This window comes from Niallia sp. WK069_GA_01 (assembly GCF_983173855.1).
On the sequence record NZ_OZ470138.1, the window covers coordinates 2,998,913 to 3,460,285 of the forward strand.

399 protein-coding genes, 6 pseudogenes, 5 riboswitches and 1 other annotated feature (2 of these 411 only partly in view) are annotated in these 461,373 nt (G+C 35.4%); of the genes and pseudogenes, 63 read left to right on the top strand and 342 right to left on the bottom strand.

All coding sequences use genetic code 11. From position 1 onward, the window contains the following. The 3 genes from miaB to spoVS form a co-directional block, all read right to left on the bottom strand. Window positions 1–411 carry the beginning of a tRNA (N6-isopentenyl adenosine(37)-C2)-methylthiotransferase MiaB gene (gene miaB / locus AC5LWL_RS14330; protein ID WP_493436616.1) on the bottom strand. The gene continues 1,134 nt to the left of window position 1, outside the view, so 411 of the gene's 1,545 nt are visible here — the first part of the coding sequence; its start codon is at window positions 409–411; its stop codon lies off the left edge, out of view. A 180-nt stretch (window positions 412–591) separates the two neighbouring features. After that, complete coding sequence (locus AC5LWL_RS14335; RefSeq protein WP_493434934.1) at window positions 592–1,527, bottom strand: dipeptidase; 936 nt, start codon at window positions 1,525–1,527, stop codon at window positions 592–594. Window positions 1,528–1,745: 218 nt separating this feature from the next. Next, on the bottom strand, window positions 1,746–2,006 hold the full coding sequence (gene spoVS, locus AC5LWL_RS14340; protein ID WP_493434935.1) for a stage V sporulation protein SpoVS: 261 nt from the start codon (window positions 2,004–2,006) through the stop codon (window positions 1,746–1,748). A gap of 431 nt (window positions 2,007–2,437) precedes the next feature. Here spoVS and AC5LWL_RS14345 point away from each other — a divergent pair, with 431 nt between their 5' ends. Beyond that, the gene (locus AC5LWL_RS14345; protein ID WP_493434936.1) at window positions 2,438–2,653 is read left to right on the top strand and encodes a helix-turn-helix transcriptional regulator; all 216 of its coding nucleotides are present in this window, start codon (window positions 2,438–2,440) and stop codon (window positions 2,651–2,653) included. Next, complete coding sequence (locus AC5LWL_RS14350) at window positions 2,650–3,057, top strand: hypothetical protein (protein WP_493434937.1); 408 nt, start codon at window positions 2,650–2,652, stop codon at window positions 3,055–3,057. Before AC5LWL_RS14345 ends, AC5LWL_RS14350 begins: the two co-directional genes overlap by 4 nt. A gap of 144 nt (window positions 3,058–3,201) precedes the next feature. Here the strand turns inward: AC5LWL_RS14350 and AC5LWL_RS14355 are convergent, their stop codons facing one another. The 29 genes from AC5LWL_RS14355 to AC5LWL_RS14495 all read right to left on the bottom strand — a co-directional run bounded on the left by AC5LWL_RS14355 (window position 3,202) and on the right by AC5LWL_RS14495 (window position 40,403). Beyond that, a complete protein-coding gene (locus AC5LWL_RS14355) occupies window positions 3,202–3,999 on the bottom strand; it encodes a TIGR00282 family metallophosphoesterase (RefSeq protein ID WP_493434938.1) in 798 nt (265 codons plus the stop codon). Between the two features lie 232 nt (window positions 4,000–4,231). Then, a complete protein-coding gene (rny, locus tag AC5LWL_RS14360) occupies window positions 4,232–5,803 on the bottom strand; it encodes a ribonuclease Y (RefSeq protein ID WP_493436617.1) in 1,572 nt (523 codons plus the stop codon). Between the two features lie 383 nt (window positions 5,804–6,186). After that, the gene (gene recA, locus AC5LWL_RS14365; protein WP_493434939.1) at window positions 6,187–7,233 is read right to left on the bottom strand and encodes a recombinase RecA; all 1,047 of its coding nucleotides are present in this window, start codon (window positions 7,231–7,233) and stop codon (window positions 6,187–6,189) included. 228 nt (window positions 7,234–7,461) lie between these two features. Further along, entirely contained in the window at window positions 7,462–8,697 is a 1,236-nt protein-coding gene (locus AC5LWL_RS14370) for a competence/damage-inducible protein A (protein ID WP_493434940.1), read from the bottom strand. Between the two features lie 183 nt (window positions 8,698–8,880). Further along, on the bottom strand, window positions 8,881–9,459 hold the full coding sequence (pgsA, locus tag AC5LWL_RS14375) for a CDP-diacylglycerol--glycerol-3-phosphate 3-phosphatidyltransferase (protein ID WP_493434941.1): 579 nt from the start codon (window positions 9,457–9,459) through the stop codon (window positions 8,881–8,883). 220 nt (window positions 9,460–9,679) lie between these two features. Beyond that, on the bottom strand, window positions 9,680–10,582 hold the full coding sequence (locus tag AC5LWL_RS14380) for a helix-turn-helix domain-containing protein (protein WP_493434942.1): 903 nt from the start codon (window positions 10,580–10,582) through the stop codon (window positions 9,680–9,682). 11 nt (window positions 10,583–10,593) lie between these two features. Further along, window positions 10,594–11,385: a DUF3388 domain-containing protein gene (locus AC5LWL_RS14385; RefSeq protein ID WP_493434943.1), complete on the bottom strand. Its 792-nt coding sequence runs from the start codon at window positions 11,383–11,385 to the stop codon at window positions 10,594–10,596. 527 nt (window positions 11,386–11,912) lie between these two features. After that, window positions 11,913–12,170: a DUF3243 domain-containing protein gene (locus tag AC5LWL_RS14390; RefSeq protein WP_493434944.1), complete on the bottom strand. Its 258-nt coding sequence runs from the start codon at window positions 12,168–12,170 to the stop codon at window positions 11,913–11,915. Window positions 12,171–12,469: 299 nt separating this feature from the next. Then, the gene (ymfI, locus tag AC5LWL_RS14395) at window positions 12,470–13,192 is read right to left on the bottom strand and encodes an elongation factor P 5-aminopentanone reductase (RefSeq protein WP_493434945.1); all 723 of its coding nucleotides are present in this window, start codon (window positions 13,190–13,192) and stop codon (window positions 12,470–12,472) included. 81 nt (window positions 13,193–13,273) lie between these two features. Continuing rightward, a complete protein-coding gene (yfmH, locus tag AC5LWL_RS14400) occupies window positions 13,274–14,557 on the bottom strand; it encodes an EF-P 5-aminopentanol modification-associated protein YfmH (protein ID WP_493434946.1) in 1,284 nt (427 codons plus the stop codon). Then, window positions 14,557–15,837, bottom strand: a complete 1,281-nt coding sequence (yfmF, locus tag AC5LWL_RS14405; protein ID WP_493434947.1) for an EF-P 5-aminopentanol modification-associated protein YfmF — start codon at window positions 15,835–15,837, stop codon at window positions 14,557–14,559. Before yfmF ends, yfmH begins: the two co-directional genes overlap by 1 nt. A 1,295-nt stretch (window positions 15,838–17,132) precedes the next feature. Next, window positions 17,133–18,092, bottom strand: a complete 960-nt coding sequence (locus tag AC5LWL_RS14410; RefSeq protein WP_493434948.1) for an ABC transporter permease — start codon at window positions 18,090–18,092, stop codon at window positions 17,133–17,135. Then, window positions 18,093–19,151, bottom strand: a complete 1,059-nt coding sequence (locus AC5LWL_RS14415; protein ID WP_493434949.1) for an ABC transporter permease — start codon at window positions 19,149–19,151, stop codon at window positions 18,093–18,095. It abuts the gene before it with no gap. Beyond that, on the bottom strand, window positions 19,144–20,679 hold the full coding sequence (locus AC5LWL_RS14420) for an ABC transporter ATP-binding protein (protein ID WP_493434950.1): 1,536 nt from the start codon (window positions 20,677–20,679) through the stop codon (window positions 19,144–19,146). The genes AC5LWL_RS14415 and AC5LWL_RS14420 overlap by 8 nt, the downstream gene beginning before the upstream one ends. Window positions 20,680–20,995: 316 nt before the next feature. Next, window positions 20,996–22,054 (bottom strand): BMP family lipoprotein, encoded by a 1,059-nt coding sequence (locus tag AC5LWL_RS14425; protein ID WP_493434951.1) that lies wholly within the window; start codon window positions 22,052–22,054, stop codon window positions 20,996–20,998. A 74-nt stretch (window positions 22,055–22,128) separates the two neighbouring features. After that, complete coding sequence (locus AC5LWL_RS14430; protein WP_493434952.1) at window positions 22,129–22,860, bottom strand: GntR family transcriptional regulator; 732 nt, start codon at window positions 22,858–22,860, stop codon at window positions 22,129–22,131. Between the two features lie 297 nt (window positions 22,861–23,157). Continuing rightward, entirely contained in the window at window positions 23,158–25,491 is a 2,334-nt protein-coding gene (locus AC5LWL_RS14435; RefSeq protein ID WP_493434953.1) for a DNA translocase FtsK, read from the bottom strand. Between the two features lie 164 nt (window positions 25,492–25,655). Further along, a complete protein-coding gene (locus AC5LWL_RS14440) occupies window positions 25,656–25,868 on the bottom strand; it encodes a YlzJ-like family protein (RefSeq protein ID WP_493434954.1) in 213 nt (70 codons plus the stop codon). Continuing rightward, entirely contained in the window at window positions 25,865–26,605 is a 741-nt protein-coding gene (locus tag AC5LWL_RS14445) for a ClpP family protease (RefSeq protein WP_493434955.1), read from the bottom strand. Before AC5LWL_RS14445 ends, AC5LWL_RS14440 begins: the two co-directional genes overlap by 4 nt. A gap of 148 nt (window positions 26,606–26,753) precedes the next feature. After that, window positions 26,754–28,466, bottom strand: a complete 1,713-nt coding sequence (locus tag AC5LWL_RS14450; RefSeq protein WP_493434956.1) for a ribonuclease J — start codon at window positions 28,464–28,466, stop codon at window positions 26,754–26,756. 1,173 nt (window positions 28,467–29,639) lie between these two features. After that, a complete protein-coding gene (locus tag AC5LWL_RS14455) occupies window positions 29,640–30,977 on the bottom strand; it encodes an amino acid permease (RefSeq protein ID WP_493434957.1) in 1,338 nt (445 codons plus the stop codon). A 373-nt stretch (window positions 30,978–31,350) separates the two neighbouring features. Then, on the bottom strand, window positions 31,351–32,667 hold the full coding sequence (locus AC5LWL_RS14460; protein WP_493434958.1) for a cation:dicarboxylate symporter family transporter: 1,317 nt from the start codon (window positions 32,665–32,667) through the stop codon (window positions 31,351–31,353). Window positions 32,668–33,093: 426 nt separating this feature from the next. Next, window positions 33,094–33,957 (bottom strand): 4-hydroxy-tetrahydrodipicolinate synthase, encoded by an 864-nt coding sequence (gene dapA / locus AC5LWL_RS14465; protein WP_493434959.1) that lies wholly within the window; start codon window positions 33,955–33,957, stop codon window positions 33,094–33,096. 37 nt (window positions 33,958–33,994) lie between these two features. Continuing rightward, window positions 33,995–35,221 carry an aspartate kinase gene (gene dapG, locus AC5LWL_RS14470; protein ID WP_493434960.1) on the bottom strand — a complete coding sequence of 409 codons (1,227 nt, stop codon included), beginning with the start codon at window positions 35,219–35,221 and terminating at the stop codon, window positions 33,995–33,997. A gap of 509 nt (window positions 35,222–35,730) precedes the next feature. Then, window positions 35,731–36,780: an aspartate-semialdehyde dehydrogenase gene (gene asd / locus AC5LWL_RS14475; protein WP_493434961.1), complete on the bottom strand. Its 1,050-nt coding sequence runs from the start codon at window positions 36,778–36,780 to the stop codon at window positions 35,731–35,733. A 174-nt stretch (window positions 36,781–36,954) separates the two neighbouring features. Next, window positions 36,955–37,548: a dipicolinate synthase subunit B gene (dpaB, locus tag AC5LWL_RS14480; protein ID WP_493434962.1), complete on the bottom strand. Its 594-nt coding sequence runs from the start codon at window positions 37,546–37,548 to the stop codon at window positions 36,955–36,957. Then, complete coding sequence (gene dpaA / locus AC5LWL_RS14485; RefSeq protein ID WP_493434963.1) at window positions 37,545–38,447, bottom strand: dipicolinic acid synthetase subunit A; 903 nt, start codon at window positions 38,445–38,447, stop codon at window positions 37,545–37,547. Before dpaA ends, dpaB begins: the two co-directional genes overlap by 4 nt. A gap of 383 nt (window positions 38,448–38,830) precedes the next feature. Further along, window positions 38,831–39,076, bottom strand: a complete 246-nt coding sequence (locus tag AC5LWL_RS14490) for a YlmC/YmxH family sporulation protein (protein WP_493434964.1) — start codon at window positions 39,074–39,076, stop codon at window positions 38,831–38,833. Between the two features lie 88 nt (window positions 39,077–39,164). After that, window positions 39,165–40,403, bottom strand: coding sequence for a M16 family metallopeptidase (locus tag AC5LWL_RS14495; protein ID WP_493434965.1), 1,239 nt, complete (start codon window positions 40,401–40,403; stop codon window positions 39,165–39,167). Window positions 40,404–41,032: 629 nt separating this feature from the next. Here AC5LWL_RS14495 and AC5LWL_RS14500 point away from each other — a divergent pair. Continuing rightward, on the top strand, window positions 41,033–42,175 hold the full coding sequence (locus AC5LWL_RS14500; RefSeq protein WP_493432573.1) for an IS110 family RNA-guided transposase: 1,143 nt from the start codon (window positions 41,033–41,035) through the stop codon (window positions 42,173–42,175). A gap of 249 nt (window positions 42,176–42,424) precedes the next feature. On the opposite strand, the gene AC5LWL_RS14505 is transcribed toward AC5LWL_RS14500, so the two are convergent. The 105 genes and pseudogenes from AC5LWL_RS14505 to AC5LWL_RS15025 form a co-directional block, all read right to left on the bottom strand. After that, complete coding sequence (locus AC5LWL_RS14505) at window positions 42,425–43,381, bottom strand: polysaccharide deacetylase family protein (RefSeq protein ID WP_493434966.1); 957 nt, start codon at window positions 43,379–43,381, stop codon at window positions 42,425–42,427. Between the two features lie 460 nt (window positions 43,382–43,841). Next, complete coding sequence (pnp, locus tag AC5LWL_RS14510; protein ID WP_493434967.1) at window positions 43,842–45,962, bottom strand: polyribonucleotide nucleotidyltransferase; 2,121 nt, start codon at window positions 45,960–45,962, stop codon at window positions 43,842–43,844. Window positions 45,963–46,306: 344 nt separating this feature from the next. Then, on the bottom strand, window positions 46,307–46,576 hold the full coding sequence (gene rpsO / locus AC5LWL_RS14515) for a 30S ribosomal protein S15 (RefSeq protein WP_493434968.1): 270 nt from the start codon (window positions 46,574–46,576) through the stop codon (window positions 46,307–46,309). A 431-nt stretch (window positions 46,577–47,007) separates the two neighbouring features. Continuing rightward, complete coding sequence (gene ribF / locus AC5LWL_RS14520; RefSeq protein WP_493434969.1) at window positions 47,008–47,973, bottom strand: bifunctional riboflavin kinase/FAD synthetase; 966 nt, start codon at window positions 47,971–47,973, stop codon at window positions 47,008–47,010. A gap of 152 nt (window positions 47,974–48,125) precedes the next feature. Then, entirely contained in the window at window positions 48,126–49,043 is a 918-nt protein-coding gene (truB, locus tag AC5LWL_RS14525; protein ID WP_493434970.1) for a tRNA pseudouridine(55) synthase TruB, read from the bottom strand. Between the two features lie 163 nt (window positions 49,044–49,206). Then, complete coding sequence (gene rbfA / locus AC5LWL_RS14530; protein WP_493434971.1) at window positions 49,207–49,569, bottom strand: 30S ribosome-binding factor RbfA; 363 nt, start codon at window positions 49,567–49,569, stop codon at window positions 49,207–49,209. A 19-nt stretch (window positions 49,570–49,588) separates the two neighbouring features. Next, entirely contained in the window at window positions 49,589–49,870 is a 282-nt protein-coding gene (locus AC5LWL_RS14535) for a DUF503 domain-containing protein (protein WP_493434972.1), read from the bottom strand. Further along, window positions 49,867–52,032 (bottom strand): translation initiation factor IF-2, encoded by a 2,166-nt coding sequence (gene infB / locus AC5LWL_RS14540; RefSeq protein ID WP_493434973.1) that lies wholly within the window; start codon window positions 52,030–52,032, stop codon window positions 49,867–49,869. Before infB ends, AC5LWL_RS14535 begins: the two co-directional genes overlap by 4 nt. A gap of 19 nt (window positions 52,033–52,051) precedes the next feature. Beyond that, window positions 52,052–52,354, bottom strand: coding sequence for a YlxQ family RNA-binding protein (locus AC5LWL_RS14545; RefSeq protein ID WP_493434974.1), 303 nt, complete (start codon window positions 52,352–52,354; stop codon window positions 52,052–52,054). Next, complete coding sequence (gene rnpM / locus AC5LWL_RS14550) at window positions 52,351–52,635, bottom strand: RNase P modulator RnpM (RefSeq protein WP_493434975.1); 285 nt, start codon at window positions 52,633–52,635, stop codon at window positions 52,351–52,353. Before rnpM ends, AC5LWL_RS14545 begins: the two co-directional genes overlap by 4 nt. 15 nt (window positions 52,636–52,650) lie before the next feature. Continuing rightward, entirely contained in the window at window positions 52,651–53,778 is a 1,128-nt protein-coding gene (nusA, locus tag AC5LWL_RS14555) for a transcription termination factor NusA (protein WP_493434976.1), read from the bottom strand. A gap of 138 nt (window positions 53,779–53,916) precedes the next feature. Further along, entirely contained in the window at window positions 53,917–54,387 is a 471-nt protein-coding gene (rimP, locus tag AC5LWL_RS14560; RefSeq protein ID WP_493434977.1) for a ribosome maturation factor RimP, read from the bottom strand. Between the two features lie 540 nt (window positions 54,388–54,927). After that, window positions 54,928–56,331: pseudogene (locus tag AC5LWL_RS14565) on the bottom strand (PolC-type DNA polymerase III); the annotation flags it as partial. Window positions 56,332–56,443: 112 nt separating this feature from the next. After that, the gene (locus AC5LWL_RS14570) at window positions 56,444–57,121 is read right to left on the bottom strand and encodes an HNH endonuclease signature motif containing protein (RefSeq protein ID WP_493434978.1); all 678 of its coding nucleotides are present in this window, start codon (window positions 57,119–57,121) and stop codon (window positions 56,444–56,446) included. Then, a complete protein-coding gene (ltrA, locus tag AC5LWL_RS14575) occupies window positions 57,118–58,266 on the bottom strand; it encodes a group II intron reverse transcriptase/maturase (protein WP_493434979.1) in 1,149 nt (382 codons plus the stop codon). Before ltrA ends, AC5LWL_RS14570 begins: the two co-directional genes overlap by 4 nt. 724 nt (window positions 58,267–58,990) lie before the next feature. Beyond that, window positions 58,991–61,915: pseudogene (locus AC5LWL_RS14580) on the bottom strand (PolC-type DNA polymerase III); the annotation flags it as partial. Between the two features lie 821 nt (window positions 61,916–62,736). Next, window positions 62,737–63,219: an IS200/IS605 family transposase gene (gene tnpA / locus AC5LWL_RS14585; protein ID WP_493434490.1), complete on the bottom strand. Its 483-nt coding sequence runs from the start codon at window positions 63,217–63,219 to the stop codon at window positions 62,737–62,739. Between the two features lie 243 nt (window positions 63,220–63,462). Then, complete coding sequence (locus AC5LWL_RS14590; RefSeq protein WP_493434980.1) at window positions 63,463–65,163, bottom strand: proline--tRNA ligase; 1,701 nt, start codon at window positions 65,161–65,163, stop codon at window positions 63,463–63,465. Window positions 65,164–65,258: 95 nt separating this feature from the next. Further along, window positions 65,259–66,527, bottom strand: coding sequence for an RIP metalloprotease RseP (gene rseP, locus AC5LWL_RS14595; RefSeq protein ID WP_493434981.1), 1,269 nt, complete (start codon window positions 66,525–66,527; stop codon window positions 65,259–65,261). Window positions 66,528–66,542: 15 nt separating this feature from the next. Further along, the gene (locus AC5LWL_RS14600; RefSeq protein WP_493434982.1) at window positions 66,543–67,685 is read right to left on the bottom strand and encodes a 1-deoxy-D-xylulose-5-phosphate reductoisomerase; all 1,143 of its coding nucleotides are present in this window, start codon (window positions 67,683–67,685) and stop codon (window positions 66,543–66,545) included. 93 nt (window positions 67,686–67,778) lie between these two features. Then, a complete protein-coding gene (locus AC5LWL_RS14605) occupies window positions 67,779–68,573 on the bottom strand; it encodes a phosphatidate cytidylyltransferase (RefSeq protein WP_493434983.1) in 795 nt (264 codons plus the stop codon). A 19-nt stretch (window positions 68,574–68,592) separates the two neighbouring features. Continuing rightward, on the bottom strand, window positions 68,593–69,369 hold the full coding sequence (gene uppS, locus AC5LWL_RS14610) for an undecaprenyl pyrophosphate synthase (RefSeq protein ID WP_493434984.1): 777 nt from the start codon (window positions 69,367–69,369) through the stop codon (window positions 68,593–68,595). Between the two features lie 479 nt (window positions 69,370–69,848). Continuing rightward, a complete protein-coding gene (frr, locus tag AC5LWL_RS14615; RefSeq protein WP_493434985.1) occupies window positions 69,849–70,406 on the bottom strand; it encodes a ribosome recycling factor in 558 nt (185 codons plus the stop codon). Continuing rightward, window positions 70,406–71,131 (bottom strand): UMP kinase, encoded by a 726-nt coding sequence (gene pyrH / locus AC5LWL_RS14620; RefSeq protein ID WP_493434986.1) that lies wholly within the window; start codon window positions 71,129–71,131, stop codon window positions 70,406–70,408. Before pyrH ends, frr begins: the two co-directional genes overlap by 1 nt. An 86-nt stretch (window positions 71,132–71,217) precedes the next feature. Then, the gene (gene tsf / locus AC5LWL_RS14625; RefSeq protein WP_493434987.1) at window positions 71,218–72,102 is read right to left on the bottom strand and encodes a translation elongation factor Ts; all 885 of its coding nucleotides are present in this window, start codon (window positions 72,100–72,102) and stop codon (window positions 71,218–71,220) included. Between the two features lie 193 nt (window positions 72,103–72,295). After that, window positions 72,296–72,997: a 30S ribosomal protein S2 gene (gene rpsB, locus AC5LWL_RS14630; RefSeq protein ID WP_493434988.1), complete on the bottom strand. Its 702-nt coding sequence runs from the start codon at window positions 72,995–72,997 to the stop codon at window positions 72,296–72,298. A 144-nt stretch (window positions 72,998–73,141) separates the two neighbouring features. Continuing rightward, window positions 73,142–73,570 (bottom strand): hypothetical protein, encoded by a 429-nt coding sequence (locus AC5LWL_RS14635; protein WP_493434989.1) that lies wholly within the window; start codon window positions 73,568–73,570, stop codon window positions 73,142–73,144. Window positions 73,571–73,700: 130 nt separating this feature from the next. Continuing rightward, on the bottom strand, window positions 73,701–74,012 hold the full coding sequence (locus AC5LWL_RS14640; protein WP_493434990.1) for a hypothetical protein: 312 nt from the start codon (window positions 74,010–74,012) through the stop codon (window positions 73,701–73,703). A gap of 21 nt (window positions 74,013–74,033) precedes the next feature. Beyond that, window positions 74,034–74,798, bottom strand: a complete 765-nt coding sequence (locus AC5LWL_RS14645) for a FliA/WhiG family RNA polymerase sigma factor (protein WP_493434991.1) — start codon at window positions 74,796–74,798, stop codon at window positions 74,034–74,036. Between the two features lie 427 nt (window positions 74,799–75,225). Next, window positions 75,226–75,723, bottom strand: coding sequence for a chemotaxis protein CheD (locus tag AC5LWL_RS14650; protein WP_493434992.1), 498 nt, complete (start codon window positions 75,721–75,723; stop codon window positions 75,226–75,228). Then, on the bottom strand, window positions 75,716–76,357 hold the full coding sequence (locus AC5LWL_RS14655; RefSeq protein WP_493436618.1) for a chemotaxis protein CheC: 642 nt from the start codon (window positions 76,355–76,357) through the stop codon (window positions 75,716–75,718). The genes AC5LWL_RS14650 and AC5LWL_RS14655 overlap by 8 nt, the downstream gene beginning before the upstream one ends. Before the next feature lie 2 nt (window positions 76,358–76,359). Beyond that, the gene (locus AC5LWL_RS14660; RefSeq protein ID WP_493434993.1) at window positions 76,360–76,830 is read right to left on the bottom strand and encodes a chemotaxis protein CheW; all 471 of its coding nucleotides are present in this window, start codon (window positions 76,828–76,830) and stop codon (window positions 76,360–76,362) included. Window positions 76,831–76,879: 49 nt separating this feature from the next. Next, entirely contained in the window at window positions 76,880–78,925 is a 2,046-nt protein-coding gene (locus tag AC5LWL_RS14665) for a chemotaxis protein CheA (protein WP_493434994.1), read from the bottom strand. A gap of 20 nt (window positions 78,926–78,945) precedes the next feature. Then, a complete protein-coding gene (locus tag AC5LWL_RS14670; protein ID WP_493434995.1) occupies window positions 78,946–80,052 on the bottom strand; it encodes a protein-glutamate methylesterase/protein-glutamine glutaminase in 1,107 nt (368 codons plus the stop codon). A gap of 9 nt (window positions 80,053–80,061) precedes the next feature. Continuing rightward, a complete protein-coding gene (locus AC5LWL_RS14675) occupies window positions 80,062–80,928 on the bottom strand; it encodes a MinD/ParA family protein (RefSeq protein WP_493434996.1) in 867 nt (288 codons plus the stop codon). Further along, the gene (gene flhF, locus AC5LWL_RS14680) at window positions 80,925–82,082 is read right to left on the bottom strand and encodes a flagellar biosynthesis GTPase FlhF (RefSeq protein ID WP_493434997.1); all 1,158 of its coding nucleotides are present in this window, start codon (window positions 82,080–82,082) and stop codon (window positions 80,925–80,927) included. Before flhF ends, AC5LWL_RS14675 begins: the two co-directional genes overlap by 4 nt. Next, window positions 82,079–84,115: a flagellar biosynthesis protein FlhA gene (flhA, locus tag AC5LWL_RS14685; protein ID WP_493434998.1), complete on the bottom strand. Its 2,037-nt coding sequence runs from the start codon at window positions 84,113–84,115 to the stop codon at window positions 82,079–82,081. The genes flhF and flhA overlap by 4 nt, the downstream gene beginning before the upstream one ends. Window positions 84,116–84,212: 97 nt before the next feature. Next, the gene (gene flhB, locus AC5LWL_RS14690) at window positions 84,213–85,301 is read right to left on the bottom strand and encodes a flagellar biosynthesis protein FlhB (RefSeq protein ID WP_493434999.1); all 1,089 of its coding nucleotides are present in this window, start codon (window positions 85,299–85,301) and stop codon (window positions 84,213–84,215) included. 1 nt (window position 85,302) lies between these two features. After that, window positions 85,303–86,079 carry a flagellar biosynthetic protein FliR gene (fliR, locus tag AC5LWL_RS14695; RefSeq protein WP_493435000.1) on the bottom strand — a complete coding sequence of 259 codons (777 nt, stop codon included), beginning with the start codon at window positions 86,077–86,079 and terminating at the stop codon, window positions 85,303–85,305. A 3-nt stretch (window positions 86,080–86,082) separates the two neighbouring features. Next, window positions 86,083–86,352: a flagellar biosynthesis protein FliQ gene (fliQ, locus tag AC5LWL_RS14700; protein ID WP_493435001.1), complete on the bottom strand. Its 270-nt coding sequence runs from the start codon at window positions 86,350–86,352 to the stop codon at window positions 86,083–86,085. Between the two features lie 14 nt (window positions 86,353–86,366). Further along, a complete protein-coding gene (gene fliP / locus AC5LWL_RS14705) occupies window positions 86,367–87,032 on the bottom strand; it encodes a flagellar type III secretion system pore protein FliP (protein ID WP_493435002.1) in 666 nt (221 codons plus the stop codon). Then, window positions 87,025–87,690, bottom strand: a complete 666-nt coding sequence (locus AC5LWL_RS14710; protein WP_493435003.1) for a flagellar biosynthetic protein FliO — start codon at window positions 87,688–87,690, stop codon at window positions 87,025–87,027. The genes fliP and AC5LWL_RS14710 overlap by 8 nt, the downstream gene beginning before the upstream one ends. A 23-nt stretch (window positions 87,691–87,713) precedes the next feature. Beyond that, window positions 87,714–88,076, bottom strand: coding sequence for a response regulator (locus AC5LWL_RS14715; RefSeq protein WP_493435004.1), 363 nt, complete (start codon window positions 88,074–88,076; stop codon window positions 87,714–87,716). Window positions 88,077–88,098: 22 nt separating this feature from the next. Further along, window positions 88,099–89,304 carry a flagellar motor switch phosphatase FliY gene (gene fliY / locus AC5LWL_RS14720; protein ID WP_493435005.1) on the bottom strand — a complete coding sequence of 402 codons (1,206 nt, stop codon included), beginning with the start codon at window positions 89,302–89,304 and terminating at the stop codon, window positions 88,099–88,101. Beyond that, the gene (gene fliM, locus AC5LWL_RS14725) at window positions 89,298–90,293 is read right to left on the bottom strand and encodes a flagellar motor switch protein FliM (RefSeq protein ID WP_493435006.1); all 996 of its coding nucleotides are present in this window, start codon (window positions 90,291–90,293) and stop codon (window positions 89,298–89,300) included. Before fliM ends, fliY begins: the two co-directional genes overlap by 7 nt. Window positions 90,294–90,488: 195 nt before the next feature. Then, window positions 90,489–90,917, bottom strand: a complete 429-nt coding sequence (gene fliL, locus AC5LWL_RS14730) for a flagellar basal body-associated protein FliL (protein WP_493435007.1) — start codon at window positions 90,915–90,917, stop codon at window positions 90,489–90,491. Continuing rightward, a complete protein-coding gene (locus AC5LWL_RS14735) occupies window positions 90,907–91,128 on the bottom strand; it encodes a flagellar FlbD family protein (protein WP_493435008.1) in 222 nt (73 codons plus the stop codon). The genes fliL and AC5LWL_RS14735 overlap by 11 nt, the downstream gene beginning before the upstream one ends. Before the next feature lie 57 nt (window positions 91,129–91,185). Next, window positions 91,186–92,058 (bottom strand): flagellar basal body rod protein FlgG, encoded by an 873-nt coding sequence (gene flgG / locus AC5LWL_RS14740; protein WP_493435009.1) that lies wholly within the window; start codon window positions 92,056–92,058, stop codon window positions 91,186–91,188. Between the two features lie 78 nt (window positions 92,059–92,136). Continuing rightward, the gene (locus AC5LWL_RS14745) at window positions 92,137–92,523 is read right to left on the bottom strand and encodes a TIGR02530 family flagellar biosynthesis protein (protein ID WP_493435010.1); all 387 of its coding nucleotides are present in this window, start codon (window positions 92,521–92,523) and stop codon (window positions 92,137–92,139) included. Between the two features lie 11 nt (window positions 92,524–92,534). Beyond that, a complete protein-coding gene (gene flgD / locus AC5LWL_RS14750; protein WP_493435011.1) occupies window positions 92,535–93,164 on the bottom strand; it encodes a flagellar hook assembly protein FlgD in 630 nt (209 codons plus the stop codon). Window positions 93,165–93,179: 15 nt separating this feature from the next. Further along, the gene (locus tag AC5LWL_RS14755) at window positions 93,180–95,684 is read right to left on the bottom strand and encodes a flagellar hook-length control protein FliK (RefSeq protein ID WP_493435012.1); all 2,505 of its coding nucleotides are present in this window, start codon (window positions 95,682–95,684) and stop codon (window positions 93,180–93,182) included. Window positions 95,685–95,728: 44 nt separating this feature from the next. Then, window positions 95,729–96,367: a MotE family protein gene (locus tag AC5LWL_RS14760; protein WP_493435013.1), complete on the bottom strand. Its 639-nt coding sequence runs from the start codon at window positions 96,365–96,367 to the stop codon at window positions 95,729–95,731. Between the two features lies 1 nt (window position 96,368). Next, window positions 96,369–96,821: a flagellar export protein FliJ gene (gene fliJ / locus AC5LWL_RS14765; protein ID WP_493435014.1), complete on the bottom strand. Its 453-nt coding sequence runs from the start codon at window positions 96,819–96,821 to the stop codon at window positions 96,369–96,371. Window positions 96,822–96,825: 4 nt separating this feature from the next. Further along, window positions 96,826–98,142 (bottom strand): flagellar protein export ATPase FliI, encoded by a 1,317-nt coding sequence (fliI, locus tag AC5LWL_RS14770; RefSeq protein WP_493435015.1) that lies wholly within the window; start codon window positions 98,140–98,142, stop codon window positions 96,826–96,828. Window positions 98,143–98,145: 3 nt separating this feature from the next. Beyond that, on the bottom strand, window positions 98,146–98,892 hold the full coding sequence (fliH, locus tag AC5LWL_RS14775) for a flagellar assembly protein FliH (protein WP_493435016.1): 747 nt from the start codon (window positions 98,890–98,892) through the stop codon (window positions 98,146–98,148). Continuing rightward, complete coding sequence (gene fliG, locus AC5LWL_RS14780; RefSeq protein WP_493435017.1) at window positions 98,885–99,901, bottom strand: flagellar motor switch protein FliG; 1,017 nt, start codon at window positions 99,899–99,901, stop codon at window positions 98,885–98,887. The genes fliH and fliG overlap by 8 nt, the downstream gene beginning before the upstream one ends. A 13-nt stretch (window positions 99,902–99,914) precedes the next feature. Then, on the bottom strand, window positions 99,915–101,498 hold the full coding sequence (fliF, locus tag AC5LWL_RS14785; protein WP_493435018.1) for a flagellar basal-body MS-ring/collar protein FliF: 1,584 nt from the start codon (window positions 101,496–101,498) through the stop codon (window positions 99,915–99,917). A 50-nt stretch (window positions 101,499–101,548) separates the two neighbouring features. Then, complete coding sequence (fliE, locus tag AC5LWL_RS14790; RefSeq protein WP_493435019.1) at window positions 101,549–101,851, bottom strand: flagellar hook-basal body complex protein FliE; 303 nt, start codon at window positions 101,849–101,851, stop codon at window positions 101,549–101,551. A gap of 14 nt (window positions 101,852–101,865) precedes the next feature. Further along, on the bottom strand, window positions 101,866–102,315 hold the full coding sequence (gene flgC / locus AC5LWL_RS14795; protein WP_493435020.1) for a flagellar basal body rod protein FlgC: 450 nt from the start codon (window positions 102,313–102,315) through the stop codon (window positions 101,866–101,868). A 1-nt stretch (window position 102,316) separates the two neighbouring features. Beyond that, the gene (gene flgB, locus AC5LWL_RS14800) at window positions 102,317–102,697 is read right to left on the bottom strand and encodes a flagellar basal body rod protein FlgB (protein ID WP_493435021.1); all 381 of its coding nucleotides are present in this window, start codon (window positions 102,695–102,697) and stop codon (window positions 102,317–102,319) included. Between the two features lie 436 nt (window positions 102,698–103,133). After that, window positions 103,134–103,913, bottom strand: a complete 780-nt coding sequence (gene codY, locus AC5LWL_RS14805; RefSeq protein ID WP_493435022.1) for a GTP-sensing pleiotropic transcriptional regulator CodY — start codon at window positions 103,911–103,913, stop codon at window positions 103,134–103,136. A 113-nt stretch (window positions 103,914–104,026) separates the two neighbouring features. After that, window positions 104,027–105,436 (bottom strand): ATP-dependent protease ATPase subunit HslU, encoded by a 1,410-nt coding sequence (gene hslU, locus AC5LWL_RS14810; protein ID WP_493436619.1) that lies wholly within the window; start codon window positions 105,434–105,436, stop codon window positions 104,027–104,029. 18 nt (window positions 105,437–105,454) lie between these two features. After that, window positions 105,455–106,006 carry an ATP-dependent protease subunit HslV gene (gene hslV, locus AC5LWL_RS14815; protein WP_493435023.1) on the bottom strand — a complete coding sequence of 184 codons (552 nt, stop codon included), beginning with the start codon at window positions 106,004–106,006 and terminating at the stop codon, window positions 105,455–105,457. Between the two features lie 27 nt (window positions 106,007–106,033). Then, window positions 106,034–106,939 (bottom strand): tyrosine recombinase XerC, encoded by a 906-nt coding sequence (gene xerC / locus AC5LWL_RS14820; protein WP_493435024.1) that lies wholly within the window; start codon window positions 106,937–106,939, stop codon window positions 106,034–106,036. Window positions 106,940–106,999: 60 nt separating this feature from the next. After that, complete coding sequence (trmFO, locus tag AC5LWL_RS14825) at window positions 107,000–108,313, bottom strand: FADH(2)-oxidizing methylenetetrahydrofolate--tRNA-(uracil(54)-C(5))-methyltransferase TrmFO (RefSeq protein WP_493435025.1); 1,314 nt, start codon at window positions 108,311–108,313, stop codon at window positions 107,000–107,002. Window positions 108,314–108,631: 318 nt separating this feature from the next. Next, on the bottom strand, window positions 108,632–110,707 hold the full coding sequence (gene topA, locus AC5LWL_RS14830; RefSeq protein WP_493435026.1) for a type I DNA topoisomerase: 2,076 nt from the start codon (window positions 110,705–110,707) through the stop codon (window positions 108,632–108,634). 354 nt (window positions 110,708–111,061) lie between these two features. Beyond that, entirely contained in the window at window positions 111,062–111,928 is an 867-nt protein-coding gene (gene dprA, locus AC5LWL_RS14835) for a DNA-processing protein DprA (RefSeq protein WP_493435027.1), read from the bottom strand. A gap of 265 nt (window positions 111,929–112,193) precedes the next feature. Further along, on the bottom strand, window positions 112,194–113,105 hold the full coding sequence (gene sucD / locus AC5LWL_RS14840; protein WP_493435028.1) for a succinate--CoA ligase subunit alpha: 912 nt from the start codon (window positions 113,103–113,105) through the stop codon (window positions 112,194–112,196). Next, on the bottom strand, window positions 113,102–114,280 hold the full coding sequence (sucC, locus tag AC5LWL_RS14845; protein ID WP_493435029.1) for an ADP-forming succinate--CoA ligase subunit beta: 1,179 nt from the start codon (window positions 114,278–114,280) through the stop codon (window positions 113,102–113,104). The genes sucD and sucC overlap by 4 nt, the downstream gene beginning before the upstream one ends. Before the next feature lie 307 nt (window positions 114,281–114,587). Then, on the bottom strand, window positions 114,588–114,881 hold the full coding sequence (locus tag AC5LWL_RS14850; protein ID WP_493435030.1) for an EscU/YscU/HrcU family type III secretion system export apparatus switch protein: 294 nt from the start codon (window positions 114,879–114,881) through the stop codon (window positions 114,588–114,590). Next, window positions 114,878–116,164 (bottom strand): TP0910 N-terminal domain-containing protein, encoded by a 1,287-nt coding sequence (locus AC5LWL_RS14855; RefSeq protein ID WP_493435031.1) that lies wholly within the window; start codon window positions 116,162–116,164, stop codon window positions 114,878–114,880. The genes AC5LWL_RS14850 and AC5LWL_RS14855 overlap by 4 nt, the downstream gene beginning before the upstream one ends. Window positions 116,165–116,177: 13 nt before the next feature. Further along, complete coding sequence (rnhB, locus tag AC5LWL_RS14860; RefSeq protein WP_493435032.1) at window positions 116,178–116,960, bottom strand: ribonuclease HII; 783 nt, start codon at window positions 116,958–116,960, stop codon at window positions 116,178–116,180. A gap of 209 nt (window positions 116,961–117,169) precedes the next feature. Next, window positions 117,170–118,045 (bottom strand): ribosome biogenesis GTPase YlqF, encoded by an 876-nt coding sequence (gene ylqF, locus AC5LWL_RS14865; RefSeq protein WP_493435033.1) that lies wholly within the window; start codon window positions 118,043–118,045, stop codon window positions 117,170–117,172. Window positions 118,046–118,091: 46 nt separating this feature from the next. Beyond that, window positions 118,092–118,646 (bottom strand): signal peptidase I, encoded by a 555-nt coding sequence (gene lepB, locus AC5LWL_RS14870; RefSeq protein ID WP_493435034.1) that lies wholly within the window; start codon window positions 118,644–118,646, stop codon window positions 118,092–118,094. Between the two features lie 953 nt (window positions 118,647–119,599). Next, on the bottom strand, window positions 119,600–119,944 hold the full coding sequence (gene rplS, locus AC5LWL_RS14875; protein ID WP_493435035.1) for a 50S ribosomal protein L19: 345 nt from the start codon (window positions 119,942–119,944) through the stop codon (window positions 119,600–119,602). 142 nt (window positions 119,945–120,086) lie between these two features. Then, the gene (gene trmD, locus AC5LWL_RS14880; RefSeq protein WP_493435036.1) at window positions 120,087–120,824 is read right to left on the bottom strand and encodes a tRNA (guanosine(37)-N1)-methyltransferase TrmD; all 738 of its coding nucleotides are present in this window, start codon (window positions 120,822–120,824) and stop codon (window positions 120,087–120,089) included. Then, window positions 120,824–121,342, bottom strand: a complete 519-nt coding sequence (gene rimM / locus AC5LWL_RS14885; protein WP_493435037.1) for a ribosome maturation factor RimM — start codon at window positions 121,340–121,342, stop codon at window positions 120,824–120,826. Before rimM ends, trmD begins: the two co-directional genes overlap by 1 nt. 10 nt (window positions 121,343–121,352) lie before the next feature. After that, entirely contained in the window at window positions 121,353–121,739 is a 387-nt protein-coding gene (locus AC5LWL_RS14890; protein ID WP_493435038.1) for a YlqD family protein, read from the bottom strand. A gap of 65 nt (window positions 121,740–121,804) precedes the next feature. Then, window positions 121,805–122,035, bottom strand: a complete 231-nt coding sequence (locus AC5LWL_RS14895; RefSeq protein WP_493435039.1) for a KH domain-containing protein — start codon at window positions 122,033–122,035, stop codon at window positions 121,805–121,807. Window positions 122,036–122,049: 14 nt separating this feature from the next. Beyond that, a complete protein-coding gene (rpsP, locus tag AC5LWL_RS14900) occupies window positions 122,050–122,322 on the bottom strand; it encodes a 30S ribosomal protein S16 (protein ID WP_493435040.1) in 273 nt (90 codons plus the stop codon). A 130-nt stretch (window positions 122,323–122,452) separates the two neighbouring features. Further along, window positions 122,453–123,805 carry a signal recognition particle protein gene (gene ffh, locus AC5LWL_RS14905; RefSeq protein ID WP_493435041.1) on the bottom strand — a complete coding sequence of 451 codons (1,353 nt, stop codon included), beginning with the start codon at window positions 123,803–123,805 and terminating at the stop codon, window positions 122,453–122,455. A 12-nt stretch (window positions 123,806–123,817) separates the two neighbouring features. Then, entirely contained in the window at window positions 123,818–124,150 is a 333-nt protein-coding gene (locus tag AC5LWL_RS14910) for a putative DNA-binding protein (protein WP_493435042.1), read from the bottom strand. Window positions 124,151–124,262: 112 nt separating this feature from the next. Beyond that, window positions 124,263–127,016, bottom strand: a complete 2,754-nt coding sequence (locus AC5LWL_RS14915) for a VWA domain-containing protein (RefSeq protein ID WP_493435043.1) — start codon at window positions 127,014–127,016, stop codon at window positions 124,263–124,265. Further along, window positions 127,000–128,781, bottom strand: a complete 1,782-nt coding sequence (locus AC5LWL_RS14920) for a vWA domain-containing protein (RefSeq protein WP_493435044.1) — start codon at window positions 128,779–128,781, stop codon at window positions 127,000–127,002. The genes AC5LWL_RS14915 and AC5LWL_RS14920 overlap by 17 nt, the downstream gene beginning before the upstream one ends. 13 nt (window positions 128,782–128,794) lie before the next feature. Beyond that, window positions 128,795–129,658: a DUF58 domain-containing protein gene (locus AC5LWL_RS14925; protein WP_493435045.1), complete on the bottom strand. Its 864-nt coding sequence runs from the start codon at window positions 129,656–129,658 to the stop codon at window positions 128,795–128,797. After that, window positions 129,655–130,485: pseudogene (locus AC5LWL_RS14930) on the bottom strand (AAA family ATPase); the annotation flags it as partial. The gene AC5LWL_RS14925 and the pseudogene AC5LWL_RS14930, both read right to left, overlap by 4 nt. A gap of 309 nt (window positions 130,486–130,794) precedes the next feature. After that, window positions 130,795–131,535, bottom strand: coding sequence for a hypothetical protein (locus tag AC5LWL_RS14935; RefSeq protein WP_493435046.1), 741 nt, complete (start codon window positions 131,533–131,535; stop codon window positions 130,795–130,797). A 15-nt stretch (window positions 131,536–131,550) separates the two neighbouring features. Then, a complete protein-coding gene (locus tag AC5LWL_RS14940; RefSeq protein WP_493435047.1) occupies window positions 131,551–132,396 on the bottom strand; it encodes an ABC transporter permease in 846 nt (281 codons plus the stop codon). Next, window positions 132,393–133,325 carry an ABC transporter ATP-binding protein gene (locus AC5LWL_RS14945; RefSeq protein ID WP_493435048.1) on the bottom strand — a complete coding sequence of 311 codons (933 nt, stop codon included), beginning with the start codon at window positions 133,323–133,325 and terminating at the stop codon, window positions 132,393–132,395. The genes AC5LWL_RS14940 and AC5LWL_RS14945 overlap by 4 nt, the downstream gene beginning before the upstream one ends. Then, window positions 133,322–135,676, bottom strand: a complete 2,355-nt coding sequence (locus tag AC5LWL_RS14950) for a DUF8725 domain-containing protein (RefSeq protein ID WP_493435049.1) — start codon at window positions 135,674–135,676, stop codon at window positions 133,322–133,324. The genes AC5LWL_RS14945 and AC5LWL_RS14950 overlap by 4 nt, the downstream gene beginning before the upstream one ends. 288 nt (window positions 135,677–135,964) lie before the next feature. Continuing rightward, complete coding sequence (locus AC5LWL_RS14955; protein WP_493435050.1) at window positions 135,965–136,228, bottom strand: hypothetical protein; 264 nt, start codon at window positions 136,226–136,228, stop codon at window positions 135,965–135,967. A gap of 321 nt (window positions 136,229–136,549) precedes the next feature. Continuing rightward, complete coding sequence (gene ftsY / locus AC5LWL_RS14960) at window positions 136,550–137,539, bottom strand: signal recognition particle-docking protein FtsY (protein ID WP_493435051.1); 990 nt, start codon at window positions 137,537–137,539, stop codon at window positions 136,550–136,552. 517 nt (window positions 137,540–138,056) lie between these two features. Then, window positions 138,057–141,623 carry a chromosome segregation protein SMC gene (gene smc, locus AC5LWL_RS14965; RefSeq protein ID WP_493435052.1) on the bottom strand — a complete coding sequence of 1,189 codons (3,567 nt, stop codon included), beginning with the start codon at window positions 141,621–141,623 and terminating at the stop codon, window positions 138,057–138,059. A 70-nt stretch (window positions 141,624–141,693) separates the two neighbouring features. Beyond that, window positions 141,694–142,485, bottom strand: a complete 792-nt coding sequence (gene rnc / locus AC5LWL_RS14970; RefSeq protein WP_493435053.1) for a ribonuclease III — start codon at window positions 142,483–142,485, stop codon at window positions 141,694–141,696. 221 nt (window positions 142,486–142,706) lie between these two features. Then, window positions 142,707–142,937, bottom strand: a complete 231-nt coding sequence (locus tag AC5LWL_RS14975; protein ID WP_445488310.1) for an acyl carrier protein — start codon at window positions 142,935–142,937, stop codon at window positions 142,707–142,709. Window positions 142,938–143,069: 132 nt separating this feature from the next. Next, the gene (gene fabG, locus AC5LWL_RS14980) at window positions 143,070–143,813 is read right to left on the bottom strand and encodes a 3-oxoacyl-[acyl-carrier-protein] reductase (RefSeq protein WP_493435054.1); all 744 of its coding nucleotides are present in this window, start codon (window positions 143,811–143,813) and stop codon (window positions 143,070–143,072) included. Between the two features lies 1 nt (window position 143,814). After that, on the bottom strand, window positions 143,815–144,759 hold the full coding sequence (gene fabD, locus AC5LWL_RS14985; protein ID WP_493435055.1) for an ACP S-malonyltransferase: 945 nt from the start codon (window positions 144,757–144,759) through the stop codon (window positions 143,815–143,817). Between the two features lie 70 nt (window positions 144,760–144,829). Beyond that, a complete protein-coding gene (gene plsX, locus AC5LWL_RS14990) occupies window positions 144,830–145,822 on the bottom strand; it encodes a phosphate acyltransferase PlsX (protein WP_493435056.1) in 993 nt (330 codons plus the stop codon). Between the two features lie 21 nt (window positions 145,823–145,843). After that, entirely contained in the window at window positions 145,844–146,407 is a 564-nt protein-coding gene (gene fapR, locus AC5LWL_RS14995; RefSeq protein WP_493435057.1) for a transcription factor FapR, read from the bottom strand. 368 nt (window positions 146,408–146,775) lie between these two features. Continuing rightward, window positions 146,776–148,824, bottom strand: coding sequence for an ATP-dependent DNA helicase RecG (gene recG, locus AC5LWL_RS15000; RefSeq protein ID WP_493436620.1), 2,049 nt, complete (start codon window positions 148,822–148,824; stop codon window positions 146,776–146,778). 1 nt (window position 148,825) lies between these two features. Continuing rightward, window positions 148,826–149,704 (bottom strand): L-serine ammonia-lyase, iron-sulfur-dependent, subunit alpha, encoded by an 879-nt coding sequence (gene sdaAA, locus AC5LWL_RS15005; protein WP_493435058.1) that lies wholly within the window; start codon window positions 149,702–149,704, stop codon window positions 148,826–148,828. Window positions 149,705–149,864: 160 nt separating this feature from the next. Then, window positions 149,865–150,527 (bottom strand): L-serine ammonia-lyase, iron-sulfur-dependent subunit beta, encoded by a 663-nt coding sequence (gene sdaAB, locus AC5LWL_RS15010; RefSeq protein ID WP_493435059.1) that lies wholly within the window; start codon window positions 150,525–150,527, stop codon window positions 149,865–149,867. 527 nt (window positions 150,528–151,054) lie between these two features. Continuing rightward, window positions 151,055–152,740 (bottom strand): DAK2 domain-containing protein, encoded by a 1,686-nt coding sequence (locus AC5LWL_RS15015; protein WP_493435060.1) that lies wholly within the window; start codon window positions 152,738–152,740, stop codon window positions 151,055–151,057. Between the two features lie 17 nt (window positions 152,741–152,757). Continuing rightward, window positions 152,758–153,120, bottom strand: coding sequence for an Asp23/Gls24 family envelope stress response protein (locus tag AC5LWL_RS15020; RefSeq protein ID WP_493435061.1), 363 nt, complete (start codon window positions 153,118–153,120; stop codon window positions 152,758–152,760). An 855-nt stretch (window positions 153,121–153,975) separates the two neighbouring features. Then, entirely contained in the window at window positions 153,976–155,088 is a 1,113-nt protein-coding gene (locus AC5LWL_RS15025) for an IS110 family RNA-guided transposase (RefSeq protein ID WP_493432749.1), read from the bottom strand. A gap of 500 nt (window positions 155,089–155,588) precedes the next feature. On the opposite strand from AC5LWL_RS15025, the gene rpmB reads away from it, so the two are divergent. Further along, window positions 155,589–155,777 carry a 50S ribosomal protein L28 gene (gene rpmB, locus AC5LWL_RS15030; protein WP_066393509.1) on the top strand — a complete coding sequence of 63 codons (189 nt, stop codon included), beginning with the start codon at window positions 155,589–155,591 and terminating at the stop codon, window positions 155,775–155,777. 480 nt (window positions 155,778–156,257) lie between these two features. Here the strand turns inward: rpmB and spoVM are convergent, their stop codons facing one another. From spoVM to AC5LWL_RS15110, 16 genes are all read right to left on the bottom strand, one after another. Continuing rightward, the gene (gene spoVM, locus AC5LWL_RS15035; RefSeq protein WP_032088878.1) at window positions 156,258–156,338 is read right to left on the bottom strand and encodes a stage V sporulation protein SpoVM; all 81 of its coding nucleotides are present in this window, start codon (window positions 156,336–156,338) and stop codon (window positions 156,258–156,260) included. Between the two features lie 93 nt (window positions 156,339–156,431). After that, a complete protein-coding gene (locus AC5LWL_RS15040) occupies window positions 156,432–157,079 on the bottom strand; it encodes a thiamine diphosphokinase (protein ID WP_493435062.1) in 648 nt (215 codons plus the stop codon). Window positions 157,080–157,235: 156 nt separating this feature from the next. Next, a complete protein-coding gene (rsgA, locus tag AC5LWL_RS15045) occupies window positions 157,236–158,117 on the bottom strand; it encodes a ribosome small subunit-dependent GTPase A (protein WP_493435063.1) in 882 nt (293 codons plus the stop codon). 14 nt (window positions 158,118–158,131) lie between these two features. Then, the gene (pknB, locus tag AC5LWL_RS15050) at window positions 158,132–160,111 is read right to left on the bottom strand and encodes a Stk1 family PASTA domain-containing Ser/Thr kinase (RefSeq protein ID WP_493435064.1); all 1,980 of its coding nucleotides are present in this window, start codon (window positions 160,109–160,111) and stop codon (window positions 158,132–158,134) included. Continuing rightward, a complete protein-coding gene (locus AC5LWL_RS15055; RefSeq protein WP_493435065.1) occupies window positions 160,108–160,866 on the bottom strand; it encodes a Stp1/IreP family PP2C-type Ser/Thr phosphatase in 759 nt (252 codons plus the stop codon). Before AC5LWL_RS15055 ends, pknB begins: the two co-directional genes overlap by 4 nt. Before the next feature lie 6 nt (window positions 160,867–160,872). After that, window positions 160,873–161,961, bottom strand: coding sequence for a dual-specificity RNA methyltransferase RlmN (gene rlmN, locus AC5LWL_RS15060; RefSeq protein WP_493435066.1), 1,089 nt, complete (start codon window positions 161,959–161,961; stop codon window positions 160,873–160,875). 2 nt (window positions 161,962–161,963) lie between these two features. Next, a complete protein-coding gene (gene rsmB, locus AC5LWL_RS15065) occupies window positions 161,964–163,310 on the bottom strand; it encodes a 16S rRNA (cytosine(967)-C(5))-methyltransferase RsmB (RefSeq protein WP_493435067.1) in 1,347 nt (448 codons plus the stop codon). Then, complete coding sequence (fmt, locus tag AC5LWL_RS15070; protein WP_493435068.1) at window positions 163,303–164,256, bottom strand: methionyl-tRNA formyltransferase; 954 nt, start codon at window positions 164,254–164,256, stop codon at window positions 163,303–163,305. Before fmt ends, rsmB begins: the two co-directional genes overlap by 8 nt. Continuing rightward, on the bottom strand, window positions 164,253–164,738 hold the full coding sequence (gene def / locus AC5LWL_RS15075; RefSeq protein ID WP_493435069.1) for a peptide deformylase: 486 nt from the start codon (window positions 164,736–164,738) through the stop codon (window positions 164,253–164,255). The genes fmt and def (AC5LWL_RS15075) overlap by 4 nt, the downstream gene beginning before the upstream one ends. A gap of 155 nt (window positions 164,739–164,893) precedes the next feature. Further along, window positions 164,894–167,308, bottom strand: coding sequence for a primosomal protein N' (priA, locus tag AC5LWL_RS15080; protein ID WP_493435070.1), 2,415 nt, complete (start codon window positions 167,306–167,308; stop codon window positions 164,894–164,896). Then, window positions 167,305–168,513 (bottom strand): bifunctional phosphopantothenoylcysteine decarboxylase/phosphopantothenate--cysteine ligase CoaBC, encoded by a 1,209-nt coding sequence (gene coaBC, locus AC5LWL_RS15085; RefSeq protein WP_493435071.1) that lies wholly within the window; start codon window positions 168,511–168,513, stop codon window positions 167,305–167,307. The genes priA and coaBC overlap by 4 nt, the downstream gene beginning before the upstream one ends. A gap of 584 nt (window positions 168,514–169,097) precedes the next feature. Then, window positions 169,098–169,316 (bottom strand): DNA-directed RNA polymerase subunit omega, encoded by a 219-nt coding sequence (gene rpoZ, locus AC5LWL_RS15090; RefSeq protein ID WP_493435072.1) that lies wholly within the window; start codon window positions 169,314–169,316, stop codon window positions 169,098–169,100. A 2-nt stretch (window positions 169,317–169,318) separates the two neighbouring features. Further along, entirely contained in the window at window positions 169,319–169,933 is a 615-nt protein-coding gene (gmk, locus tag AC5LWL_RS15095) for a guanylate kinase (protein ID WP_493435073.1), read from the bottom strand. Window positions 169,934–169,942: 9 nt separating this feature from the next. Then, window positions 169,943–170,206: an extracellular matrix/biofilm regulator RemA gene (gene remA, locus AC5LWL_RS15100; protein WP_101576563.1), complete on the bottom strand. Its 264-nt coding sequence runs from the start codon at window positions 170,204–170,206 to the stop codon at window positions 169,943–169,945. Window positions 170,207–170,264: 58 nt separating this feature from the next. Next, window positions 170,265–171,140 (bottom strand): YicC/YloC family endoribonuclease, encoded by an 876-nt coding sequence (locus AC5LWL_RS15105; protein ID WP_493435074.1) that lies wholly within the window; start codon window positions 171,138–171,140, stop codon window positions 170,265–170,267. A gap of 309 nt (window positions 171,141–171,449) precedes the next feature. Beyond that, entirely contained in the window at window positions 171,450–174,128 is a 2,679-nt protein-coding gene (locus AC5LWL_RS15110) for a calcium-translocating P-type ATPase, SERCA-type (protein ID WP_493435075.1), read from the bottom strand. A 588-nt stretch (window positions 174,129–174,716) separates the two neighbouring features. Between AC5LWL_RS15110 and AC5LWL_RS15115 the strand changes: the two genes are divergently transcribed. After that, window positions 174,717–176,435 carry an Rqc2 family fibronectin-binding protein gene (locus AC5LWL_RS15115; RefSeq protein WP_493435076.1) on the top strand — a complete coding sequence of 573 codons (1,719 nt, stop codon included), beginning with the start codon at window positions 174,717–174,719 and terminating at the stop codon, window positions 176,433–176,435. A gap of 90 nt (window positions 176,436–176,525) precedes the next feature. Then, window positions 176,526–177,425 carry a DMT family transporter gene (locus AC5LWL_RS15120; protein ID WP_493435077.1) on the top strand — a complete coding sequence of 300 codons (900 nt, stop codon included), beginning with the start codon at window positions 176,526–176,528 and terminating at the stop codon, window positions 177,423–177,425. Between the two features lie 414 nt (window positions 177,426–177,839). Here the strand turns inward: AC5LWL_RS15120 and AC5LWL_RS15125 are convergent, their stop codons facing one another. From AC5LWL_RS15125 to AC5LWL_RS15305, 37 genes are all read right to left on the bottom strand, one after another. Beyond that, window positions 177,840–178,745 (bottom strand): nuclease-related domain-containing protein, encoded by a 906-nt coding sequence (locus tag AC5LWL_RS15125; RefSeq protein WP_493435078.1) that lies wholly within the window; start codon window positions 178,743–178,745, stop codon window positions 177,840–177,842. 118 nt (window positions 178,746–178,863) lie between these two features. Continuing rightward, entirely contained in the window at window positions 178,864–178,989 is a 126-nt protein-coding gene (locus AC5LWL_RS15130; RefSeq protein ID WP_493435079.1) for a hypothetical protein, read from the bottom strand. Window positions 178,990–179,535: 546 nt separating this feature from the next. Then, the gene (pyrE, locus tag AC5LWL_RS15135) at window positions 179,536–180,162 is read right to left on the bottom strand and encodes an orotate phosphoribosyltransferase (protein WP_493435080.1); all 627 of its coding nucleotides are present in this window, start codon (window positions 180,160–180,162) and stop codon (window positions 179,536–179,538) included. Continuing rightward, window positions 180,159–180,875 carry an orotidine-5'-phosphate decarboxylase gene (gene pyrF / locus AC5LWL_RS15140; protein ID WP_493435081.1) on the bottom strand — a complete coding sequence of 239 codons (717 nt, stop codon included), beginning with the start codon at window positions 180,873–180,875 and terminating at the stop codon, window positions 180,159–180,161. The genes pyrE and pyrF overlap by 4 nt, the downstream gene beginning before the upstream one ends. Next, entirely contained in the window at window positions 180,847–181,788 is a 942-nt protein-coding gene (locus AC5LWL_RS15145) for a dihydroorotate dehydrogenase (protein WP_493435082.1), read from the bottom strand. Before AC5LWL_RS15145 ends, pyrF begins: the two co-directional genes overlap by 29 nt. Further along, window positions 181,785–182,561 (bottom strand): dihydroorotate dehydrogenase electron transfer subunit, encoded by a 777-nt coding sequence (locus AC5LWL_RS15150; protein WP_493436621.1) that lies wholly within the window; start codon window positions 182,559–182,561, stop codon window positions 181,785–181,787. Before AC5LWL_RS15150 ends, AC5LWL_RS15145 begins: the two co-directional genes overlap by 4 nt. Continuing rightward, window positions 182,561–185,773 (bottom strand): carbamoyl-phosphate synthase large subunit, encoded by a 3,213-nt coding sequence (carB, locus tag AC5LWL_RS15155; RefSeq protein ID WP_493435083.1) that lies wholly within the window; start codon window positions 185,771–185,773, stop codon window positions 182,561–182,563. The genes AC5LWL_RS15150 and carB overlap by 1 nt, the downstream gene beginning before the upstream one ends. Beyond that, a complete protein-coding gene (locus tag AC5LWL_RS15160) occupies window positions 185,760–186,857 on the bottom strand; it encodes a carbamoyl phosphate synthase small subunit (protein ID WP_493435084.1) in 1,098 nt (365 codons plus the stop codon). The genes carB and AC5LWL_RS15160 overlap by 14 nt, the downstream gene beginning before the upstream one ends. Then, window positions 186,854–188,140, bottom strand: coding sequence for a dihydroorotase (pyrC, locus tag AC5LWL_RS15165; RefSeq protein ID WP_493435085.1), 1,287 nt, complete (start codon window positions 188,138–188,140; stop codon window positions 186,854–186,856). Before pyrC ends, AC5LWL_RS15160 begins: the two co-directional genes overlap by 4 nt. Next, window positions 188,103–189,044, bottom strand: coding sequence for an aspartate carbamoyltransferase catalytic subunit (locus AC5LWL_RS15170; RefSeq protein ID WP_493435086.1), 942 nt, complete (start codon window positions 189,042–189,044; stop codon window positions 188,103–188,105). The genes pyrC and AC5LWL_RS15170 overlap by 38 nt, the downstream gene beginning before the upstream one ends. A gap of 211 nt (window positions 189,045–189,255) precedes the next feature. After that, window positions 189,256–190,563 carry a uracil-xanthine permease family protein gene (locus tag AC5LWL_RS15175; protein WP_493435087.1) on the bottom strand — a complete coding sequence of 436 codons (1,308 nt, stop codon included), beginning with the start codon at window positions 190,561–190,563 and terminating at the stop codon, window positions 189,256–189,258. Between the two features lie 175 nt (window positions 190,564–190,738). Beyond that, the gene (pyrR, locus tag AC5LWL_RS15180) at window positions 190,739–191,281 is read right to left on the bottom strand and encodes a bifunctional pyr operon transcriptional regulator/uracil phosphoribosyltransferase PyrR (RefSeq protein ID WP_493435088.1); all 543 of its coding nucleotides are present in this window, start codon (window positions 191,279–191,281) and stop codon (window positions 190,739–190,741) included. A 169-nt stretch (window positions 191,282–191,450) separates the two neighbouring features. After that, window positions 191,451–192,362: an RluA family pseudouridine synthase gene (locus tag AC5LWL_RS15185; protein ID WP_493435089.1), complete on the bottom strand. Its 912-nt coding sequence runs from the start codon at window positions 192,360–192,362 to the stop codon at window positions 191,451–191,453. Beyond that, a complete protein-coding gene (lspA, locus tag AC5LWL_RS15190) occupies window positions 192,331–192,843 on the bottom strand; it encodes a signal peptidase II (RefSeq protein WP_493435090.1) in 513 nt (170 codons plus the stop codon). The genes AC5LWL_RS15185 and lspA overlap by 32 nt, the downstream gene beginning before the upstream one ends. 133 nt (window positions 192,844–192,976) lie before the next feature. Further along, complete coding sequence (locus tag AC5LWL_RS15195) at window positions 192,977–193,258, bottom strand: hypothetical protein (RefSeq protein ID WP_493435091.1); 282 nt, start codon at window positions 193,256–193,258, stop codon at window positions 192,977–192,979. A gap of 328 nt (window positions 193,259–193,586) precedes the next feature. Beyond that, complete coding sequence (gene ileS / locus AC5LWL_RS15200; protein WP_493435092.1) at window positions 193,587–196,358, bottom strand: isoleucine--tRNA ligase; 2,772 nt, start codon at window positions 196,356–196,358, stop codon at window positions 193,587–193,589. Between the two features lie 149 nt (window positions 196,359–196,507). Further along, window positions 196,508–196,741: a binding site (T-box leader), on the bottom strand. 60 nt (window positions 196,742–196,801) lie between these two features. Continuing rightward, entirely contained in the window at window positions 196,802–197,299 is a 498-nt protein-coding gene (locus AC5LWL_RS15205) for a DivIVA domain-containing protein (RefSeq protein ID WP_493435093.1), read from the bottom strand. A gap of 703 nt (window positions 197,300–198,002) precedes the next feature. Continuing rightward, window positions 198,003–198,776: a YlmH family RNA-binding protein gene (locus AC5LWL_RS15210; RefSeq protein WP_493435094.1), complete on the bottom strand. Its 774-nt coding sequence runs from the start codon at window positions 198,774–198,776 to the stop codon at window positions 198,003–198,005. Window positions 198,777–198,958: 182 nt separating this feature from the next. Then, window positions 198,959–199,222: a YggT family protein gene (locus tag AC5LWL_RS15215; RefSeq protein ID WP_493435095.1), complete on the bottom strand. Its 264-nt coding sequence runs from the start codon at window positions 199,220–199,222 to the stop codon at window positions 198,959–198,961. A 6-nt stretch (window positions 199,223–199,228) separates the two neighbouring features. Next, window positions 199,229–199,708, bottom strand: a complete 480-nt coding sequence (locus AC5LWL_RS15220; RefSeq protein WP_493435096.1) for a cell division protein SepF — start codon at window positions 199,706–199,708, stop codon at window positions 199,229–199,231. A 12-nt stretch (window positions 199,709–199,720) separates the two neighbouring features. Next, on the bottom strand, window positions 199,721–200,398 hold the full coding sequence (locus tag AC5LWL_RS15225) for a YggS family pyridoxal phosphate-dependent enzyme (protein ID WP_493435097.1): 678 nt from the start codon (window positions 200,396–200,398) through the stop codon (window positions 199,721–199,723). After that, entirely contained in the window at window positions 200,399–201,226 is an 828-nt protein-coding gene (gene pgeF, locus AC5LWL_RS15230) for a peptidoglycan editing factor PgeF (RefSeq protein ID WP_493435098.1), read from the bottom strand. Between the two features lie 68 nt (window positions 201,227–201,294). Then, complete coding sequence (locus AC5LWL_RS15235) at window positions 201,295–201,564, bottom strand: YlmC/YmxH family sporulation protein (RefSeq protein ID WP_493435099.1); 270 nt, start codon at window positions 201,562–201,564, stop codon at window positions 201,295–201,297. A gap of 201 nt (window positions 201,565–201,765) precedes the next feature. Then, window positions 201,766–202,545: an RNA polymerase sporulation sigma factor SigG gene (gene sigG / locus AC5LWL_RS15240; protein WP_493435100.1), complete on the bottom strand. Its 780-nt coding sequence runs from the start codon at window positions 202,543–202,545 to the stop codon at window positions 201,766–201,768. 189 nt (window positions 202,546–202,734) lie between these two features. Then, window positions 202,735–203,454, bottom strand: a complete 720-nt coding sequence (sigE, locus tag AC5LWL_RS15245) for an RNA polymerase sporulation sigma factor SigE (protein WP_493435101.1) — start codon at window positions 203,452–203,454, stop codon at window positions 202,735–202,737. Window positions 203,455–203,497: 43 nt separating this feature from the next. Further along, window positions 203,498–204,433 (bottom strand): sigma-E processing peptidase SpoIIGA, encoded by a 936-nt coding sequence (gene spoIIGA / locus AC5LWL_RS15250; protein WP_493435102.1) that lies wholly within the window; start codon window positions 204,431–204,433, stop codon window positions 203,498–203,500. Between the two features lie 520 nt (window positions 204,434–204,953). Further along, complete coding sequence (ftsZ, locus tag AC5LWL_RS15255) at window positions 204,954–206,114, bottom strand: cell division protein FtsZ (protein WP_493435103.1); 1,161 nt, start codon at window positions 206,112–206,114, stop codon at window positions 204,954–204,956. A 115-nt stretch (window positions 206,115–206,229) separates the two neighbouring features. Then, entirely contained in the window at window positions 206,230–207,519 is a 1,290-nt protein-coding gene (gene ftsA, locus AC5LWL_RS15260; RefSeq protein ID WP_493435104.1) for a cell division protein FtsA, read from the bottom strand. A gap of 182 nt (window positions 207,520–207,701) precedes the next feature. Beyond that, on the bottom strand, window positions 207,702–208,070 hold the full coding sequence (locus AC5LWL_RS15265; protein ID WP_493435105.1) for a small basic family protein: 369 nt from the start codon (window positions 208,068–208,070) through the stop codon (window positions 207,702–207,704). After that, complete coding sequence (locus tag AC5LWL_RS15270) at window positions 208,070–208,801, bottom strand: DUF881 domain-containing protein (protein WP_493435106.1); 732 nt, start codon at window positions 208,799–208,801, stop codon at window positions 208,070–208,072. Before AC5LWL_RS15270 ends, AC5LWL_RS15265 begins: the two co-directional genes overlap by 1 nt. 120 nt (window positions 208,802–208,921) lie before the next feature. Further along, the gene (locus AC5LWL_RS15275) at window positions 208,922–209,623 is read right to left on the bottom strand and encodes a DUF881 domain-containing protein (protein WP_493435107.1); all 702 of its coding nucleotides are present in this window, start codon (window positions 209,621–209,623) and stop codon (window positions 208,922–208,924) included. Then, window positions 209,620–210,387 (bottom strand): cell division protein FtsQ/DivIB, encoded by a 768-nt coding sequence (locus AC5LWL_RS15280; protein ID WP_493435108.1) that lies wholly within the window; start codon window positions 210,385–210,387, stop codon window positions 209,620–209,622. The genes AC5LWL_RS15275 and AC5LWL_RS15280 overlap by 4 nt, the downstream gene beginning before the upstream one ends. Before the next feature lie 988 nt (window positions 210,388–211,375). Next, window positions 211,376–212,476 carry a stage V sporulation protein E gene (gene spoVE / locus AC5LWL_RS15285; RefSeq protein ID WP_493435109.1) on the bottom strand — a complete coding sequence of 367 codons (1,101 nt, stop codon included), beginning with the start codon at window positions 212,474–212,476 and terminating at the stop codon, window positions 211,376–211,378. A gap of 153 nt (window positions 212,477–212,629) precedes the next feature. Beyond that, window positions 212,630–213,982 (bottom strand): UDP-N-acetylmuramoyl-L-alanine--D-glutamate ligase, encoded by a 1,353-nt coding sequence (murD, locus tag AC5LWL_RS15290; RefSeq protein WP_493435110.1) that lies wholly within the window; start codon window positions 213,980–213,982, stop codon window positions 212,630–212,632. After that, complete coding sequence (gene mraY, locus AC5LWL_RS15295; RefSeq protein WP_493435111.1) at window positions 213,983–214,957, bottom strand: phospho-N-acetylmuramoyl-pentapeptide-transferase; 975 nt, start codon at window positions 214,955–214,957, stop codon at window positions 213,983–213,985. It abuts the gene before it with no gap. 1 nt (window position 214,958) lies between these two features. Further along, complete coding sequence (locus tag AC5LWL_RS15300) at window positions 214,959–215,399, bottom strand: hypothetical protein (RefSeq protein ID WP_493435112.1); 441 nt, start codon at window positions 215,397–215,399, stop codon at window positions 214,959–214,961. Beyond that, window positions 215,383–216,861, bottom strand: coding sequence for a UDP-N-acetylmuramoyl-L-alanyl-D-glutamate--2,6-diaminopimelate ligase (locus AC5LWL_RS15305; protein ID WP_493435113.1), 1,479 nt, complete (start codon window positions 216,859–216,861; stop codon window positions 215,383–215,385). The genes AC5LWL_RS15300 and AC5LWL_RS15305 overlap by 17 nt, the downstream gene beginning before the upstream one ends. 706 nt (window positions 216,862–217,567) lie before the next feature. Here AC5LWL_RS15305 and AC5LWL_RS15310 point away from each other — a divergent pair. Beyond that, the gene (locus AC5LWL_RS15310) at window positions 217,568–218,680 is read left to right on the top strand and encodes an IS110 family RNA-guided transposase (RefSeq protein ID WP_493432749.1); all 1,113 of its coding nucleotides are present in this window, start codon (window positions 217,568–217,570) and stop codon (window positions 218,678–218,680) included. 640 nt (window positions 218,681–219,320) lie between these two features. Here AC5LWL_RS15310 and AC5LWL_RS15315 read toward each other — a convergent pair. The 12 genes from AC5LWL_RS15315 to AC5LWL_RS15370 form a co-directional block, all read right to left on the bottom strand. Then, entirely contained in the window at window positions 219,321–221,234 is a 1,914-nt protein-coding gene (locus AC5LWL_RS15315) for a stage V sporulation protein D (RefSeq protein WP_493435114.1), read from the bottom strand. 1,395 nt (window positions 221,235–222,629) lie between these two features. Beyond that, the gene (locus tag AC5LWL_RS15320) at window positions 222,630–224,786 is read right to left on the bottom strand and encodes a penicillin-binding protein (RefSeq protein ID WP_493435115.1); all 2,157 of its coding nucleotides are present in this window, start codon (window positions 224,784–224,786) and stop codon (window positions 222,630–222,632) included. Continuing rightward, window positions 224,786–225,145: a cell division protein FtsL gene (ftsL, locus tag AC5LWL_RS15325; protein WP_493435116.1), complete on the bottom strand. Its 360-nt coding sequence runs from the start codon at window positions 225,143–225,145 to the stop codon at window positions 224,786–224,788. The genes AC5LWL_RS15320 and ftsL overlap by 1 nt, the downstream gene beginning before the upstream one ends. A 25-nt stretch (window positions 225,146–225,170) precedes the next feature. Continuing rightward, window positions 225,171–226,103, bottom strand: a complete 933-nt coding sequence (gene rsmH, locus AC5LWL_RS15330; RefSeq protein ID WP_493435117.1) for a 16S rRNA (cytosine(1402)-N(4))-methyltransferase RsmH — start codon at window positions 226,101–226,103, stop codon at window positions 225,171–225,173. A gap of 413 nt (window positions 226,104–226,516) precedes the next feature. Continuing rightward, complete coding sequence (gene mraZ / locus AC5LWL_RS15335) at window positions 226,517–226,948, bottom strand: division/cell wall cluster transcriptional repressor MraZ (RefSeq protein WP_445488428.1); 432 nt, start codon at window positions 226,946–226,948, stop codon at window positions 226,517–226,519. 472 nt (window positions 226,949–227,420) lie between these two features. After that, a complete protein-coding gene (bshC, locus tag AC5LWL_RS15340) occupies window positions 227,421–229,055 on the bottom strand; it encodes a bacillithiol biosynthesis cysteine-adding enzyme BshC (RefSeq protein WP_493435118.1) in 1,635 nt (544 codons plus the stop codon). Window positions 229,056–229,246: 191 nt separating this feature from the next. After that, window positions 229,247–229,645, bottom strand: coding sequence for a DUF3397 domain-containing protein (locus AC5LWL_RS15345; protein ID WP_493435119.1), 399 nt, complete (start codon window positions 229,643–229,645; stop codon window positions 229,247–229,249). Window positions 229,646–229,664: 19 nt separating this feature from the next. Beyond that, window positions 229,665–230,561, bottom strand: coding sequence for a 2-dehydropantoate 2-reductase (locus AC5LWL_RS15350; protein WP_493435120.1), 897 nt, complete (start codon window positions 230,559–230,561; stop codon window positions 229,665–229,667). 617 nt (window positions 230,562–231,178) lie between these two features. Beyond that, on the bottom strand, window positions 231,179–231,727 hold the full coding sequence (locus AC5LWL_RS15355) for an RsfA family transcriptional regulator (protein ID WP_493435121.1): 549 nt from the start codon (window positions 231,725–231,727) through the stop codon (window positions 231,179–231,181). Window positions 231,728–231,851: 124 nt separating this feature from the next. Continuing rightward, a complete protein-coding gene (locus AC5LWL_RS15360; protein WP_493435122.1) occupies window positions 231,852–232,310 on the bottom strand; it encodes a 2-thiouracil desulfurase family protein in 459 nt (152 codons plus the stop codon). A 142-nt stretch (window positions 232,311–232,452) separates the two neighbouring features. Further along, a complete protein-coding gene (rpmF, locus tag AC5LWL_RS15365; RefSeq protein WP_493435123.1) occupies window positions 232,453–232,626 on the bottom strand; it encodes a 50S ribosomal protein L32 in 174 nt (57 codons plus the stop codon). Between the two features lie 104 nt (window positions 232,627–232,730). Next, window positions 232,731–233,240, bottom strand: coding sequence for a YceD family protein (locus AC5LWL_RS15370; protein WP_493435124.1), 510 nt, complete (start codon window positions 233,238–233,240; stop codon window positions 232,731–232,733). A gap of 1,091 nt (window positions 233,241–234,331) precedes the next feature. Between AC5LWL_RS15370 and AC5LWL_RS15375 the strand changes: the two genes are divergently transcribed. Beyond that, a complete protein-coding gene (locus AC5LWL_RS15375) occupies window positions 234,332–235,537 on the top strand; it encodes a nucleotidyltransferase (protein WP_493435125.1) in 1,206 nt (401 codons plus the stop codon). Window positions 235,538–235,625: 88 nt separating this feature from the next. On the opposite strand, the gene AC5LWL_RS15380 is transcribed toward AC5LWL_RS15375, so the two are convergent. Then, entirely contained in the window at window positions 235,626–236,423 is a 798-nt protein-coding gene (locus AC5LWL_RS15380; protein WP_493435126.1) for a patatin-like phospholipase family protein, read from the bottom strand. A gap of 309 nt (window positions 236,424–236,732) precedes the next feature. Between AC5LWL_RS15380 and ylbJ the strand changes: the two genes are divergently transcribed. Next, window positions 236,733–237,965, top strand: coding sequence for a sporulation integral membrane protein YlbJ (ylbJ, locus tag AC5LWL_RS15385; protein ID WP_493435127.1), 1,233 nt, complete (start codon window positions 236,733–236,735; stop codon window positions 237,963–237,965). 57 nt (window positions 237,966–238,022) lie between these two features. On the opposite strand, the gene coaD is transcribed toward ylbJ, so the two are convergent. The 12 genes from coaD to AC5LWL_RS15445 all read right to left on the bottom strand — a co-directional run bounded on the left by coaD (window position 238,023) and on the right by AC5LWL_RS15445 (window position 247,531). Further along, complete coding sequence (gene coaD / locus AC5LWL_RS15390) at window positions 238,023–238,520, bottom strand: pantetheine-phosphate adenylyltransferase (protein ID WP_493435128.1); 498 nt, start codon at window positions 238,518–238,520, stop codon at window positions 238,023–238,025. Between the two features lie 4 nt (window positions 238,521–238,524). Next, on the bottom strand, window positions 238,525–239,091 hold the full coding sequence (gene rsmD, locus AC5LWL_RS15395) for a 16S rRNA (guanine(966)-N(2))-methyltransferase RsmD (protein WP_493435129.1): 567 nt from the start codon (window positions 239,089–239,091) through the stop codon (window positions 238,525–238,527). Between the two features lie 551 nt (window positions 239,092–239,642). Beyond that, complete coding sequence (locus AC5LWL_RS15400; RefSeq protein WP_493435130.1) at window positions 239,643–239,918, bottom strand: YlbG family protein; 276 nt, start codon at window positions 239,916–239,918, stop codon at window positions 239,643–239,645. Between the two features lie 367 nt (window positions 239,919–240,285). Then, window positions 240,286–240,735, bottom strand: coding sequence for a YlbF/YmcA family competence regulator (locus tag AC5LWL_RS15405; RefSeq protein ID WP_493435131.1), 450 nt, complete (start codon window positions 240,733–240,735; stop codon window positions 240,286–240,288). A 119-nt stretch (window positions 240,736–240,854) separates the two neighbouring features. Next, window positions 240,855–241,265 carry a hypothetical protein gene (locus AC5LWL_RS15410; protein WP_493435132.1) on the bottom strand — a complete coding sequence of 137 codons (411 nt, stop codon included), beginning with the start codon at window positions 241,263–241,265 and terminating at the stop codon, window positions 240,855–240,857. Window positions 241,266–241,627: 362 nt separating this feature from the next. Beyond that, window positions 241,628–241,870, bottom strand: coding sequence for a YlbE-like family protein (locus tag AC5LWL_RS15415; protein ID WP_493435133.1), 243 nt, complete (start codon window positions 241,868–241,870; stop codon window positions 241,628–241,630). A gap of 15 nt (window positions 241,871–241,885) precedes the next feature. Then, window positions 241,886–242,305: a YlbD family protein gene (locus AC5LWL_RS15420; protein ID WP_493435134.1), complete on the bottom strand. Its 420-nt coding sequence runs from the start codon at window positions 242,303–242,305 to the stop codon at window positions 241,886–241,888. A gap of 221 nt (window positions 242,306–242,526) precedes the next feature. Beyond that, window positions 242,527–243,486, bottom strand: coding sequence for a CAP domain-containing protein (locus tag AC5LWL_RS15425; protein WP_493435135.1), 960 nt, complete (start codon window positions 243,484–243,486; stop codon window positions 242,527–242,529). A gap of 206 nt (window positions 243,487–243,692) precedes the next feature. Then, the gene (locus AC5LWL_RS15430) at window positions 243,693–244,160 is read right to left on the bottom strand and encodes a DUF420 domain-containing protein (RefSeq protein WP_493435136.1); all 468 of its coding nucleotides are present in this window, start codon (window positions 244,158–244,160) and stop codon (window positions 243,693–243,695) included. Window positions 244,161–244,265: 105 nt separating this feature from the next. Continuing rightward, window positions 244,266–245,186, bottom strand: coding sequence for a heme o synthase (gene cyoE / locus AC5LWL_RS15435; RefSeq protein ID WP_493435137.1), 921 nt, complete (start codon window positions 245,184–245,186; stop codon window positions 244,266–244,268). Window positions 245,187–245,796: 610 nt separating this feature from the next. Then, entirely contained in the window at window positions 245,797–247,017 is a 1,221-nt protein-coding gene (locus AC5LWL_RS15440) for an FtsW/RodA/SpoVE family cell cycle protein (protein WP_493435138.1), read from the bottom strand. A gap of 232 nt (window positions 247,018–247,249) precedes the next feature. Beyond that, window positions 247,250–247,531, bottom strand: coding sequence for an Fpa/YlaN family protein (locus tag AC5LWL_RS15445; RefSeq protein WP_493435139.1), 282 nt, complete (start codon window positions 247,529–247,531; stop codon window positions 247,250–247,252). Between the two features lie 605 nt (window positions 247,532–248,136). Between AC5LWL_RS15445 and AC5LWL_RS15450 the strand changes: the two genes are divergently transcribed. After that, entirely contained in the window at window positions 248,137–248,631 is a 495-nt protein-coding gene (locus AC5LWL_RS15450; protein ID WP_493435140.1) for a peptidyl-prolyl cis-trans isomerase, read from the top strand. A 63-nt stretch (window positions 248,632–248,694) separates the two neighbouring features. Here the strand turns inward: AC5LWL_RS15450 and AC5LWL_RS15455 are convergent, their stop codons facing one another. Beyond that, window positions 248,695–250,023, bottom strand: a complete 1,329-nt coding sequence (locus AC5LWL_RS15455; RefSeq protein ID WP_493435141.1) for a PhoH family protein — start codon at window positions 250,021–250,023, stop codon at window positions 248,695–248,697. A 167-nt stretch (window positions 250,024–250,190) separates the two neighbouring features. Between AC5LWL_RS15455 and AC5LWL_RS15460 the strand changes: the two genes are divergently transcribed. Beyond that, complete coding sequence (locus tag AC5LWL_RS15460; RefSeq protein WP_493435142.1) at window positions 250,191–250,802, top strand: YhcN/YlaJ family sporulation lipoprotein; 612 nt, start codon at window positions 250,191–250,193, stop codon at window positions 250,800–250,802. 77 nt (window positions 250,803–250,879) lie between these two features. After that, on the top strand, window positions 250,880–251,080 hold the full coding sequence (locus AC5LWL_RS15465) for a YlaI family protein (protein ID WP_493435143.1): 201 nt from the start codon (window positions 250,880–250,882) through the stop codon (window positions 251,078–251,080). Window positions 251,081–251,463: 383 nt separating this feature from the next. On the opposite strand, the gene typA is transcribed toward AC5LWL_RS15465, so the two are convergent. Continuing rightward, window positions 251,464–253,296 carry a translational GTPase TypA gene (gene typA, locus AC5LWL_RS15470; RefSeq protein ID WP_493435144.1) on the bottom strand — a complete coding sequence of 611 codons (1,833 nt, stop codon included), beginning with the start codon at window positions 253,294–253,296 and terminating at the stop codon, window positions 251,464–251,466. A 195-nt stretch (window positions 253,297–253,491) separates the two neighbouring features. Here typA and AC5LWL_RS15475 point away from each other — a divergent pair, with 195 nt between their 5' ends. Continuing rightward, the gene (locus AC5LWL_RS15475) at window positions 253,492–253,689 is read left to right on the top strand and encodes a DUF5325 family protein (RefSeq protein WP_493435145.1); all 198 of its coding nucleotides are present in this window, start codon (window positions 253,492–253,494) and stop codon (window positions 253,687–253,689) included. A gap of 104 nt (window positions 253,690–253,793) precedes the next feature. On the opposite strand, the gene AC5LWL_RS15480 is transcribed toward AC5LWL_RS15475, so the two are convergent. Then, the gene (locus AC5LWL_RS15480; protein ID WP_493435146.1) at window positions 253,794–254,594 is read right to left on the bottom strand and encodes an inositol monophosphatase family protein; all 801 of its coding nucleotides are present in this window, start codon (window positions 254,592–254,594) and stop codon (window positions 253,794–253,796) included. 432 nt (window positions 254,595–255,026) lie between these two features. Beyond that, window positions 255,027–255,221 carry a YkzI domain-containing protein gene (locus AC5LWL_RS15485; protein ID WP_493435147.1) on the bottom strand — a complete coding sequence of 65 codons (195 nt, stop codon included), beginning with the start codon at window positions 255,219–255,221 and terminating at the stop codon, window positions 255,027–255,029. 371 nt (window positions 255,222–255,592) lie between these two features. Here AC5LWL_RS15485 and AC5LWL_RS15490 point away from each other — a divergent pair, with 371 nt between their 5' ends. Further along, window positions 255,593–256,210: a YktB family protein gene (locus tag AC5LWL_RS15490; protein ID WP_493435148.1), complete on the top strand. Its 618-nt coding sequence runs from the start codon at window positions 255,593–255,595 to the stop codon at window positions 256,208–256,210. Between the two features lie 814 nt (window positions 256,211–257,024). Here the strand turns inward: AC5LWL_RS15490 and AC5LWL_RS15495 are convergent. Then, the gene (locus AC5LWL_RS15495) at window positions 257,025–257,297 is read right to left on the bottom strand and encodes a UPF0223 family protein (RefSeq protein ID WP_493435149.1); all 273 of its coding nucleotides are present in this window, start codon (window positions 257,295–257,297) and stop codon (window positions 257,025–257,027) included. Between the two features lie 320 nt (window positions 257,298–257,617). Between AC5LWL_RS15495 and AC5LWL_RS15500 the strand changes: the two genes are divergently transcribed. Together AC5LWL_RS15500 and AC5LWL_RS15505 are read left to right on the top strand one after the other, a co-directional pair. Beyond that, window positions 257,618–259,087, top strand: a complete 1,470-nt coding sequence (locus AC5LWL_RS15500; RefSeq protein ID WP_493435150.1) for an aminotransferase class I/II-fold pyridoxal phosphate-dependent enzyme — start codon at window positions 257,618–257,620, stop codon at window positions 259,085–259,087. Between the two features lie 114 nt (window positions 259,088–259,201). After that, on the top strand, window positions 259,202–259,543 hold the full coding sequence (locus AC5LWL_RS15505; protein WP_493435151.1) for a hypothetical protein: 342 nt from the start codon (window positions 259,202–259,204) through the stop codon (window positions 259,541–259,543). 685 nt (window positions 259,544–260,228) lie between these two features. Here the strand turns inward: AC5LWL_RS15505 and AC5LWL_RS15510 are convergent. The 6 genes from AC5LWL_RS15510 to AC5LWL_RS15535 form a co-directional block, all read right to left on the bottom strand. Next, the gene (locus AC5LWL_RS15510; RefSeq protein WP_493435152.1) at window positions 260,229–260,474 is read right to left on the bottom strand and encodes a hypothetical protein; all 246 of its coding nucleotides are present in this window, start codon (window positions 260,472–260,474) and stop codon (window positions 260,229–260,231) included. Between the two features lie 712 nt (window positions 260,475–261,186). Then, on the bottom strand, window positions 261,187–262,596 hold the full coding sequence (lpdA, locus tag AC5LWL_RS15515) for a dihydrolipoyl dehydrogenase (protein ID WP_493435153.1): 1,410 nt from the start codon (window positions 262,594–262,596) through the stop codon (window positions 261,187–261,189). Between the two features lie 4 nt (window positions 262,597–262,600). Then, the gene (locus AC5LWL_RS15520) at window positions 262,601–263,932 is read right to left on the bottom strand and encodes a dihydrolipoamide acetyltransferase family protein (protein WP_493435154.1); all 1,332 of its coding nucleotides are present in this window, start codon (window positions 263,930–263,932) and stop codon (window positions 262,601–262,603) included. Window positions 263,933–264,004: 72 nt separating this feature from the next. Then, the gene (locus AC5LWL_RS15525) at window positions 264,005–264,982 is read right to left on the bottom strand and encodes an alpha-ketoacid dehydrogenase subunit beta (RefSeq protein ID WP_493435155.1); all 978 of its coding nucleotides are present in this window, start codon (window positions 264,980–264,982) and stop codon (window positions 264,005–264,007) included. A gap of 3 nt (window positions 264,983–264,985) precedes the next feature. Then, window positions 264,986–266,101 (bottom strand): pyruvate dehydrogenase (acetyl-transferring) E1 component subunit alpha, encoded by a 1,116-nt coding sequence (gene pdhA, locus AC5LWL_RS15530; RefSeq protein ID WP_493435156.1) that lies wholly within the window; start codon window positions 266,099–266,101, stop codon window positions 264,986–264,988. Between the two features lie 591 nt (window positions 266,102–266,692). Then, the gene (locus tag AC5LWL_RS15535; protein ID WP_493435157.1) at window positions 266,693–267,367 is read right to left on the bottom strand and encodes a YkyA family protein; all 675 of its coding nucleotides are present in this window, start codon (window positions 267,365–267,367) and stop codon (window positions 266,693–266,695) included. Between the two features lie 318 nt (window positions 267,368–267,685). On the opposite strand from AC5LWL_RS15535, the gene def (AC5LWL_RS15540) reads away from it, so the two are divergent. The 3 genes from def (AC5LWL_RS15540) to rnjA all read left to right on the top strand — a co-directional run bounded on the left by def (AC5LWL_RS15540) (window position 267,686) and on the right by rnjA (window position 271,249). Next, on the top strand, window positions 267,686–268,240 hold the full coding sequence (gene def, locus AC5LWL_RS15540; protein ID WP_493435158.1) for a peptide deformylase: 555 nt from the start codon (window positions 267,686–267,688) through the stop codon (window positions 268,238–268,240). 1,129 nt (window positions 268,241–269,369) lie between these two features. Beyond that, window positions 269,370–269,582, top strand: a complete 213-nt coding sequence (locus AC5LWL_RS15545) for a DNA-dependent RNA polymerase subunit epsilon (RefSeq protein WP_493435159.1) — start codon at window positions 269,370–269,372, stop codon at window positions 269,580–269,582. Next, window positions 269,582–271,249, top strand: coding sequence for a ribonuclease J1 (gene rnjA, locus AC5LWL_RS15550; RefSeq protein WP_493435160.1), 1,668 nt, complete (start codon window positions 269,582–269,584; stop codon window positions 271,247–271,249). Before AC5LWL_RS15545 ends, rnjA begins: the two co-directional genes overlap by 1 nt. Window positions 271,250–271,320: 71 nt before the next feature. Here the strand turns inward: rnjA and AC5LWL_RS15555 are convergent, their stop codons facing one another. The 5 genes from AC5LWL_RS15555 to AC5LWL_RS15575 all read right to left on the bottom strand — a co-directional run bounded on the left by AC5LWL_RS15555 (window position 271,321) and on the right by AC5LWL_RS15575 (window position 279,134). Further along, window positions 271,321–271,980 carry a potassium channel family protein gene (locus tag AC5LWL_RS15555; RefSeq protein ID WP_493435161.1) on the bottom strand — a complete coding sequence of 220 codons (660 nt, stop codon included), beginning with the start codon at window positions 271,978–271,980 and terminating at the stop codon, window positions 271,321–271,323. 188 nt (window positions 271,981–272,168) lie between these two features. Beyond that, complete coding sequence (locus AC5LWL_RS15560) at window positions 272,169–272,570, bottom strand: hypothetical protein (RefSeq protein ID WP_493435162.1); 402 nt, start codon at window positions 272,568–272,570, stop codon at window positions 272,169–272,171. Window positions 272,571–272,934: 364 nt separating this feature from the next. After that, window positions 272,935–274,722 carry an ABC transporter ATP-binding protein gene (locus AC5LWL_RS15565; protein ID WP_493436622.1) on the bottom strand — a complete coding sequence of 596 codons (1,788 nt, stop codon included), beginning with the start codon at window positions 274,720–274,722 and terminating at the stop codon, window positions 272,935–272,937. A gap of 50 nt (window positions 274,723–274,772) precedes the next feature. Beyond that, the gene (locus AC5LWL_RS15570; RefSeq protein ID WP_493435163.1) at window positions 274,773–276,527 is read right to left on the bottom strand and encodes an ABC transporter ATP-binding protein; all 1,755 of its coding nucleotides are present in this window, start codon (window positions 276,525–276,527) and stop codon (window positions 274,773–274,775) included. Between the two features lie 1,140 nt (window positions 276,528–277,667). Beyond that, the gene (locus tag AC5LWL_RS15575; RefSeq protein ID WP_493434008.1) at window positions 277,668–279,134 is read right to left on the bottom strand and encodes an IS1182 family transposase; all 1,467 of its coding nucleotides are present in this window, start codon (window positions 279,132–279,134) and stop codon (window positions 277,668–277,670) included. Window positions 279,135–279,549: 415 nt separating this feature from the next. On the opposite strand from AC5LWL_RS15575, the gene AC5LWL_RS15580 reads away from it, so the two are divergent. Beyond that, on the top strand, window positions 279,550–280,401 hold the full coding sequence (locus AC5LWL_RS15580; protein WP_493435164.1) for a mechanosensitive ion channel family protein: 852 nt from the start codon (window positions 279,550–279,552) through the stop codon (window positions 280,399–280,401). Between the two features lie 241 nt (window positions 280,402–280,642). On the opposite strand, the gene AC5LWL_RS15585 is transcribed toward AC5LWL_RS15580, so the two are convergent. The 6 genes from AC5LWL_RS15585 to AC5LWL_RS15610 form a co-directional block, all read right to left on the bottom strand. Beyond that, window positions 280,643–281,770: an N-acetyldiaminopimelate deacetylase gene (locus AC5LWL_RS15585; RefSeq protein ID WP_493435165.1), complete on the bottom strand. Its 1,128-nt coding sequence runs from the start codon at window positions 281,768–281,770 to the stop codon at window positions 280,643–280,645. A 54-nt stretch (window positions 281,771–281,824) separates the two neighbouring features. Then, a complete protein-coding gene (gene dapD / locus AC5LWL_RS15590) occupies window positions 281,825–282,535 on the bottom strand; it encodes a 2,3,4,5-tetrahydropyridine-2,6-dicarboxylate N-acetyltransferase (protein WP_493435166.1) in 711 nt (236 codons plus the stop codon). Between the two features lie 102 nt (window positions 282,536–282,637). Further along, a complete protein-coding gene (gene ccpC, locus AC5LWL_RS15595) occupies window positions 282,638–283,531 on the bottom strand; it encodes a transcriptional regulator CcpC (protein ID WP_493435167.1) in 894 nt (297 codons plus the stop codon). Window positions 283,532–283,811: 280 nt separating this feature from the next. Next, a complete protein-coding gene (cbpB, locus tag AC5LWL_RS15600; protein WP_493435168.1) occupies window positions 283,812–284,261 on the bottom strand; it encodes a cyclic-di-AMP-binding protein CbpB in 450 nt (149 codons plus the stop codon). A gap of 69 nt (window positions 284,262–284,330) precedes the next feature. After that, window positions 284,331–284,474 carry a hypothetical protein gene (locus AC5LWL_RS15605; protein ID WP_493436700.1) on the bottom strand — a complete coding sequence of 48 codons (144 nt, stop codon included), beginning with the start codon at window positions 284,472–284,474 and terminating at the stop codon, window positions 284,331–284,333. Between the two features lie 250 nt (window positions 284,475–284,724). Then, complete coding sequence (locus AC5LWL_RS15610; RefSeq protein WP_016200943.1) at window positions 284,725–284,961, bottom strand: YkuJ family protein; 237 nt, start codon at window positions 284,959–284,961, stop codon at window positions 284,725–284,727. A 351-nt stretch (window positions 284,962–285,312) separates the two neighbouring features. Here AC5LWL_RS15610 and AC5LWL_RS15615 point away from each other — a divergent pair, with 351 nt between their 5' ends. Next, on the top strand, window positions 285,313–285,552 hold the full coding sequence (locus AC5LWL_RS15615; protein ID WP_493435169.1) for a glutaredoxin family protein: 240 nt from the start codon (window positions 285,313–285,315) through the stop codon (window positions 285,550–285,552). A 35-nt stretch (window positions 285,553–285,587) separates the two neighbouring features. Here AC5LWL_RS15615 and AC5LWL_RS15620 read toward each other — a convergent pair whose 3' ends face one another. Both AC5LWL_RS15620 and AC5LWL_RS15625 read right to left on the bottom strand, forming a co-directional pair. Continuing rightward, window positions 285,588–286,280 (bottom strand): DUF3993 domain-containing protein, encoded by a 693-nt coding sequence (locus AC5LWL_RS15620; RefSeq protein WP_493435170.1) that lies wholly within the window; start codon window positions 286,278–286,280, stop codon window positions 285,588–285,590. 352 nt (window positions 286,281–286,632) lie between these two features. Beyond that, window positions 286,633–287,850 (bottom strand): EAL domain-containing protein, encoded by a 1,218-nt coding sequence (locus AC5LWL_RS15625; protein WP_493435171.1) that lies wholly within the window; start codon window positions 287,848–287,850, stop codon window positions 286,633–286,635. Window positions 287,851–288,096: 246 nt separating this feature from the next. Here AC5LWL_RS15625 and AC5LWL_RS15630 point away from each other — a divergent pair, with 246 nt between their 5' ends. Together AC5LWL_RS15630 and AC5LWL_RS15635 are read left to right on the top strand one after the other, a co-directional pair. Beyond that, a complete protein-coding gene (locus AC5LWL_RS15630; protein WP_493435172.1) occupies window positions 288,097–288,846 on the top strand; it encodes a C39 family peptidase in 750 nt (249 codons plus the stop codon). Between the two features lie 500 nt (window positions 288,847–289,346). Continuing rightward, a complete protein-coding gene (locus tag AC5LWL_RS15635; protein ID WP_493435173.1) occupies window positions 289,347–289,811 on the top strand; it encodes a YkyB family protein in 465 nt (154 codons plus the stop codon). Between the two features lie 436 nt (window positions 289,812–290,247). Here the strand turns inward: AC5LWL_RS15635 and AC5LWL_RS15640 are convergent, their stop codons facing one another. From AC5LWL_RS15640 to AC5LWL_RS15650, 3 genes are all read right to left on the bottom strand, one after another. Further along, window positions 290,248–291,153, bottom strand: coding sequence for a chemotaxis protein (locus AC5LWL_RS15640; protein WP_493435174.1), 906 nt, complete (start codon window positions 291,151–291,153; stop codon window positions 290,248–290,250). 512 nt (window positions 291,154–291,665) lie between these two features. Continuing rightward, window positions 291,666–292,979 carry an MFS transporter gene (locus AC5LWL_RS15645; RefSeq protein WP_493435175.1) on the bottom strand — a complete coding sequence of 438 codons (1,314 nt, stop codon included), beginning with the start codon at window positions 292,977–292,979 and terminating at the stop codon, window positions 291,666–291,668. Between the two features lie 30 nt (window positions 292,980–293,009). After that, a complete protein-coding gene (locus AC5LWL_RS15650) occupies window positions 293,010–293,543 on the bottom strand; it encodes an RDD family protein (RefSeq protein ID WP_493435176.1) in 534 nt (177 codons plus the stop codon). Between the two features lie 278 nt (window positions 293,544–293,821). On the opposite strand from AC5LWL_RS15650, the gene AC5LWL_RS15655 reads away from it, so the two are divergent. Then, the gene (locus tag AC5LWL_RS15655) at window positions 293,822–294,016 is read left to right on the top strand and encodes a hypothetical protein (RefSeq protein WP_493435177.1); all 195 of its coding nucleotides are present in this window, start codon (window positions 293,822–293,824) and stop codon (window positions 294,014–294,016) included. 279 nt (window positions 294,017–294,295) lie between these two features. Here the strand turns inward: AC5LWL_RS15655 and AC5LWL_RS15660 are convergent, their stop codons facing one another. Beyond that, complete coding sequence (locus tag AC5LWL_RS15660) at window positions 294,296–294,856, bottom strand: isochorismatase family protein (RefSeq protein WP_493435178.1); 561 nt, start codon at window positions 294,854–294,856, stop codon at window positions 294,296–294,298. Between the two features lie 311 nt (window positions 294,857–295,167). On the opposite strand from AC5LWL_RS15660, the gene AC5LWL_RS15665 reads away from it, so the two are divergent. Then, window positions 295,168–296,319, top strand: coding sequence for an aminotransferase A (locus AC5LWL_RS15665; protein ID WP_493435179.1), 1,152 nt, complete (start codon window positions 295,168–295,170; stop codon window positions 296,317–296,319). 468 nt (window positions 296,320–296,787) lie between these two features. Here the strand turns inward: AC5LWL_RS15665 and AC5LWL_RS15670 are convergent, their stop codons facing one another. The 3 genes from AC5LWL_RS15670 to AC5LWL_RS15680 form a co-directional block, all read right to left on the bottom strand. Beyond that, window positions 296,788–297,681: an NAD(P)-dependent oxidoreductase gene (locus AC5LWL_RS15670; RefSeq protein ID WP_493435180.1), complete on the bottom strand. Its 894-nt coding sequence runs from the start codon at window positions 297,679–297,681 to the stop codon at window positions 296,788–296,790. A 605-nt stretch (window positions 297,682–298,286) separates the two neighbouring features. Further along, a complete protein-coding gene (ptsP, locus tag AC5LWL_RS15675) occupies window positions 298,287–300,005 on the bottom strand; it encodes a phosphoenolpyruvate--protein phosphotransferase (RefSeq protein ID WP_493435181.1) in 1,719 nt (572 codons plus the stop codon). Then, window positions 300,005–300,271 (bottom strand): phosphocarrier protein HPr, encoded by a 267-nt coding sequence (locus AC5LWL_RS15680; protein ID WP_493435182.1) that lies wholly within the window; start codon window positions 300,269–300,271, stop codon window positions 300,005–300,007. Before AC5LWL_RS15680 ends, ptsP begins: the two co-directional genes overlap by 1 nt. 554 nt (window positions 300,272–300,825) lie before the next feature. Between AC5LWL_RS15680 and AC5LWL_RS15685 the strand changes: the two genes are divergently transcribed. After that, window positions 300,826–301,179, top strand: a complete 354-nt coding sequence (locus tag AC5LWL_RS15685; RefSeq protein ID WP_493435183.1) for a PilZ domain-containing protein — start codon at window positions 300,826–300,828, stop codon at window positions 301,177–301,179. Between the two features lie 211 nt (window positions 301,180–301,390). Here the strand turns inward: AC5LWL_RS15685 and ykzS are convergent, their stop codons facing one another. After that, window positions 301,391–301,585 carry a protein YkzS gene (gene ykzS, locus AC5LWL_RS15690; protein ID WP_493435184.1) on the bottom strand — a complete coding sequence of 65 codons (195 nt, stop codon included), beginning with the start codon at window positions 301,583–301,585 and terminating at the stop codon, window positions 301,391–301,393. 398 nt (window positions 301,586–301,983) lie between these two features. Between ykzS and AC5LWL_RS15695 the strand changes: the two genes are divergently transcribed. After that, a complete protein-coding gene (locus AC5LWL_RS15695) occupies window positions 301,984–302,157 on the top strand; it encodes a YkvS family protein (RefSeq protein WP_493435185.1) in 174 nt (57 codons plus the stop codon). A gap of 109 nt (window positions 302,158–302,266) precedes the next feature. On the opposite strand, the gene AC5LWL_RS15700 is transcribed toward AC5LWL_RS15695, so the two are convergent. Continuing rightward, window positions 302,267–302,368: a DUF6254 family protein gene (locus AC5LWL_RS15700; RefSeq protein WP_493435186.1), complete on the bottom strand. Its 102-nt coding sequence runs from the start codon at window positions 302,366–302,368 to the stop codon at window positions 302,267–302,269. 240 nt (window positions 302,369–302,608) lie between these two features. Further along, a riboswitch (glycine riboswitch) is annotated at window positions 302,609–302,685 on the top strand. Between the two features lie 253 nt (window positions 302,686–302,938). Here AC5LWL_RS15700 and AC5LWL_RS15705 point away from each other — a divergent pair. Both AC5LWL_RS15705 and AC5LWL_RS15710 read left to right on the top strand, forming a co-directional pair. After that, on the top strand, window positions 302,939–303,214 hold the full coding sequence (locus AC5LWL_RS15705) for an ACT domain-containing protein (protein WP_493435187.1): 276 nt from the start codon (window positions 302,939–302,941) through the stop codon (window positions 303,212–303,214). Window positions 303,215–303,230: 16 nt separating this feature from the next. After that, window positions 303,231–304,592: a PFL family protein gene (locus AC5LWL_RS15710; RefSeq protein ID WP_493435188.1), complete on the top strand. Its 1,362-nt coding sequence runs from the start codon at window positions 303,231–303,233 to the stop codon at window positions 304,590–304,592. 70 nt (window positions 304,593–304,662) lie between these two features. On the opposite strand, the gene AC5LWL_RS15715 is transcribed toward AC5LWL_RS15710, so the two are convergent. Beyond that, the gene (locus AC5LWL_RS15715; RefSeq protein ID WP_493435189.1) at window positions 304,663–305,703 is read right to left on the bottom strand and encodes a YkvI family membrane protein; all 1,041 of its coding nucleotides are present in this window, start codon (window positions 305,701–305,703) and stop codon (window positions 304,663–304,665) included. 287 nt (window positions 305,704–305,990) lie between these two features. Here AC5LWL_RS15715 and AC5LWL_RS15720 point away from each other — a divergent pair, with 287 nt between their 5' ends. Then, window positions 305,991–308,156, top strand: a complete 2,166-nt coding sequence (locus tag AC5LWL_RS15720) for an ATP-dependent Clp protease ATP-binding subunit (RefSeq protein ID WP_493435190.1) — start codon at window positions 305,991–305,993, stop codon at window positions 308,154–308,156. Between the two features lie 275 nt (window positions 308,157–308,431). On the opposite strand, the gene AC5LWL_RS15725 is transcribed toward AC5LWL_RS15720, so the two are convergent. The 9 genes from AC5LWL_RS15725 to nirB (AC5LWL_RS15765) all read right to left on the bottom strand — a co-directional run bounded on the left by AC5LWL_RS15725 (window position 308,432) and on the right by nirB (AC5LWL_RS15765) (window position 321,760). Continuing rightward, window positions 308,432–308,803, bottom strand: coding sequence for a hypothetical protein (locus AC5LWL_RS15725; protein ID WP_493435191.1), 372 nt, complete (start codon window positions 308,801–308,803; stop codon window positions 308,432–308,434). A 91-nt stretch (window positions 308,804–308,894) separates the two neighbouring features. Beyond that, window positions 308,895–310,832, bottom strand: coding sequence for a transposase (locus AC5LWL_RS15730; RefSeq protein ID WP_493435192.1), 1,938 nt, complete (start codon window positions 310,830–310,832; stop codon window positions 308,895–308,897). Next, on the bottom strand, window positions 310,825–311,076 hold the full coding sequence (locus AC5LWL_RS15735) for a hypothetical protein (RefSeq protein ID WP_493435193.1): 252 nt from the start codon (window positions 311,074–311,076) through the stop codon (window positions 310,825–310,827). Before AC5LWL_RS15735 ends, AC5LWL_RS15730 begins: the two co-directional genes overlap by 8 nt. Window positions 311,077–311,347: 271 nt before the next feature. After that, window positions 311,348–312,829, bottom strand: coding sequence for a uroporphyrinogen-III C-methyltransferase (gene cobA / locus AC5LWL_RS15740; RefSeq protein ID WP_493435194.1), 1,482 nt, complete (start codon window positions 312,827–312,829; stop codon window positions 311,348–311,350). 113 nt (window positions 312,830–312,942) lie between these two features. Then, the gene (locus AC5LWL_RS15745; RefSeq protein WP_493435195.1) at window positions 312,943–313,761 is read right to left on the bottom strand and encodes a uroporphyrinogen-III synthase; all 819 of its coding nucleotides are present in this window, start codon (window positions 313,759–313,761) and stop codon (window positions 312,943–312,945) included. Between the two features lie 125 nt (window positions 313,762–313,886). Then, on the bottom strand, window positions 313,887–314,213 hold the full coding sequence (gene nirD, locus AC5LWL_RS15750; protein ID WP_493435196.1) for a nitrite reductase small subunit NirD: 327 nt from the start codon (window positions 314,211–314,213) through the stop codon (window positions 313,887–313,889). 33 nt (window positions 314,214–314,246) lie between these two features. After that, window positions 314,247–316,661, bottom strand: coding sequence for a nitrite reductase large subunit NirB (gene nirB / locus AC5LWL_RS15755; protein WP_493435197.1), 2,415 nt, complete (start codon window positions 316,659–316,661; stop codon window positions 314,247–314,249). A 390-nt stretch (window positions 316,662–317,051) separates the two neighbouring features. Further along, a complete protein-coding gene (gene nasC, locus AC5LWL_RS15760) occupies window positions 317,052–319,184 on the bottom strand; it encodes an assimilatory nitrate reductase catalytic subunit NasC (RefSeq protein WP_493435198.1) in 2,133 nt (710 codons plus the stop codon). A 212-nt stretch (window positions 319,185–319,396) separates the two neighbouring features. Then, window positions 319,397–321,760: a nitrite reductase large subunit NirB gene (gene nirB / locus AC5LWL_RS15765; RefSeq protein WP_493435199.1), complete on the bottom strand. Its 2,364-nt coding sequence runs from the start codon at window positions 321,758–321,760 to the stop codon at window positions 319,397–319,399. 358 nt (window positions 321,761–322,118) lie between these two features. Here nirB (AC5LWL_RS15765) and AC5LWL_RS15770 point away from each other — a divergent pair, with 358 nt between their 5' ends. Beyond that, window positions 322,119–323,324, top strand: a complete 1,206-nt coding sequence (locus AC5LWL_RS15770) for a nitrate/nitrite transporter (RefSeq protein ID WP_493435200.1) — start codon at window positions 322,119–322,121, stop codon at window positions 323,322–323,324. A gap of 366 nt (window positions 323,325–323,690) precedes the next feature. Here AC5LWL_RS15770 and AC5LWL_RS15775 read toward each other — a convergent pair whose 3' ends face one another. Both AC5LWL_RS15775 and AC5LWL_RS15780 read right to left on the bottom strand, forming a co-directional pair. Beyond that, window positions 323,691–325,385, bottom strand: a complete 1,695-nt coding sequence (locus tag AC5LWL_RS15775) for a M3 family oligoendopeptidase (protein WP_493435201.1) — start codon at window positions 325,383–325,385, stop codon at window positions 323,691–323,693. Window positions 325,386–325,836: 451 nt separating this feature from the next. Next, on the bottom strand, window positions 325,837–326,277 hold the full coding sequence (locus tag AC5LWL_RS15780) for a MarR family winged helix-turn-helix transcriptional regulator (protein WP_493436623.1): 441 nt from the start codon (window positions 326,275–326,277) through the stop codon (window positions 325,837–325,839). A gap of 168 nt (window positions 326,278–326,445) precedes the next feature. On the opposite strand from AC5LWL_RS15780, the gene AC5LWL_RS15785 reads away from it, so the two are divergent. Beyond that, window positions 326,446–327,927 (top strand): ATP-binding protein, encoded by a 1,482-nt coding sequence (locus AC5LWL_RS15785; protein ID WP_493435202.1) that lies wholly within the window; start codon window positions 326,446–326,448, stop codon window positions 327,925–327,927. 350 nt (window positions 327,928–328,277) lie between these two features. Here AC5LWL_RS15785 and AC5LWL_RS15790 read toward each other — a convergent pair whose 3' ends face one another. Further along, a complete protein-coding gene (locus AC5LWL_RS15790) occupies window positions 328,278–328,520 on the bottom strand; it encodes an aspartyl-phosphate phosphatase Spo0E family protein (protein WP_493435203.1) in 243 nt (80 codons plus the stop codon). 401 nt (window positions 328,521–328,921) lie between these two features. Continuing rightward, on the bottom strand, window positions 328,922–330,115 hold the full coding sequence (locus AC5LWL_RS15795) for a pyridoxal phosphate-dependent aminotransferase (RefSeq protein WP_493435204.1): 1,194 nt from the start codon (window positions 330,113–330,115) through the stop codon (window positions 328,922–328,924). A gap of 739 nt (window positions 330,116–330,854) precedes the next feature. Between AC5LWL_RS15795 and AC5LWL_RS15800 the strand changes: the two genes are divergently transcribed. After that, the gene (locus AC5LWL_RS15800; RefSeq protein WP_493435205.1) at window positions 330,855–331,640 is read left to right on the top strand and encodes a carbon-nitrogen family hydrolase; all 786 of its coding nucleotides are present in this window, start codon (window positions 330,855–330,857) and stop codon (window positions 331,638–331,640) included. A 254-nt stretch (window positions 331,641–331,894) separates the two neighbouring features. Here the strand turns inward: AC5LWL_RS15800 and AC5LWL_RS15805 are convergent, their stop codons facing one another. Then, a complete protein-coding gene (locus AC5LWL_RS15805) occupies window positions 331,895–332,470 on the bottom strand; it encodes a DUF2087 domain-containing protein (RefSeq protein ID WP_493435206.1) in 576 nt (191 codons plus the stop codon). A 248-nt stretch (window positions 332,471–332,718) separates the two neighbouring features. Continuing rightward, complete coding sequence (locus tag AC5LWL_RS15810; protein WP_493435207.1) at window positions 332,719–334,605, bottom strand: PAS domain S-box protein; 1,887 nt, start codon at window positions 334,603–334,605, stop codon at window positions 332,719–332,721. Between the two features lie 372 nt (window positions 334,606–334,977). Between AC5LWL_RS15810 and AC5LWL_RS15815 the strand changes: the two genes are divergently transcribed. Then, window positions 334,978–336,021 (top strand): acyltransferase family protein, encoded by a 1,044-nt coding sequence (locus AC5LWL_RS15815; protein WP_493435208.1) that lies wholly within the window; start codon window positions 334,978–334,980, stop codon window positions 336,019–336,021. A 194-nt stretch (window positions 336,022–336,215) separates the two neighbouring features. Here the strand turns inward: AC5LWL_RS15815 and AC5LWL_RS15820 are convergent, their stop codons facing one another. The 3 genes from AC5LWL_RS15820 to AC5LWL_RS15830 all read right to left on the bottom strand — a co-directional run bounded on the left by AC5LWL_RS15820 (window position 336,216) and on the right by AC5LWL_RS15830 (window position 338,007). Continuing rightward, window positions 336,216–336,362 carry a hypothetical protein gene (locus tag AC5LWL_RS15820; protein ID WP_493435209.1) on the bottom strand — a complete coding sequence of 49 codons (147 nt, stop codon included), beginning with the start codon at window positions 336,360–336,362 and terminating at the stop codon, window positions 336,216–336,218. A 1-nt stretch (window position 336,363) separates the two neighbouring features. After that, a complete protein-coding gene (gene ykzP, locus AC5LWL_RS15825) occupies window positions 336,364–336,522 on the bottom strand; it encodes a protein YkzP (RefSeq protein ID WP_493435210.1) in 159 nt (52 codons plus the stop codon). 126 nt (window positions 336,523–336,648) lie between these two features. Continuing rightward, entirely contained in the window at window positions 336,649–338,007 is a 1,359-nt protein-coding gene (locus AC5LWL_RS15830) for a TrkH family potassium uptake protein (RefSeq protein WP_493435211.1), read from the bottom strand. Between the two features lie 672 nt (window positions 338,008–338,679). On the opposite strand from AC5LWL_RS15830, the gene AC5LWL_RS15835 reads away from it, so the two are divergent. Then, window positions 338,680–338,874, top strand: coding sequence for an alpha/beta-type small acid-soluble spore protein (locus AC5LWL_RS15835; protein WP_493435212.1), 195 nt, complete (start codon window positions 338,680–338,682; stop codon window positions 338,872–338,874). 212 nt (window positions 338,875–339,086) lie between these two features. Here AC5LWL_RS15835 and AC5LWL_RS15840 read toward each other — a convergent pair whose 3' ends face one another. The 8 genes from AC5LWL_RS15840 to AC5LWL_RS15875 all read right to left on the bottom strand — a co-directional run bounded on the left by AC5LWL_RS15840 (window position 339,087) and on the right by AC5LWL_RS15875 (window position 348,512). Beyond that, window positions 339,087–339,854 carry a TerC family protein gene (locus AC5LWL_RS15840; protein ID WP_493435213.1) on the bottom strand — a complete coding sequence of 256 codons (768 nt, stop codon included), beginning with the start codon at window positions 339,852–339,854 and terminating at the stop codon, window positions 339,087–339,089. A gap of 123 nt (window positions 339,855–339,977) precedes the next feature. Beyond that, window positions 339,978–340,076: riboswitch (yybP-ykoY riboswitch) on the bottom strand. A gap of 106 nt (window positions 340,077–340,182) precedes the next feature. Beyond that, a complete protein-coding gene (locus AC5LWL_RS15845) occupies window positions 340,183–340,659 on the bottom strand; it encodes a hypothetical protein (RefSeq protein WP_493435214.1) in 477 nt (158 codons plus the stop codon). A 101-nt stretch (window positions 340,660–340,760) separates the two neighbouring features. Beyond that, window positions 340,761–341,540: an amino acid ABC transporter ATP-binding protein gene (locus AC5LWL_RS15850; protein ID WP_493435215.1), complete on the bottom strand. Its 780-nt coding sequence runs from the start codon at window positions 341,538–341,540 to the stop codon at window positions 340,761–340,763. Window positions 341,541–341,556: 16 nt separating this feature from the next. After that, window positions 341,557–342,753, bottom strand: a complete 1,197-nt coding sequence (locus tag AC5LWL_RS15855) for an amino acid ABC transporter permease (protein ID WP_493435216.1) — start codon at window positions 342,751–342,753, stop codon at window positions 341,557–341,559. A gap of 9 nt (window positions 342,754–342,762) precedes the next feature. Continuing rightward, complete coding sequence (locus AC5LWL_RS15860) at window positions 342,763–343,932, bottom strand: amino acid ABC transporter permease (protein WP_493435217.1); 1,170 nt, start codon at window positions 343,930–343,932, stop codon at window positions 342,763–342,765. A 203-nt stretch (window positions 343,933–344,135) separates the two neighbouring features. After that, window positions 344,136–345,209 carry an amino acid ABC transporter substrate-binding protein gene (locus tag AC5LWL_RS15865; protein WP_493435218.1) on the bottom strand — a complete coding sequence of 358 codons (1,074 nt, stop codon included), beginning with the start codon at window positions 345,207–345,209 and terminating at the stop codon, window positions 344,136–344,138. An 839-nt stretch (window positions 345,210–346,048) separates the two neighbouring features. Further along, window positions 346,049–347,632, bottom strand: coding sequence for a peptide chain release factor 3 (locus AC5LWL_RS15870; RefSeq protein WP_493435219.1), 1,584 nt, complete (start codon window positions 347,630–347,632; stop codon window positions 346,049–346,051). Between the two features lie 169 nt (window positions 347,633–347,801). Beyond that, complete coding sequence (locus tag AC5LWL_RS15875) at window positions 347,802–348,512, bottom strand: NAD-dependent protein deacylase (protein ID WP_493435220.1); 711 nt, start codon at window positions 348,510–348,512, stop codon at window positions 347,802–347,804. A gap of 363 nt (window positions 348,513–348,875) precedes the next feature. Then, window positions 348,876–348,986, top strand: a riboswitch (TPP riboswitch). A 278-nt stretch (window positions 348,987–349,264) separates the two neighbouring features. Here AC5LWL_RS15875 and AC5LWL_RS15880 point away from each other — a divergent pair. The 5 genes from AC5LWL_RS15880 to AC5LWL_RS15900 are packed head-to-tail and all read left to right on the top strand — an operon-like array spanning window position 349,265 to window position 352,870. Then, window positions 349,265–350,257: an ABC transporter substrate-binding protein gene (locus tag AC5LWL_RS15880; RefSeq protein ID WP_493435221.1), complete on the top strand. Its 993-nt coding sequence runs from the start codon at window positions 349,265–349,267 to the stop codon at window positions 350,255–350,257. A 12-nt stretch (window positions 350,258–350,269) separates the two neighbouring features. Then, window positions 350,270–350,560 (top strand): MTH1187 family thiamine-binding protein, encoded by a 291-nt coding sequence (locus AC5LWL_RS15885; RefSeq protein WP_493435222.1) that lies wholly within the window; start codon window positions 350,270–350,272, stop codon window positions 350,558–350,560. Then, a complete protein-coding gene (locus AC5LWL_RS15890; RefSeq protein ID WP_493435223.1) occupies window positions 350,560–351,324 on the top strand; it encodes an ABC transporter permease in 765 nt (254 codons plus the stop codon). Before AC5LWL_RS15885 ends, AC5LWL_RS15890 begins: the two co-directional genes overlap by 1 nt. Next, a complete protein-coding gene (locus AC5LWL_RS15895; RefSeq protein ID WP_493435224.1) occupies window positions 351,321–352,106 on the top strand; it encodes an ABC transporter ATP-binding protein in 786 nt (261 codons plus the stop codon). The genes AC5LWL_RS15890 and AC5LWL_RS15895 overlap by 4 nt, the downstream gene beginning before the upstream one ends. Next, on the top strand, window positions 352,103–352,870 hold the full coding sequence (locus tag AC5LWL_RS15900; RefSeq protein ID WP_493435225.1) for a TatD family hydrolase: 768 nt from the start codon (window positions 352,103–352,105) through the stop codon (window positions 352,868–352,870). Before AC5LWL_RS15895 ends, AC5LWL_RS15900 begins: the two co-directional genes overlap by 4 nt. A gap of 321 nt (window positions 352,871–353,191) precedes the next feature. Here the strand turns inward: AC5LWL_RS15900 and AC5LWL_RS15905 are convergent. The 3 genes and pseudogenes from AC5LWL_RS15905 to AC5LWL_RS15915 all read right to left on the bottom strand — a co-directional run. Beyond that, window positions 353,192–353,275, bottom strand: a pseudogene (locus AC5LWL_RS15905) (YjcZ family sporulation protein); the annotation flags it as partial. Window positions 353,276–353,378: 103 nt separating this feature from the next. Beyond that, window positions 353,379–353,477, bottom strand: a complete 99-nt coding sequence (locus AC5LWL_RS15910) for a YjcZ family sporulation protein (protein WP_493435226.1) — start codon at window positions 353,475–353,477, stop codon at window positions 353,379–353,381. Window positions 353,478–353,727: 250 nt separating this feature from the next. Beyond that, window positions 353,728–354,267: a GbsR/MarR family transcriptional regulator gene (locus tag AC5LWL_RS15915; RefSeq protein ID WP_493436624.1), complete on the bottom strand. Its 540-nt coding sequence runs from the start codon at window positions 354,265–354,267 to the stop codon at window positions 353,728–353,730. Window positions 354,268–354,713: 446 nt separating this feature from the next. On the opposite strand from AC5LWL_RS15915, the gene proV reads away from it, so the two are divergent. Genes proV through AC5LWL_RS15930 form a run of 3 tightly spaced genes read left to right on the top strand, consistent with a single transcriptional unit; the run spans window position 354,714 to window position 357,683 of the window. Beyond that, window positions 354,714–355,955: a glycine betaine/L-proline ABC transporter ATP-binding protein ProV gene (proV, locus tag AC5LWL_RS15920; RefSeq protein WP_493435227.1), complete on the top strand. Its 1,242-nt coding sequence runs from the start codon at window positions 354,714–354,716 to the stop codon at window positions 355,953–355,955. After that, window positions 355,955–356,803, top strand: a complete 849-nt coding sequence (locus AC5LWL_RS15925) for an ABC transporter permease (protein WP_493435228.1) — start codon at window positions 355,955–355,957, stop codon at window positions 356,801–356,803. The genes proV and AC5LWL_RS15925 overlap by 1 nt, the downstream gene beginning before the upstream one ends. Before the next feature lies 1 nt (window position 356,804). After that, a complete protein-coding gene (locus tag AC5LWL_RS15930; RefSeq protein ID WP_493435229.1) occupies window positions 356,805–357,683 on the top strand; it encodes a glycine betaine ABC transporter substrate-binding protein in 879 nt (292 codons plus the stop codon). Between the two features lie 140 nt (window positions 357,684–357,823). On the opposite strand, the gene floT is transcribed toward AC5LWL_RS15930, so the two are convergent. Together floT and AC5LWL_RS15940 are read right to left on the bottom strand one after the other, a co-directional pair. Continuing rightward, window positions 357,824–359,332 (bottom strand): flotillin lipid rafts scaffold protein FloT, encoded by a 1,509-nt coding sequence (floT, locus tag AC5LWL_RS15935; protein WP_493435230.1) that lies wholly within the window; start codon window positions 359,330–359,332, stop codon window positions 357,824–357,826. Between the two features lie 85 nt (window positions 359,333–359,417). Further along, entirely contained in the window at window positions 359,418–359,939 is a 522-nt protein-coding gene (locus tag AC5LWL_RS15940) for an NfeD family membrane protein (protein WP_493435231.1), read from the bottom strand. A gap of 371 nt (window positions 359,940–360,310) precedes the next feature. On the opposite strand from AC5LWL_RS15940, the gene AC5LWL_RS15945 reads away from it, so the two are divergent. Beyond that, window positions 360,311–360,625: a hypothetical protein gene (locus AC5LWL_RS15945; RefSeq protein WP_493435232.1), complete on the top strand. Its 315-nt coding sequence runs from the start codon at window positions 360,311–360,313 to the stop codon at window positions 360,623–360,625. Window positions 360,626–361,129: 504 nt separating this feature from the next. Here the strand turns inward: AC5LWL_RS15945 and AC5LWL_RS15950 are convergent. The 4 genes from AC5LWL_RS15950 to AC5LWL_RS15965 all read right to left on the bottom strand — a co-directional run bounded on the left by AC5LWL_RS15950 (window position 361,130) and on the right by AC5LWL_RS15965 (window position 365,237). Further along, complete coding sequence (locus AC5LWL_RS15950) at window positions 361,130–361,906, bottom strand: ABC transporter ATP-binding protein (RefSeq protein ID WP_493435233.1); 777 nt, start codon at window positions 361,904–361,906, stop codon at window positions 361,130–361,132. A 397-nt stretch (window positions 361,907–362,303) separates the two neighbouring features. Then, on the bottom strand, window positions 362,304–362,570 hold the full coding sequence (locus AC5LWL_RS15955; protein WP_493435234.1) for a phosphocarrier protein HPr: 267 nt from the start codon (window positions 362,568–362,570) through the stop codon (window positions 362,304–362,306). A 157-nt stretch (window positions 362,571–362,727) separates the two neighbouring features. Beyond that, complete coding sequence (locus AC5LWL_RS15960; protein WP_493435235.1) at window positions 362,728–363,456, bottom strand: gamma-glutamyl-gamma-aminobutyrate hydrolase family protein; 729 nt, start codon at window positions 363,454–363,456, stop codon at window positions 362,728–362,730. A gap of 221 nt (window positions 363,457–363,677) precedes the next feature. Further along, window positions 363,678–365,237 (bottom strand): bifunctional metallophosphatase/5'-nucleotidase, encoded by a 1,560-nt coding sequence (locus AC5LWL_RS15965; protein WP_493435236.1) that lies wholly within the window; start codon window positions 365,235–365,237, stop codon window positions 363,678–363,680. A gap of 333 nt (window positions 365,238–365,570) precedes the next feature. On the opposite strand from AC5LWL_RS15965, the gene AC5LWL_RS15970 reads away from it, so the two are divergent. The 5 genes from AC5LWL_RS15970 (at window position 365,571) to AC5LWL_RS15990 (ending at window position 370,506) form a co-directional block, all read left to right on the top strand. Next, on the top strand, window positions 365,571–366,497 hold the full coding sequence (locus AC5LWL_RS15970) for a phosphate/phosphite/phosphonate ABC transporter substrate-binding protein (protein ID WP_493435237.1): 927 nt from the start codon (window positions 365,571–365,573) through the stop codon (window positions 366,495–366,497). A gap of 282 nt (window positions 366,498–366,779) precedes the next feature. Continuing rightward, window positions 366,780–367,550: a phosphonate ABC transporter ATP-binding protein gene (gene phnC / locus AC5LWL_RS15975; RefSeq protein ID WP_493435238.1), complete on the top strand. Its 771-nt coding sequence runs from the start codon at window positions 366,780–366,782 to the stop codon at window positions 367,548–367,550. Continuing rightward, window positions 367,547–368,350 carry a phosphonate ABC transporter, permease protein PhnE gene (phnE, locus tag AC5LWL_RS15980; RefSeq protein WP_493435239.1) on the top strand — a complete coding sequence of 268 codons (804 nt, stop codon included), beginning with the start codon at window positions 367,547–367,549 and terminating at the stop codon, window positions 368,348–368,350. Before phnC ends, phnE (AC5LWL_RS15980) begins: the two co-directional genes overlap by 4 nt. Beyond that, complete coding sequence (gene phnE, locus AC5LWL_RS15985; RefSeq protein WP_493435240.1) at window positions 368,347–369,150, top strand: phosphonate ABC transporter, permease protein PhnE; 804 nt, start codon at window positions 368,347–368,349, stop codon at window positions 369,148–369,150. The genes phnE (AC5LWL_RS15980) and phnE (AC5LWL_RS15985) overlap by 4 nt, the downstream gene beginning before the upstream one ends. Window positions 369,151–369,543: 393 nt before the next feature. Further along, window positions 369,544–370,506 (top strand): D-2-hydroxyacid dehydrogenase, encoded by a 963-nt coding sequence (locus tag AC5LWL_RS15990; RefSeq protein ID WP_493435241.1) that lies wholly within the window; start codon window positions 369,544–369,546, stop codon window positions 370,504–370,506. A gap of 361 nt (window positions 370,507–370,867) precedes the next feature. On the opposite strand, the gene AC5LWL_RS15995 is transcribed toward AC5LWL_RS15990, so the two are convergent. The 3 genes from AC5LWL_RS15995 to AC5LWL_RS16005 all read right to left on the bottom strand — a co-directional run bounded on the left by AC5LWL_RS15995 (window position 370,868) and on the right by AC5LWL_RS16005 (window position 374,288). After that, window positions 370,868–371,719 carry a metal ABC transporter permease gene (locus AC5LWL_RS15995; RefSeq protein WP_493435242.1) on the bottom strand — a complete coding sequence of 284 codons (852 nt, stop codon included), beginning with the start codon at window positions 371,717–371,719 and terminating at the stop codon, window positions 370,868–370,870. After that, the gene (locus AC5LWL_RS16000; protein WP_493435243.1) at window positions 371,665–372,372 is read right to left on the bottom strand and encodes a metal ABC transporter ATP-binding protein; all 708 of its coding nucleotides are present in this window, start codon (window positions 372,370–372,372) and stop codon (window positions 371,665–371,667) included. The genes AC5LWL_RS15995 and AC5LWL_RS16000 overlap by 55 nt, the downstream gene beginning before the upstream one ends. A gap of 614 nt (window positions 372,373–372,986) precedes the next feature. Beyond that, window positions 372,987–374,288, bottom strand: coding sequence for a C40 family peptidase (locus AC5LWL_RS16005; protein ID WP_493435244.1), 1,302 nt, complete (start codon window positions 374,286–374,288; stop codon window positions 372,987–372,989). Window positions 374,289–374,855: 567 nt separating this feature from the next. Here AC5LWL_RS16005 and AC5LWL_RS16010 point away from each other — a divergent pair. Beyond that, entirely contained in the window at window positions 374,856–375,980 is a 1,125-nt protein-coding gene (locus AC5LWL_RS16010) for an NAD(P)/FAD-dependent oxidoreductase (RefSeq protein WP_493435245.1), read from the top strand. A gap of 351 nt (window positions 375,981–376,331) precedes the next feature. Here the strand turns inward: AC5LWL_RS16010 and AC5LWL_RS16015 are convergent, their stop codons facing one another. Together AC5LWL_RS16015 and AC5LWL_RS16020 are read right to left on the bottom strand one after the other, a co-directional pair. After that, complete coding sequence (locus AC5LWL_RS16015; protein WP_493435246.1) at window positions 376,332–378,842, bottom strand: SH3 domain-containing protein; 2,511 nt, start codon at window positions 378,840–378,842, stop codon at window positions 376,332–376,334. Window positions 378,843–379,237: 395 nt separating this feature from the next. Continuing rightward, window positions 379,238–379,873: an FMN-dependent NADH-azoreductase gene (locus AC5LWL_RS16020; RefSeq protein WP_493435247.1), complete on the bottom strand. Its 636-nt coding sequence runs from the start codon at window positions 379,871–379,873 to the stop codon at window positions 379,238–379,240. A 632-nt stretch (window positions 379,874–380,505) separates the two neighbouring features. On the opposite strand from AC5LWL_RS16020, the gene AC5LWL_RS16025 reads away from it, so the two are divergent. Genes AC5LWL_RS16025 through AC5LWL_RS16040 form a run of 4 tightly spaced genes read left to right on the top strand, consistent with a single transcriptional unit; the run spans window position 380,506 to window position 383,946 of the window. Beyond that, window positions 380,506–381,651 (top strand): betaine/proline/choline family ABC transporter ATP-binding protein, encoded by a 1,146-nt coding sequence (locus AC5LWL_RS16025; RefSeq protein ID WP_493435248.1) that lies wholly within the window; start codon window positions 380,506–380,508, stop codon window positions 381,649–381,651. Between the two features lie 14 nt (window positions 381,652–381,665). Then, the gene (locus AC5LWL_RS16030; RefSeq protein ID WP_493436625.1) at window positions 381,666–382,319 is read left to right on the top strand and encodes an ABC transporter permease; all 654 of its coding nucleotides are present in this window, start codon (window positions 381,666–381,668) and stop codon (window positions 382,317–382,319) included. Between the two features lie 26 nt (window positions 382,320–382,345). Further along, window positions 382,346–383,260: an osmoprotectant ABC transporter substrate-binding protein gene (locus tag AC5LWL_RS16035; protein WP_493435249.1), complete on the top strand. Its 915-nt coding sequence runs from the start codon at window positions 382,346–382,348 to the stop codon at window positions 383,258–383,260. A gap of 20 nt (window positions 383,261–383,280) precedes the next feature. After that, window positions 383,281–383,946, top strand: coding sequence for an ABC transporter permease (locus AC5LWL_RS16040; RefSeq protein ID WP_493435250.1), 666 nt, complete (start codon window positions 383,281–383,283; stop codon window positions 383,944–383,946). 1,059 nt (window positions 383,947–385,005) lie between these two features. Here AC5LWL_RS16040 and AC5LWL_RS16045 read toward each other — a convergent pair. Together AC5LWL_RS16045 and AC5LWL_RS16050 are read right to left on the bottom strand one after the other, a co-directional pair. Then, window positions 385,006–385,869 carry a YitT family protein gene (locus AC5LWL_RS16045; protein WP_493435251.1) on the bottom strand — a complete coding sequence of 288 codons (864 nt, stop codon included), beginning with the start codon at window positions 385,867–385,869 and terminating at the stop codon, window positions 385,006–385,008. Window positions 385,870–385,871: 2 nt separating this feature from the next. After that, complete coding sequence (locus AC5LWL_RS16050) at window positions 385,872–386,876, bottom strand: asparaginase (RefSeq protein ID WP_493435252.1); 1,005 nt, start codon at window positions 386,874–386,876, stop codon at window positions 385,872–385,874. Between the two features lie 162 nt (window positions 386,877–387,038). Between AC5LWL_RS16050 and AC5LWL_RS16055 the strand changes: the two genes are divergently transcribed. Continuing rightward, entirely contained in the window at window positions 387,039–387,389 is a 351-nt protein-coding gene (locus AC5LWL_RS16055) for a helix-turn-helix domain-containing protein (protein ID WP_493435253.1), read from the top strand. Here the strand turns inward: AC5LWL_RS16055 and AC5LWL_RS16060 are convergent. From AC5LWL_RS16060 to AC5LWL_RS16070, 3 genes are all read right to left on the bottom strand, one after another. Beyond that, on the bottom strand, window positions 387,386–388,042 hold the full coding sequence (locus tag AC5LWL_RS16060; protein ID WP_493435254.1) for a M50 family metallopeptidase: 657 nt from the start codon (window positions 388,040–388,042) through the stop codon (window positions 387,386–387,388). The two genes, AC5LWL_RS16055 and AC5LWL_RS16060, sit on opposite strands and share 4 nt — an antisense overlap. Before the next feature lie 352 nt (window positions 388,043–388,394). Beyond that, window positions 388,395–388,880 (bottom strand): nitroreductase family protein, encoded by a 486-nt coding sequence (locus AC5LWL_RS16065; RefSeq protein WP_493435255.1) that lies wholly within the window; start codon window positions 388,878–388,880, stop codon window positions 388,395–388,397. 100 nt (window positions 388,881–388,980) lie between these two features. Then, window positions 388,981–390,189: a multidrug effflux MFS transporter gene (locus AC5LWL_RS16070; RefSeq protein WP_493435256.1), complete on the bottom strand. Its 1,209-nt coding sequence runs from the start codon at window positions 390,187–390,189 to the stop codon at window positions 388,981–388,983. Window positions 390,190–390,448: 259 nt separating this feature from the next. On the opposite strand from AC5LWL_RS16070, the gene AC5LWL_RS16075 reads away from it, so the two are divergent. Beyond that, window positions 390,449–391,225, top strand: coding sequence for an acetoin reductase (locus AC5LWL_RS16075; RefSeq protein ID WP_493435257.1), 777 nt, complete (start codon window positions 390,449–390,451; stop codon window positions 391,223–391,225). A gap of 156 nt (window positions 391,226–391,381) precedes the next feature. Here the strand turns inward: AC5LWL_RS16075 and AC5LWL_RS16080 are convergent, their stop codons facing one another. The 13 genes from AC5LWL_RS16080 to AC5LWL_RS16140 all read right to left on the bottom strand — a co-directional run bounded on the left by AC5LWL_RS16080 (window position 391,382) and on the right by AC5LWL_RS16140 (window position 409,094). Continuing rightward, a complete protein-coding gene (locus AC5LWL_RS16080) occupies window positions 391,382–392,569 on the bottom strand; it encodes a Ger(x)C family spore germination protein (RefSeq protein ID WP_493435258.1) in 1,188 nt (395 codons plus the stop codon). A gap of 239 nt (window positions 392,570–392,808) precedes the next feature. Then, complete coding sequence (locus AC5LWL_RS16085) at window positions 392,809–394,635, bottom strand: APC family permease (RefSeq protein ID WP_493435259.1); 1,827 nt, start codon at window positions 394,633–394,635, stop codon at window positions 392,809–392,811. Window positions 394,636–394,831: 196 nt separating this feature from the next. Then, window positions 394,832–394,979, bottom strand: a riboswitch (cyclic di-AMP (ydaO/yuaA leader). A 340-nt stretch (window positions 394,980–395,319) separates the two neighbouring features. After that, on the bottom strand, window positions 395,320–396,507 hold the full coding sequence (locus AC5LWL_RS16090; protein WP_493435260.1) for an NAD(P)/FAD-dependent oxidoreductase: 1,188 nt from the start codon (window positions 396,505–396,507) through the stop codon (window positions 395,320–395,322). A gap of 174 nt (window positions 396,508–396,681) precedes the next feature. After that, window positions 396,682–397,107 carry a helical membrane plugin domain-containing protein gene (locus tag AC5LWL_RS16095; protein WP_493435261.1) on the bottom strand — a complete coding sequence of 142 codons (426 nt, stop codon included), beginning with the start codon at window positions 397,105–397,107 and terminating at the stop codon, window positions 396,682–396,684. Between the two features lie 483 nt (window positions 397,108–397,590). Beyond that, window positions 397,591–397,884, bottom strand: a complete 294-nt coding sequence (locus AC5LWL_RS16100) for a Dabb family protein (protein WP_493435262.1) — start codon at window positions 397,882–397,884, stop codon at window positions 397,591–397,593. A gap of 495 nt (window positions 397,885–398,379) precedes the next feature. Next, the gene (locus AC5LWL_RS16105; RefSeq protein WP_493435263.1) at window positions 398,380–399,357 is read right to left on the bottom strand and encodes a ring-cleaving dioxygenase; all 978 of its coding nucleotides are present in this window, start codon (window positions 399,355–399,357) and stop codon (window positions 398,380–398,382) included. Between the two features lie 386 nt (window positions 399,358–399,743). Then, window positions 399,744–400,994, bottom strand: a complete 1,251-nt coding sequence (locus AC5LWL_RS16110; protein WP_493435264.1) for an ATP-binding protein — start codon at window positions 400,992–400,994, stop codon at window positions 399,744–399,746. Between the two features lie 242 nt (window positions 400,995–401,236). Continuing rightward, window positions 401,237–403,924 carry a YhgE/Pip family protein gene (locus tag AC5LWL_RS16115; protein ID WP_493435265.1) on the bottom strand — a complete coding sequence of 896 codons (2,688 nt, stop codon included), beginning with the start codon at window positions 403,922–403,924 and terminating at the stop codon, window positions 401,237–401,239. Window positions 403,925–404,367: 443 nt separating this feature from the next. Next, window positions 404,368–404,619 carry a hypothetical protein gene (locus tag AC5LWL_RS16120; RefSeq protein WP_493435266.1) on the bottom strand — a complete coding sequence of 84 codons (252 nt, stop codon included), beginning with the start codon at window positions 404,617–404,619 and terminating at the stop codon, window positions 404,368–404,370. A 302-nt stretch (window positions 404,620–404,921) separates the two neighbouring features. Beyond that, window positions 404,922–405,806: an NAD-dependent epimerase/dehydratase family protein gene (locus tag AC5LWL_RS16125; protein WP_493435267.1), complete on the bottom strand. Its 885-nt coding sequence runs from the start codon at window positions 405,804–405,806 to the stop codon at window positions 404,922–404,924. Between the two features lie 190 nt (window positions 405,807–405,996). After that, complete coding sequence (locus AC5LWL_RS16130; protein ID WP_493435268.1) at window positions 405,997–406,782, bottom strand: glucose 1-dehydrogenase; 786 nt, start codon at window positions 406,780–406,782, stop codon at window positions 405,997–405,999. Between the two features lie 267 nt (window positions 406,783–407,049). After that, window positions 407,050–407,901: a GRP family sugar transporter gene (locus AC5LWL_RS16135; RefSeq protein ID WP_493436626.1), complete on the bottom strand. Its 852-nt coding sequence runs from the start codon at window positions 407,899–407,901 to the stop codon at window positions 407,050–407,052. A gap of 296 nt (window positions 407,902–408,197) precedes the next feature. Further along, entirely contained in the window at window positions 408,198–409,094 is an 897-nt protein-coding gene (locus AC5LWL_RS16140; protein ID WP_493435269.1) for a TetR/AcrR family transcriptional regulator, read from the bottom strand. Window positions 409,095–409,337: 243 nt separating this feature from the next. On the opposite strand from AC5LWL_RS16140, the gene AC5LWL_RS16145 reads away from it, so the two are divergent. Next, window positions 409,338–410,882 (top strand): DHA2 family efflux MFS transporter permease subunit, encoded by a 1,545-nt coding sequence (locus AC5LWL_RS16145; RefSeq protein WP_493435270.1) that lies wholly within the window; start codon window positions 409,338–409,340, stop codon window positions 410,880–410,882. A 180-nt stretch (window positions 410,883–411,062) separates the two neighbouring features. On the opposite strand, the gene AC5LWL_RS16150 is transcribed toward AC5LWL_RS16145, so the two are convergent. The 5 genes from AC5LWL_RS16150 to tnpA (AC5LWL_RS16170) all read right to left on the bottom strand — a co-directional run bounded on the left by AC5LWL_RS16150 (window position 411,063) and on the right by tnpA (AC5LWL_RS16170) (window position 416,862). Then, on the bottom strand, window positions 411,063–411,758 hold the full coding sequence (locus AC5LWL_RS16150) for a LytR/AlgR family response regulator transcription factor (protein ID WP_493436627.1): 696 nt from the start codon (window positions 411,756–411,758) through the stop codon (window positions 411,063–411,065). 61 nt (window positions 411,759–411,819) lie between these two features. Then, window positions 411,820–413,853 (bottom strand): flagellar assembly protein A, encoded by a 2,034-nt coding sequence (locus AC5LWL_RS16155; RefSeq protein ID WP_493435271.1) that lies wholly within the window; start codon window positions 413,851–413,853, stop codon window positions 411,820–411,822. A 64-nt stretch (window positions 413,854–413,917) separates the two neighbouring features. Then, window positions 413,918–414,433, bottom strand: a complete 516-nt coding sequence (locus tag AC5LWL_RS16160; protein WP_493435272.1) for a GTP cyclohydrolase I — start codon at window positions 414,431–414,433, stop codon at window positions 413,918–413,920. Window positions 414,434–414,589: 156 nt separating this feature from the next. Next, a riboswitch (cyclic di-GMP riboswitch) is annotated at window positions 414,590–414,677 on the bottom strand. A 324-nt stretch (window positions 414,678–415,001) separates the two neighbouring features. Beyond that, window positions 415,002–416,054 carry a 2,3-butanediol dehydrogenase gene (locus AC5LWL_RS16165; RefSeq protein ID WP_493435273.1) on the bottom strand — a complete coding sequence of 351 codons (1,053 nt, stop codon included), beginning with the start codon at window positions 416,052–416,054 and terminating at the stop codon, window positions 415,002–415,004. A 376-nt stretch (window positions 416,055–416,430) separates the two neighbouring features. Beyond that, complete coding sequence (tnpA, locus tag AC5LWL_RS16170; RefSeq protein WP_493435274.1) at window positions 416,431–416,862, bottom strand: IS200/IS605 family transposase; 432 nt, start codon at window positions 416,860–416,862, stop codon at window positions 416,431–416,433. An 85-nt stretch (window positions 416,863–416,947) separates the two neighbouring features. Here tnpA (AC5LWL_RS16170) and AC5LWL_RS16175 point away from each other — a divergent pair, with 85 nt between their 5' ends. Further along, window positions 416,948–417,808: a LysR family transcriptional regulator gene (locus tag AC5LWL_RS16175; RefSeq protein WP_493436628.1), complete on the top strand. Its 861-nt coding sequence runs from the start codon at window positions 416,948–416,950 to the stop codon at window positions 417,806–417,808. 923 nt (window positions 417,809–418,731) lie between these two features. Here AC5LWL_RS16175 and AC5LWL_RS16180 read toward each other — a convergent pair. The 4 genes and pseudogenes from AC5LWL_RS16180 to AC5LWL_RS16195 form a co-directional block, all read right to left on the bottom strand. Next, window positions 418,732–418,989 (bottom strand): annotated as a pseudogene (locus AC5LWL_RS16180) (sigma factor); the annotation flags it as partial. Between the two features lie 107 nt (window positions 418,990–419,096). Beyond that, complete coding sequence (psiE, locus tag AC5LWL_RS16185; RefSeq protein ID WP_493435275.1) at window positions 419,097–419,534, bottom strand: phosphate-starvation-inducible protein PsiE; 438 nt, start codon at window positions 419,532–419,534, stop codon at window positions 419,097–419,099. Between the two features lie 412 nt (window positions 419,535–419,946). Continuing rightward, on the bottom strand, window positions 419,947–420,519 hold the full coding sequence (locus tag AC5LWL_RS16190; RefSeq protein WP_493435276.1) for a TetR/AcrR family transcriptional regulator: 573 nt from the start codon (window positions 420,517–420,519) through the stop codon (window positions 419,947–419,949). Window positions 420,520–420,559: 40 nt separating this feature from the next. Next, a complete protein-coding gene (locus tag AC5LWL_RS16195) occupies window positions 420,560–421,075 on the bottom strand; it encodes a TetR/AcrR family transcriptional regulator (RefSeq protein WP_493435277.1) in 516 nt (171 codons plus the stop codon). A gap of 383 nt (window positions 421,076–421,458) precedes the next feature. Here AC5LWL_RS16195 and dpsA point away from each other — a divergent pair, with 383 nt between their 5' ends. After that, window positions 421,459–422,337, top strand: a complete 879-nt coding sequence (gene dpsA, locus AC5LWL_RS16200; RefSeq protein ID WP_493435278.1) for a dipicolinate synthase subunit DpsA — start codon at window positions 421,459–421,461, stop codon at window positions 422,335–422,337. A gap of 283 nt (window positions 422,338–422,620) precedes the next feature. Here the strand turns inward: dpsA and AC5LWL_RS16205 are convergent, their stop codons facing one another. From AC5LWL_RS16205 to AC5LWL_RS16230, 6 genes are all read right to left on the bottom strand, one after another. Further along, window positions 422,621–423,823, bottom strand: a complete 1,203-nt coding sequence (locus AC5LWL_RS16205; RefSeq protein ID WP_493435279.1) for a GTP-binding protein — start codon at window positions 423,821–423,823, stop codon at window positions 422,621–422,623. Window positions 423,824–424,877: 1,054 nt separating this feature from the next. After that, window positions 424,878–425,600, bottom strand: a complete 723-nt coding sequence (locus tag AC5LWL_RS16210) for a ThuA domain-containing protein (RefSeq protein ID WP_493435280.1) — start codon at window positions 425,598–425,600, stop codon at window positions 424,878–424,880. Window positions 425,601–425,683: 83 nt separating this feature from the next. Then, window positions 425,684–426,760 (bottom strand): Gfo/Idh/MocA family protein, encoded by a 1,077-nt coding sequence (locus AC5LWL_RS16215; RefSeq protein WP_493435281.1) that lies wholly within the window; start codon window positions 426,758–426,760, stop codon window positions 425,684–425,686. A 30-nt stretch (window positions 426,761–426,790) separates the two neighbouring features. Then, entirely contained in the window at window positions 426,791–427,759 is a 969-nt protein-coding gene (locus AC5LWL_RS16220) for a sugar phosphate isomerase/epimerase family protein (protein ID WP_493435282.1), read from the bottom strand. Then, the gene (locus AC5LWL_RS16225) at window positions 427,756–428,802 is read right to left on the bottom strand and encodes a Gfo/Idh/MocA family protein (protein ID WP_493435283.1); all 1,047 of its coding nucleotides are present in this window, start codon (window positions 428,800–428,802) and stop codon (window positions 427,756–427,758) included. Before AC5LWL_RS16225 ends, AC5LWL_RS16220 begins: the two co-directional genes overlap by 4 nt. Window positions 428,803–428,902: 100 nt before the next feature. After that, entirely contained in the window at window positions 428,903–429,661 is a 759-nt protein-coding gene (locus AC5LWL_RS16230) for a sugar phosphate isomerase/epimerase family protein (RefSeq protein ID WP_493435284.1), read from the bottom strand. A gap of 244 nt (window positions 429,662–429,905) precedes the next feature. Between AC5LWL_RS16230 and AC5LWL_RS16235 the strand changes: the two genes are divergently transcribed. Continuing rightward, window positions 429,906–430,670 carry an AraC family transcriptional regulator gene (locus AC5LWL_RS16235; protein WP_493436629.1) on the top strand — a complete coding sequence of 255 codons (765 nt, stop codon included), beginning with the start codon at window positions 429,906–429,908 and terminating at the stop codon, window positions 430,668–430,670. A 152-nt stretch (window positions 430,671–430,822) separates the two neighbouring features. Here the strand turns inward: AC5LWL_RS16235 and AC5LWL_RS16240 are convergent, their stop codons facing one another. From AC5LWL_RS16240 to AC5LWL_RS16275, 8 genes and pseudogenes are all read right to left on the bottom strand, one after another. Continuing rightward, on the bottom strand, window positions 430,823–433,132 hold the full coding sequence (locus AC5LWL_RS16240; protein WP_493435285.1) for a beta-glucosidase: 2,310 nt from the start codon (window positions 433,130–433,132) through the stop codon (window positions 430,823–430,825). A 157-nt stretch (window positions 433,133–433,289) separates the two neighbouring features. Next, the gene (locus tag AC5LWL_RS16245; protein ID WP_493435286.1) at window positions 433,290–434,120 is read right to left on the bottom strand and encodes a phosphorylase family protein; all 831 of its coding nucleotides are present in this window, start codon (window positions 434,118–434,120) and stop codon (window positions 433,290–433,292) included. Between the two features lie 73 nt (window positions 434,121–434,193). Then, window positions 434,194–435,030, bottom strand: a complete 837-nt coding sequence (locus tag AC5LWL_RS16250) for a sugar ABC transporter permease (protein WP_493435287.1) — start codon at window positions 435,028–435,030, stop codon at window positions 434,194–434,196. After that, on the bottom strand, window positions 435,030–436,373 hold the full coding sequence (locus AC5LWL_RS16255) for a carbohydrate ABC transporter permease (RefSeq protein WP_493435288.1): 1,344 nt from the start codon (window positions 436,371–436,373) through the stop codon (window positions 435,030–435,032). The genes AC5LWL_RS16250 and AC5LWL_RS16255 overlap by 1 nt, the downstream gene beginning before the upstream one ends. A 110-nt stretch (window positions 436,374–436,483) precedes the next feature. Beyond that, window positions 436,484–437,587, bottom strand: a complete 1,104-nt coding sequence (locus AC5LWL_RS16260; protein WP_493435289.1) for an ABC transporter ATP-binding protein — start codon at window positions 437,585–437,587, stop codon at window positions 436,484–436,486. Window positions 437,588–437,752: 165 nt separating this feature from the next. After that, a complete protein-coding gene (locus AC5LWL_RS16265) occupies window positions 437,753–439,021 on the bottom strand; it encodes a sugar ABC transporter substrate-binding protein (protein ID WP_493435290.1) in 1,269 nt (422 codons plus the stop codon). A gap of 210 nt (window positions 439,022–439,231) precedes the next feature. Next, a complete protein-coding gene (locus AC5LWL_RS16270; RefSeq protein WP_493435291.1) occupies window positions 439,232–440,248 on the bottom strand; it encodes a LacI family DNA-binding transcriptional regulator in 1,017 nt (338 codons plus the stop codon). A 533-nt stretch (window positions 440,249–440,781) separates the two neighbouring features. After that, a pseudogene (locus AC5LWL_RS16275) lies at window positions 440,782–441,599 on the bottom strand (histidinol-phosphatase). A 1,029-nt stretch (window positions 441,600–442,628) separates the two neighbouring features. Here AC5LWL_RS16275 and AC5LWL_RS16280 point away from each other — a divergent pair. Next, window positions 442,629–443,771, top strand: a complete 1,143-nt coding sequence (locus AC5LWL_RS16280) for an IS110 family RNA-guided transposase (RefSeq protein WP_493432573.1) — start codon at window positions 442,629–442,631, stop codon at window positions 443,769–443,771. Window positions 443,772–444,533: 762 nt separating this feature from the next. On the opposite strand, the gene AC5LWL_RS16285 is transcribed toward AC5LWL_RS16280, so the two are convergent. From AC5LWL_RS16285 to AC5LWL_RS16330, 10 genes are all read right to left on the bottom strand, one after another. Beyond that, a complete protein-coding gene (locus tag AC5LWL_RS16285; protein ID WP_493435292.1) occupies window positions 444,534–445,493 on the bottom strand; it encodes an ABC transporter permease in 960 nt (319 codons plus the stop codon). Continuing rightward, window positions 445,494–446,552, bottom strand: coding sequence for an ABC transporter permease (locus AC5LWL_RS16290; protein WP_493435293.1), 1,059 nt, complete (start codon window positions 446,550–446,552; stop codon window positions 445,494–445,496). Continuing rightward, complete coding sequence (locus tag AC5LWL_RS16295) at window positions 446,545–448,080, bottom strand: ABC transporter ATP-binding protein (RefSeq protein WP_493435294.1); 1,536 nt, start codon at window positions 448,078–448,080, stop codon at window positions 446,545–446,547. The genes AC5LWL_RS16290 and AC5LWL_RS16295 overlap by 8 nt, the downstream gene beginning before the upstream one ends. Window positions 448,081–448,528: 448 nt before the next feature. Then, entirely contained in the window at window positions 448,529–449,584 is a 1,056-nt protein-coding gene (locus tag AC5LWL_RS16300; RefSeq protein ID WP_493435295.1) for a BMP family lipoprotein, read from the bottom strand. Between the two features lie 313 nt (window positions 449,585–449,897). After that, window positions 449,898–451,262: an NCS2 family permease gene (locus AC5LWL_RS16305; protein WP_493435296.1), complete on the bottom strand. Its 1,365-nt coding sequence runs from the start codon at window positions 451,260–451,262 to the stop codon at window positions 449,898–449,900. 172 nt (window positions 451,263–451,434) lie between these two features. After that, window positions 451,435–452,445 carry an aromatic ring-hydroxylating dioxygenase subunit alpha gene (locus tag AC5LWL_RS16310; RefSeq protein WP_493435297.1) on the bottom strand — a complete coding sequence of 337 codons (1,011 nt, stop codon included), beginning with the start codon at window positions 452,443–452,445 and terminating at the stop codon, window positions 451,435–451,437. A gap of 74 nt (window positions 452,446–452,519) precedes the next feature. After that, complete coding sequence (locus AC5LWL_RS16315; protein ID WP_493435298.1) at window positions 452,520–452,768, bottom strand: ferredoxin; 249 nt, start codon at window positions 452,766–452,768, stop codon at window positions 452,520–452,522. A 22-nt stretch (window positions 452,769–452,790) separates the two neighbouring features. Beyond that, entirely contained in the window at window positions 452,791–453,786 is a 996-nt protein-coding gene (locus AC5LWL_RS16320) for an NAD(P)/FAD-dependent oxidoreductase (RefSeq protein ID WP_493435299.1), read from the bottom strand. A 239-nt stretch (window positions 453,787–454,025) separates the two neighbouring features. Further along, window positions 454,026–455,078, bottom strand: a complete 1,053-nt coding sequence (locus AC5LWL_RS16325; protein ID WP_493435300.1) for a Rieske 2Fe-2S domain-containing protein — start codon at window positions 455,076–455,078, stop codon at window positions 454,026–454,028. Window positions 455,079–455,274: 196 nt separating this feature from the next. Next, complete coding sequence (locus tag AC5LWL_RS16330) at window positions 455,275–455,616, bottom strand: Na-translocating system protein MpsC family protein (protein WP_493435301.1); 342 nt, start codon at window positions 455,614–455,616, stop codon at window positions 455,275–455,277. 274 nt (window positions 455,617–455,890) lie between these two features. Here AC5LWL_RS16330 and AC5LWL_RS16335 point away from each other — a divergent pair, with 274 nt between their 5' ends. Beyond that, on the top strand, window positions 455,891–456,364 hold the full coding sequence (locus AC5LWL_RS16335; RefSeq protein ID WP_493435302.1) for a hypothetical protein: 474 nt from the start codon (window positions 455,891–455,893) through the stop codon (window positions 456,362–456,364). Continuing rightward, on the top strand, window positions 456,361–456,882 hold the full coding sequence (locus AC5LWL_RS16340) for a hypothetical protein (protein ID WP_493435303.1): 522 nt from the start codon (window positions 456,361–456,363) through the stop codon (window positions 456,880–456,882). The genes AC5LWL_RS16335 and AC5LWL_RS16340 overlap by 4 nt, the downstream gene beginning before the upstream one ends. A 1,023-nt stretch (window positions 456,883–457,905) precedes the next feature. On the opposite strand, the gene AC5LWL_RS16345 is transcribed toward AC5LWL_RS16340, so the two are convergent. Continuing rightward, window positions 457,906–459,270, bottom strand: a complete 1,365-nt coding sequence (locus tag AC5LWL_RS16345) for an MFS transporter (protein ID WP_493435304.1) — start codon at window positions 459,268–459,270, stop codon at window positions 457,906–457,908. Window positions 459,271–460,059: 789 nt separating this feature from the next. Beyond that, on the bottom strand, window positions 460,060–461,373 hold the 3' portion of the coding sequence (locus AC5LWL_RS16350) for an ATP-binding protein (protein WP_493435305.1). 297 nt of this gene lie beyond the right edge of the window; 1,314 of the gene's 1,611 nt are visible here — the last part of the coding sequence; the start codon falls outside the window, past its right edge; the stop codon is at window positions 460,060–460,062.

The window sequence follows — 461,373 nt, forward strand, 5'->3', positions numbered from 1 at the left end:
TTCTGTTTTCAAGTGCTTCAGGTGACCTAATTCTCCAAATACTTTGTTTTCCGCGTTCTCACGGATTGCACATGTATTTAGTAAAATAACATTAGCATCGTTTACACTGTCTGTTGGTTCATAACCAAGCGCCAGAAAAATTCCAGCCATTACTTCTGTATCATGTTCATTCATTTGACAGCCATATGTGCGAATATAAAATTTACGTCCTTCGCCCATTCCGCGGAACTGTTCCGAAATAGAGAAATCTTTATCATAACGAATTTCTTCTTTTCCTCTTTTTTTCGCTTCTTTTAAAGAAGGAGCGGTGTATACTGTTTCAAAATACTTACTGTAATCCTTGACGGATTTTTTGTCCGAAGAATTAGCTGTATCTACTTGTTTACTTTCTAATCGTTGCTTTTCATTCATGTTTATTACTCCTCTCTTATCGATGATTTCCTTGTCATCCATAAGCATTCTTTTCAAAATATCCTCTTGTCTACCTACTTATATGCGTTGATAGACAGTTTTACATTATATTAGTATAAGCGTTTGTGCAATTGAAAACAATAGCTACCTTTAGAAGGATTATTTCTATATATGTAATCGTTATCTATTATTATATCTTTTTATCATATTTTTATATAAAAACTTCTCTACTTGACTGGAACTATAATATTTTGTTAACTCTTCTATAAGACGAGGGTAAGCGAAGATAGACTCTAATCCATGTACAGAATGGGTGGTTCCGTCAAAATCAGAGCCAAAGCCAACATGGTTTTCTCCACCTAATGAACAAATATAGTCTAAATGTCTAAGTATATCCGTGATACTTGCAGAAGTAGTGCCATTTAAAAATTCCGGCACAAATGTAATCCCGATTACACGATCAAACTCTATTAACGCCTTGATCTGATCATCTCGTAAGTTCCGTGGATGCGGACAAAGGGTATACGTATTTGAATGAGAAGCATAGGGAAAATTCGCAAGTTCCATTACGTCCCAAAATCCTTGCTCTGATAAATGGGAAACATCACACCAACAATGATAATCATTTAATTGCTTCACCACTTCTTTGCCGAATAGGGATAAACCGGCACCTCGAGGCTCTAATGCACCATCTGCTACCGCATTGGCATAATTCCAAGTGAGCCCTACTGCGGTCACTCCAAATCGCAATAATGTTTTTAACTTAATGATGTCACTTCCGATTGCTTCACTTCCTTCTAATGTCAGTATCGCTCCTATTTCATTTGCACCTAATAAATCCACATCCTTTTGGGATTGTATAAGTTTCAATTGTGGATATGGCTTTAAAATTTTTTCATAAAATATATCAACCATTTTTAAGGCTGCTTGAAATCGCATATCTGGATGTACCGATTCTGGAATGTAAATGGCAAAGGATTGAATTTTTGCACCACTTTTTTCTAGACCTTTTATGTTTACTTGCAATTTTTCACTATCGTAAAAATTAATCCGATGATCGATAAACATTTTATATAACACATCACAGTGTCCATCAAAAAAATCCAGAATAATCATCCCCTATTTTAAACTATCTTTTTCATTATATAGCGTTTATTTCAAAAAAAGAACCTGACAGCAGATGCTTTCAGGTTCGCCTCCTTTATTTTTCACATGGTTAACATTTATTCTTTTTATCGCGATACTATAAAAAGAATAAATCATTCATGAAAAGGAATATAGGTTACTAGTAAAATAGTAAAATGATTCATACAGCATTTTTATTTTTCCCCTTCTTATCTAGGCTCTACAATGAGCTTAATGGCCGTTCGTTCTTCCCCGTCAATAATAATATCGGTGAAGGCCGGGATACAAATTAAATCCACGCCGCTAGGTGCTACAAATCCTCTTGCAATAGCTACTGCTTTAACCGCTTGATTTAATGCACCTGCACCAATTGCTTGGATTTCTGCTCCTCCTCTTTCTCGTAGAACACCAGCAAGCGCACCAGCTACTGAATTGGGACTAGACTTTGCTGAAACCTTTAATATCTCCATTTCTAGCTCCTCCTTGTTTAACCCCCCCGCATGACTCACAAAGCGTGAGAACATATCAGGAATATATATCATTCCATTGTTACTATATTCCGCTTTTAAATCACATATTCCAGCTTGGACATAAAAAATTTGAAAAAGATGTGTTTAGGATGTTATTTACTGATTGGCTATCCTGAAATGAGGCGCTCTTGATTAGCCCGCAGTCAGAATGACACTTCGCTTTCCTGCGGGAGTCTTCGTGTATTCTAACTTCTCCCTGCTTCAAACTTAGAACATAAAAAATGGGAAGCTGTTTCTTTTCATGGGCCATGGTGCAAATTTTGTTTGTATGAGTGTCTCCTCTGAAAAAGTAAAGATATCTTTACTTTTTCACTTCGTCTCTCTATACTATATGTAAAGATATCTTTACATATAAAATAGGAGGCAACTTAATGGGTGTAATCAATCACATTAAAGAAATCCGTAAGAAAAAAGGCATTACGCAGGTACAGATGGCAGAAGATTTGCAAATCACTAGACAAACTATTAATGCGATTGAAAAAAATAAGTATAATCCTAGTTTAGAATTAGCTTTAAAGATAGTAGAATACTTTCAAATCCCAATGGAAGAAATGTTTTATTTAGAAAAAAAGGAGGAAAAGAAATGAAGAAAACCTACCAGGTGCTCATTTTTGTGTTTCTATTATTATGTATTTTTTTAGGAGGATTATTAGGAATCTGGTTAATCGGTAAAAACACTGGTGATTATGATTGGAGTTTAGTGTATCCCATTATTGGAGGCATTTTTTTAGGGGCCATTTTCACCTTTTTATTTTCACATTGGAAAAAAAAGAAAAAAGGGAACATTCCTGCAATCGATGAAAGAAGTTTAGTGTTGCTAAAAAGATACTTCATAGGAGCCTTCTATATTATCATGATTGGAACATCTGCCGTTTTGTTAATTTTATTTGGAATAGGGATTAAAAGCATTGAAACTGGAATCATTATTATTTATCTATGTGCTCTATATTTATTACTAGCACTCGGGACGATGATTACTAAGCGACTATAAAAGAAGCGACTAACTACGCTCTCTTACTAAGCCCGTAGGAGTCTACATCTGTTGAATACCCAACATTCTCCAACAGGAAAGGGACCATCCAAAAAGTCGGAGAATCGACTTGTTGGATGGTCCCTTCAGGTTAAAGGAAACTGTTTATGAATAAAATGGATGATCGTCATTAATGAGGATACGATCGATTTTTTTTGCTTTTCCTGTTTTTTTATCTACTTCAATTAAGCATGCACTTAATTGGGCTCTTCCTGATTTTGGGGGTTCAAATCTTGTTGGAAGATTTGTTAAGAAACGATGCAATACTGCTTCGCGTTCCATCCCTAATATGCCGTCATATGGCCCTGTCATACCCACATCTGCCATAAATGCCGTTCCTTGTGGCAGAATACGGTTATCTGCAGTTTGGACATGTGTATGGGTGCCAATTACTGCTGTTACTCTTCCGTCTAAATACCAACCCATTGCCTGTTTTTCACTTGTTGCTTCACCGTGAAAATCAACGAATATTATATCCGTTCTCTTTTTCGCCTCTTCCAGCAAATAATCCACGATTAAAAATGGATCATCACTAGGATTCATAAATGTTCTTCCTTGCAAATTAATGACAGCCACTTCTATGTCATTAATCTTTACAAAAACCATGCCCTTCCCTGGATTGTTTTCCGTAAAGTTAGCAGGTCTTACTAAGTATTTAGCAGCGTCAATAAATTCAAAAATTTCTCGATTATCCCATGTGTGATTGCCTAATGTTACAGCTTGAGCTCCCACTTCTAAAAATCCACGATAAATTTTCTCTGTAATGCCCTTTCCTCCAGCGGCATTCTCTCCATTAATAATCGTAACTTGCGGGCGGTATTTATCTTTTAACTTCGGAACATATTCCTTAATCATATCCCTGCCCATTGAACCTACTACATCACCTATAAATAAAATATGCATAACTTTATCCTTTCTTTTCCTAACATGAATAACTATTAGTTTAACATATGGGTAAACTAATAATGGCAACCCGATTACTTTTTTATCCGCTAGCCTTTCTAGCTGAAAATTCTTATCAAGTTATTGCTTGCTATTTTTAGAAACACGTCTTACTAAACGTTATTTTATTCTTATTGCAACGATTTCATCTATTCTTTCCTTTGCAAAATAAAAACGGTGCAAATGCACCGTTTTATTTTGCGTATTCAACAGCTCTTGTTTCTCGGATAACCGTCACTTTAATATGACCTGGATAATCCAGCTCTTCTTCGATTTTTTTGCGAATATCTCTTGCTAATCGATGGGACTCTAAATCATCCACTAAATCTGGTTTTACCATTATGCGAATCTCACGACCTGCTTGGATGGCAAACGATTTTTCTACACCATCATAAGATTCGGAAATTTCCTCTAACTTCTCTAGACGACGAATATAGTTTTCCAATGTTTCTCTTCGTGCGCCAGGTCTTGCAGCGGATAATGCATCTGCTGCAGCCACTAGAACAGCAATGATAGAGGTTGGTTCCGTATCACCATGATGGGAAGCAATACTATTAATAACTACAGGATGTTCCTTGTATTTAGTAGCAAGCTCTACACCAATTTCCACATGGCTTCCTTCTACTTCATGATCAATGGCTTTTCCAATATCATGAAGCAAACCAGCTCTGCGTGCAAGTGTTTCATCTTCTCCCAACTCTGCAGCTAGGATACCGGACAATTGAGCAACTTCTATACTATGCTTTAGAACATTCTGTCCATAACTAGTTCTGAATTTCAAACGTCCAAGAATTTTAATTAAATCCGGATGAAGTGCATGCACCCCTACTTCGAAAGTAGTTTGTTCTCCGATTTCTCGAATATGTTCATCTACTTCTCGACGGGCTTTATCCACCATTTCCTCAATTCTAGCAGGATGAATTCTTCCATCTTGAACAAGTTTATCTAATGCAAGTCTTGCTGTTTCTCTTCTTATTGGATCAAATCCAGATAAAATAACCGCCTCTGGTGTATCATCAATAATCAAGTCAATTCCTGTTAATGTTTCAAGGGTACGAATATTACGGCCTTCTCTACCAATGATTCGACCTTTCATCTCATCATTTGGCAGGTTTACAACAGAAACAGTCGTTTCTGCTACATGATCTGCCGCACATCGTTGGATAGCAAGTGACAAAATATCTTTTGCCTTTTTGTCTGCTTCTTCTTTTGCTCTAGTGTCACTTTCCTTAATCATTACTGCAATATCATGAGCAACTTCTTGCTCTGTACGCTCTAAAATGATGGATTTTGCCTCTTCTCTTGTTAGGCCGGAAATGCGCTCTAGTTCAGTTTGCTGTTTACGAACCATCTCGTCCACTTTGCTTTCCATCTCTTCCATATGCTGTTGTCTTTTATTAAGAGAATCGTCCCTCTTTTCTAAAATTGTTTCACGTTTATCTAACGCTTCTCCTTTACGATCAAGGTTCTCTTCTTTTTGCAATAAACGATTTTCTTGTTTTTGTAGTTCATTTCTTCGATCACGAACTTCTAGTTCTGCTTCACTTCGAAGCTTGTGAATCTCATCCTTTGCTTCCAACAAAGCTTCTTTTTTCAATGCTTCTGCTTCACGTTTTGCACTTTCAACCAGTTGTTCAGCAGTAATAGTCGCACTATCAATTTTGGCATTTGCATTGGATTTACGAATAAAATATACAACAAAGCCAACAACGGCAATTACGATTAGGCCAAGCAAAATGGAGATGAGGATTATTATTGGATCCATCATTTTCACCTCCTCTTGCTATAAACTTGTGTTTGTTACGATTTTAAAAGTATTGGCTTACGAATTCTTTAAAAATTTCTACATAGCCGCAAATAGTTTCCAGGGTTTTCATACTCATAAAAATGTAAAATATACATTATAATTGTATAGTTGTGCCATTTCATTGTCAAGAGCTTGAATTAGGTCATTTGCCTCTATTTTCCTGTATGTGAAACAGTAAACATTTTTTGTTTATGTACAAATCTTTTAGATTAGCGTTTCCAACATATTAAATGGCCTATTATAGTATACTCTCAACTGATAAATTCCAACCATTTTTTCGTTATTAGAAAATAATCCCCAAACAAAAAGAGAGGATATTCTCCTCTCTTTCAGCTAGCAATTTACTCAATCAGCTCTAGTGAGTCCTGCTCGTCATTTTCAGCTTTTTTATAAGTTACTTCTGTATCTAATCCATAGTGATCACGGATTTTTCGTGAAATCTCGTTGCGCACTTCAGGATTTTCTTTTAAATATTGTTTTGCATTTTCACGGCCCTGTCCTAATCTTTCATCATTATAAGAGTACCATGATCCACTTTTTTGCACGATATCTAATTCAGAACCAAGGTCGATAGTTTCGCCTTCTTTAGAGATGCCTTCTCCGTACATAATATCTACTTCTGCTACTTTAAATGGCGGAGCAACTTTATTTTTTACAACTTTGATTTTTGTTTTATTCCCTACCATATCTGTTCCTTGTTTTAACGTTTCAGCACGACGAACTTCTAAACGAACAGTAGAATAGAATTTTAACGCGCGGCCACCTGGTGTAGTTTCAGGATTACCAAACATAACACCAACTTTTTCACGGATTTGGTTAATAAATACAGCAATCGTTTTGGATTTATTAATAGAACCAGAAAGTTTACGAAGGGCTTGGGACATTAAACGGGCTTGTAGACCCACATGAGAATCTCCCATTTCTCCTTCGATTTCCGCTTTTGGTACAAGTGCAGCAACCGAGTCAATTACAAGAATATCGACTGCACCACTTCTTACTAATGCTTCAGCAATTTCAAGTGCCTGTTCCCCTGTATCTGGTTGGGAAAGCAATAATTCATCTATATTAACACCTAATTTTTGTGCATATACTGGGTCTAATGCGTGCTCAGCATCAATAAAAGCCGCCTGTCCTCCAGCTGCTTGAACTTCCGCAATAGCATGAAGAGCAACAGTTGTTTTACCAGAGCTTTCTGGACCATATATTTCGATAATACGGCCTCTAGGATATCCACCTACCCCGAGTGCTGCGTCCAAAGCTAATGAACCACTAGGAACAGTAGATACTATCCGGTCTGTTTGTTCTCCTAGCTTCATAATACTACCTTTACCAAATTGTTTTTCTATTTGTTTTAAAGCCATTTCTAACGCAGCTTGACGATCGCTCAAAAACTTCTCCTCCTTTTATCTATAAAAATGAACCGTTTTATTAAAAATGAAATAGATTCATTTGTTGTTCTAGAATATATATTAATAGTACTCTTTTTCCTTCTGTTTGTCGAGTAAAAAGTAGAACATTCATTCGTTTTTTTATTTTTGTTGTTTTCTCTCTTGTAATTAGAAAAAATACCGATTAACTATTCGATAGATAGAAAGCTTTGACAATGCTATCCTTTACTATTCTAAAGCTTTTAACAGCAAATAGTGGCCATAATTCACCGTTCGTTTCCTATTTCCTTCTCTAGTGCCAGCAAGCAGCAGTGTTTCTACTTCTGTTGGTTTTCCTTTGATTGCAATACCGATATGAACGGTTCCAACTGGCTGACCTTCTAATTCCTGGGGTCCGGCAACACCTGTAAAACTAATGCCAATATCAGAGTTTAATAGTTTTGATACATTTTCAGCAAGCTCTTTAGCACATTTTTCACTTACCACGCCATCTTGTTTGATTGTACTTTCTTTTACATGGAGAAGATGTTGTTTCACTTCATTTGTATAACAGACAATGCCACCTTGAAAAATATTCCCTGCTCCTGTGATAGAGGTAATATCTTGCTGAAACATACCACCTGTTAAACTTTCTGCTGCAGCGATTGTCAACTTTTTTTCTTGAAGCTTTTTTGTAAGCTCCTTAACAAGTGTTGTATCATCATACCCATAAAAGTAGGAACCGACTCGATCGAATATTTTATTTTCTGTTTCTTTAATTAGATTCTCTGCTGTTTCCAACGAATGATGTTTGCACGTAATTCGAAGGGTCACTTCTCCATCTCCAGCTAGAGGAGCGATGGTTGGATTTGTCTGCTCATCGATTAAATCTTCTATCTTTGTTTCCAATAAAGATTCTCCAATTCCAAAAAAGCGTAGTACACGGGAAAGAATTAATTCTTTATTTGTTAGTTTTGCTTGCAATGCAGTATATCCATCATTCAAAAACATCGGCTGCATTTCTTTCGGTGGACCAGGAAGAAGCATATAATGCAGTCCATTTTGTGTTAAAAACATGCCGGGAGCCATGCCATGATCATTGGATAAAACATTGCATCCATCTAATACAAGGGCTTGTTTTTTATTATTTTCTGTCATTTGTCGATTTGTACGGTCAAAATATTGCTGAATTGACAAAAGTGCTTTTTGATCAAAGACTAAATCTTTCCCTAAATGTTTCGCGATCGTTTCTTTTGTTAAGTCATCTTTTGTTGGACCAAGTCCGCCTGTAAAAATAAGCAGGTCGGATCGTCCTTCTGCTATTCGTATTACTTCTTCTAAACGGTGGGTGTTATCCCCAACTGCAGTATGATAAAAAACATTTACTCCTAATTCCGCTAAATGTTTTGATATAAATTGAGCGTTTGTATTGGCTATTTGCCCTAATAATAGTTCAGAACCCACGGCAATAATTTCAGCATTCATGTTGTTTCCCCTTCCTTTTTCCCAAACATTCGAGCATCCTTCTAGTAGAAAGAAGCCTACTTCTTTTTACCCCCTAATTTATGTAAGTACACATATAATAAGAAGAACGGTACCTTTCAACACCGTTCTCCCATGCGTATATTTTATAACTATCAAAAAGATTTTTTTCCAACACTAGCAAAACTATTTAGAGGTGATAAAAACTTGCTTATTTTTTGCGAAATAATCCCAACCAGACCAAATAGTAAATAGTAGTGCAATCCATAAAGCAATATCTGCAAATGGAATAGAAGCTAATTCAAAAATCATATTATGTAATAATAATGCCGATATGGCGACAATTTGCGCCCATGTTTTTATTTTCCCAAGCATATTTGCGGCAACTACTTCTCCGCCTCCTGCTAATACAAGGCGCAAACCAGTGACTGCAAATTCTCTGCTGATAATGACAATCGTAATCCAAGCTGGAGTTAATTGAAAGTTCACGAGTACAATTAATGCGGCAGAGACTAATAATTTATCAGCAAGAGGGTCTAAAAACTTCCCTAAATTAGTGACTAAATTATATTTCCTCGCATAATAGCCGTCAATCCAGTCTGTTGTGGAAGCAATAATAAATATAATCCCTCCAATAAAGTGGGCAACAGGCAGGGTTACCCCTAAAAGCGTCATATTCCCCCATGAAAAGTCAACAAGCATAATAACTAAAAAAACAGGAATCAAAAAAATGCGTGAAATGGTTATTTTATTTGGTAAATTCATCTATCTTTCCTCCGATTTAATGAACGCATAGCCGGTCATCACTAAATATATTTTAAAACATTAGTATTATACCCTAAAGCAAAAAGAAAAAGCGAAAAATAGTCATTGAAACGACCCACAGTTGCTGGATAAACGCATCGTTCTCCGCTGTTTAAGTAACTGCGAGAAATAGCAACGATTATAACACGCTTATCCACACACTGAACAATCGAAATAATGACTACTCATTCTCCTTATTATAACGAATGGTAATATCCTGGCGTACAGTTGTTGAAGGAGACACAGCAAACTCCACTTTTTCATCATTTATATATATTTCCGTTTCACCTGAATTTCCAATCGTAATAACTGCTTCTGTTTCTTTTGAAAAGTCAACCATTTTGGAATCCGTTTCACCTTTTTTCAAAATCCCTTGAAAGAAGGAATAGCCTTTTCCATTTTGAATATTAACCCATGTTGCTCCTGTGGATACTATTTTCAAATCGAATTTTTCAGCATTTTTTAATTCATACTCTGTGTTGCGCCCTTGTGTTTGAACAACAGACACCTCTTGTTTAGGCGTTTGTTCTTCTTCAGAAGCTTTCTCTTCTTCCCCGTCATTTGTTTGCTCTTTATTCGTGCCTGCCGTATCTTTCTTGTCCTCATTTTCTTTTAATTTATCCGACTCTTGATAAATTGCCTCATTATTTTTTTTATTATTTGGAGCCGTATCTGGGTTGTCTCCTTTTGTGAAAAAATACCACACTAAAAAACACACACCAATAACTAAGAGAATGATTAATACTGTAGGGAGAATATCAAATACTTTGGAACTTCCTGCTGAAACTGTTTTTCTGGACGTTACTCTTGAAAGCTTTTCTGGTATTTCATCATTTATAGTCGCAGGAACTTCTTCTTTAAATTCTTCAAACAGCTCTTCTGGAGACAAATCAACTGCTTCAGCATACTGCTTTATAAAGGCACGTGCATAAAACTGCCCAGGCATCATGCTATAATTCCCTTCTTCTATACCGACTAAATACCGGGTTTGAATCTTTGTTACCTCTTGTAATTCTTCAATACTCCATCCTTTTGCAACTCTTGCTTCTTTTAAACGATTGCCTAATTCACTCAAAAATAACACCTTCCAACTAACTAAAAATCAAAACCATCAAATTCATTTCCTATAAGGAGCGCATTTCTTTTTCTTACGTCATATTCAATCACTTCACCCGGTTCATGCCTTAGCTCAATAATATAATCAAAATCTTCCAGTGAATAATCCGTACTTTGAATAAATACATCCGGGTGCTCTACAACTTTAACTGCTGGAACCTGCATAATTTCACGCACCAACTGCCAATGCTTTTCATTCATTTGTTTGGATGAAACAATTCCATCTATAATAAAAAGATTGTTATCACTATACTCCCCTTGGATTAGCGAATTTCTAATTGTTTGCTTTAGCAAGGTCGAACTGACTAACAGCCACCTTTTATTGGCACAAACACTTGCAGCAACAATGGATTCTGTTTTGCCAACCCTTGGCATCCCTCGAATACCAATTAATTTATGACCGTCTAGCTTAAATAATTCAGCCATAAAATCGACTAATAGTCCTAATTCATCTCTTACAAACCGAAATGTTTTTTTGTCATCCGCATCTCTTTGTATATACCTTCCATGTCGTACCGCTAAACGATCTCTTAATTTCGGAACACGAAGTTTGATTATTTTTATTGTGTCCATTGTATAAAGAATAGATTCTAAACGTTTAATTTGTTCATCTGAATTAGCAAGCATTAATAACCCTCGCCTGCCGTCATCAACCCCATTTATCGTTATTATATTAATGGATAACATTCCTAATAGAGAAGAAATATCGCCTAATAAACCAGGACGATTTTTTTGAATTTCATATTCTAAGTACCACTCTTTCTTTTCCAAAAGATCCTCCTGCAAAAAATATCATATTCTGCTTTTATTCTTATTTATCTATAATAAAGGAAAGTAGCAAAAGATGAAAGAGAAAACCAATGGATAAGCAGAAATAATACGTTTTTATTATGTTGTAGGCTGCGCTAAAAAAAGGATTTGGCTCTCTCGATAGGGGTCCGCAGTTCAGCATACACTTCGCTTTCCTGCGGGCGAGCGCCGAGCCTCCTCGCTGCGCTGCGGGGTCCCGTCTTTCCCGCAATTCCCATAGGAGTCTTCGTGTATGCTGACTTCTCCCTGCTTATAAGTTAAGAAACTTGCTTCTTTTCAGCGCCATGATGCAAATTTGGTTGCATGGGTGTCTTCTTTTTGCACACTTTCCTTTTACGTGAAATAGATCAAATTTCTATTTTTTAGACATGAAAAAAGGTGACACAATAATAAAGTGGTGTTTACAAACATATTTGAATAGGGATTATCCCTGAATTGTTTGTAAGCTACTTTATTTGCGTCACCTCTTTTTATCCATAATCCACTACTTAGTTTGTACCGTTATTTTGTACAAGCTTTAGCATCATATTAGCAATTGCATGTTGTTCTTCTTTTGATGCAACAGACCAAAGATCGGAAAGCATTCTTTCCTGCTCATTTTTTGGCTCTACTTGATTGGATAAATAATCGCCAATTTGAAAAGCCAAATCGCCAATTACTTGATCGTTCATGCCTTCATTTTGTGCATGATGCAAACGATCTGCTAAAAAGTCTTTCCATTGATCCCAAGATTCTAAAATAGACATACAAATTACTCCTTTCCATCTCCTAAAGTGTATTAGAGCTGTTCAAAGTTCGGAAACCATAAGGCTAGCAAACCTTCCTTACATCGTCATTCAAGGACTTTCATTAAGCAGTTATTTCTTTTAGTCCTCGATTAAGACTGACTTCTGTAACAAAACTTTTTCGCTTTAATTATCCACTTTTTGAACACAATGCTATTACATTGTTATTTTGCATGTGTGGACAGAAAAATATGCATGCACTTACTAAAAATAGAGATATTGTTACAAATAATCGTCATTTATCTTGTGTAAATTTGCCCTTATACGGACCAGCCGCCGTTAACAGCTAAAACTTGTCCCGTTATATAAGAAGAATGATCAGATAATAAAAATTGTACGCTTTCAGCAATTTCAGATGGGCTGCCAAGCCTTCCCATTGGAATCTCTTCAATCATTCCAGCTTTTTCTTCTACATCAAAACGCTCGAGCATGCCGATATCCACGGCTCCAGGAGCAATAGCATTTACACGTATTCCATTTAACGCCACTTCTTTACTTAATGCTTTCACAAACGAAATTTGTGCACCCTTTACAGTTGAATAAGCAACCTCCATACTCGCACCAATTTGCCCCCATATGGATGAAACAACGACAATATTTCCTGATTGTTTTTTGAGCATTTTTGGTAGTAGCTCTCTCGTTACACGCATCACAGACGAAACATGAATATTCCATAAATCATCTAACTCATGATCAGGAAGATCCGTAAAAAGTCCGTATGATTCGACTCCACTTGTATGTATAATACCGTCAATAGAAAAAACGGACTCTGTAATTTTTTTATATGCGTCTTTTTTTCGTAAATCTGCTTTTATTGGCATATATTCTTGTCCAAACGGTTCCAGATCTTTTTGCAACCTTTCCATTGCTTGTTCATTTTGATGGTAGTGTAAATACAAGGAGTAGCCCTTTTCTGCTAACAGCCGAGCAATTGCCTGCCCAATGCCTCCCGTTGCACCTGTTATTAATATACTTTTCCCCAAAAGAAGTCCTCCATTTGCATACTATTATGTATAAATAAACAGACACAACAAGAAGTATCTTATTGTGTCTGTTTCGATCAATCATTTAGGCACTACTTGACAAACAGTTAAACGATCTTCTTCTATAAGTCGTTTTGCAGCAGCACTGATATCTTCTATGCTGATTTTTTCAATAGTCGGTACGACATCGAATAGGTTCATTCCATTAAAAGAATATCTAGTGAATTGATTAGCAATATACTCTGGTGAATTAACCGCTCGCAAAAAGGCGCCGATTTTTTTCTTTTTTGTTCGCTCTAAGCTCTCTTTTTTAAAGTCAGCCGATAAAGCAGTTGTCAGCATTTCTTTAATGGTATCAGCTAATTTATCTGGCTCACTTGTATCGCCGCCAATCATGGCGAAACCAAAACCATTTTCCTGTGTATAATCATATGAGAATGTATCATCAATCAAACCAGACGAGAATAGTGTTTGATAATTTTCGGAACTATTACTGAATAAAAGATCCAACAATACATTTATGCATAATTCATTTTTTAGCATTTCTGTTCCAGTTTGATGAACATCAATCGCTTTTATTCCGACTAAACATTTGGAACCATGAACATTCATTTTCAGTACTTGCTTTTTCTCATGTACTTCTTTTGGCTCTTCGGCAAATTTACGTTTAATGTCACTATGCTTTGTATAATCTTTTTTCTGCTGGTTGGCTTTTATTTTTTCCATATATTCTTTTGCATCAACCGGCCCAACAATAAACAGCAGCATATTACTTGGATGATAAAAAGTATGATAGCATTCATACAGCATATCCTTCGTAATAGGTGTAATCGATTCAATCGTACCTGCAATATCAATTTTCACTGGATGATGAACATACATGTTTTGAATAAGACCAAAATATAGACGCCAATCTGGATTATCGTCATACATCGTTATTTCTTGGCCAATAATGCCCTTTTCTTTTTCCACCGTTTTTTCAGTAAAATAAGGATCCTGCACGAAATCTATTAATGTTTCTAAATTATTTTCCACATTGGATGTACTGGAAAATAAATATGCCGTCCTTGTAAAAGAAGTAAATGCATTTGCTGAAGCACCTTGTTTGCTGAAATCCTGGAACACATCGCCATCTTCTTTTTCAAATAATTTATGCTCTAAAAAATGGGCAATTCCATCCGGCACCTTCGTAAAATCAGAACCATCTAATGGAATAAAGGTATTATCAACCGAACCATAATTGGTAGTAAATGTACAAAAGGTTTTATTAAACCCTTTTTTCGGCAATATATATACCTTTAAACCATTATCCAGCTGCTCATAATAAAGGTCTTCTTGCAACTGTTCAAAAGAAATTTTCTCCATTATGCATTCCCCTCCGATCCTGTTAAAAAGTAGACGGTGTCTAATACAATTTTATTAGAAACATTTTGTATTTCCTCTTTTGATACTTTGCTGATACTTTGCAGCCAATCTGACATTTCCACATTTAATTGGCTTACGGCATTATGATAAAATACTTCTATCATGCCTCTAGCAGTATCCAATGTTTCTAACATCTGATTATGAATAACCGCCTTTGTCTGCATGATTTCTTCTTCTGTAAATTCGCCTTTTTTCATTAAATCTAATTGCTCATTAATAATTTTTACAGCTTTTTGATAATTTTGCTGATCAATACCGGACATAACGAGCAATAATCCTTTATGACTCTCTAAGCGGCTCGCTGCATAATACGCTAAACTTTCTTTTTCTCTTACATTAATAAACAATTTAGAATGGGAAAACCCTCCAAATATTCCATTGAATACTTGCAATGCAAAGTAATCGTCATCTCCATATAACACATTTGTACGATACCCTATATTTAATTTTCCTTGTTTTATATCTTGTTCTTCCCGAATTTCTTTTTCTTTCTCTACTTGATGCTCATTTGAATGCTCAACCGTTTTAATGGTTCGTTCTTGAAAAGGGAAAAGAGAGTCTACATAGGAACCAACCTCTGCTTCATCTATATCACCAACAATATAGACATCCATTTGATCCTCATTTAACGCTTTTTCATAATAAGCGTACAAATCAGTAGCTGTTATGGAATCAACCGCTTCTTTTTCACCATTTACCCCAATGGAATACGCTTCTCCTTTACACATTTCTTGAATAAGTCGAAAATTAGAATAACGCATTTTATCATCAAAAACGGACTGAATTCGTTGTTTTAATGCTCTTTTCTCATTATCAACAGTAGAAGCATCAAAGGCATTTTCCGATGCTTTTGGATGAAAAATAATTTCCGCTAAAAATTCAATGCCTTTTTTTAATAAAGGAGTCGGATCGGAAAGAAACTTTTCATTGGCAATTTCTAAATTAAAAGAAATAATATGATATTCTCCTTTTTTAGATAAATCCACATAAAATGTTGCACCATACAGCTCCTCTAAATAAGAACGCAAAGTAGTGGTTGAAGGATATTTTTTCGAACTATTTTGCAACACATATGGCAAAAGGGCTCGTTTTGTAACTTCTTCTTTTAAAATAGGGGATTTCCATTTTATTGTAATGCTATTTGTTTTGAATTTTTCGGTTTTAACAGTATGTAAATTAAAACCTTGATATTTTTTGACTTGTTCTGAAGCAACACTCATGACATTCCTCCTAAATACTTCATTTCAAACTTATTTCGGGCATATATAGATGAAAACCTACTAGATAGTATTCTCTCTTATTCTCATGATATTCTAACTATAACGGTCTTACTCTTCCTTTTTCAAGTTATAGACAAGAGACAGATAAAAATTTTATCTTGCAAGGATGAAAGTCTTTCTCTTTTTCCCGCAAGAGTCTGCGTATCTTTATATTGTCAAAAACCGTAACCTTTGAAAAAACAGCCTAACAAAAAGAGGCTGAGACATAACGAAATAGATAATAGATAAAGACGAACATTCTCTAATTTAGTACTTAAATGACTTCCCTATACTGGTTATTATGTTTTTTCATCTAGTTTACTCAAACTTTGCAGTTATAAATTCTTCTTCATGTATTGCCATAACATGGTTTAGAGCAATGAGAAAAGGGGGATTGATTAATCCTGCAACCATTATTCCTTATAAATTGGGGCAAGATTCTCGTTTCAGGATGCTCGCTTTCCGTGGGGCGTGCGATGAGCCTCCTCGGCGCAAGCGCCTGCGGGGTCTCATCTAACCCGCAAATCCCACAGGAGTCTCGCACCTTACACTCCAATCAAGCCGTTTTGATTCATTAGTTGCTGTCGTTGAACTGATAAAAACACCCACCTTATAGAATAGACTAAAATTGGCACATTTTGGTAGTGCAGCGTCGAATAAGAAAAGCGCAAGTACCTTGCTAAGCCCCGAAGAAGATGTTCACATGACTCAGGAAAGTGCTTTTTACTTTTAGAGGAATGAGGAAATACTCACAAGGTCTTGCTGCTTTCTAGACACTCATCTAAGTTCAAAAATTTTATCCTTTCTTATCTTCTAAAAAAAATCATCGCTCCATTATTTAGCAATAATATCTTGTAATGAAATTCGAAAACAAGAACTTATTCTAAAAACAGGTCGCTTATAACGGAGGGTGCGAAGACTCCTGCGGGAAATGCGGGAAGGCTCAAGCGTAGCCCCGCGGAAAATAATCTAAAACCTAATTCTTTTACCAAGAAAAAATGAAATAGATTGGAAAATGGAGCAGCTTGAATACACGTAGACTCCTGTGGGATTAGCGAGACAGCTGAGTCCCTGCAGGCCAAGGACCGAAGTGGCTAAAGCCGAGCCTCACGGTAAGCGAAGTGTATGCAGGCTGCGGGTGATTACTACAAACCTTCTTTTTTACATGAATAAAAAACCCAAACCATGATACACATCTCGTATCATGGTTTGGGCTTATCTTCGGCTGGAATACTTATATCCCAGCTTCCTTTATATTATCTATTGCCTTTAATATAAGGTACACCAGAAGCTTTTGGAGCGTCAGCACGTCCAATAAAGCCGGTTAACGCAATAATCGTTAATACATATGGTGCAATTAATAAATACACGTTTGGTACATTTTCTAACAATGGGAAACTTCCGCCGACAATACTTAAGCTTTGGGCGAATCCAAAGAAAAGAGCCGCTCCCATTGCACCTAATGGATTCCATTTTCCAAAAATCAATGCTGCAAGCGCCATAAACCCTTGTCCGCTGATTGTTGCATGGGTAAAATCATTTGTTATCGATTGGGCAAATACTCCCCCGCCAATTCCGCCAAGGGCGCCGGAAAGAATGACCCCAATATACCGCATTTTTGTTACATTGATGCCCATTGTATCTGCTGCCATCGGATGCTCTCCCACAGAACGCAAACGTAGTCCAAATGGGGTTTTATACATTACAAACCACGCGATAATTGCGACAAGAATAGCCAAATAGGATGTCCAATACGTATTTGTAAAAAACAACTCGCCGATAACGGGGATATCCTTTAACACGGGAATATCCACTTTTTTAAAGCTGTACTGAATCGTACCTGTCTGTCCTTTTCCATAAATCAATTTCACTAAAAACATCGCAAGTCCTGCTGCCAACAAGTTGATGGCTACACCAGAAACCGTTTGGTCGGCACGAAATGTAATCGAAGCGACCGCATGTAAAACAGAAAACAGCGCGCCAGCTGCCATGGCGACAAGCAAGGCAATCCAAGGCGTCCATGCTCCTAGGCTATCGGCAAACGTTAAATTAAACACAATCGAGGAAAAAGCCCCGATTATCATTAATCCTTCTAATCCAATATTCACCACGCCAGCCCGTTCTGAAAAATTCCCGCCTAACGCCGTGAAAATCAGTGGTGCAGCCCATAATAGCGAAGAAGGAATGACAATCAACAAAACATCCATTAATCCCATTTACTTCTCCCCCTTTTTGCTTTTATTTTTACTTATTTTCTCTAAAAATAAGCGGATCATATAACTAGAAGCAACAAAAAATACAATCAGGGCAATGATGATATCGACCATCTCATTTGGCACCCCTGCTTCAAGAGGCATATTTAATGCTCCTACTTTTAGAAACCCAAATAATACAGCGGATAAAACAATGCCGATTGGCGCGTTTGCACCAAGAAGAGCGACCGCAATTCCATCAAAACCGACGCCAGTAAATCCACCCTTTGTACTGACATATCCAAATGTCCCCAATCCTTCCATTGCTCCCGCAAGACCGGCGAAGGCACCGGAAATAACCATGGATAGAATAATATTGCGATTAACATTCATGCCAGCATACTGAGAGGCATGCTGATTAAAGCCAACTGCTTTTAATTCGTATCCTTTGGTTGTTTTCTCCAAAATCAACCACATAATAAACACGCAGATTAACGCAATTAAGATGCCCCAATGCAGGCGGGAATGATCCGTAATCGAGCTTAAGAAATCAGACCGCAGACTCGCCGATGCCGGTACATTTTCTGTACGATCTGCTTTTTCCGTAATAACATACCGAATCAAATAATTGGTGACATACAACGCGATGTAGTTCATCATAATGCTGACAATTACTTCATGCACTCGAAAACGGGCTTTTAAGAATCCAGGAATAAATGCCCATAATGCACCTGCCGCAACAGCGGCTAAAATAGCAAGGGGCAAATGAATGACCTTCGGTAAATCAAAAGCGACCCCCACCCAAACAGCTGCAAGCCAGCCTACAATTAATTGACCTTCCACCCCAATATTAAACAGCCCTGTTCGAAAGGCAAAGGCTACTGCTAACCCGGCAAGAATTAGAGGGGTAATTTGGCGAACCACTTCTCCTGTAAAGTACACTTCTCCGAATGCACCGTTCCATAAAGCGGTGTATGCATCAACTGGGCTATAGCCCGTCAGCAGCATAATAATGGTTCCTACTAAAATTCCGAGTAAAACAGAGATTACCGGAATGCTCATTTTCTTTATTGTATTAGACATTCTTCTCCACACCTACTTTAGTTTCATTCGATCCTGCCATCAACAATCCTAATTCTTGTTCCGTTGTTTCTTTTGGATGGACGATCGCAATAATTTCCCCTTCAAATAGAACGGCAATTCTGTCACTTACATTTAATATTTCTTCCAGCTCAAAGGAGAGAAGCAACACGGCTTTTCCTTTATCGCGCTGTTCGATTAAACGTTTATGAATAAATTCAATAGCTCCTACATCCAAACCACGAGTAGGCTGTGCAGCAATCAACAAATCAGGGTTCCGGTCTACCTCCCTGCCAATAATGGCTTTCTGCTGATTTCCACCAGAAAGAGCTCGGGCAAGCGTATGTATGCCAGGTGTTCGAACATCAAATTCCTCTATTAATGTTTTCGCCTGTTTATCAATTTCTTTCTGATTTAAGAGACCCTTTTGTGAGAACGGTTTTTGGTAATAGGTTTGCAAGACCATATTTTGACCAATGGGAAAATCCAAAACCAGTCCATGCTTATGGCGGTCCTGTGGAATATGCCCTACACCGCTTTCCGTGATTTTACGAGGGGTTAAGACACTTAACTCTTTTCCATTTAACGTAATGCTTCCCCCGTCTTTTTTCATTAAGCCAGTGATAGCCTCGATTAACTCCGATTGGCCATTGCCGTCTACACCAGCGATTCCGACAATTTCTCCCGCTCTCACCTCAAGATTCAGCCCGTTTACCACCTTTACTCCTCGTCCATCTTTTACCGTTAACTCGTTAATAGCCAAAACCGTTTCCTTTGGCTCGGCTTCTTTTTTCATCGTTTTAAAGGTCACTTCTCTTCCGACCATTAAATTAGCCAATTCATTTGGATTTGTTTCCGCTACATTATATGTACCAATTCCTACCCCTTTGCGAATCACAGTCACCCGGTCGCACACTTCCATAATCTCTTTTAGTTTATGGGTAATCAAAATAATCGATTTCCCCTCTTTTATTAAGGTTCTGAAAATAGCGATTAATTCGGTTATCTCTTGTGGAGTTAAGACAGCAGATGGCTCATCAAAGATTAAAATCTCTGCACCACGATAAAGTGTTTTTAGTATTTCCACCCTTTGCTGCATCCCTACAGAGATATCGGCTATTTTTGCTTTGGGATCCACTGCCAATCCGTATTTTTCCGAAATGGCTTTCACTTCTTTTTCCGCTTTTTTCAGATCAATTTTCCCTCTATGAACCGTCTCTTTTCCCAGGATAATATTTTCTGTGACAGAAAATGTATCAATCAGCATAAAATGCTGATGCACCATGCCAATCCCTAAATCATTGGCTATATTCGGATTCGAGATATTGACTTTTTGTCCTCGAGCACGAATTTCCCCTTTTTCCGGCTGGTATAAGCCAAAAAGCACATTCATTAGCGTCGATTTTCCTGCGCCATTTTCCCCAAGCAACGCATGGATTTCGCCTTTTTTCACTTGAAGCGTTATATTGTCATTCGCAACAATCCCTGGAAATTCCTTGCGAATGTTTAACATCTCAATTACATACTCCATTCGTTTCACTCCTTTCTTATACGGAAAGCACTCTGTTATTCTATAAAAATAACAGAATAGCGTTTATTCATGACAGAGAAGGTTATTTTTCCTTCCACCCCTTATGTATCATTAATATAATTTAACCCAAATAGAATTTTTTATAAAAAATAGAATAATTCTTCTATTTTTTAATGAAAAGCTCTATATTTAATCGTAAAAAAGGAATAAGTGTTTGCAAACCAAATCACTTATTCCTTTCAAAGTCATTATGCTTAAAGAGCTTGTTCGAAAATCTGCCGTTTAATGATAGACTTTCGAACATCTATAATAATCCTTATTTAGCAGGTTTATCAGGAACAGTGTATCCACCGTTTTTAATTTTGTCTGTCCACTCTTTAACAGCAGCATCAATATCTGCTTTATTTTCTACCTCAGCATTAATTGCAGCAAGTCCTACTCCATCTTCCTTCAATCCATAAACAAGGGATTGTCCGCCAGGAAAATTGCCATCTTTCGCTTTTTCAGAAATATCTTGTACTGCTGTAGCTACACCTTTTAATGCAGATGTTAATACAACATTATGCTCTCCAACGACACCTTCAGAAGCTTGATCAGAGTCAACTCCAATTGCCCAGATATATTTAGAAGCATCTTTTTCTTTTAATTCGCGAGCTTCTGTAAATAATCCAGCACCAGTACCGCCTGAAGCGTGGAATACTACATCAGCACCTGAAGAGTACATTTTACTTGCAATCGTTTTTCCAACTTCTGGTTTATCAAACGCACCAGCATATTGAACTTCTACTTTTGCAGCTGGGTTAGCAGCTTTTACACCATCAACAAAGCCAGCTTCAAAATGGCCAATAATATCGCCTTCCATACCGCCAATAAAACCAATTTTATTTGATTTTGTTGTTAGGCCAGCCGCAATACCAGCTAGGAAAGATGCTTCTTGTTCTTTAAAAGTGATGCTTGCAACATTCGGCTGATTGATTACAGAATCAACAATAGCAAAATGAGCATCTGATTGTTGTTTTGCGATTTCTTCCACCGCACCAGACATCATAAATCCAATTCCAAATACTAAATCATTTTTTTGACGAACTAAGCTGTTTAAGTTTGTAGCATAATCAGCATCAGATTGTGATTGTAAATAGTCGATACCATTCCCTTTTTCTAGACCGTTTGCTTTACCGAATGCTTGTAAGCCTTCCCATGCCGATTGGTTAAATGATTTATCATCCACACCACCAACATCTGTAACCATGGCTACTTTGAATGCATCTTTCTTGTCTGATGCTCCTTCATTATCGTCTTTTTTACCACAAGCCCCGAGGACAGTCCCAGCAGCAAGTACTAGTGACAGCGCTAAACCTAATTTACGCTTTTTCAAGGTTTGTACCCCCTAATAATATAGTTGTTTTATTTGTCAAAGCAAGAATGCATTTACGATAGATTTCTAGAAGGCTACGAATAAATTCGTTTTCTTAATACCTGAAAACTAAACTTATCCGCTCTAAAGTAATTTACCGAATAAAGAATTGGTTCATCGTTTTCATTAAAATGCATTTGCTTTAAAACAAGCAATGCAGTTTCTGGTTCGCATTGTAAGATGGGAGAAATCTTCTCATGGTATCCAATCGGTTCAATTTCAGCAACAGCGTATGTAATATTTATTTCTGTATCAGATTCTAATAGCTGAAAAATCGATTCTTTATCATAGCTCATGCCTTCTGGTAAAATCTTTTTTGGCAGCTTGTCCATACAATAAACTACTGGTTCGCTATTTGCTGTTCGAACTCTTTCTATAATTAAAAACTCTTCCCCATCGGAACAAGAAAAACGACGAATGTCTTCTTCGGTAGAACATTGAGTATTTGAGCTTAAAAAAATGGTGCCTGGATTCATGCCAGCATGACGTATCATGTTCGTTACACTGTTTAGCTGTTCAATGCCTGATTTAAACATAGGCTTACTAGTAACAAATGTACCAACTCCATGTCTTCGAATGATGACATTTTCGTCTTCCAATGTCCGCAGCGCCTCCCGTAAAGTGGCTCTGCTTACCCCTAGTGTTTTTGCAAGTTGAAACTCAGAAGGCAATTTTTGTTTCTCTTTATAAATTCCCTTCTCCATATCACATTTTAGTCGATCGACTACTTGCAAGTATAAATGTCTTGTATCAGGCTTAATTAGCATACGAGCATCCTCCAAACAATTTCTAAGACATCAGACCTCTGATGTTCAATCATTCCTACTAATCGAAAATACTATAACACTTTTTCTAGAATAAATAAATAGAATTTGCAGAATTCAGTCGAAAAAAAACAGAAACAAACAGTTATCTAGAATTCTCTACATAAAAAACCTGTTTATTTCTGTCAAAAATTACTGTTTATCCCATTTCATAACTATTAAATATTATAGATGAATAATTTTTTCATTATTTCTAACTACCATTAGTATAACTTATTTCGAAAATCGTACTATATATTTTTATAGATTTATTTCTTCTGAAGATTTTTGCACCAATACCGTTCTTGGTTTACTTCCTTCATACGGACCGACAACGCCTCTTGCTTCCATTTCATCAATCAATCTTGCAGCCCTTGTATAGCCAATCCGAAATCTTCTTTGCAGCATGCTGACAGACGCCGTTTGCATTTCTGTAATTAATTCTACTGCTTCATGATACAACTCATCTTCAACTGCACCAGTTTTTTCCGTAATTTCATCAGGAATCATCTCTTCCTGGTATTGCGCCTTCTGTTGTGCGATGACAAAATCAACTACTTCTTCAACCTCTTCATCTGATAGAAAAGCCCCCTGTACCCTGACTGGTTTGCTTGCGCCGTAAGGGAAAAACAGCATATCCCCTCTTCCTAGCAATTTCTCCGCTCCGCCCATATCTAAAATCGTTCTTGAATCGGTTTGAGATGAAACAGCGAATGCAATACGAGAAGGAATATTCGCTTTAATAACCCCTGTAATAACGTCAACAGACGGTCTTTGTGTAGCAATAATCAAATGAATGCCGGCAGCTCGTGCCATCTGTGCAAGCCTAGTAATGGCGTCTTCCACATCTGAAGAAGCAACCATCATTAAGTCAGCAAGCTCGTCTACAATTACTACAATATAGGGAAGCAGCGGCTGTTTTTCATTTTCTTCTGCATTATATCTTTTAGTATATTCATTGTACCCTTCAATATTTCTTGTTCCTGTATGGGAGAACAGATCATATCTTCTTTCCATTTCACTGACCACTTTCTGCAATGCTTGCGACGCCTTCTTCGGATTTGTCACAACAGGAGCCAGTAAATGAGGAATTCCATTATACACATTCAGTTCAACCATTTTTGGATCAATCATCATCATTTTCACTTCATGGGGTTTCGCACGCAATAGTATACTAGTAATAATCCCATTTATACATACACTCTTTCCGCTTCCAGTAGCACCCGCTACTAATAAATGGGGCATTTTATTTAATTCAGCTGATATAGCATCTCCCGTAATATCTCTGCCAAAGGCAATCATCAGTTTAGCATCAGGTTTTTCATTTTTGTTTGATTCTAGTACTTCTCTTAAAGAAACCATCGCTACTTCTGAATTAGGAACTTCTATTCCAATTGCTGACTTACCAGGGATTGGTGCTTCTATCCGAATATCTTTAGCAGCCAATGCTAATGCTAAATCATCACTTAAATTAACAATTTTACTTACTTTCACGCCTACATCCGGATGGACTTCGTATTTTGTCACCGCAGGTCCGAGATGAACTTCTGTTACTCTTGCTTTTACACCAAAACTATGAAACGTGCGTTCTAGCTTCGCTGCATTTGCATGTATTTGTTCATATTCCCCACTTTGATCCGTTTTGCGCGGGAGTTTTAATAATTTCAATGGAGGCAATTGATAATCCACATTTTCTACTTCTGTAAAAGTAATTGGTACAACAGGCTCTTCCTCATCTTCCACTTTTTCCCGAGAATCCTTTTCTTCTGGTCCCTCTTGTTGATTTTCATATGCCTTTTCTGTAAATGTTGAAATAATTGGTTCTGGTATGTACGATTCTTCTTGCTGTTCTTTAGGTGGATTAACAATAAGAGAGGCTTCCTGTTGTTCTTCTTTTTGCTGCTCCTTTTTCACCTGTTTTTCTTGTTTTTTTGCTTGTTTTTTCTCTTTGCGTTCGTCTTTCCAATCTTTTATATCTTCTAAAAATGCATTCCACTGCTGTGTCGTGAAATTCCAAATGGCAAGCATCAGTTTTCTGAATGCTCCACTCATTGTTTTTCCAGTTAACAACATCACTCCGATGATGATGATAATAAAGCTGATTATTTTTGTACCAGCAGTATCAAATAAATAATGAAACAATGCAAAAAGCACTGCTCCTATCATTCCGCCACCTAAATCTGTTGTACTTGTCCCTCCATTGACCTCAAGCCAAAAAAGCTGCCATGTATTGTAGATTACACTTGGATTTTCAAACCTTCCTTGACTTGATAATAAATGAAAAAGAGTAACATGGCTTAATAATAAAATGGAACTTACGATTAAATAAATACCATTCAGTTTTGTGTGGAAGAGGAATGGTTTTTCTCTTTTCCACATTAAGTAACCACCATAAACAATTAATCCGAGTAAACTCAGCATATACCATTCTCCAGTAAAGAAGCGGAAAAATAAAACCATCGTATTGCCAACAGCACCAAGCTGGAGAATGGAGATAAAGGCAAGCGTTATAATAATTAATGCCCCCAACTCATATTGAAGGGTTTTTTTTATTTGTTTTTTTTGTCTTGTTTTTCTTCTTTTCTGTTTAGCCATTTTATCACCTGACGCTTTTTAGTTTAAACTTCAACTTACATTACCAATTTATTTTATAGTTCTACTTGCCTAAAAAAGATTTTTTAAAACAAGGAGAGCAGCCTATTGGTTTGGCTGCTCTTTTTGACGTTACTATATTATATCATAGAATGGAAAAATACAGATTATATAAATGTAATTTTTGAGCCAGGCTGAACGGGTTCATGTAAGTAATGGTTTGGGTCTGTACTTAAAACCCGCAGCACTTCATATTCATGCGACTCATTCTCTGACACTAATAAAGGAATTCCATTATAATCAATAACATGTTGTTTTTCATATAGATCTTGACTGATTGGAAACATCAACTCTTGCGGCATCATTGTATACATAATCATTGTACCATTCCTTCATTCTCTTCTTTATTCAAATCAATGAGGCTGTTTAATTTCGTCATTGCTTCTCCAACCCCGCCTACACTGTCAATTAATCCGGAAGTAACTGCCTCCATGCCAATTACATTCGTACCAATATCTCTTGTTAGATTGCCTTTTGCAAACATTAAATCTTTAAATTCTTCCTCTTCAATTTTACTATGCTTTGTGACGAATTTAACTACTCTTTCCTGCATCTTATCTAAGTATTCAAATGTTTGTGGTACTCCAATAACTAAGCCTGTTAAACGGATAGGATGAATCGTCATCGTTGCTGTCTCTGCAATAAAGGAATGATCACAAGAAACAGCAATTGGGACACCAATAGAATGTCCGCCGCCCAACACTAATGAAACGGTTGGTTTTGACAGTGATGCCAGCATTTCAGAAATAGCCAGTCCTGCCTCCACATCACCGCCTACTGTATTAAGGATAACAAGCACTCCTTCAATTTTAGGATTTTGCTCAATCGCCACTATTTGTGGAATAAGATGCTCATATTTTGTCGTTTTATTTTGAGGAGGCAATTGAAGATGCCCTTCAATTTGACCAACAATTGTTAAACAATGAATTTTTGAGTCTTGAGATAACTGTGGAACATTCGTTTGACCTAACGCTTGTATTTTCTCCATCAACCCTGATGGTTTATCTTCTTTCGGCTGTTGCTCTTCTGTATTCGTATGATTATTATCTTCTGTCATATTGTATTCCCCCTTCAAAAGCATCCTATAGTTGTAGTATGAAGCTAGAAAAGGAATTTCATGCAACAAAAAAACAACCGATTCTACATACAAATCGGCTGTTTCTCATTATCATATACTTTTCTTGTTCACAACGCAAAATGTCTTACTATTTTCTGACCGGCTTAACTTCCATAATAATTGGAAGTATCATTGGTCGACGTTTTGTTTTTTCGTATAAAAATTGATTTAGCGTATCACGAATATCCTGTTTAATGCCAGTCCAATCAAAGCTATCTTTGCTAATGCTTTTTTCGACAATATCTTTTACACGATCTGCTGCCTCTTCTAACAATTTCTCGGACTCTCTTACATAAACGAAACCTCTCGTAATAATTTCTGGGCCTGCTGATATTTTTCTTTCTGCTTTATTTAGCGTAACAACTACTGTTAAGATGCCATCTTGGGAGAGTAACTTACGATCCCTTAATACAATATTCCCGACATCGCCTATTCCGCTTCCATCAATCAACACATTGCCAGCAGGAATTTTGCCGCCAACTCGCAGTCTTTCATCTTTTATTTCAATAATTTCTCCATGTTCCGGTATATGGATATTACCAACAGGAATACCACATTCTTTTGCAAGGTTTGTATGAGCTTTTAAAACACGATATTCGCCATGAATAGGCAAAAAGAATTTTGGTTTCATCATATTAATCATAAATTTCAATTCTTCTTGACTGCCATGATTGGAGCTATTGAAGATTTTATTACCGGATAAAACAGTTGCTCCAGCACGGTATAACATATCAATTGTTTTATAAACAAATACTTCGCTTCCAAGCAAGGTACTAGTAGAAAATAATACTGTATCTCCTTCGCCAATCAATACTTGTTTATGATTTTTCTTTGCCATTTTTTGAAGTGCTTCTACTGGCTCCCCTTTTGTTCCTGTAGTTAAAATAACAATTTGTCTTGCATCGTATTGCTTCATTTCATTAACGGAAATAATGCTATCTTCTTCCACTAATAAATAATTATATTTTAAGGCAATCGTTAAAACGCGCTGTAAGTTTTTACCCATGATAGCAACTTTGCGATTTGATTTTGCTGCTGCATCAAAAATATGTTGAATTCTATTTAAATCAGTTGCAAAACATGCGGCAATAATTCTTCCTTTTGTACGTAAAAAGGCATGAATTAGCTCTTGCGTTACTACTGCATCTGAAGTAGAATATCCTGGCTTATCCGCATCCGTACTATCAGATAATAAACATAAAACTCCTTTGTCACCAATTTTCGCCATTTCTCCATATTCCGCTTTATATAACAGTCCAGCAGTCTGATCAAATTTAAAATCTCCTGTATGAACAATTGCTCCTTCTGAAGTATGAATCGCAATAGCAATACTATCAGGAATACTGTGGTTTGTTTTAAAGAAAGTTACTGTTGTACTAGAAAAATCAAGAACGGACTCTGAGGTGATGATCTCAAAACGTGCTTGTCCTTTAAAATCTTGTTCCTTCATTTTTTCTTTCGTCAGCTCAGCCGTTAAACGAGTTGTATAAACAGGTACATCAAGTTCTCTTAAACAATAGGATAAACCGCCAATATGGTCTTCATGTCCATGTGTTAAGAAAATCCCTTTTACCCTTTCCACATTTTGTTTTAAATACGTAATATCCGGAACAACGATGTCGATTCCAAGCATTTCATTTTGTGGGTACATTAAGCCAGCGTCAATAACAAATATGTCTTCGTCCACTTCGACTACAAACATATTTTTCCCGTTCTCCCCTACTCCTCCGAGGGCGACCAGCTTTATCTTTTCATTTTTCTTCAATTTTTGTTTCCTCCTATGTTGAGTTAGTCCGACCATTGATCAGTTATGCTTATTATACTTTAAGTTAGAAAAAGTTTACAACCATTTATCATAAACATCTATTTTCAAACTAGAAAATGACAGTATTTTATGTAATTAAGTCTTCTATTTGTATCCCAAACGCGTCTTTAACAACCTGTTGAGAGAATGAAAAGCATAAACCGCCTTAGCCTTCTTTAAATAAAAAGAGGCTGAGACATAACGAAATAGATAATAAATAAAGACGAACGTTCTCTAATTTAGCACGTAAATGGTTACTTCCCTATACTGGTTATTTATGTTTTTAATAGAGTTAACTCAAACTTCTCACCATCAAATTCGTTTGCAAGTCTTGATATTACTCGGTTTAAGAACAATAAAATGGGAGGCTTGTTTTTTAAAAGGTGAAAAAGTATATACTTTTTGAAATGTGAAGGCTGTCTAGCTTCGCCGTACAGGATGTACAAGTGCCGGCCAAGACATAAGGACGTGGCGTATTTAGCCAGTCAGTGCCTAGCCCCAGTGAGTATTGCCTCCAGCCTCTAAAAGTAAAAAACACTTTTTGAGGCTGGAGAACATTTTTCTTTGGGGCTAAACAAGGCGCTTGCGCTTTTCTTAGGGGGTTGCTTTCCACTACGGGTTGCTTCGCTTTCCGCGGGGTGGGAGCTCTGAGCCTCCTCGGCGTTGCCTTGCGGGGTCTTTAGCCTTCCCACATTTCCCGCAGGAGTCTTCGCACCCTCCGTTACAAGCAACCTGTTCTAGAATAAGTTCTTGTCTTCGAATTTCATTACAGGGTATGATGACTAAACACTAGTAACGTTGATTTTTTATGTTATTATCCAACGTTGTTTTACTGAAATATTCCACTTTCAGTCTATTTCTATAATGTAGATGTTTTCACCAGTTCAACGACAACAACTAATGAATCAAAACGGCTTGATTGGAGCGGATATGCGAGACTCCTGTGGGATTAGCGAGACAGCTGAGACCCTGCAGGCCAAGGGCCGAAGCGGCTAAGCTGATCCCCACGGAAAGCGAAGTGTATACAGGCTGCGGGTGATTACTACCAACCTTCTTTTTTCACATAAATAAAAAAAACCAAACCATGATACGAAATATTTTTCACATCTTCGTATCATAAGTTCGGGTTTATCTTCGGCTGGAATACTTATGTCCCAGCTTCTTCTGTTATTAGTTATTCTTATTAAATTTAAAAATGGAAACAACGGATAATACAGCTATAATAATCAAACAAGCTATAATACTTATTCGATTTTCATCATTTATAACAAATGTAAAACAGATTAAGGTTAGTATAACAGCAGTTGCTGCCGTTATATAAGGAAATCCCCATACTTTAAAGCTTGGCGTTGTCGGATAAGACTTTCGTAATTTTATCTGTGCCAAACAGATAGTAACCCAAACAATGGACACAATAAATCCAGGGAATGCCATTAATAACGTAAATACTTCATTTTGCGCAACTAAAGCAATCATCGAACCTAACAATAAAAAAATAGACATAACAATTAAGCTGTTGATAGGAACTCCATTTTTCGTTACTTTTGCTAGAGCTTTCGGCCCTTCTCCCTCAGAAGCTAAGGAATACATCATTCTAGTACATCCATATATACCAGAGTTAGCTGCTGAAAGAACCGCAATAATCAAAATAAAATTCATTAAATGACCTGCGCCTTGAAGCCCTGTCATCGATAAAACTTGGACAAAAGGACTAGATTGATCAGTCAGTTCATTCCAAGGAATAAGACCGCAAATGATTAAAATTGGCAACGTATAAAATAAAATAATTCGAAAAATAAAACTCTTAATCACTTTTGGCAATATCTGTTCTACACCTTTTGCTTCCGTTATGGTAACACCGATAAGTTCGGAACCACCATATGAAAACATAACAATTAACAATGCCGCAAAAATGGAAGTCCAACCGTTTGGAAAGAAACCACCATGATTTGTATAATTTTCAAAATAATTTGTTTGCCCACTTGGAATGATGCCAAATAATATGCATGCACCTAAAATAATAAAAACAATAATCATGGCAATTTTTATACCGGCAAACCAAAATTCAAATTCTCCATAGTTTTTAACATTCATCATATTTATAACAATAAGCAATACGGTACAACATAAACTTAATACCCATAAAGGAACAGACGGCAGCCAATACTGCAAAAAGCTTCCTGCTACAACCACTTCAATGATACAGACAGCTAGCCATAAAATACAATATAACCATCCCGTAATAAAAGACATTCTATTGCCAAACGCTTTTTGAATAAATCCTTTCATATTTGTATTTGGATAAACAATAGCCATTTCAGCGATTGCCGCCATTACAACAAGCAATAACAATCCAGCAAATACATAAGCAAGCACGACTCCTGGCCCTGCAAGGGAAACTGTCTCAGCACTTCCCTTGAATATTCCGGTTCCAATTGCTCCCCCCATTGCCATCAAGCTTATATGTCTTGGCAATAATTTTTTTTGCAACTTGTTACTTGTGTCCATCTTGCCTTCCTCCGTACGATAAATTCTGTATATATACATACTTTTCGTTTATTTACACAATTAAGAAATAAAGAAAATTTAGTTTTTTTGATTCAAGAAATCCATTAGAATTCAAAAATTATATACTTTTTTATAATAAAGGAAGATAACTAGATAAACAAGATTTATTCGTTAGAAAACCTGACAAATCGTATATATTACTACTCCAAAATAAAGAGTGAAATAATGGTATTTTTACAATCAAAAAACGTGGATGTATTGCAAGTCCCTTCTTGCCTAAAATAGTAAATTATCTTAATTGGCATTTTTAATAACCTTTTAAGGTAGCTAAATTCCTTGTAATCCAGATTATTCAGAAATCAATCAGCTTGCTTTATGACACTTTCTCGTTTTCAATATCTATGTTTATTTTTCCATCTAAAACATCTTTGGCACGTGTTTTATCGAGTAATTGTTCCCAATTGGCTATAATAAATGTAGCAACTGCATATCCAATAATATTAACGGTTGTACGATAATTACCCATAAAGCGATCTGGAGCCAGCATTAATGCTACTGCTGCGACAGAGATAGAACCAGTTGCAGCAGCTGTGGCTGAAAGTGCGACAAAAGCAGAACCTGGAACGCCAGCCATTCCTTTTGATGTAAGCAGCAAGACGCCTAAAATAAATAGTTGATCTCCCAAACTCAAATCCACACCAGTTGCTTGTGCTAAAAACACTAGCGCAATAGATAAGTAAATGGATGCCCCATCTAAGTTAAAAGAGTATCCAGTTGGTACAACTAATCCCACTACAGCCTTATCACAGCCAGCTTTTTCAAATTTTTTCATCAACTGTGGCATAACCGCTTCAGTCGATCCTGTAGCAAATGAAAGCATAATTTCTTCACCGATATATTTAATTAATTTCCATAAACTTAGTTTTAAAAATACTTTAAAGATAATTGCTAATACAATAACAAAACCAACACATGCAACAGTCATTGCAACAAACAACTTACCAAACGAAGCCAATGTTGTTAATCCATATTGACTGACTGCAAATGCCATGGCACTAAATGTTGCAATGACTGTTAAATGCATAATGTAACCCATAATTTTAAAGAGAACACTATTCACATTTTCTAATACATCAATCAATAAGTCCGACGTTCGTCCTCCAATATGAACTAATGCAACTCCAAATAAACAAGATATTAAAAGTACTTGGAGAACCGAATTATTAGCAAAAGCACCAACAGCACTGTCAGGAATCATATTCAGGAAAAAATCACCTTCACTAGGAAGCTGCGAACCTCCAGTTTTTTCATCTACTGCATTTGTACTTAAAGTGGATGGATTAATATTTAATCCATCACCTGGATTCATTATATTAGCAACAACCATTCCGATAATTAAAGCAAATGTTGTTACAATTTCAAAGTATAGCAGCGTTTTGCCACCGATCTTCCCGACTGTTTTGATATCACCTACTTTTGCAATTCCAACTACCACCACCCCAAAGATTAGAGGAGCGATAATCATTTTAATTAATTTGATAAATCCATCACCAATCGGCTTTACAGTTGTGCCGATATTTGGCCATAAATAACCAACCAAAACCCCTAATACAATCGCTGCTATAATTTGAAAGAGCATCCCCTTATAAAACGGCTTCTTCCTCAATTTTACTTCCATGCTATTTCCCATTCTCATATCTCCTTTTTCACATAAAATTCAGAATTTTTCAATCATCTAAAATTCTATTGTGTTATATTTTCTAACATCATAACGTGAATTTTCATGCGTGTCATTGTATCTTTTTACTAAAGAATATGAGAATTTATATACAAAATGACCAAAGAAAAGAGAAGGTCTTGCTTTTCTATCTTTTATAATTTGGAATTAAAAAGTATGTGTCCTTGCACATCGCACAAAATCTAAAGATATTAGAAGGCTGTACATTATAGGAATAAAGGCAACACAATGAGCAATAGCAAAGCCTATTCCTTCTTGTAGACTTAAGTGAAGATCGCTTTGATCTCGAAACGAGAAATAATCAAACGATAGTAGAATAAAATAGAACGTTAAAAAACCAACCATTTTTTCAATAGTTGGTTTCTTTTCAGCTTATCATTAAAAAAACGATGCTAATTTTGTACGCTCTTCTTTTGTTAATGGCACTAAAGGCAGCCTAACAGAACCTACATCAAATCCTTTGAATTGAAGAGCTGTTTTCACTGGCACAGGGTTCGGCGCCATAAACAATGCTGACATAAGCGGAAGTAATTGTTTATGAAGTTTTGCTGCTTCTTCTATATTTCCTTCTAGATAAGAAGCTACCATTTTTTGCATTTCATTTCCAATTACATGAGAAGCAACAGAAATAACTCCATTACCTCCTATTGAAAGTACTGGCAACGTTAAACTGTCATCACCGCTATATAAGCAGAAATCATCAGAAGTTCCTGCAATAATTTTTGTCATTGCATTTAAATTTCCGCTAGCCTCTTTCACCGCCACAATATTGTCGATAGCAGATAAACGTATAATAGTTTCTGGTTCTATATTTATGACAGAACGGCCTGGAATATTGTAAATCATCACAGGAAGGGTCGTATTTTCTGCAATTGTTTTAATATGCTGGTATATTCCTTCTTGATTTGGCTTGTTATAGTATGGCCCTACTACCATAACAGCGTCTACTCCAATTTGTTCTGCTTGTTTTGTTAATTCAATGGAATCATATGTGTTATTACTACCTGTTCCTGCAATTACCGGAACTCTCTTCTCCACCACTGCTACCACATGTTTAAATAACGCTACTTTCTCTTGTTTCGATAACGTTGGGGATTCACCAGTCGTACCTGCTACCACAAGTGAATCTGTTCCATTTTCTAACAAACGATTAATTAACTGTGTTGTTTTTGGAAAATCAATATGTCCCTTTGCATCAAAAGGTGTGATCATGGCCGTTGAAACCCTACCAAATAAACCCATTGTTCCACTCCTATTCTCATTTTCAATCTAGTTGTGTTTATTGTACTGTTTCTTTCTCTAATTCAAATGCAGCATGTAAAACATTTACTGCTTTTTTTAAATCTTCCTGCTTCACAAGTACCCAAATGGTCGTATGACTATCAGCAGATTGTAAGATGCGAATTCCCTGTTTGGATAATGCGGTCACTATTTTAAAAGTAACCCCTGGAACACCAGCCATTCCTGCTCCAACGACAGAAACCTTTGCACATTCTTTTTCTACAACTGGTTCATATCCCATTTGCTCCAATATGTGAATAGCTTTTGAAGTCATTTCGTCTGTTACCGTATACACAACACTATTTGGAGATATATTGATGAAATCAACGCTTATTTCTTCATTAGCCATCGCCTTAAATACTTGTGCCTGCAAATCATATTGATCCTTTTTTGCAAAAACTTTTAATTGAGTTACTGGTGCCACATGGGCTATCCCAGTTACAGGTCTCTCCTTAATATCGCTTCCCATTTTATCTGGGCTTATAGACGTAACAAGGGTACCCAATCCTTTTGAATAGGTTGAACGTATCCGGATTGGCACTTTAGCCTGCATCGCAATTTCAACCGCTCTTGGATGAATTACTTTTGCTCCTTGATAAGCCATATTGCATACTTCCGTATAGGTTACAACAGGTAAAGGCCTGGCATTCTCAGCAATGCGTGGATCTGCAGTCATAATACCTTCTACATCTGTAAAAATATCAATTACTTCTGCATGTAATGCTGCTCCTAATGCTGCTGCAGAAGTGTCGCTTCCGCCTCTGCCTAATGTTGTTGTATCTCCATTTGGGGCAGATCCTTGAAACCCAGCTACTACAACTACATCATTCGTTTCCAGCTCTTTTTGTACACGTACACAATCCATTTCAATAATTCTCGCTTGATTAAAATCATTATTTGTTAAAAAGCCGGCTTGAGCACCTGTTAACGCTGTAGCCTTTATATTATTTTCCATTAATAATTGCGTAAAGACCACACTAGAAATAACTTCTCCACAAGATAAAAGCAAATCATTTTCCCGTTTGCCTAACTTATTGTTGGAACCTCCAATGAGGGATAACAACGTATCTGTTGCATATGGTTCACCTTTACGCCCCATTGCTGAAACGACCACTACCACTTTAAAACCTTGTGATAATGCATCTTGAATATGTTCTTTTGCTTGTTCACGGGATGCTTCATCTCTTACCGATGTTCCGCCGAACTTTTGTACAATTATTTTCATTATAAACACCTCTACACACTTAAAAAAAGTGCTTTCTATGAGGGTTGTTCTAATCTAGAACAGATCCTAGTCCTACCTTTAAGCTATAAATCATCACTAATATTGGATTAGGATTCTGTCCTTTGCTGTATAGACCCTCTTTTTCTTTACATATAAATAGAATAGACTCAAGCTATCGAAAAACGCAATTTTTTCGTTATTTCCCTTGTTCAGGTGTTCGGTTTTCCTTGCTAAATAAAAAAGGATAAACGACTAACTTCGCCATTTTCCTATGTATTTGTCCAATAACCCGCATTTTGTCGATCCTGTGACAACGACCATTCCGCAGCCCTGTCACCAGACGCCAACCTCAAAATTTAAAAAGGTTCTCGATTAGTCTGAGTTTTTCTCCATTCACTTTTCCTATAACCTGATTATAGACGAAAAGTTCCTTTTGAAAAAAACATTCTATTTATTTATATAGTAAGCAAAGAGTACCACTTTGTTGCTACTGTCCATGATACTTTATTTTATTTAACGAGTCCTAATTTCACTAGACTCTCAGCGATTTGAACAGAGTTCCACGCAGCACCCTTCAATAAGTTATCAGAAACAACCCACATATGGAAACCATTTTCTGTATCTAAATCTTTGCGGATGCGCCCTACAAAGACATCATTTAATCCCACGCAATCAGCAGGCATTGGATAAACTTGATTTTCTGGTTCATCTTGCAACACAATTCCTGATGCATTTTTTAGTAATTCTTTTATTTCTGTTACGGTAACATTTGGATCGTTTATCTCAAAGTAAACTGATTCTGAATGTCCTGTTGCTACAGGAATACGCACACATGTTGCTGCTACTTTCAAATCTGCGTCATGCATAATTTTTTTTGTTTCATTAATCATTTTCATTTCTTCATACGTAAAGCCATTGTCTGTAAAAACATCAATTTGCGGAACAGCATTAAAAGCGATTTGATAATGCTTTTTATCACTTTTTACTGGTAGAATTTTTGGTTCAAAACTTTCATTATGAATGATTGCTTTCGTTTGACTATTTAGTTCTTCCACTGCAGCAGCACCCGAACCGGACACTGCTTGGTAGGTAGAAACTAGTACTTTTGAAAGGCCAAATTTTTCTTTAAGCGGCTGTAAAGCAACAACCATTTGAATAGTAGAACAGTTTGGGTTCGCAATAATTCCATTATGCTGATGAAGATCCTCTTCGTTTACTTCTGGAACTACTAAAGGTACATTTTCATCCATACGAAATGCACTTGTATTATCCACTACAATTGCTCCATGCTCCACAGCATGCGGTGCTAACTCCTTCGAAACGCCTCCACCTGCACTAAATAATGCTATATCAACACCTTTAAAGCTTTCCGGCTTTGCTTCTTCTACTGTTACTTCCTTGCCTTTATAAGTAACCTTTGTCCCAGCTGAACGCTTAGAAGACAAAAGAGTTAATGTTGAAATCGGGAAATCTCTGCTTGCTAATGTTTTAATCATTTGTTGCCCTACTGCTCCAGTTGCTCCAACTACTGCTACGTTAAATCCTTTTTTTTGCTCCATTTAAGGCTCCCCTTCCAAGGTGAAAATTCTCTATAATATTAGTAATGACGGCGACAATTTTGCCGCCATCAATGAATATTCTTTATTTTAACATATTCAAGCCATATGAACAGAACCTTTTTGTCTGATTCTTTCAAAAAAAATGGAATCAGCAAAACCAAACGTCACGTTTGTTTAATCCAGAAACTTTTCAATAATTACTGGTTGAATTTGCTGGTTTTTAATAGCAGATTCAATTGTTTCTGGAAGCATAGTCATTCGCGCCACCATAGAATTCGGTTTTTTAATGGGGTCATCTTGGCCAAATGGAATAAAATAAATATGTTTTGTCGCCATTAAACGCATCAAATTTACACCATTTAATCCAAGTGCATCATTTGTTGATATACCTAAAACAACTGGTTTTTGATTTCGTAATGTTGCTTTTGCAGCCATTAGTACAGCGTTATCTGTCATTGCATTCGCAAATTTACTCATGCTATTCCCTGTTAAAGGTGCAATTACCATACAATCTAAAGGGATTTTTGGTCCGAGCGGCTCTGCTTTTACGATGCTGTCAATTGCCTCATTTCCAGTTAATTCTTCAATTTTGCTAATCCATTCCATTCCTTTTCCAAAACGAGTGTCTGTATGTTGCACATTTCCTGTTACTACGGGAACAACCTCTGCCCCTAAGCTTACCAACTTTTCTATTTGTGGAAAAACTTCTGCATACGTACAATGAGATGCAGAAATACCAAATCCAATTCTTTTTTCTTTTAAGCTCATTCTGCTTGCTCCTTTCCCTTTTGTAACTGCTCTTGTAGTAATTGGGACAAAACATCTGCAAGGATATTTCCAGCAGTTTTAGGAGCAACAATACCAGGCAGACTAGGTGCTAAAAGTGCCTTTACTCCTCTTTTCTCTGCATACTGAAAATCAGTTCCTCCAGGCTTTGAGGCAAGGTCAATAATTAATGTATGCAATGGCATGTTCTCAATTATAGAGGAGGTGACAACGAGATGTGGAATGGTGTTAATGCAAATATCGATATCCCCAACAGATTCCTTTAAGTCTTCTAATTGCACTGGTGTTAAACCCATTTCAATTATTCGGGCAATATGATCACTCTGTTTCGCTGCTACTTTCACTTTTGCACCCAATGCTTGAAATGTTCTTGCAACACTCATGCCTACACGCCCTAAGCCCAAAACGATAATATTAGAGCTATGAATAGTTGTATCTGTATGCTGTATTGCCATCATAATCGTTCCTTCTACCGTTGGAATCGAATTAAGAATCGCAACATCATCCCTGTTAAATAACTGTACTAAGGATCGGTTTGCATTTTGTGTAATACTATTTAAATAACTATTAGTAATGCCTGAGTAGACGATGCAGTGCGCTGGTGTTTTTCTTAATAATTCCTCTGTTAAAAAAACTTCCTCATTTGAGAAAATAGTATCTACCTGTCCGTCAAGATTTGTTCCTTTTACAGGCAGAATAATTGCATCCATTTTTGCGAAATCTACGCCTTCGATTTTTTCCTTCGTAGTACCGGTAAAGGCGTGATCAAGTTGTTCAAATCCAATTAAAGAAAGTAATGCATGTTGCTCTGTTAACTTTCTTACAATCTCGAGCTGTCTCGCATCACCGCCGATAACAGCGATCTTCACCCCTGTCAGCATGAATCATTTCACCTTCTTTTTAAAAATCCACTAATTAAATAAGTAATTCCTCCACTACTTCAACATCTTATGTCATCACAAGCTTTTCGGTGAGTTTCATTCTAGAATTTGCCGAAAAAACATATTAAAATAGTTAGAAGCGCTTATATTAGGATAAAAAAGGTGACTGTAACGATGGCTGTTTTTTTCGATCTTTATTTTGTGAGATCCATTCGAGGGACTCTTTCATTTTAAAATTCATTCAGAAGAAACGACTGCCGGAGGGGAAATAATGGAGGGGAAGCAAACAAAAGAGAGGTACATAAGAAAATAAGAAGCAATGCGTTTTTCCATTCAACTATTACTAGCCAAACATCACTGCTTATTTATCTTATGTATCTCTCTCATTCATCCTTTTCTGGTATATCGATAATGATCATGTCACTGCCTATTTTTTTTATATGTGACCAGGGAACCTTTAATTCTCCACCACTTCTTTTAAGTCCAAACCATTTTAATGACGGAATCAATAATGTTTTTATGTGCCCATCTTGTTCATTAATTTCTAAGTCTGTTTGTCCAAGAACACCTAGTCTTGCAGCATTTTTTACATCTACAATTTCTTTTCCACTCAGTTCACTTAATCTCATGTTTTTGTCTCCTTCTATATCACTCTTCTATCATCATATTTTCGGGAGTCATTATTTAGACTAGTTAGTAGTAGATTATTTCTTGCTATTATATTAAAGACTTAGGTAGAATACCGTCTGGACTTATTAGGGAAACAGAGTACTCATCTTTAAAAATTTGATGTGTCATTTTATTTACTGCTTCTACCGTAACTTGATCAATTTGATGGATGATTTCATCTAATGAACGGTGTTTACCCAATATCAGCTCATTTTTTCCGTTGCGGCTCATTCGGCTATTGGTACTTTCAAGGCTTAACATTAAACTTCCTTTTAACTGTTCTTTACTATTCATCAATTCTTTTTCTGTAATTCCATCGCCTTTTAAAGTAGACAATGTCGTTTGAATGGTTTCATAAAGATCATCTAATTGTTTTGCGCCAGTACCGCCATAAATAGTAACTATTCCACTATCTTGAAAAGCAGAATGATAAGAGAAAATAGAATAGGCAAGCCCTTTTTGCTCCCTCACATCTTGAAACAGTCTGCTGCTCATGCTGCCGCCTAAAATATTATTTAATGTGATAAGATTGTACATATCTTCATGCCCAACCTTTAGTCCTTCATACCCGAGGCATAAATGTGCTTGTTCTGTCTCTTTTTTCCGTGACATTTTGCTTGCATGAAATGTAGGTTTATCTATTTCTAGGTCACTGCTTCCTGCTTCAAAATGGCCAAAATACTTCTCTACTTCTGTTATAAATGATTCAGATATATTGCCGGCAATAGAAATAACAACATTTTCAGGTGTATAATGTTCGTGCATATACTGGCGTAAAGTATCTCCATTAAAGGTCGCTAATGTTTCTTCTGTTCCAAGAATTGGGTAACCTAATGGATGCTTTTCAAATACTGCTTGACTTAACAAATCATGAACAATATCATCCGGAGTATCATCATACATTTTTATTTCTTCATACACTACATTTTTTTCTTTATTTAACTCTCCTTCTTCAAAAGTGGAGTTAAAAAACATGTCTGCAAGCACTTCAAGTGCAATATTCGAATGTGTATCTAACACTTTTGCATAATAGCAAGTGTATTCTTTCGAAGTAAATGCATTTACTTGACCGCCAATACTATCAAATGACTCCGCAATTTCTCTAGCATTTCTAGTTTTTGTTCCTTTAAAAAACATATGCTCTAAAAAATGGGAAACACCATTATTTTTTTCATCCTCATTGCGAGAACCTGTTCCAATCCAAACACCAATTGCTACAGAGCGAACCGTCGGTATATTTTCTAATACAATTCGTACCCCATTTTGGCAAGTATATCTCTTTATCATGTATGTTCCTCCTGTTCTAATTGCCAATTATATAAACGTATGCGATTGCTAGTATATCTCATTCCTATTATTTTTACCAAAAAATTGTTTTTAAACAAGAAAAGTGCAAGCGCCTTGAACAGCCCCGAAGAAAAATGTTCTCCAGACTCAAAAAGTGTTTTTTTACTTTTAGAGGCTGGAGGTTATCTTTCACAGGGGCTAGGCACCGGAACTAGACAACAAGAAAGGCGCAGGGGCCTTGCTCAGCCCCGAAGAAAAATGTTCTCTTGACTCAAAAAGTGTTTTTTTTACTTTTAGAGGCAAGAGGTTATCTTTCACAGGGGCTTGGCACCGGAGCCAGACAAATAAGAAACACACATGATTTCACACTCACACCCCGGCATGAAAATTTTTTCTAAGCCGGGGTTTTACTTTTTTGTCCATTTTTCCATACTGATTAATGCTATGGGAAGTAATCTTTACGTGCGCTTTTGTGGTGGTTCGACCCTGTATAAGAAACTGTTTGGAATTTGCCTTGTGTACACCCCTTTGTTGACTCTTCAATTTTTGAGGATGATCACGTACAGAAAAATGCTGTTTGACCAAGCTTATTCCACTTTCCATAGACACTACTTTGGAGGTTGTTTTATTTGGACATTTTATTAACCCATTGTGCCGGAATGGATGTTCATCAAAAAGAGATTGTAGTTTGTGCCCTAACTGGCACTAATAATGAATCCATTCAAAAAGAAACCAAGACTTTTTCCACTTTAACCAAAAGTTTATTTGATTTATTAAAGTGGTTAGAAGAAAAACAAATTACACACATTGCTCTGGAAAGTACCGGAATCTATTGGAAGCCGGTATACAACATCCTTGAAGGATATTTCGATATTACTGTGGCCAATGCCCAACGTATTAAAAACGTTCCTGGTCGTAAGACCGATGTTTCAGATGCAGAATGGATTGCCAAGCTTCTTCGTCATGGATTGATTGAAAAAAGCTTTGTCCCTTCCCAAGATCTTCGGGAATTAAGAGATTTGAACCGTTTACGCAAGAAATGGGTTGGTAACTTAACAGCTGAAAAAAATAGAATTTCAAAGGTCCTCGAATGTTCAAACATAAAGCTTGGTTCAGTTATTTCTGATATCTTTGGGGTTTCTGGACGTAAACTTTTGAAACAGTTAGTCGATAATGGATACCTTGATAAGGCTGATGTTGATGCCAATATCCATCATTCTCTCCGCAAGAAGGCTGATACCATTTCCGATTCTCTTTTCGGAACATTAAATGAACATCAAATGTTTATGATTAAAAGCTCTTGGAATCATATCATGTATTTGGAAACTTCCATTCAAGAACTTGAAAATAGGATAGATACCCTGCTTCATTCCTATCAAGAAGAAAAAGAAATACTTTTATCTATCCCAGGTATAAAGGAACACACAGCTGCTGTTATTATTGCGGAAATCGGAACAGATATGAGCCAATTCCCTTCATCAAGACATTTAGCTTCTTGGGCTGGTGTATCACCTGGCAATAATGAAAGTGCTGGTAAAAAGAAAAGTTCCAAAAGCGTTCAAGGAAACCCACATATAAAAGCTGCTCTTTGTGAGGTTGCTTGGGCTATATCAAGGTCGAAAAATACCTCAATGTCAAATGTTTTTTGGTCTCTATCTGCAAGAAGAGGAAAGAAAAAAGCTTTACAGGCTATTGCACATAAAGTTTTAAGAATTATATATACCCTATTTATTAATAAGCAACACTTCTCTGAACCACGTCTAGCTGGTTAGACGACCTTCCATTACAATACTCTATTAAGGTTGTGATTTTTTTAAAAAATTGAGGTCACACCCTTTCTTTACTATTGTCTTTTTTCTAGAAGTCCACGCTTCAAGATTTTCTTTACACCAAAATCCTGTACCCGCCCTATCAAATAGAACACGTTACTGTATTATACAGATACCCAGAATAGCCACTCGCCCGTTTTATTTTCACAGAAAAAGTGCGGGAATCCTTGAACAGCTCGGAAGAAAAATGCTTTACTTTTTATTTACCACATTTCGTTCTTCACTTAACATCTCTGTTACTGTATTTATTTCTAATCCTTTTTTTTGAATTTGTATAATTAATTCTTCTAAAGCATTAGTCGTTGATGCTGTTGGATGCATTAAAATGATCGCTCCATTATGCACTTTTCCAGTTACTCGTTCAATCAGCTCATCTGGTGTTGGCTTTCTCCAATCAATTGTATCAATTGACCACATCACTGTACCTAATTTATACTCATTTGCCACCTTTACAGTTTCCATATTATAGCTACCGCTTGGAGGAGCAAACCAGGTTACCCCTTTTCCAGTTGTTGCTTTAATGACATCATTTGTTTTCGTTATTTCCTCTTCTGTTTGTGCAGAACTGATTTTGCTCATATCTGGATGGGTATAAGAGTGATTTCCTAGTTCATTTCCTGTTTCTACAATCATTTTTGCTAGATCAGGATTTTTCTGTGTCCATCTTCCCTCTAAAAAAAAACTTGCTTTTATATGGTATTTTTTTAAAATTGCCAAAATATCTGGCAAATACTCATTTCCCCATGCTACATTTATAACAAAGCTTACCATTTGCTTGTTAGGATTTCCTTTATAAATAGGAGTGGGAGGCAAATCTGTTAAATGAACAGAAGGCTTAACTTGTTTAAACACAAGTTTTTTTTCATTGAACTTGCCAGAAGATTTCATGTTTTTATAAGAAGCATCAACATCCACCTCTAAACCATTAATTCCTGGTATTGCCTTCCAAACAGGATCCAGCTTTGCGTTTTCAGGCTCTACTCGATAATGATTAGCCTGTTGATTTATTTCATCATATAAAGCATTTTTATTTACTCCAACTGCCACACCATTGCTTTTTAAACTATCTACATATGTATTTGACAAAGGATTGTTAACAATCACCCAAGATATCAATAATATACCTATCAAAGGAATCACTTTTTTCATTCTATTCTCCCCTCCTCTATACATTTTATGTGTAAAAGGACAAGGTAGAACGAAAGCTTTCAAATATCGTGCCTCTAGTTCATTTTTTGGTAGACGCTCATGCAACCAAATTTGCACCCTGAACAATGAAATAGACAAATTTGATTAAGTTCATTGATATGTTAAAGCGGGGACAGTCAAAATACGCGAAGACTCCTGCAGGAACTGCGAGACAGGCAAGACCCCGCAGCTAGCTCCGAGGAGACTCACCGCTCGCCCCATGGAAAGCGAAGTGTATTCCGGCTGCGGACTCATTAAAAGAGCAAAAGCCAATTTTCAGGATAGCCTACCATAATAAACAAAAAAGGTTGACTCTGTATAAAGAATTTATCCTGCAGCAATTTGCTGCAGTCATTCAGTCTTTTTAGAGTCAGCCCTTTATATTTGTTGAAATGCAGCTACGCTATATTTCACTTGTGACTTATTTTTTTGCATCTTCAGCTTGTTCTCTTTGCTCACGTAAAACCGCTTTACGAGAAAGATTCACTCTGCCTTGTTTATCTACTTCAGTTACTTTTACAAGTATTTCATCACCAAGCGCAAGAACATCCTCTACTTTTCCAATTCGCTCTTCTGCTAACTCAGAAATGTGTACAAGTCCGTCTTTGCCATTAAAGATTTCTACAAATGCACCGAATTTTTCAATTCGTTTTACTTTTCCAAGATACATTTGCCCTATAACAACTTCACGAACAATATCTTCAATGATTTGTTTCGCTTTTTTGTTCATTTCATCATTCACAGAAGATATAAATACCGTTCCATCTTGTTCAATGTCAATTTTTACGCCAGTTTCTTCAATAATTTTATTGATTTGTTTACCGCTCGGTCCAATAACATCACGAATTTTATCTGGGTTAATCGCCATCATTAATATTTTCGGTGCATAAGAAGACAATTCTTCTCTTGGTGTATTAATTGTTTCTAACATAGAATTCAATATTTGCATACGACCAATTTTAGCTTGTTGTAAAGCTTCTTCAAGAATTTGTCTTGATAACCCATCAATTTTAATATCCATTTGAAGTGCTGTTACACCTTTTTCCGTTCCAGCTACTTTAAAATCCATGTCTCCAAGATGGTCTTCCATCCCTTGGATATCTGTTAAAATACTATAATATTCCCCAGATTTAATTAATCCCATCGCAATGCCGGCAACAGGCGCTTTAATTGGAACTCCAGCATCCATCATTGCAAGTGTACTTGCACAAATACTTGCTTGTGAAGTAGATCCGTTAGATTCCAATACTTCTGATACAAGACGAATCGTATACGGAAAATCTTTTTCAGAAGGAATTACAGGTTCCATCGCTCTTTCACCTAAAGCTCCATGTCCGATTTCACGACGACCTGGTCCGCGCATTGGTCCAGTTTCTCCAACACTAAAGTTTGGAAAATTATAATGATGCATAAAACGTTTTTCTTCTTCTACGCCAAGTCCATCTAATATTTGAACATCTCCTAAAGCTCCTAATGTACAAATACTTAACGCTTGTGTTTGTCCACGAGTAAAGAGTCCTGATCCATGTGTTCGAGGTAGAATATCTACTTCAGATGAAAGTGGACGAATTTCTTCTAAACCACGTCCGTCTGGTCTTACTTTATCTTCCGTGATTAAACGGCGCACTTCATTTTTCACTAATTTATCAAGTATTTGTTTTACTTGTTTTAGTTCTTCATCACTAGCTTCTTTTTCTTCATACTTTTCAACAACAGCAGTTTTCACGACTTTAATCGCTGCTTCTCTTGCATGTTTTTCGTGTACTCTGATTGCTTCTAACATATCTTTTTCACAAATCGCACGCACATCTGCTTCAATTTCAGCATTAAGTTCATATAGTTGAACTTCTGTTTTTTCTTTGCCGATTTCTTCAACAATCTTTTCTTGGAATTCAATTAATCGTTTAATCTCATCATGACCAAACATAATAGCTTGAAGCATTACTTCTTCTGGAACTTCATCTGCTCCAGCTTCAACCATGTTAATAGCATCTTTTGTTCCAGCTACTGCTAAGTTGATATCGCTTTTTTCCGCTTGATCTACAGTCGGATTTATGACAAATTCGCCATCAATTCGGCCAACATATACACCAGCGATTGGTCCGCCAAAAGGAATATCGGATACAGATAGAGCTAAAGAAGAACCAAACATTGCTGCCATCTCAGTTGTGCAGTCTTGATCAACACTCATAACTAAACTTACTACTTGCACTTCATTACGGAAGCCATCTGCAAATAATGGTCTAATTGGTCTGTCAATTAGTCGGCTTGCAAGAATTGCTCTCTCGCTTGGTCGTCCTTCCCTTTTAATAAAACCACCAGGAATTTTACCAACTGCATACAAACGTTCCTCGTAATTAACTGTTAACGGGAAAAAATCTAAATTTTTTGGTTCTTTTGATGCGGTTGCTGTACTTAAAACAGCAGTATCTCCGTATCTTACTAAAACAGCACCATTTGCTTGTTTTGCTAATTGTCCTATTTCGACTGTGAGCTTTCTTCCAGCCCAGTCAATGGAATAAACATGTTTCTCTTGTCCCATTTATAAACCCCTCTCTACTCATTCACTTGTTAGAGGTTTTGGTCTTAAAAAGTACTACCTAAACCTACTGAATTTAATTAGTAATAATGACATTCTTTTTTGTCCAGTTCCAATGCACTGGCACTTTGGATCGGTCAGAACATTTGTATTTCAGCGATGAGCAAGAGCGCTTACGCTTTTCTTATAGTATACACATTTTGTGTTACTTAAAAACTAAATAGTTATGTAATCTTTAAGTTCATTATAATCTCTATAAGTACGAGGTCTATTTAAGTTAATTTTCCTCGATTTCCCATTTTTCCTACACAATAAAAAAGCGGGAAAAAGTATCCCGCTTTTTTAAACTATCTACGTAAACCAAGTTTGTTAATTAAAACACGGTAACGTTGAACGTCTTTATTACGTAGGTAAGTTAGTAGATTACGACGTCTACCTACCATTTTCAAAAGACCACGACGTGAGTGATGATCTTTTTTATGTGTACGTAAATGATCATTCAAAGTGTTAATTGATTCCGTAAGGACAGCGATTTGAACTTCTGGAGATCCAGTATCGTTCTCATGCGTTTTGTACTCATTGATAAGTTCGTTTTTACGTTCTTGAGTGATTGCCATCCTGTTTCACCTCCTATATCCTATTACACTAATCCCCGATTACTGAGCAAAACGTTGGTGATTCGATTTGCCAAGCAATGGTTGTTTTTAGTACGTTTATAAGGATAACCTTTTTTTAAATAAAAAGCAAGAATTTCAATTAACTTTTCTTTATAAAATAGTGAATTTGTTACCTGCTTTTCCCATTCAAAAGTCATTGAAGGGTTGTGATTTTAATTGAATATGCTGCTCTGAATAGTTGTGCTCTCAAAATGGTCCGCAGCATGCATACACTTCGCTTTCCTGCGGGCGAGCGTCGAGCCGCTTCGTCGCTACGCTCCTGCTATCTTCTCGTCTTTTTCGCTTTCCTGTGGGAGTCTTCGTGTATTCCGACAGCTCGCTGCTTCAAGCTACTACGCACTTAATCAAACGGTCTATTTTCATCGTATTGATTATTGGTTGTTCTTAATCACTGTTGTTATTTTTTCAAAATAGTCTATTGCAGTTTGTTTGTCTTTTTCAATTTGTGCTACCAGCTCGTTAATTCCATTGAACTTTTTTTCGCTTCTGATCCGAAGATGCCATTCTAGTTCTATTTTTTTTTCATATATTTCCTGATTAAATTGAAAGATATGTGTTTCAATGGATTGTGTCGTTTTGTCTGGATGAAAGGTTGGTTTCGTTCCGACATTGCATACTCCATTAAACCAAACATCATCTACCTTTATTCGTACCGCATATACTCCTTGTGGAGGAAGTAATAACGCATTGTCACTTTCTATATTAGCAGTGGGAAATCCAATGGTTCTCCCTCTCTTATCACCATGAATAACGGTACCGTTGATGCTGTAATACCTCCCAAGCAAAGAAGGAATATATTCCATATCACCCTTTAGAATATAAGAACGGATTAAAGTGGAGCTTACTTTTTCTCCATGATATGATTCTTTGCTTATAATTGTTGTTTGGAAGCGTCCTCTTCCATGCTTTCTTAACGTTTCAGCTGTTCCTTTTGCTAATTGTCCATATGTGTAATCAAATCCTGCTACCACATGACGGACATTTAAGTCAATTAAAAACTGGTCGACAAAATCTTGAGGCAGAAGATCGGCAAAGTCTTTTGTAAAATGAATAATAAATAAATAATCTATTCCAAGCTTTTCAATTTCTGCTACTTTTGATTCATAAGATGTAATAAGATCCACACGCCGTGAATCATTCCCCAATACGATAGATGGATGAGGATCAAACGTCAATACGCCACTCTTCCATCCTTTTTTGTCTGCAATTGCTTTTGCTTCCCCAATTACTTTTTGATGTCCTAGATGCACTCCATCAAAATAACCCAACGCCATAACTAATGGAGGAAAATCTTTACCATCTATATTTTTAGGATAATTAACTCTCACAACTTCCATTATACGACTCACCTTTTCTAGCTTATATATGATTTAAAACTCTTTTAAAAAAATTATTATTCACACCTCTAAGCAAAACGCAGTAGGAATTTTCTAATCCGAAGACTATAAAATCTCCAATCAAATTGCCTTTTTTCGATTAGTGAAACAAGTCAATCTACTATTTTTAAAATTTTACTTGGTTTTATTTTTCCTGGTTTTGTAGGATGATGTACATAAATGGCCAGTGCTTCGCCTTGCTCTGATTCCATTACAATTGGTCCTTTAATGGATGTTAATGAAGATGGCGTATCCAATACACTCCCGTTGCGAACTTTTATTGCTACTGTATCATTTATTTGATATTTCGGCAAATAAGATATTGCGTCTTCTATTGGTCGCAAAATATCTGGAATTAAACCATTTTCCATTTTTTCTTCAATCTCAGCAAATGTTAAACAATCTGTTTTCGTCATCGTTGCTGAACGTGTTCTTGTTAAATCTGACATATGTGCCGGAAACCCAAGTTTTTCTCCAATCATAACAGCAAGTGTTCGAATATACGTTCCTTTGCTGCAGTCAACTGTAAAACGAAAAGAGATTTGTTCCCCTGACAATGTGTCCCACTCTTCCGTCAAGAACAGGGAATAGATGGTTACTTCTCTTGTTGGTCTTTCTACTTCTATTCCTTGTCTTGCATACTCATACAACCTTTTACCATTTACTTTTACAGCAGAATACATGGGAGGTGTTTGTTTAATAACTCCTGTTAACGATTGAAAAACTTCTTCCACCATTTCTCTAGTAATAGATTCTGTCACCTTTTTTTTCTGAACGATTTCACCTGAACTGTCTTCAGTCGTGGTAGAGTAGCCGATCGTTACCTCCCCTTCATACATTTTTCCAGCATCGGTAATATATTCTGCTACTTTTGTGGCTCTGCCTAAACAGATAGGCAACACTCCAGTTACATCTGGATCAAGTGTGCCTGTATGCCCAATTCTCTTCATATGGAGAATTTTCCGCAGCTTAAAAACACAATCATGTGATGTCATTCCTTTTGGTTTCCATAATGGTAAAATTCCTTCCATTTTTAAAACTCCTTTTCTTATGTATCTTTTTTATGTAAATAAAAAAGGGTGGTCCTCTTTATCCCATTCCCCCTATTAGTAGCAATAAAGAAAATAATACTTCTTTATTCGCATCTTTGGGAGTTTGACATAAACAGAGCCACCCTCATCGTTTATTTACACCTTAGTTTTCTTCTTCTGAATGATCATCTTTTGCAATTTGATGAAGCAATGTATCAATTCGATTACCATAATCAATGGATTCATCAAACTCAAAAGAAATTTCAGGAGTTTTACGCAAACGAATTCTCTGCCCAATTTCAGAACGGATAAATCCTTTTGCTTTTGCTAGGCCTTTTAACGTATTTTCACGCTGTTCTTTATCTCCTAAAACAGAAATATAAACAGTTGCTTGCTGAAGATCTCCTGTAACATTTACATCTGTTACAGTAACGAACCCAATACGAGGATCTTTAATCTTTCGACTAATAATCTCACCAAGTTCTTTTTTCATTTGTTCTCCAACACGGTTTGGTCTAAGGCTCATCTTATTTCACCTCGTTTTATTAAAGCCATTCTGTATCAGTGATGGTTCTTTCCATTTCCGGAAACGAGTCCAAAAATTTTAATGCATGCTGTAATTCTACTTCTACAGATAATCGTGCAGAAGCAACTACGGCAATCGCTATTTTTGTTCGCTGCCATGTATTCTGAAAGTCAACTTCTGATACAGAAACATTATATTTTTGTTTTAAGCGGGTTGTCACTCTTTGGAGGACAGCCCGCTTTTCTTTTAATGAATGTGCGTCATAAATGATACATTCAACGGTCATTAGACCAACAATCATTTACGCTCAATCTCTTCCATAATATATGCTTCAATTATGTCGCCTTCTTTAACATCGTTGAAGTTCTTTATGGTTACTCCGCATTCGTATCCTTGACTCACTTCTTTAGCATCGTCTTTGAAACGTTTTAATGCGTCAATCTCGCCTTCAAAAATAACAACTCCGTCACGGATTAAACGAATTCCAGAGTCTCTTGTTATTTTTCCATCTGTTACGTATGAACCAGCAATCGTACCAATTTTTGATACTTTAAATGTTTGACGAATTTCCGCTTGACCAATAATTTTTTCTTGGAATTCTGGATCAAGCATCCCTTTCATCGCTGCTTCAATTTCTTCGATTACTTTATAAATAATGCGATGTAGACGTACATCTACTTCTTCTGCGTCAGCAGCTCTTTTTGCATTAACATCAGGGCGGACATTAAAGCCGATAACGATAGCATTAGATGCAGCTGCAAGGGTAATATCTGATTCATTAATAGCACCAACGGCTGTATGAATAATTTTAACATTTACCCCTTCTACTTCGATTTTATAAAGTGCTGCTGCAAGAGCTTCTGCCGAACCTTGAACATCTGCTTTCAATACGATATTAAGGTCTTTCATTTCCCCTTGTTTCATGTGCTCAAATAAATTATCTAAGCTTATTCTAGTTTTTTCTGATCTTTGTGCTTGAATTGCCTGAGTAGAACGAGCTTCCCCGATTTGTCTTGCTGTTTTTTCATCTTTAAAAACAACAAATCGATCTCCTGCTTGTGGAACTTCATTTAAACCGGTAATTTCAACAGGTGTTGATGGTCCAACACTTTTTACTCGACGACCTAAATCATTCACCATTGCACGTACACGTCCAAATGTGTTTCCAACAACAATTGGATCCCCAATTGTCAATGTTCCGTTTTGGACAAGCAATGTAGCAACAGAACCTTTTCCTTTATCAAGCTGTGCTTCAATAACAGTACCCACAGCATTGCGTTTCGGATTTGCTTTATATTCTTCTACTTCACCAACAAGTAAAATCATTTCAAGCAATGTGTCAATTCCTTCACCTGAAAGTGCTGAAAGAGGAACAAATATGGTTTCGCCGCCCCATGCTTCAGGTACTAATCCATGCTCCGTTAATTCTTGCATAACTCGATCAGGATTAGCAGTTGGTTTATCCATTTTATTCACTGCAACAATAATTGGTACCTCAGCAGCTTTAGCATGGTTAATTGCTTCAACTGTTTGCGGCATTACCCCGTCATCTGCTGCAACAACTAAGATTGTAATATCCGTGATTTTTGCACCACGTGCACGCATTGTTGTAAACGCGGCATGTCCTGGTGTATCCAAGAATGTAATCTTCTTGCCGTTGTCTTCGATTTGATATGCACCGATATGCTGCGTAATACCACCTGCTTCGCCAGCAGTTACTTTTGTATTACGAATGCTGTCAAGCAATGTTGTTTTCCCATGGTCAACGTGCCCCATAATAGTCACAACAGATGGACGCTCCACTAACGCTGCATCTTCTTCATCTTCGAAATAAACTTCTAAATCTGTTGTATCGATTTTAATTTCTTCCTCTACCTCTACTCCGTAGTCAGTAGCAATTAATTCAATAGAATCTTTATCTAAATCCTGATTAATTGTTGCCATTACACCAAGCATAAATAATTTTTTTATAATTTCAGATGGTTCACGGTGCAATTTTTTCGCTAATTCTCCAACCGTTAATGAATCACTAAAAGTAATTTTTTCCGGAAGTTCCTTTTCCTTTTTAGGAGCAGGTGGTGCTACTGGGGCTTGATTTTGTTTCCCCTTACGATTGTTGTTGTTTTTGTTATTGCGGTTATTTGTTTTTGGTTTATTATTATTAAATGGTTTATTATCTTTAGTATTTTTCACAGGGTTATTTACTTTCCCCTTTTCTACCATTACATTACTTTCTTCTTCATATTTATCTGCAATATTTTTTGAAGGATTGTTCTGCTCTGGTTTATTTTGTGTATTTTTTGTTTCTTTATTATATATTTTATCCAACTTTTTTACTGAATCCTCTTCCAATGTGGTCATATGATTAGAAACTTCCACGTTCATATCTTTTAATTTAGTAATAACATCCTTGCTTGAAATGTTAAACTTTTTTGCGTATTCATAAACTCGCATTTTACTCATCATTTCACCCCCGCTAGAATTAATCGAGCAGCGTTAAAAGTTTTTTTGCAAATCCATTATCTAAAACAGCGACAACTACTCTTGCCTCTTTCCCGATTGATTGACCTAACAGCTCTCTATTTGGAACCACTTTGACCGGGACTGCATACGAATTACATTTATCAGTAATTTTTTTTGTCGTGTTTTCTGACGCATCTTCTGACAAAATAATAAGTTTTGCATTTCCTCTTCTAATTTCCTTAACGGCGAGTTCCTCACCTGAGGTAATTTTCCGTGCTCGATTTGCTAAGCCAAGCAATGACATCCATTGATTCTGTTTCATTTGGATTGTCTATTCTCCTTATCTATTATATCCAGCAGCTCCTCGTAAACTACATCATCAATTGATATTCCAAGCTGGCTGGAAAGAATATTTTTTTTCTTGGCTAATAGTACTGCGTCTTTATCCATTGAAAGATATGCTCCGCGACCGGATTTCTTTCCTGTTAAATCCACAGAAACCTGTCCTTCCTTCGAGCGAACGATGCGAACTAGTTCTTTTTTCGGCCTCATCTCACCGGTAGCAACACATTTACGCATTGGAACTTTTTTCGGTTTGTTCACACACATTCACCTCAATCAATCTAGATCTTCATTGTTTAAATGGAAATCTTCTTCTTCTATTTCTTCATCAAAAGTCAAAAGAGATGGTTCTACTGGATAAATTCCTGCTTCTCTAGCTTCTGATTCTGATTTAATATCAATCTTCCAACCAGTTAGTTTAGCTGCAAGGCGTGCATTTTGCCCTCTTTTACCGATGGCTAATGATAATTGATAATCTGGCACAATAACAGTAGTTGCTTTGTCTTCTTCGTTAACCATTACTTCTAATACTTTAGAAGGGCTAAGAGCGTTTGCAACAAAGATAGTTGGGTCTGGGGACCATTTTACAATATCAATTTTTTCCCCTTTTAATTCATTTACAATTGTTTGCACCCGCGTACCCTTTGGTCCAACACATGAACCTACTGGATCTACCTCTTCATTTTCTGAATGAACGGAGATTTTTGATCTGTCGCCTGCTTCACGGGCAACTGATTTAATGTCGACCGTTCCATCAAATATTTCAGGAACTTCCATTTCAAACAGTCGTTTTAAAAGACCAGGATGTGTTCTAGAAACAAAAATTTGTGGACCTTTTGTTGTTTTTTCCACTTTAGTAAGAAAAACTTTAATGCGATCATGTGGTTTATAGTGTTCATTCGGCATTTGTTCATTAGCCGGCAAAATAGCCTCAATTTTACCTAAACTTACATAGATAAATTTGCTGTCTTGACGTTGAACAATACCAGTCATGATATCTTCTTCTCGGTCAATAAACTCCGAATAAATAATTCCTCTTTCCGCTTCACGGACACGTTGAGTAACTACTTGTTTCGCAGTTTGTGCAGCAATGCGACCAAAATCTTTTGGTGTAACTTCTAATTCTACTACATCTTCCACTTCATAATTCGGATTGATTTTTTGTGCATCTTCAATGGAAATTTCAAGACGTGGATCGAAAACTTCGTCTACCACTTCTTTACGAGCATATACTCTCATTGTTCCAGCACCTAGATTTAAATCAATTCGAACGTTTTGCGCTTGATTAAAGTTACGGCGATATGCCGATACAAGGGCTGCTTCAATCGCATCGATGATAACATCACGAGAAATCCCTTTTTCCTTTTCAAGCAATACAAGAGCATCTACTAATTCACTGCTCATGAGATTGTTTCCCCCTTTAATCTCTTAAAAATATAGAGCAAGGTGCCATCATTATTCTTGATATTCCATATACAAGTTGATAGATATGTGTATTTTCCTTCTTATCAACCTGATTTTCCTCAAGATCGGCACTGCAATTTAAGAAAAAGTCACTGCAAGACGAGCTTTTGCAACTTTATCATACGGAATTTGAACAGTTTTTTTCCTTGTTTTCACTTTGACTTCGATTGATACACTTGTTCCATCAAAGCTTGTTAGAGTACCTTCAAATGTTTTTTCATTGTCAATTGGTTCGTATGTTTTGATAAATACATTCTTTCCAATTGCTTTTTCAAAATCTTTGTCTTTTTTCAACGGTCTTTCCGCTCCTGGTGATGATACTTCAAGAAAATAGTTTTCTGTAATTGGATCTACTTCATCTAGTTTCTCACTCAGCTTTTCGCTGACTGCAGCACATTCATCTATATCAACACCAGCATCTTTATCAATATACACGCGCAAAAACCAATTTGGACCTTCTTTTACATACTCAATATCCACTAATTCTAGATGTAAATCTTCTAGGATTGGCTGGACCATTTCTTCTACTAATTCTGTTACTTTGCTCAACTTTTTCCCTCCTTAAGCAAGGAACAAATAATCTTTCGTAAGTTAGCAACCTAGACGAATAGGAAGCCGAATTAAACATATTATCAAACAATACGCCTTCATCAATCGTTAGCAGGACAAGTCTTCATGTTTTTGGTTAATTCCTTAAAGAAAAGTGAATTTAAACATATAATGGCTTTTAATCCAACAAATTATTAATGTAATTCCTATTCATTCATCGTGCTGCCTCGTTTAAAAAAGGCATACACAACACGAAAGAGTGGGTTGCCCCACTCTCTTTTCGCGAAAGTTATCCTTAGTATTTCCAAATAAACTATACCATAACCAAATATTTTATGCAAATGAAAGTGCGGTATTACAAGGTTCTTTGCCTATTCCCATAGGAAAGGCACAAGCGCCTTAATAAAAAACAAAAAGAAAGGTTCATTTGATTTACTGATGTGCTTTTTTCTTTCAAAGGCAAAGGGCATACTCACAAGGACTAAGCGCTGTAGCTAAACACACTATACTCTCTCGCTTTTAAGAAAAACAGTGCCATTTCTAAAACAATGACAATTGGTTTTGATCTGGCATTCCATTTAGACAGCCATGATTATCAAGATATTCCAGTATCGTTTTGGAAACTTTTCCTCGTTGCTGTAGATCTTCTTTGGATAAAAATTCGCCGTCTTTTCTGGAACGGACAATATTTAACGCGGCATTTGTACCTAAACCAGGAATGCTATTAAACGGTGGAATTAACGAATTGCCATCAATAAGAAATTCGGATGCACTTGATTTGTATAAATCAACTTTTTTAAACGAAAATCCTCGTTCTACCATTTCATATGCAAGTTCCATTACAGTTAATAAGTTTTTCTCTTTTGTTGATGCATCCAGCCCTTTTCCGCTGATTTCATCTATTACTGATCGGATACTTTGTGATCCTTTCACCATTGCATCTACATCAAAATCATCTGCACGCACAGTAAAATATGCTGCATAGTATAATAATGGATGATGTACTTTAAAATAAGCAATACGAACAGCCATCAATACATATGCTGCCGCATGCGCCTTTGGGAACATATATTTTATCTTTTTACAAGAATCAATATACCATTCTGGCACTTCATTCTTTCTCATTTCTTCTTCCATTTCATCTGAAAGACCTTTTCCTTTACGCACACTTTCCATAATTTTAAAGGCAAATGCAGGATCGAGCCCTTGATAGATTAAATAAACCATAATGTCATCACGACATCCGATTACTTCACTTAAATTACAAATACTATTATGAATAAGTTCTTGTGCATTTCCCAACCATACATCGGTACCGTGAGAAAGACCGGATATTTGGACTAATTCAGAGAAGGTGGTAGGTTTTGTATCCTCTAACATTTGGCGCACAAATTTTGTCCCGAATTCAGGAATACCAAATGTACCTGTTTTACAGTTTATTTGCTCAGCTGTTACGCCTAATGATTCCGTGCCACTAAATATCTTCATTACTTCTGGATCATCGGTTGGAATTGTTTTTGGATCAACCCCGCTAAGATCCTGCAGCATTCTAATTACAGTTGGATCATCATGTCCGAGTATATCTAATTTTAAAACATTATCATGAATAGAATGAAAATCAAAATGAGTCGTCTTCCATTCGGAATTGCGATCATCCGCTGGGAACTGAATAGGAGAAAAATCGTAAATATCCATATAATCCGGAATAACGATAATACCGCCGGGATGCTGTCCTGTTGTTCTTTTTACCCCCGTACAGCCAGATGCTAATCGATCAATTTCAGCGCCTCTCATTTGCAGATTATTATCTTGTTGATATCCTTTTACATAGCCATAAGCTGTTTTATCCGCAACAGTACCAATCGTACCAGCACGGTAAACATATTCTTCACCGAATAATACCTTTGTATAATTATGAGCTTTCGGTTGATATTCACCGGAAAAATATGACAATAGGTAAACCTTTGAAGTTATCTCTAGTTTTTCCCCTGTCCCACACCGTACGTGACCCTTTCGGCGTCATACGGCGCTCCATCGTTAACTTTGTCGAAGTTATTCAGTTAAGTTTTGGATTTCCTACTTCCATTCTTAACTGATTAAGCTTTTTAACTGCTTTTAAATCAAAGGTCTCAATTATTGCTTTATACTTTGGATTTTTTGTTGGGTTATTATTGTGGATTAACATATGATAATCCTCTTTTATAATGATTAGATTTTCGTAATCATCCGTTCCACCTTGAGCAGTTGGTTTTTTGTGGTGACATATTGCGTTGAAAGGAGTTAACCTTTCTCCTGTTATCCCACAACAGCCTTTCCGGGCTACGTATTTACTTAGACGGTTGTCTTCGTATTTAACGCTTTTGGATTTATATATACCTTTTCTAAACAAATTTATTTCAGTAACAGATACGTTTTTGATTTCTTTGTGTATGGCTTTACGGTCATTTGCTTTATATATTGTGAAATTGGGATTGCGTTGACCTCGTATATCGTGTTTAATTGCTTCCATTGGATATACTAATATGCCATTACTTTTGAATCTTGGACAATTGTAACCAGTATAGAATTTTTCAATCACATTGTTTTTATCGAATGTCGGGTTGAAGATGTTTCTATACAATAGTGATTTAATATTCTTGTGTACATTATGCCTAATATCGTTAAAGTCTTGGGAGACTCTTGTGGCTATTTTGTAATAGTTCTGCATCCCAAGAATGTTGGCGTTGTACATCATAATCTTCTCTGGTGTTGGACTTTTCTTATCTTTATTAGTTTATGCCGAATAACTTCTTGTACCTTACTTTTGGATTTAGGACTCATTTTTGAGTTTACTATATATCCTGTTTTTCCAGTTCCCTTCTTAACAGCTCTGAACCTGACTCCAAGGAAATCTGCACCATTTTTGCGGAGATTTGTGATTTTGCTTTTTTCTTTACTGATTTCTAAGCCAAGTCTTTCTTCCAACCATTTTTCAACGGCTATTTTGATTTTCTTGGCATTGTTATAAGAATTTGTAAAGATTTTAAAATCATCCGCGTATCGTACTAGATACATTGGTTTAAGTTTAGTCTTTTTAAGGGCATCTGTTTTGTTTCTTTTTAATTTGTAAGGTATCCTCGTAGGTTTTGTTTCCCATTGATTTGATATCCACCAGTCTAACTCGTTTAAAACTATATTTGCGAGTAGAGGTGATAATATTCCACCTTGTGGCGTACCTTTCTCTGGTATTCCAATCCCTTTTATTTCCGCTTTCAGCATTTTCTTAATAATAGATACTACTTTTTTGTCCCTAATTCCAATTGTCCAAAGTTGTTTGATAAGTTTGTTATGATTAACGTTATCGAAAAATCCTTTGATATCAACATCTACCACATAATGATTAAAACTATGATTTACTAGATGATAGCATCTTGCAAGAGCGTCGTGGGTACTTCTTTTCGGTCTAAAGCCAAAGCTGTTTGAGTTGAATTTTCCTTCCATAATAGGTTCAAGAATCTGCAAAAACATTTGCTGTATTAGCCTGTCCTCTATTGTTGGAATTCCAAGTGGTCTCATATCACCATTTGGTTTTGGAATTAGTACCCTTTTTACTGAATGTGGTTTGTAGTTTTCTAGTCTTTTTCGTGTTAATGCAACAAGCTTATTTGTATCCATTCTTTGTATATGTTTAATGGTATGTCCATTAGTACCTTTAGTTTTGCTTCCGGTATTGCTTTTAATATTACGGTAGGCTAATCTAATGTTCTCTTCTGAACTAATCAAGTCATAAAGGTTGTTAAAATACCTACCTTTTACACTTTCTTCAAAAAGAGTATCCAACTGGTCTTGCATTCCAAAGTATTCATTGTTTCTTAGTTTTTGAATCATTAAGTCAGTCAACTAATCACTCCCTTACGAGAATTTTCGTTTCTTTTTGTCTTACAAGAATCTGACTTGTGTAGGTTTATTTCAACGTTAACGACTAATGCTCTTCCCTCAGAAATGTTTTGTCCTAAACTTATTGATTATTTAGTCATCATCGGCATTTCTTCAACGGTACTACAGCATCACTGCCACTTCCATTAATCTATGTTATAGCGAATGCTTTTCCATAGAACCACCTTTAGCAAAGTGCAATCTTCTGATGTGTTGGAAGCTTCTCACGTTCCGCTATTCCTATCTGTTCATCATCTACTTAGGTTCCCCCTAAATCCCGCTAGGCTTGAATATGCCTATAACACATTATGGATTTTCATAACCAAACGTTTACTCATCCACACCTAGAAGTCAACATTGACCCCATACCATTTCTGGTATGTGACATTCACGAGAAGTCAGTCGAGGGTTCGTCCCAGTTATTCTACTGATTCTAACCATATAGATTTTATAGACACCAGACCTATCATCCACAGAAGCTTTATAGCTCCCTTTCCTCAGCCGTACTGTTAGGGTAAACTTCAGCCTACTTTAGCGGGCTTCAGACAAAATTTGTTTTTGCATTACTCCTTTTGCCTGCCGCAGCTTCAGTGAGTGTGTTTCAGGGCGTTACTCCATCATTCCACACTTCGAAATAGCAGTTCTCCTAGGTATAAACCCTAGTGGCTAATCTTTTCAATTAGCAACGTGACGCACTCAAATCAATATCCGGGACCTTATCCCCTTTAAATCCGAGGAATGTTTCGAATGGGATGTCGTGTCCATCTTTTTTATAGTGACTTCCACAATTTGGACAATCTTTGTCAGGCAAATCAAATCCAGAACCAACAGATCCGTCATTAAAAAACTCAGAGTGTTTGCATTCTGTGCAAATATAATGAGGAGGAAGTGGATTTACCTCTGTTATTTCTGTCATCGTCGCAACAAAAGAAGATCCGACAGAACCCCGTGAACCAACTAGGTAACCGTCATCAAGTGACTTTTTCACGAGTTTATGAGAAATGAGATAAATAACAGCAAATCCATGTCCAATTATACTTTTTAATTCTTTTTCCAATCTTGCCTCTACTATTTCCGGCAGTTCGTCACCATATATTTTGCGAGCCATCCCATAACTCATCTCTCGCATCTCTTCGTCTGCACCTTCTATTTTCGGTGTATAAAGATCATCTTTAATCGGCTTAATAACATCAATCATATCTGCGACTTTGTTCGTATTTGTTACAACAATTTCTTTTGCTTTTTCTTCCCCTAGAAACCGGAAGCAGTCTAGCATTTCATTTGTTGTACGGAAATGAACATCCGGCAGTTTATGTCTATTTAACGGATTGGCGCCACCTTGAGAACCAACTAATATTTCTCGATAGACTTTATCATTCGGATTTAAATAATGAACATTGCCTGTCGCTGCAACAGGTATATCTAATTTTTCACCCAATTTAACAATATTTGTAATAATCTCTTCTAATGCCTTTTCATCGTTTACAAGTTCCATTTCTATTAAATGGGCATATACTTCTTTCGGCATTACTTCAATATAGTCATAAAATGGTGCAATATCTTCCACTTCTTCAGGAGCCTTCTGCATCATTGCTTCAAATACTTCTCCTTTATCACATCCAGATCCAATTAAAAGCCCTTCCCGATATTTCTGTAAAACAGATCGAGGTAGACGGGGGACACGATAAAAGTAGTTAATATGTGCTATTGATACTAATTTAAACAGATTTTTCAGCCCAATTTCATTTTGAGCAAGCACGGTACAATGGTGAGGACGAGCACGCTGATAAGCGTTTCCTTGTCCCATATTATCGTTTAACTGATTATGATTTGTAATTCCTTTTTCCGCAGCGTCTTTTAACATTTTTAATGCTAAATACCCCGTTGCTTCTGCATCATAAATCGCGCGGTGATGCTGTGTCAGATCGATATCAAATTTTTTCGCCAATGTATTCAAACGGTGATTTTTTAACTCAGGATATAAAAACCTTCCAAGTTCTAATGTGTCAATAACCGGATTGGTCGATTTCGGCATTCCTGCTTTTTGATATCCTACATTGATAAAACCAACATCAAAGGAAGCATTATGTGCAACAAGAATACTGTCACCAGCCCATTCTGCGAACTTGCGGAGCACTATATCTATTTCCGGAGCATCCTGAACCATATCATCGGTAATACCTGTTAAATTGATGGTTGTTGCAGACAGACGATGATGTGGGTTGGCGAAGTTTTCAAATCGGTCAATTATTTCTCCCTTATGAATTTTGACACCAGCAAGTTCAATAATCGTGTTATAGACTGCTGAAAGACCTGTTGTTTCAACGTCAAAAACAACATATGTTGCATCTTCTAGCGATAGATCCCTTGGATTGTAAGCAATTGGAACCCCGTCATCTACTAAATTAACTTCCACACCATATAGAATTTTTATATCATTTTTTTTGCCTGCTCCATATGCTTCTGGAAAACTTTGGGCAACAGCATGATCTGTAATTGCAACTGCCTTATGCCCCCATTTCTTGGCTTGGGCAACTAAATTGCTGACAGATGATACTGCGTCCATTTGGCTCATCGGTGTATGAAGATGAAGTTCTGCTCTTTTTTCGTCCTCTTTTGCTGTGTCTTTTCTCTCTATCGGTCTGATTTCATTTAAATCATTACCAATCATTACTAGATCACGTACAAATGTATCATTTTGAATGCTTCCCCGTGCTCTTAACCACATTCCCTTTTTAACCAACTGGAAAAGGGCGGCATCCTCTTTGTCCCTAGAAAACATTTTCACTAAAATAGAGCTAGTATAATCTGTTATTTTAAAGGTTAATAAGGTTCTTCCACTTCGAAGTTCCTTCGTTTCAGCATGGAATACATATCCTTCGACAGTAACACGTCTTTCCTCATCCACAATTTCTTCGAGTCTGCGATAATCGCTGTCGTCTTTAATAGTCAATCCGATTGTCACTGGACCTGTCGGAATATTTCCTTCATTCGCCTCTTTATCTGCTTCCATTTTTTGAATATCTAAAAGGGCTTGTTTTCCTCTTTCTTCGTCTTCTCGTTGTTTTGCTTGTAAAAACTGCTCATATTCTGTGTTTGATGCTTCTTGTTGAATTTCCGTTTCTAAAACAAAAGGAGGAAAACCAAAATACTGATAAGAATCTGTAATTAATTGTGCATATTTTCTTTTTATCGCAAGTCCTTCCATGTCATTTCTAACATGAATGGTTAATTTATTTCCTTGTATTTTAGGAATTTGTTCATTTAACAATTTAATTAACGGAGGAGATATGCCTTGCATTTGTTCAATACAAGCAGACCAATAATCCTTAATCAGCAAATCTGTTGCTATTGGGTTTTCAACATTTATGGAATAAGTGACTGTGGCAATATGTGAAAAACTGCTGATCAGTTTTTTTGTAAATAATTGATACACTTGATATGGAAGAATGTTGTCAAATTGAAAATGAAAATGCCATTTTCTTGCTCGTTTTTCTATTACAATTTTATCAATCTTCGCATGTTGAAAATGGGAAACAGTTTGGTCATCAGTCAATTGCAGTTGTTGTAGCAGCAATTGAAATCTTTCTACTTTCCCTTGTATATCGCTCATTTTCCCTCTCCTTTCTTTAGGTTTTTCTCTTCTTTTACTACTAAAAATAAAAAGCAGCATCCTCATAATTATAGCACATTATTTATTATAAACTGCTTCCATCCTTTAATAGAAAGGTAGTATAATTTCAAAACATAACACTCTACTTTACCATACTTTTTATTGCTTAAGCTACCCTGAAAAGAGGATTTAGATTTCTCGAATAGTCCGCAATCAGAATACACTTCGCTTTCCATGGGGCGGGCGCCGAGCCTCCTCGGAGTAAACTCCTGCGGGTTCTCGCCTGTCCCGCTAATCCCATAGGAGTCTTCGTGTATTCTGACTGCTCCTTGCTTCAACATAACGACAAACTTAATGAAATTGCCTATTTTCATCCTTTATGGCGCAAATTTTTATTTGCATGGTTGTCTTCCCTGGAAATGGTGTCTCAAATGGGCTTGCACTCTGAATATGCTTCGCTTTCCGCTGGGGGTTGGGGCCGATTCTCACTAGTTCTCTCTTTTTGTTTGTAAAGCTCTGTTATAGCATAATGTTGATATTTAACAAAAAAATAAGGAACTCTTGATGTCTTTGAGTTCCCTGTCTTAGGCTTGATTAGTCAAAAATAATTTTATTTTCGTATGTTTTACAGACTCTTCAAATATTTGTAACAATTACACAAACAATATTTTTTTGAGAAAACATTCTAATCAAAACCACCCGTGATAACGGGTGGTTTGCTCTACGGCTGAAAGCCTTTGTTACTGACCAAACCCTAAAGGGCTACTGAATGGTTCGCCAAGTGTACTACTTCTACTGGCCAGACCTCAAAGGCCTTCTGCTTACTTTCGTCTCTTTTTCTTTACCTCTTCGCCTGTGAATGGATCCATGTATTCCATCATCGTTAATTGTTCTGCGACTATATCATCTTGAATTTGATTTCGTATATATTCTTCTATTACCTTTTTGTTTCTTCCAACTGTATCCACATAATATCCCGTACACCAAAATTTTCGGTTTCCATATTTGTATTTCAAATTTGCGTGACGATCGAATATCATCAAACTACTTTTTCCTTTTAAATATCCTACAAATGCTGACACACTTAACTTCGGTGGAATACTTACTAACATATGCACATGATCTTTACATGCTGTTGCTTCGATAATCTCTACACCTTTTCTTTCACATAACCTACGCAATATTTCCCCGATATCCTTTTTGATTTTCCCATAAATTACTTGTCTTCTATATTTCGGGGCAAACACTATGTGGTACTTACAATTCCATGTTGTGTGTGCTAAACTATTATTGTCTTTTGACATAAAAACTCCTCCGTATGCTGATATTTTGGTTGGCGAACCAAAAATATTTTAGCATCTCGGAAGAGTTTTTTTAATACCACGCTATAAGCTTTTTAGAACCCTAGGCCTAGCCTAGGGTTTTCTTTTCCATAAAAAAGGGTCATTCCATTGATTCAACGCTTTTTCAACAACCTATTTTTATAGATAGCCCATTAACTAGTCTATATATAGGTTTTGCACGTATCCATTTGGAATAACCCTTATTTATTTATTTAATACATTGGTGATTGTTTCAAGCAATTCACTTTCATGTACTTCTGTTACTTCACCAGTGCTTCTTACTTTAACTTCCACGATGCCTTCTGACGCTTTTTTCCCTACTGTTATTCTAACAGGCAATCCAATTAAATCAGAATCAGCGAATTTAACACCTGGACGTTCTGCTCGGTCATCTATTAGCACATCCAAACGGTTTGCTTTAAGCAGCTGATATAGTTTGTCCGCTAACTTGTTTTGCGCTTCGTCCTTGGTATTAACAGGTATTACATGTACATCAAATGGAGCCATATGACTTGGCCATACAATACCTTTTTCATCATGGAACTGTTCTACGATTGATGCCATCGTTCTAGAGACACCAATTCCATAGCAGCCCATAATGATTGGTTGTGTACGTCCATTCTCATCTAAATACGTAGCACCCATTGCTTCACTGTAACGTGTTCCTAATTTGAACACATGGCCAACTTCAATTCCTTTTGCAAAAGAAATTGTTCCTTTTCCGTCTGGTGATATATCTCCTTCTTGAATAAAACGAAGATCTGCATAATGACTGGCAGTAAAATCACGCTCAGGATTAACGTTCGTATAATGGAAATCTTCCTCGTTTGCACCACATACACCATTTACAATAGATTTCACTGCATTATCTGCAATAATTTCTACGTCTTTCACGCCAATCGGTCCTAGTGATCCAACAGTGCAGCCTAATACATTTACCGTTTCCGATGCATCCGCTAATTCTACAACATCTGCTTCTAATAGGTTTTTCACTTTAATGTCGTTTACTTCATGATCTCCTCGTACTAATACTAATACATATTTTTCATCTACTTTAAACAATAAAGACTTAATGCATTGATCAGCAGTAGTATTTAAAAAGGAAGAAACTTGATCGATTGTCTTTTGATTTTCCGTTTTCACTTTTTCTAAATCATTAAGTGGCTTGTCCGCTTTTTCATAAGTTGTAACAACCGAAGCCATTTCAATATTTGCTGCATAAGTAGATTCTGTAGAATATGCAATCGTGTCTTCACCAATATCTGATAATACCATAAATTCATGTGTATCTTTTCCGCCTATTGCCCCGCTGTCGGCAATAACTGCACGATAGTTTAAACCACAGCGTGCAAACACATTACAATACGCTTGGAATATTGCATCATACGCTTCTCCTAAGCTTTCATGTGAGGAATGGAATGAATAAGCATCCTTCATAATAAATTCACGACCCCGCAATATTCCAAATCTCGGTCTTTTTTCATCCCTGAATTTTGTTTGGATTTGGTAAAGGGTTAATGGCAATCGTTTATAAGACTTTACTTCATCACGCACCATACTTGTAATTACTTCCTCATGTGTTGAACCTAATGCAAACTGGCGACCATGTCGGTCGTTGAGACGCATTAATTCTGGTCCGTATGTATACCATCTTCCAGATTCTTGCCATAGTTCTGCTTGCTGCATAGCAGGCATTAATAGTTCAACTCCACCGGCTGCATCCATTTCTTCTCTAATAATTTGTTCGATTTTTTTTAGCACTTTATTGGCTAATGGTAAATAAGAATAAATACCACTTGCATTTTGTCTAATATAGCCAGCTCTTAACAACAATTGATGACTTTTAATTTCTGCATCAGCTGGTAGCTCCCTTAATGTTGGGATTAACATTTTACTTTGTTTCATTTACTCACACCTCTAATTAGTTAAATTCCTTTTATATATAATAACGAAAGGAAGAGAGGTTGGTAATCCCCTGCTCCTTTTCTTATTCGTTTTTTCTATTTTAGAAAAAAGCGTTGAATATCATTCCAAGTTACGACAATCATAAGAAGCATAAGAAGAGCAAATCCAATAAAATGGACGATTCCCTCTTTATGACGGTCAATTGGTTTTCCTCGCACTACTTCAATTGCAAAAAACATCAATCTTCCTCCATCGAGTGCTGGCAACGGTAGGAGATTCATAATACCAAGATTTATACTTAAAAGAGCAGCCCATCTCATTAACGAGAAAATACCAGATTGTGCAACAGTATCTGTTGTTTTGTAAATACCCACTGGTCCACTTAATACATCAATTGAAAAATGTCCAGTCACTAATTTTCCAACAGTATTAATAATAATTTTTGTCCCGGAATATGTTTCAGTAATACCATATTGAAGTGCTTTAAGCGGATCTTTTTCCATCGCACTAAAAACGCCAACTAAACCGATTTTTTGTCCATCTTCTAATTCTCTTTCTTTTGGCGTTACATTAATTGTTACTTCTTTTCCGTCCCGATTTAATAAAAATTCTAGTTGCTCACCAGGACTTTTTTGGATGATCGAAACAACTTCTTCCCAGTTTGATACTATTTTGCCATCGATACTAAGCACCGTATCTCCCTCTTTTAAACCTGCATTAACAGCAACACCATCATCGATTAATTTTCCAAGAACTGGTTCATTTGAAGGAATCCCTTGAATCAAAGCGATTAATACAAAGATAACAAATGCTAAAACGAAGTTCATTAACGGGCCAGCAACAATTGCCAATGTTCTTTGTCCTAGTGTTTTACTTGCAAACTGACGATCTATTGGAGCTATTTGTGATTCAATGCCGTTTTCTACGATAACAGCATTTCTTTTAATAGGAAAAACAACCAGATTTTCATTTATATCGTCTTCAGCATATCCTTTTATAAATAGCTCCTGTTCTAAATCAGCTTCTTCTACATTAACAACACGGGCATTCGGATATTTTTCTTTCTGATTAATAATAATTTTGGAAACTCTCTCTTCCTTGTCGAATAACAAAGCAATTCGATGTCCCGCTTTTATATCAACCATTTCTGGATCTTCACCAGCCATTCGTACAAAACCTCCAAGAGGCAAAAGGCGAATGGTATACGTGGTTTCTCCTTTTTTTTGTGAAAAAATTTTCGGGCCAAACCCTATGGCAAACTCACGGCAAAGAATGCCTGCTCTTTTTGCAAAGACAAAGTGTCCTAATTCATGAAAAAATACTAACGCACCAAAAATAATAATAAACGCAACTACTGTATTCAAAATATAACCACCTTTTTATGGAAGTGTGCTTACTCGTTTTCTTGTTTCTGAATCAATCTCTTGTATAACAGCAAGACTCGGGTTTGCTATATTTTGATGATTGCTTATTGCCTGTTCTATTAGTTCTTCAATTTGCAAGAAGCTAATTTCACCTTTTAAAAACTTTGCAACAGCTATTTCGTTTGCTGCATTTAAAACGGTTGGCAATGTTCCGCCCTGCCTTCCCGCTTCATAAGCAAACGCGAGACAACGGAAACGCTCCAGATCCATGTTTTGAAAATGAAGTTTTCCTATACTCGCCAAATCCAAACGTTGTGCTCCATGTAATGGCAAACGATCTGGAAAGGTAAGCGCATATTGAATTGGCACTCGCATGTCTGGAGAACCCAGCTGTGCCATTACACTACTATCATGAAATTCTACCATTGAATGAATAATACTTTCTTTATGCAGCAATACATCAATTTTATCGTAAGGAAGCGAAAATAACCAATGCGCTTCTATTACTTCCAACCCTTTATTCATCATCGTAGCAGAATCAATCGTTATTTTTGCCCCCATTGACCAATTAGGATGATTTAGTGCATCTTTTAATGTAACATGTTCTAACTCTTTTCTCGTTAAATCACGGAAACTGCCACCTGAAGCCGTAATAAGGAGACGCTCGATGTTTTTTTCCTGTTCTCCCTGCAAACATTGATAGATGGCAGAATGTTCACTGTCTACAGGTAATATTGCCACATTATTTCTTTTTGCTGCATCCATTACTAAATGCCCTGCCATTACTAATGTTTCTTTATTGGCAATTGCAATCGTTTTTTTCGCTTCAATCGCCTGCATAGTTGGCTGTAAACCTACGCTGCCTAAAACGGCATTTACCAGTATATCCGCTTTATGATAAACAGAAACCTCCACTAACCCTTCTTTTCCAAAAGAAAAAGCAGTATTTGGAAATTCTTGTTTCAAGCTTTCATAATCTTTTTTGTCTGCAACAGAAACTAGAGAAGGTTGAAATTCCGTAATAATTTTTTTTGTTAATTCTATGTTTTTACCAGCGGAAAATGCAACCAGTTGAAAAGTATCTGGATTATGTCTAATCACATCCAAAGTTTGCGTCCCAACTGATCCTGTTGCTCCCAATAAACTAATATACTTCACTATACTATCTCACTCCTACTACCAATACTTCCATATTTGTTTAGTCAGCCTCTGCAAAAGGTTAAACACCCACCACAATATAAGCTAACTGTTTTATAATAATGAGAAAGCATCAAAGATAAAATAAAGCAATGGCCATACAAATAATAAACTATCAAAACGATCTAATATTCCACCATGTCCTGGCAACAGCTTTCCAGAATCTTTTACCTCATAATGTCTTTTTAAGGCCGATTCAACTAAATCCCCAATTTGTCCAAATGCGGATAATATGATTGTTACTAATCCTATTATATACCATTCTATGTAACCAAAAGCACTAAATAGAACAGAAACTATTACGGCACAAACGATTCCGCCTATTGCCCCTTCAACCGTTTTGTTAGGGCTGATTTCCGGCCATAGTTTCCTCTTGCCAAGCGCTCGTCCAATAAAATAAGCTCCAGAATCTGTTGCCCATATCATAAATAGCGAATAGAAAAGAATCCAAACGCTAGCCTCTCTCACTTCCACAAAAAAATGAAAGCCTACTCCCATGTAAAGAACAGATAAAATAGAGTATGCAGCATCGTCTATTGAAAAGTGATTTTTTGAAGCAACCATATATGTCAAATAAAAAAGCACTGCAAATAATCCAATCTCTATTTTCGATAAATGCATAACGTCTAAAAAACCATCATAATCTGCTGGTAAAATAAAGATCCACACAACTAGTAAAGAAAGCAATCCTGGAATGGAGAAAAGACGGATTTTCCGCATTCTTAATAATTCAAATAATCCAACGCCAGCCATTAAGAATGTAAATAACACGAGCGGAAATCCTCCAATAAAAACAAAAGGGAGGAATAAGCCTGCCGCAATTATCGCCGTTATTATTCTCTGTTTCATAGTAAATTCACAACCCTCATTAGACTCCTCCAAAACGTCTTTGCCTGTTTTGGAATACTTCAATAGCTTCAACTAAATGTACTTCACTAAAATCTGGCCATAATACATCTGTAAACCATAATTCTGTATAGGCTAGCTGCCACAACATAAAGTTGCTAATCCTAATCTCTCCACTCGTCCGAATAAGCAAGTCAGGATCAGATAAATTTGATGTCATTAAATAAGTTGACAATACATCAGCAGTTATATCATCGACATTCATCTTCTTTTCTTGACAATCGTTCACCATATTTTTCACAGCATGAACAATTTCCGATCTGCTGCCATAATTTAAGGCAAAATTTAAAATAAGGCCCGTATTATTTTTTGTCTTCTCCATAGCATCTTCTAAAGCTTTTAATGTATGCTTCGGTAATTGATCCGTATATCCTATAGAAGTTACACGAACATTCTTTTCTATTAACTCAGGCAAAAACGTACCGAGAAATTGTTCAGGCAATGACATAATATATTCTACTTCTTTTTTTGGTCTTTTCCAATTTTCCGTTGAAAAGGCATAAAGAGTTAATACCTTTATTCCTAATTCATCTGCCAATTTTGTGATTCTTTTTACACACTTCATTCCTTCATGATGACCAGCAATTCTTGGCAGTTTTCTTTTTTTCGCCCAACGGCCATTTCCATCCATTATGATCGCAACATGTTCAGGAATTGTCTGTTGCTTCAGAAAAGAAATCCGTTCTTGGAGATTAGAAGACAAAGCTCTCTTCTTCCAAAATGTTAGCTTGTTAAACATACAAATAGCTCCTCCGAAATAAATCCTCGTCTTTCCTTCTATAACTTTCGAGTCTTAAAGCGTATTTCTATCTAAAATAGCTTAATAGAAGTTTCCCTTTCTATCTTAAAGGAAACTGGACGATTTAAGCAACTATCAGTTTATTATCATGTGATAATAGCTAAAAAACCCCCTAAAAATTAGAGGGTCCAGACTGTTGACAAACGCTCATTTTCTTTGGGTGTTTCCTTCTTAAATGCTTCCATCACAATGCAGCTCCAGCACTCCAGATGAATTTGCTCCTCAAAAAATCAGCGTTTCCCGTCAGTCTAAGAAATCAACATTTATCTCATGAAAAAATTTCAGACTGTCGATAAATACTGGCATTTTAGTTTAAGAAGTTAAAAGGCTATCTTTTGACTCTCTTTCCCCAACGACAGATGCCAAAACGAGAAATGATTTATCTTCTTTTCGTTAAATTAGTTTAAAATCTTGTTAACTTAAACTTCTAGTATTTCTTTTTCTTTCTCTTTTGTAAGAGTATCGACTTTGCTGATGAATTCATCTGTTAATTTTTGGATATCATCATTGTAGCCACGAAGATCATCTTCCGTAATTTCGCCGCTTTTTTCTAACTTTTTCAAATCATCATTTCCATCACGACGAATATTACGAATCGCAACTTTTGCCTCTTCTGATTCTTTTTTTACATTTTTCACTAATTCTTTACGACGTTCCTCTGTTAACATCGGAATAGATAAACGGATTACACTTCCATCATTAGAAGGATTCAAGCCAATATCAGATTTTAATATCGCCTTTTCAATGTCTCCAAGAGCTGTTTTATCATAAGGTTGAATAACAAGCAGTCTAGCCTCTGGAACACTAATACCAGCTAATTGGTTTACTGGTGTTGGTGCACCATAATAGTCAACTGTTATTCTGTCTAAAAGCGAAGCACTCGCACGTCCTGCACGGATGCTTGCTAATTCGCGAGAATAGCTTTGAATTGCTTTATTCATTTTTTCTTTTGTTTGAGAAATAACTTGTTTCGGCATTATTTTTTCCCCCTTACTAAAGTACCAATTGTTTCACCCATAACCGCTTTTTTAATATTGCCATTATCCATGATGGAAAATACAATTAACGGAATATCGTTATCCATACATAGTGATGAAGCAGTTGAATCCATTACAGCAAGTCCATCTTTAATTACATCAAAATAAGTTAACTGATCAAATTTTGTTGCTGTTTTATCTATTCTCGGATCTGCTGAGTACACTCCATCTACATTGTTTTTCGCCATTAAGATAACCTCTGCTTCAATTTCCGCAGCTCGAAGTGCAGCAGTAGTATCAGTTGAAAAATAAGGATTTCCTGTTCCAGCAGCAAAAATCACAACACGTTTTTTCTCTAGATGACGAATCGCACGTCTTCTTATATACGGTTCTGCAACTTGTCTCATCTCAATAGAGGTTTGTACACGTGTTTCAATCCCTATTTGTTCTAAACTATCTTGAAGTGCTAAAGAGTTCATTACAGTTGCAAGCATTCCCATGTAATCGGCATTGGCACGGTCCATTCCCATTTCTTCTCCGATTTTACCTCGCCAGATATTTCCGCCGCCTACAACAACTGCCGCTTCTACACCTAGCTCAGCAACTTCTTTCACTTGTTCGGCTACATTTTTTATTACTGCTGGATTAATCCCAAATCCAGCCTCTCCTGCTAATGCTTCACCGCTTAATTTAAGAACAACACGTTTATATTTTGGATTACTCATGGAAACCTCCGCTTAATTAAAATATCTTGAAAAATAGGGAACACCATGGTGTTCCCTATAGAAAGCTTTTTAAATTCAATTACTTATTATTTTTTGTTTACTTGGTTCATAACTTCTTCAGCGAAGTTATCTTCACGTTTTTCAATTCCTTCTCCTACTTCATAACGAACAAACTCGCGTAAAGTAGCGCCTTTTGATTCCACAAATTGACGAACTTTTTGATCAGGATTTTTAACGAAAGATTGATCAAGTACACAAACATCTTCAAAATATTTACTTAAACGGCCTTCTACCATTTTAGCAACAATTTTCTCTGGTTTGCCTTCATTTAATGCTTGTTGTGTTAAAACTTCTTTCTCATGTGCAACTTCTTCTGCAGAAACTTGATCACGAGAAACATATTTTGGGTTTAATGCAGCAATATGCATTGCAACGTCTTTTGCAGGCGCTTCATCTGTAGTGCCTTCAAGAACAGTTAACACACCAATGCGTCCACCCATATGTAGGTAAGCACCGAATGTATCGTTGTCTGTTTTTGTTTTGATTTCAAAGCGGCGAAGGGATAATTTTTCACCAATTTTAGCAATTGCAGCATTGATGTGGGATTCAATTGTTGTTCCTTCTTTAATATGTTGTGCATGTGCTTCTTCAACAGATGCTGGTTTATTTGCTAATAAATGATCAGCTAATTCTTTAACCAAAACTTGGAAACCTTCGTTTTTCGCAACAAAGTCCGTTTCAGAGTTTACTTCCAAGATAATTGCTTCGTTTCCATTAACAGAAATGAAAGTAGAACCTTCTGCAGCAACACGATCTGCTTTTTTCGCTGCACTTGCAATACCTTTTTCACGTAAGAAATCGATTGCTTTTTCGATATCCCCATTTGTTTCTGTTAGTGCCTTTTTGCAGTCCATCATTCCAGCACCAGTTTTTTCACGTAGTTCTTTAACCATTTGAGCTGTTACAGCCATAGTAGTTAGCCTCCTTGAGATTTATTTATGTACTATTTTTTTAACCAATTATTCTCCAGTTTAAGCAATATTCTTTAAAAAAAGGTGATAAGAGGGATGCCCTTTATCACCTTTTTTACAAGTCCCTAAACTTGGTGCCTAGCTAATGCTAGGTTGTAAGAATTTTTCTTTCTGCAAATAGCTGTATTGTCTATTAAGCAGTTGTTACTTCTTCACCTTGTTTAGCTTCTAAAATAGCATCTGCCATTTTTGCAGTTAATAATTTAACAGCACGGATTGCATCATCATTCGCAGGAATAACAACATCAATTTCGTCTGGATCACAGTTTGTATCAACAATACCTACAATCGGAATGTTTAATTTATGAGCTTCAGCAACAGCAATACGCTCTTTGCGTGGATCAACAATAAACAGGCAATCCGGAATTTTTTTCATATCTTTAATTCCGCCTAAGAATTTTTCTAAACGATCAAGCTCTTTATTTAATTGAACTACTTCTTTTTTCGGAAGTACTTCAAAAGTGCCATCTTCAGACATTCTTTCAATTTCTTTTAAACGTGTAATACGTTTTTGAATTGTTTCAAAGTTTGTTAAAGTTCCACCTAACCAACGTTGGTTTACAAAGTATTGACCAGAACGGATTGCTTCTTCTTTAACAGAATCTTGAGCTTGTTTTTTTGTTCCTACAAAAAGAATCGTTCCGCCGTTACCAGCAAGTTCTTTTACATAGTTATAAGCTTCATCAACCTTTTTAACTGTTTTTTGAAGATCGATGATGTAAATGCCGTTACGCTCTGTAAAAATGAATTTTTTCATTTTTGGGTTCCAACGGCGAGTTTGGTGACCGAAATGTACACCAGCCTCAAGTAATTGTTTCATTGAAATAACTGACATGTTTGTTCCTCCTAATGGTTTTGATTTCCTCCGCTTTTTTCATTTCTAATCAAAACTGTAATAAAACAGCACCATTGATTAAATCCAAAAGCGTGTGTATTAACACCATTTGTTAATATAGCATATGTATTGAGGACAATCAAGTTATTCGTGACTTTTTTGTCTAAATTTCAGGAATAATTCTATTTCTGTTTTTCCTTTGTTTAAAATTTTTGCAATTTCTTCGGTTTTTTTACCTTGTTCACTTAAATCAACTACCTGTTCTAACAATGTTTTTTCTTTTTCTGTAGATGAGATTAAATGCAATAATTCATTAACATCCTCTTTTTCCCTAGATTCCTTCCCTGCTGTTTTTTGATACGCATTTACTGCTTGCTTTTTAGTGTGCAGTGACTTATTGACAGTTAATTCTTTGTCAAAAGAAGCTGCTGGTATTGGGGAGTCCTTATTTTCTTTGGACATCGTTTTACCTTTTTTTTCTTTTTCTACTTCATTTAACTTTTGGATAAACAGCTCATTCTCTTCCTTCATTTCTGCGATAAAAACTGCCATAACATTTTCTATTTCTTTCATTGACTGTTCCTGTTTTTTTTCCATCATATTAAACCGATTCTGACGTACAAATAACAGAGCAATAAATAAAAAAGCTAAAATATTTAAAGTGATACTTATTATTAGCAAAAAAGCATTCAATTCTATCCCTCTATCCACTGTAATCGATGGTAATTCCCTTATAAGGATGATAAGTTGGTTTTTCCTCGTGGTCATCGTCCTTATTTTCAGATGACCGCTTCTCCCATTTCTTATCTTCTTTCTTTTTTTCTTTGTCAGCTATCGTTGCTGCAGACTGTTCCCCTTTCATAATGGTCGTCCTTTTTCTTTCCTCTTCGTGCGAAAGAACTTGGCTAGATTGCTGATAAAAATTTTGGGCTTTTTGACCTTGCTGTTCTTGTGCTTTTCCAGCATCATATGTCCTTGGAATTGCGATCTGCAATTCAATAGCTTTTAAACTCACATCAAGCCACTTCCATTCGTTTTACATTACTTTTTCTAATGACTGTCTTAATTTAAAAATTGCTTTAGAATGAATTTGTGAAATTCTTGATGTCGATAAGTTCATTACTTGACCTATTTCTGTTAATGTCAGTTCTTCTTTATAAAATAAACTAATAACAAGCTGCTCTTTATCATTTAAAAAAGAAATCATATCAGCCATTTCTCGAATTAGTTCATCCTTTACCAATTTTTCTTCCGGTATTTCGGTTTTATTGTCCCTGATTACAAAGGTTGGCCCTTCCTTTTCCTCATGATCATTTAATTGCTCATCAATCGAAAGCACATTAGCAAAAAAATGTTCGTTCATGGTGGAATACACTTCTTCTGGACTGAGTTCCAATTCCTGAGCAATTTCCTGTACGGATACATTTCTCATTTTTTCTTGTTCAAGCCGTTCGATTGCAGCATCGATTTTTTTTGACTTCTCTCTAGTTCCTCTCGACAGCCAATCTTCTTTTCTCAATCCATCAATTATGCTTCCTCTTATTCGAAAGGACGCATATGTATCAAACTTCAAATCTCTTTTCGGATCAAATCTGACTAAAGCATCATATAAACCCATCATGCCTAAACTATTTAATTCCTCTCTCGAAACACTTTTTGGGAGTCCAACAGATATTCTTTGTACATGAAAGCTGACTAATGGCAAATATTTTTTGATTAGTAGATTGCCTGCATCTTTATCACGTGAATCAATCCACATATCCCATGCATATTTATCCTCTGTTGTTGAATCATTTCCCATGAAATTTCCTCCTAAAAACAACATATCCACTTAAATATTCCTACGGTTTAATCTGTTTATCCTAAAAACTTTCACTTCTTGTCACATTATATCTAATTCAGCTAAATACTTAAACAAACTATTTAGAAAAAGCAGGAGATTCTATCGCTTTATTTAAATCTTATAATAGAATTAGTCTTTCTAAAATTTTATCAAAAAAAATAGATAAGAGACTTTGTTCACCTTATTTTCTTAAAAAATAGGAAAATAAACCTATAACAACAGAATAAGAAAAAAGGATGTTCCTCTTGCTTTGGAACATCCTTTTTATTTACCATTCTAATTAACAACTAAGCCACCCTGAAAAAAGCTTTTTTCCTCTCAATTAGTCCGCAGCTGGAATACACTTCGCTTTCCATGGGGCGAATTGATTGCTTGGGGGTTGGCTTTAAATAACTTGTGTTCCTTTATTTACTGTCCGAATGGTTAATTCCGTCGTTTTTGGATTAAATTCAATCGTTCTTCCACTATTTCCACCGACATCTTCGCCACAAATTTGTATATTCAGGTGCTGTAATTCTTTTTTTACAGCTTCCACATTTCTTGGACCAATTCTCATAATATCACTTGTCCCTGAGAACTGAAACATTTGAGCACCACCAGCGATTTTTGCTTTTAATAACGCTTTTTTTGCTCCCAACAATTCTAAATGTTTAACTAAAGCTACAATGGCGGTATCAGCGAATTTTGCTATATTTAGCGTTCCAGACTTGGCCAAAGATGAATCAGGCAGCATAATATGGGCTAGTCCTGCAATACCTGTTAATTGATCATATAAAACAACACCAACACAAGACCCTAATCCAGATGTTCGTATCAAATGAGGAATTTGAACTGTATTCATGTCAGCAATGCCAACTTTAACAACAGTTTCTTGTTCAATCATCACTTGTCACTCCCAATGCCCCAAACAAAATATCAAATGATTCCGGATCTGGCAGTAAGAAAAAGTGACCATTGACACTTTCAGGTAATGAATCTTCTTCTTCATTTAATGCTGTGTTAATGACGATAGCATAGTCACTGACTTGTGATAACTCAATCAGCCCATAACTTATAATTGCACCTACCATATCAATAGCAAGAGCTGGAACAGAAGGATATAAAGATAGATTTGTAAAATCAGATAAAGAAGATAGATAGGAGCCTGATAAAATATTGCCTAATTCCTGAAGTGCAGAAATAGCTAACTCATCAAAAGGAGGCGTCTGTAATTGGATAGAAGCATCCCCAATCATATCTTTAATGAAATTAGTCGCTTGTTCAATTGGAAGCATAAAAAACATGCTTCCAGGAACATCTCCTTCAATTCTTAAAAAAACTCCTGCGACAATATTTTCCGCTCCGCCTGCCATCTCCATCATCTCATCAAAGGAAACAATTCGAACATTTGGCACCTTCATATCAATCTTTTTATTTAATAATTTTGAAAGAGAAGTTGCAGCATTCCCTGCACCAATATTTCCAATTTCTCTTAGTACATCCAAATGTATTGAATTTATTTTATCTGTAAATGCCATCATTATCCTTCACTTTTTGTATAGTTTTTTAATTCTTCTCGATCAAAAACTTTTTCAACATTCACAAGAATTAAAAGTCTTTTTTCCAACTTTACTACACCGCTTATATAATCCACTTCTACTCCACCAACCACTTCTGGAGCAGGCTCAAATTCAGATGTATTCACATCTACTACATCATTTGCAGCATCAACAATAACTCCTACTTCAATATCAGCTAACGCAATGATAATAATACGTGTACGTTCTGTATATTTTATTTCTTCTAAACCAAACCGTTTCCTTAAATCAATCAGCGGAGTTACAACACCTCGTAGATTGATCACACCTTTAACAAATGGTGTAATATTAGGTATTCGAGTAATATGCATCATTTTTTCAATCGACCGTACTTGATTGACAGGGATTGCATATTCTTTTCCCTTTAGCTCAAATATAATTAGTTTTATATCAGTTGAAACAGATTCTCCCATTCTCACACATTCCTCTCTATTAAGCACACCATAATCATTCTATTTTCCATTACTTAATCAGAGCATTACAATCAACAATTAACGCAACTTGACCATCACCCAAAATGGTAGCACCTGAAATGGCAAAAGCATTAGCAAGATAACTGCCAAGTGACTTTAACACAACTTCCTGCTGGCCAATAAAGGAATCTACTACAAACCCCGCAAGTTTTTCCCCTTTTCTAGCAATTACAACAGAATAAAAGTCATCTTCGTCTTTTGTTATTGGAACTTCAAATGTATCTTTTAAGAAAAGCAACGGAACTACTTTTCCTCGAAAATCAATAACTGTCTGATTATGCGCCTGTAAAACATCTTCTTTATGAACAATAGCTGTCTCAATAATAGAAGATAGTGGAATAGCATACTTTTCTTCTTGTATTTCTACTAGCATTACCGAAATAATAGAAAGAGTAAGGGGCAATTGTATAGAAAACAATGAACCATTTCCTTCTTGTGATTCGATTGTTATATTTCCGCCAAGAGACTCAATTGTACTTTTTACAACATCTAGCCCAACTCCTCTGCCAGAAATATCTGATATCGTTTCTGCAGTAGAAAAGCCTGATGCAAGAATTAATTCAGCTATTTGTGAATCGGTTAAACTATTCGCCGTTTCTTGTGTAATTAATCCTTTATTTAGTGCTCTTTCTAACACTCTCTTTTTATTAATGCCTGCCCCATCATCTTCCAGTTCAATAAAGACATGATTCCCACTGTGGTAGGCTCTTAAAACAACCGTTCCTTCTTCGCTTTTGTTATTTGCTCTTCTTACTTCTGGTGTTTCAATCCCGTGATCCATTGCATTTCTAATCAGATGAACAAGAGGATCGCCAATCTCATCAATAACCGTACGATCGAGTTCTGTATCTGCTCCAATTATTTCTAAGTTGATTTTTTTATTTAAATCTCTTGCTAATTGACGAACCATGCGAGGGAAGCGGTTAAAAACCGTTTCTACTGGAACCATTCTCATGTTTAAAATAATGTTTTGTAAATCTCCTGTTATTCTGGACATTCTTTCCACTGTTTCATGAAGTTCTTGGTCTTTTAAATCTTGAGAAATTTGTTCCAATCTCCCTCGATCAATTACCAATTCTTCAAAAAGATTCATTAGTATGTCTAAACGTTCAATATTTACTCGGATCGTTTTACTGGTTTGTTTTGCAGCCGTTCCTTGTTTTACTTCTTCCTCTTTTACTGATGCAATTTTATTTGCAACAGGGGAAGGACTTTCTATCACGTCTTTGTCTTCTTGCTCGACCTTTGTTTCAGCTGTAGAAAGACTGTAGGCAGAAAAAGGTATTACTTCAACATCTTCCACTTCCGATACATTCATAATTTTTGCTTTTATTACATGCTCATTTTCTTTCGTAATATGCGTTACCATAAATTGAAAATCAAATTTTTCCTCTTCTAATTCTTCTACTGGAGGATTAGACTTGATAACTTCTCCTAAAGACTCAAGTGCTTCAAATACCATAAACACTCTGGCAGCCTTCAGTAAACAGTCTTGTTTTAAACGAATATTAATTTCATATGTATAAAACCCTTGTTCCGAAGATTGCTGCAAAATAGTTGTTTCGAATTCGTCATAATTGGCTGTTGATTGTGGTTTTTCTGTAGTAGTTGCTGCGGCAATCTCTTCTTTTGCAGGAGATTCAGCAACTGTGTTATCGTTCTTTTCAATTGCAATTAATTTCTTTACAACTGCTTCTACATTCTTCTTCCCGTCCCCGCCACTTGCGATGGATTCTACCATTGCCTCTAAATCATCCACTGCTAAAAAGATAACATCTAATATTTCCGGTGAAAATGCAAGTTTCTGATTTCTTATTGCATCCAGCACATTTTCCATTTGATGGGTTAAACTTGCTAAATCTTCATACCCCATCGTCGCAGACATACCTTTTAATGTATGGGCGGAACGAAATATTTCATTTACTATTTGAATATTATCAGGATTTTTTTCTAATTCTAATAAATGTTCATTGCATGCCTGTAAATGTTCTTTGCTTTCTTCTATAAAAACCTCTAAGTATTGATTCATTTCCAATTGCTTCACACCCCTTGGCGTTATACATATTTCATTATTGTTTCTGCAATATTTTCTACATTTTGTATTTCATCAATACATTTTGTTGCGATGGCCGCTTTCGGCATTCCAAAAACAATCGATGTTTCTTTTGATTCAGCAATTGCTTTAATCTTATCCGAATTAGCTAATTCAAGCAGGCCATTTGTACCATCAGAGCCCATACCTGTCATAATGACAGCAATTTTGGCGTAGTGATGTAATAAGCTTACAGAATGAAACATCACATCAACAGATGGTCTATGCCCATTAACCGGTTTAGATTGCTCTAATTGTACAGCAATTTTCTTTCCAATAGGTTTTACCTTTAAATGAAAACCACCTGGAGCAATATAAGCAACACCCTTTTGGATAAGTTCTCCATCGGCCGCTTCTTTCACTATTATGCTAGAAAGTGTATTCAATCGATTTGCTAGCGATTTTGTAAAGTTCGGCGGCATATGCTGTACGATTAATATCGCTGCATTAATCTCTTTTGGCAGCTTTGTTAAAACATGCTGCAAAGCTCTTGGTCCACCAGTAGAAGTTCCTATCACGATAAGTTTTTCTTTCTTTTCATGCCAATTTTTTTCTAAAAACAACTTTTTCCCTAATTCTTTTCGATTGTTTAGTTCTATATTACTATAAGAAGTTCGTGGAATAACAGTATTAATTCCTTTTTTCGTTATATTTAATATCGTTTTAAGTTTTACTTTATTTGCTGAAATTACTTTTTCTATTAATTCTTGTTTTACTTTATGTAAATCTAATGAAATAGGGCCAGATGGTTTACCGACAAAATCAATTGCCCCCATTTGAATAGCTTGAATGGTGTTATCTGCTCCTTCCTTTGTTGTACTGGATAGCATAATAACAGGAACCGGATTTTCTACCATAATGCGTTTTAACGCACGTAATCCATCAAGCACTGGCATTTCAACATCTAATGTAACAACATCAGGCTGTAATTCTTTAATTTTCCGAATACCATCTTCGCCATTTCTAGCAGTGCCAACTACTGTAATGCGAGAATCCTCAGAGAGAAAATCGGCAATAAGTTTACGCATAAAAGCCGAATCATCCACTATTAGAACTTTTATTTTCTCCATGTATACGCACTACCTTTCAAACAGAAACCTTTTTAATTTTGTAACAAAATGTGTTTTGCTTTTTTGTGCAGAGTCTGAAAACAGTTGTTTACAATATCTATCGGTTAATTCGAATAAAGCTTTAGCAGCTATTGATTTTTCATTAAAAATAATAAAGGGAACTTGTTTTCGAACGGCCTGTAAAACCTGTTGATCATCTGGTATCATCCCTAAACTAATCGCATCTTTTTCTAAAAATCGGGCCAAAACATATTTTAACTTTTGAAATGTGTCCCTACCCTCTTTAGCAGAAATTATACGGTTCACTACTATATAAAAAGGAATGTCCTTTTTATGCAGATAAATAAACTTCATGGCGGCATACGCATCTGTAATAGATGTAGGCTCTGGAGTAGTTAAAATAATGACTTCATCCACAGATAAAATAAAATGCAATGAATCGTTGCTGATCCCAGCCCCCATATCAAATAGGACATAGTCATATTGATTAAGAAATAAGGTGAATTCATGAAAAAACCTATCCATTGTTTCCTGCCCCATATGGACAAAATCAGATAAGCCAGATCCTCCTGCTATATAGTGAATACCTTGTGGACCTTCATTGATAATGTCTGAGAACGATGCTTTATTTTCAAAATAATCTACAATTGTAAATTTTGAGTGGATCCCCATTAAAATATCAATGTTTCCCATTCCAATATCCATATCCATTAATAAAACAGAATGCCCTTTTTTTAGTAAGGAAAGCGAAAAGTTGAGAGAAAAATTTGATTTCCCAACTCCTCCCTTTCCACTAATAACAGCAAGGGTTTTTTGATGATTCTGCTGATAAATTTCTTGAAATCTTTTTCGTAAAATGTCCGCTTGATCTGTCATTTTTCATCGACCCCAATTATCCTATTTACAATTTCTAAAGAAGTTGCTGCAAGCATATCATCCGGAACATTTTGACCTGTCGTTAAATAAGCAACACCTTTTTGATATTTAACAATCAAATTGACCATACTACCATATGTAGATGTTTCATCCATTTTCGTAAAAACAAACCGATCAATATCAATAGTAGAAAACTGACGATAAATTTCCTCCATATCCTCTTGTTTTGCTGTTAAAGATAATACTAATAATGTTTCCATCTCTCTTTTATAATCGACCACTTTTTTTAAATCTTCAACATATTGTTTATTTCGGAAATTTCTTCCCGCCGTATCAATTAAAATAACATCACAAGTTTCTAGTTTTTTTGCTGCCAACTCAAAATCTTTTAAGTTATAACATACTTCTAAAGGAACATTTAAAATATTGGCATATGTTTTTAATTGTTCGATTGCAGCAATGCGATAAGTATCTGTCGTAATAAACCCAATTTTTTTATGATGTTTTAACATAAAATCTGCAGCCATTTTAGCCAATGTAGTTGTTTTCCCAACACCTGTTGGTCCAATCACGTTAACAAATTTTTTGGATAATGATAATTCTCCAAATGTATTGGACGCAATTTCTTGATGTAAATACTTTTGTGCCCATTCTTTTACCTCATTAACTGATTTGTCTTCCCCTTCTCGATACCATTTCTCTATTAGTTTTTTTACTACTTTTGTTTGAAGTTGTTCATCTAAATGTTGTTTTTCTAAACAACCCATTACTTGTTGGATTGGTCCAGGCAGTGTCATTTGATTCTTTTTTTCTTGTTGAGCTATTTCCTGCACCCGATCGTTTAATTGATTCAACTGTTCCATTAGTTGATTTGTTGATAGATTAGCAGACGAAGACATCTCCTCTGCTTCTTCCAGCTTTTCATCTAAAAGCTTTGGAAACGGAGGTATTACTTTCTTTTTAACAGATGTTTCACTATTTATTGCAGGATCAATCGCCGCAAGCACTTCAATATTTCTTTTTTTAAAAAAACCTAAAAAACCACCTGTGTGAATTACTTTTGAATGTAAAATTACTGCTTCATTTCCTAATTCAGAACGAACCTTTTTCATTGCTTCCGGCATGCTTTCTGCGATAAATTTCTTTATTTTCAATCTATATTCACCACCCCGACACTCTGTACTTCAACATTTGCTTCTAATTCGTTATACGATAATATAGGTATTTGCGGGAAGTACCGCTCTGTTAATTGTCTAATATACATTCTTACAGCAGGCGAGCATAATACAATTGGTATTTGTTCCATTACAGATAATTGCTCCACTTGAGAAGCTAAATTTTCTAATACTGATTGCGACATTGCTGGATCAATTGCTAAATAATTACCATGCTCCGTTTGTTGAATATTATCTGCAATTAATTTTTCTACTTTTCCTGACAAAGTAACCACTTTTAAAGAATCTCCATTTGACGAATATTGATTGGTAATTTGTCGGGCTAATGCTTGTCTTACATACTCTGCCAGCAGGTCTGTATCACTTGATATTTTTCCAAAATCCGCTAATGTTTCAAAAATAATTGGCAAATTTCGAATCGATACATTTTCTTTTAATAATTTTGACAATACTTTTTGGATATCTCCAATAGATAAAGGGTTTGGTGTTACTTCTTCTACTAAAATAGAATACGTTTCTTTTAAATGATCAACCAGTTGTTTTGTTTCTTGTCTCCCTAACAGTTCATATGCATTTGCTTTTATGACTTCTGTTATATGCGTCGAAACAACAGAGGGAGGATCTACCACGGTGTAACCAAATATCTCTGCTTGTTCTTTTGTTTTCTCTGTAATCCATTTAGCCGGCAAACCAAAAGAAGGTTCCATTGTATCTATTCCTTCAATAGAATCATCTTCTATTCCAGGACTCATTGCCAAGTAATGATCTAATAACAACTCGCCCCTTGCTATTTCATTGCCCTTGATTTTCAAACGATATTCGTTCGGCTGCAGTTGAATATTATCTCTTATTCTAACAACAGGAATCACCAGTCCTAATTCAATAGCCAATTGACGTCTGATCATAACCACACGATCTAATAAATCTCCCCCTTGATTTGCATCAGCAAGTGGTATTAACCCGTAGCCAAATTCAAACTCAATTGGGTCGATGCTTAATAAAGTGACAACACTTTCTGGACTTTTCAACTCATCTGTTTGCAGTTCTTCTTCCATTTCCTGTATTTGTTCAACATCCTGTTTTGGAGATTTAGATAACGAATAACCACCAAATGCTAGCAAAGCAGCAATCGGAATTGTTAACACATCATCAATTGGCGTAAATAAACCTAATAGTAAGATCGTTCCTCCAGCAATGTATAGCATTTTGGGATAGGCTAAAAGCTGTGTGGAAATATCTGATCCTAAATTGCCATTAGATGCCGCTCTTGTTACAATAATACCCGTTGCAGTTGAGATAAGAAGAGCTGGGACCTGACTGACAATCCCATCACCGACAGACATTAAAGAAAAATTATGTGCAGCATCTCCAATCGACATCCCTAACTGAGTCATGCCAATTATTATCCCAAAAATTAAGTTGATCAACACAATAATGATTCCAGCTATTGCATCACCTTTTACAAATTTACTTGCTCCATCCATTGATCCATAAAAGTCTGCTTCTCTGCTTACCTTCTCGCGACGTGCTTTAGCATCCTGTTCGGAAATAATACCAGCGTTTAAATCTGCATCAATACTCATTTGTTTTCCGGGCATAGCGTCTAATGTAAATCTTGCCGCGACTTCTGATACACGCTCCGATCCCTTTGTAATAACAATAAACTGTATAATAACTAAAATAAAAAAGACTACTAAACCAACTACAATATTCCCACCTACGACAAATGTTCCAAATGTATGGACAACTCCACCAGCATCACCAGTAGATAATATCGATCTTGTGGTAGACACATTTAATCCTAACCGAAATAATGTCATCAATAATAATATAGACGGAAATATAGAAAATTCTAAAGGCTCATTCATACTCATCGTTAATAATAATATTAATAATGCCAACGTAATATTTATTAATATGAAAAAGCTTAATATCCATGTTGGAAATGGAATAATCAGCATGGCAACAATTAAAATTACACTAAATAATACAGTAAGATCTCTACCAGACATATGTTTCGCTCCTAACTAAATCACAACATCTAAATCAAAATTTCCCCTATCAAAACTTCTTAAACTTTATACAGTCGCTACCAAAAAAGGCAATAGCTTATACATTTTTTTCATTTCTTGTTCGATACACAAAGGCAAGAATTTCTGCTACTGTTTTAAAAAATTCTTCTGGAACTACATCGCCAACTTCTATTTGACTGTATAAAGCTCTCGCAAGCGGCCTGTTCTCCACCATTACTACATCATTTTCTTTTGCAATTAATTTAATCTTCTGAGCAACAAAATCTATTCCTTTTCCAACTACATAGGGAGCATCATATTTATCTTCTTCATATTTTAGTGCAATGGCATAATGCGTTGGATTTGTTATGACTACATCTGCTTTTGGAATGTCCTGCATCATCCTCCGCATAGCCATCTCCCTTTGCCTCTGTTTGATTTTGGATTTTATTAGAGGATCTCCCTCCATATTTTTGTACTCATCTTTAATATCTTGCTTGGACATTTTTATATTTTTTTCATAATCAAATCGCTGATACAAATAATCAAGCAGTGATAAAAATAACAAAACACCAGACGCATATAATCCCATTTGAACGGTTAATTTTGCTAATGTTAGTAACGAAGCATACACAGGTTTTTGGGACAATACTAATAGCTCGTTAAACTGAGACCATAAAATAGAAAAGACAACAATTCCAATGAAGCTTATTTTTAAAATGGATTTTAAAAGTTCTATAATGGAACGCAAAGAAAAAATACGTTTAAACCCTGATATAGGGTTTATTTTTTCTAACTTAAATTGTATCGGTTCTGTTGTAAATAAAAAGCCTACTTGCATATAATTTGCAATAAGGGCCGCAATTACTGCCGTTATAAGAATAGGACTTAATAATAAAGCCATCTCTTTTAGAATCTGCAAAAAAATATTCTTAACCGTTTGCTCACTTAAGTCTGTTAACATAAAGTCTTGGAAAGAATGATTCATTAACGCAATAAAACCTTCTAGCATGTAGCCTCCTGTAAAATGGAGAACAGCAAAAACTGCAAGAAGCACAATAGCGGTGTTTACATCCTGACTTTTAGCAACCTGCCCTTTTTTTCGTGTATCTTGTCTTTTTTTCGGAGTTGCTTTTTCTGTTTTTTCTCCTGCGAAATATTGTAAATCTAAAGCCAAATAGTTCATTTTATGATCCACCTATAATATTCATCATTTCTCTCATCGCTTTAAGTGTTGTTGAAAATAAATGAGAAACGGATGCCATTAATACCCCCATTACAATCATTAAAATAATTAATCCAGCCATTATTTTAATTGGTACGCCCACAACAAATATATTTAATTGCGGAACCGTTCTTGCAACGATTCCTAAGCCAATGTCTACTAAAAAAATGCTTGCCACAACTGGTATAGACATCTGAAAAGCAATTGCAAACATAAGTACAAATGATTTTGTAACAAACAGAATTAGATTTTCATCCCCTAAGGCTATCCATGCTTCATTAAGCGGAATATAATGATAGCTGTAAAATACTCCATCTAATAATAGATGATGCCCATCAATCGTTAATAAAAAAAACAACGCAACGGTATATAAATATTGACCAGTAAGAGGACTTTGGGCACCTGTTTGTGGATCCAAGACATTTGCAATGGCAAAACCCATTTGAAAGTCAATTAAGCCTCCAGCAATCTGGACGGCAGAAAATATCATATAGGCTAAAAATCCGATTAATAATCCGATTAGCGCTTCTTTTAGAATAAGCAAATAATAAGTCCCATCAATGGTAAACGTTGGCGGATTCATATTAATAAACATAATGACAGAAAGAAAAAAACCTAATCCTACTTTATGAGTCGAAGGAATAGTCCGATAAGAAAACAAAGGAAGCATAAGAAAAAACGCCGTTACGCGCACAAAAATAAGTAAAAATGCCGGGAATTTCGGTAAGAAATCAATCATTGTTTAACCTATAAACCTAGTTAAATTAGAGAATATATCAGCAGTATAAGATAGCATATGGCTAAGCATCCAAGAACCAAAAAAGATAACACCTAAAAGTACGGCAACTATTTTAGGTACAAAAGCCAATGTTTGTTCTTGGATTTGAGTTGTCGCCTGAAAAATACTAACTGCTAACCCAACTACTAAAGCAATAATCAGTAATGGACCACTAACAACAAGAACTGTCAGTATACCGGTTTTAGCTATTGATATGACCATTTCGGAAGACATGTTTTTTCACCTTCTTAAAAACTTTCTAATAAAGATTTAACAACTAAATACCAACCATCTACTAACACAAACAGCAATATTTTAAACGGGAGAGAAATCATAACGGGAGGAAGCATCATCATTCCCATCGACATTAAGATGCTTGCCACAACCATGTCAATTACTAAAAAAGGTATAAAAATCATAAACCCAATTTGAAATGCTGTTTTTAATTCACTAATAGCAAACGCAGGAATCATTGTTGTTAAAGGTATATCTTGAATAGACTTTGGTGTTTCAGCATTAGAATATTGCAAAAATAGTGCCAAATCCTTTTGCCTTGTATGTTTACTCATAAATTCCTTAAAAGGAATGGCGGCATTATCATATGCCTGCTCTAAATTTATTTCTTCCTTAAACAATGGCGTCAATGCCTTATCATTCACTTCCTGAAAGGTTGGTGCCATAATAAAAAAGGTTAAAAATAATGATAAGCCGATAATTACTTGGTTTGGTGGCATTTGTTGGGTGGCAAGCGCCGTTCTGACAAAGGAAAGAACAATAACAATTCTAGTAAAACAAGTCATTAATATTAATATACTTGGTGCTAAAGAAAGGACGGTCAACAATAATAACAGCTGTACCGAAGTAGAAACATTTTCAGGAGCACTGTTATTAAAAAACTGTAAAAAATCATTCATTTTTTTCTTGCCCTTTCTTTTCCATTTCTTTTAACATCTCTTTTCGTCCTTTTGATATTTCATGTAGTTGCTTTTTTAACTGCACGGCAAATGACTCCTGTTTATTTACTTTTACAGGCTGTTTTTTTACAGCACGCATTACCTTTGTCACAATATCGCTTGGCTGCACAAGTTGATCCATTTTACGATTATACGATTCTACTATTTCCGTATATTCCGCTTCATTATCAATTTCTTTGATTAATTGAATACTTTCTCCCACCCCAACGATTAATAATCTTTTTCCGATTTTAACTAGTTGGATAGACCTGTTTGCTCCTAATGTTGTGCCGCCTAGATTCTCCATTAATTGAGAGCTTTTATACACATGATTTCGTTTATTAATAGTTTTAAGAACAATATATAAAAGAGCAATAACAAAAATAGTAGCAAAAATCATTTTGATGAAATCAAAAAATGTGACACCAACACTTGGTGCAGCTGTATTTGTCTCCGTTTTTTTATTATTTTGCACGGAGTTATTGTCTGTATTATTGTTTGAATCCTCAAACATGTCATGAACACTATTATCAAGCTGTTCTGCATAGACTTGATTCCCCAAGCCCAGCAGAACAATGATGAGTAGTGAACTTGTAAATAAAACCTTTAATTTATCCACTAATGGCACCCTCTATTTTTAAGTTAACCTAATGTTTTACTAATTGCCTCTAATACTCTGTCTGCTTGAAATGGTTTTACGATAAAGTCTTTTGCGCCAGCTTGAATAGCATCAATAACCATCGCTTGCTGTCCCATCGCAGAACACATAATAACTTTAGCATTTGGATTAATCTTTTTAATTTCTTTTAATGCCGTTATGCCGTCCATTTCAGGCATGGTAATATCCATTGTCACTAAATCTGGTTGGCTTTCCTTATATTTTTCGATTGCCTGTGCACCATCTGCAGCTTCTCCAACTATTTCATAGCCATTTTTTGATAGTATATCTTTTATCATCATTCTCATAAATGCTGCATCATCTACTATTAAAATCTTTTGTCCCATAAATCTCTACCCCCAGTAAATATTATCTTAATTTATTTAAACGATCGCCTTGACTAACAATATCGGTTACTCTCACACCAAAATTTTCATCAATAACGACTACTTCCCCTTGAGCAATAAGTCGATTATTAACCAAAATATCGACCGGCTCACCTGCTAGTTTATCAAGTTCAATGATTGACCCTGATGAGAGCTCTAAAATTTCTTTTACGGAGCGTTTTGTTCGTCCAAGCTCCACTGTTACTTGCAGTGGAATATCCATCAGCATATCTAAATTTTTCGTTTCTGGTTCTTTTGGAGTGAATTGCTCAAAGCTAGAAAATACAGCTGGTTGCACATCAGGTTGACTGCTAGAAGAGGAACCTGCTCCAAAATGCTGCGTTTGATGGTTGTTTTGTTGTGCCGCCTGTTGATTCTTTTTCTCGTTGTTATCATAATACTTTCTTTCTACATTATGAGAATCCATTATTGGATCTTGTTTTGGTTCTTTTGTCTCATAATCAGAATTATAATCTACTTTTGGAGTATTGGAAATGTCTTCTGTACTATTATTGTTATTCATTAAACCATCTACTAAACTTTTTGCAAAAGGCAATTGCAGTAGTTGCATAATTTCAGAATCAATTAATGTTCCAATCTTTAATTGAAATGCTACTTTAACAAAAATATCATCTTGTGGTATTTTGTCTGTTCCTTCTCCTTGTGTCAAATCAAGCAAATCAATAGACGGTGGTGAAATATCTACTCTTTTGCTAAATATAGTTGACATGGAAGTAGCAGCAGAACCCATCATTTGATTCATCGCTTCCTGCACAGCACTAAGTTGAATTTCATCCATCGTTTCTGACGGATTTTCCCCATCTCCACCTAGCATCAAATCTGCAATAATACACGCATCTGACTGTTTAATAACTAATAAATTCATTCCAGAAAAACCTTCTGTATAATTCACACGTATCGCTACATATGGATGCGGAAATTCTTCAAGAAGCCTATTTCGTAAAACGACGCCAACATTGGGAGTTGTAATATCCACTTTCTGATTTAACAGCGTAGAAAGGGCTGTTGCAGAACTTCCAAATGAAATATTGCCAATTTCACCTAACGCGTCTTGTTCTATAGAAGATAAATAATCTTCAACTGCTAAATTTTCCGGTGGCTCTGGCTGATCATCGCCTCTTAACAATGCATCAATCTCATCTTGTGAAAGCATATCTTTACTTACCATTCTTCATTCCCCCTCTCTAAAGTCCCTAATATTTGAACAGCAACTTTTTTGTTTATTTTCCCAGGCTGACCGACAAATTTAGGGATATCACCAACTTTTATTAGCAAGGGCTGATCAATTGATTGATTCATTTCAATAACATCACCAATATCAAGCATTAAAAAATCTTGAATAGAAATATCTGATGTACCTAGTTCTGCAACTAATGGTACGACAGATTGTTTTATATTTTTTTCTAATCTTTGTGTTATTTTTGGCTCTGCTTCCTTTTTTTCTGTCTGCATCCAATAATGGCCAGACAGCTTTGGAATAATTGGCTCTAATACGATATGTGGAATACAGATATTAATCATGCCGCTTGTATCGCCAATCGTAGTATTTAATGAAATAACCACAACCGTTTCGTTTGGTGACACCATTTGTAGAAATTGTGGATTCACTTCAAACTCTGATAATACAGGTTCAATTTCCACTATTTCTTCCAACGCTTCACGCAAGTAGTCGAAAGCATTTTCAAAGGTATTTGACATAATTTTCGATTCTATCTCTGTCAAATTTTCGACTTTATTGATACTTGTTCCCCTGCCTCCCATCATGCGATCCATCATTGCGTATGCAATAACCGGATTGACTTCCATTAATACCCTTCCTTCTAATGGAGATACTTCAAAAACATTTAATATCGTCATTTTCGGGATAGAGCGTATAAATTCTTCATACGGTATTTGATCAGCAGATGTCACTTCTATTTGCACATAGGTTCTTAATTGTGCTGAAAAAAAAGTAGTCAACAATCGAGCAAAATTATCATGAATACGAGTTAAACTTCGTATTTGATCTTTTGAAAAACGCAGGGCTCGTTTAAAATCATAAACCTTGACCTTTTTTTCTGTTTGTTCTTTCTTTAACTCATCTGCATCCATTTCTCCAGAAGATAATGCAGATAACAGAGCATCTATTTCATTTTGGGACAAAACATCTCCTGACAAAACAACTCACCTCCGTCACATCGTTATCCCATTCTTTACGGACAGCAAGTCTCTACAACCCTTGCCACTAACGCTATTTTTTTGATAACAGGAAAACAACCCTATAAATCATTTAAAACAATAACATAAACAATATCCGCGACATGCGGTAGTGTTTATATTATTCACGTTCTATGAAACTCCATTTCTATTCTTTTATTGGAGTAGAGAATTGGTAATATATACTTGAACGATCTCTCCGTTTTGCATCAATTCATTTATTTTATCTTTTAAATCATTCTCAAGATCTAGTTGACCTTTTTTCCCCTTCAAGTCTTGCTCCGTTTTTTCAGAAAGTTCTTGAATGATAATATTTTGCACCTGAAAATCCCTTTTTTCTAATTCCTCTTTTGCTTTTTTACTATCTGTTTGGATTTTAAAGGATATTCTAATAAAACTATCGCTTGCTAAATTGGTTGTGATTTCAGGAATATCCACAGATGACTCAATCACCTCATCGATGCTTGGTTCCTTCTCCTTTTGATCTCCAGCAAATTTTGATAAATAAATAAACCCACCTGTACCAATGATTGCTATTGCAAGAATCAAAATGAGCATAATCATCACGACTTTATTATTCTTCATTACAGTTCTCTCCTATGTTCGGTAATCCGAAAAGGCTAACAGATTGATAATAATTTTTTACTGAATCTAGTATTTGTTGTTCACTTTCCTTAACAACATATTTTTTTCCATTTGTTAACGTAATAGTTGTATCAGGAAACGATTCAATTGTTTCAATAAACAGGGCATTAAGTTTGAAACTTTTCCCATTTAATCGGGTTACATTTATCACTGTTATGTTTTCAGAGACTAAGGACTTCCAATTCCTTAATCTCTGATCCTCCTTTTACTATCGTTTCAAGTTCACTAGTTCTTGCAAAATTTCATCTGATGTTGTAATAATTTTTGTATTAGACTGGAACCCTCTTTGGGCAACAATCATATCGGTAAATTCTTCTGATAATTCTACATTTGACATTTCTAAGAAACCGCTGTTGATGGAGCCAGTTCCATCTTGGCCTGAAGTTACCAGACCTCCATTTACAGCAGGGTTTCCAGAAAGTGCTCCAGAGTTATTAGAGGCTTGGAACATATTCGATCCAACTTTTGTTAGACCTTCTGGATTCGCCATTTTAGCAAGAAGAATTTGACCAGCTCCTTGTGTTTGACCATCAGCATCTATATAAGTAATACTTCCATCTGCAGAAATACTAAAGCTTTGGGCTGTGCTTGGAATTTCAGTTCCACCAACTACATTTGGACCAGCTTGGGTCACAGAGCCATCAGCATTTTCGCTAATACCATTTTGAACTTGCAATAGCATTCCATTGGTGCTAACAATATTTCTATCTGCATCTAAATAGAAATTCCCAGCTCTTGTATAATTTTGAGTGGTATCTCCAGGTGCTTGCAACACAAAATAACCATCACCGGACACCGCTAAATCGAGTGTTCTGCCCGTTGTCTGCATGCTTCCTTGTGTATGCAATGTGTCAATAGATGCCATTTGTGCACCCAAACCAATTTGCTTGGCATTGATACCGCCTGTTGTTGCACCTGGCGCTGTTGCACCTGCTGATGTTTGACTGATTAAATCGCTGAATGTTGTTCTGCCCTTTTTAAAACCGTAAGTATTGACATTAGAAATATTATTTCCAATCACATCAAGTTTTGTTTGAAAATTTTTCATACCACTTATTCCAGAATATAATGAACGTAACATTTTTTTATCTCCTCTCAAATTGGCTGCTTCTATCATTCCGCAGCATTGGCCTCCATTTAGGTCCAGCCAGGGGGTATTTTAATTCATAACAATTGTACCATTGATATTAGTGAATATTTGCTGTGATGCTTCCTCACGATCCATTGCCGTTATGACTGTATTGTTTTTGGCACTTACAATTAGTGCAGCATTATTTAACAAGACAAGCGATTCTTTTACACCCATTTGTTTTGCCTGCTCTACTTTCACTTCTATCTGCTTCCATTTCGTTTCATCGATAACAATCCCTCTTTGCTGTAAACGTTGATTCGCATGTTTACTGATGTTGAGGGTATCAGTCGAGTTGATCGATTGCTGTAAATGGGTTGAGAAGGAAGTTGCATTATTGCTTTTTGTTTTAATTGCATTTATCCCTTTGCGAATTACAGCTTGTGATTTTAATGAAGGATAAATTGTTTTATCCATTCAATCACTTCCTATTCAATTTTAATAATTTGTTTAGAAGTAATTTGGCTATTAGAATCATCCTTTAAAGTAAAATGAATGACACCATCTTTTATGGAAACAGACTTTACTTCTGTGTTTTGTTCCTCTTTATTACCATCTAAATAAGTAATGAGTTTTCCAATCATTTGACTAGCTTCCACCAGGCTATTATCACTTTGATTCATGCTAGAAATATTTGCAGGTGAAAGTGTTGATCCATCTTCTAATGTGAATTCAGCTGAATTGTCTTTATATGCTACTGATACAACCTTTCCTGTTCCGGATGTAGTTGTTTCATTGCCTGATTCATCTGTTTCTGTTTTATGCCAATTCACTTCTTTTCCGACAAATTGACTATACGAGATAAGATTGGACTGTGTTTGCAAGGAAGTAAAATTATTCATCGTCGTATTCATATTTGTCATTTGCTCTAAAGATGAGAATGTTGCCATCTGTGCAATGAAATCCTTATCTTCCATTGGATTTGATGGGTCTTGATGTTGTAATTGCGTAATTAATATTTTCAAAAAATCGTCTTTTCCTAAAGCTGAGCTACCAGTTGTTTTCGTGTTTCCCTGATAATTCGATAAATATAAGGATGAATCAATCGTATTAGCCACTTCTTCACTTCCTCCTTATAATTCCATGTTCAGAAGTTCTTCTAGAAAAGATTTCTTCTGTTTGTTTTGTTCTTGGTTTGCTGATTGTTCTTGTCTTTGTTGTTGCTGTTGCTGCTGGTGTGATTGTTGGTCTTTATTCGCTTTCTCCTGTTGCCCAGGTGGTGAAAAAGCTATTTCCATTTTATCGACAACCATATTCTGCGAACTTAAGCCATGCTTAAGACTAGAAAGATGAGAGTCTAACATTTCTTTTGCCTCAGCTGTGGCTGTCAAGATTTTCGCTGTTACTATACCTTCATTTTGGTACACTTCAATTCTGATTGATCCTAAATGTTCAGGTGCTAATCTTAAGGTAAACTTTTGACTATCCCCATTCGTTATATAAGAAGCATTGGATAAAATCTTGTTTAACTGTGCTTCCAGCTGATTAGAAGAAATAGGACTTCCATTAGTGCTTAGCACAAGTAAGGGTTGTTGTTTTATTGGAAAAGGTGTTTGTAATTGCCCAACAGATATTAATGGTTTCTTTTCTGATTCACTTTTTTCCACAACAAAATCCTGTTGAAGTACAGGGGAATCCGTAGTTACTTCTTTTTTCTTTAACGACTCTACCAATAATGGATTTAACAGCTTTTGATACATAACAGTAGGTTTTTCTGTTGTTTTATTTGTTGTTTCTAGGTTCTCAACAATTCTAGAAACTAATGATTTTAAACTCAATGAAGAATCAGAAGCATCTTTTTCATTTTTAAAAGCTGCATTATTTTTTCTATTTTGATTAGCTCCATTGTTTATTTGGTCATCAGCAGAAAATGGAGTCGACGGAAAATAATTTGTAAACACTGCTTTACTAGAGTCTACATTCCTTGTTTGTTGTGCAATCGTTTCATTAACAACAGTGGGTGGAATTTGTTGATGCTCTACCTCATTTATTGTTGGACTTTCCCATGCATTTTCTCCCATTTTAGGAACCAAAATTTCTTCTGCAGCAAATCCTTCTATATAGTCCATTAACTTGCTTACTGTTACTGAGTCTAAACTTTTTCTAGGTTGATACTCTGGATGTTCTGTTTGCTTTTTGTTAGCTTCTGGATTATTAGAAGGTTGTTTAGAATTTTGAACAATCCAATCGACTAATTCATTAACTGTTGCTACCTTTAGTGAATTTTTTAGCGAATCGTCTAGTTTTTCTATCTTTTTATTGCTTCTTTCTGTTTCTATTTCTGTTAATTGCTGTTTTGAATTTTTATCTATACCATTTTGGATAATCCAATCCATTAGCTCCATTACTGTTACAGAGTCTAATGAAATTTCCAACTCTTTTCCCTGGTCTTTTTTATGTAGGCTATTAAACTCAGCATTTTCTGGTTTATCTTTCTGTACTTCATTCGTTTCTGTAGAGCCTAACTCTTCTTTCACTATCATTATAATAGAAGAAAGTACATCTTGAATGTCCTTTTGAACAGTAACCTTCTCGCTTTTGTTTATTTTTACGTCTACTTCATCACTTTTCTTATTAAACCACGCCAAATTTTGTTCATTTTGGTCATTAACTAGTTTATTGTCCTTCTGCACAATTAACGTAGAAGTAGTTATTTCATTTTTCTTCTCACTAGCAGCGCCAAGTTCTTTCACAAGTTGAACATTTTCCAATAGTTCAGATATGTTGCTTTGCTTTCGTAATACATCAGCATTTCCCTGTAATGCTTTAGGTGTTTCAATAAATGGTTGTTGTTCCTCACCATTCAGTTTATTTTCTTCCAGTATGTTCACCTTTTCATCATCCAATGTTGAAGAATAATTATCTGGAATAGCTACATGTTTTTCTTTTATAACAGCTGCATTTATCTTTTTATTTACAAACTGTGAAATATCGCTAGTAAACATCCCTTTTTTCTTTTCATTGCTGCTCGTATTGGACACTTTTTCTTGTTCTGCCATACTAGTAAGATTAATTAAACTTACAACTAAATCTGTTAATGCTTTCACTGCATCTGTAATTTCTTCTGCCTTGCTTGAGTCCATGGTTTCTTTTCCAGCTATTTGCAATACTTTAACTGTGTTCACCAAATCAGGGAAGTCTGTATCAGCAAACATATTCTCATTTATTTGTTCAAAATTAAATGTGCTTAAAAATTGATATAGCCTTTGCTCTACGTTTGTATAAACCTTCTCTGAAATCTGATCTGAAGTCATAGCCTCTGGCTCGCCATCTAGTTTCGTTAACAAATAATTGACTATATCCTCTTCCTCTGGAACAGTCTTATCTTCCATTTGATCCGAAGACAAACTAGCTAGCGCGTTCTCCTCACTTGTCAAAGCATGCAACAATGATTGTAAACTTGCCTGCTGGTTTTCATCTACCCCTAAACCATCGTTATTTTCTAATTGCTCTGGACCTTTTACAGTTGCTAATGCATCAAAAAACAGATGAAACTTTTTCGATTGAACAGCAGTTTGTGCTGAAACCATTGGAGAACTATTTTGTAAGATCGGCTTACTGTTAACACTTATCTGCATTCTATCTTCACCTCCTTCCAATTAAACGAAGTGGTATACATCAATTAGTTGGAAGCACCACTATTTGATGAATCACTATTTGCTTCTAAATCACTAGAAGTGCTTGTTTTTGATAGTTGTTCTGTATATTTAGAAGCAATTTCAGGTTCCATTTTCTCTAATATTGGCGCAAGTGTTGCCGGTTTTAGAGCCGCTAATATTTTTAACCCTTCTTGATCATTCATTTTTTCAATAATGGCTGCTGAACTTTTTGCCGACATTGTTTCATACGTTTTGACTATATCATTAAATTTCTTTTCTGTTTCTTCTTGCTCTTTTTGCAATGTCTCAAGCTCTTTTTGTAATTTTTCTTTTTCTACTTGAACAGTTTTAGATTCCTTTTCGCTCGTTTCTAATTCTGATTGAAGCTTGGAGATTTCTTCTTTTTGTTCAGATAGCTTGGTTTCCAAGTCAAGAATTGTTTGAGTGCTATCTTGCTGTTTTTCTCTATCAGTAGTTTCCTCTGTACGTAAGAAAGGAATATGATTTGCTAATTCTTTTCCTTTTTCCATCACATCTGTACCTGAATATATCATCAATAACACTAAAACAACCATCGCAAATACTGTTGGGATGACAAATACTAATACTATACGCTGAAAAAAATTAAAAGGTTTCTTTTTTTCTTCTACTAAATTCTCCACTTTAGCCACCTAGCTTTCCTGGCTGCATATACTGTTGAAGGGAAATATCGTCCATTTGTTTCGCTTCTAACATTTTTTCAGATTGAATAAATTTTACAATGTCCTTCTCTTTTATTTTAGTAAACTTCTTAACTTCTATATTTTTCTCTACTAGCTTTTCTTGATAGAAATTCATAGAGTTTCTAGCATTCATCACCATTTTTTGACTATGTTCAATCATTTTAACTAAATTAATAACAAACTGCTGATGATGCCTTATTTCCTGAACAGATAGCCCGTTTTTAAGTTTTTTTGCTTGGTATTCTTCTAGGTCTTCTTTTTTCTTTAATAGCTCGTAAAGCTTTTCTGCTGCATCTTCAAATCTTTTAACTGCTTGATTATAAGTAGTGCCAGCCTCGTCTTTTTCTCTTTCTTTAATGGTTAAAATTTTTTCAAATTTAAACGTATAACTCATAACATTAATCCCCTGCTCCTACTAATGATATTAACGCATGAAAACTTTGCTCCATCGAAACTTTTTCATCTGTAGCTTGCTTAATATAAGCTAAAATATTGGGATATAGTTTAATGGCTGTGTCAATTTCTTTAGAAGATCCCTTTTTGTATGCCCCTATATTGATTAAGTCTTCCGAGTTTATGTATGTACTTAATAAATCTCGTAATCTTTCACTGGATTTAATATGTTCTTTTGGAACAATATGATTCATTACTCTGCTTATACTTTTCAGCACGTTAACAGCAGGATACTGGCCCTTGTTGGCTAATTCTCTATCCATAACAAAATGTCCATCTAAAATCCCTCGAACTGCATCTGCAATCGGTTCATTCATGTCATCTCCATCAACTAGAACTGTGTAAAATGCCGTGATACTGCCATGTTCATTTGTACCAGTTCGTTCCAGCAGCTTAGGAAGTATCGCAAATACTGAAGGTGTATACCCTTTTGTTGTTGGTGGTTCCCCAACGGCTAGCCCTACCTCCCGCTGTGCCATTGCAACACGTGTAACTGAATCCATCATCAACATGACATTTAAACCCTTATCGCGAAAATATTCTGCTATGGCGGTAGCTGTGTAAGCACCTTTTATTCTCATTAAAGCAGGTTGATCAGATGTAGCTACAACCACTATCGATCTTCTCAATCCCTCTGGTCCAAGATCCCGTTCAATAAACTCTCTAACTTCTCTTCCTCGTTCTCCTATTAAAGCAATAACATTGAGATCAGCCTTTGTGTTTCTAGCAATCATGCCGAGCAATGTACTTTTCCCCACACCGCTTCCTGCAAAAATACCTAGACGCTGTCCTGTACCTACTGTCAGTAAACCATCAATTAAGCGCACACCGACTTCCATTTTATCAACAATCGGTGGCCTTTTTAACGGGTTCGGAGGTTCTTGCTCAATTGAAACTTGTTTTAATCCATTGGGAAGGGAGGAACCATCTAATGGATTTCCTAAAGAATCTACTACCTTGCCAATTAGTCCTGCACCAACCTTTATTTCTAATGGCTCAGACGTTCCTTCAACTAAACATCCTGGTGATATGTCATGAACCGTTGTATAAGGCATTAACATAATATTCTCTTCTTTAAATCCAACAACTTCAGCCTTAATGATTCGTTTTTTTTTTGTTCCAATGTGAATATTACACACATCGCCTATTGAGCTTTCAGGACCTTGTGATTCAATCATTAAACCAATCACTTTTTTGACTCTGCCATATCTTATAAAAGAATCCATTGCATCAATTTCCGAAAGAAGTTCTGCTGCCTTCATTTCTTATTCACTCTCCAATAAATCAAGCAGTTTTTGTTTTATTAGCATTAACTGTGTATCAATATTGGCATCAATTCTCCCATTTGCTGTCTCTATAACACAGCCATTTTCAGAAATAGTTTCATTTGGGAAAATAAATAACTTTGGTTGAATTGGAAATAGACTGAGCAGTTCTTCTTTTTCAGACATAACATATTCAAACTGATTCGGGTGCACATGCAATTGAATTTCTTTTTGTTCCAGTGCCTCATTGAGCACTTTTTTTACTACAGTTAAAAAGTAACGATTATCAGCGGAAATACTGCTGTTTATAATTTTTTCAGCTATTTTTATACTAAGCTGCAAAATTGTATTCTCTGCGGACTGCATATAAGATTGATAATCATTTTTTGAACATTCTATTACTTCTTGTGCTAATTGAATATGTTTTTTAAACTCCTCATATCCTGTATTTCTTCCCTCATGTACTCCATCGTTATACCCTACTGCTTTTGCTTCTTCTCTTAACTGTTCTTTTTCTGCTTCCCAGCCTTTTTTCTCCATAAGAAGCTCTGCTTTTTCTTTTTCTATTTGTTCATAGGTCTGTTGGCGAATCAGTGCTGCTTCTTCATTCGCCTTTTCGATTGTTTTTTGGTATTCAGGCTGTGATGCATAATCATTATTATCAAATGATTCAAGATTTTTTATTGAAATAACCTTCTCGTTGGATTGACGTTCATTTGCCCATGTTGATTTGATTAATCTAGACAATAATATCATCTCCTCCGCCGCGTGCTACGACTATTTCACCAGCATCCTCTAGTCGACGGATGATTGCTACAATTCTTGATTGTGCTTCTTCTACATCTTTTAGTCTAACTGGACCCATAAACTCCATTTCTTCTTTAAAGGATTCAACCATTCTTGTTGACATATTGCTATAAACAATTTCTTTGACCTCTTCACCAGAAACCTTTAATGAAAGCATAAGATCTTCGTTTTCACAATCTCGAATAATTCGTTGTATCGCCCTGTTGTCTAATGTAACAATATCTTCAAACACAAACATTCGCTTCTTGATTTCTTCTGCTAATTCTGGATCTTGTATCTCTAAACTATCTAATATCGTTCGTTCTGTTGCCCTGTCTACGCCATTTAATACCTCTACAACTGCTTCTATCCCACCAGTTTGTGTATGATCTTGTGTGACAGTACTGGATAATTTTCTTTCTAATACTTGTTCTACTTCATTGATAATTTCTGGTGATGTACTCTCCATAACAGCTATTCTCTTCGCAATATCTGCCTGCATCTCCTGTGGAAGATCTGACAATATTTGTCCTGCTTGTGTAGGATCTAAATAGGACAATATCAATGAAATTGTTTGTGGGTGCTCATTTTGTATAAAATTTAAAATTTGACTAGGATCAGCTTTTCTTGCAAAATCAAAAGGTCTAACTTGTAAAGAAGAAGTCAATCGATTTAATATTATCGAAGCTTGTTCTATACCAAGAGCTTTTTCCAACACTGTTTTTGCATAGCCGATTCCACCTTGCGAGATATAATCCTGTGCAAGGGCTATGTTGTGAAATTCTTCCAGCACTTCATCTTTCGAAGTAGTTTCCACCTTTTTCACTCCGGAGATTTCTAGTGATAGTTTTTCAATTTCTTCTTCACTTAAATGTTTATATACAGAAGCAGCTACATCTGGACCTAACGATATAAGAAGAATCGCTGCTTTTTGTTTTCCGGTTAATTCATTTGCATCTCTTCTAGCCATTTCTTGACTCTCCTTAATCTTCTGTTATCCATGTTCGAAGAAGTTTGGCAAAGTCTTCAGGTTTTTCTTTTGCCATTTTTTCCAGTTGCTTTCTTCTAACTGTTCCCTCTGAGTCTTTCTCTTCGTTTACATCAGGAACAGAAACTGGCTGAATAATCTCCTTTATTTCTTCGGATACTACCTTCTTTTTACGTGTTCTAATCATAAAGAAGATTAACAGGGCAATTATCGCTAATAATACGCCTCCTACCACATAAATCCACCAAGGAATCGTCGTTGGTGATGTTTTGCTGGCAACTGCTTTTCCGTTGAACTGCTGTACAGAAACAGCAATTTTATTTTTAAGATCATCGTCTGTTAATTGCCCGTTCGTAGAAGATTTATCAACAGTAGTTCGAACGATCGTTCCTAATAGATTGGATATATCGTCCATTCTTTCTTGCGGAAGCGATTGAGCATCATTTGCTACTGGCGGTTCTACCATTACTTGAATGCCAACATCTCTGATTTTATATGGGCTTTCTACGATTTGTTTTTTTATACGGTTCACTTCATTGTTTACCGTCTCTTCCACCTTTTCGTAATCACCATTTCCTGACCCATTTTCCGAGTTATATGTAGTTGTATCTGTATTTTCTTCCGCTTGTGCTACACCTTCAGCAGCATTTTCACCTGAATATGTTTCAGTGATTTTCTGAGCACTGACTTTGATGCCTTCCATATTTTCTTCATCTACAGGAGTTACTAAATTTTCTTCTCTATTTTCCTGTGTAAAATCAATATCTGCAGTAACGGAAACCATTACTTTATCTTGACCCATTAGTGTCCCTAACATATTCTGAACTTGCCTTTGAATATCTCTTTCCACTTGTTTTTTCACATTATTTTGTGCAGTAAAAGTATCCGTAGCAGAATTTATTGAAGAATTTAAATCAAAATACTCAAAGTTTTGGTTCGTAATGACGATATTATCTGTAGGAAGGTTAGGAACACTTTTGGAGATGAGTGTATATAACCCTTTTATTTGATTTTCAGAGAAGTCGTATCCTGATTTTGTATTTAATACAATCGAGGCAGATGCTTCTCCTTTGTTATCAGAAACAAAAACACCTTCCTTTGGCAAAGTAATAACAACATTTGCATCGTTAATACCGTCAACCCCCTTTATAAGGTTGGCTATCTCTGTCTGCATGGCATCCAATTTTAAAACATTAAATTCATTATCTGTCATACCAAAGCTTGCATTTTGACTGAAAAAGGAATAATCTATACTGCCAGATTTCGGTATACCTTCTGCAGCAAGTTCTACTTTTAATGTATCAACTGTTTCTTCTGGGACGCTGATTGTTGTTCCGCCTTCAGAAATTTTTGAAGTAATTCCCTTGCTATCTAAATTTTCTTTAATAGACCCAGTTTCAGAAGGTGATAGATTACTATATAACGGAACTAAATTTTCCTTTGAAAAGAAATAAGCGGATACCGATACAATTATCACAAGCAAAAAGATGCTACCAATTAGCATCGTCTTTTGCTTTTTAGAGCGATTTGCCCAATACTCCTTAAAAGGTCTTAAAAATTTTTGCATATTCTCTTTCATTTTTTTCCCCCGGTTACCGTTAATGAATGAAGCAATTGCCACTCCATTTATTAAACCGTCATTCTCATCATCTCTTGATATGCTTCTACTGCTTTATTTCTAATTTCTAATGTTGCTTGCATCGTAATATTTGCTTTTTGAGATGTAATCATTACTTGTGATAAGTCAACATTTTCACCATTAGCGAGTTTATTCGTTAAAACATCCGATTCATTTTGTGCGTTGTTGACCGAATTAAGGGAGTCCTTTAAAAAAGAAGCAAAACTTTTTTGTGCTTCTGACGTGCTTGTTTTAGCAGTATTTGTACTTGTCAACGGTAAAGCAGTAGATACCGCTGGAAAATTAATAGCCATTTAAGTTAACTCCTTTATTTACCAATTTCTAACGTTTTCATCATCATGCTTTTAGAAGAATTAAGAACTGTAACATTTGCTTCATAAGATCTTGAAGTACTCATTAAATCAACCATCTCTCGTAGTGGGTCAACGTTTGGCATTTCCACATAGCCATCTTCATTTGCATCTGCATTTTCAGGATCATATACCAACTCAAATGGTGTCTCATCTTCTATGATTTGTGAAACTTTCACACCATCTCCTGCGCTTTTATTTGCTGCCTGCAAATGTGATGCAAAGGATCCGTTCCCTTCTTGTGCTTGTAATACAACTGACTTTCTTCTATACGGCTGCCACTCACCGTTAACTAATTTTCCTCTTGTCGTTTCAGCATTTGCCATATTAGAGGATATAATATCCATCCTTAACCTTTGTGCTGTTAATGCTGAAGCGGTTGTGTTCATGCTATGAAACATTGACAACTTACTTACCTCCTCTTATTACATTCTCCAGCGAGTTAAATTTCCCGTTTATTCTTTCAATTAAAGCATTATAATAAATTTGATTAGTAGCTAAATCGGTCATTTCTTTATCCATATCCACGCTATTACCACTGTTATTATATGTAGCTCCCTTTTTAGCTGTAATCTTTGACTCTACATTTGATTGAGAAAAATCCATATGCTTTGGATTTGTTTTATGTACTTCTAATGCATTAGTTAAGGACTGTTTAAAAGTTACTTCCTTTGCTTTGTAATTCGGTGTATCCACGTTTGCGATATTTTGAGCAATCACCTTTTGTTTTGTATTGGAATAATTGATAGCATTTTCCAAGTTTGATATTGTATTTGAAAAAAGTTTCATGAGACAGCACCTCAAAAAAAGTATTTATCCATTGAATGTTTTTGTAGAATAATGCAATTAAATGACGAATATAGAACACGATGTCTTTAATTGTAATGAATTTGAAATAATATGTCTATGGATAGAAGGAGAATTTTAATAATTCAATAGTCCTATTTTAACTTCTAAATCTAAATATTATGGAAAAAAGCTGATTTTTTTCTCTTATTGAATAAAAAAAGAATATACTATCATCATAGTATGTTAGAACTATTTAAATAAAACGTCTTTATAAAAATATATGATATTTATTTTGTAATGTAAATGAAAAGAAATGGCAAAATGTCGAAATTTGCTGAAAAAAGCAATATTGTAGAAGGTTATAAAAAAAGAAAAAAACAGAGGAAAATGTTTATTTTCCTCTGTTTTTTTCTGAGCTATTGTTTTTGTTATCTTTTTAATTAGATTTAAGTTTCTCTAATTCTAAAAGGAATTTGCCATTTAACACTTTTATATACGTACCTTTCATGCCAAGTGAACGTGATTCGATAACACCAGCACTTTCTAATTTACGTAACGCATTTACAATAACTGATCTTGTAATGCCGACTCGATCAGCAATTTTAGAAGCAACTAATAAGCCTTCACTTCCGTTCAGTTCTTCAAAAATATGCTCAATCGCTTCTAATTCACTGTAAGACAATGAACTAATCGCCATTTGTACTACCGCTTTGCTTCGAGCTTCTACTTCAATTTCTTCCGCTCTTTCACGCAGAATCTCCATGCCTACAACAGTTGCACCGTATTCAGCCATGATTAAATCATCATCTTGAAATTGATCTTTAAGACGAGCTAAGATTAGTGTACCTAATCTTTCTCCTCCACCAATAATAGGCACAATAGTAGTTAGGCCTCTTTGGAATAAATCTTTATTTTCTACTGGAAAAGCTGTATATTCACTCTCAACATCTAAATTACTGGATGTTGCTTGAATATTGAATAAGCTATTTGTGTATTCTTCTGGAAATTGACGATCTTCCAGCATTTTTTTCATACGATCATTTTCAATTTGTTGATTTACAGCAAAGCCTAAAAGTTTTCCTCTTCTGCTGACAACAAATATATTTGCTTCAATTACTTCGCTTAATGTCTCGGCCATTTCTTTAAAGTTTACAGGCTTCCCAGCTGCTCTTTGTAGCATCGCATTAATTTTTCTTGTTTTTGACAATAAATCCATTCTTTTTTCCTCCTATTAACTCAAACCAAAACTATGAACTTTGTTTCTTTCATTAAGATACCGTGCAGATCTATTGCTAAATGAAGGATTCCTTATTACTTTCTACCTAATCATTATAGTATAAACTGACTTAAATCTTTATTTCTCGAAATAACTCCAAGTTTTTCTTCCACATACTGTGGAGTAATTGTAATTTTATCCATCGTTATTTCCGGTGCTTCAAATGATAAATCTTCCAGTAGTTTTTCTAAAATAGTATGCAATCTTCTTGCACCAATATTATCCGTATTTTGATTGACTTCATATGCCACTTCTGCAATCTTACGAATAGCATCGTCAGAAAATTCTATTTCTATACCTTCTGTTAATAAAAGAGCTTGATACTGCTTAATAAGTGCGTTATCTGGCTCCACTAAGATACGATAAAAATCATCTACCGTTAATTTAGTAAGTTCAACACGAATTGGAAAACGCCCTTGAAGCTCTGGTATTAAATCAGATGGCTTAGAAATATGAAAAGCTCCCGCTGCAATAAACAAAACATGGTCCGTTTTAACCGATCCATATTTAGTAACAACCGTTGACCCTTCTACAACAGGCAGGATATCTCTTTGTACGCCTTCTCTTGAGACATCTGCTGAAGAGCTTCCGTTGCTTTTACTAGCGATTTTATCAATTTCATCGATAAAAATTATCCCCATCTGCTCCGCTCGCTGCACGCTTTCTTGGGCAACTTCGTCCATATCAATCAGCTTTTGTGCTTCTTCATTTGTTAACACTGTACGTGCTTCACGAACGGTCAGCTTTCTTTTTTTCTTTTTCTTAGGCATAAAACTGCTTAGTGCATCTTGCATATTCATCCCCATTTGTTCCATTCCAGAACCTTGGAGCATATCAAACATAGACGGCTGCTGTTCTTCCATTTCAACCGTTATTTGTTCGTTTTCTAATTCGCCTAAAGCTAGCTTCTCTTTAATAATTTTTCTTTTTTCATACTTATTTGTTTCTTCTACTGAAGGCTCTTCTGTCTCTGCCTCTGAGTTTCCACCGCCAAAAAGCATTTCAAGCGGATTTTTGTAGTTAGATTGTTTTTTCGTAGAGGACGGAACTAATAAATCAACAATTCGATTATTCGCTGCAACTTCCGCTCTTTCTTTCACTTGAAGCATTTTCTCTTCTTTTATTAAGCGAACCGAAGTTTCAACAAGGTCTCTAACCATTGATTCAACGTCTCTTCCTACATACCCTACTTCTGTGAACTTAGTCGCTTCTACTTTAACAAAAGGGGCACTGACAATTTTGGCAATACGTCTAGCAATTTCGGTTTTACCAACACCTGTCGGACCCATCATCAGAATATTTTTTGGACTAATTTCATCTCTCAGCTTTTCGTCTAATAAACTGCGGCGAAAACGATTTCTTAATGCTACTGCCACTGCTTTTTTTGCATCTTTTTGTCCAACAATATATTGATCGAGACTTTCCACGATTTGACGAGGTGTTAAGCTTGCTTTATTTTGCATCAAGGTAAATCCTCCTCCTTACAATTCTTCCACAATAATATTATTGTTTGTATATACGCATATATCTCCAGCAATTTCTAATGCAGCTTTTGCTATTTCATATGCAGAAAGTTGGTCGCCTGAGTATTTTTTTAATGCCCTTCCAGCAGATAAAGCATAGTTCCCACCTGAACCTATTGCAAGAATACCGTCATCCGGTTCAATTACTTCACCAGTCCCTGATACTAATAATAAATCTGATTCGTTCATTACAATTAGCATCGCTTCCAGTTTGCGTAAGAATTTATCATTTCGCCAAAGTTTTGCTAATTCGACGGAGGCTCTCTGTAAATTTCCATTGTACTCTTCCAGTTTTCCCTCAAAAAGTTCAAATAGTGTAAAGGCATCAGCAACTGATCCAGCAAACCCGGCAATGACCTTTCCGTTAAAAAGTTTTCGAACTTTTTTCGCAGTATGTTTCATTACAACTGCATTTCCAAAAGTTACTTGACCATCACCTGACATGGCACATTTCCCTTTATGCTGCACAGCAAATATTGTTGTTGCATGAAATTGTGGTAATTCAGCCATATATACTTCCTCCTTTAACAATCTGGACTATGCCCTTGGATGAAAAGACATGTATGTTTTCTTTAAATACTCATTTGTTACATGTGTATATGTTTGCGTTGACGATAAAAATGCATGACCTAATAGTTCTTGAACAGTCCTCATATCAGCTCCATTTGCTAATAAATGTGTGGCAAATGAATGTCTAAGTTTGTGGGGATGAATTTTCCCTTGTAAAGAAGAAGCATTCATCATCTTGTTTAATATATCCCGAATACCTCTATCTGTTAAAGGTTCTCCTCTATAATTTACAAATAGAAAGGAGTGTTGTGTACGATTTTTCCCCATCAACTTTGTTCTTCCATCTTTTATGTAAGATTGCAAAGCGGCATGCGCAAAGCTGCCAAATGGAACATACCGCTCTTTTTTCCCTTTTCCTTTAACTAAAACGGTAGAAATACTAAAATCAAGATCCTTTAATTCTATTTTAGTACATTCACCAACTCGAATTCCAGTTGCGTATAACAATTCAAGAAGTGCCTTATTTCTATTCCCTAACGGAGTAGAAGAATCACAGGACAAAAAAAGCTGCTGCAATTCTTCTTCATAAAAAAAGTCGGGTAATCTTTTTTCTAATTTCGGGATAGAAACTGCTGAAAAAGGATTTGTTTCAACTATTTTTTCTCTTGCTAAAAACTTGTAAAAACTGCGCAGACTGGATATTTTCCGGGCAATAGATTTTCTAGCAAGCTTTCCATTAAATAAGTCGGTTAAAAATATTCTTACATCAGAAGAAGTAACTTCATCTAATTCGTTTATTAGTTGATTTGACATAAAAAGAAAGAACTGTTTAATATCTTGCTGATAATACTCAATAGTATAAGGTGAGCAGTTTTTTTCAATTTGTAGATATTCAATAAATAGCTGTAATGAAGTGTACTCTTTCGATTCCATCGTTTCACCTCACAGACGGCTTCATTATAGTAACATACTTTGTATACACAAGCAATTAATTTACGTATTTTTCACAAAGTTCTGAATTGTTTCTAATGCTCTGTTAGCATGTTGTTCATATCTTTCTTTTTTTCCTTTAATTCTAATAGGAAGATCAGGAAAAAGTCCAAAGTTAGCATTCATTGGCTGAAAGTTCTTTGCATTTGTAGTCGTAATATACTTCGCCATGCTTCCAATTGCTGTTTCGTTTGGAAAAACCAATGGTTCTTGTCCATTTACAACTCTCGCCGCATTTATTCCAGCAACAAGTCCGCTGGCTGCTGATTCTACGTAGCCTTCTACCCCAGTCATTTGACCTGCAAAAAACAAATCTTTACGATTTTTAAACTGATAGGTAGCCTCTAATACTTTTGGTGAATTAATAAATGTGTTGCGGTGCATAACTCCATACCTTACAATCTCTGCATTCTCAAGCCCCGGAATTAACTGCAGCACTTCTTTTTGTGCTCCCCATTTTAAATGTGTTTGAAAACCAACAATATTATATAAGGTTCCGGCTGCATCATCCTGACGAAGTTGAACGACAGCAAATGGGCGTTTTCCAGTACGAGGATCTTCAAGACCAACCGGTTTCATTGGACCAAACAGCATTGTCTTCTTACCACGTCCTGCCATTACTTCAATCGGCATACATCCTTCAAAATAGACTTCTTTTTCGAATTCTTTCAAAGGTACGACCTCTGCCGAAATAAGTGCTTCATGAAAACGTTCAAATTCTTCTTCCGTCATTGGACAATTTAAATAAGCTGCTTCTCCTTTGTCATAACGAGATTTCAAATAAACTTTATTTAAGTCTATGCTTTCTTTTTCAATAATAGGAGCAGCAGCGTCATAAAAGTATAAATATTCTTCTCCTGTTAGCGCTTTTAAACTATTGGATAGACCTTCACTTGTTAATGGACCAGTTGCTATAACGGTTGGTCCTTCTGGAATTTCTGTAATTTCTTCGTTAAAAACAGTTACATTCGGATGATTCTTTACTTTTTCTGTTACTCTTCCTGCGAACTCATGTCTATCTACTGCCAATGCTCCCCCTGCAGGCACTGCACATAAATCAGCAGACTCAATAATTATCGAATCTAAATTTCTCATCTCTTCTTTTAATACTCCGACAGCATTTGTTAAAGCATTCCCTCTTAAGGAATTACTACAAACAAGTTCAGCAAATTTATCTGTATGATGAGCAGGGGTTTGTTTAACCGGTCTCATTTCATATAAACGCACGTTAATTCCTCTTTTTGCCAACTGCCACGCAGCCTCACTTCCTGCGAGTCCTGCCCCAATTACATTTACGTATTTTTGTGTCTCTTGCATATTAAATCCTCCAACTAATCTATAATGTCTATTGCATACTTTTCATTTTTTATAACAAAGGCTGATATTTTTAGGATAAGTCATTCAAATTATATATCCTCTAGCATTTTACACTATGTATGACTTTAATTAAAGTTTTTGTATCTTCCAATTAAAGAATGACCAATAAAAATCCATCATTTTACATATTCGTTCTCAATAGAAAAAAGTGAGCTTTGTGTGCTCACCTCTTCCTTTAGCAAAACATTGCCATATTCTTGGTATTTTCACTAGAACAAACAGTATCTACACATTAAAAGAGCAAGCATCTGCTTACTCTTAACTTTGCGGCTCTTCTTTATAATCACAGCTAACACATTGAACTTGAATTCCTTTTTTCAGCTTTTTCTCTACAAGCATTTCTTCACATTTTGGACACGGACGTTGAATTGGTTTATCCCATGAGATAAAATCACATTCAGGAAAACGATCACACCCGTAAAAAATCCGCCGCTTTTTACTTTTTCTTTCAATTATATTTCCTTCATTACATTTCGGGCATTTTACACCAATCGCTTTAACAATTGGTTTAGTGTTTCGACAATCAGGAAAATTGCTGCAAGCCATAAATTTACCATAACGACCCATTTTAAATACCATTGGGCTGCCGCACAGTTCACAATCTTCACCAGCAGGTTCATCTTTAATTTCTACTGATTGCATTTCTTTTTCTGCTTTTTCTAAATTTTGTTCAAAAACCTTATAGAATTCATCAATTATTTTTACCCAATTAACTTTTCCTGTCTCAATATTATCCAAATCATGTTCCATATTGGCAGTAAATTCAACATTTAAAATTTCAGGGAAAAACTCTAAAATCAATTCTAATACTATTTCTCCCAACTCGGTCGGAATAAAACGTTTATTATCTAACGCCACATATCCTCGTTTTTGAATAGTATCCAAAGTTGGAGCAAACGTGGATGGTCGTCCAATTCCCAACTCTTCCAATGTTTTGACAAGTCTTGCCTCTGTGTATCGTGGTGGAGGCTGCGTAAAATGTTGTTTCGAATCAAAGTCTTTCTTGATTACTTCGTCTCCCTCTTTCAAATCAGGAAGAAGGCGATCCTTTTCTTCTACTGCATCATCTGTTCCTTCCACATATACTTTCATAAAACCTGCAAACTTTACTTTTGAACCTGTCGCGCGAAATAAAACATCTCCATTTTGCAAATCAACACTCATTGTATCCATGATGGCTGATGCCATTTGGCTTGCAATAAATCTTTCCCAGATGAGTTTATATAAACGAAGCTGATCTCTTGATAAATGTTCTTTTAACATGCTTGGTTCTCTTGTTGTACTTGTCGGCCGCACGGCTTCATGGGCATCTTGAATATTAGCATTTTTCTTTTCTTTGCTTTTTTCGCCTTTCGTATATTCACTGCCGTAGCTATTTGTAATATACTCAAAAGCTTCTCCTTGCGCCACTTCTGAAATTCTAGTTGAGTCGGTTCTCATATATGTGATTAAACCAACTGTCCCTTCCTTTCCTAAGTCAATTCCTTCATAAAGCTGTTGTGCAAGCATCATTGTTTTCTTTGCTCTGAAATTTAATTTTCGTGCAGCCTCTTGTTGAAGAGAGGAAGTGGTAAACGGAACTGCTGGGTTTCTTTTACGTTCTCGTTTTGTTACTTTGGCAACGGTAAATTTATTCCCTTTGATTAAGCCTGCCACTTCTTTTACTTCTTCTTCTGATTTTAGTTCTACTTTTTTCCCGTTAACTCCATAAAAACCAGCTTCAAAGTTTGATTTTCCTTTTAGAAAGCTGCCTTCAATTGTCCAATATTCTTCAGGAATAAACTGTTTAATTTCATGTTCCCGATCAATTATAAGACGAACTGCTACAGACTGGACTCTTCCAGCACTTAAACCTTTTTTTACTTTTTTCCATAATAAAGGACTTATATTGTAGCCAACTAACCGGTCAAGTATTCTTCTAGCCTGCTGAGAATCTACTAAATCCATATTGATTGGCCGTGGATGTTTAAAAGACTCTTTAATAGCATCCTTAGTAATTTCATTAAATACAACGCGGCAGTCTGAATCGATATCTACGTTCAGGCTTTTTGCCAAATGCCATGCAATTGCTTCCCCTTCTCTGTCGGGGTCAGCTGCAAGATAAATTTTTTTTGCTTTTTTCGCTGCAGTCTTTAATTCTTTTAATATAGGGCCTTTTCCACGAATCGTTATGTATTTCGGTTCGTATTCTTTTTCTATATCAACACCCATTTGACTCCTCGGTAAATCACGTATATGCCCCATAGATGCTTTTACTTTATATTTTTTACCTAAATAACGTTCAATCGTTTTTGCCTTTGCAGGAGACTCCACGATTACAAGAAAATCTGACATTAACTGTCCTCCTTAAGAGGGATTATAAATATTCATTATTATTGTATACTATGTTTCCACTTGTCAAATAATACGCCAAAAGGGAAACGTTTTCAACTAATTTATATCCATTAAATTTTTGATTTCATTTATTTTTTCATCTGTTGCAAAATGTATAACAGATTTCAAAAAATAGCAACCTTTTTTTCTTTTTCCTTTAAAAAAGTAGAAAATTCCACATTTTTGTTTACAAAAAGCTGCACTACTTGTTTAATTATTCTTCTTTTGCAATCTAAAAATAATTCCTTATTTTTTCATTGTTTATATCGTATCATGTACTAAACAAAAAATGTATACCACTCATTCCTATTTCTGTTAAAAATTCCACTCTTCCAAAATATCATTTGCTGTTATCACTGGCTTCGCTCCTGCCTTTATTAATTCATTTGTGCCAGCTGAATAAGGACTAAAAATACTTCCAGGAACGGCAAAAACATCTCTTCCTTCATTAACTGCATAATTCGCTGTTATTAATGATCCACTTTTTCTTTTGGCTTCAACTATTAAAGTTCCGTTGCATAAGCCGCTAATAATACGATTCCGCATTGGAAACTGCCATCTATTTGGCTTACATAATGGAGGATATTCTGATAAAACAAGATGGTGTTTCATCATTATACTTGCCAGTTGAATGTTTTCCTTAGGATAAATATGAAACAATCCACCAGCAATAACACCGATTGTTTTTCCCCCTTTAGCAATCGTGGATTTATGGGCGATTGAATCAACACCAGCTGCTAAGCCACTTACTATTGTAATATTATGTCCAATTAATTCAGGAATTAAATTTTCTATCACTTTCTGACTATAATTTGTAGCAAGTCGCGAGCCTACAATCGCAAGTTTTTTCTCAAAATTCAGCAAAGATAAATCTCCTTTTGCATAAAGAACCCAAGGAGGCTGATAGATTTCTTTCAAAATCGATGGGTAACGGGAATCAAAATAGGTGATAGCTGTTATACCGTTAGGAGCATATTGACTGATTTGTTCTTGTATTAAAGGGGAGTGATAATCTTCTATTGCTTCGCTTTTTAATGGACGAGAAAATGAGGAAATTGCTTGACTAGAAGTTGAAGATAATGTTTGAAGATCCGGGTCCGTTTTTAATAAAAATAAGATGGTTTTCCAGCTAATTCCACGGCAATGATCAAGCAGGATTAATTTCTCGTTTAATTTCTCCAATTTTCGTTCCTTCCTTTCTGATATTCACTTAATAATAGAAGGAATTTGTAAAAGTATACATTAGCATGAATAAAAATAAAAAAGAAAAAATAAGGAATTATCTATTTTATTATATGAGTTTTACATTTATTTTAATAGATTTTATTACGTTTATTTTCCACTCCCCTTCATTTTGTTCCATTTTTAAGCACTTGAATCACATTAATAGATGGAAGTTACGTAGAGAAATACCCAAGAAAATCCACTTGGGTATTTGCTATTAGATTTATTGAATTTCATGGGTTTTACAATGATCGTATAAGGAATGTTCTTTTAATACAGCTATTAAAGCAGCTCCCATTTCGGCAGGAGTTTCAGCCACTTTAATGCCACATTCATTTAAGACAGCTATTTTTTCATCTGCTGTCCCTTTTCCTCCTGAAATAATCGCTCCTGCATGGCCCATTCTTTTGCCAGGGGGTGCCGTTCTTCCGCCAATAAAACCAACAACCGGCTTTTTCATATTTTTTTTAATCCACCTTGCTGCTTCTTCTTCTGCGGTGCCTCCAATTTCGCCAATCATCATGACTGCATAAGTCTCCTCATCTTCATTAAACGCTTTTAATGCTTCAATAAAATCTGTACCGTTCACAGGATCTCCACCAATGCCAACTGCTGTTGATTGGCCAATTCCTGCTTGTGTCAATTGATGCACTGCTTCATATGTTAAAGTTCCAGAACGAGAAATAACCCCTATATGGCCTTTTTTATGGATATATCCTGGCATAATACCAATTTTACATTCTCCTGGTGTAATAACACCTGGACAGTTAGGGCCAATTAATCTAGTTTTTTTCCCTTCCATAAAACGCTTTACTTTTACCATATCTAAAACGGGTATATGCTCTGTTATACAAATTACTAAATCCAACTCCGCATCGACCGCCTCTTCTATTGCATCTGCCGCAAATGGGGCTGGTACATAAATGACGGATACATTTGCATTGGTTGCTTCCACAGCTTCTTTCACCGTATCAAACACTGGAATTCCCTCTACCTCTGTTCCTCCTTTTCCAGGCGTTACACCACCTGCAATTTTAGTTCCATATTCTATCATTTGTTTTGTATGAAAAAGAGCAGTAGACCCCGTTATTCCTTGTACTAATACTTTCGTTTCTTTATTTATAAATACACTCATTTTCCTTCTCCCTTCCCTTGAACAAGCGAAACGATTTTTTCTGCTCCATCAGCCATCGATTCTGCAGTGATAATAGAAATGCTTGAATCAAGCAGGATTTTTTTCCCTAACACCACATTTGTACCTTCTAGACGAACTACTAAAGGTACTTCTAAACGCACTTGCTTTGCAGCCTCTACAATACCTTCGGCTATAATATCGCATTTCATGATTCCACCAAAAATATTAACAAATATTCCTTTTACTTGATGATCAGATAATATAATTTTAAATGCTTCTGTTACTTTTTCTGGAGTAGAGCCGCCTCCTACATCCAAAAAGTTGGCCGGTTCGCCTCCACAATGTTTAATGATATCCATTGTTGCCATTGCTAAGCCTGCGCCATTTACCATGCAGCCAATATTTCCGTTTAATGAAATATAACTTAATTCATATTTTGATGCTTCGATCTCTTTCTTATCTTCCTCCTCCAAATCTCTATATGCCATAATATCCTTCTGTCTATATAATGCATTACTATCAAAATTTAATTTCGCATCTAATGCGACAACTTCTCCTTCGTCTGTTAAAACCAATGGATTAATTTCTGCAATAGAACAATCTTTCTCTACAAAAACTTTATATAAACCAAGCATAAATGAAACCGCTTTATTTATTTGTTTAGAAGGAATTCGTATGGAAAAAGCAAGCCTTCTTGCTTGAAATGCTGTTAAACCAATAACTGGATCAATTACTTCTTTAAAAATCTTCTCAGGCTGATTTTCTGCTATTTCTTCAATTTCCGTTCCGCCTTCCTCTGACCCCATCAATACAATTCGAGAAGTTGCTCGATCAACAACAACCCCTATGTAAAACTCTTTCGTTATACGACATCCTTCCTCAATAAGTAAACGCTTAACTTTTTTGCCTTCTGGACCTGTTTGGTGAGTAATAAGGGTACTTCCTAAAATAGATTCTGCATATTTTTTTACTTCATCCATTGTTTTTGCTACCTTTACTCCTCCCGCTTTCCCTCTTCCTCCAGCATGGATTTGCGCTTTTACTACCCAACTGTCGCCTCCTAAATGTTCAGCAGCTTGGATCGCTTCTTCCACTGTAAATGCCACTTTTCCTTTTGGCACCATTACTCCATTTCGTGCTAAAATTTCTTTCCCTTGATATTCATGAATATTCAAGGTTCCTCACCCCTTTTGCTGTTTTGTTCTCTTTTAAAAGTATCATTTACACTATCATAATATTCATTCTTTTTAACTTTTTTTCATTTTCAAAAAGTTAAATGGAAAATCCACTAAATGTTTACGCTTTCATTTTATAAAAAAGAAGCTCTATTTGTCTACAAAAAGGCTTTAAGATTAAATTATACTGACTTGCCTTTTCATTTTCTATTAGAAAGTGAGAACATAGTTTTTCCGCGAAAAACCTTCCGACTGCTCCACTTATTATACTAGCATTTAAAATATTTTGGATCATCTTGTCATAGTTTCATCCCTTATTCTCGCCATACTCTTTATCCAATTTATAAATAAGGGCAAATACCTCTGCAACTGCCTTATATAAATCTTCTGGTATTTCCTCATGCAAATTCAGCTTTGCTAATAATTCCACTAAGGATGGATCATCTTGAATCGGAATTCCATTTTCTTTTGCTTTTTCAACAATAGATTCCGCAATCATTCCTTTTCCCTTTGCTATTACAGTTGGCGCCTCTTCATATTGTGTATAACGCAAAGCTACAGCTTTTTTACGTTTCCTGTTTTCACTCTCTTTTTCTTTCATATTTTAAAGTCTACTCCTTTATAGGAAAAATTTCCAAACTCCAAGGAAGATAGTCCGTTTTTCAGATTATGTTGATTCTCTGACAGCGGCTTGCTCGCAATACTTAACAAGGTATAATCTGCCTGGTTCATTTTTTCTTTTAGCTGTTTAGAGTACGCAGAAACTAGTGTAGAAATAAGAGGCTGATTATTCCATATAGTGATAGTCATGACTCTGTTTTGGATATGCATATCAATGACTGTTTCTTTTAAATACTCTAAATCTAAATAAAACATAATCCGACAATAATCACTATCAATCTTGCCATCTTTTGTTTTCTTCCCATTATATTGAATCGTTGCATCCATCGTATGTTTACCAAAAGATACTGGCAGCTGCATCATCATTTGAATCATTGGTCCAGCTTCTTGTGATAGCAGTTGCACACCTGTAATTTTTTCAATTAGCTGACTTGTAATATCCTTTGTTGATTGTGGAATATCGTCACTTAATAATTTAAGTAAAAGCGGTTTTAACTGCTCTGATTCCTGCCATGTTTTTTTCGTTTCTTTTAATAAGGTAAATTGCTCTACTTCATATGAAAATCCTAATCGATGAAAAATTTCGGCTAATTTCCCTTTAATTTGATTGCTATCCTCCCAATTAGTAAAATTTTCAGAATGGAATGTACTGATTACTTTTTCTAACAAATTACTTTGGATAGAATGCGTGGTTAGTTCATTGCTTAAAGCATGCAATAAATCGGTAAATGAACTTCCTGAATGCACTTGTACTAAACTCGTAAACACTGCTTTGGTCAATGGAAGCTCTCTTTCTACCATTTGTTTGATAACGGCAATATCTGATGGAAGATTTTCGCTCTTTGTTAACCAAGCACTTGCTTTGAATAGAATTTCTTTCGTTAATGGAAGCTGATCTTTTAAAAAAGAAGCTACCACTGCTCTATTTTCTTTTGTATCTGAAAGAGACAGCTGTTTTAATAATGATGCTGTACTGCTGCCTTTGTCTTCTTTTCCTGGTTGCTTTACGCTAGACAGTACTTTTAATGCTAGTTTTTCTTGTCCAACTTGAACTTGAAACCAATATTTCTCACCTGAAGATAAAGGAGTCGATAAATGGGCATAGAGCTTCTGCTCGCCAACCTGTATTTCCGCCATTTCGTTTGGAAACAACTTTGTCACTTTCCCATAAACAATTTGGCCAGGTCTTAATTGCACAGGCTGATTTGGTAAGCTATATTCTTGTTTAAACAGCTGCTGAATATTATTAGCAGAGTAGCTCATGCATACTTCCCCCTTACTTCTTCCTTGTTAATGACATTTCTTTAACCGGTGAAAAACTTTTACGATGATAGCTGGTTATTCCCTCTATTTGTAATGCTTCTAAATGTTCCTTCGTGCCATATCCCATGTTTTTTTTGAAATGATAGGCAGGGAATTGTTTATCCAACTCTTTCATCATATTGTCTCTTGTTACTTTTGCAATGATACTTGCTGCTGCAATCGTAATGCTTTTACTGTCTCCCTTAATAATTGACTGGCTTGGGTATGGTGTTGTTAATTTCATTGCATCGATTAATAAATAATCTGGATTAATCGTTAAATCATTTATTGCTTGTAACATTGCTTTTTTTGTCGCTTCGTAAATATTAATTTGATCAATTTCTTCAGCATGTATAATTCCAATTCCAATGGCTATGGCTTCTTGTTGAATGCTTTCAAAAAACTCTTCTCTTTTTTTCTCTGATAGTTTTTTTGAATCATCTATGCCTGGTAAATAAAAGTTTTCTGGAAGGATAACTGCAGCTGTTACGACGGGTCCAGCAAGTGGTCCTCTGCCTACCTCATCAATTCCAGCTATAAGTGTATAGCCTTTTGTTCTCAGTTGATTTTCGTATGTATTTAATGCTAAGAACCGCTGATGTAGTTCTTCTTCTTTTTCTTTCTTTTTCTGCCATGTTTTAAAAAGAGTTTGTACTCCTTTTCTTGTATCTTTTTTTATTTCTTCGATAAAAGGATCGTTTATTTCTGTTATATTTTCTAGCTTTGTTTTTAACTCTTTTATTGTAGCTACTTTCATTTTTTTCTCTTTCCTTTCCTTGTGGCTGCCTTGAAAATATGCTTTGATTCTCTCGAATAGTCCGCAGTCGGAATGCACTTCGCTTTCCGTGGGGTTATGCTTGAGCCAACGATGAAATTTGTTATGTTCTTTTTACCGGACTTTTTGAACAACCTTATACAATTAAAAAAGAGGATCATGACCAAAAGATCAAACCCTCTCTTATCTATTTAGTCATTTGTTTCTTGTGACACCGCTAAATCTTTTGCATTTTCAAACGTTAGAGGACCGAATTTTTCTCCTCTTATTTCTCTGATGACTAACTCTGTTACTTTATCGTAGTCAACAACGGCACCACCTGTTAAGCATCCGCGTACTTGTCCAATTTTATCAAAAAACTCAACAATATCTTCTGGGATTTCTTCCAGCTGAAACCTTTCCTTTAAACGATTTGGATATTCTTTTTCTAAAAAGCGCAATCCGTATATGGCAATATCCTGCAAGTTTAAAATAGTATCTTTAATTGCTCCAGTTAATGCAAGCTTTAATCCCACTTCTTGATCTTCAAACTTTGGCCAAAGAATTCCTGGTGTATCTAATAGCTCTAACTCTTTGCCTACTTTAATCCATTGCTGTGCTTTTGTAACTCCTGGAGTATTTCCTGTTCTTGCAATATTCTTTTTTGCTAAACGATTAATCAAGGTTGATTTTCCTGCATTTGGTATCCCAACAATCATTGCTCGAATAGCTCGCGGTCTAATTCCTTTTGCCTTCATCCGGTCAAATTTTTCCGACAATACTTCTTTTGCTAATGCCGTAATTTCTTTCATCCCGACACCAGCTTGTGAATTAATAGCCAAAGCTTTTATTCCTTTGCTTTGGAAATAGTTAATCCATTCTTTTGTTTTGTCTTTATCTGCCATATCTGCCTTATTTAACAACACTAATCGTGGCTTATGTTGGATAATTTCATCTATCATTGGATTTCTTGACGATTGTGGAATTCGTGCATCCACCAATTCGAAAATAATATCAACAAGTTTTAATTTTTCTGTTACTTGCCTTCTTGCTTTTGCCATATGGCCTGGAAACCATTGTATTGTCAAATTAATCACCTCATTACTAACTTGCTTATCATATTATTAGTAGTATTTATTTAATAAATTGAATATCTGTTACCGGCCAGTAAATAACACTAGTATTCCCTAACACTTTTTCAAATGGAATGGTGCCGATATGTCTGCTGTCTTTACTATCTCTTCTATTATCTCCCATAACAAACAGCTCCTCTTTAGGTACTGTTTTTTCGCCAGTTTTTTCTTCCAATGTAAACGATTCTGTTAAGGGACCGTCGATAACTTGTTTTTTATATTCGTCTAAATAGGGTTCTTCGTACGCTTTTCCATTAATATATAAAGTATCATTTTTATATTCAACCGTGTCTCCAGGTAGTCCAATTACTCTTTTAATATAATCTTTTCCTTCTGGGGCATGGAAAACGATAATATCAAAGCGCTCTGGACTACTGATTTTATAATTTAGTTTATTTACAATCATTCTGTCTTGATTATGAAGTGTTGGCATCATCGATTCTCCATCTACCACAATAGGAGCAAATAAGAAATAGCGGATAACAAATGCTAATAATACTGCAATTATTAATGCTTTTCCCCATTCCCAAGCTTCATTTTTCTTTTTCTTTGCCATCTTGTTCACCAATCCTTGTTTGTCGTAATGAAGGAGTTGTTCCTCTTGCGTCTATTCCAACTATTTTAAACATTTTGGTTCATCACAGTTCTGTAACTGGGTGTTGGTTTGTCGGCTTGATTTAGAGTTTCAAACTTCTTTCTAGTATTTATTTTAATCTAAATAGTAGGACGATGTAAAATTTCAATAATGGGTATGTAATTTAATTAGGCTGTCCTGAAAAAATGATGCTCTCTTAATAAGTCCGCAGCCGGAATACACTTCGCTTTCTGCGGGGTCTTGGCTGTCCCGCAATTCCCGCAGGAGTCTTCGTGTATTCCGGCTGCTACCTGCTTTAAACTTAGGTCATAAACAAAATAGAAAGCTGCTTCTTTTCAAGCGCCATGATGCAAATTTTGTTCCATGGGTGTCTCCCCTGAAAAAAACCTTAGCTCTCGAATAGTCTGCAGTCAGAATACACTTCGCTTTCCGTGGGGCGAGCGGTGAGCCTCCTCGGAGCAAGCTCCTGCGGGGTCTCACCTGTCTCGCAATTCCCACAGGAGTCTTCGTGTATTCCGACTGCTCCTTGGTTCAAACTCAGATCATAAAAAACGGAAAGCTGCTTCTTTTCATATGCCATTGTGCAAATTTAATTGTATGGATGTCTATCCTAAAAAAGGCAGGCACGCTCTATTAGCCGCTGTCTTAATATTTTTGATTTTGCTCTGGAGTCGTGTGGGTGACTCTTTATGCTGATAGGATGAGTAGTATATATACAGACATATCTCATTTATTCTCTCTCTATTATTTATCGAATAAAGTGCTTTTTCAATGGCTTCGAGGAATGCACGAGGAGCCTTGGCGGTTGGTTCGTCCGATAAATAGGAGTGGATTTGCATGAATATTTCCATTGTGATTTAACATTTTCTAAATAAAAAAGAGCTTGTTTAGAACAAGCTCTTTTTTGGTAACAATTATCGGATTTCTTTAATACGAGCTTTTTTACCACGTAGGTTACGTAGGTAGTAAAGTTTAGCACGGCGAACTTTACCGCGACGAATAACTTCAAGCTTCGCAATTTTTGGTGTGTTTACAGGGAAAGTACGTTCAACGCCTACTCCGTAAGAAACTTTACGTACTGTAAAAGTTTCGCTGATTCCACCACCACGACGCTTAATCACAACACCTTCGTATACCTGAATACGCTCACGAGTACCCTCAACAACTTTAACGTGTACACGTACAGTGTCACCAGGACGGAACGTAGGAAGATCTGAACGAAGTTGTTCTTTTGTGATATCTTCTATTAATTTTTGCATCGTTTTCAACTCCTTCCAACAGACATTCTTGCACTCTTAAGAGAATTCTTGCAGCGGAACATCGTTTTAAGGCCTTTACGCAGATTGTCTCCGCTTAAGCCACAAGTGATATCTTAACATAAAAAGAAAACAACATCAATATCTATTCATTGCTTTTCTTCATTTCTTCTATTAGTTTTTGTTGTTTTTCCGTTAATGGGTAGTTTTCTAGTAAATCTGGCCGCCTTTGGATTGTTCTTCTAAGAGATTCCGTTTCTCTCCATTCCTCAATATGAGCGTGATTTCCTGATAATAAAGTGGGAGGAACCTTCATTCCTCTAAAGTCTGCTGGACGGGTGTAATGGGGGTGCTCAAGCAAGCCTGTACTAAAAGAATCATTCACATGTGAAGCTTCTTTTCCTAATACACCTGGCAATAAGCGCACAACACTGTCAATCACTACTAAAGCTCCTAATTCTCCGCCTGTCAGAACATAATCGCCAATCGAAATTTCATCTGTTACTAAATGTTCTCTTATTCTTTCATCATAGCCTTCATAATGACCACAAATAAAAATCAAATGATCTTCTCTAGCAAGCTCTTCTGCTTTTTGCTGCGAATATCTTTCCCCTTGAGGGCACATTAAAATAACGCGCGGAGAGGTACCGCTAGCTTCTTTTATCCCTTGTACAGCATCAAAGATAGGCTGTGGCTTTAAAACCATGCCAGCGCCGCCACCGTAAGGATAGTCATCAACAGATTGGTGTTTGTTGTCTGAATAGGAACGGAAATTCACGACATTGTACGTAACTTTTTCAGCTTCCTTCGCTTTTTTTAAGATAGAGCTATTAAATATCCCGTCAAACATCTCTGGGAAAAGTGTCAGTACATCTACTTTCATTAAGACAACAGCCCTTCCATTGGCTCAATAATAACTAGTTTTTCTTTTACATCCACTTTCATCACTACTTCTTCTATATAGGGAATAAGCAGCTCCCTTTTATCTTTCCCTTTTATTACCCATACATCATTTGCTCCCGGAGTCAAAATCTCTGTAATAATACCGAGTTCCTCCCCTTCAATCGTTTTTACAGTGCAATCGATAATTTCATGGAAATAATACTCGTTTTCAGAAAGTTCTCCTAAGAAGCTTTCTGGAACCTTTAATAATCCACCTTTCATGAATTCAATAGAATTAACATTATCATATCCTTCAAATGTTAATAAATTAAAATTCTTATGTACACGATGGCTTTTGATGGTCACTTCCATTGGTTCAGCTTTCTCCGTTTGAAAAAAATATATCGTATTGCCTACTTTATATCGTTCTTCTGGAAAGTCTGTACGTGAAATAACACGAACTTCCCCTTTTATTCCATGTGTATTAACGACCTTTCCTACATTAAACCATTTTTCCATTTTTTCACCTCTATCTTATTTCTTCTACTACTCCGTCTTTTATAATAATTGTTTTAGAGCTTATTGTATCTTGCCAAACATCGCCTTCGTTAATTTCCACTAATGCTGTAACTTCTTGTTCCTTCAGTTCACTACCCAGTGGTAGTATATGTATTTGTTCGATCAGAAACTCTTTCCCTTGCTTTTTTTCCAATCTTTTTTTTATTGTGCTGTTATAATAGCCTTTTATTTTACTAGTAGACAAATGTTGATTCCGCAGCTGTTTTTTTTCCTCAAAGCGCAACTGCTGACATTCTTTCTCCAACTGCATGATCTCTTGTTCATATTTTTGTAAAAGCTGTTCCTTTGTTGTTTCTGTTAAAATCTGCTTTACACTAACGGACTGGAGTATTTTCATACATGCCTCCTGATAAAAAGTAATTAGAAAAAGAGAAGGGTTTCCCCTCCTCCTTTATTTTACTTCTAATCACTAATCTCAACAATTAGTTTCTTCTGTTGTAATGATCCAGCTGCGTAAACAACCGTCCGAATTGCTTTAGCAACCCGCCCTTGCTTTCCAATTACTTTTCCCATGTCGTTCTTGTTGACAGAAAGCAAGTAAATGATTCGATTAACCTCTTCCGTAACCTGTACAGTAACATCATCCGGATAATCAACAAGGGGCTTAACAATCGTTTCTATAAGCTCTTTCATTGTCTCAGAACGAATTACTTGCCGTTTTTAATATTATGGAATTTTTCCATAATACCTTGGTTAGAGAAAAGGTTACGAACTGTATCAGATGGTTTTGCACCAGTTTGTAGCCATTGTAGTACTTTTTCTTCGTTGATATCCACGATAGCAGGCTCTGCTACAGGATTGTAAGTTCCTACTGTTTCAATGAAACGTCCATCACGTGGTGAACGAGAATCTGCTACTACGATACGATAAAAAGGAGATTTTTTTGCTCCCATACGTTTTAAACGAATTTTTACTGCCATTAAAATTGCACCTCCGAATAGTTTCACACAAGATAGTATAATATCAATTGTTTTAGAGTTTGTAAAGTGTTTTTTCTTGTCAGACTTTACTTTCCCATCAAATTCACTAAATCTTGCGGTTTTTCCTTGTTTAAAATGGATTAAAAGGCATTTTAAAGCCGCCTTTTTTCTTTCCTTTTTGACCCATATTGGTCATTTGTTTCATCATTTTTTTCATATCCTCAAATTGCTTTAACAATCTGTTTACTTCCGGTACACTTCTGCCGCTTCCTTTGGCAATACGCTTCCGTCTGTTTGCATTGATAATTTCCGGGTGTTCTTTTTCTTTCATCGTCATGGAACGAATAATTGCTTCTACATGAGCAATTTGTTTTTCATCTACTTGTAGATTATTCAAACCTTTTATCTTATTCGCGCCAGGCATCATTTTTAATAGTTCATCAAGGGGGCCCATGCTTTTTACTTGCCCTAATTGATCAAGAAAATCGTCTAATGTGAAAGAAGCATTTTTCATCTTCTTTTCAAGCTCTTTCGCTTTTTCTTCATCCACATTCAACTGTGCCTTTTCAATTAAGCTTAATACATCGCCCATCCCAAGAATACGGGACGCCATGCGTTCTGGATGAAACGCTTCTAATGCATCCATTTTTTCACCAAGACCAACAAACTTAATCGGCGTTTGTGTAACAGAACGAATGGAAAGTGCTGCACCGCCTCGAGTATCTCCATCCAGTTTTGTCAATACAACACCCGTAAGTCCAAGCTGTTCATTGAAGCTTCCTGCAACATTTACAGCATCTTGTCCTGTCATAGCATCAACGACTAAGAAAATCTCATCAGGCTTTGACAGTTCTTTGATCTGCTTTAATTCATCCATTAAAGATTCGTCCACATGAAGACGACCCGCTGTATCAATTAATACATAATCATGATGCTCTTCTTTTGCTTTTTCAATCGCTTGTTTTGCAATCTCCACAGGACTTACTTGGTCACCTAAAGAAAACACTGGAAAGTCAAGTTGTTTCCCTAAAGTTTCCAATTGCTTAATAGCAGCTGGCCGATAAATATCAGCCGCAACAAGGAGTGGTTTTCGATTATATTTTTTGCGCAGCAAATTAGCGAGTTTTCCAGTAGTAGTGGTTTTCCCGGCACCTTGCAATCCAACCATCATAATAACAGTCGGCGGCCGGTTGGAAACAGCAATTTTACTTTGCTCTCCACCCATTAATTCTGTCAGCTCTTCTTTTACTACTTTAATAACTTGTTGCCCAGGAGTTAAACTTTTCAGCACTTCTTGTCCAACTGCACGTTCACTAACTTTTTTCACAAATTCCTTTACTACTTTAAAGTTAACATCCGCTTCCAATAATGCAAGACGGACTTCACGCATCATTTCTTTAACATCCGCTTCATTTACTTTCCCTTTTCCACGGATTTTTTGAATGGTATTTTGCAGTCGGTCAGCTAAACCTTCAAATGCCATATGTGACCCTCCTTAATCTAATTTCTCCAGCTCGAATATTGCTTTCTGCAACGCTGAAACCGAAGGAGTATCGTTTTTTAGCAACTCTTTCATTTGCGTAAAAAGTACAGTACGCTCTTGAAACTTCTGAAAGAGTAATAATTTATGCTCATATTCCTCAAGCATTGCTTCTGTACGTTTTATATTATCATACACCGCTTGACGACTTACATCATATTCGTCTGCAATTTCACCAAGAGAATAGTCATCCAAATAATAAAGAGACATATAACTTCGTTGCTTCGGTGTCAACAACGACTGATAGAAATCGAAAAGATAATTCATTCGTGTTGTTTTTTCAAGCATCGAAAATACCCCCGTGTTAAGTCAAAAGCCTTTACACAATTATTCTACACAGAATATGATTAGATGTCAAGATTTTATCTTTACATGACTTGTAGTAACAAGCAACTAGTCATTACTTATGTTTTTTTCTTTTCATTTCTAATAATTGCTGTAAATGACTTTCTCGATCCGAGCTAGTTTTTGTGCTTTTTTGTATTTGTTTTTTCTTTTTTGTTTTTCTTTGCTCTTTCTTTTTCTCTACTTCACGTGTCACTCCCCTGTCATTTATTTGCTCTTGATTGCTTGCTGCCTTTTTGTTTATTTTCTGTATGTTTTTCTTTTCTGGTTTATTCTTTTGTTGGAAGGTTATTACTTTTAAGCCAAATCGACGGATTGCTACTTCAATAAATAATAACAAAAATGCCAAAACAATCAACCATAATGTAATTTCTTGTTTTTTGTTGCTTTTTTCTTGAAGTGGACGAAAGGAATCTGCTTCTTTTGTCAGCAATTTTCCATCGGAAATAGAAAGCAGCTCTTCTACTTTCTTTTTATCGCTTCCTTTTAATAAATATTCCTTTGAATAAGGAATAGAAAACCCAGATTGATAAAGAGATGTATTTCCCTGTTCCGTTGTTTGTTTTATATTAATAAAATAGAGCCCAGGATCTTCATCAAGATCGACTTCGTATTTTCCAGGAGCCGTCATTTTTGTATGAATATCAAGCTTTTCTCCTTTTTGTGAAACAATAGAAACCTCTACCGGCAATGTCGACAGCTCATCAGAATTGATTGTCAGTACATTTTGCTCATCCCTTTTTTCTACTGATACGGAATAAGGATCCGAATCATATTGGGGCAGTGTTTCTGTCACCATTTTGTTTACAAAGCTTCCCCATTTTGACCAACGTGACCAATCACCGTTCCATCCGCCATTAATATCCGAAGTAAATGCCACCGTTTTTCCAAGTCCATACTGCCATTCTGCTAATACCGCATCTTTTTTTTCACTTAAAATTGGTACTTGAGCCTGCCCCTTAGGTGTTGTTGCAATATAAGCATTCATTCGTGGAACTCCGTCTTGAAATAAATTTGTCCAGCTATACCCATTTTGAATAATTGGATAAAAAGGGTTATCTTCAATATATGTGCGAGAAGCCATCACTGTTTCTCTCGATAAAATAGATGGAATAACACTTGAATCCTGAACCTCATAATAACGGCCAGATCCTAATTCAGCTAATTCCTCTAAAAGCCCGATATCTGCATCCATGCCTAGCGCAACTGTCGATAAAGTGATACTATTTTTCTTACCTTCTTCCAAAAGGCTATTATAATCATTATTAGTAGCAGATTGTCCATCTGTTAAAAGAATAATATGTTTCCGTTTAACATCCAATCCTTCCATCTCTTCATAAGCAGCTGCTAAGGAAGAATAGATTTCGGTTCCTCCACCTAATGCAATAGACCGGATTTTTTTAATTACTTCCTCCTTATCTTTTAAAGGCTTCGGTTCTACAATTTTCCATGGTTTATCATCAAAGGCAATAAACCCCAATGTATCAGTGTCTTTTAACAGCTCAATCGATCTTGCAGCTGCCTCTTTTGCCAATGCTAATTTATCGCCAGACATGCTGCCAGAACGATCTAATACAATCATTAAACCTAATGATGGCATTTCCTTTTTTCCTTTGATCTCCATATCAACAGGGAGCAGTTTTTCAATCGGTGTTTTAAAATATCCACCTAAACCAAAGCTGTCTTCTCCACCTGCCATTAAAAAGCCTACTCCAAAATCCTTTACACTTTTCTCCATTAAGGACATTTGTTTTTCCGTTATGGACGTAGCCGGGACATTATTAAAGATAATCGATTGATAAGAAAGATAACCGGATAAAGAAGTAGGAAGTTTTGCAGGAGATAAACTGTCCACCTCATACCCTGCAGATTGTAAAATATCTTTTACCTGATCATTTTCTGTATTTTGCACAATTAATATTTTAGGCGTTGTTTTAATCGTTGTTACTGCTTGAAACTTATTGTTTTCTGTATAAGCATCCTTTTCCGTTTCCAGCTCTGCCCGATATGTAACAAGACCAGTTTGGTCTACTTTCATATGAATTGGAAATACATTTTGCCCCTCTTTCACATCCACTTCCTTTGTTTCAATCTGTTTATTATTAGCATATAAATGAAGTGTTCCTTTTTTTGAAACATTACTGTCAACAGAAACATGCAATGAAACTTGCTCTCCTTTATAAAGTGTGGGAGGAAGCTCTATATTGCTTATTGCCATATCTTCGTAGTTTTCTGATTGTAATAAAACCGCATCCAATTCAATCGATTGATTTTTTAGAAGTGGGACAAACTCTTTTGCCTTGCCTATTGTTTCATTTCCATCTGTTAGCAGTACGATTCTTCCACCATGGTTTGGAAGAATACTAGAAGCGAACGATAAAGCAGACTCTATATTGGTGTGATTTTGTCCGATTTCTTCACTTAATTTGGATATTCGCAGCTCTTCTGTTCCCATGATTTGCTCAACAATTGGCTTATCCCCGAATGAAATGATACTATATTCATCTGTCGGTTTTTTTGAATGAATACTTTGTTCTAAAAAACTAAACTCTGCATCAGCTGATCCTTTTACACTTGCAGATCTATCCAATACAAATACAACAGGCACATCTCTATGCGGGATTACCAACTGTGGAACGGTTAAAGCAAAAATCAGTACGCTAAATAGACAAAAACGGAGGGCTGCAATTATATACCCTTCCTTTTTATTATTCCGTTGATTTTGTAGTTGTTTTACATATAAAAACAACAAGATGCTAACAGGCAAAAACAATAAAAATAGGAAAGGGTATTTAAATTCTACTAGCACGTCTATACACCTCCCATTCGATTATAAGTAGTATAAATGCTGACAAAGCAAACCAAAACCACAACGTATTCTGCTGTACTGCCACTTTGTTTGTTGTGTTTTGTAGGGATTGATCATTTATGGAAAAGGATTTTTCTGATTGAATCTTTTTTTCCCGATCATCTAAGCTTACAGAAAAATAAAAAACACTATCTCTAGATGAGAGTTGATAAACTCCTGGAGATTTTGGAGCTTGAAAGCTTTCTTTGGCAGGATGATAGGAAGCAATGGCTTCATCTTTTTCATTAAAAATTTCCCATTCCTTTATAGATGCATTTAAATTCAAAGATTTTGATTCTAATGGCTGAAAATCACCGATGTAGTTAGATTGTGACGATAACCATTGATAACTATTATATAAGAACACAGGAAAGCTTGGATGCAGCGGCCAATCACTATCTTGAATCGAGAAATTAATATAAATTACCGGCTGGCCATTTATCTTTCCTTTCTGTATAAGTGGTATATCCCCACTTTTTAGAATCGTATCCATATCATTTTGTTTATTTATATAAGCTTCTTTTATATATACATCCTTCATATCGACATGGGTAAACAAGGAATCGTCTTCCAGTTCCAATGCTTCTTTTAGCGGAGTCTTGTCCTTCGATTCATAAAAAAAGATTGATGGCTGTGTATTGTTTTTCAGAATGGTAGAGCCATTCAACAAATAGATCCCATCTTTTTTCTTCTTAATTTCGTCTTGATTCTCCATTTGTACCACATGTAAACCGATTGTCGAAAAAGCTTTCAATAGAAATGAATTAGCCGAATCTGGTGCATAGATGGAAGATAATGCACTAGTATAGATGGCCGTTTGCTTATTATCTACCATGTACTGATCTTTTGCATTGATTTTTGCTTCATAATAAGCTTTGGCAGGAAGTGATTCTATCGTGATTATTTTTTGTTCTTGTGGAAAAAGTGTGATTGTTTTCTCCCATAATATTGCCCCTTCACTTACAACTTGAAAAGGAATCTTTTCTGTTTTTTCATTCTGATTTTTCACCATAGCTACTCCAGCAATGCTATCATTTTTCTTCGCAACCCCAAACGATTGAATAGAAATATTAGAATCCGTATCGCTTCCAATATTATGAACTTCTGTATAGTAATCTTTCAAATGTTGCTCCACTGTCTCGTTTGTAACAGCATCCGAAAAAATATGGATAGCAGTTTTGCCAGCAACTGCTATTGATTCTGCCATTTGAGTTGCTTTATCAAAATTGTCGTGGGTATAGCTTAAATGCATATCATTGATTGCTTGAACTATTTTCTTTTTATCCTTTTCCTTATTTAAAAGAATAGTTGGTTGATTATTTACTTCCATTAATGTGATTGTTTGATTATCTTTTAATGCTTGCACCATTTCGATTGCCCTTTTTTTGCTTTCCTCTAGTTTGTTCTGTTGATTAGCAGTACTTGCCATAGAGGCAGAGGTATCCATCAAAAAAATAAATTGTTCTCCTTTTAATCCTTCTTTCCAGTAAACAGGCTGCACTACTGCGAATAAAAGCAATAAAAGACAGAGCAGCTGCAGCCAAAACAGAAGGTTATTCTGCCATTTCTGGAGCCAAGAGGATGCTTTCATTTCATTCATAACCTCTGTCCACAATAAATTAGATGGGATGATTTGCTTTGTATATTGCTTGCGGAAAAAATAAAAGAGGATAAACGCAGCAATAAAAAGAAGAAATAAAAAATACAGTGGGTGAACAAATTGCATAAGCGCTTCCTCCTTATCTTATATAACCTTGATTGGCAAAATCCCGAAGCAAGATTGTTTGAATATCTTTAGCATCTGTAGCCAGCATGTAGTGCACTCCATATTTCGCACAAAGTAAAGCTAGTTCTTTATTATGTTCTATCACTCTTTTTTTGTACATTTCTAAAATATTCTGATTCATACTTACATCGACAGTTGACTGATTTTCACTGTCTAGCAATTCCATATCCCCATGAAAAGCAGGATTTAATTCTTCTTCACTTAACAGCTGAATGAGCCAAATGGAATAATGACCAGTGTGAACCCGTTGAAAAAACTCAACAAAATGATGGATTGGCTCTAATCCGTCAGTAATTAAAATGGTCAGATTTTGCTTCTTTGTAATAGCCTTTCCCAGGGGCTCGATAAAGCTTGTCGATTCACTTTCTTCTTGAAAATCCATTATTTCATAAAAGGTTCTTTTACTATGTACGGCACCTTTTCTATAAAAGGTGCTTTTTGGCGAAGTCATGGCAGAAAAGAATAAACGATCCTCATGTACTAAGGTTAAAAAGCTTAAACTTGCTGCTAGCTGCTTAGCCAATTCCCACTTACCAGCAATCGACTTCATGGAGGAAGTCGCATCTAAATATATACTAGTAAGCACTTCTTTTTCATCCATAAATCGTTTTATGTATGCTTTATTTGTGCGTCCCATGACATTCCAGTCAATTTGCCGTATATCATCGCCTGGCTGGTATTTCTTATAATCAGAAAATTCCGTAGAGGACCCAATTGTAGCGGATTTTCTTTTTCCAATTTGCATTCCTCTTTTTTTATTAGTAAGTTGAAGACTTTTCCTTTGCAGTCGACTTAATAATTGGTGATATTCTCTCATTTTCCTCTTCCTGTTTCGATGCTGATTGTTTTTTGTAAAATATCTTCTATTACTTTATCAACCGTAATTCCGGCAATTTCTCCTTCAAAGTTCAAGCTAACGCGATGTCTTAAAACGGGAAGTGCTGCATGACGGATATCTGCGATTGAAACATGAAGTCTTCCTAAAGACAATGCTCTTGCTTTTGCCATCGCAACCATACTCTGGAGCCCACGGGGTCCACTGCCATATTGAATATATTTTTTTCCTAAATCTGTTGCATCTTCTGAGTCTGGATGGGTAGCAGCTAGAATATTTACAGCTGTATTAAGCATTTCATCTGCAAAAAGAACCTTTTTTGCAAGCTTTTGAAGAGATAACACTTGTTCCACTTTTGCTATCTTTTTGAGACGCACTTGTTCCGCATTAGTTGTTTTCAAAATAATTTCTTTCAGCTCTGCTTTTGATGGATATTTAACGATGAGTTTACATAAAAACCGATCAAGCTGTGCTTCTGGCAAAGGATACGTGCCTTCCATATCAATTGGATTTTGTGTTGCCAGAACAAAAAATGGAGAATCGAGTTCTTTTGTATCCCCCATTATCGTCACGGTTTTTTCAGCCATTGCCTCAAGGAGGGCGCTTTGTGTTTTCGGTGTAGCACGATTAATTTCATCAGCTAACACAATATTTCTAAATAATGGCCCTTCATGAAATTGAAACTGCTGTTTTCCCGTTTCATCTGGTTGCAAAAGCATCGTTCCAGTAATATCTGCCGGCATCAAATCTGGTGTAAATTGAATTCTTGCAAAGCTCAAATCAAGTACTTCCGAAATAGTCCGAATTATCTAACGAACAAAAAAATGCATTAAATCAATTATCAGGATATGATGGAAAACTAACAGATGAACAGCTTAAACAGTTAATGAAGCAGATGGAAGATAATATGAACTCAGAGAGTAAACTGCAAGAATTGGCTACAGCTCAAAAAGAACTTTCTAATGTTCAGAATTATCTGCAAAAAGAAAGCGTAGCAAATGGTATTTCTACGCCAAATTCAAATACGAACACCGCGCAAAATACAAATCAGACGACGAATAATCAAAATGCACAAAATAATCAACAAGCAAATAACGGAAATGCTCAAAAGAATTCTGCTAATTCAAATGGAAATAAAGGCAGTGGAAAAGGCTCTGGAAACGGAAATGGAAATGGCAATGGCACTGTAGTTTTTTCATTTCCTTTTCCATCGACTGAAACGCTTTTTTTACGGTATCTGTTTTTATTAACTCTTTATCCACTTTTTTTAATGTATCGGCTACCTGTTTATTTGTTTCCTTTGTCACTTTTTTATCTAGCTCTTTTTTTGTTTTAGCAATAACGTTTATTTCTTCTTCCTTTTTCTTTCCTAATTGAAAAGTAGAAGACGGAAATTGCAAAAGAACAGTATAAGAAGCAAAACATAAAAAAGATAGCACTATTAATTTAGGATAAAAAAAGTGCTTTTTTCTTTTTAACACATGACGCTGTTTTGTTCTCATTTCTTTTAGTGCCTGTTCCACCACTAATTGTTCCATTGCACCATCATTATTTACATAATGAAACCCTGTAAGGGCATAATCTTCTGCAACATATGTATTAAACAAAGTTACCGTTTCCTTGCTGGTAGGACGCTTGAACCATAAACGAAGAAGAAAGACAACGAACAGGAGGAAGAAACTAATAAGAATGTACCAATTTAGAAAAGGAATAATCACAAAATTTGCCAACAGATAACTGAATAAGAGGACAATCCCTGCTTCTAAAAGCAGGAATTGTATTTCTTTTATCAATAACTCCATAAACAACGATCTTTGAACGGGTTTAAGCAACGAAAAAAACTTCTTTTGATTATTCATTTTGAACCCTCACTTTTATTTTGCCTTTTTCATATTCGGTCTAAGTCTGCGGATGCTCATCAAAAGCGAACCAATAATAATGATTGAATAGGAAATAATATAAGCAATCCATATTGGAAATTCTATCCCGGATTGTCCTTTTATTTCAGCAAGAAGCTCCGGTTCAAACATGCCTGCTAAAATTAAGCCTGGATTTAACATCGCAATAAAATAAAAATAAGGAGAATCAGCAGGCTGGCCTTGGGTATTAATCATCGCAAGCTGATACACTATAAGCGCAATGACAGCTGTTCCACCTGCAATAAACAAAACGGAACTGTAGGTTGTAACCATTGAAACAATTGTTTTTCTAATTAAAGTAGAAAATAATACACCTAAACTTCCAACTGCAATCATTGTAAACAAAAAGAACAAAAAGGTATACAAGAGCTGCGTTGGCGAGATTCCTCCATATAAAAATACCAAACTATATAAAGGCAAACTTGCAAATAACAAAAGTACTAAATAAGAAAGAGAAGACAATAATTTCCCAATAACAATTCCTGTACTGCTCTGTGTGGTTGTAAGCAGCATATTTAATGTCTGTCTTTCCCTCTCACTGCTGATAACTCCACCCGTTAAACCTGGCGTAATAAAAAGAATTAAACCTAATTGGAGAAACGAAAACAGCATAAACATGACACGGCTGTTTTCCGGTTTAAAAAATCCATTTGCATTGGACATAATTTCTATATACATATAACCGCATAAAAGAATGCTTAATGCGAGTAAATAAAAGAGCAGCCCGAGAAAACTCTTTCCAGAACGAAATCGTAATTTAAGCTCTTTACTTAAAACCGGATTCATAAACAATGTCTTCAAGAAAGATCAACCCCCTTTGTAATTTCCATAAAGATATCTTCTAAATTCGTTTCTGCATGTGAAAAGCTAACAATAGGAATATTTGATAGCATCGCATTTTTTAATAAATTCATTTGATCTTCTTCCGTGCCATTATATAAAAATTGAACGGTTTTATTGTCTCCAGTAGTTTCCACCTTTGACACTTGAAAATTTTCTTCTAAAAAACGAATCGTTTTTTCTACATCCAGTGTAATCACTGTAATTAATTTCTCGCTCTGCAGCTTTTTCTGTATGTCAGAAACCGTTCCTTGTGCTACCATTACACCTTGATCTAAAATTCCTATCACATCACACATTTCTGCTAACTCCGGCAAAATATGAGAAGAAATCATAATCGTTTTACCCATTTTCTTTAACTCTTTTAGTACTTCCCTCATTTCTACACGAGCTCTTGGATCTAATCCTGATGCAGGTTCATCCAAAATCAGAACAGCAGGATCATGAATGAGACTTCTTGCTAAACAAAGACGCTGCTTCATTCCTCTTGATAATAAATCAACATATTCTCCCCGTTTATGCGATAGATTTACTAGTTCTAAAAGCTGCGGAATTAAACTTTGACGCTCCTGTGCACTAATTCCATAACTTGCCCCATAAAAATCCAAATACTCCTCTGCTTTTAATTGATCATATACACCAAAAAAATCAGGCATATAGCCAAGTTGTTTTCTTACTTCTTTCGGTTCTTCCATAATATTAAACCCATTTATATATGCAGTGCCGGAAGTGGGTGCCAAAAGAGTCGAAAGCATCGAAAATGTTGTCGATTTTCCTGCCCCATTTTGACCGACAAACCCAAAAACGGTGCCTTTTTCAATTGTTAAATTTAATGGATGCAGTGCAGTAAACTTTCCGTATTTTTTGGAAAGATTATGAATTTCTATCATTCTTTTATCTCTCCTTTTAACTTAATGTTCGGAAGTGATACATATGGATCACCATTCGAATTCTTTTTAATGCCAAGCGTTATTTTACCTTTCACTGATACATATTGATCTACTTCCTTTTTACGTACAGAAAAAGACCCGCTTATATCTTGATATTTTTTCGTTTTATTATTATAGATAGTAAAGTTGGCTCCTCCTGCTCCATTGCCTTGAAGGGTTAATGACTCAAATGAAATTTTATTCAGGTTAAAAGAGTCAGGTATTTGGTAATAATAGTTGTATTCGCCATTTTCAAGCATTAATCCCTTAGACATATAGGAACCATTGTAGACAGCACCATTTAAAATATTAATACTCTTATCGAAATTTTCTTCAGTAAAGGTAATATTGCCTGCAAAATGATTATGTAACGAAATAGGTTCCATAATAATATTCGTATTATTTTTCTGCACTTTTTTATGTGCTAGATTGACAGAAGTAATTTCATCATTCGTTATGCCATAAATAATAGGTTTGCTTTCATTATTTAATCCTGAAAGACTTTTTTGCGAAATAGCAGTTTCTACTACTTTTTCACGGAATACGGTTAAATCTTTCCCTTTATAATCCCCAGGATAAATCCCTTGATAAGTTGAATCAACAGGCGCCGTAAAATAAGCAGTTTGTTTTTTTGCATCAATTGTTTTGGTTTCTCCAGCTTTTAAACTGCCGATTTTGATTTTATCTTTCCCAGACCAAATATAAACAACTGAAAAGTCATAGGGAAAATTATTTTTCACAGTACCAGTAAGTTTTTGAGGAGTACTGTTTAAATGTTGTTCAAACCCGCCTTTTAGTGGTTTCATTGCTTTTCCAATAATGGTTCTATTTGACCAATATTCCACATCAGAGAAATTAATTTCATTCATTTTCCGCTTTTCTTCTATTACGGCTTCTATTTTTTTATTCGTGTATCCTATATATGGAATTGGTTCATATTCTGACTTATTATACGAGATTGTATAATCACCTGCATTATTGCTTAATAGTGTCGTAGCATGATAGCCAGTTAAATAGTTATTTTCATATTGAAATATACCCATTTGATTAAATTTGGATGATTGAATTCGGTCCTTTGCCCCGATGACAAAGAGTGCTATCGAAAGACAAATGGCAATTCCAGGGATAATCCACCAAGCATATTCTCTTTTATCCTTTTTCTTTAATACAAAATACAGCACTGGCACGATAACTAGGAGATAGCTGAGTAAAATGCCAATGATTAGCGGAATAGAAAAATTAGAGCCTTTAAAATACTCGTTGAATTCAAAAAATGATTGATACATATCATTGAAAACAGTGTTTGAATACTGTTGATTATTTAGTGGCTGCATCTTTTCCGACAGAAATAATTGTTCAAACCAATCAGCATAGCTATCGGAAGCTAAAAGACTTGGATCATGAAGAGAAAATGCGGTTTGTACGATCAACCCGTTTCCGACCGTTTTTTTCGCAATAAGCGGATTGTTATTGCTGCCGGTTATCATTTCTGCTCCATTTGCAAGGGTTGTTTCATAAGCCGGCAGTGAAAAATCATTGAACTTTCCATTATGTATACTATTACTTGAAATAGTAATTTCTTTGCCAAGTTGTAATGGCAAAAGGGGTTGAATAGTAGCCAGATTCTGCTCACTGTTCGGTTGACTTCCTGTTATCAATACTCCACCTTTGACAATCCAGTCTTGAATTGCCTTTTGCTTCAGTTCGCTTAATTCAGTGAGGGAAAAATTATCTATTAATAAGTAGTTTACACCTTCTAAACCAATAGAACTGTCTGGTATTCTATCTTTTGTTAATTCCATTGTTTTCATAGAATCGTTTTGCAAATCACGTAAATCTTTATATTGATCATATTGATCGCTTAGTATCGCAAACGTATAGTCTGTTATAAAATTTGTTTTAATATTTTTCGTCCCGGTAAAACTCACTTCTTCGCCGTCCTGCCAATCTCCTTTAAACAAGCGAATCGTATTATTTCCATTAGCAAATCCATCTGAACTTAGACCAGCAAGGGAAATGGAATATGTTTTTTTGCTGTTAGCAGGCAAATCAATCGCTAATACTTTGCTGCCTGCCGTTTCATATGTAGAAGCATATGGCAACAATAGATTCCCTTTAAATGTCTTTCCGGTATTTTCAATGGAAATGGTAATAGGATATCCTTTCCCCTCTACAACTTTCCCATCAAATCCAACTTCTGTTGATATTTTCAAATCACTAGCAAGCTTCTTTGCAAAAGCGCCTTTTTCCGTAATAGCAAATAAAAATAAAATAAACATAAAAATAAGTATTGCCTTTTTTGAGGTCTTCAAAAATTAATCCTCCATTCCAATAATAAAACAGTAATTTTTTTCTTCCACTAAATAAACGATGAAAAGTGTTCTTTCCCCTACACCTTTTTTATTTTTTTGAAATGTTTTTAAAAAACGACATTTCTATTTGTCTTTTTCCACTTTATTGTAAAATCCAACAATTATCAACCTGAAAAATAAGTCATTACAAAATAATCTTGGACGAAAAAAACACAAAATAGCTTATTAAACCTAGCTTTAAACAAAGAAAGGACATAATCCATTAATCAAGCTAACCTTGATAAGCGCTTATATATGTAATAAAATCAAAACGCTGCATGGGATGGCGATAACTAATACGCCAATAATTTTCAATCGAATTCCAGATAAGCTGGTTAAAAATAAATTTTCTTCTTCTATTGTTAACAGATGCTTCGATTCTGTTTGGACTAGTTGACGGTTTGTTAATGTCGATCCTAATTGTGAGAAGGCATGAGTTTGTATTTTATGGCCTTTTCTTGCAAGAAAAATGCCAATAACAATTATTATAATTACAACAGTTTGAATAAACATTGTACTCCTCCTTTTACGCAATCTTTCGTATTATTTAGTATTCTTCTTTTTGTTTTTTTTAGTCTGCCTTGACAAGATAATGCACGCGACACACTCGAATAGAATACACTTCACTTTCCATGGGGCATTTCACTGCGGGTGCTCAGTCTTTCCTCTACTTCCCACAGGAGTCGAGTGTCTTCAGGCTGCGGGTGATTACTACAAACCTTCTTTTTTACATAAATAAAAAACCCAAACCATGATACGAGATATTTTTACATCTTCGTATCATTGTTCGGGTTTATCTTCGGCTGGAATACTTATGTCCCAGCTTCCTTCTTTTTATTCTTCTGTTTCTTCAACTAAATCGGAAAAAAGTCCGTACACGTATTTTTCTGGATCAAATGGTTGTAGATCATCCATCTTTTCTCCAAGTCCGACTAATTTAACTGGGATATTCAATTCATTGCGAATGGCTAAAACGATGCCGCCTTTTGCTGTTCCATCTAATTTGGTAAGAACAATACCATTAACATCTGTTGCCTCTTTAAATGTTTTTGCCTGTATCAATGCATTTTGCCCTGTTGTTGCATCCAATACCAATAGAACTTCGTGTGGCGCCCCTGGAATTTCTCTTTCAATCACTTTTTTTACTTTTGCTAACTCATTCATTAAGTTTACTTTGTTTTGCAAACGGCCGGCAGTATCGCATAAAAGAATATCTGCTTGACGAGATTTCGCTGCATGCACGGCGTCGTACATCACAGCAGCCGGGTCAGAACCTGCCACTTGTTTTATCACTTCAACGCCTACTCGTTCTCCCCAAATTTCTAACTGCTCAATAGCGCCAGCACGGAATGTATCGCCTGCTGCCAAAAGGACTTTTTTGCCTTCTTCTTTGTAAGAATGTGCAAGTTTACCAATCGTTGTTGTTTTCCCAACTCCGTTTACACCAACAAATAAAATAACGGTAAGTCCATCCTTTTGTATATTAATGGTTGGGGAAGTATCGCTGCCATTTTGATAAATGCTGACAAGTTTCTCAGAAATAACAACTTGTACTTCTTTCGGATCTTGAATATTTTTCCGCTGTACTTCCTTTTTTAATTCATCAATTAGTTCCATAACTGTATCAAAGCCAACATCTGCTCCAATTAGGATTTCTTCTAATTCTTCGAAGAAATCTTCGTCCACTTTTCGGTAGCGGGAAACAAGATCATTCACTTTTTCGGAAAAGTTGTTCCTTGTTTTCGATAATCCTTGTTTAAATTTATCTGATACAGTATTTGTTTGCTGCGACATTTTTTCTTTTAATTTTTTAAAAAAACTCATTATTTCCCTTCTTTCGTAAAAAACGTAAGTATGTTGTTCATCTCGGAAAAATAATGTTCTACAGACTCAAAAGTTCCTTTTACTTTTTGAGTCTAGAGATTATCTTTCACAGGTGTAAGGTGCTGAAGCTAGTCAGTAATTTAACGTGAATTAATACATTCTCATGCTTTTTAATCTTTGCTATATAGACTGGTCATTTTTAGAAAAGGCTCCACTGAAAAGAGGGTTTCGCTCTCTCGAATAGTCCGCAGTCAGAATACACTTCGCTCTCCATGGGGCGAGCGGTGAGCCTCCTCGTTTCACTGCGTGGTTTCACCATCCCCATAGGAGTCTTCGTATATTCTGACTGCTCCCTGCATCCACTAACAAAAAACTTAGGGAATTCCGCTTCTTTTCGTGTGCCATATTGCAATTTGGTTGCATGGTTTCTATCCTGCAATGCGGCGGGTTCTTAATTCGTTCGTGCCCAATCTATTAAAAAACAACAGGCTATTATATTAGAGCTGATAAAGTTTGTTTAGTTTGCTACTAGGCTTTCCATTTCGCTTAATCTTACGGATACTAGTTTGGAGACGCCTGATTCTTGCATGGTGATTCCATATAAACAATCTGCTTCTTCCATTGTTCCTTTTCGATGGGTAATCACAATAAATTGTGTTTCGCTGCTATATGATTTTAAGTATGAACTGAAGCGGAATACATTCGCTTCGTCTAACGCAGCTTCTACCTCATCTAATATACAGAATGGTACTGGACGAACTTTAAGAATAGAAAATAATAAGGCGATGGCAGTTAATGCTCTTTCCCCACCTGATAACAGACCTAAGTTTTGTAGTTTTTTCCCAGGAGGCTGTGCAACAATATCTACTCCCGTATTTAAAAGATCTTCAGGGTTAGTTAAGCGTAAATCCGCTCTCCCTCCGCCAAATAAGGCTTGAAAAACAGGCTCAAAATGTGTTTTGATCCCAACAAAGGTTTGCTCGAATCTTTTTTTCATTTCATCATCCATTTCATCAATCACTTGATAAAGGGTATCTTTAGCATGTTCTAAATCTGTTTTCTGCTCTAATAAAAAGTCATAGCGTTCCGATATTCGCTCGTATTCTTCAATTGCCCCAATATTGACCGTACCCATTTCTTCAATGGCCAATTTTATTAATTTTACTTTTTTGCGTGCCTCTTCCACTTCAATGGTCATTGGATAATCAGCTTTAGCACCTTCATATGTCATCATATATTCTTCACGCAGGTTTGAAAGTCTTGTATCCAGCTCCACATCTATACGATTGAGTTTTACTTCTTCCTCATTTAACGCTTGAACCATCCCCCGGTGAATGCGACGATGTTCCTTTATTTCTAGTTCCACATCTTCCATAGCTGCTTGAAGTTGAAGGCGTTCTTCTCTTCTTAAAGAAATTAACGAGATCGTTTCATTTTTTTCTTGCAGCTTTTGTTCAGCTGCACTTTCTAAATATTCTTCACCAGAATGACTTGTTGTCATTTCAGATGAAAGAAGTTCCAAATCTTCTTTTACATTTATCCATTTTTCTTCCTGCTCTTTTAAATCGTTTGTTTGAAGAGAAAGTTTCTCTTCTGCATGAGTTAATTGCTGCTTTTTGGCAGCATACTGCACTCTGAGTTCTCCTATTTCATTTACAACTGTTTCTTTTGATAAACTTTGTTTATTTTTTTTATCTGTTAAAACAGTTATTTCTTGATCGAGTTTGTCAATCTTTTGCTTCATTATTTCCAGTTGTTGTATTAGTTCCTTGTGTCGTGTTTTTAATGTTTGATTTTCTTGAACAAAGTCCGCTTTATTACGGTCATATAAAGATAATTTATCATTCATTGTTCTTTCTTCAAACTCTATTTCCTTTAAGTCATCTTTCCATGACTGCATTTGAAAACGAAGGTCCTCAGTCTGAACCCGGATGCTTTCTAGACTTGCTTCTTCTATTTGCAAAGTGCTCTTCCCTTTTTTCAGCTGATCCTCTAATTTAAGGGATGACTTTTCCATATCAAAAATCTTTGCTTTTAACTCTTCTAGTTCACCTTTACGTGTTAATATCGATGCCGTCTTTTGTTTTAAAGCTCCACCCGTCATGGAACCGCCTGGATTTACTATTTCGCCTTCTAAAGTTACAAATCGGGAGCGATATTGCAATAGCTTAGCCATTTCGTTGGCACCTTTTAAATCTTTTGTAATAATGACATTGCCTAATAAATTGCTCATAATATTATGATACTTAGAATCATAACGTATAAGATTAGCTGCAACGCCAATGAAAGACGGATGGTTTTGAATAAGTCGAAGCTGTGAGTCTGCTAATGATTTACCTTTAATAACATTCATTGGCAAAAAAGTAGCTCGTCCAAATGCATTCTTCTTTAGAAAAGCAATTGCTTGACGCCCATTTTGCTCTGTTTCCACAACAATATGCTGCATGCTTGCTCCAAGGGCAATTTCCATGCTCACGCTATATTGTTTTGGTACATGCATTAATTCAGCAACCGCACCATGTATACCTTCCAATGCTCTTTCTCTTGCTTTTAAAACTTCTTTAACTCCTTGGAAAAACCCAGCATAATCATCTTCTAGTTCTTCTAGCATCTCTTTGCGCGACTTTGCCTGCTGAATAAATTGATACGACTGATACAATGATTTTTCTATTTTCTGCAGCTTGCCTTGAATATCGCCAACGGCTTCTTGTTTTTCTTTCAAGGACAAATCCGCGTGATTAAGCTCTGCACAAAGCTGTTCTTGCTTTTCAATAATTGTTTGTTTTTTTTCTAGTATTTCTTGTCTTTCACTTGTATATTTTGCATTATCTGCTTCCAACTGAGTGGTTCGTCGATCTTGACTTTCCAGCTGTTGATTAATATAGTTTATTTCATTTTTTGCAGCAGCTTGCTCATTTAAAAGTTCGATATAATCACTTTTTAATGTTTCAATCAACTCTTCTAAATTTTCATTAAATAACAGCAAATCTTTTTCATTTTTCTTTAAACGTTCATCAATTTGCTTTGCTTCTGCTTGAAGCATCTGGACAAACTGCTGTTGCTTGCTTTTTTCAGTTGTCAGCTCTTGTACCCTTACTTCCAATTCCTGCTTGTTTTTCTCGAGCTGTTCACGGTTTTGTGTAGCATTCTTTTTTCTTTCCTTTAAAACTTCCTTTTTACCTTCTAATTTCTCTAATTCTTCACTAACTAACAGCAGTACTTGTTGGAGATCATCAATTGATTCATCTAGAGCAGCAATATGATTTTTTGTTTCTTCCATCTTCGCTTCTTTTCCTTGTAAAAGAGAAGAAATCTTTAATTCTTCTGCTTTATAATGAGCGAGCTGATTAGAAATATGCTCGTATTTTTTATGAGCTAACTCGATATCATAAACCATTAATGCAACTTCAGTTTGTTCTAAATTTTCTTTTTGCTCTAAATAGTCTTTTGCTATCGAACTTTGAATTTTTAAAGGCTCTACTTGACCTTCTAGTTCAAACAAAATATCATTTACACGATTTAAGTTTTCTTGCGTTTCTACAAGCTTGCTTTCCGCTTTCTTTTTTCGTGTTTTATATTTTAAGACACCTGCTGCTTCTTCAAATATGGAACGGCGTTCTTCAGCTTTACTGTTTAAGATTTCTTCTACTTTTCCTTGACTGATAATGGAAAACGCTTCTCTTCCTAAACCAGAATCCATAAATAAATCAACAATATCTTTTAAACGACAGTTTTGTTTGTTAATAAGAAATTCACTTTCTCCTGAACGAAATACTCTTCTTGTTACACTCACTTCATGATAATCCAACGGAAGAACATTATCCTCATTTTCTAGCGTTAAGGTTACTTCAGCAAAGTTCACAGCATTTCTTGTATCACTTCCTGCGAAAATAACATCTTCCATTTTACTTCCCCGCAGAGATCTGGCAGATTGTTCTCCCAGTACCCAACGAATGGCATCTGTAATATTGCTCTTACCACTGCCATTTGGACCGACTACTGCTGTCACCCCTGGTACAAAATCAACAGCAATTCGATCTGCAAACGATTTAAAACCAATCACATCCAACCGTTTTAAAAACATCTTCCTCACCCCCGGTTCTTTTCTGTTTGTGTTTACCTGCTGCTGTTTTTGGTGTGATTAAGAATTGTTGTTATTTTTCTTTTTCCGTACTTGTAATTTGTTCTTTTTTTACCAATTTATCGTTGCTCGCACTACTTGTTTTTAACATGGATAAAGCCATTTGAGCAGCATGCTGTTCTGCTTCTTTTTTCGAACGGCCAGTACCACGGCCAAGCTCTTTGTCATTTAAAAAGACTTGGGAAACAAATTCTCGATTATGTGCTGGCCCTTTTTCCATTAAGATTCGATATTCTATCGTACCAAAAACGTCGCGTTGCACATATTCCTGAAGCTGACTTTTAAAATCCATCACATGAGAAAAAGCACCGGCATTTATTTTTGGAAATATCACTTTTTCTAGGAAGTTTACCACTGTGTCAATTCCTTGATCTAAGTAAAGAGAACCAATAAATGCTTCAAAAACATCTGCAAGCAATGCTGGTCTTGCTCTGCCTCCTGTCATTTCTTCTCCTTTTCCTAACAAAACAAAACTGCCGAATGATAGTTCGTTTGCAAAGGTCACAAGAGAAGGTTCGCATACAATTGCAGCTCGAAGTTTCGTCAATTCCCCTTCACTCATCATCGGATATTTTTTAAACAGGAATTGTGAAACAGTCAGTTCCAAAACTGCATCTCCTAGAAATTCAAGTCTTTCATTATCTTCATGCGGTTTTCTACGATGCTCATTCACATATGATGAATGGGTAAAAGCTTGTTTTAATAATTTTTCATTTGTAAATGGGATACCAAGTTTTTGTTGTAATTCTTTTATTTTTTTATCATTTGGTCGATTCATTCTTTTTTCTTTTCCGTTGCCTCGCATTTTGCCTCCACCTTAGCCCTAAGATTACATATCCATTTTAAGTTTAAGTAAAATAGATAAAAAACGCAAAGAAACTTGGAAAGTTTTTTTCTTTCCAAGCGTTTATCATCCATCCAATAAAGCACCTTTTTACTTTGTTAGACAGTCTGAAAAGTGATTCTACATTCACTTTTTCTACACACTGAAAGCTCCGCTGTAAACGGAGCTTTAAAGTTTTCGACTTAACGATTACTTATGTAATTAACAGCATCACCTACTGTAGCAATCTTTTCAGCGTCGTCGTCAGAAATCTCCATATCGAACTCATCTTCTAATTCCATAACAAGTTCTACTACATCTAGAGAGTCTGCACCTAAGTCATCTTTAAAAGAAGCTTCAAGTTTCACTTCAGATTCTTCTACACCAAGACGATCTACAACGATTTTTGTTACACGTTCTAATACATCTGCCATTTCCAATTCACCTCCTCTCAAATGCATTATAGAGTATTTTTGCTAAATAATAAATGCTCTTTTTTTTACAGTTCCATTAAAAATGATAAAAATATCTTTTTTTAACAGATTCAACTCTTTTGAAGAGTCCAATTACATATACATACCGCCGTCAATATGTAATGTTTGGCCTGTTATATAACCACTTTCATCGGATGCTAAGAAAACAACTGCGTTTGCAATATCTTCTGGATTTCCAAAAGCACCTAAAGGTATTTGGCTGAGCATTGCCGTCTTTACATCATCTGTTAGTTTACCCGTCATATCGGTAGTAATAAACCCTGGTGCAATCGCATTTACAGTAATATTTCTTTGTGCAAGCTCTTTTGCAGTTGTTTTCGTAAATCCTATTACACCTGCTTTTGCAGCAACATAGTTTGCCTGCCCAGGATTTCCTGTTACTCCAACGATAGAAGTAATATTAATAATACGACCTTTTCTTTGCTTCATCATCGGACGCGTAACCGCTTTTGTGCAGAGAAAAACACCTTTAAGATTCGTATTAATAACATCATCCCACTCTGATTCTTTCATACGCATTAATAAATTATCTTTTGTAATACCTGCATTATTTATTAAAATATCAATTGTACCAAAAGCTGCAAGCGTTTGTTTCAACATATCAGCTACGGATTCACTATTTGACACATCACATTGAATGGCAATTGCTTCTCTTCCCATATCTTTTATTTCTTGTACCACTTCGTTAGCACGATCAACACTTCCAGCATAATTCACTGCTATATTTGCACCTTGTTTGGCAAGTTCTAATGCAATTGATCTGCCAATTCCTCTTGAAGCTCCTGTTACTAGCGCTGTTTTCCCTACTAATTTCATGTTACATTTCCTCCTTTAATGCAGCAGCAACTGATTTGCTTGTTTCTTCATCATAAACAGAGAAAATGCGTGCTTTTCTGTTAATTTTTTTCACTAAACCAGCCAATACTTTTCCTGGCCCGATTTCAATAAAGGTATCTACACCAAGTTCCATCATTTTGTTCACAGAGTCTTCCCATAATACTGAAGAATACAATTGCTCTATTAAAAGCTGCTGAATTGTTTCCTTTTTTTCAACTGAATCTGCTGTCACATTTGCAATAACAGGAATTTTAGCGTCATTCATTTTGATTGCATCTAAACATGCAGAAAACTTATTTGCAGCTGGCTTCATTAAAGCGGAATGAAATGGACCACTAACTTCTAAAGGAATCGCCCTTTTCGCTCCTGCTTCCTTTGCTTTTTCACATGCAATTTCTATCCCTTTTGCCGTACCAGAAATCACAATTTGTCCTGGACAGTTCAAGTTAGCCAATTGTACAGAATCTCCTGCTTTTGTAACAGTTTCTGTTACTTCTGTTAAAGCATTTCTATCTAATCCTAATATGGCAGCCATAGAGCCTTCACCTGAAGGAACAGCCTCTTGCATATATTCACCACGTTTGCGAACAGCCTGCACAGCATCTTCAAATGCTAGTACCCCACTTGCCACTAATGCCGAATATTCTCCCAAGCTATGTCCTGCAACATAATCTGCTTGAACTCCAAATTGTTTAAAATGCTCTAATAACGCAATGCTTGTTGTTAACAGAGCTGGCTGTGTATTATATGTTAATGTCAATTCTTCTTTTGGTCCTTCAAAAACCAGCTTGCTCAATGGAAAACCCAGCTTTTCATCCGCTGTTTTAAAAAGAGAAGCAGCCGCTTCAAAATGATCTGCCAGCTCTTTACCCATTCCAACCGTCTGAGAGCCTTGACCAGGAAAAATAAAAGCAATCTTACCCATAAATAACATCCTTCCTTTCCTTTTTCTTAAAACAGCAGCAAACAATGAAACCTCTCATTCACGCTTGCAGCTATTCTTTTATTTTTTCTATCGTTGTTTTAATTGTGTGAATTACTTCAGACTGTACTACTTCCCTCGCCTGTCTGACCGCATTATAAATAGCATTGCTGTCAGAAGAGCCATGTGCTTTAATCACAGGTGCATTTAAACCAAATAGAGCAGCACCGCCGTATTCTGAATAATCCAGTTTATTGCGAAGCCCTTTTAAACTCGGCTTTAAAATGCTTGCAGCTAGTTTTGTTTTCAGATTGCTGGTAAGGGCTGTTTTTAACATTTTAAAAATCGATAATGCTGTTCCCTCAATCGTTTTCAATACCATATTCCCAGTAAATCCATCTGTCACCACTACATCACAGACTCCGTCTAATAAATCTCGCGCTTCGACATTTCCGATAAAATGGATATGACTATTCTTCTGTAAAAGTTCAAATGCATTTTTTGTTAATTCATTTCCCTTTTTTTCTTCCGTTCCGATATTTAATAATCCTACTCTTGGCTTTTCTATGCCAAGTACTTTTTCCGTATAGATGCTTCCCATTATAGCGTATTGTTCTAAATGAATCGCTTTTGCATCCACATTCGCTCCAACATCTAATAAAAGAAAGCCATCTCCTGCAATTGTCGGTAGAGTTGGCGAAAGAGCAGGACGCTCAATGCCATCAATTCGGCCGATACAAAATAGTCCAGCTGCCATCAAAGCACCTGTATTTCCAGCAGAAATAAACGCATCTGCTTTCCCTTCTTTTACTTGATTTGCACCAAGCACCATACTTGCATTCTTTTTTTTGCGTACAGCACGAACAGGTTCGTCTGTCCCAAGAATCTTTTCTTCTGTATGGATAATTTCAATTCTTTCATTATTTGTTAAATAGGATTGGATCTGTTTTTCATCCCCGATAAGAAGGATTTCCACATCACTAAATGCTTGTATCGCTTTTTCGGCACCTAAAACGATTTCCTTTGGCGCGTGATCTCCACCCATTGCATCAATAGCAATTTTCATATCCTTATCTCCTGTTAATCATTATTTTTTTACACGATACATTTCAAATTCGCCTTTAAAAACTAATTCTGCATTAACAAAACTATTAACTTCTACAAAAGTCCTGTCTTTATTTGCATCTATATGAACCACTTTTGCTTTTGCGATTATTCTTTCTCCTAATTTAACAGAACGGGTAAAATGAATATTTGCCTTAGCCGTAAGAGCAAAATCAACATTAATTAATGCAACTGCCAATGAATTTGCTTGTGCAAATAAATAATGTCCCCTCGCTATCCCATTACGCTGAAAAACATGCTCTTCATTCACTTCAAATATAGAAATAGCAGAATGATCTAGGTCCATATCAATAATTTCTCCAATTACCTCTTCTAGCGGCAATGATTTTACTTCATCATCAAATGTTTTTTCTGCAACGTTTTTTATCCGTTCTCTTAATTCAGGAATCGATAATTCCAAACGATCAAGGCGAATCGTTTGTACACTAACAGAGAATTTTTCTGCCAATTCTTCATCTGTAATAAAAGGATTTTCCTTAATTGTCTCCACCAACAACTGTTGGCGTTCCTTTTTACTTCTTCTCATTTGCAACACCGTCCGTGATATTAAGACTAGGTACTAATAGTAGTATATAAAAAAAAAAGAAAGATTGCAAGAAGAAAAGCGGAAGCGCCTTGGTAGCCCCGACAAGCAAATGTTCTGGCCGATAAAAAGGGCTTTCTCCTTTTAATCGGACAGGTTATTTGACTCGAGGGGCTAGGCGCTGCAGCTGGACAATGAAAAGCGGAAGCGCCTTGGTAGCCCCGACAAGCAAATGTTCTGGCCGATAAAAAGGGCTTTTTCCTTTTAATCGGACAGGTTATCTGACTCGAGGGGCTACCAAGGCGCTGATAAGATCCAGGCGCAGAATCAGTAGATAATGCTTTATTTATTTTCCGCTTCTCTTATATCATTTAATCTAATTTCTCCCCCTCAAATACACCTGTTTCTTCTAGCAAACGCCGTAAACGCTCATATTCCGGATGATCCCAGAATGCAGCTGATTCAATAAGAATTGCCGCATCATTTCTAGCTGTTTCTAATACTCGGTAATCATGCACCATATCCGCCATCTTAAATTCAGGCATTCCACTTTGCTTTTTACCGAAAAAATCTCCTGGCCCCCTTAGTTCTAAATCTTTTTCACTAAGAACAAACCCATCATTTGTTTCCGTCATTATTTTCATCCGCTCTTTCCCAACATCTGTTTTCGGATCTGCCATTAAAACACAATACGATTGCGCCTCCCCACGGCCTACTCGCCCGCGAAGCTGATGAAGCTGTGATAAACCAAATCTTTCGGCATCATAAATTAACATAAAGGTTGCATTTGGCACATTGACCCCTACCTCTACTACGGTTGTGCTGACAAGTACTTGAATGCTATTGCTGCTGAATTTTTTCATCATTTCATCCTTTTCATCAGGATGAAGTTTTCCATGCATCAAACCAACTTCGTAGCGATTTTGAAAAAAAGTTGAAAGAGCAGCATGTACATCCATTGCATTTTGAACATCCAATTTTTCTGATTCTTCAATCAGCGGACAAATCACATAGCTTTGTCGGCCTTGGGATAACTCCTTTTCCATAAATTGCAGAATTCGAGTCAGCATATCATGTTTGGCCCAGTACGTTTCAATACTTTTTCTGCCAGCAGGCATTTCATCAATAATGCTGACATCCATTTCACCAAATACCGTGATAGCAAGTGTTCTCGGAATTGGTGTTGCTGTCATAAACAGCACGTCAGGACTTTCCCCTTTTTCTCGTAAAACTCTTCTCTGATTTACACCAAAACGATGCTGTTCATCCGTAATGACTAAACCTAAAGATTGAAACTCTACTTCCTCTTGTATAAGTGCATGTGTACCAATTAGTACATGAATATTTCCCTCTTTTAATTCCTGTAATAAGGCTTTTCTTTTTTTGCCTTTTACTGAACTTGTAAGTAGAGCACACGTAATGCCAAACGGGTCAAACATCTTTTGCAAAGATTCCGCATGCTGTTCTGCTAATATTTCTGTAGGAACCATCAATGCCCCTTGATAGCCAGATAGAATAGTAGCATATAAAACAATTGCCGCAACAACCGTTTTTCCAGATCCAACATCTCCTTGTAAAAGACGATTCATTCGATAAGGACTTTTCATATCTTTTAAAATTTCATTCACTACTCTTTTTTGAGCATTTGTTAATGGAAATGGCAAACTATTAATAAAATCTTTTAGTGCATCTATTTTGTATTGCTGCTCCATTCCTTTAGAGTTTTCCCGCTCATATTTTCTCAATGCCTGCATTTTTAATTGAAATAATAAAAATTCTTCGTAAACGAAACGGCGCCTTGCTTGTTTTAAGTCTTCTCTGCTAGCTGGAAAATGAATCGTGCGAAGTGCTTCGCTTCTTGGCAGCAAACGATATTTTAATAACAAGGAATTGGGGAATATTTCTTCCAACTTGTCCTCATATTGAGATAAAGCAATTGAAATAAATTTTCTTAATCCTTTTACGGTAATATTTCCTTTAACCGCATAAACTGGTTCAAAATCCTGGCCTTTTTGATTGCTGCCGACTTGAAGATGATTTGCTGTTATTGTCTGCCTGTGCTGGTCCCATTTTCCAGTTACCGTAACTAGTTGATTAATTGCCAATTTGCTTTTTAAATAATGCTGATTAAAAAACACGACACTTATTAAAAGATTCCCTATTAATACTTTTATCGTTAATCGGGATCTTTTTTTTCCGTAAAAAACAAGGGAAGGTTCACTATGAACTTTCCCTTCTACCGTCACTTTTTCTTCATGTTTTATCTCTTCTAGGTTTCGAAGCCGATAATCTTCATAACGATAAGGAAAATATTCTAGCAAATCATAAATAGTATAAATATTCATTTCTTCTAGTTGCTTTTTTGTTTCAGAGCCAATGCCTTTTATCTGATCTAGTGATTGAAGCAATACGTCGTTCATTTTATAACGCAGCTTTCCCAAATATTTCTGCCTCTAATTTGCGTGCAGTTGGTGTTGCTGCCAATCCTCCTTGCGCTGTTTCTTTTAAAGCAGTCGGCATCGATAATCCAATACGGTACATGCTGTCAATTACTTCATCACAAGGTATACGGCTTGTAACGCCTGCAAGCGCCATATCAGCTGCTATCATAGCGTTGGCTGCCCCCATTGCGTTTCTCTTTACACAAGGCACTTCTACTAGCCCGGCAACTGGATCACAAACTAGCCCTAACATATTTTTTAACGTAATAGCCATCGCATTTGCACTTTGATCCGGAGTGCCGCCAGCCATCTCCACAATGGCTGCAGATGCCATTCCTGCTGCTGATCCCACTTCAGCCTGACATCCTCCTTGTGCTCCAGAAATACTAGCATTATTTGCCACTACGAACCCAAATGCTCCGGATGTAAACAAAAAGGCTAGCATTTGTTCTCTTGTTGGGTTTAATTTATTTTTTACAGCAAATAATGTTCCTGGAACGACACCTGCTGATCCTGCAGTCGGCGTGGCACAAATAGTCCCCATTGCCGCATTTACTTCATTTGTTGCTACAGCTTTACTAACTGCATCTAAGATTATTTCTCCGGATAAAAAGTTTCCTTTTGCTATATATTTTTGAAGAAGGACTGCATCTCCGCCTGTTAAACCTGAATGGGAGACGACGCCAGTTAGCCCTCTCTCTACTGCTTGTTCCATTACTGTTAAATTGATATCCATTTGAGCAATTATCTCTTTTCTTGTTCTTCCTGTTGCTTCTATTTCCTGTTCTATCATTATTTCTGAAATAGGCATTGCTTTTGTATTTGCCATTTCTACCAATTCTGCAACATTACGAAACATTTAGATTCCTCCCGCTTTTTATTTATCTTACTATCATTCTAAAGATTTTATAGATTACCCTGAAAGAAGATTTGTCTCTTGGCTCTCTCAAATTAGTCCGCAGCCGGCATACACTTGTCTAAAGAATAAAAATAGTAATCTTCCATTTTCCACAGCTTTATTACTCGATTATTCTTGTTACTTTTTCAATACAATTTAAAGCTTGTATTTCTTTTAATATAGCTTCATCTATATTTTGATCGACTTCGATTGTCATTAATGCGAGCATGCCTTTTTCTTTTCGACTTACTTCCATATGACCAATATTGACTTCATATTCAGCTAATATATTGCTTACTTTTGCGATTGCACCAAAACGGTCATTATGAACAACTAAAATAGCTGGGTGATGACCGGATAATTTTAGCTGAAAACCATTTAATTCGGTAATTTCTATTTTTCCTCCACCTATTGAAATACCAACAAGCTCCATTTCACCTTGTTCATCACCTATGTGGACCCTTGCTGTATTTGGATGTTCTGGAATGGCGTTTTCTATATGAAAAGAAATATTCATGCCTTTTTCTTGTGCGATTTGCAGCGAGTTTTTAATTCTTTCATCGAATGTATCGTAGTCTAGCAATCCGCCGACTAAGGCAACGTCTGTTCCATGTCCTTTATAGGTTTCAGCAAAGGATCCATATAGATGGATATTTGCCCACTTCGGCTGCCTTTCGAACAGGCTTCTTGCTACTCTGCCAATTCTTGCAGCTCCAGCAGTATGCGAACTGGATGGTCCAATCATAACAGGGCCAATGATATCAAATACACTTTTATATTTCATCTGTATATACGCTCCTTTTTAATTGAGGTATCTATTTCGTTATATGTATAAAGACCCCCCCTAAAAAATGGTTTGGACTTTCTCAAATAGTCCGCAGCCAAAATACACTTCGCTATCCTGTGGGCGAGGGTCAGGCATCTATATACAGTAGATTCCTTCACATGAACGATGCATTAATCCTTTTTCTAATCACTATATTAGTATAAATTAAATGCAGGATATTGTTAAAAACAAAGTCTTTTCTTGCTAAATAAAAAAGATGGTCTACGTTCGCAGAGTAAAACGTTGACAAAAGCGAAGTTGCTGCTCTTTTTACAGATATTTCATTCAAATCATAAGGTTCAAAAAAACAAGCAATTTTCTTCCAACTGGTTCTTCTCTTTATTATTCCTTTTCTTTTCATCATACCATATGCCTTCTTCTTTTTACTCTTTTCTTTTTTAGGGTTTTATTGTTTATTATGCGCCTAAACGATAAAAAACTGTATGCCGTTATTTTAACAGCATACAGTCCTTTTATTGTATTATTTATTCTATTGAAAAAATAAAGGAGTATAATGGTTGTTTTCCATCATGTATTTCAACTTCGACATAATCAAATTCTTCATCAACAAAAGCAGCAAGAGCGTCAACCTCTTCAATAGAAGCATCTTCTCCTTTTATTATTGTCAGAATTTCTGCATCTTCATCAAGCATATTTGTTAATAATTTTTTTGCTGTTTCTAGCTTTTCTTTGCTTTTTACAACAATTTTTCCATCTGCAATACCCATAAAATCACCATTTTCAATTTGAAGGCCATCTATATTTGTATCTCGTACTGCAAAAGTTATTTGTCCTGTCTTCACATGCTCCATTGCTGCAGTCATGTTTTTGGCATTCCCCTCCATCTCACTAGAAGGATTAAAAGCTAAAAGTGCAGCCATGCCTTGTGGAACCGTTTTTGAAGGAATAACTTTAACATCTTCCCCCAGCACGTCAACAGCTTGTTCAGCTGCCATAATAATATTTTTGTTATTCGGCAGAATAAACACTTTTTTTGCATTAACCTTTTGAATCGCATTTACAATATCTTCTGTACTTGGATTCATCGTTTGCCCGCCTTCAATTACACTATGAGCACCAATGCTTCGGAAAAGATCAGCAATGCCACTTCCCATTGAAACGGTAACAATTCCGTATTCTCTTGCCTCTTCTTTTAAGGAAACAGGGGCTGCATCAAAGGATTCTTTTTCTGTACCTTCAACTAAGCTGCTATGCTGTTCCCGCATGTTTTCAATTTTCATCTTTACTAAGCTTCCATAATTCTGACCAAATGTTAATACTTCACCAGGCTGGTTCGAGTGGATATGTATTTTCACAACCTCGTCATCTGCAATTACCAATAACGAATCACCATATTTACTTAAGCTTTGTCTAAAATCCTCTTCAGAAAAAGGTTGATTTCCTAACTTTTCTTTTTCCAAACGAACCATAAACTCCGTACAGTAGCCAAATTCAATATCCTCTGTGTTGATATAGCTATGAACATTTTTATGATGTTCCGCATTGACAAGCTCATTCATTGATACAACTGCTTTTATTGCATCAGGGTGTTCTTCTCCTTTTAGCGTCGCAAGAAAACCTTCATAGACAAAAACAAGCCCTTGACCGCCGCTATCTACTACACCCACTTCTTTTAAAACTGGCAATAAATCTGGTGTTCTGTTTAATGATTCCTTCGCCTCTTTTACAACATCTTCCATAATAACAATAATATCTTCATTTTTTTCTGCTGATTGAACACCTTTTTTAGCAGCATCCTTTGCTACCGTTAAAATCGTTCCCTCTACAGGTTTCATTACTGCTTTATATGCAGTTTCAACTCCAAACTGTAAAGCGTTTGCAAATTCTTTTCCTGTGATGCTCTCTTTTTGCTCCATGAACTTTGAAAATCCACGAAATAATTGAGAAAGAATAACACCGGAATTCCCTCTTGCACCCATTAGTAGACCTCTTGAAAGAGACTGCCCTACTTTACCGATATGTGATTGAATATTATTTTGAACTTCCTTTGCACCTGATGTCATCGACAAATTCATATTTGTACCTGTATCACCATCTGGTACAGGAAAAACGTTCAACGCATCTACATATTTAGCATTAGAGGATAAATGGTTTGCTCCTTGGATAACCATTTCGGCAAAACGTTTTCCTTCTAAAACTGTAATTGACACTTTTCGTTTCCTCCTCACTACAAGTTCGTCACACGAACTCCTTGAACGTAAATATTTACCGAGTCAACAGCAAGTCCAACTGTCTTATTGAGTGTATATTTCACTTTTGATTGAACATTGTGTGCAACCTCGGAGATTTTCGTTCCATAACTAACGATTATATACATATCAATATGCACTTCTTCATTTACACTTCGAACAATTACTCCACGAGTAAAATTTTCTTTTCGTAAAATATCAGTCAAGCCGTCTTTAATTTGATTTTTAGACGCCATTCCAACAATGCCATAGCAGTCTATAGCAGCTCCACCTGCAATTGTTGCTATTACTTCTGTTGAAATATCTATTTGTCCGAAATTTGTTTTCAATTCAATGGACATGAGTTTTCCCCCTTTGGAATTGCTCTTTGACTACTGATATTTTACTATAACATAATATTTTTTGAAAGCGATAGTTAAGACAAGTGGCATAAACCTTATTATTTTTTGTTTTCCTCTATCGAAAAATACCTTTTTCTGCATAAATTTATCCTTTTCCTTTTTTGATTAGTCAAACTTTGCAGTTATAAATTCCTCTTCATGTATTAGCACTTGGTTTAGAGCAAGAAGAAAAGGGTGATTGATTCGTCTTTTTGGATGTTTTTTGCAAACATTATTCCTTATAAATAGGGGCATGCTTTCCGTGGGGGGTGCGATGAGCCTCCTGATATGAACGAAACTGTCAAGTCTCCCACTCTCCACTACTAGATAGGTTATTTTTGGGTAACTTTAAGAAGAGAAGCGATTTTAGGCTTCTTGACTGTTCGTGTATCGATGAGCCTTAGTGGCTACAAGTTTCCTTTTTTAGCTTACCAACCGAACTTCCTATCTTAGAATGGCTGTCAAGTGCTTTCCTTGACTGCCATTCTAAGATAGGAGATACTTTTTTAAGCTAAAGAAGAAATCGTGATATACTTATACTTCCTCCTTTCTGATTGATTAGAATAGATAGTAAGGACACGGCACGAAGGCAAAAATTTCATCCTGCGGTTAGCATTCTGATATTCGTGGGTTTTCACATTTTATCTTTCCGTATAAAGGTCTTTCCACTAACTCGGGACGTGCGTTAATCAACGAATGATATAGCACAGAGGAGGCACGTGGGTTATCCTTTCCGGTATTTCTCTTTGCCTTCGAGCCCTATTCTCATGTATCTATTTTTCTTTCTCTTCCTCTACTTTCTTTCGTTTGGTAACATTAATGTTTTGGAATTTCTTCTACTTCTTGCGTAATAGCCCAGATAAAGCCAGCTAATTCTCTAGCAACGGCAACAATTGCTTTATTACTTTCTTTTCCTCTAGATACTAATCGATAATATTTTTTATGCAGACGATTTTGCGCTTTCCAGGATATTGCTTGAATAGACGGTGATAAAGGTTCTAGTCGTTTTTTTAAATTTCCTTTTACGGCCGGCTGACGAAGATAACTCCAAGCCGACTCGATTAACAATCGGCGAACGTGACGATTTCCTGATTTGGTAATAGCTCCTTGTCGACGTCTTTCTCCACTTGAGAATTCACTTGGAATCAATCCTACATAAGCCATCATTTGCTTAGGATTTGGGAAACGTTTAAACGATCCAATTTCCGCCGCAAGACTTGTCGCTGTAACCAGTGCAACGCCTCTTAGTCCTTGTAAAGTTTGAATAATAGGGGCATGAACTCCTTCCAATGCCTGTATTTGCATTTCCTCTTCGAATCTTTTTACCCGCTGTTCCAACTCCTTTAATTGATGATAATATTCTTGAAAAACTAATTGTAAATTGGAATTGGAAAACTTTAACGTATCTAGCCAATCTCGATATTTTCTTGTCCATTTATTCACTCCAACAGGTGGATAAATATTATTCCGTAATAAAAACTTACTTAAACGATGCTTGGTTCTCAGCTCGTCTTCTTTCGCATCTTCTCGTGCTCGCACTAGATCTCGAAGTGCTTCATCTTCTGGAGTCGGAACATAAACAGAAGTTAATTCTCCTGCACGATATAACTGGGCAAGACGAATAGAGTCTCTACGGTCTGTTTTAATACGTTCTCCCGGTCTTTGTGGTATTAAAGATGGAGCAATCACTTCACAATGAATACCTAAAGCAGTTAGTAATCGATATAATGGATATCCCGTTGGACCCGCTTCATAACAAACTCTTAAAGTACTTGGCTCTCCTAGTTTTTTCATTAACTTTTTAATCGCTTCAGGTGTATGAACAATCATTCCATAATATCTTGGTTCTTCTCTACCTTCTTCTGCAATAGCAACGGCAATTTTTTCTTTTGATACGTCTAAACCTACAAATTTTGTGGTATCCTTCATAATAGAACTAGCTCCTTCCGTAATGTAGCACTGATTTGGTTTTTTTGTTTTTAGTTCATAAACATTATTGCCAAATTAACCTACGAAATTACGAGTATGGGGCTAGTTTCGTTCATTATAACTCGGCGCAAGCGCCTGCTTAGGTCTCATCTAACCCGCTAATCCCACAGGAGTCTCGCACCTTTCACGTCAATCAAGCCGTTTTGATTCATTAGTTGCTGTCGTTGAATTGGTGAAAACATCCATCTTAAAAGTACACATTTTGGGAGAACAACGTTGAATAAACACAAAAAAATCAACTCAAAAAGGCAAAATAAATTTGTATGTCAAGGAAATTTTCTTGAAAGCTTTGATTACACTATTGCAATCAAGATAGTTGTGTGATAAATTATTAAAGTATCTTTAATGAGGACTATTTCACGTATTTCTCAAAGTTAATTGCTAATGATGAATTTTAAAAACTCGTAATAAGGGTTTTGGTTATAAGGAGGGAAATATTCATGCCACGTAAATGTGTTGTAACTGGTAAAAAAACAACTACAGGTAATGCTCGTTCCCATGCGATGAACGCTAACAAGCGTACTTGGGGAGCAAACCTTCAAAAGGTTCGTATTCTAGTAGACGGTAAACCTAAACGTGTTTGGGTTTCTGCAAGAGCTCTTAAATCTGGTAAAGTTGAACGCGTATAATTAATACGTTAACGCCTCGATCAACTTTCATGTTTATGTAGTGTTTATTCTACATAAATTTATAATAACAATAGTAGGCGATTTGCTAATAGTATTAGCATTTAAAAAAAGGACATAATTTATGTCCCTTTTTTTATTTTTGCCTTTTTTCACTCATATTCCTCCAAGAGGTCGAAACAAGATAAGTTTTCTTGCAGCTGTCCTCCCACATTCTTGGACTTGCGATTTATCAGTCCTTAGTTAAAGTGTTATATCATTACCGAGAGATTCCTGTGCGTTTGGGCAGGAATCCTCCGGTAATCGTTCGCTTGCCTCAGAAAATTAACTGATTATCCTTTTTTGTATTTATGTTTAAAGTACGATAATTTCTTATGTTGGCGTTTTTTATAGACAAAAACAAGGGAAAGCCTTAAGTCTTCCCCTCTTGCGAAACAATATAAAAGGTTGTCTTTGTAAAAAAGGCATGTTTATTTCATGCCTTTATTCTTTTTTAAATGTTCCTAACATCGCTCGGACAAGTCCTCCTAAAAATTTCGGCAATTTTATAGTATAAAATCTCATGAATACTGTCCCTCCTTAACGCTCCAATATTAAATCAGTAACACCATTAACATCCTATTCAAAAACAAAAAATTAGTACTTTTATTTAATGACTTAATCATGACTCCTTACTATCATTAATATGCCTTTAGTAAAAGAAAAAGTACCATATTCACTAATAAGTTCATTACTAATACATAGTGTACTGCTAACTGGAATAGTGTAGTCCTTTAAAGGATATTTAAAACCCTCTAATGTTAGACCTACAATATTTGTACTGTACGGAAAGAATGAAACGTACCGATAGTTCTCTTCTCTTTTTAATGTATATTGACCTTCTTTAACTACATATACAATATTTTGATTGTCAATTATTTCAATATGTATTTGCTGTTTCTCCAATATTTTTTTTAATAATAATTGAATATTAGCTATAGTATGATCAAGTCTTCCCCCAGTTGCTCCAAACATACGAATTGTATTTGGCTGCTTTTCAACAGCCCAATTAAGAGCCAACTCCATATCTGTTTCATCTTTTTCTGGGCTGAATTTTTTAATAGTGGATGAATGCTGCAATATTTCCGCCAATTCTTTTTCATTGACTGAATCAAAGTCACCAAATGCTGCATTTACCGGAATATCCCGATTTAATAAGTATAAAACTCCTCTGTCCACCCCAATCCAAATGGAATCGATTCCCATATAATCGGATAAATCCGGAATATAATTTTGTGGTCCTCCTGCCATTATATGAATATCCAATTCTCTTCCCCCTTTATCTATTTTTTCATTCTGTACTATTTTTACAAAAAAAAGAGCATTTTATATGAATGCTCAAAACGTCAATAAATAAGAATGCAAAACCTCATGCTGTTCTAAAATAAGCAACAGCCTCCATTATTTTCTCACATGCCTTATTTAATATCTTGGTTTTCTGTCTCTTATTTCTTGCAAAAAGTCTTTATAATGCTCGTACCGATAGTTCGAAATATTCCCTGCTTCTATCTCTGCTTTTACTGCACATTTTGGTTCTGAAAGATGCAAACAGCCTCTAAATTTGCATTTTTCACTTGCTTTCTCTATTTCAGGGAAGCAATAATTTAAATCTTCCGCTTCTAAGTCCGTAAATTCTAACGAACTAAATCCTGGGGTATCAGCAACTAAACCATCTCCAATCGAGATAAGCTCCACATGACGTGTAGTATGTTTTCCTCTTCCAAGATGGTTTGATATTTCATCTGTTTTTAATTCCAAATCCGGACGTATCGCATTAAGCAAAGAAGATTTCCCAACACCTGATTGACCTGCAAACACAGAAATCTTCCCATTTAAATAGGGAGCAAATAATTGTATACCTTCTTCTGTTTCCGATGAAGTAAGAAGAACAGAATAACCGATTTTTTCATAATTAGCTGCATAATTTTTCATCTCTTCAACCTGTTTTTGTGAGGTTAAATCCATTTTCGTAATACAAATAATTGGTCTAATTCGATTGTATTCTACCAATACAAGAAACCTATCCAATAGTGCTGTACTAAAATCAGGCTCCACACTTGAAAAAACAAGAATCGCTTGATCGACATTGGCAATTGGCGGTCTTACCAATTCATTTTTTCGTTCTTTCACTTCCATTATATAACCATCTGTTTTGTTTTCTGCTTGAAAAACAACTTCATCTCCTACTAACGGAGAAACTTTATTTTTCCGAAACACGCCACGACCTCGGCATTGTGTCACAACTTCATCGCTTAAAACATAATAAAATCCACTTAACGCTTTAATAATCTTGCCTTCAGGCATAAAATATACGCTCCTTAATCAGGATATGGGACGACATGATCAAGAATGACACTTGTGTCTCTAATCACTTTGTACCCTGCCTTATCATCCTTTGAAACTCTTAATGTTATCGTCTTTTTCGTTGTTTCCTTAATCGTAAATGTATCATACGGTTCCGTCATGCTATGATCTAAATCTTGCACGTATACAATCACTTCTTGCGGCTCGCCCTCTTCTGCAGGCTCATAGGGAATTGTAATCTCTTCGGTTACTTCTTTTGTTGGAATTGTTTCTGTACCTTTTGAAAGAGTAACAGAAAGACTAGAGCCTACCCTCACATTTAAACCAGCTTCTGGTGATTGGGCAACAACCTTTCCTTCATCCACTGTATCACTGTATGCTTCTTTAAAATCTACAGAAAGTCCAACAGAATTCACATATTCATTCACGTCTTTTTTACTATAACCAATTAAGTCTTGTAATTTAACAAACTGAGCGCCTTTGCTGATCGTAAACTCAATGTCTGCATCTTCAGGGACCACTTCATCCCCTTCTAAAAAACTTTGTGAAAGAATCGTTCCAGAAGGCTGATTTTCATCAAACTGCTCTATCTTATTAATATTTTTAAAGCCTTCTTTTTCAAGTTTGTTGACAACGTCTTCATACTGCTGTCCTTTATAATCTCCCAGTTCAAATTTCTCTTTGCCGGTACTTTGGTAAATATCGATTTCCGTACCTTTTTTAACCTCTCTACCGGCTTTTGGACTTGTTCGAATAACGGCTCCTTCTTTTACCTCTTCATCCATTAAAGGAATTGTTTCCCCTATTACAAAACCAGATGACTCTAATTCTGATATTGCTTCTTCTATTTCAGTTCCAGTCACATCAGGAATGGTTACATCTTTAGGAATCAGAAAATCCGGCAGTACGAAAACAACAAAAGCAGCAGCTACTAATAGAAATAGAAAAGCAGAAATCAATATAATCGGTAGTTTTTTACTTTTCTTTTTTGGCTTCTTTGTCTCTTCTGTTTTGTTTGGAGCTTCTTGTTTATACTCTTTTTTCTTCTTTTCATCTTTGCCATGAATAATTGTTTCATCAAGATTAGGATAAGACCGCTCATTCGTTATAATGGGAATGGCTTTAGTTGCTTCCTCGTCTACTGGCGCAAAAAATTTCGGTTCATTTCCTCTTTCAGGATTAAGTGCTGTCCGTAAATCATCTTCCATTTCTTCTGCACTTGCATAGCGGTGAAAAGAATCTTTAGCAGTAGCTTTTAACACAATATTTTCTACACTTTGGGGAATTTCTTCATTCCATCTTCTTACGCTTGGAGTCTCTGACTGCAAATGCTTTAATGCAATAGACACCGCTGATTCCCCGGAGAACGGAAGCCTCCCTGTTAATAATTCAAACATCACAATTCCGAGTGAATATATATCTGATTTTTTATTGGCCATGCCGCCACGGGCTTGTTCTGGTGATAGATAATGTACAGAGCCAAGTACAGAATTCGTTTGCGTAATGCTTGTTGCACTTAACGCCATCGCAATGCCAAAATCTGTTATTTTTACATTTCCCTGCTTATCCACTAAAATATTATGTGGTTTAATGTCTCGATGAATAATATTATTTTGATGGGCATGAGAAATAGCAGATGTTAATTGCTTCATTATTTCAATTGCCGTTTCCACAGGAACGGGAGAATGTTTTTGTATGTATTGTTTTAATGTATAACCATCTACATATTCCATTACAATATAATAAATGGAGCCTTCTTCTCCAACATCATAAATACTGACAATATTAGGATGGGTTAAACTGGTAGCCGACTGTGCTTCTCGATGGAATCGTCTAACAAATTCATCATCATTGACATAATCAAGACGAAGCATTTTCACCGCAACATCACGATCAAGAATCATATCATGAGCCAGGTAGACGTTTGCCATTCCACCTCCACCAACCATATCTATTACTTTATATCGACCACTTATCCTTTTGCCGATCATCATTGCTCTTCACCTGCTTGATTTCCCGTGAAATATTCTAAAATAACAACGGTAATATTATCTTCTCCGCCATTTTCATTTGCAGTATGAATTAAAGTAGCCGCCTTTGTTTCAAGAGAATTGTCTTGCTTCAGAACCTCTATTAACTGATCATCTGTCACCTTGTTTGATAAACCATCCGAGCAAATTAACATAACATCGCCTTGTTCAAACATAATGGTAATAATATCAATCACTAAGTTTTCATCTGTCCCTAAAGCTCTTAATACCACGTTTTTTCGAGGATGATGTTCAGCATCCTCCTTGGAAATTTGCCCCATTCTAACCAATTCATTTACTAATGAATGATCTTCTGTCATTTGTTTAAAACCATCTTCATTATATAAATAACAACGACTGTCCCCAACATGTGCAATGGTAGAAAAATTTTCGGTACTAATAACGGCAATAATCGTCGTTCCCATGCCTTCACATTCTGGATGTGTGAGCGCATATTGTAAAACAAATTGATTCACTTGAAGAATATTCGTTTGCAACCAACTTTCCGCTTCATCCGCAGTCATAATGGCTTCATTTTCTATCCAAAGATCAGTCAATTTTTCAACCGTTAACCTGCTTGCCACATCACCTGCACGGTGACCGCCCATGCCATCTGCTACGATGGCAAGGCGTTGACCGCTTTTATTAAAGACTATAGCTCCACTATCCTCATTATGCTGGCGAACTTTTCCTTTATCTGTCATAAAAATTTCTTTCACTGGTTGTCACCTCGTCTCTTCTTGTCGCTCCTTCGCACGCAGCTGTCCACAAGCAGCATCAATATCGGAGCCTTGCTCTCTTCGAATGGTTACATTTACTCCATGTTTTTTTAATGTTTTTTCAAATAAAAAGATTTGATCCTTTGGTGTACGTACATAATCTCTTTCAGGAACATAGTTAACAGGAATTAGATTAATATGACATTTAATCCCTTTTACAAGTTTAGCCAATTCTTCTGCATGTTCTACTTGATCATTTACATTTCCAAATAATCCATACTCAAAACTTACTCTTCGTCCAGTCTTTTCCACATAATAACGAATGGATTCCATTAACTGTGGCAGTTTATACGCTCTGTTGATTGGCATTAATCGACTTCTTAGCTCTGTATTAGGAGCGTGCAGGGAAACTGCAAAATTAATTTGCATATTTTGATCAGCAAATTCATAAATTTTTGGTACAATTCCACTAGTTGAAACAGTGATATGTCTTGCACCAATATTTAAAGCTTGATCATGGTTGATAATTTTTAAGAAGCTCAGCATATTTGCAAAATTATCAAAAGGTTCACCAATCCCCATAATAACTACAGAACTTACACGCTCATCTAATTTATCAAGTGCCTGTTGTACATTTACTACTTGCGCAACAATTTCTCCTGCTTCTAAATTTCTTTTTAATCCTCCAAGGGTAGATGCACAGAATGTACAGCCGATTCTGCAGCCAACTTGTGTCGTTACACATACAGAATTGCCATATTCATGTCTCATTAAAACCGTTTCAATCGAATATCCGTCATGAAGTTCAAATAAAAATTTAATGGTGCCGTCATTGGACGTTTGTTCAATAAGTGTTTTTAGTGTCGTAATCGTAAAATGCTCTGTTAATAATTGACGCAGCCTTTTTGAAAGATTCGACATTTCTTCAAAACTAGTTACCCTTTTTTTATAAAGCCATTCAAAAATTTGATCTGCTCTGAATGCTTGTTCTTTGTTTTCTTTTAACCATTCTTTTACCTCGTGTAATTCTAAAGAGTAAATGGATGGCAACATATCTGGAGTTGTTTGTTTCTTTGTTGTTTTTATCTGTTCCATTTTTACACCTGCTTTCTTAATGCGGCAATATAAAAGCCGTCTGATCCGAAATATTGTGGCAATACTTGCAATTCATGTTCTTTTACGTATGGGCGGACACTCTCTGGCATGCGTTCTACTAACGTCGTATCTTGATAAAAGTCCGAATTCTGTTCTAAAAAACGGACAGCTACCTCTTCGTTTTCGTTTGCATCAACTGTACAAGTACTGTATATTAATAATCCGCCTTTTTTTAGTAATGGACTCATCTTTTCTAGTAACTGAAGTTGAATCGTGTGCAATCGTTCAATGTCTTTTTCCGCTTTTGTATATTTAATATCTGGCTTTCTTCTCATAACTCCAAAACCAGAGCATGGCGCATCAATTAGAATTCGATCAAATGAACCTTCTTCCAGCACTTCATCCAGCTTTCTTGAATCCATTACTTTTGTTTCTATCGTATCAAGCTCTAATCTATCCGCATTTTGACGGATAAGCTTCACTTTATGCTCATGAAGATCTACTGATAGTACTTGTCCTTTATTATTCATTTTCTCAGCAATATGAGTTGATTTCCCACCTGGTGCCGCACAAGCGTCTAGTACCGTTAGTGGTTCTTTCAAATCCAACGCATAAGCTACAAGCATGGAACTTTCATCTTGAATGGTTACTAATCCCTTTTGAAATGAAGATGAATTTGCTAAATTACCTTTTACACAATGGATGCCTTCTGGAACAACATCGCTTGCTACTACTTGGTAGCCTTCTTTCTCTAGCTGAGATAAACACTCTTCTCTAGATATTTTCGTAGTATTTACCCTAGCTGTTTGCGTAGGAGCCACTAAGTTTAGTTCACACATTTTACGTGTTTCTTCTAACCCAAGCTGATCCACCCATCTTTTTACTAACCATTGTGGATGGCTTGTTTCCACTGCTAATTTTTCGATAGGATCCTTTATGGTCTCTAACGATGGTACCCCTTGCCTTTGAATGCTTCTTAAAACGGCATTAACTAAACCAGCAATTCCTTTATGTCCCCGTTTTTTCGCTATTTCAACTGCTTCATGAATAGCAGCATGATCCGGAACACGATCTAAATAAAGAATTTGGTATAACGTTAATTGCAGTAAAGTAACTACCCAGCTTTGCATTTTATGGCTATTTTTTAAAAAAGGCTGCAAATAATACGTTAACGTCATTTTTCGCTGCAATGTGCCATACACCATTTCTGTTAAGAGTCCGATATCTTTTACTGGCACTTGATTTTTTTTGATACTTGTATTTAATAAAAGATTGCTGTAAGCCTGATTATTATTAATTGTTTCTATTATATCCAACGCTGTTTCGCGAACATTTTTTTTACTAGTCATTTTCTGCTCCTAATACTTCACCTATTGCCATTTTTGCACCTGCACCGCGTAAAAATACTTCTGCTAGCATTTTCTTTTTACCTGCTGGCTGAAGCTCTGTTATTTTGATGGATGTTGTACTGCCTGTTGAAACAATCAGGCCGTCTTTTAGAATATCGCTAATCGTCCCAGGAGCTGCTTGTGAAGATGCGTTCACCTTTTGTGCACTCCATATTTTCATTACTTCATTTTGGTATGTGGTAAATGCAACTGGCCATGGGTTCATGCCACGAATTTTATTATAAATCTCTTCGCCTGATAATGCCCAATGGATTTTTTCATCTGAACGTTTAATATTCGAAGCAAAGGTTGCTTCGTTATCATTTTGAGCGATAGGCGTAATCTCCCCAGCCAAAAGCTTCGGCAATGTATTGGAGAGAAGCTCGCTGCCTGCTGCGCTGAGTTTATCATGCAGCGTTCCAACTGTATCTTCTTCTGCTATCGGTACTTCCACTTGTGTTAAAATATCGCCAGCATCCAATTTTTCTGCCATATACATAATCGTAATCCCGGTCTTTTCTTTTCCTTGAATGATACTATAATGAATAGGTGCACCGCCTCTTAATTCTGGAAGCAAGGATGCATGCACATTAATACAACCATACTTTGGTGCGTTCAATAATTCGTTGGGCAAAATTTGTCCAAAAGCTGCTGTTACAATCAAATCCGGTTCTAAAGCAATAATTGCTGCCAACTCTTCTGACTGGCGAATTTTTTCCGGCTGATATACCGGAATATGATGCTTTATCGCTTCTACTTTTACTGGCGGCGGTGTTAATGTTCTTTTTCTCCCGACAGGACGGTCTGGCTGTGTCACAGCAGCAATGACTTGATAGCCATCCTCTAAAAGCTGCTGCAGCACCGGCACAGAAAAATCCGGTGTTCCCATGAATACAATTTTCGTCATTCAGATTCCACTCCTTCTAACTCATCTTCCTCTAAATAGCGCGTAATTTTTGTAGTAAAAAGCACTCCATCTAAATGATCCATTTCATGTAGAATCGCTCTTGCTAAAAAGTCCTCTGCTTCTATATAATAAGCTTTTCCTTTTCTATCCTGAGCCTTTACTTTAATAGAAAATGGACGATTTACTTCTCCATATACTCCTGGAAAACTTAAGCAGCCCTCTGGTCCTACTTGTTCGCCATCTGCTTCCATTAATACTGGGTTAATTAATTCAATTGTTCCCATATCATCATCTATATCAACAATTGCAATTCTTTTTCCTATTCCTATTTGCGGTGCCGCAAGTCCCACACCATCAAACTCAATCATCGTATCATACATATCATTTAATAGTTTTGCTAATTTTTTATCAAATACAGTAACTGTTTCACACGAACGTTCTAATATTTCTGCTGGAAACAGTACAATCTGTTTTACTGCCACTTCTTTTCCTCCAAACATCATTCTGCCTAATATTTAATGCAACGGTATATTCTATACTATTTACTGATATAACACAAGTAAGATTGACGTATAAAAGGTTTTCTTCCTAACCTTTTATCGTACATTCTTTTGTTCTAATGAAAATCGCTGTACCATTACATCAGAATATAAGGGTTAACATCAATCGAAATTTGTAAACCATTTGTGCTTATTTCGCCTTGATAATGATCCAACACTGTTTTAAGCACCTTCTTTAAGTTAGGTTCCTGTTTGTATTTTATCAGACACTGATACCGATATCTATTTTTTATTCTGGAAATAGGGGAAGCAACTGGTCCTAATACGACCGTTTTCGGAGAGAGCTTTTGTCTTACAACTTGTGAAATTTGTTCCGTTACCGAAACGACTTTCATTAATTGTTCATGACTAACTGTTATAAGTGTAATATAGTAATAAGGCGGGTAGGCGTGGTTCTTTCTTATCATCATTTCACTTTGATAAAAGACGTCATAATTTTGATGACTAGCAAGCTCAATGCTGTAATGCTCTGGAGTATACGTTTGAAAAATAACCTCTCCTTCTAACTCATGCCTTCCAGCTCGCCCACTCACTTGCGTTAAAAGCTGAAATGTTTTTTCAGATGAACGAAAATCCGGCAAATGAAGCATTGTATCCGCTGATAATACACCGACAAGCGTAATTCTTGGAAAATCCAGTCCTTTAGCAATCATTTGTGTGCCTAAAAGAATGTCTGCATTGCCTTCTTGAAACTGTTTTAATAATTTTTCATGTGATCCTTTTCGGCTCGTTGTATCCACATCCATACGAATAACACTGGCTTCCGGCATAATCTTTGCCAATTCCTCTTCTACCTTTTGTGTTCCTGTTCCAAAATACCGAATATGTTCACTGCTACATTCCGGGCAATTATTTGGCACCGTTTCTTCATATCCACAATAATGACATTTCATCTGATGATTATATTGATGATAGGTTAAGCTAATATCACAGTGAGGACATTTCACCACATAACCGCAATCACGGCACATAACAAAGGAGGAATGCCCCCGTTTATTTAAAAACAAAACAGTCTGCTCTTTTTTTTCGATTCTATCTTTTAGCTTCTCCAACAAAACTCTCGAAAACATTGATCGATTGCCTTCTCGGAGCTCTTCCCTCATATCAACAATTTCCACTTCCGGTAAAGGATTGTTATTCATTCTCTTTTCCAAAGTTAATAAAGTAAACACCTCTTTTTGCGCACGGGCAAAGCTTTCTAAAGAAGGTGTAGCGCTGCCGAGAATAACTGGACATTGATGGGTTAACCCTCTTTTGATGGCAACATCCTTCGCATGATACTTTGGATTTTCTTCTTGCTTATAGGTCATTTCATGTTCTTCATCAATAATAATAATCCCTAAATTTTCAAATGGTGCAAAAATCGCCGATCTTGCTCCTACTACTACTTTCACTTCTTTTCGCTGTATTTTTCTCCATTCATCATACTTTTCACCAACTGAAAGACCACTATGGAGAACAGCTACTTTATCACCAAATCTTCCTTTGAAGCGATGGACCATCTGTGGTGTCAAGGCAATTTCAGGTACTAATACAATTGCTTCTTGGTCTTTTTTTAATACTTTATCAATGGATTGAAGATATACCTCTGTTTTACCGCTGCCTGTCACTCCATACAATAAAAATACTTCATGTGTATCATTTTCAATGCTTTGATGAATCGGTTCGATTGCCAGCTGTTGTTCTTTTGTTAAAGGCAGAGGAAATGTTCTGGCAAACTCTCTTTCCTTATAAGGATCCCGGTACATTTCTACTGACTTTTCAGCAAGGATTCCTTTATCCACTAATCCTTTTATTACAGCAGTGGATATTTTCAACTGACTTATTAATCGTTTTTGTTCAATAGACTCCTTGTTTTGCATAAAATAATGGATTACTTGCTGTTGCTTCGCTGCCTGCTTGTTTAATGCTTCCGATGCTTCTTTTAGCTGCGCGCAGGTTAATAGCGAATAAATATGTTTTACTTTCTTTTTATTTGCACGCGACTGTACTTCATAAACGACTTCGAGGTTCCCTTTTTTCACTTCTTTTTGTATCGATGTAAGAGAGGTAGTTTTTATTGCTTCTTCCCATAACACCTCTCTCTTTCCAGCAAATAAGGGATGCAGACTTTCTGTTAATTCATTTAGGTCAAGTTCAGCTAGTAATTTTATTTTCCGCTGATACTTTGCTTTTAAAGCAGGAGGCAGCATGGCTTGAAAGGCAGAAATTTTATAACAAAGCGTTTGTTCTGACAACCAATCAGCTAAATGAAGCAATTCATTATTTAATACAGGAACAAGGTCCATCGGTTCGCTGATTTTTTTTAATGAAGGAAAGGAAGACTCTGGATGAATTTCTTCTACAAACCCTTGTACCTTTCTTGGTCCAAACGGCACAATCACTCGCATACCCGGCTGAATGACATTTTCTAAATGGGCAGGTATAAGATAATCAAATGGTCTATCTGTTTGTTTAGCAGGCACATCTACAATAACTTTAGCAACCGTCATTTCCTACCATCTTCTTTCAATATAAAAGCTTGTTCTAATAAATGAATGGCGACATGATCTTTTGTTAATAATGGCCATTCTTTTTGTTCCCCGTTTTTCAAATAAAAAGTAACTCGGTTTGTATCTGTTCCAAAACCTGAGTCTTTACTATTTACATTATTCGCCACAATCATATCAGCATTTTTTCTTTTTAGTTTATCTTTTGCATATTCTTCCATATTTTGCGTTTCCGCTGCAAATCCAATTAATACTTGGCTTGTTTTTCTTTGTCCTAATTCGGCAAGAATATCTTTTGTTCTTGTAAACTCCATTATTTCCGATCCTTGCTGCTTTTTTACTTTATGATCATATGTTTTTACAGGTTTATAGTCACTGACGGCGGCTGTTTTTATTATAATATCAGCTTTCTTACTATTCTCCATTACTGCCTCATACATTTCACCCGCACTTTCGACCGCGATCACCTTTGCTCCTTTTGGCGGCGTTATATTCGTCGGACCTGTTACAAGAACAACATCCGCTCCAAATTTCAACGCCTGCTTGGCAATACTATATCCCATTTTTCCTGTGGAATGATTAGAAATAAACCGAACTGGATCAATCTTCTCTCTGGTTGGACCTGCCGTAACCAATACGGTCGTATTTTGTAAAAATTGTTTCTTTCCAGTAAAGTGCTCTTCCATATGTTCAATGATTATTTCCGGCTCTTCTAATCTACCTTTTCCAATATAACCGCAGGCAAGATACCCTTCACTCGGGTTAATAAAACGGTATCCGTACTCATATAAGGTTTGAATATTTTTTTGTACAGCAGGATGATCATACATATGAACATTCATTGCCGGTGCAATCCATACATCAGCAGTTGCTGCAAGTAGTGTTGTTGTTACCATATTATCTGCAATTCCATTTGCAAGCTTTCCTATCGTATTGGCTGTTGCAGGAGCGACAAGAATCAAATCCGCCCAGTCTGCTAAATCAATATGGGCAATCACTTTTGCATCTTTTTCATCAAATGTATCTGTATATACTTCATTTTTAGAGAGTGCTTTAAACGTCAGTGGTGCGACAAACTCTGTTGCTGCTTCAGACATTATTACTTTAACAATCGCACCCTTCTGCGTTAATTTACTTGTTAATGCACACATTTTATATACAGCAATTCCACCTGTTATACATAACAAGATCTTTTTCCCCTTTAACATCATGTTCCCCCATTTCTACAAAATTCGCTGTCTTTATTATGCAAGAAAAACAAAGAATTTTCACCTATTAAATAAGAAAAAGCTCGGATCTCCCAGCTCATCAACGTCATTCAAATGCTCTATCCGATTAAAAACCCCCCCTCTTACTTTTGTAAAAGCAGATGATTAAAAATTAAGTCAGCCAAAATCCAAGCAACCAAGGAATTTTCATTGGATTTTTTCGGGCTCGACACCCGCACCATGGCACATGAAAAGCACCAGCTTTCCGTTTTTTTGATCTGAGTTTGATTCAAGGAGCAGTCAGAATACACGAAGACTCCTGTAGGAATTGCGAGACAGGTGAGACCCCGCAGAGCTTGCTCCGAGGAGGCTCACCGCTCGCCCCATGGAAAGCGAAGTGTATTCTGACTGCGGACTAAATCGAGAAAGCCAACGCCTTTTTTCAGGAAGCCTTAAAAATAAAAAATTAGACAAAAGACCGTTTACCTTCATAAAAAAAGACTGATCAAGAATGAGAAATTCCCCTTCCGATTCAGCCTTCCATTTGTTATTGCTTTATTTAATCAGACCTTGCACTAATCCAATTAATTTTCTTTTTCCATTTCTTCAACATTAACACGGTATGTCAATTGATCCGCATGAATTTCTTCTAATGCTTTTCCGACATTTTTATGTGACACATACTTGCTTAATTGCGGTTTTGCATGCAACTGCATCTTTCTCGCTCTTTTTGCCGCAACAGATACTAAAGAATATTTAGAATCGATTTTAGTCATTAATGAATCAATAGATGGATATAACATAGTTAATTAGCCTCCAGCATTTTTTTGTATTTTGGTTCTACTCTTTCTCTTCTGCAATGTTCTGCAATAATTATGGCTTTAATTTTATCACATGCATTCTCTACTGTATCATTTTCTACCACATAATCATATAAATGCATCATTTCTATTTCTTCTTTAGCCACATTCATTCTATTGTTGATAATTTCTTCTGTTTCAGTTCCTCTTGTGACGATACGATTTTTTAATTCGGATAAACTTGGAGGGCTTAAGAAAATAAACAATCCATCTGGAAATTTTTCTCTTACTTGCTTAGCACCTTCCACTTCAATTTCTAAAAAAACGTCTTTTCCTTTATCTGTTGTTTCTCTTACATAATCAACAGGTGTTCCATAATAATTGCCGACAAACTCCGCATATTCCAATAGTTTGCCTTTCTCAATTAATAGTTCAAATTCTTCTCTTTTTTTAAAGAAATAATCGACTCCATCGACTTCTCCCGCTCGTGGAAGTCTTGTAGTCATCGAAATCGAATATTCAAATGAATTATTTTTTTGTGAAAAAATTTGTTTGCGCACCGTACCTTTTCCAACACCAGAAGGTCCTGATAACACAATTAACAGCCCTTTATCTACCACTCTTCTCTCCTACCCTTCATCCAATATTTCATCGCGATCATTCAGTCGATGTGCAACCGTTTCTGGCTGGACAGCCGAAAGAATCACATGATCACTGTCCATAACAATAACAGCTCTTGTTCTTCTTCCATATGTTGCATCAATCAGCGATCCTCGATCCCGTGCATCCTGGATAATACGTTTTATTGGAGCTGACTCAGGACTAACAATCGATATAATTCGGTTTGCAGAAACAATATTTCCAAAACCGATATTTATTAACTTGATGGACATGTATATTCTCCAATCCTATTAGTTTATTTTTGACGAGGAAGGATTATTCTAAACTCATCTATTCAATGTTTTGAATTTGTTCTTTTATTTTTTCTAATAAGCTCTTCATTTCTACAACTTCTTTGCTGATGTCTGCTGAATTCCCTTTAGAGCCAATTGTATTTACTTCTCTGTTCATTTCTTGAAGAAGAAAATCCAGCTTTCTGCCGATAGCATCCGATCCCTGTACAAATTGACGAAATTGGTGAAGATGGCTGTTCAAACGTGTTAATTCCTCATTTATATCCACTTTATCAGCAAATATCCCAACTTCTGTCAAAAGCCTAGACTCGTCCATCTTATCTTGTAAAAAATCTTCTATTCTTGCTTTTATTTTTTCCCGATAGCTTGTTATAACTTGTGGAGCTAATTGGGTAAGTCGAATAATAGACTGCTCTGCCAAATCTAAATTGCTTAGAATATCTTGCTGCAAAACAAACCCTTCTGCTGCACGCATCTTATTTAATTCGATAGCAGCTTCTTCTACTGCTGCTAAAATTGTTTCTTCTAGTTCTTTTTCGTCCACTTCTTCTTCTTTAAGCTGAAAACAATCTTCCCTTTTTAATAAGTCATCCAATGAAATTGCCTCTTGAATCGAGTATCTATTTTTTATTTCTGTCAGAAGCTGATGATACCTGTCGAGCAGTAAATAATCTACGACGACTTTTTTATTTTGAAGGCGCTCCCCTTCAAGGCTAATGAATACTTCAGCTCTTCCTCTATGTATATAGTTTGAAATGGTCTTTTTTATTTTTTCTTCTATTATTATGAACTGTTTAGGCATCCGAATTGTTTGTTCACAAAAACGATGATTAACTGTTTTTATTTCTACTACGATGTTTACATCCTCCAATTGTTTGCGCACTCTGCCAAAACCAGTCATGCTTATAGCCATTTTTACACATCCATTTCAAGAAAAGTAAATGCGCTTATTAAATAAATTAGAGTGCTACCTATTTCTCGCTTTTCATTAGAATTATTATTTTATACAGATACACACAGAAACTCATCTCTTCAAAAAAAAGAAAAGAAACAGTCTCAACCTATCGGCGCACGAAAAGTCATTTAATACTTACTATGATAAAAAAGCGCAAACGCCTTGTTCAGCCTCGAAGAAATATAAAAACTGGCGCTTTCTACCCCTTTTCCAAATAAACACAAAAGGTATAGAGTTGTCTCTATACCTTTTGGATTATACCATATTTTATTTTGATTTACTCAACAAAAATGATCCTGCAAGTAAAAAAGTTGGAACAGAGGCTAAACCGATTATCATTGGCCAATCTTTTGTCAGAATTGGCATTGTATGAAAGATGTTTTGTAAAACTGGAACATAAATAACAACTAATACTAGCACCAAAGAAGAAATAACAGCCCAAACTAAATACATATTGCCAAATGGATTCCGAGATAGAATCGATTTTTCACTGCGGCAGTCAAATACATGAATCAATTGAGCCAACACTAATGTAACAAAAGCTACCGTTTGTGCATAGGCAAGATTGTCTGGATTATTATCGTAAGCAAAAATAAATGCTAATATCGTGGATATGCCAATTAAGAAACCACGAGATACTACTTTCCAGCCTAATCCTCTTGCAAATACTCCTTCATTCGGACTTCTTGGATCTCTTTTCATCACATTATCTTCAGGTCTATCAAGTCCCAGTGCCATTGCTGGAAGGCCATCTGTTACTAAATTCACCCATAGAATTTGAATGGGAACTAAAGGAAGCGGCAAAGCCAAAATCATCGCAAATAACATAACTAGTATCTCACCAACATTGGATGCTAATAAATAGCGGATAAATTTACGAATGTTTTCATATATATTTCTACCTTCAATAATAGCTGCTTTTATTGAAGCGAAGTTATCATCCATTAATACTAAGGATGATGCTTCCTTTGCCACATCTGTTCCTGTGACTCCCATTGCGATACCTATATCCGCTGTTTTAATAGCAGGAGCATCATTTACTCCATCGCCTGTCATCGCCACAACATGTCCTTTATTTTGAAATGCCTGTACGATTTTTAATTTATGTTCTGGAGATACTCTCGCAAACACCGTCACCTCGTCTACTACATCTTCTAATTGAGACAAGCTCATATTGGCTAGATCTTTACCTTCTAACACTTTAGAGCGTTTATTTGCAATCCCCAACTGCTTGGCAATTGCTTTGGCTGTAATAACATGATCACCTGTTATCATAACCGTTTTTATACCTGCATCTTTACACTCTTTAACGGCTTGTTTTACTTCCGGTCTCGGCGGATCAATTATTCCTTGTAAACCGATAAATGTTAAATCTTTTTCTGCTTCTTGCTCATGTAAAATTAGTGTATTGGGTGCTATTTCTTTGTATCCAACCGCTATTGTTCGCAGCGCTTGTGAAGCTAATCCATTTATTGCATCCTGGACTAAATTTTTTGTATCCTTTGCAAATGGCTGAATTTTACTTCCCATTAAAATAGAGACACTTTTTCCTGTTAATACATCTGGTGCACCTTTTGTGACAATAAATTGTCTGCCAGTAGAGTCTTTTACAATAACACTCATCATTTTACGGGTAGAATCAAATGGAAACTCATTTACAATGGTAAATTGATTTAATAATTGACTTCTTGAATAACCTGCTTTCATCCCAGCGACTAACAAAGCACCTTCTGTCGGGTCCCCATTTAAAACAAATTCGCCGTCTTTTTGCAGTATTTCTGCATGATTACAAATCATTCCAAATGTTAACAGCTGTTGCAATACTCTATCTTTTCGTGGATCAATCATCGTATTATCATCATAATATTTCCCTTGTGGTTCATAGCCAATCCCATCTACTGTCCATGTTTTTCCACCGCTCCACACCTTTGTAACGGTCATTTTATTTTGTGTCAATGTCCCGGTCTTATCTGAGCAGATAACACTTGCACAGCCTAATGTTTCAACAGCTGGCAATTTGCGTACAACTGCATTTTTTCGAATCATTTTTTGTACACCCAACGATAAAGCAATCGTAACAATGGCCGGCAGCCCTTCTGGAATAGCTGCAACAGCTAGGGACACACCAGCAAGAACCATTTCATACAAATCATTTCCTTGCAATACTCCAATGGCTACAACAAGCAATGTTAAGCATAATGCTGTAACAATCAAAATTTTTCCAAGCTGTTCAAGCCTACGCTGCAATGGCGTCGTTTGGGATTCTGCATTTTGCAAAAGATCTGCTATTTGCCCCATTGCCGTTTTCATTCCTGTTGCAATTACTACCCCTGAGCCACTTCCCCTTGAAATCATCGTCCCCATAAACCCCATATTTTCCATATCGCCAAGTGTTAAATGAGCATTTTTAATAGGAGACACCGTTTTAGGAACAGGAACAGATTCTCCAGTTAATGCAGACTCTTCTACTTCTAAACTCCTAGATTCAATGATTCGAACATCTGCACCAATTCGATCTCCACTTGTAAATCTGATAACATCACCTGGAACCAATTCTTTGGAAAGAATTTTTATCCATTCCCCTCTTCTTAAAACTTGTACTTGCGGCTGGGAAAGTTCTTTTAAAGCAGATAAAGATTTCTCTGCCCTTCTTTCCTGAAAAAAACCAAGAAAGCTATTCAAGATGATGATAGCTATTATAGCAATCGCATCAATGTATTCTCCTAAAAGTCCTGAAATTAACGTTGCCGCTAATAGGACCAGTACCATAAAGTCTTTAAACTGACTAAAAAATAGCAGCAGAGCAGACTGTTTCTCTCCTTCCGCCAGTTCATTTTTCCCAAACTGTTCTCTTCGCTTGTTTACATCTTCATCTGTCAGTCCAGCCGAAAAATCAGTATTTAATGTTCGCTCTACTTCTTTTTCATTCATTTCATGATAGTTCATCCGGCCATCTCACTTCCCCCTTTTTCAATTCAACCCACCTTTTAGAAAAGCAACTAGTACTTCCTAGATTATAGCGGTGCATTTTTCTTTAAGAGATTGTTCAAAAAGTCCGGTAAAAAGGACAAGTCGAATTTCTTCGTTGGTCCATTTTATCCTCCTTTTTGAACACCCACTTTAAAATACATGCTTGCTCTCATAAAGGTGAAGAAAAAACGCAGTTGTTCTGAACAATGTTAAACTTGCAAAGTTGTCCCAACACCACCTTAAAGAAATCATATTCAACCAATCAAAAAAAAATGCTAGCAAAAAACAGAAAAGCAGGAAAAGCTAATTCGTCTCTTGATAAGCATTGTTCCATCCACGATTTCTTTTTACGAACAATATAAATTCCAGCTATTCGATGATATGACTTGGCATGAATGGAAACGAGCAATCTTATCGAATGGTGAGCAATTCTAAAGAATGTACCTTTAAATTGCGGATGACATTTTACCAATGAAAAAACGACTTTTTATGATGAAATTCTTGTATTTCTATTTAATTATCGATAGAGTAAAGAGGAAATCACTATAAAAGAGGATGTTAAACATGTCATTTGATGGTTTATTTACAAAAGCAATGACCACTGAGCTACTGCAACAATTAAAGGGTGGGCGAATCAATAAAGTACAACAGCCGTTTTCAAACGAAGTAGTGCTTGTTGTTCGAGCAAATGGAAAAAATCAAAAGCTGCTTTTATCCGTTCATCCGAGCTATGCACGAATTCAACTTACAGAAGAAACATATGAGAATCCTAAAGAACCTCCAATGTTCTGTATGTTATTACGAAAACATTTGGAAGGTTATTTTATTGAAAATATATATCAAATAGGAAATGACCGAATAATCGTATTAGAAATTAGAGGAAGAAATGAAATTGGCGATACATCTTATAAAAAACTTATGATTGAAATAATGGGACGTCATAGTAATATTATCTTGGTGGATCAAGAGAAAAATACGATATTAGACAGCATCAAGCATGTTTCTTATGCAGTCAACAGTCATCGGGCCATTCTTCCTGGCTATGAATATAAAGCACCGCCTGCCCAAGATAAACTTGACCCTTTATCTGCATCAGAAGAAGATGTCGTAAAAGCAATAGACTTTAACAGCGGCAAGCTAGATAAACAAATTGTTCAACAATTTTCAGGAATTTCTCCACTTCTTGCAAAAGAAATCCTATTTCGAGCAGATATTGCTAATCGGATCACATTGCCTAAAGCCTTTACCACACAAATGGAGAATATAAAACAAGAAGCGTATAATCCTTCCATTATGATTACTTCTGATAAAGAATATTTTTATTATCAACCTGTACTTCATGTAAATGGCGAAATAAAATCATTTGCTACATTAAGTGAAATGCTTGACCGGTTTTATTTCGGAAAAGCGGAACGAGATCGAGTGAAACAACAGAGCAATGATTTAGAACGTTTTATTGTTAATGAACGGGATAAAAATACTAAAAAAATTAAAAAACTGCAAAAATCTTTACTTGAAGCTGAAAATGCGGAGGAATATCAATTATCCGGAGAACTTTTAACTGCCAATCTTTATGCAGCAAAAAAGGGGATGGATAAAATAGAAGTCGTTAACTATTACGATCTAGAAGGCAAAATGCTGACTATTGAGCTTAATCCTAGATTATCACCATCTGAAAATGCCCAAAAGTATTTTAAAAAATATCAAAAAGCAAAAAACTCTATTGCTATTATTAAGGAGCAAATTCGACTTTCAGAAGCAGAACTATTGTATTTTGAAACATTGTTCCAGCAAATTATTTCTGCCTCTCCTAAAGATATTCAGGAAATTCGTGAAGAGCTAGTGGAAGAAGGTTATTTAAGAGAAAGACAAAAGAAACAAACAAAAAAACAACAAAATAGCAAACCTGTTTTGGACCAATATTATTCAGAAGATCACACGGAAATATTAGTTGGAAAAAACAATAAACAAAATGACTATTTAACAAACAAGGTTGCAGCAAGAGACGAAATTTGGCTGCACACAAAAGATATCCCAGGTTCCCATGTTGTTATTCGCAGCAAAGAGCCTTCTGAGCAAACCATTTTGCAAGCAGCAAACTTGGCAGCCTATTTTAGTAAAGCAAAACACTCCAGCTCCGTACCAGTTGATTTTACTTTGGTTCGACATGTAAAAAAACCTAGCGGCGCTAAACCTGGTTTTGTTATTTATGATAATCAGCAAACAGTCTATGTAACACCTGATGAAGAAACCATTATTTCATTGAAAAAGGACAATAAATAAGTAGAAATTTTGCTGTCTTATTTTTCGAGACTCTAGGAATGGTGTTTTCACCATTCCTATTCGTACTTTTTACATAAAAGGAGATTTGTAATGAAAATGAATGGAAGAGTTTTTATTCTCCTGCTCTTGACTACTTTATTTTGGGCAGGTAATTTTGTTTTTGGAAAAATGGTTGGTACTGAATTGACCCCAGTATGGATTACGTTTTCAAGATGGGTATTGGCTTTATTGATCCTCCTTCCCCTGGCATTTTTTCTTGAAAAAATGCCAGATTGGAAGATCGTGCGTAAACATTGCCACCTGCTTGTCATTCATGGAATACTTGGAGTTATTGCTTATAATCTACTTCTCTATCAAGCTTTAAAATATACATCCGCAACTAATGCGGCTCTTGTTAATACGATAAATCCCGGAATCATCGTATTTTTTTCCTTTTTGCTATTAAAGGAAAAAATGACAAAAACACAAATTTCAGGACTTTTAATTTCTTTATTCGGAGCAATCGTGCTATTAACAGAAGGAAAAATCAGCCAAATTTTTCATAGCCAATATAATACTGGAGATTTATTAATGATTGGTGCTGTTGTTGCATGGACATTCTATTCTCTTTTAGGCAGAAGAATCCCACTTCCTCCTATAACGACTACAGCAATTTCAACACTTTTTGCCATGATCATTCTTGCTCCATTTGCGTTTATGCAAGGGATAGATTTTAGCAAAATGACGACAGTGGGAATGGTAGGGATACTCTATATGGTATTATTTCCTTCCGCTTGTTCCTTTGTATTTTGGAATATGGCATTAAAACAAATCAGTCCAAACCAAGCCGGAATTTTTCTTAACTTGATTCCCGTTTTCACTGCAATGATAGGCTTGTTTTTAGGCGAAAGTATATCAAACGAACAAATAGTTGGTGGAATATTTGTATTCCTTGGCGTTATTCTAACATCTGGAATAAAGAAAAAAACAATTGCTACACAATCTGACTGAAAGAGTAAACGAGAGAAACGAACTAATATGAGTACTGAAGGAAAGAAATTTAGTTTTTGTGTTGGAGGTTTGTCCTTCATAAGCTGGATGATGGACAGAATTTCTGTTTTTCCTGCTTTTTTGTCCTTCATAAGCTGGATGATGGACAGAATTTTTGTTTTTTTTGCTTTTTTGTCTTTCATAAGCTGGATGATGGACAGAATTTTTGTTTTTTTCGCTTTTTTGTCCTTCATAAGCCGAATGATGGACAGAATTTTTGTTTTTTTCGCTTTTTTGTCCTTCACAAGCCGAATGATGGACAGAATTTTTGTTTTTTTTGCTTTTTTGTCTTTCATAAGCCGAATGATGGACAGAATTTTTGTTTTTTCTGCTTTTTTGTCTTTCATAAGCGAATAATACCTTCATAAGATTATTCTATTCATAGAATGTCCATTGACGAACCCCTACTCTCTTAAAGTTTTTTTCTAATATTCTTCTTATTTTCCTTTTACAGTTCACTGATTTGCACCATTCATGAATAATATTAGTAGTTATTCTTCGGTCAGGAAAAAGCAGCTTAAACTCATCCACATTTCGCATCACAGCAAGTTCGACTTCTTCTTCCTTCCCACATTTCGTACAGATGCATTTTTTTCCTTCTTCTGAAATGGAAAAGGAGTGGCACGCAACACAAGTAATTCCCTTTCGAAGCCCGTCATAATCATAACTCGGCAATTGCTGAAAAGGAGATTCCTGCAAATGCAGAGAATATAATTTTTCTGCGAGCATTTTATGTTTTCCATTTAACTTTGAATTTGTTGTATGGAGTTTTTGCAAATAGCGGTTAACTTGTGTGGGATAAATATACGGTTTATTAAGAGGTGCTTGATATAAAGTAAATTCGGGGTTAATAAAAACGACGGATGCATCAATAGGGATTTTACATCCTAAATTGTCCAACAACTGGCGCAGCAGCGATTCACTTCGCCCCAATTGATGTAGTGGATTCAGCACTTCCGATTTTGTGAATGTATATAGTTTATTGGATTCATAATAATAATCTCCATTAAAATTTTTCACTTCAAAAAAGAAAATGGTCTCTGACATAATAATCAAGGAATCGATTTGAAAAATAGTATTATTTATTTTTAATAATAAATCATTTAATATCATGCAGTCACACGCAAGTTTTTCTGTTAATAAATCAAACATTACCTCCCCTTCATAGCCCTTTTTAAGATTGTAATAACGCTGCTTGTCTTTCACAGATAAATTCATTCGCTTGTTTAAGCATTTCAATAGCAGTAATTCGGTAGATTCCATACGGGGTTTGAAAAGCATCGTACACTTCCTTTCTTATATTCGAAACTTTACGTCTATTTTATTAAAATATAATGGAACATCTAGCATAAATAAATGAATTTTTTGTAAACATTGTACCACTTAAACTCCCCTATAATTAACAGTAATAAATATCATGAATAAAATCGTTTAATTTTTCCTTATGAAATATAAAACCCATCCCATAAAGCTTGACTAATTGCAGTTTAAATTCGGGTGTAAAGGTTCGACGTTGACGTGTCATATTAGCACGCTCCTTAAGTTAATAGTCTAAGTTTACAACCCCTTATTTTATCTGTCCAACTTAGTGTAGCCTATCCACATTATTTATAAATTTTCATAGAAGCAACAGCAATGAATAAGAACTTTTTTCATTCGATTTCTCAACTATTACCCTTATTATTAATTTTTAATGTCTTGTGAAAACCTAATTAAATAACCATCTGGATCTTGAACAAGAAATTCATTTTTTTAGACACCGTCTCATCATTTTTATATTCTGCTACTACTGGTTGTCTAAATAGTTCTATTTTATACTCAATTAACCTATCAATTATAGGCTGTATAGCATCAATAGAGAAAGACACTATACATTCAAGCAATATTTTACTGAAGTGCTTTCTTTTGAAATAGGAAATATGAATAACCATCATCCACAGGGGAAAAAAGATTGGATTATTAGTTAGATATTCTATTTTTGGTGGGAGGTATTTGTATATTCACTATAAAAATAAGTGCACCCCCACTCAAACAGCTAAAGGATGCACTATCTATATCTATTACTATTATTTTATTTAGCTGCCCACTCTGCAGGATTTTCTTTCCATGCCTGTAAGCTTGCCAAATCGCTTTGTTGAATATATCCGCTTTTTTCAGCTACTTCTAATAAACTTGAATAATCGGTTAGTGAATAGGCTGTAATATCAGCATCTGCCAATAATTCTTTTCCTTTTGTTAACTCGTATGTAAAAATCGATACTACACCTAATACTTCACATCCTGCTTCGCGAAGGCTATTAACTGCTGTAATAACACTTCCACCAGTCGAAATTAAATCTTCCACTACAACTACTTTTTGGCCTTTTTCTATTTTCCCTTCAATCTGATTTCCTTTGCCATGCTCTTTTGCTTTTGAACGAACATAACACATAGGAAGATCAAGCACATCGCTGACCCATGCAGCGTGAGGAATGCCTGCTGTTGCTGTTCCCGCTACGACTTCCGTTTCAGGAAACTTCCCCTTAATTAATTCTGCCAATCCAGCCGCAATCTCTTTACGTACTTTTGGGTAAGACAATGTTAAACGATTGTCACAATAAATTGGCGACTTCAGGCCAGATGACCATGTAAATGGATTGGTTGGCTGTAGAAAAACAGCTTTGATTTCTAATAATTGCTCTGCGATAGTATGCTTCATTTTGTGATACCCTCCCACTCATTTTTAAACTGAACATAACTTTCATATGGATTAACACTTCTAGTAATTGACCGTCCAACCACTATTGCCGAAACACCATTGTCTCTTGCTGTTTTCGGGCTTGCAACACGAACTTGATCTTGCACATTATCAGTTTCTAACCGAATTCCTGGTGTAACGGTTAAAAATTCTGTTCCTAGTTGCTTTCGAATACTTGCTGCTTCCAATGTGGAACATACCACTCCATCAAGACCAGCCTGTTTAGTAATGCTGGCATAATGCAAGACAGAATCCAACAGCGGCACTTTGATTAATTGTTCATTTTGCATTTGTGCTTCCGATGTGCTTGTTAATTGGGTAACAGCAATACAGCGAGGACGGATTTTCCCTGCAGTGGTACCGGCCTCTAATCCTTCTACTGCTGCCTGCATCATCGGTATTCCTCCAGCTGCATGCACATTGACAAGATCTACACCAAGACCTGCCATATTTTTCATTGCGCTTTTTACCGTATTCGGTATATCATGCAATTTTAAATCTAGGAAAATTTGATGGTTTTGCTCTTTTAAATGATGAAGGATGCTTGGCCCTTCTTTGTAAAATAGCTCCATTCCTACTTTTACAAATAAAGATTCTCCATTAAATTTCTTTAAAAAGGAGAAAACCTCTTCCTTATCTGCAAAATCAAGGGCGATGATAAGCGAATTGTTCATGCTTGCCCCAACTCCTTCCCGTACATTCTGCTATATGATTGATGCCATAACGATCTAATAATGCTGGCAATTCTGCAATAATTTTTGGACAGATAAAAGGGTCTACAAAGTTTGCTGTACCTACTGCCACTGCACTTGCACCTGCATAGAAAAATTCCAGTACATCCTCTGCAGAAGTAACGCCGCCCATGCCAATAATCGGCAAATCAACTGCTTGGCTTACTTCATAAACCATACGAATGGCAACTGGTTTGATAGAAGGACCTGATAAACCGCCTGTTTTATTGGCTAGAATCGGTTTCGCTGTTTTTAAATCCAAGCGCATGCCAAGCAATGTATTGATCATCGTAATGCCATCTGCACCGCCTGCTTCTACTGCTTTTGCCATGTCCACAATATTTGTTACATTTGGCGAAAGTTTCACATAAACAGGCTTTTCAGATACCTCTTTTACTTTTCGCGTAAGGTTTTCCGCTACTTCGGGGATGGTTCCAAACATAATTCCACCAGTTTTAACATTCGGACAAGAAATATTTAATTCCAAAGCTTTTACATTTGGAACTTTTGATATTTCTTTTGCTACCTCCATATAGTCCTCTTCTGATGATCCTGCAACGTTTGCGATAATCGGAACGTCATAATTAGCAAGCCATGGCAGCTCTTCTCCTACTACTTTTGCTAAACCAGGATTTTGCAGACCAATGGCATTCAGCATACCAGAAGTTGTTTCAGCCACCCGTGGAGTCGGATTTCCAAATCTTGGTTCAGCTGTTGTTGCTTTAATCATTATAGCGCCTAGTTCACTTAAATCATACAAATTGCTGAACTCTCGCCCGAAACCAAAGCAGCCAGATGCAGGCATGATTGGATTTTTTAAGCTTAAACCAGGCAGCTCTATTTGTAATCGATTCATATTACTACCTCCCCTGCCTTAAATACCGGTCCGTCTGTACAAACTTTTTTATACGTAAATCCTGTTGGATCATCTGCTTTATGGCAAACACATGCAAAGCAGGCACCGATTCCGCAGCCCATTCTTTCTTCTAATGAAATAAATACTCTTTTATCTGGAAACGATTTTTCTAGATTACGAAGCATCGGGGTTGGTCCGCAGGAAAATAGCACATCAAATTGAAGCGCTTGTTGTGCAATAACATCCGTTACAAACCCTTTTGTTCCATGCGTTCCATCCACAGTTGCAACAAAAGTGTCCCCTAAAGCTTGAAATTCCTTTTCATAAAATACAACAGATGATGTTTGAAAACCCAACACAGTAATTACTTTTACACCTTTTGCTGTTAAACGATGTGCGAGTTCATAAAGTGGGGGAACACCGATTCCACCGCCGACTAAAAGGGCTGTTTCACCGACTGCTGCTTCTTCTACTTTAAATCCGTTTCCAAGTGGACCGAGTACATCTACCAATTCTCCAGCTTTTTTCTCCCCTAAAAGCTGTGTTCCACGTCCTTCTTTTCGATAAATCATGGTAAAGGTTCGATTTGTTTGATCGATTTTAGAGATGCTGATTGGTCGTCTTAGTAGTGGTTCAAAGGTATCGCCTACTTTTATATGGACAAATTTTCCTGGTTCATCGATTTCATGAACAAGCTCACCACTAAGGGTGAGCTCCATTATATTTTCAGCAATTTCCGTATGTTTGACAACGTTGCATAATTCGTTTTTTATCATGAAAACACTGCCTCCAAACTTTTGTGATCTCCACACATCGCTTCAGCAGAAAAGGTCATGCTTTCTACTACTCGCAAGATTGCTTCTGCAGTATCTAGTGATGTTAAACAAGGAATTCCATTTTCAACAGATTCTCTTCTTATTCTGAAACCGTCACGTGCTGGCTGGCTTCCTTTTGAGAAAGTATTGATAACAAATTGTGTTTGGCCGTCGCGGATCACATCAATTAATGTTTTACCTTGTCCTCCAATTTTATCTACTACTTTTACCGGGATATTATTTTTTTCTAAAAAGGCTGCCGTACCGCTTGTTGCCATTAGGCTATATCCAATGTTTGTAAATCTCTTCGCTAACTGTAAGGCTTCTTCTTTATCTTTATCACCGATTGTCATTAAGACCGTTCCAAATGTTTTGATTTTCATTCCTGATGCTATTAATCCTTTATATAACGCTTTTTCCAATGTAGTATCTTTTCCCATTACTTCTCCCGTTGACTTCATTTCAGGTCCAAGCGTAATGTCTACTCTTCTCAATTTAGCAAAAGAGAAAACTGGTACTTTTACAAAGACACCATTTTTTTCTGGAACTAATCCAGAAGTATAGCCAAGACTTTCTAATGTTTCTCCTAAAATAACCTTCGTTGCGATTTTTGCCATTGGTACATTGGTTATTTTGCTTAAGAAAGGTACGGTTCTGCTTGAACGAGGATTTACTTCAAGTACAAATACATCCCCTTTTGAAACAACATATTGAATATTGAGCAGCCCGACAATATTTAACCCTTTTGCAAGTCTTGTTGTATAGTCAATTAATGTTTGTTTTATTTCATTTGATAAACTTTGCGGTGGATATACTGCAATCGAATCACCTGAGTGAACGCCTGCTCGTTCAATATGTTCCATAATTCCTGGAATCACTACATCCTTGCCATCACAGATAGCATCTACTTCTATCTCTTTTCCTGTTAAATAACGGTCAATTAAGATTGGCTGCCCTGGGCTTGCTTTAACGGCATTTTCCATATAAGGAATCAATTCTGCTTCTTTGTAAACAATTTGCATTGCTCTTCCGCCAAGTACATAAGAAGGACGTACTAGCACCGGATAGCCAATTCTTTCTGCCACTACTATTGCTTCTTGAACAGATAAAGCCGTTTTTCCTTCTGGCATTGGTATTTCCAAAGCTTGAAGGGACTGTTCGAACTTGTCACGATCTTCCGCTCTATCTAAATCTTCCAAAGTAGTTCCTAATATCTTCACTCCACGCTCCACTAATTGTGCAGCTAGGTTAATCGCTGTTTGCCCCCCAAATTGAACGACAACGCCTTCTGGTTTTTCTAAATCTATGATGTGCATAACATCTTCTATTGTCAATGGTTCAAAATAAAGTTTATCCGATATACTAAAGTCTGTTGAAACTGTTTCTGGATTGTTGTTGATAATAATTGCTTCATACCCAGCTTCTTTAATTGCCCATACGGAATGTACCGTTGCATAATCAAACTCAATTCCTTGGCCAATTCGGATTGGGCCAGAACCAAGCACAACGATACTTTTTCGATCTGTTACAATTGACTCGTTCTCTTCTTCATACGTTCCATAATAATAAGGTGTCTCGGATTCAAATTCTGCAGCACATGTATCGACTGTTTTATAGACCGGTACAAGTTTGTTTTCTGTTCTCCAGTTGTAAACCTTAAGTTCTGTTGTATTCCAAAGTTTAGCTAATTGACTATCTGCAAACCCTTTTTCCTTTGCCTTTTTGGCTAATTCAAAATCAAATGGGTGATCGGCTAATTCCTTTTCCAGCAAAATGATGCCTTCCATTTTCTTTAGGAAAAATAAATCAATTTTGCTCCAATCATGAATTGTTTCAATCGAAATACCTCTTGTTAAGGCTTCTGCTATATAGAATAGACGCTCATCTCCGGCATTGCGAATTCTTTTTTCTAATAAGTCATCATTGATTTCTTCTCCAGAAGTTAAAGCAAAATGATATACTTTTGCTTCTAATGAACGAATTGCCTTTAATAATGACTCCTCAAACGTTCTTCCGATTGCCATTACCTCGCCGGTTGCCTTCATTTGTGTTCCTAAGTTACGTTTTGCAGACTCAAATTTGTCAAAAGGAAAGCGTGGTATTTTACTTACGATATAATCTAATGCCGGTTCAAAGCTTGCATATGTTTTTCCAGTAACTGGGTTCATCATTTCATCTAATGTTAACCCGACGGCTATTTTTGCTGCAAGTTTTGCGATTGGATAACCTGTTGCTTTACTTGCTAGTGCCGATGAACGGCTTACACGCGGATTCACTTCGATTATATAGTATTGATAGCTATCTGGATCTAATGCTAACTGAACATTACATCCTCCTTCAATTTTTAAAGCGCGGATAATTTTTAATGATGTATTGCGCAATAGCTGATATTCACGATCGCTTAATGTTTGGCTCGGAGCAACTACGATGCTGTCCCCCGTATGAATCCCCACTGGATCAATGTTTTCCATATTACATACCACAATAGCACTGTCATTGCTGTCACGCATTACTTCATATTCAATTTCCTTGAATCCAGCGATGCTTTTTTCTAATAAACATTGGGTTACCGGGCTATTTTTTAATCCGCTTGTTACAATCTCTTCTAGTTCTGCCTCGTTATGACAAATTCCTCCACCTGTGCCTCCTAATGTAAAAGCAGGACGGACGATTACTGGAAAGCCTATTTTTTCTACAAATGCTTTCGCCTCTTCTAAATTATGAATGATGTCACTTTCAGGTACTGGCTCATTTAGCTCATTCATTAACCTACGGAAAAGGTCACGGTCTTCTGCTTGCTGAATCGCTGATAGCTTTGTTCCAAGCACCTCTACCTCGCATTCTTCCAATACACCTGCTTCTGAGAGCTCAATTGCCATGTTTAATCCTGTTTGTCCTCCAAGTGTTGGCAGGATTGCATCTGGTCTTTCTTTGCGGATAATTCTGCTGACAAATTCTAATGTCAGTGGTTCAATATATACAGCATCAGCCATCTCTGTGTCTGTCATGATGGTTGCAGGGTTGGAGTTTACAAGAATTACTCGATAGCCTTCTTCTTTTAATGCCATACAAGCCTGTGTTCCTGCATAGTCAAATTCTGCTGCCTGTCCTATGATGATTGGTCCTGATCCAATTACTAAAATACTTTTTATATCATTACGCTTTGACATATGCGGCACCTTCCTGTTTGTGGGATAAAATCATGGAAATAAATCGATCGAATAAGTAGTTTGCATCTTCTGGTCCTGGTGATGCTTCTGGATGATACTGAACAGTAAACGCTGGATATTTTTTATGCTTTAATCCTTCGATTGTTCCATCATTTAAAGCGATATGAGTTACTTCTAGATCTGTATTTTCAACTGTCTTTTCTTCTACTGTATAGCCATGATTTTGAGCCGTTAAGGAAACTTTTCCTGTTAATAGATCTTTGACTGGATGATTGGATCCTCTATGGCCGAATTTCATTTTTTCTGTATTAGCACCACTTGCTAAAGCAAATAGCTGATGTCCTAAACAAATTCCAAACAGTGGTACCTTCCCTACTATTCCTTTTATCATTTCAATGGATTCCGGAACATCTTTTGGATCTCCAGGGCCGTTTGACAGCATAATTCCATCTGGACTAAGACGTAAAATTTCTTCTGCAGAAGTATTGTAAGGAACGACGATTACATCACAATCTCGCTGATTCAGCTCTCTTAGGATGCCATGTTTCATTCCGTAATCGACCAAGACCACTCTAGACCCGCGTCCTGGGCTAGGATAAGCTTTTTTCGTTGACACTTGTTGTACTTGATCGTTTCTTAATTCCGTGCTTTGCAGATGCTCGATCACGCTCTTTATATCTTCTTCCATATTGCATATCGCGCCTTTTAAGGCACCATGCTGACGAATAATTCTTGTTAATTTTCTTGTATCAATTCCAGCTAATCCAGGAATGTTTTTTTGCTTAAAATATTCATCAAGGGAAAGTTCATTTCTCCAATTGGATGGAAAATCGCAAACTTCTTTTACAATAAATCCTTGAATGGCAGGTGTTATCGACTCAAAATCATCGCGATTGATTCCGTAATTTCCTACTAATGGATAGGTTAACGTTACAATCTGTCCACAATAAGACGGGTCGGATAATATTTCTTGATAGCCTGTCATTCCTGTATTAAATACCACTTCTCCAATTGTGTTTGTATCTGCGCCAAAGCCTTCGCCAATAAACACAGTACCATCTTCAAGAATTAATTGTTTTTTCATGCGTTCACACTTTCCTTTCTCCAAGCAATTTGTCCATCTACTAATGTAACTATTGGCCATCCTTGACATTCCCACCCTGTAAACGGTGTGTTTTTTCCTTTTGATAAGAATGTTTCAGGATCAATTTCTTCCGTCTTCTCTAAATCAAGAATCACGATATCAGCGGCTTTTCCTACTTCTAATCTCCCTGCTGCAAGCTGGAAAGTATCTGCCGGTTTTGTTGTTAAAAAGTCGATCAGCTGCGAAATTGTCATTTTCTTTGTCTTCACAAAATGAGTATATAATAATGGGAAAGCCGTTTCTAAACCGACAATTCCAAAGGGAGCCAATTCGATTTTCTGTGCTTTTTCTTCTGCTGTATGCGGTGCATGATCTGTTGCAATAAAATCGATGGTACCATCAAGTAGTCCCTCTATTAATGCATCGCGATCGTCTTTTCCTCTTAAAGGAGGATTCATTTTAAAATTAGTATCTTTTCCTTCAATATCGTTTTCGCATAGCAGCAAGTGATGTGGAGATACCTCAGCAGTAACTCGGATTCCTGCTTTTTTCGCATCCCTGACTACTCGAACAGATTCTTTCGTGCTAATATGGCAAACATGATAATGACAGCCTGCTGCTTCGGCTAAAAGTACATCCCTTGCAATTTGCACCGACTCACAAACAGATGGAATCCCGTTTAATCCATTTGCTTTTGAATATTCCCCTTCATGTACACAGCCTTTGTTAATAAGACTGTTATCTTCACAATGGGCAACAATTGCCATGTTTAAGTTTGCTGCACGCTTCATGGCTTCTAACATTTGTCCGGCTTCTTGAATACCTACACCGTCATCTGTAAATGCAAAGGCTCCTAGCTCTTTTAATGCAGCAAAGTCTGTCAACTCTTCTCCTAATTGTCTAATCGTTATTGACGCATATGGAAGCACATGAACATTAGCCGTTTCCTTTATTCGTTCATTAAGGCTATGTAAATTTTCTACTGTATCTGGAACAGGTCTTGTATTTGGCATATTAGCAATGGTTGTAAATCCACCTTTTGCAGCAGCCATCGTTCCTGTTGCTATCGTCTCTTTCTTTTCACCGCCGGGTTCTCTTAAGTGAACATGCACATCTATAAATCCTGGTGCAACCAATTTTCCATTTGCTTCTATTATTTCTTCTGCTTCCTTTGTAATCGTTGAAGCTATTTCTTTAATTGTCCCATCCTCTATATAGATATCTTTTGTTACCATTTCACCTGTATTAGTAAGCAATTGGCCATTTTTTATTAGTGTTGACATTTAAATTTCCTCCTTCAACCATTTGTAGTGATCTTTTTAATACTGCCATGCGAATAAACACACCATTTTGCATTTGCTTGAAAATTCTTGAACGTTCACATTCCACTAGTTCGTCAGCAATTTCAACATCTCGGTTAACAGGAGCAGGATGCATAATGATGCTTCCCGGCTTCATTCGTTTTTCTCTTTCGATCGTTAATCCGTATTTTTGATGATACGCTTGTTTATCCATTTCTAATGCATTTTCATCATGGCGTTCATATTGAATTCTTAACAGCATAACAACATCTGATGTCTCTATTGCAGTATCGATTTCTTCATAATTAGCATCTTGCAGAACCGTTTCATCAAACCATTCTTTTGGACCGGAGAAAACTACTTTCGCTCCAAGTCTTGTCAAAGCATCTGCATTTGATCGGGCAACACGACTATGTCTTATGTCTCCTATAATGCTGATTTTTAATCCTTCAAAGCTTGTAAACTCTTGTTGTATCGTGAATAAATCCAATAATGATTGAGTAGGATGATTTCCGCATCCGTCCCCTGCATTAATGACGGGAATATTTATTTTTCCTATAAGTTCTTGAAAATAATTATCTTTTTGATGCCTGATAACTACGGCATGAACACCAATTGACTCCAAGGTGCGGACTGTATCATATAATGTTTCCCCTTTAACTACACTGGATGCATTTGTCTCAAATGGAACTACTTCAAGTCCTAGCTTTCTTTCTGCCACTTCAAAACTGCCTTTTGTTCTAGTACTTGGCTCAAAGAAAAGATTTGCTACAAAGCTTTGTTTATCTGGCTTCCACACCGCCCCGTTGGCAAAATCCTGTGCTTCATGAAGGAGTGCCTTAATATCTTCAACAGCTAAATCTGATGTCGTTAATAAGTTTTCCATTATTGTTCCTCCTTTTATCAATAATTGCGTGTAACCAAGCAATAAAACTTTTCAAAAAAAGACACCCTGTTTTCTTTACTCGGGTGTCAAAAGTTGAATGTTCATACACACATACTTACTTAAGCCGGTTTATTAGAAAACAGCTTACGTATGCATGGTGAAACCTTCAACACCCTTAGAAGTCTCTCTGTACTTTTTTAAAAGGTGTTTCTTATTTAGTTTGTCCTGATTTATCTTCTTCAAATAAATCATCTGTTGCTTTTTCTTTACCTGGAAGAACAATATTGAGAATAATCCCAATGATTGCTGCTAGTGCCATTCCCTCTACTTTAAATTGATCCCCTATATGGATGGATGCTCCTCCAATACCTGTTACAAGGATAACCGACGCAATCACTAAGTTGCGGTTGTTGCTAAAATCAGTTTTTGCTTCCACTAATATTCTAAGTCCTGATGAAGCAATAATTCCGAATAGTAGTATAGATACACCGCCCATTACTGGAGCAGGTATAGAATGAATCAGAGCTGTAATCTTACCAATAAAGCCGAAGATAATGGCGAGAACAGCTGCACCTGCTAGTACATATACGCTGTAGACTCTAGTAATTGCCAGTACACCTATATTTTCACCATACGTCGTTTTTGGCGGACCTCCGATTAGGGATGAAATAAGGGTTGCAGTTCCATCTCCTAGTATGCTTCGGTGCAGGCCTGGATCCTTAATATAATCTTTTCCTACTACTTTACTTAAAACAAGCTGATGGCCAATATGCTCTGTTAATGTTACAACAGCCACTGGAACAAACAGTGCTAATATGGCAACATTTATATTTACTTCATAGTCCACAAAAGGGAAGATGAAGTCTGGCATTGCGAATAAGTCTGCATCTATTACTTGTTGAAAATCAACCACACCAACTGCTAATGCGTATAAGTAGCCGACTATAATTCCAGCTAGAATCGGGATAAAGCTGAACACCCCTTTGCCGAATATCGTAAATAGTATTGTCGCAAGCAGTGTTACTAATGCTACAGAGAAGTACAATAGATTGTATTTTTGAGTGGCTGGGTTATTCATTGCCTGATTTACTGCTGTACTAGCCAATGCTAATCCGATTACCATGATAACTGGACCGACAACAATTGGCGGAAGTAAATTCATAATCCAGCGATACCCTACTTTTTTAATGAGTAGTGCGACTATCGCGTACACTATTCCTGCAATAAATGTTCCAATCATAGCTGCCCCTGGTCCACCTAGCTCTTTGGCTGCTATCACCGGTGCGATAAATGCAAAGGATGATCCTAAGTAAGCCGGTACTTGCCATTTAGTAATAATTAAAAATGCCAGTGTCCCTAATCCGCTTGAAATTAAAGCAACTGCAGGGCTTAATCCGATTAAATATGGTACTAATACGGTTGCGCCAAACATGGCGAATAAGTGCTGTAAACTTAATGTCACCCATTGAGAAGTAGATGGTTTATCATGTATGTCTAATAGCGGTTTGTTTTTATTCATGTTCTTTCTCCTCTTTTGCTGCTTCAATAGAATGTTTTTATGTTTAGTATGTGCAAACTGGGATAAAAAAACCCCTTTGTGCAAGGCACACAAGGGGTTTTAAGCAGAGGGAAATAGACCCACTGTTTTCAACACCCCTTGTCAGTTTCACGGAACTGCTATTAAAAGGGTTTATTTACTTTTCATATATATTTACTTCATCATGCTCATCCACTTCTGCTAATTCAACGACAATCTTTTCGGAGCTGGATGTGGGAATATTTTTCCCTACATAATCGGCTCTAATCGGCAGTTCTCTATGTCCTCTGTCTACTAGCACTGCAAGTTGAATGGAAGAAGGTCTTCCTATATCCATCAATGCATCCATTGCTGCACGGACCGTTCTGCCTGTATACAGTACATCATCTACTAAAATAACTGTTAGATCCTGAATCTCTGTTGGAATATCGGATCCTTTTACAAGTGGGTCCTGGTTATTTGTTTTTTTCGATAAATCATCTCGATACAAGGTAATATCAAGCTCACCAACTGCGATTTTTTTTCCTTCAATTTGAGAAATTTTTTCTGCAAGTCGATCGGCAATATAAATTCCCCTTGTTCGAATACCTACTAGGATGCAATTCTCTATTCCTTTATTTTTTTCAATAATTTCATGTGCGATTCTTGTTAAAGCTCGTCTAATTGCTTGACTATCTAATACAAGTGCTTTTTGTGACATATATAATCACCTTTCTACAAAAAAATCCTCTCAACCGATTTGGAAGAGAGGACAGATTTGTGCATAATTAGCCATTATAAATGGCATATCCGTTTCCTTCTCAACCTCACGGGATTGATTTAAAGGACTTATTTAACTAACCTAATGGTAGTATAAACAACGCTTTTTGTCAACGATTATTTCGCAAATTGTCTATAAGTGTCTCAAAGTATTTCGGAAGTGGTGCTTCGAATTCTTTATATTCACCTGTTTTTGGATGATTAAATCCTAAAATTCCTGCATGAAGCGCTTGACCGCCTATATCCAATGTTTTGCGCGGCCCATATTTGGGATCCCCAGCCAATGGGAAACCAATGTATTTCATATGCACACGAATTTGATGTGTTCTGCCTGTTTCCAATTGACATTCAACAAGTGTAAAACCATCAAATCTTTCTAATACATGAAAATGCGTAACAGCATGTTTTCCTTTATCTACAACTGTCATGCTTTGTCTTTCTTTTGGATCTCGTCCTAACGGGGCATCAATGGTGCCGTAGTCATGTGGAATAGACCCATGTACAAGTGCTTTATATTTTCTTGTTACTGTTTTTGCAACTAGCTGATTGACTAGACTTTCATGTGCTCCATCATTTTTAGCTACCATCAACAAGCCAGACGTGTCTTTATCAATGCGGTGGACAATCCCTGGCCGCATTACCCCATTAATACCGGATAAATCTTTACAATGTGCCATTAGACCATTTACTAGTGTACCGGAAACGTGACCAGGAGCTGGATGTACAACCATCCCTTTCGGCTTGTTTACTACAATAACATCGCTATCTTCATAATAAATATCCAGATCCATTTCTTCAGCTACTACATCTAATTCAACAGGATCTGGGATATCAATCATGATAACGTCATTTAATACCCCTTTATACTTTGTTTTTACTGGGTTTCCATTAACCGTAACATGTCCATCTTTGATCCATGCTTGAACTTGTGTGCGTGACCAATCTTTTTCAATCGTAGAGATAATTTTATCGATTCTTTCATTTACTTGCTCAACTTGAATGATGTGTTCCCTTTTTTCCATTTTCTTTCTCCTTTTTTGCTTCTCTTTCCTCCCTCAGCATGACAATTAACAATAATATAACGCCGATTACTAAACTTGAATCTGCAATATTAAATATCGGAAAATCATAACCGAAGATATAAGTATTAATAAAGTCAACTACATACTGATGTCTGACACGGTCGATAAAATTGCCGACTGCACCACCTAAAATCAATCCTAATGAAACGCCAAATAATCGTTTGCCCTTAGTGCTTGTTTGAATAAAATAACAAATCCCTGCTATAACTAATAATGTGATAATATAGAAAAAAACCATTTTCCCTTGCAAAATTCCCCAAGCTGCTCCAGAATTTCGATGGGAAGTAATATAAAATATATTTTTTATTACTTCGATGCTTTCTCCAAGATCCATATTTTTAGCAACTAACCATTTTGTCCATTGATCAATTAATATAACAAAAAGTGCAATTATGTAATAAAACACTAAAGTTTCCTCCATTTCACAAGTCTCCTTTAGCATTTTAGCATAAACTGCATAAAAACGATAGTTATCCTTTTGTGATGTAGTTATACAATATTACTTACGTTTTCGCTCATAAGCTTATGTTATGAAAACCTTTTAAATTAACTATTTAATGCAGTGATTTTCGATAATAGGATTGAATCTCTTTTACATCTCTTTTCGATTTGATGGTAGGTATCATTGCTAATAACTCTTCCGGAATTAGTTCTCCGGAAATTTCACATGTTCCGAAATCACCATTTTCTAATCGTTTCATTGATGCTTCTACATCATAAAGCTCTGCTTCAATATATTGATTTATTTTTGATTCTCTTTTCACTCTTAATGTTGCTTCCAATTCAATTTGTGTCATACGGAGTTCTGTATAAAGCTTTTCTAAATGCTGATTCATCTGCTTTTCCTCCGTTTCCTGTTGTCATAGTAAGAACATCTTCTAAAATTAGTTTTTCCAGATTGCAAATGAAAAACCAGCTTAACTTTTAACAGTCATAACAACTATTAACGGAGGTGGAAGTATTTTTACATAAATTCTTTTTTAGATTTTGGAATAATACATGTTCTACCACCTTTAAAGAAGAGAACAAAAAAAGCCATGACATAAAAATTGTCATGGCTTTAGGATATTAACAAATGTCCATTATCTAATAATCACATTGCACGGATTCTTATTTCCAAGCCTTCACGCTTCGAAATACAAACCGTCTACACAAACTCAACTTTTAAGCTAAATCTTTGTAGTTTTCTTTTACAACAGATGCACATCTTGCACAAAGTGTTGGATGTTCTTCAACCGTGCCAATATCTGTTGTGACAGTCCAGCATCTTTCACAAGTCTCGCCTTCTGCTTTCGAGACAACAATAGCAGCATGCTCCAGTTTCAATGCTTCTTCAGGAGCAACTTCATATTCTCCTGCCACTTCAAATCCTGAGACAATAAACAATTGTTTTAAATTCTCTTGAATAGAGTTTAACAGTTCATTTGTTTCTTCACTTACATAAAGTGTGATTTTAGCTGCAAGTGATTTCCCGATAATTTTTTGATTACGAGCTTCTTCTAATGCTTTTAATACATCATTACGCAATTGCATAAACTGATTCCATTTTTCTTGTAATGCTTCTCTGTTTTGATGCTCTGTGTATTCAGGGAAATCTGTCAACTGCACACTTTCTTCTGTCTCAGAAGAAATATGAGCCCAAACTTCATCCGCAGTATGTGGAAGAATTGGCGCAACTAATTTTGTTAAACTTAGCAAGCTTTCATATAAAACAGTTTGAATCGCTCTTCTTTCAAGATTATCAGCTGCTTCAATATATAAAACATCTTTTGAAAAATCTAAATAGAATGAACTTAAATCAAGGGTACAGAAATTATTAATATTATGATAAATCGTTGAAAATTCGAATTTATCATAGGCTTCCGTTACGTTTTTAACCAGATTGTTCAGTTTAACGAGCATAAATTGATCTACTTCTCGAAGATCCTCATATGCAACACTATTTGTTTTCGGATCAAAATCTGCTAAATTTCCTAATAGGAAGCGGAATGTATTTCTGATCTTACGGTATCCCTCTGTTACTTGTTTCAATATAGCATCAGACACACGAACATCTGCCTGGAAATCAACTGAAGCAACCCATAAACGAAGAATATCAGCTCCCAGTTGGTTCATTACTTTAGATGGCACCATAACATTTCCTAGAGACTTACTCATTTTTCTGCCTTCTCCATCTAAAACGAAGCCATGGCTTAACACCCCTTTATAAGGAGCTTTTCCAGTAACAGCAACTGCTGTTGATAACGAAGAGTTAAACCAGCCGCGATATTGGTCAGATCCTTCTAAATAAAGATCTGCAGGTCTTTGTAATTCTTCTCTCTCTTCCAATACAGATTGATGAGAAGAACCAGAATCAAACCAAACATCCATAATATCTGTTTCTTTTGTAAATATTCCGTTTGGACTTCCAGAATGCGTAAATCCTTCTGGCAATAATTCTTTTGCTGTTTTTTCGAACCAAATATTGGAACCATGTTCTCTAAATAGGCTAGAGATGTGATCAATTGTTTCATCCGTAATAACACTTTCGCCATTTTCCGCATAAAATACCGGAATTGGCACTCCCCATGCACGCTGTCTGGAAATACACCAGTCACCACGGTCGCGAACCATGTTAAAGAGTCTTGTTTCTCCCCATGCTGGAACCCACTTTGTTTCTTTTACTGCATCTAAAAGTTCATTTCGGAAGTCTTTTATAGAAGCAAACCATTGTGCAGTAGCACGGAAAATAACTGGTTTTTTCGTTCTCCAATCATGCGGATAAGAATGTGTAATAAATGCTAATTTTAGCAGAGCACCAACTTCTTCTAACTTTTCAGTAATTGGTTTATTTGCTTTATCATAAAATAACCCTTCAAATCCAGGAGCTTCTGAAGTCATTACTCCTTTATCATCAACTGGACACAGCACTTCTAAGCCATACTTCTGACCTACAAGAAAGTCATCCTCACCATGTCCTGGTGCTGTATGGACACAACCAGTACCAGCATCTGTTGTAACATGTTCTCCAAGCATAACAAGTGATTCACGATCATATAAAGGATGTGCTGCCTTTATGTTCTCAAGCTCAGAACCTTTTACCTCTTGTACGATCTTAGCCTCTTGCCATTCTATTTCTGTTTTTACTGCTTCTAATAAGTCTTTTGCCACTAGATACTTATTTCCTTTTTCCTCCACTACAACATAAGTTAATTCTGGATGAACGGAAATTCCTAAATTCGCTGGAATGGTCCATGGTGTTGTCGTCCAAATAACAATTTGAACATCTTCGCCAATAACCCCATTTCCTTCTTTCACTTTAAAGCCAACATAAATGGATGCAGACTGTTTGTCTTTATATTCAATTTCTGCCTCTGCTAATGCTGATTCACTAGTTGGAGACCAATATACTGGTTTTTTCCCTTTATAGATATATCCTTTTTTCGCCATTTCACCAAATACTTTAATTTGTTGTGCTTCATATGCCGGTTTTAATGTAATATAAGGATTTTCCCAATCAGCGCGAACTCCTAAACGTTTGAATTGTTCTCTTTGGCTATCGATTTGCCCAAGTGCATATTCTTCACAAAGTTTACGGAATTCAGCAACCGTCATTTCTTTACGTTTTACCCCTTTATTTGTAAGAGCCTGTTCAATTGGCAGACCATGTGTATCCCAGCCTGGAACATATGGAGCGTTGAAGCCAGTCATTGATTTATATCGAACAATAAAATCTTTCAAAATTTTATTTAATGCATGTCCAATATGAATATCACCGTTTGCATATGGTGGTCCATCATGCAAAATATATTTTGGACGATCCTTTGTACGTTCTTGCACCTTTTCATAAATACTCATTTCATTCCATTTTGTTTGAATTTCCGGTTCGCGATTAGGAAGATTTCCTCTCATCGGAAAAGCTGTTTTGGGCATAAGCAATGTGTCTTTGTATTCCATTTATACGTTCCTCCATTTTAAATTCTCTTTGTATTCATGTTCGCTGTTCTGCTTTTATTATGTATAAGATGAGTAATCAATCTTACTATTATTATAGGCAACATAAGCTGTTAATTAATCAGTACATAACAAAAAACCCCTCATCCCATAAAAGGGACGAGAAGGTTAGATTTATCCCGCGGTACCACCCTTATAGACAGAAGGCAAGCTTCCATCCACTTTGAGCATTTTGTAACGGTAATGAACCGCCTTTTCCTACTTGCATTTTCAAAAAAGGTACTCAAGGGTGATTTTCCAATTTTCTGCTTATATCAGGCTCCCACCATCCCTGATTCGCTTCTATAAGCTACTGTTAATTGTACTGTCCCTGTCCACGCAAACATGAATATACTTTTGTTAAAAAATTATAGGCTATAATAGCACTGTTCGTCAAGATATGATTATTATTTTGAGGAATTCAGTTCTGTCGCATCTAATTCGTATTCCAATAGATGATCCCAATCATCATTGTTTAACATATCCAATTGAGCTTCAATGAGCATTTTAAATCGAGTTCGGAAAACTTTAGATTGTTTTTTCAATTCTTCAATCTCCAATGCGATTTTTCTTGCCTTTGATAATGATTCATTGATAATGCGATCTGCATTTTTTTCAGCTTCTTTAATGATTAGCTTTGCCTCTTTTTGTGCATTGCGCTTTACTTCTTCTGCTGCCTCTTGTGCTACGACAATTGATTTATTTAATGTTTCTTCTATATTATTATAATGTCCAATTCGATCTGTTAGTTCATTTAATCTTTCTTCCATTGCTTTTTTCTCACGAATTATGTTTTCATAATCTTTTATTACTTGATCTAAAAACTCATTTACTTCGTCTTCATCATATCCACGAAACCCTTTACTGAATTCTTTATTGTGAATGTCTAACGGTGTTAATGGCATGATGCCACCTCCCAAGCTTCAATTTCTTTTCATTATTTGTTTTATTATGTATCATTCTACATCAATTCGACAGTTTTAATGTAATTCCTTCAAATTTTTTAAGAAATACGGCAAAAAAAGAGAAGGAGGGACAAATTAATTACCTTTGAAAATATTGTAACATAGTTAGGTTGGAAAGAAACTATTCTTTTTGGAAAGAAAAGCAAATGTTTTTTCTTGTTTCTAAGCTACCCTGAAAAAAAGGTTCCGCAGCCGGAATACACTTCGCTTTCCTGTGGGCGAGCGCCGAGCCGCTTCGTCGCTACGCTCCTACAGGGTCTCGTCTTTCTCGCTTTCCCACGGGAGTCTTTGTGTATTCCACCTGCTCCCTGCTTTAAACTTAGGACATAAAACAAATAGAAAGCTGCTTCTTTTCATTAGCCATGTTGGATGGGTGTCTACCTGAAAATAGGATTTGGCTCTCTCAATGAGTCCGCATCCTGCATACACTTCGCTTTCCTGCGGGTGAGTGACGAGCCTCCTCGCTGCGCTGCGGGGTCTCGTCTTTCTCACAATCCCGCGGGAGTCTTCGTGTATGCAGGCTGCTCTCTGTTTTAAGAAACAAAAAACTTAGGGAAACTGCTTTTTTTATGGGTCATGGCGTGACTTTTATTCGTAAAAGGTTAGGGTTTCTTTTTGATGTTTCTGCTTGATTTAAATGAATTTACTTTATTTTCCCCACGACGACTCTCCATTTGTCTTTTTTTGTTTTTCCTTCTATTTCTTTCACAATCGATCTTCCTTGTCCTCTTACCGAAAGTACATCTCCTTCTTCGCAGACGAAAGCTACTTGCTCGATTACTGCAAAATTCACTTTTGTTAAGCCTTGTGTAATATAGCTTTGTGCCTTTTGTCTGGAAATATTGTATATTCCGGCAAGGACTGTATCTAGTCTTAAAGAGGATATTGTAGTGCTTGATTCTATCCAGTTTTCTTCTGGATGTAGAACATTTTCCCACTTTTCCTCTAGTAACTGTACTTTCGCTTTTCCTATGGAGTCTAGCTGCAGGCGTATATAATCTTTCATCTCTTCGCATACAATCAATTGAATTCTGTTATCTTTTATGATAATGTCACCGAATTTACCTCTTGCTAGCCCCAATGACATTAAACTTCCAAGTACTTGAGGGTGTTCGATTGTGATAAATTTTTTCGGGTAATCAATTTCCAGTAAAGCTAGCTGAAAATCATTTTCCTGTATCTGATAGTAATCTGGATAAAGCAGTGCTCTTTTACGTTCTGCTTCATCGGTTCCACCTGAAAGGACATATTGAACCGGTTGATTTTGGCCGATGATCATGCTGACTATTTTTTGTTCTCGAGGATCTAAAAAATCTGTCAGCTTTGGTGCATAAGAATTTTCCACCTCATTTCGCCATGCATGCGCTTGATCAATAAAGTCTTTTTCTTCTGGACGAAAATGCTGATAGATTGACATTTTTTTCTCCTTTTCCTGTTTATAAAAACTTTTATAACAAGGCTCCCCTGAAAAGAGGTGCTTTCGCTGTGGGTATTCTAGTACTATTTATATAGGAGTTTCACTGTTTCCGTATTAAAGCAATAGTATCTTTTAACATAAAAAAGAAAAAGGCATGCTCACCGCCTTTTTCTTAAGTTTATTTAGATGAACCAATTAGCTAATTGACTAACGCCTCCGCTTGCTAATTTCAAGACAAAAAAAGCAACAATTGGAGAAATATCGATCATGCCAATTGGCGGAATAAACCTTCTAAATTGTTCTAGATACGGCTCACAAATACGTGCTAAAAAACCGCCGACAGCTGTTTCCCTTGCATTTGGAATCCATGACATTAGAATATAAATAATCAACGCATAAGAATAATATTGTATTAGCTTATGAATAACATAAAATACTATTTCCATTAAACTCTACCACCTCGTATTTTCAAATTCAGTTTCTTGAAGTATCTGTGAGATATTCCCTGAAACTTCTACATTATCCGGGGTACATAAAAAGATATCGGTTCCAATTTTTTGGATATCTCCACCGATGGCATATACGGTGCCACTAAGAAAATCGACAATTCTTTTTCCTTGATCTTTTTCAATACGCTGCAAATTGACGACAACTGCCCGTCTGTTTTTCAGTTGATCAGCAATATCCTGTGCTTCCGCATAAACCCGAGGCTCCACTAAAAACACTTTTGATGCTTTTTGTACACTTTGCAAGCTAACAACATTTTGTTTTTGCTGTGTGGATGGATGCTGATTGGAAACATGCTGCTGATGCTGTGACTGCTGTTGCTTATAATTTTTTGCAGGTTCAGCTTCTTCTTCGTATCTTTCTTGTTCTTCATCATACTCATCTTCTAAAAAAAAGAATGTTTTTATTTTTGATTTTAAACTCATTTTTTTAGCCTCCTATTTCTCGTTTCCTACTAAAGCAGTTCCAATTCTTACCATGGTTGCTCCTTCTTCGATAGCAATCGAGTAATCATTTGACATTCCCATAGAAAGCTCGCTACATGGTGCATAGTTTAACTGTAAATTTTGAATAGCTGTTTGCAGTTGTTTTAATGTTTGAAAGCAATAGCGCAGGCTTACTTCATCGTCAGTAAAAGGGGCCATTGTCATTAAACCAACGATTTCAATATTTGTATATTCCGCTAAATTTTCGATAAAACGAATGGTATCTTTAGGTGCCAATCCATGTTTTGTTTCTTCTTGCGAAACATTTACTTGCACAAAACATTTTATCGTTTTATCGGCGCGTTTATGTATCTCTTTTGCCAAGCTCAAACGATCAAGTGAATGAATATAGTCTACATGGTTAATAATACTTTTTACTTTCCTTGTTTGCAATGAGCCAATGAAATGCCACACAGGCTTGTCCTTTAAAACTTCCTGTTTGGATAAAAGTCCTTCTTCCCGATTTTCTCCTAAATGTACCACTCCAGCTTCTAATGCTTCTTGAGCTCTTTCTATTGTAACATATTTTGTCACAGCAATTACGGTAATATCATCCGTTGAACGATTTGCTTTCATACATGCTTCTTCTATATTTTTATTAATTTCAGCTAAATTACCTTTTACAAACATTTAAACGATAACATCCTCTCTCCAGCCAATAAAACTCATCATTCTTCCAGTCTTTCCATTATCCCGCCGGTGGGAATAAAAATAGTCTTGATGCTTACTGGTGCAATAATTCGTTATTTGAATATGCTTTTCATTCACTCCAGCTTTTTCTACTATTTGCTTATTAAGCTGCTGCAAATTTAATGCATATTGATTTGGCGATACATATTGATACGGTTTAGCGTCATTATGCTCCAATATTTTCTCCACCTCGGTTATAACCCGATAATCAACAACATAGTTTGCTTGAGAAATGGAAGGGCCGATCACAACCAATATTTCGTTTGCTTTTATGTGATGAGCAGAAAAAATGGCAATCATTTCTTTTGCAATACATTGCACCGTCCCTTTCCAGCCAGCATGAGCAATTCCAATCGCACCAGTTGCAGGGTGAAAAAAATATAACGGCACACAATCAGCATAACATAATGTTAATAAAACACCTTTGTCCACCGTGAATAGTCCGTCTGTATCAGAAATGGCAGATTCATAATCAGTCGCACCTGTTCCTGCAAGTTCCTTTGTCACTATTTTAACATTCGTTTTATGTGTTTGCTCTGCACCAACCCATTTTTCTATAGGAAAGTTCAACTTATCTGCTACTATTTTCCGGTTGGCGCAGACCGTTTCTTTTGCATCATTTACATGAAAGGCAAGGTTTAAGCTTGCCAAGTCATTGCTGCTTTTCCCTCCATTTTTAGTAGTGAATCCGGCTTTTAAATGGGGGTATGCATGACACCAATCACTAATTGTGAAGAACTCTTCTTCTTTTAAAATAAATGGCTCCATTTTTATGTCCTCATTGTTTTTTTCTAGTGTACCATAGACCAAGTATTTTGGTCACAAAAAATCATTTTTTAGTTTGTTTCTTCCACCTCTGTTAGTGCCAAATGATTATTATAGCGTACTAATATAACGTCTTCCCCAATTTTCAAAATATTACTCCATGGAATTACTATATCTGCTTCTCTTGCAAAAAAACCAAGTACCTTTCCAGGACCACCAATAATAATTGACTCAATCTTTCCTGTTTGTAAATTAATATCTATATCTCCTATATTACCCAGCTTTTTTCCATTAGCAACATTTACAACATCTTTTATTTGAAAATCAGATATTTTCATCATTGTTCACTCCTACCATCTATTTAACAGATTATTTATCTATTTGGAATCAAATGTACGGCCTTAAATAAATTATATGTTGGCAGGAGGAAAAAATAGTACAAATTCTATTGTTCTGCTTTATTTCCCTAATCCTGTACGCCAGAGCTAGACATACAAAAAGACCGCTCTTTTTAGCGGTCTTTTAAGGATATACAAATAAAATTAGCTTTGTATATTTTTATTCATTTGTTTGATAGCAGCTTTTTCTAATCGTGATACTTGAGCTTGTGATATTCCAATTTCATCTGCAACTTCCATTTGTGTTTTTCCTTGAAAAAACCGTTTTCGCAAGATAAGCTTCTCACGATCATTCAGTCTTCTCATGCCCTCTTTTAATGCAAGCTCTTCTACCCATTGGATATCCTTGTTTTTTTCATCACTTAACTGATCCATTACATAGATTGGATCTCCACCATCATTATAGATTGGTTCAAAAAGGGAAACAGGATCTTGGATAGCATCTAATGCAAAAACTATATCCTCATGGGGGATATCCAACTCCTTCGCTATTTCCTCAGCTGTCGGTTCTTTGGATGTTTTACTCATTAAACGCTCTCTTACCTGCAATGCTTTATAAGCAATATCTCTTAAGGACCTTGATACCCTAATTGGATTATTATCGCGTAAGTAACGACGTATTTCTCCAATGATCATCGGGACAGCATAAGTGGAAAACTTTACGTTTTGACTTAAATCAAAATTATCAATAGATTTCATTAGACCAATACAACCAACTTGAAATAAGTCGTCAACAAATTCGCCTCTATTATTAAATCGTTGTATAACGCTTAAAACAAGGCGCAGATTTCCGTTCACCAGACTTTCTCTTGCGGTTATATCTCCCTGATGCATTTGCTTGAAGAGCTTTCTCATTTCTTCGTTTTTTAAAACTGGAAGCTTTGATGTATCAACACCGCAAATTTCTACTTTATTTCGAGTCAATCTATTTCCCTCCTCATAGGAGCTGCTGTTCAAAAAACAGTATTTCCTTGAGAAGGAAAAATATGCATGAACGAATTTTGCAATATTTTCACATGATAAAAAAAACCTTGTTTATACTTATAAAACAAGGTTTTTTTCACAAAAATATTTTTTTAAAGAATAATAAAGGTAATTATATTTTTTAACTCCTTACACCATTTTGTTAAATTCTTTTTTCAGTCTTTTAATGATTCTTTTTTCTAATCGAGAAATATAGGATTGAGAAATTCCTAACATGTCAGCCACATCTTTTTGTGTTTTCTCTTCACCAGTTCCTAATCCAAACCGCAGTTCCATGATTTGCTTTTCTCTATTGGAAAGCTGATGCAATGCTTTGATTAATAGCTTTTTATCCACATTCGCATCTAAATCTTTTGTAATTATATCATTCTCTGTCCCCATTACATCTGATAATAATAATTCATTTCCATCCCAATCAATATTTAAAGGTTCATCAAACGAAACCTCTGAACGAATCTTATTATTTCTTCTTAAATACATGAGTATTTCATTTTCAATACATCTTGAAGCATATGTAGCAAGCTTAATTTTCTTTTCAGGATTAAATGTATTCACTGCTTTGATCAAACCAATCGTACCAATGCTAATTAAATCTTCAATGTTGATGCCAGTGTTTTCAAATTTTCTAGCTATATAAACGACCAAACGAAGATTTCTTTCAATTAGCATAGAGCGTGCTGCTGGATCTCCTTTTGGAAGCTTTATTAATAAGGCTTCTTCTTCTTCTTTGCTTAATGGAGGCGGCAATGCTTCACTTCCGCCAATATAAAATACTTCATCCGATTTAATTCCTAATTTTATTAATAATTTATACCAATAATAAGTGAGTCGTAGCTTTAATTTTTTCATAATTGTCCTCCTTCTAAATGATGAATTTTATGAGTATAGTATACTAACTAACTTTCTCACTGTTTATGATTTTCCGACCTGTCAGCATTTTTGGATGTACTATGCAATCGAAAGAATCATCGGAAGATAATTTCTGTTTTGTAAACGAAATAAGTCCTTTTTCCACATTGATTATTTCTTGATCTGTTGTAATAAAAAGGTCCTTTGGTTTGACTGCAATAATTAGTTGATGTTCCTTTCCCACTACTTTATAAGGAATAATGCGCATTTTAGCTTCCCACTCTTCCGCAACCTTTTTTTCACCATTTATGATTGACTCTGCATCCTCCGCGAAAGCAAGTAAATCATCTGGAATATTCATATTTAACTGGCTTAAAGATACGAACATAACAGGTATTCTCGTAATTGGATCATATACCTGATTCCCGCTGTCAACTAACCCCCTTACAGAAAACTGTTGGTTTGCAAGTTGAAATGATACTTGAACCATTTGGTCATACTTTATTTTTGTCATTTCAATTCCCTCAACATTTCTTTTGGAGAAATGCCATGCAAGGGGGAATCCAATTAACACAAACAACCAGCTAATAGGATCTCCAAACCCTTTTACACTTGCGAGTAAAACAGAAGAAGATAATTGAAAATCAAATTGGACAAAGTAATGTGTGCCTATTAATGTGCCTCCAATTAAAAAAGTCGCAAAATAAAAGGTCATAAGGCCACTTATAAAATACCGGAATTTTTTATAACCAAAAGCCGTTAAAATCATTACAATCGAAAATAATAATTTAGACAATGGGTGACTTGTGTACACATGAAGGGGAGTAACAGCAAATAAAATAATGAGACTCCCTATAAAACCACCTAACGTGATTCTCCAAATACTTGCATTTCTTTTTAAGACGATTGCAGTTAAGTAGAGTAGCAGACTGTCAAATAAAAAATTTAATAGCCATATTACATCTAAATAAATGGCCAAATCCAAAGCCTCCTCTCTAAAAAGCACAATGCTGTATTATTCATTCAACATTCTAGATGAGATAAACGCTTTAAGAGTGATTTCCTGTTAGAGAATTTTCTAGAGTACTAAAATTGTTCATCCTTTCTTACTCTATTAATCTGTTACGACAAAGTATAACCTACATTGTCTAGGAAAGTGTGTCACTTTCTGTAATCAAAAAAACAGAAATTTCCTCTATTCTGAACAGATTTTGTCATTATTTATCATCTGCCAATAATTTAATATTCTAAAGTTTAATTGTCAGTTTTTTATGAAGAAAAGCGCGGGGCGCCTGGTTTCGCCCAAAAGAAAAATGTTCTCCTGACTCAAAAAGTTTTTTTACTTTTAAAGGCAAAAAGTTAGCTTTCACAAAGACTAGTCGCTAAATGCAGATCAACGCTGCGTTATCCACCAACCTATTCCGTTTATTATTCTTTTAGACGACAAAAAAAGCCTAAGAGTTTAGACTCTCAGACTTTTTATTTACTTTATTATTATGTTATCTTCTACGATTTCTATTACGTAGGAATGTAGGAATATCTAGCGTTTCTTCCCCTTGTGGTACAGAATCTCTTCTAGTATTTTCCTTCGTATTGGAGTGTGGCTGTTGTTCTTCTCTTTTTGGTTCGCGTTGATTACTTGTTGGCGCATTATTTGGTTTCGAACTGCCAAATGAAGGTCTAGCAGAAGGTTGTGTAGGAATAACTTCCGTATTAAAACCAGTTGCAATAACTGTCACAACGATTTCATCCTTTAATTCTTCATTAATAACAGAACCAAATATCATATTTACCTCTTGATCAGATGCAGAAGCAACAATATCTGCAGCTTCCTGCACTTCATAAAGGCTTAAGTTTGTGCCGCCCGTAATATTCATTAATACACCTTGTGCTCCATCAATAGATTTTTCCAACAATGGAGAGGAAATAGCTTTTTTCGCTGCTTCAGATGCACGATTTTCACCAGCTGCAACACCGATTCCCATTAATGCTGATCCCTTATTCGCCATAATCGTTTTCACATCGGCAAAATCCAAATTGATTAATCCTGGTGTAGCGATTAAATCTGAGATACCTTGTACACCTTGTCGCAGTACATTATCCGCTTCTCTAAAAGCTTCAAGCATTGGAGTGCTTTTATCTACAATTTCCAGCAAGCGATCATTTGGAATAACAATTAATGTATCTACCGCTTCCTTCATTGCTGAAATCCCGCCAGCAGCTTGTGTAGAACGTTTTCTGCCTTCAAATGTAAATGGTCTTGTAACTACCCCAACTGTTAATGCACCTAAATCACGTGCTATTTGTGCAATAACTGGCGCGGCACCAGTTCCTGTTCCACCGCCCATTCCAGCAGTAACAAATACCATATCAGAGCCCTTAAGCGCTTCTTCAATTTGTTCTTTGCTTTCTTCCGCGGCTTTTTTTCCAACTTCTGGGTTAGCACCTGCACCTAATCCCCTTGTTAACTTTCCGCCAATTTGCATTCTTATTTCCGCTTTCGATAGATTCAATGCTTGTGCATCTGTATTCACAGCAATGAATTCTACACCTTGAACACCATGTTCAATCATTCTATTAACAGCATTGTTTCCGCCGCCGCCAACACCAATTACTTTTATCGTAGCTAACGAATCTATATTAGTATCAAATTCCAACATGACAAATCCTCCTAATTCGTCGATATTCAGCAGTATCGAACTGTCCGCGTCTCAAATCTTTGGTGATATGGAGTAAATATTCCACTCAATAAATCCCACTAGTAATCTTTTACATTTAATCGAAAAAATAGCCCATAAACTTTTTAAATTTAGATGGTTCTTTTTCAGTTGCCTGTTTTTCATAGACAGGCTTTTGTGCAGATTGTTTATGATTTCTTTTTTCTTTGCTTTCTGCTGCAGCTACTGGAACTGCTTGGTGAATATTTCCACCTTGAAGTTTGTTATTTTTATAGGAGAATTTAATTAAACCAACTGCAGTAGTATATTGTGGCTCTCTTACTCCAATATAATCAGGAATCGCAATTCTCACTCGATTCTGATACATATCTTGTGCTAACTCCAAAATTCCTTTCGTATTAGCGACACCGCCTGTTAACACAAAGCCACCAGGCAGGTCATATACTCTTAATCTTTTTAGTTCATCTACAATTAATTCAAACAATTCTTCTATTCTTGCTTCTATGATATCAGAAATCTCTAATTGATTAAATTGTTGATGTTGATCACTGCCAATTATCGGTACGCTGAATACTTCCTCTTCCGAAGCATGATCATAAAATGCATATCCATATTTTATTTTGATTTTCTCCGCATCTTCCGTAGTTGTACGAAGACCAATGGAAATATCTTTTGTGATATGGTCTCCTCCTATCGGAAGTACACTAGTTGTTTTCAAAAAACCATTCTCAAAAACTGCAATAGTAGTTGAGCCGCCGCCAATATCTATAAGAGCAACACCAAGGTTCTTTTCATCTTTTGATAATGCAAAAGAACCCGCTGCCAGTGGCTGTAAACAGATATCTACAATTTCAAGTCCAGCTTTTTCCACGCATCTTAGTGTGTTATGTAAAATAGTTTTACTGCCTGTTACGATAATTCCTTCCATTTCTAAGCGGACACCAATCATTCCTCTTGGATCAGTAATTTCATCCAAACCGTCCACAATAAACTGTGTTGGAATGATATCAATTATTTCTCTTTCTGGGGGAATAGAAACAACTTGTGCTGCTTCCTTCACTCTGATAACATCCTCAATGGTAATTTCACGATTTTCACTTGACACTGCAACAACCCCATGGGATGGCTGCAGATTTACATGATTTCCCGAAACGCCAACAATCACTTGATTGATTTCTACACCGACCATTCTTTCCGCTTGTTCGATTGCTTTTCGAATGGAATGAACTGTTTCATCTATATCGACAATTGAACCTTTTTTTAAACCTTCAGAAGGAACGATGCCTACTCCAATAATGTTTAAAGATTCGTTCATCATTTCACCGATGATTACCTTTACGCTGGATGTACCGATGTCTAGACTCACATAAAACTCATTGCTGTTCATTCTCGGGCACCTCCTTTTGCATTTTAAATATAAGTGAACAACAAATTATATTATTTAACGAATTCCTTTATTGTTTGGGAGATTTTAATTTGACAATAAATCTTTATGGAAACTTGTCCATTCCTAAACAATTATAATTATTTTTACTGTAACTATTCGCCAAAACTAATGTATTCCCTTTTTTATCGTTTATTTTTTTTTACTTTTTGACGTTTACTTTCCCATTTTGTTAAAACAAGCCTTCTAATAACTGCTATATTTTGGAATAAACGGACACCAAAGGCAAAAATAGCTGCTAAATATAAGTCTACACCAAGATGCACACCGAGAAAAGCTAAACTTGCAGCTAATAAAATATTAAAAAAGAATCCAGTAACAAATACTTTTTGATCATAAATATTTTGCAGATGGGCACGAATTCCTCCAAACAATGTATCTAGTGCTGCAAGAACAGCAATGGATAAATAATTCTCATATTGTTCTGGAATGGTTATATCCGATAACAACCCCAGAACAATTCCTACTATCAACCCAAAAACAGGCAGCCACACTAAGAACCGCCTCCTTCAGTGTCCTCTTTAACTGGCTTAATGAAACGTATTGCAATTGTATTTTGATAAGCTGGCACCTTTATTTTTTTGGCAGGTTTTTTTATTGTTAATAGGAGATTATAAACAAAAAATTCATCAGCAGATTTTGAAACTTTCATCCGATTGTATAATTTTTCTGCATTTTCCATATTTTCAGTGATAATTTTTAGTTTTATCGGATGATTATCCAATGGATATCCATCAATTTTTGTTACATTATTAATATCTCTAATCGATGTGGTATTAATTAAACGCTGCTCATTTATCGCTATTTCTTTCGCACCATACATATTCAGTTCATTTATCAATCTTCTTAATAAATCAGCAGTTATTTTTCCTGGTTCTTCGCCCAATAAAATTTCTTCGTTTACAGGTTCAATCAAAATAACCAATCCTGGACCGCTAGATTCTATTAGACCAATCTCTTCTTTTAATTCTGCAATGGTTCCTTGTAAAACCTGCTCTTTACTGCGTAATTGGTCATTTTTATATTTTTCCAATTTATCATTTGTTGAACGGATTTCTTCTAACAGCTTTAGTTCCATTTCTTTTTCCTTCAACATATCTTCTCTTAATTGCCAGCTATCTCTTGTATCACGTAATTCAGGCTCTTTCACTGTTCGGAATTGAACAGCAATCATGAAACCGATAATTAACGTGATAATCGTCATAGTGAAAAGTTTTTTATCCACAAATCATCATACTTTCTATTTCTGTTTCCTTTAGTATGTATTTTATAATTATTCCATAAGTGATCCATAGCCCAATTAGCACTTACTAGAAAATAAAATCACACTCAACTTCTTTTCACTTCAGTTTCCAATAAGAGGCTCTATTTGAATTGTTTCCTTTTTTTCCAGCGTAAATCGAACATTTTCATTAACTAAAATATCCTTTACTCCGCCAGAAATATTTAGTGCACCTTCTAAAACATCACCATCACCAATTGCTGTGATAACAAAGGGAGCCGGATGCTGATACCCATCGATTTCAATAACAGGTCCATTACAAAGGATATATGACTGATGGGATAATCGCTGACCATTTATGCTAATAGCGGTTGCACCTGAGACATAGAGTTCATTTACCACTTGAAATATATGGTGTTCATGGACAAGATAGTGATTAACATTATTGTCTTTTGGATTGTAATCACCATCTTCAAGTGTAATGACAACTCCCTCTCCTTTTACCGGTACTTTTCCTAAATACATACGATATTTTTCTGCATCTTCTGCTAAGTCCGAAAAGGTTTGAGCTTCTGTTGAAAGTTCTTTTTCAAAATGAAGCAGCTTATATTGTGCATTTTTTAATTCTTTTTGTAATTGATTATTTGTTTCTTCTTGTTTAATCAATTCATTTCGCAAAGCTAAATCTTTTTCAAACTGACTATCTGTAATTTTCGGTTTTTCTTTTTCTTCTTCTGTCAATTGATAAGCAAAGGAGACAATAAAGCCTAAAATAAGAAAAACAAAGGAAAAGATAACATGACTTCCCTTCACTTTCTTTTTCAATTTTCCTTTTCCCCTTCCTTTTTATACTCTTTAAAATAAGAACCTACTTCTAAATCAATAATGCCCTTCTTTTTAGGATTTAATTGGCTAATGATAGATGGATAATGTTCCATTTTATCTGCAAATGTATTTAACGAAGCTACCACTTCAAACCCATCATTCATAAACGCATTTATATGGTACGCATCTGTTTTTTTGGGAGTATATTGAATTTCAGATATGCTATTATACACTTCTTTTGGAAGTTTCCCCAACTCACTTACCATCTTTTCCAATATATGATCTTCCTTAAAGCCAATAATAATAGGTGCATCGGATGGTGTGATTTCCGTCTCTCTATCTGTTAGCATTTTCCCCGACTCAATGATTGGCACATATTTATTCCCTTTTAATAAATAGGCAAGCCTTTTGTATTCCTTCACAGAAATAATCACTTTGTTAGGAAACACTGTTGTTACTTTGGTAGATTTTATATCAGAAAAACCATTGATTTTTTCTGCCACTTTCTTTTTGTTAATTTTCCACATATTCGTATTTTCGGTTATTCCACTTAGCTTTTCTATTTCTTCTTGTTTTGTTAGTCTATTTCCAGTTACTTCAATGTCTTTTACATGACTCAGAGGTGATTGGAAATAAATAATACAACTAATTAGCAGAAAAAAAAGCATAAGTAAAAAAATGAGTCGGCGATTCGCTTTTTTTCGTCGCTGCTGTTTTAACTTTGGAATACGATCTTCTATGGAAACAATCTTTCCTTTTTCCAAAAAATAATCACCTCATCAAATAACAAGCTATATAGTTGATGTCCATAATCCATTGGGACACTGTATGAAGGCATCTTTTATTTCATTCTAAGTGGGATTTTCACTATAAATAATGCAAAATCTCCCTTTGAATTGTTTCTCCAAGTCTTTCGTCTACCATTTGTTTAGTAGAAAGCTTCTGTCACTATAATCTTCTGTTTTTATTTGAAAAATCCTTCACTTTTTTCCATAAACAGGCTTTAATTGTATATACAATATGCTCTTTTCAATTTTTTCATTATATCACAAGAAAAGCGCAAGCGCCTTGTTCAGCCTCGAAGAAAAATGTTCTCTTGAATCAAAAAGTGTTTTTTACTTTTAGAGTCAGGAGGTTATCTTTCACAGGGGCTAGGCGCTGAAGCTAGACAATAGAAAAGCGCAAGCGCCTTGTTCAGCCCCGAAGAAAAATGTTCTCCTGACTCAAAAAGTGCTTTTTACTTCATGTTATAATATGTATTTTGGAAGTCTCGCCTGTCCCGCAATTCCCAACGAAAGATATTATGACTCATTTACAGCTCCAAATATAGAAAAAATATCCAATGCAACCATCATTATACACTATTTTGATTATATGTGGCATACTGCCCCTCTTTGACGTACCTCATTTTACTATATTTTAAACATTATCGTGTAAATCAATCGAAATGATATAAAATTGTAATACAGTATCATCATACTGAAATTGTATTTAAATAAAACAAACTTTTTTTACAATTTATTGTTTTTTTCTGGAAAATCCAATGTCGTTGTCACATTAACATTGGTTGCCAGCAGAATCATACCATTATGCGTTTCCTGGAGCAACACTTTAGATAAAAAAATGGGAAGATAGTTACTCTTTAAAGGAAAAATAGGAACGCGGAAAAATACATAAATATTTCCATAGAAAAAGATGGTCCGATTCGGATCCACCTTTAAATGAATAAAACTATTTTTTTATACAGCTTTTTTAATAACGAGAATATCTGCTTACATTTAATAATACGCCGATTGCCACAAGCATCAATGTTAACGAAGAACCCCCGTAGCTTAAAAAAGGAAGTGTTATTCCCGTAACCGGCATTAATCCGGTAACAACGCCAATATTTATCATTACTTGAATGGCAACCATTGCAATAATGCCAACAGCTAAAAAACTTCCAAATAAATCTTGTGCCCCTAAAGCAATTCTTATCCCTCGCCATAATAACAAAGCAAAAAGCAACAAAATAAGTGATCCGCCAATAAAGCCAAGTTCTTCTGAAAGAATGGCAAAGATAAAGTCAGTTTGCGGTTCTGGCAAATAAAAAAACTTTTGTCTGCTTTCTCCCAATCCTAATCCAAACAATCCTCCTGGACCGATTGCATATAATGATTGAATGATTTGAAACCCACTTCCTAATGGATCTGACCATGGATCAAGAAAGGATGTGATCCTTTTAATACGATATGGAGCAGATGCTACTAAACCGACAAAACCACCTAAACCAATTAAGCCGAGAATAACAAAGTGACGAATTCTTGCTCCTGCAATAAAAATCATCACAACACTTGTCCCCACCATCACCGTACCAGTACCTAAATCCGGCTGAAGCATAATCATGCCAAATGCTAAGAATACAATTCCTAATGCAGGAAGCAGCCCCTTTTTAAAAGACGTGATTTTTTTTTGATTTTCTGATAAAAACTTTGCTAAAAAAGCAATCATCGCCATTTTCATAAACTCTGATGGCTGAATAGAAAACGCGCCTACTCCTATCCAACTTCTTGAACCGTTCCGCACATTCCCTACACCTGGAATTAAAACAAGTACTAATAAAACGAAACAAATAATTACAAGCATCTTTGCCCATGTTCTCCATGTCCAATAATCAATATTCATGATAAAAAACATTGCAACAATTCCTACTCCAGCAAAAAGCATCTGTCTTTTCGCAAAGAAGAAGGAATCATCAAATTTAAATTCTGCCCACACAGCGCTAGCGCTGTAAACCATAATTAACCCGATAGCCAGCAATGTAAAGGTAATAATCATTAATATTATATCTGGAGTCGCTTTTTTTGTCGGCACTTCTACCACACCTCGAGTTGCAAGTATTAGGGCTTGCAAAAGACTCAAGAAAACTTTATTTCCGCTTAAAACGTAAAGATCTGTGAAGTTTCCGTAATGTCTGCCTCTTTACACTTTATTCTAAAACAACGATCTAATCAGTATGACAAGCCCTTATTTAAGCTTATGCACCGCATTGATAAAAATGTCTCCTCTAACTTCAAAAGTTTTATATTGATCCCAGCTTGCGCATGCTGGTGAAAGAAGAACGACATCCCCTTCTTCTGAAAAATCAAAAGCAACAGGTACAGCCTTTTCCACATTATCGACACGTTGAATGTTTTTTATTCCAGCCTGAAGTCCTAAACGTTCCATCTTTTCTGCCGTTTGTCCAAAAGTGATCATTGCTTTTACATTTTTCAGCGCTGGCAGCAGCTCGTCAAATTCATTGCCCCGATCCAAACCACCTGCAAGGAGAATAACGGGTGCTGTAAATGCTGCAAGAGCATTTTTAGTCGCCAGTATATTAGTCGCCTTGCTATCATTGTAAAATCTGCGCCCTTTGACCTCGTCTATAAATTGAAGTCGATGTTTAACACCTTTAAACGTATTTAATACAGCAAAAATGCTTTCGTTAGTGACGCCTGCTAATTTTGCTGCTGCAACAGAAGATAAAATATTTTCCAAATTATGCGCCCCTGGCAAGACGATATCTTTTACATCCATTATTTTTTCATCATGAAAATAAATGCTGCCGTCTTTTACGTAAGCACCGAATGGTAATGGTCTTACAGTAGAAAAAGGAATAATTGTCGCTTTGCTGCTGCGGGCAATTTTCATTACTTCCTCTTGCTCTAAGTTCACAATCAAAAAATCATTTTCATCTTGATTTTTTGTGATATTCCCTTTTGCCTTCGCATACTCTTCCCTTGTACCATGATAATCCAAATGGGCATCATAAATATTTGTTATAATCGCTATTTTAGGTTTAAATTGATCAATCCCCATTAATTGAAAAGATGATAACTCTATCACCATATGATTATTCTGTTCTGCCTTTTGAGCAACACTTGAAGCAACCATTCCAATATTTCCAGCAATCAGCGGTTGTTTATTGTCTTTTTCTAACATATCAAATAAAAGAGTTGTCGTGGTTGTTTTTCCGTTAGAACCAGTTATCGCTAAGAATGGCGCCTCTGAAATACGATAAGCAAGCTCCACTTCTGTTATAACAGGGATTCCTTTTTCCATCGCACCTTTAATCATCGGATTAAAATATGGGATTCCCGGATTTTTAACAATCAACTGAAACCCTTCTTCTAATAGTTCAATTGGATGACTGCCGCAAATAACAGTAACGCCCTGTTCGAGCAGTCCTTGTGCTTCTGGATTTTCGTCTAATGGTTTGCTGTCATTTACTGTTACAAATGCTCCTAATTTATGCAGTAATGCCGCTGCACTTACCCCGCTTTTAGCGAGTCCAAGCACTAAAATCTTTTTATGATGATAATCTTGTATTTGTTTCATTTATAACCACACCTCGATATAGATTCCTAGAACAGCAAATAATAACCCAACACTCCAGAATGTAACAACTACTCTCCACTCTGACCAGCCAACCAGTTCATAGTGATGATGCAATGGACTCATGCGAAAAATTCTTCTGCCTGTTGATTTAAAGGATATCACCTGCAAAATAACAGACAATGTTTCAATAACAAACACCCCGCCAATAAGAATAAGAAGTATTTCTAATTTCGTTAAAATAGCAATCGCGGCAATCGCTCCCCCAAGAGCTAATGATCCAGTATCTCCCATAAACACTTTTGCAGGATGTGCATTAAATACTAAAAATCCTAATACCGCACCAACAATTGCTACTGCAAATATACTAATTTCATATTGAGACTGACTCCAAGCTAAAACGGCAAACGCCCCAAAGCTGACAGCTGCACTTCCCGAAACCAGCCCATCTAAACCATCTGTTAGATTTACTGCATTGGAAAAACCAACTAACCAGAAAACAATAAATAATACATAAAACCATCCTAAGTCAAAGGATTTATCAACAAAAGGAATATGTATAGCTGTTGAAAAATTCGTTTGCTTTAAGACAAAATAGACAATAACGGAAATAATAATTTGCCCTAATAATTTTTGTTTGGATGTTAAGCCTAAATTACGCTTCATTACCACTTTAATAAAGTCATCTAAAAAGCCTAATAATCCAAAACCTAACATAACAAACAGCAATAAATAAGTTTTTGTCGTTGGTTCTGAAAATTTATTTGTCATAACTAATGTTGTAACCACAACTGATAATAAAATCATAACGCCGCCCATTGTTGGCGTTCCTGATTTTTTTTGATGCGATTTTGGTCCTTCTTCTCTTATGCTTTGTCCGAATTTTAATCTTCTCAAGAAAGGAATAACAATTGGAGAGATTAATACGGTAATTAAAAATCCTAATAAAATCGTAAAAAAGATCACTTGCTCCAACATGTTATTCTCCTCCTTTCTGTTCGTTTGCTATATGTGCCTGTAGGAATTCTTTTATTACCGCTATATCATATGTTTCTACTTCTTTATTCAGACTTGTTTCTTTTTTATAAATAAATTTTGTCATTTTCGTTTCTACTTGCTGCTTTTCATAAATTTCTATCATTTTTTTTAAGCCTTTCTTCAGATCTTTTGTATAAAATATTGGAAAGTGATTTGGTGTATAGGTAGGAATTGTTTTTTCATTTTCCCATATTGCACCGATTGCACCATTTGCGATTGCATCTTTCAATTCTCCTGATGCGCTGCCAAATAACGGGACAAAAAGTCCTTTTGGCTGCTTCACATCGGCGAAAAACGAAACCGTTTGAAATAATATTTGGTCATCTCTAAAACCTTTCGAATTAGGAATGGCTTGCACGATCAGCTTATAAGACAGTTCCATTTTTACGCTCCTCAATTGCTGCTTTCGCCACAAGACGATCATCAAAATCAAATACTTGCTTGCCAATCTGCTGATATGTTTCATGTCCTTTACCAGCAATTAGAATAATATCTTTTTCTTTAGCATTGTTCACCGCATAATAAATTGCTTTTTTTCGATTTTCGATTACTTGATAGGTTTCTCCCTGTACGCCTGCTTCCATGTCCGTTAATATTTGCAGAGGATCCTCACTTCTTGGATTATCACTTGTAAAAATCGCATGATTTGCGTTTTCACAAGCAATTTTTGCCATAATAGGACGTTTCGTTTTATCTCGGTCGCCACCACATCCAACGATCACATAAATATCTTTTTCAGCAATTTGCTGCACTGTTTTCAGAGCATTTTCCAAACTGTCTGGCGTGTGAGAATAATCGACAATAACAGAAAAATCCTGCCCAGCATCCACTGTTTCAAACCTTCCAGAAACACCTTCGACCTTTTCAATAGCTTTAATAATTGTGTCTATTGAGATCCCACAAACTATCCCTGTGGAAATACTTGCCAACAAATTATAGACACTGAATTTGCCGACCAATTTCATGTTTATAGGAAAATCTCCAATTGGTGTATGTAATAGAAAACTAGTACCTGAAGCTGTCATTTTGATATTTTTTGCAGAAACATCTGCATCCGTATCAATCCCATATGTCAACACAATGGCGGTCGTTTGTTCACTGTATTCCTTGCTGCACGGGTCATCATTGTTTAGAATAGCATATTTTGGCTTCTCCACCGAAAATGTATTGCCTAATCGAGTAAATAAAAGTCCTTTAGCCCGTTTATATGCGTCCATCGTTCCATGATAGTCTAGATGATCCTGCGTAAGATTAGTAAACACTGCTACATCATAATCACAGCCGAATACTCTTCCTTCCACTAAGGCATGGCTTGACACTTCCATAACAGCCGTATCTACACTTGATTCGACCATTTGATGAAAAATTTTCTGCAGCGTTACCGGCTCTGGTGTTGTATTTTTTGTTTCTTGAATTTCATCATTAATTTTTGTATACATGGTGCCAATAATACCAGTATTTCGCTTAGCCTCTTTTAATATCGCTTCAACTAAATGGCTTGTTGTTGTTTTACCATTCGTACCTGTAATTCCTATTAATTGCAGCTTCTGTGTTGCTTGACCGTAAAAAGCATCCGCCAAAATACTGCTTGCTTTTTTTGTATCTTTTACAACAATAACAGGGATAGGAAGATTTAATGGTTTTTCCGCAACAACAGCCACCGCACCTGCTTCATACGCATTTTTCGCAAAGTTATGACCATCAACAGTAAAACCTTTTATACAAATAAATAAACTGCCTTGTATTACTTTACGATTATCATTTTCAATCGATAAAACGTCGATGTCTTCTCCCGTATAATCAGTGTACGGCTGTAAACTTTTTAGTAGTTGTTTTAATTGCATTTCCTCAATTCCTCTTTTCTATCAGTCCATATGTAATCTTTGTAGAGGTTGTTCAAAAAGCCCGGTAGAAAAAGACACGTCAAATTTCTTCGTGGCTTAATCTTCGCTTCACACGTATTTAACTAAAAACGCTCACGTCCTGTGAGCAACATTGAAGTCACCACATCCTGCGAAAGGCCGATGCTCAGGAGCTTAACCGCCTCGAGCTTCTTGATCCTTTTTATCCTTCTTTTTTGAACTCGCACTTTTAAATATTTATATTATACCAAAACGAATACAAGTACCGAACAAAACAAATTACATAGCGTATTTATTTTACATGATAGCAATAAATTTCGCTATGATGATTCATTATTTTATACTTGTTTTTGAATAGAAAAAGAACCTGGAACCTAATCCTGCAGACGTTAGTACTGAATAAAAATCTTTATTTTAAGAGTAGCACCCATGCAACCAAATTTGCACCATGGCGCATAAAAAGAAGCAATCCCCCTAAGTTTTTTTAGATAAAGCAGGGAGCAGCCTAAATACACGAAGACTCCCGCGGGAATGCGAGAAAAACGAGACCCCGCTCAACGCAGCGAGTTATAATGAACGAAACTAGCCCCATACTCGTAATTTCGTAGGTTAATTTGGCAATAATGTTTATGAACTAAAAACAAAAAAACCAAATCAGTGCTACATTACGGAAGGAGCTAGTTCTATTATGAAGGATACCACAAAATTTGTAGGTTTAGACGTATCAAAAGAAAAAATTGCCGTTGCTATTGCAGAAGAAGGTAGAGAAGAACCAAGATATTATGGAATGATTGTTCATACACCTGAAGCGATTAAAAAGTTAATGAAAAAACTAGGAGAGCCAAGTACTTTAAGAGTTTGTTATGAAGCGGGTCCAACGGGATATCCATTATATCGATTACTAACTGCTTTAGGTATTCATTGTGAAGTGATTGCTCCATCTTTAATACCACAAAGACCGGGAGAACGTATTAAAACAGACCGTAGAGACTCTATTCGTCTTGCCCAGTTATATCGTGCAGGAGAATTAACTTCTGTTTATGTTCCGACTCCAGAAGATGAAGCACTTCGAGATCTAGTGCGAGCACGAGAAGATGCGAAAGAAGACGAGCTGAGAACCAAGCATCGTTTAAGTAAGTTTTTATTACGGAATAATATTTATCCACCTGTTGGAGTGAATAAATGGACAAGAAAATATCGAGATTGGCTAGATACGTTAAAGTTTTCCAATTCCAATTTACAATTAGTTTTTCAAGAATATTATCATCAATTAAAGGAGTTGGAACAGCGGGTAAAAAGATTCGAAGAGGAAATGCAAATACAGGCATTGGAAGGAGTTCATGCCCCTATTATTCAAACTTTACAAGGACTAAGAGGCGTTGCACTGGTTACAGCGACAAGTCTTGCGGCGGAAATTGGATCGTTTAAACGTTTCCCAAATCCTAAGCAAATGATGGCTTATGTAGGATTGATTCCAAGTGAATTCTCAAGTGGAGAAAGACGTCGACAAGGAGCTATTACCAAATCAGGAAATCGTCACGTTCGCCGATTGTTAATCGAGTCGGCTTGGAGTTATCTTCGTCAGCCGGCCGTAAAAGGAAATTTAAAAAAACGACTAGAACCTTTATCACCGTCTATTCAAGCAATATCCTGGAAAGCGCAAAATCGTCTGCATAAAAAATATTATCGATTAGTATCTAGAGGAAAAGAAAGTAATAAAGCAATTGTTGCCGTTGCTAGAGAATTAGCTGGCTTTATCTGGGCTATTACGCAAGAAGTAGAAGAAATTCCAAAACATTAATGTTACCAAACGAAAGAAAGTAGAGGAAGAGAAAGAAAAATAGATACATGAGAATAGGGCTCGAAGGCAAAGAGAAATACCGGAAAGGATAACCCACGTGCCTCCTCTGTGCTATATCATTCGTTGATTAACGCACGTCCCGAGTTAGTGGAAAGACCTTTATACGGAAAGATAAAATGTGAAAACCCACGAATATCAGAATGCTAACCGCAGGATGAAATTTTTGCCTTCGTGCCGTGTCCTTACTATCTATTCTAATCAATCAGAAAGGAGGAAGTATAAGTATATCACGATTTCTTCTTTAGCTTAAAAAAGTATCTCCTATCTTAGAATGGCAGTCAAGGAAAGCACTTGACAGCCATTCTAAGATAGGAAGTTCGGTTGGTAAGCTAAAAAAGGAAACTTGTAGCCACTAAGGCTCATCGATACACGAACAGTCAAGAAGCCTAAAATCGCTTCTCTTCTTAAAGTTACCCAAAAATAACCTATCTAGTAGTGGAGAGTGGGAGACTTGACAGTTTCGTTCATATCAGGAGGCTCGACGCTCGCCCGCAGGAAAGCGAAGTGTATTCCGGCTGCGGACCATTTAAGCGCACCTCTCTCCAGTAAAAAAAAGACGACGCAAACGGCCGCCTTCCTTCTAGTTATTATAATAAAGCCGAATAGTAGACCCTTCTTTCACCTTTGAACCAGGTTTAGGCGATTGTTTAATAACCGTATCTCCACTACCACTTGATTCAACCTTCAAGTTAAGAAAAATTTCGCTGATTTCCTTTTTATCAATTCCAACAAAATCAGGAACTTTTATTAAAGGAGTATCCGGATATTTATATTTCTTTTCCAGCTGACCTTTTTGTTCTTTAACTCCCATTGCACGAAGACTGTCTCCCATAATCTTGCCGACAATCGGCGCAGCAACTACTCCACCAAATTGAACTGTACCTTTTGGGTTATCTACTGCCACATACACAACCAGCTTCGGATCATTTGCTGGGGCAAAACCGATAAATGATACAATAAAGTTATTTTCTAAATATCTCCCGCCAGAAGCTTTTTGCGCTGTACCTGTTTTTCCGCCGACACGATATCCATCTACAAAGGCTTTCCCTCCACTGCCTTGGGCAACAACGCTTTCTAATGCCTCTCTAACTTTTTTCGAGGTTTCTTCAGATATAACTTTTCGTTTAGCAACAGGCTTTTTCTCCATAATGACTTCATTTGTAACTGGATCAACCAGCTGCTTTGCAACATATGGGGTATATAAGGTGCCCCCATTAATGGCAGCTGACAATGCTGTCACTTGCTGAATCGGGGTAACAGCAACCCCTTGTCCAAATGCCGTTGTTGCCTGTTCTACCGGTCCTACTCTATCTAAATTAAAGAGAATTCCTTTCGACTCACCTTGAAGATCAATTCCCGTTTTTTCACCAAAGCCAAAATTGCGGATATATTTAAAAAGATCATCTTTGCCTAAACGCTCTCCTAATTCTACAAAACCTGGGTTACAGGAGTTTTGCACCACTTCTAAAAACGACTGTGAGCCATGCCCACCACGTTTCCAGCATTTCAACTTGGCTCCTCCCACCTCTGCATACCCTGGGTCAAAGAATCGGTCTTTTTGCAAATCAACTTTTCCTTCCTGCAATGCTGCTGCAAGTGTAATGATTTTAAAGGTAGACCCTGGTTCATAGGAACTCCATATAGGTAAATTCCTGTTATAAACATCAGAGGATACATGTTTGAAATCAGCTGGATCAAAGCCCGGTCTACTTGACATCGCAACAATTTCTCCTGTATTTGGATCCATCGCGATAGCCATAATAGCATCTGGGTCATACGTTTGTTCTGCAATATCCAACTCTCTTTCCATAATGGTTTGAACCTTCGTATCAATAGTTAATTTTAAATTATAGCCATTAACAGGGGACTCATAATCATCGGCCATATCGTTCATTCTCTGTCCTTTTGCATCAGAATAATATTGAACAGACCCCTTTTTTCCTTTTAACTCATCATCGTATTCTAATTCTAAACCTACTAATCCTTGATTATCGATGCCAGCAAACCCTAATACATGGGACAAATAATTGCCAAATGGGTAGGATCGTTTAGAATCTTCACCAATATACACGCCATCAATATCCAATGCTCGAACTTTTTTTGCTTTCTCATGACTTATTTTTCTTCCTTCAGGCAGCCTGACGCTCATTTCCTTTTTTATCACTTGCTTATAAATAGACTCTTTGTCCGCTTCTAACACTGCTGCTAATTTTCCAGCTGTTCCTGCCGGGTCTTTGATCTGCCTTGGGACAATATAAACCGTTGGAGCACTAATATTAGTTGCCAGCGCCACATCATTTCTATCCACTATTTCTCCTCTTGCCGGCTCAAATTGAATTTGTCTGCTCCATAAGCTTTTTGCTTTGGCTGTCAATTCATTTCCTAAAAAAAACTGAACATATGCTAATCGTAAATCAATAATAAAAAAGATAATGACCCCTGCTAATAATGCTATTGTTAACCGTTTTCGTACAGTCACGTTCGATACCCGCATATTGAAAGAACCTCCTTTAAAACTAGCTCATTTCAATATATGCTTGTACTATTTTGAATAGAACGCTCTTTTCATGCAGATTCCTTCTTCCGTGATACTAAAATTTTTCGGCATTTCCCTTCTTTTCTGTTAAGCAATCCCACTCTACATAAAAAGAGGCTGAGACATAACCAAATATATAATGGGTAAAGACGAACATGCTCTAATTTAGCACGTAAATGGTTACTTCCCTATACTGGTTAGTTATGTTTTTTCATCTAGTTAACTCAAACTTCTCAGTTATAAATTCCTCTTTATGTATTAGCATAACTTGGTTTAGAGCAATTAGAAAAGGGTGATTGATTAATCTTTTTGAAGTTTTTTTGCAAACATTATGCCTTATAAATAGGGGCAATATTCTCGTTTCAGGATGCTCGCTTTCCGTGGGGCGTGCGATGAGCCTCCTCGTCGCAAGCGCCTGCGGGGTCTCATCTAACCCGCTAATCCCACAGGAGTCTCGCACCTTACACTCCAATCAAGCCGTTTGATTCATTAGTTGCTGTCGTTGAACTGGTAAAAAAACCGATATCATAGAAATAGACTAAAAGTGCACATTTTGGGAGAACAACGTTGAGTAAGAACAGCACAAGCGCCTTGCTCAGACCCGAAGAAAAATGTTCACATGACTCAGGAAAGTGCTTTTTACTTTTAGAGGCATGGGTCAATACTCACCGGGGCTAGGCGCTGACCCGCTAAATACGCCACGTCCTTATGTCTTCGCAGGCACTTGTACATCCTGTATGGCGAAGCTAGACACTCATCTAAGTTCAAAAATTTTATCCTTTCTTATTTTCTAAAAAAAATCAACGCTACCTAGAGTGTTTAGCACTAATACCTTGTAATGAAATTCGAAGACAAGAACTTATTCTAAAACTGGTTGCTTGTAACGAAGGGTGCGAAGACTCCTGCGGGAAATGTGGGAAGGCTGAGACCCCGCAAGGCAACGCCGAGGAGGCTCAGCACCCACCCCGCGGAAAGCGAAGCAACCCGTAGTGGAAAGCAACCCCCACAATAAAAAACAAGCCTTCCATTTTATAGTTCTAAATCGAGTAATATCAAGACTTGCAAACGAATTTGATGGTGTGAAGTTTGAGTAGTTAAGTATAAAAACTATGTTGTTCCATTGCGCTACAAACACTCGCTTTCCGCTGGGAGGAAGCTGAGACCCTCAGCCGAAGCGGCTAAAGCCGAGCCCCACGGAAAGCGAAGTGTATGCAGGCTGCGGGTGATGACCACAAACCTTCTTTTTTACATGAATAAAAAACCCAAACCATGATACGAAATATTTTTTACATCTTCGTATCATGGTTCGGGTTTATTTTCGACTGGAATACTTATGTCCCAGCTTCTTTCCTATTAATCTGCTTTCTTTAATTTAATAGTTAAAGTTTCATTTTCTTTTACGGTGGATCCAGCTTTTATGCTTTGTGAATATACATAGCCGCTGCCGCTTGTTTTAACTTTTACACCAGTCAGTTCTGTTAACTTTAACACATCTCGTAAAGACCAGCCTTTTATATTCGGCACGGTAGCTTTTCCATCCGTTTTCACCAATACCCTGCCACCTTCTAAATACGACTCAGCGGCTTTAGGCAACTGGGAAGTGACAGTATCCTCTTTGCCGATTATTACTGCTTCTAATCCATTATTCTTCAATTCTTTTTCTGCTTGATTGATAGATAATCCTGTTACATCTGGCACCTTAAGCGACTGTTTTACAGATGGCTTTGCAGACGGTTTAATCTCCATATATTGAAGACTGCTTTTCATAACAGAAGTAAATATTTCAGATACTGGGTCTGATCCAACCTTTCCCTGCATTAACTGTGGCTGTTGCACAGCCACATACATAAGCAGCTCAGGATCATCGGCAGGTGCCATTCCCATAAATGAAAACACATAATTATTTTCCCCAGTTAAATAGCCACCGCTCGTTGGAATCGAAGCTGTTCCTGTTTTCCCTGCCACATCATAACCATCAATCTTATATTTTTGTCCTGTCCCATTTTTGCTTGTGATAACCGTTTCTAAATAGCTGCGGACTTGTTTTGCAGTAGCTGCTGAAATCGGTGTTCCTGCTACCTCTGGAACTGTTTTTTTGATCAAGTCCCCCGTAGTGCCATTAAGAATCTTCTCAATGACATATGGCTTCATCATTTTCCCATTATTTGCGACCGCTGTTGCTGCTTGAATTTGCTGAATCGGTGTTAACGCTGTACCTTGCCCGTAAGCCGTTGTCACTTTTTCAACCGGCCATGTAAAAGCAATCGAGCTGTTTGCTTCATGTGGCAAATCAATGCCGGTCGGCTTGTCTAAACCAAACTTTGTTAAATATTCTCTAAAAGTATCAAAGCCTAATTTTTCTTTTGCAATTTTCGCGAAAGCAACATTGGAAGATCGCTGCAACCCTTCTAAGTAGGAAATGGTTCCCCAGCCTACTCGATTATGATCATGAATAGGCATTGAATTTGCTGTTACCTTATAAGAGCCGGATTTATATTCATCTTCTGGATTAAACACCCCTTCTTCCACTGCAGCAGCAAGGGTGAAAATTTTCATCGTAGAACCTGGCTCATAGGATGTTTCAATTGCTTCATTATGCCACGATTGGTTGATTCCTTCTCTTGTAGCAGAATTAAAAGTCGGCCTCTGGCTCATTGCCAGGATTTCCCCTGTTTTAGGGTTCGCGACAATGGCGATCATTTTTGCCGGAGTATATTCCTTATTCACCTTTGTCATGGTATCTTCTAAAAAGGATTGAATTTTTTTGTCTAATGTTAAATAAACGTTATTTCCATTTTTGGCTGCTTTGACATTTTCTTTACTGTTTGGAAGAATATAGCCCCAAATATCCCTTTTATAAGTCATATAACCGTCTGTACCTGTTAATAGTTTATTTAATGTTTGCTCAATCCCTAATTTTCCTGTCTCTGTATACTCCCCAGTTTGTTCATCTTCTTTCTCTTCTACAAAGCCGATTACATGGGAGGCAAATGTTCCATTTGGATAATTGCGTTTTTTCCCTTCCACTATGGCAATGCCGGGAAGTTTTAAGTCTTCAATTTTCTTTTTTGTTTCATAGGATAGATTTTTTCCCGCTGAACCAAACTCGACTTGTTTGGCACCCTCTTTTGTTAAAATTCTATAAATCTCTGATTCTGTTAAATCAATATATTTAGCAAGCTCTTTAGCTGTTTTTTCGGGATTCTTTACATGAACAGGGTGATTAGGATCATGTTCACTTAAGCTGCTGTCTGTTATTCCAACAAGCTTATACGAGAAAGTATCTTCTGCAATCACCTCGCCGTTATGATCAAGGATGCTTCCTCGTGAAGCTTCTAAACGTTTTTCAGATGTATATTTTTTTTCCGCTTTTGCAGCAAGCACTTCACCTGATACTTCTCCTGTTGCTTGGATAGAGATAAACCGAATAATCAATATAAAAAAGAGCAGACAGAAAAATAAAAATAAAATGGCTGCTCCAAGATTAATATTTGGCTGTTTCCGAATCATTATTGCACAACCTTCACATTGTCTTTACTAAAGTCCAAACCTAATTTTTTAGCAACTTCTCTAATTCTTTCATAACTGCTTAAGTCTTTTACTTGAATATCTAACTCTTTATTTGATTTTTCCAGTTTGCTGATGGAGCTTTCTGCCACTTGAATATCTTTATTCACTTGATAAATTTCCGCCTGATTGCCAACTATTTTTACAGCACCGAAACATAACATTGCTGCAAATGCTACACTAAGTATTTTTTCTCCAGGAGATAATAATGTGTTTGTTCGCTTTAATACCTTTTTAAACGTTTGTGTTTGCTGTTCACTTTGATAACTTTCTTCTTGAAGCTTTCTCGCTAAATTGCTCATTCTATTACCTCCTGTAGGTTCCTTATTATAATTTTTCTGCTACACGTAATTTTGCCGATCTTGCACGATTATTTTCCTCTAATTCTTGTTCAGATGGAATAATCGGTTTTCTTGTAATTAGCTTTAATTCAGGCTGGAACTCAGCTGGAATAACAGGAAGCCCTGGCGGTAAATTTGGAAGCTCGCTCTCCTTTTTCAGAGTGGCTTTACAAATTCTATCTTCAAGAGAATGAAAGGTAATAACACTAATGCGCCCACCTTTATTCAATAAAGAGATCGCTTGTGACAACGATGATTCAAATACACCTAACTCATCATTTACAGCAATACGAATCGCTTGAAACACTCTTTTGGCTGGATGACCGCCTTTTCTTCTTGCTGGTGCTGGAATGCCTTCTTTAATTAATTCCACCAGCTGTGCAGTTGTTTCAATTGGACTGATGCTTCTAGCAGCTTCAATTTTTCGAGCGATTTGTTTGGAGAATTTTTCTTCTCCATAGCGGAAAAATATTTTGACCAGTTGCTCATAACTCCAAGAATTAACTACATCATATGCTGTTACGTCTCCATCATTATCCATACGCATATCAAGTGGTGCGTCATGGTGGTAGCTGAAGCCACGTTCTGGTGTATCTAATTGGGGGGAAGAAACTCCTAAGTCATACAGAATGCCATCCACTTTAGAAATGCCTAACGCATTTATTTCTTCTTTCAAATGAATAAAATTACTTTTTACAATCGTCAGCTTTTCTTTATATGGAGCTAATTTTTTTTCTGCATTTGCAAGTGCGATATCATCTTGATCAAATGCAATCAATCTGCCTTTGTCAGATAACTTTGAAAGAATCAATTCGCTATGCCCGGCACCACCAAGCGTACAATCGATATAAATGCCATCTGGTCGAATATTTAAAGCCTCAACCGCTTCATTAAGTAATACTGTCGTATGATTAAACATGTTGTCCACCTGTCTGTAATTTTTTCTGTGATTATGCTGTATGTATTTTTGTGATTTAGTCTTAAAGAGGTTGTTCAAAAAGTCCGGTAAAAATGACACATCAAATTTCTTCGTTGGTTTGCTTCTCCGCTTCTCACGTATAACTTAGAGAATCTTCCACTAAAAACGCTCACGTCCTGTGAGCAACGTGGAAGTCATCACATCCTGTGAAAGGGTGATGCTCGGGAGTAAACCGCCTCGAACTTCTCGGTCCTTTTTATCCTCCTTTTTGAACACGCACTTAAAGCTTTTCTACTCAATGCTTTATTGATCTGCCTGGCAGCAACTACCAGTTCTGTCGCATTTGTCCGATTAAATAACCGTTTTCAATCAGTAGCATCATTTTGTTCAAGAAAGTTTTTTAAAAAAAATCATCAAATATCAAACCCAATCATATTTTCTGCAATTTCAGCAAAAGAATCCTCAGATTCGGAAAAATAATCTTCCCAAAGATTTTTACTCCAAATTTCAATACGATTGGACACACCTAAAATAACACATTCTTTTTCTAATTTTGCATATTGAAATAATGGGGAAGCAATATTGATGCGACCTTGCTTATCTAGTTCGCATTCAGTTGCTCCAGAGAAGAAAAAACGGGTAAAAGCCCGAGCATCTTTTTTGGTAAGAGGAAGTGCCTTTAACTTTTCTTCGATGATATTCCACTCATTTAATGGGTATCCAAATAAACATTGATCAAGTCCGCGGGTTAAAATAAAGGTTTCTCCAAGATCCTCCCTAAATTTTGCAGGCACAATCAAACGGCCTTTTGTATCAACATTATGATGATATTCGCCCATAAACATACCTGCTACCCCCACTTCCTAACCTCAATGTACCACAATCCCCCACTTTCCTCCACTATATTATAGATTCTATCTATTTACACAATATCCTGCAAGAAAAATCATCTATTTTAAAAAAGGAATCTTCTTCCTGCTCATTTCCACAAAGCACTTTTATATTTTCACAACATACGCTTTTCTTGCTAAGCTATTTTCAGTATAGACACCCATACTAATAGAGATTCGCACCATGCTTCATGAAAAGAAGCAGCTCTCTTAAATTTATAAACACAGAGCAGTCAGAATACACGAAGACTCCCGCGGGAATGCGAGAAAGACGAGACCCGCAGCGTAGTGAGGAGGCTCGACGCTTGCCCGCAGGAAAGCGAAGTGTAGGCTGGCTGCGGACTATTCGAGTGAGCCAAAGCTACTTTTCAGAATAGCCCTCCACACAAAAAAAGGCCTCTAAAAAAAGGGCCTTTTCCTGCAAATCTTATAATTTAATCACCTTGTGCGTTCCGTCAAACTCCATTGGAAGCTTCATTATATCCTCTAAAAAATCCATTCCGTATTTATTTAAAAAATACGTAATATTCCAGACACGCTCTTGAGGAGAGCCAGCTGGCTTCATATTTCTTTCGATTCGATTAAATTTATTAACAATCACTTCATGTTTTTGTTTAACCGATTCTTCCACTTTCATCCCCATAAAATTCAACTGTTTCAATAAGAAGCCTTCGTTCTTTTTTAAAAGAGGAAGCAGACCTTTTGAATCTTTTAACAGCTCCTCTTCCAATTGCAGATAATTCTTTTGAACGTCCTCTTTTAATTGGCTTAATATCCCATCAATTTTTTCATTCGCAACTGAATGTAAAAATTGTTCACATTTTTCTGTTGTACCAGAAAGTATGATATCCGGAATCGTTAACTCTAATTCCTTTATATCCGCTTCGACACAACGCTCTAGCAAGGTGATATTTAGACGAGGTACAATAGGAGGCATCTTAATGCCAATACATTCAAACGCCTTTTTTAGCTCCGCCCAATACGCAATTTCTCCTGGTCCACCAATAAAGGCTAGAGTCGGAAATAATAAATCTTGTGTAATTGGCCTTGTCACTACATTATTGCTTAATTTATAAGGAAACTCACTTGCTATCTCCTTTAATTGCTCTTTACTAAATTGCACAGTGCCATCTTTGCCAATAAATAACTGCTGTTCCGCGTCATACTGCAGCAAAACTCTTTCTTGTATTGCTTCATCATAATAAAATAAATTTGCTGCATTTTCGCTCATTTCAATAACAAGCGGGTATCCTGCATTATGAACAAGAGACTGCTGTTCTGCAACAGAATCAGCCAGATTTTCGGCATAATCCAGTTGTTTTAAAAAAATTTCTTTTTCTAATAGACGTAAATCCTTGTCTCCTGAATCAACTAAAAGCAATCCGTACTCACGAAATAACTCCATCGTTATATAGCTGAATAAGTCAACAAATGTTGTAGATTGAGCAATTGCCTCTTTTAAAAATATCAACAATCGTTGAGAGAATTCTGTCTCTCCATAATTCTCGATTATTTCTTCTACCCATTCTAAACAAACTGTTTTATCTAATTGTATATCAGATGCCATTTTCTTTTCGATTACCTTTTGCGGATATACAACTTTCACCATCTTTTCCTTTCCTGGTGCAAAAAGATGGTTAACCTCTAAATAATCATGGTCTTCACCAGCTATCCAAAAAACAGGCACTACGGGTATACCTAATTGCTGTTCCTTTTCCTTTGCTAGTAGAATAATACTGATTACTTTATGGATAGAATAGAGCGGTCCAGTTAAAATTCCTGCCTGCTGCCCGCCAATGACAACAACGCTATCCTCTTTTCTCAACTTAGCTATTGATTCTTGCACTTTTTGAGAAGAAGGAAATTTCTCCATATATTTCTCTATATAATCCGCAACTTCTTGCCTCATAAATTGTCTTGTATTTAATTCTTTTACTCTCTCTTCATAACTAACCTGATCACGGAAAGAATAGTGAAAAAACTCACGAATCCCCTTTGTTTGTTCGATATAATCTAATACGAAACTACTCCCAGTTTTCATTGAGAGATTTATCATCTCCATTTATGTACTCCCCTTTTTTTAACCAAAGTTTTTCATTTATGTCATATAATAAAAGTATATCCATTTATAAAAAGGGAAGATGCGTAATCCCTACTAAAATAGTTAAACAACAAAGCTTATTTTATTATCAAATTTGCATACATAAAGAGTATAGCATTGTCTAAAATAAAAAGAAAAAAACTTTGCTTCGCTCACCCGGCAAATGTAATCGATGTAAAGATAAAATAGATTAATCCGTATGTCATTAAAAAAAGATACATGCAAAAAAACAGTAAAAAATTTATTCTCCAAAAACCTCGAAACACTTTCTTATAATTTATCTCTTCTTTTATTTTCCAATGAAGAATAACAAGTATAATTCCAATAAAAAGTATCGTAATAATTATGTAAGATAAATAAGATTTTCCCCAAATAAATTGCATTAGAAAATGAACCGAAATAATAAAAAAGATCGTGCTACTATCTAATGCCCTATGTACAGAGAGTCGATGCTTTTTTGTCCATTGTTTGCTTACGATAAACACAAGAAAATAACAAACAATCGGGAACATAATAAAAAAACTTATAATGGATGTTGTTATAGAAACCAAATCAAATTCCCCCTCCTTCCTATTCGGTCTCCTTCCCTTTAATCATAAAGTAAAAAGTTTTTGTTAAATTAGCAGCTTTCTTTTTTTGTGATGCCTCATCCAATAAATAGCCTAAAATGCTGTCAATCTCTGTGTGTCTTCTTTCTTCTATATCTTTTAACATCGATGATTTATTGTTTGCCGTTTTTTTTATTACTTCCACTACATAAGAAAAATACAATTCTTTCTCTTCCTTTTTCAATTCCATAATTTCTGCTATTTCTGTCATAAAAGCATCCATTATGTTAAAGAAGAAAGGATTTTCCAAGAGTTCTCCATTTCTAATTTGCAATATACTGGTTAATGTATTCACCAAACTATTAACAACCAGCTTTTTTTTCATCATATGTAAATAACCTTGCTCTTCCTTTATCATAAACGAAGGCTGTGACCCTTGAACAAGTTGTGTTAACAGAGCGTTCTTATGTGGCTGCAAGGCGGACAACTTAATCATGCCAACACCTAAATGGTGAACGGAATACGCATTTGTTTTTACCGCCCCATGCTCGACAATTCCCACCAGAATCTGCTTGACAGGCAGCGTTTTCAATACTTTCAAGTGGCTCATTCCATTTTGGAGGAATAATAAATCATTTATATGATTACTATTTAGGTTAATTTTTGTATATATTGCTTCTAATTGGTATTGTTTAACCGTTATAATGGTTAGATTTTCCTTTCCTGCCCAATTAGAAAACAGCTCTACATTCACTTTTCTATTTTCAGTAAGCTTATCCCTTCTATATATAATTCCATTTTGCTTCAGTAGTTTCAGTTGTTTCTCCGAACGTACATACAAGGTTACATCATAGCTTTTCGTAAAAAAATAAGCGCAAAGTAAACCAATTGCTCCACCGCCAATAATTCCAATCTTCATAATAACCCCTCTATTAATTCGTTTCGCTCTTCTTTATGATAGTTACATATTAACACTAATTTTCAAAATTGTTTATCATTATCATGCAAAATAACTAGTAAAAATTACTTTTTGATTCCAACTACCTGCTTTCCATTCATCTTCTGACACACCAGAACATCAAAAGGGCATAATAGAAGATCTTAACCTTTAATATTTGTAAAATCGTTTACATTATTTTTAAATAGATCAGGAGGATTCTAATTGAATCCTCCTGATTTATAGACAGCTTAAAGGAGGAAATTTGGAAGAAAAAGAGATGGTGATACTCTATACGTAATGGAGAAAAGAAAATTGAAGTTTGTACGGAGACATAAACTGATCGATTAATTGAAATGATAAATCACTTTATTCACAGAAAATGGAGCTGCAAAAGTATCTTATTTAGAGTGCATAGAGTTGGATAGTATCTGGGGATAAATAAATGATAATTTCGTATTGCTGACCGTTATGATAGGTGGGGATCGCGGAATTATCCCGAGGAACACTAAATTCCGAATATAGTTATTACGAAAAGAGAAGGAATCCGAATAGCCAATTAGGAATAATTCGCGATTCCTTTTTTAAAGATTTGCTGCTTACCCTTCCTTTAACACCACCATTTGTCTAGCCTTTTCCATTAATTCCACTAAAGCTTTATACGCTTCCTCTATTACATTCAATTCCTTTTGTAATTTTGTGTTTTCAACTGTTAATTGGGTTACTTTTTCTTCTAACAGGGCTGTTTTTTCTTTTGATGCACTATCATCTTCTTTTTGCAGTTCCCATCTCAGCGCCTTATTATATACTTCTTTGAGATATATAAGAACTTCATCAAACTCTTTGTTTCCTTCTGTCTGTTCTATTGTGATAGGAACAATTACTTCCTTTTCCGCTGTTTCTACTAGCACATTATCTTTTTTCAACTGTTTTCTTTGCCTTTTTGCTAATTCAATTCCAGATTTATATTGTTTTCTGACATAAGAATTCCAACGAAACCCACATGCAGCACTAGTTCTAGATAATAATTTCCCTACTTCTTCAAAAGCTTGGAGCTGTGTTCCACCCTCTCTAATTAAGCGCAATACTACTTCTGCTAGTAGTATATCTTCATCTTTTGACCAGGCATCTTGTCTTGTTGTTGACATCAATAAATCCCTCCTAGTGTTTTTTATTCATACATATGCTTCTACTAGAAAAGATAGACTGATATCATGCCGGAATATAAAAAAACATTTATTGCTATATCCTAAAAAGCTAGTCTTTACTTCATTATTTGAGCATGTAGGTAAGTTCCTCTTCTGAAATAACCTTTATGCCATTGTTTCGCAATAGAGCAGTCGTAACACCCATTCCTTCTTTTTTTACACCTTCAAATGCACCATTATAAATAAAGGAGCTTCCGCAGGATGGGCTATTTTCTTTTAAAACTACTGTGGTAGCACAAATATCTTCTGCTAATTTTAAGGTTTTATACGCGCCTTCTATGTAAAGCGCTGTTACATCTTTTCCTCCAAGTTCAAGCACTTTCGCTTTCCCCTCTAAGACATCCTGCCCATCTCCTCCCACTATTTCGGCAGGTTCTCTTGGTGTCATAAACCCTCCAAGCAGTTCAGGACAAACTGCAACTGCTTTTTTTTCCTGAATTAATTGCTGTACTTTATGATCTAAGCTATGTGTTCCATTATAACGAACCATTAAACCTGCTAAACAAGAACTGACAACGATCATATTTGATCCCCCTTATTTATTAAAAAAATGCTTATGCCAGACAATAATTTAATTTGAATATGTACATGCTACTACTATTATAAAAAACGAAAAAAAGCACAGGAATAAATATCCATGTGCTTTTTAATCCAAAAGAAAATTATTATTTGCTAATAACTTCTTTACCTTTGTAAGTTCCACAAGCGCCACATACGCGGTGAGCAAGTGTCATTTCACCACAGTTAGGGCATTCTACCATACCAGGTACTTGTAATTTGAAATGTGTACGACGTTTTCTTTTTGCAGTTTTAGATGTTCTTCTAAAAGGTACAGCCATTCTTCCCACCTCCTTAAAGAGTATTAAGAAAGTAATGAGAGTAGAAAAATCTATTCTCAAATGTTTCTTTTGTCTGCCAACGATTATTATTAATCGGGCGTTATTTACTTGTTTTCAAAAAATTTAGCAAGCCCAGCAAGACGAGGATCTACTTTGTCCTGTTTATCTTGCTCTTGGATGACCGCCCAATCATTACCAGATTGAGGAGCTCCTTCTTCTTTGCTATCTTCACAGAAAACTTGCATAGGTACTTCAAGTAAAAGAATTTCTTCTATGACTGGCATTAAGTCAATCACATCTCCAATTACTTGATGAACTTCCTCTGTATCCGTTTCGTAATCGGAAAGCTTTAAGAGAAAAGTTTCTGTTGTTTCAACATTAATAGGATAATCCACGTCTACTAAAGTACGAGAGCAAGGCAACACAAGAAACCCTTCTATTTTCAAATGAAAAGTCACTTTTGTTGAATCAATATCTGTTCGACCAGTGATATGCATCGGTGATACACGTCTGATTGTCGGATCAACTTTTTTAATCCCATCCACATTTATTGTTTCATCAATCGGAAAATCCTTACTTCGATATTTTTGTAACTGGCCTAATGTCCATTTCATATATATCACCTCAAGGCAACAAAGGTAATTATAGCTTTCATATAATTATTTGTCAATATTTTTTCTTTACAGTATAGGAAGATAAATTATATGTCGAATTCCTATATTCTTTTCTATTGTACTCTTCTAAAAAAAAAATGCAAATCCCCTGTCTTTGTGTATTTATTTACCTTAATAGCAGCAATCTTTTTTCCTATCTTAAATTATTCCCCCACCATTTTTTTGACTGGATTCTAGCATTTTCTTGTTGTATTCTTTTAAAAGTAGAAGTTCTTTCTTTTATTTACGCCCTGTTAAACTTATACTACTACAATCGACATACTTAACGAACAAAAGCAAAGTGTATGCAAACCGCGGATTATTCGGGCGTATGCATTTCTCTTTTTCTGGGTAACCATTCATGCAACAAAATTTGCATCATGGCACAAGAAGCCGGTTTCTTAACTTAAGCAGGGAGCAGCAGGAATACGCGAAGACTCCTATGGGAATTGCGAGAAAGGTGAGACCCCGCAGTGAAACGAGGAGGCTCACCACTCGCCCCATGGAAAGCGAAGTGTATCCGGCTGCGGACTCATTGAAAGAACCAAAACCACTTTTCAAGGTAGCCACCCATGCAGGATGAAAATAGACAGTTTGATTAGGCTCGTTGATATGCTGAAGCAGGGAGCAGCAGGAATATACGAAGACTCCTATGGGAATTGCGAGAAAGGTGAGACCCCGCAGTGAAACGAGGAGGCTCACCGCTCGCCCCATGGAAAGCGAAGTGTATCCGGCTGCGGACTCATTGAAAGAACCAAAGCCACTTTTCAAGGTAGCCACCCATGCAGGATGAAAATAGACAGTTTGATTAGGCTCGTTGATATGCTGAAGCAGGGAGCAGCAGGAATACACGCAGACTCCTATGGGAATTGCGAGAAAGGTGAGACCCCGCAGTGAAACGAGGAGGCTCACCACTCGCCCCATGGAAAGCGAAGTGTATTCTGACTGCGGACTCATCGAGAGAACCAAAGCCACTTTTCAGAGCAATCATCATATAAAATCCGCTCCTAATTTCTATAAAATTTAAAGACAAAAGAAAAAGGAGAACAGACATGAAAACAGTAGGAGTTATCGTTGAATACAATCCATTTCATAATGGACATTTTTATCATATTCAAAAAGCAAAAGAACAAACACAAGCAGACATTGTAATTGCGATTATGAGCGGTCCATTTTTACAAAGAGGAGAACCTGCCATCGTGTCAAAATGGCATAGAGCCGAAATGGCATTATCAAACGGAGTTGACCTTGTTATAGAACTACCCTACGCCTTCGCTACACAACATGCAGAAACATTTGCCAAAGGGGCAGTTTCTTTATTACACAGTCTACAATGTGATGCTCTATGCTTTGGCAGCGAATCAGGCAATATACAAGCATTTATTGATACATATGAGCTGTTAGAAAACAACAAAACAGCATACAATGATTTCCTAAAATTTTTCCTAGAAGATGGAAACAGTTATCCAAAGGCTGCATCCCTCGCCTTTCAAGCAATAGCAAAGGAAGAATATCTAGATTTAACCAAACCAAACAATATATTAGGATTTCAATATGTCAAAGCAGTGCTCTCCAACTCATTTAATATGCAGCTGCATACTATCGCCCGAAATCAAGCTGATTATCATGATCAGCATTTTCATTCCGACGATATCGCAAGTGCAACAAGTATCCGGAAAGAATTAGTTGGGTCAAACAGCAGCATGGAGACTATTCTATCCTTTGTACCAGCAGCAACCGCCAAGCTGTTATCAGACTATCGGGAGAACTACGGAAGCTATCATCAATGGGAAAACTACTGGAGCTATTTAAAATATCGTTTATTGCAAATTTCAAAAGAAGATTTATCGGAAATATATGAAGTGGAAGAAGGTTTAGAAAATAGACTGTTAGCTTCTGTAAAAAAAGCAACGTCTCTTGATCAATTTTTAACAGAAGTAAAAACAAAACGCTATACATGGACAAGGCTACAACGAGTTTGTTTGCATATTTTAACCAATACCAAAAAAAGCGATATGCTAAAACAACTCGAACCTACCTATCTTCGCTTACTAGGAAGTTCAAAGCCTGGCAGATTATATTTAAAGGAAAAGAAAAAAGAATTTTTGTTGCCGCTAATTAGCAAGTTATCTGCTTTTCATGATGATCAAATTGAATTGGATATTAAAGCCTCTACTATATATTCCCTTGGAGTGCCATTTTCCTATCAACATAAATTAGAGGAACTTGAATACTGTCAGCCTCCAATTATGAAATAAATTACCCAGACTTCCTTAATCATTCTATTATTCTTCACCTAAACAGACTATTTAGGTGGAGAAAGTTAACTATTAAGACACTGAAAAGTTATCCCTTATTATGCCCCCTTTTTTCCCACTCCGCAATTCTCTTTTTTATATCAGGAAGATGCTTTTTTGTTTCTTTCTCCCCTAACTCAATAATTCTTTCTAAATTAGTAAATGCTTTGCTATTATACATTTCCACATGTGGTCGAATCATAAAATCACTGGCAATCTCCCTGTTATTCACTAATTCCATTTGCATAATATCAAGGCTTCTCATAATCACATCAAATATGGATGTAACTTCTGTTGTTATTTTTACATTGGCAACATCAACAGCAATAATGAAATCTGCTCCCATTTCTTTAACAACAGAAACGGGGATTCGATCAATAACACCGCCATCCACCAGTAAACGGCCGTCTATTTTTTCTGGCACAAAAATTCCAGGAATGGAAATACTGGCACGAACAGCTTCTGCTATTGGCCCCTTTGTAAAAACAACTTTTTCTCCTGTTAATAAATCAGCTGCAACAATTGCCACAGGTATATCCAATTCTTCGATATTTTTTCCAAACGTAAATAAACGAATCAATTCCTTTACTTTATTTCCTGCAATAAAACCCATTTTCGGGACCGTAAAATCAAGAAAATATTTGCGTTTAAAAAATTTCGATAGATCATATAATCTTTCAACATCTAATCCTGCTCCATAAAGACTTGCAACAATCGCACCAATACTACTTCCGGCGATAAAATCGATGGGAATATTTTCTTCCCTCAATACTTTTATTACACCAAGATGAGCAAGCCCTCTTGCTCCACCTGAACCTAATGCCAAGCCTATTCTTGGAGGCTGCATTTATTAAACCCTCCATTTCATTTATTCTTTTCCCTCTATCAATCTTATGGTCTATTTTTTCAGGTTATGAGTATATTGAATGATAGGGACATTCCTTTCCATACTGATGGTTAGTAGAGCCAATCAGATTTTTACAGGCGGTTGACTCACCCCCTCCTTATTGAGGGTGTTCAAAATGGTTTTTACTATTCTATTTGACTACCGTTTGTTTATTTATTTTATTCAAACTACTACTGCTGTGTACTATTATTAGCTGCTAACTTAATGGGCAGATTGTATTTTATTTTCTAAAAAAGGAGGGGTCTTTTTTTGAGTAGTTCGAAGGTAAAAACCGTTCTTTTAGCATTGTCTGCATCTCTCCTAGCATTAGCATTAATTTCCTTTCCTGCTGTTGCTGTCGATGCATCCAAAAACGGTTTAAATACTTGGTGGACAATTGTCTTTCCATCATTGCTTCCTTTTTTAATCTTATCGGAAGTATTAATTGGCTTTGGTGTTGTACGATTTATAGGTGTTTTATTAGAACCAATTATGCGCCCGCTTTTTAGAGTGCCAGGTGTAGGCGGTTTTGTATGGGCTATGGGTATGGTATCCGGATTTCCGACTGGGGCAAAACTTACAGCTCGGCTTCGAGAGGAAAAACAGCTGACAAAAATTGAAGCCGAAAGACTCGTTTCCTTTTCTAATGCTTCTAATCCTATGTTCATTATTGGAGCAGTTTCCGCTTCTTTTTTTCATAACCCTAAGCTAGGACTATTATTGGCATTTGCTCATTATTTAGGGAATTTTTCCGTAGGAATATGCATGCGATTTTATGGAAAAAACAAACAAGAAAATAATGACAAGAATAAGATCAAAAGACCTTCTTTGCGAAGAGCATTGCGAGAACTCCATGAAACGAGAATCAAAGATAATCGTCCACTTGGTAAACTACTAGGCGATGCTGTTTCCTCCTCCATTCAATCTTTATTAATGGTAGGTGGATTTATTATCCTTTTTTCTGTAATTAACAGGTTGCTATTTCATTTAAACATCACTTCTTTTTTTGGAAAATTCATTAATATGATTTTGCATATTTTTCATTTTTCAGGAGATTTAAGTATTCCTTTGATTGCCGGTATATTCGAAATCACCCTTGGCAGTAAGTTAACAAGTGATACCGAAACGGCAACCTTTATGCATCAAGCCATCTTGACAAGTTTTATCTTAGGATTTAGCGGTTTAAGTGTACAAGCACAAGTAGCGAGCATTCTGGCACAAACAGACATTCGCTTTAAACCTTTTTTCTTTGCAAGAATATTACAAGCAAGTTTTGCCAGTCTTTATACCTTTTTATGTTGGAATATTTTCACTACTCACTTTATGTCCAATGAAAAACCAGCTATCGTTATTCCAGATTTTATACAAGAAAAAGCAACTTGGGCAGAAGAAATCTTTGTTAAATTTACGGAAGCCGGTCCAATGATTACAATTATCGGCTTAAGCCTTTATACAATCATTCTTTTCAACAGGCTCACTCGAAAAGATAAACCGATTTCATAAACAAAGTCGACAAAGAGGGTGCTGAAACAATTTTGTTCCAGCACCCTCTTTCTGTAGCTAATCGCTCTTCTTTAACGACTCATATTTCTTTTTTAGAGCATTCTCTACCACTTTAGGCACCAATTCTGAAATATCCCCATTATATTTGCCAACTTCTTTGACAATACTGGAGCTTAAAAACGAATATTGATTGTTCGTCATGATAAAAAAAGTTTCAATCTCATCACTTAACACACGATTGACGGATGTTATCTGCATTTCATACTCAAAATCAGAGACAGCTCGCAATCCTCGAATGATTGCATTTGCTTGAATGCTTTTTGCATAATCAATTAACAATCCTTCATAGGATGTAATCTTTATATTTGGTATTTCCCTTGTTACCTCTTTAATTAAAGCTAATCTCTCTTCCACAGAGAAAAATGGTTTTTTGCTTGAATTATTTAGCACACAGATGAAAACTTGATCAAAAACTTTAGCCCCTCTTTTGATAATATCAATGTGACCGTATGTAATCGGATCAAAGCTTCCTGGGCATACTGCAATACTTGCCATATTCTTATTCCTCCAAACCCTTTGACAATGTATAGATTGAAACAGCAATTATTCCATATTTCTCATGTTTTTTTTGACAAAGCCGACCAACTGATTCAGGCAAAACTACTTCTGAACCATGTTCACATACAATAACTCCATCTTTTTTCAAAATATTTTCTTTATCTATTGTCATGAGTATACGCTCTAACTGTTGCTGCTTATAGGGGGGATCTAAAAATATATAATCAAAAGAACGCTCTCTTTTAATCAATGCTTTTAAAGCGCGTTCTGCCTCATTCCGATATACTTCTGTTTTTTCTTCTAATCGGCATGCTGCAATATTGCTTTTTATAGTTGAAATCGCCTTTCCATCTCTATCAACAAATATAACATTTTCCAACCCTCTACTTAACCCTTCAATTCCAAGACCACCACTGCCTGCAAAAAGATCTAAACCGCTTCCACCATCAAAGTAAGGGCCAATCATATTAAAAATGGCTTCCTTTACTTTATCTGTTGTTGGTCTAGTAGAATTTCCAGGCACTGCTTTTAAAGAAATCCCTTTATTTATTCCCGAAACTACTCTCATCCTCTTATCACCACTGAATTCTTAAGAAATTAGAACTTTATCCTTTCCTATCCTACCATAAACAAAATAGAGAGCCAACTTTCTTTCTTATCTGTTAAGAAGCATCTATAAAAACATCCTTTTTTATGTATAAGCAAATGAAAAGTGGGGGATACTTTCTAGTAACAACATCTATTCGAGGATGTTGTTGCCAACCGCGGAGAAGACTTACGTTTCCCCATAAGTTCTTCCTCCGGTTTCTCCTCTCCCTTTACCTTCTTTCCTTTATTAGGATATAGAAGGGCCCTGTAAGCAAATGCTTACAGGTTTTTTTTATTCTGCCAGTTTGCCTGAATCCATAAGAAAAGCGCGGGACGCCTTGTTTAGCCCCGAAGAAAAATGTTCTTCTGACTCAATAAATATTTTTACTTTTAGAAGCAGGAGGCAGGCACTATTCACTTGGGCTAGGCGCTGGACCATAAAAAAAAGCTGGATTAACCAGCTTGAACAATAAACAAAAAATACGCTTGCATCTAACCAGACTATTAACTTTAGCCATACGTGGAAAGTTTTTAAATACCCATCTTATAATCGTATTCCTTCGCTTTATCCGGCTTTGAATTTTCAAATTCCACCTTCAGAAAAGGTTTATATGACGGTTCTACTTTTTTCACGTAAGAATAGGAGCTTAGCTTTTCTATCGTCTGTTCCACTTCATCTAAATTCGTGTATAATACAACATATTTTAATTTTTTCGAAATATAATGAACATTACCAAATCTTCTTAACATTTTTGTTTGTTTTAAGGAATACATCCAAACAATTATACCTTGTCGCTGCCCTAGCATGCTTTAAACCCCTTCACAAATACCATTATTTTTCATTTTAGCACAGAAAAACTTTTTTAATCAATATAGAATATTTTCACTTTTCATTATCTTGTTTATCCAATGTCAAATCTGAACAGCTCTCAAATTTGAAAATGAAAAAAATCCTGAGACTATAAAAAAATGGCGACGACAGCTTTTATAAGTGCGTGTTCAAAAGGAGGATAAAAAGGACCGAGAAGTTCAAGGCGGCTTTACTTTGAGCATCGCAGCGTATGGTATTAATACGTGAGAAGCGGAAAAGTAAAGCCAACAAAGAAATTCGACGTGTTCTTTTTACCGGACTTTTTGAACAACCTCTATAAGCTTTTCGCCACCATATTTTATTTTATGCAGAACAACTACAGCCACCGCCAGTTCCACAGCCTCCAGAACTACAGCCTGAAAGCTCATCAAAAAACGGATTGCCTGTTGGAACTTTGATAAATTCGGAAACAGAGCGGCCAATAATAACACTTACCTCATCCAAAAGCTTTTGCAGATGATTTTCTGCTATTTTAAATGCAGCAACATGTGCATCCAAGTCCATTTCCCGTTTCAGCTGTCTAATCTCAACCATTACTTTTTTATATTCTGGATGATATCTTCCAAAACGCTGAACTTCTTCGTATTGCACTTTCATTTTATTAAAAGCAAGTATTCTTTGCTGTGTTTCTTTGTTTGTATTCAAACTAGACAAACAAATACGATATTGTTCTGCAATTTCTGACTCTAGTATCATGTCAGCAATTGCTTCTGCCTCTTCCTCAATAAGAAGTATTTCAGTTGTAGCAAGCACGTATTCGCTCACCTCCACCTTTATTCTACTCGAAAAGACATGGAAAGAAAAGGCTTGTGTTTGAAAGTATGACACTCTTTGTCCGCTCTTAACAGGAAAGTTCTCCTTAATAAAATATTTTATATGGTTACCGTAAATTCTTTTCCTAAATGATACGATTGATCTATTTCATTGACCACTTCAAGCGATATTTTATGTTTACCTGGTTTTAATCCCCTCACTACAAATGCTGCAGAATGGTATTCCTCAGTAAACAAACCATCTACTGTAAGAATAATTTTCGCCTGTTTTTTACCACTGTTTTCACGAAATGAGACAGAAGCTACTTTACATTCAACATAAACAGCATCGCCTTTAACAAAATGCTGTACAAACAACCCTTCGGAAGGAGACGCCTGTACAGTCTGTGCTGACACCCCCAGCTGTACTCCAGTTTCCTTTTTCGGTTTTACTTTTGGATCGGGAATATCATTATGACAAGCAGTTAAAAGAAACATGGCAGGAATACAAGTAATCAATATTTTTCTCAATAAAAACACTCCTGATTATTTTTCCTTAGTATTCGCTGCTATGTACTTTTTTACTCACTTAATATCCGTTGTACAGTCCTTTCTTAAATTAGGTGCTTTGTTTACAAAATTATGCACCATGGCACATGTAAAGAAGCAGCTTTCTATTTGTTTTATGAACTAAGTTTGAAGCAGGGAGCAGCAGGAATACACGAAGACTCCTATGGGAATTGCGAGAAAGGTGAGACCCCGCAGTGAAACGAGGAGGCTCACCGCTCGCCCCATGGAAAGCGAAGTGTATTCCTGCTGCGGACTCATTGAAAGAGCCAGAACCTCTTTTTATGTTAGCCTAAGTAATCAAATTAACCTTACCACTAATACTATTACGATTCAGATGCATTCATTGCTTGAAACATACTCACCATCATAGACGCCATCTGTACACCATTTGAAAATTTCTCAACATGATGAGGAATTGTTTTTTTATAATAATGCAAAGACGCTACCTCAAATGATTGCAATTCATTTGGATTTCTATTTAATTCCCGATACCACTGAGGTTGTTCCCGAATAAATTGTTGCAGCTCTTGATTTTGAGAAATATATTCCTTTATAATCTGCCTCATTACAAAGCCCCCTCTTTAATCTTTTCGGAAAGAAAAAGGTCCAGACGGCTGTTTCTCCCCACTGCTTTTATTTCCACCTGAACTGCTGGCTCCTGGAGATAATTGCGAAATCACTCCTTGAATCGTTCCTAACGCTTGACTTAAATTAGCAATATATCCTTGCAACTGATTTTGATCCATATTTTTTAACGAGTTCATAACAGATGATATTGACACGGTATTATTCGAGCTGTCTGTGTCCTCATTAGAATTAGTCGTTTGTTTTGAATCACGATAACTATCCCAACGATTATCCTCTTCCCCCAATAAGTACCAGTCTTCATATAATTCCTGCCAAGTCGTTTTTCCACTTCTCACTTCTTGAATAATTTTCGGATTTCCTTTAACAAAGGTTTTGAATTCTTCGACAGAAGGATGAAGTTGTTTCTTTTCCATTTACTATTCACCTCTATATGCAACATTTGCCTATATTACGATATGATACTTCTGTAAAAATGTGTATACGATTTACTCCAACATTCATTTCCATCCAGTATAGTCATTCAATACATTTTCACACAAAAAAAAAAGCCATCTAAAAGATATTAACCGGACATCTGTTTTTAGAGTGTTCATTTCTCCAAAACATCAATCCAGTTAAAAGTTCAGACAGTTTTTCACCATTTTTGTATAAAGTTTTGAGTGTAATATTTTTTATATACACCTACACCAAGATGAGAAAAATCTTTATTCAGCAGACATTCCCGATGTCCCTTGCTGTTTAGCCAGCCCTCGATTACCGCACCCGCATCTGTGTAGCCAGCTGCAATATTTTCACCGGCAACTTGATAAAATACTTGTCCTTTTTCTAATCTCGCTGCTAAATCACCGTATTTATTCGAGGTATGTGAAAAACTTTTTGTATCGTACATATCCACACTATGTCCAAGTGCAACTTTTGCAGTCGGCTCATCCCATTGAACTTTGTTTAATTTAAATTGTTTACGCAGCACATTTGTCATATCAAGAATTTGCTGTTCGCTTCCCTTTTCCACCGCCTCATTATCTTCAACTGCTGAGGCTGTTTCCACTAATTCCCCACGATACACAAGTTCATATGGTCTTTGCTGCAATAATGTTTTAGCATCCATATAACGTACACTTGATAATGTCCCTGTAAACTTATCAAAATAAAACTGTGCAAAAAAATCACCAAAACGAATAAGCGGTCGATTATTTATTTCATCTTCAGAAAGTTCAAAACGGTAAGAAGAATCTTCATAATTTAAGCTTATATTTGTTTCAATCGGAGTTTTTGTATAAATATCTCCTACTTCTTGTCCAATTTTATATGGTGCAATATGAACACCTTCTCCGATTGCAAAGATTGTAACAACTTTATTATCATGGACTCCAACCTGAAAATATTCTGAATCATTCTTATTATAAATCCACCAGTCATAATCATAAGATGATGGATCAATCCTCGATGGTTTTCCATAGTCTTTTTCTACTTTTTGTATATTACTCCCTATTAGGCTTCCTAGCCCCTCTTTTGGTACAGGCAAAGATTCATTTTCATTATCCGCTTTATCTGTAATGTTATCATTAACTTTCGGATTTTTCCCATCTTCCACTAATACATCTGAATTTTTATTTTTATCTGTTATATTCAGATAAAAACCAACCGCAATTAATATAGAAATAATAACGAAGATTCTAATAAAAGTTTTCAGAGGTTGTCCTCCTCTCTAGTATCATTTCTATCATTATATGTTCATCACTTGCTAATTAGTATAGCATTCATAAAATTTATGCTAATAGATGATATTTTTGCAAGTAATTAAAAGCCTAAGATCGCTTTTATAACAGAGGTAGTTTCTCCTCCATGATAGAATACATACAATAATAAGTATACTGCCACACCAGTTATAGCAGTAAAAAACCATATTAAGCTTGTAGTAGGTCCTAATTTACGATGTTTTGCATATTGTTTTTTGTAGCCTGTTATTAACATAATAATTCCTAGCACTGCTCCAACAGTAGCAAGGGTAATATGAAAAATAAGGAAGATTGTGTAATATAATTTTATGTCATCTGGCCCACCAAATGATGTGTTGCCGACAAAGATAGTTCTAGAGGCATAAATGATAAAAAAGATAATAGCAAAAATAGCTGCAAACAACATTACCTTTTGATGTGCTTCTATTTTTCTTTTTAAAATTAAATTCCAACCAATCGCAACAAAAATCGCGCTTAATACAATAAAAAATGTACTAATCGTTGGTAAAATTGGTAATGAAAATCCCATAAACAAAACCCCTCAACCTTTAATAATTTATTCTATAAGCACTTGCGCTTGTTAAAGAATGATAAAACGGAAGGAATGATAGTATCACACCATCATTCCTTATTTTTATATAAGCGTAACAATTACCATTGCTACAAATAAAATCGTCATGTATTGAAGAGAATAAACAAACATGGCTGTTGCCCACTTTATTTCATCCTTTTTCTTGCTAGCAAGAATTCCTGTTATTATCCACCCGATATTTAATAGAGTAGCTAATATTAAAAATGGGACTCCAAGTGAAGTTAATAAAAATGGCAATGGCAATAGCGCAATAATCCATGCATACGTATGTTTTTTTGTAACATTAAATCCCTTTACTACTGGAAGCATCGGAATTCCAGCTGCTCTGTACTCTTCCACTCTTCTAATCGCCAAGGCATAAAAATGCGGCGGCTGCCAAAAAAACATTATTAAAAACAAACTCCATGCCATAACATCCAAGCTCGGATCAACTGCCGCCCATCCGATTAATGGAGGAACAGCACCTGAAAAGCTGCCTATCACCGTATTGGAAACAAGTTTTCTTTTAGACCACATCGTATACACAACAACATAGCTAAAGGCCCCTACTAAGGCAATAACTGCTGCTGTAATTGTAGTTAATAATAATAACACCGTACCTATCGCGATAAAACCAAAACCTAAAAATGCAACTTTTTTTAAATTGACCTTTCCCGTTACAGTAGGTCTCGCTTTTGTTCGCTCCATTAAAGGATCGATATCACGGTCAATATAATTATTTAAAGCGCAAGAACCCCCGATAATTAAAGCAGAACCAAGTAATGTATAGAGAATTGTATCAATATTTGATAAAAATCCGCCTCCAGTAAAATGAAGTGCTAACCACAAACCGGTAAAAACCGTAATTAAATTGGAATTCACAATGCCGATTTTTATCAATGATAGAAAATCCTTCCACGCAGATGTTTCCTGCAGATTTTCTCCATTTACTTGAGCTTCTGTATAAGCCCTAGAATTTGCCATAGGCTTTTTTCCTCCCTTTTCTATAAAAACAAATAGCAACGAATGGTCACTCTTCTTTAATACGAATATTCTTCGTAAAAACTTTCCACTTGTGCCAATTTTCACAATTAACAATGTGGACATGTTAAAAAACAGTCCTTCTGTAATTAAACCATATAATTTATTTTTTTTCCGCATCTTTTTAGAAAAAAGTTATACAAATAAAGCGAAACTTCCATTATTCGGAGTTTCTTACTGTTCTTTAAGAATAGGGTAAATCCAAGCCTATACTTCTAAAGTATTCCCCTGATAGGAAATAGTACAATAATCGACATATTTCTTCTCCTTTTATATTATATAAGTTTTTGACAAAACAGCCAAATATATTTAACTATTTGGGTAATAGTAACAAAAAACCTTCAACATTTACTGCCATATAAGGACACAAGCAAAAAGAAGACATAAAACATACGTAACTGCATGATATGCCTTCTTTTTATTATTTAGATCGTTCTAAGATTTGAAAGCTTTACCGCTTTACGTAAACATATCTTTTATACTTCCTGAAAAACGTACTTGATTCCACTTTCATTGCTTCTGTCATCATTAAATGATCTGCTTAAGTGTTTTTTTACATCCTGTTATGCAAAAACCTATTTCTTGATTCTTTCGGCAATTCTGCACTAACTTGTTCTTCTTTATTTTTATATACTCTTTCATACTTTACAAACATAGACACATTCACCAATATCCCCATACTAAGCGCCAATATTACAAGAGAGGATCCCCCGTAACTGACAAAAGGCAGCGGAACACCCGTTAAAGGAATAACTCCAGAAACTCCTCCGATATTAATAAATGCTTGAATGCCAATCATGCTTGATATCCCGATGGCAAGCAAACTGCCAAATGAATCTTTACAGCGCAACCCTATATATATGCCTCTTAAAACAATATAGCTTAAACATGCTATAACAAAGCAGACACCGTAAATGCCAAGTTCCTCGGCAATTACCGCCATAATAAAATCAGTATGACCATCCGTTAAATAACCTAGTTTCTGCACACCTTGTCCAAGACCTAACCCCTTTAAACCGCCTCCACCGATGGCAATTAATGAGTTGCTCATTTGGTAGCCAGATTTTTGTACACTTTCTTCAGCAAAAGGAGAATTTAAGAACACGAATATTCTATCCATTTTTGTGGTTGAAAATATTTTATCACTGAAAATAAGAAGAAAAGGGATTACTGCAATGGAGCCGATAACCGCCAATCTTACTAAATTGCGAAAATTCATGCCAGAACAAAGAATAACTGTTGCTCCTATAAGAAATATAATTGCTGCCGTACCAAAATCGGGCTGAATGGCAACAAGTAAACATACGAATAATAAATACACAAGAGGAGGTGCTACTCCTTTGTTAAATTCATTAATATAAGATTGTTTTTTTGCATATACTGCTGACAAATAAATTATAACGCCTAGTTTTACAAACTCTGCCGGCTGTAAACTAGAATTCCCCAATTGGTACCAGCTTTGTGCATTTCCAGCAGTATGACCTAAAACAAATAATCCAAATAAACCGATCAATGATACAAAAACCATTGGAACTAAAAGTTTATTACTTAGAAATGCTTTATATGGAAAAAGGGCAGCTATAATAAACACAAATCCTGCCACAATTAAATGCAAGAACTGTTTTTTATAATAAAAATCACTGCTATCTTGTCCGTAATACTGCACCGCACTGACCATACTGGCACTGTAAACCATAATTAATCCAAAGATAGACAACAAGACCATGACAATTATTAAGGAATAATCATATGATTTTATAATTTTTTTAAACATTAAACCGCTTCCCTTACTATTTCTACGATGCATTATATATTCGCTAAAATTGATCTTATTTCCTGCTAAGCATAAGAAGAAAAACAAAGACTGCTTCAGCTGCTTTTTCTAAAAAGAGGATAAACCAAATTGGAAAGTTTCTTTTTTTTATGTGCCATAATGTGAATTTTGTTCACGTGGGTGTCTACTAAAAAAAACTCAAACATTCTTGCATTTGTTTGAGTTTACTTTTTTATTTTCTTATAGATGCCTCGTGTAATGCTGAGAGTTCTTTTTCTAACTCTTCTAATATTTTTTTGCCTACACTTTCTTCTACTAAACCAAGACGAATGGCAAAATCTATTTCTTTGGATAAGCCGAACATTTGCGTATCCAGAACTTCTTCATATAAAGGACATTGTGGCATTGTTAAATTTTCCATCTGTACTTTAATAAGCTTTAATATTTTATCTGCATCTGCTTTTAATAATGCATTTGCTTGTTCTTTATGATTAATAATCATTTCAGAAGTCAACCTTATCCCCCCGTTTCCGAGCGATTATCCTATCTATAAAGTTTAAACTCAAGCTAGAAAAAATGCAAGAACAATAAATAGAATATATTTTTTTACTTTATGCTACTCTGAAAAAAGGAATGCACTTTCAATTAGTCCGCAGCATGCATACACTTCGCTTTCCTGCGGGAGTCTTCGTGTATGCATGCTGCTCCCTGCTTCAAGCTTAGACCTTAAAAAAATGGAATTCTACTTCTTTTCGTACGCCATGATGCAAATTTTTGGTTACATGGGTGTCTACCCTGAAAAAAAGGTTTCGCAGCCGGAATACACTTCGCTTTTCGTGAGGGCTATGTTTGAGTTTCCTTGGAGTCATTAACTTGCTATCTTCTCACCTGTCTTGCAATTTTCATAGTTCTTCGTGTATTTGTTTGGCTGCTCTCGGTTTATAAACTTAGGGAAACTGTTTTTTCATGTGTGATGATAATGTAAATTTTTTTTGGAGGTTTACTTTCCTTCTAAAAAATGACAGATGAAGGGTTTCGGGCTATACTAAATATAGCAATATTTTCTTTTTTTGAAAATGAAAACGTTTTAGAAATAGAATACTCTTTTGGAGGGAGAAAATGGATTCCATTATTCCAATTAAAGGCGCAGTGCAGTATGAAATTACTTTAGATCCAAGTGTTTGGATTTTCGATGATCGAAAACTTACTGGTGAACAGCTTTTTTGTTGCACTTCTAGTAATGCAGATTCAGAAGAGTACAAGAAAAATACTTCTCTCCTTTGGGAAAGAGAACTCATGGAAGGGTCTGTTGTTCCTCCCAAAAAACAAGCGGAAAAACAATATAAAAAAGAAGAATTACTACAAGGAACTTTTTTTATGCCGCTTGCTCCGTTTATTTCCCATGCTGAACCCTTTTGTGATGCAAAGGAAATGGTGTTGAATACTAATCACAAAATAGCTGTCTATCCCCTTTCCTTGTTGGAAGAGATGTTTTTATTATTTTGTGTTCAAGGCAAAGCTCTTCAAGAACATGGACCTGTTCACTTATATATACGAAATATGGGTAATCTGCAAATTCCCGTTAAAGATATACAGTCCATTTTTATACAGTAAAAACCTCGCAGCAAGGTTGAAATTTTCCTCAGCTGCGGGTTTTTGTTTTTTATACAATCAAGGCTAGAGAAGGTCAGCAGCAAGCTGTGCTAGACCAGATCTTTCTCCCTTAACAAGCTTTACATGGCCGGCAATTTGCTGATCCTTAAAACGTTCTACCACATAAGACAAGCCATTATTAAATGCATCTAGATAAGGATGGTCGATTTGTTCAGGATCACCCATTAATACTATTTTACTTCCATCTCCCACTCTTGTTAAAATGGTCTTTACTTCGTGCTTAGTTAAATTTTGCGCTTCATCAATGATAATAAATTGATCTGGTATGCTTCTTCCGCGAATATAGGTTAATGCTTCCACCTCAATGGATCCCATCCCTGCAAGGATTGCTTCAAGCTCTCCTGGCTTTTTTGTATTAAATAAGTATTCAAGATTATCAAATATCGGCTGCATCCACGGTCTTAATTTCTCTTCCTTTTCTCCTGGAAGAAATCCTAAGTCCTTGCCCATCGGTACAATAGGCCTTGCTACTAATAATTTTTTATAATCTCCAAAATCTTCTGTTTGCATTAACCCAGATGCTAATGCTAATAAAGTTTTTCCTGTACCAGCTTTTCCAATTAACGTAACTAATGGTACGTCTTTTTTCAGAAGCAGTTCAATGGCCATCGTTTGTTGAACATTTCGTGGTCTAATCCCCCATATATGCTCATGGTCAAAAACAAGCTTTTTCACATGCTTTCTCGAAGAATCTACCATTGCTAACGCAGAAGAAGAAGAACCTAACACATCTTTTAATATCAGAAATTGATTTGGTAAAAATGCTCTATTTCCTATTTCTGAAACAGGCAGTTTTCCTTGTTCATAAAATTTATTTAATACATCCAAAGTCACTTGTACATCGGTAAAACCGGTATACAGATGTTCATTTTCCACTACCCTATCACTTAAAAAATCTTCTGACTGCAGCCCAATTGCATCAGCTTTCACACGGACTAATGTATCTTTGCTTACTAAAATCACAGTTCGTCCATTTTCTTTTTTCTTTTCTTCCGTTGATAAATTTTTCGCAACGGCCAAGATGCGGTTGTCATTTGTTTTCTCTACAAATATTTCTTGAAGTTCATGAAAAGAACGATGATTTAATTCGATGCGCAATGTTCCACCGTTTTCAAGCGGGATTTTTTCGTGTAATTTTCCTGCTTCTCTTAGTTTATCAATTAATCTGGATATTTGTCTTGCGTTCCTTCCAATTTCATCCATATACCTTTTTTTGCTGTCTACCTCTTCTAAAGCTACTGCCGGGATGACTACATCATTGTCTTCAAAGGAAAAAATGGAATAAGGATCCTGTAACAAGACATTCGTGTCTAAAACGTATATTTTACTCAAACTGATGCCTCCTGTTTAACGTCGTATATTGCTTGCACTATCCGCTTAACGGAAAGAAACCTTGCTTAAATATATGTTTTACCGAATAAAGTTAGAAGATATTTTGCACAATAAACAGAGGAAGTGTTAAAAAACGAGAAAAAGTATGATATTTTGGAGGTTTCCATATGAAAAAAACAGTCTTAAGTTTGATTTTTTTACTTATGCTTCTACTTGTTGGATGTACCAATAATATAAATCATCAGGAGGAATCTAATCCTAATCAAACTGATAAACATGTACTGCATGTAAAAAATACAAACATTCAAGAGGTCGACCGCAAGACAGGTCAGACAATCGCAGAGCGCCTTGTTTCGCTTGCTACAAGTGCTCCTAATGTAAATGATGCTACAGCCGTCGTAATAGGCAAATACGCTCTTGTAGGAATTGATATTGATTCCAACCTTGATCGCTCTGAAGCCGGTTCGATTAAATACTCTGTTGCCGAAAGTTTAAAAAATGATCCAAATGGTGCTTATGCAATGATTATCGCAGATCCCGATGTTACAGCGAGGCTTAAAGAAATTTCAGAAGATATTCAGAACGGAGAACCTGTCCAAGGTATTTTTAATGAATTAGCTGATATAGCAGGCAGAATAATGCCAGAAGTTCCAGCAGATATGGTTAATCCAAATCCAAAGTCAAATTTAAAAAACCCTGATGAAACATTAAATAATAAAGACGAAAAGCAGTTAAAAGATGATCAGGACAAACAATCTAATCATCACTTGCGGGATTAAACTCGTTTTCTGCAAATAGTTGTATTATAATTGCCCTATAATCTATTTTGATATAGAAAAGATTAGAGGTGCATCAATTGAAAGTAAAATGTGTAATATGCGATATTATTGAAGACATAGATGAAAATTCCTTTCAGGCAAAACGGCTTCGTAACCGACCGATTCACACGTATATGTGTAAAATATGCGACGAAAGAATTCGAGATAACACCCAAAAACGAGTCGATACAGGAAATTTCAGCTTATACCGCAGCAAAACAACCGAAGAAGAATGGTAACAAGAAAAGCGGAAGCGCCTTGTTGATCGCAGACTTTTAAATGTTCTGTACGATAAAAAGTGCTCTTTACTTTTAATCGGACAGGTTATTTGACACGAAGCGATAGGCGCTGGAGCTAGACATTTGAAAAGTGTAAGCGCCTTGTTGATCGCAGACTTTTAAATGTTCTGTACGATAAAAAGTGCTCTTTACTTTTAATCGGACAGGTTATTTGACACGAAGCGATAGGCGCTGGAGCTAGACATTCGAAAAAGTGCAAGCGGCCCTGTTCATCCTGTGAGGCGAAGCTAGACAGCCTTGACATTTCAAAAATTTTATCCTTTCTTCCCTTAAAACAAAAAAGCAGCTAAGCTCTATCAAGAGCTTAGCTGCTTTTTTGTTTATTATTCAGCTGTTTTTTTCTTTTTCGTTACGCGTTCGCGTTCTGATTTATTCAGAATTTTTTTACGTAAACGGATTGATTCTGGTGTTACTTCACAATACTCATCATCATTCAAGTATTCTAAAGATTCCTCTAATGTCATGATTCTTGGTTTTTTCATTGTTGCCGTTTGATCTTTATTAGCTGAACGAATATTTGTTGCTTGTTTCACTTTTGTGATATTAACCGTAATATCATTTTCACGTGTATGTTCTCCAACGATCATACCTTCATAAATATCCGTACCAGATTCTACAAAGATAATTCCACGGTCTTCTACTTGCATAATACCGTAAGTAGATGTTTTTCCAGTTTCCATACTTACAAGCACACCTTGACGACGTCCGCCAACTTGACCAGAAGCCATTGGTTGATAGCTGTCAAAAGTATGGTTGATAATACCATATCCACGAGTTAATGTTAAGAATTCTGTTGTATAACCAATAAGTCCACGAGCAGGTACATTAAAAATTAATCGTACTTGTCCATTTCCATTATTGATCATATCCAGCATTTCCCCTTTACGAGCACCAATTGATTCCATTACAGAACCAGTATGTTCTTCAGGTACATCAATCTGCACACGTTCAACTGGTTCACAACGAACGCCATCAACCGTTTTTACGATTACTTCTGGTTTGGATACTTGAAGCTCATATCCTTCACGACGCATGTTTTCAATTAAGATAGATAAATGAAGTTCTCCACGTCCAGATACAGTCCATGCATCAGGGGAATCTGTATTTTCTACACGTAAGCTTACATCTGTCTCTAATTGAGCACGTAATCTTTCTTCAATTTTTCTTGAAGTCAAATATTTTCCTTCTTTACCAGCAAAAGGACTGTTGTTTACTAAAAATGTCATTTGTAATGTTGGTTCATCAATACGAAGGATCGGAAGTGCATCTTGATGATCAAAAGGACAAACTGTCTCTCCAACGTTGATATCTTCCATTCCAGATACGGCAATTAAATCACCAGCATATGCTTCTTCAATTTCTTGTCTTTTTAAACCAAAGAAACCAAAGATTTTTGTTACACGGAATTGTTTTACCGTTCCATCCAGTTTCATTAATGCAACTTGTTGTCCAACTTTCATCGTTCCACGGAAAACACGGCCAACCCCAATTCTTCCTACATAATCATTGTAGTCAAGAAGTGCTACTTGGAACTGAAGAGGCTCTTCACGATTGTCAACAGGAGCAGGAATATGCTCAACAACTGCATCATATAATGATTGCATGTTTTCATCTTGTTTTTCAGGATTAACACTTGCAGTACCATTAATAGCTGACGCATAAATAACAGGGAATTCTAATTGTTCTTCTGTAGCATCTAATTCAATAAATAAATCGATTACTTCATCCACTACTTCTGCAGGGCGCGCAAAGTCACGGTCAATTTTATTTACCACAACAATAGGTGTTAATTTTTGCTCTAATGCTTTTTTCAATACAAAACGAGTCTGTGGCATACAGCCTTCATAAGCATCTACAACCAACAATACTCCATCTACCATCTTCATGATACGTTCTACTTCTCCACCAAAGTCAGCATGTCCAGGTGTATCTAAGATGTTAATGCGTTTATCTTTATATTGAATCGCCGTATTTTTTGCTAAAATTGTAATACCGCGTTCTCTCTCAAGATCATTTGAATCCATTGCACGTTCTTCAACATGCTCATTTGTACGGAAAGTTCCAGACTGTTTTAACAGCTGATCCACTAACGTTGTTTTACCATGGTCAACGTGGGCAATAATTGCAATATTACGAATATCTTCTCTAATTTTCAAAAATTTCACTCCTACCTAATAAATGGTCTATCTATTTTTCATTATTTTACACCTTATAACTGAGTCATTATACCATATAATATACTAGAAACCTAAAGGCTTTTTATTGTAAAATAAAAAAAGATAGATTGGAACCGTTATTTTTACCAACTTTCGCTAATTTTTTTATCAAAAACTGTTAAAAGGACGAGGTTTATGAAAGAAGAGTATGGACCATTTTATTTTTATAAAATATTTGCGACAGCCAGCTTTTTATGCGCAGGAATTTGCATTGTCGAGCGTAGTATAAAAGGAGCTGTCACTTGTTTTCTATTATTTACCATTATTGTATTATTTGCTTCGCGCAAGAAAAAAAAGCTACAGCAAAAAAAAATGCTGCAAAAATCCCCCTGATTTTTCATACAGCACGCAGTCATTTTTCTTTTGCAACACTAAAATAAAAAAGCAATAGTGTAATGAACTTAGTCGCTCACTCCCACTATTGCTAAAAAGGTATCTTACCAATCGCCGTTATTTAAATATTTCTCTAGTATTTCCTGATGCAGACCTGGTTTGCATGCAAAAAAAGAATTTTGATTCAACATATCTAATGGTTCATTTCGCAAAGAAGTCACCATGCCTCCAAGTTCTTCTATCATAATTTTTCCTGCGGCATAATCCCATGGAGAAAGTCTTAACGTAATATAAGCATCCATTCTGCCTGACGCGATATAAGCCAGTTCCAAACACGCAGAACCGAATGATCTCGTTCCCCTTGCATCCTTTGCTAACGGTGCCAAAATGGATGGATCAATCCGCTTGTTCTCCGTTACCCAAGTAGCGTTTAATCCAATAATTCCTTTCTCGACAGTAGTTTCCTCTAATGGAGCCAATGGAATATCGTCCATATATACACCATTTCCTTTTCTTACATGATAAAGTTCATCTGCCACCACATCGTAAATCAACCCTATCTTTCCTATGCCATCTTCATAAATCCCAATCGAAATCGCAAAATCCCGCTGCATATGAACAAAATTCATCGTGCCATCAATTGGGTCTATAATCCAGACGACATCTTTTAAATCTTCTATTTCTTCTGCCAGTCCTTCTTCCCCTAGTATTCGATGATCTGGAAAGTTTTGATTAATTTTTTTTATAAGAAAATCTTCGGTTCCTTTGTCTATCTCTGTTACTAAATCATTTTTATTGGTTTTTGTTTCAATCAATAACTCTTTTGAAAAGGAAGCTTTAATTCTTTCTCCAGCTTCTTTAATCCATTCTTTAGCTAATATATCCACTTCACGCCAATTTGTCATATTCCCCATCCTTATTGTATTTTTTCTATGTAAAATTTACTTCTTTGCTTCTTTTATATTTTAGCTTACTGCATTGATTCTCATGCATCAAGTCATTTCCCCTCCAATATTATCCTTTCAAGACAGGAGAAAATTTTCTTTGAAAAGGTTGTTCAAAAGTCGGGTAAAAAGACACGTCGAATTTCTTCGTTGGCTCATCTTTTGCTTCTCACTTATTTAACTAGAGGATCTTCAACTATAAACGCTCATTTCTTGTAAGCAATTTTGAAGTCACCATATCTTGTGGAAGGCAGATGCTCAAAGTGAAGCCACCTCGAGCTTCTTGGTCCTTTTTATCCTCCTTTTTGAACACGCAGTTAGAATAAAGTAAAAATCATAAATGCTTCCTGCATTACTGCCGGCTACATTTATGATTATCAAACGATAGTTACATTATAAAGCTTTAAGTCTTAGAAGTTCCTGTCTAATTCTCTCAAGCTTTTGCTTACTTTCCTTTTTTTGCATTTCATTCTTTTCGTTCATAGCATCAAATAAAGTAGCCAACTCATAGTCCATTTCTAATCGAAGAACAGCTCTTTTTTCTCTTTCCACTTTTTTGGTCTTCGCTAAATTCATTAATTGTTTCACTTGACAGTACACCCCTTCCATCGACTTATGTTTCTAATGATTTCTTATATCATATGTTGAAATCACTTTCCTTGCAACAAATATGTGCTATAACCTAAAAGTCCTCTTTCCTTCAATAAAAACGCTTTATATGCTAAACTATTGGACAACAAGTTGAGTAGACAAAATAGCTTTTTATTCGCCAAATCGTGCTATTTTTATCGAATTCTTAAATAGCCTAAAGAGAATAAATAATTGATTAAGAAAGAATGATATTTCTATGTAGAACATGCGGTTAAGCTAAAGAGGTTTTCGAGATGTCTATTTAAACTTGCTTGATATTTTTAATACCCATTTATACAAGATATAAACTTAATAAAGGAGTTAGAACTATGCAATTTGAAGGATTTAACAGAAAAGATTTTGATACGTTTTCAATTGAAGGACTTGATGACAGAATGCAAGCTATTCAGGAGCGAATTCAGCCTAAATTCCGTACGATCGGCTCCGTAGCAGCAGATGACCTTTCAGGAAAAATAGGAAACGAGATGTTCTTACATATTGCACGACATGCAAGACGAACAGTTAATCCCCCTAAAGATACTTGGCTTGCATTAGCTGCGAATAAACGTGGATATAAACAACATCCACACTTCCAAATCGGACTGTTTGATGATCACGTATTTATCTGGTTAGCTTATATATATGAACTGCCTAATAAAAAAGAAATTGCACGTACATTTCTAGAAAATATCGAAACGATGCAAGAAGCTATTCCAGACGATTACGTTATTTCACTCGATCATACAAAAAAAGATGCTGTCAACTTTAAAGAAGTGAATCTAACGAAAGCACTAGAACGTTTTCGTGATGTAAAAAAAGCCGAATTTCTAGTTGGCCGCCATATTGCAGCAAATGACCCCATTTTACAAGATGGCAAAGCATTCATGCAGCTTGTTGGAAACACATTAGAAACACTGCTACCTTTCTATAAAATGTCTTTACAATAAAAAAACAAATAAAAAGTTCCATTGATAGGTTGAAGCAGGGAGCGGCGGGAATACACGAAGACTCCTATGGGATTTGCGGGACAGACGAGATCCATAGGAGTTTACTCCGAGGAGGCTCGGCGCCCGCCCCATGAAAAGCGAAGTGTATTCCGGCTGCGGACCCATTGAGAGAGACAAACCCTCTTTTCAGGGAAGCCACTCATGCTAACAAAATTTGCACTATGGTACATGAAATAAGCAGTTTCTCTAAGTTTTTGGTTAGTTGAAGCAGGGAGCAGCCGGAATACACGAAGACTCCTATGGGATTTGCGGGACAGGCGAGACCCCGCAGGAGTTTACGAGGCCACTGAAAAAGTCCGTAAAGAAAGAAAAAGAAGCGACTCACCTACTATATATAGAATTCCAAAGATATTTATCAGCTGTATATAGACAATAATTCGATATTTTTTCAAAAACAATCAGTTTTTCAGTGGCCTCGAGCTTACTCCGAGGAGGCTCGGCGCCCGCCCCATGGAAAGCGAAGTGTATTCCGGCTGCGGACCCCATTGAGAGAGACAAACCCTCTTTTCAGGGAAGCCTGAGCATACATGAAAACCTAAGGGAAAGCTCCTCCGTTAAATATTTTCTCGCAATGAGAAAGTTTTTACTTCATCCAAAGAAAAACTCACTATATACAAAAAAGAGCATTATAACCTTCTAGACAAGGCATAACACTCCTTTTCATACTATGTACAATAAAATATAAACATGCTCAACAACATGCTTCCATGAGCCAAATAAACCATCTCACTGCTATATGTACTGCTTTCTCAGACTAAGGCATCTTGATTACTATATCATCCTTAGCTTCTTTCGCTTTCTTAATCGTTTTATAAGAAGAATAACCACTGATTTCTTCAAATTCACCGCAAACTTTTTTTTCTTGCGATTTCCCAGGAACAATTACTTTAAAAAGACGATATTGATCCATTAATACATTTCTGTTAACACCTTTTTCATAAGCTTGCTCAATACACTCAAAAAATTTAACAGCCGTAATTATCTCATCCGTCGACCAATCTATATCTATTGGATATTGATATTCCATTTAAACACCCTTTTCTACATATTTATAAGTCTTCCCTAATGCATTCTATTGTAGATGATGAATCATTTAATGTAAAACGTAATTTTTTTCTTACTTAATAAGTTGAAAATAACTATTATTTTCCTAAAAAAACCTTATGTTTTCATCTGAAAAAGAAAGGGTAAAATAATTCTTTCACAGATAGTAAAAACTAATTGTATGCAAAGAATTTAAAAAGTGCTATAATTCATTTGTTTTATGGAATCATTGTGCAAATAATACAATGAAAAATGAACAGATTGAAACTAAATATATAGAGAATAAAGAGGTGTGGAAATAAATTGTCACAACACGAAACACCGTTATACCACGGTTTATTGGAGCATGCAAAAAAAGACCCTGTTCAATTTCATATTCCTGGTCATAAAAAAGGAAATGGAATGGATCCTGAATTTCGAAACTTTATTGGGGAAAACGCCCTTTCAATCGATTTAATTAATATTGGACCACTTGATGATCTTCATCAGCCAAAAGGAATAATTAAACAAGCACAAATTTTGGCAGCAGAAGCATTTGGAGCAGATTATACCTTTTTTTCTGTTCAAGGTACTAGTGGTGCAATTATGACGATGATTATGAGTGTTTGTGGACCAGGTGATAAAATTATCGTCCCACGAAATGTGCATAAATCTATTATGTCCGCGATTATTTTCGCAGGTGCTATTCCTGTTTTTATACATCCAGAGATTGATAAAAATTTAGGTATTTCTCATGGAATTACCATTGAATCTGTACAGCACGCTTTAGAACTTCATCCAGATGCAAAAGGGTTATTAGTTATTAATCCAACTTATTTCGGCATATCTGCAGACTTAAAAAAAATAGTAGAGCTAGCACACTCTTATGACATTCCTGTGCTTGTAGACGAAGCTCATGGGGTTCATATTCATTTTCATGATGAACTGCCGCTTTCCGCCATGCAAGCAGGAGCAGACATCGCTGCCACAAGCGTTCATAAACTTGGAGGCTCAATGACACAAAGCTCTATTCTTAATGTTAGAGGTAAGCTTGTTAATCATAAAAGAGTTCAGACCATTTTAAGCATGCTGACAACTACTAGTACTTCGTATTTATTGCTTGCATCCTTAGATGTCGCAAGAAAACGTTTAGCAACAGAGGGTAAACAGCTTCTTGATCAAACAATCGCCCTTGCTCAAAGTATTCGTCAACAAATCAACGATATCGATCATCTATATTGTGTTGGAGCAGAAATAGTAGAATCCAATATCGCCTATGATTATGATCCAACAAAGCTTATTATCTCGGTAAAAGATTTAAGTATATCTGGTCACGATGCAGAAGAATGGCTGCGAAGACATTATAAGATTGAAGTAGAAATGTCTGATTTATACAATGTGCTTTGCATTATCACTCCAGGCGATACAGAAAAAGAAGCGACGATTCTAATCAAAGCATTAAAAGAGCTTTCAGAAAAATATCATTATCAAGCTGGCAGAGTGGAAGCAAAAGTAATGCTTCCTAATATTCCTGTTTTAGCATTAACACCAAGAGATGCCTTTTATTCTGAAACAGAATTGGTTAATTTTGATGATTCTGTTGGAAGAGTAATTGCTGAATTTATTATGGTGTATCCACCAGGCATACCTATTTTTATCCCAGGCGAAATTATTACAGAAGATAATTTAGAATATATAAAAAGAAATATGGAAGCTGGATTACCTGTACAGGGACCAGAAGATTATGACTTTAAAAAACTTCGTGTTATTAAAGAGCATCGAGCGATTCGATAAGTTATAGATTAAATTAGTTAAAAAAGAGCTGTGCCTAACCGTTAATAAAAGTTAATTAAACACAGCTCTTTTGTTTTAATGTCCCATCCCTATTTTTGATTGGAGTTTTCGTTAATGAAAAGAGTCACTATTATTGCTGTAATAAGTCTTATTATAAGTTTCAGTTCTCCATTTATCTTTAAACAATATCTCGAAAAAAAACCATTGGAACCAAAAGATGCCTTAGTGTTTGGCGGTCCTATACCTTTTGCTGAACAAAAAGTCGAATTGCCACAGAATGCTGATCTTTATCCTTTAGAAGTACAGTTTCAATCTCCTTTTGAACAAACAACCAAAATCCATTTTATTCCCTTTGTTTTTACGTTTATTTGCTTTTTTCTATTAATTTTTGCAATCTACACAGTCTTTGCAAGTTATTTTAAAAAGTCGATTAAAAAAAAGAATAGTACTAGATAAGAATTGCTATTGCCTTTCAGAATGTTGCTACTGGAAAAGTGAATCTGATGAAAATATAAACGGTGAATTTTTCAAAAAGCTGCACTAAAAAAAAGCTTTTGCTCTCTCGATAAGTCCACAGCCAGCATACACTTCGCTTTCCTGCGGGCGAGCGCCGAGCCTCCTCGCTGCGCTGCGGGGTCTCGTCTTTCTCGCATTCCCGCGGGAGTCTTCGCGTATGCTGACTGCTCCCTGCTTATAAAATCTAAGAAATCTATTTCTCTTTTTATATGCAGTTGTGCAAATTTAGTTGCATGGGTGTCTACTCTGAAAAATAGGTAATGCACACGCTCGAATAATAATAGTTCTTATTCAAAATACACTTTGCTTTCCTTGGGCTATGCTCGAGCCTTTTCGGTGTGAACTCCTGCGAGTCACACTGTCCAACTAATCTCATAAGGAGCCTTCGTGTATTTCGACTGCTCCCTGGTTTCAAATTAGGCATGCATTGTGGTGGGGATCTTTATTTGTAACGGAGTATTTTTTTATCAAATTTTGTAGGGTATGCAGATATTCCGATTGGTACTTTATTTGTAACGGAGTATTTTTTTATCCCTTTACGCTGGCTTTCTCTGTTTGCAAAAGCACTGTTTTATTTGACTCGTCATGATTCTTGTTAGTTTATGTACAGCTTTTCTGTTTCTAATTATGTTAAAGTAACAATACTCATAATCATCTGAAATGAACCATAGATGGCAAGGCTAATAAAGGTAGCAAACATCGTTTTCCTCGGCGATTTAACAATATAATTCCCAATGGTGATTGCTAAATATAAAAATACGGCAAACATTAAAATTTTATACATAACTAGATCATATTTAGACATCCATTCCACGATTGAATATCCACTCCATAATATCAACTGTAAGAGAATTGCTGTATAAATCTTCAAGGAACTTCACCACCTTTTTCTATAATCATTTCTCTTCGATCGATTATTTATATTAGTAGTAGTATATGATAAACAACCTTTCAATATGAAAAAAGGGTTCCGCAGGTGGAATACACTTCGCTTTCCTGTGGGCTCATCTACGAGCTTCCTCGTTTCACTGCTGGGTCTCGTCTTTCTCGCATTCCCATGGAAGTCTTTCGTGTATTCTGACTGCTCCTTAATTTAAACATGGACATAAAATAAAACTGGTAGCCCTTCTTTCCATGCGCCATGATGTGAATATAATTAGTGTGGAGGTTTTTGGGTTCTACTACAATGTTGGTGTTTGTTCATGGGAATCTGAGCTGCTGTTGCAGCAGTAAACTGTCAAGCGTTTTCAATTAACTTGATTGAGGTTTAAATAATGGGCTAATATATTCTTCGCATTTAAAAAAATATTCCTTTTTACTTTCTTGGTCCATTGTTATTGTTTTTCTTTTAATACCCTTCTCGCTTTCTTATTAAGCCTGTTTTTTAACGAGAATAATTTCCCTTTTATGCTTTTCTAAAGGAAAAGAGAAAGTGCATCAACACCTAAAAACCGCATATTCTTGAATATCCTAGTGTAAAGACCTGCTAATTTGTTTATCTGTGTATTTCGTGCTTTTACTTAAATCCCCTTATTCCCATACAAAAAAACCCACTTATAAAAAGTGGGTTTTTGAAAAAATAATTATTTAATAATATGGATTGGGCTTCCGATTGCAACTTCTGCAGCTTCCATTGTGATCTCTCCAAGTGTTGGATGAGCATGGATAGTCATTGCTAAATCTTCTGCAGTCATTCCAGACTCGATTGCTAAGCCAAGTTCTGCAATCATATCAGATGCGCTAGGGCCAGCAATTTGAGCACCGACAACTAAACCATCTTCTTTACGAGTGATAAGCTTCATAAAGCCTTCCCCTTGATTAAGAGCAAGTGCACGGCCATTTGCAGCAAATGGGAATTTGGATGCATTTATTTCTAGGCCAGCTTCTTTTGCACTTTTTTCTGTATGACCAACTGTTGCTAATTCTGGTTCTGAGAATACAACAGCAGGAATTCCAAGATAATCAATTTCTGCAGGATGTCCAGCAATTGCTTCTGCTGCAATTTTACCTTCATAAGAAGCTTTATGTGCTAGTGGTGGTCCTTCAATTACGTCACCAATAGCAAAAATATTGCTTACAGTTGTTCTGCATTGTTTATCTGTTTTAACTAGTCCGCGGTCAGCTAATTCAATGCCGACTTGTTCAAGACCTAGTTCATCTGTATTTGGTTTTCTTCCAACCATTACAAATACATAATCAGCTTCGACTTTTTTCTCTTCACCTTTTGCTTCATATGTTACAACAACTCCAGTGTCAGATTCTTCCACACCTTTAGCCATTGCTTTTGTAATAATTTCTGCACCTTTTTTCTTTAAGTTACGTTTAACTAATGCAGACATTTGCTTTTCAAATCCACCAAGGATTTCGTCAGCACCCTCTAAGATAGTAACTTGTGTTCCAAAGTTAGCATAGGCACCACCAAGCTCAGTACCTACATACCCTCCGCCGATTACTACAATTTTTTCAGGAATCGACTCAAGAGCAAGAGCTCCAGTAGAATCAAGTACACGTTTTGTATATTTAAATGCTGGAATTTCAATAGGACGAGATCCAGTTGCAATAATAGCATTTTTAAATGTATATGTTTGAGAAGATTTTTCATCCATTACTTTTAAAGTATTGGCATCAACAAAATATGCTTCCCCTTTAACAATATCTACTTTATTTCCTTTTAAAAGCCCTTCTACTCCGCCAGTAAGTTTTTTAACAACTCCGGCTTTCCATTCTTGAACTTTAGTAAAATCAACTTTTACATTTTCAGCTGTAATTCCAATATCATCAGAATGTTTAGCTGTTTCATAACGATGACCTGCAGCAATTAATGCTTTTGAAGGGATACACCCAACATTTAAACAAACTCCGCCAAGCACGTTTTTTTCTACAATTGTTACTTTTTGTCCTAATTGTGCTGCACGAATTGCTGCAACGTATCCACCAGGACCTCCACCAATGACTATAGTATCCGTTTCAATAGGAAAATCTCCAACTACCATACTCTTACGCCTCCATTAACAATAGTTCTGGATCGTTTAATAAACGTTTAATGTGATTCATTGCATTCTGAGCTGTTGCTCCATCAATCATTCTGTGATCAAAGCTTAAAGAAAGTGCTAGTACAGGAGCAGCAACAATTTCTCCATCTTTTACAATTGCTTTTTCAGCAATTCGACCAATACCAAGAATAGCTACTTCAGGGTGATTAATTACTGGAGTAAACCATTGTCCACCAGCTGATCCAATGTTAGAAATCGTACAAGAAGCACCTTTCATTTCAGCAGGAGCTAATTTACCTTCTCTTGCTTTTCCAGCTAGTTCATTAATTTCATTCGAAATATTAAAGATACCTTTGCGATCTGCATTTTTTACAACAGGAACCAATAGACCTTTTTCTGTGTCTGCAGCAATTCCGATATTGTAATAATGTTTATGAACGATTTCACTCGTTGCATCATCCAATGATGTATTTAATGCTGGGAATTCTTTTAAAGCACTAGTTAATGCTTTAACAACATATGGCAAGAACGTTAATTTAATGCCTTTTGCAGCAGCAACATCTTTGAATTTTTTGCGATGAGCCACAAGTTTGGATACTTCAATTTCATCCATTAACGTTACATGTGGTGCAGTATGTTTCGAGTTAACCATCGCTTTTGCAATAGCTTTTCTAATTCCACTCATTTTTTCGCGAGTTTCTGGGAATTCGCCTTCTGGAATAGATACTGTTGCCGGTGCTTCTGGAGCCGGTGCTGCAGTAGTTTCAGCAGGAGCAGCTTCAGGAGTTGCTTCAACTTTTGCTCCACCATTTAAGAAAGCATCAATGTCTTCTTTTGTAACTCTTCCATTTTTACCAGATCCGGAAACCGTACGGATATCCACACCTTTTTCACGGGCATGTTTACGTACAGAAGGCATTGCAATGATTCTTTTGTTCGGATCCACTTCAGCAGCTTCAGGAGCTTTCGCTTCAACAGGCTCTTTGCTTACATCTTGACCAGCTTCAGCACTTGATTGAACTTGTGCTTCTGTTTTTGCATCAGCTTTTGGTGCTTCTTCATCACCATGGTCACCTTTAAATTGAAGGTCTTCGTATCCAGGTGCATCAAATGTAATTAGTACATCGCCAACTACAGCTACAGTACCTTCTTCTACTAACACTTCTTCTACAGTACCTTCAACTGGAGATGGGATTTCTACTACTGCTTTATCATTTTGAACTTCACAAAGCACATCATCTTCTTGAACTTTGTCACCTGGTTTTACAAACCATTTTACAATTTCGCCTTCGTGAATTCCTTCACCGATATCAGGCAATCTAAATTGAAAAGCCAATATAATTCAACCTCCTACAGTTATTACAAATTTGTTATTAAATTTCTTATGTGATGATTAACGAAACCGATATTAGAAAGTTAGAACTTTTTTAGCAGTTTCTACAATATCTTTAAAGTTTGGAAGCCATACTGTTTCTGCTTGAGTAAACGCAAATACCGTGTCAGGTGCTGTCACACGTAGCACTGGTGCTTCTAAGCTAAGAATCGCACGATCGTTGATTTCAGCTACAACATTTGCTGCAATACCAGCTTGTTTTTGCGCCTCTTGTACAACAACTGCTCTTCCTGTTTTTTCAACAGATGAAATAATTGTTTCAATATCAAGCGGGCTGATTGTACGCAAATCAACTACCTCTACTGAAAAGCCTTCTTTTTCTAATTCTTCTGCAGCTTTAATGGATTCTTGAACCATTGCTCCATAAGTAATAATAGAAAGGTCTTTCCCTTCACGTTTTACATCCGCTTTTCCTAATGGAATGGTGTATTCTTCTTCCGGTACATCTTGACGGAATGAACGGTATAATTTCATATGCTCTAAGAAAATAACCGGATCGTTATCACGAATAGCGGAAATTAATAATCCTTTTGCATCATAAGGTGTTGATGGAATAACAACTTTTAGACCAGGTTGTTGTGCCATTAATCCTTCTAAGCTGTCTGCATGCAGTTCTGGTGTATGAACACCGCCGCCAAATGGAGAACGTATTGTTACTGGTGAATGGTAGCGACCGCCTGAACGGTAGCGCATACGTGCCATTTGACCAGAGATACTGTCCATTACTTCATAAACGAATCCAAAGAATTGAATTTCAGGCACTGGACGGAAGCCTTGTAAACCAAGACCAACTGCTAAACCACCAATTCCAGATTCTGCTAGTGGAGTATCAAATACACGATCCTCACCGAATTCTTTTTGAAGACCTTCTGTAGCACGGAATACACCGCCGTTTACACCAACATCTTCCCCAAATACTAATACATTCGAATCGTTGCGTAATTCTGTGCGTAACGCATCAGTGATTGCTTGAATCATAGTCATTTGCGCCATGGCTTACTTCGACTCCTTTGCTGCATAAATTTCATATTGTTCTTTTAAGTTAGCTGGTAGCTCTTCATACATTATATTCATTAAATCTGTAACTTTTTGTTTTGGTGCGCCATCAGCAAGTTTGATTGCTTCTTTAATTTCGTCTTTAGCACGTTCGATTACTGCATTTTCTTTTTCTTCACTCCAGATGCCTTTGTTTTCAAGGAACTTGCGAAAGCGTACTAATGGATCTTTCTTTTCCCATTCGCTGTCTAAATCTGCTGTACGGTAGCGAGTTGGGTCATCTCCAGCCATTGTATGTGGACCATAACGGTACGTTAATGTTTCAATTAAAGTTGGTCCTTCGCCATTAACAGCTCTTTCACGTGCTTCTTTTGTAGCAACATATACTGCTAATGCATCCATACCATCTACTTGAATTCCAGGGATACCTGCAGCAACTGCTTTTTGTGCGATCGTTTTAGCAGCAGATTGTTTTTCAACAGGTGTTGAAATAGCAAAACGGTTGTTTTGAACCACAAAGATTGCAGGAGCTTTAAAAGCACCAGCAAAGTTAATTCCTTCATAGAAATCACCTTGTGAAGCCCCGCCGTCACCTGTATAAGTAATGGCTACTGCTTGTGCCCCGCGTTTTTTCATCCCTAAAGCTACACCAGCAGTTTGAACATACTGTGCACCAATGATAATCTGAGGGGAAATTACGTTTACACCTTCAGGCATTTTATTTCCTAAGAAATGTCCACGAGAGAACAAGAATGCTTGATGTAATGGAAGTCCGTGCCAGATTAACTGAGGAACATCACGATATCCTGGCAGAATAAAATCTTCTTTTTCTAAAGCAAATTGGGAAGCCAATTGAGAGGCTTCTTGACCAGCTGTTGGTGCATAAAACCCTAAGCGTCCTTGTCTGTTTAAAGAGATAGAACGTTGATCAAGAATGCGAGTGTATACCATACGAGTCATAAGCTCTTGTAATTGCTCATCACTTAAATCCGGCATTGCAGATTCATTAACAACTTCGCCCTCTTCATTTAAAATCTGAAGTGTTTGGAATTGATTTTCCACTTGTTCAAGCTGTGATTTCACATCTAACTGTGCCTTCTGTGTTTTAGAAGCCATTTAAGCCACCCTTTCCTTTTAAAAGACTAATTGCATCCTTCATTAAGATTATTTATGTTATACTAACTAAGTAATAGAGAACGCTTTCTCGACTCTCCTCTAAAATACTTTAATCAATATAAAAAACTATACTTTTTAGTTTTCCACAAAAGTTGCAAGAAAAAACGTCTTATCATTAATTCGGTTTTCATAAATTCTGTATCAATAAATTAATATAAATTATTAATACAACTTTTTAATACATTTATAAGTTTAATATACTTAAATATTATCCGTCAATCTTTATGTACTATGTTTTTCCGGTTAAATAACTTTTTTTATTTTCTCTTTTTTTCTATCTGTACTATTATCCTAATCGATTCTGTACTATACAGATAAAACTATTAACAACTGTGCTATAATAATAACCTTTTTTAAATTTTCTCTCAAATTATGTCGAAAGCTGTTGTAAAAGGATTTTCACAGCTAATTTTACTCATTTTCATCTTTTTTTACAAAAAAAAAGCTCACCCATACTAATCAATAAAAACAGGGATGTTTCGGACATGCCCTATTTCTTGTTAGTTAAGTGAATACCTTTTTATTCTTCAATTATTTATTTTGCTCATCTACTTTTATTTCTATTCCCGCTTGTTTATAAAAAGCAAGCTTTAAATCATTGTATTCCTTCGTTAAAGAATTAAATTGTTTGTTCTCTTCAAGGACCTTTGCATATATATCATTAATTTTTTTTATTTGTGATTCTAAATCATCTATACTTAAATCTTTTTCTTTAAACAATTTGTATAATTGTTCATCTTGTTGAAGCCCTTTGGAATAATTCCCATAAAGTTTCTCATGAACATCATAACGATCCATCATCGTTTCATAAAGTTCGTCTGCTTTTGCTTTTAATTTTTTGTCTTCCAAATCTTCTATATCTTTTCTTACTGTTTCAAATGTTTCTTTTGATTTTTTTATGCTTTCTTCCTCTTTATCCATAAAATCTTTTCTTTTAGTTATAGAAGCAAGCGCCTGATCAGAAAGTTTTTTTATTTCGTCCATTTTGTCTAAATCAAGTGCTACAATTTGAGAATATAAGTCTTGTTCCTTTTTTTCTAAAGTTACTAATGGTTCTTGTTGTTCCTCGAATTCTTTTTCTGCTTTAACCACTTTCTCTAACTTAACATATATTTTTTCACTAGGGGTTTGAAAATTAAGACACCCTGACAAGAGTAATGTCAACCCTACTATCATAATAAATGGTATTCCTTTTGCCTTCTTCAAACTTTTTTCCTCCTCACTCTCTATTTCACTATATATATTCTTTGTTTTTTTTACAAATGGATTTTTTCTTTTATAAATGTTTAACCTTTTAAAAGTGCATCTATTTCAATTTACTAGCTTGTCCTCATTTATATTACTAATTTAATTAATTATTGTACATATTCTGTCCCTGTCTTTTCTTAATGAGCAAGACAAACAAATTAATTCACCTTTAAAACTGCCATTTTCTATACGAAATAATACTTTTCCAATTAACTTTTCAGCTTTTGTCTGTTAGACTAAAAATGTATGAATGTATGTGTAAAGGAAGTGATTAGTTTGTTAACGATGAATGATATTATTCGTGACGGACACCCCACATTGCGAAAAGTGGCAGAAGAAGTAAATCTCCCAGCAAGTGAAGAAGATAAAAGCACACTTAGGAGCATGATGGAATTTCTTATTAATAGTCAAGACCCTGAAACCGCTGAAAAATATGGCTTAAGAGGAGGAGTAGGACTAGCTGCTCCACAAATTAATGTTTGCAAAAGAATGATAGCAGTTCATATCAAAGATGAAACAGGAAAACTATATAGCTATGCACTTTTTAATCCGAAGATTGTTAGTCATTCTGTAGAAAAAGCCTTTTTAACATCTGGTGAGGGCTGCTTATCTGTTGATGAGTCTATCCCAGGCTTTGTTCCTCGATATGCAAGAATAGCCATTAAAGGGACTGACCTTGATGATAAAGAAGTAAAGCTGCGTCTTAAGGGATTGCCTGCAATTGTTTTTCAACATGAAATTGACCATTTAAATGGTGTTATGTTTTATGATCATATTAATGAACAATTCCCATTAAATCCAATAGAAGATGCAATTGCTATCGAAAGGTAATTTTTATTTTTTCGGTTTGATTGAAGTGGACATGCGAGACTCCTGTGGGATTGGTTAGATAAAAAGACCTAAGGAGGCTCATCGCACGCCCCACAGAAAACAACCCCTATTTATAAGGAATAATGTTTGCAAACAAACACCCAAAAAGACTTAGCAATCACCTGTAATAAACATCTGAATAAAGTAAAAACTAGAAAAGTATGTGTTTATCGATGGTGTGGCCATATATTTATTCGAGTATATGGCTCATTCTTGATTATTCATTTTTCACTAATAAATCATCTACCTATTTTCCTCTTTCTAAATTTTCCCATGATAATTTTTTCTATTTTTCCATATAATAATATTATAAATTACTATATAGATCTTATTTGAGCATTTATTCATTCATTATTCTCATCATTTTTATCCTTTACTTTAAAGAAAAATTCTCATTTTGTTATTTTGAATAAACTATTTTTGGACAAAATATGCGATTATTTAAGTAGAACACTTTACATTGGACAAGAATGGTTTAAAATATAGGGTAAGGAGATGATCCACTATGTTGAAGAAGCTAAGAAAGAAGCTCTTAAAACAGTGGAAAGACTTATTAAGAAAAAAAACAATTGCCTAAACGTTACGGAAAATTTCTATTAAGGTCAGGCCCCACATGCCACCATGATAATAATAGTGAGTAAATCCATTATTATTACAAATTTTGTGGCTTAGGGGCCGGCCTTTTGTTTTTTATAAAAGACTGTTTTCATTCCAGATAACGTATGGAATCTCAATTTGTTTACTATTGTAATATACATAATATATATTTAATTAATGCATTTGAAGGTTAAAAAACAATATGCATCCTTTTTTACTGACTATAAGATACCTTAGAAACTAGAATTAACACTTCGTCATGTAAACAGGTATTGCTTAACCAACAATCCTGTTAGTTATGAATGGACGACAATTTGTCTATCTTAATACTAACTAACGGTGTAGAAAGATAAAATTATTGTTTTTCCACCCTTCTTACTTCTTATATTCGATATATTTTATACCTGGATTTGCTATTAAAAGAAAAAACATGAAAAACATGTTAACTTTTTATATAATATAATTAGATAATACTATTAAGGAGCGATTTATTATGATTTTTAAAGTATACTACCAAGTTTCCAAAATGGAGGTACCAGTAAGAGAAAAAACAAAAACAATTTATGTTGAAGGTGTTTCAGAAAGAGACGTTAGAACAAAATTGGAAAACAAACCATATAATATTGAGTTTATTACTCGTGTAGACGGTGCATTCTTAGAATATGAACAATTAAATGAAGACTTTACAGTATTGGAGATTGAATAATGAAATTTGTAAAAAATGATCAAACAGCTGTATTTGCTCTAGGCGGACTAGGGGAAATCGGTAAGAACACCTATGGCGTTCAGTTTCAGGATGAGATTATTCTAATTGATGCGGGAATCAAATTCCCAGAGGACGAGCTTTTAGGAATTGACTACGTTATTCCAGACTACAGTTTTCTTGTGAAGAACGTAGATAAAATTAAAGGCTTATTTATCACTCATGGTCACGAAGACCATATTGGTGGTATTCCATATCTTCTAAAACAAGTAAATATTCCGATTTATGGCGGGAAACTTGCTCTTGCATTAATAAGAAATAAATTAGAAGAACATGGTCTATTAAGACAAACAACTCTACATGAAATACAAGAAGAAGATATTATTAAATTCCGCAAAACATCAGTATCTTTTTTCCGTACTACACATAGCATCCCAGATTCTTACGGTGTTGTAGTTAAAACTCCTCCAGGACAAATCGTTCATACTGGCGATTTTAAATTTGATTTTACTCCAGTTGGAGAACCAGCAAATTTAACGAAAATGGCTGAGATTGGAAAAGACGGAGTGCTTTGTCTTCTCTCTGATAGCACCAACAGTGAAGTTCCAAACTTTACAATGTCAGAAAGACTTGTTGGAGACAGCATTCAAGATATTTTTAGAAAAGCAGATGGCAGATTAATCTTTGCAACATTTGCATCTAATATTTATAGGCTTCAACAAGTAACCGATGCAGCAGTCGAATTTGGAAGAAAAGTCGCTGTATTCGGAAGAAGTATGGAAGCTGCTATTAATATAGGGTTAGAGTTAGGATTTATCCAAGCTCCTAAAGAAACTTTTATTGAACCGCAGCAAATTAACCGTTTACCTGCTAATAAAGTAACAATCCTTTGTACAGGAAGCCAAGGAGAACCTATGGCAGCTATGTCTAGGATAGCGAATGGAACACATCGTCAAATTCAGATTATCCCTGGAGATACGGTTATATTCTCTTCTTCCCCTATTCCTGGAAATACAATTAGCGTAAACAGAACAATTAATATGTTATATCGTGCTGGAGCAAACGTAATTCATGGACCATTAAATAATATCCATACGTCAGGACATGGTGGACAGCAGGAACAAAAATTAATGCTTCGATTAATGAAGCCTAAATTTTTCATGCCAATTCACGGTGAGTTTAGAATGCAAAAGATGCACTCTCAGCTTGCAATTGATTGTGGAGTTAAAGAAGAAGACTGCTTTATTATGGATAATGGAGAAGTTCTTGCTCTTTCAAATGATACAGCACAAGTTGCTGGTAAAATCCCATCAGGTTCCGTTTATATAGATGGAAGTGGAATTGGAGATATTGGCAATATCGTTTTAAGAGATCGTCGTATTCTTTCAGAAGAAGGATTGGTTGTTGTTGTTGTAAGCATCAATATGAAAGACTTTAAAATCAGCGCCGGTCCAGACCTTATTTCTAGAGGATTTGTTTATATGCGCGAATCAGGTGATTTAATAAATGATGCGCAAAGTTTAATTAACAAACATTTAAATAAAGTTATGGAACGCAAAACAACACAATGGTCTGAAATAAAAAATGAGATTATCGAAACCCTATCTCCTTTCCTTTATGAAAAAACAAAACGCAGACCTATGATCCTTCCGATTATAATGGAAGTTTAATCTGTTACTGGTATAAAAAAAGCACGCAAATTGCGTGCTTTTTTATTTCACTTTAAGCTAAATTAAATCAATCAAGACATCACTTTTTTCTCAAAACGATTAATATCAGAATCTGCACCGATTACGATTAAAACATCATTTTCTTTTATCGGTTCCGTTGCCATTGGGGACACAATAATCTCTTTATCCCGTTTAATAGCAACAATCGTAATGCCATACCGAGCACGAATATCCAAATCGATCATCGTAAAACCATCTAACCTGCTGCTTGCTTTTATTTCGACAATACTATGTTCATCTGATAACTCTAAATAATCAAGAACATTATTAGATACAATATTGTGCGCTATCCTTTTTCCCATATCTCGCTCTGGATGCACGATGGAATCTGCACCTATTTTTTTTAAAACCTTCTCATGATAATCATTTTGTGCTTTAACCGTAATATTGTTTACACCCAATTCTTTTAAAATAAGAGTAGTAAGAATGCTTGCCTGAATATCATCGCCTATTGCGACGATAACATGCTCAAAATTACGAATACCTAAGCTTTTTAAAACATTCTCATCAACTGAATTCCCAACAACTGCATGAGAAACAATATTTGCAAATTCATTTATTCGCTCTTCATTTCTATCAATTACCATTACTTCCATTCCAAGCTCTACTAATTCTCGACAAATACTGCCGCCAAACCTTCCTAATCCGATTACTGCAAATTCTTTTTTCAATACTTAAATCCTCCATATAACTTCTCATAGTAATTGCTATGATTAAGTAAAATTCACTCATCCTCGCTAATTTATAAAAGGCAGACGTGGATAATAACTTCTTAATCTCTTCTAAGAATACTCATCCTTTTTGTTCAGAATAACAACTTTCTCATCAGAAGTTCTTTCGTATTGTACATAACCAATTTTTATTGTTTTGTAATTTTGACAGTTGCATCTGAAGGCGTAATTCCATTTTCTTTATCACTAGACAAATCACCATATTTACGCTCGATTTCTGCATAATGTATCACTTTATTCTGCTTAAGAAAAACAATTAAATAAATATCATCTCGTGAATCGATGCCACTAGGATCTTTGAATTTCACACCTAACTGTTCATTTATACTTTTTTGTGATGTATATGGATTAAAAATATATGCTTTATCCCAAGAAAAGTCCGTCACATCAGTTAAATCCATTTCTTTTGCATCATTTTTGTCCATAGCAGACATAATTGATTTTCCAAGCTCATTATTATTCTTGCCACTACTTTGCGAACAGCTCGCTAGTATCATGAGCGATATAAACAATATAATCAATTTCTTCAACAAACCACTCCTAAAAAAATCTTGCAAATAACGATAATTCAAGCTTATCATACTTTGAAAATTTGCTCCAACCACTCAAAAAGAGATTGCTTGATTTTTTCCAAAAAATGACCATTCCTCTTGTTCAATGTGTAAAAAGGTCAGTAAGAAAAAATACAAGAAAACCAAATTTATGGTACACGAAAAAAGAAACAGATTCCAATCTTTTTAGCAGACAGCTGCCAGAATACAAGTAGACTCCCGTGGGAATGCGAGAAAGACGAGACCCCGCAGGAAAGCGAAGTGTATTCTGACTGCGGGCTTATCGAGAGCGCATTGTTTCAGGGTAGTCTATTTTAACCAACTGCCTATATTCGACATACTACTATATTGCTTTTAACATTTTATATTGAGCTTCCACTAAATGATAATAAATACCTTTTTTATGCATTAATTCAACATGCGACCCTTCTTCCACCAAATTCCCATGATCCAATACAATGATTTTATCAGCATCTCTAATTGTAGAAAGACGATGAGCGATCATTATTGCTGTTCTGCCATTTAATAATGTTTTCAATGCTTTTTGTATCTTTACTTCTGTTTCTGTATCAATACTCGCTGTCGCTTCATCCAAAATCAGTATCCTTGGATTTGCCAGCAATGCTCTTGAAAAAGACAATAATTGTCGTTGTCCAACTGATAAAATATTCCCTCTTTCTTCTACTTCCGTATCATATTTATTTGGGAGTTTGTCAATAAAACTATGTGCACCGATTGCTTTTGCTGCATCCATCACTTCTTGATCGCTGGCATCAGGGTTTCCAAACCGAATATTCTCCATAATTGTTCCAGAAAAAATAAAGGTATCTTGTAAAACAATACTAATTTGACTGCGTAAAGACCGCAAAGACATAGCTTTCATTTCCACTCCATCCACTGTTATCATTCCACCAATTGGATCATAAAATCTGCTGATCAAATTAGCGATCGTCGTTTTCCCAGAGCCAGTATGTCCAACTAAGGCTACTGTTTGGCCAGCTTTAATATCAAGATTTATTCCATTTAACGCTTTTCGCTTTTCATTATATGCGAACTCAACATGATAAAACTGAATATGGCCAGTGAGATCCTTTACATGAACTGGATTGTTCATTTCCGATACGTTTGGACGTTCATCTAAAAATTCAAAAATACGTTCAGATGATGCCATTCCCATTAACAGTTGATTATATACAGTTCCAAGACGGGAAATTGGTTCCCAGAACATACCTAAATAAAAAGCAAACGATACAAAAACACCGATACTCATATCTGTTTTGAGCAAATAGGAGCCATACCATATCAGTACTGCTGTTCCTACAGCATTTGTTAATTCAACAAGTGGACGAAACATTGCATTCTGTTTTGACGCATTTCTCCAGCTCTCAAAGCTTTCCAAATTGAGTCCGTCAAAAAACATCATATTTTCCTTTTCCTGGGTGGAAGACTGCGTAACCCTAATACCTTGGATACTTTCATTTAAATGGGAATTTAACTTGGATTGTTTTAACCGAACAACTTGCCATGATCTTCTAATCTTTCTTCTGAGAGCAGTGGAAATAAAAAACATAACCGGAATAATAATCAATACTGCTAAAGACAATTCTGGGCTTAATGTCAACAATATACAAAATATCCCGATTAATAATATAACATCCATTAGTATATTAATAACACCGTTCGTAAACAGTTCTTGAAGTGAATTAATATCATTCATAATTCTTACAAGAATAGACCCTGCTGAACGTTCATCAAAAAAACGATGCGATAATTTTTGAACATGTGTAAATAAATGTTTTCGAATATCATATATAACATTTTGCCCTAATGTATTCATCCACTTGATCCGAAAATAATTCGCCACATAAGATGCTAAATATAAAGCTGCAATTATTACCACTAAATGAACTAGCTGAGTGCTATCTTTATTTTTGATTGCTTCATCCAATACATAGACACCTATTAAAATCGGAATAATTAGCCGAACAAACGTTGTAATGAGCACAGCTAAAATAGATAAAGGCAATAACTTTTTTTGATATGGTTTCATATAGCTTAATAAACGCCACATTTGCTGCCAATTAAATGGTTTTTCAATTACATCATCTGTTGTATATTTAAAGCGATTCATTACATTCGCTTGCAGTTTTTTTTTATTTATTGCAGTCAAAATTAGCCCCCCTATTGCGCTTGAATTTCAGCTACTTTCTGTTTATCCTGAAATTGAATATCATAAATTCTTCGATATGGCCCAAAATGTTCAATCAACTGTGTATGAAGTCCTCTTTCTACTATTCTGCCATCTTCTAAAACAAGTATTTCATCTGCATGTTTAATAGAAGAAATACGATGAGCAATGATAAAAGTTGTTTTATTAGCCATTACTTCTTTCAGCTGGTTTTGAATAATAAACTCTGTTTCCATATCGACAGCACTTGTTGCATCGTCAAGTATTAAAATGCTAGGATTTACACAAATTGCTCTTGCAATCGCAATTCTTTGTTTCTGACCACCTGAAAGCCCCATTCCTCTTTCACCTAACATCGTGTCATAACCATCGGGCAATTCCATAATAAAATCATGAGCTTGAGCCCTTTTACTGGCATCTATGATTTCTTCCATCGTAGCATCTGGTTTTCCATAGGATATATTACTTTTTATAGTGGAGGAAAATAGAAAAGATTCTTGAGAAACGATACCTATATTACTTCTTAATGTATGTAGATCATAATTTTCTACATTTATGCCATCCACTCTCACTTCACCTTCTGAGGCTTCATAAAACCTTGTTAATAATTGTGTAATGCTTGTTTTTCCAGAACCTGTACCGCCAATCAATCCAACTATTTTTCCAGAAGCTACTGCAAAATTAATATGAGAAAGTGCCTCTTCCTCTTTCGTTGCATAAGTTAAAGAGACATTACTAAATTCAATTTCTCCCTTTATGCGATTTGTATGCACCACATCTTTTCGATTTTCAATAATATTATCTTCTTCAAGAATTTCAAGCAGTCTCTCCCCAGAAGCTTTTGCCTGCGAAAATTGATTCACAACAAATCCTAAATTCATAATTGGCCATATAATATATCCTAACAGGCTATAAAAAGCGACAAGTTCTCCTAGTTGAAGCTTATTATTTATGACTAGAAATCCTCCGTAAGAAATTAAAAAAACAACACTGCAATTTCCCAAGAACTCCATTAAAGGAAAATACTTCGACCAAATACTAGAAGTGAATAAATATTGCTGTTTATAATCTCCATTAAAATCATTAAATTTCTTTACTTCAAAATCCTCTCTCGAAAGCGATTTCACTGTATTGATTCCACTTATATTTTCTTGTACTTTTGTATTTAATTTACCGAATGATTTCCTAATTCCTCTAAAAGCTGGATGAACTTCCTTGTCAAATTTAAATGTTACAAAAGCTAAAAAAGGAAGCGAAATGAGTGTTGCAAATGTTAAAGAAACAGAATAATAACACATAACAGAAAAACTGACAGTTATTAAAAGAATAAAACGAATGAACTCTGAAAACCCATAAGATAAAAAGAAACGAAAGCCTTCAACATCTGCTGTTAATCTAGACATTAAATCTCCCGTTTTGGCATTATCATAATAGCTAAAAGGTAAATATTGAAGCTTCTCATATAATGAATTCCTTAATTGATAAACCGAACTTATTCCAAATAAATCTCCAGTATATTGTTGTATGTACGTAGCAATTCCTTTAATCGACATTATTAGAACAAAACCAATAGCTAAGTATGGAACCCATTTATACTTTCCTTCTATTACTACTTCATCAATCGTTAATTGCAGAATAATCGGATAACTCACTGTAATAGCTGTCACAATAATTAAAAAAAGAAGTGAGCATATAAAATATTTTTTAAATGGTAAATAATAATATCTTAACTTTTTGAAAGTTCCCAATCATACATTCCCCCTCTTTTATCAGATTTACATAAATCTATTGTTTTGAATCATTTAGTAAAAAAAGATGCAATCTTAATATACCGGTTTTCGAAGTATTTTTCCACTTGTTTTTTCCAATTCACATATTTTTTTAAAAATATTTATTATTTTAATATTTTAATCAACTGCTTTTTATACCAATGGAAGGTTTGTTTTTTATTGAGGGGGTTGCTTTCCACTACGGGTTGCTTCGCTTTCCGCGGGGCTAAGCTTGAGCCTCCTCGGCATGCCTTGCGGGGTCTTTAGCCTTCCCACATTTCCCGCAGGAGTCTTCGCACCCTCCGTTACAAGCAATCTGTTTTAGAATAAGTTCTTGTCTTCGAATTTCATTACAAGGTATGATGACTAAATACTAGTAGGGTTGATTTTTTTTTAGAAAATAAGAAAGGATAAAATTTTTGAACTTAGATGAGTGTCTAGCTTCGCCGTACAGGATGTACAAGTGCCGGCCAAGACATAAGGACGTGGCGTCTTTAGCCGGCCAGCGCCTAGCCCCAGTGAGTATTGCCTCCAGCCTCTAAAAGTAAAAAACACTTTTTGAGTCTGGAGAACATTTTTCTTCGAGGCTAAACAAGGCGCTTGTGCTTTTCTTATGGGGTTGCTTTCCACTACGGGTTGCTTCGCTTTCCGCGGGGCTAAACTTGAGCCTCCTCGGCGTTGCCTTGCGGGGTCTTTAGCCTTCCCACATTTCCCGCAGGAGTCTTCGCACCCTCCGTTACAAGCAATCTGTTTTAGAATAAGTTCTTGTCTTCGAATTTCATTACAAGGTATGATGACTAAATACTAGTAGGGTTGATTTTTTATGTTATTATCCAACGTTGTTTTATCAAAATATTCCACTTTTAGTCTATTCTATAAGGTGGGTGTTTTTCCAGTTCATCGACAGCAACTAATGAATCAAAACTGCTTGATTGGAGTGTAAGGTGCGAGACTCCTGTGGGATTAGCGGGTTAGATGAGACCCCACAGGCGCAAGTGAGGCCACTGAAAAACCTATTGTTTTTCTTTTAGTAATTTACGATAGAAAAAAAAGAAAGCTTTTTGTCAAAAATTTGACAGAAAACTTTCTTTTTTTGCCTATTTTCTTTCGTATTCTTTTCTATTTGTTGTCTTTTTCTTGCATTAATTTGATTATTCGTTTGAGATTGGTAGCGAATATCGCTGTCGCTCCTTGAATTTGCATACCAAATAAACCCGAGGAGGAGGCTGTTTCATACCCGTGTCTGTGTTTTAGTTCACTATTTTTCGCTTCAATCTTATAGCGAGTTTTCGCTAGTTCTTTGAATTTTTCCGTACCTTGAAATTCCTCCTGTTCTTTATGTTCCGTTGATTTGATGGTCACAGAATAGGACTTACTTTTCGCTCCTTCTTTATAACATCCTTCACGAAAAGGACAAACTTTACATTTTTCAATATCAAAAAGGTACTTGATTCGAGGGTTTTTATCTTGATTCTTTCGCTCATCATATTTTTTTTGAATAGCCATATGACCTGCATTGCAGACATACATTCCCGCATCTTTGTTAAAGGAAAATTTTTCTTCTTTTGTCCTTGCTCCATGGGTAATATGAGGATGTAATTTAGAAACAAGTTCCAGCTCATTTTCTTTCGTATAGCGAATATTATCTTTCTCGGAGTAAGCTGCATCCCCGATAACTGTATCTATTTTCATTCCTGTCTCTTTACTTTTCTTTATTAACTCTTGAAGATATTTTCCATCGCTTTTTTCGCCTGTTGTCACTACTGCCGCTGTTATAATTCGCTCATCACTCATCGCGATATGTGTTTTATATCCAAAGAAAGAAGAATCCTCTGATTTATGCCCCACACGTGCATCTGGATCCGTTGAAAAATGTAGTTGTTCTGTATAATCTTCCACCACTTCTTTTAGCACATTCAGTTTCTCTTTAACGGCAGGGATGGAAGCGACTTGTGGTTCGGATTCCACAACAGAAATGATGTCTTTACAGTAATCCAACTCCTCTTTTACTTCATTAGAAGTTGTTTTCTGCGGGAATTTTTCTTTGATGGATTCGTCTATTTGATAGACGGCTTTTCGGACATTTTTGGATTTTTCTTGTAAAAATTCTTTCGGTGACTTTTGATTATAACGCGCTTTTGTATGGGTAGCATCTACAATAATGGTTTTACTTTTCATGATTTCTTTCTCCAATGCAATCTCCACTGTCTTGCCGATTAGCATATCTAATAAACTCACGTCTTGAAGACGGAGTTTACGAAATTTCGTTAACGAGCTTGGATCAATGACGGCATCTTCTGGTGCCATATCGAGAAAGAATTTAAACGACATATCGTACCGAGAACGTTCCACTACATCTACATCTGACAAATCAAAAATTGATTTTAGAAGGAGATACTTGAACATACGGATCGGCGGCTCGGCATGGCGACCATTTACCAGACAATATTTTGTCTTTAATTCTTCGAGAACGAATGAGAAATCCACTAGCTCATTTATTTGGCGAAGCATATTATCCTTTGGAACAACGAAATCATAAATAGATAAAAACGGACTAAGTGTGAAAGATTCTTGATTGGAAATCATTTTATATACCACCTACATACATTTGATCTCTTCATTATAAAACAAAAGGCAGTCAAAAGGTCATTTAGAATGAACTTTCGACTTCCTAAGTAAAAAAAAGGACTTTTTCAGTGGCCTCGCGCAAGTGCCGAGGAGGCTCATCGCACGCCCCACGGAAAGCGAACATCCTGAAACGAGAATCTTGCCCCTATTTGTAAGGAATAATGTTAGAAAAAAAACACCAAAAAGCACGAATCAATCATCCTTCTCTAATTGCTCTAAACCAAGTTATGGCAATACATGAACAGGAATTTATAACTGCGAAGGTTGAGTTATTAACTTAAAAAATATTCACCTACACGTTTATTAAAACGAAGACAGGGAATAAAACAATATGATTTTTTTCAAATTAGTTTTCTAAAAGGGAAGTGAAAAAATGGATGTAATATCGACATTTGGAGATCGTTTACTAGATTATGATTGGGAAGGACTTCTTATAAAAACAGGTGTTATTCTAATAAAGCTGATTGTAATAGTTCTTATTTACATAATTGCAAAAAAAATTGCTGGCACATTTATTACGAAAATATTCCTTTCTTTTCAAGAAAAGAATTCTATTTCAAAAGGAAGGGCATTTACTTTAGAAAGTTTAACCCAAAATCTAATATCTTATCTGCTTATCTTTGTATTAATTGTAACCATTCTTCAAACCTTTGGCATACAAGCAACAGCTATTCTTGCTGGTGCAGGAATCATTGGGTTGGCAGTCGGTTTTGGTGCACAAGGACTTGTTAGTGATATTGTAACAGGTTTTTTCCTTTTGTTAGAAAAACAATTAGATGTAGGTGATTCTGTTGTTGTTGGTGATTTTTCGGGTACAGTAGAACAGGTTGGATTACGCACTACGCAAATTCGTTCTGCTGATGGGACTCTTAATTATATCCCTAATAGAGAAATTACCACTCTCAGCAATCAGTCAAGAGGAGATATGCAAGCACTTGTTGATTTCTTAGTTTCAACGGAAAATGATATACCTAACACGCTTCTTATCTTGCAGAATGTTTGTGATTCTATAAAAAAACACAATCCGCTTGTGACGGATGGCCCCCAAGTTGTCGGTATTCAGGAAATAGGACCATCAACTATTACCATTAGAATTATTGCAAAAACCGCAAATAATGAACAATTTGGTATCGAGAGACTAATCCGCAAAGAAGTAGTAGAAGCACTTGATATAAACGGAATAAATATGCCTTCTTCTTCGCAAGTGCTTTTAGCTAAAAATTAAATTATACTGTTAACACTGAATTTTTATTATTTCCTCAAAGTCCTCAGGTAACATTTACCTTAGGGTATCATTGTTTATTCTGGCTGTGCTGTGCTTCCATGAAAAAAACAACATTATCATTTAATAAAGCTCATTCTAAATAAATGAGGGGACTTTTTTACAGCCTAAAAAGACGAGAAGCAAAAATATTTCTTCTTCTCGTCTTTTTGATAGTATCTTCATTCCACCATAATTTTGCACATCAATTTCCTTTATATTGCAAATATTTCGTGAGCATGGAAATAGCTGCTTTTATTGCATCTTCGTTCGCATTTAATTTATTATGATGCAATCCGTACGGAGAATCCACTCCAAGCCAAAACATAAATCCTGGAATTTCTTTTAACATATAACCAAAGTCTTCACCTGTCATCGCTTCTGTACATTCCACAACATCTATCTCCGTTTGCTTCCCTACAAAGTCCATAAACTCTTCTGTCAAGCTCTCTTCATTATATACTTGATAATAACCACAGCCAAAATCGATCGAACTTTCACAGTTATAACCAACTTCTATCCCCTTTACAAGAGATTGGACACGCTGTTTAACCAATTCCATGGAATCGCTGGAAAGAGTCCTCATCGTTCCTTCAATCCTAGCTGTTTCAGCAATAACATTTTGCACCGTACCGCCAGTGATTTTTCCAACTGTTACAACCGCACTATCAAGTGGATTTATATTTCTTGCAACAATCGTTTGCAGTTGAGTAACAAGACTGCAAGCAGCAATAACCATATCATTTGTATGATGTGGATAAGCTGCATGCCCTCCCTTCCCTTTTAAGTCGATAAACAGCTCTGAGGTGTTTGCAAACAATAAACCTGGTTTTAATGCTATCGTTCCAACCGGATATTCTGGAGCAATATGCAATGCCATCATCATATCCGGCTTCCATTTTCTCATGATATCGCTTTTAAGCATCGGTTCAGCCCCACCAGGCCCTTCCTCTGCAGGCTGAAAGATAAAGAGTACATCATCTTTGATAGGGTTGTGAACAATCTCTGTTAAGACGCCAAGAGCAATACTCATGTGAAAATCATGACCACATGCATGCATAGTATCCGGATGATTGGACTTAAACTCAAACCCAGTTTCTTCTTTCATCGGCAATCCATCCATGTCAGCCCGATATCCAATCAGCTTCGATGAATTCACCCCTAATACTTTTACAAAAATACCTGTTTTCCACGTCTTTACTTCTATTCTGTCAGCCTTTAAAGTACGAATATAGTCAAGCAAGTATGCTTGTGTTTTAAATTCTTGAAAACCCAATTCAGGAATCTGGTGTAAATCTCTACGAATTTTTATAAAACCGGTACTCTCTCCCATAACATACCTCCATTATAAAAAGCGCGGATTTCATCCACGCTTTTTGGTTTAAAATTATAGCTGACGAAGTTCGTGCATAATTTCTGTTTTAGATTTTGTTTTCTCATCAATTTCTTTAATAACGCGAGCTGGTGCTCCCGCAACTAACGTATTAGCTGGAACATCATCCAACACGATAGCTCCTGCTGCTACAACTGAACCTTTTCCAATTGTAACCCCTTCTACAACAACTGCATTCGCTCCAATTAATACATCATCTTCCACGATTACAGGTTTTGCAGAGGGAGGCTCAATAACTCCTGCTAAGACAGCTCCAGCACCAACATGACAGTTTTTACCTACTGTAGCTCGTCCACCAAGAATTGCCCCCATATCAATCATAGAACCTTCTCCAATAACTGCTCCAATATTGATAACAGCGCCCATCATGATAACCGCATTGTCCCCAATTTCTACTTGGTCTCTAATAAATGCTCCTGGTTCAATGCGAGCTTTAATATTTTTCATATCTAAAAGTGGTATAGCTGAATTTCTACGATCATTTTCTACAACAAAATCAGTAAACTTCTCTTTATTTGCTTCGATTATTTCGTTAATTTCAGTCCATTCTCCAAAAACCACTCCAGCATCTCCGCTAATAAATGCTTGTACTTTATCGCCAAAGTTTACATCAGCTAGATCACCTTTAACATAAACTTTTACTGGTGTTGACTTTGTGCTATTTTGAATAAATGAAATAATTTCATTTGCATCCATCATTTTCATCGTTTCTACCTCCATTATGTATAAATCTTACTCAGAAATTACTTTACCAAACAAAAGAAGTGAAAACAAGCAAAAAATATAAAGGCATTATCTCCGTATCTATTATCCCCTATTCCTAGGAGGATCTGTTATATATTCTTTAATGATATCCAAAAATGCCTGTACTTGTTTCAATTGAAAAGATGCCTCATAACCTAAAAGCCATGTTCGCCTTTTAATTGGCTCTTTATTTTCATTATATAAGGGAATCTTAAATAAATTATCACCAGCATCCTTTAATGCAATAGAAGGTAAAATACTATACCCGATTCCGTTAAACGATAATTGTTTACATGTTTCTATCTGATCAACTACAATCGTTTTTTTAGGTGGTGCTTGAAACTGTCGATGCCACCATACTTCTATTTCATCATAATAATTAGAATCACTTTTAAATTGGATAAACGGTCTATTTGTATGTAATAATTCATCTAAACTAGAAATTTCCGTATCAACAAGATACAAAGGGTCATCAAATAAATGCAATTTGGGGCCTTTCCAATCAGAAGATCCTCGAATAATACCAATATGGATATTATCTTCATAAATGGATTTTAATATTTCACTGCTCCATCCTGTTACAAGGGATATTTTTGCTTGAGGATATTTAACGACAAAGCTTTTTAATACAGATGGAAGCCAATTTTGTCCGACAATACTCGCAACGGCAATCTTTAACGTTCCGTGCACTTCCTCTTCTAAAGCAAACAGCGATTCCCGTACTTTTTCTTCTTTAGATATCGTTTCTGCCGCAAATTTTGTAACTATTTCTCCGGCAGAAGTTAAAGAAAGTCCTCTTTGTGATCGAATAAACAGTTTTGTCCCCCACTCCTTTTCAATTGTTTGCAGGCGCTGTGATAAAGCTGGCTGGGTAACAAAAAGTCTTTCAGCTGCTTTTCTCATATTCATTTCTTGTGCTAGAACTGTTAATAACTGAAGTTCAGAAATAGTTGACATTTTTAATCCTCTTTGCTTTTTTCTTAATAGTATAGCGTAAACTGCATCTCATTACCTATCTTTTCATCAATTAGTTTCTGTCGCTGAGCTGGTGAAAACACCAACCTTTATAATAAAGCCTTTGTGAAAAAAGTTAACCCCTTTATTCCTAACAAAAAAAGGCTCCTTGAAAAAGGAATCCTTTTTTGTTAGCTGTTGGCCTCTCCATAAAAGCAATCGTTTTCAAAAAAATAGTGCAATAAAAACTATCTTGAAAAACAAAAGCTTCATCAGCAAGCTATTATACTTGATGATTTACTTTCTTCAGATGGCTATTTAATCTTTGTAAAATGGTGCTTCTAGTTAATATTCCTTCAAAAATACCTTCTTCATCTTCTAAACAGATAAAAGGATGGTCTACTAAAAACTCTATTGTATCCAAAATTGATGTTTTGCTGTTAACTCTTGGGATAACGGTATTCATTACTTCTTGCACTTTAATGGTTTCCAGCTTTTCAAACTCAATCCTTTCTAACCCTAGGATTTTATTTGTAATAATAGATGTACTGATTAATCCATGTAATTTATAGAATGGATCAAGCACCGGTACTGCTGTATACCCGCTTTTTGTAAGCACTAATAATGCGTGTTCTAAATTATTTCCGATTTGCACATGAGCGACACGTTCTGACGGAATCATCAATTCGGTTAATGTGCAGTCTAAAAATTCTCCGCTGCGAATGCTTATCATAGCCGAAAACCTCTCAATCATTTATTTTCACATAAATATCTTAACATAGTTTTCGGGATGATGCCTTTTTTAACCTTTACTCGTTTCTATGTTCCTGATTGTATAGTCACAATTTGGACAATGATAAATGATGTTTTGATTGGATTGTGCTGTTAATACTTGCTCCAATGTTTCTTGTTTTAAGCATTGGGGGCAAATTACGTTTGGAATCATTTTAATCACCTCTGTTAGTAGCATAATCTTTGATTCTCTATTATATGTATTGTTCCATTATGTAATTTTTTCTTAGGATAAATAGGATTCCCTGAAAAAAGGGGTTGCTCTCTCAATTAGCCCGCAGCCGGTACACACTTCGCTTTCCATGGGTCGGGCGTCAGGCTTATCTCAGGAGTCTTTGTGTGTTCTTTGGTTCAATTTATAAAAAAACAACAAAAAAAGGAGCCTGTAACAGCTCCATAACTAGTTATTGAATGAGATCAAAGATTTCAATCGTAATCATATCAACATTGTCAAATTGATATCTTTTTGGTTTTTCTTTATCATTGTATACCTCTAATTCAAATGTTTCTGTTTTTGGGTGAAATGTTACCTGACATTTTCTTTCGCCATTCACCTCAAAAAAACGTTGGGTAGGTTCTCCCCCTGTTGCTTGTTCTTGTAAATTTTTTAAACGTGTCAATATACCTTGAAGTTGTGACATGCTCTCTCTCCTTTCAAACAAACCTATGTATGTCCATTAGGTTTCACTATTAGCATGTTTCTATACACTTTCCTTTTTTAAAATTAAAGTAAATTCTTCTTATGTGTAAATGCCAATAATAACAGAATAAAAGATTGTAGATGGTTTGTCCAAGTAAAAGTGTAAAATAAGCAAATCTTTTTTTATTTATTAAGTACTATGAATATTCCAATTGTTTATTCGTGATTGAAATACAGAAAAAAAATACGTATGATTAAGTTAAAACAAACCATCAGTAGTATGTTTTTCTCCACCAATTTGAGAGAAGAAAATCAGGATAAAACTACTATTATAATTAGGAGGATTATTATTTTGAAAAAAATCATCATATATACTCAACCAGATTGCCCCCCTTGCGAATATGCAAAATTTTTTTTACAAGACAAGGGTTTTCAATTGGAGTTAAAAGATATTCAAAAGAATGCAAAAGCTAAAAATGAATTAATCAAGAAGTATCAATCTTATTCTACTCCTACATTTGTGATTGATGATCAAGTAATTACTGGATTTGATTTAGAAAAACTGCAACAAGTATTAGGTTTTACGGATTAATAAAAAAATACTGTAAAAAAATAGGACATCTTTCATTAAAAAAGGGATGGATTTAGACTTGGCATTTGATGTTGAAATGAATTGCCTGAAAAGTGAATAGAATGATTTATTTTCTCTAAATCTACGTTATTAAAAGCAGTAAAGCGAACTCCATCTTGATACGAGACTAAAGTGGTTAAGTACTGTTGCCAATAAACCATCTGCGAGCTGGTACTCTTTATCGCCTTTTTTTCAGCTAAATAACTTTTGATGTCCTCATCCTGCAGTAGTTTAGATACTTTCCAATCATCATTTATCTTTTCTATTAATAACCCCTCATAATGATCGCTATACGTTACTGGTCCATCATTAGATGCATAAAAAAACTCATATACATAAATTTTATCCTTTTCAATGCTTACTTCCGTTTGATTGGAGAACTGAAAATAAGGGATGGAATATGCGGAAAAATCACTACCATATGTCAAATATTTATTATTTTCTTTTATAAGATTTTCTTTCAAATATAACTTTTGATAATCTTTCGTAAAATATGGAATTAATATCGTTTTTACTTCTTTTAAGTCTCTTTTCTTTTCACTCAAGGATACTTGAGCATAAAAGGCATTTTCTAAAAAGTCCATGACATCATCTCTTGACGATAATCCTTCTGCCGCAAACGAGGGAGTTGGTATAAAGTTTATAACAACTAGTACAAATGCAACTGCTTTTATTATTCTATTTCCCATTTCACTCTCCCTTTCCTAATTTTCCCTTAGTAGCAAGCCTCTACTGATGGAAGTTTCCCTTTATCTTCTTAATAGTAGCAGGATTTATAATCGTTGAACTGCTTATTCGTTCGTAAAATTCCTCTAAAAAATGACAAAATAATTAATTCTGTATTTATCATTTCCCCTATTCTTAAAGGAAAAAACACTAAATCTTAAATCAAGTGTTTTTTTAGATCTATACTAGATAAATGATAGGAATAAAAATGAGGCAGGGAGGGATGGAGGCAATGTCCTTAGAAAGAAACTTTTTATAAAAAAACTCTTTCAAAAAATTCCGATTTCTAGAATTTATACGAAAGAGTTTTTGTAGTTAATTTAATAATACATCCATTTTATCTAGAAAATTATAAGATAAATCGATAAATAAATAATCGTGACTATTTAAAGGAAAAGAATAGGTTCTAACCGTTTCACCAGTTTCAATATCACTGTATAAATCAGAAAGAATCCCCTTTTTCTCATTTCTCATTCGAATTATATTTTCGAGGAAATAAGGACGCCAGCTCCAATTTTTATTTTTGTAGTCTGATTGCAGTATCCAATCAGACGATTCTTTAAATATATTTGCAGATTTTTGGAAGCCATCCTCATCACAAACATACATTCTGAATGCAATATCAGATAAATCATTTTTCAAAAATTTAAGCAATTCTTCATATGAATTGTATTTTCGATATTTACTTAATAATTCTTGTAAATGACCTTGAAATTTTTCCGTTAATTGAAAAATCCCCGTTAATTTCTTTTTTTCATAAGAAATAAACTCATGAAACTCATTTCTTAAGGTTGTTTTCCTAATATGTCGATCAACAAACTGTTCTTCCGGATAATGCAAATAATATCCTTGATAAAACCGTCCACCATTTTTCCAAGCAAACTGCAGTTGATATACCATCTCGATATTTTCAAATAATAAAGTAGCACCGATCTTACGGGCTAGCATAGAAAGAGAATATAAAACATTTTGATATGTATGAGAAGTCGATGTAGAACGCAATGCTAATAAATCGATTTTCAAAATATCTGGAGCTAACTCGCCTATTCGATCCAAATGACTGCTGTCACTTCCCATCTTATCAATAGCCAATTTAATTCCATATGTTCGATAATAAATAAGAAGATGATCTAAATGATCAGACTGGCCTTTATAGTTTCTTTCCGAGATTTCAAGCACAATGCGGTTTAAAGAAATCCCTCTTTCCTCATAAGTTAACAGCATTTGTAAAAAAGCTTCTCCGTCATCTTGCATAAGCAAATCCGCATCCCTATTTATAAATAGCAGCACATCTTCATCAAGTTCTATAGCCTTTTCTAAAGCTTTTGTCAGAACAACATTATCGACTTCTTGTTTGTATTCTTCTGGTATGCCCTCATCCATAAAAAAAGGACCTAAACTTTCTATCGTACCATTTGATTTGTATCGTCCTAATATTTCATATCCAATTACCTTGTGTTCATCTGCACTGAATATTGCCTGAAAAAAAGGGATGACATTATCTAAATCCGTCAAAATATCCAAAGCGTCCATATTTTGAAAGCCTCCCCCTAAATAATGACTTATTATAACATAAAAAAACGCCTAATTTTGATGGTTTCACTGTATTATTTATTCAAACAGCTGAATATTCTTTCGATTTAATGATAGAATGTTCAATTAACCAGATATTTGGACAACCGCCAATTCCTATACAAGGATGGAAATAATGTCTTAACATAAATATTTGCTAACGGACAACCCTAATAACAGGGGTCGGCATATGAAAGAAGGAAACATATGCATCAGTTAAAGATAATCATTTTAACTTTGTCATTTTTTCCATTACAGGTAGTTTCATTACTTACACCGGAAAAGATACCTTATATTGATAACCAGAATATACCTCAATATCTAAATAAAGAGGAAAACCCATTAGACATTACAACTGGAAATCAAACTATTTTATTGGATGTACCTTTAATTAAACAAAATCCAGAATTAAAATATGGGTGTGAGGTAACAAGTTTAGCAATGGTTTTAAACTATGCTGGGATGCATGTAACAAAAATGGATTTATATAAGCAAATCAAAAAAGACACAGATCCCCTTATAAAAAATGGCCGGAATATTTTAAAATGGGGAGACCCAGCGGTTGGATTTGTAGGAGATATGACTGGAAAAAAAGCAGGATATGCTGTTTTCGATAAACCAATGGAGGATTTAGTCAATCATTACCTTCCCAACCAAGCACTTAATTTAACAAATCAACATTTCTCAGTCCTTGAAAATCATGTCGAAAAAGGTATGCCTATCGTTGTTTGGACAACCGGTGACTACCGTCTTCCTGACCGATGGGAATCATGGGAACATAATGGAAAAACCATTAAAACACCTCTAGATTTACATGCGGTAGTATTAGTTGGTTTTTCTAAAGAGTATGTATTTTTAAACGATCCCTTATCAGGAAGAAAAAATGTTAAAGTAAATAAAAAAAGATTTATTCAATCATGGATTGCATTAAAATCCAGAGCAATCAGTTATAAATAATCTTATCCATTAAGTGGAAGACTGCTTCCAATGTCATTAAGCTAATAGTGGAAAAGAATAAAAAGTGAGAGTTTCATTAGGTTTTCCGAGGCTTGCTGCTCGCTTTCCATGTGGGAGCGGTGAGCCTCTCTCATCGCCAGTTACTTTTGTTTGAGGTCATCAATTTCTATAGAGTCGAGCAGGCACCTCTTCAAACCAATTATTTCTAAAATTTATAGAACTTAAATTGATGACATTGGGATTGCTTACCACTTCAAAAAAATACGATTTCCCGATATTTCACTAATAATCCCCTCATTTATCTTTATGTTTTTTTGCAAACAAAAATACGTAATAGTATAAAAAGCAGCATTAAAAAACAGCATATGTTTTATTTTCCTCTTCTTCAAATTCGCTTTCTGCTGCCAAGATAATTTTTTTTTTTCATTTCATTTCATTTTTTTTATAAAAATAGTATAATAGCTTGTATTCTACATCCATTCGAAAGGAGTATAAAGATAATGAATAGGTACCAGCAACACCCATCCCATTTAAATCCAACTGTTGAAAACCTCTCACAAGCTATTTTTGTCGTAAATCGTCATGCTAAAACAGCTACTGATCCAAGACATTTGTATAAATTAAAACATGATAGTCTTAAAAAACTGATGGAAGAAGGAAAAGCAAAAAAAGTTGGACTACATTTTTCCGGTAATCCCAAAAATAGCCAACAGCAATCAGATATTCTAATTGAATGCGGAAAATATTTGTTTCATTTGCCTCCCACAAAAAAAGATTTTCAAGAATTACCCCATTTAGGTTCATTAAGCAATGATTTTCGAAATCCTAAATCAACTATTTCCTTAAATCAAGCAAAAAAACTCCTAATCCAATATACTGGAATAAAAGAACCAGATCAGCATGATCAAATAAGAAAGAAGAAATATGTAAAACCTGTTTTCAAAAAATTAGGAGAAAGCTATTAATTGCTTTCAGAATGTCGAGAAGTTAAAACTGCAAAACTTAAGCCGATTAAGAACCTTTGTCTATTGAGGAATGACACTTTTTGAGGAGCTGGGAGCTACAGAATGATAGCCAGAACGGCATTTGTCACTGGCTCGCTTGATGCAGCGAGTCAATCGCCGTTACAAACAGGCTAGCAGGACGATTGTCAATCGAAGCACAGTTAATTGATACTCCTTTCTACAAACTTAATCGTTCACTCTTTTTGGAGGCAATAAACACTTAAAAAGAAAAGGTCGGACCCTTCTTTTATTCGTATAGCATGTGACGAATAAGTAAGAGAATCTGACCCTCATTATAGCTTTACTTATCCTACTCTTAACTAGAAGGAAAAGATCTGCTGATGTAAATTTCATCTTATAGATATTTTTCAAAAAGTCTATTAAAAAGGACATGAACTTATATGATATGTTCATCAACTAATAAAATTAATTCAGCAATTTCCGGCTTGCTCACTTGTCCATCCGCACCAACTCTTTGTCCTTTATGTCTTAAATCTTCTGTTATTAAAGAAGAAAAAATAATAATTGGCAACTGTGCTAATTGGGGATCGTCCTTCACTCTTTTTGTAAAATGATGACCATCCATTTGTGGCATTTCAATATCCGTAATAATTAATTGCACAACATCTTCAATCCTTTTACCTGTATTTACGATGCCTTGCAGGAAATTAAGAGCCTCTAATCCATTTTCAAAAAATTCTATTTGATCAAAACCCGCCTCTGTTAATGTATCTAGTAAGAGCTTTCTTAATAACGGTGAATCCTCCACCACAATTAATCGCTTATTACTTCGTTCCCTTTTCCCCAACTTTTTCACTTGCTGTATATGTATGCCTGAATTCGGGTTAATATCGACCACAATTTTTTCAAAATCTAATAATAAAATCATTTCCCCATTCAACTTGATAACACCTATAATTTGGCTATCAGAACCTTGATACATATCAGAAGGTTTTTCAATATCCTCCCATGAAATTCGATGGATCTGTGTAACATTATGAACATGAAAAATAATTTTCGTTTTATTAAACTCAGAAACAATAAATTTATCTTTTTCCGGGGTTTCTGATGGAACGAAACGTAGAGCTTTTGCTAAATCAACTACTGGAAGGACTTCCCCCCTTAATTCCATAATCCCTTCAACATTCGGATGGGAATGTGGAATTTGAGTAACAGGTACTGGATTAATAATTTCCTTTACTTTAATCACATTTATACCAAATTTATTATTTCCAATAGAGAATTCAACAATTTCCAATTCATTTGTACCACTTTCTAATAAAATACCTTTTTCATTGTTCATATTTCCCTGATTCTCCTTCATTTATAAGATGCAGGATCATTTATACGGATAAAAGTTTACATTTACTTTGAAAATTCTTTGTTGCTATCTTAATCTCCAAAGACAACTTTTTTACATTATTACACATACGTATAAGCTCACCATTTCCTATAACAATTCTATCCTTTTTATCGGCCAATCTAATGTAAACTAAAGAAATAATATTGATTTAGCAAAAAAAATAAGCAGCTTAAAAGTAAGACTGCAAATTCTCATGCTCCCAATATGCAAGATAACCGACGCTGCCACAGGACGTGGCGCACTTAGTCGATTTTCATTGATTGCGTACTTAGTCGATTTTCATTGATTGCGCACTTAGTCCTACATACTTAGCAGCTTCTCCACGTTATCCGGGAATAAGCACCGCAAGAAACAGGGAGCGATGAAGAAAGTAAGCAAGTATTTTCTTGGAACCTGAGGCAGAAGATCCCCCCTGCCTGCAGAATGTTTACTTCTGAGAACTAAAAAATCATTTAAGAATCTATCTTTTGATCCGATATAGAGGCATGAATAACAAGCCCTATTACAGTCAATATAATTAAAGATCCAAGAGCCATTCTGCTTGCTGTATTTCCTAAATCTGCAAATACTAATGTGATACTCCCATAAAGAAGAGGGCCAATAATAGAGGAAACCTTTCCAGAAAATGCAAACAAACCAAAGAACTGTCCTCTTTTTTCTTCAGGCGTTATCTCCACTATATACGTTCTCGTTGTGACCCACATACTACCTAATGCTACTCCAAACAAACTTCCTGCAATCCAAAATATAGACTCGTTCCAAGCAAATGTTGCAATCAATAGAGCAATTACCAATAATACCCCAACATATCTGATCGCATGGTACGCGCCTCGCGCCTTTGCTATATGACCAAATAAAAAGGAACCTATAATGCTTGAAATCGTTGAGACTAAATAAAGAAAAATAAATTTTCCCGTAGTAAATCCTACTATCGCTTTAGCATAAACAGCCATCATCGCAATCGTTGTTGCTAATGCATCGTTAAGAAAAAAATACGCGAGCATAAAAACAAAAATAGTGCGATGGGTTTTTATTTGTTTAAATGTATCAACTATTTCTTTATAGCCAGAAAAAAATGATTGTTTTTTTATATTCTCTTTTGGTGAGTCTTTCATAAATAGGAATAAAGGCAAAGAGAAGATCAAAAATAAAAGGGCTGTTGGTATAAAAGCCTGATTGAATGCGTTCCCCTCTATAAATAGATAGACCGTTAATCCTATTAGCGTTCCCATATATCCAACCGCAACACCAAATCCTGATATGACTGGCAATTGCTCTTTTGTTCCTAAATCCGAAATCATATTATCATAAAACACTAAACTAGAATGATAAGTAAACTTTGCTAAAACAAATAATATAATTACTACAAATAACGAAACTGGAATAGAAGCGATCGTAGTGGATACTGTCATTTGTGCGAATATCCCCATACCAATAGTACAGAGTACGGTTAATACAGTGAATAGTAAGATATACTTTTTCTTTTGTCCCGTACGATCCATTACTACACCAAACAGCGGGGAAAATATAACTAATAAAAAGCTTGCAATTGCATTTGCATAAGATATAATCGTACTGGCAATTTGACTCTGAACTTCATTTGAACCAACTACTTCTTGTAAATAAAGCGGGAAAAAAATCGTATTAATATTAGACGAGAAGATAGTGTTTGCTGCATCATATATAGCCCAAGATAAAACAGGTAAAGAAAAATATAAGGCTAACCCTTCTTTATTCCATACATGATTTTTTTTTGTACGTTCCATCCAGCAGCTCCCTTCCATCAATGTTACTTATTATTTTGATTTCGCCACAACTGTTCCTGCGATTAAATCATGAAGTGCTTGTTTTTTTTCTGTAAATGCTGCCATTATATATCCTATAAATAATATCCCTGATAAAAAGCACATAATCAAATATCGACCAAGACTTCTCCAAAAGGAAATTCTCTCTCCATTTATTGTCATTACTTTTAATCCTAAAAGTTTCTTTCCAATTGTCGCTTGCCATTTAGATGATTGGAAAATCGTATAGTACAACGCAGTGATCAATATAAAAATACTAGCTGTTCCACAAACAGCAAAGATTATTGGTCCAGCAAGAGCCATTACTTCTTCTTCTGTTAATTCTTGTTCAAAATTTGCTGGATTATTTAAAAAGGATACCGCATCTTCTGAAGAACCTAAAAATAAAGCAAATAAAAAACTTCCTAAAAAGAAGAATGGTATGGCTAAAATAATTGTATCCAGCACATTTGCACCAAATCTAATCCAAAAACCTCCATAGTTTCTTTCTTCCATTTGTATTTCTTTTCTTACATTTATGTCCATGTTATTCCCTCCTGTTGTAAATAATAAATGGAAAATAATAATCAAACAACCTTTTTCATGTAAAATATACAGGAAGAAGAAATGTTATGTCATCGCAACCAAAGAATTTTAATATGTAGAACTATTTTTTTATTATATAGAGAGAGTTGTTACCATTTAGTGAAAAGTGTAACAAACGACTAGACCTTTAAAAAAAGAAAGAATACTATATAAATAGATACTATTCATAATAAAGGGAGCTTTTTATGAAAGCGCTCTAAAAAAAGGTGTGAAAACAGATGACGAAAGGTACAGCTATTCTATTTAAAGATGATTTAACGGTTGCTTTTTTCGAAAATCTTGATGCAGCTACTTTTAAAGAATTACAAAAAGAAAAAAACAAAATCTATCACTGCCAAAAATCAGCTGATTCTCTTCCAACAGTATCTTCCTTTTGGTTAGATGAGGAAATCGATTGGGAGTATGGATATTAAGCAATCATAAATAACCGACGATTTTTCTTTATTTAGGCTACCCTGAAAAAGGGTTCCGCAGGTGGAATAACTTTGCTTTCCTGTAGGCTCATCTACGATCCTCCTCGTTCATCACTGCGGGGTCTCTCTCGTCTTTCTCCCATTCCCACGAGAGTCTTCGTATATTCCACCTGCTCTCTGCTTAAGCCTGAGAATATACTTCACTTTCCACTTTCCACGGGGCGAACGGATTAATTTACACATTATTTTAATTAACTAGTATCAGGTTAGTTACTTGAACTACTCTCTGTATGTGTTATGAATTGGTTTAAACAAATCTTCCTTAGAATTTCTAACCAATGAAAAATTGTCAACATTATAATGACCGTTAAGTGTTGTATTATGATGTTGAATTATCTGTTGGGCAGATAATTTTTTAGAATTGGAAGTAGAATGTCCATCTTCAACTAAGGTTACATCAAAATGATTTACTGTTGCTGTTCTGACTGCTGTATCGATACAATGCTCCGTTTTACATCCCATTATCACCAGATGCTCTATATTATTTTGATGTAAATGTTCAAGTAATGGAGTGCCATAAAACGAATTTGTAGCAGCTTTATCAAATATAATAGCAGCGGATGGTACTTTAATATGTTGGTGTATCTGAAATCCCGGTCCCTGTCCATTTGAAACATCTAAATCTCTAACAAAAACAACAGAAATCGTCTCCTTTATTGCTTTTTCAATCACCGTGTTAATATTAGTAAGAAGCTTTTCCTTCTCAAAAACTCCCTGTTCTTCTTTATTACCTTCTATTAATTCGTGTTGAGCATCTATTATCAATAAAACTTGTTTCAAATAATTCTCTCCCTTATAACAAAATTCTTAAAACTTAACATATCCCTTTTCTTAATATAACAGCTATCCGAACATATTTAAATGACCTTACATTTATTTGAATTCTCGATAAAAAATCTAACGATACTTCTTCCATTTGACTGATAGTTTAAGCAATTTCTATCTGTATCTCTGTTTTTATCTTTATTTTGGTACTCTTTTTTTATTTCTCTTCCTTCCTGCATTTTCATGTAGTAATTCATTTGATATGATAAACTATAGTTCTTAATTACTGACTAGAACCAGTACTACACTACAATCAGGAGGCTAATATGGAACATTTGCTAAATAAACGGGTTCAAAATATTGAAATATCAGGTATTCGAAAATTCTCTAACATGGTAGCTGGAAATAAAGATATCCTTTCCTTGACGATAGGACAACCTGATTTTCCAACACCTGATCATATTAAAGAAGCAGCAAAATCTGCTATAGATGAAAATTTTACTACATACACCCATAATGCTGGAGATCTAACTGTCCGCAAAGCTGCTGCTGACTTTGTCGAAAAAAAATATCAACTTCATTATCTTCCTGAGACGGAAGTAATTGTGACTACAGGTGCAAGTGAAGCAATTGATATTGCCTTTCGCACAATACTTGAAGAAGATGTTGAGGTAATTCTTCCAGGACCAGTGTACCCTGGGTATGAGCCTATAATTAAATTATGTGGCGCAGAACCAGTGTATGTAGATATTCGGGAAAATGCATTTCGTTTTACAGCAGAATTGATAAAAAAACATATAACTGATAAAACTAGATGCATCGTTTTGCCTTATCCATCCAATCCTACTGGAGTAAGTTTAAATGAATCAGAATTGCAGGATATTGCAAACTTAGTAGCTGATAAAGAAATCTTTATTCTAGCTGATGAAATATACAGTGAATTAGTATATGATCAAAAACATCTTTCAATCGCAAGCATGCTTCGAGAACAAACTATTGTAATTAACGGTCTCTCCAAATCCCATAGTATGACTGGCTGGAGAATTGGCCTTCTCTTCGCACCTGAGGTAATATGCAAAGAAATTGTAAAAGTTCATCAATATAATGTAACTTGTGCTTCTTCCATTTCACAGAGAGCGGCATTACAAGCCTTAACAGTTGGTATAAATGACGCAGAACCTATGAATAAAGAATACAATAAAAGAAGAAAATATATATTTACTCGCCTAAAAAATATGGGTTTAGATGTTATTATGCCAGATGGCGCCTTTTATTTTCTTATAAAAATTCCGTTTGCACATATGAATTCATTTGAGTTTTGTTTAGACTTAGTAGAAAAAGGAAAGGTCGCTGCAGTTCCTGGGAGTGCATTCTCTCCTTTAGGTGAAGGCTTCTTTCGTATTTCCTTTGCTTACTCAATGGATACATTAGAAGAAGCTTGCAATCGATTAGAAAGCTATCTACAAATATACAAATAAAAAGCTGCATATACCATTGTAGCTCTTAATAGATTCCTTAAAGCAAAAAGGATGGAAAGCAAACATCAATCGTTTGCCTCCCATCCTTTTTAAATTGATCTATCATAAAATTTTATTTTTAAATAAAAAAACAGAAGTCATATTAACTCAGCGCTTTCCCCACGGAAAGTGTATAATAATCTGACTTCGGACTCATTGAGAGTGCAATTTCTTTTCAGGGTAGACACCCATGCAACCAAACATTCCCACCACGGTACATGAAAAGATACAGGTTTCTATTTTTTTATGAACTAAGTTTGAAGCAGAGAGCAGGTGGAATACACGAAGACTCCCGTGGGAATGCGAGAAAGACGAGACCCTGCAGGAGCGTAGCGACGAAGCGGCTCGACGCTCGCCCACAGGAAAGCGAAGTGTATTCCACCTGCGGAACCCTTTTTATCAGGGTAGCCGTTAGGTTAAAAAATAAAATTATAACTTATTGCTGTATTGCTGATAATATTTGTACAGAGCCTGTGTACCACTTTCATCTTCACCCAATGCAGATAAACGACTATACAAACTTTCTGCCAATTGCAAGCCAGGCACATCCATCTCCATTGCCTTTGCTTCTTCTAAAGCAATTCGCATATCTTTAATAAAATGCTTAATATAAAATCCTGGAGCAAAATCTCCTTTTATCATTCTAGGTGCAAGATTGCTTAACGAAAAACTTCCTGCAGCACCAGATGAGATACTTTGTAAAACAACATCAGGATTTAAACCAGCTTTTTCAGCATATACAACCGCTTCACAAACACCAATCATATTAGAAGCAATCGCAATTTGATTACACATCTTCGTATGTTGTCCCGCGCCAGCAACCCCTTGATAAACGATATTCGTCCCTAAAATTTCAAATATTGGTTGTAGATCTGTAAATGCTTGTTTTTCTCCGCCTACCATGATAGAAAGCTTAGCCTCTTTCGCTCCAATATCTCCACCAGAAACTGGAGCATCCAACACATGTATTTGCTGTTTTTTTCCTTCTTCATATATTTTTTTCGCTAAACTTGGAGTAGATGTAGTCATATCAATGGTATAACTATGTTCTTTTGCATTTGCAATTATCCCATTTTCTCCTAGATATACTTCTTCAACATCTTTTGGATACCCAACAATTGTAATGATTATATTTGCTTTTTGTGCTACTTCTTTTGGCGTGTTTGCCCATTCTGCTCCTATTGCAAGCAGTTCATCTGCTTTTTGTTTTGTTCTGTTATAAACAATGACTGCATAACCGCTATTTAATAGATTTTTAGCCATACTTTTCCCCATGACGCCTGTTCCAATAAAACCAATTGTACTATTCTTTTGTGATAACACTCTTTTTCACACTCCAAACTAGTAATTTATATGTCATTTTATGTAGATATATTTAATCATAGCATGAATTAGTGCTAATTACGCAAACAATTAGGACAATCTTTATTAATCATTTAAAAAAATATGAGTCCGCCTTTTTCAAATCACCTTTAAGTACGTGTCCAAAAAGGAGAATGAAGAGGACCAAGAAGTTCGAGGCGACTTAACTTTGAACATCAGCCTTCCACAGGATGTGGTGACTTCAACGTTGCTCACATCATAGGAAAACGTGAGCGTTTTAGTTGAAGATCCTCTAGTTAATTACGTGAGAAACGAAAGATTAGTCAACGAAGAAATTCGACGCGTCATTTTTACCGGACTTTTTAAACACCCTCTTTAAACAGTATCACCCAATTTAATCTATCAACAAAAAAAGGACCATCCCCAAAGGTATGATTTCGCTAATTTTCGTCTATTAACAGAACGAACAATGCGAAAATCGAACCTATCTAGGGACAGTCACTTAAAATAAGGGGAAAATGAGAATAGCTTGAGCCACTTAAACAACTTAAGCGCCTGTGCTTACTTTATTTTTACCCATACTTTCAATTGTTAAACATTTTTATTTAAGATAGTTTCGCAGCAGCTTTTACTGCTTCCATTACTTCATCAGTAGTAGACATTTGCAATGCTTTTGCTGCTAACTCTTCCATTTCAGCTTTAGAAAGACTTAAGATTTGAGATCTAGCTTTTAGGATAGAAGTTGCACTCATTGAGAACTCATCTAAACCTAAACCTAATAATAATGGAATAGCTGTTTCGTCACCAGCCATTTCTCCACACATACCAGCCCATTTTCCTTCTTTGTGCGCTGCATCAATAACCATTTTAACTAAACGCAGGATAGAAGGGTTGTACGGTTGGTATAAGTAAGAAACTCGTTCATTCATTCTGTCTGCAGCCATTGTGTATTGAATTAAATCATTTGTTCCAATACTGAAGAAATCTACTTCTTTAGCAAATTGGTCTGCAAGAACAGCAGTAGATGGAATTTCAACCATAATTCCAAGTTCGATTTTCTCAGCTACTTTTGTGCCGTTTGCAATTAAATTCGCTTTTTCTTCTTCTAAAAGAGCTTTAGCAGCACGGAACTCGTTTAATGTCGCAATCATCGGGAACATAATTTTTAAGTTTCCGTAAGAACTTGCACGAAGCAATGCTCTTAATTGTGTACGGAAGATATCTTGCTCCTCTAAGCATAAACGAATTGCACGGAAACCAAGGAATGGATTCATTTCTTTTGGTAGATCAAGGTATGGTAATTCTTTATCTCCACCAATATCCAATGTACGAACAACAACTGGTTTGCCTTCCATTCCTTCGAGAACAGCTTTATATGATTCAAACTGCTCATCTTCTGTTGGAAGTTGATCTCTACCCATATATAAGAACTCTGTACGGTATAAACCTACAGCTTCTCCACCATTGTTTACAACACCTTCTAAATCATTAGGTGTACCAATATTTGCTGCTAATTCAACATGAACACCATCAGCGCTCACTGTTTTTTCATTTGCAAGCTTAGCCCATTCAGCTTTTTGTTTTTCATAATCAGCAGCTATTTTTTCATAGCTTGCTACTACTTCTGGTGTTGGATTAATATGAATTTCTCCTTTTAATCCATCAACAATAACAAGGTCGCCATTTTGAATATCTTCTGTAGATTTTTTTGTTCCAACAACAGCTGGAATTTCTAAAGAACGAGCCATAATTGCAGAATGGGAAGTTCTTCCTCCAATATCTGTTGTAAACCCTTTAACAAACTGACGATTTAATTGTGCTGTATCAGAAGGTGTTAAATCTTCTGCAACAACTACTACTTCTTCAGCAATCATGCTAGGGTTTGATAAATGTACGCCTAATAAATGAGAAAGTACACGCTTCGTTACATCACGAATATCAGCTGCACGTTCTTGCATATATTCATTTTCCATTGATTCAAACATGTTAATAAACATATCTGTTGTTTCTTTTAATGCAAATTCAGCATTAACTGCTTCCGTATTAATTTTGTCTTCGATAGGTGCGATTAATTCAGGATCACTTAAAACTAATAGATGCGCTTCAAAAATAGCTGCTTTATCAGCACCAAGCTCTGTATTTGCTTTAGTACGAATAGCTTCTAATTCTTCTTTTGATTTTGTTAACGCAGATTGAAAACGATTAATTTCATTTTCAGCATTATCAATTGAAGATTTTTCAAAAGAAAGATCAGGTTCAACTAAACGATAAGCTTTAGCAATGGCAATCCCGCTAGATGCTGCAATTCCATTTAAAAAACTCATTATTCTGCCAAACCTTCTTTGTTTAAAGTTTCTGCTAATCCATTAATAGCATCCTGTTCGTCGTTACCTTCCGCACTGATCTTAATATCCGCACCTTGACCAATACCTAAAGACATTACACCCATAATTGATTTAAGATTAACTTTTTTCTCTTTGTATTCTAAATGAATTTCAGAATCAAACTTGCTAGCCGCTTGTACTAAAAGTGTAGCAGGACGAGCATGAATCCCTGTATCAGCTATTACTTTAAATTGTTTTACTACCATTAAAAATCAAACTCCTTTATAAAAAATTAAATAAGATGTATTACTTTATACTAACTTTTTAAAACTTAAACAACCTTATATAATAGTCAAGAATTGTTTAACCCATAACTAATATATAATTTAATAGTTACAATTGTAAACCTTAAGCTAAAAAGATGTTAATAATATGTGTTATTCGCCTTGTCACATCTTTCGTTTGACTATTATATATTCTTCAAATTAAGCAAAAAAATGTAAGGAAATCTAAATAAGTATGTAGGCATTTAAGTTTATACAAAATGACATCTCACCAAAAAGAATAGCATTTCTTCCGTACGGAGACAATGATAAATTCTTGTTAAACAGAAATAATTCCATTAAAATTTAACGAAGTTGTCATATATTCTAATAATTTTAATGAATCCAGCCTCTTTTTAATGGAGAAAGAAATGTTTTAACTTACAATGAATGTGGAAAAGAAAACAATTGAATATTCTCCTTGCCAACTAATTAGTTAATCTCGACAACCTGGCTTAAATATCCTATTATTAGATAAAAAGCAGTGGTGAAAAAACATGAAATATAAACGTGATGAAGCATTTCGCTATCAGTTTAAAGAACCAATTGAAGCAACCTTTACTTTCCAAACTGGGAATACGAATAGAATGTCTAAGATGGGAAAAGCAACTATTATTGATCTTAGTCCAAATGGTTTAAAGTTCACTTCAGAACTAGATTTACCAGTCGATAATAAAGAGCTTTTATTTTTCTTTCGATTTATTTTGAACAAAAAAGAGTTTTCTATTCCTGGAAATATAATATGGAAAAAACAAAGGCACAATTATTTTCAATATGGTTACGAAGGAAAAAATGATGAAGAAACAAAAAAAAGAATTATAGAAGTTTTAAAAGAGTATTCAAAATCCTAACCCAGTATCTTCAAACTGTAAGATGCTTAGTGCTTAAAACCCTTGCAGATTCAGCCATAACGAAGAGCTTGTCTATACTAATTACTAACTTTTCAGACCGCCTGATAACGCTTGTTTTAATAATGAATGTGGCTTTTACAAAAATTGCATATAAAAGCAAACACACACTACCAAAGAGCAAAACTAGTGTTATCCGCAGTCTGAGTTTAGTTTAACTTCTTGGCTCTTTTAAATAATGAAATGTAACATCTCCACCTCGTTCAGCTATTCCACGAAAATGTTTGAAATCGTCTCTTTTCACAAGATGTTCACGAAAGAATAAAAATTCTTCTTTTTTTATCCTTGCTTCTTCTAATTCTCCATTAGCTAATTGCTGAAGCATCTCTTTTATATTCTCTTCTGTCATCTATAACCCTCCCTTTTTAAAACATGATAAACTTTTGAATTAAAAATTATATTATAATATTTTATTCTTTTCTAAAAGATAGTCATCTATAAAAACCTTGTGCAGATACTTCATTGTCAAAAGTGACTTGTTAGGATGCAAGGCAAAACAATTAGTAGATTATTATTGTATAGTATAATATTATTTAAAATAATTTCCAAACCATTTTATTCTGCTTTTAATATCCAGATAATTCACATTAATACGTTAAGAACATTTTATCTTTTCCTAGCATATTATATATTCATTCATGCATAAAACAGATGGATCTACCATATTTCTTTACGAATAAATTCTTTTAGTGCAAAATATAACTACAGAATTTATATAAAATTTGGAAACATAAGGAGTGGATGCAAGTGAAAAGAGCCGAGGTTGGGAGTATAATTGAGTTTAGAGGGTTACAAGGTGTTGTTGAAAAGGTAAATGAGAACTCTGTAATTGTCGATTTAACCTATATGAACAATTATCGTGATCTTGAATTAGAACGAAGAACAGTCGTAAACCATAAAAACTATAAAGTAATTAAATAAAATATATTTCAAATTAACCTGTGTTTTCTTCCTATTACAGACAGACATATTTCAAAACTTTCAGGCTGTTCGAAAGTGTGTTTGCCGACAGCCTGAAGATTCTCTCCCTTTATTCAGCAAGTTCTTTTTTTGTTTTTACTTTACCATGAGGCTTTTGGTTTTGTTTTCGCTCCGTCCATTCTCTTTCCTGCTCTTTTTGTGATTTAGACATATATACCCTCCTTTCGCTATTCTTTACATAGCTTAAACTATTTCTATTTTTTTATCCTCTCTGCTTTCTGTTTTCTTCAGCTTGTTTCTTGCTGTATTCTTTTTATCGGCTGCCGTAAATTCCCTCTTTTTCAAAATGTTCTTTTTTTTGTTATTGACCATAAGAAAAAAAACTGTTACCATCACAATATATTTTATATATGAATAGCATGCTATGAATGTTGTGGATAACACTATAACAGGAGCAGCTTCTGGAGAGACCGCTCCATGCGGCACCGAAGGATTCACAATCTCAGGTAAAAGGACAGGAGAGTAACTAATACATACTTTACGTAATGATTTGTTATTCTGACTGATAACTACCCGAAAGATTGGAGAAATCCAGTCTTTTTTTCATATTGTTACACTGAAAAATTGGCTGTCTATTCTAGATATGACTTCAAAACGAAATAAATGAACAGAATCTTCTTATTAAAGCAACCTATTTTGTTAAAGATAATGTTGTATGAAACGCTGAAGATTACTACGCATTTTCTTCTAACAAAGCAATAATGAAAACGAGGTGAAAAACATGCAACAGCGACGTGCAGTTGTAAGTGTAATTGGTAAAGATCAAGTTGGCATCATTAGTAAAGTAACAACATTAATTTCAAATAATGACATTAATATTTTGGATATTAGTCAAACAATATTACAAGATTTTTTCACTATGATGATGTTAGTTGATGTTACAAAAAATGAAAATTTAGATGAATTGCGTAATCAATTTGAAGAACTAGGCAATCAGCTTCATGTAAAAATCAATATTCAATTAGAAGAAATATTCCATTCTATGCATCGTGTTTAAGAAAGAAGGGTAAAAAATGAAAATTGCATTAAACGAAATGATGGAAACCATAAATATGGTTCAAATGGAAAATCTGGATATCCGTACAGTTACAATGGGAATTAGTCTATATGATTGTGCAAATTCAGATTTTGATAAACTAAATGATGCTGTTTACAACAAAATCACTTCCTATGCAAGCAAGCTTACAGAAGTTGCGATAGCAGTGGAAAAAGAATATGGCATTCCTATTATCAATAAACGCATCTCCATTACTCCAATAGCAGAAATTCTTGGAAATGCAACAGTAGAACAAGCGGTTACTTTAGCAAAAACTTTAGATAAAGCAGCGAAAAAACTGAATGTTGATTTTATCGGCGGCTATTCTGCCCTTGTTCATAAAGGGATTACAAAAGGCGATCAGACATTATTAGATGCATTACCAGAAGCTTTAACCGTTACGGATCGTGTATGTTCCTCTGTTTCTGTTGCTACTACTAGAACAGGAATTAATATGGATGCTGTTAAAAAGATGGGTATGATCATTAAAGAAGCAGCAGAAAAAACAAAGGATACAAATGGACTTGCCTGTGCTAAACTTGTTGTTTTCTGTAATCCAGTAGAAGATAACCCATTCATGGCTGGGGCTTTTCATGGTGCTGGTGAAGGAGAAGTTGTAATTAATGTAGGTGTCAGTGGTCCAGGAGTTGTCTTAAATGCCCTAAAAAAATATCCTGAGGCAGACCTTGGAGAAGTGTCAGACATCATTAAAAAAACAACATTTAAGATTACTCGCGCTGGTGAGTTGATCGGTCGTGTTGTAGCCGAACGTCTTAACGTACCATTTGGCATTATGGATCTTTCCCTTGCACCAACAAATGCAATTAATGATAGTGTTGCCGAAATATTAGAAGAAATAGGACTAGAACGCGTTGGTACACATGGTACAATTGCTGCTCTTGCACTAATGAATGATGCTGTAAAAAAAGGCGGAGCAATGGCTAGTTCTTATGTTGGTGGTTTAAGTGGCGCGTTTATTCCTGTAAGTGAAGACAATGGAATGATTCGTGGAATTTTAGATAACAGCTTAAGCTTATCTAAACTTGAAGCAATGACTTGTGTATGTTCTGTCGGCCTTGATATGATTGCATTAACCGGTGAAGTTTCAGCTGCAACTTTATCTGCAATTATTGCCGATGAAGCAGCAATAGGCATGATCAATAAAAAAACAACTGCTGTCCGTGTTATCCCTGTACCGGGTAAACAAGAAGGAGAAATTGTCGAGTTTGGCGGTTTATTAGGAAGAGCTCCTGTTATGGGTGTGAATCCATTCAGTTCGGCAAAATTAATTGATCGCGGCGGACGGATTCCTTCTCCACTACAAGCACTAATTAACTAAACAGTACGTTCTATCTGCGTCATAAAGAGAGAGATTATTTATCCCCTCTTTATGGCGCATTTATTATTGTTTACCATTCATCTTTTGGAATAGGCTTTATCCATAATTGCAACAAAAACACCAAACTGATATAACCAAATAAAGGGTATAACCATGATAATAATGTCCCGTAATGGATAAAGCTGATTATATAGGAGATTAAAAAAATCAAGGCAATAATCAAGATACTAGGAAGCTTTATATAACTGCTTAATTGTCTTTCCAGTCCATAGACATTGCCAATCACCGATGTAAATATCTCTCCATAAATAACCAAAATATAAATCCAAGAAAGCTCTGGCGCTAAGCTTTTCATGATCGTTGCCATTGGTATTGCATAACTACCGACATCTTGCAGCATAACTAATGTAAAGTGGCTGGATATTAATATTAACATTAAAGCGGTTCCCCCAATTATTCCTCCCCATTTAACCGTTTCATCATCCCCAATTTCTGAAGCCGCAGGAACAAGAACTGCAATAGCCAACGATAGATTAAGAGCAGTGTAAGAAAACGGTGCAGCTAGAGATCTCCATCCACTTTCAGAGAAAGCAAATACGTGAGAGAAAAAATCAGGAAGCTGTATAGATAAGAAAAATAAAATAAAACTAAAACTAATCATAATAGGGACTACAAATGTATTAACAGCAAATAACCCCTTCATGCCCACCATCATAACAAGCAAAGATAATCCGATTGTAAAAATTACGCCAATCCCTTTACTAATGCCCAATTGCTCTTCGAAAACCGCACCAGCACCTGAGAGCATTACTGCACACACACCAATTAGCATAATTAACATAATGCTATTTATAAATGTTCCTATCACATTACCAAATAAAAAAATCGTAAACTCTTGATAAGATTTCGCTTTTATTTTTACAGAAATTCTCATAAGTTTAGAACCTAAATAGGCAAATATAGTGCCGCTGATTAAGATGCCAATTAAACCAATCACGCCAAATTGTGAAAAAAATTCGACAATCTCTCTCCCTGTTGCAAACCCAGCACCTACAACCGTTCCAACATAAACAGCAGCCAATTGAAAAGCTGCGCTCCATTTGTTTTTCACATATTCTCCCCCTTACTTTACACTATATGTAAAAGCATACAAACTAGACGAGCTTTTTTATTGATTTATTGTCTTTATTTCTACATAATAAAGCAAATGAATTGTGGAAAGCTGTCATTCATTGTTGAACTGTAATAGCATTTATTTTCTTACTTAAGAGAATAATTTTGCTGTCTTTCTATTTTTCCACTATTTTCTATAAGCAAAAATATTGAAGATCAAAAAAGGTCAAAGTATAATAATCTTACAAGGTCAAAATTGATCAAACTCAAAAGGAGGAAATTTAAATGAAATGTCAAATCTGTCAAGAAAATAATGCAAGTGTAAGTGTACGGTTTGTTTTAAATAATGCAGAGCATCATCTAAACATCTGTCATAACTGCTATCAAAAAGAAAAACAAAAAATGACATCTAATCCGAATTCATTTTTTTCCCAGTCCTCCCCTTTTGATGATTTATTTAAGTCGTTAAACCAAGAAGGAGCAACGAAGTCAGCAGACCAAGCTCATTCAGGAAAGTCCAATAATAGCATACTTGAAAAATACGGGAAAAATTTAAACCATCTTGCAAATGCCGGTTTAATAGATCCGGTAATTGGAAGAGAAAACGAAATAGAACGTGTTATTGAAATACTAAATAGAAGAAATAAAAATAACCCTGTCTTAATTGGAGAACCTGGGGTTGGGAAAACAGCTATTGCAGAAGGCTTAGCATTAAAAATAGTGGAGAGTTCAGTTCCGAAAAAATTAAAAAATAAAGAAATTTATTTATTAGATGTAGCTTCCCTTGTCACAAATACCGGTATCCGAGGACAATTTGAAGAACGCATGAAACAGATTATTCATGAAATTCAAGAAAGAAAAAATGTTATTGTCTTTATTGATGAAATCCATCAGCTTGTTGGTGCTGGTTCGGCAGAAGGTTCAATGGATGCTGGAAATATTCTAAAGCCTGCATTAGCACGTGGAGAACTTCATATAATTGGTGCTACGACATTGAAAGAATACCGTCAAATTGAAAAAGATGCAGCATTAGAAAGAAGATTCCAGCCTATTCAAGTATTAGAACCTTCTGTTGATGCGGCAATTGCCATCTTAGAAGGAATTAAAGATAAATATGAACAATTCCATGAAGTTGCTTATACAGAGGAAGCAATAAGAGCTTGTGTTGAATTATCGCATCGTTATATTCAGGATCGTTATTTACCTGATAAAGCGATTGACTTATTGGATGAAGCAGGTTCAAAATTGAATCTCACATCTAATTACACTAATATGGAAGAAATTGAAAGTAGATTAGCAAGTATCGCAAAAGAAAAAGAGCTTGCATTAAAAGAAGAAAATTACGAACAAGCAGCAGTTATACGTAAGGAAGAACAACAATTAGAAAAAGCGTTAAGTCAACCAAATTCAGAAGAACATCCGATTGTTGATATAACATTAATTCAACAATTAATTGAGAAAAAAACAGGAATTCCTGTTGGTAAGCTGCAACAAGATGAACAACAAAAAATGAAATATTTAGCCGATCATTTGGCTGCAAAAGTAATCGGCCAAGAAGAAGCTATTACGAAAGTCTCCAAAGCAATTAAAAGAAGCAGAGCAGGTTTAAAAGCCAAAAACAGACCAATTGGCAGCTTTCTATTTGTTGGACCTACAGGAGTAGGAAAAACAGAACTGACAAAAACATTGGCAGAATCCTTATTTGGCACGAAGGAAAGCATGATTCGCTTAGATATGAGTGAATATATGGAAAAACATAGTATTAGTAAAATTATCGGTTCCCCTCCTGGCTATGTGGGACACGATGAAGCTGGACAGTTAACGGAACAAGTTAGAAGAAACCCGTACAGCATTATCTTATTAGATGAAATTGAAAAAGCGCACCCTGATATTCAATCAATCTTTCTGCAAATATTAGAAGATGGACGTTTAACAGACAGCCAAGGACGTACTGTCAGCTTTAAAGATTCTGTTATTATCATGACAAGCAATGCAAGTGTTGGTACAAAAAGAATCGTTGTAGGTTTTGAGAATAATGCTGCAATGGAAGAAAGTAACTTATTACAGTCTTTAGGCAGTTTCTTTAAACCGGAGTTTCTTAACCGCTTTGATGGTATCATAGAATTTAAGTCATTAGAAAAACAACATCTTCTTCGCATTGCTGATCTATTATTAGAAGAATTAGCCATAACACTGAAAGAACAAAATATTACACTTACCGTTACAGATGAAACAAAAGAAAAATTAGTAGAATTAGGAACACATCCTAGTTTTGGCGCTCGCCCATTAAGAAGAGTTATTCAAGAACATTTAGAAGATAATTTAGTAGATTTTATTTTAGACGAACCAGAAACAACAAGATTAACAGCTGTATTAAAAGAAGAAACGATTATGATTGAAGCAGAAAAAAATGCAGTAGTCACTGTTAACCAAAATAAAGAAGAGGGTTAAAACACTAAGTAGTTCAGATAATGTGGAGAAAAATTCAAATAACACTCGAAATATCGAATGAAACAGCATACTAATTAGCAATATATTAACAACTATATTATCACAAAAAAAAGCTAAGCATAAGTTGCTTAGCTTTTTTTCATTGATTTGTTATCAAGATGATAAAAATTAACTTTGTTATCGGCTAACCAAAATTCTATGGATATGTTTCTTTTCTTATCTACATAACCTATAATATCTAAACCTTGTTCTATACGAAAATAGTAGTTATCTCCTTATGCTTGTATAACATCCTTTTTTGTATCACCAATTTTTATGCCTTTTGCAGTTTCTAAACTACTATCGGTTATGATAAATCTTGTAATTTTACCCTTTTTATTTACTGCTACCTCAATTCCATTACTTAATTGAAAGTAATCATAGTTTTCAACATCTCGACTTTGTTCTGTTTTCTTCCCATATTTTTCTGATATTTTTTTGCTGTAATAATCATCATTTAAAGACAATCCATCAACACTCTCATTGCCTAAATTTGTGGTACTTGTAATCAGATAATGATATGAGCGAGGGAAGTTTTGGTCTAATGTAAAGGCAGATAGCAAAAAAACAATCCCTATCGAAGCTACAAAAATAATAATTTGTTTCATATAAAACTCCTTTATAAAATGTATGTCATAAGATAATTTTACCACAATTTTCAAAATACCTACTATAATACTCACTCTATTTCAGTCGCACTTATCTAAGATAAATAATATCTTTCAAATCAAATACTTTATCGGTTAAACCTAATCTTTGTGCAGGAGTAAGTTTTTTACCATCCGCAGAATTATAGGGCTTACAAAAGTTGTAGTAAGTTCTCAATATAGTTAAAGCATATTGTGCATATTTCGGATTGAAATTGGCGTAGATATAACTTTTGCCATCACCTCTGGCTGTCATCAATGGTCTTTCAAGGATTGATAAACTCCTACGAATTTGTTGAATAAAACTATTCGTAGCGTTATCATTCACATTCATTACCATCTTCGCTATATCCTTCGGTTCAAAAGAAGATAAATCGGTTGTGCAATTCACTTTATGAAACCCTTTATCTCTTGATGCTAATGGGTGTGTAATCGGATTTTTAGCCCATACATTATAGGATTGTTTTGGAGTTTTTATTTCACTATGAAACTTATGGGTTTCAAACAATTCCTTTAATGAAAAGTAAGCCAATTTCCGCAAGTTCTTTGTTTCATATCCACTATGAAAACCCCAATCCAATAAATCTGCTTTTGCATCGTCAAATTCTTCTAAACATTGTTTTCTGCTCTTGTTCTTATCAATCAAACAAAGAAAGTGGTGAGCATCATATGTGCTTACTTCCTTTGAGAATACCCTAAAAAATGCTGTTATTACAGAAGAATCATTATCGCTTATCATTCTCCATTCATTTGCCTTTACCATTTGTTTTATTAACCAATAATGAGCGATTGTTGTATAAGTGGGATTAACGTGAAGACCATCGACATACTGCATTCTTTTGTTAAAATCATTCAGTTCCGCTCGATATTCGTGTGGCTCTTGGGTATCTTTCGGTGAAGGTTCTTGTGGGTAATGGGAAAAATCCAAACGATTATTCTTCTTGCTAAAATCATTCAAATGGTCTTCTTTATAAATCACTGTATCAAGTTTTAAATCTTCTACCGTCATTTCCCAATCATAAGCGACATCAGACCGAAATACATATCGTGAGAGTACATCTGCTGATACAACTACATATGTCTGTACTTGACTGTCCTCTAAGCCAAAATACTTTTGACCACCTTGCCCCTTCTTACGAACATTATTAAGGTTATAGTGCATCTTATCGGTATTTAGCCACATTTCTTTAAATGACATATTAGCGAAGGGAGTTGTTTCATATTTCTCCAAAAACTCTAAACAACAACGGTATAACCATTCTAATTTTTGATAGTAAGTGCCAATTCCAATTTCTAAAATATCGCAAGTGCGACTGATAGGCATTTTGTTTAAAAGTAGTTTTGCGAACATTGGAAGAATATCATTTCTCTTTTGGCGATAGGTTGTGGATTGTCGCTTGTTTGGTAAAATGCTTGTTTTTTTCTTACATACTTTGCATTGCCATCTTTGAGAATTGTTCAAGGTTTTACCTTGTTTATAAAAATCTTCAGGCGTTTCAAACGGTGTTAAATGTCTTGCAGTACAACTTTCCTTATGGAAATTGTAATCAGGTTCAACTTCTTGGGTTTTATTGATACGAATTAACCTTGAAATTTCTTCGGCAACTGACCAATTTGAAACAGTAATAGAATTACAATTTAGCGTCATACCTCTATCTGGATGGATAGCATCTGGTTTACATACAAGCGATTTCTTGTTCATTGTTCCACTAAGTTTATATCGCTTACTTTTCCCCTTTAATGTAGCCTGTTCTTGACCACACCATTTACAAAAAGGGTTCGTGCAGAAATTATATTGGATTTTGTGTGCTTGTCCATTCCAAGTAAATTCAATGGGGCGGAACAACATATGGTTATAACGAAACGCAAATTGTTTATCAGACAGGACTTGATATTGTTCCTTTCTGTCTTTCAATTCTTCTTCACTCACAGGATTATGAATAACAACGATGCTGTCTTCCTTTGTCGCCAATCGTTGCAATTTAGCCAAGTTTTTTCCCCTCCATAACTTCTTCTAAACCCATTTTCTTTAGCATTCTCTTATTGTTTCGTATGCCATCAATCCATTTAAGAAAATCTTCGTCTTTTAGAAGGTTTTTTAGGAACATATCTACAACTTCGCTCTCGCTGTATTCACAGTATTCTGCATAGTTCTTCACTATCTCTCGGACTTGTTCAGAGACTAACCGATCAACTTTGTCAGCGTTATTGTTTTTAGGTTTTATAAACTGCATCCTAACCTCTCTCCTTTAAATGAAAATAGATTTAGCATAGTAATTAGCATCATATTTAACAACCAAATTTTTACCTTGACAATAGCTATTGCCACTCTGTTATTTAGTATGCGATTTCAACTGCTATTATATACATATTTTAACATAAAACATTGATATATCAACAAAAATAAAAGACCAAATCACTATGCGATTTGGTCTTAAAATTGATATGTTATTTCTACTGTTTCTCCACAATAACTGAACTATTTATTAAAACACCCTCTTCTTTTTATATATTAACTAACTGGTAGTCTTCTTTTAAGCACTCAAGAAAAGACTCGATTGTCGGTTTAGCTGGAATTTTATTTGAAAAAATTCCGCATGCCTCCGCTGTTTCTTTCGTTTTTGTTCCCATGCATACAACTTGTGCTGTTTCCGATAGATTTTCCATACCATAACGGCTCGATTGCTTCTTAAAAACATGAACAGATTTACTATTAGGAAACACCAATGTGTCAATCTCCGCTTCCTCTAACTGACGCTGAATAATCGGCGTAAACTTCGGATCAATCGATTTAATGCTTGTGATAAACAAATCAACTTCTCCACAATTATCCTTATAGTTTTCTGCCTCTTCAATTACCTGTTGATCACCAACTATTAAGCACTTTCCAGCTGCTTCTCTCTCTGAAATGTAAAATCCTGTCAGACCTTTTGTTTCTAATGCTTTTATCGTCTTTACAGATGTACCATATAACGCTGCTGTTATAAGTCGGAAATCTTTTTTATTTTCAGATAAAATATCAAAAAAGTCGTTCACTGCTTCTGATGAAGCAAATAATATTTGATCATAAGTTTGGAGATTATCTAATTGTGTTGGGTCAACATTAGCCTTTTCTTTTCGCCATTTTGGGAATTCAATTACATCTGCTCCATTTTCTTTTAACTCAAGAGCTAATTTGCTTTCTTCTGTCCCTGTTCGAATCAGTACCATTTGTCGACCAAACAAAGCTTTTTTTTCAAACCAGCTTATTTTTTCCCTAGCGGCAACAACCTCGCCTACAAGAGTAATTGCCGGATTTGTTATATTCCCTTTTTGGGCAAGATCAACTATTGTGGCTAATGTTCCTTCTACACTTTTTTGTCTGCCATATGTTCCCCATTGAATAATGATGGCAGGAGTATTTGGTGATTTTCCATGCTTAATAAGGTTATCACAAATATATTGTAAATTTTTCACTCCCATATAAAAGGCGATTGTTTTTATACTGCTGCTAAGTCCTGCCCAATCAATGTCTGGTTTTCCATTTGGTGTCTTATCATGGGCAGTCACAATGGCAAAAGAACCTGCGCAGTCTCTATGTGTTACCGGAATGCCAGCATAAAGAGGAGCTGCAATGCCCGAGGTAATCCCTGGAACGATTTCAAACTCAATATTGTATTCCGCTACAGCTAAGGCTTCTTCTCCTACTCTACCAAAAACACTAGGATCTCCACCTTTTAAACGGACAACGGTCTTTCCTGCTAATGCTTTTTCAACTAAAAGACTATTGATTACATCTTGTCTTAGGAAATGCCTATTTGGAAGTTTTCCACAATAGATGAATTCACAATCCGTTTGTGCATGGTTCAATAGATTTGGATTAATCAGCCGGTCATAAAGAATGACATCTGCCCTCTTAATCGCTTCTAAACCTTTAACCGTAATTAATTCAGCATCTCCTGGACCTGCACCTACTAAATAAACTTTTCCTTTCTGCATAGCAGTCATCCTCTCTACACCTTAACTTTTATTTGTATTAAGTAAGGATTGGCATTCACTTTTCCACCTATATCTTACGTCATCATCATTGTCAAACTGCTTTCTTCTTTAATGAAATGCAATCAACTTTTTTGGTATTCCTCTTTATAGAAATGTTCTAATGCAATAATGGCACTTCCCATTCTTTCTTCTTTCGGAATAACCATCCTTTCCACTCCTTCTTCTCGGAGTGCAGCAGCAGTAACTTTTCCGACAGCTACAGCTATTACATGATTAGAAAAAGCTTGTAGCATTTCGTCATAAACCCCTTTTTCCTTCGCATAAGAAAATAAAAACCGTGCTTGAGGGGTGCTGGTAAAATTAACTGCATCTACTTCTCCATGAAGAATTTCTGCCGTAAGCTTTTCTAACACCTCTTCATTTGGCGGAATATGCTTATATGGAAGAATTTCTTTAAATTCTGCTTGTTGTTCCTGCAGAAACTCTATTAATTTAGGAGCCGGATCACCATGCAGCTGAAGCGCTACTTTGCACCCTTTCAAATCATGAGAGGCTAGTGATCTTACTAATCCAACAGTGCTTCCGTCATCATCTCGAACAAGAGGAGCAATATTTAAACGCTTCAGCATATTAACGGTTTTATATCCTCTTGCTCCCACTTTTGCTGCTTGTATCGTGGTAATAAATGCTTCTCCAAGCTCTATTCTTTCAGCAGTTTTATATAGTGTTTCTGTTCCAACTCCTGTAGTAAAAATAAACCAATCATAATTTCCTGCTACTAAGTGTTTTATATCTTCTTCTAGATTGGAATCGTCTAAATAAATCGTTCCTTGTGCAGGCCGCTGAAGCGGAATCCCCCCTAAATTAATGATTAATTTGCTAAGTTCTTCCGCTTTGCGCTGCCCTGCTAATGCTATTCGCTTTCCTTCTAATCGTTTCATGCAGTACCTCCATATCAATAAGTTTTGAAACTACTATACCATTTTATTGATATAAAGAGAAAAAGAATTTTTTACTTCTAAATCCTATCATGCCTTACATATGCTGATATTGTTAGATCAATAATCTATTCTTCTATTAAAAGGTAGACATTATTTTCTTCTACAGCTGTTTTGTATGTTTTCACACATCCTGAATCCGGTTCTTGTACCTTTCCATCTTCTAAACATATTTTCCAATCATGCATTGGACAAAATACAAACTCACCACTGACAATGCCTTCTGTCAACACTCCGCCTTTATGTGGACAACGGTTTTCTACTGCTCGTACGGATTCTCCCGACAATCTAAAAACAGCAATTTCTTTATCTTTAAATTGAACAGTCTTCCCTAAACTTTTTGGAAGCTCGTCTAGCCCGCAAACTAGAACCTTCGTTATTTCTTTATTCACCATCTGTACTAGTCCCCCTTTTATTCACCATCATCATTAAGACATTACTACATTTTCAAATAATTCTTTTTTTGTTTTTTTGCTTTCTACAATTTCTTTCCAAGGATCTTTATAAACAGACAATGTATCTTCCATACGTGCATTTAACTCTTTTCGTTTTTCTTTATCATCTAGAATGGATTGAACATGCGCCAAGCCAACACGATCAATCCATGCAGAAGTTCTTTCTAAATAGTTAGCCGTTTCCCGGTAATATTGTAAATAAGCTCCGGTCACTTCCATTACTTCTTCATCTGTTTTTACTTTATACAATAAGTCTCCGCCGCGAACATGGGTACCGCCGTTTCCTCCAACGTATATTTCCCAGCCGCCGTCAATTCCAATAAAGCCAATATCTTTAAATCCTGATTCGGCACAACTTCTTGGACACGCAGAAACCGCCATTTTTACTTTATGAGGTGTTTGCAGCCCTTCGAATTTTTTCTCTAATCTAATGCCAAGGCCCATGGAATCTTGTGTACCAAAACGACAGAACTGTTCACCAACACATGTTTTAACCGTACGTAAAGATTTTCCGTATGCAAATCCTGAAGGCATATCTAAATCTTCCCATACATTTGGCAAATCTTCTTTTTTCACTCCAATTAAATCTATGCGCTGTCCACCAGTCACTTTAACTAATGGAATTTCATATTTATCTGCAACGTCTGCAATTCTTCTTAAATCATTTGCATTTGTAACTCCGCCATACATTCTTGGTACAACAGAGTATGTACCGTCTTTTTGTATATTTGCATGCATCCGTTCATTTACAAAGCGGGAATCTCTTTCATCCTTGTATTCTATTGGATTTACCATAGCTAAATAGTAGTTAAGTGCAGGACGACATTTTGAACATCCTTCTAAATTAGTCCATCCAAGAACACTCATTACTTCTCTTGTATGTGTTAAGCCTTTCTCACGGATTTCTTCTACAACTTCATCTCTAGATAAAGTCGTACATCCACAGATTGCTTCTTTTTGAGCCGCCGCATCAAATTCTGATCCTAGTGTATGCTGCAATAATTCTGCAACTAATGGTTTACAGCCTCCGCAAGAACGAGATGCACTCGTGCACGCTTTTATTTCATCAACAGAGGAACAACCTTGCTTTTGAATTGCTTCTACAATCGTTCCTTTTGAGACACCATTACAGCCGCAAATAATTTCATCAGCAGTCATGCTTTCAACTAAGCTTGTTCCAGACTCTTGGCCAATTGGCTGCAAAATCGAAATTTTTTCCGTATCGGAAATATCCGCTTCTTTTTGAAGCATAGAAAATAAACGATTTCCTTCACTGCTGTCACCAAAAAGCACAGCTCCAACAATTTGATTCCCTCTTAGCACAATTTTTTTGTAGACTCCATCTTGTTCATCAAATACTTTAATGGCTTTTTTCTCCGAATCTTCTGTAAAGTCTCCTGCTGAGAATACTTCTACACCTGATACTTTTAACTGCGTTGACAATACCGATCCTTCATAAGGTTTAGCAATTTGTCCGGATATATGATTTGCTAATACTTTCGCTTGTTCATAAAGAGGTGCAACTAGTCCATACGGTATCCCTCGATGTTCAGCACATTCTCCAACGGAATAAATATGTGGTAAATCCGTTTGCAAGTAGTCATTTACTACAATTCCACGATTAACTGTGAGACCACTGTTGACTGCTAATTCAATATTTGGCTTAATTCCTACTGCCATTACAACCAAATCTGCATCTAATATTGACCCATCTTTAAACTTTAATCCTTCTACTCTCTCATTCCCTAAAAACTGTTCTGTTTGTGTTTCTAATAAGAACTTCATCCCTTGTTTTTCCAACTCTTTTTGCAGAAGGCTTCCAGCAGTCGGATCAAGCTGGCGCTCCATTAAAAAGGGACCAAGATGAATGACGGTTACATCCATTCCTAAATTTAACAATCCCCTTGCTGCTTCTAATCCGAGCAATCCCCCGCCAATAACAGCTGCTTTTTTGTACTTTTTTGAAGCTTCCAGCATAATATCCGTATCTTTTATATCACGGAAAGCTGTAACGCCTTCCTTGTCAGCACCAGGAATCGGAAGCATAAATGGCACTGATCCAGTTGCCAAGATAAGTTCATCATAAGCTTCTACTCTGCCAGAATCGGTGATGACTACTTTCTTATCAGCATCTACTTTGGTTACTGTTTCACCAGTATGTAGCGTAATATTATTTTCTTTATACCAATCCCAATCATTTAATGTGATATCTTTTACTTCTGTATCCCCTTGTAATACCTTTGATAATAAAATTCTATTATAATTCGGATGCGGTTCACTTCCAAAAATAGTAATATCGAATTGTTCCTTTGATATTTTTAATATTTCCTCTACCGCTCTTACCCCGGCCATCCCATTTCCTACAAGAACTAATTTCTTTGCGCTCATCAAAATGCCTCCCCATTTAAAACTCCCTTAACTTATTATCATTAAAAGATATTTTTCAAATACTTGTTTAATTCACTTTATCATAATTAAAAGATGTTTTTAATATACTTGTTATATTTTCTGACACACTTTTTTGAATTTTTTTTTCTTTCTGAAAAATATAAATTTAAAAAAACATTGAAACATTCACATTGTATCCCCTTTCAATATTCTCAGTTTTTTTTAAAAAAAATTACATCATTTTTTTCTGGAATATATGAAAAAAATGAAATTCAAAAAAAAACACACTATGTCTTTATATACGACATAAGTGTGCAATTATTTTTTTGGACTTTTCATTTTATCCCACATTTAACGGGCAGTAAAATCCCCACTGATGGAAGGCTCACTTTATAAAGAGCTTACTTTTACAGCACTTACTTTGAATCCAGGCATCTTACAAGTAGGATCCAAATCTCCAGCGATTAATATATTTACATTTTGAGACCCTGCCCAATGAATAGGTACAAATACTGTATCTTGTCTAATTTTATCTGACCATTTGCTTCTTACTACGATACTACCCCGTTTTGACTCCACTTTCACTAATACATTATTTGAAATATTATATTTCTCAGCTGTAGCCGGATGAATCTCCATATATGATTCAAAGTTTCTTGCAGATAAAGAAGCGCTTTTTCGAGTTTGTACACCTGTTAAATATTGCGCCATGACTCTTCCTGTCGTCATATACAGCGGAAATTCCATGCTTATGCTTTCTTTAGGAACAACTGGTATATTTTTCACTGCCACCATCTTCGCTTTCCCATCTTCATGTGCAAATCCATTTTCAAACAACCTTGCAGTTCCACTATGATTTGTATCAGAACATGGCCATAATATTCCTTTTTCTTTTTTTATTCGCTCATAAGTTATCCCTGAATAATCTGCAATTCCTCCTTTGCTAGCTTTTCTCAACTCATTGAATATGTCCTCTGCTTTTGTATAAGAAAAGTACTCTCCTTTTCCAAGTACGTTTGCTATTTCGCAAATAATCTGCCAGTCATGCTTTACCTCTCCTGGACATGGACGACTGGCTTCCCGCAGCATGACTCTGCCTTCTAAATTTGTCATCGTCCCTTCATCCTCGAGATAGGAGGATGTAGGCAATATTAAATCTGCTAGTTTTGCCGTTTCCGAAACAAACATATCCACTGCAACGAAAAACTTTAACTTCTTTAATGCTCTTTTGACAAGATTAGCATTTGGATTAGAAACAATTGGGTTCGAGCACATAAGAAACATTCCCGTTATTTCACCTTGATCTGCTTTTTCAAACATTTCATATGCGGATACACCTTTTCTCGGAATATCTACTTTCTTTATCCCCCATACATCTGCAATATAAGCTCGATGTTCTTCATTTTCGATACTGCGATATCCAGGCAATTGGTCCGCTTTTTGGCCGTGCTCTCTTGCTCCCTGTCCGTTTCCTTGTCCTGTAATGGCACCATATCCAGAATACATCTTTCCAATTTTGCCAGTGGCAATCACAATATTTAAAAAGTTCCGAACTGCTGCTACTCCATCCGTCTGCTGTTCTATTCCTCTAGCTGTAAAAATCATTCCTGATTCTTCTTTGGCAAATTTCGTTGCAGCTTTATAGATTGCTTGAACAGGTACACCAGTCCATTCGGCAATTTCATTTATATCCAAAGTAGAAATATATTGTTTCACTTCTTCAAATCCAGTTGCTTTTTCTTTAATAAACGTTTCATCTACTAAGTTTTCGTCCAAGATTACTTTTAAAAGTCCATTTGCTAATGCAGCATCTGCTCCTGGTTTTACCTTTAAATGTAAATCAGCCAATTTTGTCGTTGCTGTTTCGCGAGGATCAATTGCAATAATAAAACAGCCGTTTTCCTTTGCCTTTTCAAAATATGGAATAATCGTTGGCTGGCATTCTGCAATATTTGTTCCGGCTAAAATAATGACCCGTGTAAAAGGAATTTCTGCCAATGTATTCGTTAATCCTCTATCCATCCCAAAGCTTTGAGCTGCCGCCGTTGCAGCTGCTGACATGCATAAACGTCCATTATAATCAATATACTTTGTTTGCAATGCAACACGTGCAAACTTTCCTAATAAATATGCTTCTTCATTGGTAATAGAGGCGCTCCCATATACCGCCAGCGCATCTTTCCCATCCTCTTTTTGAATTTGCGTGAAATTTTGCTTGATAGTATTTAACGCTTCCCTCCATGTGATGCGTACAAACTCACCATTCACTTTTAATAAAGGGTATTTAATTCGGTCATGCTGAAAAACATGCTGATGTGCATTCAAACCTTTTACGCATAAACGACCCTCAGATGTTGGGTTGTCTATCCCCGTCACTGTATATTTTTTTCGAGAAACGATGGATTCTTCCAATAATTGCATTTTACATTGCATACTGCAAAACGGACATTGAGTATTGAATCTTTTTTCAGATTGAGCTTCCTTTTGTTGTGTTCGAAAATACTTTAATAACATTTCCGTCATTATCATACTTCCTCTCTTTCGTTTTAAGATTTTATTACGAAACTAGCATGTTACTTGTTGAATGATTATTCACCTTCGGACTTCCCTATCCTTGACCCTTGCTATCTTCCGCTTGTATAAGCAATTGCTGCTAATGCTGCATATTAAAAATACGGATCACTTTTATCCCACTCTTAACGGGCAGTAAAACCCCCACTGATGGAAGGTTTACTTTAAAGTAAGGTCTTTTCGACATAGCTTTTTCTTACCTGCATTTCTTTCTCTAATCGATTTATTAAAAGTCTTCTAATATCTTGATCGAATAAAACCTCTCTAATATGAACTATGTTCACTCTTTCTATCCACCGCCAAGTTCTCTCTAAATAATTCGCTGTTTCTCGATAGTACTGAATAAATCCAGCAATAATTTCTATAGTCTCCTCTTCCGTCTGTACAACACACAATAACTCTCCTGTACGTGCATCCCTTCCACTGCTGCCGCCGACATAGATTTCCCATCCTCTCGTAATGCCAATTATGCCGATATCCTTTGTTGTAGAACCTGCTCCATTATGCATGCAGGACGAAACTCCTATTTTCACACGGTAAGGAGTAGGGAGAGATGCAGTTTGTTTTTCCAGTTGAACAGCTAACTGCAGCGATTTTTGTTTCTCACATGTACAAACATTCTCTCCAATACATGTTTTAATCGGATGAACAGTGTTTCCAAATGTAGAGGTTAATGGCATATCCAATTGAAGGCATATATCCAGCAGCTGTTCTTTTGCAATGCCCATTAGGTGGATTCTTTGTTCACTTGTGACAGCTACTTGATCAATTTTATATTTTTTAATACAATCGCTTATTTTTTGTAGTTGTTCTCCATTCGTCATTCCCCCATGCATTTGAGGAATGATTGTGTATGTGCCATCATTTTGCATAATGGCATTTATATTTTCATTTTCATAGAATATGCCTTGAACATTTTCATATTCAGGATAAATCATTCCTAAATAATACTGAAGTGCTGGTGCACATTTTGAACAGCCGCCAGCATTTTTCCAATGAAGCTTCGTCATTACCTCTTGTACCGACATTATTTTTTGAACTTGCATTTCATGCACTACTTCCTCTTCTGTTAAAGACGTACAGTCACACATGGATTTTTTTTCAATCTTCTCATGAAAATTATCACTGTGAATATAGTGCAATAAATCTCCAACAAGGGATTTGCAGCCGCCGCATGAGGCGGAAGCTTTTGTACATTGCTTTACTTCCTCCACTGTTGTTAACTCTTTTTCTTGTACTGCTTCTATAATGTTTCCTTTTGTCACACCGTTGCAATTGCAAATCATTTCGCTTTGGAGCATTGCAGCAAATGAATTCACTCCATTCCCTTTCATTTGGTACAATTCCTGTCTATCTAATTGATGTATATCTTTTTTCTTCAGCACCATGTCCAGTAATTTTGCACTTAATCTTGTATCTCCAAATAAAATAGCTCCAACGACTTGATCATCTTCTAATAAAACTTTTTTATAAACGCCATCCACTTCATCAAAAACTTTGATGGATTTTGTATTGTCCCCTTCGTATACGTTTCCGACAGAAAAGACATCGATGCCGGATATTTTTAATTTAGTAGAGAGAATGGAGCTTCTGTAAGGTTCTCCATCGAGTCCGCAGATTCTTTTCGCTAAAACTTGCCCTTGCTCGTAAAGGGGCTTCACAAGACCATATACCATTCCTCTATGTTCTACGCATTCCCCAACAGCATAAATATTAGGGATGCTTGTTTCCATATAATCATTTACAATAATTGCTCTATTTGTTTCCAGTCCACTTTCTTTTGCTAATTGGACATTCGGAATAACTCCAACCGCAAACACAATTAAATCCGCTTCCATTTCTGTTCCATCACTAAAGCGAATTCCCTCCACACGAGTGCTTCCTAGGATTTCTTCTGATTGCTTTCCTAATAAAAAATTCATACCTTGTAATTCAAGCTCTTTTTGCAAAAGCTTGGATGCGGTTTGGTCTAATTGCCTTTGCATTAAATATTCTGCATTATGAACGACGTCAACCTTCATTCCAAGATTAAGGAGCCCTCTTGCTGCTTCCAGTCCTAACAAGCCACCACCGATGACCATTGCCTTTTTATATTTTTTCGAAGAATCGATTATTTTTTCACAATCCTCAATCGTTCGAAATGCAATGACTCCTTCTTTTGTACTTCCTGGAAGGGGAAGCACAAATGGCAAAGATCCTGTAGCAAAAATAAGCTTATCGTAAAATAGTTTGTTTTGTTTATCTGTTAAGACATATTGTTCAGTTGAATTAACTTTGATGACACTTTCCCCTTTGCAAAGAGTAATAAAGTGTTCTTTATACCAAATATCGTCATTCAATATAATATCTTGGATGGAAATATCCCCCTGTAAAACAGAAGATAATAAAATCCGATTATAATTTGCATGAGGCTCGCTTCCAATAATAGTGATTTGAAATGTGTTTTCAGGGTCATTTTTTATGATTTCCTCCACACATCTTACTCCTGCCATCCCATTCCCTATTACTACAAGTTTCTGTTTCACCATTACTTATAACCCCCAGCTTTTTTCAATAATTAAATGTAATAAATAGAATACATGATTTCTATTATTTCATAATTTAAATTTTCGGAAAATAAACATGTCATATAATCTGACAATATACTTTCCTTGAAACCGCTTAACATGTTATTGCAACAGCATTTATTTTTTTAATATTTTTTTCACTATGCAAATGCAAAAAAAATACTACGTCAGATATTCTTACACAAGCCTTTTCCTATAATCATCCCTCTACTATAATCAAAACATGTAAATTATTTATTAGTTTACCACTGTAAAGTAATATCGAATGACATAACTGTCCATATTGCTTGCATTATTAACTACCAAGGAGGAATTGAAAATGAAATTAGCTGAATTAAGAAAAACTGGACATCCGAAAACGCTGCTCTCGTCATTTTTGTATTTTGACATTAGTTTTATGATTTGGGTTATGCTTGGTGCATTGGGTGTATTTATTTCTCAAGATTTTGGTTTAACACCAACACAAAAAGGATTTATTGTTGCTATTCCTACATTAGCAGGCTCTTTTTTCCGAATCGTTTTAGGTATTTTAACGGATAGAATTGGACCAAAAAAGACTGCGACTATTGGCATGTTAGTTACGATGATCCCGTTGACGTGGGGGTTTTTAGCAGGTAATTCTCTTCCTGAACTATATGCAATCGGCATTTTATTAGGAGTAGCTGGAGCTAGCTTCTCTGTTGCTTTGCCAATGACGAGCCGTTGGTACCCGCCTCATTTACAAGGGTTGGCAATGGGAATTGCTGGTGCCGGTAATAGTGGAACGTTAATCGCAACATTATTTGGACCTCGTTTAGCAGTGCATTTTGGCTGGCATAGTGTAATGGGATTTGCTCTTATACCTTTAGTCCTTGTTTTTATATTGTTTACTTTATTAGCGAAAAACGCACCTTCTCAGCCAAAGTCTCAGCCTATCGCTAATTATTTCAATGTGTTTAAATTTAAAGACACATGGTTCTTTTGTCTTCTGTATGGGGTAACATTTGGCGGCTTTGTTGGATTAGCAAGCTTTTTAAGTATTTTCTTTGTTGATGAATATCAGTTGACTTCCGTACAAGCTGGTGATTTTGTTACATTATGTGTTGCAGCTGGAAGCTTTTTCCGACCAGTTGGAGGCTTTATTGCCGACCGAATTGGAGGAGTCAAATTACTTTCCACTTTGTTTATTATTGCAGCAATATGCATGATTGGCGTTAGCCTTCTTCCTGCTCTTGGGCTTGTTATTGCTTTACTTTTTGTTGGTATGATGTGTTTAGGAATGGGAAATGGTGCAGTATTCCAATTAGTTCCTCAGCGCTTTCAAAAGGAAATTGGAATGGTAACTGGAATTGTTGGTGCAGCTGGTGGAATCGGAGGCTTCTTCCTTCCAAATATTTTAGGTACATTAAAACAGCTTACAGGTACATATTCCACAGGATTCCTTACTTTTTCCTTCATTGGTTTAGCAGCTTTCGGTATTTTAATGATTGCAAATTTATCGTGGAAGAAACATTGGGATACGAAAGGTGATGCAGTAAAAATATAATGTAAACTACAACATTCCTTAATCCATAAGAAAAGCACAAGAGCCCTTGCTCATCCGACAGAATAAGGTGAGTTCCACAGGATGTAGATCACACAAATGAAGACATAAGGACGTGGCATTATTAATTTGTGTACCTTAAGTGAGATAAAGGAAACACGAAGAACGTAGTGATTCGATGTTGACTACGCAAGCGAGGTGAAGGAAGCGTTGAAGTCGATAGGGCGCTTGCGCTAGACACTTCTCTGACTTCAGAAAACTTATGCTTTCTTTCTTATCTTTTAAATAAAGAACTGACTCAACACGTCAGTTCTTTATTTTTTCTATTTTTTAGTTAAAGCAGACAGCGTTATAAGGATGGCATTATTATCACAGTTTCGTATCGTCTATAGAACTCAGCCACTTATCTATTTCCGCAATAACAGATTCAATGGATCCTTCTTCAAACGGAGATAATAAATTCGCTTCTTTAACAAGCTCTGTAAATGGCAGGCTGCCTCCTAATTCACAAAGTTTTACATAATCATTCCATGCATCTTTTTTATTTTCTCTTGATCGTTTCCAAAATTGGAAGGCACAAATTTGAGCAAGTGTATAATCAATATAATAGAATGGGGAAGTATAAATATGAAGCTGTCTTTGCCAAAATCCTCCATTTTCTAAAAATTCATTATCATCATAGTCTTTATGAGGCATATATTTTTTTTCAATCTTTTTCCAAGCTTGTTTTCTTTCTACTGGTGATGCAGTTGGATTCTCATATACCCAATGCTGGAATTCATCTACTGACACACCATACGGTAAAAATAACAGGGCAGAACTTAAATGAGCAAATTTATATTTATCTGTCTCTTCTTTAAAGAATAATTCCATCCAAGGCCATGTAAAAAATTCCATGCTCATGGAATGAATTTCTGCTGCTTCATAAGTTGGCCAATAATATTCTGGAATATCAAATGTTCCACTGCTGTATACTTGAAATGCATGGCCTGCTTCATGCGTCAAAACATCAATATCGCCAGATGTTCCATTAAAGTTGGAAAAGATAAATGGTGCTTTATAGTTTTCAATAAATGTACAATAGCCACCACCGGCTTTTCCTTTTTTAGCAACTAAATCCATCAATTCATTTTCCTTTAAATAAGAAAAGAAAGTACCGGTTTCCTTCGATAATTCGTTATACATTTTTTGTCCATTGTCAATAATCCATTCAGGATCACCTTTTGGTACGGCATTTCCTGATAAAAAGTTTAAAGACTCATCATAATACTTTAATTCTTTTACGCCAATTCTTTTTTGTTGTCTCTCTTTTAATGATGAAGCAAGCGGTACAATAAATTGATGAACTTGCCCTCTGAATTTTGCCACCATCTCTGCATTATAATCTGTACGGTACATACGATAATAAGCTAATTCGACAAAGTTTTTGTACCCTAATTTCGTTGCAATTTGCGTACGTATTTTTACCATATCATCATAGATTCGATCTAACGTTTCTTCATTTTCTGCAAAAAAGGCAAATCTAGCAGTATTTGCTTCTTTTCTCATATGACGATCTTTTGATTGCGTATATGGTTCCATTTGAGCTAATGTTCTTTCCTCACCATCAAATAAAATTTTTGCGGAAGCCAGAAGTTTTGTATATTCTGTTGATAATTTATTCTCTTGCTGAAGAAGCGGTACAACATCTTCCGAAAAGACCTTCAGTTGTGCTTCTGCTAACGCAAATAACTGCTTCCCCCACTTTTGTTCTAACATCGGTCTATAAGACGACTGAACAAGCGCTTTATAATACTTTGTAATTAGACCTTCTATTTGCGGAGAAAATTCATCTAAATAATCCTGTTCCTGCTGATAAAACTCATCATTAGTATCGACCGAATGTCGAATATAACAAATGTTACACATCGTTGATACATCGTTGCGGATACTATTAATTTGTTCTATCACCTCAATTTGTTCCTCTGCATGTGAAGCTTGCTGAAACAAGACGAGTAATTTCTCAAATTTTGTTGTAATTTCATCTATATTTGGCCTTTTATAATCAAATTCTGAAAATTTCATTTTTTTCCTCCATCTATCCTGTTTTAAATAAAAAAATTAACTCCTCATCAAATTAACGTCAATAGCACAAAATTCTAACAAGAGAATTTTAGACGTATTTCAGCATTAAAAACTTCTAATATTTGTCCTTTCTATAACTATTAATGCTTTCCATATATACTAATTACACATTCCAACCACTATTTCCTGCTTAGTTATTATTTTACAACAATAACTTTTGCAGGACAGACAAGCCCCCCGCAGGAGTTTACTCCGAGAAAGATCGGCGCCCGCCCCATGGAAAGCAAAGTGTATTCCGGCTGCGGACTATTTGAGAGAGCAAGCCTTTTTCAGGATAGCCCAAAACAAAAAAACTGGTTATTCACCAGTTCCTTTTTTTAAAAAATATAGCAAAATAATTCATGCAAAAAATGAAATTTATCCAGCGATGCCCCTGCCGTTTCTAGCTTTTTTATTTATTTGCAATAGAAAGTCCTAACTTCTTCACAAGCTCAATTACAGTTGCTTTTTCTTCATTTGACAACTCAGACATCAGTTCATGTATTTTTTCCTCATGACTTGGAAAAATAGATTCAATCATTTCTTTTCCAGCATCTGTTATTTGCGCAAATGTCACCCTTCTATCATTTGGACACGCAACTCTTTTCAAGAACCCTTTTTCTTCCAATTTGTCTACAACATACGTAATACTTCCACTTGCCAATAATATCTTTCCACCAATTTGCTGTAATGGTTGATCGCCTTTATGATATAGCAATTCCATTACTGCAAATTCTGTTGGATTTAACCCATATGTTTGAATTAATCTATTCACATTTTCATTCATTGCACGATAAGCTCTTGATAAAACAATAAATAGTTTTAATGATTGATTTATATCTTCTTTGCCCATCTTATTCATTCCTTTTATGTAATAAAATATATCTCGAATTCGAATCAATTATACATTTCTCTTCCTTTATTGTCAATAAAGCACTAGTCCAGCCCTAATTGTGATTTCCTTTATACATGCTATAATAAAAAATATTAAGCGAAAGATTTTTATGGAGAAAATATACCTATGAAAATAAAGAAACAAAAAATATTACAGTATTTTCTAATAGCAATAATCCCTGCTTTAATTGCAACTTTTTTTTATATCGAAAAAATGACGAAAGAAGAAATCAACGAGCAAAAAAATAATGCAAAGTGGATTGGAACGATTCATCAAAAGCAATGGGATAATTTTATAAATAAAACTGTTACATCACTAAATATATTAAGTATATCGATAGAAACAAATAAAAATTCCGTGAAAACAATAAAGACTTTGCTTCAAAATATTTGTAAGCAAGAACAAACATATGGAGGCTTATATTTATTAGATTCATCTGGCAATCAAATTGCTGGTTCGGAAGAGGATGTTATTTCTATCGCTGAAACAGAATATATAAAAGAAGTTATCGAAACAAAAGATACTGTAATCTCAAACGAACAACAACTTTTAAGCAACGGACAGAAAGTCATTGGGTTGGCAAAACCAATTATAAAAAAAAATAACGAGTTGGATGCTATATTAGTAATCTATATTCGTATAGACTACTTATTGAATATAATGAACATTTTAACACCAAATGAAAATATCGCTATTTTAAATGCAAACAATGACAGTATTATTAATATAAATTCCTATATTGCTACAAACAAAAACACCATTTCCATGCCAATCGATCATCTTCCTTGGAGAATACAAGTTGAAATCAAAGATATTAATAAAGCAGCCATCATAAAAAAAAGTGCTCCTATTATTCTATTTTTTCTAATTTGCAGCCATTTAGTCTATTTATTGCTTCAATTTTATATGCTTCGCAAAAAAACAAAATTAGAGAAAAAACAAAATGAACAACAAAAACTTGAACTAGTAGGAGACTTAGCTGCAAGCTCAGCACACGAAATAAGAAATCCTTTAACAGGAATTAAGGGATTAATTCAATTATTAAATGAAAAATATGCATCGGAAGAAGACCAGTATTATTTTTCTATCATTCAAATGGAAATTACTAGGATTAATGAAATTGTCAGTCAATTCCTTATTCTAGGAAAACCGACAGCCTTAAAAAAACAAAGATTAGATATCCAAACAATTATCTCAGAATTACAGCCTTTAATTGTTTCGGAAGGTAATTTTCATAATATAAATTGTAGTTTTTCTATTCCTGATCAAAATCTCCCTGTTTTATGTATGGCCGATCAGATGAAACAAGTTATATTAAACATTACAAAAAATGCTTTTGAAGCAATGGAAGTTGGCGGAAACTTGCATTTGCAAATTTTTATTTTTGAGAAAACCATAAACATAACAATCCAAGATAATGGTGTTGGCATTACTAAAGCTCAATTAAAAAAAGTGTTTCAGCCATTTTATACATCAAAGGCATCTGGAACCGGACTTGGTCTAATCGTATGTAAAAGGATTATTGAATCATTTAATGGAAATATACTTATTACAAGTAAAAAAAATCAAGGCACAAAAGTCGATATTATCTTGCCCTTAGCTGAATAAATATCTTTAACGAACACTTTATTCTTTTTTAAGCTAAATCGTCATTTTGGTATTAGTCAAATGTTGAAAAAAGAGGAATTTATCTTGAAGTATATGTAAAAGGAAAATCTATTACTTCTTTTATAATCACTTAACGAAATTATGTAAAAGGGCATAAATTTGGAATACATGGTTAGTAGCTTGCCCTTCCTCTTCATATAATATTATGAAGTTATTTATACGTTCTCTCCTTATAGATTTTAAAGAGCCATCATTTGTACTGAAAAAATATAAAGGATTTAAACAAAACGTCTCTCATTATATGATTACACTGGTTAAATCCTATCTTCGATTAATAAACTGTATATCACTTATAATATTTCAGAATATCTATCATGTTTATAAACAAGATACCTTGTCCAAATGATTATTGGCTTTTTATGATGCTTTTTTACAACCATTCTTTTTCGTTTGCTTTGCCGATACGCTAACTGATATTGAAATATCAACTCATCAAGCTCTTGACTATGTTTAATGGTTTCGATACTTGTATAACCTGTTTCTTTTGCAGAATTTATCATTACCTCCCTTTTCTTTTGAATTGCTTTCATCATTTGCTTCTCCTTACCTCGCACCACTTTTCCTCCTAATCAATTTAAAAATACTAATTAGTTTACCTAAAATTAGTTTACTTGATGAATTATCACAAGAAATTATCTAAAAGTAAATAGAATCGCAATATTAGACATATTTTTTCTAAAGATAGGTATATAGACCTATAAATTCCATCAAAATTCTACTTTTTCGACAAGTTTCTTTATAAAACAAATCAAAAACAGCTTTTTTTGAAAAGGTTTACATTCCCCCTCGCAAACTATCTACTTTTCTATACTAGATGTCTCCGTCCTTTTACTCCCATTTTATCTCGACAAAAAGAAGCCATCCCTAAATGTAATGGCTTCTTTTAACTAAGAGTGTAAACCATCTTAATAGAATTCTTTAAACAAATGCTTTATTATCCTTTTGTATAAACATTACTAAAAATTGGAAGACTTTTTAAACGATTAACAGCTTCTAATAATCTCTCTTCAGAAGTTAATAATCCTGCTCTGACATAGCCTTCTCCAAATTCGCCAAATCCAACTCCTGGTGCCACAGCAATATGAGCTTTATCCAATAAATAATCAGTAAATTGCTCAGAATTAAATCCTGCTGGAACTTTTAACCAAGCAAAAAAAGAACCTGCAGGTGCATTCACATCCCAACCAATTTCTTTTAATCCCTTTACAAAAACATCCCTTCTGCTTTCATAACGATTATTTAGCTGTTCTACACATTCCAGTGAGCTTGTTAAGGCAGTTACAGCTGCATCTTGAATAGCACCAAATAAACTCACATAAAGATGATCCTGATATAAATTAATCGCTGAGATAACACTTCTATTTCCCACAGCAAAACCAACACGCCATCCAGCCATATTAAAGGTTTTTGATAAGGTATATATTTCAATCCCAATGTCTTTAGCTCCTTCAGCCTGTAAAAAACTGATTGGTTTTTTCCCATCAAATCCAATTGCTCCATATGCAAAATCATGAACGATGCAAATATCATGCTCCTTGCTTAATTGAACCGTTTCATCAAAAAATTCTTGTGTAGCAACCGCTCCAGTTGGGTTATTAGGATAATTTAAAAACATTAATTTTGCTTTATTTAATACATCATTATGTATTTCTTGATAATTCGGTAAAAAGGAATTTTCCTCTTTTAATGGCATCATTTCCATTTTGGCATTTGCAAGTGCTACACCTGAAATATAGTCTGGGTATCCTGGGTCTGGCACTAACACTGTATCACCGGGATTCAACAGGCACTGCGGAATTTCTACCAATCCAGCTTTTCCACCAAAAAGAATGGCAACTTCTGAATTTGGGTCTAATTCTACCCCATATTCTCTTTTATAAAAGTCTGAAACTGCTATCTTTAATTTTGTATATCCTCGAAAAGGTGAATATTTATGATTCACTGGGTTGACTGCTGCTTGCTGAAGACTCTCTACAATGTGATTAGGTGTAGGCTGATCAGGATTTCCTTGTCCTAAATTTATGACATCAAAGCCTTGCTCTACATATTTAGAAACCTTCGACACTAGGGAAGCAAAAAATTGTTCAGGTAAATTTTTTAATAGATTTGATTGAGTATATTCTTTCATCGTTCCACCTTCTTTTTTTCATTAAGTTCGTTTTGTCTAATTTCTTGGTAGTTAAATATTTCACTTGTAGTCATGGAGCGCTATGCTGAGAGTCTACTTTTATTTAAGCTACCAGAAAAGTGGCGTTCTCAAAATGGTTCGCAGTCCGTATACACTTCTCTTTCCATGGGGATACGCTTCTTTTCATGTGCCCTTGTACGAATTTTTATTAGCATGGATGGCTAACCCATACTTATAAAAGAAGTTTATTATTTATTTTCAAAAACAATAAGCTTTTTCATAAAGAGTGTCTTTCGTTTCTCAGCTTTTTTTCTTAATAAAGTTGTTTTTTTCAAAAAATATTTAATTATCTTGCATTTTATGATATAACGAATGCATGAACATGTAAATACTCTCAGCGTGTCGAAAAAAGTTAAATGTAAAATTATAGCCTGTTTGAGACTCGAAGGACGTGAGTCAATCGACGTTGCCACAGGACGTGGCGAATTTAGTCGATTTTCCTTCATCGTGAATTTAGTCGATTTTCCTTCATCGCGAACTTAGTCATTTCTTTTCTACTCGTTTTTAGGTAATAAGCACCGCAACAACGGGGTATAACACAAAAAAAACAACGTTTTTTAAGCAACCCTGAGAGAGAATAAATAAATTAATTAATTCTCTCTATTATTTTATCCTTCACTTACAAGTGAATTGACTATTATTTTTTATTTAATTACATAATGAATAGAGGGTGGATGTATTGACTTTAGCAATCAGCATTATTCAAATGGACATCTCGTTTGGTGATCCACAAACAAATTTCGAGATAGCAGAACAAAAAATCAAAGAAGCCTGTCAGCAGAAAACGGATATTATCGTTCTTCCAGAATTGTGGACAACAGGCTATGATTTAACACGTCTTAATGAAATTTCAGATAAAAGCGCCCAAAAAACAATTTCCTTTTTACAGAAAATGGCGATGGATTATCATGTCCATCTAGTCGGTGGATCTATAGCCAACCAAAAAGAGAATGGAATTTATAATACCCTAATAATTATAAATAAACATGGGGAATTAGTTCATACATATGACAAATTACATTTATTTCAATTGATGGATGAACATAAGTATTTACAAAGTGGCACAGAAGATGGATTGTTTAAATTAGACCATCAAACATTTGCTGGACTCATCTGTTATGATATCCGTTTTCCTGAATGGATTCGTACACATACAACCAAAGGTGCCGAAGCACTATTTGTTGTTGCCGAATGGCCTTTGCCTCGGTTAGCACATTGGCGATCCTTATTAATTGCAAGAGCAATTGAAAATCAATGCTATGTTATTGCGTGTAATAGAAGTGGAACTGACCCGAATAATGTATTTGCTGGCCACAGTATGATTATAGATCCATGGGGAGAAGTATTGGCAGAAGCAAGTGAAAAAAGTGAAATTGTTCATGGAACTATTGATATGGAAAAAGTTAAAGAAGTGCGTAAAATGATTCCTATATTTGCAGATCGAAAACCGTCTTTTTACAGCTGATTTTTTTAGAATGAGATAATCATGCTTTTAAAAAAATGAACAGACTGTAAATAAGTATCATTTACTTGTTTTTTATCAGCCTGAAACCACACTTTTGAAAAAGAGGCTTCAGGCTGTCGACAAACATAACCGTTGGATTTCTAATCGGCCTCCTTGGCAGATGCTCCATCCAAAGAAAAAACACCCTAAAATTTTATACTATATCTCGACCGTCTTGAAATTTTCGCAAAACATAATTTGTTTGCACCGTCAAATTATGTTGCCCACATTTCTTCTGGATTCAACTCGTAAATGTTATTTTCCCGGTACATAAAGTGATTAATAATAAACTCTCTTCTAATTGTCGCGTAATCATCAAAAAATTGTTTAATGTACTCATTTATTTCTTTTTCTTCGTATTTTTTCCCAGTAGATAAACCACTGATTATATGCCTGAATACCATCAATTTCTTTTTCCTCTGCGCTGGAATGTTTTTAAGCTTCCCATCTGCAGTAAAAAAGTTTTGAATGACTTTTGCTCTTTCTTCGTTTGAAATTTCCATTGGTTCATCTCTCCTTTCATTTTGAAATAATTTAGTCATAGCCTCTGCCTGTTGCTTAATAACTGATTTATTTAAATAAAAATAAATCGTGTTCTTATCTCTTCTTTCATAAACAACATTAATTTCTCTAAGTTTTTTTAAATGATGAGTAATGGTTGGTGCTGTTAAACCTAGTTTTCCAGCAAGTGCCTGTCCATTCCATGGTTTAGAAGCCAATAAGGTAATAATTTTTATTCTTGTTGGATCTCCTATCGTTTTATGAAAAGCAACTAATCGATCAAGCTGCATAATTCCCTCCTTCAATTAGACATATATCTAATTAGATGATAATAAAATAAGTGATTCGCTGTCAAGTTTCATTGACTGTATTTATTGGTCTTTTTCATAAAAATAGACCTTTTGCCAATACAATAAGGTCTATCTAGTAAATATAGTTTTGTACGTATAAAAAACATCCATAACTTCTAATGAAAAGCTTCTTACTATCCCAATTAGGCTGTTTAAATAATGCATGCCATTTATTCAAACCTTTTTTCTTAATTAGTATTCCCTTCTTCCTTATTTATCGGGATATAAAGATGAAAGGCAGTCCCAACACCTTCTTCGGATTCTATTTCCATTTTCCCTTTATGTTCTTCAATAATTTGATAAGAAACCATAAGACCTAAACCAGTTCCTGTTTCCTTTGTCGTATAAAAAGGTTCTCCTAGCCTTGTCAGCTTTTCCTTACTCATTCCCTTCCCATTATCCTGTATCATAATATGGAAATAGAGCGCTGTTTGCTCGATCTTCACTTGAATTTCTCCACCATTATCCAATACTTCAATTCCATTTTTTATAATATTAATAAATACCTTTTTCATTTGATTCGGTTCACAATAAACTGCTGGTAAAGACTCATCATATAATTTCTTAAATTGAACATTGTATAGTACGGCTTGGGCATGTAATAAATCTAGTGTCTCATTCATAATTTTCGTTAAATCACTTTTGACAAACCGAACTGCTTGAGGTTTTGCTAAAAGCAGAAATTCATTGATAATCATTTCGATTCTACTTAATTCTGACTTTATTACCGAAAAGTACATGTTGCTGTTATTTTCCGTTTGCAAATTACTTTCTAATAATTGAATAAATCCCTTCAAAGCAGTCATTGGATTTCTTATTTCATGTGCAATACCAGCGGCAAGCTCCCCTATGACATTTAATGTTGATGATTTTCTTAATTGTTCTTCCATTACGACATTTTCAGTAATATCTCTTAATGTTGTAATGCTTAACCCTGAATAGATATTATGTTTATTTCGAAATTCAAATTGACTCCATTCATTATCTCTTAAAGACGCTGTATAAATCCCTCTATTTTGTTCCATATTTTTCAAATTCAAAGCTAACAGCATGGGCTTTATATCTTCATTGATTGTCTTCCCATTTGGTAAAACCTCTAATAAATTGGAACCAACCAACTCCTCTTTTGTTCGATATAGCAACCTTTCAGCCGCTCGGTTCATATCAATAATTTCAAATTGTTCATTCCATATAATAATGCCATCAAATGCTTCCTCAAATATATTTTCAAACATACTCTTGCTTTCTCTTAACGCCATTTCCATTTTATATCTTTCAGAAACATTTCGGATAATACTCATATGCAGCCCTTCAACTGAATGCAGCTTCGTCGTAAATTCCAATAATTTTTTTTGGCCATTTGGCATTAAAAACATAAGCTCTTCACGATTAGACTTGTTTCTATATAATTTCTTAATCATCGAAACGTATTTTTCATCTTTTTTGTAAACAAAATCACTGAATTTTTTTTGAATTAATTCTTCATAAGTACTCTCAAATATGCGGAGAGCCGACTCATTTGCTGAAACTATTTCACCTGTTTCTTTCCATAAAATAATTCCATCAAGAGCCTCAGTAAAAAAGTCATTATAGAGTACTTCTTTTTTCTGCTGCCTCCTATCTTCTATCCAGTTCTTCGTTATATTTCGTATTACTGTTAAAAAACCATCACAATCGGTTAATCTAGAAATAATAATTTCCAAACAAATTTCACCATCTATTTTTTTAATAGGAAATAAATAATTTGTATAGGTTTTCATTTGTTTAAATTTGCTAATTTGCTGTCTTATTGCATCCCGATGCTCATGTGGTATGAAATGTGTGATATTTCTGCCAATCATTTTTTTTCTATCTGTTCTTACCATTTCACTAACAGATTGATTTGCCTCCAATATTACCCCATTACTATCAAGTATTAGCAATCCATTTACAGTTGATTGAAAAGCAGAATTAATATTTTTTCCAATTTTCTCTTGCTCTTGCAAGGCATTTCTTAAATACAAATTTTCTTGTTCAAGATCACTTAGTTTCTTTTGCAACTGTTGTAGTTCTTTCATATAAGATACACCTGTCACTTCTAAGCCTCCTTGAGTACGTAGTGATTACATAATTCTACAAAATTCTAAAAATACCTTTAGCTTTTCATATAAAAATAAAGATATTTTTTATGTACTCTTTTTATCCATAAAAACAAAGAAATTGTTTTAAGAAAAATTTATGTTTCATCAGATAAAATAAAACGTACATCAGTAGAGTGTTTGTTGCATTAACAGCGAGATAAAAATATAACAAATGCTCCATTTTCCTTACATTTATATGTCAGTTATGAAGAAATAACAAAAAATTATTAACAGATAAGTGAATCAAGCTTAACTTTATTATTTCTGTGCTATAAATATAATTATAAGCAAGATTATTCTTGTTCTGAGCGAAGGAAGGAGTCTTTTATGAAACAACATCGAGACTATTACTTTGATAATGCAAAGTTTTTGTTGATTTTTTTCGTTGTATTTGGACATTTCGTTCAGTCTTATAATGAAGAAAGCAACGGTATATATGCGTTATATAAAGTTATTTATACTTTTCATATGCCTGCCTTTATCTTAATTTCCGGATTTTTTGCTAAGGGAATTTACAAACAAGGTTATATCCAAAAATATACAAAAAAACTGATCGTGCCTTATATTATCTTTCAGTTAATTTACAGCATATTTTATTATTATCTTTATGGTAAATCTACATTTACATTAGATCCATTAAATCCTCATTGGTCCTTATGGTTCTTAATTAGTTTATTTTTTTGGAATATGCTATTACTCCTATTTGCAAAAATAAAACCTTTTTATGGATTATCTTTATCCCTCGTATTAGGGCTTGCTATTGGATTCCTTGACTGGACTACAAGCTATTTAAGTTTGACACGTACATTTGTCTTTTTTCCATTGTTTTTAATTGGATTTTATATAAAGAAGGAACATTTTGAGTGGACTAGAGGAAAAGGCGCGAAACTTTTTGCTATTGCTACATTTATTATTGTTTTTATTGGATTTTATTATTTACCATCGATTAACTACCAATGGCTCTTTGGTTCAAAATCTTATTCCACATTAGGAGAAGATCCGCTTCAAGCTATATTTATTCGACTTTTCTTTTACTTGTTAAGCTGTTTGATGATTTATTGCTTTTTTGCTTGTGTGCCAAAAAAACAATATTTTTTCACAAAATTAGGAAACAACACTTTGTATGTTTATTTATTGCATGGTTTTGTTGTTCGCATTTTTAGAATAAGTGATATTACCGATGTAGTAAATCCGCATAAATCCTTTATGCTAATTATCTTTATTTCCTTGGTATTAACTTTACTGTTATCAAGCAAGATAATTACTTCTCTTACACAACCAATTATTGAATTAAAGTTAACGGGATTAAAACAAGTAAAACAAAAATTGTTTAATTATTTTCAAGTTTACAAAGAAAAATTATTTAACTAGCTTTCATTAAAACTAAATTAAGAAAAGCGCAGGCGCCTTACATAGCCCCGAAGAAAAAAGTTCTCTTGACTCATACTTATAGAGACAAGAGGCACTACTCACTGGGGCTAGACGCCAGAGTTAGACAGACTTCAGAAAACTTATACCTTCTTACCTTACAAAGAACTGAAGAGCTTTTGTTTTCTCTTCCGTTTTTATTTTTGATTTTCCTGTTGATTTTTTACTGCTTGTTTATTTGCAGCCGCTGTTTCATAAAATTTACTTGCATTCATATCACCAAACTCCATTCCAAATTCAACAGTAGCCGCTTCTTCTTTTTGTTTTTTCTTTTTTTCTTCCATTTTATTTCTCCTCACTTCCATGTTTAGAATTTCTGTTAGCACCTTTTATTGGATTTTCTCCTTGGCTAAATTCTGCTGAAAATTCACTTTCTTGACTATTTTTTTTAGGTGTTTTACTGTATTTTTCTACAGAATCAAATTTTGCTTTTCTTTTTACCATTTTTTTGCTCACTCCCTCTCTTTTGTTTCACGTTGTATTTTTCCACTTGTCCTTTAAAGCTATCCATCTTTTTTTTCAAAAATAAAAAGCACAAAACAATGGTTGAATTGTTCTGTACTTTTTATTTTATCCAATAATTATTCTTTCTTTTGGGTAATGATAATTGTCTTTTTTCTCTTTGCCTCCAATAATGTATATAAAGGAGGTTAAACCGATTCTACCGATAAACATTAAAACAATAATAACGCATTTGCCTACTACAGATAACTCTGGTGTAAGGCCTAAAGATAAACCAGTTGTACCAAATGCTGAACACACTTCGAATATAATATTTAGTAATGGAGCATTTTCTGTAATGGCAAGGATAACAATTGCCATTATGCACAAACCACTAGCAAGGATTGTAACAACCAGAGATTTTATAATATCTTCTTCATGAATTTCTCTTTTAAAGATCTTAATATGCTTATTTCCTTTAGCAAAATGGTAAATAAACATGATATTTAAGGCTAAGGTTGTTGTTCGAATTCCTCCACCTACAGAACTTGGAGAAGCTCCTACAAACATTAAAAAACAAAAAATTAATAAAGTTGGCAAAGAATAATCATTCAAATCCATTGTTGATAAACCACCACTTCTTGTCGAAGCAGAATGAAAAAAAGCATTAAAAAACACTTGGTGCCAATTCATTCCTATATAATAGTGATTCCATTCTAATAAAATTACAGCAATGGTACCAAAAAGCAGCAATAGTCCAAAAGTTAAAGAAGTCAACTTCGTAAATAACGAAAAACGAAATACTTGAACACTATTGTATTTAGGAAAAAGGTATTTTTTCACTTCTATTAAAACAGGGAATCCTATCGCACCTAATGTGATGAGCATAATATGAACCACTTGAATGAAATAATCCTTTTCATAAGGCATTAAGGACGCACCTGTTAAGTCTAATCCACCATTCGTTGTAGCACTAACAGAAGCAAACAATCCATGTAAAAAGGCTTCCTTCCATGATGGAAAATAATGCAGAAATTGCAATCCTAAAATAAGTGCACCAATTATCTCAATAAGGAGTATTAATTTAATAATTTCCCTTATTAAATTCACTAAGCCGGATAAATTAGATTGATTATGATCCAGCATAATTAATTGTCTTTCCTTTAAGCCGATTTTTTTTCGAAGAACCATCCAAAAAAATGTTCCTAGTGTCATAACTCCAATGCCACCAAATTGTAAAACAAACATTAAAATAAAAATACCTAATGTACTATATGTTTCAGAGATATTAATGACTGTTAAACCTGTTACACTAACCGCGCTCACTGCAGTAAAAACAGTATCCATAAATGATACAGATACTCCTTCTTTATGAACTCCTGGTAAACATAATAATAAAACTGAAACGCTGACTGCCAATAAATAATACCCGGTTATGATTTGTGCAGGAGTAAATTTATTTAGCAATTCTTTAAGCGTTTTCCACATTTAAACAAATCCTTTCCGTTTTTACTATTCTATCATATAGGCTATACTAATTTTTTTAAAGTACTTCTTTATAATAAGCTACCCTGAAAAGGATTTGGCTCTTTTAATAAGTCCGCAGCCAGAATACACTTCGCTTTCCTGCGGGCGAGCGTCGAGCCTCCTCGCTGCGCTGCGGGGTCTCGTCTTTCTCGCATTCCCGCGGGAGTCTTCGTGTATTCTGGCTGCTTCCTGCTTCAACATATCAATACTTAATCAAATTTTCATCGTTCAATGGTGCAAATTTGTTGCATAAGTGTCTTCTCTGAAAAGAGGCGCTCTCAATAAGTCCGCAGCCTGAATATACTTCGCTTTCCTGCGGGCGAGCGTCAAGCCTCCTCGCTTCGCTGCGGGGTCTCGTCTTTCTCGCATTCCCGCGGGAGTCTTCGTGTATGCTGGCTGCTCCCTGTTTCAAACTTAGTTCATAAAACAAAATTGTATGTGCTTGGTTCTCTTTCATCTCTTTACTTTAAATGTAGTGTGTCAGGCTTGTCTATTGTTTATTTTATGTTTTGTAAAGAGGCTTTTCTGTTTCCATAGTACGAAAACTTTACCACTTATGAACAAATGAAAAAGCTGCATACTATAAATACAGATTATTCATTCTGTAATTTTAATTTTAAAGGAGATTATAAAATGGCTACAACAAACAAACTTCTTGTTCCAGGAATAGAACAATATTTAGATAGTGTTAAATATGAAATTGCTCAAGAATTTGGTGTGCAGTTAGGTTCAGATACTGTATCAAGATCAAATGGTTCCGTTGGTGGAGAGATAACCAAAAGATTAGTACAACAAGCACAGGCAGAGTTATCTGGAAAACAAAAATAAATAGAGACATACCGCGATCAGAAATCATTATGATCAACGGATAGACTAAAAAATATTGCTTTATACTCTCTAAAGTCTTTAATTATGTATCTTGTCAGAAGAGGAAATCCACCAAAATTATGCTTTTGGTGGATTTCCCTTTTTTTATATTTTACTGTTAAATGGATTGTTTTATCCTCACTATCATTCAACATGCTTAACAGCTGAAAAAATTACGCTTCTTCTTTAACTTTCCCCACTGATTTATTGGAAATTAAGTAGCCTCCTACAGCAATCCCTATTAAGACCACCCAAAAGATAAGCTTCCATACTTTTGATTCTGGAAAATGTTCATTTAGTACCGCAACCTCTGGATGTGCCAATGTAAATACAGCCAGCTTTACTCCTACCCATCCTACAATCATAAAAGCAGCCGTCTCTAAGCTCGGTCTTGTATGAAGTAGCTTTACAAACCAATTCGCTGCAAATCGCATGATAATCAACCCAATAATTCCCCCTAATAACATAACAGTAAATTGCCCACCATCAATACCTCCAACAGTAAACCAACCCGTTGGTGTTAATGTGATAGCTAATGCAACAGCAGCCAACATGGAATCAATCGCGAAGGCGATATCAGCTAATTCAACTTTTAAAACAGTCATCCAAAAAGAAGATTGTTTTCTTTTCTTCTCTTTTCCTTCTTTTTCTTTATTTCTAAATTTGCCATATAAGTTATGAATCGCAATAAAAAGTAAATATGCTGCGCCAAGCGCTTGTACTTGCCAAACATCTGCTAATATAGAGATCATAAATAATGTCGCAAATCGAAATATAAATGCTCCAAACAACCCATAAAATAATGCCTTTTTTTGCTGATCAGGTGGTAAATGCTTAACCATTACTGCCATTACGACTGCATTGTCAGCTGCTAAAATCCCTTCTAATCCAACTAATACCAATAAAACCCATCCATACTCCAAAATCATACTTACATCCATTTTTCACTATCCCCTCCTATTGTTATAACTTGTATACCCTGTTAGCAATGGTTTATGTCCGCCTCAGTTATTATGTACAAAAAAGCGCAAAAAAGACCTTTGCCAACAGGCAAAGGTCTTGCTAAGCATTTTTCATGCCAACAAAGCCGATGGTTAATAATAACCATGTAATGACGACTTTGTTTTAGGTTTCCCTAACAGCTACTCCCCTTTGAGAAAGTATACAAATAATATATTTTAATTATATACAATATTTAATAAAATGACAATATTTTTTCTTATTGTTTCTATTACTCATTTAAAAATTCGACTCAGATAAAATTAATTATTATTTCGGATTGTTACTTTTTTTCATATACAGTAAACAACACTTAACTAATTTGCCACTTACTATGCCTGGAACTAAAAATAACATTGGCAAAAATATTGGCCCTAATAGAATATGAAATATTTTTAGTTGAGTTGAATACATAACACCGATTGTAACAAAATAAGCAGAAAAGACAAAGGGTAAAAATGCATATTCATCCTTTTCTTTCATTACTGCTTTATAAGCATCCCACATGGCAAACATATATAAACATGGATAGAACATGATCCATTGAAAATCCAACGTCTTTATTGATTCATCAATATCCCATAAAAAGCTATACATAATCGCTTCATTAAAATTGCTTTGCACATTAATAATAAATTCTAATGCTATAAATAAGGTTCCTTTCCAATATTTTTTCATCAAAAGTTGACTGAATCCTGGAAGTGCGATACTCCACATAATTGCTTCTAACTTACTCTGGTCCCTCATTGCATCACCATCTATTTTTCTATACCATTATATTGTTCCCATTTCGAATAAATTATTTACTCTTTTTGTAAAAAATAAAAAAGAGCCCCTTCGGCTCTTTTTTAAATGATCTGAGATAAAAATGCTTTTGTGCGGTCATGCTGAGGGTTGTCAAAGATATCTTCCGGTTTTCCCATCTCTACAATCTCACCTTTATCAAATAAAACAATACGATCTGCAACTTGACGGGCAAATCCCATTTCATGTGTTACAACGAGCATTGTCATCCCTGAATCAGCAAGTGTTTTCATAACATCTAATACTTCTTTTACCATCTCTGGATCTAGTGCAGAGGTAGGTTCATCAAAAAGCATAATTTTCGGCTGCATGGCCAATGCTCTCGCTATTGCCACACGCTGCTGTTGACCACCAGATAATTGACCTGGAAATTTATTCGCCTGTTCGGGAATCCCGACTCTTTCCAATAATTCTTTTGCTATTTGTTCTGCTTTTGACTTTTTCCATTTTCTTACCCATATTGGTGCTAAAGAAATATTTTTCAATATAGTCATATGTGGAAATAAATTAAACGATTGAAAAACCATACCAGTTTCTTTTCGAATCTCTTCAATATTTTTCAAATCATCTGTTAACGCAATATTATCTACAACAATTTCTCCTTTTTGAAACTCTTCCAAAGCGTTTATTGTTCGGATAAAAGTGGATTTACCTGAGCCAGAAGGACCTAAAATAACAATTACTTCCCCCTGTTTCACGGTTAAATCGACATCTTTTAGAACGTGGTGATCACCATACCACTTATTTAATTTGGTTACTTCAATGATATCTTCTCTATCCTCGAGAGGTTTTGTCAACTTTTCAACTGAAAATACACTATCCATTCTTCCATTCCTCCCTTTATCGTTTTCCTACACCTAATGATTTCTCTAAGTGTTTACTTACATGGGACATTAAAAAACAGAAAATAAAAAAGAACAATGCTACAAATAAATATAGTTCTAAATATTTCCCTAAATAGGCTGGATTTGCAGCTATTTTCTTCGCAATTCCTAAGAAATCTGTTAATCCTATTACTGCAACAAGGGAAGTATCCTTAAATATGGAGATAAATTGTCCCACCATCGCCGGAATAACGGCTTTTAATGCTTGGGGTAAAATAACAAATACCATTAATTTAAAGTTATTAAGTCCAAGTGCCTGTGCCGCTTCAAACTGACCTCTTGGAATGGATTGAAGTCCTCCACGAATGTTCTCTGCTAAGTATGCGGCACTAAATAAAGTAAAAGCAATCATTGCTCTCAGTACATTATCTAACTGAATCCCGCCAAGAAACATCGGCAGTAATAACTGGCCAATAAATAACACCATAATTAGCGGCATCCCGCGGATCAATTCAATATAAACAATACAAGTATACTTTATAATCGGAAGTTTGCTTCTTCTTCCGACAGCAAGCAATAAACCGATAGGAAAAGAACAAACAATTGATACAGAAGCCAATAGTAAGGTTAATAAAAATCCGCCCCAAACATTTGTTTTTACTGGCTCAACAATTCCGAACCCATTCAGTATCCCTATCGATATCGGAATGTATAAAATCCATAAAACCAATGCAGGGATTTTTAATGCAGATACTTTTCTTCCAATGAAATAAAATACAAGAATTGCAGCTACACTTGAAAACAAATATAATTTAGAACCGCTTTCTGTATACGGCAAGATCCCGAAAATGAGTAATAAAGATCCAATTGTCATGGCAACATGACCGATGATACCTCTCCATAATCCCCATGAAACACCTAAAAGAACAGAAGCAATTACTAACGCTACCCATATACGCCATACTTCTTCTACTGGAAATTGCCCGACCATTAACAGACGAAAGTTATTTACTACAACAGCCCAATCGCTAGTAAAAACATAATTTACTACCCTTGCAATGATATACACAGATAAAACAGCGGCAATGATAGTAAATATAGTATTTTTCCAATCTTTAAAAAGATTATTTTTGAGCCAATAGGAAATATTACTTCCTTTGTCTGATGTTGCTCCTACCACATTTTCACTGTTATTAATTTGAATATTATCCAATTTGCCTCACTACCTTTCAACCAACTGGAATTTTTTATTAAAGAAATTCATAAACAGTGATGTCGCTAAACTTAGGATTAAGTACACTGCAATAATTATTAAGATAGTCTCAATGGTATGTCCTGTCTGATTAATCACTGTATTTCCAATACCAACGATATCTTGGTAAGCGACCGCCATCGCAAGACTTGAGTTCTTAATAACATTTAAATACTGACTTGTTAAAGGTGGAATAATTATCCGAATTGCTTGTGGAAAAATAATTAAGCGCAAAGAAGTGGATCCTTTAAATCCTAATGCACTTGCTGCTTCTGTCTGTCCTTTTGGAACTCCCATAATACCAGCACGTACAATTTCCGCAATATAAGTTGATGTATAAACAGACAATGCAATCAGTACGGATAAGAATCCTATTGATAAAGATGTTCCTCCTACAAAGGCCCCGTTTTCCAATTTAGGAATAGTTAAATGAAGCGGTCCATTTCCAATAATAAAGTAAACAGCTAAACAGCCTATAATAAATGCACCAATACTATATAAAAAAGGATGCATATTTTTTCCGGTATTCAGTTCCAAATACATTAGTTTTTTATACATTACAATGGCAGCAATGATAAAAACAATAAGAATAATAAACCATACTAATGTATTGGAATATGTAGTAAACCAAGGGATAGCTGCCCCTCTGTTTGAGAAGTAAAAAGGCCCTATTGCAAGCGCTTCTTGAATTTTTGGCATTGGTAAAAATACAGCAAAATTCCAAATGAAAATTTGTACTAATAATGGGGTATTTCTGAAAACTTCCACATATACTGTTGCCAATTTACTAACCAGCCAGTTGCTGGAAAGACGGGCAATTCCAATAAAAACTCCTAATATGGAAGCGATAATAATCCCAAAAATAGATACTTTAAATGTATTTAATAATCCAACTAATAATGCCCGTATGTATGGATCATCTGGAGTATAACTTATTAAAGATTCAGAAATCGGGAAAGATGCTTTTAAATTCAAATAATCCAATCCTAATGTTAAACCAATTTGCTGTAAGCCAAATAAAACATTGTTTATCATAAAAAATAGTACATATCCAACGATTACAACAAAGATTAATTGTAAAATAATCGGTACTGCTTTTTTATTCCTCCATAATGGAGTGGATGTAGTTTGTTTATTCACTTTATCATCACCTTTCTTCATTAGAAAAGCATACGTTTATTTAGTATTCGTTTTTTCGCATCTAGAGCAATGGTTTAAGCTCAAGACATTAGTCTAATTCTGTCGTTTTTATCTACGAATCAAAATCTTACTTATCTAAAAAAGTAGACCTGCTAAAAAGCAATGTTAGCAGGTCTTACATGCTTATCATATAAACTTAAGCTTTAACGGAATGGAATAGAGTATAATAATCCGCCATCTTTATACAGTGCATTTTGTCCACGTTGTAATTTAAATACAGTATTTGGACCAAGGTTGCGATCATAAATTTCTCCATAGTTACCAACTTGTTTAATTACTTGGTATGCGAAATCTTTTGGCAATCCAAGCTGCTCTCCAAGATTTGTATCGCCTTCACCTAATAATCGTTGAATTTCTGGGTTATCCGTTGTTTTAAAATCATCGATATTTTTTGAATTGATGCCGAACTCTTCTGCTTGAATTGTTGCATATACAATCCAGCTTACTGCATCTTTCCATTTTTCATCATTATCTAATACTGCTGGTGCTAATGGTTCTTTAGATAATGTAGCTTCTAAAACCACATGAGCATCAGGATCTTTTAACATTGATTGACGGGATACTAAACCAGATTTATCTGTTGTCCAAGCATCAATGCTTCCAGATTCATATGCAGCAATAACTGCATCTGCATTATCAAATGTTTGTGCTTTGTACGTAACACCTGCTGCTTTCATTTGGTCAGCAAGGTTTAATTCTGTTGTTGTTCCTGTTTCTACACCAATTGTTTTTCCTTCTAAATCTTTTAATGTTTTAATTCCGCTGTCTTTCGGAACCATAATACCTTGTCCATCATAAAATGTTACCGGTGCAAAGCTTAGACCAACTTCTGCATCACGGTTTGTAGTCCAAGTTGTATTGCGAATTAGTACATCTACTTCTTTTGATTGAACAGCTGTAAAACGTTCTGTTGCTGATAATGGACGAAATTCAACAGCGTTGGCGTCACCTAGAACACCTGCAGCAATTGCTCTTGCAAAGTCCACATCAAAACCTGTGTTTTTTCCATCTGATCCTATGTATCCAAATCCAGGAAGTGCATCATTTACTCCTGCTTTTAATGTTTTTCTTTCTTTAACCGTATCTAAAATACTTTTTGCTGATGATTTAGAAGCGTTATTTTTACCATCACTTGAAGTGGTTTTACTTGAGCACCCAGTCAGTGCAAGTACTAGTACAAGCATTATACTGAATAATAACGATAAACTTTTTTTCATTTACTAATTCCCCCTAAATCTTTTTTGAAATATCGATTTCCAATTTGAATCACGTAATCTATTAATCTCTATAATTTGGAAATGATATTCATTTTGACCCTTTGTTACAAAACCTAACATTTCTAGTCACTTTTTGTAACTTGATTTTTATTATACCGATTTTTCTGATAAATACAAATGCTTTTTTTGAATATTTTTAATCTTTTTTTAAGAAAAACGGCAAAACTTGTTCCTTTTATTATTTAAAAAGAATTTTCGACTCCCTAAACCTTTATAAACCAACATAAAACATACAAAATACTATAAAAAACTACAAAACTACCACCTTCACCGCCTTTTATTTTGTATATTTAAAAGACGAATTTGTTAAAACAAAAATATCACTGTATTATTTTTGTTATTTTAATATAATAAATGAATTTCATTTATATTGAATTTTTATTTTCAAAATCTAACATTAAAAAAATAAAATTAGCCCTCACTTGTCGAAATATAAGTGAATTTTCTTTCAGCTGGTCTCCTTTTATCATAGTACCTTTGTAAAAATCTTTTATCTGCATACAAAACTCCCATGGAGACTCGTCCCTCGTCTCCACCATCTAACATGGAAAATGCAGAACCAAACCTAATAAAGGCGGTGTGAGTGGAGAAACTCCTCTATTCATTCGTATAAAAAACAAAGTATTGCGTACGGAACCGTGTTTATTTCTATTTAAATCACGTAGCTCCGCCCCTTTTCCATACAAAAAAGAGCCTTCCTATCAGCCGTTTCTACAAGCCTTCAGGAAAACTCTCTATTTAGCTTTTATGAAATAAAGCTTTTTATAAAATCGTACAAATTATTCATTCTCTGCATCCATTGGATTATACAACTTTACCTCTGGGTTCTTATCTTGGAACCATCTCAGCGCAAAGTCATTTTCAAATAAAAATGCTTTTTTCCCGTAGCGATCCACCACTAACAAACTTCTGCCGCTCGACAAGTTTTCATTTACTTCTTCATCCACAGCCCAACGAGCTATTTTTGAACCAACATTCTCCATAATAACATCTACATTGTATTCATTCTTCATTCGATGCTCAAATACTTCAAACTGCAATTGACCAACAGCACCCAAAAGATAATCTTCTGTTTTTACTGTTTTATAAAACTGAATTGCTCCTTCTTGTACAAGCTGCTGAATACCTTTATGAAAATGCTTTTGTTTCAATACATTTTTCGCTGTTACTCTGACAAATAGTTCAGGAGTAAACTGCGGCAGCTTATCGTACTGATACGGTGTTTTGCTCGAAGTCAGCGTATCGCCGATTTGATACAAGCCTGAATCATAAAGTCCAATAATATCGCCACTCACTGCTTCATTTACCGTACTACGGTCATCCGCCATAAATTGTGTGGATTGGGCTAATTTTATTTGCTTTCCTGTCCTAGATAATTGAACAGACATTCCTCTTTCAAATTTACCTGAGCAAATTCGTAAAAAGGCAATTCTATCTCGGTGTGCAGGATTCATGTTTGCTTGAATTTTAAAGATAAAACCCGAAAATTCTTCCGAAAGCGGATCAATTTTCCCGGCAGTAGAATTTCTAGGTTGTGGTGTCGGAGCAAAATCTAAATAGGTTTCTAAAAATGTTTGCACACCAAAATTACCTAAAGCACTTCCAAAAAATACTGGCGTTAAATCACCATTGTTAATTCTTTCCGCAGAAAATTCATTGCCAGCCTCATTTAATAGCATAATTTCTTCTAATGTTTGATCATATAAGGAATCATTTTTTATTGGATGTTCCCCAATAATTTCCCCGTCTTCATTTAAAGAAATATATTTATCGCCGTCTTCTACACGAAATTGTTCAATTCGATTATAGTAGCGATCATAAATACCTAAAAATTCTTTTCCCATTCCTATTGGCCAATTCATTGGATAGGACTCAATTCCCATCACTTCTTCCAATTCTGCCAATAATTCTAATGGTGCTTTCCCTTGACGGTCCAACTTGTTAATAAAAGTAAAAATCGGGATGCCTCTCATGCGGCAAACTTTAAATAATTTTAAAGTTTGTGCTTCAATCCCTTTAGCAGAATCAATAATCATAACAGCACTATCTACTGCTGTTAACGTACGATACGTATCTTCACTAAAATCTTGATGCCCAGGTGTATCTAATATATTTACTCTTGCATTTTTATAATCAAATTGCATGACACTGGAAGTAACGGAAATTCCTCTTTGCTTTTCTATTTCCATCCAATCACTTGTTGCATATTTACCTGTTTTTTTTCCTTTTACTGTTCCTGCATCACGAATGGCACCGCCAAATAATAATAATTTTTCTGTTAACGTAGTTTTACCTGCATCCGGATGGGAAATAATTGCAAATGTGCGTCGAGATAACACACTTTCATTTAAATTGTTAGCCATGCTACTTTCCTTTCTTTTGCACTTTCATTTTAAGTCCATTCCCTTATATTAGCTTGATACGAAAAAGTTTGCAATGCTTTAAATAAAACCGTTTACGTAAAACTCCTATTTCTTTCATTCAATATTCCTAGTTTCTTCTATAATATGATATCACTTTTTGTTTTGCACCTTATCCAATAACTTCATTCACTTTCTCTAAAACTTCTCCGATTTGTTGATGGATAACTACATCTGCCAAATAATCAAAATCTGTTTTTTCTCCATTAATAATAATTAACTTGGCACCATTTTGTTTAGCAATCAAAGGAAATTGGTTGGCAGGTGACACCGTTAAAGAAGAACCTAACACAACAAATACATCTGATTGAATTGCTGCCTCTTCCGCTAATTGAAATGGCCTTTCTGGCAGCATCTCGCCGAATAATACAATGGATGGCCGTAATATTCCGCCGCATTGACATTTATATTCTTGATCTGAGTATTTTTCGCTTGAATAACTTTCCCCACATGTTTCACAATGAAGTTTTTGCAATGTTCCGTGCAATTCTTCTACCCTTTTATTGCCCGCTTCCTGATGAAAGCCATCTACATTTTGAGTGATGATCCGCTTTAATAATCCTCTTCTCTCCCATTCCGCTAAAATATAATGTCCTTTATGCGGCTTATACTGTTGAATCCCCAAAACCCTTTCTTTATAAAAAGCAATGAATTCTTGTAAATGTGTGTTTAATGCATCTGTACTGGACAAATATGCTTTTCGTTCTTTTGTCCATAAACCACTTTTTGTGGATCGGAAATCTGGTAGCCCACTTTCCGTTGACATCCCTGCCCCTGTAAATACCACTAAATGATTCGCCTCTTTTATTAACTCGTTAATCACGGAAAATCACTCACCCTTTCATTTGCTTTTTTCTTTATTTTATCATTTATAAGTGCCATTTAGATAACTTCCCACCAAACACTATTACCTATTTTTAAATAAACAAATGCAAACAAAAAATTTTACACCATGCACATGAAAAGAAGTACCTTTCTATTTTGTTTTATGACCTAAGTTTGAACCTGGGAGCAGCCGGAATACACGATGACTCCCGCGGGAATGCAAGAAAGACGAGACCCCGCATGAAAGCGAAGTGTATGCAGGCTGCAAACTATTTGAGAGTCCATTCCTTTTTCAGGGTAGCCTAAAATAATGGCAATCCTCCTGCTTTCTGTTATAATATAGAAGGAAATGAATAAGAAAGAATTTTAGTAGGGGAACCAGCTTAAACTGGTTGAGAGATGTCTTTAAGGATAGAAACCCTTTGAACCTGACCTGATTGAAATCAGCGTAGGAAACGCCTATTCTTTACATACATAACGTATTTAAAGCGTTCACAGGTTCAGAAGCCTTGAATGCTTTTTTGCTATGCATTCGTTTATTTTGCAGACAACCATCCCTGCTAATAGAGAGCCTCAACATGGCATATAAAAAAAGCAGATTCCAGTCTTTTTAGCAGGGAACAGCCTGCATACACGAAAACTCCTATGGGATGTGCGGAATCCTATTTTCAGGGTAGCATTTAATAAGCGTATCTTCCTATTTCAAACAGAGCTTCTTTTTCTTTTCTACATTAAATGGAGGTAATACAAATGAAAAAAATTATTTTCTTGATTACTGCACTTCTTTTTCTGACAAGCTGCAGCAATTCATCTGATCCTGAGAAAAAACAAACTGAAAAGGGCTTAAAAAAAGTAACCGTTGTATTAGATTGGACACCAAATACAAATCATACAGGCTTATATGTTGCTAAAGAAAAAGGCTACTTTGAAAAAGAAGGATTAGATGTTGATATTATTACACCAGGAGATGCTGGGGCAGATACACTAGTTGCTTCTGGAAAAGCAGATTTTGGAGTAAGCTATCAAGAATCTATCACACAAGCAAGAATTCAAGATGTTCCAATTGTATCAATTGCAGCAGTTATCCAACATAACACATCCGGTTTCGCATCACCTGCAAACAAAAACATTAAGAGTCCCAAAGATTTTGCTGGAAAAACATATGGAGGATGGGGATCTGAAGTTGAAAAATCCGTATTATCCTCTTTAATGAAACAAGAAAATGCAAATGTTAAAGATTTAGATATCATCAATATTGGGGATACCGATTTCTTTACAGCTGTGAAAAAAGATATTGATTTTGCATGGATTTATTATGGATGGACAGGCGTAGAAGCAGAACTGCGCGGTGAAAAAATAAATATGATTTATTTAACAGATTATAGCGATAAATTGGATTATTATACACCAGTTCTTTCTACAAATGAAAAAATGATAAGTTCTAATCCAGATACAGTAAAAGCATTTGTAAAAGCAGCTTCTGAAGGATACCAATATGCGATAAAAAATCCAGCAGATTCCGCTAACATTCTATTAAAAGCAGCACCGGATCTTGATGCAGATTTAGTGAAAAAAAGTCAAGAATGGCTAGCTTCAAAATATCAAGATGATGCAACACGCTGGGGCGAACAAAAACTTTCTGTATGGGAAAACTACGCAGACTGGATGTATGATAATAAATTATTAGATAAAAAACTGAATGCAAATTCCGCCTTTACTAATGATTTTTTACCAGCTAAATAAGGAGGAGAAACAATGGCTAACTCATTAATAAGCATTCAAATCATTCCAAAAACAAAAAATGGGGAAAATGTAATTCCTTATGTAGACGAAGCAATTAAAGTGATTCAAGAGTCTGGTGTCAAATATGAAGTTCATCCATTAGAAACAACGATTGAAGGGGAACTGGATGAATTATTTGCAATCATCAGCAGCATGAATAAAAAAATGATTGAAATTGGCAGCAGTAACGTAATCACCCAAATTAAAGTGCTTTACCAGCCAACAGGTATAACAATGGAAGATTTAACGGAGAAATATCGTTAATGAAGAAACTATTTTCAAACAGTTGGAGACCGATTTTGGTTCTCCTTCTTTTATTTATTGTTTGGGAAGAAGCAGTACGAATGTTCACTATTGAAACATGGCTTCTCCCCTCTCCTCTTACTATTGTAAAGGAAGCATTTTTAAATTGGGAAAGCTTTTCTATTCATTTACTCTCAACCATTCAATTATCCTTGTTTGGTTTTATTATTGGGACCATTTTCGGTTTATGTATAGCGATTATTTTGCATCGTATTCCCTTTTTACGTAAATCATTTTATCCATTGCTCATCCTATCGCAGAATATTCCTACAATCGTCTTGGCACCATTACTTGTTATTTGGTTTGGTTTTGGGGTTCTGCCGAAACTAATTATTATCATACTTGTTTGTTTTTTTCCTATTACAATCGCCTGCCTAGATGGATTTAGACAAACCTCACCTGAATTAAAGCATTATATGATCATGTCAGGAAGCAGCAAACGTCAACTTTTTTGGAAATTGGAATGGCCATTTGCTCTGCCGTCTATTTTTTCTGGATTAAAAATATCAGCTACCTATAGTGTAATGGGAGCAGTAATTTCCGAATGGCTTGGTGCGAAACAAGGGGTTGGTGTATATATGACCTTCGCATCTTCTTCCTTTCGAACAGATCGTGTATTTGTCGCTATTTTTGCCATTATGTTCTTAAGTTTACTGTTTTTTCTCCTTATTCAACTGTTAGAAAAATGCTGTATAAAGGGCCAAAGAAAGGATGAGCGGCAATGAGCTTTCTTGAATTAAACAATATTTCCATGTCATTTGGTGCAAATAGTGTTTTAAATCAATTAAATATGAAGATTAATGAAGGAGAATTTGTATCTATTCTTGGACCTTCTGGAAGCGGAAAAAGTACCATTTTTCATTTAATCGGCGGCATTTTAACACCTAACGCAGGAGATATTTATTTAAAAGATACAAAGATTACAGGGAGAAAGGGATTTATCAGCTATATGCCGCAAGCAGCTTCCTTATTTCCTTGGCGGACTGTCATAGAGAATGCTACATTATCGCAAGAATTAAGAGGAAATAAAAACAAAGTTAAAGCAAAAGAGATGCTACAAAAGGCAGGTCTTGCTTCCTTTGAGAATGCTTTTCCACATGAATTATCTGGCGGGATGAAGCAGCGCGTATCTTTTATCCGAGCCTTATTAAGTTCTGAATCTCTCTTATGTTTAGACGAGCCTTTTGGTGCATTAGATGAATTCACCCGTTTAGAAATGCAAAAATGGTTATTATCCATTTGGGAAGAACATAAACGAACCATATTATTTATTACCCATAATATTGATGAAGCATTATTTTTATCTGATCGTATTTTTATTTTATCTAATCGACCAGCTTCCATCTTAACTGAAGTTAAGGTACCATTTAACAGGCCAAGAGATAAGAATTTATGGTTAGAACCATCATTCCTTGAATACAAAAAAGAAATCTATTTCTTATTGCAAAATTCACAAGGAAACTCTTCCGCTCCACCAACAATAAAGGAAGGTAAGCAGATAGAATGAAAAAGATAATCGATGCCCATATTCACCTTGATCAGTATAAACAGAACAGTATCAATAAAATGCAACAGGACCATTCCCTTGAAGCAGTTATCACGGTCTCCATGAATAAAAAGTCTTGCATAAGCAATGAGGAATTAACAAAAATCCATCCATTTGTTTATGCAGCATACGGTTTTCATCCTGAACAACGAATGCCAGCCGAGATAGAGATTATTGAACTATTCCAATGGATAAAAGAGCATTCTTCTAGTATGGTTGCTGTTGGTGAAGTGGGACTTCCCCACTATGTACGTGAAAAAAGCCCCTTACTTTATTCGTTGGAGCCATATATAGACTTACTAGAACAATTTATTCTTTTGGCAAAGGAACATAATAAACCGATTGTATTGCATAGTATTTATGATGAAGCGCCAATTGTTTTAGCACTTTTGGAGAAGCATAATTATATGAATGCGCAATTTCATTGGTTTAAAGGAGATTCTGTAACAATAGAGCATTTAATCAATAATAACTGCTATGTTTCGATTACACCTGATGTACTTTATGAAGAAGAAATCAAAGAACTTGTAAAGAAATATCCACTACATCAATTGATGGTAGAAACAGATGGACCATGGCCATTTGAAGGTCTATTTGAGCAAAGGAAAACAATGCCAAGCATGATTCACCATACCATAAAGGAAATAGCCGCAATAAAAAAAGAATCTGAATCTACTGTTTATACACAACTTCTCAAAAACACAAAAAGATTTTTTTCAATTTAGACTAAGAAAAGCGTAAGTGCCTTGGTAGCCTCGAAGAAAAATGTTCTCCTGACTCAAAAAGTGTTTTTTACTTTTAGAGGCAGGAGGTAATACTCACTGGGGCTAGGCACTGAAGCTAGACAATGAAAAGCGTAAGTGCCTTGGTAGCCCCGAAGAAAAATGTTCTCCTGACTCAAAAAGTGTTTTTTACTTTTAGAGGCAGGAGGCAATACTCACTGGGGCTAGGCACTGAAGCTAGACAATGAAAAGCGTAAGTGCCTTGACAGACCCGAAATACAAACAAAAACCTGATTCTAAAAAACAGAATCAGGTTTTTGTATATTACCATTTAAAACAAGCTGCACCAACAATAATTAAAAGAATAAATAGTACAACGATTAAAGCAAAACCGCCACCGTAACCGCCGCCACAGCTATATCCGTAGCTATAACTAGGATAGCCGCAGCCACCTCCGTATCCGTACATACGTTATTCCTCCCTCTTTTTATAAAGATTACTTTTTTAATGATTAAAATCCACCATAGCCCCAAGAAGCACCAATAATCACCAAAAGAATAAATAAAACTACTAAAAGAGCGAAACCTCCGCCGTATCCACCTTCACCCATGAATAATTACCTCCTTTTTTTAATTCTGTATATCCTATTCAAGAACCCCAAAATGTGCGATAGTCAAAAGCACATTTTTTAGGTTTTTTCACTAGAACCAAAAAAAGGCGAATGAAAGGCTTTCCTCATACTACACAAAAAAACCCCTTTTTCAGGGATTCAGTCTGTTAAAAACGGGGTGTTCTCTTCTTCACTCCCCGTTTTCTGCAGTAATCATACTTTTTCATCCTGACACTATATTTTATATATTTTATTTATCTTCTATTTTTGGAATATGGTTAAATATTTCGTGCGACTCTAAGCTGTCGACTAAACGATTTAACCAATTATAATATTCAAGTGAATGTTTTAATTTTTCTATATCGCTTTTGGCTAATGCTTTAATGTCCTCTGCAACATGTTCTTGCTGCAACAAATTTTTTAATTCAGCTAATGATTTTTCCATCGCGTGAACATTCATGGACACTCCAGCTCGCCATTTGATTGTAAAGAAATCAATAAATGTTTGATACCAATCATCTTCCGCTTTATACAAATCTTTTCGTACACCCTTTTTCCACACTTTATCGACCATTTTTAAATCTAATAATGTTCGAACAGATGTACTCATGCTTGTTTTGCTCATTCCTAATTCTTCTTTCATTTCATCAAGCGTCATCGGTTTTTCTTGAAAAAGCAACATGCCATATAATCTACCAATTGAATCCGTTACTCCAAATAAATTAATATTTTCAGATATCACATCAATTACTCTTTCACGAGCTACCTCTAACTGCTCCTTACCTTCCATGATTTCCTTCACATCCATCACATTATGATATTTACAACTGGTAGAAAATAAACTCCCCTTTTTATGTCTCATACGAAGAGCTTCCCCGTTATACCTTAAAGGTAGAAAAAATCAGCTGCATTTCGTCCTATTTATACGTTCAATAAAGTGAATACTAGCAATATTACTTTATAGAATCATACATATTTACGTTTACAGTTAATATTTTTATTATTCATTTTCTTTTATTAGATTATCATGTATGACAGAATTGTAAAGGATGATTGTTTAAAGCATGCTAGAGCATATAGAAGGAATACTAAGGATACTAACCGTTCTGTACGTTCAGTTTTTTCTGTACGTTCTTTACAGAAGAATATGGCTAAATACCGACTTTGCTTCTTGACAGCTTATCCCTTTATACTTAGTTAGTGGCAATTCGGCTTGGAACTTAATGAGGTGAAATAATGAAAGAATCCGTAAAAGTGAAAATTGAAGATGTTACTAAAATCTTCGGGAAAAATAGTAAAAAAGCCATATCATTATTAAATAATGGCGCTTCAAAAAGCGAAATATTAAAAAATACCGGTGCAACTGTTGGTGTAAACAAAGCAAGCTTTGAAGTAAACGCTGGTGAAATTTTTGTTATTATGGGGTTATCAGGCAGTGGTAAATCTACCCTTGTTCGAATGTTGAACAGACTTATTGATCCAACACTCGGCAAGGTTTATATTGATGGGAAAAATATTGTGGAGATGTCTAAAGAAGAACTGCGCAATGTGAGAAGAGAAAAAATAAGCATGGTATTTCAGAAATTTGCGCTTCTTCCACATCGAACTATTTTAGAAAATACTGAATATGGTTTAGAAATCCAAGGTGTTGCCAAAGAAACAAGAAAACAGCGCGCAGAAGAATCGCTAAAGCTAGTTGGTTTAGAAGGATATGAAAACCAATATCCAGATCAATTAAGTGGAGGGATGCAGCAAAGAGTTGGTCTTGCTAGAGCATTAGCAAATAATCCAGACGTTCTTCTGATGGATGAAGCTTTTAGTGCACTAGACCCCCTTATTCGAAAAGATATGCAGGATGAATTATTAGATTTACAATCGAATATGGAAAAAACAATTATATTTATTACACATGATTTAGATGAAGCACTAAGAATTGGAGACCGAATTGCACTAATGAAAGATGGTTCCATTGTTCAAGTTGGAACACCAGAAGAAATATTGATGAATCCATCTAATGATTATGTAGAACGTTTTGTTGAAGATGTTGATTTATCTAAAGTATTAACAGCTAATCATGTAATGAAACGTGCTGAGTCCGTTCAACTGGAAAAAGGACCTCGTGTTGCGCTGCAAATCATGAAAGACTTAGGAATTTCCAGTATTTATATCGTAAATAAAAGAAAAGTACTGCTTGGAGCTATTACAGCTGATGATGCGAAACATGCGATAGAGCATCAGCAATCCATTCAAGATATTTTAATTGAAGATATCACAACCGTACCAGGCGATACTCTATTAACCGATTTATTTGACAAAGTTTCATCTGCTGCTATCCCGGTATCCGTTGTCGATTCCGAACAACGTTTAAAAGGAATTGTGGTCAGAGGTGCCGTCATTGGCGCACTAGCAGGAAATAACGACAACATTAACAACCATACAGAACTTTTGGAACAGTCAAAAATGGAGGTGAATAATTAATGGGGAATCTATTGCCTAAACTGCCGATTGCAGATTGGATTGATTCATTTGTAGATTGGTTAACCACTACTTTTGCTGTTGCATTTGATGGTATCTCAGAAACATTAGAATTTGCTGTAGAAGGATTAGTTACCGTTTTAGGATTTATACCATCCTATATCTTTATAATTATATTGGCTTTAATCGCATGGAAATTTGCGAATAAAAAAATCGCCTTATTTACAATAGTTGGTTTATTTATCGTGGATAATTTAGGATATTGGGAACCAATGTTAAATACATTAGCCCTTGTACTTTCTGCAGTTGTTATTTCTATTCTCATCGGTGTACCAATGGGAATATGGGCTTCACAGAAAAATACAGTAAAACAAATTGTTGTACCTGTGCTTGATTTTATGCAAACAATGCCAGCATTTGTTTATTTAATACCTGCTATTTTCTTTTTCAATATAGGTGTCGTTCCTGGTGTAGTAGCATCCGTTATTTTTGCTATGCCACCTACTATTCGATTAACGATTCTTGGAATTCAACAGGTTCCTAGTGATATTACAGAAGCAACTGAAGCATTTGGAAGTACAACAGGTCAAAAATTAGTAAAAGTTCAACTGCCGCTTGCCATGCCAACTATTATGGCAGGCATTAATCAAAGCATCATGCTTGCGCTATCTATGGTAGTTATTGCTGCAATGGTCGGTGCACCTGGACTTGGCGCAGATGTTTATCGTGCCGTTACACAAATACAGATTGGTCGTGGGTTTGAAGCCGGTTTAGCTATTGTTGTAGTCGCTATTATTCTTGATAGAATTACACAAAATATAGGAAATAAAAAAAGTGGGGGAATGAATTAAGATGAAGAAGTTTATTAGTTTATTTTTAGTATTATCCTTAACACTTGCACTCGCTGCATGTGGATCAAAGAGTAAAGATGAGAATGCAACAGTTGGAGATACAGTCGATTATAAAATCGTAGGAATCGATCCAGGCGCAGGTTTAATGAAGGCTGCCAACCAAGCATTAACTGATTATGACTTATCTGATTGGAAAGTAGTCGAAGGTTCAAGTGCTGCCATGACTGCTTCATTAAAAAAAGCGTATGATAAAAAAGAACCAATTATCGTAACTGGCTGGACACCACATTGGATGTTCGCTGCATATGACTTAAAATACTTGGAAGATCCTAAAGGAACATTTGGTAAAGATGAAAATATTCACACCGTTACTCGTAAAGGCTTAAAAGAAGATATGCCAGAAGCAAACCAAGTATTAGATAATTTCCATTGGAATACAGATGAGATGGGTAAAGTCATGATGGATATTAATGGTGGTACTGATCCTGAAAAAGCTGCTGCAAAATGGGTTAAAGAAAATGCTGACTTAGTAGCTGAATGGACAAATGGCATTAATAAAGTTAAAGGCGACAAAATTAAAATCGGCTATGTTGCTTGGGATAGTGAAATTGCAAGTACAAATGTAATTGGAAAAGTGCTTACTGATTTAGGTTATAAAGTTACATTAAGTCAAGTAGAAGCAGGTCCACTTTGGACTGGAGTTGCGGACGGAAGCTTAGATGCTCACGTTGCCGCTTGGCTGCCAACTACACACGCAGACTATGCGAAAAAATATGAAGGTAAATTTGAAGACTTAGGAACAAACCTAGAAGGAACAAAACTTGGTTTAGTAGTTCCTAGCTATATGGATATTACATCTATTGAAGATTTAAAAAAATAAGTAAAAAACACTCCAAAAGTTAATCTTTTGGAGTGTTTTTTTGGTTTTTGCATAATGCTTCCTATTACTTGATTTAGCTTTAACCCTCAACAAATTACTACTCTATTCTTTTATAATAAGTAATTTTCGATTCGCTTTTTTTATTTATTCTTAATTAGTTCGTTTGTTAATTCTTCTACGCTTTGTCGGACATTGCCTTTTCCAGAAAGATTTTCAAGTAGTTCTTTTACATCAATACCTGCAGAAGCTTTTAATGATTCCTGCATAGTGGACATTAAGTTCGTTGCGTATCCAGTTACTTTATTGGCGCCTCCATTACTACCGTCGCTTCCTGTATCTACGACCGTAATTTTATCAATATTTGCTAATGGACTTGCCACTTGTTTTGCATATTCTGGAAGCATATCTAAGACCATATCTAAGATTGCTGCTTGACCATACTGTTGGTAGGCTTCCGCAATTTTTCGTTTCGCTTCTGCTTCTGCTAAACCTTTTAAGCGAATAATTTCTGCTTCGGTTTCCCCTTTTGCTTTTTCTGCTTCCGCTTTTGCTAAACCATCAACTCGAACTTTTTCTGCTTCTGCTTTTGCTTGAGATTCAATACGATATTGATTCGCATCGGCTTCGGCAATTTCTCTTCTTTTATTTGCTTCTGCTGCTTGTTCCATGGAATAACGATCAGCATCTGCTTTCTTTTTCACTTCAGAATCATATTGCTTTTCTCTTCTCAAAATTTCTTTTTCTTCAAGCTCGATCTGTTTTTGTCTTTCAATAATCCTAATTTGCATTTCCTGCTCTGTTACATCTTGTTTCGATCTTGCTGTTTCTAAATCATACGCTTGGTCAGCACGTGCTTTTGCAATATCCTGATCTCTTCTATAATCAGCCATTTTCATTTGATTTTCTTTTTCTGCTTCCGCTATTTCTGTTGCTCTTTCCAACTCTGCTTTTTTCGCATCTTTATCTGCTTCTGCTTTTTTAATACGTGTTTCTTTTGTTGCTTCAGCAGTGGCAATATCAGCATCTCTTTTTACTTGAGCAATTCTTGGTTTACCAAGAGAGTCTAAATAGCCGTTTTTATCTCGCACATCTTTAATGGTAAAGGAAACAATTACCAATCCCATTTTTGCTAAATCTTGAGATGCAACTCTTTGCACTTCTTGAGAAAATTTATCTCTATTTTTATAAATTTCTTCTACTGTCATACTACCAAGAATAGATCGTAAATGCCCTTCCAATACTTCTCTTGCTTCATTTTCACGATCTTGTTTTGTTTTTCCTAAAAACTGTTCTGCAGCGGTTGCAATTTCGCCAATAGAACCTCCTATTTTAATAATAGCTGTTCCATCTGCCATCACAGGCACACCTTGTTCTGTATAAACTTCTGGTGTAGAAACATCTAATTTGCTTGATAAAAGGCTTAAAGGTTCAGATTGTTGAAAAACAGGCAGAATAAAAGTTCCTCCACCTCTAATAATTTTTATTCGATTTCCAGCTTCATCTACATGAACATTCTTTGAACCTAAATAACTTCCCGTTACAATCAGTCCCTCATCCGGTCCAACTGTTTTATATTTCGCAATAAAAATACTAATTAATGAAATTAATAAAATAACGACAACACCAACAATAATCCAAATATCAAGCATATTTTTTCCTCCCTTATTCTGTTACACGATTTTTTCTAGTAATAGCAAAACTTTTTCATTATTCATTTTGTTAACTTGGTTCCTTTTATAAATCCTCTTGTGGAATAACATAGGCTATATTATTTTTCACTTCGATTACTACTATCTTGCTTGGCCCCTTTATTTCTTCATTATAAAAACCAGCAGCCGTTTTTATGATATGACCACTATAACTTTCAATCATAATTTCTCCATACCCGTCTTTCGGGATGGAGGTAAGTACTTTTCCAACTCTTCCTTTTAAAGAATCATCACTGTATCCGAGAGACTCCTCTGCATTAGACAATGGGATAAATACAAAAAAATGCAAACATAATGCGACAACAAATGCTCCTGCTGCTGATAAACCGAAGATTAACAAACTATTCATTCTTGCATATTTTTCTAATAAGTAGCCACTTGCAGATAATATTGTTAAAAATGCCAAAATTAAGGTTGGATTAAAAAAACCTAAATCAGCACTAAAAATATCTGCTATTAATAGTGTTAAAAAAATGCATAATCCTGATATTATCAAAACAATCAAATAAAACGATGAGATAGAAAAACCAAATAACTCCATAAACATCATTCGCTTTCTATAAATTTAAAAAAGATTTTATATTTACACTCCTTCTTTATATAGATTTTCACAAAGTACTCCTCCTTATTTTAATCGTTACCATATATACGTGAAAAAGTAAAAAATGTTTCATCTTTCCAATATTTTTTATCATTTCAAAAGTTTTTTTGTATGGGGTGTAAATTGCATTCCGCATTAAAGAAATAATCGAGTTTATACATGAATTAATAACTTTTTTATCATGTTTTTATTAATCGTTTCATATTTTACAATTAAGGGAAATTAATTAGTAATGAATTGGTTTATAAATAATTTTGGATTTTTTATTTCATCCCTCAATTTTTTTTAGGACTATGGATGTTTTTTTGGAGGAGATTATGGACCGCTCAGATAAATATAAAGAGAATAAAAATCCATTTAGAAAAAAAATGATGTTAGTAGTAAGTCTAGTTATAATAGTTGTTTTCATAAGCATCTATATAGGTATTGGACATTATTTCTCACATACGCATACGTCAACTGCATCAAGAGATTTAGGAGAAAAAGTTGTTATTACACTACCGAGTGGAAAAAAAGTGTATACTTTTGAAAATCTTCTCGTTAAAGAAAATGGGAAGTTGCTATATAAAGGAGAACGAAATACGATCGATTTAACTGGCGGTGTAGTAGTTTATGAAGATTGGAAAGAGTAATAGAAGGGCTTCTTTTTATCGTAAGCTCATTAGACAAACTGATTGGAGAAACTTGATAACACTCATCCTATTGATTTAGTGTGGCATCTGTAAAAATTAATGATTCCATGGGGTGTTCGTTTTTTCACTATCTATTATTATTTTTTAGTATTCACTTTTTCAGCGGATTCGCATTACTCTAGTATGGACGACGTCTTTTCTCTTTCTAAGCAGGAGGTATAATGTATTTAAGCTATTCTGAAAAGAGGATTTGTCTCTCTCAATTAAGTCCGCACCCGAAATACACTTCGCTTTCCATGGGGCGGGCGTCAAGCCTCCTAGGAGCTTTGCTCCTATCGGATCTCTTCTTTCCCGCTAATCCCATAGGAGTCTTCGTGTATTCTGGCTGCTCTCTGCTTCAAATTTGCTTCATAAAAAGTAGAAAGCTGCTTCTTTTTCTTGTGCCATGTTACAAGTTTGTCTGGTTTGTCTATTCTGTACTTTTTTCTATCGTTAAGAATTTCTTTATGCACGTGTTAGCAACGGTCGGTCTTTATCCCAAATCACTTTTACTGGAAATTCGAAAAAATTTGATAAATTTTCACTTGACATCATTTCAACTGTTCTTCCCTTAGCAAATACCGTTCCTTTTTTCAATAAAAAAGAATGTGTAAATACGGGAAGTACTTCTTCTAAGTGATGTGTGACATAAATGATAGTGGGAGCATTTTCTTTTTCCGCCATATTATGAATGGATTCTAGTAATTGCTCTCTAGCTAAAAAATCAAGACCAGTTGCCGGCTCGTCTAATATAATTAGTTCTGGATCAAGCATTAGCGCTCTAGCGATTAATACTTTTTGCTTTTCACCTTGTGATAAACTACTATAAGCACGATTGGCATAATCAAAACAGCCAAGCTGCTTTAATAAATCGATTGCCTTTTGCCGCACCTCGTCTGTTGGTGTTTCATAAAGACCGATTGATGCAAATGCCCCGCTTAAAATAATTTCATAGGCACTATCCGATGCATATAAGTTTTGTTGTAATCTATTTGACACTAATCCTATTCTTTTTCGTAAAGCTCCACCTAATTCTGCTTTGCCGAACACCTTACCTAATACTTCAACAGCTCCAACTGTTGGATGATAATAAGCACAAAGCATATTCAACAATGCTGTCTTTCCAGCCCCATTCAGTCCATATAAAACCCAATGCTCGCCTTTATTGATTTTCCAATTAATATCCTGCAAAATCCACTTCCCATTTCGTTTCAGCCCTACTCCTTCTGCTCGAACAATCATTTGTATCTCCCCAAACTTTTTTGCTTCTTATTAAAAATAAATTATTTTTTATCTCTGCTATCCGAATTTTAATGACATTATAATAGAATGACTCAAGTAAAAAACTTTTCTATCGCCCTCCAAAACATTGAATCTTTATAATATACAGATTATTTTAACTGAATTTATGTATGAATGGAATATTTAGTACCTTAGGTAAGAAAAGCACAGAAGCCTTGCTTAACCCCGAAGAAAAATGTTCTCTTGACTTAAAAAGTGTTTTTTACTTTTAGAGACAAGAGGTTATCTTTCACAGGGGCTAGGCGCTGGCGCTAGACAGACTTCACATTTCAAAAATTTTATACTTTTCCTTATAAACGAAGACCCTCTTTTAAAAGAGGGTCTTCTAGTTGTTAACTTAACCAACTAATCCTTCATTTTTCAATGCACTTTCTAAGCCAGCAACTGCATCGGATGCATCTTCTCCAGTTGCAGAAATTGTGATTTCTCCACCTTGTGGTACTCCTAATGACATAACACCCATAATGGATTTTAAGTTAACGGATTTGCCTTTGTATGCAATTTGCATATCAGATTTAAATTTGCTAGCTGTGCTAACTAATAAAGTAGCTGGTCTAGCATGTATCCCTGTTTCATCAATAATAGTAAAAGTTTTTTCGCTCATTTTGTATTACCTCCGAATAAAATATATGTTACTTTTCTATTTTAGCTGATTTTACTATGTAATACTAATTTTTTTTCTAAATATTATTCGTTCTTCTAATTTCCTTTAACATAATAATAGTATAACTTTTATTATACTTTTTACTTATAGTATGTTGCTAGACGAGTTCCTTTTTCGCACTTTTTACAAATTGCGCAAATAAACGATTCATCGCTTCGTTTGTTGCAGCCATCGATTCTGGATGCCACTGAATGCCGAGAAAGAAATTTTGATAGCTTTTATGCTCTACCGCTTCAATTATACCATCCGAGCTTTGTGCAACTACTGCTAGATCATTTGCTACTCGATCAATTGCTTGATGATGAAGACTATTTACTCGTACAGAAGTGTCCTTCATAATCTGTTCAAGTCTACTGTTTTCCACTATCGTAACCCAATGTGTATCCCAGCTTCGGTCCACAATCTGGCTATGCTTTATACTGTCTTTCACACTGCTTGGAATATCTTGTATAAGTGTCCCTCCAAGTGCAACATTTAATATTTGAATCCCACGGCAAATAGCAAATATCGGCATATTACGTTTCATTGCTGCTTTTATAATTTTCAACTCCACTTTATCGCGCAATGGAATTGTAGCACCTAAATCTAGATGCGGATCTTGGTTATACATGGAAGGATCTACATCTTCTCCTCCACTTAATAAAATAGCGTCACACTGTTCTACCATTTCTTCTGCTAAATCTTCCTGAACAAATGGCAATATAATCGGCAGACCTCCGTTTTTTGCTATCGCTTTTTGATAATCATGATGGGTATAAGAGCCTTCCATAAATTTATTATGTAATACATACGCACCTGTTATCCCAATAACCGGTTTTTTCTCCATCCTAATCATCCCTTCTTTCTCAGCACACTTATATACTATCTAAATTTTTTTAATATTAAGACTAAACTAAGTAGTAATAAATGTCAATGTTATTAACACATAGTTTAGCACTAGGTTTCTCGCCTGTCTCGCAATCTTAAACAGTAGTCTGTGAGTAACAATAAACCTAAAAGAGTAAAAGCGGCTCCATTCATGCCGCTTCAAATACATGTATAATATTTTCACCAAATCACTTTCCAATTATGATTACATGTAGCAGTCACAGTTTTTCTCTCCATTATATAGTTAGCAATCAGTTCTGCCATATCAAATTGAATCTCCCGAACAACTGGTTTATTTTGAAACATCAAATAATCGCCGCCACCGCCTGCACGATAGTTATTCATTACAACCTCATACTCCTTATTTTCTTCTAAAGGTTTCCCTTCAAAACTAAGTTTTACTACTCTATTTCCTGCTGGTTTTGAAATATCTAATATATATTCAATACCTTCCCACATATCATAATTATAATGTTGTGGCTTTGGATGGATAAAATCAGAACTTACTGCTGGTTCGCCCTCTTCATTTAGCATGAAATATTTTGCACTTTGCTCTAACGCTGCTTTAATGTCCTCTCCTGTTAAAGCAAGAACCTTTAATGTATTCGGATAAATATAGTTTGAAACAATATCCCGCATCGTTACATTCGGTTTAAACCCAGGAGATTCATTATTAAATAAAGCAGTATTTGCTATTTGCACTTCAGCTGCTGCCATTTGCACTTTATTGATAAATTCAATTAAACTATTGTCTTCTAATCTGCTTGCTAATGGATCTGCAACAATCATATTACCATCTATAAACCCTATTGGCGTATCAAGCCAATTTTGCGTACTTTCTTCATATTCCTTTACTTGATCTATTATTTCTTCCTTTGCACAAACATCTACAACTGATATTAATTCAGAAGATTTTCCCACTATCTCCCCCATTTGATTAAGGTTTATTGAAATCTTTCCGACCATTTGGCCATTATTACTTGCTTGAATAAGCTCTGTTCCGTATAAAGAGCCTGTTAATGACCGATGTTGGTGGCCTGTTAATAATACATCTAGATCATCTATTTCTTTACACATCCTATATCCTTGGTTTTCTCCTGTTAATACTTCTGTTGGTTCACCACTCAGTATGTCTCTTTCAAAACCTCCATGGTAAGACATAATCATTACATCTGGTTCTTCTTCAGCTTTTATTTTTGCTATCCATTCCTTTGCGCTCGATAAAGCATCCTTAAACTCTAAATTTTTTATATGATTTGGATTTTCCCAATTCGGAATATAGTGGGTTGTTATGCCTAAGATAGCCAGTTTAAATGAACCGACGTTTTTTATTATGTATGGCTTTCCAAGGAAAGGTTCTTTTGTTCTGCTATCTACTATATTGGCGCATAACCATGGAAAATCAGATTCATGTACAGCTTTTTTAAGTGTATCTATCCCATAATTAAATTCATGGTTTCCAATAACAGCAGCATCATACTTCAGCCCATTTAAACAGGCGATCATTGGATTTTTTTTCTCTGCTAAAAAATTTACATAATGATAAGTCAGCGGTGTTCCCTGAATTAAATCTCCATTATCCAGTACAATAGTATGTTCATTTTTTTTTCGCTCTCGATCTATGATTGTCGCAACTTTAGCTAAACCAACATTCGCCTGTTCGTTCGTCCCATAATTAATTGGATATATATTTCCATGAACATCACTTGTCAATAAAATAGTTATATTTGTGTTTGTCAAGACTTCATCCCCTTAAGAAATCATCATTTTCACTTTCTTAAATTCTTTTTTATTATAGTAGAAGAATATATTAATCTTTCTATTTTTCTACTTTTCTATTTTAATAAATAAATACTCATTAATAGTTTACAATATATGTTTTCTCTATACAATTATCTGTTGATATTTCTATGTTTGTTTACTTTTTTTCATTTTCCTTCAAATTTTAAGATAATGTAAATTTAGAATTTACAAAAAAAAATAGTTTTTTACACAAATTTTTTGTCACTTTCCGACAATATTATGCTATATTTTTACATGTAATAAAATATAGTATTTCTCGGAGGTTGAAACATGTTTAAAAAATTAGCATCATTCGGCGTATCCTTATCATTGGCAGCTGGCTTACTCAGTGGTTGTGGTTCAGCAAAGGATGATAATGAATCTAAATCGGCAGCTTATGTACCAAAGGAATTAACGGTTCAATTCGTGCCTTCTTCCAATGCAGGTACTTTAGAAGCTAAAGCAAAACCATTGGAAGGCTTATTATCGAAAGAATTGGGAATTCCGGTTAAGGTTAGTGTTTCTACTAACTATAACACCATTATTGAAGCAATGGCGTCTAAAAAAGTGGATGTTGGTTTCTTACCTCCAACTGCTTACGTTCTTGCAAAAGAGAAAAAAGCAGCTGAAGTAATTCTCCAAGCACAACGTAAAGGAATTAACGACGATGGATCACAAAATGATCAATTAGTAGATTTTTATAATAGTATTTTTATTGTGAAAAAAGATTCGAATATTAACAGCATTGCAGATCTTAAAGGCAAAAAAATCGCATTCCAGGATGTAACATCCTCTGCCGGTTATGTTTGGCCAGCTGCTAAATTAATGGAAAATAATATTGATCCTCAAAAAGATGTACAAGGCGTCAATATTAAAGGACATGACCAAGCAGTTATTTCTCTATTAAACGGTGATGTTGATGCTGCAGTTGTATTTCAAGATGCCCGTAATATTGTAAAAGCAGACTATCCAAAAGTATTTGATGATACAAAAGTAATTGATAAAACGGAAGCTATACCAAATGATACCATTTCTGTTCGATCCGATATGGATAAAGATTGGCAAAAGAAACTTCAAGATGCCTTTATTAATATCGGTAAAAGTGATGAGGGGCATAAAATCATCAGTGAAATCTATACACATGAAGGATACGTTGTTTCTGACGACAGCAAATTCGATATTGTGCGTGAGTATTCTAAAAAGGTAAAAACGGAGTAGTTTATCACTTTGTAGAGGCATAGATGTAATGTTGGATATTGCTTTTTATTAGGATTTTATATTAACTTTGCTTCTTGTTAACTCCTATTAGCATCCACTATGCCTCTTTATAAATCGCTAAACCATTCCGTATTAATCCTTGAATGGTTTAGCTTTTTTTTCTACTAAAGGATTGATTGGATAAAAAATCAATCTTTTAGTAGAAAAGAAATTGTATGTTCACCTAGAATCATTTCTTTTCTCTAATATAATATGAAAAAATAGTAGAAAGTTGGTTGGCAATTGATACAGTTTAAAAATGTCACAAAAGTATATCCAAACGGAACTAAAGGATTGAATAATATTAACATCACCATTAATAAAGGTGAATTTATTGTTATTGTTGGGCTTTCTGGTGCAGGTAAATCTACTTTTCTCCGTTCAATTAATCGTCTTCATGAGATATCAGAAGGAGAAATCCTTATTAATGGACAATCAATCACAGCAGCTAAAGGAACTGGCTTAAGAAAAATCCGTCGGGATATCGGCATGATTTTCCAAAGCTTCAATCTAGTAAAACGATCCTCCGTATTACGAAATGTGCTGTCTGGACGTGTCGGCTATCATAATACACTACGAACTATTTTAGGTTTATTCCCGAGAGAAGATGTTGAGCTGTCATTAAATGCATTAAACCGTGTAAATATCCTAGAAAAAGCATATTCGCGCGCAGATGAACTATCTGGTGGACAGCAACAGCGTGTATCGATTGCAAGAGCTTTGGCGCAGGAAGCACAGATTATTTTGGCAGATGAACCAGTTGCTTCGTTAGATCCCCTTACTACAAAACAAGTGATGGATGACTTAAAACGAATCAATCAAGAAGATGGTATTACAACAGTTGTTAATTTGCACTTTATCGATTTAGCTCGTGAATATGCAACAAGAATTATTGGTCTTCGTGCTGGAGAAATAGTGTTTGACGGACCTGTGGAATCAGCAACTGATGAAGTGTTTGCTGAAATTTATGGTAGACCACTAAAAAAAGATGAACTATTAGGTGAACCAGTATGAGCACAAATGACAAGAAAAAAACCGCACTACAAGCACCTATACCTCCAGCAAAAACGAAACATATATGGACAGTCCTTTTAGTAGTGCTTTTATTATGGTGGAGCGCCTATAAAACGGAGTCTTCCTTTAGCGAATTACAGTTAGGATTTTCGAATATGTTTGATTTACTTGCACAAATGTGGCCACCTAACTGGCAATATTTCGAGAGAATTATAGAACCAATGTTAGAAACAATTAGAATGGCTGTTCTTGGCACAACATTTGGTGCTATTATAGCTGTTCCTCTTGCTCTATTTTGTGCGAATAATATCTTTCGTATATCTTTTATTTACTATCCATTTCGATTTATCCTTAATTTAATTCGTACTGTTCCTGACCTATTATTAGCCTCCATTTTTGTTGCTATTTTTGGATTGGGAGCATTGCCCGGTATGCTTGCATTATCTATTTTTTCTATTGGTTTAATTGCCAAATTATTATACGAAGCAATTGAGGCAATCGATCCAGGACCTTTAGAAGCAATGACAGCGGTTGGCGCCAATAAACTACAATGGATCTTTTTTGGTGTTATCCCTCAGATAACAGCACATTTCACCAGTTATGTTTTATACACTTTTGAAGTCAATGTCCGAGCAGCTGCTATTCTAGGACTTGTTGGTGCAGGCGGAATTGGTGAATATTACGATAAAACACTTGGTTTTCTTGAGTATGATAAAACTGCATCTATTATTGTTATGACACTTGTTATTGTATTAATAATAGACTATATAAGTACGAAATTACGGGAGAAATTATTATGAGCCAATCGACTACTACTTTAAAGAAACCGAAAAAGAAATTTATATTTAAAACCGTTATTTTCGTATTGTTGGCATTCATTTATATTTGGGCATTTTCTGGTTTACCTTTAAACGGAATGAAAGAAACGGCAGGTCAAATATCAAAAGCTATTTTCTCTGGTATTTTTCATCCTGATTGGGATTATGTTTATTTGCCAGACGGAGAAGATTTACTTCGCGGATTACTGGATACTTTAGCAATTGCCATTCTGGGAACATTTATTTCTGCTATTCTTTGTGTCCCCTTTGCATTTTGGGCAGCAAATAATATGAGTAAAGGAAAAACCATTTCTGGAACAGGAAAATTCATCTTAAGTTTTATTCGTACTTTTCCTGAGATTGTCATGGCACTTTTATTTATTAAAGTTGTGGGGCCAGGTTCATTTGCCGGTGTACTTGCACTTGGATTGCATTCGATTGGTATGCTTGGAAAACTATTTTCAGAAGAAATCGAAAATCTTGATATGGGACCAACTGAAGCGTTAATTGCTACTGGCGCCAATCGTTTTCAGATGCTATGGTTTGCCGTGCTGCCGCAAGTGATGCCAGGTTTCTTATCCTATACACTCTACCGATTTGAAATCAATATCCGCTCTGCTTCCATTCTTGGAGTAATTGGTGCCGGCGGAATAGGTACCCCACTTATCTTTGCATTAGCTTCAAGGGACTGGGATCGAGTAGGAATTATTCTACTCGGCATTATCGTGATGGTAACCATTATTGATGCTATTTCCGGATTTTTAAGAAGAAAAATTGTCTAACTATTCCTTACTGTACTTATTTCATTAACCCCCTTATAAAGGGGGTTTTTAAATACTTTTTGTAATGTTTACGCCTCAAACTAAGCAAATTTGCATCATCACCTGAAAAGAAGCAGATTCCCTAAGTTTTTTGCTAGTGGAAACAGGGAGCAGACAGAATACACGAAGACTCCTATTGGATTCGTGAGACAGACGAGATCCCACAGGAGTTTACTCCGAGGAGGCTCATGGAAAGCGAAGTGGATTCCGGCTGGCGGACCCACTGAGAAAGACAAACCCTCTTTTCAGGGTAGCTTAAAAGAAAATACATATACAATCCTTTTATTCGCATCTTTATGCTATATTTTGATACAATGAAATAGAAGGAAAATTTCGAATATGAGGTGTAAAGCAATGACCAAACGCAAATTATTAATTACACATGCTGTACAACCCGCACTTGTCAATAAAATAAAATCAGTAATTCCAGATTGGGAGATACACGCTTCTAAAGACGCAAGTGATTGGGAAGCACATCTTATAGACGCAGAAATTATAATTGGTTGGCAAAACAAGTGGGACCATGACAAGGTATTCGAGAATGACAAGCTTAAATGGATACAAACTTGGAGTGCCGGAGTAAACTCCTTGCCACTAAATAATTTAGCCGCTAAAGATATTCTTATCACAAGTGCTAATGGTGTTCATAGTTTTCCAATTTCAGAAACAGTCTTCGCACTCATGCTGAGTTTAACAAGGAACATTCATACATATGTTAAAAATCAGCAACAAAAAGTTTGGGATGGCAAGGATTTAAAACTTGAAATACATGAAAAAACAATTGGTATTATTGGCGTTGGAGCAATTGGCCAAGAAACAGCAAAAATAGCGAAAGCATTCGGCATGAAGGTTTTAGGTGTGCGCCATTCAGGAAAACCAGCTGAATATGTTGATGAAATGTACAAACAGTCAGATTTAAACCAAGTTCTTTCAGTTTGTGATTATATCGTTGTTACATTGCCACTTACCGAAGAAACACATCATTTATTTCAAAAAGAACAATTTAACAGCATGAAAAATACAGCATTTTTTATTAATATCGGTCGTGGAGAAATTGTCAAAGAAGATGATTTAATTTCCGCTTTAACCAATGGAGAGATTCTAGGTGCAGGTTTAGATGTATTTGAAACGGAACCACTGCAACAGGAAAGTCCATTATGGGAAATGGAAAATGTAATAATCACACCTCATACATCAGGTTCAACTGCCCAGTACAGCAAACGGATGGTAGAAGATATCTTTCTCCCAAATTTAAAGACGTATTTAAAAGACAGTACTGTATCTGTTAATACAGTGAATTATAAAAAAGGCTATTAATTTTCTGATGCATTCATAGTAATAACGTCTACATTCAGTTAGTCAATCTCTCCCTGCCAACTGTTAATTAGTAAACCGTCAACATGAAAAGAAGCAGTTTTCTTAAGTTTAGCAGGGAGCAGCCTGTATACACGAAGACTTTTATGGGAATTGCAGGAACTAGCGAGATCCCGTAAAGTAGCACAATGAAGCTCGGCGACCGCTCCATGGAAAGCGAAGTGTATTCTGACTGCAGACTCATTGAGAGAGCCAAAGTCAAGGGCGCACAACAAGAAGGACATCTAAAAACGCTCTCTTTTACACCATCTTACATAAAAAAAGGACTCAAAAGTCGTCTTACATAACTTTTGAGTCCTCTCTTTCACCCTTCCATTTGCCGATGCTGTTTCTGCTTTAATGCTCTTCTAAAATAGAAAAATAATTTCTGAAATACAAAACCACAAACTAAAATAGCTACCATTAGCAAGGTAATCGTTGCACCAGGCGGTGTCCCTAATTGATAAGAAGAAAATAATCCTGTGAAAATGCTAAATACAGCAACACATATAGCAACAATAAAAACCCATTTAAAGCCTTTCACAAGCTTTATAGAAAATGCTGCCGGTAAAACAAGTAGAGCTGAGACCAGTAATACACCAATTGTTGGAATAATAACGGAAATGGCAACACCAGTTAAAACGCTAAAAGACACGGATAAGAGATTTGTATTTACTCCACTAGTTGCTGCTGTATCTTCGTCAAATGTCATTAGATACATCGACCTTTTTAAAATAAAGAAAAATACTAAAATGATAACTGTTACAATAGCTAGTACATACACCTGCTGTTCCGTAATTGTAATAATACTGCCAAATAAATACTGATCCATGCTCGTACTCATTCCGCCCTTTGATACGCTCATTAGAAATAATGCTAAAGATAGTCCAGCAGCCATCAATATAGCAATTGATACTTCCGAATAAGCATGATATGCCCTTCTCATTACTTCAATTCCCAATGCTCCTACAACCACTATTAACATACTAGAGTAAGTAAGATTTTGATGGAAAAAGAAACCAATCGCCACACCTGCCAATGAAATATGGGATAGAGTATCAGCCATTAAAGCCTGTCTTCTTAACACTAAAAACACACCAATGATTGGTGCGATAACAGCTATCATTCCGCCTGCCCAAAACGCTCTTTGCATGAATTCAAGGTCAAACATTTCCATCCACCTTTTTCTCCTTTCTCTATATGAATTATTTTATCTAAATAATCCTCTACTTCATCCTGATCATGTGTAACCATAACAACCGTACGATGATGCTGCCTTACTTGATGTTTCATAAACTCATAAAAGCCTTTTCTGCTTTCAGAATCCATACCTGTTGTTGGTTCATCCAATACTAATAAGTCAGGCTCAGATGCTAATATTCGAGCAATAATAATTTTTTGTTTTTGGCCTCCAGATAAATCACCGACTTTTTTATGCCGATACTGCCACATATCCACCATTTCTAATGCTCTTTTTACTGCTTCGTGATCACTGTCTTTCAAACTTTGGAACCATTTCTTTTTTTGATATCTTCCCGAGTGAACAAGTTCTAATACGGTGCTTGGAAAACCAACATTAAAAGAAGAAATTTGCTGTGGAACGTATCCAATCGTTAATTTTTTTCCGCTGCCGTTTGTTTTAGCTATAGATATTTCACCAGACCACGGTTTTAATAAGCCTAATAAAAGCTTTAATAATGTGGACTTTGATGCTCCATTAGGACCTGTAATTCCAACAAACTCTCCGCTTTCTAATTCAAATGAAACACCATCAAGTGCAGGAATATGATCATAGCCAAATTTAATATTTTTTATTGTTGCCAGTTTCATTTTTTTACTCTCCTTTCTTTTACATGGATATAGTGAATTCCCACTAGGCGTGCTCCTTCCTAGCATATCTGTATCATTACACCAATCTCTTTTACATAAATTCCACTAAAGGATGTTTTCCTTCTATTATATTCAGCGTTAATAGTTTATCCCACTCTTGCTGCACGTAAAAGTTAAAAGTGGTTAACAAAACTAAATGGAATACTCCATTGCGTAATCCATCCACTGATGGAAGTTTTTCTTTATCTACTATTGTTTTCTATCGATCATCCATTGCTTATACTGCAAGAAAAATGTAGAAAAAGCGTGTGAATATATAGTGCCGCACACGCTTTCTAATTATATCACATGATTTTTCAAAAAGAGAATTTTTCAATAAGGAATTAGGTTAACATTCTGCCCTTCTAAGTTAAAATCCTTACTTCTTTTTATAATTTTGATCATTAATCTAACTATTCTATAGAATACTATGTAGTAAACTTTTCTCCAAAAAAAGATATAAACATATGATTATATCTTTTCATAATGGGTATACATATAATAAGCATAATAAAAAGCATTACCTAATTTATAAACTACTTTAGGTAATGCTTCTATAAAAATAGTTTTAAGAGTTAGAACCTTACTACTCTACCATTAAATACGCCTTTCCAATAACCGCTAGTCATAGAAGCGATCGCAACACCTGTAGAGCTTTGAGAACCAATAAATTGTCCTCCACCTATGTAGATTCCAACATGTCCATCTGTTTTATACGTATTAAAAAATACTAAATCTCCTGGTTGCATTTCACTTGCTGATACTCTTGTACCCTGATTCTTTAACGCATCTGTACTAGAACCAATACTATAACCTGCTTGAGCATATGCCCAATGAACGAAACCAGAGCAGTCAAATAATCCATTCGCTATGTCTGAAGCAGTTCTGCCGCCGCCAAATTTATAAGTTGAGTTTCCAATATATTTATACCCTGCTGTAATAACAGATGATTTACCGCCACCAGTACTTACATTGCTTGTGTTAACAGCCGGTTTGTTATTATCATCATTGCTACTGTCATTACTTACATTAGAAGTTTTTATTTTACTGCCTGTAGCCTTAGACTCATTTGAACTATTCGCTTGAACAGTTGAGCTAACTAAAGAATCTAATTCAGCTTGTTTTTTCTTAGCAAGCATTGCTTTAATTTCTTTTTCTTTAGATGCAAGTGAACTGTCTTTTTGCTCTAATTCTGCTTTTAGCTTTTTATTTTCTGCTTGTTTTTGTTGCAGCTCTTTTTTAGATTTTTCATTTTTTTCTTTTTGTGCAAGAATTTGCTTTTGCATTTCTTCTAAATCAAGTTTCATATCATTTAACCCTGTTAGTTTTTCTTGCACTTTGTTTTGTTTCGCTTCCAAGTCTTTTTTATCCGCTTCATTGCTTGCAATTAAATCTTGGTCTGCTTCCATGATTGTTGCAACCGCACCAACGCGATCAACAAAATCTTTAAAGCTAGCAGCCCCTAATAAAACGTCAATATAGTCAACACTTCCGCCATTCTCCTGGAAAGTACGAGCTCTTTCTTTTAAAAGAAGATTGCGTTTTTCAATTCTTTCTTTCAAATCATTGATTTCTTTTTCTAATGCAGCAACTTCTTTTTTTGTAGTAGCAATTTTATCTTTTGTTTCTTTAATAAGCTCTATGTTTTCTTTCACTGCTTTATCCACACGATTAATTTGTTCATTTAAAGCTACTAGTTTTTCCTGTGCTTCCACTATTTTGATTTCTGCATCAGAGATTTGTGAATTCAATTCTGATCTTTGCACTGAAATTTCCGATTGTGTTGATGCTTGAGCATTAATTGCTGGAGCAGCAAAACTACTTCCTAATCCAAGCAATATTGTTGTGTTTAATACTACTAATTTCTTTTTTAACATTCCCATTTTCCCCCTGGATTCTCTAATGTCTAATTTATCTATTCGAACTAAGTATGTAAATTTATTTAATGTCATTATGTATGTTCTACTTGTAAAACTCCATGTCTTGTCATATTTTCCAAATTCATGACTTTCGATCTATATGTTTTTAAATACAACATCTTTCGCCACAAATAGAAGTATAACATCATAATTTGTCATTTAAGTAATAGGAATATTACAGTTATGTTTCAAATTATCTTTTTTCATCTTTATTCACAATTTGTACAATTTTCTTCTCTATAAAAAAAACAGCTTAAAAAATGTATCATTTTTCCAAACGCGACGGTGTAAACCTTTTCTTTTTATTTTGGAAACGCTTATTTACAATACCTTCCCTTTAAACGATCTTTTTATAAGGATCCGACATAAAAAATAATAAAACTGGTTTATTTTTTACAAATAATTTATTCTATACACAATTCTCCACTATTCGACATTGTGAGGAAAATTATTTATACGATATAATAGTAAAAATGAACGATAATCACTTTTAACTATCACAAAATGTCAAGGATGGTATAAAACATGAAAAAGATAATTGTAATTGGCGGTGGGATTTTGGGTGCATCCACTGCATATGAATTAGCGAAAAGAGGAGCCGAAGTTATAATCATTGATAGAGAAGATAATGGCAGAGCAACAGCTGCTGCTGCTGGTATTATCTGCCCATGGATATCACAGCGCAGAAATAAAAGATGGTATCGTTTAGCAAGGGAAGGGGCAAAATATTACCCCAATTTAATAGAAGAGTTAGCAAAGTATAAAGAATTTTCTACTGGTTATGCAAAAGTTGGGGCATTAAGCATCCATTCTGATCACAGCAAATTAGAAGCCATGCTAGATCGAACGATAAAAAGAAGAGAGACCGCACCAGAAATAGGCAATGTTAAACTATTGAGTCAAGAAGAAGTACAAGACTTATTCCCTCCACTTGCAGCTGGCTATGAAGCAGTTTATGTAAGCGGGGCTGCAAGAGTCGATGGTTTTGCCCTTCGCAATGCTCTAATCCGAACATCTAAAAAACTAGGAGCTATATTTTTACATACAAATGCATCTCTTATTATAGAAGGGAAAAAAATTATCGGAGTACGAACAGAGGATCAAACTATACTAGCAGATGAAATAATTATTACAGCTGGAGCTTGGGCAGATCAATTATTGCAGCCTTTATCCATTTCATTACAGGTAACAGAACAAAAAGGACAAATTATCCATTTGGAATTACCTGAAACGGATTGTACAAAATGGCCTGTTGTTATGCCTCCTCATGATCAATATATTCTTTCTTTAGATAATAATCATTTAGTTATTGGTGCAACACATGAAAACAACACTGATTTTGACTATCGTTTATCAGTTGGGGGCATAAAAGAAGTAATAGATAAGGCATTAAAATATGCGCCTGGATTATTAAACTGCACTTTTGTTGAAGCAAGAGTTGGATTTCGTCCATTCACTCCTGATTTTCTGCCCGTATTTGGAAGAGTACGGAACTATGATGGACTGCTTATTGCTAATGGATTAGGAGCTTCTGGATTAACGATGGGTCCATTTATTGGCCAGCAGCTTGCTAAATATGTGCTACGTATGAAAACTGATATAGAATTTGAGGATTATACTGTTGACAGCTGCATCATAGAAAATGAGTAAATGTTTATTAAAAAGAAGAAGCTATGACCTCAGCAATCTGCTGATAGGTTTAGCTTCTTCTTTTTAGTTAGGCTACCCTGAAAAGAGGATTTCGCTCTCTCAATTAGTCCGCAGCCGGAATACTCTTCGCTTTCCATGTGGCGAGTACCGAGCCTTCTCGCTGCGCTGCGGGGTCTCGTCTTTCTCGCATTCTCGCGGGAGTCTTCGTGTATTCCAGCTGTTCCCTGCTTATAAACTTTAGAAAGTGCTTCTTTTCATGCGCCATGGTGCAAAATTTGGTTGTTTGAGTTTCTGTGTACTCCGTTTTTTCTGTAATCCTGCTTTTTGAAAACAGCTTTAGCTTTAAGTTCATTACTTATATACTGGAACTTCTATTTTTAGAGTATAGGAGTTTAATAGATTATATAAATTATAGATTTGATTTACTTGTTTTGTAGCCCATCCAATATCTGATGCATATTGATGTGTTGCCACTCCTTCTGCCGTTGCCGCATATGGATTCCATCTCATTTTATATAATGTATCTTGTCCAGCATTAATATAACCTTGGGCAATAAATTTTGCTCCTCCAATAATTGCGGCTTCAGGTGTAAACCAGCCAGCATTATAAGCATACTTTGCTCCACTAGTGACAGCACTGCCATCATAAGCTCCTATTCCGTACATGTTGTAAACTGTTTTTCCATTGTAGGAAACACCACTTGCTAATGTAGAGGTTCCATTACCTGTCTCAAGCAATGCATGGGAAATAAGATATATTTCATTCACACCATATGCATTTGCAGCTGTTACAAATGCAGAAGCTTTCCCTGATAAAATTCCTTTTCCTGCTAATATTTTTTCATTTACTTCTCCATCATTAATATTCGTCGTTTCTGATAGTTTTAAGAATTGCATCGTTGTAACTTTATTAGAAACGAAGTTCTGTGGATTAATATAATAGGAAGTGTCGTCTTTACTTGCAGCTACCCATGTAGACGTACCTTTTACTTCATACCAATAATAGCCGTCTGACCCTTTCACTTTTGCTACTACAGTTAATTGATCTCCACTGTTCACTTTATTTGTCACCCAATATTCAGTGCCAGCTCCTCCTCTTAATCTCCAGCCGTTTCCAAGGACAGATCCTTTTGTAGCATCAGCCGTTTTGAAAACTAAAGCATCTTCTCTTATGTAAACATTATATTTTTTGTCCGTTTGTGGAGTTGCTTCCATTTGAATCGTTGTCATTTGATCAAGCGAAATATCATAATTTTGATAAGTAGTATGTACTGTTCCATTGCTTGTCCCAGATTCTTCACCTGTTTTAAACGCTAAAAACTCTGAACTAACATAGCCAGTTTTCCCATTCACTGAGATATTTGCCCATCCATCCTTTTCAGACAATACAGTTACAATTGTTCCAGATTCTAATTTACTAATAATTTTTCCCGTTGTTGTTGGCTGTTCGCGCATATTTAAATTAGAACCTTTATTAACATTTACGTATTTTGTTACCTCATCCGAAGAATTATCATTATTTGGTTCATCTGAATTATTTTGATTGGGTTCTTCTGTAGAATTTGCTGTATTCTTTTTATCTGTTAAATAACTTGTACTTACATAACCAGTTATATTTTCAACTTTTATTTTTGTCCATCCATCTTTTTCTGATAAAACGATTACTTCCTTATTATTAGCAAGTTTCGTAAGAACAGCTGCACTAGTTGATGCTGATTTCCTAACATTTAATGAGGAATTCCCACTAACATTTACGTATTTCGTTTTATTTTCTTCCTGCTTTTCATCTGAACTATTTTGATTTCCTTCATCTGATAAGTCGTCACTTATCTTTGTTGCTGCTAAAAATTCAGAGCTGACATAACCCGTTTTTCCATTCACCTTTATCTTTGACCAGCCATTTGCTTGTGAATATACTTCCACCTGCGTACCTCTTGTTAGTTTTGCCAAGATTTTACCAGAGGTAGTTCCAGTACTGCGTAAATTTAACGTTGATGTTTTATTAATATTGACATACATTAATTTGGTCGAATTAACTTCTTCTTTTGAATTATCTGTACCCTTTACCGGATTGTTTGCTGATAAATACTGGCTGGATACATAGCCAGTTTTATTATTTGCTTTAATTTTAGTCCATCCATTTTTTTCAGATAGAACTTCTGCTTTTGTCCCTCTGCTTAAAGTTGTGACAATACTTCCTTTTGTACTCGCGCTGCTGCGCATGTTTAAAGTAGACTTATTGGCAACATTGACATACTTAATTACAGACTTTATTTGATTGTTGGAACTCTTGTTTACAGTGGTAGTTGAATCAGTAGTTGCTGTTTTTGATTCTGTTAAATATTTCGATGAAACATATCCTTCTTTTCCATAAACCTTTACTTTTGCCCATCCATTTGTTTCTGAATAAAAGGTTACAGAAACACCTTTTGCCAACTTGACAATAATCGAAGAATTTCCAGAAGGCTTTATGCGTAAATTTAAACTAGAGCCTTTATCAACATTCACATATTTGACTGTTGGATTTTCTGCCGCTTTGGAGTTGTTTGTTGTTGCTTGTTGTGTATTTGCTGTCGTAGCTGTTAAGTACTTGGAAGCGACATATCCTGTTTTTCCATTAATAGAAATCTTCGCCCATCCATTTGTTTCACTGGCAACGAGTACACCGTCATCCTTTTTCAGTTTTGCTACAACTTCTGCCGATGTAGAAGGAATCTTTCTGACATTAAGATTAGAATTTTTATCTACATCAACATATTTTTTTATTTCCTTCCCATTAATAGAATCAGCATGTACTTCATGAACAAGTACCGGTGCAGCTAATGCTGCTAAAAAGACACCAGGTACAACTACCTTTTTCATCTCATCTACCTCCTAGTCAATTGGAACCATCTGTTAAAATACCATTCTTTATACCTATTATAACTTATGTATTTTTTATCATAAAAAAAAATATTACTATATTATTAGTTAATACCTATATTATTACCAATTTTCTTATTCGTATATAATACTATAGTCATATTTTCCAGTATAGTTATTATACAATAATAACTATACTGGAAAATATGACACTTTGATCTATGTAATTACAACGTATTTTCGAGATTTTTTTCTTTCTCTTTTATTATAAAAAAAGAGTCTTTGTCATCATATTTAATTTACTTTACAATTTCATTAAAAATTTTACAGGCTATTTCACCTAAAAAAAGCGTTGATTCTTTATAAGAATCAACGCTTTTTTAGAAATCCAACTATTAAAATGTTTTTGCTGCATCTTTTGCTTTAGCAATTCCATTCTCTTTAATTTCTGCTGCTTTATCAGGCTGTGCATTATGTCCTTCAATAAATACTCCTTCAAAAGAAGGTACTCCAAAAAAGTTCATAATAATACTTAAATATTTATGCCCCATTTCAAGATCTGCTGCAGGACCTTGTGAATAAACTCCACCACGAGCTTGAATATGAAGCGCTTTTTTATTTGTTAATAAACCAACAGGTCCTTGCTCCGTATATTTAAAGGATTTTCCCGCAACCGCTACAGAATCAATATAAGCTTTCATTACAGGAGGGAAAGAGAAATTCCATAAAGGTGTAACAAAAACATATTTGTCAGCAGATACAAATTGCTCACTTAATTCCCCGAGACGAGCAACTTTTTGTTGTTCTTCAGTGGATAATGCTTCAAATGCATTTCCTGATTGTAGTTTTCCCCATCCACTAAAAACATCTGCATCAATATGTGGAATGTTTTCTTTATATAAATCTATATGAACGACTTCATCCTTAGGATTCACAGCTTTATATTCTTCAATAAATGCTTTCCCTGCTGCCATGCTGTATGAAACTGTTTCATTATGTGGATGTGCTGTAATATATAATACTTTTGCCAAATTAATCTCCCCTTCTTTTACAATTTCAACTAATAGTTTATTCTTTCTTCCATAAATTAATCCTTCCAATAAGGAAGAAATATTATACAGAAAAATCTTCAAATAATATATTATTTATTGCTATATCTCCGGATGATATATCTCTAAATAATATATCTTTAATTCAATATAAATTTACAAGAATTTTTTTTAGTTGTCAATCTTTTTAACTTCTATTATTAATCTTGAGAGGAAGATTACTTATTACCTCAAACTTCGCACCTTCAAATTCGTTTGCAAATCTTGATAGGACTCGGTTTAGAACAATAAAATGGGAGGCTTGTTTTTTTATGCTGCGATGTTTCAGTTATCCCTTATTATTTTTTCGATAAATGGTTATTACTGCTATTCAAGCAATAACCACCTCTCACTATTTATACTATCATTCCATTCCAATTAAAAGGTTCCACCCTAATGATTTCTTTCCTTATAGTAATACATCCTTCAAAAAAATATCAGCTACACTTCTTAGAAGAGAATTTATTTTATTTTTTGGGCAATCTATGTCTATAAATAATCTTCTTTATTTTCGTCCTGTTCTTATACCAGGATCAAGTTAACATCTCAAAAAATAACATTAGGAGGTGCTTTTATTGTTAAAGATGGAGAATGTATCTAAAACATATAAAGGCGGAAAACACGCAGTAAAAAAAATTAATTTAGACATTCAAAAAGGCGAATTTATTTGTTTTATCGGACCAAGTGGATGTGGGAAAACGACAACCATGAAGATGATTAACCGATTAATTGAGCCATCAGGCGGTGCCATCTATATAAATGGGGAAAATATTTTACATAAAGATCCAATTAAGCTGCGAAGAGAAATTGGCTATGTTATTCAACAAATCGGCTTATTTCCACATATGACGATTTCTGAAAATATTTCACTCGTTCCGAAGCTTTTAAAATGGAAAGATCAAGAACGAAAAGAAAAAGCAGCAGAATTATTAAAATTAGTGGATATGGGTCCGGAATATTTAGAAAGATACCCTCATGAACTAAGCGGAGGGCAGCAACAAAGAATTGGCGTACTTCGCGCTCTAGCTGCAAATCCTCCGCTAATTTTGATGGATGAGCCATTTGGGGCGCTTGATCCCATTACACGAGATTCCTTACAAGAAGAATTCAAAAATCTACAAAAAACATTGGATAAAACCATTGTATTTGTTACTCATGATATGGATGAAGCAATAAAACTAGCTGATCGCATCGTTATTTTACGTGCTGGGGAAATTGTTCAAGTAGGAACACCTGATGAGATCTTACGAAACCCTGCAGATGAATTTGTAGAGGAGTTTATTGGGAAAGATCGACTTATTCAAACAGGTCCAAATGTTGAATTTGTTGAACAAATAATGAATAAACAACCTATCTCTATTACAGAAGAAAAAACATTGTCGGAAGCAATATCCCTTATGAAGGAAAACCGAGTAGATTCTTTATTAGTTGTAGATGAAACGAACCGTTTAAAAGGATATGTAGATATTGAAACGATTGATGAAAAACGCAAAAAAGCAACTGCCATTAAAGATGTCGTTATCACGGATTTATACACTGTTCGAACCCATACTCTTATTCGTGATACTGTACGTAAAATTCTTAAACGTGGGGTTAAATATGTTCCCGTTATAGATGAAAATGATACGCTTGTCGGAATTGTTACAAGAGCTTCTTTAGTTGACATTGTATATGACAGCATTTGGGGTCTTGAAGAGACAATTTTACCAAACAATTCCTAAGGGAGGGATGAATGATGGATACTTTAATTGAATTTATTCAAACAAATTGGGCAGAGATACTTTATAAATCATGGGAACATTTATATATTAGTTTAATTGCTGTTTTATTGGGAGTCCTTGCTGCTATTCCATTAGGCATTCTTTTAACACGTATGAAAAAAGGTGCTGGTTTCATTATCGGAATTGTGAATATTATCCAAACATTTCCTAGTTTAGCTGTACTGGCTTTCTTTATCCCAATACTTGGAGTTGGCAAACTACCAGCAATTGTCGCTCTTTTCTTTTATTCTGTATTACCAATACTTCGCAACACTTACACAGGAATTAAAGGGGTAAATCCAAGCCTATTGGAGTCTGGTAAAGGTTTGGGAATGACAAGTGGGGAGAGGATTCTATTCGTTGAGCTTCCTTTAGCACTTCCAATCATTATGGCAGGGATAAGGACTTCTTCTGTTTATTTAATTGGATGGGCCACATTAGCTTCTTTTATCGGCGGTGGTGGTTTAGGTGATTATATTTTCACAGGGCTTAATCTCTATCAACCTGCCTATATTATATTTGGAGCAGTGCCTGTAACCATAATGGCTATACTGGTTGACTATTTATTCAGCTTTATTGAATTAAAAGTTACACCAAAAGGATTGAAAGGACTGAAGGAAACGGTATAAAAGGTTGTTCAAAAAGGAGGGAAACTATGTTACCAGGAAAGAAAAGATGGATGCTCATGCTGCTGCTATTTACCATCCTATTAAGTGGATGTTCTTTGCCAGGATTAAGTACATCCTCAAGCAATACGATAAAAATCGGTGCACAAAGTACAACAGAGTCAGAAATTATTGCAAATATGATTAGTTTGCTGATTCAAAGAAATACAGAGTATGATACAACCATTATAAAAAATTTAGGTACCGCTTTTGTTATGCAAAAAGCAATGGAAAACGGCGATGTGGATATGAATGCAGTAAGATATACGGGAACAGATTTAGTAGGTGTACTGGAACAAGAAGTGGAAAAGGATCCAGTAAAAGCACTAAAAATTGTTCAGACAGAATTTAAAAATAGGTATGGTTATAAATTTTATGATTCTTATGGTTTTGATAATACGTATGCTTTTACAATAACAAAAGAATTAGCAAATAAACATCAATTTAAAACCATATCCGACTTAAAGAAGGATGCGGATCAATTAGGACTCGGTGTTGATAATGCCTGGTTAAAACTAGAAGGAACTGGTTATGACGGATTTATTGAAACATATGGATTTTCCTTTAAAAAAACCTATCCTATGCAAATTGGTTTAGTCTACGATGCAGTAAAAAATGGGAAAATGGATATTGTTTTAGCCTATTCTTCTGATGGTCGGATTAAGGCCTATGACTTACAAATTCTAAAAGATGATAAATATTATTTTCCACCTTATGATGCCTCCCCTCTTGTAAATGAGGAGACATTAAAAAAATTCCCTAAATTAGATGCACAAATCCAAAAGCTAATTGGGAATATATCTACAGATAAAATACAAGCATTAAACTATGAAGTGGACGGCAACTTAAAAGAACCTTCCATTGTTGCAAAAGAATTTTTGGAAGAAAATAATTACTTCGACTAATAGAAGGAGGTGCTAACATAATGGAGACTATCCAACAACTATTCACATACTATCAACAGAATGGCTCATATGTTCTTTATGAGTTTTACCGACACTTTTTAATGTCGATATACGGTGTACTATTTGCAAGTATCTTTGCCGTTCCACTTGGAATTGTCATTGCAAAGTATAAAAAGCTAAGTGCTTGGATTTTTTCAATCACAAATGTTATTCAAACCATTCCTGCTCTCGCCATGCTTGCCGTGCTTATGCTTATATTAGGTTTAGGTACAAATACAGTCATAGTCGCTTTATTCCTTTATTCTCTTCTCCCTATATTACGAAATACGTATGTAGGAATTGTTAGTATTGAACAATCCTATCTAGAATCAGGAAAAGCAATGGGAATGACAAAATCACAAATATTACGGATGGTAGAGCTGCCGCTATCCCTTTCGGTTGTCATGGCAGGCATAAGAACTGCTTTAGTTATTGCAATTGGGATAACAGCAATTGGAACTTTTGTTGGTGCAGGTGGTTTAGGGGATATTATTGTTCGAGGAACAAATGCAACAAACGGGTTATCCATTATATTAGCTGGTGCTATTCCAACAGCTATTATGGCGATTATTGCGGATATTGTGCTTGCATGGCTAGAAAAAGCTCTCTCACCAATTAAAACAAATAAATTATCACAAAGTCATTAATTTCTATAAGAAAAGCCCGGGGCGCCATGTTTTGCCCCGAAGAAAAATGTTCTCCTGACTCCAAGCAAGAGTCAATACTCACTGGGGCTATGCCTTTTAAAAAGAAGCTGGGACATAATTATTCCAGCCGAAGATAGACCCGAACAATGATACAAAGATGAAAAATATTTCGTATCATGGTTTGGGTTTTTTATTCATGTAAAAAAGAAGGTTTGTGCTAATCACCCGCAGCCTGAATACACTTCGCTCTCCGTGGGGCTCGGCTTTAGCCGCTTCGGCTCTTGGCCTGCAAGGTCTCAGCTGTCTCGCTAATCCCACTGGAGTCTACGTGTATTCAGGCTGCTCCATTTTCCAATCTATTTCATTTTTTCTTGGTAAAAGAATTAGGTTTTAGAAAATAGCCTTTAAAAACGAAGTGGAATAGAGCGGAAGACACTCGACTCCTGCGGGAAGTAGAGGAAAGCGAGTGTCTGTAGCGCAATGGAACAACCTAGTTTTTATACTTAACTCAAACTTCGCAGTTATAAATCCTTCTTCATGTATTGACTTAACCTGGTTTAGAGCAATTAGAAAAGAATGATTGCTTCGTCTTTTTGGGTGTTTTTTGCAAACATTATAGAGGCTTGCTTTCCGTTTTGATCCATTAGTTGCTGCCGTTGAACTGGTGAAAACATAGACTAAAAGTGCACATTTGGGAGAACAACGTTGAATAATAACATACAAAATCAACGCTACTAGTATTTTGTAGTCATACCTTTTCATGAAATTCGAAGACAAGAACTTATTCTAAAACAGGTTGCTTGTAACGGAGGGTGCGAAGACTCCTGCGGGAAATGTGGGAAGGCTGAGACCCCGCAAGGCAACGCCGAGGAGGCTCAGATCCCACCCCGCGGAAAGCGAAGCAACCCGTAGTGGAAAGCAACCCCCACAATAAAAAACAAGCCTCCCATTTTATTGTTCTTAAACCAAGTAACATCAAGACTTGCAAACGAATTTGAAGGTGCAAAGTTTGAGTTAACTCTATTAAAAAACATTATAACCAGTATAGGGAAGTAACATTTATATAGCACTTTTAAAGCCGCTTCCCATTACTACATTCATATTATGAACGGTGATAAATGCCAATTTATCCACTTTGTAAATGTATTTTTTTAATTTAATAAAGTCCTGCTTTTCTAACACAATCGTAATAACTTCTTTGCGATTATTCGTAAAGGCACCCTTCGCACTATGAACGGTTGCACTTTTATTTAAATTTTTGATAATAAACTCTTTAATTTGTTCACATTCTTCACTAATAATAACGACTTCTTTTGTCATAGTGAGTTGGTTGTTGAAATAATCAATGATGATTCCCCTTAAAAAAATACCAAAACAAGCATATAACCCTCTTTCTATTCCAAAAGCAAATACAGCCAATAAGCTGATCGAACAATCTGCTAATAATACGGCCTTTCCAATATCCATGGAGAAATACTTATTTAAAATCATCGCGATTAAATCCATTCCGCCAGTTGAAGCATTTTGATTAAAAACAAGAACTATTCCAAGACCTGCAATTAACGTACCTATAACAAGCTGTAAAAATAAGTCGTTACTTAAAGGCGCATTTAATGGAACATACTTCTGTAATACCCATACCATAAAAGTAAGTAAAAAGCTTGCATATATTGTTTTTAAACCAAACTGAAATCCTAAAAAAATAAAACCTATACTAAATAAAATAATATTTAATACGAGCATCAATATTCCAAGTGAATATTGCGGAAAAAGTGCATGTAAAACAATACTTAATCCACCAAGGCCTCCCGCTGCAAAATGATTAGGCGCTAAAAAGAAATGAATATTTACAGCAACAAGGAACACACCCACATGTAATAATAATAAATCCCAAATACTTCTTATCCTTACCTTTTTTTTCAATATTATTTTTCCCTTTCCCAACCAATGGATAAATCCCAAGCAATCGGCTTTTCCATCTGTTCTTTTACTTCTTTTATATTCGTCGTTTTTCCTAAAGTCCACATTAGCTTAGCCACAATCGCCTCTGTATTCATATCTGCAGATAGAATAACATTATATTGTGCTACCTTTCTGCCTACTTCATACAAATAAAGGTCCTGCCCTTCTTCTAGGCATTGTGTAGAAATAATAACGGCTACTCCTGCATCGACAAGTTCCTGAAGTTTAGGCAATAAATTTCTTTCTTCAAACGGTAACCCGCCATTTCCAAAGCTTTCTATAATGATTCCTTTATAAACCGTTTTTAAATAATCAAAAATTTCCGGCTTTGTTCCGGGATGGAGCTGCAACAAAAACACATCCGGACATAAGCTAGTATCAACATTAAAATTTTCTTTCCCATTATTCGGATTCCAAAAATACGTTATTTTTTTCCCATCAATGGATGCTACATACGGATGATTGATACTTTCAAAAGCATCATAACTTTTCGTTCTCATTTTTACTGCTCTTGTTCCAATAATAACTCTGCCATCAAACACAACAAATACTCCGCCAACTTCCTCCATAGCAAAGTGTATACTATCCGATACATTTTTCTTCGCATCTGTTTGTTTAAAGCTGATCGGCACCTGGGAGCCTGTAATAACAACCGGTTTTTTAAGTCCTTGAAGCATATAAGACAATGCGGCAGAAGTATAGGCTAATGTGTCCGTGCCATGTGTAATAATAAAGCCATCATACTGATCGTAATTTTTAGCGATTGCCTCTGCTATCGCAACCCAATGCTCTGGCTGCATATTTGTACTGTCTCTATTCATCAGAATCTCACAGGTTACATCCACTGTATTCGGTTCCTTATCAAAATATTGCATAAGATCATCGGCAGACATTCCTGGAACCAATCCCTCGTCTCCTTCCACAGAGGCAATCGTTCCTCCCGTTGCGAGTAATAATAATTTCTTCATTTGCTCCCCCTTATTGCTTATTTTTCGGTACGCGAAACGCATTTTATATTTAGTTGTATTATAGTACGTATACTATTAATAAAGCAATAACTGTATTCAATTTGCGTACTTATTGTTTCAAAATAGGAATACGCATGCTATAATTCTTCTAAAAGAATAGGGGTGTTTGTTTTGTTAAAAGTATTAAATGAACTAAGAAAACAAAATAATTGGTCTTTACAGGAAACAGCTGATCTACTCGGCATTGCTAAAAGTACGTATGCAGGTTATGAATCAGGATATCGTGAACCATCTTTACGGGCACTTATTCAAATAGCTGATTTATTTGATGTTTCCATTGATTATATTCTTGATCGCAAAAATTCTCCTATAAAAATAGAATTAACAACCTATAAAGAAGGAAATTTAATCATCACAACAGACAATAAGCCTTTAACACCAGCTGAGATAAAAAATGCCATTACCTTCACACGTATTAGAAGAGAATTAGATAAAAACGATGCTACTATTTAAAGCTGAAAAATCAAATATGCAATATAAATAGATTGACTTAAAAAGATAGTTCCCCAAATAACTGCTGGAATTCTCGTAGCTTCAGCCAATACGGTTGCATCACCTGCCCGTTTCCTTTGCTTGATACTACATGTAAAAATAGTAAAAGCAGTCAAGATAGATTGAACAAGCATAACACAGGATAAAAATATACTTATATTGTTAATGAAAATTAAATTATCTTTATACATAATCCAACAAATAATCGTCATAAATGATAAAATCCAACATACACCATATATATTTCGTATCCATAATAAAACGGAAAGAAATGCAACGGAAATAAATACATAGAGGATGGCAGCATAGTATTGTTTACTAAGCAAATAAAAGAGGAGATAAGTTGTTAAAGCTGCTCCTGTATATCCCATATAAGCAACAATAATACGTGCAATCCACGAATCAATCTGTGTAATTGCAATGCCAGATGAATCATAATGTAAGTTTATTTTGTGGGTCAATCTGAATTTCTGCCCTGTCAAAATGGCTGCAATTACATGACAAACCTCATGGATTAACGTATTAATCAATGCGATATATCTTCCAACAATAGGAAGAAACGAACAAATAATAACTACAACTATATAATAAAAAATCATTTTCCAATCTTCCACCACTTTCCCTCCTTATCTCATTTATGCCCATATAGGAAAAATATTATTGCCCACCCATCTAAAACAAATTCGCACCATGAACGATGAAAATAGGCAGTTTGACCAAGTTAGTTCTTACCTTGAAGCAGGGAGCAGTCAGAATACACGAAGACTCCTATGGGATTAGCGTGACCGGTGAGACCCTGCAGTGTTGACTCGGAGGAGGCTCACCTCCCGCCGCCCCATGTAAAGCGAAGTGTATTCCGGCTGCGGGCTCATTGAGAGTATAACCTTTTCAGAGTAGACAAAGAAAAAAAGAAGCTTCCATTATTAGAAATGCTTCTTTTTCTTCCATTATCTATTCCCTTTTCTTTTACTTCAGCTGCTTTATTTTACTTTCAATTACTGTTCTTTCTTTTGGAGCTGCAATTTCTTCTGGATAACCTGCTGCAATTACACCAACCACATCATATTCATCGGTTACTTGAAGAACCTTTTTCCCTCGTTCAGAAGCACCAATCGAACACCAAAAAGTACCTACCCCATCTTCCCATGCCAACAGCATAAAATTTTGGATAAAACATGAAACTGCAGCAAGATTTTCTTCTCGTTCTAATTCATTTCTGCCTTTATGAGAAAGTACTGCAAATAATATCGGTGCCTCGCCAAAATTCAATTTGTGATTAAGTTCTGCTCTTGTTTCTGATCCGATGAAAAGCACTTCCCATGGCTCAGTCATTTTATGATTCGGAGCAAAAGCAGCTATTTGAAGCCATTCTTTCACTTTATCCGCATCTACAGATTCCGATTTAAATTTTTTTATTGTCCGACGATTTTTTATTAATTCTGAAAGATTCATGATTCATACCCCTTATTTTTAGTATAGTAACATACACTCTATTATACTTTTAGAATTTAAAAATAGCTTCTCCTCTTCTTCAAATCATAACAAAAAATACTTACTGCTTACTTCTTTTTCTTAGAAAAAGATAAGATAATGATGCACATAGTCCTGACCCTAGAATCACGATAGTCATTGGTAATGATGACTCGTTTCCACCTAACCCAACAAGAGGTGACACAAAACCACCTAACATTAGGCTTAATACTCCTAACAATGCTGAAGCACTTCCTGCTGCTTTACCTTGTGATTGCATCGCTAACGAAAAGCCAGTTGTTGTAACAATCCCCACACTTGAAACGACAAAAAACAAAGGAATTAAATGAAACAGCAGTCCACCACCTGCTAGACTAACAAAAAATAAAATAATACCGCCCATTAAATTAATAACCAGACCAAAAACAAATAATTTTATTCCATCAAAATGGTCTGTCATTCTTCCAGTCAACTGGGTAGCTAGTACAATTCCAAGTCCGTTTACTGCAAAAATAAGACTATAAAATTGTGGAGAGACGCCAAAAATATCTTGTATTACGAATGGAGAACCAGAAATATATGCAAACATACTAGCCATGACAAAGCCTTGTGCTAATGCAAAGCCCAAAAAGGAACGATCGGATAAAATATGCTTAAAAGTTGATAAAGTATTATTTAAGCCACCCAATACTCGTTTTTCTTTGGGTAAAGTTTCTGGCAAATAATATTGAACAGAAATCAACATAATTAGACCAATACAGCATAAAACAATAAAAATACCTTGCCATGTGCCAAAGCGCAGAAATTGTCCGCCTAAAATAGGGGCAACAATAGGTGCTACTCCATTTACTAACGCAATCAATGCAAAAAATTTCGTCAACTCTTTGCCACTGTACAAATCTCGTACCACAGCCCTTGATATAACAATTCCAGCAGAACCTGCAACACCTTGCAAAAAACGCAAAATAATTAATGCGTAAATAGAGGGGCTGAATACACACAATAAAGAAGTAATAGTATAAACAATTAAACCAATTAATAATGGTTTTCTTCTTCCCATGCTATCACTCAAAGGGCCTGTTACAAGCTGCCCGCCAGCTAATCCAATAAGAAAAAAAGATAGACTCAGTTGTGTTAAGCTCGACGTTGCATGAAACTGATCAGCTAATGATGGTAATGCTGGTAAATACATATCGATAGACAATGGACCAAATGCAGCTAAAGAACCTAAAATCAAAATAATTGATAGGCGATTAACTTTTCTTTCTGCCGCTAATGAATTACTTTTCACGAACCATAAAACCTCGCTTTTCTATTTAAATACAACCCACTTTTATCATACAGCACACTACTAAAAAGTTCTATTTATTAGAATTTATTTATTTAAAATGTATCTCTCTAAGAACGATTAAAAATCGACATATTTCTCAGGAAATAAAAATTACGAACAATCTTAGCTTGAAGTCGAACTTAAAAAAATTTCGTTTACTTTATTCGGAATAGGGTATCAATTAATTAATACACTATATAAGTCAGAAAGGATGTTTAGAATGCAAGAAAAGAAAGTAGCAATTATAACTGGTTCAGGGCAAGGAATTGGAAAAGGAATTGCAGAACGTCTCGGCAAAGATGGGTTTACTGTTGTTATCAGTGATTTAAATGAAGAAAGTGCTAATAGAACCTCTCTTGAATTGATTGAAAAAGGAATTGAAAGCAGTGCAATTGTAGCAAATGTTGGAAAAAAAGAGGATATGGTTTCATTAGTAGAACAAACAGCAGAGAAATATGGAAGTGTAGATGTTTTTATCAATAATGCTGGGATTGATCAAGTAGATTCTATTTTAAATATTACGGAAGAAGATTTACATAAAATCTTTCAAGTGAATGTGTTCGGCACTTTATACGGCATTCAAGCAGCTGCCATTCAAATGAGAAAGCAAGGAACTGGCGGAAAAATCATTAATGCTTGCAGTATTGCTGGACAAAAAGCTTATAGTCTATTAGGGGCCTACTCAGCAACTAAATTTGCTGTTAAAGCTTGGACACAAGCTGCAGCACAAGAGCTAGCATCCTCAAAAATTACTGTAAATGCATACTGCCCTGGAATTGTTGGAACCAGTATGTGGGATCGTCTTGATGCCGGAATGGTTGAATATATGGGGCTAGAAAAAGGGCAAGCCTTAGAAAAATTTTCTGAAGGTATTACATTAGGCCGGATACAAGAACCGGAAGATGTCGCAAATTTCGCTTCATTCTTAGCTTCCTCAGATTCTGATTATATGACTGGACAAGCAGTTTTAATTGATGGCGGCATCCTTTTTGGCTAATAAAAGCTATAACAAATGATTATATGGCTGGTAGCAATAAGAGGGGCTAACAGATTATTTCGAGGAACTCTCCTAGTACAAGCTCCCCAACAGAGAAACGTAAGGGAGCTTGTACTTTTCTTAAAATTAGTATAACTTCCCCCATCCTCATTCCTCTTATTTGACATCATATTTATTTACTCTTATTCCACTTCTTTTAATTTTTACATTAACATCGATATAAACCTTTGATTTTTTAAAGCCTTCACTCCAATCATTCTTATATTTTTTAAAATGTTTATAATCTTGCTCTCTTAATATTTCTCCAAAACCAAATATATCTGCTTTATACTCTTCTTGCATTTTTTCCACAAGTTTTCCGATATCTTTTTCCATTTTTTTATTGGTTAGTTCATTATACTTATTCATTGTACTTACTTCTGAAAGATTCACTTTACAATCTGTTCCTTCTAAGCTTGCCTCCGCTTTAATTTTAACATGAAAGGTTGGGATGCCTTTTACCTCTTTTGCTTTCACACTTGTCTCTGAACCTAAAATTCTTAGATCCATATATTTCCCCTTTTCATTACACGGTATAGTCAAGCTTGTATGAAGAATTTTATTTTCTATCCAAAGCAGGTTTCGAACTTCATTTAATGTTAGAAAGTCGATTAGTTCACCTTTTTTAAAAAATGCCGCAGAGTCAATTTTCACTATGGCACTTGGAATCACTTCCTTCATATTAGTTGTTGAATTTCCTTTTTCGGGATTTCCAACAACTATCATCGCTGCAAGCATCGGAACTTGCCCATCACTTGTATAGGTTCGTATAAAATCGTTTAATCTTATACCTGGCACTCCTCCCCACTCATCTAACATCTCGTTTAACTGAGGGAAGATTTTTAGGGAAGATAATTTTTTATATTCATTTGTTACTTTTAATATTTTTTCTGCTTTACTGTTTTTTGCAATAATAATATTAAAATCATCCCGAATTTCCCGATCTCGATCAAAAAAATCTAAAAAAGTTAATAAATTTTTATGGGCGACTTCTTCACTAATTATCAATAATCGCATATGAGAATAGATTAAACGCTGGGCTGCAAGTATATTCATTTTGTGCGCAAGTTCTCCAATTGAATTTCCTTCTAGAGTTAACACAGTAGCCGGAGCAATGCCTTGTGCAGTTCTCGGATTTAATTCCACAGCGTTTGTACCTTCTATTGTTATTTTATATTTTTGCTTTTCTCCAGTATCAATAGCAATACCTGTTACGATAGTATTTTTAGATATTTCTTTTCGATCCCAACAACCCGTTAATAGGAAGCAGATTATAAGTAGTATGATTATTTTAATATTGCTCATCCGCAAATTCCTCCACTAAAATCAACAAAATGGAAAATAATTTCTCATTCTATTTATTCTGTGAAAAAAATGAATATTTATCCATAAAAAATGAAGTAAAAGATTCTGTTCGATGCAGCAAATTTTATTTTCTTTCCATTTATCTTGTTTATTTTTAAAAGAAAAAACCCCCATGTTCCCTCATAAAAGAGGGTTACTGAGAGTTTTGACATATTGTTTAAAAAGCACGAAGATCCCAACTATTTTTTCAACCGATATGGTACAGTTGTAACGATGATATTTCTCCGATAAAGAAGATGTGCTTTTAACAATAAACTAGATTGATTATGCAAAATATTATGCCAGCTTTTTTTGGTAATAAACTGTGGAATAATAACCGTTACACTATTATGATTTGCCTCTCCTTTTTCTTCAATAACATCAATAAATCTTCGCAATGGTCTAATTAAACTTCTGTATTGTGAATGTAAAGTCACTAGGCGGATATCCGGTCTGTACGCTTTCCATTTTTCCTCCATTTTATATTCACTTTCCCGATCAAATGCTACATATACTGCAATTACAGTATCACCTACTGCTTCAGCATATGTTAAGGAATTCTCCACTACTTTTGTTATTCCAGCAATAGGTAAAATAACAATATTCCCTTGAAGCTTTTCTGCTTTGTGATGATAATCAATTCGCAGTTGATTGGCGACATTATTATAATGACCGTTAATACGATGGAAAATATATACGATAATCGGTAAAAATATAAGTACAGACCATACATGTGTAAATTTTGTTGTAAATAAAATAATCAATACCGTAAAAGTAATAATTGCGCCAATTAAGTTTATGCTTAATTTCAATTTCCAGCCTGTTGGCTTTTCTCTGAGCCATTTTAAAATCATTCCGGTCTGTGATAAGGTAAAAGGAATAAACACACCTACTGCATAAAGCGGGATAAGCATTTCTGTATTACCGCCGAATATAATAATCAACAGAATGGACGCAACTCCTAATGTTACTATACCGTTTGAATAGCCTAAACGGTCTCCACGAATGGTGAATATTCTAGGCATATATTTATCGACCGCTAAGTTTACTGCAAGCAGAGGAAATGCAGCAAATCCAGTATTGGCTGCCAGCACCAATATTAAAGCCGTTGTTACTTGAATAAAATAATAAAAAATATTTCTCCCAAAAACGCTTGAAGCTATTTGAGAAACAACCGTTTCTTCTACTTTTGGTGAGATGCCATACCAGTATGCTAAAAAGGTAATACCAGAAAATAACACTCCAAGTATAATCCCCATCATTGTTAAAGTTCGAACAGCATTTTTTGCAGATGGTTCTTTAAAATTTGGGACAGCATTAGAAATAGCTTCCACCCCTGTTAACGCGGAACAGCCAGATGAAAAAGCTTTTAATAATAAAAACAAACTCATGCTTGGCACAGTGGTTCCAAGTGGTGTATGCAGTGTCTCTGGAACTTCACCATTCATTATCTTCCACAAACCAGTTCCTAATAAAATTAATAAAGCAAAAACAAATAAATAAACGGGATAAGCAAGAATCGATGCTGATTCGGTAACTCCTCTTAAATTTAATATCGTGATAAAAAGAACAAGTAGACAAGCAATTGGTACATTATGACCATGCAGAGCAGGAAATGCTGATGTAATTGCATCTGTACCAGCAGTTACACTTACTGCCACTGTTAAAATATAATCAACCAGCAAGGACCCCCCTGCTATTAATCCCGCATTCTCTCCAAGATTATTTCTTGAAACAATATACGCACCTCCACCTTGTGGATAGGCATATATAATTTGGCGATAGGATAAAATAAGGGCTGTTAATAATACAAGCACACCTATCGCAATAGGAATGGAGAACCAATAAGCTAAAAAGCCAACACCTGCTAATACTAATAAAATCTGCTCCGTACCATATGCAACAGATGACAATGCATCTGAAGAGAGAATGGCTAATGCTTTTAATTTATTTAATTTTTGATCACCTAATTCTCTTGTTTTTAATGGTCTGCCAATAAGCATTCTTTTAATAACTGGTTTGTTCATGTTGCTTCCTCCAATAATATAACCACTATATTTTACTTTTTCTCATTCTTCTCACGTAAACACATCAATCCGTATTTTCTCTTTATCCACTAAATTCTACAAAAAGGAAACATACTTAAAACCCCACTTTTTCCCAATTAAAAAAGACCACAGAGGATTACCCCGTGGTCGTGACATTAACGATCATCAGAATTGATTCCCCTCTCTTAACGCTTACGGAGTTAGCTGTCGGATTCGGGCAGTTTGAGAGTTTGCCCTACCTTTTACTTCAAAGGATTCACCCCAAGTACAATGCTGTACAGTAATGGGTCCCCCGTTCCAATTGGACTCAGCGATTAAAGAACTTATTTTCTATGGATGATATTACGCCTGAATAAATGGAATGTAAAGCAAGTAAAAACGGAAAAAAACGACAAAAATCGTTAAATACATCGATAGAAACTGATTTACATAGAATAAACTGATTCAAGCTCTATTTTTCACTCTCTTTCACTGTTTCTTACATTTCTTTAGAAGTATTCACAATGTTTTATGAAAAAACAGCTACAGTATTCATTCACAAATAGGAAAGAAGGTTTATTGCAAATAAATAATTAGAAGGTAATAAAAGAAAAGAGGGACTCGAAAAATTGGAATTATACTTAAAAAAGTATAATATCCCTTTTCGAATCCCTCTCCAAAGAATTAATATGCTAAGCTAAATAATCCTTTAATATGTGTTAAATAACGAACATTACTTGCTTCTTTCATTAATGATGCTGGCAGTCCTTTAAGTGGTGTAGAATTTGCACCAATGATAGCAACACCATCTTTACGACCAAGACTTGCTAGAGTACCTGAATTTACCGGCTTAAAGGTATCAAGTGATTTGCCTTCAAGGAAAGCAAAAAGATTGTATCCAATTAACTCTCCCATTTGCCATGCAATTTGCGCAGTCGGTGGTGCTGGACGACCATCACCATCTGCAGGGAAGTATACAGCACTATCCCCTGCAACAAATACATCAGGATGAGAAGTAGATTGCAAGAAATCATTTACTGTTGCACGGCCGCGGTTTACTTCTAAACCAGATCCTCCAACTAATGGATTACCTTGAACGCCGCCAGTCCATACAAATGTATTTGTAACGATTTTTTGTCCATCTTTTAAATCTACCACATTGCCTGCTACATTTGTTACAGGCAATCCTGTTAAGAATGTTACTCCGCGTGCTTCTAAACTTTCTGTTGCACGCTGAATTAATTTTTCTGGAAGTACAGGAAGAATTTTCGGACCTGCTTCTACAAGTAATAATTTAATTTCTTTATAATCCACACCATATTTTTTCGTTAAGTTTGGAAGAATATCTGCAAGCTCGCCAACTAATTCTACACCAGTTAGGCCGCCTCCACCGATTAGAATAGTAGCATCTTCTGCTTTTTTCGTTTTTGCATATTCACTGATTCGTTCTTCTACATGATTGTAGATTTTGTTTGCATCAGCAGCAGATTTTAATACCATGCTGTTTTCTTCAAGACCAGGAATTCCAAAATAAGCTGTAACACTTCCTAAAGCAACAACAAGTGCATCATAAGAAAGCTTCGAACCGTCTGTTAAAGTAACCTCTTTGTTGTCAACTGAAAAAGATTCTACAGAAGCAATTTTCAATTCTACGTCTTTTCCTTTTAATAGTTTGTCAAGAGGCATTGCTACTGCTTGTTCTGCAACGTTTCCTGCTGCAAGACGGTGTAATTCTGTAATAATTTGATGTGTTGGATATTTATTGATAACCGTTACTTTTGCTTGTTCTTTTGTGTAAAATTTACGTACATTTAAAGCTGCTAAAAGTCCACCATATCCAGCACCTAAAATAACAATATGTTTTTTTGACATAGTTAATCCTCCGTCCTTATTCCTAATCAAAAATATACTACTAGGGTATCGACAAACACTTTTGCTTCTGGACGTTCGCCTTGCTGCAATGCTTATTATCCAAACAAAAGCATAAGCCTCCTCAGATATTTACACCTTGTTTTCGATTACCCTGCAGACTGTACTCTCTATTGCTTATTTTTGCTGTTCGCGTTCTGACATAATTTGAAGGTAGCTCTGCGCAAAGCGGAATAATTTTTGTGCTTGTGGGTCTTTTAACAATTTTAATAATCCGAATACCCCGATTGATTCATTGCTTTGTTCCGCACGATCTTTTGCCTCTATTGCAGTTGCTGCTACCCCTTTAACTGAATCTACAACCGGCTCCATCATTTCAGTAATTGCACCGACTGTATCACTTTTAAGTACATCATCTGTAGATACAGATTGAGCAAAATCATATGACTTTGTTAAAATATTAACCAACTCTGTTAATTTTGGAAGCTGCTCTACTAATACTGTCAATGATTCTTGTACTTCTGGCTTAAGCAGCTGATCTAACAAATCTTGACTTGCAGTCAGTTGTTTTTCAGTACTTGTTTGCGTAATTGATTCTGACATATACTGATTCTCCTTTTCCATAGCAAAGTATGCCTAAATAATTTGTTTTGTTTAACAAGAATTCTTGTGATTATGTGCACAAAAATCCTCAAACGATAAGTATTTCTTATTTAGATAAGGTGTAATAAAGGCGTGAAAGTATTCCATAAATACATTAATAGTTACTAGTTCTATTAAACAGAAACTAACATAGTACCCTTGTTTAACTCCTTTAATATAATACCACTTTTTTATTAAAAATAAATGTGAGAATGACAATTTTTTAGATATTTTTTCAAGAAATGAGATATTAATCACTTAAAATTATATTTTAGACAATTTTTCAAAGTAAAATCTAATCCTTATTTGTTTATAGATACCCCATCGTTCAGTAAATTATTCCTACGTAGAATATTTTGTGGATAGTAATTGAACCCACCAAAAGAAAGCGTTTTCTCTCTTTTTTAATAAATCGATAAGCACCTGTGTTAAAGAAACTTCTCTTTATATTTCTATATCAACAACAATGCTATCTATTCTGCCAGAATCCTTTATAAATGTAGCAACTGCTTGATGCTCGGGATTTGGTTTATATAGTTCAAGTGCTTGCCGATCTTCAAAACGAACTTTTAAAATCACTTGATACTCTTTATGAGAGTCGGCAAAATTGAAGCCTGCCTGCAAGTCTATTACGCCCATAATTTTATTTCGTAATGCTCTAAATCGTTTTATTACTTCATGCAATTGTTCTTCTGTTGTCGTCTCACTAAATTTTACAAGAACGATATGATCTATCATACTGGACCTCTTTCTTTACATAAGTTTACATGTTTATTTTAACGAAAATTTAGGAGTGCATCAAATTTAAAGTATTTTTTCTTTCGTTTCTATTAGTTTTATTTCTAAAGTTTGTTTTATTTAACTCAAAATTTGCAGTTATACATTCCTCTTGATGTAATGCCATAACTTGGTTTAGAGCAATTAGAAAAGGGTGATTGATTCGTCTTTTAGTTTTTTTTGCAAACAGTATTCCTTGTAAATAGGGGCTTGCTTAGATCTCATCTAACCCGCTAAATCCCACAGGAGTCTCGCATATCCGCTTCAAACAAGCCGTCTGATCAATTAGTTGCTGTCGCTAAACTGGTGAAAACGCCCACCTTAATTTAAGATAAAAAAACTGCCCTCTAATTGTCAGTATGCAACAATCAGAAGTACAGTTCCTTTAATTTTTGTGCGACCTTTCACTAAATAATTTTAAGACAGAATATTCCTTGTCTTCTTATCAAAGGTCATTTATTCTTTTTTAAATGATATGGTGCTTCTAATCGTGTCTATTGGACGAACTAACTTTTCAATTTGTTCGCGTTTTGGTTCTAAAAATGGTGGCAAGGATAGTTTTTCCCCCAGTGTTTCGTATGGTTCATCGCCCATAAAACCCGGTCCGTCTGTTGCAAATTCAACTAATATTTGTGGTGCAACTCTAACATACAAAGATTCAAAGAAATGGCGGTTTACATATCCAGATGTTTGAAATCCGAAGCCTTCCATGCGATCAATCCATGATTCCAATACTTCACGGTTCTCGACACGAAAGGCAACATGATGAACTGTACCAAACCCTTGTCGTGCTTGTGGAAGTGTTGTATTATGCTCCACCACAACTTGCGCCCCGTTTCCTCCTTCTCCTACTTCAAATAAAAATAAAGATTCTTCGTTTGCAATCTCTTGAAACTGCAGCACTTTTTCCATCACTTCTTTAAAATAATCAAATTGGGCAATTCGAATAAATATCGGCCCTAACCCCGTTATCGCGTATTTTAAAGGTACAGGTCCATTCTGCCACGGTTCACCGGAAGGAACTCCTTTGTTTATTTCATCTGAAATCAACTGATAATGCTGATCGTCGAAATCGACAAAAGAAAGTGTTTTTTTGCCAAATTGATTTCTTATGCCACTGTGTGCCACTTTTAACCGATCAAAGCGTTTAGCCCAATATTCGATTGCTTCATCACTTGGAACTCGAAAAGAGGATTTCGAAATTTCATTAGTACCATGAACACCTTGCTTGATTCCTGGAAAATCAAAAAAAGTTATATCTGTTCCTGCGTTGCCGCGATCATCTGCAAAAAATAAATGATACGTTTTGATATCATCCTGATTCACCGTTTTTTTCACTAAACGCATTCCTAAAACATTTGTAAAAAAATGATAATTCTTTTCTGCACTGCTAGTTATCGCTGTAACATGATGAATGCCTTTTAATCCATTCATTCTATTCCCCTGCCTTTATGCTTTATATTTGCAAGACTAATCGTTGTTTCCGCAATAAGCGATAAGTTGTGCCGTTCAATTACAACCTGCTTTTCCTTCTAATTAATTATAGTTCAGTTTAAAATATCTTTAATTCGAGATAAATATACCATTGTCCTATTTTTCTGTCAAGATGACACTAGTAGCAAAATTATGCAATAAAAGAGATCTGTTTAGCCGCAAGCTTCGTATATATGGGAGAACTACCATTCCGCATAAATAAATGATCCTTTTTAAGGATCATTTTCACTTATTTTAATCTTTATCATGTTCATAAAAGAGACAGAGAGCTACTGTTTTTCTCAATACGAGAAAGCAAGTAGATTAAATAGTTTCTTCCTTTTCCTTTAAAGCATCGGAATAATAATTTCAAAGGTTGTACCTTGATTGATTTTACTGCGAATCTTAATATCACCACGTAAGTTATGAATAATTTTAAAACAAACCATTGTTCCCAAACCGGTTCCTTGATCTTTTGTTGTATAAAAGGGAGAACCAATTCGTTTTATTTGTTCTTCCGTCATACCTCTTCCAGTATCTGTAATGCAAATTCCGATATTCATGCCTCTTTTCTCAGCATGTATAATTAGTTCTCCTTTTTCCTCAATCGCTTCAATGCCATTTTTTATAATATTTAAAAATACCTGGCTGATTTCATTGCGATTTGCTTCAATGTAAAGCGACTTATTCAGTTTATTACTAATTGTCACATTATTTAATAAAGCAAAAGGCTCTGTTACTTCCACTACTTGAGAAATAACTTCTTTAATGTCTATCTGTTCAGGAGAAGTAACTTTTGTTTTAGCAAGCGACAAATAATCATTGATAATGTTTTCGGCCCTTAATAATTCTGATTGAATTAAATCAATAGAACTGACTTGCTTTGTCGTTAAATTATGATCACTTTTTAATAATTGAATAAATCCTTTTACAACCGTTAATGGATTGCGTATCTCATGAGCTACAGAAGCAGCCATTTCACCTACTATTTTTATCCTTTCTGACTGTTGTAATTTCTCTTTATTTTGTTCTTTATCTTGTAGTGTTTCAATTAAATAGATAACAATAATTACTGTTACGAAATGCGATCCGTAAAAATATAAAATAAAACTTGGCAATACTGAATTATGTGTCTCTCCTATGCGTTCTACTACAGCTAATATAATAAGTGTATTACATACTAGCATAAGAATGACACTTGCGATTATTTTCCGTATTAATGTCAAAGATTGATATCTTTTCATACAAAAACTTACCAACAGAACAGAAGGAATATAGCAGAATACTGTAATGAAGAACCCATCACTAGCTCCAAGTAAATATCGATAAATAAAAAGAGAAAGAGTAGTTATTATACCGTTCTCAAACCCTCCATAAAAAAAAGAGATTAACCAGGGAATCGCTCGCAAATCATAATAATGGCCTGGAGCTAATTTTAATGGAAAACTCATTTCAAGTATAACCGTGATCATGCAAAATAGTCCTAATATGTACTTCTTATCTTTTTGCAGCTCCTTTTTATAAAAATAATTATAATAAATCAAGGTTGGTACCAAAACAATTAATAAGGTTAACAAATAATTATCGTATTTAAACATTGTTCCTCCTTTTTTTATCTGCCTCTCTTCCAATCGATTCTTCTTCCATCCTCTCCCCTTCCTTATTATAGTAGCATTGTTCATGCAATAATTCACTAATAAATTTTCATCTAAAACTAATAAAGAACCGGTTCTATTCATGAATAGAAAAGAAAAAGCCACCCATTAAAAATGCAATGACTTAAATGATCAACTATCTAGATATTGTCTAATCCCATACATATCATGGTAATTCGTTTCGTTTAATGAATAATTTTACTGGCTTTAGCCTTTTGAGCAAAGCTTTCTGTTGTTCTGCGAAGCGGGCCTTTTAAAAACAAACCGAAAAAAAGAGCCGCAGCTAAAAAGATAAACAAACAGCTGATATCCTTTACAGCCACTGAAGGTACAATACCGCCTACAGCTTCTCTTAATAAACTGATGCCATATGTAAACGGTAAAAAGGGAAAAATCGCTTGAAAAAAAGGTGGTGTGACTTGAATAGGGAATGTTCCTCCAGAGCCCGACAGTTGAAGCACAAGAAATATAATCGCTGCCGCTTTTCCAATATTTCCGAATACAGACACCAGTGTATACACAATTGTCATAAATGCAATACTGATACAAACAGCAAACAGGATAAAGCAGAATGGTCTTTTTACAAATGCATGGAGAATAAATAAGTCTCCTATTGTTACGATAATCGCTTGAAAGCAGCCAATTGTTAAGAAAGTCAGCAGCCTGCCTATATAAATTTGGTAGCTCTTATATGTTTCTTTCCCTGCTTCCACATCAAAACGCAATAAGGAAACTAACAACAGTGCTCCTACCCATAGACATAAAGTAGTGTAAAAAGGAGACATGCCAGATCCATAGTTTGGAATGGGGAAAATCTTTTTTTCTTTTAAAAGAACAGGTTCTGCGATAAATTGACTTTCCTTTTGAATATCATTTTTCAATAAGGAAATAATTTCCTCCGTATCATGTGTAAGATGGTACTTGCGTATTTTATCTGCAGCTACTTTAACCGCATCCTCTAATTGGGGTAAGTCGCTGCGGACAAGATTAGCCACTTTGTGCACATTTCCTTCTAACTCTGGCAGTTTATATTGAACAAAATTCGATATTCTTTGAATTTCTTCTTCAGCGTTAGGCAAGTCATTTTGGACAAAACTAGCCGCATTACCTACTTCCTTTTCAACCGTTGGAAGTTCTGTTTTAAGAAAAGATATCATTTCTTTTATACTGTTCTTAAATGACTGCAGATTCCCCTCCACATTTCCAACATTTTGATGAAATCGGTCACTTATCTCCAAGAAGTCTTGCTCATATTGATCTAATGATTGTTGTGCAAGCTGGACTTCCTTTGCTGCATTTTGTAGAAGATCAAAATAATCCGGCAACGCTTGTTCTCCTGTTTGCATAGACTGTTGTTCGTTTTCTGCCTCCTGTTGAAGTTTGCGTAAAGCCGCATGCATTTTCCCCTCTACTTCGTTATCGTAATGCTGGAGCAGAGTTTCGATAGTTGTACTAGCTTCGACAGCTAACTTTTCTAGTGAAGCAACATTATTTTCATCTGAAGATACACCTTTATTAATGGAAGATTGTATATCCTTTATATCCTTTAATTGTGCAGAATAATTTGTTTTTAATAGTGATAACCTTGAAATAATTGCATCCATTTCTGCCGTTTGCGAGACATGATTTATTTCATAGAATAATTGAAGCATCTGATTAATCATGTTTATCTGTGTAGGGAGCTGATTAGTTAGTAAAGATAAAGCGGCTGATGTATCTTGTTTATTGTTCCTGCCGTCTTTTAATGTTTCAGTCATTCCCTTCACTTGAGTAGCAGTTTGCTGTAAAGCGTTAATATTTAATTTTATTATAGGCAAAATAGATACGATGGCCGCATTATTTTGTTGAATAATCTTCTGTAGTTGATTACCTGCGTCTGTATAATTTGTCTCCATTTCCGCTAATTTTGTGCTTGCGTTCATCGCATTTTTTATCTTGTTTTCCGATGCCGCAGCATTTTTTAATGATTGATGCAATGTCGTTTCAATTGTTGAAAATTGTTCTTTAATTGTTTGTATATTGTTTAAGCTACTATCTATAATAGGAAGTTTATTTTTCAACGGGAGAAGCTCTTTTTTTATTTCTTCTACTTTAGCGAGCTGTGTATCTAATTGTAAAATAAAGGAACCTACTTTATTAATTTCCGGAATTTTCTTTTCTAATTCAATAACTTTTTGACCATTTTGATGAATTGCAGGTAATTTTTTTTCTATTTCTATTGCCTTTTTCCCCGCTTCTTCCACTTCTGGTAAATGCTTTTCTAGCTGCAAGATACGATTTTCTACATTTCGAATAGTGGGTAATTCATTTTCTAGATTTATTCCTATTTTATTAAATTCGCTAAGAATGGCTTCACTAACTGTTTTTATCACATTACGATTGACCGTTTCTGTTACATTTGAAGCACCTTTTTCCGTTATTTTGGGGGCGATGGCGTTTATCTTCTCATTCACCCGATAAATAATTTGTGGATGTTTTTGATTTTCCTCTAATAACGTAGCTATTTTGGCAGAAAAATCTTTTGGAATAGTAATACTCGCATAATACTCTCCAACATAAACACCATGATCGGCTTTTTGTTTATCAACAAAAACCCAATTCAATTGTTGATTTTGCTTTAAATGACGAACAACTTCTGATCCTACTTGGAGATTCTGCTGTATTTCTTTAGAATGGATTACAGTGCCTTTATCTTCATTTGTCACAGCAATAGTAAGAGCAGATGTATTGCTATAAGGATCCCACATCGCAATTAAATTTAACCAGGCATATAAGGAAGGCAGGAACATTAGTCCTATTATTAGAATCAATGCAACTGGTGCTCTCCAAATATTAACCCAGTCTGTTTTGTAAATTTGCATGATACTCCGCATAATAAACCCCCTTCAAGTTTGGATGATAAGCTGTAGTATTCCCAGTTTGGTTGTATCCTATCATTCCATCACTTTCCATCAGGTAAAGAGGATTTTAAGAGGTTGGTGTACGGTGTCATTTATGTGAAGGCTACCTTAAAAAAGGCTGGGCCCTCTCAAATAGTCCGCAGCCGATATACACTTCGCTTTCCTTTCCATGGGGCTCATCTACGAGCCTCCTCGGAGCTTTTTACTCCTGTGGGGTTTCTTCTGTCCCGCTAATCCCATAGGAGTCTTCGTGTATTCCGCCTGCTCCCCGCTTCAACATACAATAAATAAATTTGGAAACTGCTTCTTTTATGTATCATGGTGCAAATTTGGTTGCATGAGTGTCTACTTGCAAATTTCAGCAGTTGCTTTACCTGTTATCGCTTATGCTTTTTCTGTCCAATACCCACATCCTACTATCGATTCGACACCATGATTAAATGCCTTCTCTTCAAATGTTTGAATGATTCAAGTGCAGGTACCGCAATCGTTATTTCAGAAAATGCTGCCAGAATTAAAAAAATAAAAATGCCTCTTTCTATATAAGAAATATGGATAGAGGCATCTGCTTGCTTTATCCCAATAATCTTTAAAATAAAGGAACCAGCTACTACATACTGTTCCAAAGCCATCTTGGCCAGCTGCCAAGATGAAAGTCTTTTTTTCATCAATTCCCTCCTTATTCCGATTATTTTTTACCTTAATTGCATATATGTCTCGAAATGTAAGAAAGACATTTTTTCGTTTTTATTTCTCTTTTTTCTTGCTAAATGTCTTTTGCATATCCTTATACTCTTTCTCTCCAATAATACCTAGACATTTAAACAGATACGAGTATGCGTGAATCTTAGTTTGGATTCGTCCACTTTGTTTCATTCTAATCACCTCTGCTTTATTATATTAACCAAAGGAAAAAAAGTTTCCTTAAAGCAAAAAAAGCTAAGATAGACAATAGAATGCCCATCTTAGCTTATATTTCCTCTTTTTCACATAATTCTTCTATTAGCTTCGGAAGCCAATCAGTTAATTTTGTAAATAAAAAACCCGTTTCTTCCGCTTTCTTATTACTCATTGCCCAAAAATTTTCTATATTATAAGGTGATAAATTATCTTTACATTTTTCATTTGCAAGTATAGGTTGTTTTCCTGTCTTCTTTTTAATTAATTCAAGCAATTCTTTTATAGAGATGATTCCATCAGAACATGCATTAATCGGTCCCTTACAATTCGTTGCACCAATCCATGCTAAAAATTCTCCAGCTTCTTTTTCGTGAATAAATCCCATGGTACCATCGAGATTAGAAAAATAGATGCTTTTTTCCTTCCTAATTTTTCTCACATGAAACAACAGTCTTTCTGTATAATCATTTTCCCCTAAAACAATCGGTATCCTTACCGCAACTGTATCAAATGGTGCTTGTTGGAATAACACTGCTTCCGCCTGCCTTTTCCCATCTTGATAAGAAATAGATTCTCGTGTTTTTATTTTTATAGGATAGGAATAGGGATCAAAATCTGTTTCATCTAGTAAATTAGGTGAAGCGTCATAAACAGATAGTGTACTTGTTAATATGTATTTTTTTGTTTTTCCACTAAAAACTTCGATTGCGTTGATTGCATCTTGAGAAGAATAACAAATTTGATCAAAAACAATATCCCATGTTGTGTTTTCAAAACTTTGTTTAAAGTTGTCTAAAATGTTCCTATCAAAAATGATCCGTTCAACTTTTTTACCGAAAGCATCAGATGTTATTCCCCTTGTCGCAATGGTTACCTTATACCCTTTTTCGAGAAGTGATCTAACTAAATGCTGACCAAAAAAACGTGTACCTCCTAAAACAAGTGCTTTCTGCATCGTCTTCTCCCTATTGAAATTTTTTCTTCATTATATAGTAAAATGCCCCACAATCAAAGATTCAGGGGCATTTTATCATCTCAACTTTTGCTATTTATTTTATTTAAATGACTTCCTTACTCCAAATTACCACTTTTCCTTTTACTTTTCATTTTCTGAGAATCGTCCAAAAGTTATATTTATAATTTTTTTATCCTCTACCAGCCTGAAAAGAAGGATACTTCGTCATACCACCATCAGCAAATAGGGTAATACCTGTTACATAACTTGACTCTGTAGAAGCGAGCCAAACAGCAACAGCTGCGATTTCTTCTGGTTCTCCTATATAGCCAAGTGGAATCATACTTTCTACCTCTTTGCGTTTTATCGGATCATCAAACTTTTCCCCATTAATTGGTGTATTTATCGCACCTGGTCCAATGCTATTTACTCGAATTCCTTTTGGAGCATATTCGAGTGCTAATGTTTCCGTCAGCATTTTCATTCCGCCCTTACTTGATGCATAATGAACAAATGTTGGCCAAGGGATTTGTTCATGAACACTTGACATATTAATAACATTCCCTTTTCGATCATTCTCTACAAAATAATTTATCGCTTCACGGCTTCCTAAAAATGCACCAGTTAAATTTGTTTTCATTACTTTTTCCCAATCTTCTAATGACAATTTATGAGATGGAACAGAATTTTCAATTCCAGCATTATTTATAAAAATGTCTATTTGTCCAAACTGCTCAACAGCAGTATGAATAAGATTCACAACATCCTCTTCTATTGTTACATCTCCTCTTACAATAATCGCCTTTCCTCCAGCTCTTTCTACTTCTTGCTTTATCTCTAATGCCTCTTCTTCTTTTGAGCGGTAATTTATAACTACCTTGCTTTTTTCTTTTCCAAAACGATTAGCCATTGCTCGGCCTAATCCTTTCGAAGCACCTGTTATGACAACTACCTTGTCTTGTAAGTCAGTATACAAAATAATTCCTCCTTGAAAAATATGTATAAAATTCTCTAGTAAAATGATTAAGCGATATTATAATCTACCCTATATTAAGACTAGTAATCCTCTTTAAAGAAATTCCTTTTTTCGAACCTATCTATTTTTTCCAATTCATGATTGCAGTACTTTTCCTATTTAAGAGAATACGCTTACTACCTTATAAATAAATAAAAAAGCCGCTAAACAACTCCATTTAGCTAAAAAGGATTGTTCAGCGGCTTTTTAAATCTTATAGAAAAACTGTTACTTTTTCGCTAACCCTAAACATACTACACCAATAATAATGAAAACAATTCCTATCCCAATAAACACCAATTGGCGTTTCGTTTTCTTTTCTTTTAATAAGAAAATTCCGCCTAAGGTTGAAATGACGACACCTGTTTGGGACAAAGAAAAACTGATTGCTACCCCCACTTTTGGCTGTGAAATAAACAGAAACATGTTCCCTGCTGCCCAAAAAAGACCTGGGAATATATTATAAATTGCATACTTATTATAAGGTTTATATTTGTATGTAATGATAACGCCGCCGATAAACATCCCGATCGCCTGTGGAAATAAAGCAGACCAGCCATCTACTCCAAAAAAGCGGGCAATTACTGCATAACCTAAATATCCAATCGTTGAAAAAAGCAGTGTAAAGACACCCTTTTTAAATATCGTATTTTCATCCTTACTTCTGTTATTATCGTAGGAAGTGAAAATAATTCCACATAAAATAAGGATAATCGCAACTACACCATATAGAATAGTTGTCAAGTTAGTCCATTCATGAAAAATTAATACACCAAATAGGGTGGTTGTAACAATTTGCAATCCTGTCGAGATAGGCATTGTTTTGGAAACACCGATATACTCTATCGATTTAAATTGATTGCTTTGCCCAAAAGCCCAAAACATTCCGGAAATTACACCAACAATAAAAATAGTTATGCTTAATTGGGGTTGAGCAAAAATATAAACAATAGTAGAAAACAATAAAGCTCCTATAGTGGTGCCTAACGTTTGACTGTATGCTCCACCTCCTATTTTTACATTTAGTAAAACAATACTTCCCCAAAAAATGGCAGGAAGAATAGCTAAAAATAAATCCACTTTCATCAAACCTCTTTCCAATCTTCTACTTTAGTTGTTCCCTTTATCAACATGTATAATCAGCCTCAAACATATAATAATTTTTCTATTGCTGATTTTCGATTCTTATAAAAAAGATAACATAAATCAAGTGCAATTTCCTAGTAGAGTAATTTGCGCGTGTTCTTTTATCCTTCCACTTTGTAATTGGCTGTATTAATGCTAATTTTTGCTATTAACATATTCTTGATTGGGATTGGAAATCAAGAAACAAGTTTAACAACGCCTCTCAAATGAGAGAGATGCTAATCTCTCTATTAATTCGCCATTATTAATAAGATTCTTTCTTCAAAAGTATTATATGCTTTTTGACAAATACCTTTGTTCAAGGACTCGTTTAATGTATCAAGAATACTCTCTATTAAATATACTCTTGGTGAGACTTTCTTCACTTCTTCTTGAATAAAATCTATTAATTCCTCGTATTTCCCTTGTTCCGTTTTGTTCACACAAGATAAAAGAATGGATTTTTTCAACTCTTGAATGGTACCTTCTAAATCATTATCTATATGTTTATCTGTTGAGTAGTGATCTGGAAGCCATTTTTTCAAGAGTTTCGGTTCTAATAATTGCTCCTTTGTTTTGGATAGATCATCTATCATATGCATAATTCTGTTTACACTATATTTCACAATTTTATGTACATCTTTCATATCCTTATTTTCAAGTCCATAAAAGAAAAAGTTATTATGAAGAATACCTGTCAGCATTATGGCGCAGTCCAATAAATACGGTTCTTTATCAAAAGTGCAGATATCCAATAAACGATTATACAGCCAGTTGAGTTCTTCCATTCTTCTAATTTTTAAAAACTCTTTTAATTCTTGATCGTTTGTAAATAAAATTTCTTCAAATAAAGAAATGATTTTTAATTGTTCATTTGTTTTTATTAATAATTCTATTTGTTTTATTAACACCTCAATGTCTGTTTTATCCTGTCCACGAATTAATTTCCTTCTTTTCTCTCCAACTTCTGAGTAGATATTCTGAAAAATAGAAATTAATAGTTCATTTTTACTTGTGAAATAATTGTAAAAGGTTCCTTTTGAAATTCCACTTCTATCCAGTATTTCCTGTATAGAAGTTGCATGAAACCCTTTTTCTATAAATAGTTCATGTGCTTTATTTAAGACATGTTTTTTTCGATTATTCATTTCAATCACCTTTAGGGAAATTAGACTGCCTGTCCAAGTCGTATACTACCTTAATTAATAAGCAAATACAATTTAAAAACCATTGAAAATTAGTAAAAATCAATTTTTCTTTTTAAGAGCCACCTATATTTTTAGATTGACGAAATATTTTAGTTGAATTAATTGTACTATAGGTATATTATTTAAGCCTAGAACAAATGTATAAAAATTGAACCGCAAGTTCATAAAAGGAGAGTTATATAAATGAACACAACTGAAACAAATCATACAAAGCCATCCTATGGAATTATTGCTATTTTAATGGCTGGTGCTTTTGTTGCCATTTTAAATTCTACTTTATTAAATATTGCTTTACCTTCTATTAATAAAGATTTTCATTTGGACCCTTCCGTTGGTCAATGGTTAGTAACAGGCTATATGCTTGTAAACGGCATTATGATTCCAACAACAGCATTTTTAATACAGAAATATTCCGTTCGCAGACTGTTTATCACAGCTATGGGATTGTTTACATTAGGCACAATTGTAGCAGGAGCTTCCAGCTTCTTTTCCCTGCTGTTAATTTCTAGAATGGTGCAAGCCACTGGTTCTGCTATTATGATGCCATTATTAATGAATTATTTACTAACAAACTTCCCAGTAGAAAAAAGGGGAAAAGCTATGGGGATATTTGGACTAGTCATGGTTTTTGCTCCTGCTATCGGACCAACATTATCAGGCTATATTGTCGAGCATTATAAATGGACCATGCTTTTTCATGTAATTACTCCAATTGCAGCATTTGTTTTAATACTTGCTATCTTTCAATTAAAAGATACAAAAGAAAAGGTAGCTATTAGCATTGATAAACTATCGCTTGTATTATCCAGTCTTGGATTTGGCGGATTATTATATGGCTTCAGTTCAGCTGGCAGCAAAGGATGGGACAGTCCAGAAGTATATGGAACACTTATCATCGGTTTATTATCGTTAATACTGTTTATTATACGTCAATTAAAAATTGAGAACCCAATGCTTGAGTTTAGAATATTTAAATATCCATTATTTGCGTTATCCGCAGGTATTTCCATTGTCATAAATATCGCCCTATTTTCAGCTATGCTATTAATGCCTATTTATATTCAAACGATTAGAGGCATTTCCCCTTTACATTCTGGATTATTATTGCTCCCAGGTGCTATCATTATGGGAATCATGTCGCCAATAACTGGAAGATTATTTGATAAATATGGAGCACGTATACTTGCAATTACGGGGATATCTATTACAGCTATTACTACCTTTTTATTTAGTAATTTAACCATGACTACCAGTTACACAACATTAATTATTATTTACGCCTTCCGCATGTTCGGGATGTCTATGGTAATGATGCCTGTTATGACAAATGGCTTAAATCAAGTACCTGGAAGATTAAATCCTCATGGCACTGCAATGAATAATACTTTATCACAGATTTCCGGTGCGATTGGTTCTGCCTTAATGATCACAATCATGTCTAACAGAACTAAAACACATGGTAAAGAAATAGCAGAAGAAGCAATGCACAATATGAGCAATACAACTGCACAGCCTTCAGCAGAGACAATTGCAGCAGCAAAAGAAGCGATAGAGATGAAAGCAATGCTGGAAGGAATTAATGACGCTTTTTTTATCTCCGTGGGAATTGTTATTTTAGCGCTTCTGCTTTCCTTCTTTATGAAACGAGCAACTCCAGCAGAAGATATAAATACCGAGGTAAACCAATTTACTAAACCTAATTCTGTAAATAAATTAGCAGAAAACTAATTAAAAAACCTAGTTATCGAAATAATTTGGATAACTAGGTTTCCCTTTATATAGTGAATTCTGTCATTTCGTTACTAAACATAAAGTACCATTGTTTCAAATTGCGATTCATTTCCTACTATTTTTTCTCTCCATTTTAGAACAGAGAACGAATAGACTAAAGGCAGATGAGCTCAATGATCAAGACAAATATTTTTTTATCATTTCAATTTTATACTTAGACACTTTAGCTTTTTTCTGATAGTTCAAAAAATGAGCATAGTATATTTGCGAAGTCTTTTCGATTTTTATTAATTTATCCATATTAATAATATTGGATCGATGAGATAAAAGAAAGCGCGAATCTAAAAGACATTGTATATTCATTAATGTTTCTTTCCATTCAAAAATTTTATTTATTGTATGTAAATAAGTAACGGCCCCTAATTTTTGAATAAAAAGAACCTCCTCTAAAGGAATTATTAAAAGATTGCTTTTTTGTTTCAAAATCAATTTATTTTTTCTTTCTGCTTCAGGAGGACAAATCTGCAAAAAGCGCCCTAATGCGATAAAAAGTCGTGCATTATTTAACGGCTTCACTATATAATCAACGGCACCTAGTTCAAATGCTCGAACTGCGTAATAATCTTTACTGGTAATAAAAATCACCTGTAATAATGGATGAATATCTTTACAATATTCGATTGCCTCGATGCCATTGTTTATTTGCATATCCAGATCCATTAACAAAAGATCTGGTTTTTTCATTATTATACTTTCTATTAATTCTTCTCGATTATTAACTATTCCAACTAATTGAAATTCAGGACGTTTCGTTATGAAAAGCGTAAAAAATGTTCTTATAGAAAGATCATCTTCAGCAATTACCACTTTCATCACCTTAAACCAGCCCCTCCACTATTAAATCTTTTTATGATGATTTGCTAGAATACACTGCTCATTTCAATGTATTTAACACTATTTTTTTATCTTTGCTTAATTTGGCTACTATGTTTGTTCTTTCTTCTTTAAACGTATACCGAACATTGCCGATAATAATATTTGTACCTTCTAATACCTTATTTAGCATGATCTTTTTATTTTCAGGGATCATGATAGAGGTAGCAGTGCCGCTATTTGAACCAGCTTCATAAATACTTATACCCTCTTTTGCGAATAATTCTCCTCCTCGCAATACCCCTGAAATATTTATTTTCCCCCCAGCATAAACCCGTGAATTAATACAGCCTTGTCCATAAATAGTAATATTCCCACTACTGTTTAAATAGCTGTTGAACACATTGGGAACTTTGATAAAACTATTCTCATCAATAGGAGTTTCCCCTAATTCGAGAATTTCTTTCACTGTCATTAATAATTCCCTCAAGTCATTAATCGAAAAGATAGATGGTGATAAGGAAAGAAATAACTTTCTCAAAGATTCGGCAAGCTCATTTAATGGTGAATGAACAGTAAAAAAAGGGTCTTTTTTTACTGTACTTCTATATTTACTAACAATTGTCGGAAAACGCGGGTACCGTTTCGCCATTATAGTTCTAATTAATGGCTCTATTCCTCTTTCATTATACTTCTCCTTATTAAAACCAGGTGAAGAAATGACTTGCTCTAGTAATAAAATTAGCGTATTTATTATTGTACTGATTTGCTGAAGCAATGTAGTTAGTTCGTTCATAAAAATGTGATTCTTACCTGCCGCCAATCTAGACTTACTAATACTCCCTTTTGTTATGATTGAACCATTAGCTAATATAGTAGACAAATGAATAAACTGATGTATACATATATTTCCTTCTGCCTCTACCATCATTTTCTCTTCTACTTCTCCTTTTATTTCCACATCTCCGTTAAAACGAATATTTCCTGTTGCTAAATTGACATTTCCATTCTGTACTAATTTTTTCAGAATAGAAAATTTAACGAGCTGCCCTTTCCTCTCAATCGTTGGTCTTCCATCTTCTAATGCCACAATTTTATTATCCACAAGCATTACTTCTTTGCTTAATTCGGATACAATTGGGAACGGTTCCTTTGCAGGCAATAATTCATTGGTTACAGTAATCCCAACTTCTCCTTTTACAGGCGCATGAATATTTGCAATGACGAAGCCCTTTTCAACTGTTGGAAAAGTGATAATCTCTCGAAAATCAATTTGCCCTTTTTCATTTTCTTTGTATCCTTTTTCTACATCTGTCTTTACCTTACTTTCTACCCAACCATGCTTTCCTTGGTTCACTTTTTTGCCTGTTGCTATTTCAAATTCCCCTTGCACTAATGTTTGCGTAGCTTTTATTATTTCGGCTTGGTTAATTCCATATATGATGTGCAGCTCTTCCATTTTTTTTATAATATCTTGTTTTTTAAGTGTGTTTTTTATTAGTTTTTTTTCCGTTAGTTTAATTTTTAAAGACTTGACAGGTTTATAATCAGGGACGGTTCGAATTATGGTATATCCAGGTGTTACATGTAGTGTTGCTTTTAACTTATGCTTGTCTATAGTTAAATTCCAATCCGTTTTTACCTCTTCTGTTTCAACAATCAGTTTATATTCACCACTTTCATAAAGTGGAATTGTTTGACCTTGCAATATTTTTTTTCCTCTGACCAATTTAATTCCACTAGCCAACGTTGCAATAGGAATAATTTCTGAAGTTGGTTGTGCGTAAAGCATTCCATTTTTAGTCCAAGCTTTTCCTTCTGCTTTTCCCTTTTCTTCGTTCTTTTGTATTTCTTCCACCTTTCTATCCACACAGATGTCTTCCTTCGCTACCTCTTCCCTTTTTCTTTCAAGTTCCTCTTTTTCCTCATTTACTTCCAGTTCAATAACAGCTTGTTTTCTCTTAAACCATAAAAAGGATCTGGCTTCTGGTTGAATAATTTTTATGTTTACATTCTTTTCTGGGACATTTAATATTTCTAATCCTAACTTCAATGCCTCTTTAACTGTTTTACCTTTTGAAATAATACTTCTCATTATTCATCCCACCAATTCTAATTATACCTATTAGATTTAATGCCCATATGTGAAGTTCCCTTTATTAAAGTGCATGTTTAAATTGATCTACTAGTGACTGATTCAAAGAAAATATTCCTTTTACAACTGTTTGATTTTTCCGATATTCCCCATCTAATATAATAGGAGAACAATCTTGAACTAATTTCGTTCTTACAATTACCCCTTTTAAACAAATAATCTCGATTATCCGTTCTGCAATATAATTTATTAGGGATTCTTGATTATCGATTTGCTGAGGAATAAATTCAAGTAAACGAGCAATTTGACTATAATCACTTAATTGTTCATTTTGTAAAAAGCCTAATGTTAAATTCCAATAATAGATGGAATGAGTTTTAGAAATGGAGAAATAAGGGATGTTTTTCATCACAATAATTTTATCCAGTTCTATAATAGACGGCTGTTTAATGGTTCTTATATAAGGACAACCTATTCCCGAAAATGTATTACGATACGTATTGGAAAAACTCTTAAGCATTTTTTTTCGAGACATATCCTCGTTTCTTTTACGGTTTTGCTTCACTATTAATCTATTCATGATTTATCCCTCCTTAGAAAAGGTTGGTTCTCGCTACTTTTCAAATACTAATTTATTCTATTAAATAAAAGTAACACCCACCAAAAGATTGATGGGTGTTACTTTTAAGTATATAGCAGATATATACTCTATTAGCACCTTAGAAAATCCAACCCATTCGGCGACCCGGCTGCCATGGATATATACTCTCTTTAGGCCCGTGGTTTTGCGCCCTTACCTTTCAGTAAGTTTGCCATTATCGAATTCTTTTCTAACCTTATAATTAGATGATAAGAATGTCGAATTTTACTTAAATTTGGAAAGTGAATCCTTCTCTAAAACATAAGACTTTTTTCCTATAGTGTCAAATCATGTTTAAGTATATTTTTAACCCTTTCATATCCTCTTTTCTTTCTATTCAACAACATAATTTATTCATTCATAAAGAAATATAAATTTTATTAAAACTTCTATACAGTGTGTTTTTCCTAATTCATTTTTATTATTAGACAAAAAAAGCGGCATTTTCTCGAATGAAGTTGAGAAATGCCGCTCTTTTAAACACTATTTTAAATAATAACTGATAGCTCTATTGCTTTTTTGATTCTGCACTTACTAATATTTTCACCTGGTTTTTTTCTGTAATTAAAGATTGAAAACCCTCTTCTACTACATCATCTAACTTAATTCTTTTTGTTACTAATTTTTCCGCTGAAAAATACCCTTTTCTCATTAAGTTGAGAACAGATGGGAAAACGTCACGATAGCCAATGATACCTTTAATTGTTTTTTCTTTTATAACAAGTTCATTCGGAAGGATTTCTGCTCCTTTTTCCCAAATGCTTACGATGATTGTCTCACCTGAAATTCCCGTTGATTGAATTGCTTGTTTTAACACCACTGGAACTCCTGTTACTTCAAATGAAACGTCTACTCCACCATTTGTACGACTTGCAATCTCCGTGACTATATTTTCATAATCAGCTGGATTTAGCACAATTGCTCCAAGTTCTTTTGCCTTTGCTTGACGTTCAGGCGAAAGTTCAATTGCATAAATATCCGTTGCACCTGCAGCTTTTAACGCTTCAATAACTAGCAACCCAATAGGTCCACAGCCAAAAACAGCTGCCGTATCTCCCGCTTGAATTTTACTTGAACGAACAGCATATAATGCTACAGCAGAAGGTTCTACTAAAGCACCTTGTTCATACGATAGATCATCAGGCAATTTAAATAACAATTCTTCATCGACAGATACGTATTCAGAAAAACCGCCGCCACCGCCAGCAAGGCCTAAAAACCCCATATTTTCATCTAAATTGTATGCGCCTTGGTGACCATTTGTTGCAATTATTGGTTCTACAACCACTCGATCACCCACTTGATAATTAGCCACACCTTCCCCAATTTCCACGACTTCACCTGAAAATTCATGACCTAATGTTACTGGCGCAACTTCGTTTGTTAATGGATGTGGATGATCCACTGGAATAAAAATTGGACCGCCTAAGTATTCATGTAAATCACTTCCACAAATTCCGCACCATTTCACTTTAATTTTCACTTTTCCTGGTGCAGCCTGTGGTTCTTCAATCTCCTCTAAGCGTATATCTTTTTGATTATGCCATCTTAATGCTTTCATATTCTTACATCCCCTTTGTCACAAAAAATAAAACGTTTACATTATATTGCATTGAGACATTCTGTTTATATTCTTATTACTTAAAGGCCTTTAAGTCTTTCCATGTTTAGGAAACACTATTATTATAGTATATATGTTGATTAGGGTAAATTTAATTATAATTAACTTTAGTTAAACGCAACTTAACTAAAAAGGAATGATTTAAATGAACATAGAACAATTATATTATATGGTGGAAATTGCGGAAACAGGTTCCTTAAACGACCACCTACTAAAGTAGGTGGATTTGGACATAAATGTCGACGACTAAAGTCGTAAACTAAGACTGAAGTCTTCTGAAAGACCTTAAGCTAAAGCGTACTCACCATGACTAAACTCATTCTTCAATCCTGAATATATCGTCCTTCCCTTCATTAAATTGATTAGCAATATAATTTCTTATCGTTTCTTCATCCACTGTTCCTACAGCGGCACAAAAATAGCCCCTTGCCCATAAGTGTTGACCCCAATATTTCTTTTTCAACTCAGGGAACTGGTCTTGAAGAAGCCTTGATGATCTCCCTTTGAGGTACTGCATGATTTTACTTGGGGCCATGCTCGGTGGACAAGATAACAATAAGTGGATGTGATCTTTTCCAACACTTCCTTGCAAGATGGTGATTCCTCTTGCTTCATATCCTTGCCTGATTAATTCTCGTGTTCTTACTGCAATCGGACCATGTAATACCTTATATCTATATTTTGTCACCCATATCACATGAAATTTAATATCATACACTGCATGACCATTTTTTCGATATCCGTCCATACTTTCACCTCACCTTTTTAGTATGGACATCGAAAGGCAAGGCTAAAAGCTTATACCGTCTAAAGACGGTGGAGTTAGACCACACATTTGTAAATTAAAAACAGCAGCAGAAAAACAAAATATAACCTTGCCGGCATTAAGCCAAGCAGTAACAAAACTAGAAAAGGAGCTCAATATTGAATTATTTCATCGATCAAGAAAGGGTTCGTATCCAACAGAAGAAGGCAAGCGCCTTATTGATATCGCTGTACAAGTGATAGAGAAATTACAAATGTTTAAAGACGAAGCGGAAAATTATACAAATACTTTAAAAGGAGAGATTAAGATTGCAACATTTCCTGGTCCGATGGAAGTATTAGTAAATCTGATTACTGCTTTTAGAAAAGAATATCCTTTTATTCGTGCTTCTATAGAAGAAAATAATTCACAAACTATTATGGACAAGGTTTATCACCAGGAAGTAGACATAGGATTACTTATCTATACAGATAATGATCGCAAAAAAAACAAACATCTCATTTTTAATAAACTTTTAGATGGGCATATGATTGTTGCTGTGAATAAACATTCTATTCTTGCGAACGAATCGATTATTACAGAAAAGATGTTAGAAAATCAGTCGATTATTCTTTATAATGATCATTGCATTATGGAGTTTATAAAGGAATTTGATTTTCTTGCTAATAATATGGAGATTCTATTTACAACAAATAATGTGGAAACCATTCGTTATGCATTAGAGAACAATACGGCTATTAATATTGGATTTGATTATTCCTTTGAAACGGTTACGGGATTATCTAATAATGATGAATATAGAACGATTAATTTTGCAGAGCCTTTATATAAGACGTATTATTTTGGATATGTTTATTCTAAGAACAAAGCATTATCAAGAATTTCAAGGGAATTTATAAACAGGTTGAATAAGGCTTTGTTGAAATAAATGCAAAGTAGGTTCCCTTTTCTTGTTTGTTTGGAACTGTAAAGCCACTATGTTGCTGACTAAATGGGGGTCCACAGCCTGCATACACTGCGCTTTCCATGGGGCGGGCGCCGAGCCTCCTCGGAGTCAACTCCTGTGGGTCGAGTAGACGGGAGCCTCTCCGAAATGGATTGTGCTCCGCTATCCCTCTAAGAACCGTGCGTGCGGAATTATCGCACACGGCTCCTCCCTATCACCTTTTACAAAATGTTTCATACTGTTTCATTCTGCTATCCTTACTAGTTTTGTTTCCATTCCATCACTATCTCCGTGTATAGTAAATGTTTCTCCATAAGGGCTGTAATAGGGTAGCTGCCTTTCCTCCATCAGAATTACCCGATTTCTTTGGTACTACACAGCTATCCGACTTCCTGTCAGCTTTTGGCTTGCTTGCTTTTTATCGCTTGGTTCGCCATACTCTCTATTTACATAGAAAGACTAAACAGGATCTCCCGAGTTGCTACCATATATCGATGTATAACGTGCCGAGGTCACCGACTCCGAAGAGGTTTCCATTTTCTCGCCATTTTGCGAAAATAGAAATATTGCTTTCTGTGGAGACCAACACATCAGCCCTCTTAAAGGAAGATTTCGGAGCTCTATCCCTTCAACCATTTGGCTTACGGCCCATTACCTCGCTGTCTACGCTTAAAACCAAGAGTTACCCCTTGCCCTCCAAGACTCGCTACGAGTGAATGGCTAGTTCTTTCTCGGTGGGAATTCCACCCACTATATATGGCAACCTAGGCTCGGTCGCTCGGTCTCGTCTGTCCCGCAATTCCCATAGGAGTCTTCTTGTATTCCGGCTGCTCCCTGCTTCTAACTTAGACCATAAAACAATATGGAAACTGCTTCTTTTTATGCGCCATGGTGCGAATTTGTTTAATAACATTTTTATGGTACCAGCTTTTCATAAAATCTTTACAATGATTTATGGCAATTCTCCATACCCAGGTTTTTAATTTTGCTTTTCTTTTATATGTATGAAGAGATTTATAGCATTTCACTAAAATATCTTGAGTAAGATCCTCTGCAATTTCTCTATTATTGATTGACATAGGAAAAGACAAGTTGAAGCAATGCTTTTCCATAATCTCATCCTTATCTTCCAATTCAATATTTTCAGCAGCAAATTCTTCCATTCCTTCTCCTCCTTCCTCTTATTAGACGACGTGATCTCACTCAAAGTTTTGTAATAAAACAAAAAGGTTGTCCAAAAGATGAACTTCACCTTGTAGACAACCTTTTTTCATAATTTCCCTCTTTTTGAAGTTGCTGATGAAACAATGTAATAGCTTATAACTAACACGAGAATGGCACAAGTATATAAAAGGGTATGCAGGGGATTATCATGATACACAATAATTAATCGCACCATTGCGGTGATACCAATATATAAAAAATAACGCAGTGGAAAATGATAACTTTCTTGAAAGTACTTTATAATCATCGCAATAAACTCAAAGTATAAAAAGAAAATTAAAATTCGTTCCAATAATTCATAATTAGTTGAATGTTCTTGAAGAAAAATAGAAAAATGGATAAAATAAACTATTTCTTTTCCCATCAAAATACTTAATGTAACAGCAAGCAATACTAATGATGTATTAAGTATCATTTGAAGAATAAATGAAAGTTTAATTTGGTTTTTTTTCAGTGGTTTTTTTTCCTCTTTTCTTGACTTCACAAAATTCCTCCAGAAAGATATTTTTTCTATACTATCATTTTACATTTAAATGACTTTTCCTCCTAGAGAAATATGTTGAAAATCTCTTAAATACTACAAATAGTATTTTTATTTAGGTTATTCTGTTTCGTTTGTTATTTCCTCGGCAATCTGAATTCGCATAAATAAGGTCCTCCATTATTCCTTTTAAACAGGGGCTTGCTTTCCGTAGGGGGCGATGAGCCTCCTCGGCGCTTGACCTGCTTAGCTCTCATCTAACCCGCTAATCCCCACAGGAGTCTCTCATATCCGCTTCAATCAAGCCGTTTTGATCAATTAGTTGCTGTCGCTAAGCTCGTAACAAATTTGAAGATGCGAAGTTTGAGGAAAAGAAGCAATACATTTTTACACAACTGCATTCATTATATTGTCTTTAGTGTTCAAATAATTGCATTAACTGTTGTGCTGCATCAGTTGGAGACAATTCTACTGCATCATGCAAGCGAAAAAGTATGAGCGATACAATTACTCCAGAAGCATAATAAGCAGATAATCTTCCTTTTTCAATGTTATCGCTTTCTTTGATTGTATAATAACAACTAAATTGATGAAATACCTCGGCGATTGGATTTGGCATGCCTATGTCTTTCCCAATAAAATGAAAAATCGTTTTATCATTAGCTAAGTATGTGAATAATTGAGCAATAATATGCTCAACTTGCTGCTTTGTATACTTTTCCTGTCTGTTTTCTACATAGAAGCATTTTAATAATTCTTCACATTCTTTTTCCATAATTGCTTTGAATAATACTTCTTTACTCGCATAATAATCATAAAAGGTTGCTCTTCGTATATTGTTTTTTCTTGTAATATCAGAAATGGTTATAGATAGATAATTCTCTTTTTCAATCAATAATTCAATAAAAGCTTGATGTAATTCTTGTTCTAATTGACGTTTATTTGACTTTATATATTTTTTCTTTCGATTTATATGGGATAGTTCCACCCCATATAAACGATTTTCCTTTCTTATTTTGTGAATAATTTCACAAAATATAGTCAGGAGAAAATTTTTTTTCTTCTTTTATCCAATATAGACTGACAGCGTAATAATATAAAGCTTGATAATGTGCAGATAGTTCATTTTTTTTTGAAGTATATTCTCCTTGTTTTTCTTTACATGATTGCAGAAAAAATTGGTGGAAATTCACATATGGTTCTGTATTACGATCCATTAAAGTATGAAAAAAGAAGTGATTTTTGCTAACAAAGTGAAGTACAGTGCGCACTCTTTGATTTATTTGTTCAAAGGAGTTACATTCTTTTCCTTTTAAGGTTTTAAAAATTGTATTTGCTAATTCTATTTTCATCTCTTCCACAATATCGTTAAAAAGAGCATATTTGTCTTTATAGTAATGGAACAGAATAGTACGACTTACTTGTGCTTGTTTCGTAATGTCTTTTGTTTTTATATAACGTATGTCCTTTTTTACAAGCAAAGACATCATCGCATGTTTTAAATTAGTAATAGCCTGTGGATCAATTTCTTTTGCAGTTGACATAATAACCCTCCCTATTGGTATTAGCTTATTTTGGTGAAAAAGAATCTTATCTGTACCAATATAAACAACATCACTAGTTCATAAAATGGACATTCCATGCGATTATAGGCAACAAACCAAGATGAAACAGATATACTTTTCATAATACTGTTATACTACAATTCTTCCATATAAGCTATTGACGATTTTGTGAAACTGCTAGTTAAGAATAGATAGCAGTCTTTCTCTTATACTTAAAGTTGATTAGATTTTTTATTTAAAAAGAAGATTTATAGAATTTTTGAAATGTTTTGGCTGTCTAGCTTTAGAGCTAGCTGTTCAAGGCGTTTGCACTTCCCTATTAAAAATCATTATAATGAAAAGAAACTGCTAGGAGGAATTTTATGCTAAAAGGCTCAGCAATTTTATTAATGGGTGGAGACCTTCGACAAGTAGAAGTAATAAAAAAACTAACCCAATTACAAGCTAGTATTTATTTAATTGGGTTTGAAAAATTTAATTTTGATGCAGATAATGTTCATTTTTCCCATCTTACCCAAATAGATTTTAATAAAATGGATGCAATACTTTTACCTGTTCCTGGGGTAAATGACAAAGGAGAAATTGAATCCAGCTTTTCTTCCGCTGAAATCTATTTAACAAAAGAAATGATCGAGCAAACAAATGAAGAATGCGTCATTTTTTCAGGAATTATTACTCCTTTTTTACAACAATTGCAAAAAGAAACGAATCGAAAACTAGTTGCACTGTTTAATAGAGATGATGTTGCTATTTTCAATTCCATTCCCACTGCTGAAGGCGCATTAATGCTTGCTATTCAACACACTGCTTTCACTATACATAAAGCAGACGTAATGGTGCTGGGATTCGGAAGAGTAGGGATGACAATTGCTCGTGTTTTTTCCGCTATTGGGGCAAAAGTAAATGTATGCGTCCGAAAAACCTCTGATGCGGCACGTATTATAGAAATGGGTTTAACTCCTGTGTTTGTAGATTCTCTTAAAGAAACAGCAAGCAGTATGCAAATTTTCATTAATACGATGCCTTTTCCGATCTTAACTGCTGATATAATCTCCACTATGTCAAAGGACGCCCTTATTATCGATCTTGCTTCTAAACCTGGAGGGACAGATTTTGCTTTTGCTAAAGAAATAGGAATACATACAATATGGGCATTAGGCTTACCAGCTAAAGTTGCTCCGAAGACAGCTGGAGAAATTATTGGCGATGTTTTGATAAAGCTATTGATAAGCGAAGAATAGTTAATCTCGTCCTATTAATTATTTAACGGATGGACGAACATTGTCAGCGTAAATACAGCAACAATGTTTGTTCATCTAAATTCAATTACACCCCATAGTAAAACGTTTTCATTCTCCTTTTTATAATAGCATGCTAGCATGCGAATAACCATAAATATTATCCAATTTTTAAAACGTAAAATAAGAGAATTAACGTAAGCCTTCTTATCAGGCTGACAACTATTAATTATCAACCTGACCTCTATATTTCGCTCAAATTAAACCTTATTCTAAATGTCCATTTTTACACCCTCTCAATGGTCCATTTAAACGGATCTTCCATTTTACCCCAATCGGTATCGAATTCAGAAGAAGTCAACAGACATTTATCTAATTCTTCCATTATTTCTTGTGGATTTAAGTTAGTTCCAATAAAAACAAGCTTTGTATGTCTATCTCCAAACTCTACATCCCATTCTTTAAGGATTTGAGGCTGTTGTTTAAAAATTTGTTCCCGCTCCAATTTCGGTAAGGAAGCAACCCAATAAGACACTGGCTCAATAGAAACGGACGGTCCAGCTTGAGATAATAATATAGCCAGATTATTATGAACAGCTGCCCAAACAATCCCTTTTGCTCTTACAATATTAGCTGGCATAGAATGTACCCAATTATCAAATCTTTCTGCATGAAATGGGAGTCGTCTTGCATAAACAAAAGAGCTAATTCCATATTCTTCTGTTTCCGGAGTATGATTTTGATGTCCACTTGTTAATTCTTTTAACCAACCTGCTGAGGAACTTGCTTTTTCAAAATCAAACAAACCTGTATTTAAAATCTCATCTGAGTTTATTTTTCCGTTTGTAGTTCGAATAATTTTAGCAGAAGGCTGTAATGTTCGCAGCACATTTTCTAATTCCGATAATGATTCTTCTGAAACAAGATCACATTTATTAAGCACAAGCACATCACAGAATTCAATCTGATCAATCAGAAGATCAGCTATTTCCCTTATATCCTCATCCCCTGCTGCCTCTTTGCGATCCAAAAGTGTATCACCAGATTGAAAATCATACCAAAAACGATAGGCGTCGACAACTGTTACCATCGTATCTAATCGACATAATTCCGTTAAATCAATTCCCATTTCTTCATCTATATAGGAAAAAGTTTGAGCAACAGGAACAGGTTCACTAATACCCGTTGATTCTATAATAATATAATCGATACCTCCTTCTTTAGCCAATTTTTCTACTTCTAGCAAAAGATCTTCACGAAGAGTACAGCAAATGCATCCATTTGACATTTCTACAAGCTTTTCATCTGTTCTTGATAAACCTCCTCCTTGTTTCACTAAATCTGCGTCAATATTTATTTCACTCATGTCATTAACAATAACAGCAACCTTTAATTCATCACGATTATTTAATAGATAATTTAACATGGTTGTTTTACCAGATCCTAAATAGCCACTTAATACGGTTACTGGAATTTTATTAAACTTCATTGATTATCCTCCTAATTCTTTTTCCATTTGGAATAAAATAATACTCTCAATATGTAGAATACTTACATTTCGTAATCGTTACGATTTAATCACTGCATTTATTTAAAAAATAATAACTATCCTTATATTAAACGTAAACATTACGATTTGTAAAGAGTTTAATAGCTAATTTCCTTCATCAGATGTTACCACCATTTCAGGTGAGTTTGTTACGCTCAATATAAAAAACCTCTTTGCACCTTTGCCTATTTAATTGGTTAACGTACAAAGAGATTTATAAAGTGGCTGGGACATAACGAAATAGATAATAGATAAAGACGAACATTCTCTAATTTAGCACGTAATGGTTACTTCCCTATATTGGTTATTTATGTTTTTTCATATAGTTAACTCAAACTTCGCACCATCAAATTCGTTTGCAAGTCTTGATATTACTCAGTTTAGAACAATAAAATGGGAGGCCTGTTTTTTTGTGTGGAGGTTGCTTTCCACTACGGGTTGCTTCGCTTTCCGCGGGGTGGGAGCTGAGCCTCCTCGGCGTTGCCTTGCGGGGTCTCAGCCTTCCCACATTTCCCACAGGAGTCTTCGCACCCTCCGTTACAAGCAACCTATTTTAGAATACGTTCTTGTCTTCGAATTTCATGAAAAGGTATGACTACTAAATACTAGTAGCGTTGATTTTTTATGTTATTATTCAACGTTGTTCTCCCAAAATGTGCACTTTTAGTCTATTTCTATAAGGTGGATGTTTTCACCAGTTCAACGACAGCAACTAATGAATCAAAACGGCTTGATTGGAGTGTAAGGTGCGAGACTCCTGTAAGACTCCTGTGGGATTAGCGGGTTAGATGAGACCTAAGCAGGCGCTTGCGCCGAGGAGGCTCATCGCACGCCCCACGGAAAGCGAAGTGTATGCAGGCTACGGGTGATTACCACCACCTTCTTTTTTACATAAATAAAAAACCCAAACAATGATACGAAATATTTTTTACATCTTCGTATCATTATTCGGGTTTATCTTCGGCTGGGATACTTATGTCTCAGCCTCGTCCTATTAATTTGCTTTTACAGTGATTTTTTCAAGGGGTTGTGCATTTCCATATACAGGGCGGGTGTGATTTACTGGCATCGCCCATTTTACTGCATTTGTAATAACTCGTTGAATATCAGCATGATAATAAGTAGGATATGTTTCATGCCCCGGTCGGAAATAAAATATCTTTCCATTTCCTCTTGCATAAGTACATCCGCTGCGGAATACTTCTCCACCTTCAAACCAACTTGTAAAAATCAATTCATCTGGAGCTGGAATATCAAAATGTTCTCCATACATTTCTTCTTTTTCTAGTTCAATATATTCCCCAATACCATCGACAATCGCATGATTTGGTGCTAAAACCCATAATCGCTCTTTATCATCCGCTTCTCGCCATTTTAAGTCGCAGCTCGTTCCCATTAATGTTTTGAAGATTTTCGAAAAATGTGCAGAGTGAAGGACAATTAATCCCATTCCATCTAGTACTCTTTGTTTCACTTTTTCAACAATTTGATCATCTACTTCGTGGTGAGCAAGATGCCCCCACCAGATTAATACTTCGGTGTTGTTTAATACTTCTTCTGTCAAACCATGTTCAGGCTCATCTAATGTAGCAGTGTTTGTGTTATACCCTGCTTCTTTTAAAAAAGCAGCAATGGCCCCATGTATGCCATTCGGATAAATATCAGCAACTAACGGATTCTTTTTTTCATGACGATTTTCATTCCAAACTGTTATCATTTCAGCGATTCTCCCCTTTATTCATGCACGATTTTTTTAAAATACAGGCATTCTACCTGACATAACAGACGCACTAATAGCATTTATTCGGAAACAGTAAGAGAATGATCAAAGTCTTTTATTATCTCATTTCTTTCTGCTGCTATAAATATGGTTTCAATCAACTGTAATACACGTAAAACTTCTTCATTCTTTACAATTGGTTCTGCTTTTCCTTCTATAACGGAAACCACATTGCTGTAAAAGCTCTCCATTGTTGAATGAACATTTGGCAATGGAGATGTACTAATTGCTGCTTCAGATGGCGGGGCCATTGTTTTCGTCAAGCCTTTACCGGCTTGTATTGGTTTAGGTGCTTCTACTTCTATCCCAAAATTTTGTGTAACAATTTTTCCATTCAAATTCCAATCATCAATAATCGCTGTTCCTGCGGTCCCCTTCACATACCATCTAGGCAGTTGAATAAAGTTGGTTGTACCAACTTCTATTAATGCCGTTGCTCCATTTTCAAAAGTAATGATGGATTGAAATCCATCATCCACTTCATCCCCTAATACAAAGCTTAAATTAGAATAAACACTCGTTATCTTGCTATCTACCATAAACAGCAATTGATCTAGTAAGTGAACACCCCAATCAAGCAGCATTCCTCCACCTTGTGCCTTAAGATGGCGCCAATCTCCTGGAATGCCATTTGCTCCTTGCACTCTTGATTCAATATGAAACATATTCCCAATTATATTCTCATCATATATCTTCTTAATCGTAAGAAAATCTTCGTCCCATCTGCGATTTTGATGCACAATAAATTGACAATCGTTGACGTTTGCTGCATACATGATTTCTTTTAAATCAGTGCTGTTTATCGTTACAGGCTTTTCACAGATAACATGTTTCTTCGCTTGAAGCGCTGCAATTGCTATATCTTTATGCACATCATTTGGTGTCGCAATAAGTACAAAATCCACTTCATCATCTGATAATACAGAAGATAAGCTATCATATGCTTTATAGCCATCTGCTAATGAAGCTGCCTGTTTTTCTTCTTGAATATCAAATGTACCATATACCTTAATATTCTCCACATCTTTCAACAGTTTAGCATGGTAGCTGCCCATGCCGCCGTATCCAACAATCACTAAATGATAAATTTTGCTCATCCTCTTCTTCTCCCTTCCGTGTTTCTTCTATTACGCCCACCACATATCCGTATTAGATTCACGGATTAAGACATCATTCAGGTTTTTTACTGCTCGTTTAAAGCCTTCTTCTGTTGACATAAGTGCATCTTCATGTTCAATGCTGACAACATAATCATAATTATATAAACGAAGGGCACTCATCATATCAGACCATTCCTGCATGCTGTGTCCACATCCAACACTTCGGAATGTCCAGGCACGTGTTTTCAAATCACCATATGGCTGCATATCAGTCAATCCGTACATATTTACATTATCTTGGTCGATATAGGTGTCTTTCGCATGAAAATGATGTATGGCACCGGCTTTTCCAAGGATTTTAATCGCAGCAACTGGATCGATTCCTTGCCACCACATATGACTTGGATCCAAGTTTGCTCCAATCGCATCACATGTTGCTTCGCGAAGTTTCAGCATCGTATATGGTGTATGAACAAGGAATCCACCATGCAATTCCAAGCCGATTTTTACGTTATGCTCTTGTGCAAGCTCCCCAATTTCTTTCCAATATGGAATCAATTTATTTTCCCATTGCCAGTGTAAAATATCGCTATATTCTGTCGGCCAAGCTACTACTGGCCAATTCGGCTGTTTTGCTTCTTCACTATCGCCTGCCGTACCGGAAAAGGCATTTACAACAGGAACACCAAGAAGAGAGGCTAATTTTATTGTTTTACGTAATGTTGCGTCAGAATCTTGTGCAAACTCCTTATCTGGTGAAATTGGATTTCCATGGCAGCTGAATGCACTGATTGTTAAACCGCGCGACGTTACTGCTTCTAAATAATCCTTGCGTTTTTGTTCATCTTCTAACAACACATCAAGGGGACAATGTGCATTTCCTGGATATCCGCCTGTGCCGATTTCTACTGCATCAAGCCCTGCAGCTTTCACATGATCCAGCATTTCTTCAAACGATTTGCTTCCAAATAATACGGTAAATACACCTAATCTCATTGCACTGGCACCTCCTGCTTTAATGACACAATTTGTTTTGTTTCTTGTGATTGAATGGCTCCTAAAATGATTTGCAGTGATTTCTTTCCTTCTTCTCCCGTAATAAGTGGTTGTTTATTCTCTAATATGCTTTCTACAAAATGATCAATGACATGTGAAGTAGTTTGACCAGCCTCCTCATTCGTTTGAATTTTATCCAATTGATGCTTTATTACTTCTCCGTTGCGATATTCTTCTATTAATGAAAATTGTGGATCATCTTCCAAACGAAGCGTACCATTTTCTCCATATATAATCGTAGAATTATCACCATATCCTGCCACGTATGCCCAGCTTGCTGCAAGTGTTCCTATAACCCCGTTTTCTGTTCGTAACACGCAAACAGCATTGTCATCCACATTTGAGTTTTCTTTTGCATTTGATTCTATAAATGCACCAACCTCTGAGAATTCTCCTAATAAATAACGCATTAAATCAGCTTTGTGAACACCTAAATCCCCCATTGCACCGATAAATGCTTGATCTTTCTTAAAAAACCAGCTATCTTTACCGTCAGCACTCCAAGCTTCTGGACCACCATGACCAAAGGTTGTTTTAAAACTGTATACTTTTCCAAGCTTGCCGCTTTCGATAATCACTTTTGCTTTTTGATGGGAAGATACAAAACGCTGATTATGACCAATCATTAAAAATTTATTATTTGCCTTAGCAGCTTCAATCATATTCTCTGCTTCTTCTTCTGATGTGGCCATCGGCTTCTCACAAAGCACATGTTTTCCAGCGTTTAATCCATCAATCGAGATAGGTGCATGAAGGTAGTTTGGCAGACAAACACTGATGGCATCCACTTCTTCTAACTCCAATATCTCTTTATAATCTGTAAAAGCTTTTGCACCATATTTTGCAGCCATTTCTTCCGCACGCTCTGCTACAATATCGCAAACTGCCACAATTTCTACAGCTTTATTAGCATTGTATTCAGGAATATGACGGTATTTTGCAATGCTTCCACAACCAATTACTGCGATTTTTAATGTACTCATTTTATTTCCTCCTAAAATTTTTTGGGGTATTCCCTAAAAAATTTTCAACTAAGAAAGCGCTTAACTTTTTGGATAACCAGCTTTCAAATCTACTAATTTTCTAGAATTGTAATCTTTTTCTTAAGTAATTCATGCTAATACTGATGCTTTCAATTGGGGTAAGCCGGCTTTCATCCTGCTCCACAATCCACCATTTAACTCCTGTATCTTCTCCAACATTTAATATTGATTCAATATCAATGCCGCCTGTTCCAAGCTCTGTAAAAAACTGTTCTTCATCTGTTGTCATATCCTTTAAATGAATAAGCGGGGTTCTATTTTTATAGCGGTTTAGCCAAGCTACCGGATTTTCCCCTGTTTTTGCCAACCAATATACATCCAATTCTGCTTGCACATTGTTTTCATTCGTGCTGTCAAAAATTGTTTCCAGTGCCTTTCTTCCATTAGAAAGGGGTGTAAGTTCAAAATCATGGTTATGATAACAAAGGGTAATTCCTTCCTTTTTGCACTGTTCACCAGCAATATTTAAAAAGGAAATAAGTTCTTTGTAATCTTTTTCCTTCCGATATTCTGGAAGAAGATATGGACAGACAATATACTTGCTTCCTAGAATGTGCTGATCTTCTATTACTTGTGGCAGCTTCTTTTGCAATTCGTTAAGGGGTACATGACTTGCAGCAGCTTGAAGACCAAAACTTTTTAGTAAAGCGCTTACTTTTTTAGATGTATTCCCACCGTAACCAGCGAGTTCCACTCCATCAAATCCAAGATCCGCTACTCCTTGCAATGTTCCAGCAAAATCTTGTGCACTTTCCTTTCGCAAAGAATACATTTGCACGGCAATAGGAATTTTTTTCATCAGATATCCTCCTATCCATTTCATTGATATGATTTTACCCTTAAGAAAATAACAAAATAAATTATGTAATTTGAGGAGATATAAACCATGTTCGCCTATTCCTTTTCATCTTATTTTCTTTAAGAAGGAACATATAACTTATCTGATTACATCTTATATTATCTCCGTTCATTTGAACATAAATGATATAATTAAAAACATATACTATTTTGCTATTTCTTAAAGGAGGATAAAAGTGGAAAATATGATTAAATTTTGTGGCTACTCTTATCATATAACGCCATACTTTGATCAATACGAAACCGGCTATCCTAATTTTCTTTTTCGCTTGCAAACAGAAGGTAAATCAGAAATCACAGTAAATGGAATCCATAAAGAAGTCAAAAAAGGTGATCTTGTATTAGTGAAACCAGGTGATTTGTATGAGATTCGGATAGAAGGATATCAAAAAAGCGGAGACTATCATATGTTATGTGATGGAGATTGGATAAAAGAATGGTGGAATCGCTCACCAAAGCCAACTTTTTCTAAGATTAATATAGATAAAAATTTGTTAGATTTATGGAACCATATAAATAAGGAAGAAAGGCGACTAGCTTCTGATAAAAACACCGAACTTTCCAGCTATTTACTGCAGGCACTTTGTGTTACGTTAGAGCGGACAATCAATGAAACTTCTCCTTCCTTTAATCGCCCCTATACCGTTACTCAGATGATGCGATACATAGAAGAAAATGCAATGAAAGGACTGGTAATTGAGGATGTTGCAAAACATGTTGGCTTAAGTGTTTCTCGGTCTGTTCATTTGTTTAAAAGCAGTTTTGGAAAGACAATGATCGAATATGCTCAGGAAATCAGACTCTCCGCCTCCATTAATCAGATGAAGTACACAACATTAACCCTTGAACAAATTGCAGAAAACTGCGGATTTGGTGTTTATCCTTACTTTCATAAAGTTTTTAAGAAAAAATATGGGGTTTCACCTGGGGTATATCGGAAGATGGAGTAGTAGGTAGCAATTAAATTTTTTTCCATTCTCTTCATTAATTAAAGCCATGGGCAGTCGACCATGGCTTCATAGCATCACTCTCTTTTTCTTACTGATAGAACTAAAAAAAATGGAGGGTGAAGGTTTTCCCCCCCCTCCCCTTATGGCTTTATTTATTTGGCAATTAAATTCTTTTCTTTCTTTAATACTTCATTTAATTGCATGATCATATCTTCTAGCATTTCTTCTGTAAAATAACCTGCGCTAAAACTAACTAATGCACGCAAAGGCAAATATTTATTTAAGGAAGCCATCATTTCAGCATTTTCGCTTTCATCATCTACTTCTGCTGCTAACGGATTATTTTCATTTGCTTTCGCTAGAAACTTTTGTGTTAATGGTGCAAATCCCGGATCTGCAAGTAAATCTCCAACAAGGGAATTTCGGTGGATTGGATTCCTTATAGAGCTTGTCGATTGAACATGGATTTTATCTTTAAGAATAATATCTCTAGACGATTTACCGATCAGTATATCAAACTCTCCCGTTTCCACATGCCAATCTTTTATTCCAGCATGATAGTAAGCAAAAGAACGTTTATCTAATGCAAAAGTAACTAGTTTTTCCTGCCCTGGCTGAAGTTCTATTTTTTCAAAACCTTTCAGCTCTTTTTCAGGTCTAATAACATTACTTTCTACATCTTTTACATAAAGCTGCACGACTTCTTTACCAGCTTTGTCACCAATATTTTTCACCTTTAACCTAACTGTTACTGAATCTGTATCCTGAATTTCTTTATTGCTTATTGATAGATTACTATACTCAAAGCTTGTATAGCTTAGTCCATAACCGAATGGAAATAATGGTTCTACTTCTTTTGTATCATAGTATCGGTAGCCGATAAAAATGCCTTCTCTATATTCCACTTGGTCTCCTTCACCAGGAAAATAGAGATAAGATGGATTATCACTTAATTGCTTAGGGAAAGTTTCCGCTAATTTCCCACTTGGATTTGCTTCTCCAAATAGCAACTCAGCAATGGCGCCTCCGAGTGCTTGACCACCCAAATAACCTTCAAGTACTCCCTTTACATTCGGGAGCCAAGGCATTTCAATAGGAGAACCATTACTTAAAACAATAATAATATTGCGATTGACTTGAGCTAACGATTCAATCAATTGACGATGATTTTCAGGCATACGCAAATGTTCTCGGTCATACCCTTCCGATTCGTAGCGATCTGGCAGCCCAACAAATAGAATCACTTTATCTGCTTTAGCTGCAGTTTCTTTTGCCTCATTAATTTTGTCTTCATCAATAGCATCATTTTTAAGGTTATAGCCATCCGCATATAATACATTCATATTATCGCCAGCAATAATATGAATTTCATCTAGAATATTTTCTAGCTTTGTTGGCTTTATATTAGAGCTTCCGCCCCCTTGAAATCTTGGTTTTTTGGCAAATTCTCCAATCACAGCTACAGTGCCTTCTTTTTTCAACGGTAGAATGCAATCTTCATTTTTTAACAGCACCATACATTCTTTTGCAGCTTCCCGCGCAAGTACGTGGTGTGCTTCTGAATCGTAGACTGCATCTTCTTTTTTATGATCCATTGCTCTAAATATAATTCGCAGCACTCTCTCTACAGCAAGATCCAATTTTTCTTCCGGTAGCTTGCCGCTATTTACAGACTCTACAATCTTTTGTTCACCAATTCCGCCACTTGAAGGCATTTCAAGCTCCAAACCAGCAGCTATTCCGTCAACAAGCTCATTAACAGCTCCCCAATCGGAAATAACAAATCCTTCAAAGTCCCATTCCTCTTTCAAAATATCATTTAATAATGTTTTATTTTCCGAAGCGAATGTTCCATTTACCTTATTATATGCCGACATAACCGTCCATGGCTGAGACTGCTTAACAGCTCCTTCAAAACTAGCCAAATAAATCTCCCGCAGCGTTCTTTCGTCTACAACTGCATCGGTTGACATTCGTCGATGCTCTTGATTATTCACAGCAAAGTGTTTCAGAGAAGTTCCAACGCCCTGACTTTGAACACCTTTAATATGATTTGCCGCCATTTCAGATGATAGATACGGATCTTCTGAAAAATATTCAAAGTTTCTTCCGCATAGAGGAGAGCGTTTTATATTTACTCCTGGTCCAAGAAGGACTGCTACATCCTCGGCTTGTGCTTCCTCTCCTAGAGCTATCCCGACTTTTTCTATTAACTTTCTGTTCCATGAACTTGCAAGTCCAACTGCAGATGGGAAACATGTTGCTGGTACACTATCAAATAACCCTAAATGATCCGCTCCTTCTTTTTGCTTTCTAAGTCCATGTGGACCATCTGTTACCATAATAGAAGGAATCCCTAATCGCTCAATCCCCTTCAATTTCCAAAAATCCAATCCAGAGCATAAACTCGCTTTCTCTTCTAAAGTCATTTGTGAAATGATTTTTTTTATATCTCGCTGCATAATAATCCTCCAAATTAGAAATGTTGCAACCATTTCTTCTAATATTCACCCTTTTAACTTGATAAAGGGGAGAAATTGAAATTTGACCAGTGTTATCCAAACAAGAAAAACGTTTTTCTTTTGAAAAATCACTCTCCGTTAATTCTCCTTATCATTATTAGGGATGGATACGCAACTCATCGCCTATTCGGGACTTCCCTTCCAAATTTGCAATATGAGGTAATGCTGAAACTAAAATGTCTAGAGACACCGTGTTCAAAGTCTGATAAATGTCTAACAAACTATCAAACTTCCAGTCACCCAACCCTTCAGCTGGATTAGATATAATTACTAAGCAGGAATAATTTATGCCTGCCATTCTTGCATAAGCTATTTCGGTGCCAATACACATTGTTACTAAATCACCGCCCATTTGCTGGAACATCCTAATCTCAGCAGGTGTTTCAAAGCGGCCTCCCGCTGCCTGTACCACAACCCCGCCCTTATGTACATGAATATCAGCTAAAGCACTATCCATATCCAAGCGCCTCTTTGTCTCACTAAGAAGTATTTCGTCAAGATACGGTTCAGTTGCAGGTGTATATCGCGGCAAAATTAACCCATCATCATTAAAGATAGCGTCTGGAAGTGCGCGTGGACGCTCGTAATTAAAATCAATAAAATCATTAGGAACAACAAAATCACGAGTTTTCATTGTTGGATTAATGCCACCTGCAGTCGCCCCCCCAATCACTTCCTTCACTCCCAATTGATAGAGCGCAGCCCAAGTCTCTACAAACTTGCCACTTCCATGATCATGAACATAATAAAATGGTATGTTTTTCGAATTTCCATTCCATATTTCAGGTGATCTACCTACAGGAGTCTCGATAATAAAAGACTTTTCTTCAAGGAAACCGGAATCCAACATAGCACTTTTAAGATATGTTCCCCCAATAATTGCAATTTTGGTAGTATGCTTCTTATAGTTTTTACTATCCTTCATCATTAATCCTTTTCCCTCCTTTATTTGATGTGATGTGGCTAGCGCCGTTTTAGCCATCCAGTATTGAATTTATTTTTTATCCTTTATCCGCTCCTGCTGTTAGCCCGTCTATCAAGTATCGCTGCATAAACACAAACAATAACGTTACAGGCAAGGCAACCATAACACAGCCTGCTGCAAATAATGTGAAGGGAAGCTGACCTGCAACTTTATCATTAATCATATCAAACAAACCAACAGCAAGCGTTTTTTGTTCAGGTGAACGTAAAATGAGCTTTGAAAAAATAAAATCCGTAAATGCTGTATTAAATGTCATAAGGGAAGTAAATACAATTAATGGTTTTGACATTGGCAAAATAATTTGAGCGAAAATCCTTAAGTGACCTGCTCCATCTATTCTGGCAGCTTCAATAACACTTTTGGGCATTGTGTCAAAATAAGTTTTCGAGAATAAAAACCAAAGCGGTGCTCCTGCCACATAAACACATATGAGTGCAGTATGAGTATTCAAAAGATTCATCTGGCTAAGCAATATATAGATAGCAATCATACTCATAAAACCGGGAAACACGTGTAAAACAAGCAGAGTATTCATTAAGTTTTTCCTACCACTAAAACGAAAAACGGAAAATATATACCCTGTTATCAATGTAAAAAGGGTTCCGAAAAATGTGCTTATTAACGAAATTTTAATTGTATTGTAATACCACTGTCCAAATGGATATTGTTTAAAAAGTGTTACATAGTGATCAAACGTAAAATGAGTAGGAATCAAAGTTTCACTGAACAATGAAGTTCCTGGACGAAAAGAAGATAATATTACCCATAAGGCAGGATAAATACAAATGACAGCAACGATGATTAACGTTAAATAGCTAAAAGAGATATTTAGAAATGATTTCGTTTTATTCATCAGTGTATATCCTCCTCTTTAAACGATTTTGTTTTCTTTATTCTATAAATAGTAAAAATTGATAGTGTTATAAAAATAAAGATCCCTATAACGGAAGCAAAATTATATTGCCCCTGCTCCATGGAAAGTTTGTAAAGCCATGTTAGTAAGATATCTGTTCCCCCTGCAAACTTATACTCTCCAATTGCCGGATTTCCATTTGTTAACAAATAAATAACGTTGAAATTATTGATATTCTGAGCAAAGGTAACAACAAGTAAAGGAGCCATTGTTTTCATAACGATAGGATACGTAATTAAACGAAGTTTTTGAAATCCATTTGCACCATCTATATCTGCTGCTTCATATAATTCTGCTGAAATAGTCGACAAAATCCCTATAATCATTAACATGCTGATTGGAAAGGTCAACCAAAAATTGACTAGCACAACCGTAAACTTTGCCCACATAACATCTGTTAACCAAGGTACTTTTGTAATACCAAGATACCCTAAATACTGATTAATAGGACCAAATTGTCCATTAAACATATTTCGGAAAATAAGTACAGATACAAACATAGGAATAGCAAACGGAAGGATAAAAATGGTACGCCACACCTTTTTAAACTTAATTACCTTTTTCTGAACTAACAACGCAATCCCAAACCCACCGATGAAAGGAAAAAGCGTCGCAAAAACAGCCCATATAAACGTCCAGATCATCACACCATAGAATGTATGACTCCATGCCTTTATTTTAAAGATATCGAGAAATGTCTTAAACCCCTGCCAATCAACCAAATGAGCTGGCGGCATATTTTCTCTTGTATAATTGGTAAATGCGAGTAAAATCATAAAAATGATTGGCAATACAGTAAAGAAAAATACACCAAGCATAGGAACCGATAAGATAATTTGTGGAAATCTATATTCTGTTATATATCTTATTGTTTGAACAAACGTATTAGGCCTTATTCCCTCTTCCCGACTTTTTCCTACTTTATACGCATCTTTAATATTTAGAATATATATACATACGATAATACAACAAATAAAGAGTGTAATAAGGCCTTCAACCATTAACAAAATGGAGTGGTCTCCCATTACACTTTGATAAATTCCTCCTACTTTTTCTAGATGCATCTCTTTTTCTCCCAGGGTTATTAAACCCCATAGTGTATACGGAAGACGATATATGGCTGTATATAGACTAAAGGCATGAATAGCAAGAAGAAAGATCCCTTTTATATACTGTTTATTATAAACTTGACCTAGTCCCATCATTAAAATGGATAAAATCGATGCATTCCTTCTATAGGAGTTATTCGATAGTTTGGTAAACTTAATTACATTTTCAATCATGAAGATTCAACTCCTGTTTTTCTAAATTAGAAAAGTACTGTTATGTCTTAATAGAATATGAGTTTTAAAAACCCCCGAATTATTTTAATTGAATAGACAGAGTGCTTTCTTTACCTTATTGCTTCTTCCGTTTTCTTATCGAAGTAATGGCATTTATTCATATCAATGGCCAATGTGATATGATCACCACTGCTGTATTCTCCTTTGTTTTTCACCTTTGCAGTTAGAGGAATAGCGTTATTTTTAAGATATAAATACAGCTCTGATCCCATATTTTCCACTACTTCAATTTCTGCTGATAACTCTTCATAAGTATCTATATTCATCGCTTCCATATAGAAGTCTTCAGGTCTGATTCCTAGGATCACTTCTTGGCCAACATATCCTTTCGAGCGAAGGATGTAGTCATCTTTTTTAGAAACTTGGACCTTGACTCCCTGTGTACTAAAATAAAGATTCGTGCTCTCTTCTATAATTGTTCCTTCTATAAAATTCATTGCAGGTGATCCTATAAACCCTGCAACATATTTATTAACAGGAAAATCATATATGTCAGTTGGTGTTGCTACTTGTTGTATTTCTCCGTTATACATAACAACAATTCTATCTCCCATAGTCATTGCTTCCGTTTGGTCATGTGTCACATACACAAATGTCGTTTCCAAACGCTTATGCAGCTTGCTTATTTCTGAACGCATTTGCACACGAAGCTTAGCATCTAAATTGGATAAAGGCTCATCCATTAAGAATACTTGTGGATTCCGAACGATAGCTCGTCCTAAAGCAACCCGCTGCCTTTGTCCACCTGAAAGAGCTTTAGGCTTGCGTTTTAAAAGATGGTCTAAATCTAAGATTTTCGCTGCTTCCTGTACTTGCTTTTCAATTTCTTTCTTTGGCACTTTTCGCAGTTTTAAGCTAAACGCCATATTCTCAAATACAGTCATATGAGGATATAAGGCATAATTTTGAAAAACCATCGCAATATCACGATCTTTTGGGGCAAGATCATTCACTAGTTTATCCCCAATATAAAAGTTTCCTTCCGTTATATCTTCCAACCCGGCTATCATTCGAAGGGTTGTTGACTTGCCACAACCAGAAGGACCTACAAGTACTAAAAACTCTTTATCTTTCACTTCTAAATGAAAATCCTTCACTGTATATGCATCATTTTTATATTTTTTCTTCACATGTTCAAAACGCAATCTTACCATGGTCTATATCCCCCATTAATGATAAATAGTGAGGTCACCATAAGTTGACATTTTCCACGCCAACTTATGGCTAGTTCACAAACTATTTAATGATTTATTAAAAATAAATTGCTGTTACACGGCTAAAGCTACGTACCTCGTTTAATTGAATGAATATCATTTAATTTACTTACTTGTCTTAATATCTTCTGCTGCGTTATCCAACGCCTTTTTTATTGCAGCATCATTATCCCAAATATTTTGAGTAGCCAATTCCATTGCTTGTGAATAGGAATGCATTTCCGGAACATTTGGTAATGCAGCACCATTCTTAATTTGAGTTAGGAATCCCTGTAACATTTGATCATCTTTATACTTTTCCTCATTCTCAAATCCATCAAGTGCTGGAATTCTTCCTGTGGATTCATAAAGTTCTCCTAGTTTCTCCTTGGAAGTAAGAAAGTTCGCAAATAGCCTTGAAGCATTTGGATATTTCGTATATGAAGTCACATAGTATCCTGTACTACCTACTAGAGCTACTGGTGTTTTGCCATCCGACATCTCTGGCAACGGAAGAACTTCCACCTCAAATGGCATTTTTTTATTAGGACCAAGATTCCAAGTAGCATCCATGTTTATCGCTAATTTCCCCTGTTCCCATAGATGTAATCTGACATCGTTACTGATATCTTGCAATTTAAGTGGTAAGATTTCTTTTAGAGAATGATAGAATTCCATCCCCTTAACTGCACCAGCACTATTGATACCAATATCATTTACGTCTGTGCCATTTTCCCCAAAAATATACCCATCATATCCTAAAATAAAGGAAGAATTAAAGTACCAATTTTTTGCATCATACATAAATCCAAACTGATTTTTTGAAACGTTATTATATTTCTTTGCAAAAGCTTTAATATCATCCCATGTTTCTAATTTTGCATCTTTCACCAAATCTTTATTAACGTATAGCGAATAAGTATAAACATCTCGCGGATAACCATAAAGTACTCCTTTATAAGAAGAAGCATCTAACGCCACTTTACTACTGTGGTCTTTTGTATCTTTTTCAAAATAATCGTTAGGGACCACAACGCCCGAGTCCACAGTTGCTCCTAAATTGTCGGATACCATGCCAATTACGTCAGCTGCTATCCCTGCAGGGCCATCTGTTTTCACTCGGTCAGCAGTATCCCAGGTTTGTACTTCTTCCACATTTACTTTTATGTTGTATTTCTCTTCAAATTCTTTCACTGCAGACTCAACCAATGGATCTTTCATCGTCCAAAAAAGCAATTCTGCACCAGGCTCTGGCTTTAATTCGGTTGGTGTTGCTGTACCATTTCCATCAATTGTATTTTCCCCAGGTTGATCAGATGAATTAGGTTTACTACAAGCCACAAGTAAAAGCATAATGATCATTGTAATTGATGATATTTTTAATATTTTTTTCATTCTATCCTACTCCTTTAATTTTTTTCAGGTCTAATGGACAATAAATAGTTCATACCGATAGATAAACTTTAACGAACACCTCCTTTTAAATTTCTTCGCTTTGTTAGAAACTAACTTCTTATTATTTAAAGAAAAACGTTTTTCTTTAAAAAGATTTCTCTTTATTTTGAATCTTCAAAATAAAGAGAAAAAAGAATGACTTGTCATCCTTTATTTTATGTTTTTAATCTCTTTACAACTGCCCCGAATTATTATTTCATGCGGAAGAATTCTCGCCTCTTTTTTATAGCCTTTTTTCTTCTTAATTTGTTGTAACAGCATTTGAGCTGCTTGAACTCCCAAATCATAAACCGGTTGTCGAACGGTTGTTATTCCAGGTCTATAAGCACCGGCAATTGGAATATCATCAAATCCCATGATCGAAATATCCGCTGGAACTCGAAGTCCGCATTCCTCCGCTGCTTGAATGGCCCCTATAGCAAGAACATCGCTGATACAGAATACTGCAGTAGGACGATTTTCCTTCCTAAAAATTTCCATTCCTCTCTCGTAACCTGATTTAATTTGATACTCTTCATTAAAAGAGACATTTTCTTCATAGACAACTTCATAATCAGCAAGTGCTTGTTTATATCCTTCAAACCTTAGAACAGAATGATCATGTTTTATATCTCCACCGAACCATGCAATTTTCTGATGTCCTAATTTAATTAAATACTGGGCAGCATCATAACCTGCCTGATAGTCATCAATATTAACGGAGGAAAATCTGCCATTCTTGTCGGTTAGGCTTGCTAATATAACTGGAATAGAATTTTCCTCAAAAAAATCGATATGCACTTGCTTCAAAGTAGAAGTTAGCAGTACCACTCCATCTACATACTTTTCTTTCATCAATTTTAAATAATGCAGTTCAATATCCACATCAAGCTCCGTATTGCAAAGTAAGGTCGAATAGTTATGTTTAAAAAGTTCTTTTTCAATAACTCTCACAAAATTAGATGTAAATGTATTTTCAATACCTGGAATTAGCACACCAATGGACAAAGTTTCTTTCTTAATCAGACTGCGTGCAATCACATTAGGACTAAACCCAAACTCATTCACTACCTTTAATACTCTTTCCGTTACCTCTGGACTTACTCTTTTGCTTTTGTTAATAACATTTGAAACAGTAGAAATGGACACATTCGCTTTCCTTGCCACATCTTTGATTGTTATTTTCATATTCTCACCCTTTACCGGTTTAGCTAGCATTGCTACAGTTTAGAAAAACGTTTTTCTTTTTAAAAGAAAGAAATACCTTGCTTTACTACAGAAACGTTTTTCCAGAAATAGAAAAACGTTTTTTTTATGTTCTTTGCTTGTCCTGTCTAGAAAAACGTTTTTCTGTGTTTAAAAGATTGTATCTGTGATTTTTCCAATAACAATATCCCGGTTTTAAGAAAAACGTTTTTTCTATTATAGTTTCTACCTTTGCTTTGAAGAAATTCTTCCTGTTATTTTTGGAAAAACGTTTTTCTCCAAGATAGTACTTTACTTACTACAAGAATGTTTATCCTATGTCTATAGTGGAAACAGTAACTTTTCTTAATATTAAATTAATAGTTCCTATAAGTCTATACTTTTGTCATAAAACCTGACATCTTTTTTAATAATACGCTAACTAATTTTTTTCTTAATTTTTGGACTCCGATAAAGCTTATCGTTTCCCTTTTCTTATTCATTATGTCACAAGTTATTAGTTCAACTTTTCTTTATTATAATGTGACGATCTGTCTTTTCTTTTCTACGTAAAAAACCATTTCTTTAAAACCGATTTCCTTTAACTGCTTCTGAACTTCAAAATAATCTTCTCCAATACGCTCATATGTATGGGCATCTGATCCAAAGGAGATATCCACGTCATAATATAAGGCACGTTCTAAAATTTCGTTTGAAGGATACCACCCTCCACAGTCTTTCGTTTTACCAGATGTATTAACCTCAATTGCGACACCTTCTTCACCAATAACTTTAAGTGTTTCATCAATGATGGGTGTGTCAATCTTCGTAAATTCTGGGTAATATCCTTTCATCGCATCTATGTGGGCAAGTACTTGAAATAGCCCACATCTAGCTGATTCTTGAATAAGCTTGTAATAGTTATCTTTTAGATTAATGCGCCCTTCTTCATTTAAACCATCCCATTGCATCCGATCAAATATACTTACTCCATCTACAAAATGAACGGAACCTATTAAATAATCAAAAGAATAGTTTTGATAGTTTTTTTTGTATAATTCGAAATGCTCTGGAATATAATCGCTTTCCATGCTGAGCAATACATGAATTTTGTCTTTGTAAGCTTCTTTAAGCTCCGTAACTTCCTTTACATAATTTCCTAGTTCACTTTTGGCCATTGCATATGTTGGCCACATTTGATCTTTATCACTGTAAAAAAGCGGTGAATGATCAGAAATGCCGATATAATGAAGACCCTTATCGATTGCTGCCTTTATATAATCCTCAATCTTTCCAGTTGCATGACCGCATCTATATGATGTGTATGCAAGTCAAATATAATGTTCTTACTCATATATTCCCCTCCTTATTGTATTGTTAAAAAATACTACAGTAGATCCAAAAATACCAGTAATATTTTTTATGGTTTCTCTCCAGCTGCATTGTACTTTTTCCATCCACGAGAATTTTCAGTATAAAAAAATGAGGCTGAGACATAACTAAATAGATAATAGGTAAAGACGAACATTCTCTAATTTAGCACGTAAATGGTTACTTCCCTATACTGGTTATTTATGTTTTTTAATAGAGTTAACTCAAACTTTGCAGTTATAAATTCTTCTTCACTCATTCCTATAATTTGGTTTATAACAATTAGAAAAGAGGGATTGATTAATCCTACAACCATTATTCCTTATAAATAGGGGCAAGATTCTCGTTTCAGGATGCTCGCTTTCCGTGGGGCGTGCGATGAGCCTCCTCAGCGCAAGCGCCTGCGGGGTCTCATCTAACCCGCTAATCCCACAGGAGTCTCGCACCTTTCACTCCAATCAAGCCGTTTTGATCCATTAGTTGTTGTCGTTGAACTGGTGAAAACACCCATATTATAGAAATAGACTAAAAGTTCACATGTTGGGAGAACAACGTTGAATAATAACATAAAAAATCAACGCTACTAGTGTTTAGCAATCATACCTTGTCATGAAATTCGAAGACATGAACTGATTCTAAAACAGGTTGCTTGTAACGGAGGGTGGGAAGGCTGAGACCCCGCAAGGCAACGCCGAGGAGGCTCAAGCATAACCCCGAAAGCAACCCCATAAGAAACACACATGATTTCACACTCACACCCCGGCATGAAAATTTTTTCTAAGCCGGGGTTTTACTTTTTTGTCCATTTTTCCATACTGATTAATGCTATGGGAAGTAATCTTTACGTGCGCTTTTGTGGTGGTTCGACCCTGTATAAGAAACTGTTTGGAATTTGCCTTGTGTACACCCCTTTGTTGACTCTTCAATTTTTGAGGATGATCACGTACAGAAAAATGCTGTTTGACCAAGCTTATTCCACTTTCCATAGACACTACTTTGGAGGTTGTTTTATTTGGACATTTTATTAACCCATTGTGCCGGAATGGATGTTCATCAAAAAGAGATTGTAGTTTGTGCCCTAACTGGCACTAATAATGAATCCATTCAAAAAGAAACCAAGACTTTTTCCACTTTAACCAAAAGTTTATTTGATTTATTAAAGTGGTTAGAAGAAAAACAAATTACACACATTGCTCTGGAAAGTACCGGAATCTATTGGAAGCCGGTATACAACATCCTTGAAGGATATTTCGATATTACTGTGGCCAATGCCCAACGTATTAAAAACGTTCCTGGTCGTAAGACCGATGTTTCAGATGCAGAATGGATTGCCAAGCTTCTTCGTCATGGATTGATTGAAAAAAGCTTTGTCCCTTCCCAAGATCTTCGGGAATTAAGAGATTTGAACCGTTTACGCAAGAAATGGGTTGGTAACTTAACAGCTGAAAAAAATAGAATTTCAAAGGTCCTCGAATGTTCAAACATAAAGCTTGGTTCAGTTATTTCTGATATCTTTGGGGTTTCTGGACGTAAACTTTTGAAACAGTTAGTCGATAATGGATACCTTGATAAGGCTGATGTTGATGCCAATATCCATCATTCTCTCCGCAAGAAGGCTGATACCATTTCCGATTCTCTTTTCGGAACATTAAATGAACATCAAATGTTTATGATTAAAAGCTCTTGGAATCATATCATGTATTTGGAAACTTCCATTCAAGAACTTGAAAATAGGATAGATACCCTGCTTCATTCCTATCAAGAAGAAAAAGAAATACTTTTATCTATCCCAGGTATAAAGGAACACACAGCTGCTGTTATTATTGCGGAAATCGGAACAGATATGAGCCAATTCCCTTCATCAAGACATTTAGCTTCTTGGGCTGGTGTATCACCTGGCAATAATGAAAGTGCTGGTAAAAAGAAAAGTTCCAAAAGCGTTCAAGGAAACCCACATATAAAAGCTGCTCTTTGTGAGGTTGCTTGGGCTATATCAAGGTCGAAAAATACCTCAATGTCAAATGTTTTTTGGTCTCTATCTGCAAGAAGAGGAAAGAAAAAAGCTTTACAGGCTATTGCACATAAAGTTTTAAGAATTATATATACCCTATTTATTAATAAGCAACACTTCTCTGAACCACGTCTAGCTGGTTAGACGACCTTCCATTACAATACTCTATTAAGGTTGTGATTTTTTTAAAAAATTGAGGTCACACCCTTTCTTTACTATTGTCTTTTTTCTAGAAGTCCACGCTTCAAGATTTTCTTTACACCAAAATCCTGTACCCGCCCTATCAAATAGAACACGTTACTGTATTATACAGATACCCAGAATAGCCACTCGCCCGTTTTATTTTCACAGAAAAAGCGCAAGCGCCTTGTTTAGCCCCGAAGAAAAATGTTCTCCAGACTCAAAAAGTGTTTTTTACTTTTAGAGGCTGGAGGCAATACTCACTAGGGCTAGGCGCTGACCGGCTAAATACGCCACGTCCTTATGGCTTCGCCGGCACTTGTACATCCTGTACGGCGAAGCTAGACAGCCTTCACATTTCAAAAAATATATACTTTCTCACCTTTTAAAAAACAAGCCTCCCATTTTATTGATCTAAACCGAGTAATCTTAAAACTTGCAAACGAATTTGATGGTGCGAAGTTTGAGTAGTTAAGTATAAAAACTATGTTGTTCCATTGTGCTACAAACACTCGTTTTCCGCGGGGAGGAAGCTGAGTCCCTGCAGGCCAAGGACCGAAGTGGCTAAAGCCGAGCCTCACGGTAAGCGAAGTGTATGCAGGCTGCGGGTGATTACTACAAACCTTCTTTTTTACATGAATAAAAAACCCAAACCATGATACACATCTCGTATCATGGTTTGGGCTTATCTTCGGCTGGAATACTTATATCCCAGCTTCCTTTATATTATCTATTGCCTTTAATATAAGGTACACCAGAAGCTTTTGGAGCGTCAGCACGTCCAATAAAGCCGGTTAACGCAATAATCGTTAATACATATGGTGCAATTAATAAATACACGTTTGGTACATTTTCTAACAATGGGAAGCTTCCGCCGACAATACTTAAGCTTTGGGCGAATCCAAAGAAAAGAGCCGCTCCCATTGCACCTAATGGATTCCATTTTCCAAAAATCAATGCTGCAAGCGCCATAAACCCTTGTCCGCTGATTGTTGCATGGGTAAAATCATTTGTTATCGATTGGGCAAATACTCCCCCGCCAATTCCGCCAAGAGCGCCGGAAAGAATGACCCCAATATACCGCATTTTTGTTACATTGATGCCCATTGTATCTGCTGCCATCGGATGCTCTCCCACAGAACGCAAACGTAGTCCAAATGGGGTTTTATACATTACAAACCACGCGATAATTGCGACAAGAATAGCCAAATAGGATGTCCAATACGTATTTGTAAAAAACAACTCGCCGATAACGGGGATATCCTTTAACACGGGAATATCCACTTTTTTAAAGCTGTACTGAATCGTGCCTGTCTGTCCTTTTCCATAAATCAATTTCACTAAAAACATCGCAAGTCCTGCTGCCAACAAGTTGATGGCTACACCAGAAACCGTTTGGTCGGCACGAAATGTAATCGAAGCGACCGCATGTAAAACAGAAAACAGCGCGCCAACTGCCATCGCGACAAGCAAGGCAATCCAAGGCGTCCATGCTCCTAGGCTGTCGGCAAACGTTAAATTAAACACAATCGAGGAAAAAGCCCCCATTATCATTAATCCTTCTAATCCAATATTCACCACGCCAGCCCGTTCTGAAAAATTCCCGCCTAACGCCGTGAAAATCAGTGGTGCAGCCCATAATAGCGAAGAAGGAATGACAATCAACAAAACATCCATTAATCCCATTTACTTCTCCCCCTTTTTGCTTTTATTTTTACTTATTTTCTCTAAAAATAAGCGGATCATATAACTAGAAGCAACAAAAAACACAATCAGGGCAATGATGATATCGACCATCTCATTTGGCACCCCTGCTTCAAGAGGCATATTTAATGCTCCTACTTTTAGAAACCCAAATAATACAGCGGATAAAACAATGCCGATTGGCGCGTTTGCACCAAGAAGAGCGACCGCAATTCCATCAAAACCGACGCCAGTAAATCCACCCTTTGTACTGACATATCCAAATGTCCCCAATCCTTCCATTGCTCCCGCAAGGCCGGCGAAGGCACCGGAAATAACCATGGATAGAATAATATTGCGATTAACATTCATGCCAGCATACTGAGAGGCATGCTGATTAAAGCCAACTGCTTTTAATTCGTATCCTTTGGTTGTTTTTTCCAAAATCAACCACATAATAAACACGCAGATTAATGCAATGAAAATGCCCCAATGCAGGCGGGAATGATCCGTAATCGAGCTTAAGAAATCAGACCGCAGACTCGCCGATGCCGGTACATTTTCTGTACGATCTGCTTTTTCCGTAATAACATACCGAATCAAATAATTGGTGACATACAACGCGATGTAGTTCATCATAATGCTGACAATTACTTCATGCACTCGAAAACGGGCTTTTAAGAATCCAGGAATAAATGCCCATAATGCACCTGCCGCAACAGCGGCTAAAATAGCAAGGGGCAAATGAATGACCTTCGGTAAATCAAAAGCGACCCCCACCCAAACAGCTGCAAGCCAGCCTACAATTAATTGACCTTCCACCCCAATATTAAACAGCCCTGTTCGAAAGGCAAAGGCTACTGCTAACCCGGCAAGAATTAGAGGGGTAATTTGGCGAACCACTTCTCCTGTAAAGTACACTTCTCCGAATGCACCGTTCCATAAAGCGGTGTATGCATCAACTGGGCTATAGCCCGTCAGCAGCATAATAATGGTTCCTACTAAAATTCCGAGTAAAACAGAGATTACCGGAATGCTCATTTTCTTTATTGTATTAGACATTCTTCTCCACACCTACTTTAGTTTCATTCGATCCTGCCATCAACAATCCTAATTCTTGTTCCGTTGTTTCTTTTGGATGGACGATCGCAATAATTTCCCCTTCAAATAGAACGGCAATTCTGTCACTTACATTTAATATTTCTTCCAGCTCAAAGGAGAGAAGCAACACGGCTTTTCCTTTATCGCGCTGTTCGATTAAACGTTTATGAATAAATTCAATAGCTCCTACATCCAGACCACGAGTAGGCTGTGCAGCAATCAACAAATCAGGGTTCCGGTCTACCTCCCTGCCAATAATGGCTTTCTGCTGATTTCCACCAGAAAGAGCTCGGGCAAGCGTATGTATGCCAGGTGTTCGAACATCAAATTCCTCTATTAATGTTTTCGCCTGTTTATCAATTTCTTTCTGATTTAAGAGACCCTTTTGTGAGAACGGTTTTTGGTAATAGGTTTGCAAGACCATATTTTGACCAATGGGAAAATCCAAAACCAGTCCATGCTTATGGCGGTCCTGTGGAATATGCCCTACGCCGCTTTCCGTGATTTTACGAGGGGTTAAGACACTTAACTCTTTTCCATTTAACGTAATGCTTCCCCCGTCTTTTTTCATTAAGCCAGTGATAGCCTCGATTAACTCCGATTGGCCATTGCCGTCTACACCAGCGATTCCGACAATTTCTCCCGCTCTCACCTCAAGATTCAGCCCGTTTACCACCTTTACTCCTCGTCCATCTTTTACCGTTAACTCGTTAATAGCCAAAACCGTTTCCTTTGGCTCGGCTTCTTTTTTCGTCGTTTTAAAGGTCACTTCTCTTCCGACCATTAAATTAGCCAATTCATTTGGATTTGTTTCCGCTACATTATATGTACCAATTCCTACCCCTTTGCGAATCACAGTCACCCGGTCGCACACTTCCATAATCTCTTTTAGTTTATGGGTAATCAAAATAATCGATTTCCCCTCTTTTATTAAGGTTCTGAAAATAGCGATTAATTCGGTTATCTCTTGTGGAGTTAAGACAGCAGATGGCTCATCAAAGATTAAAATCTCTGCACCACGATAAAGTGTTTTTAGTATTTCCACCCTTTGCTGCATCCCTACAGAGATATCGGCTATTTTTGCTTTGGGATCCACTGCCAATCCGTATTTTTCCGAAATGGCTTTCACTTCTTTTTCCGCTTTTTTCAGATCAATTTTCCCTCTATGAACCGTCTCTTTTCCCAGGATAATATTTTCTGTGACAGAAAATGTATCAATCAGCATAAAATGCTGATGCACCATGCCAATCCCTAAATCATTGGCTATATTCGGATTCGAGATATTGACTTTTTGTCCTCGAGCACGAATTTCCCCTTTTTCCGGCTGGTATAAGCCAAAAAGCACATTCATTAGCGTAGATTTTCCTGCGCCATTTTCCCCAAGCAACGCATGGATTTCGCCTTTTTTCACTTGAAGCGTTATATTGTCATTCGCAACAATCCCTGGAAATTCCTTGCGAATGTTTAACATCTCAATTACATACTCCATTCGTTTCACTCCTTTTCCAATCCAAAGTAACAAATCACTATCAAATATCCTTTCGTTCCTAATAAGAAAAACACAAATGCCTTGCTCAGCCCCGAAGAAAAATGTTCTCCTGACTCAAAAAAATGTTCTTTACTTTTAATTTAAATACTCACTGGGGCTAGGTGCTGGCCTGCTAAGTGCACCATGTCCTTATTCTTATGTCTTCGTCGGCACTTGTACATCCTGTAAGTCGGAGCTAAACAAACTTCACATTTCAAATAAATTATATTTTTTTACCTTTTCGTTGCGATATTTGGAGCTAGACTTCAGAAAATTTATCCTATCTCTAAAAAAAATAGGAATAAGCGTTTGCTAAGCAAAACACTTATCCCTGTTCTATTTATTACGCTAATAATTGTTTATTCAAAAATCTGCCTATTGGAAAATTTTTAAACCTCTATAAAAATTGTTATTTAGCAGGTTTATCAGGAACAGTGTACTCACCGTTTTTAATTTTATCTGTCCACTCTTTAACAGCAGCATCAATTTCTGCTTTTTTTCCTACTTGTTCGTTGATCTCAGCTAAGCCGACACCATTTTCTTTTAATCCATAAACAAGAGATTGTCCACCTGGGAAGTTTCCGTCTTTTGCTTTTTGTGTCACATCTTGTACAGCTAAAGAAACACCTTTTAACGCAGACGTTAACACAACATTATTATCTCCAACTTGTCCTTCACTTGATTGATCAGAGTCTACACCAATTGCCCAAATATATTTAGATGGATCTTTTTCTTTTAATTCACGAGCTTCTGTAAATAACCCTGCACCAGTACCGCCTGAAGCATGGAATACTACATCAACACCAGTAGAATACATTTTGCTCGCAATTGTTTTACCTACTTCTGGTTTAACAAAACTAGCAGCATATTGTACATCTACTTTTGCATTTGGATTAATCGCTTTTACACCATCAACAAAGCCTGCTTCAAAATGGCCAACAATATCGCCTTCCATTCCGCCGATAAAACCAATTTTATTTGATTTTGTCGCTTTACCTGCAGCAATACCAGCCAGGAATGAAGCTTCTTGTTCTTTAAAAGTGATGCTTGCAACATTTGGCTGATTGACTACAGAATCAACAATAGCAAAATGCGCATCTGTTTGTTGTTTTGCAATTTCCTCAACTGGACCAGCCATTAAAAATCCAATACCGAATACTAAATCATTTTTTTGACGAACTAAGCTGTTTAAGTTTGTTGCATACTCAGCATCTGATTCTGATTGTAAGTAGTCAATACCATTTCCTTTTTCTAATCCGTTTGCTTTACCGAATGCTTGTATTCCTTCCCATGCCGATTGGTTGAAAGATTTATCATCCACTCCACCTTGGTCTGTAACCATCGCAACTTTGAATGCAGCTTTATTCGATGATCCTTCATTATTTTCTTTTTTCCCACATGCGCCTAAAACGGTCCCAGCAGCAAGTACTAGTGACAACGCTAAAGCAAATTTACGTTTTTTCAAAATCAATTACCCCTTTTTTTATTTATATTATAGTAAGAGCAAAAATGCATTTACTATAATTCCCCCAAATGTCTTCCATAATTCCTAACAGTAGAAAAATAAACTAGTTATTTCAAACATATGTATGATACAAAATCAGCCGTTTTTTCCACTAAAGTTTTATTATAACCTTTTTAAAAAAATTAACAATAATAGTTGTACGAATAATGTTAATAATCAAGAAAAATCCGTTAATGTATCTGCAATTAATAAAAAAATGAAGTAATTATACATCAAATTAACATAAAAATTGCTTAACCCTTTTGTTAAGTAATTAAATCTTAAAGATAAAATTAACAATAAAAGCTGCACTAATAATATACATAATCCAGTGTATCTCTTTCGCTTTCCCTGTAAATAATTTGATAAAAGTATACGATAGGAAACCAAATGCCAGACCTTCTCCAATACTAAAGGTTAAAGGCATTAGAATAATTGTCAGAAAAGCAGGCACAGCATCCGTAAAATCAGCAAATGAAATATTCTTGATTTCTTCCATCATAAACGCTCCTACCATGATTAAAATGGGAGCTGTTGCAAATGCGGGTATAATACTTATTAATGGGGTAAACAAAATACTAAGCAAAAACAGAAATGCGACTACAAGCGCCTTGAGTCCTGTTTTTCCTCCTTCAGCGATGCCTGTAGCATTTTCAACATATGCATTCATTGCTGTAGATCCCATAGTTGCGCTTGCCATCGTAGCGATAGAATCTGCCATAAGCGCTTTATCCAACCCTTCAATTTCACCTTTGGCATTCATTAATCCGGCTTTCTTAGATAATCCAACCATAGATCCTAAATTATCAAATAATTCAACTAATGTGAAGGAGAAAATAATCGAAAAAAGACCATATTGAAGAGCAGCTTTAATATCCATTTGTAAAAATGTTTCAGACAAACTTGGAAGCGAAAACGAAACAATACTGTTAACATTTTTCGGAACTTCAACAATTCCCCATATCATCCCTAGAATCGAAACAAACAAGATGCTAATAATTGCTGCACCTTTAATCTTTCGTGCAGTTAGAACTGCTGCAATAATAAAACCTATTAAAGCAAGTAAAGGTTCAGGTTTTGTAATTTGTCCAAGGGCAACAAAAGTAGCGTCATTACTGACAATAATGCCTGCTTGTTTAAAACCAATAAATGCGATAAATAACCCTATCCCGACCGCAATTGCACTTTTTAAAACGGAAGGAATCCCTTCAATAATTTTTTTGCGCAAACCAGTTAAGGTAAGAATAAAAAATACCATTCCAGAAATGAATACAGCACCTAATCCTGTTTGCCAAGTTAAACCTTGCCCCAAAACAACGGTATAAGCAAAAAAAGCATTGAGTCCCATTCCAGGTGCTACTGCAATTGGCATATTAGCCCACAATGCCATCAGAATCGTTGCGAAGACACTTGTAAAAATTGTAGCTGCAATTGCTGCTTCTTTTGGAATTCCTGCATCTGATAAAATGGATGGGTTCACAAAAATAATATAACTCATCGTCATAAAAGTTGTAATACCAGCAAGAATTTCCGTTTTCACATTAGAGTTACGCTTGCTTAAAAGAAAAAATTGATCCAACCAGTTTAGAGAAGAATTGGTTTCTGTTTGTTGTTTCTCCAATTTTTTATGTAAAGACATGTGTTCCTCCCATGTTTTAATTCTTTTCCTTATACTGCTTCTATTCCTTTTTTCTTCTCTATTAGAAACACGTTAAGGATCTATGTTTTTCATACACTGATAAAAGCATCAGCGCCCAATAATCACAGTCGATTACTTTAGCCGGTGGGCGCTGAATGAACGAACGATTCTTTTAGTAAGCTGCTTCTTTTTTCTTTTTTTCCTCACTGCCGAATGTTACTCCGATTTTCCCAAGCCATGTTCTATAAGCAATGCTGACACGATCGGGAATTAGATGAAGCTCTGCTTGTAAATCCAACGGCAATTCCTCAGGTTTTTGACTTTCTACAATAGCTGTATCTTGTTCAATAATAAGCTGTTGAAAATCAGTAAAATATTGATCTGGTGTATCAAAAGCATAGTTTCTGGATACTAAAGCAAATACGGTTGATTTTCTTTCCTCTTGGGGAAGAACCGTAAATAACATGGCAAAAATTTCTCCGTTTTCATAATTAACCTTTTTTAACCGAGCAACAGTTGGCGCTAAAATCTCAAATGTATAATGAAGGGTCGTATAATTTCCTGTCCCATCAGCATCTGCATACACAGGGATTTCATCAGAGACATATCGATTTTCTTTCCAGTGAACTTTGTAATCTGGTATTTCAGCATGGTTCGAATCACCAAGACTCCCCTCATGAACAAATGCTAAATGACTGACATCTAAAAAGTTTTCCACTACTCGAGGTGCAGCAGCATTAAAGGTATGTGGGTTGGCAAACACAGTTCTAAATGAAGAGTCAGAAAATTCGCTGTATTCAACAAGCGCATCTTCACTATCAGACTCATCATTAAGTAATTTCACCCAAATTAATCCGTATTTCTCTGTCGCTTGATATACCTCTGCTTTTGCCTTTAATGGAATCGCTCTGCTTGCAGGCTGTTGTGGTATTTTCACACATTTTCCATCCGTTTTATATTCCCATCCATGATAAGGACAGACAATACAATCATTTTCTACTTTGCCTAATGATAATGCAGCACCGCGATGTATGCATAAATCTTTAAAAACATTAATCCCTTTACTTGTTCGAAAAAGAACAATGCGCTCCTCTAAAAGTACAACTGGCATTGGTTTTTCCGTTAATTCATGTGAATAAGCAACTGGCTGCCAATTACTAGCTAATACTGGATCTTTAAACATCTCTTTCCCTCCATCACTTGTTTGGTGTTTTGTTCAATAATCTATTTAATACGATTACTTTTTTATCTAAGAGATTATTCATATTTTGATGGATCACCATCAAAGCATTCTTCCGCTACTTTTATAGAATCTGTCGGGCACCCTTCTTGTGCATCAATTACATCATCAATAAAATCTTCTTCTATTTCCACAGTGCCTGTATTATTATCATTAAATGCTTCAGCCAGTCCTTCGTCATCATAATCAAATATTTCTGGAGCAGCTGCCCCGCACGCCCCGCATGCAATACAAGTTTCTTTATCTACTATTGTAAATGTACTCATCTTTATACCTCCCCTTACATAATTATGCAAATATAGATGTACTATGCTGTGGTTGGACTCTTGCCTTTGGATCTAAATAAGATTTAGCATTATTAACAGCTGTTGGTGCTTCACCAAAACCGGTTGCAATCAATTTAACCTTTCCATCGAATGTACAAACATCTCCTGCTGCATACACTCCAGGAATATTCGTTTCCATTCTAGAATTGACAACAAGTGAGTTTTTCTCCATTTCTAATCCCCAATCTTTAATTGCTCCAAGGGATGAAACAAATCCAAAGTTTACAATCACATCATCTACTTCAATAACTTCTTTCGTGTTTTCTTTCACTTTTTCTAAAACTACTGAGTTTATGCTACTTTCATTTCCAATAAATTCTACCGGTACATATGGTGTTTTAACTGTAACCTTTGAAGCATTCAATTGTTCCACACTATGTTCATGTGCACGGAATTTATCTCTTCGATGTACAAGAATGACTTCTTTTGCAATTGGCTCTAACATTAGCGACCAATCAACAGCAGAGTCTCCTCCTCCGCATACCATTACTGTTTTGTCGCGAAATTTCTCTAAATCATCTATAAAATAATGAAGGTTTTCTTTTTCATATTTTTCTGCTCCTTCAAGCTCTATCTTTCTTGGCTGGAATGCCCCATTTCCAGCTGTAATGATGATTGTTTTTGTTAAATGCTCTTCTTTATCCGTTGTAAGCTTTAGAATTCCATCTGCTTGCACTTCCATTTTTTGTGCTACTTGCTCCAAACAAATCGTTTGATCAAATTGAGCCATTTGCTCTTTTAACCCATTAATTAATTCTTGTGCACGAATTTTCGGAAACCCAGCAATATCATAAATATATTTTTCGGGGTATAAAGTAGAAAGCTGGCCTCCAAGCTGAGGTAAACTTTCAATAATTTTCACAGATGATTTCCGCATTCCTCCGTAAAAGGAAGCAAAAAGACCAACTGGTCCTCCCCCAATAATCGTAATGTCATAAATATTCGTGTCTTTTTTCATTGTGTAAACTCCTTTTATTTTTCCTTTTTTCTACTCTGAAAAGAGACTTTGGCTCTCTCAATGAGTCCGCAGCTGGTGTATAGTTCACTTTCCATGGGGCGGGAGCCGAGCTTTGCTTCTCGGCTGTCCCGCTAACCCAATAGGATTCTTCGTGTATTCCGGCTGCTTCTTGCTGAAAATAGTAGAATCTGCTTCTTTTCACATGCATGATGCAAATTTTATTGCGTGGATTGTCTCCCTTAACTTGTATAAACATCTCCCAGTCCAAGCTTTTTCAGCGTTTTACGATAACCAATGGATGTTTTATCTGCCATGATATGTGCTTCCATTTGAAGATCAAGCGGTAAATCTTCTGGCTTCTGATTTTCTACCATCTCTCTATCCTCGATAAATACTTCTAAATTAAATTTATATACGTCTTCAATTGATCCATCTTTATCAAAGTTTCTCGCAATTGGAACAAACAAACGAGTTTCTCTTGCTGAAATAGGACAAGCAGCATTCATAATCCATAATTCACCATCATCTGGGAAATAAACTTTTAAGGTTGCTGTAAAAGGTGGATATACATCAAATACTCGAAGCCATTCAAAATCTTTCGGTGCTTTATCTTGCACACCTTTTGGATAGTTGCTTACAGCACTTATATATCTAGCTTGAAGACCGTAATCTGTCGTTTCTACTGCATATTTTGGAACAATTGGGTTGTTCCGATCACCAAATGTACTTGTATGCACCCAAGCAAAGTGAGCTACATCAAGGAATCCTTCCATTTGACGTCCGGCAGACCCATTAATATCAAAGTTAGGACAGACAATTTGCTGGAAGTTTTCATCGTCCCACGCTTCAAACTTTGGAATATTGTCCTCTTCCCCTGTTAACGATGTCCATACTAATCCGAATTTTTCGACAACTGGAAATACAGCCATACATAATCGAGGGTTAATTTTTGCATCGGGATGTGCAGGTATCGATGTACATTCACCTGTTGTCGCATAACGAAATCCGTGATATGGACAAACAATTTCTTCATCTTCTACCCAGCCCATGCTTAAAGGAACCCCACGGTGCACACATAAGTCTCTCGCAACAACAATGGTACTTTTTGTACGATAAACAACTAAGTTGACATCAAGCAACTTCACTGATAATGGTTTTTCCGTTACTTCTGAACTTTGTGCAACTGGATAGTAATATTTACTTAAAACTGCCCAATCCTCTTTACTAAATGTGCAATCACGGGGATATGGTGCTGTATTGCGGTTATTTTGTACGGTAGTATTTTCAGTCATATTAAAACTCCCTTTCTATTTGAAAACTTTTTTGGATAAGGATGAACAAAAAGAGCCGTGAAAATAGAAGAGTTCATTTGAAACTCAACTCCAATTTCCACGGCTCTTCCTTTCTGTAAACAGAAATTAAGCATCCATTTGTTTATTTCTAACCAGCGGCAGAGAAAACGTTATAACGAGTTCACTGCAGCTGCTATTACTCCACTATTAACTTTTCAAAACAAATAACAGTACAGGAACTTCCTATATCGGGTTCATAATCCCTAAATAAAGAAGTAATCTTCAAATCAAGTTCGTGTTCTATCTTCTCTTTTAATAGTTGTTTATACTTCACTGATACGGCAGCATCCATGGATAAAACCAATCCAGCATATTGATCCCCTAAAGCATCCAGAGCAGGCATCCTTTTTGTGCTTGCCATAATCAGTACCTTATTTCCAACTATTTCAATTTTTTGATTATGAACACCTGTATTAAAAATATCTTGATTTGTTTCATTAAAAATTGCTGCTAATTGTTTTTTAAAATTTCGATTCACTTTAATTCACCTTGTTTCGTTGTATTTATACTACTAGCACAGGAGAAACCCGTCTACTGTTTTGTCAGATAATCTGACAACATTTTTCAATTTTTCGAATATTAACATTCATTTCTCCTACATAGGTTGTCAATAAATCCTTTTTTGAAGCATATCTATTGCTTTATTTCTCGCTTTCTTTTTTTTTTTGGACATATTCTTTTGAATATAGAAAATACTATAAGAAAAGCGCAGTGCTACACAGTTGAACATTTTATAATTATTGGAGGTTTTTATGGGATTTGTCGGACTTTTTTTCCTTACTTGGCTTGTTATTTTATTTTTTCTCACATTAAAAAACAAAATTGGACTTATTGAAAATACCATCATTTTTCTTCTTTTATTTATTATTAGCGTCAATTTCTCATGGATTGTCGCTGAAGAGATGAAATTAATGACTATCTCAAAAAAAGCATTAGATTATTCTGGATATTTATTAAAACGGAGTATTATTATTCCAATGATTGTATTAATTGGACTGCATTTTTATGTCAAAAGTCGAACAACAGGAAAAAAAATTCTTTCAATTTTCATTTCCGTTTCTCTCTTGATCTGTTTAACCTGGTTTGCAAACTATGCAAAGGTAATAAATTATACAAAATGGAATTACTATTCTGATGCTGTCTATTTTGGTATTCTACATTTGCTTGCCATAGCTGTCTATAAAATATACAAAAAAATACAAAAAAATGTGGTGAAACCATTATGATTATGTATGAACATTTCGATAAAAATGAAATTTATTTATTAACCCTATTGCTGATTGGCTATGGAGCTGTTATTCTTTTGCCTAAAATATTGCCATGGAATATCAGTACTTTATTTTTAGTATGGGGACTCGCTGCTACTACTCTTTTTGACTTTACCATTGGCGGCGGATTAATGGATTATTATAAAGTGAATGACTCTAACCATTATGAATTATTTGATTTTCTTTACTATTTGGTGTTCCCGCCAGTCAGCTATTTATTTGTTTATATTTATGAAAAATTAAAGATTAACAAAAAAAGCATTTCTTTTCTTATTTTTGTTTTAGTTTGGAGCTTATTAGGATTACTGATGGATTGGGTATCAACCAAAATGGATGTCATTTTTTATCAAAATGGCTATAAAGGCTACCTCTCATTTACCGTATTTTTAAGTATACAAACGATCACTGCTTTGTATTATGAATTAGTGAGAAAAAAAAACCAGACTGCTGGTTGTGAGACATATGTAAATAAATAATAGGTAAAGACGAACATGCTCTAATTTAGCACGTAAATGGTTACTTCCTTATACTGGTTATTTATGTTTTTTAATCTAGTTAACTCAAACTTCGCGGTTATAAATTCTTCTTCATATATTGCTATAACTTGGTTTAGAGCAATGAGAAAGGATGATTGATTAATCTTGTAAACATTATTCCTTATAAATAGGGGCAAGATTCTCGTTTCAGGATGCTCGCTTTCCGTGGGGCGTGCGATGAGCCTCCTCGGCGCAAGCCTGCGGGGTCTCATCTAACCCGCTAATCCCACAGGAGTCTCGCACCTTCCACTCCAATCAAGCCGTTTTGATCCATTAGTTGCTGTCGTTGAACTGGTGAAAACATCCATCTGATAGAATAGACTAAAAGCTGCACATTTTGGGAGAACAACGTTGAAGAATAACATAAAAAATCAACGCTACTATGGTTTAGCAATAATACCTTGCAATGAAATTCGAAGGCAAGAACTTATTCTAAAACAGGTTGCTTGTAACGGAGGGTGCGAAGACTCCTGCGGGAAATGTGGGAAGGCTAAAGACCCCGCAAGGCTTGCCGAGGAGGCTCAAGCATAGCCCCGCGGAAAGCGAAGCAACCCGTAGTGGAAAGCAACCCCCACAATAAAAAACAAGCCTCCCATTTTATTGTTAAACCGAGTAATATCAAGACTTGCAAACGAATTTTGATGGTGCGAAGTTTGAGTAGTTAAGTATAAAAACTAGGTTGTTCCATGCGCTACAAACACTCGTTTTCCACTGGGAGGAAGCCGAGCCCCACGGAAAGCGAAGTGTATGCAGGTTGCGGGTGATTATTACAAACCTTCTTTTTTTTACATGAATAAAAAACCCAAACCATGATACGAAATATTTTTTATCTCTTCGTATCATGGTTCGGGTTTATTTTCGGCTGGAATACTTAATATATTTTACGAGCTTTACTAAAAATATATATCATTTTTTTTTACAGCAATATTTCTCAGAAATCGATTGCTGCCTCCTATTTTAATTTTATAATTGCTGTGAATTTGTTTTTGGACCGAAGAACATTAGCAATAACCCACAAGCCAGCCAACAGCCTCCGATAAATAGAAATACACTTACGTAGCCTAGGTTTATTGCTATAAAACCTACAAGCAATGATCCAAAAATATTAGAAAAACGACCAAGTCCATATGCTAGGCCACTTCCTGACGACCGTAAATTGGTTGGGTATGGTTCTGAAGTATAGGCATATAAGTTAGAAGTAAATACCCGCTCGGTAATATTTACAATAAACCCAAAAATAATAATCATTAATGGAAGAAATGTCATTCCATATAATAGGCCCGCACCAGCAGTTAAAAATGCACTGACTGCTAATATCGATTTTCTTTGGAATTTTTCAGAAATCATCGATCCGATAAGTGCGCCTAAAGGAGCCCCGATTGAATGTAGCACATTATACCAAAGTGTTTTTTCCATGGTTACTCCATGACTTTTTAATAAACTTGGTACCCATGAAGCAAATCCATAAAATCCAAACGTTTCTAAGATCCAAACGGAAGAAAGAACAATGGTTATTTTTAAATTTTTCCCTTTAAATAAATCGGAGTAATTGCCTTTTTTTATCGATTGAATTGGTTGTCCCACTTCCGGAATAGACAATATTCCTTTTTCCTTTTCGACCTTTTTTTCTATTCTTGTCATTATCTCATCGGCAATTTTGTATTCTCCACGCATTTCATGCCATCGAGGAGATTCCTCGACCCCTTTTATAAAAAGGAAATAGATCACTCCAACTCCGCCCCAAATAAAGACAAGTCTCCATCCCCATTCTCCTAAAGGAATCACATATGCAGAAACAATATTCGTGATTGGAATGCCAATTAGACCGATCATTGCACAAAAGGAAATATACTTTCCTCGCACATTGGATGGAAAAAATTCCGCCAAATAACTATTTGTCACAATCATAGCTGCAGCAACACCTACACCTGTGAAGAATCGAAAAAACATTAGTGATGGAATATCCCATGCAAAAGCGTTCAAGATTGATGACAAAGAAAATAATAATACGAACCAGGATAAAGCTTTTTTTCTTCCTACCCTGTCAGCCAATCTGCCACCAAGTGATGCACCTAAAAACATACCAAGAAAGGAAATGGCAGTGATATGAGAAATAGTTTTTAAATTCACTCCCCAATGGTCAATTAAAGCTGGTGCCACATTACTTAGTGTAAATAAATCAGCTAAATCAAAAAAGTAAACAATCCCCAGTGCCATTAACACTCGATAATGAACCTTTGAAATAGGCAAACGATCCAATCGATTTGCTACGTTTGAAAATCCCCCTTGATATATATTCTCTTTCTTTGTCTTTTTGTTTTTCCCCATAAAAACCTTCCCCCTGATTTCATCAAATAATCAACTTAGTAAAAATTTTATATGTAGTTTCAATACTTCTGTAGCCTATTAACCGAGTGTTTTCGGTTTAGGTCTGGTAGCAGAAGAGCAATTTTTGTACTTTTAATAGGGTTTTCGGTATCACTAATTATGTTTTTCTACATATAACTACAAAATCAAACAGTTTTGAGTTTTGAGTTTATCATTCACTTCTTTTTTTGTCTAGTCTATCTGAGGGAAAGATTGATTAAAAAAAGAAACAGCAAATGTATGAAAGCAGAGAGTACTTTCGTTGCCATTTCTATTTCATGATTAATATTGTGTTTGCTATTTTTTCTTTTAAACTTTTATTCCGTTTAATTTTTGTCTGGCTTCCCTGAAAAAAAGGTTCCGTACACTCTCGATGAGTCCGCAGTCAGAATTCACTTCGCTTTCCATGGGGCGGGCGCCGAGCCTCCTTCATGCACTGCGGGGTCTCGCCTATCCCGCAATTCCCATAGGAGTCTTCGTGTATTCTGACTGCTCTCTGCTTGTAAAACTTAAGCAATCTACTTTTTTTCATGTGCCGTGGTGCAAATTTGGTTGTATGAATGTCTTGCTAAAAAATGATTGTTTAGCTAGTTTTTTATTATATAAGAAAAATTTAATGATAGAATTCCCCTCCTTCGCGGCTTTAAGTTGGAATGTCTTACAAAAACAACTAACAACTCTATAATTAAATAGAGGCATCCTCGCATAAGAATGAGGTTGCCTTAAAACAATTATTTCTTAGAAGTTTTACTATTTTTTTGGTTCTGCGTTTTCTTTCGGTAGGGTAATGCTCACCGTTGTTCCCTTATTTTTTTCACTTTGGATATGAAGTTTCCCTTTATGATAATTGATTATTTTTTTTACCACCATGAACCCTAGACCTGTACCACTGTTTTTTGTCGTATAGAAGGGAGTTCCTAGTTTTTTAATTTGAACAGGTTCCATTCCTCTTCCATCATCTTCAATTTGAATAACTACATTCCTATCGTTATCCAAAAAGGTGCGTACTGTTATGACACCGCCAAACGGAGTCGCTTCCATACTGTTTTTTAATAAATTCATAAACACTTGCTTTAATTGATTTGCATCACAATAATTGACCATTTCCTTCTGGCAAAATTCTTTTTTTATCACAATATTATTCATATTTGCACTTGCCTTAAACAATGAAATAGTTTCATCTAAAATTTGCTGAATATTCATATACTCACAGTTTAAAACATGAGGTTTAGATAAAATTAGAAATTCTCCTACAATAAAGTTAATGCGGTCTAATTCGGACATTATTAACTCAAAATGAGATTTATCCTTAATATCATTTTTCAAATATTGAATGAATCCTCTAATAGTAGTGAGTGGATTACGTATTTCATGGGCAACACTTGCTGCCATTTGCCCGACTGCTGTCAATTTCTCTGAATTTAACAACAGCTGTTCGGTCCGTTTGCGCTCGGTAAAATCCCTGAATTGAGCAAATGCTCCTGCCAATAAGCCATTCTCTTCAAAAATAGGAAAGCAATCTAAAAGAAAAACAAGATCTTGTTTATCTTCTCTGCGATGGAAAGAAATTTCTATATCGGTATAAGGCTGTTTATTCAACAAAACATTCTGAAGGTATGCTCCAAAATACTCCAATTCATTGATATTTAAACCTAAAATGTTTTCTTTCTTTATCTTTGTTACAAACTCAGCATAAGGGTTAAATCCAATTAGCTTCCCGTCCTGATCCGATATCAAAATCCCATTTCTGGTTGTATCCATAATCAATTGATTTAATCGATTTAAATGATGATTTTCTTTGATTAAAGCTATCTCTCTTTCTATCGATTGATTGACTGTAGAAAGTAATGTAAGGATTAAAGGATTCGCATCTTTTTTATCCATCATAATTGAGATTGTTCCAAGCACTTTCTCTTCCTTCCAATCCATAATTGGAACACTATAGCAAGCTATAGAATGAAGATACCGATGGAAGTGCTGTTCTCCAACTATTTCAATTTCTTTTTTATATTCTAGCGTCAATGTGATTGCATTAATCCCGCAATCTTTCTCAGTGAAGCGAAC

Bases quoted from the DNA above. Each gene is read 5' to 3' on its own strand.
- AC5LWL_RS16340 (WP_493435303.1), top strand. From the start codon at position 456,361: ATGATTATGTATGAACATTTCGATAAAAATGAAATTTATTTATTAACC.
- AC5LWL_RS14450 (WP_493434956.1), bottom strand. From the start codon at position 28,466: ATGGTCGGACTAACTCAACATAGGAGGAAACAAAAATTGAAGAAAAAT.
- AC5LWL_RS15815 (WP_493435208.1), top strand. From the start codon at position 334,978: ATGAAACAACATCGAGACTATTACTTTGATAATGCAAAGTTTTTGTTG.
- AC5LWL_RS16105 (WP_493435263.1), bottom strand. From the start codon at position 399,357: ATGAATGGATTAAAAGGCATTCATCATGTTACAGCGATAACTAGCAGT.
- pyrE (WP_493435080.1), bottom strand. From the start codon at position 180,162: ATGAAGCATACTATCGCAGAGCAATTATTAGAAATCAAAGCTGTTTTT.
- AC5LWL_RS15220 (WP_493435096.1), bottom strand. From the start codon at position 199,708: ATGAGTTTAAAATCAAAAATAAAAACATTCTTTTTTTTAGAAGATGAG.
- AC5LWL_RS14635 (WP_493434989.1), bottom strand. From the start codon at position 73,570: ATGAAAGAAATAGAAAATGTTATGGCAGTTTTTATCGCAGAAATGAAG.
- AC5LWL_RS15835 (WP_493435212.1), top strand. From the start codon at position 338,680: ATGGCTACAACAAACAAACTTCTTGTTCCAGGAATAGAACAATATTTA.
- AC5LWL_RS15120 (WP_493435077.1), top strand. From the start codon at position 176,526: ATGAAAATGAATGGAAGAGTTTTTATTCTCCTGCTCTTGACTACTTTA.
- AC5LWL_RS16095 (WP_493435261.1), bottom strand. From the start codon at position 397,107: ATGTCAGAATCAATTACGCAAACAAGTACTGAAAAACAACTGACTGCA.
- fliL (WP_493435007.1), bottom strand. From the start codon at position 90,917: ATGAAGAATAATAAAGTCGTGATGATTATGCTCATTTTGATTCTTGCA.
- ptsP (WP_493435181.1), bottom strand. From the start codon at position 300,005: ATGAGTTTTTTAAATGGAATTGCAGCATCTAGCGGGATTGCCATTGCT.
- lepB (WP_493435034.1), bottom strand. From the start codon at position 118,646: ATGGCAAAGAAAAAGAAAAATGAAGCTTGGGAATGGGGAAAAGCATTA.
- AC5LWL_RS14655 (WP_493436618.1), bottom strand. From the start codon at position 76,357: ATGGCATTTACAGATAAAATAAATTCAATACATTTGGATGTACTAAGA.
- ykzS (WP_493435184.1), bottom strand. From the start codon at position 301,585: ATGACAGAAGAGAATATAAAAGAGATGCTTCAGCAATTAGCTAATGGA.
- dapA (WP_493434959.1), bottom strand. From the start codon at position 33,957: ATGGGTTTATTTGGTAGGGTTTCAACGGCCATGATCACACCTTTTGAT.
- AC5LWL_RS15305 (WP_493435113.1), bottom strand. From the start codon at position 216,861: ATGCAATTAAAACAACTACTAAAAAGTTTACAGCCGTACACTGATTAT.
- ykzP (WP_493435210.1), bottom strand. From the start codon at position 336,522: ATGGTAAAAAGAAAAGCAAAATTTGATTCTGTAGAAAAATACAGTAAA.
- AC5LWL_RS15770 (WP_493435200.1), top strand. From the start codon at position 322,119: ATGAAATTAGCTGAATTAAGAAAAACTGGACATCCGAAAACGCTGCTC.
- AC5LWL_RS14890 (WP_493435038.1), bottom strand. From the start codon at position 121,739: ATGAAAATACTCCAGTCCGTTAGTGTAAAGCAGATTTTAACAGAAACA.
- AC5LWL_RS14670 (WP_493434995.1), bottom strand. From the start codon at position 80,052: ATGGAGAAAATAAAAGTTCTAATAGTGGATGATTCGGCTTTTATGCGT.
- plsX (WP_493435056.1), bottom strand. From the start codon at position 145,822: ATGAAAATTGCTATTGATGCAATGGGTGGAGATCACGCGCCAAAGGAA.
- frr (WP_493434985.1), bottom strand. From the start codon at position 70,406: ATGCCGAAACAAGTTATTTCTCAAACAAAAGAAAAAATGAATAAAGCA.
- AC5LWL_RS16090 (WP_493435260.1), bottom strand. From the start codon at position 396,507: ATGTCAAAAAAACATATTGTTATTTTAGGTGCTGGATATGGTGGACTT.
- pgeF (WP_493435098.1), bottom strand. From the start codon at position 201,226: ATGGAGCCATTTATTTTAAAAGAAGAAGAGTTCTTCACAATTAGTGAT.
- AC5LWL_RS14645 (WP_493434991.1), bottom strand. From the start codon at position 74,798: ATGGGAAATGATTCAACAACAGAGGATAAATATGCATGGGATATGTGG.
- AC5LWL_RS16260 (WP_493435289.1), bottom strand. From the start codon at position 437,587: ATGGTAAGATTGCGTTTTGAACATGTGAAGAAAAAATATAAAAATGAT.
- AC5LWL_RS15360 (WP_493435122.1), bottom strand. From the start codon at position 232,310: ATGATCGTTGTCAGTTCTTGTTTAGCAGGTTTAATGGTTCGTTATAAT.
- AC5LWL_RS15205 (WP_493435093.1), bottom strand. From the start codon at position 197,299: ATGCCATTAACACCGTTAGACATTCACAATAAAGAATTCAGTAAAGGG.
- pknB (WP_493435064.1), bottom strand. From the start codon at position 160,111: ATGATGATCGGCAAAAGGATAAGTGGTCGATATAAAGTAATAGATATG.
- fabG (WP_493435054.1), bottom strand. From the start codon at position 143,813: ATGAAATTAGTAGGGAAAACAGCGCTAGTAACAGGAGCTTCAAGAGGA.
- AC5LWL_RS15215 (WP_493435095.1), bottom strand. From the start codon at position 199,222: ATGGAAATAGTATTTTATGTTATTCATAAGCTAATACAATATTATTCT.
- AC5LWL_RS14370 (WP_493434940.1), bottom strand. From the start codon at position 8,697: ATGAATGCTGAAATTATTGCCGTGGGTTCTGAACTATTATTAGGGCAA.
- AC5LWL_RS15115 (WP_493435076.1), top strand. From the start codon at position 174,717: ATGTCATTTGATGGTTTATTTACAAAAGCAATGACCACTGAGCTACTG.
- fliR (WP_493435000.1), bottom strand. From the start codon at position 86,079: ATGATTGATTTCTTACCGAAATTCCCGGCATTTTTACTTATTTTTGTG.
- AC5LWL_RS15440 (WP_493435138.1), bottom strand. From the start codon at position 247,017: ATGTTTAAAAAAATTATAAAATCATATGATTATTCCTTAATAATTGTC.
- murD (WP_493435110.1), bottom strand. From the start codon at position 213,982: ATGAAACAAATACAAGATTATCATCATAAAAAGATTTTAGTGCTTGGA.
- AC5LWL_RS16205 (WP_493435279.1), bottom strand. From the start codon at position 423,823: ATGAAGTTTAATAAAATTCCAGTAACCGTATTAAGTGGCTATTTAGGA.
- rnjA (WP_493435160.1), top strand. From the start codon at position 269,582: ATGAAATTTGTAAAAAATGATCAAACAGCTGTATTTGCTCTAGGCGGA.
- AC5LWL_RS16215 (WP_493435281.1), bottom strand. From the start codon at position 426,760: ATGAGCAAAATTTATCATTTAGTGATTGTTGGATACGGCGGCATGGGC.
- AC5LWL_RS16050 (WP_493435252.1), bottom strand. From the start codon at position 386,876: ATGAAGAAATTATTATTACTCGCAACGGGAGGAACGATTGCCTCTGTG.
- AC5LWL_RS16035 (WP_493435249.1), top strand. From the start codon at position 382,346: ATGTTACCAGGAAAGAAAAGATGGATGCTCATGCTGCTGCTATTTACC.
- AC5LWL_RS16230 (WP_493435284.1), bottom strand. From the start codon at position 429,661: ATGAAAAAAATTCCTATTGCCGTGCAAATGTATTCTTTGCGAAAGGAA.
- AC5LWL_RS16210 (WP_493435280.1), bottom strand. From the start codon at position 425,600: ATGATAACAGTTTGGAATGAAAATCGTCATGAAAAAAAGAATCCGTTA.
- AC5LWL_RS14495 (WP_493434965.1), bottom strand. From the start codon at position 40,403: ATGATAAAGAGATATACTTGCCAAAATGGGGTACGAATTGTATTAGAA.
- rsgA (WP_493435063.1), bottom strand. From the start codon at position 158,117: ATGCCTGAAGGCAAGATTATTAAAGCGTTAAGTGGATTTTATTATGTT.
- AC5LWL_RS16030 (WP_493436625.1), top strand. From the start codon at position 381,666: ATGGATACTTTAATTGAATTTATTCAAACAAATTGGGCAGAGATACTT.
- AC5LWL_RS14445 (WP_493434955.1), bottom strand. From the start codon at position 26,605: ATGACAGAAGATAATAATCATACGAATACAGAAGAGCAACAGCCGAAA.
- AC5LWL_RS15735 (WP_493435193.1), bottom strand. From the start codon at position 311,076: ATGCAGTTTATAAAACCTAAAAACAATAACGCTGACAAAGTTGATCGG.
- AC5LWL_RS15160 (WP_493435084.1), bottom strand. From the start codon at position 186,857: ATGAAAAAACAATTAATTCTTGAAGATGGTACTGTGTTTATTGGCGAA.
- rpsO (WP_493434968.1), bottom strand. From the start codon at position 46,576: ATGGCAATCACTCAAGAACGTAAAAACGAACTTATCAATGAGTACAAA.
- AC5LWL_RS16290 (WP_493435293.1), bottom strand. From the start codon at position 446,552: ATGTCTAATACAATAAAGAAAATGAGCATTCCGGTAATCTCTGTTTTA.
- recG (WP_493436620.1), bottom strand. From the start codon at position 148,824: ATGAACGACGTATTGCTTCAATCACTAGATCAGATAAAAGGCATTGGC.
- truB (WP_493434970.1), bottom strand. From the start codon at position 49,043: ATGGAAGGAATTTTACCATTATGGAAACCAAAAGGAATGACATCACAT.
- AC5LWL_RS15705 (WP_493435187.1), top strand. From the start codon at position 302,939: ATGCAACAGCGACGTGCAGTTGTAAGTGTAATTGGTAAAGATCAAGTT.
- AC5LWL_RS16310 (WP_493435297.1), bottom strand. From the start codon at position 452,445: ATGTTTAAAGATCCAGTATTAGCTAGTAATTGGCAGCCAGTTGCTTAT.
- fliI (WP_493435015.1), bottom strand. From the start codon at position 98,142: ATGAAGGCAGCAGAACTTCTTTCGGAAATTGATGCAATGGATTCTTTT.
- AC5LWL_RS15775 (WP_493435201.1), bottom strand. From the start codon at position 325,385: ATGAAATTTTCAGAATTTGATTATAAAAGGCCAAATATAGATGAAATT.
- topA (WP_493435026.1), bottom strand. From the start codon at position 110,707: ATGTCAGATTTTCTTGTAATCGTGGAGTCTCCTGCAAAGGCAAAAACG.
- AC5LWL_RS15310 (WP_493432749.1), top strand. From the start codon at position 217,568: ATGAAGGATACCACAAAATTTGTAGGTTTAGACGTATCAAAAGAAAAA.
- AC5LWL_RS15300 (WP_493435112.1), bottom strand. From the start codon at position 215,399: ATGGAACTGTCTTATAAGCTGATCGTGCAAGCCATTCCTAATTCGAAA.
- rpmF (WP_493435123.1), bottom strand. From the start codon at position 232,626: ATGGCTGTACCTTTTAGAAGAACATCTAAAACTGCAAAAAGAAAACGT.
- pyrH (WP_493434986.1), bottom strand. From the start codon at position 71,131: ATGAGTAATCCAAAATATAAACGTGTTGTTCTTAAATTAAGCGGTGAA.
- AC5LWL_RS15195 (WP_493435091.1), bottom strand. From the start codon at position 193,258: ATGAATCAGCATTTAGAAAAGCTTTATACAGAACTCCGTATGACACAA.
- AC5LWL_RS14925 (WP_493435045.1), bottom strand. From the start codon at position 129,658: ATGAGAGAATATCACCAATTATTAAGTCGACTGCAAAGGAAAAGTCTT.
- yfmF (WP_493434947.1), bottom strand. From the start codon at position 15,837: ATGAGTGTTGCTTCAGAACAAGTCAAAAAATATCAAGGTTTTAATTTA.
- AC5LWL_RS16220 (WP_493435282.1), bottom strand. From the start codon at position 427,759: ATGAGATTAGGTGTATTTACCGTATTATTTGGAAGCAAATCGTTTGAA.
- AC5LWL_RS14935 (WP_493435046.1), bottom strand. From the start codon at position 131,535: ATGAATAATCAAAAGAAGTTTTTTTCGTTGCTTAAACCCGTTCAAAGA.
- AC5LWL_RS15380 (WP_493435126.1), bottom strand. From the start codon at position 236,423: ATGCAGCCTCCAAGAATAGGCTTGGCATTAGGTTCAGGTGGAGCAAGA.
- AC5LWL_RS15025 (WP_493432749.1), bottom strand. From the start codon at position 155,088: ATGAAGGATACCACAAAATTTGTAGGTTTAGACGTATCAAAAGAAAAA.
- AC5LWL_RS15125 (WP_493435078.1), bottom strand. From the start codon at position 178,745: ATGCTTTTCAAACCCCGTATGGAATCTACCGAATTACTGCTATTGAAA.
- nirD (WP_493435196.1), bottom strand. From the start codon at position 314,213: ATGGTGAATAAAGAAATAACGAAGGTTCTAGTTTGCGGGCTAGACGAG.
- AC5LWL_RS15785 (WP_493435202.1), top strand. From the start codon at position 326,446: ATGAAAATAAAGAAACAAAAAATATTACAGTATTTTCTAATAGCAATA.
- AC5LWL_RS15830 (WP_493435211.1), bottom strand. From the start codon at position 338,007: ATGTGGAAAACGCTTAAAGAATTGCTAAATAAATTTACTCCTGCACAA.
- AC5LWL_RS15950 (WP_493435233.1), bottom strand. From the start codon at position 361,906: ATGATTGTTCGAGCAGAAGGAGTAGGGCTGAAACGAAATGGGAAGTGG.
- AC5LWL_RS15635 (WP_493435173.1), top strand. From the start codon at position 289,347: ATGAATAGGTACCAGCAACACCCATCCCATTTAAATCCAACTGTTGAA.
- rny (WP_493436617.1), bottom strand. From the start codon at position 5,803: ATGGATCCAATAATAATCCTCATCTCCATTTTGCTTGGCCTAATCGTA.
- AC5LWL_RS14850 (WP_493435030.1), bottom strand. From the start codon at position 114,881: ATGAAAGAAAAAGAGAGTGAAAACAGGAAACGTAAAAAAGCTGTAGCT.
- AC5LWL_RS15585 (WP_493435165.1), bottom strand. From the start codon at position 281,770: ATGGGAGAGAGTACCGGTTTTATAAAAATTCGTAGAGATTTACACCAG.
- AC5LWL_RS15780 (WP_493436623.1), bottom strand. From the start codon at position 326,277: ATGGGCAAAGAAGATATAAATCAATCATTAAAACTATTTATTGTTTTA.
- dpaA (WP_493434963.1), bottom strand. From the start codon at position 38,447: ATGCTGACAGGGGTGAAGATCGCTGTTATCGGCGGTGATGCGAGACAG.
- AC5LWL_RS14895 (WP_493435039.1), bottom strand. From the start codon at position 122,035: ATGAAAGAGCTTATAGAAACGATTGTTAAGCCCCTTGTTGATTATCCG.
- AC5LWL_RS16225 (WP_493435283.1), bottom strand. From the start codon at position 428,802: ATGAGTACATTAAAAATCGCAGTAATTGGTTGTGGAAGCATTGCAAAA.
- AC5LWL_RS15415 (WP_493435133.1), bottom strand. From the start codon at position 241,870: ATGAGGCAGATTATAAAGGAATATATTTCTCAAAATCAAGAGCTGCAA.
- flhA (WP_493434998.1), bottom strand. From the start codon at position 84,115: ATGTCTGGTAGAGATCTTACTGTATTATTTAGTGTAATTTTAATTGTT.
- AC5LWL_RS15235 (WP_493435099.1), bottom strand. From the start codon at position 201,564: ATGATGAAAATATCTGATTTTCAAATAAAAGATGTTGTAAATGTTGCT.
- pyrR (WP_493435088.1), bottom strand. From the start codon at position 191,281: ATGTCACAAAAAGCACTTGTATTAGATAGTCAAGCAATTAGACGAGCT.
- ftsA (WP_493435104.1), bottom strand. From the start codon at position 207,519: ATGAACAGCAATGAGTTTTATGTGAGTCTAGACATCGGTACATCCAGC.
- AC5LWL_RS16100 (WP_493435262.1), bottom strand. From the start codon at position 397,884: ATGATAGATCATATCGTTCTTGTAAAATTTAGTGAGACGACAACAGAA.
- AC5LWL_RS16160 (WP_493435272.1), bottom strand. From the start codon at position 414,433: ATGAATAGATTAATAGTGAAGCAAAACCGTAAAAGAAACGAGGATATG.
- AC5LWL_RS16240 (WP_493435285.1), bottom strand. From the start codon at position 433,132: ATGCAGCGAGATATAAAAAAAATCATTTCACAAATGACTTTAGAAGAG.
- hslV (WP_493435023.1), bottom strand. From the start codon at position 106,006: ATGGCTGAATTACCACAATTTCATGCAACAACAATATTTGCTGTGCAG.
- AC5LWL_RS14355 (WP_493434938.1), bottom strand. From the start codon at position 3,999: ATGCATATTTTATTTATAGGTGATGTAGTAGGTTCAATGGGCAGGGAT.
- AC5LWL_RS14755 (WP_493435012.1), bottom strand. From the start codon at position 95,684: ATGCAGATAAGTGTTAACAGTAAGCCGATCTTACAAAATAGTTCTCCA.
- AC5LWL_RS15955 (WP_493435234.1), bottom strand. From the start codon at position 362,570: ATGAGCGAAAAAACTTTTACTATTATTGATGAAACAGGGATACATGCT.
- fapR (WP_493435057.1), bottom strand. From the start codon at position 146,407: ATGAGAAGAAGTAAAAAGGAACGCCAACAGTTGTTGGTGGAGACAATT.
- AC5LWL_RS15945 (WP_493435232.1), top strand. From the start codon at position 360,311: ATGGACCGCTCAGATAAATATAAAGAGAATAAAAATCCATTTAGAAAA.
- phnE (WP_493435240.1), top strand. From the start codon at position 368,347: ATGAGCCAATCGACTACTACTTTAAAGAAACCGAAAAAGAAATTTATA.
- ccpC (WP_493435167.1), bottom strand. From the start codon at position 283,531: ATGTCAACTATTTCTGAACTTCAGTTATTAACAGTTCTAGCACAAGAA.
- spoVS (WP_493434935.1), bottom strand. From the start codon at position 2,006: ATGGAGATATTAAAGGTTTCAGCAAAGTCTAGTCCCAATTCAGTAGCT.
- AC5LWL_RS14410 (WP_493434948.1), bottom strand. From the start codon at position 18,092: ATGGGATTAATGGATGTTTTGTTGATTGTCATTCCTTCTTCGCTATTA.
- smc (WP_493435052.1), bottom strand. From the start codon at position 141,623: ATGTTTTTAAAACGGTTGGATGTGATTGGTTTTAAATCGTTTGCAGAT.
- AC5LWL_RS15565 (WP_493436622.1), bottom strand. From the start codon at position 274,722: ATGAATCGCTTTAAATATACAACAGATGATGTAATTGAAAAACCATTT.
- AC5LWL_RS16075 (WP_493435257.1), top strand. From the start codon at position 390,449: ATGCAAGAAAAGAAAGTAGCAATTATAACTGGTTCAGGGCAAGGAATT.
- cobA (WP_493435194.1), bottom strand. From the start codon at position 312,829: ATGACTGCTATGCAGAAAGGAAAAGTTTATTTAGTAGGTGCAGGTCCA.
- pdhA (WP_493435156.1), bottom strand. From the start codon at position 266,101: ATGGCTTCTAAAACACAGAAGGCACAGTTAGATGTGAAATCACAGCTT.
- AC5LWL_RS15450 (WP_493435140.1), top strand. From the start codon at position 248,137: ATGGATTCCATTATTCCAATTAAAGGCGCAGTGCAGTATGAAATTACT.
- AC5LWL_RS14910 (WP_493435042.1), bottom strand. From the start codon at position 124,150: ATGCTTGAAAAAACAACACGAATGAATTATCTTTTCGATTTCTATCAG.
- trmFO (WP_493435025.1), bottom strand. From the start codon at position 108,313: ATGCAAGAGACACAAAAATACGTAAATGTAATTGGGGCAGGACTCGCA.
- AC5LWL_RS15885 (WP_493435222.1), top strand. From the start codon at position 350,270: ATGGCTAACTCATTAATAAGCATTCAAATCATTCCAAAAACAAAAAAT.
- AC5LWL_RS15350 (WP_493435120.1), bottom strand. From the start codon at position 230,561: ATGAAGATTGGAATTATTGGCGGTGGAGCAATTGGTTTACTTTGCGCT.
- fliQ (WP_493435001.1), bottom strand. From the start codon at position 86,352: ATGTCTTCCGAAATGGTCATATCAATAGCTAAAACCGGTATACTGACA.
- AC5LWL_RS15175 (WP_493435087.1), bottom strand. From the start codon at position 190,563: ATGAATAAAAACAAACCGCTATTAGACATACATGATAAACCATCTACT.
- nasC (WP_493435198.1), bottom strand. From the start codon at position 319,184: ATGACGGAAATGTTATTAAAGTATTTTCGAACACAACAAAAGGAAGCT.
- AC5LWL_RS16320 (WP_493435299.1), bottom strand. From the start codon at position 453,786: ATGAAAAAAGACACGAATATTTATGACATTACGATTATTGGGGGAGGA.
- AC5LWL_RS15145 (WP_493435082.1), bottom strand. From the start codon at position 181,788: ATGAATCGATTACAAATAGAGCTGCCTGGTTTAAGCTTAAAAAATCCA.
- rpmB (WP_066393509.1), top strand. From the start codon at position 155,589: ATGCCACGTAAATGTGTTGTAACTGGTAAAAAAACAACTACAGGTAAT.
- rsmB (WP_493435067.1), bottom strand. From the start codon at position 163,310: ATGACTAGTAAAAAAAATGTTCGCGAAACAGCGTTGGATATAATAGAA.
- dapD (WP_493435166.1), bottom strand. From the start codon at position 282,535: ATGAAAATGATGGATGCAAATGAAATTATTTCATTTATTCAAAATAGC.
- AC5LWL_RS16140 (WP_493435269.1), bottom strand. From the start codon at position 409,094: ATGAATAATCGAAAAAAACATGTCTTAAATAAAGCACATGAACTATTT.
- AC5LWL_RS15185 (WP_493435089.1), bottom strand. From the start codon at position 192,362: ATGGAAAAAAGGGAACACATCATTCAAGTTGAGCAAGTAAATGAAAGA.
- rnc (WP_493435053.1), bottom strand. From the start codon at position 142,485: ATGCGAGGCAACGGAAAAGAAAAAAGAATGAATCGACCAAATGATAAA.
- ribF (WP_493434969.1), bottom strand. From the start codon at position 47,973: ATGGAAGTTGTGAGAGTTAATTATCCTAAAAATATAGATGGTAAAGAT.
- AC5LWL_RS16000 (WP_493435243.1), bottom strand. From the start codon at position 372,372: ATGAAACTGGCAACAATAAAAAATATTAAATTTGGCTATGATCATATT.
- AC5LWL_RS14535 (WP_493434972.1), bottom strand. From the start codon at position 49,870: ATGATTGTTGGTCTAATGACCGTTGAATGTATCATTTATGACGCACAT.
- AC5LWL_RS16155 (WP_493435271.1), bottom strand. From the start codon at position 413,853: ATGAGAAGTATTATTTCAAAAGGTAAAACAGTTAAAGAGGCATTGAAG.
- AC5LWL_RS14345 (WP_493434936.1), top strand. From the start codon at position 2,438: ATGGGTGTAATCAATCACATTAAAGAAATCCGTAAGAAAAAAGGCATT.
- AC5LWL_RS15370 (WP_493435124.1), bottom strand. From the start codon at position 233,240: ATGAAATGGACATTAGGCCAGTTACAAAAATATCGAAGTAAGGATTTT.
- AC5LWL_RS14490 (WP_493434964.1), bottom strand. From the start codon at position 39,076: ATGAGATTAAGTGAACTGAGTGGAAAAGAAATTGTAGATGTAAAAAAT.
- AC5LWL_RS15805 (WP_493435206.1), bottom strand. From the start codon at position 332,470: ATGCAGCTTGATCGATTAGTTGCTTTTCATAAAACGATAGGAGATCCA.
- AC5LWL_RS15970 (WP_493435237.1), top strand. From the start codon at position 365,571: ATGTTTAAAAAATTAGCATCATTCGGCGTATCCTTATCATTGGCAGCT.
- bshC (WP_493435118.1), bottom strand. From the start codon at position 229,055: ATGGAGATGATAAATCTCTCAATGAAAACTGGGAGTAGTTTCGTATTA.
- AC5LWL_RS16080 (WP_493435258.1), bottom strand. From the start codon at position 392,569: ATGAGCAATATTAAAATAATCATACTACTTATAATCTGCTTCCTATTA.
- nusA (WP_493434976.1), bottom strand. From the start codon at position 53,778: ATGAGCAGTGAATTAGTAGATGCTCTTGTATTGCTTGAAAAGGAAAAA.
- AC5LWL_RS15685 (WP_493435183.1), top strand. From the start codon at position 300,826: ATGAAATATAAACGTGATGAAGCATTTCGCTATCAGTTTAAAGAACCA.
- sucD (WP_493435028.1), bottom strand. From the start codon at position 113,105: ATGAGTGTATTTATAAATAAAGAAACGAAAGTATTAGTACAAGGAATA.
- AC5LWL_RS14570 (WP_493434978.1), bottom strand. From the start codon at position 57,121: ATGATGTACAACGCCAACATTCTTGGGATGCAGAACTATTACAAAATA.
- fliF (WP_493435018.1), bottom strand. From the start codon at position 101,498: ATGAAAGAGAATATGCAAAAATTTTTAAGACCTTTTAAGGAGTATTGG.
- AC5LWL_RS16270 (WP_493435291.1), bottom strand. From the start codon at position 440,248: ATGAAAATAACAATCAAAGATGTGGCAAGGAAAGCGAATGTGTCCATT.
- AC5LWL_RS15915 (WP_493436624.1), bottom strand. From the start codon at position 354,267: ATGGAAGGTAAGGAGCAGTTAGAGGTAGCTCGTGAAAGAGTAATTGAT.
- uppS (WP_493434984.1), bottom strand. From the start codon at position 69,369: ATGTTTAACAAGCTAACATTTTGGAAGAAGAGAGCTTTGTCTTCTAAT.
- AC5LWL_RS15990 (WP_493435241.1), top strand. From the start codon at position 369,544: ATGACCAAACGCAAATTATTAATTACACATGCTGTACAACCCGCACTT.
- AC5LWL_RS14545 (WP_493434974.1), bottom strand. From the start codon at position 52,354: ATGAAACAGAATCAATGGATGTCATTGCTTGGCTTAGCAAATCGAGCA.
- AC5LWL_RS16195 (WP_493435277.1), bottom strand. From the start codon at position 421,075: ATGTCAACTGCAAAAGAAATTGATCCACAGGCTATTACTAATTTAAAA.
- AC5LWL_RS15505 (WP_493435151.1), top strand. From the start codon at position 259,202: ATGAAAAGAGTCACTATTATTGCTGTAATAAGTCTTATTATAAGTTTC.
- rsmH (WP_493435117.1), bottom strand. From the start codon at position 226,103: ATGTTTAATCATACGACAGTATTACTTAATGAAGCGGTTGAGGCTTTA.
- dpsA (WP_493435278.1), top strand. From the start codon at position 421,459: ATGCTAAAAGGCTCAGCAATTTTATTAATGGGTGGAGACCTTCGACAA.
- AC5LWL_RS15170 (WP_493435086.1), bottom strand. From the start codon at position 189,044: ATGGAAAACTTATTAACGACATCAGATTTAGCTGTTGAAGATATTAAG.
- AC5LWL_RS15845 (WP_493435214.1), bottom strand. From the start codon at position 340,659: ATGAGGGACCAGAGTAAGTTAGAAGCAATTATGTGGAGTATCGCACTT.
- tnpA (WP_493435274.1), bottom strand. From the start codon at position 416,862: ATGGACGGATATCGAAAAAATGGTCATGCAGTGTATGATATTAAATTT.
- nirB (WP_493435197.1), bottom strand. From the start codon at position 316,661: ATGAGCGCAAAGAAATTAGTTCTTGTAGGAAATGGGATGGCCGGGGTA.
- fliY (WP_493435005.1), bottom strand. From the start codon at position 89,304: ATGGTAAGTAAAGATATGCTTTCACAAGATGAGATTGATGCATTGTTA.
- AC5LWL_RS14660 (WP_493434993.1), bottom strand. From the start codon at position 76,830: ATGGGAGAATCTGTTTCAACTGATATAAAACTAATTATATTTGAGCTA.
- AC5LWL_RS14460 (WP_493434958.1), bottom strand. From the start codon at position 32,667: ATGGGAAATAGCATGGAAGTAAAATTGAGGAAGAAGCCGTTTTATAAG.
- AC5LWL_RS15720 (WP_493435190.1), top strand. From the start codon at position 305,991: ATGAAATGTCAAATCTGTCAAGAAAATAATGCAAGTGTAAGTGTACGG.
- AC5LWL_RS15960 (WP_493435235.1), bottom strand. From the start codon at position 363,456: ATGGAGAAAAAACCGGTTATTGGGATAACAGGTGCGTATGTATTACAT.
- AC5LWL_RS14745 (WP_493435010.1), bottom strand. From the start codon at position 92,523: ATGGATAAAACAATTTATCCTTCATTAAAATCACAAGCTGTAATTCGC.
- fliE (WP_493435019.1), bottom strand. From the start codon at position 101,851: ATGGCTATTAATTTTCCAGCGGTATCTACTGCTTTACCGTTGACAAGT.
- AC5LWL_RS15630 (WP_493435172.1), top strand. From the start codon at position 288,097: ATGCATCAGTTAAAGATAATCATTTTAACTTTGTCATTTTTTCCATTA.
- AC5LWL_RS16040 (WP_493435250.1), top strand. From the start codon at position 383,281: ATGGAGACTATCCAACAACTATTCACATACTATCAACAGAATGGCTCA.
- AC5LWL_RS15430 (WP_493435136.1), bottom strand. From the start codon at position 244,160: ATGGGATTTTCATTACCAATTTTACCAACGATTAGTACATTTTTTATT.
- rnhB (WP_493435032.1), bottom strand. From the start codon at position 116,960: ATGAAAGTAGCTACAATAAAAGAGTTAAAAACAAAGCTAGAAAATATA.
- AC5LWL_RS15575 (WP_493434008.1), bottom strand. From the start codon at position 279,134: ATGATTTCCAATCAAGAATCTTTCACACTTAGTCCGTTTTTATCTATT.
- AC5LWL_RS15910 (WP_493435226.1), bottom strand. From the start codon at position 353,477: ATGGGTGAAGGTGGATACGGCGGAGGTTTCGCTCTTTTAGTAGTTTTA.
- pgsA (WP_493434941.1), bottom strand. From the start codon at position 9,459: ATGAATTTACCAAATAAAATAACCATTTCACGCATTTTTTTGATTCCT.
- AC5LWL_RS16110 (WP_493435264.1), bottom strand. From the start codon at position 400,994: ATGTTTAAATACGATAATTATTTGTTAACCTTATTAATTGTTTTGGTA.
- AC5LWL_RS14650 (WP_493434992.1), bottom strand. From the start codon at position 75,723: ATGATTGAACAAGAAACTGTTGTTAAAGTTGGCATTGCTGACATGAAT.
- AC5LWL_RS15650 (WP_493435176.1), bottom strand. From the start codon at position 293,543: ATGGACATAAATGTAAGAAAAGAAATACAAATGGAAGAAAGAAACTAT.
- AC5LWL_RS15840 (WP_493435213.1), bottom strand. From the start codon at position 339,854: ATGGATGTAAGTATGATTTTGGAGTATGGATGGGTTTTATTGGTATTA.
- AC5LWL_RS16285 (WP_493435292.1), bottom strand. From the start codon at position 445,493: ATGGGATTAATGGATGTTTTGTTGATTGTCATTCCTTCTTCGCTATTA.
- fliJ (WP_493435014.1), bottom strand. From the start codon at position 96,821: ATGAGTTATACGTTTAAATTTGAAAAAATTTTAACCATTAAAGAAAGA.
- AC5LWL_RS16305 (WP_493435296.1), bottom strand. From the start codon at position 451,262: ATGTCTTTACATAAAAAATTGGAGAAACAACAAACAGAAACCAATTCT.
- AC5LWL_RS15640 (WP_493435174.1), bottom strand. From the start codon at position 291,153: ATGAACAATGAAAAAGGTATTTTATTAGAAAGTGGTACAAATGAATTG.
- AC5LWL_RS16315 (WP_493435298.1), bottom strand. From the start codon at position 452,768: ATGAGTACATTTACAATAGTAGATAAAGAAACTTGTATTGCATGCGGG.
- AC5LWL_RS15995 (WP_493435242.1), bottom strand. From the start codon at position 371,719: ATGGAAATGTTTGACCTTGAATTCATGCAAAGAGCGTTTTGGGCAGGC.
- AC5LWL_RS15475 (WP_493435145.1), top strand. From the start codon at position 253,492: ATGAAAGAAGAGTATGGACCATTTTATTTTTATAAAATATTTGCGACA.
- AC5LWL_RS14855 (WP_493435031.1), bottom strand. From the start codon at position 116,164: ATGAGCTACTCTGCTAATAATATTCAGCAGCTGTTTAAACAAGAATAT.
- AC5LWL_RS15620 (WP_493435170.1), bottom strand. From the start codon at position 286,280: ATGGGAAATAGAATAATAAAAGCAGTTGCATTTGTACTAGTTGTTATA.
- AC5LWL_RS15680 (WP_493435182.1), bottom strand. From the start codon at position 300,271: ATGGTAGTAAAACAATTTAAAGTAATAGCTGATACAGGGATTCATGCT.
- AC5LWL_RS15940 (WP_493435231.1), bottom strand. From the start codon at position 359,939: ATGTTTATGGAGTTATTTGGTTTTTCTATCTCATCGTTTTATTTGATT.
- AC5LWL_RS15655 (WP_493435177.1), top strand. From the start codon at position 293,822: ATGACGAAAGGTACAGCTATTCTATTTAAAGATGATTTAACGGTTGCT.
- coaD (WP_493435128.1), bottom strand. From the start codon at position 238,520: ATGGCAAGTATTGCAGTATGCCCAGGAAGCTTTGATCCGATTACATAC.
- AC5LWL_RS15725 (WP_493435191.1), bottom strand. From the start codon at position 308,803: ATGAAACAAATTATTATTTTTGTAGCTTCGATAGGGATTGTTTTTTTG.
- AC5LWL_RS16010 (WP_493435245.1), top strand. From the start codon at position 374,856: ATGAAAAAGATAATTGTAATTGGCGGTGGGATTTTGGGTGCATCCACT.
- AC5LWL_RS16125 (WP_493435267.1), bottom strand. From the start codon at position 405,806: ATGCAGAAAGCACTTGTTTTAGGAGGTACACGTTTTTTTGGTCAGCAT.
- nirB (WP_493435199.1), bottom strand. From the start codon at position 321,760: ATGGTGAAACAGAAACTTGTAGTAATAGGGAATGGGATGGCAGGAGTA.
- AC5LWL_RS14335 (WP_493434934.1), bottom strand. From the start codon at position 1,527: ATGATTATTCTGGATTTTTTTGATGGACACTGTGATGTGTTATATAAA.
- AC5LWL_RS16085 (WP_493435259.1), bottom strand. From the start codon at position 394,635: ATGAACAAACCAGTTATTAAAAGAATGCTTATTGGCAGACCATTAAAA.
- proV (WP_493435227.1), top strand. From the start codon at position 354,714: ATGAAAGAATCCGTAAAAGTGAAAATTGAAGATGTTACTAAAATCTTC.
- AC5LWL_RS15480 (WP_493435146.1), bottom strand. From the start codon at position 254,594: ATGACAAATTGGCGTGAAGTGGATATATTAGCTAAAGAATGGATTAAA.
- flgB (WP_493435021.1), bottom strand. From the start codon at position 102,697: ATGAAACTTTTTTCAAATACAATATCAAACTTGGAAAATGCTATCAAT.
- AC5LWL_RS15665 (WP_493435179.1), top strand. From the start codon at position 295,168: ATGGAACATTTGCTAAATAAACGGGTTCAAAATATTGAAATATCAGGT.
- AC5LWL_RS15400 (WP_493435130.1), bottom strand. From the start codon at position 239,918: ATGCTAGGGCAGCGACAAGGTATAATTGTTTGGATGTATTCCTTAAAA.
- AC5LWL_RS15625 (WP_493435171.1), bottom strand. From the start codon at position 287,850: ATGGACGCTTTGGATATTTTGACGGATTTAGATAATGTCATCCCTTTT.
- AC5LWL_RS16150 (WP_493436627.1), bottom strand. From the start codon at position 411,758: ATGAAAGTGGTAATTGCTGAAGATGATCTTTCTATAAGAACATTTTTT.
- rpsP (WP_493435040.1), bottom strand. From the start codon at position 122,322: ATGGCAGTAAAAATTCGTTTAAAACGTATGGGAGCAAAAAAATCTCCT.
- AC5LWL_RS14350 (WP_493434937.1), top strand. From the start codon at position 2,650: ATGAAGAAAACCTACCAGGTGCTCATTTTTGTGTTTCTATTATTATGT.
- spoVM (WP_032088878.1), bottom strand. From the start codon at position 156,338: ATGAGATTTTATACTATAAAATTGCCGAAATTTTTAGGAGGACTTGTC.
- AC5LWL_RS15790 (WP_493435203.1), bottom strand. From the start codon at position 328,520: ATGATGAAAGCAATTCAAAAGAAAAGGGAGGTAATGATAAATTCTGCA.
- AC5LWL_RS15890 (WP_493435223.1), top strand. From the start codon at position 350,560: ATGAAGAAACTATTTTCAAACAGTTGGAGACCGATTTTGGTTCTCCTT.
- rpsB (WP_493434988.1), bottom strand. From the start codon at position 72,997: ATGTCAGTTATTTCAATGAAACAATTACTTGAGGCTGGTGTACATTTC.
- rlmN (WP_493435066.1), bottom strand. From the start codon at position 161,961: ATGGAACAGATAAAAACAACAAAGAAACAAACAACTCCAGATATGTTG.
- AC5LWL_RS14435 (WP_493434953.1), bottom strand. From the start codon at position 25,491: ATGGCTAAACAGAAAAGAAGAAAAACAAGACAAAAAAAACAAATAAAA.
- cyoE (WP_493435137.1), bottom strand. From the start codon at position 245,186: ATGGCAAATTCTAGGGCTTATACAGAAGCTCAAGTAAATGGAGAAAAT.
- tsf (WP_493434987.1), bottom strand. From the start codon at position 72,102: ATGGCTGTAACAGCTCAAATGGTTAAAGAACTACGTGAAAAAACTGGT.
- AC5LWL_RS16235 (WP_493436629.1), top strand. From the start codon at position 429,906: ATGATTAAATTTTGTGGCTACTCTTATCATATAACGCCATACTTTGAT.
- AC5LWL_RS14430 (WP_493434952.1), bottom strand. From the start codon at position 22,860: ATGCTAATTAAGCCTGATACAAGACATTTATACTTGCAAGTAGTCGAT.
- AC5LWL_RS16325 (WP_493435300.1), bottom strand. From the start codon at position 455,078: ATGACTGAAAATACTACCGTACAAAATAACCGCAATACAGCACCATAT.
- AC5LWL_RS15895 (WP_493435224.1), top strand. From the start codon at position 351,321: ATGAGCTTTCTTGAATTAAACAATATTTCCATGTCATTTGGTGCAAAT.
- lspA (WP_493435090.1), bottom strand. From the start codon at position 192,843: ATGGAGGAAACTTTAGTGTTTTATTACATAATTGCACTTTTTGTTATA.
- AC5LWL_RS16015 (WP_493435246.1), bottom strand. From the start codon at position 378,842: ATGAAAAAGGTAGTTGTACCTGGTGTCTTTTTAGCAGCATTAGCTGCA.
- dpaB (WP_493434962.1), bottom strand. From the start codon at position 37,548: ATGAGCTTAAAAGAAAAAAGAATTGGATTTGGTATTTCTGCATCTCAT.
- AC5LWL_RS14455 (WP_493434957.1), bottom strand. From the start codon at position 30,977: ATGGACACAAGTAACAAGTTGCAAAAAAAATTATTGCCAAGACATATA.
- mraY (WP_493435111.1), bottom strand. From the start codon at position 214,957: ATGTTGGAGCAAGTGATCTTTTTTACGATTTTATTAGGATTTTTAATT.
- mraZ (WP_445488428.1), bottom strand. From the start codon at position 226,948: ATGTTTATGGGCGAATATCATCATAATGTTGATACAAAAGGCCGTTTG.
- AC5LWL_RS14715 (WP_493435004.1), bottom strand. From the start codon at position 88,076: ATGGGACAAAAGATTTTAATAGTAGATGATGCAGCATTTATGAGAATG.
- AC5LWL_RS15710 (WP_493435188.1), top strand. From the start codon at position 303,231: ATGAAAATTGCATTAAACGAAATGATGGAAACCATAAATATGGTTCAA.
- AC5LWL_RS15110 (WP_493435075.1), bottom strand. From the start codon at position 174,128: ATGAACTATCATGAAATGAATGAAAAAGAAGTAGAGCGAACATTAAAT.
- phnE (WP_493435239.1), top strand. From the start codon at position 367,547: ATGAGCACAAATGACAAGAAAAAAACCGCACTACAAGCACCTATACCT.
- fabD (WP_493435055.1), bottom strand. From the start codon at position 144,759: ATGGGTAAGATTGCTTTTATTTTTCCTGGTCAAGGCTCTCAGACGGTT.
- trmD (WP_493435036.1), bottom strand. From the start codon at position 120,824: ATGAAAGTAGATGTACTGACACTTTTCCCAGAGATGTTTGACGGGATA.
- AC5LWL_RS16115 (WP_493435265.1), bottom strand. From the start codon at position 403,924: ATGCGGAGTATCATGCAAATTTACAAAACAGACTGGGTTAATATTTGG.
- sigE (WP_493435101.1), bottom strand. From the start codon at position 203,454: ATGAAAAAATTAAAGCTACGACTCACTTATTATTGGTATAAATTATTA.
- AC5LWL_RS15225 (WP_493435097.1), bottom strand. From the start codon at position 200,398: ATGTTTGTAAAAGGTAATTTAGCTGAAATTAATAAAAATATAGAAGAA.
- AC5LWL_RS15105 (WP_493435074.1), bottom strand. From the start codon at position 171,140: ATGGCTATAAGCATGACTGGTTTTGGCAGAGTGCGCAAACAATTGGAG.
- AC5LWL_RS14975 (WP_445488310.1), bottom strand. From the start codon at position 142,937: ATGGCAGATGTATTAGAACGTGTAACAAAAATCGTTGTAGATCGTCTT.
- floT (WP_493435230.1), bottom strand. From the start codon at position 359,332: ATGCTTGATATTTGGATTATTGTTGGTGTTGTCGTTATTTTATTAATT.
- carB (WP_493435083.1), bottom strand. From the start codon at position 185,773: ATGTCAAAGCGTAATGATATAAAAAGTATTTTAGTAATTGGATCAGGA.
- AC5LWL_RS15315 (WP_493435114.1), bottom strand. From the start codon at position 221,234: ATGCGGGTATCGAACGTGACTGTACGAAAACGGTTAACAATAGCATTA.
- rimM (WP_493435037.1), bottom strand. From the start codon at position 121,342: ATGGAAAAATGGTTTAATGTAGGAAAGGTCGTTAATACACATGGAATA.
- flgG (WP_493435009.1), bottom strand. From the start codon at position 92,058: ATGTTACGTTCATTATATTCTGGAATAAGTGGTATGAAAAATTTTCAA.
- AC5LWL_RS15490 (WP_493435148.1), top strand. From the start codon at position 255,593: ATGCAATTTGAAGGATTTAACAGAAAAGATTTTGATACGTTTTCAATT.
- AC5LWL_RS14420 (WP_493434950.1), bottom strand. From the start codon at position 20,679: ATGGAGTATGTAATTGAGATGTTAAACATTCGCAAGGAATTTCCAGGG.
- AC5LWL_RS15605 (WP_493436700.1), bottom strand. From the start codon at position 284,474: ATGATTCCAAACGTAATTTGCCCCCAATGCTTAAAACAAGAAACATTG.
- AC5LWL_RS15850 (WP_493435215.1), bottom strand. From the start codon at position 341,540: ATGGATAGTGTATTTTCAGTTGAAAAGTTGACAAAACCTCTCGAGGAT.
- AC5LWL_RS15870 (WP_493435219.1), bottom strand. From the start codon at position 347,632: ATGGCTAACAATTTAAATGAAAGTGTGTTATCTCGACGCACATTTGCA.
- ftsL (WP_493435116.1), bottom strand. From the start codon at position 225,145: ATGAGCAATTTAGCGAGAAAGCTTCAAGAAGAAAGTTATCAAAGTGAA.
- AC5LWL_RS15645 (WP_493435175.1), bottom strand. From the start codon at position 292,979: ATGGAACGTACAAAAAAAAATCATGTATGGAATAAAGAAGGGTTAGCC.
- AC5LWL_RS15925 (WP_493435228.1), top strand. From the start codon at position 355,955: ATGGGGAATCTATTGCCTAAACTGCCGATTGCAGATTGGATTGATTCA.
- AC5LWL_RS15375 (WP_493435125.1), top strand. From the start codon at position 234,332: ATGAAAACAGTAGGAGTTATCGTTGAATACAATCCATTTCATAATGGA.
- AC5LWL_RS15820 (WP_493435209.1), bottom strand. From the start codon at position 336,362: ATGGAAGAAAAAAAGAAAAAACAAAAAGAAGAAGCGGCTACTGTTGAA.
- AC5LWL_RS15495 (WP_493435149.1), bottom strand. From the start codon at position 257,297: ATGGAATATCAATATCCAATAGATATAGATTGGTCGACGGATGAGATA.
- dapG (WP_493434960.1), bottom strand. From the start codon at position 35,221: ATGAAAATAATTGTACAAAAGTTCGGCGGAACATCGGTAAGAGATGAA.
- pyrC (WP_493435085.1), bottom strand. From the start codon at position 188,140: ATGTCAACACTAATAAAAAATGGCCAATTGCTTACTAATACAGGTGAA.
- infB (WP_493434973.1), bottom strand. From the start codon at position 52,032: ATGAGTAAAATGCGAGTTTATGAATACGCAAAAAAGTTTAACATTTCA.
- AC5LWL_RS15865 (WP_493435218.1), bottom strand. From the start codon at position 345,209: ATGAAAAAAAGTTTATCGTTATTATTCAGTATAATGCTTGTACTAGTA.
- yfmH (WP_493434946.1), bottom strand. From the start codon at position 14,557: ATGGAGAAAATTTCTTTTGAACAGTTGCAAGAAGACCTTTATTATGAG.
- AC5LWL_RS16295 (WP_493435294.1), bottom strand. From the start codon at position 448,080: ATGGAGTATGTAATTGAGATGTTAAACATTCGCAAGGAATTTCCAGGG.
- ileS (WP_493435092.1), bottom strand. From the start codon at position 196,358: ATGGAATACAAAGACACATTGCTTATGCCCAAAACAGCTTTTCCGATG.
- AC5LWL_RS15460 (WP_493435142.1), top strand. From the start codon at position 250,191: ATGAAAAAAACAGTCTTAAGTTTGATTTTTTTACTTATGCTTCTACTT.
- AC5LWL_RS15545 (WP_493435159.1), top strand. From the start codon at position 269,370: ATGATTTTTAAAGTATACTACCAAGTTTCCAAAATGGAGGTACCAGTA.
- AC5LWL_RS14945 (WP_493435048.1), bottom strand. From the start codon at position 133,325: ATGATAGAAATTCATAATCTTTCCAAAAAATACGGAAAGTTTACTGCA.
- AC5LWL_RS14440 (WP_493434954.1), bottom strand. From the start codon at position 25,868: ATGATTATGTATACAATGATGCCGCAAGAGTTGATGTTTCCAATCAGT.
- xerC (WP_493435024.1), bottom strand. From the start codon at position 106,939: ATGGAATCGAAAGAGTACACTTCATTACAGCTATTTATTGAATATCTA.
- AC5LWL_RS16145 (WP_493435270.1), top strand. From the start codon at position 409,338: ATGAACACAACTGAAACAAATCATACAAAGCCATCCTATGGAATTATT.
- sdaAA (WP_493435058.1), bottom strand. From the start codon at position 149,704: ATGTTTCGTAATGTTGCAGAATTGGTAGAAATGGCAAATACAAAAGCA.
- AC5LWL_RS15795 (WP_493435204.1), bottom strand. From the start codon at position 330,115: ATGAAAGAATATACTCAATCAAATCTATTAAAAAATTTACCTGAACAA.
- AC5LWL_RS16165 (WP_493435273.1), bottom strand. From the start codon at position 416,054: ATGAAAGCATTAAGATGGCATAATCAAAAAGATATACGCTTAGAGGAG.
- AC5LWL_RS15930 (WP_493435229.1), top strand. From the start codon at position 356,805: ATGAAGAAGTTTATTAGTTTATTTTTAGTATTATCCTTAACACTTGCA.
- fmt (WP_493435068.1), bottom strand. From the start codon at position 164,256: ATGACGAAAATTGTATTCATGGGAACACCGGATTTTTCTGTGCCGGTG.
- cbpB (WP_493435168.1), bottom strand. From the start codon at position 284,261: ATGATAAGCATTCGCAGCGGAGAATTTTTAGACTGCACATTAACCGAA.
- AC5LWL_RS14415 (WP_493434949.1), bottom strand. From the start codon at position 19,151: ATGTCTAATACAATAAAGAAAATGAGCATTCCGGTAATCTCTGTTTTA.
- AC5LWL_RS15580 (WP_493435164.1), top strand. From the start codon at position 279,550: ATGGATGTAATATCGACATTTGGAGATCGTTTACTAGATTATGATTGG.
- lpdA (WP_493435153.1), bottom strand. From the start codon at position 262,596: ATGGTAGTTGGAGATTTTCCTATTGAAACGGATACTATAGTCATTGGT.
- AC5LWL_RS15700 (WP_493435186.1), bottom strand. From the start codon at position 302,368: ATGTCTAAATCACAAAAAGAGCAGGAAAGAGAATGGACGGAGCGAAAA.
- AC5LWL_RS14605 (WP_493434983.1), bottom strand. From the start codon at position 68,573: ATGAAACAGAGAATAATAACGGCGATAATTGCGGCAGGCTTATTCCTC.
- asd (WP_493434961.1), bottom strand. From the start codon at position 36,780: ATGGAGCAAAAAAAAGGATTTAACGTAGCAGTAGTTGGAGCAACTGGA.
- AC5LWL_RS14505 (WP_493434966.1), bottom strand. From the start codon at position 43,381: ATGAAAAAAGTGATTCCTTTGATAGGTATATTATTGATATCTTGGGTG.
- rplS (WP_493435035.1), bottom strand. From the start codon at position 119,944: ATGCAAAAATTAATAGAAGATATCACAAAAGAACAACTTCGTTCAGAT.
- remA (WP_101576563.1), bottom strand. From the start codon at position 170,206: ATGTCCATCAAGTTAATAAATATCGGTTTTGGAAATATTGTTTCTGCA.
- AC5LWL_RS14920 (WP_493435044.1), bottom strand. From the start codon at position 128,781: ATGCAATTTGTTCACCCACTGTATTTTTTATTTCTTCTTTTTATTGCT.
- flhB (WP_493434999.1), bottom strand. From the start codon at position 85,301: ATGAACTATTTGGCTTTAGATTTACAATATTTCGCAGGAGAAAAAACA.
- pnp (WP_493434967.1), bottom strand. From the start codon at position 45,962: ATGGGACAAGAGAAACATGTTTATTCCATTGACTGGGCTGGAAGAAAG.
- ftsY (WP_493435051.1), bottom strand. From the start codon at position 137,539: ATGAGTTTTTTTAAAAAATTAAAAGAAAAAATGTCGCAGCAAACAAAT.
- fliG (WP_493435017.1), bottom strand. From the start codon at position 99,901: ATGGCTAGAAGAGATGCAAATGAATTAACCGGAAAACAAAAAGCAGCG.
- AC5LWL_RS15610 (WP_016200943.1), bottom strand. From the start codon at position 284,961: ATGTCACAACTTCAAGGTATATTGACACGTTTAAAAAATTTACAAGAA.
- AC5LWL_RS15900 (WP_493435225.1), top strand. From the start codon at position 352,103: ATGAAAAAGATAATCGATGCCCATATTCACCTTGATCAGTATAAACAG.
- AC5LWL_RS15880 (WP_493435221.1), top strand. From the start codon at position 349,265: ATGAAAAAAATTATTTTCTTGATTACTGCACTTCTTTTTCTGACAAGC.
- coaBC (WP_493435071.1), bottom strand. From the start codon at position 168,513: ATGTTAAAGGGGAAAAAGATCTTGTTATGTATAACAGGTGGAATTGCT.
- AC5LWL_RS15020 (WP_493435061.1), bottom strand. From the start codon at position 153,120: ATGTCCATTGAATTGAAAACAAATTTCGGACAAATAGATATTTCAACA.
- AC5LWL_RS16335 (WP_493435302.1), top strand. From the start codon at position 455,891: ATGGGATTTGTCGGACTTTTTTTCCTTACTTGGCTTGTTATTTTATTT.
- AC5LWL_RS15355 (WP_493435121.1), bottom strand. From the start codon at position 231,727: ATGTCAACAACAAGACAAGATGCCTGGTCAAAAGATGAAGATATACTA.
- priA (WP_493435070.1), bottom strand. From the start codon at position 167,308: ATGACGGTTGCTAAAGTTATTGTAGATGTGCCTGCTAAACAAACAGAT.
- AC5LWL_RS15420 (WP_493435134.1), bottom strand. From the start codon at position 242,305: ATGGAAAAGAAACAACTTCATCCTTCTGTCGAAGAATTCAAAACCTTT.
- AC5LWL_RS16245 (WP_493435286.1), bottom strand. From the start codon at position 434,120: ATGATGAAGGATAGTAAAAACTATAAGAAGCATACTACCAAAATTGCA.
- pyrF (WP_493435081.1), bottom strand. From the start codon at position 180,875: ATGAACAATTCGCTTATCATCGCCCTTGATTTTGCAGATAAGGAAGAG.
- AC5LWL_RS15525 (WP_493435155.1), bottom strand. From the start codon at position 264,982: ATGGCGCAAATGACTATGATTCAAGCAATCACTGATGCGTTACGCACA.
- AC5LWL_RS14675 (WP_493434996.1), bottom strand. From the start codon at position 80,928: ATGACAGATCAAGCGGACATTTTACGAAAAAGATTTCAAGAAATTTAT.
- AC5LWL_RS14390 (WP_493434944.1), bottom strand. From the start codon at position 12,170: ATGTCTATTTTAGAATCTTGGGATCAATGGAAAGACTTTTTAGCAGAT.
- hslU (WP_493436619.1), bottom strand. From the start codon at position 105,436: ATGCAAAATAAAGCAAGCTTAACACCTCGTCAAATCGTGGAAAGTCTC.
- AC5LWL_RS16005 (WP_493435244.1), bottom strand. From the start codon at position 374,288: ATGTTAAAAAAGAAATTAGTAGTATTAAACACAACAATATTGCTTGGA.
- fliP (WP_493435002.1), bottom strand. From the start codon at position 87,032: ATGAATGATTTTTTACAGTTTTTTAATAACAGTGCTCCTGAAAATGTT.
- AC5LWL_RS14955 (WP_493435050.1), bottom strand. From the start codon at position 136,228: ATGTTTATTCAAACTGTTGTAATTATAATAATTGTTATTGGCATTTTT.
- rpoZ (WP_493435072.1), bottom strand. From the start codon at position 169,316: ATGTTATATCCATCTATTGATTCATTAATGACTAAAATCGATTCTAAA.
- AC5LWL_RS16250 (WP_493435287.1), bottom strand. From the start codon at position 435,030: ATGAATAAAACGAAATCATTTCTAAATATCTCTTTTAGCTATTTAACG.
- AC5LWL_RS15745 (WP_493435195.1), bottom strand. From the start codon at position 313,761: ATGAAACGATTAGAAGGAAAGCGAATAGCATTAGCAGGGCAGCGCAAA.
- AC5LWL_RS16065 (WP_493435255.1), bottom strand. From the start codon at position 388,880: ATGAATCTTTCAGAATTAATAAAAAATCGTCGGACAATAAAAAAATTT.
- ffh (WP_493435041.1), bottom strand. From the start codon at position 123,805: ATGGCATTTGAAGGTTTAGCTGACCGACTGCAAAATACCATTCAAAAA.
- AC5LWL_RS16265 (WP_493435290.1), bottom strand. From the start codon at position 439,021: ATGAAAAAAATATTAAAAATATCATCAATTACAATGATCATTATGCTT.
- ftsZ (WP_493435103.1), bottom strand. From the start codon at position 206,114: ATGTTGGAATTTGATACTAATATAGATTCGTTAGCTACGATAAAAGTA.
- tnpA (WP_493434490.1), bottom strand. From the start codon at position 63,219: ATGTCAAAAGACAATAATAGTTTAGCACACACAACATGGAATTGTAAG.
- rsmD (WP_493435129.1), bottom strand. From the start codon at position 239,091: ATGAGAGTAGTTTCGGGAATAAATAAAGGGATTTCTTTAAAAGCAGTG.
- AC5LWL_RS15320 (WP_493435115.1), bottom strand. From the start codon at position 224,786: ATGATTCGGAAACAGCCAAATATTAATCTTGGAGCAGCCATTTTATTT.
- AC5LWL_RS14590 (WP_493434980.1), bottom strand. From the start codon at position 65,163: ATGAAACAAAGTAAAATGTTAATCCCAACATTAAGGGAGCTACCAGCT.
- sdaAB (WP_493435059.1), bottom strand. From the start codon at position 150,527: ATGAAATATAAAAGTGTATTTGATATCATTGGCCCTGTTATGATTGGA.
- codY (WP_493435022.1), bottom strand. From the start codon at position 103,913: ATGGATTTATTGTCAAAAACAAGAAAAATTAATGCGATGCTACAAAGA.
- AC5LWL_RS16255 (WP_493435288.1), bottom strand. From the start codon at position 436,373: ATGATTGAAAATGTAATTAAGTTTACCAAACTATCGAATAACTCCTAT.
- AC5LWL_RS16345 (WP_493435304.1), bottom strand. From the start codon at position 459,270: ATGGGGAAAAACAAAAAGACAAAGAAAGAGAATATATATCAAGGGGGA.
- AC5LWL_RS16120 (WP_493435266.1), bottom strand. From the start codon at position 404,619: ATGAAAAAAAGACTTTCATCTTGGCAGCTGGCCAAGATGGCTTTGGAA.
- rbfA (WP_493434971.1), bottom strand. From the start codon at position 49,569: ATGAGCCTTAGACCAAACCGTGTTGGAGAACAAATGAAAAAAGAACTT.
- AC5LWL_RS15130 (WP_493435079.1), bottom strand. From the start codon at position 178,989: ATGACACGTCAACGTCGAACCTTTACACCCGAATTTAAACTGCAATTA.
- AC5LWL_RS15210 (WP_493435094.1), bottom strand. From the start codon at position 198,776: ATGTCAATCTATCAGCATTTTCGTCCAGAAGAAAAAGACTTTATTGAT.